The organism is Pseudanabaena yagii GIHE-NHR1, from assembly GCF_012863495.1.
Classification (GTDB): Bacteria; Cyanobacteriota; Cyanobacteriia; order Pseudanabaenales; family Pseudanabaenaceae; genus Pseudanabaena; species Pseudanabaena yagii.
Genome location: NZ_JAAVJL010000001.1, coordinates 2037672 through 2499044, shown reverse-complemented (window position 1 = coordinate 2499044; position 461373 = coordinate 2037672). Strand labels below are relative to the sequence as shown.

379 protein-coding genes and 19 pseudogenes (2 of these 398 running past the window's edge) are annotated in these 461373 nt (G+C 42.3%); 186 read left to right on the top strand and 212 right to left on the bottom strand.

Annotated elements, in window-relative coordinates:
- From HC246_RS11400 to HC246_RS11380, 5 genes are all read left to right on the top strand, one after another.
- Positions 1–37, top strand: the 3' portion of a protein-coding gene (locus tag HC246_RS11400) for an RNA recognition motif domain-containing protein (protein ID WP_169363490.1). It extends 248 nt beyond the left edge of the window; 37 of the gene's 285 nt are visible here — the last part of the coding sequence; its start codon lies beyond the left edge, outside the window; its stop codon occupies positions 35–37.
- A gap of 79 nt (positions 38–116) precedes the next feature.
- Positions 117–899, top strand: coding sequence for an ABC transporter permease (locus HC246_RS11395; RefSeq protein WP_169363489.1), 783 nt, complete (start codon positions 117–119; stop codon positions 897–899).
- A 311-nt stretch (positions 900–1210) separates the two neighbouring features.
- Positions 1211–1723, top strand: a complete 513-nt coding sequence (locus tag HC246_RS11390; RefSeq protein WP_169363488.1) for a photosystem I assembly protein Ycf3 — start codon at positions 1211–1213, stop codon at positions 1721–1723.
- A 64-nt stretch (positions 1724–1787) separates the two neighbouring features.
- A complete protein-coding gene (gene gatC, locus HC246_RS11385) occupies positions 1788–2078 on the top strand; it encodes an Asp-tRNA(Asn)/Glu-tRNA(Gln) amidotransferase subunit GatC (protein ID WP_169363487.1) in 291 nt (96 codons plus the stop codon).
- A 64-nt stretch (positions 2079–2142) separates the two neighbouring features.
- A complete protein-coding gene (locus tag HC246_RS11380; RefSeq protein ID WP_169363486.1) occupies positions 2143–2646 on the top strand; it encodes a response regulator in 504 nt (167 codons plus the stop codon).
- A gap of 201 nt (positions 2647–2847) precedes the next feature.
- Here the strand turns inward: HC246_RS11380 and rpmA are convergent, their stop codons facing one another.
- The 3 genes from rpmA to HC246_RS11365 all read right to left on the bottom strand — a co-directional run bounded on the left by rpmA (position 2848) and on the right by HC246_RS11365 (position 4647).
- Positions 2848–3114: a 50S ribosomal protein L27 gene (rpmA, locus tag HC246_RS11375; protein ID WP_169363485.1), complete on the bottom strand. Its 267-nt coding sequence runs from the start codon at positions 3112–3114 to the stop codon at positions 2848–2850.
- Between the two features lie 157 nt (positions 3115–3271).
- Positions 3272–3601 (bottom strand): 50S ribosomal protein L21, encoded by a 330-nt coding sequence (gene rplU, locus HC246_RS11370; RefSeq protein WP_169363484.1) that lies wholly within the window; start codon positions 3599–3601, stop codon positions 3272–3274.
- A gap of 203 nt (positions 3602–3804) precedes the next feature.
- The gene (locus HC246_RS11365; RefSeq protein WP_169363483.1) at positions 3805–4647 is read right to left on the bottom strand and encodes an undecaprenyl-diphosphate phosphatase; all 843 of its coding nucleotides are present in this window, start codon (positions 4645–4647) and stop codon (positions 3805–3807) included.
- Positions 4648–4916: 269 nt separating this feature from the next.
- On the opposite strand from HC246_RS11365, the gene HC246_RS11360 reads away from it, so the two are divergent.
- The 3 genes from HC246_RS11360 (at position 4917) to HC246_RS11350 (ending at position 8178) form a co-directional block, all read left to right on the top strand.
- Positions 4917–5051, top strand: coding sequence for a photosystem II protein Y (locus tag HC246_RS11360; RefSeq protein ID WP_169363482.1), 135 nt, complete (start codon positions 4917–4919; stop codon positions 5049–5051).
- Between the two features lie 600 nt (positions 5052–5651).
- Positions 5652–6788, top strand: a complete 1137-nt coding sequence (locus HC246_RS11355) for a citrate synthase (RefSeq protein ID WP_169363481.1) — start codon at positions 5652–5654, stop codon at positions 6786–6788.
- Positions 6789–7074: 286 nt separating this feature from the next.
- A complete protein-coding gene (locus tag HC246_RS11350; RefSeq protein WP_169361865.1) occupies positions 7075–8178 on the top strand; it encodes an ISAs1 family transposase in 1104 nt (367 codons plus the stop codon).
- A 137-nt stretch (positions 8179–8315) separates the two neighbouring features.
- Here HC246_RS11350 and HC246_RS11345 read toward each other — a convergent pair whose 3' ends face one another.
- The 4 genes from HC246_RS11345 to HC246_RS11330 form a co-directional block, all read right to left on the bottom strand.
- Positions 8316–9290 (bottom strand): glycosyltransferase family 2 protein, encoded by a 975-nt coding sequence (locus tag HC246_RS11345; protein ID WP_169363480.1) that lies wholly within the window; start codon positions 9288–9290, stop codon positions 8316–8318.
- A gap of 133 nt (positions 9291–9423) precedes the next feature.
- Positions 9424–10584 (bottom strand): glycosyltransferase, encoded by a 1161-nt coding sequence (locus HC246_RS11340; RefSeq protein ID WP_169363479.1) that lies wholly within the window; start codon positions 10582–10584, stop codon positions 9424–9426.
- A gap of 52 nt (positions 10585–10636) precedes the next feature.
- Positions 10637–12520 carry a bifunctional serine/threonine-protein kinase/formylglycine-generating enzyme family protein gene (locus HC246_RS11335; RefSeq protein WP_169363478.1) on the bottom strand — a complete coding sequence of 628 codons (1884 nt, stop codon included), beginning with the start codon at positions 12518–12520 and terminating at the stop codon, positions 10637–10639.
- 54 nt (positions 12521–12574) lie between these two features.
- Complete coding sequence (locus HC246_RS11330; protein ID WP_169363477.1) at positions 12575–13375, bottom strand: LmeA family phospholipid-binding protein; 801 nt, start codon at positions 13373–13375, stop codon at positions 12575–12577.
- Between the two features lie 188 nt (positions 13376–13563).
- Here HC246_RS11330 and HC246_RS11325 point away from each other — a divergent pair, with 188 nt between their 5' ends.
- Both HC246_RS11325 and HC246_RS11320 read left to right on the top strand, forming a co-directional pair.
- On the top strand, positions 13564–14079 hold the full coding sequence (locus HC246_RS11325) for a GNAT family N-acetyltransferase (RefSeq protein ID WP_169363476.1): 516 nt from the start codon (positions 13564–13566) through the stop codon (positions 14077–14079).
- A gap of 110 nt (positions 14080–14189) precedes the next feature.
- On the top strand, positions 14190–14792 hold the full coding sequence (locus tag HC246_RS11320; RefSeq protein ID WP_169363475.1) for a TIGR02466 family protein: 603 nt from the start codon (positions 14190–14192) through the stop codon (positions 14790–14792).
- 135 nt (positions 14793–14927) lie between these two features.
- Here the strand turns inward: HC246_RS11320 and thiD are convergent, their stop codons facing one another.
- The 3 genes from thiD to HC246_RS11305 all read right to left on the bottom strand — a co-directional run bounded on the left by thiD (position 14928) and on the right by HC246_RS11305 (position 17355).
- Positions 14928–15749, bottom strand: coding sequence for a bifunctional hydroxymethylpyrimidine kinase/phosphomethylpyrimidine kinase (gene thiD, locus HC246_RS11315; RefSeq protein ID WP_211167687.1), 822 nt, complete (start codon positions 15747–15749; stop codon positions 14928–14930).
- 545 nt (positions 15750–16294) lie between these two features.
- Positions 16295–16585 (bottom strand): DUF2288 domain-containing protein, encoded by a 291-nt coding sequence (locus tag HC246_RS11310; protein WP_169363474.1) that lies wholly within the window; start codon positions 16583–16585, stop codon positions 16295–16297.
- Positions 16585–17355, bottom strand: coding sequence for a uracil-DNA glycosylase (locus tag HC246_RS11305; RefSeq protein WP_169363473.1), 771 nt, complete (start codon positions 17353–17355; stop codon positions 16585–16587). Before HC246_RS11305 ends, HC246_RS11310 begins: the two co-directional genes overlap by 1 nt.
- 280 nt (positions 17356–17635) lie before the next feature.
- Here HC246_RS11305 and gltB point away from each other — a divergent pair, with 280 nt between their 5' ends.
- The 4 genes from gltB to brnA all read left to right on the top strand — a co-directional run bounded on the left by gltB (position 17636) and on the right by brnA (position 23018).
- Entirely contained in the window at positions 17636–22225 is a 4590-nt protein-coding gene (gene gltB / locus HC246_RS11300; protein ID WP_169364565.1) for a glutamate synthase large subunit, read from the top strand.
- Between the two features lie 87 nt (positions 22226–22312).
- Positions 22313–22450 (top strand): hypothetical protein, encoded by a 138-nt coding sequence (locus HC246_RS11295; protein ID WP_169363472.1) that lies wholly within the window; start codon positions 22313–22315, stop codon positions 22448–22450.
- Entirely contained in the window at positions 22440–22661 is a 222-nt protein-coding gene (locus tag HC246_RS11290; RefSeq protein ID WP_169363471.1) for a type II toxin-antitoxin system HicB family antitoxin, read from the top strand. The genes HC246_RS11295 and HC246_RS11290 overlap by 11 nt, the downstream gene beginning before the upstream one ends.
- A gap of 9 nt (positions 22662–22670) precedes the next feature.
- Positions 22671–23018: a type II toxin-antitoxin system BrnA family antitoxin gene (gene brnA, locus HC246_RS26370; protein ID WP_211167686.1), complete on the top strand. Its 348-nt coding sequence runs from the start codon at positions 22671–22673 to the stop codon at positions 23016–23018.
- Here brnA and HC246_RS11280 read toward each other — a convergent pair.
- The 4 genes and pseudogenes from HC246_RS11280 to HC246_RS11265 form a co-directional block, all read right to left on the bottom strand.
- A pseudogene (locus HC246_RS11280) lies at positions 22992–23456 on the bottom strand (ISNCY family transposase); the annotation flags it as partial. The gene brnA and the pseudogene HC246_RS11280 overlap by 27 nt on opposite strands.
- A 24-nt stretch (positions 23457–23480) precedes the next feature.
- Entirely contained in the window at positions 23481–24761 is a 1281-nt protein-coding gene (locus HC246_RS11275) for an ISNCY family transposase (protein WP_169364411.1), read from the bottom strand.
- 290 nt (positions 24762–25051) lie between these two features.
- Positions 25052–29572: a tetratricopeptide repeat protein gene (locus tag HC246_RS11270; protein ID WP_169363470.1), complete on the bottom strand. Its 4521-nt coding sequence runs from the start codon at positions 29570–29572 to the stop codon at positions 25052–25054.
- A 1-nt stretch (position 29573) separates the two neighbouring features.
- The gene (locus HC246_RS11265; protein WP_169363469.1) at positions 29574–29900 is read right to left on the bottom strand and encodes a hypothetical protein; all 327 of its coding nucleotides are present in this window, start codon (positions 29898–29900) and stop codon (positions 29574–29576) included.
- Between the two features lie 384 nt (positions 29901–30284).
- On the opposite strand from HC246_RS11265, the gene HC246_RS11260 reads away from it, so the two are divergent.
- Both HC246_RS11260 and HC246_RS11255 read left to right on the top strand, forming a co-directional pair.
- Positions 30285–30548, top strand: a complete 264-nt coding sequence (locus HC246_RS11260; protein ID WP_169363468.1) for a type II toxin-antitoxin system Phd/YefM family antitoxin — start codon at positions 30285–30287, stop codon at positions 30546–30548.
- Entirely contained in the window at positions 30532–30789 is a 258-nt protein-coding gene (locus HC246_RS11255; RefSeq protein ID WP_169363467.1) for a Txe/YoeB family addiction module toxin, read from the top strand. Before HC246_RS11260 ends, HC246_RS11255 begins: the two co-directional genes overlap by 17 nt.
- 106 nt (positions 30790–30895) lie before the next feature.
- On the opposite strand, the gene HC246_RS11250 is transcribed toward HC246_RS11255, so the two are convergent.
- Together HC246_RS11250 and HC246_RS11245 are read right to left on the bottom strand one after the other, a co-directional pair.
- Positions 30896–32677, bottom strand: a complete 1782-nt coding sequence (locus tag HC246_RS11250; RefSeq protein WP_169363466.1) for an ABC transporter ATP-binding protein — start codon at positions 32675–32677, stop codon at positions 30896–30898.
- A gap of 150 nt (positions 32678–32827) precedes the next feature.
- On the bottom strand, positions 32828–34528 hold the full coding sequence (locus tag HC246_RS11245; protein WP_169363465.1) for a response regulator: 1701 nt from the start codon (positions 34526–34528) through the stop codon (positions 32828–32830).
- Between the two features lie 579 nt (positions 34529–35107).
- Between HC246_RS11245 and HC246_RS11240 the strand changes: the two genes are divergently transcribed.
- The 6 genes from HC246_RS11240 (at position 35108) to HC246_RS11215 (ending at position 49765) form a co-directional block, all read left to right on the top strand.
- Positions 35108–37297, top strand: a complete 2190-nt coding sequence (locus tag HC246_RS11240) for an ATP-binding protein (protein ID WP_169363464.1) — start codon at positions 35108–35110, stop codon at positions 37295–37297.
- Entirely contained in the window at positions 37219–40647 is a 3429-nt protein-coding gene (locus HC246_RS26735; protein WP_169363463.1) for an ATP-binding protein, read from the top strand. The genes HC246_RS11240 and HC246_RS26735 overlap by 79 nt, the downstream gene beginning before the upstream one ends.
- A 202-nt stretch (positions 40648–40849) precedes the next feature.
- The gene (locus tag HC246_RS11230; RefSeq protein WP_169363462.1) at positions 40850–42370 is read left to right on the top strand and encodes a hybrid sensor histidine kinase/response regulator; all 1521 of its coding nucleotides are present in this window, start codon (positions 40850–40852) and stop codon (positions 42368–42370) included.
- A 60-nt stretch (positions 42371–42430) separates the two neighbouring features.
- Positions 42431–47095 carry a PAS domain S-box protein gene (locus HC246_RS11225; RefSeq protein WP_169363461.1) on the top strand — a complete coding sequence of 1555 codons (4665 nt, stop codon included), beginning with the start codon at positions 42431–42433 and terminating at the stop codon, positions 47093–47095.
- Positions 47096–47190: 95 nt separating this feature from the next.
- Positions 47191–48936, top strand: a complete 1746-nt coding sequence (locus tag HC246_RS11220; RefSeq protein WP_169363460.1) for a putative bifunctional diguanylate cyclase/phosphodiesterase — start codon at positions 47191–47193, stop codon at positions 48934–48936.
- A gap of 139 nt (positions 48937–49075) precedes the next feature.
- A complete protein-coding gene (locus HC246_RS11215; RefSeq protein WP_169363459.1) occupies positions 49076–49765 on the top strand; it encodes a diacylglycerol/polyprenol kinase family protein in 690 nt (229 codons plus the stop codon).
- On the opposite strand, the gene HC246_RS11210 is transcribed toward HC246_RS11215, so the two are convergent.
- The 7 genes from HC246_RS11210 to HC246_RS11180 all read right to left on the bottom strand — a co-directional run bounded on the left by HC246_RS11210 (position 49754) and on the right by HC246_RS11180 (position 55308).
- On the bottom strand, positions 49754–50605 hold the full coding sequence (locus HC246_RS11210; RefSeq protein WP_169363458.1) for a cysteine peptidase family C39 domain-containing protein: 852 nt from the start codon (positions 50603–50605) through the stop codon (positions 49754–49756). The genes HC246_RS11215 and HC246_RS11210 overlap by 12 nt on opposite strands.
- Before the next feature lie 36 nt (positions 50606–50641).
- On the bottom strand, positions 50642–51085 hold the full coding sequence (locus HC246_RS11205; RefSeq protein WP_169363457.1) for a hypothetical protein: 444 nt from the start codon (positions 51083–51085) through the stop codon (positions 50642–50644).
- 141 nt (positions 51086–51226) lie between these two features.
- Positions 51227–51532 (bottom strand): NADH-quinone oxidoreductase subunit NuoK, encoded by a 306-nt coding sequence (gene nuoK, locus HC246_RS11200; protein ID WP_126389084.1) that lies wholly within the window; start codon positions 51530–51532, stop codon positions 51227–51229.
- Between the two features lie 38 nt (positions 51533–51570).
- Entirely contained in the window at positions 51571–52179 is a 609-nt protein-coding gene (locus HC246_RS11195; RefSeq protein WP_169363456.1) for an NADH-quinone oxidoreductase subunit J, read from the bottom strand.
- Between the two features lie 68 nt (positions 52180–52247).
- On the bottom strand, positions 52248–52835 hold the full coding sequence (ndhI, locus tag HC246_RS11190; RefSeq protein ID WP_211167795.1) for an NAD(P)H-quinone oxidoreductase subunit I: 588 nt from the start codon (positions 52833–52835) through the stop codon (positions 52248–52250).
- 173 nt (positions 52836–53008) lie between these two features.
- Positions 53009–54127 carry an NADH-quinone oxidoreductase subunit NuoH gene (nuoH, locus tag HC246_RS11185; protein WP_126389088.1) on the bottom strand — a complete coding sequence of 373 codons (1119 nt, stop codon included), beginning with the start codon at positions 54125–54127 and terminating at the stop codon, positions 53009–53011.
- Positions 54127–55308: an NAD(P)H-quinone oxidoreductase subunit H gene (locus HC246_RS11180; RefSeq protein WP_169363454.1), complete on the bottom strand. Its 1182-nt coding sequence runs from the start codon at positions 55306–55308 to the stop codon at positions 54127–54129. Before HC246_RS11180 ends, nuoH begins: the two co-directional genes overlap by 1 nt.
- Positions 55309–55772: 464 nt before the next feature.
- Between HC246_RS11180 and HC246_RS11175 the strand changes: the two genes are divergently transcribed.
- From HC246_RS11175 to HC246_RS11145, 8 genes and pseudogenes are all read left to right on the top strand, one after another.
- Positions 55773–56015: a DUF6972 family protein gene (locus tag HC246_RS11175; RefSeq protein WP_211167685.1), complete on the top strand. Its 243-nt coding sequence runs from the start codon at positions 55773–55775 to the stop codon at positions 56013–56015.
- A gap of 69 nt (positions 56016–56084) precedes the next feature.
- On the top strand, positions 56085–57365 hold the full coding sequence (locus tag HC246_RS11170) for an ISNCY family transposase (protein ID WP_169364411.1): 1281 nt from the start codon (positions 56085–56087) through the stop codon (positions 57363–57365).
- Positions 57366–57388: 23 nt separating this feature from the next.
- Positions 57389–57559: pseudogene (locus HC246_RS26915) on the top strand (DUF6972 family protein); the annotation flags it as partial.
- A complete protein-coding gene (locus HC246_RS11165) occupies positions 57522–57779 on the top strand; it encodes a hypothetical protein (RefSeq protein ID WP_169363453.1) in 258 nt (85 codons plus the stop codon). The pseudogene HC246_RS26915 and the gene HC246_RS11165, both read left to right, overlap by 38 nt.
- A gap of 83 nt (positions 57780–57862) precedes the next feature.
- Positions 57863–58444 carry a Uma2 family endonuclease gene (locus HC246_RS11160; RefSeq protein WP_169364564.1) on the top strand — a complete coding sequence of 194 codons (582 nt, stop codon included), beginning with the start codon at positions 57863–57865 and terminating at the stop codon, positions 58442–58444.
- A 209-nt stretch (positions 58445–58653) separates the two neighbouring features.
- Positions 58654–58863: an NAD(P)H dehydrogenase subunit NdhS gene (locus HC246_RS11155; RefSeq protein ID WP_211167684.1), complete on the top strand. Its 210-nt coding sequence runs from the start codon at positions 58654–58656 to the stop codon at positions 58861–58863.
- A 166-nt stretch (positions 58864–59029) separates the two neighbouring features.
- A complete protein-coding gene (locus HC246_RS11150) occupies positions 59030–59644 on the top strand; it encodes an OmpA family protein (RefSeq protein WP_225902942.1) in 615 nt (204 codons plus the stop codon).
- A gap of 2 nt (positions 59645–59646) precedes the next feature.
- Positions 59647–60582 carry a ribonuclease Z gene (locus HC246_RS11145; protein ID WP_169363452.1) on the top strand — a complete coding sequence of 312 codons (936 nt, stop codon included), beginning with the start codon at positions 59647–59649 and terminating at the stop codon, positions 60580–60582.
- 37 nt (positions 60583–60619) lie between these two features.
- Here the strand turns inward: HC246_RS11145 and HC246_RS11140 are convergent, their stop codons facing one another.
- A complete protein-coding gene (locus tag HC246_RS11140) occupies positions 60620–62170 on the bottom strand; it encodes a hypothetical protein (RefSeq protein WP_169363451.1) in 1551 nt (516 codons plus the stop codon).
- A gap of 169 nt (positions 62171–62339) precedes the next feature.
- On the opposite strand from HC246_RS11140, the gene HC246_RS11135 reads away from it, so the two are divergent.
- Together HC246_RS11135 and HC246_RS11130 are read left to right on the top strand one after the other, a co-directional pair.
- A complete protein-coding gene (locus HC246_RS11135) occupies positions 62340–62624 on the top strand; it encodes a DUF7734 family protein (RefSeq protein WP_169363450.1) in 285 nt (94 codons plus the stop codon).
- A gap of 32 nt (positions 62625–62656) precedes the next feature.
- Entirely contained in the window at positions 62657–63991 is a 1335-nt protein-coding gene (locus tag HC246_RS11130) for an ATP-binding protein (RefSeq protein WP_169364561.1), read from the top strand.
- A gap of 156 nt (positions 63992–64147) precedes the next feature.
- Here HC246_RS11130 and rsmA read toward each other — a convergent pair whose 3' ends face one another.
- The gene (gene rsmA / locus HC246_RS11125) at positions 64148–64972 is read right to left on the bottom strand and encodes a 16S rRNA (adenine(1518)-N(6)/adenine(1519)-N(6))-dimethyltransferase RsmA (protein ID WP_169363449.1); all 825 of its coding nucleotides are present in this window, start codon (positions 64970–64972) and stop codon (positions 64148–64150) included.
- 179 nt (positions 64973–65151) lie between these two features.
- Between rsmA and HC246_RS11120 the strand changes: the two genes are divergently transcribed.
- The 4 genes from HC246_RS11120 (at position 65152) to HC246_RS11105 (ending at position 67881) form a co-directional block, all read left to right on the top strand.
- A complete protein-coding gene (locus HC246_RS11120; protein ID WP_169363448.1) occupies positions 65152–65754 on the top strand; it encodes a GNAT family N-acetyltransferase in 603 nt (200 codons plus the stop codon).
- Positions 65755–65898: 144 nt separating this feature from the next.
- Positions 65899–66318 carry a ribosome silencing factor gene (gene rsfS / locus HC246_RS11115; protein ID WP_169363447.1) on the top strand — a complete coding sequence of 140 codons (420 nt, stop codon included), beginning with the start codon at positions 65899–65901 and terminating at the stop codon, positions 66316–66318.
- A 212-nt stretch (positions 66319–66530) separates the two neighbouring features.
- Complete coding sequence (locus HC246_RS11110; RefSeq protein WP_169363446.1) at positions 66531–66755, top strand: ferredoxin-thioredoxin reductase variable chain; 225 nt, start codon at positions 66531–66533, stop codon at positions 66753–66755.
- Between the two features lie 91 nt (positions 66756–66846).
- Positions 66847–67881, top strand: coding sequence for an SPFH domain-containing protein (locus HC246_RS11105; RefSeq protein ID WP_169363445.1), 1035 nt, complete (start codon positions 66847–66849; stop codon positions 67879–67881).
- Between the two features lie 253 nt (positions 67882–68134).
- Here HC246_RS11105 and HC246_RS11100 read toward each other — a convergent pair whose 3' ends face one another.
- From HC246_RS11100 to HC246_RS11080, 5 genes are all read right to left on the bottom strand, one after another.
- The gene (locus HC246_RS11100; RefSeq protein ID WP_169363444.1) at positions 68135–69700 is read right to left on the bottom strand and encodes a site-2 protease family protein; all 1566 of its coding nucleotides are present in this window, start codon (positions 69698–69700) and stop codon (positions 68135–68137) included.
- Between the two features lie 392 nt (positions 69701–70092).
- Entirely contained in the window at positions 70093–70761 is a 669-nt protein-coding gene (locus HC246_RS11095) for a hypothetical protein (RefSeq protein WP_169363443.1), read from the bottom strand.
- Positions 70762–70901: 140 nt separating this feature from the next.
- The gene (locus tag HC246_RS11090) at positions 70902–71252 is read right to left on the bottom strand and encodes a DUF1257 domain-containing protein (protein ID WP_169363442.1); all 351 of its coding nucleotides are present in this window, start codon (positions 71250–71252) and stop codon (positions 70902–70904) included.
- Positions 71253–71426: 174 nt separating this feature from the next.
- Positions 71427–72941, bottom strand: coding sequence for a stress-responsive protein Ycf46 (gene ycf46 / locus HC246_RS11085; protein ID WP_169363441.1), 1515 nt, complete (start codon positions 72939–72941; stop codon positions 71427–71429).
- 74 nt (positions 72942–73015) lie between these two features.
- Positions 73016–73333 carry a hypothetical protein gene (locus HC246_RS11080; RefSeq protein WP_169363440.1) on the bottom strand — a complete coding sequence of 106 codons (318 nt, stop codon included), beginning with the start codon at positions 73331–73333 and terminating at the stop codon, positions 73016–73018.
- A 387-nt stretch (positions 73334–73720) separates the two neighbouring features.
- On the opposite strand from HC246_RS11080, the gene HC246_RS11075 reads away from it, so the two are divergent.
- On the top strand, positions 73721–74215 hold the full coding sequence (locus HC246_RS11075) for a hypothetical protein (RefSeq protein ID WP_169363439.1): 495 nt from the start codon (positions 73721–73723) through the stop codon (positions 74213–74215).
- Complete coding sequence (locus tag HC246_RS11070) at positions 74212–74664, top strand: hypothetical protein (RefSeq protein WP_169363438.1); 453 nt, start codon at positions 74212–74214, stop codon at positions 74662–74664. The genes HC246_RS11075 and HC246_RS11070 overlap by 4 nt, the downstream gene beginning before the upstream one ends.
- Positions 74665–74772: 108 nt before the next feature.
- Here the strand turns inward: HC246_RS11070 and HC246_RS11065 are convergent, their stop codons facing one another.
- The 3 genes from HC246_RS11065 to HC246_RS11055 all read right to left on the bottom strand — a co-directional run bounded on the left by HC246_RS11065 (position 74773) and on the right by HC246_RS11055 (position 79902).
- Complete coding sequence (locus HC246_RS11065; protein ID WP_169363437.1) at positions 74773–76425, bottom strand: ABC transporter substrate-binding protein; 1653 nt, start codon at positions 76423–76425, stop codon at positions 74773–74775.
- A 74-nt stretch (positions 76426–76499) separates the two neighbouring features.
- On the bottom strand, positions 76500–77492 hold the full coding sequence (locus HC246_RS11060) for a diguanylate cyclase domain-containing protein (RefSeq protein WP_169363436.1): 993 nt from the start codon (positions 77490–77492) through the stop codon (positions 76500–76502).
- A gap of 139 nt (positions 77493–77631) precedes the next feature.
- The gene (locus HC246_RS11055) at positions 77632–79902 is read right to left on the bottom strand and encodes an ATP-binding protein (protein ID WP_169363435.1); all 2271 of its coding nucleotides are present in this window, start codon (positions 79900–79902) and stop codon (positions 77632–77634) included.
- A gap of 138 nt (positions 79903–80040) precedes the next feature.
- Between HC246_RS11055 and HC246_RS11050 the strand changes: the two genes are divergently transcribed.
- The 3 genes from HC246_RS11050 (at position 80041) to HC246_RS11040 (ending at position 82393) form a co-directional block, all read left to right on the top strand.
- A complete protein-coding gene (locus HC246_RS11050) occupies positions 80041–81099 on the top strand; it encodes an IS4 family transposase (RefSeq protein ID WP_169361901.1) in 1059 nt (352 codons plus the stop codon).
- A 267-nt stretch (positions 81100–81366) separates the two neighbouring features.
- A complete protein-coding gene (locus HC246_RS11045; protein ID WP_169363434.1) occupies positions 81367–81855 on the top strand; it encodes a DUF2059 domain-containing protein in 489 nt (162 codons plus the stop codon).
- Between the two features lie 142 nt (positions 81856–81997).
- Positions 81998–82393, top strand: a complete 396-nt coding sequence (locus tag HC246_RS11040) for a GFA family protein (protein ID WP_169363433.1) — start codon at positions 81998–82000, stop codon at positions 82391–82393.
- A gap of 42 nt (positions 82394–82435) precedes the next feature.
- On the opposite strand, the gene HC246_RS11035 is transcribed toward HC246_RS11040, so the two are convergent.
- Both HC246_RS11035 and HC246_RS11030 read right to left on the bottom strand, forming a co-directional pair.
- Positions 82436–82789 carry a HesB/IscA family protein gene (locus HC246_RS11035; protein WP_169363432.1) on the bottom strand — a complete coding sequence of 118 codons (354 nt, stop codon included), beginning with the start codon at positions 82787–82789 and terminating at the stop codon, positions 82436–82438.
- Between the two features lie 39 nt (positions 82790–82828).
- Positions 82829–83041: a hypothetical protein gene (locus tag HC246_RS11030; protein ID WP_169363431.1), complete on the bottom strand. Its 213-nt coding sequence runs from the start codon at positions 83039–83041 to the stop codon at positions 82829–82831.
- 236 nt (positions 83042–83277) lie between these two features.
- On the opposite strand from HC246_RS11030, the gene HC246_RS11025 reads away from it, so the two are divergent.
- Entirely contained in the window at positions 83278–84456 is a 1179-nt protein-coding gene (locus HC246_RS11025; protein WP_169363430.1) for an LL-diaminopimelate aminotransferase, read from the top strand.
- 76 nt (positions 84457–84532) lie between these two features.
- Here HC246_RS11025 and HC246_RS11020 read toward each other — a convergent pair whose 3' ends face one another.
- From HC246_RS11020 to HC246_RS11010, 3 genes are all read right to left on the bottom strand, one after another.
- A complete protein-coding gene (locus HC246_RS11020) occupies positions 84533–86527 on the bottom strand; it encodes an adenylate/guanylate cyclase domain-containing protein (protein ID WP_169363429.1) in 1995 nt (664 codons plus the stop codon).
- Positions 86528–86805: 278 nt separating this feature from the next.
- Positions 86806–89517, bottom strand: a complete 2712-nt coding sequence (gene topA, locus HC246_RS11015; RefSeq protein WP_169363428.1) for a type I DNA topoisomerase — start codon at positions 89515–89517, stop codon at positions 86806–86808.
- A gap of 191 nt (positions 89518–89708) precedes the next feature.
- Positions 89709–90221 carry a protein disulfide isomerase family protein gene (locus tag HC246_RS11010; RefSeq protein WP_169363427.1) on the bottom strand — a complete coding sequence of 171 codons (513 nt, stop codon included), beginning with the start codon at positions 90219–90221 and terminating at the stop codon, positions 89709–89711.
- Between the two features lie 41 nt (positions 90222–90262).
- Here HC246_RS11010 and HC246_RS11005 point away from each other — a divergent pair, with 41 nt between their 5' ends.
- Positions 90263–91426 carry a glycosyltransferase family 4 protein gene (locus HC246_RS11005; RefSeq protein WP_169363426.1) on the top strand — a complete coding sequence of 388 codons (1164 nt, stop codon included), beginning with the start codon at positions 90263–90265 and terminating at the stop codon, positions 91424–91426.
- A 54-nt stretch (positions 91427–91480) separates the two neighbouring features.
- Here the strand turns inward: HC246_RS11005 and HC246_RS11000 are convergent, their stop codons facing one another.
- The gene (locus HC246_RS11000) at positions 91481–91687 is read right to left on the bottom strand and encodes a hypothetical protein (protein WP_169363425.1); all 207 of its coding nucleotides are present in this window, start codon (positions 91685–91687) and stop codon (positions 91481–91483) included.
- Between the two features lie 7 nt (positions 91688–91694).
- Positions 91695–92069 (bottom strand): GIY-YIG nuclease family protein, encoded by a 375-nt coding sequence (locus HC246_RS10995; RefSeq protein ID WP_169363424.1) that lies wholly within the window; start codon positions 92067–92069, stop codon positions 91695–91697.
- 282 nt (positions 92070–92351) lie between these two features.
- On the opposite strand from HC246_RS10995, the gene HC246_RS10990 reads away from it, so the two are divergent.
- The 3 genes from HC246_RS10990 to HC246_RS10980 are packed head-to-tail and all read left to right on the top strand — an operon-like array spanning position 92352 to position 94686.
- Entirely contained in the window at positions 92352–94175 is a 1824-nt protein-coding gene (locus HC246_RS10990) for an ATP-binding protein (RefSeq protein WP_211167683.1), read from the top strand.
- A 50-nt stretch (positions 94176–94225) separates the two neighbouring features.
- Positions 94226–94450 (top strand): DUF433 domain-containing protein, encoded by a 225-nt coding sequence (locus tag HC246_RS10985; RefSeq protein WP_169363423.1) that lies wholly within the window; start codon positions 94226–94228, stop codon positions 94448–94450.
- Positions 94447–94686, top strand: coding sequence for a DUF5615 family PIN-like protein (locus HC246_RS10980; protein ID WP_169363422.1), 240 nt, complete (start codon positions 94447–94449; stop codon positions 94684–94686). Before HC246_RS10985 ends, HC246_RS10980 begins: the two co-directional genes overlap by 4 nt.
- A gap of 100 nt (positions 94687–94786) precedes the next feature.
- On the opposite strand, the pseudogene HC246_RS10975 reads toward HC246_RS10980, so the two are convergent.
- The 5 genes and pseudogenes from HC246_RS10975 to HC246_RS10955 all read right to left on the bottom strand — a co-directional run bounded on the left by HC246_RS10975 (position 94787) and on the right by HC246_RS10955 (position 100331).
- Positions 94787–96077, bottom strand: a pseudogene (locus tag HC246_RS10975) (NF041680 family putative transposase).
- Between the two features lie 268 nt (positions 96078–96345).
- The gene (locus HC246_RS10970; protein ID WP_169363421.1) at positions 96346–96681 is read right to left on the bottom strand and encodes a ribulose bisphosphate carboxylase small subunit; all 336 of its coding nucleotides are present in this window, start codon (positions 96679–96681) and stop codon (positions 96346–96348) included.
- A gap of 40 nt (positions 96682–96721) precedes the next feature.
- Positions 96722–97210, bottom strand: coding sequence for a chaperonin family protein RbcX (locus HC246_RS10965; protein ID WP_169363420.1), 489 nt, complete (start codon positions 97208–97210; stop codon positions 96722–96724).
- Between the two features lie 70 nt (positions 97211–97280).
- The gene (locus tag HC246_RS10960; RefSeq protein WP_169363419.1) at positions 97281–98711 is read right to left on the bottom strand and encodes a ribulose-bisphosphate carboxylase large subunit; all 1431 of its coding nucleotides are present in this window, start codon (positions 98709–98711) and stop codon (positions 97281–97283) included.
- A gap of 858 nt (positions 98712–99569) precedes the next feature.
- The gene (locus tag HC246_RS10955; RefSeq protein ID WP_169363418.1) at positions 99570–100331 is read right to left on the bottom strand and encodes a DUF1350 family protein; all 762 of its coding nucleotides are present in this window, start codon (positions 100329–100331) and stop codon (positions 99570–99572) included.
- Between the two features lie 63 nt (positions 100332–100394).
- Here HC246_RS10955 and HC246_RS10950 point away from each other — a divergent pair, with 63 nt between their 5' ends.
- A complete protein-coding gene (locus HC246_RS10950) occupies positions 100395–101258 on the top strand; it encodes a bile acid:sodium symporter family protein (RefSeq protein ID WP_169363417.1) in 864 nt (287 codons plus the stop codon).
- A gap of 38 nt (positions 101259–101296) precedes the next feature.
- On the opposite strand, the gene HC246_RS10945 is transcribed toward HC246_RS10950, so the two are convergent.
- From HC246_RS10945 to HC246_RS10935, 3 genes are all read right to left on the bottom strand, one after another.
- Positions 101297–101905, bottom strand: a complete 609-nt coding sequence (locus HC246_RS10945) for a DUF3611 family protein (RefSeq protein WP_169363416.1) — start codon at positions 101903–101905, stop codon at positions 101297–101299.
- Positions 101906–102007: 102 nt separating this feature from the next.
- Entirely contained in the window at positions 102008–102655 is a 648-nt protein-coding gene (locus HC246_RS10940; RefSeq protein ID WP_169363415.1) for a Mo-dependent nitrogenase C-terminal domain-containing protein, read from the bottom strand.
- A gap of 355 nt (positions 102656–103010) precedes the next feature.
- Positions 103011–103802, bottom strand: coding sequence for a hypothetical protein (locus tag HC246_RS10935; RefSeq protein ID WP_169363414.1), 792 nt, complete (start codon positions 103800–103802; stop codon positions 103011–103013).
- Between the two features lie 306 nt (positions 103803–104108).
- Between HC246_RS10935 and HC246_RS10930 the strand changes: the two genes are divergently transcribed.
- From HC246_RS10930 to phnE, 3 genes are all read left to right on the top strand, one after another.
- On the top strand, positions 104109–105164 hold the full coding sequence (locus HC246_RS10930) for a phosphate/phosphite/phosphonate ABC transporter substrate-binding protein (protein WP_225902941.1): 1056 nt from the start codon (positions 104109–104111) through the stop codon (positions 105162–105164).
- Between the two features lie 94 nt (positions 105165–105258).
- Positions 105259–106038 carry a phosphonate ABC transporter ATP-binding protein gene (locus HC246_RS10925; RefSeq protein ID WP_169363413.1) on the top strand — a complete coding sequence of 260 codons (780 nt, stop codon included), beginning with the start codon at positions 105259–105261 and terminating at the stop codon, positions 106036–106038.
- Complete coding sequence (gene phnE, locus HC246_RS10920) at positions 106038–106853, top strand: phosphonate ABC transporter, permease protein PhnE (RefSeq protein WP_169363412.1); 816 nt, start codon at positions 106038–106040, stop codon at positions 106851–106853. Before HC246_RS10925 ends, phnE begins: the two co-directional genes overlap by 1 nt.
- Positions 106854–106933: 80 nt before the next feature.
- Here the strand turns inward: phnE and HC246_RS10915 are convergent, their stop codons facing one another.
- Positions 106934–107857, bottom strand: coding sequence for an FTR1 family iron permease (locus tag HC246_RS10915; protein ID WP_169363411.1), 924 nt, complete (start codon positions 107855–107857; stop codon positions 106934–106936).
- 1171 nt (positions 107858–109028) lie between these two features.
- On the opposite strand from HC246_RS10915, the gene HC246_RS10910 reads away from it, so the two are divergent.
- Together HC246_RS10910 and HC246_RS10905 are read left to right on the top strand one after the other, a co-directional pair.
- Positions 109029–110111 carry a glycosyltransferase family protein gene (locus tag HC246_RS10910; RefSeq protein ID WP_169363410.1) on the top strand — a complete coding sequence of 361 codons (1083 nt, stop codon included), beginning with the start codon at positions 109029–109031 and terminating at the stop codon, positions 110109–110111.
- Positions 110112–110131: 20 nt separating this feature from the next.
- Positions 110132–110713, top strand: a complete 582-nt coding sequence (locus tag HC246_RS10905) for a class I SAM-dependent methyltransferase (RefSeq protein ID WP_169363409.1) — start codon at positions 110132–110134, stop codon at positions 110711–110713.
- 12 nt (positions 110714–110725) lie between these two features.
- Here HC246_RS10905 and HC246_RS10900 read toward each other — a convergent pair whose 3' ends face one another.
- The 15 genes and pseudogenes from HC246_RS10900 to HC246_RS10835 form a co-directional block, all read right to left on the bottom strand.
- Positions 110726–111877, bottom strand: coding sequence for a glycosyltransferase family 4 protein (locus tag HC246_RS10900; RefSeq protein ID WP_169363408.1), 1152 nt, complete (start codon positions 111875–111877; stop codon positions 110726–110728).
- 42 nt (positions 111878–111919) lie between these two features.
- On the bottom strand, positions 111920–114187 hold the full coding sequence (locus HC246_RS26910; protein ID WP_404822270.1) for an O-linked N-acetylglucosamine transferase, SPINDLY family protein: 2268 nt from the start codon (positions 114185–114187) through the stop codon (positions 111920–111922).
- Positions 114164–115411: pseudogene (locus HC246_RS27125) on the bottom strand (O-linked N-acetylglucosamine transferase, SPINDLY family protein); the annotation flags it as partial. The gene HC246_RS26910 and the pseudogene HC246_RS27125, both read right to left, overlap by 24 nt.
- Positions 115412–116911: 1500 nt before the next feature.
- Positions 116912–117496 carry a type IV pilin-like G/H family protein gene (locus tag HC246_RS10890; RefSeq protein WP_169363406.1) on the bottom strand — a complete coding sequence of 195 codons (585 nt, stop codon included), beginning with the start codon at positions 117494–117496 and terminating at the stop codon, positions 116912–116914.
- A 271-nt stretch (positions 117497–117767) separates the two neighbouring features.
- Entirely contained in the window at positions 117768–118352 is a 585-nt protein-coding gene (locus HC246_RS10885) for a type IV pilin-like G/H family protein (protein WP_169363405.1), read from the bottom strand.
- A gap of 195 nt (positions 118353–118547) precedes the next feature.
- A complete protein-coding gene (locus tag HC246_RS10880) occupies positions 118548–119117 on the bottom strand; it encodes a type IV pilin-like G/H family protein (protein WP_318655923.1) in 570 nt (189 codons plus the stop codon).
- 62 nt (positions 119118–119179) lie between these two features.
- Entirely contained in the window at positions 119180–119758 is a 579-nt protein-coding gene (locus tag HC246_RS10875) for an AAA family ATPase (protein WP_169363404.1), read from the bottom strand.
- Complete coding sequence (locus HC246_RS10870; RefSeq protein ID WP_169363403.1) at positions 119748–120542, bottom strand: Uma2 family endonuclease; 795 nt, start codon at positions 120540–120542, stop codon at positions 119748–119750. The genes HC246_RS10875 and HC246_RS10870 overlap by 11 nt, the downstream gene beginning before the upstream one ends.
- Positions 120543–120593: 51 nt before the next feature.
- Positions 120594–121844, bottom strand: a complete 1251-nt coding sequence (locus HC246_RS25495) for a glycoside hydrolase family 19 protein (protein WP_211167682.1) — start codon at positions 121842–121844, stop codon at positions 120594–120596.
- 48 nt (positions 121845–121892) lie between these two features.
- Positions 121893–122837 (bottom strand): hypothetical protein, encoded by a 945-nt coding sequence (locus HC246_RS10860; RefSeq protein ID WP_169363402.1) that lies wholly within the window; start codon positions 122835–122837, stop codon positions 121893–121895.
- Positions 122838–122952: 115 nt separating this feature from the next.
- Positions 122953–123891, bottom strand: coding sequence for a hypothetical protein (locus HC246_RS10855; RefSeq protein ID WP_169363401.1), 939 nt, complete (start codon positions 123889–123891; stop codon positions 122953–122955).
- A 30-nt stretch (positions 123892–123921) separates the two neighbouring features.
- Complete coding sequence (locus tag HC246_RS10850) at positions 123922–124362, bottom strand: hypothetical protein (protein WP_169363400.1); 441 nt, start codon at positions 124360–124362, stop codon at positions 123922–123924.
- A gap of 197 nt (positions 124363–124559) precedes the next feature.
- Positions 124560–124823, bottom strand: coding sequence for a hypothetical protein (locus tag HC246_RS10845; protein WP_169363399.1), 264 nt, complete (start codon positions 124821–124823; stop codon positions 124560–124562).
- 169 nt (positions 124824–124992) lie between these two features.
- Positions 124993–125382 carry a type IV pilus biogenesis protein EbsA gene (gene ebsA, locus HC246_RS10840; RefSeq protein WP_169363398.1) on the bottom strand — a complete coding sequence of 130 codons (390 nt, stop codon included), beginning with the start codon at positions 125380–125382 and terminating at the stop codon, positions 124993–124995.
- Positions 125383–125487: 105 nt separating this feature from the next.
- Positions 125488–126825, bottom strand: a complete 1338-nt coding sequence (locus HC246_RS10835; RefSeq protein WP_169363397.1) for an ABC transporter substrate-binding protein — start codon at positions 126823–126825, stop codon at positions 125488–125490.
- On the opposite strand from HC246_RS10835, the gene rnc (HC246_RS10830) reads away from it, so the two are divergent.
- The 11 genes from rnc (HC246_RS10830) to HC246_RS10780 all read left to right on the top strand — a co-directional run bounded on the left by rnc (HC246_RS10830) (position 126824) and on the right by HC246_RS10780 (position 141605).
- Positions 126824–127612 carry a ribonuclease III gene (gene rnc, locus HC246_RS10830; protein ID WP_225902940.1) on the top strand — a complete coding sequence of 263 codons (789 nt, stop codon included), beginning with the start codon at positions 126824–126826 and terminating at the stop codon, positions 127610–127612. The two genes, HC246_RS10835 and rnc (HC246_RS10830), sit on opposite strands and share 2 nt — an antisense overlap.
- A 574-nt stretch (positions 127613–128186) precedes the next feature.
- Positions 128187–129827, top strand: a complete 1641-nt coding sequence (locus HC246_RS10825) for a glycosyltransferase (protein WP_318655922.1) — start codon at positions 128187–128189, stop codon at positions 129825–129827.
- A gap of 97 nt (positions 129828–129924) precedes the next feature.
- Positions 129925–130836: a glycosyltransferase family 2 protein gene (locus HC246_RS10820; protein WP_169363396.1), complete on the top strand. Its 912-nt coding sequence runs from the start codon at positions 129925–129927 to the stop codon at positions 130834–130836.
- Between the two features lie 604 nt (positions 130837–131440).
- On the top strand, positions 131441–132292 hold the full coding sequence (locus tag HC246_RS25490; RefSeq protein WP_211167681.1) for a hypothetical protein: 852 nt from the start codon (positions 131441–131443) through the stop codon (positions 132290–132292).
- 151 nt (positions 132293–132443) lie between these two features.
- Complete coding sequence (locus HC246_RS10810; RefSeq protein ID WP_169363395.1) at positions 132444–133289, top strand: DUF1186 domain-containing protein; 846 nt, start codon at positions 132444–132446, stop codon at positions 133287–133289.
- A gap of 4 nt (positions 133290–133293) precedes the next feature.
- On the top strand, positions 133294–133878 hold the full coding sequence (locus HC246_RS10805; protein WP_169363394.1) for a Uma2 family endonuclease: 585 nt from the start codon (positions 133294–133296) through the stop codon (positions 133876–133878).
- Between the two features lie 17 nt (positions 133879–133895).
- Entirely contained in the window at positions 133896–134099 is a 204-nt protein-coding gene (locus HC246_RS10800; protein WP_169363393.1) for a hypothetical protein, read from the top strand.
- 56 nt (positions 134100–134155) lie between these two features.
- On the top strand, positions 134156–134830 hold the full coding sequence (locus HC246_RS10795) for an esterase/lipase family protein (protein ID WP_169363392.1): 675 nt from the start codon (positions 134156–134158) through the stop codon (positions 134828–134830).
- A 668-nt stretch (positions 134831–135498) separates the two neighbouring features.
- Positions 135499–140073: a pentapeptide repeat-containing protein gene (locus HC246_RS10790; RefSeq protein ID WP_169363391.1), complete on the top strand. Its 4575-nt coding sequence runs from the start codon at positions 135499–135501 to the stop codon at positions 140071–140073.
- Positions 140074–140262: 189 nt separating this feature from the next.
- The gene (locus HC246_RS10785; RefSeq protein ID WP_169363390.1) at positions 140263–140688 is read left to right on the top strand and encodes a thiol-disulfide oxidoreductase DCC family protein; all 426 of its coding nucleotides are present in this window, start codon (positions 140263–140265) and stop codon (positions 140686–140688) included.
- Between the two features lie 47 nt (positions 140689–140735).
- Complete coding sequence (locus tag HC246_RS10780) at positions 140736–141605, top strand: aldose epimerase family protein (protein ID WP_169363389.1); 870 nt, start codon at positions 140736–140738, stop codon at positions 141603–141605.
- 36 nt (positions 141606–141641) lie between these two features.
- Here HC246_RS10780 and HC246_RS10775 read toward each other — a convergent pair whose 3' ends face one another.
- The 4 genes from HC246_RS10775 to HC246_RS10760 all read right to left on the bottom strand — a co-directional run bounded on the left by HC246_RS10775 (position 141642) and on the right by HC246_RS10760 (position 147457).
- On the bottom strand, positions 141642–142853 hold the full coding sequence (locus HC246_RS10775; protein ID WP_169363388.1) for a tetratricopeptide repeat protein: 1212 nt from the start codon (positions 142851–142853) through the stop codon (positions 141642–141644).
- Positions 142854–143539: 686 nt separating this feature from the next.
- Complete coding sequence (locus tag HC246_RS10770; RefSeq protein WP_169363387.1) at positions 143540–145480, bottom strand: serine/threonine-protein kinase; 1941 nt, start codon at positions 145478–145480, stop codon at positions 143540–143542.
- A gap of 87 nt (positions 145481–145567) precedes the next feature.
- On the bottom strand, positions 145568–146104 hold the full coding sequence (gene pgsA, locus HC246_RS10765) for a CDP-diacylglycerol--glycerol-3-phosphate 3-phosphatidyltransferase (RefSeq protein ID WP_169363386.1): 537 nt from the start codon (positions 146102–146104) through the stop codon (positions 145568–145570).
- Positions 146105–146218: 114 nt separating this feature from the next.
- Entirely contained in the window at positions 146219–147457 is a 1239-nt protein-coding gene (locus tag HC246_RS10760; protein WP_169363385.1) for a glycosyltransferase, read from the bottom strand.
- A 431-nt stretch (positions 147458–147888) separates the two neighbouring features.
- Here HC246_RS10760 and HC246_RS10755 point away from each other — a divergent pair, with 431 nt between their 5' ends.
- The 3 genes from HC246_RS10755 to HC246_RS10745 all read left to right on the top strand — a co-directional run bounded on the left by HC246_RS10755 (position 147889) and on the right by HC246_RS10745 (position 151990).
- The gene (locus HC246_RS10755; RefSeq protein WP_225902939.1) at positions 147889–149298 is read left to right on the top strand and encodes an ABC transporter ATP-binding protein; all 1410 of its coding nucleotides are present in this window, start codon (positions 147889–147891) and stop codon (positions 149296–149298) included.
- Between the two features lie 114 nt (positions 149299–149412).
- Entirely contained in the window at positions 149413–151143 is a 1731-nt protein-coding gene (locus HC246_RS10750; RefSeq protein ID WP_169363384.1) for an ABC transporter permease, read from the top strand.
- A 433-nt stretch (positions 151144–151576) separates the two neighbouring features.
- Positions 151577–151990, top strand: a complete 414-nt coding sequence (locus HC246_RS10745; protein WP_169363383.1) for a hypothetical protein — start codon at positions 151577–151579, stop codon at positions 151988–151990.
- On the opposite strand, the pseudogene HC246_RS10740 reads toward HC246_RS10745, so the two are convergent.
- Positions 151968–153024 (bottom strand): annotated as a pseudogene (locus HC246_RS10740) (IS4 family transposase). The gene HC246_RS10745 and the pseudogene HC246_RS10740 sit on opposite strands and share 23 nt — an antisense overlap.
- 117 nt (positions 153025–153141) lie before the next feature.
- Here HC246_RS10740 and HC246_RS10735 point away from each other — a divergent pair.
- Complete coding sequence (locus tag HC246_RS10735; protein ID WP_169363382.1) at positions 153142–153903, top strand: transposase; 762 nt, start codon at positions 153142–153144, stop codon at positions 153901–153903.
- A 180-nt stretch (positions 153904–154083) separates the two neighbouring features.
- Positions 154084–154875 carry an IS5 family transposase gene (locus HC246_RS10730; protein WP_169363381.1) on the top strand — a complete coding sequence of 264 codons (792 nt, stop codon included), beginning with the start codon at positions 154084–154086 and terminating at the stop codon, positions 154873–154875.
- 2 nt (positions 154876–154877) lie between these two features.
- Here HC246_RS10730 and HC246_RS10725 read toward each other — a convergent pair.
- Positions 154878–155555: pseudogene (locus HC246_RS10725) on the bottom strand (IS1634 family transposase); the annotation flags it as partial.
- Positions 155503–156084 (bottom strand): annotated as a pseudogene (locus tag HC246_RS10720) (IS630 family transposase); the annotation flags it as partial. The pseudogenes HC246_RS10725 and HC246_RS10720, both read right to left, overlap by 53 nt.
- Positions 156085–156294: 210 nt before the next feature.
- On the opposite strand from HC246_RS10720, the gene HC246_RS10715 reads away from it, so the two are divergent.
- Positions 156295–157356, top strand: a complete 1062-nt coding sequence (locus HC246_RS10715) for an IS4 family transposase (RefSeq protein ID WP_169362074.1) — start codon at positions 156295–156297, stop codon at positions 157354–157356.
- Here the strand turns inward: HC246_RS10715 and HC246_RS10710 are convergent.
- The 5 genes from HC246_RS10710 to HC246_RS10690 form a co-directional block, all read right to left on the bottom strand.
- Positions 157300–157611 carry a COG3415 family protein gene (locus HC246_RS10710; protein ID WP_169363378.1) on the bottom strand — a complete coding sequence of 104 codons (312 nt, stop codon included), beginning with the start codon at positions 157609–157611 and terminating at the stop codon, positions 157300–157302. The two genes, HC246_RS10715 and HC246_RS10710, sit on opposite strands and share 57 nt — an antisense overlap.
- 30 nt (positions 157612–157641) lie before the next feature.
- Entirely contained in the window at positions 157642–158535 is an 894-nt protein-coding gene (locus tag HC246_RS10705) for an IS1634 family transposase (RefSeq protein WP_169363377.1), read from the bottom strand.
- Between the two features lie 199 nt (positions 158536–158734).
- On the bottom strand, positions 158735–159109 hold the full coding sequence (gene petE, locus HC246_RS10700; protein ID WP_169363376.1) for a plastocyanin: 375 nt from the start codon (positions 159107–159109) through the stop codon (positions 158735–158737).
- Between the two features lie 146 nt (positions 159110–159255).
- Complete coding sequence (psbV, locus tag HC246_RS10695; RefSeq protein ID WP_169363375.1) at positions 159256–159753, bottom strand: photosystem II cytochrome c-550; 498 nt, start codon at positions 159751–159753, stop codon at positions 159256–159258.
- A gap of 86 nt (positions 159754–159839) precedes the next feature.
- Positions 159840–160028 (bottom strand): translation initiation factor IF-2, encoded by a 189-nt coding sequence (locus HC246_RS10690; protein ID WP_169363374.1) that lies wholly within the window; start codon positions 160026–160028, stop codon positions 159840–159842.
- Positions 160029–160423: 395 nt separating this feature from the next.
- Between HC246_RS10690 and HC246_RS10685 the strand changes: the two genes are divergently transcribed.
- A complete protein-coding gene (locus tag HC246_RS10685) occupies positions 160424–162268 on the top strand; it encodes a C39 family peptidase (protein ID WP_169363373.1) in 1845 nt (614 codons plus the stop codon).
- Between the two features lie 102 nt (positions 162269–162370).
- Here HC246_RS10685 and hisA read toward each other — a convergent pair whose 3' ends face one another.
- Positions 162371–163135: a 1-(5-phosphoribosyl)-5-[(5-phosphoribosylamino)methylideneamino]imidazole-4-carboxamide isomerase gene (gene hisA, locus HC246_RS10680; protein WP_169363372.1), complete on the bottom strand. Its 765-nt coding sequence runs from the start codon at positions 163133–163135 to the stop codon at positions 162371–162373.
- A gap of 155 nt (positions 163136–163290) precedes the next feature.
- On the opposite strand from hisA, the gene HC246_RS10675 reads away from it, so the two are divergent.
- From HC246_RS10675 to HC246_RS10655, 5 genes are all read left to right on the top strand, one after another.
- Positions 163291–164139 (top strand): ABC transporter permease, encoded by an 849-nt coding sequence (locus HC246_RS10675; protein ID WP_169363371.1) that lies wholly within the window; start codon positions 163291–163293, stop codon positions 164137–164139.
- Positions 164140–164190: 51 nt separating this feature from the next.
- On the top strand, positions 164191–166011 hold the full coding sequence (locus HC246_RS10670) for an alpha/beta hydrolase (protein WP_169363370.1): 1821 nt from the start codon (positions 164191–164193) through the stop codon (positions 166009–166011).
- Between the two features lie 327 nt (positions 166012–166338).
- On the top strand, positions 166339–167415 hold the full coding sequence (locus HC246_RS10665) for a ricin-type beta-trefoil lectin domain protein (RefSeq protein WP_169363369.1): 1077 nt from the start codon (positions 166339–166341) through the stop codon (positions 167413–167415).
- A 202-nt stretch (positions 167416–167617) separates the two neighbouring features.
- The gene (locus HC246_RS10660) at positions 167618–168634 is read left to right on the top strand and encodes a fatty acid desaturase family protein (RefSeq protein ID WP_225902938.1); all 1017 of its coding nucleotides are present in this window, start codon (positions 167618–167620) and stop codon (positions 168632–168634) included.
- Complete coding sequence (locus HC246_RS10655) at positions 168631–169635, top strand: alpha/beta fold hydrolase (protein WP_169363368.1); 1005 nt, start codon at positions 168631–168633, stop codon at positions 169633–169635. Before HC246_RS10660 ends, HC246_RS10655 begins: the two co-directional genes overlap by 4 nt.
- Before the next feature lie 146 nt (positions 169636–169781).
- Here HC246_RS10655 and HC246_RS10650 read toward each other — a convergent pair whose 3' ends face one another.
- From HC246_RS10650 to HC246_RS10545, 21 genes and pseudogenes are all read right to left on the bottom strand, one after another.
- Positions 169782–170111 carry a DUF433 domain-containing protein gene (locus tag HC246_RS10650; protein WP_169363367.1) on the bottom strand — a complete coding sequence of 110 codons (330 nt, stop codon included), beginning with the start codon at positions 170109–170111 and terminating at the stop codon, positions 169782–169784.
- Positions 170112–170151: 40 nt separating this feature from the next.
- Entirely contained in the window at positions 170152–170505 is a 354-nt protein-coding gene (locus HC246_RS10645; RefSeq protein WP_169363366.1) for a type II toxin-antitoxin system PemK/MazF family toxin, read from the bottom strand.
- The gene (locus tag HC246_RS10640; RefSeq protein WP_169363365.1) at positions 170492–170752 is read right to left on the bottom strand and encodes a hypothetical protein; all 261 of its coding nucleotides are present in this window, start codon (positions 170750–170752) and stop codon (positions 170492–170494) included. Before HC246_RS10640 ends, HC246_RS10645 begins: the two co-directional genes overlap by 14 nt.
- Positions 170753–170763: 11 nt before the next feature.
- Positions 170764–174255 carry a tetratricopeptide repeat protein gene (locus HC246_RS25870; protein ID WP_225902937.1) on the bottom strand — a complete coding sequence of 1164 codons (3492 nt, stop codon included), beginning with the start codon at positions 174253–174255 and terminating at the stop codon, positions 170764–170766.
- Between the two features lie 391 nt (positions 174256–174646).
- Positions 174647–174856, bottom strand: a pseudogene (locus tag HC246_RS10630) (IS4 family transposase); the annotation flags it as partial.
- 3 nt (positions 174857–174859) lie between these two features.
- Positions 174860–175902: pseudogene (locus HC246_RS10625) on the bottom strand (IS630 family transposase).
- A 70-nt stretch (positions 175903–175972) separates the two neighbouring features.
- Positions 175973–176822: pseudogene (locus HC246_RS27120) on the bottom strand (IS4 family transposase); the annotation flags it as partial.
- Between the two features lie 88 nt (positions 176823–176910).
- Complete coding sequence (locus HC246_RS10610; protein WP_225902936.1) at positions 176911–177417, bottom strand: Uma2 family endonuclease; 507 nt, start codon at positions 177415–177417, stop codon at positions 176911–176913.
- Positions 177414–178401, bottom strand: a pseudogene (locus HC246_RS10605) (IS110 family transposase). Before HC246_RS10605 ends, HC246_RS10610 begins: the two are co-directional and overlap by 4 nt.
- A gap of 553 nt (positions 178402–178954) precedes the next feature.
- Complete coding sequence (locus HC246_RS10600; RefSeq protein WP_169363362.1) at positions 178955–184606, bottom strand: WD40 repeat domain-containing protein; 5652 nt, start codon at positions 184604–184606, stop codon at positions 178955–178957.
- A gap of 32 nt (positions 184607–184638) precedes the next feature.
- Positions 184639–185937, bottom strand: a complete 1299-nt coding sequence (locus HC246_RS10595; RefSeq protein ID WP_169363361.1) for a P-loop NTPase fold protein — start codon at positions 185935–185937, stop codon at positions 184639–184641.
- A gap of 129 nt (positions 185938–186066) precedes the next feature.
- The gene (locus HC246_RS10590) at positions 186067–187032 is read right to left on the bottom strand and encodes an ABC transporter permease (protein WP_169363360.1); all 966 of its coding nucleotides are present in this window, start codon (positions 187030–187032) and stop codon (positions 186067–186069) included.
- 15 nt (positions 187033–187047) lie between these two features.
- Entirely contained in the window at positions 187048–188154 is a 1107-nt protein-coding gene (locus tag HC246_RS10585; protein ID WP_169363359.1) for an ABC transporter permease, read from the bottom strand.
- On the bottom strand, positions 188129–189628 hold the full coding sequence (locus tag HC246_RS10580) for an ABC transporter ATP-binding protein (protein ID WP_169363358.1): 1500 nt from the start codon (positions 189626–189628) through the stop codon (positions 188129–188131). The genes HC246_RS10585 and HC246_RS10580 overlap by 26 nt, the downstream gene beginning before the upstream one ends.
- Before the next feature lie 48 nt (positions 189629–189676).
- The gene (locus HC246_RS10575; protein ID WP_225902935.1) at positions 189677–190960 is read right to left on the bottom strand and encodes a BMP family lipoprotein; all 1284 of its coding nucleotides are present in this window, start codon (positions 190958–190960) and stop codon (positions 189677–189679) included.
- Between the two features lie 157 nt (positions 190961–191117).
- Positions 191118–194492: a response regulator gene (locus tag HC246_RS10570; RefSeq protein WP_169363357.1), complete on the bottom strand. Its 3375-nt coding sequence runs from the start codon at positions 194490–194492 to the stop codon at positions 191118–191120.
- A gap of 165 nt (positions 194493–194657) precedes the next feature.
- Positions 194658–196151: a UDP-N-acetylmuramoyl-L-alanyl-D-glutamate--2,6-diaminopimelate ligase gene (locus HC246_RS10565; protein ID WP_169363356.1), complete on the bottom strand. Its 1494-nt coding sequence runs from the start codon at positions 196149–196151 to the stop codon at positions 194658–194660.
- A gap of 108 nt (positions 196152–196259) precedes the next feature.
- On the bottom strand, positions 196260–197336 hold the full coding sequence (acsF, locus tag HC246_RS10560; protein WP_169363355.1) for a magnesium-protoporphyrin IX monomethyl ester (oxidative) cyclase: 1077 nt from the start codon (positions 197334–197336) through the stop codon (positions 196260–196262).
- A gap of 113 nt (positions 197337–197449) precedes the next feature.
- Positions 197450–197866, bottom strand: coding sequence for a bacteriohemerythrin (locus tag HC246_RS10555; protein ID WP_169363354.1), 417 nt, complete (start codon positions 197864–197866; stop codon positions 197450–197452).
- Between the two features lie 20 nt (positions 197867–197886).
- Entirely contained in the window at positions 197887–199287 is a 1401-nt protein-coding gene (gene hemN / locus HC246_RS10550; RefSeq protein ID WP_211167679.1) for an oxygen-independent coproporphyrinogen III oxidase, read from the bottom strand.
- A 42-nt stretch (positions 199288–199329) separates the two neighbouring features.
- Positions 199330–200061 carry a biliverdin-producing heme oxygenase gene (locus tag HC246_RS10545; protein ID WP_169363352.1) on the bottom strand — a complete coding sequence of 244 codons (732 nt, stop codon included), beginning with the start codon at positions 200059–200061 and terminating at the stop codon, positions 199330–199332.
- Between the two features lie 642 nt (positions 200062–200703).
- On the opposite strand from HC246_RS10545, the pseudogene HC246_RS10540 reads away from it, so the two are divergent.
- A pseudogene (locus HC246_RS10540) lies at positions 200704–201746 on the top strand (IS630 family transposase).
- Here the strand turns inward: HC246_RS10540 and HC246_RS26900 are convergent.
- The 8 genes from HC246_RS26900 to nrdJ form a co-directional block, all read right to left on the bottom strand.
- On the bottom strand, positions 201733–201957 hold the full coding sequence (locus HC246_RS26900; RefSeq protein WP_169363351.1) for a hypothetical protein: 225 nt from the start codon (positions 201955–201957) through the stop codon (positions 201733–201735). The pseudogene HC246_RS10540 and the gene HC246_RS26900 sit on opposite strands and share 14 nt — an antisense overlap.
- A 189-nt stretch (positions 201958–202146) precedes the next feature.
- Positions 202147–202392, bottom strand: a complete 246-nt coding sequence (locus tag HC246_RS10530; RefSeq protein ID WP_169363350.1) for a type II toxin-antitoxin system RelE/ParE family toxin — start codon at positions 202390–202392, stop codon at positions 202147–202149.
- Positions 202389–202577 carry a hypothetical protein gene (locus HC246_RS10525; RefSeq protein WP_055075874.1) on the bottom strand — a complete coding sequence of 63 codons (189 nt, stop codon included), beginning with the start codon at positions 202575–202577 and terminating at the stop codon, positions 202389–202391. Before HC246_RS10525 ends, HC246_RS10530 begins: the two co-directional genes overlap by 4 nt.
- A gap of 143 nt (positions 202578–202720) precedes the next feature.
- Positions 202721–204337 carry a DUF4209 domain-containing protein gene (locus HC246_RS10520; RefSeq protein WP_169363349.1) on the bottom strand — a complete coding sequence of 539 codons (1617 nt, stop codon included), beginning with the start codon at positions 204335–204337 and terminating at the stop codon, positions 202721–202723.
- Positions 204338–204340: 3 nt separating this feature from the next.
- Entirely contained in the window at positions 204341–204490 is a 150-nt protein-coding gene (locus tag HC246_RS10515; protein WP_169363348.1) for a hypothetical protein, read from the bottom strand.
- 142 nt (positions 204491–204632) lie between these two features.
- On the bottom strand, positions 204633–205019 hold the full coding sequence (locus tag HC246_RS10510; protein ID WP_169363347.1) for a type II toxin-antitoxin system VapC family toxin: 387 nt from the start codon (positions 205017–205019) through the stop codon (positions 204633–204635).
- A complete protein-coding gene (locus HC246_RS10505; protein WP_169363346.1) occupies positions 205003–205269 on the bottom strand; it encodes a hypothetical protein in 267 nt (88 codons plus the stop codon). Before HC246_RS10505 ends, HC246_RS10510 begins: the two co-directional genes overlap by 17 nt.
- Before the next feature lie 136 nt (positions 205270–205405).
- A complete protein-coding gene (nrdJ, locus tag HC246_RS10500) occupies positions 205406–207709 on the bottom strand; it encodes a ribonucleoside-triphosphate reductase, adenosylcobalamin-dependent (protein WP_169363345.1) in 2304 nt (767 codons plus the stop codon).
- Between the two features lie 193 nt (positions 207710–207902).
- Between nrdJ and HC246_RS10495 the strand changes: the two genes are divergently transcribed.
- The gene (locus tag HC246_RS10495; RefSeq protein WP_169363344.1) at positions 207903–208469 is read left to right on the top strand and encodes a hypothetical protein; all 567 of its coding nucleotides are present in this window, start codon (positions 207903–207905) and stop codon (positions 208467–208469) included.
- Here the strand turns inward: HC246_RS10495 and HC246_RS10490 are convergent.
- Positions 208443–208772 carry a hypothetical protein gene (locus HC246_RS10490; protein ID WP_169363343.1) on the bottom strand — a complete coding sequence of 110 codons (330 nt, stop codon included), beginning with the start codon at positions 208770–208772 and terminating at the stop codon, positions 208443–208445. The two genes, HC246_RS10495 and HC246_RS10490, sit on opposite strands and share 27 nt — an antisense overlap.
- 624 nt (positions 208773–209396) lie before the next feature.
- Here HC246_RS10490 and rpsP point away from each other — a divergent pair.
- The 7 genes from rpsP (at position 209397) to HC246_RS10455 (ending at position 215143) form a co-directional block, all read left to right on the top strand.
- Positions 209397–209645 (top strand): 30S ribosomal protein S16, encoded by a 249-nt coding sequence (gene rpsP / locus HC246_RS10485; RefSeq protein WP_126385114.1) that lies wholly within the window; start codon positions 209397–209399, stop codon positions 209643–209645.
- A 71-nt stretch (positions 209646–209716) separates the two neighbouring features.
- Positions 209717–210088: a KH domain-containing protein gene (locus HC246_RS10480; protein ID WP_169363342.1), complete on the top strand. Its 372-nt coding sequence runs from the start codon at positions 209717–209719 to the stop codon at positions 210086–210088.
- A gap of 49 nt (positions 210089–210137) precedes the next feature.
- Positions 210138–211397: a competence/damage-inducible protein A gene (locus tag HC246_RS10475; protein WP_169363341.1), complete on the top strand. Its 1260-nt coding sequence runs from the start codon at positions 210138–210140 to the stop codon at positions 211395–211397.
- A 33-nt stretch (positions 211398–211430) separates the two neighbouring features.
- Positions 211431–211574, top strand: coding sequence for a hypothetical protein (locus tag HC246_RS10470; protein WP_169363340.1), 144 nt, complete (start codon positions 211431–211433; stop codon positions 211572–211574).
- 389 nt (positions 211575–211963) lie between these two features.
- Positions 211964–213127, top strand: coding sequence for a glycosyltransferase family 4 protein (locus HC246_RS10465; RefSeq protein WP_169363339.1), 1164 nt, complete (start codon positions 211964–211966; stop codon positions 213125–213127).
- A 2-nt stretch (positions 213128–213129) separates the two neighbouring features.
- Complete coding sequence (locus tag HC246_RS10460) at positions 213130–213948, top strand: glycosyltransferase family 2 protein (protein WP_169363338.1); 819 nt, start codon at positions 213130–213132, stop codon at positions 213946–213948.
- On the top strand, positions 213941–215143 hold the full coding sequence (locus tag HC246_RS10455; protein WP_169363337.1) for a glycosyltransferase family 4 protein: 1203 nt from the start codon (positions 213941–213943) through the stop codon (positions 215141–215143). The genes HC246_RS10460 and HC246_RS10455 overlap by 8 nt, the downstream gene beginning before the upstream one ends.
- A 64-nt stretch (positions 215144–215207) precedes the next feature.
- Here HC246_RS10455 and cobT read toward each other — a convergent pair whose 3' ends face one another.
- Complete coding sequence (gene cobT, locus HC246_RS10450; protein ID WP_169363336.1) at positions 215208–216287, bottom strand: nicotinate mononucleotide-dependent phosphoribosyltransferase CobT; 1080 nt, start codon at positions 216285–216287, stop codon at positions 215208–215210.
- Positions 216288–216326: 39 nt separating this feature from the next.
- On the bottom strand, positions 216327–216476 hold the full coding sequence (locus HC246_RS10445; protein WP_169363335.1) for a DUF2256 domain-containing protein: 150 nt from the start codon (positions 216474–216476) through the stop codon (positions 216327–216329).
- Positions 216477–217387: 911 nt separating this feature from the next.
- Between HC246_RS10445 and HC246_RS10440 the strand changes: the two genes are divergently transcribed.
- From HC246_RS10440 to dprA, 5 genes are all read left to right on the top strand, one after another.
- Complete coding sequence (locus HC246_RS10440; protein ID WP_169363334.1) at positions 217388–217933, top strand: hypothetical protein; 546 nt, start codon at positions 217388–217390, stop codon at positions 217931–217933.
- A 151-nt stretch (positions 217934–218084) separates the two neighbouring features.
- On the top strand, positions 218085–219035 hold the full coding sequence (locus HC246_RS10435; protein WP_169363333.1) for a DUF1350 family protein: 951 nt from the start codon (positions 218085–218087) through the stop codon (positions 219033–219035).
- A 157-nt stretch (positions 219036–219192) separates the two neighbouring features.
- On the top strand, positions 219193–220443 hold the full coding sequence (locus tag HC246_RS10430) for a SufS family cysteine desulfurase (protein ID WP_169363332.1): 1251 nt from the start codon (positions 219193–219195) through the stop codon (positions 220441–220443).
- Between the two features lie 4 nt (positions 220444–220447).
- A complete protein-coding gene (locus HC246_RS10425) occupies positions 220448–221011 on the top strand; it encodes an adenylate kinase family protein (protein WP_169363331.1) in 564 nt (187 codons plus the stop codon).
- Between the two features lie 13 nt (positions 221012–221024).
- On the top strand, positions 221025–222134 hold the full coding sequence (dprA, locus tag HC246_RS10420; protein ID WP_169363330.1) for a DNA-processing protein DprA: 1110 nt from the start codon (positions 221025–221027) through the stop codon (positions 222132–222134).
- Positions 222135–222186: 52 nt separating this feature from the next.
- Here the strand turns inward: dprA and HC246_RS10415 are convergent, their stop codons facing one another.
- The 9 genes from HC246_RS10415 to HC246_RS10375 form a co-directional block, all read right to left on the bottom strand.
- Positions 222187–222606 carry a PD-(D/E)XK nuclease superfamily protein gene (locus HC246_RS10415; RefSeq protein ID WP_126384613.1) on the bottom strand — a complete coding sequence of 140 codons (420 nt, stop codon included), beginning with the start codon at positions 222604–222606 and terminating at the stop codon, positions 222187–222189.
- Positions 222603–223484, bottom strand: coding sequence for a DNA adenine methylase (locus tag HC246_RS10410; protein ID WP_225902934.1), 882 nt, complete (start codon positions 223482–223484; stop codon positions 222603–222605). The genes HC246_RS10415 and HC246_RS10410 overlap by 4 nt, the downstream gene beginning before the upstream one ends.
- A gap of 136 nt (positions 223485–223620) precedes the next feature.
- On the bottom strand, positions 223621–224337 hold the full coding sequence (locus HC246_RS10405) for a 2-phosphosulfolactate phosphatase family protein (RefSeq protein ID WP_169363329.1): 717 nt from the start codon (positions 224335–224337) through the stop codon (positions 223621–223623).
- Between the two features lie 145 nt (positions 224338–224482).
- Positions 224483–225829: a hypothetical protein gene (locus HC246_RS10400; RefSeq protein WP_169363328.1), complete on the bottom strand. Its 1347-nt coding sequence runs from the start codon at positions 225827–225829 to the stop codon at positions 224483–224485.
- A gap of 178 nt (positions 225830–226007) precedes the next feature.
- Positions 226008–226790: a hypothetical protein gene (locus HC246_RS10395; RefSeq protein ID WP_169362698.1), complete on the bottom strand. Its 783-nt coding sequence runs from the start codon at positions 226788–226790 to the stop codon at positions 226008–226010.
- A 7-nt stretch (positions 226791–226797) separates the two neighbouring features.
- A complete protein-coding gene (locus HC246_RS10390) occupies positions 226798–227163 on the bottom strand; it encodes a hypothetical protein (RefSeq protein ID WP_169362699.1) in 366 nt (121 codons plus the stop codon).
- A 2-nt stretch (positions 227164–227165) separates the two neighbouring features.
- Positions 227166–227624, bottom strand: coding sequence for a hypothetical protein (locus tag HC246_RS10385; protein WP_169362700.1), 459 nt, complete (start codon positions 227622–227624; stop codon positions 227166–227168).
- Positions 227625–227681: 57 nt separating this feature from the next.
- Positions 227682–228041, bottom strand: coding sequence for a hypothetical protein (locus HC246_RS10380; protein ID WP_169363327.1), 360 nt, complete (start codon positions 228039–228041; stop codon positions 227682–227684).
- A gap of 6 nt (positions 228042–228047) precedes the next feature.
- Positions 228048–228422, bottom strand: a complete 375-nt coding sequence (locus HC246_RS10375) for a hypothetical protein (RefSeq protein WP_169362702.1) — start codon at positions 228420–228422, stop codon at positions 228048–228050.
- Between the two features lie 249 nt (positions 228423–228671).
- Here HC246_RS10375 and HC246_RS10370 point away from each other — a divergent pair, with 249 nt between their 5' ends.
- The gene (locus HC246_RS10370; protein WP_169362703.1) at positions 228672–229268 is read left to right on the top strand and encodes a tyrosine-type recombinase/integrase; all 597 of its coding nucleotides are present in this window, start codon (positions 228672–228674) and stop codon (positions 229266–229268) included.
- Here the strand turns inward: HC246_RS10370 and HC246_RS10365 are convergent.
- The 3 genes from HC246_RS10365 to HC246_RS10360 are packed head-to-tail and all read right to left on the bottom strand — an operon-like array spanning position 229248 to position 230275.
- Entirely contained in the window at positions 229248–229901 is a 654-nt protein-coding gene (locus HC246_RS10365; protein WP_169363326.1) for a hypothetical protein, read from the bottom strand. The genes HC246_RS10370 and HC246_RS10365 overlap by 21 nt on opposite strands.
- Before the next feature lie 7 nt (positions 229902–229908).
- Complete coding sequence (locus HC246_RS26355) at positions 229909–230043, bottom strand: hypothetical protein (protein WP_263972463.1); 135 nt, start codon at positions 230041–230043, stop codon at positions 229909–229911.
- Positions 230024–230275: a helix-turn-helix transcriptional regulator gene (locus tag HC246_RS10360; protein WP_169363325.1), complete on the bottom strand. Its 252-nt coding sequence runs from the start codon at positions 230273–230275 to the stop codon at positions 230024–230026. Before HC246_RS10360 ends, HC246_RS26355 begins: the two co-directional genes overlap by 20 nt.
- A 399-nt stretch (positions 230276–230674) precedes the next feature.
- On the opposite strand from HC246_RS10360, the gene HC246_RS10355 reads away from it, so the two are divergent.
- From HC246_RS10355 to HC246_RS26895, 7 genes and pseudogenes are all read left to right on the top strand, one after another.
- On the top strand, positions 230675–230926 hold the full coding sequence (locus HC246_RS10355) for a hypothetical protein (RefSeq protein WP_169363324.1): 252 nt from the start codon (positions 230675–230677) through the stop codon (positions 230924–230926).
- Between the two features lie 12 nt (positions 230927–230938).
- A complete protein-coding gene (locus HC246_RS10350) occupies positions 230939–231157 on the top strand; it encodes a hypothetical protein (RefSeq protein WP_169363323.1) in 219 nt (72 codons plus the stop codon).
- Positions 231154–231834: a hypothetical protein gene (locus tag HC246_RS10345; RefSeq protein WP_169363322.1), complete on the top strand. Its 681-nt coding sequence runs from the start codon at positions 231154–231156 to the stop codon at positions 231832–231834. Before HC246_RS10350 ends, HC246_RS10345 begins: the two co-directional genes overlap by 4 nt.
- A gap of 209 nt (positions 231835–232043) precedes the next feature.
- Positions 232044–233273 (top strand): IS110 family transposase, encoded by a 1230-nt coding sequence (locus tag HC246_RS10340; protein ID WP_169363321.1) that lies wholly within the window; start codon positions 232044–232046, stop codon positions 233271–233273.
- 95 nt (positions 233274–233368) lie between these two features.
- Positions 233369–233935 carry a Uma2 family endonuclease gene (locus HC246_RS10335; RefSeq protein WP_169363320.1) on the top strand — a complete coding sequence of 189 codons (567 nt, stop codon included), beginning with the start codon at positions 233369–233371 and terminating at the stop codon, positions 233933–233935.
- Between the two features lie 227 nt (positions 233936–234162).
- A complete protein-coding gene (locus tag HC246_RS10330; protein ID WP_169363319.1) occupies positions 234163–234363 on the top strand; it encodes a hypothetical protein in 201 nt (66 codons plus the stop codon).
- Positions 234347–234439: pseudogene (locus HC246_RS26895) on the top strand (type II toxin-antitoxin system PemK/MazF family toxin); the annotation flags it as partial. The gene HC246_RS10330 and the pseudogene HC246_RS26895, both read left to right, overlap by 17 nt.
- Before the next feature lie 11 nt (positions 234440–234450).
- Here the strand turns inward: HC246_RS26895 and HC246_RS10320 are convergent.
- Positions 234451–234738, bottom strand: a complete 288-nt coding sequence (locus HC246_RS10320; protein ID WP_169363318.1) for a type II toxin-antitoxin system RelE/ParE family toxin — start codon at positions 234736–234738, stop codon at positions 234451–234453.
- Positions 234725–235078 carry a type II toxin-antitoxin system Phd/YefM family antitoxin gene (locus HC246_RS10315; protein WP_169363317.1) on the bottom strand — a complete coding sequence of 118 codons (354 nt, stop codon included), beginning with the start codon at positions 235076–235078 and terminating at the stop codon, positions 234725–234727. The genes HC246_RS10320 and HC246_RS10315 overlap by 14 nt, the downstream gene beginning before the upstream one ends.
- 810 nt (positions 235079–235888) lie before the next feature.
- On the opposite strand from HC246_RS10315, the gene HC246_RS10310 reads away from it, so the two are divergent.
- The gene (locus tag HC246_RS10310) at positions 235889–236641 is read left to right on the top strand and encodes a hypothetical protein (protein ID WP_169363316.1); all 753 of its coding nucleotides are present in this window, start codon (positions 235889–235891) and stop codon (positions 236639–236641) included.
- 169 nt (positions 236642–236810) lie between these two features.
- Here HC246_RS10310 and HC246_RS10305 read toward each other — a convergent pair whose 3' ends face one another.
- The gene (locus tag HC246_RS10305; RefSeq protein ID WP_169363315.1) at positions 236811–238871 is read right to left on the bottom strand and encodes an elongation factor G; all 2061 of its coding nucleotides are present in this window, start codon (positions 238869–238871) and stop codon (positions 236811–236813) included.
- 232 nt (positions 238872–239103) lie between these two features.
- Here HC246_RS10305 and HC246_RS10300 point away from each other — a divergent pair, with 232 nt between their 5' ends.
- From HC246_RS10300 to HC246_RS10250, 11 genes are all read left to right on the top strand, one after another.
- On the top strand, positions 239104–239619 hold the full coding sequence (locus tag HC246_RS10300) for a hydrogenase maturation protease (protein WP_169363314.1): 516 nt from the start codon (positions 239104–239106) through the stop codon (positions 239617–239619).
- A complete protein-coding gene (hypA, locus tag HC246_RS10295; protein WP_169363313.1) occupies positions 239586–239927 on the top strand; it encodes a hydrogenase maturation nickel metallochaperone HypA in 342 nt (113 codons plus the stop codon). The genes HC246_RS10300 and hypA overlap by 34 nt, the downstream gene beginning before the upstream one ends.
- A 1-nt stretch (position 239928) precedes the next feature.
- Positions 239929–240729 carry a hydrogenase nickel incorporation protein HypB gene (gene hypB / locus HC246_RS10290; RefSeq protein ID WP_169363312.1) on the top strand — a complete coding sequence of 267 codons (801 nt, stop codon included), beginning with the start codon at positions 239929–239931 and terminating at the stop codon, positions 240727–240729.
- A 41-nt stretch (positions 240730–240770) separates the two neighbouring features.
- Positions 240771–241184 (top strand): XisH family protein, encoded by a 414-nt coding sequence (locus HC246_RS10285; protein ID WP_211167678.1) that lies wholly within the window; start codon positions 240771–240773, stop codon positions 241182–241184.
- The gene (locus HC246_RS10280) at positions 241172–241501 is read left to right on the top strand and encodes a XisI protein (protein ID WP_169363311.1); all 330 of its coding nucleotides are present in this window, start codon (positions 241172–241174) and stop codon (positions 241499–241501) included. Before HC246_RS10285 ends, HC246_RS10280 begins: the two co-directional genes overlap by 13 nt.
- Positions 241502–241546: 45 nt before the next feature.
- Positions 241547–243910 carry a carbamoyltransferase HypF gene (gene hypF, locus HC246_RS10275; RefSeq protein WP_169363310.1) on the top strand — a complete coding sequence of 788 codons (2364 nt, stop codon included), beginning with the start codon at positions 241547–241549 and terminating at the stop codon, positions 243908–243910.
- A 54-nt stretch (positions 243911–243964) separates the two neighbouring features.
- The gene (locus HC246_RS10270; protein ID WP_169363309.1) at positions 243965–244183 is read left to right on the top strand and encodes a HypC/HybG/HupF family hydrogenase formation chaperone; all 219 of its coding nucleotides are present in this window, start codon (positions 243965–243967) and stop codon (positions 244181–244183) included.
- 10 nt (positions 244184–244193) lie between these two features.
- Positions 244194–245297, top strand: a complete 1104-nt coding sequence (gene hypD / locus HC246_RS10265) for a hydrogenase formation protein HypD (protein ID WP_169363308.1) — start codon at positions 244194–244196, stop codon at positions 245295–245297.
- A gap of 72 nt (positions 245298–245369) precedes the next feature.
- Positions 245370–246215, top strand: coding sequence for an alpha/beta fold hydrolase (locus tag HC246_RS10260; protein ID WP_169363307.1), 846 nt, complete (start codon positions 245370–245372; stop codon positions 246213–246215).
- A 206-nt stretch (positions 246216–246421) separates the two neighbouring features.
- Entirely contained in the window at positions 246422–246709 is a 288-nt protein-coding gene (psb34, locus tag HC246_RS10255; RefSeq protein ID WP_169363306.1) for a photosystem II assembly protein Psb34, read from the top strand.
- A gap of 141 nt (positions 246710–246850) precedes the next feature.
- Positions 246851–249595, top strand: a complete 2745-nt coding sequence (locus HC246_RS10250; RefSeq protein ID WP_169363305.1) for a bifunctional acetate--CoA ligase family protein/GNAT family N-acetyltransferase — start codon at positions 246851–246853, stop codon at positions 249593–249595.
- Between the two features lie 31 nt (positions 249596–249626).
- Here the strand turns inward: HC246_RS10250 and HC246_RS10245 are convergent, their stop codons facing one another.
- Together HC246_RS10245 and HC246_RS10240 are read right to left on the bottom strand one after the other, a co-directional pair.
- Positions 249627–251285, bottom strand: a complete 1659-nt coding sequence (locus HC246_RS10245; protein ID WP_169363304.1) for a GMC oxidoreductase — start codon at positions 251283–251285, stop codon at positions 249627–249629.
- A 534-nt stretch (positions 251286–251819) separates the two neighbouring features.
- A complete protein-coding gene (locus HC246_RS10240) occupies positions 251820–253013 on the bottom strand; it encodes an ATP-dependent 6-phosphofructokinase (RefSeq protein WP_169363303.1) in 1194 nt (397 codons plus the stop codon).
- A 386-nt stretch (positions 253014–253399) separates the two neighbouring features.
- Between HC246_RS10240 and hoxE the strand changes: the two genes are divergently transcribed.
- The 4 genes from hoxE (at position 253400) to HC246_RS10220 (ending at position 260194) form a co-directional block, all read left to right on the top strand.
- Positions 253400–253915: a bidirectional hydrogenase complex protein HoxE gene (gene hoxE / locus HC246_RS10235; RefSeq protein ID WP_169363302.1), complete on the top strand. Its 516-nt coding sequence runs from the start codon at positions 253400–253402 to the stop codon at positions 253913–253915.
- 9 nt (positions 253916–253924) lie between these two features.
- Positions 253925–255550 carry a NuoF family protein gene (locus tag HC246_RS10230; protein ID WP_169363301.1) on the top strand — a complete coding sequence of 542 codons (1626 nt, stop codon included), beginning with the start codon at positions 253925–253927 and terminating at the stop codon, positions 255548–255550.
- Between the two features lie 142 nt (positions 255551–255692).
- Complete coding sequence (gene psb28, locus HC246_RS10225; protein ID WP_169363300.1) at positions 255693–256064, top strand: photosystem II reaction center protein Psb28; 372 nt, start codon at positions 255693–255695, stop codon at positions 256062–256064.
- A 245-nt stretch (positions 256065–256309) separates the two neighbouring features.
- Positions 256310–260194: a tetratricopeptide repeat protein gene (locus HC246_RS10220; RefSeq protein ID WP_169363299.1), complete on the top strand. Its 3885-nt coding sequence runs from the start codon at positions 256310–256312 to the stop codon at positions 260192–260194.
- Positions 260195–260203: 9 nt separating this feature from the next.
- Here the strand turns inward: HC246_RS10220 and glgX are convergent, their stop codons facing one another.
- Positions 260204–262381, bottom strand: coding sequence for a glycogen debranching protein GlgX (glgX, locus tag HC246_RS10215; RefSeq protein WP_169363298.1), 2178 nt, complete (start codon positions 262379–262381; stop codon positions 260204–260206).
- 418 nt (positions 262382–262799) lie between these two features.
- On the opposite strand from glgX, the gene hoxU reads away from it, so the two are divergent.
- The 6 genes from hoxU (at position 262800) to HC246_RS10185 (ending at position 271122) form a co-directional block, all read left to right on the top strand.
- Positions 262800–263516, top strand: a complete 717-nt coding sequence (gene hoxU, locus HC246_RS10210; protein ID WP_169363297.1) for a bidirectional hydrogenase complex protein HoxU — start codon at positions 262800–262802, stop codon at positions 263514–263516.
- A 6-nt stretch (positions 263517–263522) separates the two neighbouring features.
- Positions 263523–265166, top strand: a complete 1644-nt coding sequence (locus tag HC246_RS10205; RefSeq protein WP_169363296.1) for an NADH-ubiquinone oxidoreductase-F iron-sulfur binding region domain-containing protein — start codon at positions 263523–263525, stop codon at positions 265164–265166.
- Positions 265167–265190: 24 nt separating this feature from the next.
- On the top strand, positions 265191–267989 hold the full coding sequence (gene fdhF / locus HC246_RS10200) for a formate dehydrogenase subunit alpha (RefSeq protein WP_169363295.1): 2799 nt from the start codon (positions 265191–265193) through the stop codon (positions 267987–267989).
- Positions 267982–268902 carry a formate dehydrogenase accessory sulfurtransferase FdhD gene (gene fdhD, locus HC246_RS10195; RefSeq protein ID WP_169363294.1) on the top strand — a complete coding sequence of 307 codons (921 nt, stop codon included), beginning with the start codon at positions 267982–267984 and terminating at the stop codon, positions 268900–268902. Before fdhF ends, fdhD begins: the two co-directional genes overlap by 8 nt.
- A gap of 155 nt (positions 268903–269057) precedes the next feature.
- The gene (locus HC246_RS10190; protein ID WP_169363293.1) at positions 269058–269630 is read left to right on the top strand and encodes an NADH-quinone oxidoreductase subunit B family protein; all 573 of its coding nucleotides are present in this window, start codon (positions 269058–269060) and stop codon (positions 269628–269630) included.
- 67 nt (positions 269631–269697) lie between these two features.
- Positions 269698–271122 (top strand): Ni/Fe hydrogenase subunit alpha, encoded by a 1425-nt coding sequence (locus HC246_RS10185; RefSeq protein WP_169363292.1) that lies wholly within the window; start codon positions 269698–269700, stop codon positions 271120–271122.
- 74 nt (positions 271123–271196) lie between these two features.
- Here the strand turns inward: HC246_RS10185 and HC246_RS10180 are convergent, their stop codons facing one another.
- Together HC246_RS10180 and HC246_RS10175 are read right to left on the bottom strand one after the other, a co-directional pair.
- On the bottom strand, positions 271197–272441 hold the full coding sequence (locus tag HC246_RS10180; protein WP_169363291.1) for an ATP-binding protein: 1245 nt from the start codon (positions 272439–272441) through the stop codon (positions 271197–271199).
- A gap of 13 nt (positions 272442–272454) precedes the next feature.
- Positions 272455–273048 carry a DciA family protein gene (locus HC246_RS10175; RefSeq protein WP_169363290.1) on the bottom strand — a complete coding sequence of 198 codons (594 nt, stop codon included), beginning with the start codon at positions 273046–273048 and terminating at the stop codon, positions 272455–272457.
- Positions 273049–273774: 726 nt separating this feature from the next.
- Here HC246_RS10175 and HC246_RS10170 point away from each other — a divergent pair.
- On the top strand, positions 273775–274365 hold the full coding sequence (locus tag HC246_RS10170) for a sulfite oxidase-like oxidoreductase (RefSeq protein ID WP_169363289.1): 591 nt from the start codon (positions 273775–273777) through the stop codon (positions 274363–274365).
- 632 nt (positions 274366–274997) lie between these two features.
- Here HC246_RS10170 and rnc (HC246_RS10165) read toward each other — a convergent pair.
- From rnc (HC246_RS10165) to HC246_RS10135, 7 genes are all read right to left on the bottom strand, one after another.
- Positions 274998–275681 carry a ribonuclease III gene (rnc, locus tag HC246_RS10165; RefSeq protein WP_169363288.1) on the bottom strand — a complete coding sequence of 228 codons (684 nt, stop codon included), beginning with the start codon at positions 275679–275681 and terminating at the stop codon, positions 274998–275000.
- A 96-nt stretch (positions 275682–275777) separates the two neighbouring features.
- Entirely contained in the window at positions 275778–276098 is a 321-nt protein-coding gene (locus HC246_RS10160; RefSeq protein ID WP_211167677.1) for a Txe/YoeB family addiction module toxin, read from the bottom strand.
- Between the two features lie 363 nt (positions 276099–276461).
- On the bottom strand, positions 276462–276881 hold the full coding sequence (locus HC246_RS10155; protein WP_169363287.1) for a pepsin/retropepsin-like aspartic protease family protein: 420 nt from the start codon (positions 276879–276881) through the stop codon (positions 276462–276464).
- Entirely contained in the window at positions 276874–277131 is a 258-nt protein-coding gene (locus HC246_RS10150; RefSeq protein WP_169363286.1) for a hypothetical protein, read from the bottom strand. The genes HC246_RS10155 and HC246_RS10150 overlap by 8 nt, the downstream gene beginning before the upstream one ends.
- A gap of 33 nt (positions 277132–277164) precedes the next feature.
- Entirely contained in the window at positions 277165–277395 is a 231-nt protein-coding gene (locus tag HC246_RS10145; RefSeq protein ID WP_169363285.1) for a DUF433 domain-containing protein, read from the bottom strand.
- Positions 277396–277526: 131 nt separating this feature from the next.
- Entirely contained in the window at positions 277527–278870 is a 1344-nt protein-coding gene (locus HC246_RS10140) for a nicotinate phosphoribosyltransferase (RefSeq protein ID WP_169363284.1), read from the bottom strand.
- A 205-nt stretch (positions 278871–279075) separates the two neighbouring features.
- Positions 279076–279987 carry a LysR family transcriptional regulator gene (locus HC246_RS10135; RefSeq protein ID WP_169363283.1) on the bottom strand — a complete coding sequence of 304 codons (912 nt, stop codon included), beginning with the start codon at positions 279985–279987 and terminating at the stop codon, positions 279076–279078.
- A 96-nt stretch (positions 279988–280083) separates the two neighbouring features.
- Here HC246_RS10135 and HC246_RS10130 point away from each other — a divergent pair, with 96 nt between their 5' ends.
- Both HC246_RS10130 and HC246_RS10125 read left to right on the top strand, forming a co-directional pair.
- Positions 280084–280800: a type 1 glutamine amidotransferase domain-containing protein gene (locus HC246_RS10130; protein ID WP_169363282.1), complete on the top strand. Its 717-nt coding sequence runs from the start codon at positions 280084–280086 to the stop codon at positions 280798–280800.
- Complete coding sequence (locus HC246_RS10125; RefSeq protein ID WP_169363281.1) at positions 280797–281435, top strand: NADPH-dependent F420 reductase; 639 nt, start codon at positions 280797–280799, stop codon at positions 281433–281435. The genes HC246_RS10130 and HC246_RS10125 overlap by 4 nt, the downstream gene beginning before the upstream one ends.
- Positions 281436–281547: 112 nt before the next feature.
- Here the strand turns inward: HC246_RS10125 and HC246_RS10120 are convergent, their stop codons facing one another.
- The 3 genes from HC246_RS10120 to HC246_RS10110 form a co-directional block, all read right to left on the bottom strand.
- Positions 281548–281883: a XisI protein gene (locus HC246_RS10120; protein WP_169363280.1), complete on the bottom strand. Its 336-nt coding sequence runs from the start codon at positions 281881–281883 to the stop codon at positions 281548–281550.
- Positions 281871–282287 carry a XisH family protein gene (locus tag HC246_RS10115; RefSeq protein WP_169363279.1) on the bottom strand — a complete coding sequence of 139 codons (417 nt, stop codon included), beginning with the start codon at positions 282285–282287 and terminating at the stop codon, positions 281871–281873. The genes HC246_RS10120 and HC246_RS10115 overlap by 13 nt, the downstream gene beginning before the upstream one ends.
- Positions 282288–282442: 155 nt before the next feature.
- Positions 282443–283324: a methylated-DNA--[protein]-cysteine S-methyltransferase gene (locus HC246_RS10110; RefSeq protein WP_211167676.1), complete on the bottom strand. Its 882-nt coding sequence runs from the start codon at positions 283322–283324 to the stop codon at positions 282443–282445.
- Between the two features lie 162 nt (positions 283325–283486).
- On the opposite strand from HC246_RS10110, the gene HC246_RS10105 reads away from it, so the two are divergent.
- A complete protein-coding gene (locus tag HC246_RS10105; protein WP_169363277.1) occupies positions 283487–284077 on the top strand; it encodes a Uma2 family endonuclease in 591 nt (196 codons plus the stop codon).
- 141 nt (positions 284078–284218) lie between these two features.
- Here HC246_RS10105 and HC246_RS10100 read toward each other — a convergent pair whose 3' ends face one another.
- Together HC246_RS10100 and glnT are read right to left on the bottom strand one after the other, a co-directional pair.
- Positions 284219–284725, bottom strand: coding sequence for a hypothetical protein (locus HC246_RS10100; RefSeq protein WP_169363276.1), 507 nt, complete (start codon positions 284723–284725; stop codon positions 284219–284221).
- 241 nt (positions 284726–284966) lie between these two features.
- Positions 284967–286274 (bottom strand): type III glutamate--ammonia ligase, encoded by a 1308-nt coding sequence (glnT, locus tag HC246_RS10095; RefSeq protein WP_169363275.1) that lies wholly within the window; start codon positions 286272–286274, stop codon positions 284967–284969.
- A gap of 327 nt (positions 286275–286601) precedes the next feature.
- Between glnT and HC246_RS10090 the strand changes: the two are divergent.
- Positions 286602–287698: pseudogene (locus HC246_RS10090) on the top strand (ISAs1 family transposase).
- On the opposite strand, the gene HC246_RS10085 reads toward HC246_RS10090, so the two are convergent.
- Complete coding sequence (locus tag HC246_RS10085) at positions 287688–288479, bottom strand: IS5 family transposase (RefSeq protein ID WP_169363274.1); 792 nt, start codon at positions 288477–288479, stop codon at positions 287688–287690. The pseudogene HC246_RS10090 and the gene HC246_RS10085 overlap by 11 nt on opposite strands.
- A 512-nt stretch (positions 288480–288991) precedes the next feature.
- Here HC246_RS10085 and HC246_RS10080 point away from each other — a divergent pair.
- A complete protein-coding gene (locus HC246_RS10080) occupies positions 288992–289978 on the top strand; it encodes an IS110 family transposase (protein ID WP_169363273.1) in 987 nt (328 codons plus the stop codon).
- A gap of 212 nt (positions 289979–290190) precedes the next feature.
- Positions 290191–291843, top strand: coding sequence for a bifunctional metallophosphatase/5'-nucleotidase (locus tag HC246_RS10075; RefSeq protein ID WP_211167675.1), 1653 nt, complete (start codon positions 290191–290193; stop codon positions 291841–291843).
- Between the two features lie 34 nt (positions 291844–291877).
- Here HC246_RS10075 and HC246_RS25485 read toward each other — a convergent pair whose 3' ends face one another.
- The 7 genes from HC246_RS25485 to HC246_RS10040 all read right to left on the bottom strand — a co-directional run bounded on the left by HC246_RS25485 (position 291878) and on the right by HC246_RS10040 (position 302005).
- Positions 291878–293566, bottom strand: coding sequence for a TPM domain-containing protein (locus tag HC246_RS25485; RefSeq protein WP_211167674.1), 1689 nt, complete (start codon positions 293564–293566; stop codon positions 291878–291880).
- Between the two features lie 91 nt (positions 293567–293657).
- The gene (locus HC246_RS10065) at positions 293658–294908 is read right to left on the bottom strand and encodes a nucleotidyl cyclase domain-containing protein (protein ID WP_169363272.1); all 1251 of its coding nucleotides are present in this window, start codon (positions 294906–294908) and stop codon (positions 293658–293660) included.
- 385 nt (positions 294909–295293) lie between these two features.
- Positions 295294–297168, bottom strand: coding sequence for a lipoxygenase family protein (locus HC246_RS10060; RefSeq protein WP_169363271.1), 1875 nt, complete (start codon positions 297166–297168; stop codon positions 295294–295296).
- A gap of 133 nt (positions 297169–297301) precedes the next feature.
- The gene (locus HC246_RS10055; RefSeq protein ID WP_169363270.1) at positions 297302–297991 is read right to left on the bottom strand and encodes a response regulator; all 690 of its coding nucleotides are present in this window, start codon (positions 297989–297991) and stop codon (positions 297302–297304) included.
- Between the two features lie 154 nt (positions 297992–298145).
- Entirely contained in the window at positions 298146–300119 is a 1974-nt protein-coding gene (locus HC246_RS10050) for a bifunctional aldolase/short-chain dehydrogenase (RefSeq protein ID WP_169363269.1), read from the bottom strand.
- 323 nt (positions 300120–300442) lie between these two features.
- Positions 300443–300835, bottom strand: coding sequence for a Rid family detoxifying hydrolase (locus tag HC246_RS10045; protein WP_126385011.1), 393 nt, complete (start codon positions 300833–300835; stop codon positions 300443–300445).
- 165 nt (positions 300836–301000) lie between these two features.
- Entirely contained in the window at positions 301001–302005 is a 1005-nt protein-coding gene (locus HC246_RS10040) for a phosphoribulokinase (RefSeq protein ID WP_169363268.1), read from the bottom strand.
- Positions 302006–302235: 230 nt separating this feature from the next.
- On the opposite strand from HC246_RS10040, the gene HC246_RS10035 reads away from it, so the two are divergent.
- Positions 302236–303582, top strand: coding sequence for an outer membrane protein assembly factor BamB family protein (locus tag HC246_RS10035; protein ID WP_169363267.1), 1347 nt, complete (start codon positions 302236–302238; stop codon positions 303580–303582).
- A gap of 90 nt (positions 303583–303672) precedes the next feature.
- Here HC246_RS10035 and HC246_RS10030 read toward each other — a convergent pair whose 3' ends face one another.
- From HC246_RS10030 to HC246_RS09995, 8 genes are all read right to left on the bottom strand, one after another.
- On the bottom strand, positions 303673–304227 hold the full coding sequence (locus tag HC246_RS10030; protein ID WP_169363266.1) for a hypothetical protein: 555 nt from the start codon (positions 304225–304227) through the stop codon (positions 303673–303675).
- Between the two features lie 209 nt (positions 304228–304436).
- Positions 304437–305168, bottom strand: a complete 732-nt coding sequence (locus tag HC246_RS10025) for an NUDIX hydrolase (protein ID WP_169363265.1) — start codon at positions 305166–305168, stop codon at positions 304437–304439.
- On the bottom strand, positions 305144–305731 hold the full coding sequence (locus tag HC246_RS10020) for a nicotinate-nucleotide adenylyltransferase (protein ID WP_169363264.1): 588 nt from the start codon (positions 305729–305731) through the stop codon (positions 305144–305146). Before HC246_RS10020 ends, HC246_RS10025 begins: the two co-directional genes overlap by 25 nt.
- 466 nt (positions 305732–306197) lie before the next feature.
- Positions 306198–306467, bottom strand: coding sequence for a hypothetical protein (locus tag HC246_RS10015; RefSeq protein ID WP_169363263.1), 270 nt, complete (start codon positions 306465–306467; stop codon positions 306198–306200).
- Positions 306468–307219: 752 nt separating this feature from the next.
- Complete coding sequence (locus HC246_RS10010; protein ID WP_169363262.1) at positions 307220–312442, bottom strand: beta strand repeat-containing protein; 5223 nt, start codon at positions 312440–312442, stop codon at positions 307220–307222.
- On the bottom strand, positions 312405–313682 hold the full coding sequence (locus tag HC246_RS10005; protein ID WP_169363261.1) for a DUF7925 domain-containing protein: 1278 nt from the start codon (positions 313680–313682) through the stop codon (positions 312405–312407). The genes HC246_RS10010 and HC246_RS10005 overlap by 38 nt, the downstream gene beginning before the upstream one ends.
- Before the next feature lie 702 nt (positions 313683–314384).
- On the bottom strand, positions 314385–316247 hold the full coding sequence (gene ftsH, locus HC246_RS10000) for an ATP-dependent zinc metalloprotease FtsH (protein ID WP_169363260.1): 1863 nt from the start codon (positions 316245–316247) through the stop codon (positions 314385–314387).
- A gap of 169 nt (positions 316248–316416) precedes the next feature.
- On the bottom strand, positions 316417–318648 hold the full coding sequence (locus tag HC246_RS09995) for a caspase family protein (protein WP_169363259.1): 2232 nt from the start codon (positions 318646–318648) through the stop codon (positions 316417–316419).
- 320 nt (positions 318649–318968) lie between these two features.
- On the opposite strand from HC246_RS09995, the gene hemW reads away from it, so the two are divergent.
- Positions 318969–320144 carry a radical SAM family heme chaperone HemW gene (hemW, locus tag HC246_RS09990; protein ID WP_169363258.1) on the top strand — a complete coding sequence of 392 codons (1176 nt, stop codon included), beginning with the start codon at positions 318969–318971 and terminating at the stop codon, positions 320142–320144.
- A 112-nt stretch (positions 320145–320256) separates the two neighbouring features.
- Here hemW and HC246_RS09985 read toward each other — a convergent pair whose 3' ends face one another.
- From HC246_RS09985 to HC246_RS09975, 3 genes are all read right to left on the bottom strand, one after another.
- Positions 320257–321498, bottom strand: a complete 1242-nt coding sequence (locus HC246_RS09985) for a DUF58 domain-containing protein (RefSeq protein ID WP_169363257.1) — start codon at positions 321496–321498, stop codon at positions 320257–320259.
- Between the two features lie 150 nt (positions 321499–321648).
- Positions 321649–323214 (bottom strand): sensor histidine kinase, encoded by a 1566-nt coding sequence (locus HC246_RS09980; protein WP_169363256.1) that lies wholly within the window; start codon positions 323212–323214, stop codon positions 321649–321651.
- A gap of 39 nt (positions 323215–323253) precedes the next feature.
- Positions 323254–323934: a response regulator transcription factor gene (locus HC246_RS09975; protein ID WP_169363255.1), complete on the bottom strand. Its 681-nt coding sequence runs from the start codon at positions 323932–323934 to the stop codon at positions 323254–323256.
- Between the two features lie 217 nt (positions 323935–324151).
- Here HC246_RS09975 and HC246_RS09970 point away from each other — a divergent pair, with 217 nt between their 5' ends.
- The 5 genes from HC246_RS09970 (at position 324152) to HC246_RS09950 (ending at position 329727) form a co-directional block, all read left to right on the top strand.
- A complete protein-coding gene (locus HC246_RS09970; protein WP_169363254.1) occupies positions 324152–324661 on the top strand; it encodes a hypothetical protein in 510 nt (169 codons plus the stop codon).
- A 55-nt stretch (positions 324662–324716) separates the two neighbouring features.
- Positions 324717–325013 carry a PqqD family protein gene (locus tag HC246_RS09965; protein ID WP_169363253.1) on the top strand — a complete coding sequence of 99 codons (297 nt, stop codon included), beginning with the start codon at positions 324717–324719 and terminating at the stop codon, positions 325011–325013.
- On the top strand, positions 325010–326062 hold the full coding sequence (locus tag HC246_RS09960) for an ATP-grasp domain-containing protein (protein ID WP_169363252.1): 1053 nt from the start codon (positions 325010–325012) through the stop codon (positions 326060–326062). Before HC246_RS09965 ends, HC246_RS09960 begins: the two co-directional genes overlap by 4 nt.
- Before the next feature lies 1 nt (position 326063).
- Positions 326064–327440, top strand: a complete 1377-nt coding sequence (locus HC246_RS09955; RefSeq protein ID WP_169363251.1) for an alanine racemase — start codon at positions 326064–326066, stop codon at positions 327438–327440.
- A 127-nt stretch (positions 327441–327567) separates the two neighbouring features.
- Entirely contained in the window at positions 327568–329727 is a 2160-nt protein-coding gene (locus HC246_RS09950; protein WP_169363250.1) for an urea transporter, read from the top strand.
- Positions 329728–329784: 57 nt separating this feature from the next.
- Here HC246_RS09950 and HC246_RS09945 read toward each other — a convergent pair whose 3' ends face one another.
- Positions 329785–330447 (bottom strand): glutathione S-transferase family protein, encoded by a 663-nt coding sequence (locus HC246_RS09945; RefSeq protein ID WP_169363249.1) that lies wholly within the window; start codon positions 330445–330447, stop codon positions 329785–329787.
- Between the two features lie 219 nt (positions 330448–330666).
- Here HC246_RS09945 and HC246_RS09940 point away from each other — a divergent pair, with 219 nt between their 5' ends.
- Positions 330667–331155, top strand: coding sequence for a MarR family winged helix-turn-helix transcriptional regulator (locus HC246_RS09940; RefSeq protein ID WP_211167673.1), 489 nt, complete (start codon positions 330667–330669; stop codon positions 331153–331155).
- A 133-nt stretch (positions 331156–331288) separates the two neighbouring features.
- Here the strand turns inward: HC246_RS09940 and HC246_RS09935 are convergent, their stop codons facing one another.
- The 4 genes from HC246_RS09935 to HC246_RS09920 form a co-directional block, all read right to left on the bottom strand.
- Positions 331289–331498, bottom strand: coding sequence for a chlorophyll a/b-binding protein (locus HC246_RS09935; RefSeq protein WP_169363248.1), 210 nt, complete (start codon positions 331496–331498; stop codon positions 331289–331291).
- 365 nt (positions 331499–331863) lie between these two features.
- Positions 331864–333282, bottom strand: a complete 1419-nt coding sequence (locus HC246_RS09930) for an ATP-binding protein (protein WP_169363247.1) — start codon at positions 333280–333282, stop codon at positions 331864–331866.
- A 133-nt stretch (positions 333283–333415) separates the two neighbouring features.
- On the bottom strand, positions 333416–336478 hold the full coding sequence (gene ileS, locus HC246_RS09925) for an isoleucine--tRNA ligase (RefSeq protein WP_169363246.1): 3063 nt from the start codon (positions 336476–336478) through the stop codon (positions 333416–333418).
- Between the two features lie 187 nt (positions 336479–336665).
- A complete protein-coding gene (locus tag HC246_RS09920; RefSeq protein WP_169363245.1) occupies positions 336666–337955 on the bottom strand; it encodes a hypothetical protein in 1290 nt (429 codons plus the stop codon).
- A gap of 163 nt (positions 337956–338118) precedes the next feature.
- On the opposite strand from HC246_RS09920, the gene HC246_RS09915 reads away from it, so the two are divergent.
- The 8 genes from HC246_RS09915 to HC246_RS09880 all read left to right on the top strand — a co-directional run bounded on the left by HC246_RS09915 (position 338119) and on the right by HC246_RS09880 (position 345849).
- Positions 338119–338937: a DUF1997 domain-containing protein gene (locus tag HC246_RS09915; RefSeq protein WP_169363244.1), complete on the top strand. Its 819-nt coding sequence runs from the start codon at positions 338119–338121 to the stop codon at positions 338935–338937.
- Positions 338938–338975: 38 nt separating this feature from the next.
- Positions 338976–339686: a GvpL/GvpF family gas vesicle protein gene (locus HC246_RS09910; protein ID WP_169363243.1), complete on the top strand. Its 711-nt coding sequence runs from the start codon at positions 338976–338978 to the stop codon at positions 339684–339686.
- Between the two features lie 214 nt (positions 339687–339900).
- A complete protein-coding gene (locus HC246_RS09905) occupies positions 339901–340524 on the top strand; it encodes a Vat family streptogramin A O-acetyltransferase (RefSeq protein WP_169363242.1) in 624 nt (207 codons plus the stop codon).
- A 245-nt stretch (positions 340525–340769) separates the two neighbouring features.
- Complete coding sequence (locus HC246_RS09900) at positions 340770–341090, top strand: ArsR/SmtB family transcription factor (RefSeq protein WP_169363241.1); 321 nt, start codon at positions 340770–340772, stop codon at positions 341088–341090.
- 10 nt (positions 341091–341100) lie between these two features.
- Positions 341101–342765, top strand: coding sequence for a SulP family inorganic anion transporter (locus HC246_RS09895; RefSeq protein ID WP_169363240.1), 1665 nt, complete (start codon positions 341101–341103; stop codon positions 342763–342765).
- A gap of 263 nt (positions 342766–343028) precedes the next feature.
- Positions 343029–343181: a hypothetical protein gene (locus tag HC246_RS09890; RefSeq protein ID WP_169363239.1), complete on the top strand. Its 153-nt coding sequence runs from the start codon at positions 343029–343031 to the stop codon at positions 343179–343181.
- 12 nt (positions 343182–343193) lie between these two features.
- Positions 343194–344162 carry an aspartate carbamoyltransferase catalytic subunit gene (locus tag HC246_RS09885; RefSeq protein ID WP_169363238.1) on the top strand — a complete coding sequence of 323 codons (969 nt, stop codon included), beginning with the start codon at positions 343194–343196 and terminating at the stop codon, positions 344160–344162.
- Between the two features lie 166 nt (positions 344163–344328).
- On the top strand, positions 344329–345849 hold the full coding sequence (locus HC246_RS09880) for a DUF1565 domain-containing protein (RefSeq protein ID WP_169363237.1): 1521 nt from the start codon (positions 344329–344331) through the stop codon (positions 345847–345849).
- Positions 345850–345907: 58 nt separating this feature from the next.
- Here HC246_RS09880 and HC246_RS09875 read toward each other — a convergent pair whose 3' ends face one another.
- A complete protein-coding gene (locus tag HC246_RS09875) occupies positions 345908–346687 on the bottom strand; it encodes a class I SAM-dependent methyltransferase (protein WP_169363236.1) in 780 nt (259 codons plus the stop codon).
- A gap of 81 nt (positions 346688–346768) precedes the next feature.
- Between HC246_RS09875 and HC246_RS09870 the strand changes: the two genes are divergently transcribed.
- The 8 genes and pseudogenes from HC246_RS09870 to HC246_RS09835 all read left to right on the top strand — a co-directional run bounded on the left by HC246_RS09870 (position 346769) and on the right by HC246_RS09835 (position 353518).
- The gene (locus HC246_RS09870; protein WP_211167672.1) at positions 346769–346930 is read left to right on the top strand and encodes a PDDEXK family nuclease; all 162 of its coding nucleotides are present in this window, start codon (positions 346769–346771) and stop codon (positions 346928–346930) included.
- 425 nt (positions 346931–347355) lie between these two features.
- The gene (locus HC246_RS09865) at positions 347356–348240 is read left to right on the top strand and encodes a S8 family peptidase (RefSeq protein WP_211167671.1); all 885 of its coding nucleotides are present in this window, start codon (positions 347356–347358) and stop codon (positions 348238–348240) included.
- 14 nt (positions 348241–348254) lie between these two features.
- A complete protein-coding gene (locus HC246_RS09860; RefSeq protein WP_211167670.1) occupies positions 348255–349178 on the top strand; it encodes a cyanobactin maturation protease PatG family protein in 924 nt (307 codons plus the stop codon).
- Between the two features lie 656 nt (positions 349179–349834).
- Positions 349835–349939, top strand: a pseudogene (locus HC246_RS09855) (cyanobactin maturation protease PatG family protein); the annotation flags it as partial.
- Positions 349940–350203: 264 nt separating this feature from the next.
- A pseudogene (locus tag HC246_RS26890) lies at positions 350204–350296 on the top strand (cyanobactin maturation protease PatG family protein); the annotation flags it as partial.
- Positions 350297–351323: 1027 nt separating this feature from the next.
- Positions 351324–351716, top strand: coding sequence for an alpha-amylase family protein (locus tag HC246_RS09845; protein WP_404822251.1), 393 nt, complete (start codon positions 351324–351326; stop codon positions 351714–351716).
- Positions 351717–351785: 69 nt separating this feature from the next.
- Complete coding sequence (locus HC246_RS09840) at positions 351786–353066, top strand: ISNCY family transposase (protein WP_169364411.1); 1281 nt, start codon at positions 351786–351788, stop codon at positions 353064–353066.
- A gap of 113 nt (positions 353067–353179) precedes the next feature.
- Positions 353180–353518 carry a hypothetical protein gene (locus HC246_RS09835; protein WP_211167668.1) on the top strand — a complete coding sequence of 113 codons (339 nt, stop codon included), beginning with the start codon at positions 353180–353182 and terminating at the stop codon, positions 353516–353518.
- 543 nt (positions 353519–354061) lie between these two features.
- Here the strand turns inward: HC246_RS09835 and HC246_RS09830 are convergent.
- A complete protein-coding gene (locus tag HC246_RS09830) occupies positions 354062–355468 on the bottom strand; it encodes an alkaline phosphatase family protein (protein WP_169363235.1) in 1407 nt (468 codons plus the stop codon).
- A gap of 441 nt (positions 355469–355909) precedes the next feature.
- Here HC246_RS09830 and HC246_RS09825 point away from each other — a divergent pair, with 441 nt between their 5' ends.
- Complete coding sequence (locus HC246_RS09825; protein WP_169364543.1) at positions 355910–356386, top strand: DUF29 domain-containing protein; 477 nt, start codon at positions 355910–355912, stop codon at positions 356384–356386.
- Positions 356387–356420: 34 nt separating this feature from the next.
- On the opposite strand, the gene clpS is transcribed toward HC246_RS09825, so the two are convergent.
- The 5 genes from clpS to HC246_RS09800 form a co-directional block, all read right to left on the bottom strand.
- Positions 356421–356729: an ATP-dependent Clp protease adapter ClpS gene (gene clpS, locus HC246_RS09820; protein WP_169363234.1), complete on the bottom strand. Its 309-nt coding sequence runs from the start codon at positions 356727–356729 to the stop codon at positions 356421–356423.
- Between the two features lie 176 nt (positions 356730–356905).
- Positions 356906–357592 carry a hypothetical protein gene (locus tag HC246_RS09815; protein ID WP_169363233.1) on the bottom strand — a complete coding sequence of 229 codons (687 nt, stop codon included), beginning with the start codon at positions 357590–357592 and terminating at the stop codon, positions 356906–356908.
- Positions 357593–357955: 363 nt separating this feature from the next.
- Entirely contained in the window at positions 357956–359113 is a 1158-nt protein-coding gene (locus HC246_RS09810) for a J domain-containing protein (RefSeq protein ID WP_169363232.1), read from the bottom strand.
- Positions 359114–359330: 217 nt separating this feature from the next.
- Complete coding sequence (locus HC246_RS09805) at positions 359331–360326, bottom strand: peptidoglycan recognition protein family protein (RefSeq protein ID WP_169363231.1); 996 nt, start codon at positions 360324–360326, stop codon at positions 359331–359333.
- A 55-nt stretch (positions 360327–360381) separates the two neighbouring features.
- Positions 360382–361461, bottom strand: coding sequence for a serine/threonine protein kinase (locus HC246_RS09800; protein WP_169363230.1), 1080 nt, complete (start codon positions 361459–361461; stop codon positions 360382–360384).
- 440 nt (positions 361462–361901) lie between these two features.
- Here HC246_RS09800 and HC246_RS09795 point away from each other — a divergent pair, with 440 nt between their 5' ends.
- On the top strand, positions 361902–362987 hold the full coding sequence (locus tag HC246_RS09795; RefSeq protein WP_169363229.1) for a S1C family serine protease: 1086 nt from the start codon (positions 361902–361904) through the stop codon (positions 362985–362987).
- A gap of 33 nt (positions 362988–363020) precedes the next feature.
- Here HC246_RS09795 and galT read toward each other — a convergent pair whose 3' ends face one another.
- Genes galT through HC246_RS09780 form a run of 3 tightly spaced genes read right to left on the bottom strand, consistent with a single transcriptional unit; the run spans position 363021 to position 366851 of the window.
- Complete coding sequence (gene galT / locus HC246_RS09790; protein WP_169363228.1) at positions 363021–364028, bottom strand: galactose-1-phosphate uridylyltransferase; 1008 nt, start codon at positions 364026–364028, stop codon at positions 363021–363023.
- Between the two features lie 13 nt (positions 364029–364041).
- Entirely contained in the window at positions 364042–365958 is a 1917-nt protein-coding gene (locus tag HC246_RS09785; RefSeq protein ID WP_169363227.1) for an MASE1 domain-containing protein, read from the bottom strand.
- A gap of 41 nt (positions 365959–365999) precedes the next feature.
- Positions 366000–366851: a Tab2/Atab2 family RNA-binding protein gene (locus tag HC246_RS09780; protein ID WP_169363226.1), complete on the bottom strand. Its 852-nt coding sequence runs from the start codon at positions 366849–366851 to the stop codon at positions 366000–366002.
- 890 nt (positions 366852–367741) lie between these two features.
- On the opposite strand from HC246_RS09780, the gene HC246_RS09775 reads away from it, so the two are divergent.
- The 4 genes from HC246_RS09775 to HC246_RS09760 all read left to right on the top strand — a co-directional run bounded on the left by HC246_RS09775 (position 367742) and on the right by HC246_RS09760 (position 371547).
- A complete protein-coding gene (locus HC246_RS09775) occupies positions 367742–369298 on the top strand; it encodes a tetratricopeptide repeat protein (protein ID WP_169363225.1) in 1557 nt (518 codons plus the stop codon).
- A 97-nt stretch (positions 369299–369395) separates the two neighbouring features.
- Positions 369396–370142 carry a 3-oxoacyl-[acyl-carrier-protein] reductase gene (gene fabG / locus HC246_RS09770; protein WP_169363224.1) on the top strand — a complete coding sequence of 249 codons (747 nt, stop codon included), beginning with the start codon at positions 369396–369398 and terminating at the stop codon, positions 370140–370142.
- 57 nt (positions 370143–370199) lie between these two features.
- A complete protein-coding gene (locus HC246_RS09765; RefSeq protein WP_169363223.1) occupies positions 370200–370685 on the top strand; it encodes a cupredoxin domain-containing protein in 486 nt (161 codons plus the stop codon).
- Positions 370686–370731: 46 nt separating this feature from the next.
- Entirely contained in the window at positions 370732–371547 is an 816-nt protein-coding gene (locus HC246_RS09760) for a tetratricopeptide repeat protein (RefSeq protein ID WP_169363222.1), read from the top strand.
- 30 nt (positions 371548–371577) lie between these two features.
- Here the strand turns inward: HC246_RS09760 and HC246_RS09755 are convergent, their stop codons facing one another.
- The 5 genes from HC246_RS09755 to rlmN form a co-directional block, all read right to left on the bottom strand.
- On the bottom strand, positions 371578–371916 hold the full coding sequence (locus tag HC246_RS09755) for a hypothetical protein (protein ID WP_169363221.1): 339 nt from the start codon (positions 371914–371916) through the stop codon (positions 371578–371580).
- A gap of 87 nt (positions 371917–372003) precedes the next feature.
- A complete protein-coding gene (locus HC246_RS09750; RefSeq protein ID WP_169363220.1) occupies positions 372004–372357 on the bottom strand; it encodes an HVO_A0114 family putative DNA-binding protein in 354 nt (117 codons plus the stop codon).
- The gene (locus tag HC246_RS09745) at positions 372354–372638 is read right to left on the bottom strand and encodes a toxin-antitoxin system TumE family protein (protein ID WP_211167667.1); all 285 of its coding nucleotides are present in this window, start codon (positions 372636–372638) and stop codon (positions 372354–372356) included. The genes HC246_RS09750 and HC246_RS09745 overlap by 4 nt, the downstream gene beginning before the upstream one ends.
- Before the next feature lie 77 nt (positions 372639–372715).
- A complete protein-coding gene (locus HC246_RS09740; protein ID WP_169363218.1) occupies positions 372716–373741 on the bottom strand; it encodes a sulfate/molybdate ABC transporter ATP-binding protein in 1026 nt (341 codons plus the stop codon).
- Between the two features lie 129 nt (positions 373742–373870).
- The gene (rlmN, locus tag HC246_RS09735) at positions 373871–374950 is read right to left on the bottom strand and encodes a 23S rRNA (adenine(2503)-C(2))-methyltransferase RlmN (RefSeq protein WP_169363217.1); all 1080 of its coding nucleotides are present in this window, start codon (positions 374948–374950) and stop codon (positions 373871–373873) included.
- A gap of 137 nt (positions 374951–375087) precedes the next feature.
- Between rlmN and HC246_RS09730 the strand changes: the two genes are divergently transcribed.
- The 3 genes from HC246_RS09730 to HC246_RS09720 all read left to right on the top strand — a co-directional run bounded on the left by HC246_RS09730 (position 375088) and on the right by HC246_RS09720 (position 378002).
- Positions 375088–376074, top strand: coding sequence for a metallophosphoesterase (locus HC246_RS09730; protein WP_169363216.1), 987 nt, complete (start codon positions 375088–375090; stop codon positions 376072–376074).
- An 87-nt stretch (positions 376075–376161) separates the two neighbouring features.
- Positions 376162–376914 carry a GvpL/GvpF family gas vesicle protein gene (locus HC246_RS09725; protein WP_169363215.1) on the top strand — a complete coding sequence of 251 codons (753 nt, stop codon included), beginning with the start codon at positions 376162–376164 and terminating at the stop codon, positions 376912–376914.
- 77 nt (positions 376915–376991) lie between these two features.
- A complete protein-coding gene (locus HC246_RS09720; protein WP_169363214.1) occupies positions 376992–378002 on the top strand; it encodes a hypothetical protein in 1011 nt (336 codons plus the stop codon).
- 212 nt (positions 378003–378214) lie between these two features.
- On the opposite strand, the gene HC246_RS09715 is transcribed toward HC246_RS09720, so the two are convergent.
- A complete protein-coding gene (locus HC246_RS09715; protein ID WP_169363213.1) occupies positions 378215–379285 on the bottom strand; it encodes a metal ABC transporter solute-binding protein, Zn/Mn family in 1071 nt (356 codons plus the stop codon).
- Positions 379286–379505: 220 nt separating this feature from the next.
- Positions 379506–380069: a phosphoribosylglycinamide formyltransferase gene (gene purN / locus HC246_RS09710; protein ID WP_318655920.1), complete on the bottom strand. Its 564-nt coding sequence runs from the start codon at positions 380067–380069 to the stop codon at positions 379506–379508.
- 272 nt (positions 380070–380341) lie between these two features.
- Between purN and dusA the strand changes: the two genes are divergently transcribed.
- Positions 380342–381388, top strand: coding sequence for a tRNA dihydrouridine(20/20a) synthase DusA (gene dusA / locus HC246_RS09705; protein ID WP_211167666.1), 1047 nt, complete (start codon positions 380342–380344; stop codon positions 381386–381388).
- Positions 381389–381396: 8 nt separating this feature from the next.
- On the opposite strand, the gene HC246_RS09700 is transcribed toward dusA, so the two are convergent.
- The 3 genes from HC246_RS09700 to HC246_RS09690 all read right to left on the bottom strand — a co-directional run bounded on the left by HC246_RS09700 (position 381397) and on the right by HC246_RS09690 (position 387035).
- Complete coding sequence (locus tag HC246_RS09700) at positions 381397–384579, bottom strand: CHAT domain-containing protein (RefSeq protein WP_169363211.1); 3183 nt, start codon at positions 384577–384579, stop codon at positions 381397–381399.
- 325 nt (positions 384580–384904) lie between these two features.
- A complete protein-coding gene (gene glcD / locus HC246_RS09695; RefSeq protein ID WP_169363210.1) occupies positions 384905–386398 on the bottom strand; it encodes a glycolate oxidase subunit GlcD in 1494 nt (497 codons plus the stop codon).
- A gap of 55 nt (positions 386399–386453) precedes the next feature.
- Entirely contained in the window at positions 386454–387035 is a 582-nt protein-coding gene (locus HC246_RS09690) for a hypothetical protein (protein ID WP_169363209.1), read from the bottom strand.
- 287 nt (positions 387036–387322) lie between these two features.
- On the opposite strand from HC246_RS09690, the gene HC246_RS09685 reads away from it, so the two are divergent.
- The 3 genes from HC246_RS09685 (at position 387323) to HC246_RS09675 (ending at position 395662) form a co-directional block, all read left to right on the top strand.
- Positions 387323–388258, top strand: a complete 936-nt coding sequence (locus tag HC246_RS09685) for an IS5 family transposase (RefSeq protein WP_169364403.1) — start codon at positions 387323–387325, stop codon at positions 388256–388258.
- A gap of 430 nt (positions 388259–388688) precedes the next feature.
- The gene (locus HC246_RS09680) at positions 388689–390605 is read left to right on the top strand and encodes an AAA-like domain-containing protein (RefSeq protein WP_169363208.1); all 1917 of its coding nucleotides are present in this window, start codon (positions 388689–388691) and stop codon (positions 390603–390605) included.
- Positions 390602–395662, top strand: coding sequence for an AAA-like domain-containing protein (locus HC246_RS09675; RefSeq protein WP_169363207.1), 5061 nt, complete (start codon positions 390602–390604; stop codon positions 395660–395662). Before HC246_RS09680 ends, HC246_RS09675 begins: the two co-directional genes overlap by 4 nt.
- Before the next feature lie 246 nt (positions 395663–395908).
- Here HC246_RS09675 and HC246_RS09670 read toward each other — a convergent pair.
- Positions 395909–396597 (bottom strand): IS1 family transposase gene (locus HC246_RS09670; protein WP_169361945.1). Its coding sequence is split into 2 segments (ribosomal slippage): positions 395909–396262 and positions 396265–396597, totalling 687 coding nucleotides; the frame shifts between segments, so codons are not numbered across the junction.
- Between the two features lie 171 nt (positions 396598–396768).
- On the opposite strand from HC246_RS09670, the pseudogene HC246_RS25855 reads away from it, so the two are divergent.
- Positions 396769–397018: pseudogene (locus HC246_RS25855) on the top strand (IS5/IS1182 family transposase); the annotation flags it as partial.
- Between the two features lie 389 nt (positions 397019–397407).
- Here the strand turns inward: HC246_RS25855 and HC246_RS09665 are convergent.
- From HC246_RS09665 to HC246_RS09655, 3 genes are all read right to left on the bottom strand, one after another.
- The gene (locus HC246_RS09665; RefSeq protein ID WP_169363206.1) at positions 397408–398640 is read right to left on the bottom strand and encodes an LL-diaminopimelate aminotransferase; all 1233 of its coding nucleotides are present in this window, start codon (positions 398638–398640) and stop codon (positions 397408–397410) included.
- 184 nt (positions 398641–398824) lie between these two features.
- Entirely contained in the window at positions 398825–399721 is an 897-nt protein-coding gene (locus HC246_RS09660) for a glycosyltransferase family 2 protein (RefSeq protein ID WP_169363205.1), read from the bottom strand.
- Positions 399722–399728: 7 nt separating this feature from the next.
- Positions 399729–400985, bottom strand: a complete 1257-nt coding sequence (locus HC246_RS09655) for a glycosyltransferase family 4 protein (RefSeq protein WP_169363204.1) — start codon at positions 400983–400985, stop codon at positions 399729–399731.
- 142 nt (positions 400986–401127) lie between these two features.
- Between HC246_RS09655 and HC246_RS09650 the strand changes: the two genes are divergently transcribed.
- Positions 401128–403908 carry an adenylate/guanylate cyclase domain-containing protein gene (locus HC246_RS09650; protein WP_169363203.1) on the top strand — a complete coding sequence of 927 codons (2781 nt, stop codon included), beginning with the start codon at positions 401128–401130 and terminating at the stop codon, positions 403906–403908.
- 44 nt (positions 403909–403952) lie between these two features.
- Here HC246_RS09650 and HC246_RS09645 read toward each other — a convergent pair whose 3' ends face one another.
- Positions 403953–405275, bottom strand: a complete 1323-nt coding sequence (locus HC246_RS09645) for a family 10 glycosylhydrolase (RefSeq protein ID WP_169363202.1) — start codon at positions 405273–405275, stop codon at positions 403953–403955.
- Between the two features lie 158 nt (positions 405276–405433).
- Between HC246_RS09645 and alr the strand changes: the two genes are divergently transcribed.
- The gene (alr, locus tag HC246_RS09640) at positions 405434–406591 is read left to right on the top strand and encodes an alanine racemase (protein ID WP_169363201.1); all 1158 of its coding nucleotides are present in this window, start codon (positions 405434–405436) and stop codon (positions 406589–406591) included.
- 38 nt (positions 406592–406629) lie between these two features.
- On the opposite strand, the gene HC246_RS09635 is transcribed toward alr, so the two are convergent.
- The gene (locus HC246_RS09635; protein WP_169363200.1) at positions 406630–408825 is read right to left on the bottom strand and encodes an FkbM family methyltransferase; all 2196 of its coding nucleotides are present in this window, start codon (positions 408823–408825) and stop codon (positions 406630–406632) included.
- Positions 408826–408871: 46 nt separating this feature from the next.
- Positions 408872–410032 carry a glycosyltransferase family 2 protein gene (locus HC246_RS09630; RefSeq protein WP_169363199.1) on the bottom strand — a complete coding sequence of 387 codons (1161 nt, stop codon included), beginning with the start codon at positions 410030–410032 and terminating at the stop codon, positions 408872–408874.
- Positions 410033–410323: 291 nt separating this feature from the next.
- On the opposite strand from HC246_RS09630, the gene HC246_RS09625 reads away from it, so the two are divergent.
- Positions 410324–410845 carry a class I SAM-dependent methyltransferase gene (locus tag HC246_RS09625; protein ID WP_169363198.1) on the top strand — a complete coding sequence of 174 codons (522 nt, stop codon included), beginning with the start codon at positions 410324–410326 and terminating at the stop codon, positions 410843–410845.
- Positions 410846–410935: 90 nt separating this feature from the next.
- Here the strand turns inward: HC246_RS09625 and HC246_RS09620 are convergent, their stop codons facing one another.
- Together HC246_RS09620 and HC246_RS09615 are read right to left on the bottom strand one after the other, a co-directional pair.
- Complete coding sequence (locus tag HC246_RS09620) at positions 410936–412258, bottom strand: class I SAM-dependent methyltransferase (protein ID WP_169363197.1); 1323 nt, start codon at positions 412256–412258, stop codon at positions 410936–410938.
- Between the two features lie 102 nt (positions 412259–412360).
- Positions 412361–412819, bottom strand: a pseudogene (locus tag HC246_RS09615) (alanine racemase C-terminal domain-containing protein); the annotation flags it as partial.
- Positions 412820–412914: 95 nt separating this feature from the next.
- Here HC246_RS09615 and HC246_RS09610 point away from each other — a divergent pair.
- Positions 412915–414024: an S-(hydroxymethyl)glutathione dehydrogenase/class III alcohol dehydrogenase gene (locus HC246_RS09610; protein ID WP_169363196.1), complete on the top strand. Its 1110-nt coding sequence runs from the start codon at positions 412915–412917 to the stop codon at positions 414022–414024.
- 73 nt (positions 414025–414097) lie between these two features.
- Here the strand turns inward: HC246_RS09610 and HC246_RS09605 are convergent, their stop codons facing one another.
- Both HC246_RS09605 and HC246_RS09600 read right to left on the bottom strand, forming a co-directional pair.
- Positions 414098–414739: a Uma2 family endonuclease gene (locus HC246_RS09605; RefSeq protein WP_169363195.1), complete on the bottom strand. Its 642-nt coding sequence runs from the start codon at positions 414737–414739 to the stop codon at positions 414098–414100.
- A 121-nt stretch (positions 414740–414860) separates the two neighbouring features.
- Positions 414861–415463 (bottom strand): superoxide dismutase, encoded by a 603-nt coding sequence (locus HC246_RS09600; RefSeq protein ID WP_169363194.1) that lies wholly within the window; start codon positions 415461–415463, stop codon positions 414861–414863.
- A 372-nt stretch (positions 415464–415835) separates the two neighbouring features.
- Between HC246_RS09600 and msrB the strand changes: the two genes are divergently transcribed.
- The gene (msrB, locus tag HC246_RS09595) at positions 415836–416381 is read left to right on the top strand and encodes a peptide-methionine (R)-S-oxide reductase MsrB (protein WP_169363193.1); all 546 of its coding nucleotides are present in this window, start codon (positions 415836–415838) and stop codon (positions 416379–416381) included.
- A gap of 186 nt (positions 416382–416567) precedes the next feature.
- Here msrB and HC246_RS09590 read toward each other — a convergent pair whose 3' ends face one another.
- On the bottom strand, positions 416568–418664 hold the full coding sequence (locus HC246_RS09590; RefSeq protein ID WP_169363192.1) for a DUF3769 domain-containing protein: 2097 nt from the start codon (positions 418662–418664) through the stop codon (positions 416568–416570).
- Between the two features lie 457 nt (positions 418665–419121).
- Complete coding sequence (gene dnaN / locus HC246_RS09585; RefSeq protein ID WP_169363191.1) at positions 419122–420276, bottom strand: DNA polymerase III subunit beta; 1155 nt, start codon at positions 420274–420276, stop codon at positions 419122–419124.
- 1294 nt (positions 420277–421570) lie between these two features.
- Between dnaN and HC246_RS09580 the strand changes: the two genes are divergently transcribed.
- The 7 genes from HC246_RS09580 to HC246_RS09550 all read left to right on the top strand — a co-directional run bounded on the left by HC246_RS09580 (position 421571) and on the right by HC246_RS09550 (position 434740).
- On the top strand, positions 421571–422746 hold the full coding sequence (locus HC246_RS09580; protein ID WP_211167664.1) for an HhoA/HhoB/HtrA family serine endopeptidase: 1176 nt from the start codon (positions 421571–421573) through the stop codon (positions 422744–422746).
- A gap of 268 nt (positions 422747–423014) precedes the next feature.
- Entirely contained in the window at positions 423015–423701 is a 687-nt protein-coding gene (locus HC246_RS09575; protein WP_169363189.1) for a response regulator transcription factor, read from the top strand.
- Positions 423702–423758: 57 nt separating this feature from the next.
- Positions 423759–424997, top strand: coding sequence for a sensor histidine kinase (locus HC246_RS09570; protein ID WP_169363188.1), 1239 nt, complete (start codon positions 423759–423761; stop codon positions 424995–424997).
- Between the two features lie 519 nt (positions 424998–425516).
- Positions 425517–430319 carry a PAS domain S-box protein gene (locus tag HC246_RS09565; RefSeq protein WP_169363187.1) on the top strand — a complete coding sequence of 1601 codons (4803 nt, stop codon included), beginning with the start codon at positions 425517–425519 and terminating at the stop codon, positions 430317–430319.
- Positions 430320–430675: 356 nt separating this feature from the next.
- Positions 430676–431371, top strand: coding sequence for a carbonic anhydrase (locus HC246_RS09560; protein ID WP_169363186.1), 696 nt, complete (start codon positions 430676–430678; stop codon positions 431369–431371).
- 268 nt (positions 431372–431639) lie between these two features.
- A complete protein-coding gene (locus HC246_RS09555) occupies positions 431640–432131 on the top strand; it encodes a DUF4079 domain-containing protein (protein ID WP_169363185.1) in 492 nt (163 codons plus the stop codon).
- A 131-nt stretch (positions 432132–432262) separates the two neighbouring features.
- On the top strand, positions 432263–434740 hold the full coding sequence (locus HC246_RS09550) for a hypothetical protein (protein WP_169363184.1): 2478 nt from the start codon (positions 432263–432265) through the stop codon (positions 434738–434740).
- A 72-nt stretch (positions 434741–434812) separates the two neighbouring features.
- Here the strand turns inward: HC246_RS09550 and psb32 are convergent, their stop codons facing one another.
- The gene (psb32, locus tag HC246_RS09545) at positions 434813–435565 is read right to left on the bottom strand and encodes a photosystem II repair protein Psb32 (protein ID WP_169363183.1); all 753 of its coding nucleotides are present in this window, start codon (positions 435563–435565) and stop codon (positions 434813–434815) included.
- A 348-nt stretch (positions 435566–435913) separates the two neighbouring features.
- Complete coding sequence (gene pyrE / locus HC246_RS09540) at positions 435914–436480, bottom strand: orotate phosphoribosyltransferase (protein WP_404822268.1); 567 nt, start codon at positions 436478–436480, stop codon at positions 435914–435916.
- Between the two features lie 253 nt (positions 436481–436733).
- Here pyrE and HC246_RS09535 point away from each other — a divergent pair, with 253 nt between their 5' ends.
- On the top strand, positions 436734–437186 hold the full coding sequence (locus tag HC246_RS09535; RefSeq protein ID WP_169363181.1) for a hypothetical protein: 453 nt from the start codon (positions 436734–436736) through the stop codon (positions 437184–437186).
- Between the two features lie 133 nt (positions 437187–437319).
- Here the strand turns inward: HC246_RS09535 and HC246_RS09530 are convergent, their stop codons facing one another.
- Together HC246_RS09530 and HC246_RS09525 are read right to left on the bottom strand one after the other, a co-directional pair.
- Complete coding sequence (locus HC246_RS09530) at positions 437320–439068, bottom strand: R3H domain-containing nucleic acid-binding protein (RefSeq protein ID WP_169363180.1); 1749 nt, start codon at positions 439066–439068, stop codon at positions 437320–437322.
- A gap of 61 nt (positions 439069–439129) precedes the next feature.
- Positions 439130–440125 (bottom strand): Light dependent period protein LdpA domain-containing protein, encoded by a 996-nt coding sequence (locus HC246_RS09525; protein ID WP_169363179.1) that lies wholly within the window; start codon positions 440123–440125, stop codon positions 439130–439132.
- 447 nt (positions 440126–440572) lie between these two features.
- Between HC246_RS09525 and HC246_RS09520 the strand changes: the two genes are divergently transcribed.
- Complete coding sequence (locus HC246_RS09520; RefSeq protein ID WP_169363178.1) at positions 440573–441481, top strand: prohibitin family protein; 909 nt, start codon at positions 440573–440575, stop codon at positions 441479–441481.
- A 103-nt stretch (positions 441482–441584) separates the two neighbouring features.
- Here HC246_RS09520 and HC246_RS09515 read toward each other — a convergent pair whose 3' ends face one another.
- Positions 441585–443309 (bottom strand): hypothetical protein, encoded by a 1725-nt coding sequence (locus HC246_RS09515; RefSeq protein WP_169363177.1) that lies wholly within the window; start codon positions 443307–443309, stop codon positions 441585–441587.
- Positions 443310–443430: 121 nt separating this feature from the next.
- Between HC246_RS09515 and plsX the strand changes: the two genes are divergently transcribed.
- Positions 443431–444474, top strand: a complete 1044-nt coding sequence (gene plsX, locus HC246_RS09510; RefSeq protein WP_126384908.1) for a phosphate acyltransferase PlsX — start codon at positions 443431–443433, stop codon at positions 444472–444474.
- 66 nt (positions 444475–444540) lie between these two features.
- Entirely contained in the window at positions 444541–445524 is a 984-nt protein-coding gene (locus HC246_RS09505; RefSeq protein ID WP_169363176.1) for a beta-ketoacyl-ACP synthase III, read from the top strand.
- On the opposite strand, the gene HC246_RS09500 is transcribed toward HC246_RS09505, so the two are convergent.
- From HC246_RS09500 to HC246_RS09490, 3 genes are all read right to left on the bottom strand, one after another.
- Positions 445521–446537, bottom strand: a complete 1017-nt coding sequence (locus tag HC246_RS09500) for a phytanoyl-CoA dioxygenase family protein (RefSeq protein ID WP_169363175.1) — start codon at positions 446535–446537, stop codon at positions 445521–445523. The genes HC246_RS09505 and HC246_RS09500 overlap by 4 nt on opposite strands.
- A 314-nt stretch (positions 446538–446851) precedes the next feature.
- The gene (locus HC246_RS09495) at positions 446852–447733 is read right to left on the bottom strand and encodes an alpha/beta fold hydrolase (RefSeq protein WP_169363174.1); all 882 of its coding nucleotides are present in this window, start codon (positions 447731–447733) and stop codon (positions 446852–446854) included.
- A gap of 175 nt (positions 447734–447908) precedes the next feature.
- The gene (locus tag HC246_RS09490; protein WP_169363173.1) at positions 447909–448646 is read right to left on the bottom strand and encodes a phosphoadenylyl-sulfate reductase; all 738 of its coding nucleotides are present in this window, start codon (positions 448644–448646) and stop codon (positions 447909–447911) included.
- Positions 448647–448918: 272 nt separating this feature from the next.
- Between HC246_RS09490 and HC246_RS09485 the strand changes: the two are divergent.
- The 6 genes and pseudogenes from HC246_RS09485 to HC246_RS09460 all read left to right on the top strand — a co-directional run bounded on the left by HC246_RS09485 (position 448919) and on the right by HC246_RS09460 (position 452693).
- Positions 448919–449225: pseudogene (locus HC246_RS09485) on the top strand (hypothetical protein).
- A gap of 52 nt (positions 449226–449277) precedes the next feature.
- The gene (locus HC246_RS09480) at positions 449278–449694 is read left to right on the top strand and encodes a hypothetical protein (RefSeq protein ID WP_169363172.1); all 417 of its coding nucleotides are present in this window, start codon (positions 449278–449280) and stop codon (positions 449692–449694) included.
- Positions 449695–449703: 9 nt separating this feature from the next.
- Positions 449704–449895 (top strand): hypothetical protein, encoded by a 192-nt coding sequence (locus HC246_RS09475; protein WP_169363171.1) that lies wholly within the window; start codon positions 449704–449706, stop codon positions 449893–449895.
- 2 nt (positions 449896–449897) lie between these two features.
- Positions 449898–452165 (top strand): tetratricopeptide repeat protein, encoded by a 2268-nt coding sequence (locus HC246_RS09470; RefSeq protein ID WP_169363170.1) that lies wholly within the window; start codon positions 449898–449900, stop codon positions 452163–452165.
- A gap of 22 nt (positions 452166–452187) precedes the next feature.
- A complete protein-coding gene (locus tag HC246_RS09465) occupies positions 452188–452439 on the top strand; it encodes a type II toxin-antitoxin system Phd/YefM family antitoxin (protein WP_169363169.1) in 252 nt (83 codons plus the stop codon).
- Complete coding sequence (locus HC246_RS09460) at positions 452436–452693, top strand: type II toxin-antitoxin system mRNA interferase toxin, RelE/StbE family (protein WP_169363168.1); 258 nt, start codon at positions 452436–452438, stop codon at positions 452691–452693. The genes HC246_RS09465 and HC246_RS09460 overlap by 4 nt, the downstream gene beginning before the upstream one ends.
- Positions 452694–452768: 75 nt before the next feature.
- On the opposite strand, the gene HC246_RS09455 is transcribed toward HC246_RS09460, so the two are convergent.
- The 6 genes from HC246_RS09455 to HC246_RS09430 form a co-directional block, all read right to left on the bottom strand.
- Positions 452769–454586, bottom strand: coding sequence for an ABC transporter ATP-binding protein (locus HC246_RS09455; protein WP_169363167.1), 1818 nt, complete (start codon positions 454584–454586; stop codon positions 452769–452771).
- On the bottom strand, positions 454576–456897 hold the full coding sequence (gene recJ, locus HC246_RS09450) for a single-stranded-DNA-specific exonuclease RecJ (RefSeq protein ID WP_169363166.1): 2322 nt from the start codon (positions 456895–456897) through the stop codon (positions 454576–454578). The genes HC246_RS09455 and recJ overlap by 11 nt, the downstream gene beginning before the upstream one ends.
- Before the next feature lie 108 nt (positions 456898–457005).
- A complete protein-coding gene (locus HC246_RS09445; protein ID WP_211167663.1) occupies positions 457006–457233 on the bottom strand; it encodes a ribbon-helix-helix domain-containing protein in 228 nt (75 codons plus the stop codon).
- 128 nt (positions 457234–457361) lie between these two features.
- Positions 457362–457799 (bottom strand): NADAR family protein, encoded by a 438-nt coding sequence (locus HC246_RS09440; RefSeq protein ID WP_169363165.1) that lies wholly within the window; start codon positions 457797–457799, stop codon positions 457362–457364.
- Positions 457780–458919: an ATP-binding response regulator gene (locus HC246_RS09435; RefSeq protein ID WP_169363164.1), complete on the bottom strand. Its 1140-nt coding sequence runs from the start codon at positions 458917–458919 to the stop codon at positions 457780–457782. The genes HC246_RS09440 and HC246_RS09435 overlap by 20 nt, the downstream gene beginning before the upstream one ends.
- A gap of 593 nt (positions 458920–459512) precedes the next feature.
- Positions 459513–461373: the end of a GAF domain-containing protein gene (locus tag HC246_RS09430; RefSeq protein ID WP_169363163.1), read on the bottom strand. The gene runs 2210 nt beyond the window's last position; the window shows 1861 of its 4071 coding nt (coding positions 2211–4071); its start codon lies beyond the right edge, outside the window — the gene reads right to left on this strand; it ends in the stop codon at positions 459513–459515.

Below are 461373 nucleotides of genomic sequence, written 5' to 3'. Positions count from 1 at the left end.
TACTAACGATCGCCCTAGAGGTCGTGGCTACGCCTAGAGCCTAATTAATTGCTCACATTAGAAATAGCCAAGGGTGCTGTCTTCATTCTTGGCTGTTTCTGATGCAAAATTGAATTATGAGTAGATATCTACATACCCTTAAGCTGTTCTGGTCAACGGCGATCGCTGCGGAACTGGAATATCGAATTAATTTTGCGATCGCTGCATTGAGCAGTATTGGTAACTTAGCAGGCAGCTTATTTGGCTTGTTTTTGTTTTACCGCACTGGTTATACCTTTGCGGGATGGCGCTGGGAAGAAGCGATCGTTGTCCTTGGCATCTTTACAATCCTCGAAGGATTTTCGACCACATTTCTCGCGCCTAACTTGAGCAAAATCGTCCAGCATGTCCAAAATGGTACGCTAGATTTTGTCCTGCTAAAACCAATCAGTAGCCAATTTTGGCTTTCAGCAAGAGTGATCTCACCTTGGGGATTTCCAAATCTAATTTTCGGCTTTTGTATTTTGCTATATGCAGGTAACAAGCTCGGTCTAGGTTTAAGCAATTATCTTTTCAGCCTAATTCCCCTAACCTTTGGGTTTATTAGTCTCTACAGCATCTGGTTTATGCTAGGAGCAACGAGCATTTGGTTTGTAAAAATTTATAACGTTACGGAAGTGTTACGGGGCTTAATGGAATCAGGTAGATATCCGATGGCTGCCTACCCTGCCTCTTACCGTTTCTTTTTTACTTTTGTTGTGCCGATCGCCTTTTTGACTACAGTCCCTGCGGAAGCTCTGTTAGGTCGAGGCGAAGCTATATGGACGTTTGGCTCGATGTTTTTAGCGATCGCCTTGCTCTATGCTTCTAATAAATTTTGGCAATTTGCTTTGAGATTTTATACAAGCGCCTCTAGCTAAGTAACTGGTTGCTAACAAAACCTGCGGCACACGTGCAGCGTGCACCGCAGGTTTGTTATAGCTATAGTCACTAGTGTAAGGCGGCGCTTCGCGCCGCCTTACACTAGTTGTTTTTTGAATGGCGACAGCTATAATTCCAAATTTTGCTTAATTCCAAAATATGAGTTGCGGTACAAAGCACCGCAACTCATATTTTGGAAATTGCTATAAACTAACAGCCATAGAGACAATTCGTAAATTGCCCCTATGGCTTTATTTGATATGCTGATTAATAACTGACTGCAAATAGAATTGCAAATATATAAAGAACTATGCCTAGATCGCAACGTAATGACAACTTCGTCGATCAAACCTTTACCGTTATTGCCGACACGATTTTAAAACTCTTTCCTGCCAGTCAGAAAGAAAAAGAAGCATTTGCCTATTACCGTGATGGTATGTCGGCTCAGGGTGATGGTGAATATGCCGAAGCTTTAAGCAACTATGAAGAAGCCCTGAAACTTGAAGAGAATGCCTACGATCGCAGCTATATCTACTACAACATGGGCTTAATTCATGCCAGTAATGGTGAACATGACAAAGCTCTTGAATACTATGCAGAGGCGATCGATCTTAATCCTCGGATGCCCCAAGCTCTAAATAATGTCGCCGTGATTTATCACCACAAAGGGGAAAATGCTCAAGATGAAGAACAGGCGGAAGAATATTTCAATATAGCTGCCGAGCATTGGGTAAGAGCAATCCGTCTTGCCCCCAATAACTACATCGAAGCTCAAAACTGGCTCAAAACTACTGGTCGAGCAGATATAAATCTTTTCTTCTAGAATGCGCGATTTCAGACTGATAAATATTAAGTAAATAAAATTTGTCCAAATTTAGATAGTAATTATGATTGATAGAGAACAAGTGCGTCACGTTGCCCATTTGGGACGTTTACAGCTAACTGAAGCTGAAGAAATTTCCTTCACAAAGCAACTAGATAGCATTTTGGACTATTTCCAACAGCTTAATGAACTTGATCCCTTACTTGAAGGGGTTGAGCCAACCACCAGAGCAGTGAATACGGTTAATGTGACTCGTCCTGATATATTGCAACCATTTACCGAGCGCGAAATCTTACTAGATTGTGCCCCTGATCGCGATGAAGACTTTTTCCGCGTACCACAAATCATGGGTTAACTGATAGGCGATCGCATCTCATGGCTAAGAGCATATGGCAACTAAATAACACCCACCATAAGTTATGGATACTTTAGGGAATCTCGATCAATCTGTATCTAGCAACGAAGCTCCAAATTACAATCCTCATAACGCCAATCTTAGCAATCCGTCTCCGCCATCATCAGTAGCGACTCCCTTGAGCATCCTGTTAGCTGAAGATAACCTTGTCAATCAAAAGGTGGCTTTGCGCGTACTCAAGCATTTGGGATATCAAGCTGATGTTGTCGAAAATGGACAAGCAGTAATCGAGGCGATCGCTAATAAGTCCTACGATCTGATCCTGATGGATATTCAAATGCCCGAAATGGACGGTTTAGAAGCAACACAATATATTCGTAATCAAGAACTCGAATCCCAACTTCCTCCCATAGCGATAATTGCCGTAACTGCCAATGCTACCCATGACGATCAAGATATCTGTCGGCAAGCAGGGATGAATGACTATATTAGTAAACCTATCCAGATCGACAAGCTCAAAAATATTTTGCAGCAATACGAATCACTCAAAAATAATCAAAACCAATAAAAAATCAGCGCAATGCGCTGCTTTTTTATGAACAAAAATGCGAACACAATGCGCCGCTTTCATTACTTAACGTCAGTTCGGGATAAGCTGGCAAATTTTAAAAGACCAAAAGTAAAAGCCTTGCGTAGCAAGGCTTTTACTTTTGGTCTTTGATAGAGGGTTTGCTACGCAAACCCTCTATCAAAGACCGTTTCAAATGTCTTATGCAACTGCTACAGGTGCATAAACACTGATCTTTTGGCGGGTCTTACCAAAGCGCTCAAAGGTAACAACACCGTCAACGGTTGCGTATAGAGTATCATCGCTACCGCGACCAACATTATTACCAGGATGGAACTTAGTACCACGCTGACGCACAAGAATGCTACCAGCCTTAACTACTTGACCACCATAACGCTTTACACCAAGGCGCTTAGCATTAGAGTCACGACCGTTTCTTGTACTACCCGTACCTTTCTTATGTGCCATTTGTTTTTGATCCTCTTAATGATTAAAAGACGAATATAGCGTTTCTTAGACCAGTGAATTACAGGGTTGTTTCCCTGTTTTCGGTAGGGAAACAAACATTTGTAACTCTCTTAAAAAGCGCCAAAAAGAAAAGTCACTTCGTGACTTTTCTTTTTGATTAAGCAGCCTTACCACTTAGGTTGATCGCTTCAACCATAATGCGAGTTTGGGGCTGGCGGTGACCGTTCTTTCTGCGAGTCTTTTTCTTGGGACGCATTTTATAAACGATTACTTTTTTTGCCTTAAAATGGCGCAGCACAGTAACTTCAACAGTTGCATTATCAACTAGGGGCTGACCGATAGAGATGTCGCCATCTAAGTTGGCAAGTAAAACCTTATCAATAGTCAATTTACTGTCTGGTTCGGCGCTTAGTAATTCAACGTCATAAAATCTGCCGACTTCGACGCGATACTGCTTACCGCCTGTTTCAATGATTGCGTAACTCATGGTGTTTAAATATTTAGTAGATGCCGTACAGGTATTGACAAAAGGACTTCATCAATTTTGCAAATAACCCGATCCGAGCATGAAAGATCGTGCGATCTATAACTATACAGGAAATAAGCAAATAAATTTTCGCGAAGTGAAAATTTATTTGCTTATTTCCTGAAAAAGAGAGTTGCGGCGCTTCGCGCCGCAACTCTCTTTTTTTATTTAAACCAGCCTAAGCCTACACCTGTGAGTAATAACGCCCCAAAGACTAATCGATAGCCGACAAATACCCATGTAGTATGGGTTTGAAAAAATTTCAAAAGCCATGCGATCGCGAGGTACGAGAAAATTACCGAAGAGATGAGTCCAACCGCTAATTGTCCAGCACCAACATCAAAACCTTTTTTGACAATGCTCAGTAACTCCACTAAACCTGCGATCGTAATTGCAGGAATTCCTAACAAAAATGAAAATCTGGTCGCAGCAACCCGATCTAATCCCAAAAACAAACCTGCTGTCAACGTAGAACCAGAGCGTGATACACCGGGAACAAGTGCCATCGCCTGAGCTAATCCCATTAAGATGCCATCAATGACGCGGACTCTATGAAAATGGCGCTTTTCTTGTTGATCGCCTCTTTGACCAAACACTTCGGCTAGTGCGAGTAGGCTAGACATCACAATTGAGGCGATCGCGATCGCGGTCAAACTCCGTAAAGGTGAGTTGTCATAGTCTTTGATAAAAACTTTAATCAGCAAGCCGCCAAACAAAATGGGAATTGTACCTAAGGCGATCGCTATAGCTAGCTTAAATTCCTGTGATTTGTATTGCTTCTTGCGAATAGCCTCAATACTACCCAGCGTAATATTACTGAGATCTTTCCAAAAATAGCTAACTACCGCCACAATACTTCCCAGTTGAATGACAGCATCAAAGGACACACCAGCATCATTCCAGTGAAAAAGTGCGGGGACAACCTTGAGATGTGCTGAGCTACTAATCGGCAAGAACTCAGTTAGTCCTTGCACAATCCCCAAAACAAAAGCCTGCCAGTATTCCATAAAAATTTAAAACTAGACAGATGACATATATCACGAACTAAGTAGCTAGGCGCAATTAAATACAAAGCCAAAAGCCCTGTAGCACAATCTGTAACTGCGCTATAGGACTTAAATTTGATTTTTAATTATGGTCAGCTACTTAGTCAAACAAAGCTGACAAAGTAGCTGGGTAAGCCCCTAGACCTCTACCTTTTTGGACAGTTTTACTGTCATAATAGGGGCTAAAAGCAATTTCTATTTAATTCTATTTAATTTTTAGGTGTAAGCACATGGATTGGAGAATATTAGTCGTATTAGGACCTATTGTCTTGGTAGTTTTCTGGGCAGCTTTTAACCTCGGTAAAGCCGTCATTAAGGGTGAAGCTTCTCTATTCGGCAAATATGGCAACAACCCATTTCAATAAAAAACTAGATAGTGACAATCTATCGCCTATTTAAACCCTTAATTTCAATTGGTATGAGCGTGAGCCTTGCTTACGCTCATACCAATTTTTAAGTCAGTTGTTGGAATTAAACTTAGGACAGGATAGCGATCGCAGAACCCATAATTGACTCCTAAAATTAATGCGCTACGTTGTACTTAAGGCATCTCACATTTAATTAAGCCTTGCTAACTTAAAAGCCCCAATAATTTAGGACGTAGCAATTGTGCGGAATTGAGCAACCCGCAAATATGCATGGCAATCAGAAACTTCAGATCAGCCCGTAAATTAATCAAACCGCTAGGATGGGAAATACTTTGGCGCTATTATCCTAAGCTCTAAAATCCTGTCATCTTTAGCAATACCTAAAGAATGACTTTAGATAAGCAAAATATAGCGATATGCATCCTGTTGTACATTCTTACGGCGCTAGGTGCATAATCATAAACTACATAGATATAGCGCTTTTCAAACGGGCAACGGCGAGAAGCCAAACCTGTACTTTAAAATAGACTGGAAAAGGCTATAGAGATAAAATAATCACAGAAATCAATAAAATCAATCTTGTAAGGTAGCTAATATATGGCAATCGGAGAATATAAGCCTGGTTTAGAAGGAGTTCCTGCAACCCAATCAAACATAAGTTATGTTGATGGACAGTCAGGTTTGCTCGAATATCGGGGCATCCGTATCGAGGATCTTTGCAAGTATAGTAATTTCCTTGAAACCAGTTACTTATTAATCTTCGGTGACTTACCCAAAGCCATTCAACTAAATGAATTTGAACACGATATTACCCATAGACGAAGAATCAAATATCGTATTCGCGACATGATTAAGTCGTTTCCAGATAATGCTCACCCTATGGACGCACTACAAACTAGTGTTGCCGCTCTAGGGATGTTTTATCCTTTGGGAAATTTCCACGATCTCGACTATATCTACCAAGCAACGGTACGTCTATTGGCAAAAGTGCCAACGATGGTGGCGGCTTTTCATATGATGCGCCAAGGTAATGATCCTGTGATGCCTCGCGATGATTTGGATTATGTGTCCAACTTCCTCTATATGTTGAATGAGAAGATTCCCGATCCACTTGCGGCTCGTATTTTTGATGTGTGTTTAACTCTCCATGCTGAACATACGGTCAATGCGTCAACCTTTGCGGCTTTGGTGACAGCATCGACTTTGACAGATCCCTATGCAGTGATGACTTCCGCGATCGGGACTTTAGCTGGTCCTTTGCATGGTGGCGCAAATGAGCAGGTGATGTTAATGCTTGAAGAAATCGGCTCAGTGGACAATGTGACCACATATTTAGAACGCAAAATTGAGCGCAAAGAAAAGCTCATGGGCTTTGGACATCGGGTTTATAAGGTCAAAGACCCTAGAGCGATCGTACTTCAGGACTTAGTCCATGAACTGTTTGATAAATTCGGTCATGATCCTTACTACGACATTGCCCTAGAACTAGAAAAACAAGCCTATGACAAGCTTGCCAGTAAGGGAATTCACCCCAATGTCGATTTCTATTCAGGATTGATTTACAAGAAACTGGGCATTCCTAGTAATTTGTTTACGACTATTTTTGCGATCGCTCGTGTACCGGGATGGCTAGCTCATTGGAAAGAACAACTTTCCGATAACCGACTCTTCCGCCCAACTCAAATGTATACAGGCTTGCATGATGTCACCTATATTCCCATTCATGAGCGCTAGGTAATTTACGCAAGAGTAACCATCAGATATATATTAAGTCGCCCGCTACGCGGGCGACTTAATATGTCATCTTACGCAGAAGGTTAGTAAAGCCCTCACCCCTAGCCCCTCTCCCGCAGGAGAGGGGAACAAGAAAATAATTAAATCTTTCTCCCCCTCGCCTTGCGGGAGAGCAGGGTGGTTTCATTTTCGGGAAGTGATAGTGAGAAGGGATTACAGAAAAACAGCAAAGCCAAAATAGTAAAAAATGGTCTGTTAAGAGCTAAACAAAAAGCAAAACCAGACCATGAACTTTATAGAACAATTAAAGCAGATCCCAGACCATCGGAAAAGTAAAGGTAAGCGACATCCACTATGGCTAGTCATGTGCTTAACCTTGCTGGGAGTATTGTGTAATTATCACGGATATCGACCCTTAGCAGATTTCTGTGAGAAACATTGGCAAACCCTACAAACAAGGCTAGAGCTAGCACCAGAGAGTCGAATCCCGTCATATTCGACCTTTCGTCGTGTCATTCAAGGAGTAGAAATTGAGCCAATAGTTAAACTATTTAACGAGTGGTGTAGAAATAGCTATACAGGCGAATCAGGGCAATGGCTGGCGATGGACGGAAAAAGCATCAAATGTACTGTCTCCAATCAGACTGATTCTAGGCAAAACTTTACCAGTACCGTATCAGCCTTTACCCATGAAACGGGAGAAGTAATAGCCCTTGCCGTATCCGAAAACAAACAAATTAGTGAAATCGAAGTCGTTAAACAAGTGATTACCTCTTTACAAGGGCAGAAAGCCTCTTTCACCCTAGATGCCTTACATTGCCAAAAAGATACGGTGAAATTAATTGTTGAACAGGAACAGCATTATTTGATTGCGCTCAAAAATAATCAACCGAATTTGCTCAAGATTTTGGATAACTTACATCAAACCACGGAAGCCCTTAGCTATGCTGAAGAGTTTGACAAATCTCATAGCCGTCAAGTGCGCCGTCGCGTTTGGGTTTATCCTGCGCCGACTCACCTACGTAAACAATGGTCGTCTCTACAGTCTTTGATTTATGTGGAACGCGAGGGCTGGCGTGATGACAAGCCTTTTGTCGAATCAGTTGGTTATATTTCTGACTTGTCTCTCAAGGCGGCTCAGTTTCTTGACCCGATTCGCCTACACTGGGGCATTGAAAATCGCTTACATTGGGTGCGCGATGTCCTTTTTCAAGAGGATACGGGGTTACGTCGTGGTGGTAATGCTCCTACTATTTGGGCAATTATTCACTGTTTTATCATGACCACTGTTCGTCGCCTTGGCTTTCGGACGATTCCTCAGGGGCAACGGGTTCTCGCGAATCAGGTTCATCAAGTTTTTGATATTCTCTCCTGCTCTTATTCTTACTGATTTCCTCCTTCTAAATTTTCTGCTTCTCCCTTCCTGCTTGCTTTTCCGAAAATGAAACCACCCTGCCCTCGCCTTGCGGGAGAGGGGGCTGGGGGGTGAGGACAAATTTTCCATCTGCGTAAGGTGAGTTAATATAACTAGCGTTTTGAAGATTTTTGAAAAGATAGAATATGTTTTAACATCACAGCAAATCCATGCAATTTACTTAATCTTCCATTAGGTGTAAATGGAACACTTGCTGGAGTTCGCAGCATTATTTTTAAATAATCGAAGAATAAATCCCAGTTTGGAGAGTCAATAGTTTTAAATTCATAGGGAGCATTTCTAGCTAATAGGAGACGGTTATAGTTCATTTTCTGGCTCAGAAATGTAATAAATTGGACTGTCGCTAGTTGATCTTGATAGACTTTAAATCGATCCCTTGTAATCGAATTGCTATAAAAAATATTTTTGTCATGTACTCTATAGGCGACTAATGGCAGATTGATCAAGAACTTATGTGCCCCTAATATCGACGAGGCAATAACAAAATATGTATCTGCCCATATTCGATAATTTCCTATGCAAGTGCAGGGTAACATATCACTTAAATATTTACGCTGCATAGAGTTCCCAGAAGAAGGACTACCCACAAATCTCTGCATTTCCATAGCTAGAATTATCGAATATCCACGGTCGTTAAGATAGTTCTGATATTGAGAGATTTGGACTTCGGTGGGTGCTTGATAGTTCTCTTTACCTTTACTAAAAATCCCCATTTGACAGTAAAGGAAGCCACAGTTTGGATTCTCTCTATATATATTTAGAGCTATTTCCAGATATTGTGGATGATAAAAATCATCGGCATCAAGGAAAAAGATAATATCACCTGTTGATTGGAGAAATCCTGTAGTAACAGCAGCTAGTTGTCCTTGGTTATGAGGATGGATGATGATCTTTACATGGGGATTCTGTGCATACTGCTCCTGCAAAATTAGATTAGAGCCATCGGTAGAAGTATCATCAACAATAATAATTTCGTCAAATGGATGGGTTTGAGCTAAGGCACTGTCGATCGCTTCACAAACATAGTCTTTATAGTTGAAATTATTGATTAAACACGTTGTTTTCATAAGCTAGGCTCTTTCAGCAGTCTTCACAATATCAACTAAACCATAGTACTACAGCAATTTTCGAGCAAACCAACCAAGCAATTTTTTAAAAGTGTTGCAAAGCAACACTTTTAAAAAATTGCTTGGTTTGATCTCAAGTGATTTCCTGTGTAATACCCACCGTTTTTAGGAAACGTTTAGCGATCGCGATGGGAGCGTAATTTTCAAGCGCCCATACTCGACCAGCGGCTGAAATTTCAGGTAGGCGATCTAAATTTTGAGCAATGCGATTTATAGAGTCATCAATATTATCGAGATCGATGCCGATGTAATGTTTCCAATTCTCAGGCATGACAGGTAGGATAAATCCATATTTATCAAAATCTAAGTGAATTGGCACACAGCCTGCCGCCAAAGCTTCCCAAAAACGCCAACTGTCCCATTGGACAAGGCGATGCGTTTTCCATCCTAACTTCGTAATTGTTTTACGACAGGCTCTACCCAAAATTGTCCAAGGATGGCGCGGAAATGGAGAGATAAAGTAACCACCAAAACTACTACAGGTAGTAGTTGAGAGAAGAAGTTCATAATAGCCAGGATTATGTCTACCACTGGCTTGTGCCCATTGTAATGTGTGATAGGCTCCGCGATCGCGTGCATCAGTGATCACTTTAGACTCTAGGGGAATAATAGAATTGATTTTGGGTAGAAAATGCTTCTGCACATAATTACGCAACGAGTGATCGCCATTGAGGAAAACACGGGAATTGACTAATAAATTATGATGACGTTGACTGAATGGTGGTACAAGAGCTAATTCTTTGATAATTCTTTCAGACAAGCCAAAGGGAAAGGGATGGGTGTTAGGAAATATGGGAGTAGATTTAGACAGATGAGATTTAAAATAGTGGTCAAATCGCGCTAGGTTGGGATCTAAAAAGTTTTTGCGTGGACTATCATCGGATAGGTCAATTAAGATAGTTTGATGGGGACGATTTTTTCTTAGTAGATGTTGAATGTCACACAGTGATTTCGCAAATTGCCCCTGTCTCTCCCACCAAGCCTCATTGATAATGACAATATCGCAGTCATCGGGGCTGACATTTGGGTCATAACGGAATAGAAATGGCTCTTCAGGAGATGGTAACCAAAAATTGACATTAGCATAAAACTCAATACCTAATGCTTGTAGCCCTTCTCCTAAACATACTGTTCCATGTTGATAGTAATGATATGCAGAAGCATAATCTCCATAGCCATTTAGAGTTGGTGGAAAGCAATAGAAGTAGACTTTTAATTTGCTTTTATCGTTCATATAGCGTTACTTTTGCAGAACTCTTACGTTAGTGGCATCTCTAATGTGGAATTTAGGAAATCAGTGTCACGGCAAGCCGAAAGCCAGTAGTGCGATCGCCTTGGTTTGCCGCATTGCGAGAACGCTTGGCAGAACGGCAATAATGAGCAGGGTCGCGCCATGAGCCACCCCGTATTACTCGACAACTGCGATCGCTACCCTGTGTCCATGCTGACCCATCCTTGGGCAATAAGTCATAATCATCATGCCAAATATCTTCGCACCATTCCCAGACATTTCCATGCATATCATGTAGTCCAAAGGCATTAGCGGGATAGCTACCAACTTCAGTAGTAATAGTACTACTGAGTGCTTGGGGAGCATATAGATAGGGACTTGCCGCATTGTAGTTCGCGAGATTTGCCATAATAGTTTCACCAAAGCAAAAGGGAGTTAAAGTTCCCGCACGACAAGCATATTCCCATTCCGATTCACTGGGTAAGCGATAGGGTTTGCCAGTACGCTCAACGATTTGCTGACAAAAGCTCTGCACGTCATCCCATGATACGCTCTCCACGGGACGATCGCCATTACCGATAAAAATAGCAGGATTGTTATCCATCAATACTTTCCATTGTCTTTGGGTAATGGGGAAACGGGACATAAAGAAAGCAGGAATATTCACAATATGACGTGGACTTTCTTCCTTAGTGCGATCGCTTTCGCTAATCGGTGATCCAATTTGCAATTTGCCTGCGGGGATGAATACCATTTCCAGACTAATTGGCTTACCTTGAATATTGCCTAGGGTTTCAAAATAGGAACGCCCAATTTTTTGTTTGGTATTGATTTGTAACAGTGTTTTCGCTAACTTACCAACACCAATGCGATTAATTTTTACAGTCGCAGTTTCAAAGGAGAATTGAGATAGTTGTGGTGCGATCGCTTGAATTGGTGGCTTAGGGACAGAGATGGGGGTGATATTGGTTTTGGCGATCGCGCTTCTTTTAACAGATTTGGCTAGACGCGGTACATAGACTTGATAGTTAGAAGAATTCGCATTTTTGAGATCATTTAAAACTGCTTGAGCTGTCTGATAGCGTTGACTAGGAGCCGCTAAAACCATGCGATCGAGAACTTCTCCTAATCCCCGACTAATGGAAGTATTAGCTAAAAAATCTCGCCAAACCCAATTCCCATCCATATCCATCAACTCAAAGGGAGAGACATTGGTAAGCAAATGAATACAGGTTACACCTAGACTATAAATATCGCTGGCAAAGATTGATTTTCCTCTTACCTGCTCTGGCGCGACATACACGGCACTACCAATTCTTGTACCTGTTTCCATTATGGCAGCAGTGGATACATACTTAGCCGCTCCGAAATCCACCAACACATGACTACCTGCGGCGATTGAACCAGAAGTACTCGGAAAGCGCCGACGGATAATATTTTCGGGCTTGATATCACGATGGATCACATTCCGTTCATGGATAAATTGCAGAATTGGCAATAAGTCCCCCAGCAGCATCCGAATTTTGGCTTCGCTAAAGTTTCCTTGCTCCTGCAATTCCCTTAGCAGATCCTGTCCATCAATAAATTCTTGAATTAGATATTGTTTGCCGTCAAGTTCAAGATGAGCGAACAAAGTTGGTATTTGGGGATGCTTGCCCAAATCATCTAAACGAATTGCCTCTTGATGAAATAGCTCCGCCGCTTTCACCGCACTAGTCAAATCCGCAGGAAAAAACTGCTTAATTACACAGGTCGGACAGGAAGGTAATGCTTCATCAATGCCGATAAAGGTTCTCCCAAATCCACCTTGTCCAAGGATTCTTAACGCTCGATAGCGATCGCCTATTTTTAACTTGGAGCCACATTCCTGACAGAAGTTCAATTTTGGCGATGTCTCTGGATTCTGGAAATTGCAGCTAGGATTGAGGCAGTGGCTCATAGATATTTCTAGGAAGATATATCAAAAAATGACTGAGCTATTTTTTGATGGGATTTATTGATTAGGAATAGAATCCATTTTGGCAAAGCCAATCACCTGCATCTTTCCTTCCGTAAATTCTAGTTTCAGAACTCTAGCAGTGATACCCTTACTTTCCAATTGCCTTAGATCTAACACCTTATTTAAGCCCTGAGCAAAGGCATTAGCAATCTTTTCAGGAACTGGTGTTCCTTCTAATTCAATTCGCGGATTAATGATTTGCAATCTTGTACCGCCAATGGTTTTGAGTTCGGCATTAACAGACACATTTAGAGGAGTTGGCTTCGGTTTTGCAATTGTCGGTTGTGATTGCAAGGTTGCTGCCAGCCGAATGCGATCGCCTTCTAAAAAAGTTACCTCTGGATTAACAAGATCGAGAATTTCGGATTTACCTTTATTCGTCCCTGTAATATCAATGCTGAGGTTTTTAAAAGAAGATTGGATCGTTGGTGATCGCAGAGCAGTATTGATATCTTCGGAGCGCAATACTACGCGCACGGCTGCTTGTAATGGGCGGCGTAAGACAATTTTCCCAGACTGCAATACATTCGGATCGATACTAATGGGGTCAGTTTCTAAATCAATCTCATCAATGCGGAGAAATTCTAAAACGTATACTCCTCGACCTGCAACCCGAATGCGATCGACATTACCTAGCAAAATCTGATAATTGGGGGCATTATCAACGCGCACCTCTAACACATCTGCCCGCACAATCTGCCCACGCAAAAAATCCGTCGCGATTTTGTCGATTGCGATCCCAGGTGCGCCTGCTATACCTAGAACTGTCGTGAGTAACCCAGCAAATAATTCCATAACGCGCAGATGAGTATTGCTCTAATCATATAGCAATTTGGGTGATGATATGCCGCGCATAGCACAGCATGTCATCACCCAAATTGCCAATATATTTGAGAGTAATGCTTTGCATTACTCTCAAATATATTGGCTTGGCTAATAGCGAAGTGCTGTAATAGTTAACAAGCAAGTTAGGAGTAGGAACTATGCAAATTCGGTTAGCTGTAGAGGCGGATTTACCAGCAATTATTGAGATTTATAATGCGGCAATCCCCACCCGTCTTGCGACTGCTGACCTTGAACCAATTTCTGTTGAGAGTCGCCGTGCTTGGTTCCGATCGCATGGCGATCGCTATCCCGTCTGGGTAATGACTATTGGTAGCCACGATATTCAAAGCGATCAAAATGAACAAATCATTGGCTGGCTAAGCTTACAAATGTTTTATGGTCGTCCTGCTTATCACAAGACCGCCGAAGTTAGTATTTATATAGATCCTAACTATCAAGGCAAAGGAATTGGGAAGAAGTTGCTAGATCATGCGATCGCCAACTGCCCCAAGCTAAATATCTCTAAACTCGTAGGCTTTGTCTTTGCTCATAATTCCGCCAGTTGTCGTTTATTTAACTACTTTGGCTTTGAGGAATGGGGCTTTTTACCGCAAATTGCGGAATTAGATGGTGTGGAGCAGAGCTTAATCATTCTCGGTAAAACTTTGTTCTAATTATTACAAATTGATGTCACTTTACTAGCGATTCTATAGAAGTTAAGAATATTTCAAGCTATTAGCCGAATCCCCTACTATATATAAGTTCAAGCTAAAATTGGTAAATAATGACTGTAAAACGCGATGACTGGTTTCCTACACCGATTTGGCACTTTGAAGTACCAAATCACGAAGAGCTAAATCAAAAGTTACTTCCAGCAATTTATGCGGAAAGGGAGAAAGATAGCCAAGGTGTTAACTGGTCAAACTCTCTAGGATGGCATAGCAAAGACTATCTCAATCAACATCCAGCATTTCAAGAGGTTATTAAAATTGCTGTCACCAATGGAATAGAAGCGGGGACAGAGGTTGGCTTTGACTTAACAAGATTCACGATGATTGTCACTAACTGCTGGGCAATTATCAATCCCAAGTTCGCGTCCAATTTCGTTCATAACCATCCTAACTCCGTATTGAGTGGAGTCTATTACGTGAAGGCTGCGGAAAACTGTGGCGGGATTTTCTTTCGCGATCCGCGTGATGTGGCACATATATTTATGCCAAATATTACTGAACTAACTCCTTGGACAATCCAAAAGATTACTTATAAGGCAACGGAAGGTACGATGATTATTTTCCCAAGTTGGCTAAATCATGGAGTAGAAGCTAATCTCAGCGATGAAGATCGGCTATGTATCAGTTTTAATATCAGCATGACCTATCGAACTTAGGCTCTTGCGGATAAAAAATGTCCCACCAAAGTTATCTAGCTTCGACTTCGCTCAGCTAACGTTGGCTGAGCGGAGTCGAAGCCACATGTACTTTAAATTAATAGCAAGTCCCTTAATCATGGTTGATGCCTCGTACTACCCACGATTAAGTAACGGATAGAAATGTCCAACTGGCCCCTGTCCCTGCCCGATCGCTAAAGAATATTTCAAAGCTTCAGTAACATAGTTCTTTGCATCTTGAACTGCTTGAAAGTGTGGTTTTCCCAAAGCCAAATTTGCCGCGATCGCGGCGGACAAAGTACAGCCAGTCCCATGAGTATGCGGCGTATCAATTACTTCTGTCTGTAAGACCTCTAGGCGATCGCCATCAAACCACACATCAATACCCTTCAGTTCGTTGGTGAAGCCACCACCCTTGACGAGAACCGATCGCGCCCCTAATTTATAAATTTTCTGAGCCGCTGTTTGCATATCCTCCAGAGTATGAATTTCCATGTCTGCGAGAATTTGGGCTTCATAGCGATTAGGTGTAGTGATCGCCGCAAGGGGAATTAACTGCTCACGGATCGTTTTCACCGCATCATCATCTAATAATTGTGCTCCCGCCCGTGACACCATCACTGGATCGACCACCACATTTCCACAGCCAAAGGCAACTAGTTTCTTGGCAACGGTTTTAATAATCTCTTGATTGAGCAGCATCCCCGTTTTGATTGCCCCCACTCGCATATCAATCATCACCGCTTCAAATTGCGCTGTTACGGCTTCGGGTGACATGGCATCCACTCGCGTTACACCCTGTGTATTTTGGGCAGTGATGCAAGTGAGTACACTCGCCCCATGCACGCAATGAAAGGCAAAGGTGCGTAGGTCTGCCTGTATCCCTGCACCCCCACCACTATCCGAACCAGCGATCGTCATCGCGATCGGTACTTGTGAACTGTTGAAAATTGTCATAATTTGAAGTTGGATGGGATTAGCAAATTATTTTAAGCTCGATATTAACTATACGAGATCATCTTGTGATGGGGTTGTTTGAGTAGCGATCGCTAATTACATCAAGACTTTTCGCCTCCTCTAGATGGGTAGCGATCGCTGCAAAACTAAAATATCAGCCAAAAGGCGTATGAAAATATCTAGTTTTTTACAAAGATCTAGTAGACATTTCTAGGCAAGGGATGTATAGTATAGAGGTGTGAGGAGCGAACAAAGAAAAAAGCCTAGGAACGAAACAGGGAAAGTAACCTAGGCTTTTTTCTTTGGTTACTGTGAATAAAAAAGGAGACCAGTTAATAACTGGTCTCCTTTTTTATTCACAGTAAAAAGGGATGAAAAGAAGCCCGTTTTACTAGAAATTAACGCGAGTTCGGGATAATTTGAAACGGGCTTTGAGAGAGGCTTTGCGTAGCAAAGCCTCTCTCAAAGCCCAAAAGTAAAAGCCTTGCTACGCAAGGCTTTTACTTTTGAATTTTTAAAATTTGCCAGCTTAACCCGAACTGACGTTAGAAATTAAGCTTGGCTAATACAAATGGTGGAATGACAAGACTCGTAAATTCTTTTTCCTTGTTTGCATTCCAAGCACTTAGCTCCTCGGCAGTAGGATGACGCAACCAGCCATCCTCGATCCATGACTGGACTAACTGCGTATTGTCCTCAGTTAACGCAACACCCACATCGACGAGATCCAGATTTGCCCCAACTAAAATTACCCTTGCTCTAGCGGCATGGGGAGATAACCATTCCCACAGCGCCACATCCACCATCTCCGCTAAATCAGCTCTTACATTACTCACTAAAATTCCTCATCATCAACTGGGTTTGTACCTATTATTTCTAAATATTTGGCTTTAATTGCTTTTATATCTTGCCATGTTAGCCACTTGGGACTGCCCTGCTCACGACTTTGGTTGCGTAATAAATAGGAGGGGTGAAATATGGGCATTACTAGGCGACCTTCCCACTCATACCATTTACCGCGAACTTTGGTAATGCCTAATTTTTCACCAAGGATTGATTTCAGAGAGGTTGCACCTGTGAGCAAAATGATTTTGGGATCGACGAGGCGAATTTGTTCTAATAAATAGGGTTTGCAGGTAGTTGTTTCGACTTCGGTGGGGACACGATTATTAGGAGGGCGACATTTGACGGTGTTGCAAACATAGACATCTTTGCTGGTGTCAAAACCTACGGATTCTAAAATTTTGTCTAAAAGCTGTCCTGACTTGCCAACAAAGGGTAGCCCTGATAAATCTTCTTGTTCTCCTGGGGCTTCACCAATGATCAAGATTTTGGCATTGCGATCGCCTCTTTCGACGACCACATTAGTACGAGTTGGGGCAAGGGGGCATTTCTGACAGTTACAGGCGGCTACTTTTAGATCATCGAGGCTAGCAAATTGCTCATTTACAGGTACAGCAGCAATGGCAGCAGTAGCAATATTTTTAGAAGAACGCGCAGTTTTGGTTGGTAGAGCCTCAGCGACACCATCAGCCTTAGGGAGTTCTGTGATCGGAACTTCCGATGGAGTCAAATCGAACAGGCTCATTTGTTCTTTCTCAGGCATAGATAGGATTTGCGCCCCAAATCAGTACTTCTTGCTAATATCTTATACCAATTGAAGGGGTATAGCTGTAGTTAGCTAGATTGGGACATAAACCTCAATAGAGAGTTGCAGTGTAACTCTCTATTGAGGTTTATGTTCTGGCTACAGGTATATCATTTTTTGAAGACATCTTACCTAAGATATAGATTTATGAGTACAATCCTAATGTAGCCCGCGTAACCTTTTAATTACGTCCCAGCTTACATAATCCTTTTAGATACCACACCCTTTGTAGTCCATGATGAATAGCAACGCACTCCCAGTAAAACAAGGTTTGTACGATCCACAGTTTGAACATGATGCTTGTGGAGTTGGCTTTATCGTACATAAGTCAGGGCAAAAGTCCCATGCGATCGTTGAGCAGGGGCTAACAATTCTGGAAAACTTGGAACACCGTGGTGCTTGTGGCTGTGAGACGAATACAGGTGATGGTGCGGGGATTTTGTTACAGCTTCCCCATAAATTTCTAGCAAAAGTGGCAGCCACCGCAAATATTATCTTGCCTGAGGCAGGACAATATGGCGTAGGGATGGTTTATGCTTCTCCCAATCTTGAAGCAAGGCAAAATGGAAGAAAAACCTTCGAGAAGTTGGTAGAAGCAGAAGGTTTAAAGGTTCTCGGTTGGCGCGATGTACCCACCGATAATTCGTCTTTGGGAGCAACAGCTCAGTCCAGTGAGCCATTCATGCAACAGGTATTCATTCAGCGATCGTCTGATCTTGTAGATGATCTCGCATTTGATCGCAAATTATTTGTGCTGCGTAAGCTTGCTCATACAGCAATTCGCGCAGCAAATATCGATCCCTATTGGTATCCAGCTAGCCTTTCCTGTCGCACGATTGTCTATAAGGGGATGTTGATGACGGCGCAAGTTGGGCAGTATTACGCCCATGATTTGCATGATCCCGATATAGAGAGCGCTCTGGCTTTAGTTCACTCCCGCTTTAGCACCAATACTTTCCCCAGTTGGGAGCGATCGCACCCTTATCGCTACATTGCCCACAATGGTGAAATCAACACATTGCGCGGCAATATTAACTGGATGATTGCTCGTCAATCGATGTTTGAGTCAGATCTGTTTGGTGATGACATTGCGAAGATCAAGCCTGTCATTAATGTTGATGGTAGTGACTCCACAATTTTTGATAATGCTTTGGAATTACTGACTTTGGCAGGGCGATCACTGCCTCACGCTGTGATGATGATGATTCCTGAGCCTTGGACTGCCCATGAGTCCATGAGTGATGAGAAGAAGGCATTTTATGAATATCATTCCTGTTTGATGGAACCTTGGGATGGTCCTGCTTCGATCGCCTTCACCGATGGCACAATGATCGGCGCAGTCTTGGATCGTAATGGTTTACGTCCTTCGCGCTACTACGTCACCAAGGATGATCTAGTTATCTTCGCCTCGGAAGCAGGGGTATTACAAATTGAACCTGAACGCATCGAATCCAAGGGGCGCTTGCAACCTGGACGGATGTTTTTGGTGAATATGCAGGAAGGTCGGATTGTTGCTGATGAAGAGATCAAGCATCAAATTGCAACTGAGCATCCCTACCGTGAGTGGATTAATCAGCATATGGTGGAAATCGCCAGTCTCAAGGATGCAGAAGTCTCCGAACCAGAAGCGATTCCCCTCACACAGCGTCAAATGGCTTTCGGTTATTCCTTTGAAGATTTGCGCTTGCTGTTAACCCCAATGGCGCGTGATGGCGTGGAAGCTGTGGGTGCGATGGGAAATGATGCTCCTTTAGCAGTTCTTTCCAATCGTTCTAAACTTCTCTACGATTATTTTCAACAGTTATTTGCACAGGTAACCAATCCACCAATTGACTCCATTCGTGAAGAGATTATTACTTCCGCAGAGACGACAATTGGTGCAGAACGGAATTTATTAAAACCTGAACCAGAAAGCTGTCACTTGATTGAGTTAAAAACTCCCATTCTCAGCGATGGGGAACTGGCGAAGTTGAAGCATATTAACGAAGGTGATTTTAAATCCGTCACTCTTTCGACTTTGTTCGATCCTAAATCTGGTGTATCTGGATTAGAGTCAACTATCGCCGAAATTTGTGCTAAGGCTGATCAAGCGATCGCTGATGGTGTGAATATTTTGATTTTAAGCGATCGGGGTGTAAATCCTGACCATGCGCCAATTCCAGCATTATTGGCGGTATCAGGGTTACATCACCATCTCATCCGCACAGGCACAAGAACCAGAGTCGGCTTAGTCCTCGAATCTGGTGAACCTAGAGAAGTGCATCACTTCGCCCTCTTAATTGGCTACGGTTGCGGCGCAATCAATCCTTACCTCGCCTTTGAAAGTATCAACGACATGATCAAGCAAGGCTTGCTCGTAAATGTCGATTACAAAACTGCGGTCAAGAACTACATCAAGTCGGCAACTAAGGGAGTAACAAAAGTCGCTTCTAAAATTGGTATTTCCACGATCCAAAGCTATCGCGGCGCTCAAATCTTTGAAGCCGTTGGCTTGAATCAAGAGGTGATCAAGCAATATTTCACTTGGACAGCCTCCCGCATTGAAGGAGCTAATTTGGAAGTAATCGCCAAAGAAGCGATCGCGCGTCATACCCATGCTTTCCCCGATCGTCCCGCTAGTGGTAATACTCTCGATGTCGGCGGCGAATACCAATGGCGCAAGGAAGGTGAAGCCCACTTGTTCAGCCCTGAAACCATCCATGCTTTGCAAAAGGCCGTGCGTGAAGGCAATTACGAGCAGTTTAAGAAATACTCTGCCCTTGTCAATGAACAGAATCAACAGCATTTCACCCTCCGTGGTTTGCTCGATTTCAAATCTCGCGAATCGATTCCCCTTGAGGAAGTAGAACCCATTGAAAGCATTCTCCGCCGATTCAAAACTGGCGCGATGAGCTACGGTTCCATTTCTAAGGAAGCCCATGAAGCTTTAGCGATCGCCATGAATCGCATCGGTGGCAAGTCCAACACAGGCGAAGGTGGCGAAGATCCCGATCGCTACACATGGACAAACGAGCAAGGTGATTCCAAAAATAGTGCCATCAAACAGGTTGCCTCTGGACGTTTCGGTGTAACTAGCCTCTATCTGTCCCAAGCCAAAGAGATTCAAATCAAAATGGCACAAGGCGCAAAACCGGGGGAAGGCGGGCAACTTCCTGGAAAGAAAGTCTATCCTTGGATTGCCAAAGTGCGCCACTCCACCCCCGGTGTGGGCTTAATTTCGCCACCTCCTCACCATGACATCTACTCCATCGAAGACCTCGCTGAGTTGATTCATGACCTCAAAAATGCCAATCGCGCCGCCCGCATCAGCGTCAAGCTGGTTTCGGAAGTCGGTGTCGGCACGATCGCCGCAGGGGTTTCCAAAGCCCATGCTGATGTCGTGCTGATATCTGGCTACGATGGCGGCACTGGCGCATCTCCCCAAACCTCGATCAAGCACGCTGGCTTGCCTTGGGAACTCGGACTTGCAGAAACCCACCAAACCCTCGTTCTCAACAACCTCCGCAGCCGCATCGTTGTGGAAACCGATGGACAAATGAAAACAGGTCGTGATGTTGTCATCGCCGCTTTACTTGGTGCTGAAGAGTTTGGCTTTGCTACGGCTCCCCTCGTCACCCTTGGCTGTATCATGATGCGCGTCTGCCATCTCAACACCTGCCCCGTCGGAGTTGCCACTCAAGACCCTCAATTGCGCGAGAAGTTCACAGGCGATCCTGCCCACACCGTCAACTTCATGACCTTCATCTCTCAAGAAGTGCGTGAACTGATGGCACAGTTAGGCTTCCGCACTCTCGATGAAATGGTTGGTCGCACTGATGTCCTCGAAGCCAAGCAAGCAGTGGAACATTGGAAAGCGAAAGGCTTAGACTTCTCCAAGATTCTCTATCAGCCCGAAGTCGGTGAAGATGTCGGACGCTATGCCCAAATTCCACAGGATCACGGTTTAGATAAGTCCCTTGATATGACGGTGTTGTTAGATTTATGTCAAGCGGCGATCGTTGATGGTGAGCCTGTTCACGCCACAGTTCCCATCAAGAACATCAATCGCGCTGTCGGAACCATCCTCGGCAACGAAATCACCAAGCGCCATTGGGAAGGATTGCCCGATGACACCGTACATCTGCATTTCCAAGGCACGGCTGGTCAAAGCTTCGGTGCATTTGTTCCATCAGGTGTCACCCTTGAACTGGAAGGCGATACCAATGACTATCTCGGTAAAGGACTGAGCGGCGGTAAGATCATTCTCTATCCCCACAAATCTTCTACCTTTGTCGCTGAAGAGAATATCATCGCAGGTAACGTCGCTCTCTACGGTGCAACCAGTGGCGAAGTCTACATTCGCGGTATCGCTGGCGAACGCTTTGCGGTGCGGAACTCTGGCGTAAATACCGTAGTCGAAGGCATCGGCGATCACGGTTGCGAATATATGACTGGCGGAAAAGTCGTCGTTCTCGGTTTAACAGGACGGAACTTCGCCGCAGGTATGAGTGGAGGTGTTGCCTACATTCTCGATGAATCGGGCGATTTTGCAACCCGTTGCAATACTTCTATGGTCGGCTTAGAGAAACTCGAAGATCCCGAAGAAATCAAGGATCTGAAGCAGTTGATTCAGCAGCACGTTGACTATACAGAAAGCGCTAAGGGGGCGAAGGTTCTCGCTGATTGGAATGCGAGTGTTCCTAAATTTGTGAAGGTAATGCCCAAGGATTACAAGCGGGTATTGCAAGCGATTAAGGAAGCCTTAGAAGATGGTCTGAGTGGTGATGATGCCCTCAACGCCGCCTTTGAAGCCAACTCTCGCGATGTCGCTCGCATCGGTGGCAGCTAAATAGCAAAAAACAAGGGGCTTGCGCCCCTTGTTTTCTCATTCGGATTATTAGCGCCCGTTTAGCCGCTAGAAAAGAGCATGAAAACTATGAGCAGCAATGCTTTTGAGAATCAACTAAATTCTGATGATGAGCTTTTGCCTGAATATAGCTTTAATTATCAGAAGGCTAAGCCCAATCGTTTTGCTAATCGCAGTGAAGCTAAGAGCTTAAATTATGAAATATAAGTATCGCGTTAATCTTGTTTGGTCAGATGAAGACAACTGTTATCTGGTGGAATTACCTGAGTTTTCCAATGACTTGCAGCGATACTTTACGCATGGAGATACTTATGCAGAGGCGATCGCTAATGCAGAGGAGGTATTAGAACTTTTAATCGAAGACTACGAAGCAACGGGTAAACCCTTGCCATCACCTCAAGTATTGCAACTAGCTTAGCCAATTTATATGAAAGCTGAAGAGTTAGATAAAAAGTTTGATGATGGTGAAGATGTTTTAGATTTGTTCGATCTATCTACATTAAAACGCCCTGCTTTAGAAACTCAGTCTGTTTCTATCAATTTACCCCAGTGGATGATTGCTGCCCTTGATAGAGAGTCTGTAAGGTTAGACGTAGACCGTCAATCTATAATAACGTCAGTTCGGGTTAAGCTTTCAAATTTTAAAATCTCAAAAGTAAAAGCCTTACTACACAAGGCTTTTACTTTTGGGCATTGGGAGAGGGTTTGTGTAGCACCCCCCCTCCCCAGCAATTCTCATTATGAAAAATTAACTACTGTTGGGAGGGAGATCTAACTCCAAACCTTGAATCATAAAAGTCAAAAGATGATCCCAACTATCAAAAACAAGATATCGAGTCAAGGCGCGTAAATCGTTAAAAAAGGTTTTGCGGGTTGGCAAATGAGAGCGCAATAACTGGTACTTGTCATCGACCAATTCCAATAACGTGTGAAATAGTAGGGACAAAATATTGAGGGTGGCTAGGAATGAAGCAAGATGCTCCTTGCCATGTCCAAAGTTGTGTTCTAGGTTGTAGCCCTTAGTTTTGAGAGTATTGTTATTCTCATTTTCCACTTTCCAACGAGTACGACCAGCCAGCACGATTTCCACCACTGTTTGCTCAGTAATCAGGTGATTGGTGGCAAAAGAGTTTTTGTAAACTACCTTGCCATCAGGTCTAGTCACAGTTAGTTCACACCAGTTAACCAGCAAAGCATCGTCACCATCTTTGATAGCAGCAATTCTCATTATGAAAAATTAACTACTGTTGGGAGGGAGATCTAACTCCAAACCTTGAATCATAAAAGTCAAAAGATGATCCCAACTATCAAAAACAAGATATCGAGTCAAGGCGCGTAAATCGTTAAAAAAGGTTTTGCGGGTTGGCAAATGAGAGCGCAATAACTGGTACTTGTCATCGACCAATTCCAATAACGTGTGAAATAGTAGGGACAAAATATTGAGGGTGGCTAGGAATGAAGCAAGATGCTCCTTGCCATGTCCAAAGTTGTGTTCTAGGTTGTAGCCCTTAGTTTTGAGAGTATTGTTATTCTCATTTTCCACTTTCCAACGAGTACGACCAGCCAGCACGATTTCCACCACTGTTTGCTCAGTAATCAGGTGATTGGTGGCAAAAGAGTTTTTGTAAACTACCTTGCCATCAGGTCTAGTCACAGTTAGTTCACACCAGTTAACCAGCAAAGCATCGTCACCATCTTTGATAGGTAGCCCATTGACATATTGGTAGGTATAGGTCTCTTGAACTTTCCCTGTCCACTTATTGACAACCACCGTTGGCAAAGCAATCCCTTCTATATGCTCATAGATAGTGGGGTGAGATTCGGGGCGGCAGACTAAGATGAAGTTGAACTGTTGCTCTAATAGCATTTGGCAGAGGGGTTGGCGAGAATAAAGGTCATCACCCAAAACAGTTACCTTGAATGCACTGTACTTACTGCCATGTTGTAACAACCATCTTTTGGCGGCTGTATTCTCACAGTCTTGCTTGTCATTTCCATCCTGCGGCACAATAAATTCTGGTACTAGGGGAATCACTTGCGATTGATGTGGACTGACGATAACTGGCGTAACTACGCTATGAAAATAATGAATTTCTCCTGATTTCATTTTCCTACTCGAACAATGGTGACAGTGTATTTGTTTTGAACTAAAGTACTCTGTCCCATCTAGCGCCATTAATAGATTGTTGGCGAATCCTCGAAATCCTTGCAGTTTCCCCTTTTGCTCTATCGTCTCCAAGATTGTCTCGAACACTGGAAACATTTCTTTAGGTTGCACTGGGTCTAGCAAGTCTCGGATATGGTTATCCGTTGGTATTTTATGCACCCCAAATAAACTTTGGGCGTTGCTTCGCCCTTTTGTCTGCTCCATTGTCCGCTGGTAAGACAAGAATGATGGACTTTGAGTGAAAAATACACTGAATGCACTCATGGCTGCATCTTCCATGCCATAGCGACTATTTTTGCCTGTCCGCTTGTCTGGCAATGATTCTAGTTGTTGTCGGAAAATTTCTACAATTCTGTCGAATGAGCCTTGTGCTTTCAAAGCTCTTCCCCTAAATCAATCATCATGTTATTTACAATATCCCTATATCAACGGTTTGACTAGCCTTCGTTCATAATGAGAATTGCTGACCCCTCCCAATGCCCGTTTCAAATTATCCCGAACTCGCGTTATAATAAAGTTTTGGCTTGCTGAAAAATTAGAAAGAGTTACTATCAATTCTTGAGTGCTACTTCATGCGATCGCCTATGATAATTATTTTGAAACTACTATGAGGCAATTAAATTAGAATTTTTTGGCAATCATTATACAGTGAAGTTTGTAATCTTTGACTGAACCTGATCTACGATGTCTTGATCTTGTAGTTCTCTAGCGATATCTAATGCTTGGTATAAATTCTTTAATCCTTCTTCTGGCTGATTATATGCAAATAAAAGCTGCCCTAGCAAGCATAAAGTAGCAGGTTGAGTTTCTTTATTATTAACACTACATTGAAATTCATATGCTTTTTTAGCGAGTTTAATAGCCTCTTCTACATTTTCTGGACAGGCAGTAGCAAGAGCTTGTTCGTATAATCGAACTGCCTCGTAGTTATTTACTTTAAAAATTATTTCCTGTAAATCTTCAACTCCATCAAGATAATTTTCTTGAACTAAAGCAATTGCTCTTTCAAGATATTGTATTCCATTTTCATAATCTCCCAGATGAGTCTTTATCTGTCCAATCCATGATAGAGATTGAGAAGCCCAATTAATATTTTTTGTTAATTCTGCTAAGGTCAAACATTTTTGTGCGGCAGCAATTGCAGCATCAAAATCTTTGTTTTCACATTTTTCTTGAGACAATTCAATCAGTTCTCTTGCTTTTCCATATTGTGCTACGAAAGCCATATCTTGCAGTTCTTGCTTTCTGGATAGATTTTGTTCCTCGGCTATTTCAAGTGCTTGAGATACTTTACTTATACCTATTTCAAAATCCTCTTTATCTATTAAAAGGTTCTCCCATGACAATAACATACATGCTTTAAGTTCCTCATCTTTAGACTTTTCAACTATGTATAGAGCTTGTGAAATCAATTCAATTGCTGTTTCTCCATTACCTTGATCAGCCTGTGTAACTGCCATCTCGTATATTATAAAAGCTTTATGAGAATAAGTATCCATAATCATTTCTTGGACTTCTTCTATATCTTCAATCAAATTGATTTTGCGATAAATATCTAGACTCTCTGTTAAGTACTTAAGAGACTCATCTACTTCACCTTTGAAAGATAAAACTTGTCCTAAAAGCTTGAGAATACTGGCTCGGAGAATAACATTTATAACTAAGCTACATTTTTCTAAAGCTTGTCTTAAAAAACTTTCTCCCGCATTATAGTTTTTCAGCTTTATTTGAATTCTTCCCATATCACTTAAAGCAAGTGCGTACCGTTCAGGAACTTTAACTGTATTGGGTAATCCTAAAACTATATTTATTTTCTCTTCAGCACTATCAAGTCTGTCTTGATTGATTAGTATACCTGCGATTCTTAGTAAGACATTAGCTTGAATATCTTCATTTGGGATTTTTAATGATAATTGGTATGATTCTTCTAGAAATTTCAACGCTTTATCAATATTATTTTCGCGATCATATAAGGTTCCTATTTCTTGAAGTGTAATTGCTTGATGGATTTGATCACCATTTTTCTCATGAAGTTCTAAAGCTTGATTGTAGAGATTCAAGGCAATTTCTCGATCACCACAATCTGAACGAAAAGTGGCTATATTATGCAAAAATGCAGCTTTTTTCCAAGTATCATCAATTTTAGGTAGCAGATCATTTAATTCATTAAATATTTCTCTGGCATTTTCTATTTCTCCTTTCTTGAGATGTAAAGCAGCAGCATTGTTTAGGAGAGAAATTTTAACTTCAATATCCTGAGATATAGCTTCATGTGAAACTACATCTTCAAAAAAGTTATCCCATGCATCTATTTCCCCCATTTCAAATTGAAGATTTGACAAATTATTTTGTACGGCATAAAGAGTCGTCTGATCTTCTGATTTTTGAGCAAATTTGTATGCTTCTTTAAATATTTTTAGTGCTTCTTCTTTTTTGCCTAACCCTCGCATAATGTTAGCCAACTGATTGAAAGATTTAGCTTTACTCGCGTAATCATCAGTAAACTCTTCAATCTTAATGACTTGGGCGCAAAGTTTGAAAGCCTCTTGATAATTCCCTTGCTTTTCATATAAATCCGCTAAATCATGCAGTATTGAAGCTCTAAGAGTTCTGTGAACTTCAGAATCTTCTTGAGTTTTACACTGTTCAGAGCATAAATTTAATGCCTCTTTATATTTCTGTAAAGCATCTTCTACTTCACCTATATGTTCTTGTGCTTTTGCCATATAGTACAAAATACTAGGAGACACGAGATGAATACCTAAGTGACCAAATGCACCGTCACAAACAAATTTACATAGCATAATTACTTCTCTATAGCGTCTCTGCTGATTGAAACGCATAATTAAAAGCCAGTTTACGCTAACTAACACATCTGGTCTTAATCCCTCGGTTGCAAGTCGGTATAATTCAAACAATCTATCTGTTGATATGCTATTCTCGAAAAACATATCAGTTTTAAGGATTTCTGGCGAGTCTTTGCGTATCTCTAAACCATGCTGAAAACCTTTGACAAACCATATTTTATCTAAATGTTCTACCGCAGTTTGATATAGCTCTATTGAATCTTCAGGAAAAGTAAGAATTGGCTCTAGAATTCGGGGGACATAATATAAAACACTTTCTTTGCTATGGATTTGTTCAAGTAATCCAATTGAAACAGAAATGGAAATATAACTATCTATATCAAAAGTTGTTGGACATAGAACTTTGATAGCTGACTCAGGCACTGGCAACTTATAAACTAAACAAAATCCAAGCATTCGACGCAATTTAGTTGATTGTCGATTTAGTAATTCTTCAGCCAAAATGCTCTCACGAAACTCTGTACTACTTTTTTCTACCTCTTCCAAAATTTTCTCTTTATTGAGGTGTGGCACTTGTAGTAATTTGTCTAACCATTCCAATAAGCGAGGATTGCCAGATGAAGTATCTAAAGCCTTTATTTGTAGCTCATGTGCAACTTCAGAGTTTGGAGCAAAAGATATTAGACGCTTACATTTCTTTTGTAAGTCTGTACCTGTAAGAGATGTTACCTGCTCTCTGTGTAATCGTTGATCTAACTCTGAAATTGAAAAATTATATCTAGATGTAATAATTACTCTATGTGGCAAGCGAGACTGGCTGATCGACTTCAGCAAAGCTATTAAAACCGTTACAACATCAGGCTTTAAAACAGCGATACCATCTGTTCTAAGTTCTAAATTTGCTTCAAAGTCATCAACAACAAAAATTAGCCTTTGCTCTGGTTTGTTTAAACCTTCTTGAAGGAACTTAGTTAACTTTTGTGTTAGTGGAAGTTTGCCTTGTAGTATGTCTTGTCCAGACTCAGATAGACATTGTTCTGCAAGTTGCCTTAATAGTTTATCCTCGTCTAATTGACGATAGATAAAGATTTCATCATAGCCATGTAAACGCTCTAAAAGCCTCGCAGCGACACTACTTTTCCCTATACCCCCCAACCCATGAATAATTATCCCTAACTTATCTGCTACTCGTAAAGCCTTCAAGCTACGTTGTATGATTCGCCGTCGTCCTACAAATTCTTGAGCAGTAGCAACTCTAACAATTCCTTGCGAATCCAAAAACTGCTCATGGATTGGTTCTTCTGGCAACCATACCTGATCGCCTAATGGTTTGACCAATGCTTTTGGACATTGCCCCTCAACATAAAGCCTTAATAGATGCCAATCTTCAACTTTAGCGTTTATTAAATGTTGATAAGTACTTGCTAAAGCTTCCGCAACTTGATATCCAGCAGCAAGCTTACTGTAGAGATGTGCGGCAGCTTTTGTTGCGGTTACATCTATAACTGCTCTGCCCCAGCCTAAAACAGCTCTACATCCCCCACGCTCAATTAATGATTCCGACAAAGAGAATATTGCTCCATTATTCGGCGATTCTCCTGTTCTACAACCTGATAAAAAAACTAATTGAGGTCTACGAAAACGCAAAGCCGTGGCAATTTCTGGTGCATAAGCATTATGACATTCTCCAGTTTCTGTTTCTGTTCTAAAGAAGGGTTGTCCATCTTCAATAGATGCGTGTCCTGTTAAATGAAATACATCAATTGTGTCTGTATAACGACCCCAAAGCTTACTTAATTCTGTAATACAACCACTTTCTTCAACTCGTAAATCGAGAGGAATATCTCTAGTTGCGGTTAAAATTTGGGCTTCTTCTTGTTCAAAATCAAGTGACGGTTCGACATTGTCTGGCGACGTTGCCATGAATAAAAGTCGCAAAGGTCGTTGTTGTATATCGTTTAAATCTTGAAGAGGTCTATCGACCCAACGTATTGGAACGATTACTGGATTGACACGCTCTACAAGAAATTGCGTCCCATCGTGTAAAGTCTCCCAAGGCAAATACCCTAAACGTTCACGAACATCTATTGCTAAAGTTAGCCCTTCATCTCTACAGTTTTTAATTGCTCGACTTAACCACCTACCATTACCATCTAGCCAACAGAATAATTGATATCCAATACCTTTTAAATCAGGCACTAACATGTAATAGCTGCTTCTTGATTTTTGGATTAAGCTGTTTATAGACGATACATCAAGTCGTTGAATTTCATACTTAGCTGGCTCTCCAAAAGCATAACGCAGTTCTACAAACTGTTTTTCAAGCGGTACTAACTTGATGTAAAGTGTCTGCACTCTAATTCTCCAGTTCTTCTAGTACAGCACAAATATCTTCAACCGTCGCATCCTCTAAAAAAACTCGAACATCTTTAGCCACAAGTACTACATCAAATTTCTTTTTTGATTTCTTGTATTCCAAATACCACTTTCTGATTTGTTCGGCTACTGCGACTAAACCACCGACAATTCCAACTACAGTACCTATTACTGCTAATGTTCCTTCCTTTGTCGGCTGAGAAGTATTTGCGACTTCCCAAGTACCTTGTAAGCCTGTGGTTTCAAATAGCCTCTCAGCAGCAACATCAACATCTTCACCTTCAAGAGACAGTTTAATTTCTACCATATTCCACTAATATTTTAGGTGTTTTAAAGTATTTTACCATAACTGATTAATCAAAGGGTTTCGAGCCATTTGGGCTATTTGACTTGATATGTAGGTGTTTTGAGGTTGTACTAAGCTCTTATTTATGCGAATATTTTATGCGCCTTAGTATGATCTCTTTTTAATTGAGAGGAGATTGCTTGTATGACGGAAGTGTGGATGATTTAAGCGATCGCTTTTTGATGAGATTAGGGGCGATCGCTGTTTGATGTTGTTGGTTTGTTGAGGGGCGATCACTTGCGTGGTGGAAGTGTGGGTATTTAGGCGATCGCTTTTTGGCTGAGATTAGGGGCGATCGCTTTAGAAAAAAGTGGTACGATAAATTGTACGAGTTTGGATTTATTAATGAAAATTCTCAATGCGAGTGAAGCACGAGCCAACTTTTTCAGCTTAGTTGAGCAAGTCAACAAAGACCATTTACCAAGATTTATTACGAGTCGGCAAGGTGACGCAGTATTGCTATCTAAATCTGATTGGGAAAGTATACAGGAAACTCTCTATCTACAGTCTATTCCTAATCTAGTTGAGTCAATTAGATCCGCCGAACAAGCGAATGATTGGGTTTCTGAAGATGATTTCTTAGGAGCCTTGAATGGATTGGAAGATTGAATTTAGTCGAAATGTGATTAAGGATGCCAAAAAATTGAAGTCTGCTAATTTGGACTCTAACCTCAAATCTTTGCTAGAAATTCTCAAACAGAATCCTTATGAGCCTCCCTATGAGAAACTATCAGGCAATTTGAAAGGATATTTCTCAAGACGAATCAATATCAAACATCGTTTGGTTTACTCAATCAATGAGGAAACTAAAACCATCAGAGTTGTTTCTGTATGGTCACATTATGAATAGCAAAATCTGGTGATCGCTTTATTAATGGAGAGAGATTAGGGGCGATCACTGACTCTTAATTGAAGATTTAGGGAAACCTGAACTTCATCAGATTCCCCATATGAGTTTACGCTACAAACCCATGAGTTTGTCCAGTTTGTAGATTCCACAAGCCAGTGTAAATACCATTTAGGGCAACTAACTGATCATGGGTTCCTGTCTCAACGACCTTGCCATGATCCATTACATAAATGCGATCAGCATTGCGAATCGTCGAGAGACGATGGGCAATCGCGATCGTTGTGCGGTTTTTCGTAATCTGATCGAGGGATTTTTGAATGGCAGCCTCAGTTTCATTATCTACTGCCGAAGTCGCCTCATCGAGAATCAAGATCGGCGGATTTCGTAGTACTGCACGAGCGATCGCAATTCTTTGTCGCTGTCCACCTGAGAGCTTTTGACCACGCTCACCCACAATCGTATCGTAACCCTGAGGTAAGGCTTGGATAAACTCATGAGCCTCAGCAATCTTCGCGGCTGCTACAATTTGTTCAACTGTTGCATCAAAGGAACCATAGGCAATGTTTTCCAAAACAGAACCATGAAATAGAAACACATCTTGGCTCACCCAACCAATGCAGGAACGTAGCGATCGCAATTCGAGTTCACGAATCTCGATACCATCTAAAAAGATATTGCCCGATTGGATTTCGTATAAGCGTAAAAGCAACTTCACTAAGGTACTTTTACCTGAACCCGTCGCACCGACAATCGCCGTAGTTTTATTAGCCGCAATGTCCAAGGATAGATTTTCGACAATTGGGAAACTAGGGTTATAGCCAAAGGTGACATCTTTGAGCTGGATCTCGCCTTGTACTAGTGCTGGCGATGGCAAAACCTTTGAGCCTGAATGAATGGCGATCGGGGTATCCAGCAAATCGAGAATACGATTGGTAGATGCCATAGCTCTTTGGTATTGGTCAAGGGTTTCACCTAAGCGCGTCAGGGGCCAGAGCAAGCGCTGAATTAGATAGACCATGACGGAATAGTTACCGACTGATAATCTTTGAGCTTGCACTTCCAAACCGCCATAATACAGAATTGCGATAAAACCGATAAAGATTAAAATGCGGATTAAGGGAACGAAGGCAGCACTATAGGCGATCGCACGACGATTACTTTGGCGATAGCGATTACTTTCTTTCTCAATGCGCTTACGTTCGTAATCCTCAGTGACAAAGGCTTTAATCGTGGTGATACCGCCAATATTATTGGACAACTGACCATTGAGTAAACCCACTTTTTCCCGCACATCGGCATAGCGTGGTGCAAGAAATTTCTGAAACCAAACGGAACCCCAGAGAATAAAAGGCATCGGTGATAGTGCCAACCAAGCCACATTGGGCGTAATTACAAAAAATGCACCGCCAATTAGGAGTATCGTCGCCGAAACTTGAATAACTTCATTAGCGCCGCCATCGAGAAAGCGTTCCAATTGATTAACATCATCACTCAAAATTGACATTAACCCGCCTGAACTCCGTTCCTCAAAAAAGGCAAGTTCTAATTCCTGTAAATGTTGATAGGCATCAAGGCGGAGATCATGCTGTACCGTCTGAGCGAGGTTACGCCATTGCAGCGCATAGGCATATTCAAAAATTGATTCCAATCCCCAAATCACGCCACTGATCGCCGAAAGTACGAATAGCTGTGCGGCTAGCCCTTGGACACCAAAGGGATTTGCCCAGAAGTTCTCTTTCTGTAATACCAGATCGATCGCTGCTCCAATTAAAACTGGTGGCGCAAGATCAAAGAACTTATTGAGAATAGAACAAGTGGTTGCCGTCCAAATTTGGCGGCGGTAGTTGCGTGCGTATCGGGTCAGTCGAATAAAGGGATGGACAGACATTTGCAGTACTAGATCATATTTATCATTTGATCGAGTTTAGGCAGACTTGATCAAACTATTACCTAGACAAGTGTATCGCGATCGCTTTGATAAATAGGATACATTTCGCCAGAGTATCGAATGGGTGACGCATCGCATTGCCCATTCTTATTAGTGAGATTGCTGAGTATAGCGATTAACTACATGGATGATATTGTCAAGCTGAACTGGTTTTGTGAGAAAGTCATTCATTCCTGCATCAAAACATGCTTGTTGATCTTCAGAAAAAGCATTTGCAGTTAATGCGATAATCCAAGGCTGCGCCTCAATTTCTTGGCGTATTTTTTGAGTAGCAGTGATCCCATCCATTTCAGGCATTTGGACATCCATAAAAATTATTTGATAGGATTGACGCTGCAACATTTCGATCGCTTCTAATCCATTATTAGCTATGTCCACTCGATAACCGATTCTTTTCATGAAGAGATTAAATATTTTTTGACTAGTGAGGTCATCTTCGGCTAACAAAATTTTGAGATCTCTTTTAGGAGAGCTATCTGCGATCGCTGGTCTCATTCTAGGAAGGTTAATTAAATTAGGAGTAAAGCTCTCTAACGCTTTATCGGCGATGATCGTAAAGGAAAATTTAGAACCTTGGTTGGGCGTAGATTCTGGATTGGATAAATATTCTGCGGGAGGATTGCCACCCATATTTCCCTGACTCTCAACCCAAATTGTCCCTCCCATTAATTCCACTAGGCGTTTGCAAATAACTAAACCTAATCCTGTACCACCATATTTACGACTAATCGAAGAATCGCCTTGGCTAAAAGGTTGAAATAATAGATGTAAGCGATCGCGACGAATACCGATACCCGTATCCTCAACTATAAAAACTAATCCATAATGATTTGGGTCAGCATCATAGAGAATGTAGGGATTAACAGAGAGAGAGACATTTCCATGCTTTGTGAATTTAATGGCATTAGCTAATAAATTAATTAATATTTGGCGAAGACGTGCACTATCGCCTAGTAAAGTTTTGGGAATATCAGGATTTATATAATATTGCAGATGAATATCGCGATCGGTTGCCTGTTTACCAAGAATTTCGCATACAGACTTCATCACATCTTCTAAAATAAGAGGCTCTTTTTCTATGTCGATCATGCCTGCTTCAATTTTAGAAAAATCAAGAATATCATTAATAATTTTTAAAAGAGCATTACCACTATTGCCAATTATTTCTAAGTAATTTCTCTGCTCTGGAGTTAGCTCGGTAGTTGCTAGCAGTTGTACCATTCCTAATACGCCATTCATTGGAGTACGAATTTCATGACTCATACTGGCAAGAAAAGCACTTTTAGCTTTATTGGCTGACTCGGCAATTTCTTTGGCTTGGGCTAAAGCAATCTCCTGTTGTTCATGGGCGCGGAGTTGTTGTTGAGCTTCATCAAGCTTGCGTTGTTGTTCTTCTATGTGATTAACAAATGCAAGTGTCTTATCAATCGTAATTTCGAGATCTGTAAAATCAATGGGCTTAGTTATAAAATCAAAAGCACCATAATTCATTGCCATCCGAATGTTTTGCATATCCCCATAGGCAGAGAGCACTACAGCTTTGGGCGGAGCTTCTAGCTCTACCAATTTAGAGATTAGCGATAACCCATCCATCTCTGGCATTCTGATGTCAGTAAGAATCATGGAAATAGAAGTATTTTCCTGTAGAACTTTAAGAGCCTCTACTCCATTTGATGCAAACTGAAATGCAAGTTCTCCAGATTGAATCCGCTTCCTAAATCGTTGCTGAAAAAGTCGTTGAACTTCAACTTCATCATCAACTACTAAAATTAAATTTACTTTTTTTTGCATAACATCAGTCTAACTAATTTAAGTTTAACTAATTTAATTGCAAATTAAAAATAGATTATCTTCTGTCACTATTGATAGCCCTTTGTATCTAATCAGAGGTAGCGCTAAATATATAAGGATGGGCGGCGCGACGTGCCACCCATCCTTACCAAAATAAATCTTTTCCTGTTTAGGACTACCTAATCAGACTCTATGTAATTTTTAGCTTAAGTTGCTAGGCATAATAAAAAAACAGAGCCAAAACCTGTAGCGCAATTGCAACAAACGCTACAGGTTTTGGCTTTTTATATTTAATTGCGCTCAGATACTTACCAAAATCTGCGTATTGCATGGGGTTTCAGCGATCCCCCATGCGCTAATTTTATGAGCTTGATCGCTTGATGAATGGGATGAGATGCTCCAGCTCATTGCCCCAAATTAAAAAATAGAGAAATTTTTGAAAGTGTGGCAAAGCAGCGTTTTCAAAAATTTCTCTGTACTATTTCAAGCTTCAACAGGTTGTAACTTAATTGCCCTGTTTCCTGTGAAGTACAATTGATCATGTTTTGGGGAGATTGATGTATCAAGGGGATTATAGTTATGCAATCAAGTACAAATCACCGCGATCGCTTGCCCAAACTTGATGGTTACCATATTGGCGAACAGGTATATGCAGGTAGCCGTACCTTGGTTTATCGCGCTGTGCGTTTAGTTGATCAGCAGCCTGTAATCCTGAAAATGCTCAAAAGTGATCGCCCAACGCTCAATGAACTGTTAAGGCTACATAACCACTACACAATTACCAAAAACCTAAATTTCTCAGGAATATCACAACCCCTTGCCTTAGAACCTTATAGTAATGGATATATCTTAGTTACCGCCGATCAAGGTTTTTGTCCACTTCAGGAATATATTGCTGTTAATACTTTAAGCATCTCCGAGTTTTTGGCGATCGCAATTCAATTAGCGGATATTTTGCATTATCTCTATCAACAGAGAATAATCCATAAAGATATTAAACCAGCCAATATCCTCATCGATCCTGTATCTCAGCAAATCCAATTAACCGACTTTAGCATTGCCACGCTCTTACCTAAGGAAACTGAGGAAATAAAACATCCTAATGTTTTAGAAGGAACCTTAGCTTACATTGCTCCAGAACAAACAGGGAGGATGAATCGGGGGATCGACTACCGCTCGGACTTTTATGCATTGGGGATCACCTTCTTTGAACTATTGACAGGGGAATTACCCTATCAAACAGACGATCTCTTGGAGTTAATGCATTGTCACTTAGCAAAGCCGATTCCTAAGGTTAGCAAATTACAATCTGATATTCCTGTGCCAATTGAGCAGATTGTCGCCAAACTGATGGCAAAAAATGCCGAAGATCGCTATCAGAGTGCATTGGGGCTGAAGTATGACTTAGAGCTTGCCCTAGAGCAACTTAGCACCACAGGAACCATTACCCCATTTGCGATTGCTTCAACGGATCGCAGCGATCGCTTTATCATTCCTGAAAAACTCTACGGGCGGGACGCGGAAACAAAGACTTTGCTAGACGCTTTTGAGCGGGTCTCACAGGGAAATGTCGAACTGATGCTTGTCGCGGGTTTTTCTGGCATTGGCAAAACCTTTGTGGTGAATGAAGTCCATAAACCGATCGTGCGAAAACATGGTTACTTCATCAAAGGCAAGTTTGACCAATTCAATCGTAATATCCCATTTTCGGCTTTTGTACAGGCTTTCCGCGATTTGATGGGACAGCTTATGAGTGAGAGTGATGCTCAACTCAATCTCTGGAAAAACGAAATCCTCAAGGCATTGGGGGAGAATGGTCAGATCATTATCCAAATGCTCCCTGAACTAGAGCGAATTATCGGAGAACAGCCTCCAGCAACTGAATTATCTGGCAATGCCGCGCAAAATCGCTTCAACTTACTCTTTCAGAAATTCATTCAAGTTTTTACAACCGCAGAGCATCCACTAGTGATCTTTCTTGATGACCTTCAGTGGGCAGATTCGGCATCCTTGCAATTATTAAAACTATTAATGCAGGATGTCAGGTATCTGCTAGTTCTAGGTGCATATCGCGATAACGAAGTAACACCAGCTCACCCCCTGATGCTGACGGTGCGCGAATTAGAAAAGTTAGAAACCACAATCAAGACGATCGCCCTACAAGCGTTGCTCCCATCCGATATCAATCAATTGGTGGCGGAGACCTTGAGTTGCGATCGCGCCCTTGCTCAACCATTAACCGAGTTAGTCTATCAAAAGACCCAAGGAAATCCTTTTTTTACCACCCAATTTCTCAAGACCTTACATCAAGATGGATTAATCCAGTTCAATAGGGATACAGGCTATTGGCTATGCGACCTCAGCCAAATCAAATTCCAAAGCTTGACTGATGATGTGGTAGTCTTCATCGCGCAACAGTTACAAAAACTATCCCCGAGCACGCAATCAATATTGAAATTGGCTGCTTGCATTGGTACACAGTTTGATTTGCAGACATTAGCGATCGGCTCTTCCCAATCGGGCATCGAGACAGCAATGGCTTTATGGCAAGCTTTGCAGGAAGGATTACTAGTTCCTCTCAATCAAATTTATAAATTTTTCAACCGAAATTTGAAGGCAATAGCGTCAATATCCCTGAATTCTGGAATTGGGAATCGGGTTACTGTTCTTTTCGATTTCTCCATGATCGTGTGCAACAGGCTGCCTACTCACTCATCCCCAATTCCCAAAAGGAAGCAGTGCATCTTGATATTGGCAGATTGCTCCTAAATCGCTACTCTAGCCATGAACAGGAGTTGCAGCTTTTCCATATTGTCAATCAACTTAATTGTGGTATTTCTCTGATTGATCAAGCAAAAGAACGAGAGGAACTCGCCCAGCTTAATTGGCGTGCTGGCAAAAAAGCACGGGCATCATCAGCGTATGAAGCAGCGATGAGTTATCTGAAGACAGGGTTACAGCTTTTATCAGCGCAATGTTGGCGTAATCAATATGACCTGAGTTTAGGTCTACATCAACAGGCTGCTGAAGTAGCTTACCTATCAGGTATCTATGCCGAGATGGAAACTCTCATAGGGATTGGATTACAACAGGCGAAGAATCAATTAGATCGCGCTAAATTCTATGAGATTCAGATTTTGGCGATGGTAGCGCAAAATCAAGCCCGTGCAGCGATCGCCTATGCCCGTCAGGTGTTGCCCTATTTTGGTGTTCAGATTCCCCAAAAGCCATCCAAATTGCAAACAGTCCTTGGCTTTTTTACTACGGTCTATCGCATGATTGGCACAAGCCCTAAGGATCTGCTTGCCCTCCCTCCTATGTCTGATCCTTATAAACTTGCCGCCTGTAATCTTTTTAACGCAGTTGGTGCAGCCGCGCAAAGCAGTGTGCCCGAAATTCTTCCTTTTATGACCTTTATTGGTATTTCTATCTATCTACGTTATGGCAATATTCCCAAATCATCAATGGCTTATACGATCTATGCTTTTTTGCTTTGTGAGAAGCTTGGAAAAATAGATCAAGGCTATGCTATTGGGAAAGCGGCGATCGCTCTTTGTCATCAGCACGCATCCAAAAAAGCCTTGGCTCCTACTTTGTTTCTCTGGACTCGCTTTATTGCCTATCGAAAGGAATCACTTCAGAATTCATTACCCCTATTAATGGAAGCCTATCAAGTGAGCTTAGAGGTGGGTGATACTGAGTATGCTGCTTATAGTCTCTGTGTATACTTCACCCAATCCTATTGGACCACTCAAAATCTCATGGATTTGAAAAGGGAAGCGATCGCTAGTCGTCCTACCTTGCAGAAACTTCAACAGCTCTCGATGTTGGATATGCATGATCTGAATTGCCAGATTTTGGAAAATCTCACGACCGAGCCTAATGATGCTTGCCAAATTACTGGGCGCTTTTTTGATGAAACTGCAATCTCTAAAAGCGATCGACAACTACAGATTTATACAAGCCTACGGAAACTTCAACTTGCGCTCTTGTTTGAAAAATACTCACTAGCAATGGAGCAGATCGCGATCATTGAATCTATGCTCTCCATTGTCGATGGAACCTTCGTGAAAACGCTGATCTATTTCTATGATGCTCTCGTAAGATTGTCGCAATACCCTCATCTCAAGCCAAAGCAACAAAGAGCATATCTAGATAAAGTCATAGCTACTCGCAAATATTTGGCTAAATTCGCTAAATCAGCTCCCATGAATTATCAGCACAAGGTAGCTCTAGTAGAAGCTGAGCGACTCCGAGTTGTGGGGAAATTTAATCTAGCTGGAGATTGGTACGATCGCGCGATCACTGGAGCTAAAAACAATGGCTATCTCCAAGAGGAAGCCTTAGCCAACGAACTTGCCGCAAAGTTTTATCTAGTATTGGGAAAAGAAAAAATAGCTCAAGTCTATATGAATGAAGCCTATTATGCCTATGCGCGTTGGGGAGCGACAGCCAAAGTCATCGATTTAGAAAACCGTTATCCACAATTGCTCGTTTCCTTGAGGCAGCAAACTGATACACATAGATTTGATCAGAAATTATCGCTCGAATCTTTCTACAATCACTCCACTATTCTCGATCTCGAAACCTTGCTCAAGGCTTCACAGACAATTTCACAAGAAATCGAACTCGATAAGCTTTTAGAAACGCTGTTAAACATCCTGATTGCTAATGCTGGTGCGGATAAATGTGTCCTGCTCTTACAACCCAATCAAAATTTGCAGATTGTGGCGATCGCCAAATCCGAACAGCAAACACAAATACTTACGACACCAATACCATTAGAAACGAGTAACGATGTACCAACTAGTGTAATTAATTGGGTAAAGAACAGTTTAGAAACACTGGTTCTCAACGACGCACGAGAAAACTCTCAATTTGCAGGCGATCGTTACATGATTCAGCATCAGCCCAAAAGTATGTTTTGTAGTCCTATCTTGAAACAAGGACAGTTACTAGGGATTTTATATTTAGAGAATAATTTTGCAGTAAGTACGTTTACAAGCGATCGCTTACAACTCTTGAATTTGTTATGCACCCAAGCCGCCATTTCCCTAGAGAATGCTCATCTGTATAGCACCCTTGAGCAAAAAGTTGTAGAGAGGACTCAAGAACTTTCACAAGCCTTAAGTAATCTGCAATCTACACAACAGGAATTAATCCAGTCTGAAAAAATGGCTGCATTGGGGCAACTGATTGCCAGTATTGCCCATGAAATTAATACTCCCCTTGGCGTAATTCGCAGCGCTACTAGCAATATTGTGACGGCAAATCATGTGACCCTTCAGCAATTGCCCCGAATCATGCAAAGCCTGTCTCCTCAACAGCAACAAGAGTTTCGGGCTTTAATCCATGTGGCTTTGCAATCACACCAGTCTTTATCAACGCGAGAGGAACGGCAACTACGACGGCAACTACAAAGCACTCTATTAGACCAAGGGATTCCTAATGCGATCGATATTGCCACCCAACTCAGTCAGATGCAAATAGTTTCGGGGCTAAATCTTTATCTTTCGCTCCTCCAAGATCCAAAATGTGAGCAAATTTTACAGGTAGCCTATGCATTGGTAATGCAACATCACAGTACTCGAAGTATTCAACAGGAAGTAGATCGCGCTGCCAAAATCGTATTTGCCCTGAAGGCATATAGCCATCACAGTCACAATAGTGAGCAAATCCTTGCAAAAGTGAACGATAGCATTGAGGTGGTGCTAACCCTCTACCATAATCGTCTGAAACATAGCATTGAGGTCATCCGTCGCTATAATGATGAGATTCCTGAAATCCTTTGTAATCCCGATGAACTCACACAGGTATGGGTAAATTTAATTGACAATGCGATTTATGCGATGGGGAATGGAGGAACTCTAGAAATTGCGATCACTACTCAGGCGGGTTATGTGGTGGTGGCGATCGCTGATTCGGGATGTGGGATGTCGCCAGAGATCCAATCCAAAATTTTTGAGCCGTTTTTTACGAGTAAGCCAAGAGGAGAAGGTAGTGGATTAGGCTTGGATATTGTGCGACAGATTGTGCAGAAACATCACGGTGAAATTCAGGTACAGAGTGGCAGCGATGGCACTGTTTTTACGGTCATGTTACCTCTACCGCTTGAATAGTGACGATTTGCGCCGCAACCCCAAACCAAGAGATTTTTGGGTTTATGGAAGTGCACCCCTTCGGGGTGCACTTCCATAAACCATTAGCTAAAAATTTTCAAATAGAATCCTTAGAACAATTGTTAGAAAAACATATTTCTTAAGATATTTCTGGTAACTTATCTGGTTTAAGTCACATCTGATTTAAGTCAAAAATTTACCTATGCTCTCTTCTAGCTCTGAAGTAATTTTGATCGTTGACGATACCCCTGTAAACTTGCATGTAATTTCCAATGTATTAATGGATGAAGGCTTTGAGGTAGCGATCGCTACTAGTGGAGAGATGCTGTTTAAGCAATTGAAATTGCATTTGCCAGATTTAATTTTGCTAGATGTCCAAATGCCAGTGATGGATGGATTTGAAATCTGCCAATGCCTAAAAAATACAGAGGAATATAGGAATATTCCAGTTATTTTTATGACTTCCCTCGTGGATGTTGATAGTAAAGCTAAAGGTTTTCAGCTAGGAGCCGTCGATTACATCACTAAGCCTTTTCAAGAGCTAGAAGTGCTAGCAAGGGTGCGTACCCATTTACAACTGCGGCAGTTGACGAAAAATTTAGAAAAACAAATTGCCCAGCGTACCCATGATCTGGAATTAGCAAATCAAAAACTAGCTGACTATTCCCAAACCCTAGAGCGATCTGTCGAAGTGCGGACTCAGGAACTCTCCAAAACTTTGATGGAATTGCAGTCAATGCAACAGGAACTCATTCAATCGGAGAAAATGTCGGCGCTTGGACAACTTACGGCAAGCGTTGCCCATGAAATTAATAATCCACTTAGCGTAATCCGTAATGCAGCGAGCAATCTGGTTGCTGCCATTCAGATCTCACTCCGACAACTACCGCAGCTCATCCAAAGCCTATCGCCACAGCAACAGGTTGAGTTTCAATCCTTAGTCAAGAATGCTATTAGCAACTATCAAGCTCTCTCTACAACCGAGGAACGCCAACTACGGCGACAGATCCAAAGTGAACTGATGCTCCAAGGACTCAATGATGCGGTGGAACTTGCCTCAAAGCTCAGTTATATGCAAATTAGAGAAAACCTATGTCTCTATCAATCAATTTTGCAGGATGCTCGCTGTTATGACATTTTGCAAATGGCTTATTATCTAGTCTTGCAACATCAAAGTGTAGATAGCATTCAAAGTGAAGTAGATCGGGCTGCGAAAATAGTCTTTGCGCTAAAAAACTATAGCCATCATAGCCACGAACAGGATAAAAGTCTGACTCCAATTATCGATAGTATTGAAGTCGCCTTAACGCTTTACCACAGCCGCCTTAAACAAGATATAGAATTATATCGGTATTATGAAGAAGTTCCGCCCATTTTCTGTAATCATGATGAGATGACCCAAGTTTGGGTAAATTTGATCGATAATGCTATTTATGCGATCGGGCAGCAGGGCAAATTGGAGATTCATGTCTTCCAGCAAGCCGAATATATAGTAGTCAAGATCATTGATTCTGGTGGGGGGATTCCTGAAGATTTACAAGAACAGATTTTTGAACCATTTTTTACTACGAAGTCACGTGGTGAGGGTAGTGGCTTGGGTCTAGATATTGTGCGTCAGATTGTACATAAGCATTTAGGTGAAATTTTCGTGCATAGCCAAGTTGGTCAGACGATCTTCACAGTAAGATTGCCCCTATTGCTATTAGAGCCGCGATCGCCATAACTATGGGAACCCGCCTATCACCCACTTAATTCCATAAAAATTCTTATCGCCAAATTACCTATGAGTACTCCTACGATCCTTTGTGTTGATGATGAACGCAATGTTTTGTTAACGTTGCGAACACAGTTAATGCGATATTTCCCCGACTATGCGATCGAAATTGCTGAAAGTGGGACTGAAGCCTTAATAGTAGTAGAGGAACTCTTAAACGATGGCGTAGAAATCCCCTTGGTGATTGCGGATCAGATTATGCCAGGAATGAAGGGCGATCAAGTTCTCATTGAGTTGCATCAGCGGCATCCTCAAATTTTAAAAGTGATGTTGACAGGAGAGGCTCGCGCCGAAGATGTGGGAAATGTGGTTAATCGCGGAAATCTCTATCGCTTTATGTCAAAGCCTTGGAATGAGATTGATCTGCAACTCACGGTGACAGAGGCTTTGCGATGCTATCACAAAGAACAACAACTTACCCAAAAGCAACTAGAACTAGAACAAGCCAATCGTGAGCTAGAAAGGTTGAATGCGAGTTTAGAACAACAGATACAGGAACGTACGCAGCAACTACGTCAAAATGAGAGGCAATTACGTTTATTTATCGAACATACACCTGTGGGTGTGGCAATGTTCGATCGCCACATGAACTATGTGATCGCTAGCCATCGTTGGATTAATGATTATCAATTAATGGAGCGATCAAATGAATTAGACGGCTCGATTATTGGCAAATGTCATTACGATCTTTTTTCTAATATTTCTGATTCATGGCGCGAGGCACATCAAAGGGGACTACAGGGAGTTGTAACGCGAAATGAAAAAGATCATTGCATTCTCCCTGATGGTAGAGAGGAATGGCTACGGTGGGAAGTCCTGCCTTGGTATGACGATGATGATAATGTTGCTGGCGTTATTATCTTTGGTGAAATTATTAGCGATCGCATTCGTACTGAAAATGCTCTCCAAGAAAGTGAAGAGCGTTATCGGTTGCTATCAGAAATTAGTCCTATTGGCATTTTTCATTATGATGCTCAGGGAGTTTCCACTTATGCTAATGCTAAAACCCTCGAAATTACAGGCTTAAGTTTAGAGGACAACCTTGGTGAAGGATGGACTAAGAATCTGCATCCTGATGATCGAGATCAGATGTCTGCGGCTTGGAACAATTTTATCGAACTATCGAATTTAGGCTGTGATACGGAATATGAAGTCGAGCATCGCTATATTTATCCTGATGGTTCTATTAAATGGATGTTTGTTCAAGCGGTTCCTGAACGCGATATTCATGGGGAATTAATAGGATTTATCGGTTCAGTACTAGATATTACTAATCGTAAACAAGTTGAAGAAGCTTTGCGCCAAATTGAAGCCAAACAGAGAGCTTTGATCAATGCTTTGCCCGATTTGATTATGCGCGTTAGTCGAGATGGCGTATACCTTGATTTCATCTCAACTGATACGTTTAAGGTGTTAGGAGATGCTCAAAAGCTGATAGGTACAAAAATAGAGGAAAGTTTACCTCCTGATTTGGCAGCAAGACGAATGAATGCAATACATGCAGCCCTTGCAACTAAAAAAATGCAAATCTATGAGCAAGAACTTTGGGTGGATGGTGCATTGCAAACTGAGGAATGTCGAGTTGTAGTTTGCAGTGACAATGATGTGCTGATTGTAGGTCGTGATATTAGCGATCGCAAACAGTCCGAACGCGCACTCAAAGTCAGTAAAAAGATCTCAGACACCAAATCACGACAGGTTTACTCCCTGATTAACAATATTCCCCATATTGCATGGCTGAAAGATCTAGATGGGCGATTTTTGGCGGTTAATCAGCCATTTGCTCAATCCTGTGGCTATGAGCCTGCTCAATTGGTTGGACTGACTGATCTAGATATCTGGACTCCTGAGTTAGCAGAGTCCTATCGTCGTGACGATCTGGATGTCATGCAATCTAGGCAACGTAAACAGCTTGAAGAAAGACTAGTTACCGCCGAGGGGAAAGTAAAATGGCTCGAGACATTTAAAGCACCAGTGATTGATGAATCCAATGAGTCAATTGGAACGGCTGGCATTGCAATTGATATTACCGATCGCAAACAAGCAGACTTAGCACTACAAAGCTTGTTGCATGGCACTGCTTACGTTACAGGCAAAGAGTTTTTCCCTGAACTCGTTAAACAAATTGCGATCGCCCTTGGAGTTTCCCATGTTTATCTGGACAAACAGGTTGGCGATTGTTTAGAAACACTTGCATGGTATGCCGATCAACAATTGCAATCCAAGTTTGTCTACAAAATTGCGAATACACCTTGCGAAGTGACCCTACGCGAAGGGAGCTATTGCTGTTCAAATGTAAAACAGCTATTTTCGCTTAATGAGCATTTAGTCGGAGCAGATATCGATAGCTATCTTGGTGTTGCCTTGCAAAATGCAGAAGGCAAGAAACTGGGGGTACTTTGTGTGCTAGATCGCCAACCATTATCTAATCAGAAACATGCAGAAATGTTACTGCATATTTTTGGGGCGAGGGCGATCGCTGAGCTAGAAAGGATGCAGGCTCTGGAAGACCTGCAAAACCTGAATGCAGAACTAGAACGGCGGGTACAGGAACGGACAAAAGAGCTATCGCAAACGCGGAATTTTCTCGAAGCGATTATTGAAAATTTACCAGTGGCACTATTTGTTAAAAATGGCAAAGCCAATAAGTTTGGTGAGTTTTTGCTATGGAATAAGACCAGTGAAATCATGTTCGGCTGCACGAAAGAGCAAGCCATTGGTAAATCAGTTTATGACTTTTTCCCTAAAGAACAATCTGATTTCTTTCATGCGAAAGATCGCAATTCCTTTCTATTTGGTCAAACAGAGGATATTCCTGAAGAACCAATTGATAGCCTGACCCTTGGTAGAAGAATCTTACATACGATCAAAGTGCCTGTTTTTGATGAGCAGGGGCAGCCTGATTATTTAATCTGTATTTCTGAAGATATCACCGAGCGCAAACAGGTGGAATCTGCTCTAATAGTTAGTGAAGAACGTTTTCGGGCTGCCTTTGAGCAAGCTGCTGTAGGCATTGGACAAGTTGATTTAAATGGCTATTTCGCCAATGTAAACCAGAAATTATGTGATATTCTCGGCTACACAGAAACAGAACTATTATCTAAATCTCTTAGGGAAATTAGTGGTCCTGATGACTTTGCCAAAGATGAGGAGCAGATTAATAAGCTTTTAACAGGTGAAATACAAGCATTTTTTATAGAAAAGTGCTATATCCATAAAGATGGTCACATTATTTGGACAAACTTGAATGTATCTCTAGTTCATAAATTTGATGGCAGTCCTGAATATCTACTCGGAGTAGTTCAAGATATTAGCGATCGCAAACTTGCTGAGAGCAAACTTCAGGAAGAAAGACTGCGACTCCAACTAGCCCTTGATGCCGCTCAAATGGGCTGTTGGGGCTGCAATCTCCAAACGGGACAGCTCTTTTGGTCAGATCGTGCTCAGGAAGTTTTTGGCTTTGTCCCCGGGACTTTCCCCGGCGATCGCGATACATTTCTGGCGATGGTCTATCCCGATGACTACGATCGGGTAGTTCAAGCAATCGATCATACCTTTTCCACAGGAGCACCCTACCAAATTGAATATCGGATTCGGCGGCTAGATGGCGAACTACGTTGGATTGCGGTATGGGGCATCATTCATCAGAATCCGAACCGACAACTAATCGGTGTCGTCGAAGATATTAGCGATCGCAAACATGCAGAATTAGAACGCGAGCATCTCTTACAAAACTTATCGCAGTTGAATATCGAACTGGAACAAGCAAACCAACAATTAGGTGCATATTCACAAACTCTTGAACAACGGGTAGAGGAGAGAACCACTGAACTGCAAGTTGCTCAAGAGCGGATTCTTGCCCAAGAGAAACTAGTCTCCCTTGGTACGCTCACGGCTGGGATTGCCCATGAAATTCGCAATCCTCTTAACTTTGTTAAAAACTATGCTGAAGGTTCCATCGAGCTGACACAAGATCTCATGGAGATCTTGCAACCAGTGATGCAATCTCACACCTCTGAAAACAATCAACTCATCGAAGCATTAATTGCAGATTTGCAAGAAAACGCGACCACCATCCGTGACCATAGCCAAAGGGCAGACAAGATTATTACAAGCATGATGCAACATGCCCGTACCGAAAACGAGCAAACTACTATGCATCCGACCTTACTACATGATCTACTCAATGAAGCCTTGAAACTAGCCTATCAGAGTAAAGAATTGCAGCATAGTAGTTTCCAAACCGTCATTGAGACTAAATATGCCCCAGAAATCGGACTTGTGGAAGTAATTCCTAATAATCTAATCCGAGCTTTCATTAACTTAATTGACAATGCCTGTGATGCCATGTGGGGTAAAAAACAAAATTTTGCGAACAATAGAGATGGTTCCGTCTATGTCCCTAAGCTGATGATTGCGACCCAATTAGTAGGTAATAGGGTAGAAATTCATATTCGTGATAATGGTTGTGGAATTGATCCCAAAATTCAGTCGAGAATTCTTGACCCCTTCTTTACTACTAAACCACCTGGCTCAGGTACAGGACTGGGGCTATCGCTCACCCATGACATTATCGTGAAGCAACATCAAGGAGACTTAAAGGTTAATAGCAATCTTGGCGAATTTACCGAAACTATTGTCACAATACCGTTAGTTATGACGGGGTTTAATTAAACTGCAATTTACTACCAAGGATGGGATTAAAACTAACCAAGGCTTGCTATATAGTTGTGTTGGTGGGGTGCTTAGAATAAGTCTTTACTGAATTTATGAAAAATACAAACAAGTCAAACCTGATTTTGGTGGTTGATGATGAGATTGAGGTTCAACGTCTCATGCAACAACGGTTTAGAAAAAAAATTCAAACGGGAGAGCTTTCTTTTCAATTTGCCCAAAATGGTCTAGAAGCACTGCAAATTTTACGTAACTCTGACGCGATCGATGTGATTCTTACGGATATCAGAATGCCAGAAATGGATGGCTTGACGTTATTATCCAACTTATCCGAGTTCGATCGCCCACTTAAGGCAGTCGTCGTTTCTGCCTATGGGGATATGAAAAACATTCGGACAGCAATGAACTGTGGGGCATTTGATTTTTTAACAAAACCAATTGATTTTGAAGACCTCGAAATTACCATTAATAAAACCTTAGAAGTTGTCCACCAATTGCAAGAGCAGGAGCAGAAACTGCAAGAAGCATTGGATAAACTGCATAATTTAGTCTTTTACGATCAATTAACGGGGATGCCTAATCGTAATGGGCTAATCCAAAAAATTGCGAAGAATATTGCTCGAAAACAAGCTCAAGGTAGTTCCTTTGCCCTATTAACTCTAGATGTAGCCAGATATTCGATTATTAAATCTGGATTTGGTCACGCTTTAAGCGATCGCCTATTAATCGAAGTTGCGCGTCGATTAGAGCGTTGGGAAGTTCCAGCTAAAGTAGTTGCGCGTCTAGAAAATAATGAATTTGCAATTTTATTTCAGGAACTAGAAACCCCTACGAGCTTATTAGTTTATATCAAACAATTACATCAACTCTTTGAAACTCCCATTCAATTAGATGAAATTACGATATCTTCCTTAATTCATGTGGGAATTGCGACGAGTGATCTTCCCTATGATCAACCTGAAGATATTCTACGTGCTGCTGATACTGCCAGCCACTATGCCAAACAGGGTTCAGGAACGCGCACCGTCTTCTTTGACACGAATATGCAGCAGATTGCTTTGCAGAGATTAAATCTCGAAATAAATCTCCAAGAAGCGATTAAATCCCAACTTTTACAAGTTCATTATCAGCCCATCTTTTTACTCAGTACAGATAATTTAATTGGCTTTGAGGCTCTAGTGCGCTGGCAACATCCCACCCAAGGATGGATCTCTCCTCTTAAATTCATTCCCTTAGCGGAGGAAACGGGATTGATTGTCCGTTTAGGAAACTGGGTTCTCGAAGAAGCTTGTCAACAGATGGGAAGATGGCAAAAACTATTTGGTGTTGCCTGTCCTGCCAAAATGAGTGTTAATTTATCAGGATTGCAATTAGTCAGCCCCACATTACTGAAAAATATTGATCAAAATCTCAAGGATGCTGGCATCAGTGGTGAGAACTTAGTTCTTGAGATTACAGAAACTGTATTGATGGAGAATATTCGTGAAGCTTTTGATATTTTGCGCGATTTGCGTGAACGCCGCATTGGTTTATCGATTGATGATTTCGGAACAGGCTATTCCTCTCTATCCTATCTTCAATCTCTACCGCTCACCACTTTAAAAATAGATCGCTCCTTTATTCAGAATATTGAAACTAATCAAACTAATCTAGAAATTACTTCCACAATTATTGAATTAGCGAAGCGATTAGGTCTGAAGGTAGTTGCTGAAGGTTTAGAGAAAGAAATTCACGTAGAAATTTTACGTTCCCTTGATTGTGACTATGGACAAGGCTTTTTATTTTCGCGCCCAATTAATGCTGAAGATGCTACCTCATTGATTGCAGCACTAGTAGGCTAGTTATAGAGGTTTGTTTTTCCGTCGAAGGTGGGAAAACAAAACCGTACTTCACAAAACTGGGAAACGCTATATATACCTAAAATTGTGCCTAGAAGTTGCGATACCATAAGCAATTACACGCTTATTTGCTGTTTGTCCTATGCCCATAACTAGCGATATTTCTCAGACAACTACTCTGGCAATCCAAATTGGTGCAGTCTTAACTTGGCTTGGTCTAGTATTTCTGACTTCAGAAATCTTGCATCGCCTCAAGCAAGATCCTGAATTAGTTCGCAAGGTTGTGCATATCGGTACGGGCAATGTATTACTGATCTCATGGTGGTTACATATCCCTACATGGTTATGTATTACCGCAGGTGTGACATTTAGCGCGATCGCCCTAGCATCTCACCGCATTAATATTTTGCCGATGCTCGATGATGTGGGGCGCAAAACCTATGGGGTGTTTTACTACGCGCTTAGTATCACAATTTTAGTAACTCTGCTCTGGGAGAACTATCCTCAATATGCAGTAATTGGCGCGATGGTGATGTCTTGGGGGGATGGGATGGCAGCACTAATTGGTAAAAGATTTGGTACACATATCTTTGTGCATTTGGGCAATAAACGTAGTTATGAAGGCTCCTTTGCCATGTTTGCCACAAGCTTGATCGTAATTCTTGGTATTTTTGGTATTACTCACGGTATTCAACCTAGAGATCTGGGTGTAGCAATACCTGTTGCCGCGATCGCGGCTTTACTCGAAGCCTATTCCCCCGGAGGCACAGATAATCTCTCAGTTCCCTTATCTAGTGCAGCTTTAAGCTATGTATTACAATCATTTTTGTGATGCTGTCACAAAAATAGCGTCTTCGAGCCAATAGTCTTTCATGTCAATGAATTTTTTATCTTGGATTCCGTATAAGGGATTCGCCACAGTTATTTTTTCCTTAACGGGGTCGATCGCCAATAACGCGATCGCATGTTGAATTCTTGTACCCGATACTGGCTCCATCACATGCAAAACTGCCATTTGGCGGCGCTTTACTAAATCTGCGATCGTCAAGTTCCGTTCATACTGAGGTGCAAGCCCCAATTTCTCCATTGCTTGAATTTCTGAGAGGATATTAGTGCCTTGGCGACTCGTTCCTGCAAGCTTAACAACATCCAACTCTGTAGTGTCTAGTGCAGGATTGAACTGGCGTGACAATGTCGCAATTGTAGCGGCAGCACAACTATAGGGAGTCGTCTGCAATACTATTCCCTTTAAAATTCGGGGAGATTCAATCAAATCAGTAATCGGTAAATTTTGATAAATCAACAACAGCACTGATGAAATACTAATGACTAGAAAAAGAATTAACTGCTGTAGTCGCTGTCGGTCTTTCCAAGCAGGTATTTCTAGCAAAAGCATTAGTCCCATACAAAAGATACAGATGAGCAAAATACCTTGCCATGCATAAGCTCCCAGATAAAGTGAAATAAAAGCAGGAACCCAAGGAATATTTCTGCCAGATGTCATCAAAATGGCGATCAATGTAATGATTCCAAGAGTGATGCAACTAAGTAAGTAAACTTGCTTTTGATGCTGCTGCAAAGCGTTGTTGGCAGTTAGACCTTTTTGGGCGAAATATCTACCAAAGTATGCGCCTACCAAGAAAGATATACAAATAGCGATCGGTAAAACCATTAGTTCATTAATGTCAGGACTTCATGCGCTCTAAAATTATTTTTGAGCGCATGAAGTAACAATATTTCTAAAACCAGAAGGGATAGACTTACTGTTCTGCATTTCTAGATCTATTTTTTTGAATTCGCCATAGGTATAGGCTTTTTGAATTTCGGTAATTGAGCATGAGCAGAGCTTTTCAGCTACTTTAATGTCTACCTTTTTGCCTTTCGCACCACTTAGGCAACCCTCTGTAAAGGCTTTAACATCTCTTTCAGGATAGACGTGACTAGCGTCTTGTTGCATATCTGAGCTAAAGCGCCCCACAAAGCTGATGAGAGCTAAAATCAAGCTTGATATAATTACCCACCGACTAAAGACGGCTTTCCAATAAGGAATACTACGCCCTTTAATGAAGTAGTAAATAGTCCCAATAATCAACATCAGCAACAGTGGACTGATCAGGGTTCCCACTAAATAACCGATTTTATAAGGGGTCATATTTAAAACTCCTAAAATAAAAAAGCAATCACGGAATATCTTAGTTGACTAAGTTTCCGCAATTGCGATCGCTATTAGAAAATTTATGAAGTAGCTGGGTGCAATCAAATGAATCTATGGCGCAACGCCATAGATTTAAAACTACCAACGTAGCAAGTTAAATTGCTCCATATCCACAGTATCGCGACTGCGATAGATCGATAGGACGATCGCTAGACCTACGGCAGCTTCCGCAGCAGCGATCGAGATTACGAAAATCGTAAATACTTGACCACGAATACTGGCGGAATCTAAGAAATTAGAAAAAGCCATCAAATTCAAGTTCACAGCATTGAGCATTAATTCCACAGACATTAATACGCGCACTGCGTTACGGCTAGTAATTAAGCCATAAATGCCAATGCAAAATAGAGCCGCAGCAATAATCAAAAAAGGTTCTAAAGTCATATCTGGTTACTATCAATTGCAATTAGGGCGTTGATGATTTATTTAGAAGCAACAAGTTGCTCTTTGGGCTTTTCTAACAATTCGAGAGACTCCTCAGAATCCGCCTGAGATTTAACGGTATCGGGAATAAACTCGCGACGGGCAAGCACGATCGCACCAATTAGGGCAACTAATAACAATACCGAAGCTAATTCAAAGGGTAGTAGATAGTCACTAAAGAAATGCTGACCAATAACGACCATTGTTGAGGGAAGTTTTGCGATCGTCGGGGTAATTGCCCAATTAGTCGAAGTAACTGTCACTCCTAAAAGTGCAAACAAGCCTAAACAGACAACGCCTGTGACTACACTGCGTAAAGCCCCATACTTCACATCTTGGTAATCTTGGCGCTTATTGACCAACATGATCGCAAACAGAATCAAGATATTGACCGCCCCAACATAGATTAAAACCTGCGCCGCCGCTACAAAATCAGCATTAAGCAACAAATACAGTCCCGCCACGCTGATAAAAGTAGCACCAAGTAAAAATGCTGCGTAAACGATATTTTGCAATAGCACCACACCCATTGCCGAAGCGGTTAGCATGGCAGCTAACACCACTAGAGATACGGTTTGTGAACCATCACCTAAACCAATATTGTTCATTCTAAATTTCCTTTATTAGTCCTAATCTTAAAACCAGACAAAACGATGCATCGCATCGTTTTGTAAAGTTATTTTTGCTCCGAAGCCGCTTCAGCAATTTCTTCAGGGCGGAGACCTGCACGTTTAGCGGTATGTGGTACTTCATGCCCCTCGATGACACCCTTAGGCAAATAAGCCAATTCGCGAATTGGAGTCACTAAAGGATCGTCAGTTACCTTGGTGGGCATTCGTCCGAGGGCGACGCTATCAAAGTTTAATTCGTGGCGATCGAAGGTAGATAGATCATATTCTTCCGTCATCGACAGAGCATTAGTGGGGCAGTATTCCACACAGTTACCACAGAAAATACATACTCCAAAGTCAATACTGTAACTTTTGAGTTCTTTCTTCTTGATCTCTGAGTTGAATTTCCAATCCACTACAGGCAAGTTAATCGGACATACGCGCACACAAACTTCGCAGGAAATACATTTATCAAACTCAAAGTGAATCCGTCCACGAAAACGCTCAGAAGGAATCAATTTTTCGTAAGGATACTGCACTGTAATCGGGCGACGACGCATATGGTCAAAAGTTACCGACATCCCTTGTCCGATATATTTAGCCGCTTGTACCGCTTCTTTGGTGTATTCACCAACTTTATTTAGAAATTTCAGCATGGTGTTTTGATTGTTGTAGAAAATTTTGAATTGGGGGATTTTGGCTGTTAGCGATTAGCTGTTAGCTATTGGCTTTCTGAGCAAATTTAGATCATGTTAAAAACCTAAATCTACAAAATCAACTAGTTCCAAAAGCCAAAAGCTAATCGCTAACAGCTAACAGCTAACTACTATCCGCCAAACGCAAAGGGAAAAGCTAGTTTCAATGCTGCGGTAATTAGTAAATTCGCTAAGCCAATGGGCAGTAGGAATTTCCAACCTAGATCTAGCAATTGGTCGATCCGAACGCGGGGAACTGTCCAACGCAAGAGGATCGCAAAGAAGATAAAGGCATAGGTTTTGACAAGGGTTGAAGTTAAACCGATGAAAGCGGCGATAACTTGCCACCATGCGGTGTTTGCTTCGATGCCTAGGGCAGCGCTAATTTTGTCAATGGGGAAAGGTAATTCCCATCCACCGAGATAAAGGATTGATGCAAGTAAACCTGCTAGCAATAGGTTGGCATAGGAACCACCATAGAAAAAGGCGAATCTGATCCCTGAATATTCAGTTTGATAACCAGCAACAAGTTCTTCTTCTGCTTCTGGTAAGTCAAAGGGTAGGCGCTCACATTCCGCCAAAGCCGCAATGATAAAGATGACAAACCCAATTGGTTGCCGCCAAATATTCCATGACAGAATTCCGTATTCGGCTTGCTGATTAACGATATCAATGGTGCTGAGTCCATTGGTCATTAAGGCGATCGCTAATACAGCTAGAGCCAGAGGAATTTCGTAACTGATTGACTGTGCGGCAGCCCGTAAACCACCAAGCAGTGAGTATTTGTTATTTGAAGAGTAACCTGCCATCAGCAAGCCAATTGGGGCTACGCTGGAAATGGCAATGATGAAGAATACGCCTGTGCCAATGTCAGAAATAATTAAGTTTTGACCAAAGGGAATGACTAGATAACATAAAAAGACGGAGATGAAAACTAAAGCGGGGCCAATCGTATAGAGCAAAGGATCGGCTTTAGCGGGGATTGTGCCTTGCTTAATTAACAGCTTGCCCACGTCTGCGAGGGGGATCAGCAATCCAAAAGGACCTGCATATTCGGGACCAATCCGTTGTTGGGCGGCGGCGGAGATTTTGCGCTCAAGCCATGTGCAGACGAGTGCGCCCACAGTTACACCTAAAACCATTACTGCCATTGGCAATAACATCCAAATTACTTTGGCGACATCGGCAGGTAAGCCCAGCCCTGTCAGGATTTCAATTAAAGATCTTTGTAAATCAATTCCACCGTACATTAGCGATCGACCTCACCCATAATAATGTCCACACTTCCTAAAATCGCCATGATGTCGGCGATCTTCATGCCCCGTACTAGTTCGGGCAAGATTTGCAAATTAATAAATCCAGGTGGACGAATCTTGAAACGCCAAGGGAAGACGCTATCTTCACCAATAATATAGACACCGAGTTCACCCTTAGGCGCTTCAACACGAACATAATGCTCGCCTGAGGCAACTTTGAAGGTAGGAGATGGCTTTTTGCTGATGAACTGATAATCTAGGGAGTTCCATTCACTCTTAGGTCCTGCGAGAACTCGTTGAGCTTCGAGGTTTTCGTAAGATCCGCCGGGAATCTGCTTCAGACATTGCAGCACCATCTTTGTGGACTCACGCATTTCTCGAACTCGCACGAGGTAACGGGCTAGACAGTCGCCGCCAGTTTCCCACTGCACGTTCCAGTCGAGTTCGTCGTAGAGTTCATAATGATCGACTTTGCGTAAATCTAGCTTTACACCTGAACCGCGTAACATGGGTCCTGATAGGCCCCAACTGATGGCTTCGTCACGGGTGATTGTGCCTAATCCTTCGACCCGTTTGCGGAAAATGGGGTTATTGGTGATTAATTTTTCGTATTCGTCAATGACAGGGAGGAAGTAGTTGCAAAAGTCTTCGCATTTTTCATTCCAGCCGTAGGGTAGGTCGGCGGCAACTCCCCCAATACGGAAATAGTTGTGCATCATCCGCATCCCTGTTGCTGCCTCGAACAGGTCATAGATCATTTCCCGTTCGCGGAAAACGTAGAAAAATGGGGTTTGTGCGCCGATGTCTGCAACGAATGTGCCGAGCCACAGGAGGTGAGAGGCGATGCGGCTCAGTTCTAGCATGATCATGCGGATGTAGCTGGCGCGTCTTGGCACTGGCACATTGGCTAGCTTTTCAGGGGCATTGACGGTGATTGCCTCGGTAAACATGGTTGCGAGGTAATCCCATCGGGTCACGTAGGGGAGATATTGAATAATCGTGCGACTTTCGGCGATTTTTTCCATCGAGCGATGCAAGTACCCTAGTACTGGTTCGCAATCGACTACGTTTTCGCCATCGAGCGTGACGATAAGTCTAAGTACGCCGTGCATGGATGGGTGGTGAGGTCCCATATTTATGACCATGCGTTCGGCTTTGGTTTCAATCATCACCATGATTTGCGATCGCCTCTTTACTCTGTAAACTGTTGCTCTGGTTATTAGTGCTAGTTTTAATTAATGTGGGTTGCGCTAAGCGCTAGACACATTAAATCTTTGTTATTTTAAGTCACTGCTTGAGCGATTGCTTTAGCAAATGACTCTATTGGTTATGTTGTTTAAGTAGATATACCTTGATGGTTCTCAGTATATCGCCATGTTGGGGCGGGAATATGTGTTAGAAACTAGCAAATCGGTAATTTTAGCAATATATTATTTTATGATGATTATAGATTTAAATCTAGTACTATGCCATAAATCATTGACTAATTACTATGACAATTTGTGCACGCTTATCATCCATACGGTTGTTAATTAGGTTGCGAAAATCAATTTAATAGTGCAAAAAATACACCAAACTTAAGACTTTTATCGAGAGATAAATTACGTTGAAAGTAACCCAATTTAGTTACTAAATATTCATGGCAGGAATAAAACGACGTATTGCTCCCGATCCTAGATCAAGTTTGATTGATAAACATTTGCCAAATACGACTCAAGTTCAACGATTGCTAAGAAGGGAAGGGAGGGCGCATATTTTTAGCGATCGCGAAACCTTAGAAAAAGTTATTCAGGCTATCATCTTAGATGGAGAACGCACTGGCATTGATGATGAAACCAGCAATTCTCATTATGAACGAAGGCTAGTCAAACCGTTGATATAGGGATATTGTAAATAACATGATGATTGATTTAGGGGAAGAGCTTTGAAAGCACAAGGCTCATTCGACAGAATTGTAGAAATTTTCCGACAACAACTAGAATCATTGCCAGACAAGCGGACAGGCAAAAATAGTCGCTATGGCATGGAAGATGCAGCCATGAGTGCATTCAGTGTATTTTTCACTCAAAGTCCATCATTCTTGTCTTACCAGCGGACAATGGAGCAGACAAAAGGGCGAAGCAACGCCCAAAGTTTATTTGGGGTGCATAAAATACCAACGGATAACCATATCCGAGACTTGCTAGACCCAGTGCAACCTAAAGAAATGTTTCCAGTGTTCGAGACAATCTTGGAGACGATAGAGCAAAAGGGGAAACTGCAAGGATTTCGAGGATTCGCCAACAATCTATTAATGGCGCTAGATGGGACAGAGTACTTTAGTTCAAAACAAATACACTGTCACCATTGTTCGAGTAGGAAAATGAAATCAGGAGAAATTCATTATTTTCATAGCGTAGTTACGCCAGTTATCGTCAGTCCACATCAATCGCAAGTGATTCCCCTAGTACCAGAATTTATTGTGCCGCAGGATGGAAATGACAAGCAAGACTGTGAGAATACAGCCGCCAAAAGATGGTTGTTACAACATGGCAGTAAGTACAGTGCATTCAAGGTAACTGTTTTGGGTGATGACCTTTATTCTCGCCAACCCCTCTGCCAAATGCTATTAGAGCAACAGTTCAACTTCATCTTAGTCTGCCGCCCCGAATCTCACCCCACTATCTATGAGCATATAGAAGGGATTGCTTTGCCAACGGTGGTTGTCAATAAGTGGACAGGGAAAGTTCAAGAGACCTATACCTACCAATATGTCAATGGGCTACCTATCAAAGATGGTGACGATGCTTTGCTGGTTAACTGGTGTGAACTAACTGTGACTAGACCTGATGGCAAGGTAGTTTACAAAAACTCTTTTGCCACCAATCACCTGATTACTGAGCAAACAGTGGTGGAAATCGTGCTGGCTGGTCGTACTCGTTGGAAAGTGGAAAATGAGAATAACAATACTCTCAAAACTAAGGGCTACAACCTAGAACACAACTTTGGACATGGCAAGGAGCATCTTGCTTCATTCCTAGCCACCCTCAATATTTTGTCCCTACTATTTCACACGTTATTGGAATTGGTCGATGACAAGTACCAGTTATTGCGCTCTCATTTGCCAACCCGCAAAACCTTTTTTAACGATTTACGCGCCTTGACTCGATATCTTGTTTTTGATAGTTGGGATCATCTTTTGACTTTTATGATTCAAGGTTTGGAGTTAGATCTCCCTCCCAACAGTAGTTAATTTTTCATAATGAGAATTGCTGTGATGAAACCGATGACTATGAGAGGTATGGACTATATTTTGCCGAGCCAATTGGTTGCATAATTAGATTAGATGGCAGCGAAACACCTCTTTATTATGGTGAGATCAAAGTCCTAAAAGCTACAGGTGAGTATCATGCAATCCCTCGCACCAGCCCTCGAAAAACTGGCTAAAACTTGGAAATTTATCGAACTTTGGGTTGATCCCATACCCTTTCCACCAAAAGTTTTGATGCTTGTGGTTGATCATGATGGCAAATGTAATGTTTTCAATCCTGCCGCAGATTACAACCTGGTGGTCTCTCACTCGAATTATCAAGCCGCCCAAGAATGGTTTCTGGAAGATGAATATGAACGGGTCAAGGGGAAGCTTTTGGCTGAAGAAATTATGTGAGACTGGGCGATCGCTGATCTGATGATTTTTGCTAGAGCATTTCCTTAGAATAGATCTCAAAGTTGCTTTGCGGAGTGAAGATGATGACCGCTTATACAATCAATCTCGATCCGATTGTGAAACTGACCAGAGAGCAGTTTTACGATCTATGTGCGGCAAACCCTGAACTTAAACTAGAGCGCAATGCAAATGGAGAACTCGTAATTATGTCCCCCACTGGCGGTGAAACTAGCGCTTGGAATTCTGATCTAAATACTGATCTAAGTATCTGGAATCGTCAGGAGCGACTTGGTAAGGTTTTCGATTCTTCTGGGGGATTTTCTTTGCCTAGAGGTAGCGATCGCTCACCAGATGCAGCATGGATACCCATTGAAAAATGGAATGCTCTTAGTCCTGAACAACGCAAGAAGTTTTTGCCACTATGTCCAGATTTTGTGATTGAGCTTTTGTCGCCAACGGATTCATGGATTAAAGGTTTGGCAAAGATGCAGGAATATCAAGATAATGGTTGTCGTCTAGGTTGGTTGATCGATCCTGAAAGTAAGCGTGTAGCGATTTATCGGTTAGGTCAACCTGTAGAAATTCTCGAAACACCTGTAAGTTTGTCTGGGGAAGATGTGTTATCAGGATTTGTGCTGAATTTAGAAAATATTTGGTCATCTTGATAAAGCTGCATAGCAAGTCAAAACCCAAATAAGTGAAGGCGGCACTTCGTGCCGCCTTCACTTATTTGGGTTTTATGTCCTAAGCAAATCTTTAGATTGCTATAGCAATCTAATCCAACTGGTAATCATTGAAAAAAGCAATAGGGGCAGATCGTCAAAGGATATAGAATAAACCTAGTCAAAACCACAGCAAGGAGTTTCAAGAAAATATGCAGCCAATCATTTTTCCGGGTTCAGCAGTGCGGGTTGTAAATGAGGGTGACACCTATTACGGATTTCAAGGTCAAGTACAGCGTGTGACTGATGGTCGAGTTGCCGTGATTTTTGGTGGTGGTAACTGGGAAAAGATTGTGTCATTTCGCACTAATGAGTTAGAACTGATCGATACGACTGTTAGTTCTAAAGCTAAGAAAAAATAATATAAGAAATGCTTGAAAGTACGGCAAAGCTGCTCTTTCAAGCATTTCTCTCGGTTTCAAGTCAGCGCAGAGCGCTGTGTCTATAGATATAGGACAGATGGTACGAGGATTAATCCCTCCTCATCGCTAGATAATTAAAATCTAAAAAACTTACTTTTAGATTTGTATGAGATCCACAATTAAGCGTATGCTCAATTGTGGATTTGATATTGAGCAAGGATATTGTGCGGTTGCTGTGACAAATTCACCAACTCCAGATAAATCAATCAGTAAACCTTCGGGTAATTCGCAACAAGCGGATCATCCTCTGTTGACTTTGCTCGTGCGCGGTGCAGTTTTAGGTGTAGGTGCGATCGCAGGAATTGTCACTGGATTAGCGATCGCCTTTCTGCGCCCAGATTTAGTATGGCAACCCTCATTTAACTTTTTAAACTATAAGAAGCAGCAATTTACGCTCTCATCAGAGGCTTTGTTTGATGTAGATAAGGCAAGCATCCGTCCCGAAAGTTTTCGTTTGCTCGATGAGGTGGCGGCGCAATTACCCCTAGACAAAGGCAAGCGAGTGAGAATTAATGGACATGTGGATGCGGCTACGGGGAATGCTCTAACTTTGTCCTATTTGCGGGCTTCGGCGGTTAGAGATTATTTGGCTAGACTGCGTGGTGAGCAAAACTACTATTGGATGGTGATCGGTTATGGGACAACCCGTCCTCTGGCTAGTAGTGCTGGTGAAGGCAACAGCAAAAGTAATCGCCGCATCGAGATTTTTGTAGATGACTAGATATGCAGATCACTTTTCTCGGTACTAGTTCGGGGGTTCCCACTCGCGGACGCAATGTCTCTAGTGTGGCAGTGCGTTTACCTCAACGTGCTGAGGTATGGTTGCTCGACTGCGGCGAGGCAACTCAACACCAGTTACTCAGAAGTGATGTGAAAATTAGCCAAATCACCAAAATTTTCATCACGCATATGCATGGTGATCACATTTTTGGTTTACCGGGACTATTAGCTAGTTGTGGTATGGCAGGCAATGTCAGCCATATTGATATTTATGGTCCTTCGGGTTTGGGGGAATATCTCGACGCTTGTTTACGCTATAGCGAGACAAGACTATCCTATTCGATCAAAGTACATCGAGTGAAGACTGGTATAGTCTGCGAAGATTCAGAATTCTATATGATGGCAGCCCCTCTCAAACATAAGGTAACAGCCCATGGTTATCGTTTAGTAGAACGAGATCGCGCAGGTAAGTTTGATGTCGATAAGGCGATCGCCATGAATATTCCCGCAGGTCCAATTTTTGGTGAATTGAAACAGGGCAAGATTGTTACCCTACCTGATGGACGCAAAATCGATGGTAAGGAATTCTGCGGTGCTCCTCAGATTGGACGGAAGATTGCCTATTGCACGGATACGATCTTTTGTGATAGTTCGGTGGAGTTAGCGCAAAATGCTGATGTTCTAATTCATGAGACTACTTTCGCTCATCAAGATTCCGATATGGCTTTTCAGCGTTTGCACTCCACTAGTACGATGGCAGCCCAAGTGGCACTTTTGGCGAATGTAAAGCAATTAATCATGACCCATTTCAGTCCACGCTATGCCCCCGGCAATGCAATTCTATTGGAAGATCTGGTAAATGAGGCAAGGATGATTTTTGCAAATACAATTCCTGCCCATGATTTTATGACCTACGAAATTATGCCTTCGCAGTCTTGAATTCCAAAAGTGCCACGCAAAGCGTGGCACTTTTGGATTACTTCCCAACAACAAAGCTAGATTTGAGATTTTGGGTGTACTTTGCACCACTTTTCGTGGTTTGAGCGATCACAATCTCATAGGTAGCCTCATTATCAGCACGTAGCCAAGGTGAGCAATAACGCCCCACAGGTAAGGTGTAGATATGGTCATTGACGATCGCGCCTTCACTGGGAGTCATTTTGGGTGGAATTTTGAAGGTGACGGTGCGACGCTTGACATAATCGCTAGCCACTACGCCCGTTGCTGATTGCTTACTCAGACATTGCACCTCGATTTGAGTATCTTTGAGCAGTTCTCGCACCTTACCGCGATCGCTCAGGACAAGCTGATTTTCTGTCCCCACACCTGAAATACTCTGCAATTGAAAAGAACTCACGCGATCGGGATTGAAGCCCCCTATGATCTTGACCACTTGCAGATTCTCCACATTGTTAGCAGGAAGCACTTGATATTCCAATGTTCCTGGTAACTGATATTGAATTTCAGCATTTTCATTGCGGATATTAACTGTGCCACCGATTTCCACGCGATCAACCCCTAAGGCTGTCGGTGATTCGGGAGCCGCCCACTCAAATCGATAAAATAAACGGGCGGTATCTTTGAGATAGGTATATGTATCAGCAACATCGGAGCTAGGACGGAGTAAACGCGATAACCCACTCCTTTCTACCCAAATATTTTTGATGAGGTTAACTTTTTTGCCCAAAGCGGCGGCGAGTGGTGCGCGATCGCTAGTAATTTCCACAGGAATATCTAAACGAGGAACCAGCGTTACCTTGCCATAGCTACCAGTTTCGCCATTACGTCCATTGCTGCTGGGTTCACCATCCCGTCCATTTTGACAGGAATAGTAGTCTGAACGCGAAACTCCCTTATTGGTGCGTCGATATAGCCAGTCATCTTTACGATATTCAGAAGACTTAGAAAATAAACTATCAAAATCGATCTCAAATCCATCACTGGAACGTCCGCATAAACGCGTTTCACTGGAATAATATTGCCACGCTGCCTTGGGATCACTGTAGGGTCTGCGCTCGATCTGCACATTGCAATACTTAACGCGCCATTCTGCTTCTCGACATTCACATCCCTTACCACTGACAGCTCCTCGCCCATTTCTGCCCCCCTTGCCGCCAGCATTACGAATTTCGAGTTGTTTAAGGTTGGCAATATCTGTATAAAAAATGGTGACATTGCCGCCATTACCGCCACGTCCGCCATTACCGCCATTGCCACCACGCCCACCCAACGCTCCGATCAGAGAATTGGCAGGGCGATAGGGCTGCTCACAACTACTAGCCGATCGCCCTGCGGTTCCATCTTCGCCATCTTCGCCGATTGTCCCCGTGAGGTCATAGGCAGCAGGTTTACCATCACCAACAACTTTAAGATCTTGCCCATCACGACCACTCCGACCATCACGACCACGATCACCATCCTGTCCTGTCACCCCAAAGGTGTTTTGGGCGATCGCCGTAAAACTCATAAGTTGCCATGTCAGGATTGCAATTGGTACAGCTTGAATCAGCGATCGTGTGTTTAGCATATGCAAAGCCTATAAAATCTATAAGAAATCAGTTAAAGCTAAAAAACAATTTTTTTGGTGCGCCACACCAAAAAATAGCAGAATTAGGATTGTTTGTTGCTGTTGACAAGCATGGGGCAAACTGAGTTCCAATTATTACCTTAAACTAAGCAATTATGTCTGCAAATTTATGTCTATAAATCAGGGTCAACAGCTAGAAGTATATAGCAGTCAACATCCTCAGGAAGTCCTGCTCGTCAAATTAAAAATTGCTGACGAACTCGATGAAGTCATGGTTTTTAAGGGGTTTTCGAGTTCTTTAGTGCGATCGACTGCCTTTGATCCTGATGTCCCCGTAATTCCTGATCATGCTGAAATTATCACCATTGATCGCCTCACCGCGCCCTACAAACCAAATCATCCTAATTACATCCAACAAGGGATAACATGGGAAGAGTTTAAAGATTATTTGTGAGCAATGCTCCTCACCAAATGAACTTGAGAAATATGCTTGACGAAACAAGGGAATTTATTTATACGCGGCAGGTGAGAATTGCTTCGCTATTGCTCTATCAAAATGTCTTAGATCAAGCACCTTGGGAAGCCTACGAAAAACTGTTGAAGTCGCTAGCAAACTACGCTCTAGATGGTCATGAAAATAGTTCACGACAGCTTAGTTACCTCTTTGCCTATGGTCAGTGGTTTCGAGCGATCGCCGCGACAGGCTATAACTGGCGCGACTATGTGATTTTGCAAATCTTGACTTCTGAGAATCCGTTTAGCCAATTAGCTCAAGTTAAGGATTTCTCACAACTGCCGATGTCCTTAATTTCTGCGGTCAAGCATGATCTCAAAATCTTAGAAGAGATGAGTTTATGGGGTGGAGATAAACTGGTTGATTTTGTGAGTTCTGCGAGCAATAACCATGTGTCTTGGCAATTGTGTCCCAGTGATTTATCGAGACTTTCGGAATCTAAGCGATCGCTAATTCTCAAATTTCAAGCAACCGATGATTGGACGCAACTTTTACCTGAACTTGCCGATTATTACAAGCATTCAGGCACAGGTATATTCACCGATTATGAAGCTTTCCGTTGGCGCAAAGGTCATTTAGAGGGAATATCCTATCCTGATCTGGTGCTGTTATCAGATCTTGTTGGCTATGAGAACCAGCGTCAGGTACTTTACAAAAATACAGAAGCATTTCTAGTTGGTTATCATGCTCTCCATGTCCTGCTTTATGGCAGCCGTGGTACGGGCAAATCCTCTATGGTGAAGTCTCTGCTCTATGCCTATCGCGATCGCGGACTACGTCTAGTCGAGGTTGCCAAGGACGATCTCAAGGACTTACCAATCATTGCGGAAGTCCTGCGAAAAGTTCCTCAGAAGTTCATTATCTTTGTTGATGATTTATCCTTTGAAGAAGAAAGTGAGGACTATAAGGCGCTCAAGGTAGTTTTGGAGGGCAATCTATCGGCTCAGCCCCACAATCTATTGGTTTATGCCACTTCTAATCGCCGCCATCTATTGCGTGAATACTTTAGCGATCGCCCAACGCTCAAAACCTTGAGTAATAGTGAAGAGGTTAATCCTTGGGATACAGTTCAAGAAAAATTGTCCTTAAGCGATCGCTTTGGCTTGACCTTGACCTTCCTCAAAGCGGATCAAGAAATTTACCTCAAAATCGTACATCACCTCGCGAAACGAGCAGGCATTACATTACCAATTGAAGATCTTGATTTTCGTGCATTGCAATGGGCAACTCGCAATAATGGTCAATCAGGACGCACTGCCCAACAATTTATCGACTTTTTACAAGCAGATCTCGGAATTCAAAAATGAAGAAAGCGGGCTAAGCCCGCTTTCTTCATTTTTTAGCATAAGGCTCTTGCGGATAAAAAATGTCCCTCCAAAGTTATCTAGCTTCGACTTCGCTCAGCTAACGTTGGCTGAGCGGAGTCGAAGCCACAGGTACTTTAATTAATCGCAAGTCCCTAATTATGCTTTGGTTTTGAGAACAGCTTCACCGAGGGCTACCCACTGAGCTACATCTAGATCTTCGGCGCGTACCTGTGCGTTGATTCCCATTGCTTCTAAAATTTCAACTAAGCGATCTCGAGCGATTTCTGAGATGAGATTGTTGCGGAGCATCTTGCGTTTCGTGGCAAAACCAAGGGTAATCAAGCGCTCTAGAAATTTAGGATCACTGGCGGGTGTGATTGGTGGGCGCGGAATAATGCGAACAACTGCCGAATTGACCTTTGGTGGTGGATAGAATGCCGAGGCAGGGACATCACAAATAAATTGACAATCCGCAAGATATTGAATCCTGACACTGAGGGCATTGTAGGCTTTGTGTCCTGCTTTAGCGGCAAGGCGATCGCCGATTTCCTTTTGCACTAGCAAGACAATTTGCTCAAATTGCTGCACTGGTTCGGCGAGAGTTCCTAATAGCTTTTTGAGGATTTCCCCTGTGATGTTGTAGGGAATATTGGCAATGACTTTATTAGTTTGGGAAGGAAGGGGAATCTCCAGAATGCTACCTTCAATTAATTGAAAATTTGGCTGCTTCATGGTGTTACGAAGCTTTGCACAAAGATCGCGATCAATTTCTACTGCTGTCAGTGACTCCACAAAGGGCAGTAGCAAACGGGTAAGATTGCCCGTCCCTGGTCCAATTTCTAAAATGCGATCGCTTGGTTGTAATTGTCCCGCTCGCAAAATTTTGTTAAGTACCGCATCACTCCGCAACCAATGTTGTCCAAATTGTTTACGTGGGCGGATTTTGTTCGAGCTATCAATGGGTTTATCGAGATTGGTCATTGCGATCGCTAAATTAGGTGCTTTGCATCCACCAAATTCTTTAGTATTGTAGGCACTAAAATTTTTTGATTGGATGCTAGCTAATGTACTTAAGTTATTATCGCTAGATAATGATCGCTAGACCATGATCGCCAAATTATCATTGCCAAATTATTATTGCTAAGTTATTAGCGCTGAATGTGCAAAGACAATCTTCCTCGTTTATCATTCGTCACGCTAGTTCTAGGGATGTTGGTCATGTGTCAGACATTTTGACCGAAAGCTTTTATCGGAGACACGATCACAAAGTCAATTTTTTGCTGCGCTATTTTACGGATTTAGTCTATCCACTGTTGCGCTATGGAATTATGCTCGATCTCAATAGTCGCTTTAGTGAGCAAACACCTTGCTATGCCTGTCTTGTCGCTACTCATACTGCCAACAAGTCCCAAGCGATCGCTTCATTAGAAATTTGTATGCGCTATGTACCAACAAAATCCTATCGCGGCTTTTGGCTCGGGCGCACCATGCAGCAATATCCCTATATTTTTAACTTAGCAGTGCATCCAAAATGGCGACGAAGGGGGGTGGCAAAGCAACTGCTCCGAGCCGCCGAGCAAACCGTAAAACAATGGGGGTTTTCGCGATTGTATATGCATGTGCTAGAGGATAATCATCCAGCGCGTAATCTGTATGATGAGATTGGTTATCGCATCCATGACCAAGAAGGTGCCTTCAATTATTGGCTACTGGGGCAGCCTAGAAGATTTTTATTACAGAAAAAAATTGGTGCTACTAAATAGGTAAGGATGGGCGGCGCTTCGCGCCGCCCATCCTTACGTTACGACACAACAAATCTATCTGATGTGCTTCGCGCCGCCTTTATTGGTAATCAAGTTACAATATAGCTGTGCTGAAATAATTTATCAGGAGTACATCTGTCAACTATGACCATCGCCACCGATATCCCTACCTCCCCAGATCTCCAACTTAGTCAAAGAGAACAAGAACAAAGCTATCAAATCGCCAAGGCGGCGGCGATCGCTGCTGACGATCGCAAGGGAGAGAATATCGTTTTGCTAGCGATCGGTGAAGTTTCTAGTTTGGCAGAGTATTTTGTCATTGCCTCAGGATTTTCTAAGGCACAGGTACGGGCGATCGCAGGTGCTACCGAAGAGGCGATCGAAGAAAAGTTTGGACGTAAGCCTAGACATATCGCAGGTGAACAGGATGGCACATGGATTTTGCTGGACTATGGTGATGTGATTGTCCATGCAATGATGGCTCAGGAACGTGAATATTATGACCTAGAGGCATTTTGGGGACATGCACCAAAGTTAGAAGTGGCTTTTCCTGTTGCAGAATAGCCAAATATAGTGCTTTTCAAGTAAGCGATTAATGGTGCTTTCTACGAGTAAGCCCAAGAGGATAGTGGGTGGAGCTAAGCTCCGCCCACTATCCTCTTGGGTAAATTGCTATAAAAATGTGATGCAAAGCATTGAATTTTATTAATTGGCATTGACAACCTCAACAAGCGATAATTGAGAAATATCGTTTACATTGGGATACATCAGAATTTATGAAGGTTGGCGATCGCGTTCGTGTAAAGACACAACTCAGTGTCTTTCATCATCCTGAACACAAGGGTAACTCCTTTGAGATTACAGGACTAGAAGGAGAAGTTGTGCGTATACATACAGAGTGGCATGGTCGTCCGATCAGCCCCAACTATCCCTATGAAGTGAGATTTACACCTAGATTTGTGACACATTTAAGTGATCATGAAATAGAATTAGTCAGCTAACTCAAACCTAACCACGATCTGTACTTTGTGCAGATCGTATTGCTATATAGCGATCTGCAAATGAGTGCATACTCCATTAAAAGGTTTATCTATGGAAGCAACTATTTTCAGTATTGTTTTCGCTCTTTTAAGTGGCACTTATATCTATCGCTCCTTTCGGATTATTGAAGAAGGGCAAATTGCACTGGTAGAGAGATTCGGTAAATATCAAAAAACGATGGAACCGGGGATTAACATCGTTCTCCCATTTCTCGATCGCGTTACTCTCATTAAAAGCGCCCGCGAACAGGTTTTAGAAATTTCACCACAACCCTGCACCACCTCCGATAGCGTCAGTGTCAGCGTCAGTGGAGTAATGTATTGGCAAATTACGGATCTCAAACAGGCGAGATACAATATTGAGAATGTGGATAAATCTCTCGTTGTTTCCCTTGCCACCCAAATCCAAACTCAGATTGGGCGATGCGATCTGGATAACATCATTGGTGGGCAAGAGCGGATTAACGACGAAATTTTAGAAGGCATATCTAGTGACACAAAGGACTGGGGCATTAAAGTTTTACGGGTCAGACTAGGCGAAATCACGATCCCGACCTCAGTACTGCAATCGATGGAAAAGCAAAAGGCTGCTGAAATCGAGAAAAAAGCCATGATCTCGCTGTCTGAAGGTGAAAAAACTTCCGAAATCAAAAAAGCGGAGGCGGAAGCTCTCTCCAATAAAGTCCTTGCCGAATCAGAGCGTCAGGTGCAGCTAGAACAGGCTGAGGCAATGGCTTTATCGATCGAGCGAATTGCTGAGGCGATCGCTAATCATACTCATGGCAGGGATGCAGTGCAATATTTATTAGCTCAGAAATATCTAGAAATGGGTCAGGCGATCGGTCAAAGTCCGAGTAGTAAAGTTTTGTTTATGGACCCCCATTCCATACCAGGGGCAATTCAATCTTTATTAGCGATGACTGATAACAAGATGGCTGAGGTGATCGCTAAGCAACCCTTTGGAGCCGTTAGCAACATTCCCCCAACCCTACGCAATTTGCCTGAATCTAAACCCCCGTTACCTGAAATTAAACCCTTTAATCCACCATCAGATAACGAGAAATTTACTCCACCTCCCCAAGAATAGGATTTGTAATCTGTCATCTATTCTTTTATATAGATAATTCAAATAAAAAATAGGGCTTCGACTCCGCTCAGCCATCTATAATACTTTGACTGAGCGGAGTCGAAGCCTCTTTTAACTTATTTAGAACTGCTATAACTTGTCACGAAAAGCCCACAGAATTCTTTACCAATGACTTGGGACAAAACGTTGTTGTTACGCTCTCTACAGTTCAATAATCCAAAAAAGAAGCGCACCCTTTGGGTGCGCTTCTTTTTTAAGGAATTAGCCCGCCACCACTACCGATGCCGAGCCTCTCTGCTACACCAGAAGTAAGCGGTAATAAAGTCACCACCATCCAAAACAAAGCCACAACTCCTAAAGCCTCGCGATCGCCATCTAGTTCTGACAATTCATTCAGCATTGGACGTTCGAGATCGCGCAAGAGAATTAAGACAATACCGCCCCAATAGAGCGCAAGGGGATTAATCACCGTGGCAATTACCAAGAAAATTAGCGTTAATACCGTTGTCCAACTAGCGATCCTCCGTCCATAAACGGATTGGACAATGCGACCACCATCCAACTGTCCCGCAGGCATCAAGTTTAGAGCCGTAATCGCGGAACCAAGCCAACCCAAAATTACTAGAGGATGAATTGAGATCAAATTATTATGGAGCGCATCACCGAGAAATAGCTTGGCAAGGGTTCCTGCTAATACCGAAGCTTGGAAAATCTGGCTAGGGATCTCAATACTACCCATACCGATCGCCGATAGATATAAACCTGCAATCAGTACGATTAAAGATAACAAGCCACTAGCAACTGCTGGGGCGATCGCAATATCGAATAGAGCCTGACGATTTGGCAGGGGTGAAAAAATGCGGCTAAATGCACCAAAGGAGCCTAATTGTGATGAAGGCAAGAGAAATGGCAAACTCAGCTTGACTTTATATTTATTTGCCATAAATCGCATTGCAAGTTCACGAATGCCTAAAATCGTGGCAACACCAAGGGCAAAGGGCAATCCTGCTAAATAGTCTTGAGCAGTCTGTGCGGCGGGAATACCAGCTACCTGTGCTCCTAAACTCAAGGCTGTATAAGCATTTGCAAAAATCAATACCGCAATCAAAATCCTTTGAGGAATTGTGTCATTATCAACGGCAATATCTCGATGTGGCAGCACAATCACCACAGGCTTGCGGTCTTGACCTTCTACCAAAAATAGATTGTATTTATTACCAAGACGATCGCGCAAAGATGTCGTTAAGCGATCGTGGACAACATCAGGCTCACCGCGCAAATTACCTTTAAAAATGGCTCCCTCTTGATAGGGAATCGTCTCGGTGAGGTAATAGGTTTCAATCCCAAAAATACCCTGTATCAGCTTCAGGTCTTCGGGAGGGAGCGCTTTAAACAGTCTTAGCTGTGTCTTCCCCTGAGACATGGCTACAGCAATGGGCGTATTTACAGGTTGAGTTGGGGATTGATTATTTGCCGAATCGCTCTGCAAATTAGCGCGATCGCTACTAGCTTCAAGATCCCGTTTTAGCTTTTGTTCGATCTCTGATCTCTCAGCAGTAGCCACCTTACGCAATTGGTTGCCGATCGCCACATAGGCGATCGTCGAACCGAGTAATAGAAACAATAGCGTTGTGAAATTAATAAAAACACCTGAGACAAACAAGCCAAAGTAAACTAACCAAGGCGACATCAAGGCTACGAATTGCAGCCAAGAAAGTAGTCCGAGTTTGCCAAATTTGCGCGATCGGATGTATCCCCAACCGATCAGGGCAAGGGTAAGGATAAATACGGCAATAGGAATAAATGGGGTTGATCTCATAAACATAAATTACAGGAATTTTTGAAAGCAATCCAAAATTCCTCACAATTTCTTGATGGTTTGGAGGTGTTGTGCTTATCCACTTTAGCGAGAAACCGTAATTTATAGAGATCTTAAACCATTTGTAATTTGGGTAGCTTTGGTTTCGCTCAGCCAATATTATATTTTATTCATATTCTCAACCCCGAATCCCTAACTTTAACCTCAGTTCGGGTTAAGCTGATAAGTTTTAAAAGCCCAAAAGTAAAAGCCTTGCGTAGCAAGGCTTTTACTTTTGGGCTAAGAGAGATGGTTTGCATAGCAGATCATCTCTTTTAGGGTTGAGAATATAAACCACTATATAGAATCAAGTTTTTCCCGCCAAAGTTTACGCTCTATGCAATGCCTTAAATTTAGCTGTCAGCAGTGATTTCTACCTTCTCCTGCTCGGTGATAAATTCAGGAACAGGTAAAACTAAGCGATCGCTACACATTGACCGCAACTTATCGACAAATATTGAAGTCTCCGCCAACAAAGTCATGTTCTCATAGGCAGATCGATAGGCTTCTGAATATTCTACATTTAGGATTGGTGGATAAACTTGAGTAGATGCAGTCGTTCCTGATGGCAAAGCAGCCAGACGGTCAGGATATCTTTGTGGCTTAGGTTGAGGCGTTGAAGCGATCGGAATACCTGCGACCTTGGAACGACGAGGAAATGGAATCGGCGAAGTAGTTTTTTCTGCTGGAGCAAAGGGAGTTATTTCGGTAATCGGTACTTCGCGAGAAGCAGTACGAGGCGGCGTATAGTAAATTCTATCTTCATAAATTACGGCTACATCACCACATACCAGTCGCTCAAACTCACGATTGTAGCGACAATTGGGTTCTCCCTTACGTTCCCATAGCTGCAAAATTTGGCTAACAGAAACAGCTTTATATCTTCCTTGAAACAGTGCTTCGATTACTGCTTGACGCACCCACTCAGGCTTGAACTTGTTCCATTCACGAGTTAAATCATTGATGGTATAGCCACCAAGATCGAAACTGTAATGTTGCAAGAGGGCGATCGCAATTTCCATTAGGGCGATGTTAGCTCAAATTATGTATCAGTATCTTACATTTAAAATCGAGAAATGTGAAGCTAGAAACCCAAAAAACAGGCTAGCCAAGGATATGACTAGCCCGTTAGTTGCATATTTAACTCGCAAGATTCGACACCTTACTGCAAGACGAGTTTGACGTTTGCATTGTTTAGACCAGGACGCTTCACTTCAGCTAGAGCCTTGTTCACTGCATACTTTTGATTGATCGAATTGATCAGTTCAGTCTGATTGTGCTTTTTCGCAACACCCCAGAGATCAGCAATTAGATCAAAAGATCCATCAGCATTGCGTGACCAACCTAGATCATAGTCACCTTCAAGAGTCGCTACAATGTCGGCACGGATGCGTTGGCTGTTATAGCCACGAACATCAGCTTCAGTATTAACGGTAATACCCAGATCGCGCAAAGACGACTTGAGGACTTCGGCATCAGTAATTTTTGTGCGAAGAGTGCTGAAATGAGACATAATAGTGTAGCTCCTGTAAATAATTGTGAACTCAACTGTTAACTCGGACGTGAAACATAAGAGTTTTGGTGGTTCTTACTCCTATGTTAGCTGCTAGCCTAAAGGTCTTTTAAGAAGACATTCTTTAGAATCTAGCCTTAACCCTACTGCCTGCAAAACAGTAGGATAAGCTTTTTAAAACTCCATACGCTGATATTCAGCGACAGAGGTGGCGGCGGGTCTTGCCCGCATCCTTGCCCAGTCACGCAGAGCAGCAACCTGCTCAGTCATTGTGCGTGAGAGGGGAGTTGTAGATTTCACAGCCGAAATGATATCTAGCTGTGTAAACTCCCGATCTTGGGCAAAAGCTTCATACATAGCGGCTATTACCGCTTGCTCGATCTCTGCCCCCGAAAAACCATCGCTTACTTTCGATAGCTGCTCAAGATCGAACCTTTCTAAATCTGGACGACGCTTCCGTAAATGAATTCGGAAGATATCTCTCCGTTCTTCGGAATTAGGTAAATCAACGAAGAATAACTCGTCAAAACGCCCCTTCCGAAGAAATTCCCCCGGTAACTTTTCGATACGATTGGCAGTTGCCATAACAAATACAGGTGATTTCTTTTCCTGCATCCATGTTAGGAACGTACCAAAGATTCGTGATGATGTACCACCATCGGAATCTGCCGAACCTGCACCACCAGCAAAGGCTTTATCTAGTTCATCAATAAATAGAATCATTGGTGAAATCGACTCGGCAACTTTGAGGGCATTGCGTAAATTTGCTTCTGACTTACCTACAGTAGAACCATCATAAACGCGACCCATATCAAGGCGAATAAGTGGTAGCGACCATAGTCGAGCCGTAGTCTTGGCAATTAAGGATTTTCCACAACCGGGGACACCGAGAATCAGCATTCCCTTCGGTTGAGGTAATCCATAGTTTCTGGCTCTTTGGCTAAAGGCATTCGATCGCTGTTGCAACCAGTGCTTTAACTCTTCTAGTCCCCCAACTGCATCTAAATCTTCTTCATCTTCGATATATTCGAGAATGCCATTGCGCCGAATTAGTTGTTGCTTTTCGGAAAGGACGATATCAACTTCTTCTTCAGTAAGCCGACCACTGGTGACTTGGGCTTTCCGATAGACCTTTTCAGCTTCATCTTGAGTAAGACCTAGGGCTGCCCTGACTAGCTTTTCGCGAGTTTCTGAAGATATCTTCTTAGTGCGGACTTGTCCAAGCTGTTGGTCGAGGACTTCTTCGATCGCTTTAATATCTGGCAGAGGAAAATCAAGTACAACGATGTCTTTCTCTAGTTCAACAGGGATTACTTGAATGGGCGACATCAAAATGATTGTTTTTTGAGTGCCCTTAAAGTTAGCCACTGCATCCCGTAAGAATCTAACAGCTACGGGATGATCAAAGAAAGGATGTGCGTCTTTAAAGATGTAAATAGCAGGATCTTTTTGATCGGCACGGATAACCCATTGCAAAGCTGCTTGGATTGACTCGGTGTTGTGTTGGGCTGCTGCTGTCGCTTGACCATGCTCAACAATGCCACGAGTCGAAGTCCATACAAAGACGCGACGTACAGGTTTGAGTTGAGAGATGGTAGCGATTGCCCGTTCTGCTCTTTCTTCCTCTGGGGTGTTGAGGTAGATCAAGGGATATTGGGCTTGAATTAAAATGCTAAGTTGTTCTTGCATATAGTAATACAGAGGTTTACGCCTCCATCCTCACCTTGTCTACAGATAAAATTAATGGTCTAGAGTCTAGAAATTCAGTTAATGGATACTAGTTCTTCGCCTGCGCTATCAGCCTTGCCAACAGTTACAGGTAAAGTCTGAGTACGATTGCCCCCGATGGCTAGCAAGTCACCATTACGGATTACGACTGTCTGAGAACAGCTTGGACAGTTATAAGTTTGATGAGTATGCCCGATACCTGAAGACTCCACAATGTCAGCGTGGGATAGGTAAAAGCTAATTGCCTTTTCTGCCAAGTCTGACATCGAATCACCATCAATAGCAGAGCGAATCTTAAGCTGCTGATGTAGTCGTTCGGGGAGATAAAAAGTTACCTTTTGCTTGTCTTGCATAGTGGTTAAGAACAGTGAATACCCGGGTATGCAACTAAGGTACAGGGAGAATCTGATGCTGTCAAGGAGTCATACCATCATGACAGCAATAACTTAATATTTTGTTACAATAGATCTATAGCAAAGCAAGTTTTGCTCAGGACATAAAACCAGAAGATGAGTTGCGGGGCAAAACCCCGCAACTCATCTTCTGGTTTTGGTTTGTACTCGCTAACTCTTTTTTCTATATAGCATTGCAATTGTTAAAAGAATGAGATTGGGAACAAAATTACTGCTATTTTGTCCTGATGTTTAGTACAGTGCATCCTTGAAGTAAAGCCTGAAAGTACAGCAAGTACCAAATTAGTGCATTTAAGTTAATGTAACTAGACCTCAATGGAGTCAAGTATGGACATTTATAAGAATTGCCAAGTGAATATGGCTAATCTAGGCTGGGGAGCCTTGGCAGGAATTGCCGTAACATTGGCGATCGCTGCTCCTAGTTTTGCTCAAAGTGCGATCACGCTAGATCGCAATTTTCGACCAGATCCTGAAAAGTTGCTAGGAAATGGAGGGGGGAATGTTAGTCTTGCGAGTCTTGCGGGAATTGCGGATAATTGTCGTGGTTTCGCAAATGCTGAACCAAATCACACGATTACTTTGAACGAAAATTTTCCTTTGCTAGATCTATTGGTTTATACCAATAATGTTAATGATGACCCAACCATGTTAGTAAAAGGACCTAATGGCATTGTGATTTGTGCCGATGATGAGTCAGGTGGGCGTTATCCACAAGCCAATCGACGTTTACCTAAAGGTACTTATCAAGTTTGGGTTGGCTCTAAAAATATCAATCAATCTTTTAGTTATATGTTGTCTTTGAGTGAAATAGTTCAAAAATGAAATTCTTGAAACAGCCAATTACTTTACTAGGAGTTGCTTTAGTCCCGATTTTGTTATCTGTCGCTCCAGCCATGAGCCAAGAAACACTTAAGCCACTCTCACCCAGATTTACTCCCGATCCTCAAGTTTATTATGGTAAGGCAGGGGGAGATGTGCCTTTGCAAGCGATCGCTACCAGTAAAGCTAATGGTTCATGTCAAGGATTAGCTGATCAATCTCCCAACCACACTTTAACAATCTTGAAAAATTTTGGTTTTTTAAGCTTGAGTGTATCGGGTGATCGCAACTTGTCTTTATTGGTCAAAGGACCTGATGGGATTTATTGTCGCAGTGGTAAGAGTCCTGAATTGTCAGGTGCTTGGGTATCGGGACAATATGAAATTTGGGTTGGCACGACAAATGGCGATCGCGCAAATTATCAATTATCGGTTAGCGAAACTAGTCCATAAAAAAAGCCTCGCAATGCGAGGCTTTTTTTATGGACTAGTTTCGTGCATTATAGCTGTCGCCATTTCAAATAGTGTAAGGCGGCGCTTCGCGCCGCCTTACACTACCTATCATGACTTGGAGATATTCCAATAGGGAAGCTGTTGGTTGGGTTCAATTTTGACTCCATCGACTCCTTTTTGAGCAAAGGCATATTCTTTGTTTTGCCACAGAGGAATGAATGGCACATCTTGAGCTAACAGGTCTTGAATTTGTTGCAACATTTGCGATCGCTTCGCTGCATCACGCTCTTTACGCTGATTAGCGATTAACTCATTCATTTTTGGACTGTTATAAAACGAGCCTTGGAACTGGCTACCACCTTTTTTACAGCGCTCGCCTTCCGCCTCTTCACAGTCTAGGAATGGCTTGATGTAGTTATCAGGATCGAGAATATCGGGAGTCCAATCTAGTAAGTAACTGGGATATACACCTTTGTCAATGAACGCATATCCAACTGTATTTTCCACCCGTTCAGTCTTAACTTGCAGAATTTTACCTACATTTTTCTGAATGGAGGCGCGGAGAGTACTTGCCACAAGGTCTCCATTACCACCATATTTCGGCGAATACCAGATCGTAACTTGAGCGGGTTTATCGTCGGAATATCCTGCGTCTTGGAGTAGTTGTCTTGCGAGCTTGCCGTTGCCTTCGCCGCCATATTTTTCAAATACAGGCTTAGAGTCCGCAAAAGCACTAGGAATTAAACTATAGAGTGGGGCGCGTTGATTAAAAAATATGCGTGATCCTAGTAATGGGCGATCAATCGCCGCAGCAAGGGCTTGACGCACACGCACATCATTGAGAGGTGATTGCTGCGTATTCAAAACCATATAGAGAATCGTTGCCCCCTGTCCTGAAGCGATCGTCCAGCCATTCTGCTTGGCGTTAAGTTCAACATTCTTGACTTGCGTAGGCGTGAGTGTCTGAAAAGCAACATCCACAGCTCCTGTTTTAAAAGCATTGAGCAAGTTGGCATTAGATGAGAAAAACTGGATATCAATGCCCTTGTTAATCGGCTTTTTGCCCCAGTAGTCAGGGAAAGCATCAAGGCGTAAATAACTACCTTCTACAAACTGGGTGACTTGATAGGGACCCGTACCTACTAATTTATCGGGCAGGAATAACAGCGCACCTGTCTTTTCATCCTTAATATGTTTGTAGACCTGAGGTGAAATGGCGGCTGCACCTGTAAAGGCTAAAAACTTAGGGAAAAATTGTAAAGGTTGTTTGAGTTTGAAAATTAGCTCGGTGTCATTAGGAGCAGAAATTGATTCGATTACATCGCCCAAAATATAGGCTGGTGTCCCCTTGGAGTTGATGAAGCGTTCCAAGGCAAATTTCATCGTATAGGCATTAAAGTTAGTGCGATCGTGAAATTTGATGCCTGTCCGTACTGGTACGGTGTAAGTTAAGCCATCATCGCTAACTTTGGGCATATCTGTCGCTAATTGCGGTACAACCTCATTGGAGCCTTCTTTGTAGGTGTAAAGGCGTTCGAGAGTATTGTAAAAGACATTGCTGATAAAAAATTCATTAGCATCGGCAGGATCAAGGGTACGGATTTTGCTGGTTGTACCTAAAACGATGCGCTCCTCTGTGCGATCGGTTATGCCAAATTTATTTGCATTAATAGCTTTACCATTAGTGCAGCCCCAAAGAGCAGTTAATAACAATAGAGCGATCGCAAACCAAGCCAAAAAGCGACGCAGCAAATATCTCATTGATCTCTTGATTGATTTATTAGCCGAAAACATAACTGTTTTTAATACTGCTCAATCTTCTCACAATGTCGTAATTATGTAACAAGGTAAGCGATCGCCCGATTGCGTCCCTGCTCCTTAGCCACATACAAAGATTGATCAGCGAAGGCAATCAGAGTTTCTACACTTTTTTCTACTGTGGGAATCAGGCTAACAATTCCCATGCTCAGGGTGACGTAGTTATGAACATCTGAACTTTGGTGAGCAATAGCAAGATTGGCGATCGCTGTTTGGATTTCAGCAGCAATTTTTAGCGCTCCTTCCTTATCTGTATTACAAAGAACCACTACAAACTCTTCACCACCATACCTTGCCGTTAAATCTGTAGAACGTTTGGGAACTTGGGCGATCGCTTTGGCAACTCGAATTAAGCAATCATCACCACCTTGATGTCCGTAACTATCGTTATAACGCTTGAAATAGTCGATATCAATCAGGATTAGTGCCAGAGGATTTTGTTCTCTTTGATGACGTTGCCATTCGCGATTGAGATGGCTATCAAAGCATCGGCGATTAGCAATTTGCGTTAACCCATCTAAGTTAGCCATTAACTCTAACTTGCGATTTGCTTCCTGCAAAATCAGTTCAGTTTGCTTACGTTTAGCGATTTCATCTTGTAATTGTTTCTTCTGTCTCTGAATCGTTAGGTGAGTTTCTAGGCGAGCAACAACTTCTTCAAGTTGAAATGGTTTCGTAATGTAGTCAACACCACCAACTTGAAAGGCTTTTAATTTATCAAAGGTTTCATCTAATGCGCTAATGAAAAGAATCGGAATATCACAGAGATCGGGATCAGCCTTAAAACCTTGACAAACTTGATAACCATCCATCTCAGGCATTTGGATATCAAGTAGCACGATATCAGGAAGTTTGACTCTTGCACTTTTGAGCGCTCTACTTCCACTAATGGCACTACGAACCGTATAACCAAGATTAGAAAGTAATTCAGTTAATAGCTTTAAATTTTCTGGCAAATCATCTATTAAAAGAATATTGCCTTTAGTTTCTAATGAAGAGTTTGAATTCACAAAAGACTTATTGAGATAACTTAATGAGTAGCTCAGCTTCTGTAAGGGTTATATCGCAAGCAATACAACGATTTTAGGTTTAAATTTCACCTAAGCTGAACTACTTAAATATTATTACAAATTATCTGTGATAGATTGCCTATGCCAAGCTACTGATCAATTCGAGCATTTCATCAAATTGAAACTGGTGAGCATATCTTTCTAGAGCTTTGACGATCGCGGCTTCTTGATCAGGTATTTCTCTAAGTAATTGAGTAACTCGATTACTATCACCCTCTAGGGCAACTTCGTGTATTTGCGATCGCCATTCGTCGGACATCACCGATAAATCTAAGGGTGTTGCCGAATCAAACGCAGTGTCTACTTGGTCATTAGCAGAATCAGAATAGGTATATTTCACCCCTAGATGTTTTGTTAAGGCGGCAAAAATTGCCCGCTCTTTAAAAGGTTTACGCATAAAATCATCACACCCTGCCGATAAAATAATCGCTCTTTCCTGTTCTAAGACACTAGCCGTTAGCGCAATGATCGCGGTCGCATTGCCTTGAGTTGTGGATTTGATGTACTTAGTTGCCTCATAACCATCCATTACAGGCATCCGCATATCCATCCAAATTAAATGGGGTTGCCATGTTTCCCACATGACGATCGCTTCTTGCCCATTACTTGATTCTTTAATGTCAAACCCAAGCGGAGCAAGCAATCTCACTAATAATTGACGATTAATTGGCTTATCATCTACTACTAAAATCCTGTAGTCAGGTTGATTGGGAGCAAGGGCAACGACTTGGCGCTTGTCAAAGGTTTCACCGATTATTTCGTTACCTAGCTGAGTTTGAATTGAGAAATTAAAAGTAGTGCCTTTACCAAGTTTACTCATAACGGTAATATCTCCTCCCATTAACCGCACAAACTGGCGACTAATCGCTAAGCCTAAGCCTGTACCTTCTTGAGATTCTCGACCAGATTTGGTTTGGCTAAAAACTTCAAATAATTTATCTAACTCTTCAGGAGCAATTCCCACGCCTGTATCGCTCACCTGAAAATTCAAAGTATAGTCTTGAGATTCTGAACTTTCCAGAGCGCTTATACTCATTACCACTTCACCTTGACGGGTAAATTTGATGGCATTACCTAACAAATTTAGTAAAACTTGGCGGAGCTTCACGCCATCAGTGTGAATGTAGCGCGGTAAATTATCACCTCGATCTAAAATTAGCTCCAAGCCAGCGTTCACTGCCCTAAGATGGAGCATATTTTCTAAATCATCCAGCAATTGATATAAATCAATATCTTGGGGATTGAGCGTGATTTTCCCTGCTTCGATTTTAGAAAAATCAAGCACATTATTAATTAGTGTCAATAAATATTCGCCGCTACGATGAATGATATTGATGTTTTCGTACTGCTCTGGCGATAGGTTTTTCGTGCGGAGCATTACCTGAGAAAAGCCAATAATTGCATTGAGTGGCGATCGCAATTCATGACTCATATTCGCGATAAACGCACTTTTTGCCTTGTTCGCAACTTCCGCTTTATCCTTGGCAACTGCTAGCTCATTGGTGCGTTCCTGAACGCGATTTTCTAGGGTTTCAAAAGAGGTCTTTAACTGCCCAGCCATCTGATTAAACGAACCTGCCAGAGCTTCCAGTTCTGCACAGCCATTTACTTCTACAAACTGCTCCATTTCCCCATTGGCGATTGCTTTAGCAGACTTGTTCAGATCACGAACAAAGCGCGACATGAGTCGAGCAATAAAAAAACTCATGCTGAGCGCTAAACTCAAAGCCGCGATCGATAGCAAAATCGTATCGCGAGAATTGATGTTAATCTGCTCCATGAAATCAGCTTCACGTATGACTACAGCCGCCAGCCAATTCAGCCCGTATTCATCTTTAATTGGTGAGACTGCGAGAAAATACCTTTCGCCATTTAGCTGAAAATCTAAGCGCGTAGCTTGCTGAATCTTTGCGAAATCACCAAACTGCGATCGCAAAGATTGCACACTTTGAGTTAGGACAGGTTTACTATCCAGAGCCTTGATTTGATTTTTGTTAATGGCTTGATTGTCTAGGGATGTGGCTATTAACTCCCCAGATGGCTCAAGTATAAATACCAAGCCTGATTTACCAACCTGTAGAGTTTGCAAAAATTCACGAATTGGCTCTTTAGATTGATTCGCTAAATGCGGAGCCTTTAAGTAACCCTGAAAGCGCTCCTTAACCCTAAAATTTATTTCCTGTTGAAGTTGTTCTGAAATATCGTTAACTGCCTTCTGCCCATTGCGAAAGGACAAATAACCAACTGCTCCCATCGCTCCAATAAGTAGTATTGCAAAGGGCGCGATTAGGAATAACCTCATCGAAATCAGGGGATGTTTGGGTGGCTTGGCAGGGCGAGGTTTATACATAAGCTGCTAAAGTTTGGACATCAATAGCGAAAGGTAGGAATAGTTTTTAAGTGATTTTCCTTAGTACAGGACAAAAAGTTGCAAAAGTAGGCAGGGAGGGGTTTTATAAAAGATAACCACATCGTAAATAAAACCCCTATGAAAGAGATTAACCTATTCCGAGAAAAGTTGCAGCAACATCTGCAATGGAATAGAGCAAGACTAGCCTTTGTGTCCATGTTCTTGATCGCGCTAATGCGAGTAAAGACAGTAAACCTAGCTGAAATTGCCACAGGATTTAGTGGTTATGCCAAAGTCGAATCACACTATAAGAGGTTACAGAGATTTTTTCGAGACTTTGAAGTGGACTATGAAAAGATCGCACTCATGGTCGTCAAAGTCATGCAAATCCCCGAACCTTGGGTAATTTCTATCGACCGCACCGATTGGGAATTCGGTAAAACCGTGTTTAATGTGCTGACATTGGGAATAGTGCATTACGGTATTGCATTCCCGTTGGTATGGATGATGCTGGACAAAAAAGGTAACTCAAACACCCGTGAGCGCTGTGAATTGTGTAATCGATTTCTGGAAATATTTGGAGACCGCAAAATCGACTTTTTGAGTGCAGACCGAGAGTTTGTCGGTGAGGATTGGTTAGATTACTTGTTGTGTGAACCATGTAACCGTTTTCGTATCCGCCGTAAAAATACTTTGCTCAATGACGGGCAGAAAAAACTGCGTGCCGACATTTGTTTTCAAGACCTCCAAGTTGGTCAGTCCAAAGTATTGTCCAAGCCCAGAAAGGTTTGGAACCATTGGCTTCGTATAGCCGCTATGCGTCTTGATGATGGCGATTTATTAATTGTCGCGACGACTCATGACCCTGATACGGCTATTGCTGACTATGCTAAGCGTTGGGCTATTGAGACTTTATTCGGGTGCTTTAAAACCCGTGGCTTTTGTTTGGAGTCCACTCATCTTCAAGATCCTGAACGTCTTTCCAAACTAATTGCTTTGCTTACTCTGGCTTTATGTTGGGCTTTTTCTTCTGGGCTTTGGTTGGCTCAACTAAATCCCCTCAAGCCTAAAAAACACGGTCGTCTTCCTAAAAGCATTTTTCGCCTTGGTTTTGATTTCCTTCGTCACATCATCTTTGACTTACATCTCAATTCTCAAGCCTTCTTTAACTCCATTAAATTTTTGTCCTGTACTTAGGTGATTTTCATAAACTCGGTTTTTTCAAAACTAAAAATGGCTACGCTATTTTTAGTTTTGAAAAACTTACTGGGTTTGGGTTTTAATTCACAAAAGTGTGACAACATTTTTATGAATTGGCATTACCTTGTACTAAATATTCCCATAATCGCTATTCTCATCATCGCGCAACTCAAAATAGTATGTGATTGCACAAATTTCCTAGTTTCAATTGAGATGAATATAAAAAAATCTAAATTTTCACTCTCTGAGTTCTCGCACCTATTTTTGTTAGCTATTTTTTCCTCGGCTATCTACATATCAACACCAGCGATCGCCAATGCTGAAAATAGTCAACAAGCACCCACATCTACGACTGTCCCCATCAAATCAAAAAAACAATTAGCAAGAGAACTCCTAGTTGAATTAGGTATCGGCAAGCAGTATGACTTGTCTTTCTGGAACAGTGTTGATCTTGCTTACGGAACAGGAACTAGAACTAAGTTTAGTGAATGGTTACAACAGATGCTTGCCAAGGCTGCTGGGTGGAAGTATGTGGAATCTCAGTATGTTGACCGTTTAGAAGCTAACTTTTCGGCAATGGAACTAATGGAATTGTTGGATTTAGCCAAGCGTCCATTGATGAAAAAGTTATTGAGGTCACAAATCCAAGCCTATGAAGAAACGGGTGAAAAGAGGGCTAGGTTAATTTTTAAAGTATGGGAGGACTACAATTCAGGCAAAATCAACGTACCTCCTAACTTATTGAAGCAGTAGGTAGCAAGGTGAAAAAAAACAAAGCTGTAGCGCACGCTCCGCGTGCGCTACAGCTTTGTTTTTTTTCGTAAAATAAGATTTTTGATAGCAAGGCGAAGCTTTGCTATCGAAAATTGCGTCCTTATTAAATTGCAGAGTTATTATGTCCCTATTAACTAATACAACCGCAAGCCCTAAGATTTTAGGCGGCTGTCACTGTGGCAAAATACGCTTTCGGGTGAGCGTGAGAAAGTACGAAGCTCTTGATTGCAATTGTTCAATTTGTCAAAAGAAAGGTATTTTGCATTTGATTGTGCCACCAGAAGACTTTGAGCTATTGCAGGGCGAAGATCACTTATCGACTTACACCTTTAACACAGGAATTGCGAAGCATCATTTCTGCAAAACCTGTGGTATTCATCCCTTTTATCGTCCGCGATCGCATCCCATTGATTATGATGTAAATGTGCGCTGTCTAGATGGCGATGCAATGTCTCTCTTTGAAATCGTGCCTTTTGATGGCAAGCATTGGGAAGAAAATATTCAACAAATTACTTAAAAAAGAAGCCTCGCAATGCGAGGCTTCTTTTTTTGAGGGGGATTAGCTACAAGCTACAGGTGCTCCAAGTTCTTTGGGAGTGGCGAAGGAAGTTCCACAACTGCAAGACTTGCTAGCATTAGGATTGCGGAAACGGAAACCGCCACCTAAAAGGTCTTCGGTATAGTCGAGTTCTAAACCTTGCAACTGAGGCAAATTGCTATTGTTGATGACAATTTTGACACCGTTGTATTCATACTCGTTATCATCAGTTTCTAATTGTTCCGCGAAGTCCATCAAGTAAGACAACCCAGAACAACCACCTTGCTTAATCCCTAGGCGCAACGGTGCTGAAGTTGCCCTTTGGTTTTGCAGATTTCTCACGCGAGCGATCGCGGCATCGGTCAATGTAATCATACGAAATTTTCCTATATACGAATTGTGCTAAGTGCCATCTTAGTCTTCTAGCAAAACAAGTGCAATACTGGCGAGAGCAACATTGGTATAACCTGCAACTTTAGCAGCTTTGTATAAGGGTTTGGTCAGTGGAAATTTATGCACACCAAAGATACGGACACCTTGATCAAGCAACAGTCCAGTTTTGAAATGAAAATTGCGGTGTAATTTGACAGCTTTAGCAAGTTTAGATTTGGGGTTACAGCAAACCATAGCTTTTTCTCCAGAAAATTTCGACAACTGCCTCTATGTTATCGCAATCATCTAGAAAGTGTGGTGTGTGCCTTTATTGCAGTTGTAATTTTGCCTACGGCAAAATTACAACTGCAATATCTTTATGATGATTGTTTTTGGTTTTCAAATGAGTACACACTCATTTGAAAATAGCCATAGCCCCCAGAATGAGGGAGTTGACGTAAAATTGGTTATATCTTGATTTTTCTTGTCTTATGCAATTTGCCGATCGCCTTCAGCCTCTCCAGTCCAATGTGTTTGCCGATATGGACAACGCCAAAAGTCGGGTCAAAGCATCAGGTAAACAAGTAATTGATCTATCGTTGGGTTCATCGGACTTGCCCACTGATAAATTTATTTTAGAGGCGATCGCTGAAGCATTGAATGATACTAGTACTCATGGCTACTCTCTGTTTGGGAGTACATTAGACTTTCGAGAAGCCGCAGCAAAATGGATCAAACAACGATTTGGAGTAATTGTCGATCCTGAAACGGAAGTATTACCGCTCATTGGCTCACAGGAAGGGACAGCCCATTTACCCTTAGCCTTACTAAACCCCAATGATTTTGCCCTCTTGCAAGACCCCGGCTATCCCTCCCACTATGGCGGGATTCACATGGCAAGTGGTCAAGTTTATGGAATGCCCTTACTTGCTGAGAATAACTTTTTGCCAGTATTTGCTGATATTCCATCCGCAGTATTAGCCCAATCAAAAATGATGGTGTTGAGCTATCCTCACAACCCTACCACTGCAACTGCTTCCTTAGAATTTTTCCAATCTGCGGTGGAATTTTGTCAACATCATAATCTTGCATTAGTGCATGACTTTCCCTATGTCGATCTAGTCTTTGATGGCTCAATTCAGCCTTCGCTCCTACAAGCTGATCGCGATCGCCAAGTCAGCATTGAATTTTTTACCATGTCTAAATCCTATAATATGGGCGGTTTTCGCGTTGGTTTTGCCGTTGGTAATCGCGAATTAATTAGAGCTTTGCGGCAGATTAAAGCTGTAGTAGATTTCAATCAATATCAAGGCATTATGCGCGGGGCAATTAAAGCTTTATCAGGCGATCGCACCTCCATTGACCATGTAGTTGACACGTTTAAGACTCGACGTGATGTGATGATTGATGCTCTGCAAGCAATTGGTTGGCAGATTCCACGCCCTGCTTCAACGATGTATCTTTGGGCAAAATTACCTGAAGTTTATGCCCATGATTCTGTCAAATTTTGTCTAGATTTAATTGCGGAGACAGGAATTGCTCTCTCCCCAGGAGCAGGTTTTGGCAAGCATGGTGAAGGATATGTCAGGTTTGCGCTAGTATATCCGCCTGAAATATTAAGGAAAGCCGCTATGAAAATCGGTCAATTTCTGCAAACATCGTCAAATTAGCCCTATCTCAAGGTCAAGTAAAAGTTTGTTTCTCCACTGAAGTGGAGAAACAAACTTTTACTTGACCTTAAATATTTTATCGTTTGCTCAATAACCAATAGGTCATCATTTCGCCACGTCCTTTCACCTCAATATTTCCCCTTGCCTCTAGTACATAATCTTGTTTCAGACACTCATAAGTAGAGCTTGTCACCTGTATATAACCCGCTTGACCATGAGATTCCATGCGTGAAGCAATGTTAACCGCATCACCCCATAGGTCATAAATAAATTTCTTAATGCCAATTACACCAGCAATAACGGAACCTGTGTTAATGCCTATACGCAACTCTATTGATTCGCTTAAAATGCTGTGGGAATTTCGCATATAGGCTTGCATATCTAGAGCCATATTGGCGATCGCCTGTGCATGATCGGGACGAGCAATCGGTAAACCGCCCACAACCATATAGGCATCACCGATGGTTTTGATTTTTTCTAGACCATACTTCTCGGTTAACTTATCAAAAGCCGAAAAAATCTGATTGAGTCCCGTAACTAGCTCCATTGGTTCCATGCGTGACGATAGACTCGTAAATCCGACAATATCTGCAAACAGAATGGTGGCATTCTCAAAGTACTCAGCGGGTGATTCGTTTGTTTGTTTCAGGCGATCAGCGATCGAAGCGGGTAAAACATTGAGTAATAGTTTTTCAGAACGTTCCTTTTCTTGTCTTAGCTCTGCTGTACGTAGTTCAACTCTTTCTTCTAATTCTTCATTCGCAATGCGGAGAGATTCTTGACTCTGGTATAGAGCTGCAAATGATGACTTTAATTGAGCAGTCATGTGATTGAAAGAATGACCTAAAGTGTCAATTTCGACAATGGAACTAGTATTTACCTGCTGGTCTAGATTACCTTGAGCAATTTGTTCCGAGACTTGGGCAAGTTGTAATAAAGGGCGAGAAATCCAATAGGCAGTGCGAATGCCTAGTACAACGGCAATACTCAGAGCTATCAAACATAAGACTATCGTGTTGCGATTATTTTGATTGATCTGATCCATGAAGTCGTTTTCAGGGACGACAACGACAGTGAGCCAATCAATACCGCGACCATCTTTCATGGGTAGAACTTGGGCATAATACCAAGAACCATCACTGGTTTGGAATTTTAGATTCTGCCCATTTTGAATTGATTTAAAATCATTAAATTGTTTGAGTAGATGTTGCGTTGTTGCCTTGACAATCGGATTATCGCTCTGAGCTGCTGCAATTCTTTCTACTGTGCGGTTGTCCCCTTCGCCAATGACTCTAAATGGTTGAGGAATAGTTGAACTAGCGACTAAATTGCCCGATCGCTCGATGATAAAACTTTGACCATTAGTACTGATACTCAAATGATTGATAAAGTCTGTAATTCGAGTCAGGCGCACATTGATGGATAGAACACCGATTAAATTGTTTTGGCTATCAAAAATAGGAGAGACGGGAGAGATGCCTAACACTGTATTTTTGCTAGAAAAAAACGGATAGATCTCACTCCAAGTTGTTTTGCCAAGTTGTTTTGCCGCTTTGTACCAAGGACGTGTACGTGGGTCATACTTAGCGGTTTGCAGGAGTTGTTGGCGTTCGCCTTGAGCATCTAATAAGTAGGTTTCACGCTTGGGGATAGTTGCACTAGTGACGATTTTGAGTTGAGAAGTTCCATCATCTTGATATTCAACTCCGACAAATTCCCCTTGCTCGTTACCATAGGCTAAATATCCCTCAAAATTTCCTTTATGGACGATTTGCCAAAAGTAACGCCGCAGTCCATCAAAGTCCTTAAGATTTAAGTTTCCACTTAAGATATTGGCATTGCTCAACCATAGAGTGTCTTGAGATTGATTGAGATAGTCAATTACATGTTGTTCGATACGAGCGCTAATTTCTCCATTTAACTTATCCGCTAGAGTGTTGATTGCTTGTTGCCCATTCCTAAATGACAAATACCCGACTATGCCAACGGCTACAATAATTTCTAATACAAAGGGAATTACTATAGTTGTACGGAGTCGAAACTTTGGGATGGGGAATTTGCCAGCACTCATAAAGTTTGCAATTTTTAATAAGATTATTGCAGTTAATGCCTAGATTGGTCGTCAGACATTTGTGCTGTTTTTAGATCCTAAAGCCATAAAAAAACGCGAGTTCGGGATAATTTGAAATTGGCTTTGAGAGAGGGTTTGCGTAGCAAACCCTCTCTCAAAGCCCAAAAGTAAAAGCCTTGCGTAGCAAGGCTTTTACTTTTGGGCTTTTAAAATTTGCCAGCTTAACCCGAACTGACGTTAAAAAAACACGCTTCGCGTGTTTTTTTATGGCTTTTATCCTACTTAGTTGCTGCTGTCTTTTTGGTTGTGTTTTTCTTCGTGGTTTTTGTAGCAGTTTTTGTTGTGGTTGCCTTGGCTGTAGATTTGGTTGTGGTCTTTTTTGTTGTAGCTTTCTTGGTTTCGCTGGCAACTGTTTTAGTGCGCTTGCTAGTACTTTTGCTCGACTTCGATTTAGTAGCTAACATAGACAGCGCTTCATCTAGGGTAAGCGTATCGACGGATTGCTCCTTGGTCAGCGATACATTTATCTTGCCATGCTTCACATACGCGCCATATTTACCATCAAGAATTTCGATCGCATCATCGTCATCGGGGTGTTTGCCAAGGGATTTTAAAACTTTGGCAGCAGATGCACCGCGTAGGGTCTTGGGCTGAGCAAGGAGTTCTAAGGCGCGTTCAAAGGTGATTGTGTAGGGATCGTCAGTGGATTTGAGCGATCGGTTATCATCCTTATCGACATTGCCCTTGGCATGGCAAACATAGGGACCAAAGCGCCCTGTATTTACAAACACGCGATTGCCAGTATCAGGATGTGCCCCTAAAGTACGTGGCAAAGCAAGCAACTTCACGGCAACATCGAGAGTCACCTGTTCAGGCTGCATTCCCTTGGGCAAAGAAGCTCGTTTTGGTTTGGGAACTGCGTCTGTAGCTTGTCCTAACTGCACGTAAGGTCCATACTGACCGACCATCATAAAGATTGGCTCATTGGTCTCTGGATGGATACCAACTTGATCAGGACCTTCTAGTTTTTGCTTGAGCAGCATTTCGATTTTGTCAGGGACGAGATCGGAAGGAGTCAAGTTTTGAGGGATGGAGGAATTGACGGTGCGATCGCCTTCTCCCACTTGGATATAGGCTCCAAATTTACCAATCTTCACCTTGACATCATCGTCTAAACCTTCGAGATGGACTGTCCTTGCGGCTTCACCATCGATGAGACTATCGCGAGACTTGACCTGTCCACTTAGCCCTTGCTCACCCGAATAGAATTTCTTGAGATAGGGCAACCATTCCACACTGCCTGTAGAAATATCATCAAGGGTCTGCTCCATTTTGGAGGTAAAGCTGGGATCAACGAGATTGGGGAAATGCTCCTCTAGCAAACTGGTGACAGCAAAGGCGGTAAAGCTGGGAATGAGAGCATTATTGACCAGTTGCACATAACCGCGATCGCAGATCGTGCCGATAATGCTGGCATAGGTGCTAGGACGACCGATGCCTTCACTTTCCAACATTTTCACAAGGGCAGCTTCGGTATATCTCGCTGGTGGTTGGGTTTCATGTCCGACCGTATTTAATTCCCGACAGACAGGATGATCGCCCATTTTGAGCGGTGGCAAGGTGATTTCCTTTTCTTCTAAAGCCGCATCGGGATCGTCGGAGCCTTCGACGTAGGCGCGGAAAAATCCTGCGAAATCAATCCGCTTGCCCGAAGCTCGGAAGATGGCATCCTCAACGGTTAACTGGACGCTGAGCATGGTTAACTGGGCATCTGCCATCTGTGAGGCAACGGTGCGCTTCCAGATCAGGTCATAAAGTGCCAACTCACGACCAGACAAACCTGTCTCTTGGGGTGTGCGGAAAGTTTCTCCCGCAGGGCGGATCGCTTCGTGGGCTTCCTGTGCGCCCTTAGATTTGGTGACATACTGGCGAGGTTCTTTGCTGAGGAAGTTGTTGCCATACATCTTGGTCACGCACTGACGCGCCGCCGCGATCGCCTGTTGCGACAAATGCACGGAGTCAGTCCGCATATAGGTGATGTAGCCCTGCTCATACAAAGCTTGAGCTACCCGCATCGAATCCCTTGCCGACAGGCGCAATTTACGGTTTGCCTCCTGCTGCATGGTCGAGGTGGTGAAGGGGGGTGAGGGCTTACGGGTGGTGGGACGTTCTTCGAGATTACTAACTGACCAGACTTTGCCATTAAGTCTCTCCTTGAGTGCAATCGCCCCTGATTCATCAAGCAATAAAACCTTACGCCCATTGGCAATTTTCCCTGTTGCCTCATCAAAGTCTTTACCAGTAGCTACATTCGTCCCACCAACGGAGACTAGCTGCACAGGAAATTCTTGCTTAGGTGCATAGAGATTTGCCTTCAAATCCCAATAGCTACCTGATTTAAAGGCACGGCGCTCCCGTTCACGGTTCACAATGAGACGGACAGCCACCGACTGCACCCTTCCTGCGGATAGCCCCCAAGCAATTTTTTTCCAGAGCAAAGGCGAGAGGGTATAACCGACAAGGCGATCGAGAATGCGGCGGGTTTCTTGGGCATGGACAAGGCGATCGTCGATCTGGCGACAATTTTTTAAAGCCCCTTTGATTGCCTCAGAGGTGATCTCATGGAAAACCATGCGCTTGATCGGTACTTTGGGTTGCAGGATTTGCAACAAGTGCCAAGAAATACTTTCACCTTCGCGGTCTTCGTCAGTCGCAAGGATTAATTCTTTTGCGCCTTTGAGAGCAGCTTTAAGTTCACGGACGATCTTTTTCTTATCGTCAGGCACGATATACAGTGGCTCAAAGTCAGCATCAACATTTACGCCTAGTTTTGCCCACTCAGAGGATTTTAACTCCGCAGGGATGTCACTGGCTGACTGTGGCAAATCGCGCACATGACCCATTGATGCCTCAACTCGGTACTCTGAGGGCAAAAAGTTACGAATGGTGCGTGCCTTAGTGGGCGATTCGACAATGACAAGAGTAGACATATTAGCCTGCAAGGTTCGCGGTAATCAAAAAAACAAACGAGCAAAATTAAAGGCTGATGAAATGCCTTCTTAACCTATATACAATGTTTATGCAGAAAATTGCTATTTTTAGTTAGACGGTAATTACTCTAGACTAAAGTCTAAACCACACAAATTTATAGATTTATCTTGAACATATTAGTGCTTATCGTCTAAATACCATTACGATATCTTGATAAATTTGCTAAATTTTCTAACGTTCGATCGCCTTCATAAAACCTACCATTAATCTCCCATGTGGGAAATCCGCGAATTTTTTTGTCGATACAAAGTTGGGTTTGCGGATTAACACCACGTCGATCGCATTCAATCACCTGTAGATTCTTTACGGCTTCCTTCCCAAAGCGTTCTTTCTGATTATGGCAGTGGGGACACCAATAGGCTGTATATACCTTTGCTCCAATTTTTTTGAGATATTTGGATAAGGCGATCGCTTGAGGCGTTGATGTGGTGGTGACGGGTTCACCTGTTTCTTGAGCGATCGCTGGACTGGTGATCAAGGGTGTGAATGCTACGGCAGAAATACTTGTAACGCTAGCGATCGCCATACCAAAGGCTGCTAAGGTCGAAGAGGCATAGTGAAACTTCATAGGGTACACAGTTGCAAAATTGCTATTGTAAATATATTCCAAAATTTCTAATGCTGTTTGCGTGATGCTAGACATCTCTTATAAATTTTGGTTCTAGCAACTCTGTTCAATGCTGTATGTCAAAATTAGAAAGTTTACGAATTGCGATCGTTCATGAATGGTTTGTTAATTATTCGGGGTCAGAACGGGTTGTTGAGCAAATTTTAAATTTGTTCCCCCATGCCGATTTATTTGCAGTAGTCGATTTTCTAGAGGATTCGCAACGGGGATATATTCAACATAAACAAGTTACGACTACCTTTATCCAAAAATTACCCTTTGCAAAAACTAAATTTCGGCAATATTTGCCGTTGATGCCCTTAGCGATCGAGCAGCTCGATCTATCGGCATACGATTTAATTATTTCCAGTTCCCATGCTGTTGCCAAAGGGGTGCTAACTTCTCCCCATCAATTACATATTTCCTATGTGCATTCACCGATTCGCTATGCATGGGACTTGCAACATCAATATCTACGAGAATCAAATTTAGAAAAGGGAATTAAAAGCTGGATTGCTCGATGGATTTTGCATCAAATTAGACTCTGGGACACTCGCACTGCTAACGGTGTGGATCGCTTTGTCGCCAATTCTCAATTCATCGCTCGGCGGATTCAGAAGGTCTATCGGCGCGATGCACAGGTGATTTATCCCCCCGTTGATCTCCAAAATTATGTCTTGTGTGAACAGAAGCAAGATTTCTATCTCACAGCTTCAAGATTAGTTCCCTACAAAAGAGTTGATTTAATTGTAGAAGCTTTTTCACAGATGAGCGATCGCCAATTGATCGTGATTGGTGATGGTGAACAAATGCCTAAAATTCGTGCTAAAGCAGGTAAAAATGTTCAGTTCCTCGGTTATCGTGAACCCGCAGAATTAAAAGCATATATGCAAAATGCGAAAGCTTTTGTTTTTGCTTCAGAGGAGGATTTTGGGATTACTCCTGTAGAAGCTCAAGCCTGTGGCACACCAGTTATTGCCTTTAGTCGCGGCGGTGTAACGGAGTCTGTAATTGGTTTGGAAGGCGATCGCCCTACGGGTGTATTTTTTGCAGAGCAGTCCGTGGATAGCATTTGTGAGGCAGTTCTCAAATTTGAGAAATATCAACATCTGATTGAGCCAAAAGTATGTAGAGATAATGCGATGCAATTTTCTACCGAGAGATTTCTAACAGAGTTTTACAATTTTGTAAAACAGGCTTGGGAAAATTACTCCAAGGAAGTGTCACGCCGCATTCCATAGAATGCAATCGCCACTAATCAATATCAACAAACTGCGATCGCCTATGTTTCTCTTTTAATATCCACGATTTGGTTTGCAGTCTGTAAAACTTATTGCTTCTGTATCCAAAAAACTAGCGATCGCCATTTCAAGGGTTGCTTCAATTGGATAATCTATTTCTTTAGCACGAGCAATAATTGCTATCCTAATTCTCTCAGGAAGAAGTTTTAAAATAGCTTCTGCATCTTTGGAAGAGATTTGCTCTAACATTTCTACTTGCATAAATTTACTATTCCATTGGGATTTGGACGTTGTATGGAGGCTCAGTAGCTCGAAGAATAATTGCCTCTAGCTCCAATAGTAACGCAGGATTTCTTGAGTATGGGATTATTTGTACAGCAATACGCACATCTTTATCGTTGTATTTATCAAGCCATGCCCACAGAAAGGCTTTATGCCCACCTTTAAACCGACTCCTTAAACTTTTAGTTTTACCGATGTAAAGCAATCCTTCATATTTATGTCTGATTGCATAAATACCAGGACGATCAGGAATATTACTAAAATCACGATTTAATGGTTGGCATTCTTCAAAAAGAGTAAAAGCGATCGCATCTAAGATACTTTTGGCTTGTTCTTGTATTTCAGAGGCGCTCGTTGGCATGGAAATCAGATTTTGACTAATGTGCTGAGTATTCTAACCTACGATCACCCCTTCATCTCCCCACCACAAAGCGATCAAACCTAATCAATATCAACAACCAGCGATCACCCGTTTATCTCCTCGGAATAAAGTGATCACAAGCAAATATCAGTAACTAGCAATCTCCAACTTTCTTATAAAAACAAAATGATGGCGGACAATCAAATCGCTAATACAAAACTTAATAAGAGTGTTAGTATAACTATAAATTTGTAAATCCTAATAATTGAGAGAGGTTTACTTGTGGCTAATAAAAGTTCCAAAAAAGGTGAAGACAAAAACCAACTCTCTCTATTTGACATAGCGACTGAGGGAAATAGCACTCTAATTGAGAGAAGTAAAGATGATTTATCTCAATCGAGTCTTACGAATTCGCTTTTAAATACTCAAGCAGATAAAAATAATCTTGAAATTATCGAAGATTCAGTATTATTCTTGCCTGAAACATATGAGTCAATTGTAAAAAAAATAGGAAGAGATAATGCTGAATTAGCTAACTTTGTTATTCCTGTAACTCAGTTTGAGAAAGAAATTATTCAAATACTTGCTGACATTAGTACTGCTGGATACTTAGTATTCTTATATGGTGTATCAGGCGTAGGGAAGTCTACTTTTACAGGTTCTTTAAAGTTTCAAAAATACATACCAGTTCAAAAGATTGTATCAATTGATGCTACTACATTAGATAGAAATACTGACCAACCTAAATTAAAGTTGTTGTTAGAAACTATCCGCTTAGAATCTGAAAGTTTTTTTAAAGATCATGATGAGCAAGCTAGTAACGATAAGTTATGTATAGTTATTGAATATTTAGAAAATTTAGAAGATGAAGATCAGAATAAAGTTATAGCTTTTTTTAGAGATCTCAATCAATTTTTGCGTAAATACGGTGTTTTAATTATTTGGCCAGTAACAGAAAGATCTTATTTAGAAAAAATGCAAAACTATGCCAAAAGTTTTTCTAGTACAATTTTTCATGATAGAACACCATCCATTGATTTTACAGGACCTTCCATTGACGATTATCCGACTATTGCTAAAAAAACCATCATGTTTTTCAATGGTGGAAAAAGTTGCTATGAATTTCAATTAAATGATGATGAACTTGAAAAGTTAAAGCAAGATTATCTCAAAAAACCTAAAGAAAAGCATTTAATTAGAGATTATCTACGGGATGTAAAAAAACTGTGGCAACGTAGAACAAATTATCTTGCTAAGGTTGTGAGTAATATTCCAAAACCAATGGAGGTATGGTTTATATTCTCTTATCCTCATGCGGAAGGAGTTGTTGCAGGATTTGCTAAGAAAACTCCAGATATTCCCAACGAGATGTGGAATGCAGATTATAGATCTCTTAATGCTTATATTAATGATAATAATCAAAGGAAAGCTACATGGAATAGCGAAAGACTTACTTTTGCTCTTACCAGCACCATGTTAACAACTAAAATTATGTACTTACCTACAAATGCTCTAATATCCTGTATTGCCTCATATGGAAGGGATGCAAATCTAAAAATCAATAAAGATGAGTTACTTGATAAAGATAAATTCAATATTCCAGAAGCTTGGTTTAATAAATATGCAGCTAAGAAGGCACTGAAAAGTACACCGTTATATTTACAGATTTTAGAACTTCAAACATCTGCTAATCCAACTTCATTGGGTAAGCCTAAGTTTACAGCAGGTAAGAGAAAAAGCGGTAAAGTTGTAGAAGGTCTTAAAAATGCCACAAAAGCCTTTGAAAAGTTTAATGAAAGAATATCTGCAAAAAATTCTCAGAGAATAAGTGACAATTCATTAAATAAGTCCCTTTGTTTAGCTTTAAAGGATTTACTAGAAGAATATGACAATATTTCTCTTGACTCAGAGCAATTTCATCCATACTTGAACAATATTAAACCCGATATATTGATAGAAATGGAAGAAAAAATTATATGTGTTGAAATGTGCTACACCAATGACAATACCCCAGGATACCTTGCAGATTATGTTTTAAAAAAGTTAAACACCTATATGACTCAACTCCAATCTAAATTTGGAATTGATCCTGCTTTAAAAAATTAAATATTAACGTGCAACAGGTTAACTACTAAAGGAAAGGTTAATTTTTATCTATGAAAAATAGAGTAACTATTCATCCAGATATTTGCAATGGGCGACCAGTAATTGCTAATACTCGAATTACAGTGCAGACGATAATGGAATTTTTGGGCGCAGGTGATTCTATTGAAGAAGTTCTTGAAGAATATCCGTCTCTGACAAGGGAAGATATTTATGCCTGTATGCAGTTTGCAGCAAAATTAATGGCGAATCACTATGAAGTGAGACAAGTTGCATGAATGGCTTTTTATTTGATGAAAATTTGCCAATTAAAATTCAGTTTACGCCATCTTTGCCCATTACCCATGTTTCAGTTTTAGGAGAAAGTCCCAGTGACACGAAAATTTGGCAATATGCAAAGGAAAATGGATTAGTCATTGTTTCCAAAGATGTAGATTTTTCGGATCGGCTAATGCTGGATTTAGTACCACCTAAAGTAGTGCATCTACGCATTGGTAATATGACTGGAATTTAGACTAAGTTGATTAAGAGAATCAGAAAAAGAGCAGGAAAAAGTGACCCAGAAAACGGAGAACTGAGTAAAAGCAAGAGAGAGAAAAAGAGAATATTGAAAGTTAGGAATTAAGGTAGTCTTGATTGACCTTTTTCGAGCGAGAAGCTCGTTTTTTGACGACAGGAAAGCGAGAAAAAGGAGAACGCTTGCGTCCAGATTTCCAACCGAGAGACTTACCACGAGGTTGGGAGAACAAGCAGGAGAGCCAATCCTGACCAAAAGTGCGGCAAAGCCCTGAGCGACTCGACCAAAATTAAGATTGGTTTGAGGTTTCTGCCAAGGCAAAGGAGTATCAATAACCAGTTGACGAGCCAACCACAATTGCCAAGAGAGTAAAGGCATAAGGTCACTCCAACGCAAAGCTTGCTGAGGAGTCAACAAATGGGAAGAGTCCAATGTAATCTTTGTTTGGCAAAACGATACCAATGGTCGATGGCAAAACGACGTAAGTACAAGCGCCAAAGGGAGTCTAAAGTCGGCATCTGTTCACCCACCCAAGCTAACCACAAACCAGAGCAATGAGAATGTGTAACTCGAATAACTTGAATATGTCGTTGGGCTGCTTGCCGAAAGTGTAAGTTAGACCATTGCTGGATTTGCACCTGTCCAACCGTCTCATCTTCTAAGCTAAAAGTTGCCGATGGCTCTCCCCAACTATCAGCATTGGCAAGTTGGAATTTATCCCCATGCTTACGAGGACGACCATAACCACTGTAGGGCGCAGGGGCTTTGTATAAGCATCGGTTAGGACGTAGACGTATTAGTAAATCGGCAGGGATATCCTCAGTCAAATTCATAAAGACGGCACTGCCATATTCACTGTCGTAAGTAGCGATTGGTCTTACCGTTAAATCTCGACATACTTGACTCAGTTGGAATGCGGCTCTTTGCCCTGCTGTCTCAAAACTACTGATCCGCTCGTGACATAACGGGATTGCCCAACTCCCTGTCATCTCTGGTATCCATGCCAAGGTGCTGTAGTCATGCCCTAACACGATCGGTTTGTTCCCTTCTACCAAATTCGGTTGATGCACAAAACTCCTGTCTTTTAGCGTTTTGGCATGGGGTCTTCCCCATCCTGTATGGTCTCCTGCTAGCAAAGGGCGGATGTCTTTGGGTATTTGTTCCACACATAACCGTCTTATCCTGCCTCGGTTGGGGCGACTGTCTTTTAATGATTCATACAGACTTGACCATTTTCTTCGATACACTGCGGATAACGATAATTCTACAAATGATTTCACTCTCGGACTGGTCAATACTGCATCCATCAAGTCAAATATTGCATCCCGTCCGTTCCCTAAAAATCTATATACCTGTTGACGAAAGTCTTGTAGTTTATCAATAATCATGGCTGTAGATGTCTCTTTACTTTTCATCTACTTTAGGCAGTTTGTATCTCTTTTACTCTGCCTTTTTTACCTTTTTTAGTCTAAACTCCAGTAATATGAGAAAGCGTGATTTTCATTTATTTCTGGCTAAAGTTTGGGAGCAGATTGAAAGCCTATCCGTTGAGCACAAACTTGTTAATGTGTATTTAGATCGTATCGAAGCATTTAGGTAGCAGATCATTAAAAACAAAAAAGCCCCGCAATGCGGGGCTTTTTTGTTTGTTAGAGCTTAGTAACGAGCGCTGTTAGGCTTGTGTACGATGAAGCTTTGGACTTGGCACTGTTTGATGTTGTCGAAAGCTACAACGCGGATGAAAGAACCAGGGTAGCTAGAACGGCAAGCTTGAACTTCGCTCAAAACTTCTTGAGGAGTCTTAGCGTTGAACAAGGGCAACTTCCACAATGTCCAGTAGTGAATAGCAGGATCGGAATCTTCGTTAAATTCGATCGCTGCGTAGAAACCTTGTTGAAGGGTGTACTCGATTTGACGAGTGATTTGAGCATCGCTCAAAGGGGGAAGATAAGAAAGAGTTTCGTAACGACGCTCTTTTGGTAAAGTTTGCATTATTTCCTCGCGATTGAAATTAAATTGCTATTGATTTGGGCTATTGATTTGCTTCAGTAGAAGCGCGATCGCCATCAACATCTGAGTCAGCAACTGCTTCGAGAGAACTACCGAGACTAGATTCTGCAATAGGTTCTTTAGTTTCTATATCAGCATCTAGATTCTCGCATTCTGCATATCCTTCAGAAGCCTGAACACTCATGATGCGCTCAAAATGCCGACGACGAAGCTGCATATTTGATTGTTGAATACCTGTACGAGTCATTTCAGGCAAAAAATCTAAAATCTCATTTGCTAGATGCTCCCGCACAGTCATCACTCGAAAAGCCATCTCTTGGTGAACCTCAAAGAGGTCTTTAATGTAAAGCTCACCATTTTGGAGTCTTTCGCGTGTCGAGAATTGGTTAAACCAGAGCGCTTTTAACTTATCCGTTTCTTCCAACTGCTCGGCAATCGTCTTAACAGCCTCGAAGGTCAAAAAATTGATCAACATATTGGCTGTGGACTTAGTACTGCGCTTAATATCCATAGGCTGAATTCACCAAGAGTTTTACTATATTGTTTCGTAACACGAAACAATATAGTAAGGAGCTAATCGATTAGAGAGTATCCATTGCTTCAAACTCGAACTTGATTTCCTTCCAAAGTTCAAGAGCAGCATTCAATTCAGGAGACCAACGACCAGCTTCACGAAGAACGTCGCCGCCTTCACGCCACAGGTTGCGACCTTCGTTACGAGCTTGGATACAAGCTTCAAGAGCAACACGGTTAGCGGCTGCACCAGGAGCAGCACCCCATGGGTGACCCAAAGTACCACCACCGAACTGTAAGCAAGAGTCATCACCGAAGATTTCAACGAGAGCAGGCATGTGCCATACGTGGATACCACCTGAAGCTACAGGGAGTACGCCAGGCATAGAAGCCCAATCTTGGGTGAAGTAGATACCACGAGAGCGATCTTGCTCAATGTGGTCTTCACGCATGAGGTCAACAAAGCCCATGGTGATTTCTTTTTCGCCTTCGAGCTTACCAACAACGGTTCCAGAGTGGAGGTGGTCACCACCAGACATACGAAGACACTTAGCCAAAACGCGGAAGTGAATCCCGTGAGTCTTTTGACGGTCGATAACAGCGTGCATAGCGCGGTGAATGTGCAATAGCAAGCCATTTTCACGACAGTACTTAGCAAGAGAGGTGTTAGCTGTGAAACCACCAGTCAAGAAGTCATGCATGATGATCGGAGTGCCGATTTCCTTAGCGAAAGCTGCACGTTCCATCATTTGCTCAGATGTAGGAGCAGTGACGTTGAGGTAGTGACCCTTGATTTCGCCAGTTTCAGCTTGTGCTTTTTCGATAGCTTCTTGTACAAACAGGAAGCGATCGCGCCAGCGCATGAAAGGCTGAGAGTTAATGTTTTCGTCGTCTTTTGTGAAGTCTAGACCGCCGCGTAAGCACTCATATACTGCACGACCGTAGTTCTTCGCAGAAAGACCTAATTTAGGCTTAATGGTACAACCGAGAAGAGGACGACCGTACTTGTTCAACTTGTCGCGCTCAACTTGGATACCGTGAGGAGGTCCTTGGAAAGTCTTGAGGTATGCGATGGGTACGCGGATGTCTTCTAGACGAAGTGCGCGGAGAGCTTTGAAACCGAATACGTTACCAACCAATGAGGTTAGCAAGTTGGTTACAGAGCCTTCTTCAAACAAATCTAGAGGATATGCGATGTAAGCAATATATTGATTGTCTTCGTTAGGTACTGGCTCGACATCATAGCAGCGACCTTTGTAGCGATCGAGGTCGGTCAACAAGTCTGTCCATACAGTAGTCCATGTACCAGTAGAAGATTCTGCGGCAACTGCTGCTGCTGCTTCTTCGGGAGGTACGCCTGGTTGAGGCACGAAGCGGAAAGCTGCGAGAAGGTCAGTATCTCTGGGTGTGTAATCGGGGGTATAGTACTTTAGTTTATAGTCCTGAACACCAGCGTCGTACCCAGCCTTGGCTTTAGACTGTGTTTTTGAGTAAGACATTAATATCTCCTTACTAGAGTTAAATTGAGAATCGTTTAAATTTCCACCATTCGTCCTATGGCAGTTTGCTCCCGTGAGAGTGCGTAAGGCAAAAATCATGCCTCAAGACTCAAAACGATGATTGACAGTAATCAAGACTGAAAGGCAAGCTTTGGAACTGAAAAAATGAAAAAAATTTTTGGTTCTATGCGTCACTGAGTCTTAAAACTGGGTTGCCCGCAAACTGCACGGGGCGCTGCAAAAAAACTTAAGAGGCAGAGTCCAAGAGTCAAATCAGATATCTCTTTATTTGGCTTTTTGGCGCTGGCTCCTTGGTGGAACATTTTTTGCTTTATATAAGTTAATCCTATCAGGAATTCTTCGTGTGAAGCCCTTGAGTGATGTCTTTAATTTAAACATAAAGTGCGTATCTACATTTACTTTTTTTTGAAAAAAATTTTTTGAAAAGCACCTTTTTTGGTTATAAATTCATATAAAAAATTTATATCACTCTAATAAGCTAGATATATCCTCTAGTACTTGTTTGCAATTGTTTTAGTTAGATCTAGTTGCTCAAACTCTTGCCAGCAAAATACTTGGGCAACAATATGCCAGTCAATTTATATTAATAAAACTAAGTATCTATTCTTTGATTTTGGGGATCAACTGGCACACTGTTAGCCTAAAAATGTTATGAATAGACGGCAATTTTAACAGTATTAAAACAATATTAGAAATCCTAATAGCAGATATATAAATAGAAAATCAATCAATTTTGATTGGGCTTTGTTATCAAGTTAGCTGTCGATTTAAATAGAGTATTTCTACTCATTGCTATTATTGCCAAACTCAGAAGTGGGCGGAGTGACTCCTTAGCGTTTAGCGGATTTGCTGATTCAGCCATGACAATAGCACTTGCTCTAGGGTGTGATTATTTTTGTGCATTTCCTGTTTGACCCATTGAGCGATCGCGTCAATAGCGGAGAAACTTTCGCCTGCCTTCCATTTGACATCAATGCCCATAGAGGTGAGGTGAGTGCCTTCGAGGGTTTGCAGGCTTACGGTTTTGGGGAATTTCTGCTTGAGGAGATCGGCAAGGCTGAAAATCTCGTCAATATCATCGTCAATAAATTTAATAAGTAAATTATGGGTGGTTTGGTAATTGGCGCTAACTAGCTGCTCAGTTTCCTTGGGGGTAGGGGTGAACTCCATTGATGACATTTCAGGGATAGTGTTGGAGAGTTCTTTAAAAAAAGGAATTGAGCGATCGGCGCTGTAGTTGTTGTAGGCAATGTAAATATTGCCTGCACGGGTGGGTTTATACAGACTATTAATTAATAGATGGATTTTGCAGCCCATGCTATGTCCCATACCAAACACAGGGAAATAGTCGAGAAATAGTTTGCTGCGTGCCTTGCGAAAGGACGTATGGACATCGCGGGCAATTTGGCGATGGTCAAAGGTGTTATTGAGAAAGGGGGTAGCCACGATCGCATAGTTATTTTGAGCAAGTTGCTCTAGCACACGGCTATAGGCAACCTGTGGGGCGGCTGCAAAAAATGCGCCGCCGAGAAAGTGAATTACACCTTTGGGTTTGGCTGGAGTCAAAACCCAATTTTCTTCAACCTGCTTCCATTGCATTGGCTTAGCTACTATTTGTGTTTTACACTTCTTTACATCTCTCCTATCTTAATCAATTCACCCATGGAATCAAATATTTTTACATCGCTGATCTTGCCGATCGCGCTAGGAACGATGATGCTTGGTATGGGTTTATCGCTTGTGCCAGAGGACTTTCAGCGAGTGGGAAAATATCCAAAAGCGGTCGCAATTGGGTTAATCAGTCAGTTGGTGGTGCTGCCACTGATTGGGTTGGCGATCGCTAAGCTTGTGCCGATGCAACCTGCGATCGCTACGGGTTTGATGATCTTGGCGTTATGTCCGGGGGGAGTTTCCTCAAACTTGGTCACATTTTTAGCGAAAGGTGATGTAGCCCTGAGCGTGACCTTAACGGCTTTAAGTAGCCTGATTACGATATTTACGATTCCTGTTTTTGCGAATCTGGCTAGCCAACATTTCTTTGGGCAGGGTGCGGCGGTTGAGTTGCCGATTGGGACAACAATTGGACAAATTTTTGTGATTACTTTTTTACCGATCGCGATCGGGATGAGTATTCGTCAGTTTGCGCCGAACCTATCGGCAAAGTTAGAAAAAGTAACCAGCATCTCGGCTGCCGTACTATTGGCAGTAATTATTTTGTTGCTGATCGTCAAAGAATGGAGTCGGTTGCCAGATTTTATTGTCCAAGTTGGGGTTGGGGTGTTGCTGTTAAATATCCTTTCGATGGCGGCAGGATTCTATTTGAGTAAATTTTTTCAGCTTAACCCTAAGCAACAAATCTGTATCAGTATTGAGGTGGGTTTGCAAAATGGAACTCTCGCGATCGCGATTACCGCAGGATTGCTCAATAATCCAGATATGGCGGTTCCTGCGGCAGTTTATAGCTTGCTGATGTATGTGACGGGCTGTTTAGCGATCAGCTATGGTCGTAAGTTAGCTGAAGCATAAAAAAGAGATGGCTACGCCATCTCTTTTTTATTTGTGTTTTATTCGCGATTAGGCTTGTCGGTGGCACGATTTAGCAACCATAGTGAGGTGACTAAGCCGACAAAGTGGGCAAAGATAATATTGAAACTGGCTTGAATAATCTGAAAGTCGAGGGGCTGAATTGTGAGATTAAAGTTGCCAGCACCAGCAAATACCCCCTGTTGCGATCGCAAGGTTAATGCACCCACAATCGAAGCAGCTCCGATCAAAGTAATCAACATCCCTAATAGATTGATGATGATACCAATTTTGATTTGAAATACGGTTTGGCTTTTGGTAGGGCGATCGGGCGATCGCAACTTTTTCGCCATTTGCGTATAGCGAAAATTCCAGAAAATACTTGCACCGAGTACGGCGATACCTGCCCATGCAAAACTCAATCCAGGCAGTGTGGCAGGGTTGCTATCTGCGCCTGTGGGCGTATTTGTCGTTGGTGCTTTTAATAAAACAAGTTGCAGCAAGACTAGCGCAGAAACTACGCATAAAACAACCTGTGTCCAAAAAGATACCCACCCCCAGCGCCGAAAGGCTAAAACGACACGCAACACATTTGGGGACACATCGCTGTTATCTTCTTCTTTTTTAGCGCTTTTTAGTTCTCTGGGCATATTGGGCTAGTCTGGCTAGTAAAAACTGTAAATACTATAGCGCTTTGCGCTTTCATCCCAAAAGTAAAAGGGCGCTCTGCGCCCCTTTAGTTAACAATTTGATTAACAATATTTTGAAACATCTTCGCCTTTATCAGCGAGATAACTAAGCGATCGAAAACGTAACCCCACGAGCTGATCGTATAGAGGATTAATTTCGCACATGGCGGGAATGTGCATGATTTTGCGTCCAAACAAGACGATATCGCGCTCGAAAGGACATTGAGCGGGTACAACCTTACAAATTAGGTTCGCCAGTCGGGAATCATGGATATCCATGTGATCGAGCCATTCCTTAACAGGCTCTAACAGATCAGGATGATGCTCTTCATGGTGTGAGGCGGATTCTAGTTTGATCCGCAATTCATTGATTGGAGTTATTTCTTGATCAAGTGCCGTGCAAAATTCTTGAATAATGCGATCTTCTGTATCTGTATATTTACCGTCGGCGAGTGCCATCATCACTGCCATCCGCAAAAAATTCTGCCCCACCCTGCGATCGCTACCCAATGCATCAGCCAGTTCTTGAGCGCTAATCGGTTCAAAACTTGAAATGGGAATTTCCTCGCCCCATTCATCACTATGGCTGATCTGATCAAAAAGGGTACGCTCTTGATCACTGTAATCATTGTCTGCGAGAGCCACGCTCATGAGTCCCCGCAACCAAGCTGAAATCTGCGCTTGTGTATAAGTCGGATGATCTGTTTTCATAACAAGTCAGTCTACAGGTTGACTAAATCATAGATTGCTTTGTCTTGCATTGGTGCAGTTATGGCATTAAGGAATGTTTAACAATTGGTGAGAGGAAGAAATGCGATCGCATTTCCCATAAATTCAAGGATAAAAATTCTAGGCATATAGCAATCCTAAATGGTTTGTGGAAGCGCACCCCGAAGGGGTGCGCTTCCACAAACCAAAAAATCTACAAATGATTTAGGACTGCTATAGAACAGTTAAATAGGGACAGGGCTGAATCTTCCATACTTATTAGGAATTAAGTATCAAATCCACTTAAAACCCAGTAAATTCGCTGGCATTGCGTAAGTCAAATTTATTCATAAACATTCTAATAAATAGCTTCCTTCGGTTTCACTAAATTGATTGCTCTCAATCCTGAAATCACTCCCGTACCAATTACCGCTCCTGACAAGCCACGCATCGCATTCTCTACAGGAATAATGGGGATGAGTGCATTCCAAATTGGTTCTGGCCAGTTAAAGAGATAATAGGTAAATGGAACTTGACTGAGGTGTGCAAGTCCACATATTGTCCAAGTACCGCCAAATATACCGATCGCAACTTTAATCAAACTATTGCTACTAATGAGATTAGTAAATAAATTCCGCGTTGGCAGCAAAAATAATAGTATGGCTGACCAATCGATGAAAGCGCCGAAAATGAATGTATTGATCGGAATACCATTACGAGCGATCGCTAAATAGGCATAGGCAGTTAACTCTAATCCAAATAAAGCTGTTAAGGCTAAAAACCAAAACTGCCGACTGCGATTTGTTCCCATAGAGCCTGCGGCAAAACTAGCAATCACAGCCCCCCAAATAGCGATCGCTGGGACGCTACCTGCTGTATGAGGGGCAAGGAAGATACCAATAAAAGTACCAATACCACTAGCTAAAGCACCTGCCAAAGGACCGAGTACCCAACCTAAAAGTGGATAAATACTTTGGCTGAGGGGGATACCTTTCCCAGAGCCAAGGGTAATGGAAAAGGGAATAAAGGCTAAAACGGTGGTGACAGCCGCAAGGACAATAATATAAGCGATCGGTGTGCCATCGATTGCTGCACCGCCTATAGCTCTAACTTCGCGCTCTTTACCTTCAGGAATATGGGTATCGGACATGGCAGTTTTTGGGGATTTTGTGGATTGAGTTTAACTGTGTTACAGCATTGGGTTGTAGCAGTGATTTTTATTTTATCGCAAGCAAGTAAAACTAAAAATTTAAAGAGTAGATATTATCCTTTATATAAAATATTTCTTACTAAAATATAATTATTGCTTGGATGATACTCGCTATTATCTTTGATATACAAGGGTTTACGAATATGTAGATAGTTACTATTATGAAAATCTAGCCCTAAATTATTGACTTTAATTCTCAAATAGGTTTAAGCTAATTTCAATAGTTATTGCGAGTGATTCTTTTTAATGCGTCGATTGTTGCCTCAAAAATTAATGATCAAAGCTCTATTTACACCTGCTAATTTATTTATAGCCTTAGGTTGTGTTGCTACTGTCAGCTTAACTGCCTGTAGCGACAACAACCAACCAAGTACATCTCAATCCACTCCATCAAATCAAGCAGTCACAAAGACTGCGGATAAGGAGCCTACTAAAGATAGTCAGCCTAAGTCAACGGCAGCAAGCCAAGCCCCACTTAAAGAAATCACGATCGCTTTTGCTACTCGTCGTGATACCAAGGATCTGCAAAGCAAGGTTGACCAAGTGTCTAGCATCCTATCGAAGGAAATTGGCATACCTGTCAAGGGAGTAATTGGTGACGAAACTGCATCAGTGGAAGCACTCAGAGCCAATCGTGCCAATGTTGCTTTTGTCAGTGGTCGTGCTGCCCTCAAAGCGGAAGATTTAGCGGGGGCAAAGATGTACCTTGCGGAAGTGCGTGAAGACTATTCAGGGGGTAAAACCTACAAATCTGTATTTGTCGTTCCCGAAGATAGTTCCTTAAAAACCTTGCCAGATCCACAGAAAAATCTGGAACAATTGCGTGGTAAGCGGATGGCTTTCACTTCTCGTTCCTCTGGCTCAGGATTTATTTTTCCTGTGAGTGAATTAGTGGGCTTGAAGTTTGTTGATGGTCCCGATCGCTTAGAGCAGTTCTTTGGGAAAGTGACCTACGGAGATGGCTACAGTAGCGCTTTGCAAGCCGTATTACGTGACCAAGCCGATGTCGCTGTAGTTTCCGAATATGCTTTGCTGCCACCTTGGATTACGGCGGAAGAAGGCAAGAAGCTCAGAGTTCTCCACGCTGTTTCTAATGTGCCTGCCCATGGAATTTCCATTGATGATAGTGTGCCTACGGATGTTCGTGAGAAGTTGATTACTGCCTTTTTAAAGCTGAATGAACCTGCAAATAATGAGCTATTCCGCAGTATGTACAATTCTACGCAACTCGTGAAGGTTGATCATGAAACCCACTTAGCGCCAATGCGGACTGCAATTCAACGGGCGGGACTAAAACCCTAATTCATCATTAGTAAACCCAAATTTACTAATGAAGTGTCTCGCAGAGCGAGACACTTCATTACTCATCAATAAGTTTAAATGTGACTTTAAATATATGGAACCATTATCAGATAGAAACTTGCCTGCGATCGCTTGCCATAATATCCGCACGGAATATCAATCTACCTTGCAGCGCCCAATCCTCAATGGAATTGATGTGCAAATCAATCATGGGGAATTTGTCGCTTTATTGGGAATGAATGGTGCTGGCAAATCAACTCTATTGCGATCGCTAGTTGGTTTAGTGCCAATTCAGCAAGGAGAAATTCAAATATGCGGAACATCGGTTGAGCAAAGACATATTGGCGAAGTTCGTAAAAATATTGGCTTCCTCTTTCAAGGTGGCGCTTTAGTCGATCAGCTTTCTTGTTTAGATAATGTACTCTGTGGCTGTTTAGGAGAACTAACTACATGGCAGAGTCTATGGGGATTTCCCAAAAGCGATCGCCGCGTTGCTATGCAGCTATTACAGAAAATGGGGTTACAAGAGCAAATCTATCAAAAAGCAAGACAACTAAGCGGTGGTCAACGCCAAAGGGTAGCGATCGCCCGCACCTTAATTCAATCACCCCATATTCTGCTAGCTGATGAACCCACTACTGGTTTAGATATCTCAGGCATTAATCAAGTGATGGATTCTCTTGCCGAAATGCACAGCCGAGGATTGACGGTGGTAGTGGTGTTGCATGATCTCGCCCTTGCCACTCAGTACGCTCAAAGAGCGATCATTCTTGACGCAGGGAAGGTCTGGTATGATGGGGACTGTCAAAATATTGAAAGACAGTTTGCGAGATTGCAAAGTCTGTCACAATTTCAGTCCGCTAACGCCGCCTAATGAAATTTACCGATCGGATTCACCCCACTATTTCTAAAATCACCTCAAACCAATACAATGTCTGGTTGGTTAGAGTTTTGGTAATTATTGGTTTAGGATGGGCTTATATCTGGTCATTGCAAGGGCTAAAAGTTAATCCCGAATTAATCAAAACCAGTCTTCCCTACATGACAGATTTTCTGTCACGACTGTTACCACCCGATCTCAGCATTTTAGATGTAGCAATTAAGGCGCTAATTGAGACTGTGCAAATGTCTCTCTGGGGAACGACAATTGGCGCAATTCTCTCCATTCCTTTAGCACTATTATCGGCTCGGAATCTATCCCCTATCTGGTTACGCTGGTTAGCTAGTCTTGTCCAAAATGCCGTCCGTTCTGTTCCATCGATTATTTTGGGACTATTTTTTGTAGCAGCGACAGGCTTAGGCGCACCCGCAGGAACTTTGGCCTTAGGAATTTATACGATTGGCTATTTGGCGAAGTTCTATCAAGAGGCAATCGAATCTGTAGATCAGCGATCGCTTGAATCTTTGCAAGTCAGCCGTGCTTCATGGTGGCAAATTGCCCAATATGGGGTGATGCCTCAAGTTTTGCCCCTCTGCCTTGGCTATACGCTTTATATGTTTGAGTACAATATTCGCGCTGCCTCTGTTTTAGGAGTGGTTGGCGCAGGGGGAATCGGCTTTGAGCTAGTCAGTTATATTCGTGGGTTTGAATATAACAAAGCCACAACAATGATGTTGGTTTTATTAGTTGTTGTAACTGCGATCGATGCGCTCAGCAGTCAATTGCGAAATAAATTTAAAGTAGATTGAATCAGAAATTTTTTGAAAGGTTGACTTCGTAAACCCTTCAAAAAATTTCTGGGTTCGCTATGGGCTACAAAGCGATGTGATTAACCTTGCTGTTTGATAATAGACTTCCCTGTGAGGCTATGGAAATAAAGGACACCCGCAGAGATTAGGAACGTGAAATAACCGATCGCTTGTCCTAGAAATAGGCGATCGCGAAAGCCAAACATCGCTTTGAGTAGAATGGCTGGGAATTTAGTATCAGGGAAAATATCATGGACATCCCAAACTAATCCCCCAAGCAAACAAGAACTCATTTCTGTAGCCGAAGCCGCAGGTAAACAAATAGCAGTTTGTGTTAGTTCTCCATAGGCAGCCACAGCTTTATCGAGATGCCCGATCGCACTGACTACTAAGCCTGCAACGATGAGTAGGAGAAAAATCCCCATTGCTTGAAAAAATACTCGGAGATTAATGCGAATTCCAAATTGAAAGAGGGCAATCCCGATCGCTACTGCACCGACTAAACCTGCGATCGCGCCGATAACTGGCACAATCCCCCCTTGCAGCTTTGCCGAAATGAAAATTACGACTTCAAAGCCTTCACGCAATACGGCAATTAAAATCAGCATAAACACTGCCCAACCTGCACTTTTTTCATTAGCGATCGCCTTACCAATTTGCCCTTCGATTTCTCCCTTGAGAGCTTTGGCATTTTCGGTCATCCAGACTAACATCCAACTCAACATGGCGATCGCGGTGATGCCTAAAACTCCCTGCCACAATTGCCCATAAAGAGCCGCCTGCATTGGTTCAGTATTTTCCACCTGTTTCACAAACCAATTGAGGAGCAGACCTACGATAAAACTCGCTAATATTCCTGTACCAATACCGCCAAATACCCAAGGATTGAGCGAACTGCGATCGACCTTTTTCAGATATGCCATCACAATTCCTACCACAAGGGCAGCTTCAACTCCCTCCCGTAGGGTAATCGCGAAAATTGGTAAAGCTGCACTAAAATCCATATCTAAGTTTTCCTAATAAAGTGTTTTTCAATGATTCCATACTAGTATTGTCTAGATGGATAGTGCTTCACCCCATCTATCCTCATCATATAAATCCTTCCTTTAGGACTACCCCAAATCGTGAAATAGAAAATAATGTTAACTTACTTTACTCTCTGCTAGCGGTCTTGAGATTGTACAAAGTAGATTTGCGATCGCATCATGTCAACGATCACTTCAAAAGGTAGAGATAAATTTACGGTTACTTGGTTTGTCTGTATAGTAGGAACTTTTTACGCTTGACAGGTTATTGCCTATTCTCTAATTTGCAACGAGATCGCCAAATAAATCGAAATCTCCCTCTGTTTCAAAGTTTGGCTTTAGCTACGTCATAGTCATCCTAAATAGGTGATCGCTAGGGAACACAAGTCACACCTAAACAATGGAATCACGAATTGAGATCTTGACTCGGAGCCATGTCACTGTCTCATCAAAAACTATTGAGAGAATTACCCATTTTGAATCAGGATTAGATAAGAAATAGTTTTTTACAGATAAGTGGTGCTTCTCGGAGCCAATCAGTGAGGTTTACCCGATTGTATTTCTGGACTGTCTAGGGATCAAAGTCCGAGACGTGATCAATAAATCACTTTACTTTGCCTTGGCGGTGAATATAGATGGATAAAAGGAATTACTGAGTCTTTCCATCTGACTCTTTGCTTGAACTTCCGATGGTTCAAATAGGGAAACTAATTACTCAAACTATCACTGCCTGCTTGTAATATTGCGGCTACGTATTCGGCAAATCCTTGTAAATGGCGTTTATCTTTTGGCTAAATCCATTGACTCATTTGTTGTTGTAGCTGAAGATATAAGTAGGGCATTTGTATAAGAACTTTTGTTGAGGAACTTGAGTATCCATCCTTTGCTCCTTTTATTTCTCTTAATCTCATTATGAGACTCTATTATCAACCCTTTCAAGACTTTTCTGCACCACTAAGCTGGAGCGCTTTATTTATCTCTTAGACTTGGATCCTACTCCGATTAAATCTCATTCTCATCTTCCTTTCGTTTGTTATTATAGTGCTGATTAATTACAAATTTTGTCCGCAGTATTGATTTAGAATATAGTTACAAAATTTAGCGGTCAACATATCATGATAAAATCGCAAAAACATATGTAATTACAATAATGTTACACTTCTTGTGGGCTGGTTATGTATTATACGAGAATAGCTACTCGATATATGAGTTTTCCAACTTAGAAATTGGTAAATGGGCAGAGTATTATCTTGGTCAAAAAACCAACTTTCATCAAACTAGTTGCTTGTTTGGTAAATTAACTGATAATCCTAATGATATATTGATAGGCCATCCGACTTGGCATGGTAGCAATGGCGTAGACGATCCAACAAAAGGGAAATCAATACGAAACTGGGTAAAAGACAATGCAATCAGTACAAAAGATTTAGCTCATCCAAATACATATATACTTATGCCTTGGGTTCCACATTTTCCTAAAGAATGGATAATGCCTTGCATAGATTATCAATTACTAAATGCGCAGAAAATATTTGCTTTGTGTGGCAATATCTGGATAGATCGCACGTTTGAGAAACAAGATGATTCCTTGCAATATGGTGTAAGAGATAAATTAGTACACTGTAATATGGGCATTGCATCTCAGAATTTCCCTATCCACAAAAAGACTTTTAATAAAATTGGAAATAGACAGCTACTTCATGTTAGCAATTTAGGTACTTATAAAGGATTTGATATCACTTGTAAAAGCTTAGTCAATGTTGAAACACTTTTGCATGTAGCAAGTTCTTCATTTAATGCACCTGTTGGTAAAGTTCAGGTAGATTTAGGGAATAATGATAAATTTGTCTTTAAGTTCCTTGGTACAATTAACAACAATGATCCTGAAATCAATTCTTGGATTGTAGATAACTGCGATTTTTATATCCATACTGCAACTATGGATGCACAAGCTACAACTATTCTAGAAAACTGTGCCAGAGGATTGATTCCGCTCATTACTCCTGAAAGTGGTTTTTCTAGTCCTCATGCGATCTATTTGACTCACGATCCCCATGAGAATCACAAGATTATAGAATGGGCTTTAAACTTACCAGAAGAAGACTTACTAAAGCGAAGTGAATTATTGAGAGAACAAATTGTTAAAGAGCATAACTGGGAAAGCATCTTCGGTAAAATTTGGGACGTAATCACCGAAGATATTGAATCTCGCAAAATTAAATCTCAATCGTAAATAATACTAATTGAAATACAATGTCATCTTTATCTAAAAACAATAAAATTGCCGACCAACACATTTATCTAGATAAGAATCAGCTACTAGAAATAGAGCAGAAAATTCGTATACAGAGGCATGTTGAACGATATGCTTTGTTACGGCAGTTTGCTAAAGGTGTGGTTTGTGATGCCGCTTGTGGTTGTGGATATGGTAGTTATTTACTCTCTACTAACCCTGATGTTACTTCTGTAATTGGCTTAGACTCGAATTCAGATATTATTGATTTTGCAAATAAAGAATATAGAGGTGATAAGACGCAGTTTTTTAACGTCAATATCAATGAATGGATTACTGATAAAGAAATAGATATGTTATTTTCTGTAGAAACAATTGAACATATAGAAGATCAAGACATACTACCAAATTTTTGCGATCGCAACAATATTAACCATGTCATATTAACCTACCCTTCTAAAAAAACTACTCACTATAACCCATATCACTTGTATGACTTCAATCTACAAGATATTTTCAATATTTTTAACAAGTTCACTTGTTATCGTCACTTTAATTGGGAATATGAATTTGATGTGGTTTTCTTAATTAGAAATCCATGATCAATGAAAAAATCACTCTAATTTGAATACATTTAATAATTTGTCTACTATATGACTCCAAGCAAAGTTTTGATGAATAAAAGATGAGCCATTAATTCGAGCGGACTCCCTAAAATTATCATTCTCTATGACAAAATGCATTAGTTCAATCAAATGCTCCAAGCTGGGATTCAGCCAAATTGCTTCATCATTCCAATCAGGTTTTACTAGCTCACTTTCAATATGTAAAGCAAAATCGGAGGTTGTAAAATCATCAGTTGAACCTCCATTTGTACAGATTACAGGTAATCCACAAGCCGCAGCTTCTAATACAGGTAGATTAAATCCTTCTGCTCCGTAGGGAGATACATAAACATCTGCTATTTGATATAACTTAGCCATCTCATTAAATGGCAATGGAATGCCTATATAGGTTAATCGGTCAATGACAAGAGCGGCTTCTTTATCAGTCAAAAAATTTTTTAAAGAGTTGATTAAAGACTCTCTACTTGTATATATACTATCTAGACCCTTTAAAATTAATCTAGAATTTGGATATTTTTCTAAAACTTTAGAAAAAGATTTTATAACGAGATCTACGCGTTTATTGTGAGACATAGATCCTATGTTTAAAAATACAAATTCATCTTCAAATCCAAACTGTTTTCTTAAAAATAATCTTTCTGTCTCTAATGCTGGTTTATATATGTTTGGGGCAATCCCATGTGGAACAACTACGATACGTTTTGGGTCTGCACCACTATTAATGAGACCATTCTTAGACCAATTTGAGGGCGTAATTAAAATAACATCAAACTTCTTATGAGCTTCTTCAAGTGAATAATTAGACCATAGGGCATCATTACCAATATAGCTTTGTTCGGAAGTTATGAAAACATAGGTTTGCTTTGAATTAGCCAAATCAAAGCAAAAAGGATAAGACATTCTTAATGTTACGTCAGAAAATTGATCTATTGCAGGAGAATTGATTTTTGATAATTCTAATTCTTCAATTGGACTAAACAATTTCTCATGAGGAACCCAAGTGTCTTTGTGGTAAGGTAGATCTTTATGAAAGAGTTCAATTCTTTCTATTTTTAGAATTTCAAGGCATTGGAATTGATTGATAATAGAATAGGAATGCGGTAAAAAACGCCATCCTTCAACTGTTAGTGAGTGTGTCATTAGTTTGCAGTTATATAATTGAGTATTGATTGATCTTTGTTTTTACTTTCTATCATTCAACAATGTTTTGAATATCTCATACATATCCTTAGCGAGCTTTTGGGGATTCCAGAGAGGAGCTAATGTATCAGGATGTTTAGATTGAATTAATCTCTCGCGGATTGAGTTTCTTAAATAGGTATCCGTCCCTAACTTAACTCCCCATTTAATATATTCTTCCCAGCTACTGGCAATGCCCTCATCTATACCAACTGATCGGAGAAATGAGTGACCCATTCTAGCAAACGATTGGCTTCCGACTCTAGTTACTACTGGTAGTCCTAACCAAAGGGCTTCAAGATTATGACTACCACCATTATAGGGATAAGAATCAAGATATATATCTGCCAGTAAATAAGTAGATCTATGTTCTTCTTCAGTTTTGTAACTACGCAAAAACTTGACTCTATCGTAATCTACACCTTGATTGCTACATTCTTGATAATAGATAGAACGAATAGCTTCGTTATCTCCTGAGCCTTTATGCATTAGTACTGCATTAGGGACGTGATTGAGAATGCTAATACAAGCGATTGCTCCTTCATGGTTGAATTTACGACCAGGAGCAGCAAACAGATAAGCAACTTGTTCAGGGGATATGCCTAGAACTGATCTCTGATGCTCTCTATCTATAGGCGTATGTTCAAAGCCTGCGATCGCCATATGTGAGTCAGGCAGTCTGACAAGCTTTTCTAGGTAATATTGATCGAATGACGATGGATGCGTATATTGGTCACAGAGAATATAGTTATCAGCAGAAATAAAAGGTGCGTCAAATCCTAACCACGAAATACAAACTGGCGCAAGCTTACGGTATAGAATATGAGTATTTAGCGGAATTGTTATTGAATCTAAATCTACCAATATATCTAGACTGTCTTGTAAAATGTCGCCAACTACTCTCTCTAGTCTATTGGAAAAAGTTCCTCCATCTTTTATGGGTAATTGTTTGTTATCATACCAATAATACTTTTCTGCAATCTCTTCAAACAGATGAGTTCGATCATCAGGTTCTATTTTGCCAGTATTGTAGAGATATACATGTGGTGTAAGACGAGATAACTCACTAATAACATCAAAGCTACACCAACCAACGGGGTGTCGCGTAAAATGGGGAGATATAAATCCAATTTTCAGTGGATGCTCCTCTCGGATAGTATATCTTTGTTGATAGGTATAATTTTTGATAGGATGAGAATTCTGCTTTGCTTGGATTATTTTTTCTTTATAAATTCCTCCAATAAACTTGTATAGGTTTGTATTAAGAGTAACATCATCCCTAATACTTGAAACAATAAACAAGAAATTATTATAAAGAACTTCTACTTCAATATTGGTTAAGATCTCGCCATGGTCTAATATATAAGTTTCTATCTCATTAAGTTTGGTCTTTACAAGATCACTTAGACCTGATTGAGTGTAGCTATTAATATAGTTAACTAAAGACCTTATCTTGTCATTCTTTTGACAAGCATCGAGAAACTGATCGGCTATTTCCCGACGCAGATTATAGTTGTGATATAAATTGCTATCAGAATTAGATAGAATATCATTATTAAAGTTCCAAAAAGCGCTACCAAAATCAGGCTTAATTTGTATGGCTTGCCTATAACAATCACTCGCTTCTTGCAATTGTTTAGTCTTACTAAATGTATAACCAAGATTACAATAGGCTTGAGCATTATCAGGATCAAGCTTGATCGCTGCTTGTAAAGTTGCAATGGCTTCTTGGTAGTTTCCTTGCTCTCCTAAAGTTGCACCAATAGAGCAAAGTGCTAATGAACTATTGGGATCAACCTCCAGCGCGGCTTGGTAACATTTAAGTGCTTCATCCCATTTGTTTTGCTCAAAGAAAACATTACCCAAAGCAAGGTGCGTCTCGATATCTTCAGGTGTCAATGTAAGAGCTTGAGACAAATAAGCAATAGCTTCTTCTGGTTTACCTTGGCGACTACAAGTCATACCCAAATTGTAAAGAGCATTCGCATGATGCGGCTTCAAAGCAATAGTTGCCAAAAAATTGACTATTGCTTGCTCTAAATCTCCTACATTACTAAAAGCTATACCCAAATTATAATAAGCATCAGCATATGCAGGATTTAATGAAATAGCTGTTTGGAAAGATAGAATTGCATCTTGTAATTTATCTTTTTGGGCAAATACAATTCCTTGAGTATTTTGAATTTCTGATTCTGCAATAAATAATGCGCGATCGCTTTCGGTATCTACCTCTACCTGTTGATCGTCTGATTCCAAATATTTTAACCACATCTGCTCATAGGCATTTTCCAGATCTTTTGTGAACTGTCTAGAATCCCACAGAGGCTCTGTTTGTCTACCTTGCCTCAGTTTCCACACAACTTGCTGACGAAGTTCTGTATCAATTCCTAATCTTACCCCCCATTCTACATATTCCTCATCTGTCCAAGCTATTCCTTCTGTTATGCCAGCATTAATCATCATGGTATAGCTATTGCGAGCGACAAACTGTTCACCGACCCTTGTTACAATTGGGATTCCCATCCACAGAGTTTCCATAGTGTGTGTTGCACCATTATAGGGATAGGTATCTAAAACAATATCAGCAATACCCATATTGGCACGATGTTCACGTTCTCCATTTGTGTATGGCAAGAATACTAATCTATCCGTACTAACACCTTCTGATTCTGCTATGCGATAGAAGAATTCTTGTAGAGAGACTGTATTCCCAAATCCTTTAAGTAATAAGTAGCTATTGGGAACAAGTTTGATAATACGCATTTGTAAGCGAATTGTATGTGGATGGCGTTTCATAGCAGCTTGTGAGCTGTAATAAACTACTGCGTCCTTAGGAATATTTAGTAAGTCTCGGCGGATAGTTGGAGCTGACACTTCAAACCCATCAACAGCTAGATAAGTATGTGGCAACCGCCAGATTTTTTCAATGTAGTAGTCTTCAGCTGATTCTGGTAAAACATAGGGATCGGCAATAAAATAGTCAACAGATGGTTGTCCAACAGCATCCCAACCTAACCATGTTATCTGTATAGGGGCTGGTTTAAGGGCAAGCACTCCAGAGGTAAGAGCCGTGGTAATACTGTCTAGATCGATAAGGATATCAATGCCATCTTGCTGAATTTGATTGGCTAGATCTACTGGATTATAGGATTTCTCTCGATAAGTCTTATGGAATTGCTTCTCGTACCATAACTGTAGAACATCATTTTCTTGGAAATTTCCTAAGTACCCATAAATCTCGAAGCGATCGCGATCATGATATTGAATTAACCACCTTGCTAAGAAGCCAACTGAGTGTCTTCTTAGGTAATTAGATAGATATCCAATTCGTATTGGTCGATTAGGTTGATGGCTTCTCTTTCTAATAGATAGCCGTTTTTTATAATTCTCAATGTTTTCTTTCTCACTAGCATAGATTCTATCGTATGCTAATTGTCTTACAGCTTGCCTGATGGCATGAGCCTCTCTAGGATTATCGCTAAAGTAAGGGGCATAATAACCTGTAACCTGCAAATAGTAACTCGCTTCCTTAAGAGATAGACTATTTGAACCTTCATTAACTAGTTCCCAGAAATATTGATCGCATTCTTGATGGACTTTAGCAGCTTCTTCCCAGTAATCACAATTGTATATTAAAGCTTTGATAAGCCATTGGCTTGCGAGTACTTTATAGATTGCTTTGCTATTGTTGGATAAGACTAAAGAATGAAAATATTTAGCAATTCTTATGGATTCCTCATTGTTGCCTTGATAGTTAAAATCTATTAAGTATAGAAGTATTTCGGGATTATCTGGGTCTACAAGTAATCCTATTTCTAATATTTCTATAGCAACGTTCGGATAATTAATTAAATTACCACTAGCTCTTAATAGTTGCTCGATAATTTCTTCTTTATAATCTATATGAGCGAGACAAATGCTTTTTAAAAATCCAACAACTACTTGATCTGGCAATTTAAAAGAGATAATTTTTCCTATTATCTCTTTTAACAGATGTGATTCAATTGGGAAGAATTCTCCTGAATCAAGTAAATCGATAACTCCTACATTGACTAGCTCTTCAGGTGTAAATGTTTGAAGTTTAATATAGATTAAGATAATAGAAACAAGATTAGCGAGACTATTTGGATTCACTACTTGGTGGCTATACCGAATAGCTAGTGCTTCTTGAGCGCAGTCTAGAGATACTAATCTATCCGCTTCATTATCTAAAATTTGACATAGCTCTTCTGTCCATTGACTAATTTGGTCTATGTCATCATTATCTATAGCCAATAACCAAGTCATTTGAGCATCGTTTTCCTTGCCCTGTAATAACTGGCACAGACCAAGATACCAATAGTTTGTTTTGCTTATATTGTCTAAGGTCAGTAATGTCTCGTAAATATTTTCTGCAACATCATATTTACCTTCAAGGTAATAATTATGAGCTTCCTTGGCTAGTTCAGATGGATGGATAGATTCAGGAGAAAAAGACATTTCGATGTTCATAAAATCTATATACGTTAGAACTAAAAACACGATTATTGTATATCAGTTTACAAATAAGCATATGTTCATTTGTAAACAAAAAAGCACTTTCGGCAATGTCTTAGGAAAGTTTATTCTGTCTTAGACAAAATAAACATCGCTATTATACTAATGGTAGATAGGATAAGTTGATAATAGCTAGCCTAAATCAATAGTAAGCAGAAGGTGGGTTAATTACTCACCCTCTGCTTAGTTTAAGCCTTTTGAGGATTAAAAGGGAGAAATTGTTGAAAGCGCGAAAACTCGCTTTCAACAATTTCTCTGGGTTTCAATCCAGCACAAAGCACTGTATTGTATTTAATGATAAATTCTCCAACGCTTTGCAGCGAAAGATAGAAGTTGCCATACTAAACAATGTGTGCAAACAAAATATTTTCTAAAACCCGTTCGCTTGCGACAGGGTAGTTAATTCAGTAGCACTTTCTTGATGCTCGACCAAATAATCAATGGACACATCTAATTTGATTAGTTAACTGCAACAAATCCACTGTTACCAGTAACAACTGCTGGAGCCGCATTGGTTGCAATTACAAAAGAGTTAGCTAAAGTTACACTACCAGTCGCGATACCACCGTTAACGTTAGCGAGAGTGCCTTCTCCAAGGGTAGCCAAAGTTGTAGCTTCATTACTACCAGCAGGAGTGGATACACTAACAGCACCAACGTAAGTTTTCAAGTTAGTTGCAGAAGGTAGACCTCTACTAAAAGCATTTGCGTTTGTGCCGACTGCACCTTTGGTAGAACCAGTTGTAGCATAAGCGTAGTTAGAGGTACTAGAAGCAATACCTAGAGCCAATGTAGGAAGGTCAGTGGCAAACTGCTGCTTTTCTAGGTAGTAAGCTTGTTGAGAACGGTTTGCGGAACCAACATAAGACTTAGCTTCAGATTGACGAGCTTTCGATGCTTGGTTTAGGAATGAAGGAAGTGCGATCGCTGCAAGAATACCGATGATGATGATAACAACGAGAAGTTCGATCAGGGTGAAGCCTTTTTCATCATTCTTCTTGTTGAGGATATGTTGAATGAGCTTGGTCTTGAATTCAGATTTCATGATTCTTTAATCCCGTGTATGTCTAAGGATGTCAATCAAGGCAACGATTGTAAGCTTGCCTTAATTATTTGGATTAATTAAGGCAATGGAAGAAGAATCTTTTCTCATAAGATTCAGATGTGTTTTTCCATTCCACAGTTACACTAATAGAGAGGGTGGGTAATACCCCACCCTCTCTATTAGTGTAACTATTCAATATTGTATGTAATGAGTAACAGATTATGGAGAGAGTCCAAATTAGCAAACATTACAATGGATACATCTAATTTGATTAGTTAACTGCAACAAATCCACTGTTACCAGTAACAACTGCTGGAGCCGCATTGGTTGCAATTACAAAAGAGTTAGCTAAAGTTACACTACCAGTCGCGATACCACCGTTAACGTTAGCGAGAGTGCCTTCTCCAAGGGTAGCCAAAGTTGTAGCTTCATTACTACCAGCAGGAGTGGATACACTAACAGCACCAACGTAAGTTTTCAAGTTAGTTGCAGAAGGTAGACCAGTACTAAAAGCATTTGCGTTTGTGCCGACTGCACCTTTGGTAGAACCAGTTGTAGCATAAGCGTAGTTAGAGGTACTAGAAGCAATACCTAGAGCCAATGTAGGAAGGTCAGTGGCAAACTGCTGCTTTTCTAGGTAGTAAGCTTGTTGAGAACGGTTTGCGGAACCAACATAAGACTTAGCTTCAGATTGACGAGCTTTCGATGCTTGGTTTAGGAATGAAGGAAGTGCGATCGCTGCAAGAATACCGATGATGATGATAACAACGAGAAGTTCGATCAGGGTGAAGCCTTTTTCATCATTCTTCTTGTTGAGGATGTGTTGAATGAGCTTGGTCTTGAATTCAGATTTCATAATTCTTTATCCCGTGTACGTCAAGAACGTTAACTGTTTGGTTGTGAAAATAACTTACCCACAAAAAAACAGGATGATATCACTGAGAGAAAAAATATTTTTGGGAAAGTTTTCTGCTGGGCTTACTTAAATTTCGCAGAACGAAATAAAGAAGAAGAGACTCACTATCTCTTCTTCTTTATCTAATGGATTCTATTACTGGTCAATGGTGAAGTTAACAGGACAGACCATTGTTTGACTGGTAATATTCAGAGATCCAGGCGCAGGAATAAAACTTGGAGAATTCGCAACACAAAAAACTGTATCGATTCTGACGACTCCAGGTATACCAACAACGCCAACATAAGACTTAATAGTATTCGCAGCAGATGGCGTTGCCACATTTGTCACAATTTGATCCAATTGGATTGGGCTAGTATTACCATTTATATCGCCTGTAACAATGCCATAAGTAAAATTGGAAGATGATGTATTTGCGCCTAAACTTAATTGAGACATAGTGCCCGCAAATATCTGCTTTTCTAGGTAATATGCCTGTTGTAACCGACTCATTGTCCCAATATAGGATTTAGCTTCAGCATATCGGGCTTTGTTAGCTTGATTGAGAAATGATGGCAGGGCGATCGCAGCCAGAATGCCGATAATAATCATTGTGACGAGCAACTCAATTAACGTAAATCCCCACGCATTGAGGTTTTGAGCATTGCGGAATCGGCGATTGCGAAGCCCTAAACCAACGATATATTCCAACGTATTGAATACCACTTTCCCATACCTGCGACGAACTTTGACCCCTTGTCCTAATGATCAATTTACCCATTTTTTCGTCATTTAAAGCGATCCCAAATATTAAGTATTCTTATTTCGAGGTCGATCGCTTCTCTATCGTTACAAAATACATCGGCGGTGAGGCGGCGATCGCCACATAACCCAATTACCAACACATTAATATGCTCAATATAGGCAGCATTTAGCGCTGCTTTGCCTTCTTCGTAGACAAGGGGGATTCCAGGTTGAATGATTGCAAGATTTTGAAAAAATTGATTAGTACTGGCAAAGCACCGATCTATATATTGATTGAGTAAGTCAAAGTCTACCTCGGTTTTGCCTTGGATATCACCGAGGGTATAGGCGATCATATCGATGGGGGTGCGATCGCTAATAAAAGGTGTTGCAGAATTTTGCCAGATTTGTTCGGCAGCATCTAGGACATGATTTTGGACAAATAGCCGCGTTTTAAAATCCATTGGTTCCGCAGGATCTAAACCTAGATGGGCAAAAACTTGGCTAGTGGTGGTACGGATAAAGGGAATATTGAGGCGATCTGCTAGGGCGATCGCTAATGTGGTTTTTCCAGTGCGATGCGCCCCACACAGACCGAGATTACCATTAAGCTTAAAGTTCATCGTCAGGGTCTATACCTAATTCTCGTAAACGAGCAGCAAGACGATTTGCACGTTGGCTTTCTTGTTCGGCACGTTGACTTTCTTGTTCGGCACGTTGACGCTGAATTTCGGCGCGTTTTCGTTCTTGCTCAGCGCGTTGTTGTTCTTGCCAAACTTGGATTTTTGATTGTTGTAAACGACGATCCAACTCGATCGAAGATAAGAATCTCTGACCATCAGGGCGAGATAACACTAGTTCTTGTCCAGTTGTCCAGTCAAATCTAATACCCAAAAGTGGGCTAACCCAATCCATCATTGATGGTATTTTGACTAGGCGATCGCCCACCCTTTGCCAACCTTCTAGGATCATCTCGTCTGGATCGTAAATGTAATATTCTTTAACGCCATAAGTTTCATAAAAATCAAATTTTTCTTCAAGGGAATCAATCCCTCGGCGATCTTTATTGCTAGGCGATAAAATCTCAAATACGATTTGGGGAGCAATATTATCTTCTAACCATTGCTTATAGGAGCCTCGCCGCCCCTTGGGTCTACCAATTGCCACCATTACATTTGGGGCAAATCGTTTTTGGGTATGGCGGACGGGATACCAGAGCAAATCCCCTGCAATAAACACATTTGGATCATCAGCAAACATGATCTCTAGATTTTCTTTAATAATTACGATCCAGCGATACTGTTCGGTGTTGTCAGACATGGGATTGCCATCACTGTCGGGATAGTCGATCTCTGGAAGTGTATTTGACGTGATCGCTGCTTCAGGGGTTAAAGGTTGCAGAGTCATAGATTTGCCCTCGCCAAAACCTGTAAATATGCAATCTATTCTACAACCACTCTAAATCCCGAATACTTGTTTGGCTCTGGCAAGATAGGCTTGGCGATCGTCTAGACCATTCAGCCCGCCGTTGATAATGCGGGTAATTTGGAGGACATCATCATTATCGGCATAGTCATTGAGTGATCGCGTATCCCAATACCAACCTGCACTGAGACAAGCAAGGTCAAAATCAGCTAAACGTTGAGGATTATTGATCAAGTCCACACCGAGGGCTTGACCGCACGCAGCATAGTTAGAACGTCCTGTCACTTGGATTAAGCCACGACCTTTAAATCTCACCCCATCGCCTGCTTTGGTATTACCTAGATCTCTGCGTCCTTCATAATCTGCACCAGAGGCATATTCTTCATTGGTATTAAAGGCATCACTTTCATGGGCGATCTGGGCAATGAAATGCGACTTGCGTAATGGCGTAGTAATACCATAGCGCTGCATGGTTGTATTCAAGTTAGGGAGCAATTGGTTTAGGCGATTGGAATTGGAATAGGGAGCGATCGCTCTTAATTGATCTTGGGTAATTACAGGGGCATTAACTTCAGCTTTGGGATATAAACCTGCATAGGGTTCTTGATCAGCAGCACGAGGGGGCAAATTATTTAAGATCCGAATCGTACTATCGACTAGTACATCTTTGGGATTGAAATCATCCTTCAAAACATCAATTAACTGTTGTAAACGCTTGGCAACTAATTGACGGGATGCGACAAGATTGGGGGCTGGATAAAGACCTTCATAGGGTTTGCGAAGGATAGGACGCAGTGGCAATCCGCTCATAGCACGAACTAAGTCATCAATTTTGCTATCAGCATCGGTGTACTTGGGATCGGTAATCTTAGTGATCGCGGCAACTAACGTTTGGGATGCTTGCTTGCGCCATGTCGCAAGATCTGCGGGTGCAAATAGTCCTGAATAGGGAGCGCGACCTGTGGGGCGTGATGGCAATTGGCGAATAAAACGAATCAAGTCATCGATCGCGCCATCATAGACGCTACCTTCAATATTCTGAATTTTGGGCACTAAAGTTTGGAGGGTCAAGGCGGCACGATTGCGCCAAGTTGGGAGATCTGCCGCAGGAAAAATACCTGCATAGGGCTGTCGCGCCTCGGGACGAGCAGGTAAATTATTCAGCGTTCTTACCAGATCATCGACTAAACCATCATTAGCAGTGGGAGCATTGCCTGCTATTTTCGGAACAAGAAAGGCAAGGGTTGCCGCAGCTTGCAATCGCCAAATCTCAATTTGTTTCATCGTCTTAGGGGGATGTAATAGAGATCTACATCAGTCTCTATTACATCATTATTTAATGAAACGCCCAAAAATCAATTTTACGAAGAAAGAATAACGGAAGAAGATTTTGCCAAGAGCACTCACAATCACCTTGCGTAAACTGATGATCGCAATTGGTAGATATGGTTCAGCAAAATTTTGGATGCTGTCTATGCTGAGCTTCAACGGTGCGTTGGCGGGTAAGGCAAAATTAACAGCTAGCCAACTCAAAATTAAAGCGGCAATAAACACGATCGCCACAATTTGGAGAAAACGGCTTTCTAAAATCGCAACTAACCACTTACCGATATCCAGTAATGACTTTGGTACATCAGGTAATTGAAAGGGCAACTTAGAGATCAGCCACCAAATGATCAACACTGTAATTGGAGCGACAATGATAATGCTCCAACAATTACCGATGAGAGCATCTGACAAGTGGAAATGTTGTCGTAATGGCTCACACCATGTCAAAACAGTCACCATTGAAATAGTGGCGATCGCAAAAGGGCGCAATTTTGCCTCAACATAATCCTCAATCGCTGTAATAAATTGGCGAGAAATTTGTCCAACGATAAAACTATGGGCTTTTAAAATGCGATCGCTGAGGGGGTGCTGCAAAATATCTTGACAAACCTTTTGACTGAGATCACCATCGACATTCATTAATGTCCTTAGGATTGGCGCTTGCTTTGTCTCTGACAATTGAGTCGCACCTGCATTCCTAGACTTATCAGGTAAATCGTTGTAATAAGTCCAAATAGTAATCGCGCCCTGACTTGAGGGGGTAATGCCAACACTCGAAGCTAAGACTTGCAATAATTCCTGATTATTGAATTTATAGATAATGTCCCCATCACGATTATGGCGATCGCTAAACCCTGAAGTATCCTCCTCAATTTGAGCCAAAACTTTTGGGTTAAGACGCACAATAATTTCTTCTTCGACAATAGCCAACCACTCAGGCGCAGCCACCTTAACTCCATATTGCTATATAGGATTTTTTAAACTTGAGCGTGCTTTGCACGCTCAAGTTTACTAGGATTTTTTAGAATTGAGAGCGCAAAGTACGTTCACTCTATTTGGATCTCTATTTGGATCTAAATGGCATCAAACTTTTTACTAGATTTACACAGGTTTCAATCAAGCCTGACCATTGTTTTTGAGCATTTTCTACACCTTGGCGATGCAGATCAAAAATAAGCTGGGTCATCTTGGGATCGATTTTGCTTTTACTAGGCATGAACAAATCATCAACAAAGCGATTAGTCAAATCTCCATCAAGAGCAAACCTTGTCTGGGCATAAATGCGATCGCCATTCAAAACTGACTGTTCAAATTCCCACATCTTTCGGAAATAACGAATTGCTTGACCGTCAATAATGACATTGCCCTTAGCATCTGTTTTGAGTTCCAATTTTCTCAACTGCCTAGACAATTCGATATAGCAAGATTCTTCTAAAAGAAATTTTTCTTTTTCGCTTTGATCTAGGGAATTTTTTCGCTCATTAAAAATAAACTCAGCCTCTTTGTAGATCTCTAGGTCTTGGTTATAGTGAGTTAGCTCTGCTCGATACTCTTCTATAATTGCAGCCTCTTTAGGTAGTAGAGGTGTTGATGTTTGCTGAGGCAGAGAAAAACCTTTTTGCTTAAGTTGGGTACTGCGATCAAGGAGGGATTCCTTTACATCTTGTAGTCCCTCCTCAGTTTTGTACTTAATATTGTCGGTTAACTGACGATAAAACTCATTAGCATCAAACTTTTTCATCGGAATATTACCGACGATCATTGTATTCACTTCTAGGGAAGTAATTTCTTCTAGAACATCCTTCAGGGTTTCACGAAAGTTGTTCAGGGATGTACTTTGTCCCTCACCGTCTTTGGATGGTGCTGTTGTCGCTTTATTGTCTTTACCAACAATCGTCAAATCCGATGCTGACTTATTAGTCGGCTTGTCACGCCTAGACTTTATCTGATTCGCAGCATCTTCGGCATTCCTTGAATTGCTTGTAGCCCTATCAACTTGCATACAGATTCCTAAGCGCTCCTACGCGCCAAACTAGACGTAACTGGGTAAGCGATCGCTACTCAAACTGGCAGAGTTTGCAGATTCATGTTCACCTGCTAGTAGCCCTGTAACTTTCTGACCAATATCTACTAAGGTTTTGAGATTATTAGCGATCGTCTCTGCGCCCTTCTCGACTTGGGTTTCATGAAATCCGCGTAACTCAGCATAGGGAGAACCCTGTAAAAAATCTGCGCCAATTTCATTCTCGATGTCACCATCAATTAAATTAATCGTTGTTTTTAAACGATTACCGGGCTTATGGGTGGTATCTCCTTCATGGGCAACCCAAGTCACAATTTCTAATTCCACCAAATCTGAGAAAACTTCCATCAAAGCATCGCCAAAGTTTTTAGATTCCTTGAGTTTGCTTTGAAAACGTACTGATGCAGTTGCAGTTGCTGTAACCGTTACTGAAGAATTGGCATATGTCATAATTGATAACCGATATATATTGGTGAAGATAGCTAAAGCTTAAGCCAGTTAAACAGACTAAGCCATAGATTTAATTTTCCTTTAATCGCCTAGTAGTGCAATTGCTCACAATACAAAACTCACAATCAAAAACTTATAAATTAATTTTCTATCAATTAAATATAATTGGGTGGATTTAAGTAATCTTTAAGTAATTTTTAATGATAATCAGATAACTCAATTAATTCCATCGGCACAAAACTTTCCTGTGGTAGCAAAATTAATTGTGAGTAAATGAGCTTACCACTCATATCTATGCGGTTAATGGCAATTCCCATAGGTCGCGGCAGTTGTGCAGCATAGGAATCAGCATAATAGCGATAAATTTGTTTGGCGGCTCTGACAATCATCGGATCGACCTTTTTAGCGACAGTTTCGGGCTGGCGCTCAGGTTGCTCAAGGCGTTGGGCGGCATATGTCACAATGTAGTCCCCTTAAAATTGACTGTTCTTTTGCCTTTGGAAAAGCTGCATCAGGACTGTAGCTGACTTTGTTTTTTTTGGCAAGATTTGAGCTTAGGATTATACATTAATTGATATTTTTTGATCTGCCATTTATTTAAAAATTGGCAAAATTTAATTGACCCACAAATTAGCCTTCAGCACCAGCTAATTTAATCCTAAACAGCTTGCTATAAAAGATTTGGGGAAAATCGACATAGCCTTTGTCTCGAATACTAGAAACAACATCAATTAAATAGCCGACAAATTCTGTATTTTCTAAGGTCATTTCATAGCTCATGTCAGCATCACCTTCAAAGGTGACTCGACATAGTGTGATGTCGGCGGGTAAATTTGCCACACGCCACACTGCCATAAAAGAAATTGCGGGACTACCCTCAACATGACGTTCGCCCGTGATTTCACCTTGCTTATATAAAGAAATTGCATAGGGGAGAGCTTGACGCTTATTGGGCTCTCGGTAATAGGGCATGTAGATGGAAACTTCTTGCGGAGGAGCAGCTTTGAGTTCGATCGCCATAGATGTGGAGTCTCTATATGAGGTATGCCTAAATTTTTACAACAAAGAGTAGCAGATTTTAATTAATTAATTGTTTAACCCGCTTAAAGCGGGTTAAACAATTAATTATGGGGAAACGCGATCAATTACTTTAATTTTGCCGTCGGGTTGTACTTCCCATACGTCATAACTACCTTTGACATCGCCATATTCATCGAGATCAACATTGCCGCTTGCACCTTGATAGTCAATGTCTTTGCCATCTTTGACTAACTTGATGGCTTCACAAACATCACTGACTTCTTGTCCAGGGGCATTAGCCACTTCACGAATCTTGCTCTTGATGCCTTCGCCAGTACCATCTTTAGCAGCCTCGGCAGCGATCGCAATCAGTGCCGCCGCATCATAGGAATGGGGCACAAATGCGCCAAGGTCTTGACCAGTCTTTTCTTTGAAGGCTTTAGTAAAGGTGTCAAGGGACTTGCCATCGGCTCCAGGAACAGTCCCAAGTGCGCCCGCGAGGATGAGCTTGCCTTCAGGTGTGTTGCCAATAAGTTTAGGAAAGTCTTCAGTTTTTACGCCATCTGTCAACAAGATTTTGACATCTTTAGTTAAACCTTGCTCAAAGGCTGCCTTAATTACTGCACCACCAGAATCGGGATAGAGAATTGCAGCAACTGCATCGGGTTTGCTACCAAATGCACCCTTCGCTTCAGATTCAAAGGTGGTTGCCTTAGGATCGTAGCGAGTGGGCTTATTTTTGTTCACGATTGTGCCACCGAGCTTTTCAAAGGCTGCCACGAAGGATTTCTCAAAACCTACGCCATAGTCATTGTTAATTACGAGGGTGGCGACTTTGCGGGCACCTTTTTTGTAAGCAAGATTAGCAAGGGCAAGAGCTTGATAGGTGTCAGGTGGGGCAGTGCGATACCAATAGCCATTAAATTCGCCTTTCTTGGCTCGTTCGGTAAATACAGGGCTGGTGCTACCGGGGGAAACCATGACGACTTTATTGGGGACAGCGATCGCTAAGGCTGCGGTTGATACACTACTAGCAAATGCACCAACGATACCGCCAACGTTATCGACCTTCACTAATTTGGTAGTTGCTTCTGCACCTGCGGGGGGATCGGTGCGATCATCTTCCTTAAAATAAGCGATCGGCTTACCAAGGACACCACCACATTTATTTACTGTATCGACAAGGAAATCTATGGATTTGATCATCGGTGCGCCAATCGACGAGAGATCTCCTGTAGCGGGTAGTACGGCTCCTAAACGCAGGGTGTCTTTTACGCCGCCACCACCCGAACCTGTGGTAGTTGGGGCTGTGGATTTGGTCGAACTAGTTGGACTGGAGCTATTTGAAGTTGGTGGGGTGTTAGGCTGACAGGCTACGATCCAAATCGTGGTTACGGTAGCGAGTAGAGCCAGACAAAGTGTTGAGAAAAACCTTTTAGTCATGGTTACGATGAACTACGATCATGTTGATAAAGTTGCTGTAATTGTATCTGCAAAGCTCATGTCATCCACCATTGATCCACGCCGCCAAAGGGAATTAGTCCGTTTATTAGCACAAATGGGGTTAGAGCAAGCAAAATTAGAACAGGTCAAACCTCATGGTTTTGATTGGTTATTAATCGATCGCGCTTTGGTACATCCCAGCTTTTCGACTGCCTATAACAACGATCAATTGGAATTTGTCGGTGATAGTGTCTTGCGTCTATCGGTGAGTTTATTTTTGCAAGAACGTTATGGCGATCGCTCTGTGGGGGATTTAGCAGCTTTGCGATCGCATCTAGTCAGTGACAAGACTTTAGCAGAAATCGCCAGTAGCTATGAATTACAAAAGTATGTCGTAGTGTCTAATGCCGCAAGGAATGATTCGCAGGCTTTGCGATCTCTACTTGCCGATGCCCTTGAAGCTTTAATGGCATCGCTATATATCAACACCCAAGATTTAGCCTTTATTCGTAAATGGCTTGATCCTCATATGCAGAGGTTTTCGGAAGCGTTACTTTCTATTCCTGCATTGGGTAATTACAAAGTTGCGTTACAGGAGTTAACACAGGGACGCTGGAAACGCTTGCCTGAATATCGTAATGTGCCATCAGAGGGCAGTAATTTGTTTTCTGTGGAAGTATGGTTTGATGAGCGCTGTTGGGGCAAGGGACAGGGCAAAAGTATTAAAGCCGCACAACAGGAAGCCGCCGCGATCGCTCTCCAAGAGATGTCTAAACTAGAAATTTAACGCGAATTCGGGATAATTTGAAACGGGCTTTGAGATCTCTCAAAGCCCAAAAGTAAAAGCCTTGATATGCAAGGCTTTTACTTTTGGGCTTTTAAAATTTGCCAGATTAACCCGAACTGACGTTACTTAAAAAACTGGTGTTACGTGGAACTCAGGATATAAATTTTTTGCTGCTAGCACAGCGGGGCAACCAAGGGGGATTGCCCGTACCTGAATAATTTAAATTTTGGTAGGGGCTGAGCCCCCGTGCCAGCCCCAATCCTTCAACATCGCAGGAATTCCTTCCACGTAACATCAGTTAAAAATTAAGAAGTGGCGCAAAGCTTCATTTTTTATTTTTCTCTCTTCGGATATTTGGTAAATTCCCAAACTATTTATTAAGATTCATAGGTAGGTGTATAAATACTTAGTGCCAAATCGTAAATTTTTCTACAAATACAGAGTAAGCATCGTAATATTTCTTAGTGTGCTACTTTAATTTGTTTAATCAATCCTTAAGATTGGTGCTTCGTGTGGTAAGAAGGAGTCAAGAGTCATTCTGATACTAATAGCGATCCTAGCCGTCCTGAACACTGTGGCAGCAGTGTGGCTACTACTTTATGGGCTAAATGCTTATTGGCTCACTGCTGTCCATAAGCCTAGACGTTCTCTGCGGAAACAGCTTGTTTTGCCGAAGCTCAGCCCTGCCAGAGAATACCAAACAGCCCAAGTTACAGCGTCGCCGTCATCGAGTTCAGGGGCGATCGCTGTCAATAACTTCGATAATTTCGATAACTTTGATCAATTTCGCCTCGACAAAAGCTTTGCCAGCAACTTTTCCAATTACGTGTTGGCAGTCGATCCCTCTGAACATTACGCAGTTGCGACAGAAGCCTTGCCTGTTGTCACAGTACAGCTACCAATTTTTAATGAGCGCTATGTTTCGCGCCGATTAGTAGATGCAGTTTGCAAGCTGGACTATCCACGCGATCGGATGCAAATTCAAGTACTGGATGACTCCACTGACGACACTCAGACCCTTCTTAGTGAAACTGTCCAAGAGTATCAAAATAAAGGTTTTTGGATTGAATATATCCATCGTGTCAACCGTTCTGGCTTTAAAGCTGGTGCTTTGCAAGATGCGATGCCTTTGGTGCAGGGAAATTACATTGCGATTTTTGATGCAGATTTTATCCCCTCGACAAATTGGCTCAAGGATACAATCCGTCATTATGTGAATAATCCTGATGCCAAGGTTGCCGTTGTCCAAACCCGTTGGGGACATGTCAACTCCGAGTATTCATTGCTGACGAAGTTGCAATCAACAGGCATTGATGGTCACTTTGCGATCGAGCAACAGGCGCGTTGCAATAACGACTATTTCTTGAATTTTAATGGTACTGCGGGTATTTGGAACCGCCAAGCGATTATTGATGCGGGTGGCTGGCATGCCGACACCCTCGCCGAAGATATGGACTTGAGCTATCGTGCTCAACTCAAGGGATGGAAAGTTGTTTACGACAACAATATTGTTGCTCCTGCGGAATTGCCTGTGGCGATGCTAGCCTTCAAGTTGCAGCAATTTCGTTGGGCTAAGGGCAGTATCCAATGCGCCAAAAAATTAATTGGTCAAATCTGGAAAGCTGATCTTAGTCCTGTGGTGAAATTCCAAGCGACAATGCATTTAACAGGATACTCAGCGCATCCCTTGATGTTGATCTTGATTTTGATCTCAATTCCTCTGATGTTGGTAACAACACCAGAGACAGTCTCCTTGAGAAATTCCATTGAGGGTGCTTGGTCAATCATTGTGTTACCCGGAATCTTTGGCCCCCCATTCTTATATTTCCATGCTCAAAAGGATCTATACCCAAAATCTTGGTATCGCCGTATTGGTCGGATTTTCCTCTTAGCAATTTTGGGTACTGGCATTTCTTGGAGCAATAGCCGAGCCGTATTTGCAGGTTTGTCGAATACGGGCGCAAATTTTCGACGCACTCCTAAGTTTGACATTAAACACAAGAGTGATCGCTGGGAAAACAAGGCGTACAAGATCCCCCTTGATGCAACCGCATGGATCGAGCTGGGATTATGTGCTTATAGTGCGATCGCCTGTGTGATTGCTCTAAACAAGGGTCTATACATGACTCTGCCATTTATGGTGCTGTATGCGTTGAGTTATGGCTACGTCGGTGGTTTGACCCTCTGGCAATCTTGGCAACAATCACGAAATTAAAAAAGAAAAAAGGGGGCGCTAAGCGCCCCCTTTTTTCTTTAAATGGGATGAACTCTCTCACCCATTTAGGATTAACAACCGCGATATACTGGTCAATATGTGGTCAATTATTATTCCAACTTATAACCGCTTACCGATCCTGCAAAAGTGTTTGCAGGCTATGGAAGCGCAAGATTTTACAGAGCCTTACGAAATCGTGGTCGTTGATGATGGCTCTACCGATGGCACGGTAGAATTTTTGCAGAGCCATACAACTGAGTTTCCCCATGTGCGCTTGTTTCAGCAAAATCATGAAGGTGCAGCGATCGCTAGAAATACTGGGATAGATGTATCTCAAGGCGAAACGATTGTATTTATCGATAGCGATCTCGTCGTTACACCTGTATTTTTATCGTCCCATGCGAAAGCTCTAGCAGGTAGCGATCGCGCCTTTACCTATGGGCGAGTGATCAATACCAGCAATTTTGAAAATCCCACCTCGGAGCCAATCAAGATTACCGATCTATCCAATGCTTTTTTTGCGACGGGGAATGTGGCGATCGCCAAGCATTGGTTAATTGAGGCAGGCAAGTTTGATACTAGTTTTCGTCAATACGGCTGGGAAGATTTGGAACTGGGTGTGCGCCTGAAAAATTTAGGATTAAAACTGATTAAATGTCCCGATGCCGTCGGCTATCATTGGCATCCAGCATTTACGATTGAGCAATTACCTCGCCTTGTCGATGTCGAGGCTCAGCGTGGACGCATGGGCGTAGTCTTTTATCAAAAGCATCCCACATGGGAAGTGAAGATGATGATCCAGATGACATGGATTCATGTGGTGTTATGGGGTGTATTGTCGCTTGGCGGTTTGCTCAATGAGCGATCGCTACGTCCATTACTCTCATGGCTAATCAATCAAGGTAAGCCTCAACTCGCCCTCGAGGTCGCCAGAATTTTCTTAAATTGGTATAACGTCAAGGGTGTATACGCTGCCTATCGTGAAGCGGTTTTAATCAAAGGGCAATAGGATTAATTAAATGTAGGATGTGCCTACAGCCTGTTGGATCTTAAACAAGAAACTTATGAAAGCGCGGCTTCGCCGCGCTTTCATAAGTTTCTTGTTTGTTAGTTCTTTGAAACGAGATTTGAGAGAGGGTTGGCGTAGCCAACCCTCTCTCAAATCCCAAAAGGAAAAGCATTGCTAGGCAATGCTTTTCCTTTTGGGATTTATAAAGATTAAAGACATGTAAAACAAGCCTATAAAGTGATGATTTTAAGACGGTTATATTGATTTAAAATCAAACACTTCTCTTTAAGTTATACATTTTAATTAGCAAATGTTTGATTTGTATTAGATGTTTGATTTCATTACAAATATATACGTTAGAGCTAATATCTTTTGTCTAGAATCAATAAAGTATTACTACAGCCTGTTGAAGCTTGAAGTATTACAGAGAGATTTTTGAAAGTGTGGCGAAGCCACACTTTCAAAAATCTCTCTGGTTTTTAAATTATGAAAAGGAGTTTTTGCTATTTCTAAGCGATCGTTAAAAGCATCACCAGAAGGGATCAGAAAAGCTAAAAAGCGGTTTGATTCCAATGGCTGGACTCAAGAATATTTAGCCACTGAAGTGGGTGTTAAAACGCGGCAACCAATCTGGCGATTTTTTGCTGGCAAACCAATTGAGCGATATACATTTTTTGAAATTTGTGCAAGGTTAGATTTAGACTGGCAAGAAATTGCTTACAAGCCTTCCCTAAAAAGTGCCGAGATTGATAACAATAAGCTAGAAAATATTTCTGAGCTTGCTACTGCTTCCACTCTCTCTAGCCTTCCCGTAGAATCTGATAAAAGACATTATGGACTGAATGAAAGTAGCCATTATTATTGCGCTCAAAAATCTGCTGAAGTTTTAGAGTGTAATATCAAAGTGTTGAGATTGATTACTTGCAATTTAGACAATGGTTGTTCTCTTGCCGCCATTCATAATGGTCAAATAATTGATACGGCTACTGGATTCACGCCTTTAGAAGGATTGATGATTGACTATAGTTCTGGCTCCGTTGATTCCAACGTCTTAAATGAAATGATGCGAAAGGACAATGAACCAGATTCTGGGGTAGAGGCTGATCAAAAATCAAGTTTAGTGAATATTTCTGAGGTTTCATCAGAGCCGAGATCCGTAGGATCAGCTATTGATACAGATAACTCTAGGGCAAAACAAGCCTTGGATATTTATCTTCACCGCTTGCGATCGTGCCTTGGTTCTATGCTGATGAGTTTAGGTGGTATGGATGCGATCGTATTTACGTCCGAATTAAGTGATAATTCAGAGATAGTCCGTGAGCTTGTCTGTCAATCCTTAGAGTTTCTGGGATTAAAACTTGATTTAAAACAAAATCAAAATGATCCTGTAGATTCAGATATTGCCACAACTGATTCCAAAGTGCGTGTGTTGGTGATTCAACCCCAAGAAGCTTGAGCGATCGCTGCGCCCATAAATAAATAAGCGATCGCTACAAACCTTAACCAGCCGTAAAAATCGCTAGAATTTTCCTAAATTGTTACAACATGAAGGGCTTATATGCCGCCCATCCTACAATCTAGATCACTAATGTTTTTAGTAAGAAACAATGAATGTAGAAGAAATTTTAGCTGGGCTTGAGATTTACGATGGCAAATATAAGCGTGCACATATCGACGCTGCCCTAAAACAAAAAGAAGAAATTATTCCGCATCTGATTGCGATTTTGGAAAAAGTTAGGGATGAGCCGCAGAATTACATAGAAGATTCTGATTATCAAGCTCATATCTATGCCCTGATGTTATTAGGACATTGGCGAGAAACTAGGGCTCATCAGGTAATCATTGATGTAGTCAGCCTCCCTGAACCTCTACCACATGATCTTTTAGAAGATGTCCTGACTGAAGATTTACCCACCATCCTATTACGCACCTCAGGCGGGTCTCTTGAAAAAATCAAAGGACTTGCTACCAACAAGAATGCCTATGAGTTTAGTCGTGGGGCAGCGATTACGGCGATTACCTATGCAGTGATCGAAGGCATAATTACTAGGGAAGACGCATTATCTTTCTTAGACGGATTACTTACAAAAGATCAGGCTAGTGAAGATTCCAGCTTTTATAGTCAGCTAGCCTGCTCAATATGTGATCTTTATCCTGAAGAGTTGATGGATAAAATTCATGCAGCTTATGATCAAGGGCTAATTGATAAGGTTTTCGTTGGGATTGAAGAGTTTCAAGAAGCTTTAAAAGACGGCAAGGAAAAATGCCTTGCTGATCTCAGTAAACAGTTGTCTCATCATTCCCTAGAAGACATCCACAAGAGTATGGAATGGTGGGCTTGTTTTAATCATGAAAGTAATAAGCCATTTGTACCAAAACAACCCATCTTAGAGTTTTGGGATAAACCAGCACCCAAAAAGACTAAAAAGAAAAAAGCATTTTGGGAGCTATAGCAATATGTTATTAACTCAAACCAAACCCAAGCCTGAAATTAGAATTGAACAGCCCTTAATCTCATGGGAGCAGTTTAAGCTGATTCAACGCGGTTTTGCGGAAGCAAAGGGTATTCGGCTAGCCTATTACGAGGGAATTTTAGAGATTGTGTCCCCCTCAGTCGATCATGAGCTAATTAAAACGATTATTGGAGCATTACTGGAACTATATTTTTTAGAATTGGAAATTGAGTTTTTCCCGATGGGGCAAGCCACTCAAGAAAAAGTAGAACAAGTCTCTTTGCAGCCTGATGAATCCTATAGCTTTGGTAGCCCCAAAAAGATTCCCGATCTCGCCATAGAGGTAATTTTGACCAGTGGCAATACAGAAAAATTAAAGAAATATTATTTACTCGGAGTCCCTGAAGTTTGGCTATGGGAAGACGGTGTTCTTGATATTTATCACCTAGACATTCAGAGTGATCGCCAATACTGTAAATCTGCAACTAGCAAATTTTTGCCAGATCTCGATATAGCAACATTACAGCGCTGTATTCTAAGTGCATCACCCCTTGAAGCCTTGAAGACATTTCGCCAAACATTTCTCTAGCCATTTCGCTAAAGCCTATGAAAGTTTCCCTTGAATTTCTGTATCACTTTCATTGCGATCGCTGTCGTAAATGGTGGAGCCGTGCCGACATCGAGCCGCAAATTGGGGAACAGGTTTATTGCCCCTATTGTGGTCACGTAAATATTGTCGAAGTTGTGCAAACCTTTCGCAATGCAGCTCGTGGTGGTAGTTGCCTGAGCCAACGCCCTGACGAAAAGTAATATATAAAAAGTGCTTTGCACTTTTTATATATTCGGGTATACATTCTGGGATTTATATGACTACTACCAATATTATTCTGGCGGGATATCTTGCGGGTGCATCTGATTACATACCGATCGCTAAGAAATTAGAAGAAAAAAATTTAACTGCTATAGTCGTGCCCTTGAAATGGTGGGACTGGGTTCCAACCTTGGGCGGGCGATCGATCGCGCCGATCTTAGAAAAGCTCGACCAAACCGTAAATCAAGAATTAGCAAAAACTGGTGCATCGAAAGTAAATATCATTGCCCATTCCGCAGGGGGATGGCTCTCACGGATTTATCTAGGCGATCGCCCATATTACGACAAAGTTTGGGATGCGCGTTCTAAAGTTGCCAAACTAGTTTGTCTAGGAACACCCCAACGTAGCCTTGAACCTTGGTCACTGCCAAATTTAGGCTTTGTCAATGACAATTATCCTGATGCTTTTTATGATGATATTGAATATATCTGTGTAGCGGGAAATGCGGTACAGGGAAAAAAATCCACGCCCAAAAAATGGCTTGCCTATAGTAGTTATGAACTCACCATTGGGCAAGGTGATGTCTGGGGTGATGGGATAATTCCCATTGAAGCTGCTTATTTGGATGGAGCTAAGAATATGGCGATCGATGGTGTTTATCATTCACCGCGATCGGGGAAATGGTATGGCTCTCAAGAAGTAGTTGACATCTGGGCAAAGTATTTATAGCTTCAGACAATTTCAGACAATAGCTCTGCTCAACATGTCTATTCTCTTGTCTCAGGGTAACGGTACGACAATTATTCCGATTCATTCAGAATTAACTAAGGGACTTGCTATTAATTAAAGCACCTGTGGCTTCGACTCCGCTTAGCTAACGTTAGCTGAGCGAAGTCGAAGCTAGATAACTTTGGTTGGACATTTTTTATCCGCAAGAGCCTAACGTCAATTCGGGTTAAGCGTGCAAATTTTATAAGCCTAGAATCAGAAGTCTTGCTAAGCAAGACTTCTGATTCTAGGCTTTGAGAGAGGGTTTGCTACGCAAACCCTCTCTCAAAGCCTGTTTTAAATTATCCCGAACTCGTGTCAACTAATCGGGGAATTGCTAATTTAATTGATATCGCGTGTTCTTATTTTCCCTTTTGTGTTGTAAAATTCTTTCTTCAAAAATTGGTGTACTAAGTGCTGCTACTGTGATACTTAATCCATCAAGAAGCTGTAACTATTTTGATACGCCAAACATATTAAGTTTCTTGAAATCCTATTAATGTTGTTGATAAGCTATAGTTTGATGCAATAAGCGTAGCTAGCAATTTGTGGGCTAAAACTTGTGAGCTAAAGCAAAAACAAAAAGCGCCTAACGGTGCAAATCCGAAAATAATGCTGAGGATCGATTCATGGCTTCTAATAGAAATATCCCCCAAAAAGGTCAGGGCGCTAATGAACCAGATAAAAAACAACCCAATCAGCAATCAGCAAGTGCTGATGCTGCTAATGTTGATTGGATGATCATGTCTGATCTTAGTACGCGAATTGGCGGATCTTCTCAAGCAAAACAAGAACAACAAGCCCAAAATACATCATCAAATTCTGCACCTAAGTCAGCTTCTAATCAAAGTCTTGACGATGATCTAGCGGATTTAGAATGGTTGCGATCGCTAGGTTTAGATGAGCCAATTGAGCGATCTTCTGATCAAAAAAATACGACATCAGGTAGGCAAACCAGTAGCCAAAATAGTAATCCTGTTACTGATATTGATTGGTTAATTGTTAGTGATTTCAAAACGAGAATGGATAGTTCAGAGGAGGATTTTGTAGATTCTCTGGATCAAAATACTCCTGTATCGAACATAGTGCCTCAATCATCTACAAGTACTGATAGTTTAGACAGCATTATTGATGATGATCTTGGTTTAGATAGTCTCGAATTTATGGGGGATGCTGATTTCTCTGAGCTAGATTCATTGGATGCTTTTGGGTTTGATAATGCAGATAGCATAACTGGCAATGAGTTACAGGATGAGATCGATATTACTGAAGGTAAAATTTTAGAGTTATCCAATCTTTTTGATGATAATCCAAGTTCAGATGATGTCATAGGTGATGATTGGGATGGAATTTTAGAGGAATCGGAAAGTGCCTATAGCAATCAGCCAACCCCTTCTTCTTTGGATATTATTGAGGATAACTTTGAAATCCCTACTCAAATTACAGGTGTTGCTAGTAATGAAGATATTGACGAAAATTTAGGTCTATTTGCCGATCAACTATCTGACTCAATTTCTCAAGAAGATATTGTCGCAGAAACCTTCAACCATGATTTAGCACTAGCAGATTTAGAAGAAGATAATTTACAAGAAGTCGATTTATTTACAGATTCTAATGTTGAATCTTTCGATCATAATTTGGAACTAGCTGATAATTCACTAGATGATCAATTTATTGAATCTATTACTAGTAATGGATTTGAAGATTTCCTCGAAGATCCTCAAAATCCATTAATTGATGAAGAAATTAATGGATTAGTAGAAAATGTAGCTGATCCATTAGATGATGGGTTTGGCGAGATGCAAATTTCTGAGTCTTCAGATTTGCAGGGTATAGATAATGATGAATTTTGGGGTGATGTTCCTAATCTAGATGCTGAATCAAGTAATGCCAGCAATATTAGCAGTAATGAAGTAGATGTAGATAATGTATTCGCAAGTGATTGGGAGCAGAGCGATGTTAGTTCTGGAGATGCCCTAGATGATGCTATTTGGGATAGCTCTGCTAATATTGCATCAGAAGATCTCTCTGCTACATCTATTGATAATGCTTTTGGGACATTTGACGATCTAGCGATCGCGCCATCAGCAGAGTCATTTGCGATCGCAGATTTCGCAGGAGAAATTAGCGATACGGATAATGCGGAAAATGTTGTCATCAATGATGATTTGGCTTGGAGTGATGAACTAGAAGCTGAAATTAGTGGTGGTATCAGTAATGATGATTGGAATTTAGACGCAGCAGTAGAGGCTGTTGATACATTTAGCGATTCTGATTTTGCAGCAGCCGAGGCACTGATTGGTGATGATGTTGATCATGATGCAGGTAGCGATGTAGTCAATGATGCTGTCAGTGATGTAATTGACGATGTAATTAGTGACAATATAGCTAGTGATGTAATTGACGATGACTTAGCTTGGAGCGCAGATCTAGAAGCAGAAATTGCTAATGATATTGCGTGGAATGAACATAATGCTCTATCAGAAGAGTCGTTGGAAGCATTAGCAAGTGAACAAGAGCATGATTTTGCCGATGTCGCTGATAACAATTTGGCTGAAGCTTTCACTGAAGATGGGCTTAATGATGACTTCGACTTTGGCGAGAGTCTAGAAGATGATTTTGCGATCGCCAATGACTCAAACTACTTAATTGATAACAGCCCCATTGATGATGTGATAGATGAGGTTGCACTTGGTAATTTTGAATCTGTTCAAGACGAGCAAGCTTATGCAGATGTTGATAATTTTGAACAAGATTTAGAACAATATCAATTTAATGAACTTGAGGAAATTGAGCAACAATCTAGTTTCTCTAGTAATCAGCCTACCCCAGATTTCCAAGCGGGTTCATCAACTGAGGAATCTCTAGATCCAGACGCAGAATGGGAAAAATTTAGCGAAGCTTTTGCTGGTCAAATTACAGATTCTAATTTCGACGATGACTTTTCTAGTTATGTAGTGAAGCCTGTAGAAGCAAAAAATGTTTCTGAGCAGCCGAGTATCAGTGCACCTGAGGAAAGTATTGGCGAGTTCCAAGATCTCGATAGTATGATCGATGAAAATTTTGATCTGGCAGCTTTTGATGAAGATGTATTTCCAGAAATGCCGCCAGCTAACGTGAGTACTGGCATTTCCACAACCTTGACACCTAATCGACCAGTCTCAGTTCCTCCTCCTCCTGATACATCAAAGATAGAAGTTTCACCACTATCGGTTAGCACAAACTCAGTTCCACCTAATCTAATCAGCGACCCCTTTGAAGAAGCCTTAAGTAATGAACTTCTCAATAATGATTACGATTTAGCCGTAGATCTCCGTGAAGAAGCCTTAGCCAATGATTTGCTGAATGGATATACATCTGATGAAAGCGCTATTGATAAACTTACTTCAAACAGACCCAATCTTTCTACTTCACCCCAAAACTTATCATCACCTGACAATTTTGATATGGAATCTAGCGATCGCGATTTTTTAGATGATTTTGATTTAGACAGTATAGACACACAGCTAACTGGTGATGATTTTGATTCTGGGTTTGCGCCTGCTGCTATATCAACTGGACTCACACCGCCACCACCGCCACCATCTCCGCCAATCACACCTGTCCCATCGATCTCTACTAACCAAGACATAACCTTCCCATCTGTTAGTAATCCACCGACACCACCACCACCACCATTTTTGCCACCATTGCCACCAAAACGCAATCCTGCTCAAGCGAAGCCTGCACCTCCCTCTCCCTCTGTTCCCAATGCGGGATATCAACGCCCGTCAGATCAAAGTAGGGATCGTAAGCCTGTGAGTCCAATTGATGAAGGGTGGTCAGAACTGCTAGATGCGGATACGGTGCTTTCTGGCGTATTGCGATCGCCAACAGGCTCGCCATATTCAGAACCAAGTACGAGCAATCCTCCTAGATCAGGAATTAGTGCAGGTTCTAGTGTAGGACAGTCATCTCAAAGTAGAGATAGAAATGCTTCTAATCTTCCTAAACGCAAAGACACAGGTTTGCCAGATTTTAATGATCTCGGACTAGAGATCCATGACGATAATACGGATTGGTCAGGATTATTAGATAGTGGTGATTTATCAGATAGTATTACTTCTATCAGCGGCGCACAACTCCCCTCTAGGGGCAGAACTCCTCCCCTTGCCTCGCCTCGTTCAGAAATGACTGGTATCAGCGAGACTAGAGAAATCCCTCGCGATCGCCGTAAGCCCGTCGCCAGTTTTGATGCTACGCAAGCTCGGATGGCAGCGACTCCAGATCAAGTTGATTTCAATCGCTTTACCGAAGATAACTACGCAGCTTATGGTTATGAACCGCCCTCTGCACCACAGCCAGCATCGCCGAAACAACAGACCAAGTTAAAGATACCTAGCGTCAGTCTCGAATCCCTATGGCAGGACTACCTCAAAATTCCTGCGATCGGTTTAGGCGCGATCGGTGGTGTTTTCTTGCTCTATACCGTATTTAATCGACCAATTTTTGATATTGGTTTACGCTGGGGTATTTTCAAGGATGCTAGTGGGAAGGACTTTACCAATGCTGACTTTAAGGGAGCCAAGCTAGATAATGTTGATTTCAGTAAGGCAACCCTCACTGGAGCAAAAATGCAAGATGCGAGTCTAGTTGGAGCAAATTTCCAAGAAGCAAATCTTGATGGCGTGAACTTCTCTAAGGCAAACTTGAATCGGGCTAGATTAATTAAAGCTAGTGTGATTTGGGCAGAGTTTAATAATGCTCAAATGAATCTAGTTGATCTCGCGGGGGCAGACTTAACCCGTTCTAATTTTGCTAGCGCCAAAATGGAAGGAGCTAACTTAAAAGACTCCAAAATTGGCGCTCAGGGAACGGAAAAGGCGACAAGGTTTCCTGCTACTGTTCTCCTTGCTTGGCAAATTGTCAACGAACCACGCGAGGGGCGTAATTTAGCATCACAGGATCTATCTGGTTTAAACCTGAGCTTTGCCAGTCTCAAACGCGCTAATCTCTCTAGTGCGAAGCTTAATTACACAGATCTCACAGGTACAGATTTACGTGGAGCCAACTTGACTGGTAGTCAAATCAATGGTGCAAACTTGAGTGGCGCGAAGTTAACAGGTATTAATCTCACAGATGTGGCTTTTGATCCAACCAAATTGCCTAAAACTGATGAGGAGACAATTTGCCCTAATAACCAGAAAGGTCCTTGTAAGTTTTAACGTTTGCAAATGAGCCTAGGCTCATTTGCAAACATCAATCCCCTATATAGCAACGTAAGAAAATCAAAACCCAAGAGATGAGTGGCGGCGCTTCGCGCCGCCACTCATCTCTTGGGTTTTATGTCCTAACCAAAACCTACATAGCTATAGCAAAATAGAGGAAGTTTACTTCCTCTATTCTGAAACTCTATGTCCTATGCGGTAATTTATGATGGTAACTGCAATCTCTGCGCTAATTTTGTCAGCATTTTAGAGAAGTATGATCGTGGGCGGCAGTTTTTCTATGTTCCCATGCAAGATCAAGAGACATTAGACATATTTAATATCTCGTCAAAGGACTGTGAAATGGGGATGATCCTAGTCGATCGCAACAATCCTATGTCCAGATGGCAGGGTAGTGAAGCTGCGGAAGAAATTGTCCGACGATTACCAATGGGAGCATCTTTAATTGCTGCCTATCGATCGCTATTTCCTCTAAAAGCAATGGGAGATGCAGCTTATATCCAGATTCGTGACCATCGTTATCAGTTATTTGGTAAACGCGATCGCACTTATCACACTGCTTATCCTGTCGGTTGTGTAGCGAGAGACAATAGCGCACAGTGCCACAATTAACGTAAACTGCTGTAAAAATATTCCTAAAACATTACAGGATAAAATTTGTGTATAACGTTTCCTCTCAGCAAAAGCAATACAATACTTATACTCTGTCTGACAGCAGCACCAACTCTCACATAGAAGTTGTTCCAGAACGCGGTGGAATTATTACCAGTTGGCAGATTAATGGGAAGGAAGTTTTTTATCTTGATACGGAGCGCTTCACCCATCCTGATTTGAGCGTTAGAGGTGGTAATCCTATTTTGTTTCCACTCTGTGGTAATTTGCCCAATGAGACCTACAGTATTGATGGAAAGGAATACAAAATTAAACAGCATGGTTTTGCCCGTGAATTACCTTGGACAGCAACCAATCAAAGTAATGATGGTAAAGCTAGCCTCACCGTTGAGCTAGGTAGCAACGACCAAACGAAACTTGTGTATCCCTTTGATTTCCATTTAGCTTTTACCTACGAGTTGCGTGGTAATACATTAGAGATTCATCAAACATACCAAAATCTCTCCTCCACGCCTATGCCTTTTTCTTCTGGATTCCACCCTTATTTCCTTTGTGGTGACAAAAATCAGCTTAAAGTGGATATTCCTGCAACTAGCTACGAAGACAATCGCACAAAAGAAAACTTTGCATTTGATGGCAAGTTTAATTTTGATCAAGATGAGATTGATTCAGTATTTGGCAACCTTTCGCGTCGTTCGACTTCTGTGGTTGATAGCGATCGCCAACTCAAGATTGAAATTGATTATGACGACTTTTATACCTATCTTGTATTTTGGACAGTCAAGGGCAAGGACTTCTATTGCCTAGAGCCTTGGAGTGCCACTCGTAATTCTCTGAATACTAAGGAATATCTGACTGTACTAGAACCAAATGTGACCCGTAAGGCAGTCATGAAAATTACAGCTAACTTTTTCTAATTAAAAGAAAAGGCGATGCAAAGCATCGCCTTTTCTTTAAAAACTGCCTCGCATGGCTTGATTAAGTAAGACTTCAACCTGTGAGGCAAGATAACTATTTCCTAGCCCCAGTTGATCGAGGACACTTAGGGATAATTCGAGCGATCGCAATGATTTGCCTTGGTATTGATATTGAAACTGCGAACTACTGCATAACTGATAAAGACAAGCTAAGTCATACAGAGTTTTTGCATAGTCATACATCATGCCAAATTGCTCAAAAGCGATAGAAGCATCTAGTAAAGAGTCTTCTGCGGTTTCGATCGCATCTTCATCTAAGCTATCTAAGCCTTCGAGTAACCGATGCACATAAATGCGTCCGCGCAAATGCTTAGCAATGGCAATGCCCCTACCATATTGAAAATCCCGAAACCTTGGTAGGACATTGATCCTAATGCAGATCAGGCTTTCTTCAGTCTGGCGATTGCCTAGTAATGCTTCAGCGAGATCACAATATAAATAACCGATTTCAATGCTATCTACAGGCTCTTTGAGTAAAGTAATCGTATCTTTAATTAAAGCGATCGCATTTTGCCATTGAGATTCAGCAAGAGCGATCTTACCTAAACCTTTAAGGGCTTGTAAGCGCAAAAAATTATCTGATTGATCAATAGCAAGATCGAGGGCATTTTGAAAAAGGCTATTTGCCTGATTCAGTTCACCAGACAACAAATACAATTGACCTAAATGGGCATAGCTTTTGCCGATCGCTGATGCATCATTAGCCTCAAGGCGAACGGACAGCGATCGCTCAAAACTAATTAATGCCGAGGAATAATCATTGATTTTGATGTAGTAATGACCTATCGCATCATCGGTTAAGGCTTGTCCCTCCTGATTATTGCCATATGCTTCATAGGCAGCTTGCAAAGTTGGCAAAACATCTCTCAAATCCCCCAATTCCATTGCCAAAATTGCGCGAACATATAGCAAATACGCCGTTTGTTCTCTACTGGTTTCTAAGCTTTGATTTAATATATCCCCCGACTGTTGCACTAGCACCTTTGCTCTTTGTAGTTGCTCTGGTTGCTTGGTGGCAATTAGTTCTACTGCCAAATCCAGTAAAACCCTTGCCTTTGTGCCCATCTCCCCCACAGAATTTGCGTCAGTAGTTGTATTTTGAAGACATTGCTCAAAATAAGCGATCGCTGATGTACGGTCTTGTTGACGTAATTGCTGTCCCTGTATAAGAAATTCAGCTAATTTCATGAAATTCTCCAAAATTATGTGCACAAATTACCTAAGTTAAGGCTTTGTACTTCATATTTAATATCGTACCCAAAATCATCCAGAGAATCGCAAATTGATTTTCGTTTTTCCAAAGAGTGTATCGAATGGTAGAGCAAAGCAAGTTTTGCTTAGGACATAAAACCAGAGGATGAGTTGCGGCGCAAAGCGCCGCAACTCATCCTCTGGTTTTGGTTTGTAATAGCTAACTCTTTTTTTGCTATAGCAGGTTGTGATCCCCTCGATCCCAAACTATTTTCACATCGTATTTTGATAGATCTTTGTTGGGTAAGAAGGTGAATAAAGACTTCAATCTGAATCTTATCCAGCATTTGCGAACTTGATAGCAATCGTCGAGAATACTTGCTCGGAAAACGATATCACTCGTCATACTACCCCAGAAAAAGGGCCCAACTAGAATCATCCTATACTCGTAGGCAACAAAATTATAGGATTGCAATGCAGCCCATTTTTCAAAAAGTGGTTTCGAGTAAGAAACATTTGCTGCCCTCACGATCCCAAAAGTTACTATAGTCGTACCAAGGAATGCAGTCAGCAGTAGAAGCATTTTGGGATCTATCCTCAACAGAAAAATAAGGATTTATTTTGGTAAGGATGGGCGGCGCTCCGCGCCGCTCATCCTTACCTATTTAGCACTACCAAAAATCTCATAGTAATTGCCAAACCTTAACCGTGCGATCAGCACTACCACTGACGAGAGTTTGATCCTTGGGACTAAAACTTAAGGACAGAATCTGGGCTTCATGGTTATCGAGGATTTGTAACAACTGTCCCGTTTTGACATCCCATAGGCGAATCGTTTTATCTGCACCACCCGAAGCGATCGCTGTGCCGTCACGATTAATGGCAACTGCCAAGACATTACCCGTATGACCTGAGAGGGTTTGCAACAGCTTACCCGTATTGGCATTCCAAATTTTGACGGTTTGATCTTGACTACCACTAGCGAGAAAATTGCCATCGGGACTAAAGGCGATCGCATTTACAGGTGCATTATGTCCGTTAATAGTGAGAATTTCTGTACCTGTACTGATATCCCAAATTTTGATGGTTTTATCAAAACTGGCACTCGCAATTTTTTTACCATCAGGATGGAATACCACTGCAACGACCTTGTCTTGATGTCCTTCAAAGGTCTGCAATACTTCTGCTTTACGCCAATTCCATAATTTGATCGTTTTATCGGCACTAGCACTAACTAAGGTCTTACCATTAGGACTATAGGCAACACTGTAGACCTGTCCCTCATGACCATCGAGATTATTAATTGGCTGACCGCTACGGAAGTTCCATAACTTGACCGATTTATCAATGCAGCCCGCAGCGAAAGTATTACCATTGGGATGCACCGCGATCGCATTAATGCCCGAAATTGAACCAAAGTGTTTAGATAAAGTCTCAAAGGGTTGATTATCGCGAACATTCCACAGCCTTAAGGTGCGATCATAGCTGCCACTGGCAAAACTAAATCCATTGGGGAAAAAGGCTACTGCTCTGACCCAGCCATTATGTCCCTTTAGGGTTTGTCGTAACTGATAGTTCGTTGCTACGGGTTGAGGAGTTGCTATCGTCGGTTTGGTAGTGGGTGTGGGGACGATAGGATTTGTTGCTAGTTTGGGGAGATTTTGAAAATTGATTACGCTCCAAGCTACACCTGCGAGGCAGACAAGCGCGATCACCCAACGTCCCGCATTTTCGCCAAGGACTAATTTGGGCATCTGAAACTCTTGGGAATCTTGGCTCAGGGGTAAATTATCGAGATCGTAGAGAACTTCTTGAGCAGATTGATAGCGATCTTCAGGATGATGTTTAACCATGCGATTGAGAATCGCGACTAGCTCAGGACGAATCATCGACCCTATTTGCCAATGTAAGAGATTGAGGTCTTCACGCCGCACTAGCTGACTAGGATGTAAGCCTGTGAGCAATTGAATCGCAGTTAATCCGAGTGCATAGATATCACAACTAGGGGTAAAATGACCAAGCGCTTGTTCAAAGGGCATATAGCTAGGCGTTCCCAATACCACGCCCTTTTGTGCTGCCGTTGCATAAATACCTTTAAGAACAGCAAAGTTAGTCAGCACAAAGTGATGATTGCCGATCGCATCATGTCTACGGCGGATGAGATTGCGGGGATTAATATCGCCATGCACCATATTGGCACTATGGGCAATATGCAAACTTGCGAGCAGTTGCTGCAAAAAATTAATAACTTCCGACTCGTTATATAGTCTGCCTTTGGCTATTTCATCACTGAGTCGAGTTCCATCAATAGCTTCTTCAACGATATAAAATTCCTCCTCCTGCTCAAAATAGGTTGTGATTTTAGGAAAGTCATTACTGCGATCGCTAAGTTGCTGCAATTTGGGAACTTCACTCCGAAATAGCGATCGCGCCCAATCTAATTGTAAATTAGTTTTATTAATGAGACAGAAACTTTTGGCAATCCAACGGGGCATCTCTGCCGCAACTGTATCTTCAACCAAGTAGGTCTGAGTATAGGTATCATCAGCGATCGTCTGCACAACTCGAAAGCGTCCACCTAATAGATTGCCAAACGCTTTGCCCAGTGTTTGTGATGTCGCCATGAGAACCTTACTCCAACCGCAACTCTAGTATTTAATTATAATCTAATGCTCTCTTACTAAGCGTAAGAAACTATTCATGAATTATAACTAGCTCTTTGAGGTTGGCACAACATAGAGAATGCCAGAAATCAACGTGAGTGCTACTGCAATCCAGAAAAAGGCGATCGCATAGGGGATTTTGACCAATAACGCAGCGATCGCCACAATTTGCATCACCGTTTTTGCTTTTCCCCACAAATTTGCGGCAATAATTGGTGATGTGCCTGTGTCACTGGCACTGCTAGGAGCACCACGCCACGCCGTAATCAATAACTCGCGGGTGATAATCACAAACACTGCCCATGCTGGAACCTGTCCCAACTCAATAAATAAAAGAAACAAAGCGATCGTCAGGACTTTATCAACAAGGGGATCGAGAAATTTTCCTAGTTCAGTAATTTGATTAAGTTTTCTTGCTAAATATCCATCTAACCAATCCGTAACCGCCGCAATCAAAAATACAGTGAGTGCAATTAGACGAGTCAGTTCACTATCTTGCCAGATGAACAGTCCAAAGATGATCGGAATCGCAATCAGCCGTGATAGCGTGACCCAAGTTGGTAAAGTAATTGTGGAGAAAGTCATAAAACTTAAACTTCAGTAGATAAAATGGCGCTTATAGCAACACTTTAGCGTGCTTTGATCTAACTTTTAAAAGTGTTGCGAAGCAACACTTTTAAAAAATTTCTTGCCTGTTCCTTATTTAGTTTGAGTAACTCGCCAGCTCAGTTTGAGATTAAACCAGAAGTTCCATATAGTCACAATCGCGATCGCAATTAAGTTAGCAAGATATTGATTGATATGAGCATAGTTGTAGAGCAGATTGAGAATGATCAAATTTAATCCCATTCCAAATAAGCAAATAAAGTTGAACTTCAAAAACCGCTTAATCCTTTTGCGCCATCCCTTTTGATGACTAGAAATATCACTAAATGTCCATAGATCATTCCATAAAAAATTGTTGATCACTGCAACTTCCGAAGAAATGATTTTACTGCGGGTCAATCCCCAGTGTAAGGTTGAGGCATCGCTGAGCAAGTATAAGATTGCCATATCTACACATACTCCACTAAAGCCAACGATGCCAAATTTTAAAAAACGCTTAATAGGAACCCTCAGCCTTTCGCGAATTCTACTAATTCTGCCCCGCGATCGCAGTCTTAGTAAATGCATAATGTAATCTACATACTGCCGCCAAGTAACCTTACTCTCTCCCTCTTGGCGCTCCTGAAATATATAACCTACCTCTGCGACCTTACCGACATTTCCACGTCCTAAGACTTCAATCAAAATTTTGTATCCCAATGGATTCATCAAGCAATTAGCGATCGCACTGCGCCTAACCATAAAATAACCACTCATCGGATCAGAAACCCGACCGATCACATTCGGTAAAATGATTAATCCCAACATCTGCGCTCCTCGGGAAAGAACCCGACGGATAAATCCCCAATCACTAACTCCACCACCTTCAACATGCCGACTAGCAACAACTAAATCTGCTCCATTTTGCATCTCATTGAGCATATTAATCAGGGTTTCAGGGGGATGTTGTAAATCACCATCAATCACACCCAAGATTTCCCCCTGTGCAGCTTGCCAACCCCGAATCACTGCTGTTGATAGTCCCTTTTCCTGTTGCCGACGCATCACGCGCAATTTGGGATAGTGAGGCATTAATTCCAATCCCACTTGCCACGTTCGATCTGGACTATCATCATCAACAATAATTAACTCGTAGTTTCCCTCCCAATAGCTATTTAAAATTTGACTGAGAACCTCAACTAACTTCTCTAAATTTTTGCTCTCATTATAGGTAGGAATAATTAAAGAGAAAGTTGCTGATTTGGTGGAACTTGTCCCTAATACATCTTCAGTGTAGATCAGTTCATTAATTTGCAAGGAACCGAGAGGGACAGGGACAAGAGAGTAGGACATTGAGGTCTAAAGATGTCAGGTGTATGGACTACAAGTAAAGGGTCAATGCATTTTAAGCAAAGTAGTTATTATTCTAGCCTTCAGAGCGGTTTAAAACTTAATTCTCTTCTATATGACTTATATTTTTGGGTTTGGGGTTTGAATAAAGAACTGATTTTTTGTGGTGCGATGAAGTTGCTCTGACTTAAAACCTAGAGAAATTTTTGAAAGTGCAGCTTAGCCGCACTTTCAAAAATTTCTCTGTACTACTTCAAGCTTCAACAGGCTATATCATATTCGTCCAAACTTTAGTAGGTAGTACAAAATATACTACAACCAGTCAAAAAACAGGTGTAGTGCAAATTCTGGACACTCTTAGCTGATAATGTATTGGGTTGGGTAGCGAAAACTTCCCTATCTATGTAGCTCACAATACCTGCACAGATAACATTATGGTTCAAAACGCCGCAAAAACCAGCTTTATTGCTTTAGAGAATATTGGGAAGTCTTACTTACAACCAAATGGACAGACTATCTCAATCATTGAAAATATTAATTGTCAGTTGCAAGTAGGTGAAATTATTGCGTTGTTAGGTCCTTCGGGATCTGGCAAATCAACAATTATGCGAATGATTGCAGGTTTGATTCCACCTTCTAGCGGCAGGGTGTTGTATTACAATCGTCCTCTAGTGGGCTTAAATCCTGGAGTCGCGATCGTCTTTCAAAATTTTGCACTTTACCCTTGGCTCACGGTTCTCGAAAATGTGGAACTGGGATTGAAAGCCAAGGGGGAACCAAAGGATACAAGATTACAAAAAGCACTCCGCATGATCGATGTCATTGGCTTAGATGGCTTTGAAAACGCCTATCCTAAAGAACTTTCAGGTGGAATGCGGCAACGTGTTGGTTTTGCAAGAGCTTTGGCTGTTGAACCTGAGCTATTGTGCATGGACGAGCCATTTTCAGCTCTAGATGTACTGACGGCAGAAAACTTGCGCTTTGAACTACTTGACCTATGGCTTGAAAAAAGAATTCCCACTAAATCGATTTTAATCGTGACTCATGGGATCGAAGAAGCAGTGACACTTGCCGATCGCGTGATTGTATTAGGTCGCAACCCCGGACGGATTCGTGCCGATTTGCCAATCACGTTACCCCATTATCGCGATCGCAAAAGCCCTGAATTCCAAGCTTTAGTTGACCAAGTTTATAAAATCCTCACTAATCCCGATCTCCCTGATATTTCCACACAGCCCACCACCACTTCTTCTATCCCGACAACCAAACCACCTTCTCAACCGAAATATCAATCTTTGCCCCATGTGCGGATTGGATCAGTAGCTGGTTTATTGGAACTACTTGAAGGTCGGCAAGAGAAGGATATTTATCGTATTGCCCAAGAACTGTTATTAGAAGTCGATGATTTACTCCCAATTGTTGATGCGAGTAAATTAATGGAACTAGTTGCTGTTACTGAGGGGGATATTCAACTGTCAGCCAATGGAGAGAAGTTTATCAATAGTAATATTGATGAACGCAAAGCAATTATTCGTGATTTGTTGCAGCAACACATTCGCTTAGTCCAACAGATTTGTCAGCTTTTATTAGCTAAACGCAATCATCGGATTTCTGAGGAACTAGTTCTCGATATCCTAGAGAATTATTTCACTAGTAAAGAAGCGCAACGACAACTCAGGACAGCAATGGATTGGGGTCGCTATGCTGAGCTATTTAGTTATGATGAGCCTTCAGGAGAAATCTTTATCGAAGATAGTGCCGTTGAATTATTTGACTATCGTGATTCCTCAGATTCTATCCTCATTGATGAGAGTAACCATCAAATTGAAGATGATAACCCATAGTTTTCTGTTATCCAGATAATTCTTTAGAAGCTCTGCATAGCAAGGCTTTTAAAGAATTATCTGCATCTTTTGCCTGTACATATTTTTTATTCTACGGTTTAGCTTGGATTGCTTATGTTTCAGCCCACTATCGATCCTAAGTCAGAGTTTCGCACCAGATGGGGTATTGGCGATGTGCTATTGCCTTTAGCGATCGTCTCTCTGATTTTCATTATTGTTCAGACTGCGAGTAAATTTACAGGAACCTATGATAGTGAATATGTCATCAATCTATCCTTAAGTTTTTTACCTAATTATGCTTTGCAGACCTTAGTGCGAATGCTTGCTGCCTATGGCTTATCACTAATATTTAGCCTGACCTATGCCTACATTGCCTATCGTTCTGCTACTTGGGCAAAGGTTCTCATTCCTTTATTAGATATTTTACAGTCAATTCCCGTACTTTCATTTTTACCTGCTGTGGTATTAGCTTTAGTGGGCTTATTCCCTGGACAGCGCTTGGGCATCGAATTAGCTTCAATTTTGCTGATCTTTACAGGTATGACATGGAATATGACTTTTAGTTTTTATCAATCTTTAAGTAGCATTCCTAATGAGTTAATTGAGGCTAGTCAGGTGTATCGCCTTAGCCCTTGGCAAAGATTTTGGACGTTAGAACTACCATCGGGAGTCGTTGGGTTAGTTTGGAATAGTGTGATGTCTGTGGCTGGTGGATGGTTCTTTTTAATGCAAACAGAATCCTTTACCCTTTCCAATCGCAACTTTACATTACCGGGGTTGGGTTCATTCCTGAAGGCAGCAGCCGATAAAGGAGATAACATCGCGATTCTCTGTGGGATTATTGTTTTAATTGGGATTATTACCATCATTGATTATTTGATTTGGCGACCACTGATTGCTTGGGCAGAAAAGTTTAAGCATGAAACGGTTGAAGCTACGCAAGTACCTGAGTCACGGGTATTAGACTTTTTAAGGCGATCGCCAACCATGCGAATTATTAGCGATCGCCTATTTACACCGTTAGCCGAAGCCGTTAATCGTGGCTTTAGCAGCAAACCTAAAGCTTCTCCTGAGAGTCAACATAAAGCATCTAAATGGATTAACTGGCTAAACTGGATAATCATTGGTTTAGTCGGATTCATTGTTTTAGGTGGAACTATTGAAGCTGCTTTATTATTAAGTCAGATGCCCTTAGCTTCTTGGCAACAGGTCATGATCGGATCGCTATACACTTCGCTACGAGTTTTAGCTGTGCTGATTTTGTCACTGCTAATTACTGTTCCTATTGGTGTCACGATTGGGCGCAGTCCGAAGTTAGCCCAAATCCTTCAACCAATAGTACAGATTGCGGCTTCTGTGCCTGCTACTGCGCTGTTCCCAATTCTATTGTTAGGTTTGGCAAATATTGGTGGAGGATTAGATATTGGGGCAGTAATTCTGATGACTTTAGGAAGTATGTGGTACATCCTCTTTAATGTGATTGCAGGAGCACAAGCAATTCCATCAGAGCTTTTTGAAGCGGCAAGGGTTTATAAACTCTCATCCCTAGAGCGCTGGCGCACCTTGATTTTACCTGGGATTTTCCCCTATCTAGTCACAGGCATTATTACCGCAGTTGGTGGTGCATGGAACGCTAGTATTGCAGGGGAATATATCAAATTTCAGGGAAAAATACTGACCGCAACAGGTTTAGGTTCCACAATTACCCAAGCTTCAGATATTGGAGATTTTCCTCTGTTACTGGCTTCGACGATTGTTATGTCATTACTAGTTGTTACCACCAATCGCTTAGTTTGGAGACCACTATATCGGCTAGCTCAGGTTAAGTATCAATTAATGGTCTAAATTAACGCCAGTTCAAGCTAAGCCTATAAATTTTGTAATACCAGAAAGAAAGCCTTGCTTAGTAAGGCTTTTCTGGTATTTATAGATAATTCAAATAAAAACTACAGCTTCGACTTCGCTCAGCTAGCTTACACCGAGGGCTGAGCGAAGTCGAAGCCCCTCTGCAAGTTAAATAACCTACATTCAGCAGGTTATTTAAGACAAAAAATAATATTTACGAGAAGAGGCTCCGAGAAAGTGCAAAATCTGATTTTGTCTATCAGTAAGCTTAATCTGATATTTAACATGGTCAAGACAGACCAAATGAACAGAGAGAAAGCACCTGATTGACTGACAAAAGTGGTAAGAGAAGTTGCGAGAAAGTATACAGAGATTGAATTTGAGTAAAAAAGAGGCGTATGCTGTTTTTTGAAGAAAAAGGAGCATAGGACAAATGCCCCAAAACGCCTCACGTATCTATAATGAACTAATAAAATTCGGGAGTCAATACAGCCAGTGGTCAGATGTGCGCCATTTGGGAGTAATGGCGTGGATGATGGTGGGAATGATCGCCACAGGGAGTGTGAATTTAACGAAGTGGTTAAGCCATATCAACACAAAAGCATTGATCGCCCAAAGCACGCAAAGACAACTATCAAGATGGCTGAACAATCCGCGCATAAATCCAGCTAAGCTATACAGTCCAGTAATCAAAGAGTTAATCGCTAAATGGAAAGAGCCAGAAATATATCTGAGTTTTGATACCAGTCAACTGTGGGAAGAATACAGCATGATCCGATTGTGTGTAGTTCATCAGGGAAGAGCTTTACCGTTATGTTGGCGTGCTAAGTACAGGACAAAAATTTAATGGAGTTAAAGAAGGCTTGAGAATTGAGATGTAAGTCAAAGATGATGTGACGAAGGAAATCAAAACCAAGGCGAAAAATGCTTTTAGGAAGACGACCGTGTTTTTTAGGCTTGAGGGGATTTAGTTGAGCCAACCAAAGCCCAGAAGAAAAAGCCCAACATAAAGCCAGAGTAAGCAAAGCAATTAGTTTGGAAAGACGTTCAGGATCTTGAAGATGAGTGGACTCCAAACAAAAGCCACGGGTTTTAAAGCACCCGAATAAAGTCTCAATAGCCCAACGCTTAGCATAGTCAGCAATAGCCGTATCAGGGTCATGAGTCGTCGCGACAATTAATAAATCGCCATCATCAAGACGCATAGCGGCTATACGAAGCCAATGGTTCCAAACCTTTCTGGGCTTGGACAATACTTTGGACTGACCAACTTGGAGGTCTTGAAAACAAATGTCGGCACGCAGTTTTTTCTGCCCGTCATTGAGCAAAGTATTTTTACGGCGGATACGAAAACGGTTACATGGTTCACACAACAAGTAATCTAACCAATCCTCACCGACAAACTCTCGGTCTGCACTCAAAAAGTCGATTTTGCGGTCTCCAAATATTTCCAGAAATCGATTACACAATTCACAGCGCTCACGGGTGTTTGAGTTACCTTTTTTGTCCAGCATCATCCATACCAACGGGAATGCAATACCGTAATGCACTATTCCCAATGTCAGCACATTAAACACGGTTTTACCGAATTCCCAATCGGTGCGGTCGATAGAAATTACCCAAGGTTCGGGGATTTGCATGACTTTGACGACCATGAGTGCGATCTTTTCATAGTCCACTTCAAAGTCGAAAAAATCTCTGTAACCTCTTATAGTGTGATTCGACTTTGGCATAACCACTAAATCCTGTGGCAATTTCAGCTAGGTTTACTGTCTTTACTCGCATTAGCGCGATCAAGAACATGGACACAAAGGCTAGTCTTGCTCTATTCCATTGCAGATGTTGCTGCAACTTTTCTCGGAATAGGTTAATCTCTTTCATAGGGGTTTTATTTACGATGTGGTTATCTTTTATAAAACCCCTCCCTGCCTACTTTTGCAACTTTTTGTCCTGTACTAAGGTTGGCGTGTAATCAAACATCGCAGTAGTAGTGTGGAGATGAGTAGCTATCAAGACATGCTCAAACGCGCATCGAAACTGTTGCCCGTGAATGTCAAAGTAGTTTTATTAGCAGACCGAGCATTTGCTAATCCAGAACTGGTGCGCTATGTGTGGGAATTAAAATGGCAATGTCGGATTCGGATCAAGGGTAATTTCTGGATATATGCCCCCAAGCATGGCTGGCAAACAGTCAAACAATTACATCTTCGTCTTGGTGAAGCTAAGTTGATCCACAATGTTAAAGTTCACAAAACTGAGTCCAAGCGTCTTACCGATGTGCATATTGCGGCGGCTTGGGAATCTGGGAGCCGAGAGTATTGGTATATTCTCAGTACTGAACCTACCACACTCCAAACTTTTTGGGAGTATGGTCTGAGATTCGATATTGAGGAGAATTTCTTGGATGATAAATCTAATGGCTTTGATTTAGAATCTTCGCGTTTACGTTCGGCTCCTGCCATTTCTCGCCTTTGTTTTGTGATAGCACTGACCACCTTGTTTTTAACGGCTCAAGGACTGGCGGTTGCTGATTCTGGCTATCGTCGTTTGGTTGATCCTCATTGGTTTCGTGGGCTTAGTTATCTCAAGATTGGCTGGAACTGGATTCACACCGCTATCACTAAAAACTGGGCTTTCTTGCCTTTCTACTCTTTTACTTCTTATCTTGACTCTCACCCTGCTATTGCTTCTCGTCGAAAACATCTTCAGAAATTATTCCGCATTGAGTTCTATGCTTCTACTCTCGACTATGCTTCATAGACTTTTGTCAGTCAATCAGGAGAAAGCACTGAAGTATCCAACGAAAAGTAGGACGAGGAGAGGGCTTACCTTTTTGATCAGGAAGAGTTGCATTGGCTTTATCTAAGAAAGCATTTAAGAAAGCAAGGGCGCACTAAAACAGGTATGAATACTGATGAAGTCTAGTATCAGCCAGCCAAAATGCGCCAACCCTATAATACCGATTTATCCAATGAAGAGTGGGAAATAATAGCTCCAATGATGCCAAAACCATCAAAATTGGGGAGACCACCAAAAACAAATTTTCGGGAAGTGCTGAATGAGATTTTCTACATAGCCAAGAATGGTTGTACATGGGAAAATCTGCCCCATGATTTGCCAACATATTCGACCATCTACTTCTACTTTCAAAGATGGACAAAAACAGGAGTTATAGCTGAAATCAATTACCAGATAAGCACACAAGTACGATTAGCAGATGGTCGAGAAGCAACACCGAGTCTAGCCAGTCTCGATAGTCAAAGTATTAAAACCATGGATAGTGCAGGTAGTCGTGGTATTGATGGTGGAAAAAAGGTTAAGGGTCGCAAACGATTCATCATGGTTGATACATTGGGGTTAGTCTTTGGCGCTCTCGTATGCCCAGCAAATGTTGGCGAGAGAGCAGGAGCGATGAGACTATTAGCAAATCTCAAGTATCCACTGAGACGCTTACAAAAGATATTAGTTGACAAGGGATTCTCTGGCGAGGATATCACCCAGTGGGTTAAAGACAACTTTAGTTGCACTTGGGAAGTAAGCAAACGGTCGGAATCACAGAAAGGGTTTGTTGTTGAATCAAAGCGTTGGGTAGTGGAGAGAACCTTCGCTTGGATAGACAAATATCGTAGACTTAGCAAGGACTATGAATTTTATGAGAATATCTCAGAGTCGTTTATTTACATAGCTTTGATCCGAAAAATGCTTAAAAATCTTACTGCTGTCAATTCTTAAATGCTTTCTAAAGCAACTCTGAGTTGTCTTTGCCCCAAACTATAGACCATGAGAGCAAGAGTCATGAGCATCGCCAAAGCCATGATCCGTTTCGTATTTTTGAGAAAAACACTGGAAGCGAAGAATAGAGAGTCTTTGAGAAAGCGAAATCCTCGTTCCGTAGATTGCTGTCCCTTATATTCACGTAAGATTTCGCATTCAGTCCATTTTTGAGAATCGAGCAAATTGGTAGCAAGAATAAAGCGTCCAACTTGTTGACGATGAATAGCAATGATTAAAGGGTTTTCGACCAAAGTGGCATGAACGTGAAAGGAATGATGAGTTGCTTTAGTATTGGGACGACCTCTTTGCGAATAATGCGGTTGAGCAAGGATTTTAGGCTCATCAAGCTTGTGGTAATTCAGCGTTTTCTCAAAGTCTGTGATAGCACTGAGGGCATCAGCTTCGCAGACAAAACTTTTATTCATTAAGCTCTTTAGGACTTTCTCTTTCTCTTTCAAGGCTTTCTCTATCTGCTTCGATAAAGTTTTGAGTTCGGATTCCATCCTTTGTTGGCTTTCGACAACAATCCATTGCTGTTTGACCCCTGCATACAGCAAATTCTGATCAAACCCGCCACAAAAGAAGCTACCTAAAAGGCTCAAAGCAGATGCCACAATGATGGAACCAATTAAGAGCATCTTCATCAGTAATAGTCTGAATAGACGAAGTAATTGCCGCATCAAGAGCCTCGATTGTACGAGCTTTAGCTGAACGAATAATTTCCTTTAACTTTGACCAACATAACTCAATCGGTGATAAGTCTGGAGAATAAGGAGGGAGAAACTTGACCTTAGCCCCAACAGATTCAATTAAGATTTTCGCAATTTCTGCGTAATGTACTGGCAAATTGTCCATAGCAACAATTGCTCCAACCCATAATTGAGGCAATAATATTTTTTCAATAAAAACTAAGAAGCTTGCAGTGTTTAAACTCCCTACAAAAGTCATTGCTGCTATCAACCCAGTATCACTCATTGCGCCAATTAAAGTAATGTTCTTACCTTTGTTGCTTGGACGGTCGTCATATACTCTTGCTCCCCCTTCACATCTGCCATAGAACCTTGTCATCGCCAGATTTAGTCCTGTCTCATCAATGAATACAAGGTTTTTTACATCTATTGTATCGAGCCAACTCCGAAACTCATAGCGCAATTTTTGGACTCTCTCTGTGGCTTGTTCACTGGCTACTAAAGTTTTTTTTTACGCCCTAAATCCAATCGCTTGAGAGTACGACTTAAACTCGATACACTCACCTTAATTTCTTTGGTTTCTTGGAGTTTTTCTTTTATCTCTCGCAGCTTAGTACAGGACAAAAAGTTGCAAAAGTAGGCAGGGAGGGGTTTTATAAAAGATAACCACATCGTAAATAAAACCCCTATGAAAGAGATTAACCTATTCCGAGAAAAGTTGCAGCAACATCTGCAATGGAATAGAGCAAGACTAGCCTTTGTGTCCATGTTCTTGATCGCGCTAATGCGAGTAAAGACAGTAAACCTAGCTGAAATTGCCACAGGATTTAGTGGTTATGCCAAAGTCGAATCACACTATAAGAGGTTACAGAGATTTTTTCGAGACTTTGAAGTGGACTATGAAAAGATCGCACTCATGGTCGTCAAAGTCATGCAAATCCCCGAACCTTGGGTAATTTCTATCGACCGCACCGATTGGGAATTCGGTAAAACCGTGTTTAATGTGCTGACATTGGGAATAGTGCATTACGGTATTGCATTCCCGTTGGTATGGATGATGCTGGACAAAAAAGGTAACTCAAACACCCGTGAGCGCTGTGAATTGTGTAATCGATTTCTGGAAATATTTGGAGACCGCAAAATCGACTTTTTGAGTGCAGACCGAGAGTTTGTCGGTGAGGATTGGTTAGATTACTTGTTGTGTGAACCATGTAACCGTTTTCGTATCCGCATTCGTAAAAATACTTTGCTCAATGACGGGCAGAAAAAACTGCGTGCCGACATTTGTTTTCAAGACCTCCAAGTTGGTCAGTCCAAAGTATTGTCCAAGCCCAGAAAGGTTTGGAACCATTGGCTTCGTATAGCCGCTATGCGTCTTGATGATGGCGATTTATTAATTGTCGCGACGACTCATGACCCTGATACGGCTATTGCTGACTATGCTAAGCGTTGGGCTATTGAGACTTTATTCGGGTGCTTTAAAACCCGTGGCTTTTGTTTGGAGTCCACTCATCTTCAAGATCCTGAACGTCTTTCCAAACTAATTGCTTTGCTTACTCTGGCTTTATGTTGGGCTTTTTCTTCTGGGCTTTGGTTGGCTCAACTAAATCCCCTCAAGCCTAAAAAACACGGTCGTCTTCCTAAAAGCATTTTTCGCCTTGGTTTTGATTTCCTTCGTCACATCATCTTTGACTTACATCTCAATTCTCAAGCCTTCTTTAACTCCATTAAATTTTTGTCCTGTACTTAGCTCTCGCAGATATATATCATTTTGTTCTCTAACAATTGCTTTCACTAATTCTTCATTCTTGCCTTTAATTTTGGATCGTCGATCTCCTCCTTGCGGTTTTGCTGCGATTTCATCTGTTTCTCGATACCGACGCAAAAAATCTCGCACAAAAGACAGACTTACTTTAAATCGTTTTGCCAAATCTCTCTGCGTATTTTCTTTGTTTTGCCATGCACTTAATATCTTTTCCCGTAAATCAAGCGAATATGCTGCCATATTTTATTTCTATTTCGTGATCCTTCTAGATTACTCTTCCTGTGGCGGGTTTGATCGGAATTTGCTGTAAGTACTACAGACTACGCAAAAACGATAACCTTTGTGGTCTTTCTGCTGACTGAATTGTTCGGGCAATATAATTTGGATTAGCTCCTGTGCAGCTTTTATCGTTGCGGGTACTCGACTAATCCAATCGATGATATTACCAAATTCTCTCAGATTGGTTTCACTATAGAAGGCTGCATCCATTACATACAAGTCTGGTTGTTCTCCTTCCCATTCTGCCTGAAATGCTTTGATTACCTCTGGAAAAGTGCTCTGGTCTGTTTTGTTCCCATCGGCAACATTCATGAATATCGGGATTCCTTCTTCTTCACTGGTCAGTAAATGCCATGTAAATTGCTTCAAGTCTGGGCGATGGTCTCGTGAGTATCCTTGCGTAATTGCGATCGCTACTGCCTCGGTGGCTTCTTCTTCGACTAAATTTTTCTCTCCTGATTCCGTTGTTTGATACTTCCCATGCACTGACATACTTGTACCGTCAAGATGTGTATTCTTGACGCTAACTCCAAATCGTTTACACATCTCTGTGGCTATCTTCACAAATATTAGTGTGATCCCATATTCATATAATTGATCCATCACTCTTCCTAGTCGGCTTTCGTTTAGATATTCTGCTTTTACTCCTGCTCCGATTAGATGTTCTGTCGCTTTTCCTAAAAAAAAGTCACTGAATAAATATAATGGAGCCGTTAAGAAACCCATGCAGTTTAATATCATCGCTTTCACTACTTGTCCCGCACTTACTTTCTCTTGCGGATGGCTACCTATCTCCCGATCTATGATTTCGACTATCCCAATATCATCTACTATCCCTGCAATAATACCCAGATGGTCTATGTCTTGTACGTCTATCTCAGGCATTTGGCTATTTTGATTGCTCTTAATTAAAAATATCTTATTTCAAATTTAACCTGCTGAATCTAGGATTTAAAGCAACTATAAGAGAGTTTTTGCTACACAGGTTTCTCCAATAGTTCAATTTATCGCTATAGAAATAAATAGAAATAAAAAGAGGTGCAAACAATGTTTGCACCTCTTTTTATTAAGAAAAGCTTAGTTACTATTGAACAACCACTTTACCTTGCATACCAGCGCCACGATGAGGAGAGCAATAGTAAGAGAATTCACCAGCTTCGTTGAAGGTAGACTCTAGCTCAGCCTTAGGCTTTTGAGCCAACTTCTTGTGAGAAAGTTCTTCATGACCGTCAAATACGATGTTGTGAGGGAAAGCTTTGTTGTTAAGCCATTTGACAGTATCGCCAACTTTTATTGTTACTACCTTAGGATCGAATACCAACTGACCACCATCAGAACCCATTTTAACGGTGACGGTATCAGCAGAAGCAGAGGTAGCAGACATGAAGAAGCTACCAACAACAAGCACGAGGCTAGCGATCAAAAGACCAAGCTTTTTTGCAAATGCAGAAATATTCATGATTAGTTACCGACTAAAATTCAACTGAAATTGCACAAATTCGACTCGACTCGAATTAAATGTGACTAAAACACGTAGAGAAAGCTATAAGACTTAGCTTTTGGGGCAATTAGACTGTGGCTCGACTAAAAGCACACATTCTTTGTTTAATAGTATATCTTTCCGCCGCCCCAGCCGATACCTTTAACTTTAGGTTCGTAGAGGATGTAACCTGCAATTAGCTTGAGGTCGTTGTCAGTTAGACCACGCATGGTGGGGAAGATATCGGTGCTCTTGAGGCTGGGGTGAACGTCATAGATTTCGGTTACACCATCATAGGTAGTGGGCTTCTTCATGAAATCTACCAAGCCAAGTACGTTGTTACGTGTTGGGTATGCACCTGCAAGGGATTCAGGAGAAAGGTTAACGTTAGGATTAGTAAAGGTTGCGCCGCCGAGGTGGCAGTTAGCACAGGCATTTTGAAATAATTTTTTGCCCTTAGCAATGTCTTTTTGTGTCAAGACAATATTGGTGTTTTCGTTAAGAGGAACGGTACGCAACTCGATAGGAATATCGGCAGCATTGACACTAGGGGTAAAAAGCTGAAAAGCAATCATTACAAAAGCGATCGCCGCAGCTAGATATTTAAAAACATTTTTGTTCATAATTACGGAGATAATTTAGTTAATCTAAGTTTATCTAAAAGAAATTAAGCTAATTTTAAAGATTTATTGCGATTGACTAATCACAGTTAATCTTTAGGTGTTTTAGAATTTTGGGCTTCAGATGCCATGATGACGGCTTTTGCATCTTCCAAAGCGAGTTTGGTTTCTGCATCTTGGTAAGCGATCCCTAGGCGATCACACAGTTTAAATACAGCCTCAATAGTGAGTTTGTAGTCTTCGGCGATCTCAGCGATCGAATAGTCAGCAAAGCCCATAGCAATACTCGTATCTAGTTAATTCTAGAGATGTTTGTGCTATTTTCTCATGCAAAGGGGAGACAAAACCCAAAAAGTAGAGGCAGTACAAAGCCCTGCCTCTACTTTTTAGTTGCTTAATTGCAAGGATGTTGAGATGACAATACAACAGTAACTGTTGTATCGCCCCCAAGAAATTTTTTTATGTCATTGTGCAAAAAGCGCAAAATGGTCAGAATCACTTATCAATTCTGACCATTTTGTGCTTTTTACGACATGGGAAGCACAGCATAAATGGCTATATCGAAACTCATATTGTTTGAAAGTGTTGCTTTGCAACACTTTCAAAAAAGTTCTTGGTTCAGGTTTAAGTGCAAAGTGTTGTAATAAAGTCAGTAGTCAACAGTAAAACAGTAATGACAGCCGCTAATAATTCGCCTGTTAACGCTCTTATTGCTTCACCCGTAACGATTGCAGTTACCCAAGCACCTAGTGAGGTTGTGGTTAATCGCGAAATTGCGATCGCTGGTATAGCCAACTTTACTCAAGTTTTACAAATTCTAGTAACATTGCCTAATGATGCAGTTGTTCCGATGCAAGTTAACCCAAACATGGGGACTTGGCAAGCCAAAATTACGGCTGGTTTACCAACTGCGATGGCGACATTTTTGCGAGTGCAGGCGATTGGTGCAAACAATCAGCTTTTGGCTGAGTTAATAGTCAATGTTTTAGTCAAAAATCCTGATATCGCTCTAGTCACTAAGCAAGCTACACGTTTTAAAGCTTCCCCTGCAGATTCAGAGACTTTACCGCCACAGAGCAAGGTAGATATTAAGGCTGGACAAACCTTTGAGGTCTTGCGCTACGGTACTGTCGATGGACATATCAAGGTTTTGCTCAAGCAACCGATCCCGTCTATGGGAGCATTTGGTTATTTCTATGCGCCTCATGTGGATTTGATTGCACCGATTACGCTAATGGTGAAGCAACCCACGATTTTTAAGATCTCGACAGCGGCTTCGCAAGCTTTACCTGCTAACCAAAAAGTCGAGTTGAAGGCAGGGACTAAGTTATTGTTGGATGGGAACTTTACGATTACCGATAACCATATCCAAGTCAAATTAGCTCAACCATTGGCTCCTGTTGGACAAATTGGATTCTTTTTCCTGCCTCATGTCGAACTATCGAAGCTAGGCGAATCAATTGATTTCTCGAATCCTGAGGATGTTAGTGATATCCCGATCAATGGCGCGATCGCTACAGTGATTACTGACACTTTCTTAAAATCATCATCTCAAAATGCTAGCAGCCTCTCCGATATGCAAAAAATCATGGTTAAGGCTGGCACAACCTATCCAATTAGTGGCTATGCTGCAGTTAATGGTCATTTTCGAGTGAAGTTTACATCTGCAATTGCTCCCATTGGTAATGTGGGATTTTTCTATGAGCGACATATCAGCATCACCAAAAATGGCAAGCCGATACTATTCGATCCTGATATGAAAACCCTAACCCTCAGGCAAAACACAGTACTCAAAAAACGCCCTATTGACTCGCGCCAGTTAGCCACCAATGAATTAGCACCCCTTACAGCAGGTGATGTGTTTGGTCTAGATAGCTATAGCCTGACCGATATTCATTATCAAGTCACCTTAAATGAGGAAGTGCCACCATTGGGCAATTCAGGCTTTGTATTTGTAGGACATGTCAGCCTTAAGCAGGGCAATAAGGTGCTTGACATTAATCCCAAGCGCAAAGTTTTAGGTGTACCCTATTTTTCACAATTAGACAATCCACGTGATCCTTTTGTGACCTGTAATGTCACCTCGATCGCTATGGCGTTAGCTTTTCACGGTAGGCGATCGCGTAATCCGCGGCAGCAGCTAGAAGATGAGCTATATCAATGGGTAATTGATCGCCATGGCAGGCAAGCACGTACGGATAATTCCGTTTTACAACGGCTTTATCATGCCTATGGATTTGGTGGCAACTTTAGTACTAATCGTACATGGTCACAAATTCAACAGGAAATTATCGCCAATCGCCCCGTTGTCATTGGCGGTTACTTCACTCACGGCGGACATATCATTACGATCATTGGCTTTGACGAGAAGGGTTATATTGTCCATGATCCTTATGGAGATGCTCTTACAGGATACAGACAAACAGAAGGCAAGAGCTTGCACTATCCCCATACTTACATGCGTAATATGTGTGGTATCGATGGCGATGTATGGGCGCATTTCATTCTGCCCCAATAATTAACAAAGCAGGTCGGAACATTGCTTTGTTAATTATTGCAACCCTAAACGTTTGTGGAAGCGCAACCCTTCGGATTGCGCTTCTATAGCAATGTAAGTTTTCTAAGCGATCGCCGATCCATCGACTACATCCTGCCAGCGTCCATTGCCAACTGCTCTGATGGCTTCTGGTAATTGGATTGCGCCTGTGTAAATCGATTTACCCACGATCGCACCCTTGACACCGACAGATTCTAACGACAGCAGATTTAACAAATCGGTAATCGAACTGATGCCACCAGAGGCAATGACAGGCACATCAACATTTTCGGCCAGTTGGCGCAAAGCCTCGATATTTGGTCCTTGCATCGTCCCATCACGATGAATGTCGGTATAGATAATCCCTGCAACACCAATCGAGGTCATGCGTCTAGCCAAATCCACCGCCATGACTTCCGAAGTCTCTAGCCAACCTCTTGTGGCAACTTTGCCATCACGGGCATCGATACCAATCATGATTTGTTCAGGAAATTCTGCACAAATATCGGCGATTAGTTGTGAGTTCTCTACTGCGGCTGTGCCTAAGATGACGCGACTAACGCCAGAGTGCAGCACGGAAAGGATACTTTCGCGATCGCGCAAGCCACCACCCATCTGTACACGCATGGGGATGGAACGGGCGATCGCCTCAATTACCTTTAAATTTTGGGGCTTGCCTACCTTTGCACCATCTAAATCAACTACATGCAAATACTTAGCGCCTTGACTGTACCAGCGTTGGGCAACCTCTACAGGGTCTTCACCAAATACTTCTGACTGTTGATAATCCCCTTGATAGAGCCTTACACAGCGTCCATCTAAAATATCAATTGCGGGAATTACATCCATAATTTTTACCTACGATCCCAGAAGCTTATTCTATCTAGATTTAGCGATCGCGGTATAGTACAAATCAAGGAAAAACCAATTTAGTAGTTTTCGCGCCTACGGCGCGAAAACTACTAAATTGGTTTTTATTCAGTTTTTATTTAAAATTTGTCCCTATGAAATCGCCTAAGCAGTCAGTATCGCAACGGTTAATGTCTATTGGTATCGTGATTAGCGTTATCTTTTTGCTGATGGCGATCGTCTCACCTCTGCTCCAAGCTTTCGGGCTGTTAAATCCAAGTGAGTTTCTCAGCTATCCGATCCATGAGCCACCATCAGCACAGCATTGGTTCGGTACAGATTTACAGGGACATGATGTATTTGCCAGAACGATCGCTGGTGCAGGTGTGGCATGGCAAGTCACGCTTGCCTCGACAATCATTAGCTTAGCGATCGGCGTACCCTTGGGGATGCTAAGTGGCTACAAAGGCGGCTGGCTCGATCGCGGTTTAGTCTTCCTCATGGATGCGCTCTACACCTTACCCAGTCTATTGCTCTCACTGACGATCGCCTTTGTGGTCGGTGCGGGTGTCTGGAATGCGGCGATCGCTCTCAGTGTTGCCTATATCCCCCAATATTTTCGGGTAATCCGCAACCAAACCGTGAGTACGAAAACCGAGGTGTATATCGAAGCGGCTCAAGCGATCGGTGCGGATACGAAAACGATCTTAATGAAATATCTCGCGCCCAATGTGATCCAAAGCTTACCTGCTATTTTCACCCTCAACGCCGCCGATGCAATTCTGACGATCGCTGGTTTAGGATTTTTAGGTTTAGGCATCCCTGAAGATGTGCCTGAATGGGGTCACGATCTCAAGCAAGCTCTCGATGCGCTATCGACTGGCGAAAATATCTGGTGGACAACGGTTTTCCCTGGTTTGGCGATTACTTTTATGGCGATCGGGCTTTCTCTCGTAGGTGAAGGTTTGACTCAGAGATTTAGTAGTAAGAAGACTGAGGTTTAACTATGAATTTATACAAATTAAATAGTCATTTTTTGGTTGTCTAATTGACATTTGATTAAATATAAATTTGATGCTAAAGACATGTACAAAGATATTAGTTTCACTACATCTATACCTAAACAAAAAATGTCAAATAAGGTTACACAGGAATTTGAAATACATGACAAGTCTACAAAGCTGGTTATTATTTTGCACGCTTATACTTCCTCCCCAAGTAAAATGATCCATGTGCGTGATGCAGTTGTTGAGGCAATTCCTAACGCTGATATTTTTATCCCTCAACTACCAGCCTCTATCTCTTCATTGGCAAGTCCAATTGAAATTGTTATTAGTCTTCTAAATATAGTTGATCAACTATGGGAGAGAAGGCAGCAAAGAGACGATAAGAATCCCTATGATGGAGTTATCATAATCGGACATAGTCTAGGAGCTATTCTCGCAAGAAAAATTTATATTTATGCTTGTGGAGAAACTAGAGAGCATTTATTTGAACCAGAAGTAATAGAAGTAATAGAAAAAGGTCGTCGAATTTGGGCAAGCAAGGTTGAAAGAATTATCCTGCTAGCTGGAATGAATAGAGGTTGGAAAATATCTCATCATATGCCACTGAGTCATGTAATAATGTGGACATTTGGAATAGTAATTGGGAACATTATACTTCTGGCATCAAAAAATTGTCCTTTGATTTTTAATATTAAGCGTGGTTCACCATTTCTTACGAATCTTAGGATTCAATGGCTTGCAATGAAACAGGCTACAAATTTAAAAGAAGAGAGTACAACTCTAGTCATTCAGCTATTAGGATCTGTCGATGATATTGTTAGTCCTGATGATAATGTTGACTTAATAAGTGGAGAAGACTTTTATTACTTAGACGTACCCATGTCTGGTCATGCAGATGTAATTAACATTGACGATAGGACCAATGCTGGACAGGAAAGGAAAAAAGTGTTTGACATAGCCCTTACTGCTCCATTAACTGAATTGCAACAGTACAGTACACTACCTCAGGATCGGCACGAAATTACATCATTTGTCAAACGTCCAGATGTCCAAAATGTTGTTTTTGTAGTTCATGGTATTCGTGATTTGGGTTACTGGACCCGAAAAATTGCTCGACGGATTCAAAAAATGGGTAAATCTCAAAATATTACCATCGAATCGGAGACTTCAACTTATGGTTATTTTCCCTTACTTTCCTTTCTACTACCTTGGAAACGACGAGAGAAAGTTGCATGGTTAATGGATCAATATACTGAAGCTTTAGCTATTTATCCAAATGCAGAATTCTCTTTTGTTGGTCACAGTCATGGGACGTACCTATTGGCTAAAGCACTTCAAGATTATCCATCTTGTCGTTTTAAAAATGTCGTATTTGCTGGAAGTGTAGTTCGTACAGACTACAATTGGTATCAACATATTGAAAAAGGACAAGTTAAATCTGTCTTAAACTATGTAGCTACTGGAGATTTTGTAGTAGCAATTTTTCCGAAAGCATTTCAAATTTTGGGTCTACAAGATTTAGGGAGTGCTGGTCATGATGGATTTAATCACAACAAATCAGTTGTTAATGTGAAGTTTGTCAATGGAGATCACGGAGCTGCTTTGAATGAGTTGAACTGGGATGCTATAGCCGCTTTTATAGTTGATGACAATCCAAATCTTACTCCAAATGAAATTATTCGAGGGGGACGTTCTCCTTTGGTAATCTTATTAGGTAAGGTAGCACCATTATTATGGTTTCTAATATTAATAGTTTTAATCTTGATAGGTTATTTCATTCTCTTTAATACTTACTTAGCAGAGTGGCAGAAAACAGCAACTTTTTTGTTATATCTATGGAGTGTTTTTAAGATTTTAACCAGTTTTTAATTCAATCACTGCTCGCTTAGGGTGTGTTAATGTAACTTACTTTTTAAGATGTCTAAGTAGTGCGATCGCTGATCGCGTAGGGTGTATTAATGAAATGCAACGCACTTTTTAATATCAATTAAACGAACTTTTTACAACCTTAAACTCCGAAGGTAGCGAGATCTCCAACCACGTAACCATTGGCTGCACAAACGCCATTATTTAGTAGGTTCTCAACACTACCTATTCCAGTATATTAAATAGGAACATAGACACTTTTCTACAATAATCCAAGTATCAAAGCAATCTATGTAAGCAAATTTACTCGTAAAACATGATTTAAATCTGATGAAACGATTAGCATTGCCCCTATCAATTTTGTTTGGGTTTCCCCTCGTTGTCACCACCCAGTCAACTGCACAATCACCAAACTATACCCTTCAACTGAAAGCAAACTCTGATAAATGTCTCCAGAAAAAGAATCCTGATTGGGAGAATGGAAACCCAATTCATCTCTGGGATTGTGGTGTGGATAAGGACAACGAATCTTGGATCTACAACGCTCAAACAGGACAAATTCGTGCCAAGGCTAATCCTAGCAAATGTCTCCACAAGAAGAATCCCGATTGGGAGAATGGAAATCCAATTCATCTCTGGGATTGTGACGTAGATAAGGACAACGAATCTTGGATCTACAACGCTCAAACAGGACAAATTCGTGCCAAGGCTAACCCTGACAAATGCATCCAAAAGAAGAATCCCGATTGGGAGAATGGAAATCCAATTCATCTTTGGGATTGTGGCGTAGATAAGAACAACGAATCTTGGGAAAAGACTATCTTTGCTGTTAATTCTCACACAACTAACACCAATAATCCTAAACCAGCACAGACTGCTCCAGTCAAACCAGTTGCAGCCAATGATGACGCTGAAATTACTTGTAGTGGCTCAAATCAATTGACCAGTGCCGAAATCCAAGAAATCTTGCGAGTTCATAATGCAGCACGCGCTGAGGTTAATGTTCCACCACTCAAATGGAACTGTAAATTAGCAGATTTTGCCCAAGATTGGGTCAATAAAGATGTGTGGGGACATAGTTCTTCGGAAGATCGTCAAAAGATCATCTTGGGTAGCTATTCGGGTGAAAATTTAGCTGCTGCTGCTCCCTCAAGTCAGAATATTGCCACTAATGGACCAACTGGTTGGTGGCAAGAAAAAGCCTTTTGGAACAGTGAATCTGTAAGTTGTCAGTCAGGAAAGGTCTGCGGTCACTATACTCAGATGGTTTGGCGCGATACGGCTGAAGTAGGCTGTGGCTTAAATCGTAAGTCAAGTGCTATGGGTGGCGAATGGACGCAAAATTCAGTCTATTTATCTTGCGTTTACAATCCCGGCGGAAATATTGGTGGGCGTAAGCCATTCTAAAATTGAGATCGCCGCTCTTGTAGGGTGCGTTAATGTAACGCACCCTTATATTTGAAGAATATTAGAAGATCTTGCATTTAGTATTAGCTTTAACTTACTTAGGAACACTTTCACCAGATACTTAATACCAATTCCCAAGATGACAAGAACATTTTGGGAATATCAAACCCCTTCCTTACTAAGTACCAAGTGATTTCTAGCCATGTTTCCCAACGATACGCCAGCAATAGATAATCCAGTAGATTTCGCATCTCCCACAACTCCCATAGAAACATCTAGCCAGCCGCAGCTCAAACCTACCCAAATCCTTTCACCACAAGAATTAAATATATTAAATGCTAAGTCAAATCTGAAAGGAACCTTGCAATTATTAGGGCATCTTGCAGTGATGGCTGGTAGCGGCTATCTCTGGGGTACAAACATGGGAAATCTTAGCGATCGCTGGTTTATTGCCATACCTGCCCTAGTGCTTTACGGATTTAGCATTGCGATTATGTTTGCGCCTTTGCATGAGGCATCCCATCGCACTGTTTTTACGAATAATCGCGCCAATGATGTCCTTTGTTGGTTCGCAGGACTTTTATCTTTTTATAACAGTACCTTCTATCGGCTCTATCACAAATGGCATCATCGCTATACCCAGATTCCTGATAAAGATCCAGAACTTAGCGATCGCAAACCCACAAATCTCAGAGAATATATCATCGAAATTAGCGGGATTACTTGGTGGATTGGCAAGTTTAAGAGACATTTCCTCACCGCGATCGGCAACTTAGAAAATTGTCCATTTATTCCCGAAAGCTCCCGTGCGGAAGTGATTCTCTCTAACCGTTTACAGCTGTTGGTTTATGCCGTAGCGATCGCTATTTCTATCTATTTTCAACAACCTTGGTTTATTACCTATTGGATGCTACCCCTCGCAGTTGGTCAGCCGATTTTAAGATTTCTGCTCCTAGCCGAGCATACCGATCGCCCCAATACCGACAATATGCTTGCCAATACCCGCACCACGCTCACCCTTGCACCCTTACGATTCTTGATTTGGAATATTTCTTACCATGCCGAGCATCATCTCTATGCTTCCATTCCCTTCCATCAATTAGGTGCAGCCCATACAAAATTAAGTTCCCATTTTGAATGTGTCGAAAATGGCTATATCAATGTCCATCGCCAAATCATCGCTAATTTCGGCGCAAAGACTGGGAACTCCGCAGCATGAACGTTTTTACAATTGAGAACTTTCAACTTCAGTGCGGGGCAACTTTGCCACAAGCGCAACTGGTTTATCAGACCCATGGCGAACTAAATGGCGATCGCTCCAATGTAATTCTCTATCCCACCTCCTACGGGGCACAACACCCCGATATTGAGTGGCTAGTGCGACCTGAGGGTATTCTCGATCCGACTAAATGGTTTGTGATCATCATCAATATGTTTGGGAATGGACTATCGAGTTCGCCTAGTAACTGTGCGGAATGTGGCTTAGCTGAGCAAGGTTTCTGGTTTACCCATCTCGATAATGTCACGGCTCAAGAGCAACTGCTACGCGAAGTCTTTGGGATTAAGCGCTTAGCCCTTGTTTACGGCTGGTCGATGGGCGCACAGCAGGCTTATCATTGGGGTGCATTGTATAGCGATCGCGTAGAACGTATCGCCGCAATTTGCGGCACGGCGAAAACTACAGAGCATAATCGCATTTTCCTAGAGAGTTTGCGATATTCTCTAACTAGCGATCCAAATTGGAATGGAACTAGTTTTGATGGCATTCCCGATCGCGGATTTCGCACCTTTGCCAGAATTTACGCCAGTTGGGCAGCATCCCAAGCCTTTTATCGTGAAGGTTTGTATTATCAATTCGGTTACGAATCTCTTGAAGATTATCTTCTGCGTGGTTGGGAAGCTGGCTATCGCAAGCGCGATCCGCGAAATTTGATGGCAATGCTTGACACTTGGCTCAGGTGCGATGTCAGTGATAATCCTATTTATCAAAAAGATTATGAACTTGCCATGCGATCGATTCAAGCGAAAACCCTAGTCATGCCCAGCACTACGGATTTGTATTTTACCCCCGAAGATTGCGATCGCGAAGCGACTCTAATTCCCAATAGTTCCTATCTTCCCATTCCTTCGATCTGGGGACATCGTGCGGGCAATCCCTATCAAAATCCTGAAGATGAACAGTTCATACGTCAAGCAGTTTGGGAATTGCTAAGTGGGTAAGCAGAAACAGCCAAGCAAAGCTCCAGCAACTATATTGTATCAAGGCTTGAAAGCAGCGATCGCGGCGGATGTTATCAAAATCTTAGCTATCCTAAACCAATGGCAAATACAACACTTTCGTATCCCATTCTGATTGTTCGGTAACTTCAATTATTGCGTCTGGCTAATAGGCGCGATCGCATTAGGCTCATATCTGGTTGCAGTTCTTGGAATCGTTGCTGAACTTTTGCGGCGATTTGTTCTCTTTGTTGGAGATAGGCTTCTATGGATTCTTGATGGCGAAGGTAGTAGGTGATCGCGCTGTAAGTATCGGATAGAGACAGGGTAGAGTATTGCTGCACGATGGTTTCGGGCGATGCTCCGTCTAGGAATGCTCTGATTACTAGTTCTAGAAGTACTCTAGTTTTGCCGATGCGAATTGCTCCTGTTTCGTCTTCTCGAAAGGGTGGTGCTTCGCGTTCTAAAACTATGCTCATGGGTTTATCTCCATTGATGATTTCGGTCTTTGCTTGCTTTTTACTCTGGTGTATATTCGATTACTAGAGCGATCGCGATCGTAATTTCTATCATTATGTCTTCAGAAATTCTCCCTAGTTGTCGGATAAACCTTGTGGTATCTAAACCTCTTAGTTGAAGCGTATCAATTGCTGAGACTTTACTTAATCCATTCGTGCTATCTGGCTCAATCTTGATATGCCAGATGTTTTCCTCGAAATATGGTTTCCAGTCAGTAATGGGAGCAATCAGTTTTATGGGTAATTTGCCGATCGCATCTGAGCTAATCACAACCACTGGTCTAGTTTTCCGAATTTCCGCACCGACGGTTGGCTCAAGATTGACCAGCCAGATTTCACCTCTATTTGGTTTCATGGCTATACTCAAGAATATCTCCTGCTCCTAGTTCTTTCCATTCTGGATTTTGTTGATAATGCTCTACCATCTTTTCTGCTTGCTGAGCAAGGATTTGGCGGCGTTGTTCTAATGGCATTTTTAGTAAAGATCGGCGAGACTTTTTTCTGGCTTCAAGTCTTCGGAAGATATCATGGGCGATCGCATCTTGTTCTGTCTGAGGTAGTGCAGAAGCGGCGGTAAAGGCTTGTTCGAGTAGGGTAGTCATGGTGTTTTCTCCTATTGTATCAAGGCTTGAAAGCGTGGATCGTGGCGGATGTTGTCAAAATCTGAGTCGGTCTTTGCTCTATTAAGATATTCTTCACTATCTATCTCAATTGTTTTTTGTAGGTTGAGAATAGCTTCATCAATTTGATTCTGTACTACATAGAAACAGGCTTTGTCATAATAAGCGCTACCCTCATTAAATTCCATTTCTTTCTCAAAGCTAGCAAGAGCCTCATCAAATTTTCCTAACCTCAAAAATGCATAACCTCGACTGCTCCAAGCATAGTGGTAGTCAGGTTTTATCTCTAAGGCTTTGTCATAAGATGAGATCGCTTCTTCATATCTATTTAGATCTCTTAGCGCATCACCTCGATTATCCCAAGCATAGTGGTAGTCAGGTTTTATTTCTAATGTTTTATCGTAGGAAGAGATCGCTTCTTCGTATCTTCCTAAATTACCTAGCGCAAAGCCTCGGTTGTACCATGCTTCGTGGAAGTCAGGTTTGATGGCTACGGCTCGGTCATAGGAGGCGATCGCTTCTTCGTATCTTCCTAAATTATCTAGCGCAAAGCCTCGGTTGTTCCATGCTTCGTGGTCATCAGGTTTGATGGCTACGGCTCTGTCATAGGAAGCGATCGCTTCTTCGTATCTTCCTAAATTACCTAGCGCAATGCCTCGGTTGTTCCATGCTTCGTGGTCATCAGGTTTGATTTCTACGGCTCTGTCATAGGAAGCGATCGCTTCTTCGTATCTTCCTAAATTACCTAGCGCAATGCCTCGGTTGTTCCATGCTTCGTGGTCATCAGGTTTGATGGCTACGGCTCTGTCATAGGAAGCGATCGCTTCTTCGTATCTTCCTAAATTACCTAGCGCAATGCCTCGGTTGTTCCATGCTTCGTGTTTGTCAGGTTTGATGGCTACGGCTCGGTCATAGGAAGCGATCGCTTCTTCGTATCTTCCTAAATTACCTAGCGCAAAGCCTCGGTTGTACCATGCTTCGTGGAAGTCAGGTTTGATGGCTACGGCTCGGTCATAGGAGGCGATCGCTTCTTCGTATCTTCCTAAATTATCTAGCGCAATGCCTCGGTTGTTCCATGCTTCGTGGAAGTCAGGTTTGATTTCTACGGCTCTGTCATAGGAAGCGATCGCTTCTTCGTATCTTCCTAAATTACCTAGCGCAATGCCTCGGTTGTTCCATGCTTCGTGTTTGTCAGGTTTGATGGCTACGGCTCGGTCATAGGAGGCGATCGCTTCTTCATTTCTTCCTAAATTAACTAGCGCAACACCTCGGTTGTTCCATGCTTCGTGTTTGTCAGGTTTGATGGCTACGGCTTGGTCATAGGAGGCGATCTCTTCTTCGTATCTTCCTAAATTATCTAGCGCAACACCTCGGTTGTACCATGCTTGGTGTAAGTCAGGTTTGATGGCTACGGCTTGGTCATAGGAGGCGATCTCTTCTTCGTATCTTCCTAAATTATCTAGCGCAATGCCTCGGTTGTACCATGCTTCGTGGTAGTCAGGTTTGATTTCTACGGCTCTGTCATAGGAAGCGATCACTTCTTCGTAGTTTTCTGCTTCAATGAAAGCATCGCCTAAATCCCATAAGAACAAGCCAGAGCTAAATTCGGGATTTGCCTCTGTGACGATATGCTCAGCAATTTTCTTTGCTTGTTGTAACCATTGAAGCCGTTGAGCTTTAGGGACAATCTTCGCTTTGTAAATGAGCGCCGCAAACTTCGCTAAACCTTCTAAAGATGGGATTTGACCAAAGCAGATTTGCCTTGTCGATTCTAGTTGAGAGCGAGAGAGATTTAGTTTGTCTAATTCTTCGGTTCTGACAACTTCCTTTTCTAAAACCATCGATCCATTCATCACTGCTGGCTGGATCGTACTCAAAAATTTGCGTGTACTTTCAGTCAATAAACCATGAGATTCGAGACTAAATTCACTAGCGATCACGGTAAAGAGAGTTTTGATTACATCAGTTTGATTAAAATAATGGGATTCAAAAAGATGAGTCAAAAGGACTTGGCGAATATCTCGATTGGCGGCAAAGCAAATGTGATAAAGCGCTTCAGCCTTGTAGCGACACCATTCGGCACTAGCATATTTTTCGCTGACATGACTCTCAGGCGCAATCACCCGATCGCCTTGAACGTTGTAATAATCAGCAATGATTTTATGGGTTTGGGCAAATTGTTCAATAGATTCTTGCCAGAGAGATTCTCGAAACACATCTCGCGCCACATCATCGAGTCGATAAAACCTTTGGATTGGCTCCACAAATTCTCTTTGGATCAACCAATCATAACAACTTTGTCCATTTTCCCAGTTCAACTCAGACTGCTGTTCCAGCAAATGCTGAATCAATCGGCGCTCGAACCACCGACAACAAGCTGCGATTTGTAATGCTTGCTTTTCCTTATCATTCAAACCCTGTAGCAATAACTTGACAATCCCTTGATTACCCTGAGCAAAACTAATCGGTTTACCTTTTTCCTGTTTCTGTCGCACCCAATTGAGATAGTAGGGCAGTCCCTTTGTAACCTTAAAGATTGCCGCGATTTCCACATCATCCTTAATGCCAATATCCTGTAAATATTTTTGAGTTTGGCTTTGGTCAAATCGATCCAATTGACGCTCAAAAATGAGATTGCGATCCTGCTGAAGCTTGCGCCATGCTTCCTCATCCAACAAACTTTTTCTACCCGCCACCACCAACCGCACGCGATGCGGCTGAAGTTGCGTATTTGCTAATAAAGATTGCCATAGCCAACGATCTAGATCCGATGTGACTTTTTCGTAGGTATCCAGCACTAATACCACCGTCTTTTTAGTCTGTTGCGATCGTTGTACCAAAGCCTCCGCAAAAGCTTTAGTCAATTTAGGAATCGGCTCTAACATCAAAGCCTGTAATTCTTTGTTTTTCTTTGTTGCTCGATGCTGTTGTAACACCTGCTGCCAATGATCCTTTTCCGTCAATAACATCCCTGCTATATCAACCGTTCTTTCCGCTGTAGTCTCTAGTACAGGCTTACTCAATCCCGATATTGGCATCAGATCTCCTAATGCACTCGCCCCTGCCTTAAGCAAACTTTTTACATGATCCAACTGTTCTTTATCAACTAACTTTTTACCGTCAATCGATTCAGTTTGCAGTTGATTGGCTGTTTGTTGATATTCGTCATATAAAGTCTGAAATGGATCTTTTGCTAGTAGATCTCTTTGCCAAAATGCTAATGGCGGTAACTGTGAATGCAATTTTGCCATTAACTCAATAGGCGTATTAATCCCCTCAGTTAATCCAAACGACACTTCTGTAAAATCAGCCTGTTGGCAATGGGTGTCTACTAATCGTCTTTTCAGAGTAGACTTGCCCACACCACCGATACCCCAAATATAAAACATCACTGGATACGCGGCAGGCTCAGCCAAAGCCCTCACAAAAGAATTTTGTAAATCCTCAGCCGATTGACGCGAGATGTAAGGAATGGAATGAGCCATGATATCTGATTGACTAAATAATCCAGTTATTACTCGTTTACGACAAGAGGATGAACAAGATAAGCAGTGAGACACAAGATAAAAATCTTTCTATATCCAGTTTCTGTTACTAGCAAGAGACTGTAATTTTTTTAGTGTTTCATTGGCAAATTTAACGAATAATCAATAATTTCAGCCTGAGTTTACACAAAATTTTTTACAGTCTCACTAGCAAAGGCATTTTTTCCAATACAGTTAATTAGCCATCTTGCATCGAAAAGATATTGATTTAACTTAGATCTTTAATAACTCCTAGATTTTAGCAAATTCTGCTGACATTCTTGCAAAATGGCTTGCAGTATCCCTAACGCCTGATCTAGATCGCCTGTCGCATAGTTTTATAGGTATTTAGCTAAGTACAGGACAAAAATTTAATGGAGTTAAAGAAGGCTTGAGAATTGAGATGTAAGTCAAAGATGATGTGACGAAGGAAATCAAAACCAAGGCGAAAAATGCTTTTAGGAAGACGACCGTGTTTTTTAGGCTTGAGGGGATTTAGTTGAGCCAACCAAAGCCCAGAAGAAAAAGCCCAACATAAAGCCAGAGTAAGCAAAGCAATTATACCTTAACAGGGAATAGACTTAACATTATCAAAAGACTGAAAGCGCAAAGTCAATAAAGAATCCAAAGCTGCTTTATGAGTAGTGCGGGAATTCTCAAGGCAAGAAGCAATAGCAAACTTGAAAGAATCAAAATCAGGGTAATAGACGGAGTAGAGACACTGTTTCTTCACAAATTTCCAAAGACGCTCAATCAAGTTTAAGTTTGGAGAGTAAGTAGTCAAATAAAGAAGCTCGATATTTAATGACTGAGCCAACTCAAAAACTAAAACACACTTTTGATAACGAGCATTATCCAAGACAAGAGTAATGGGTATAGTCAAACCCAAAGCCGCAAGTTTGTGGAGTAAGTCACAAACACTTTGAGCATTGATGTAAGAATCATTAGTCACAGTAATCAACTCATGAGTAACAGCATTAAGTGCACCGAGGACATTAAAACGCTGCCTTCCCGACCCAGATTTAAGAAACAAGCGTTCAAAACACCACAAAAAGCCTAAATAGGCTCCAAGGACAAAGTGAGCAGCATCAACAAAGAAAACGGCTCTTTGTCCAGATTTAGCTTCCTCTAAGCGCGGTTCTAGTTTTTTTTAAGAAATTCCTCTTGTGCTGCTGGGTCAGCCTTTGCAGGTATTAGCCCCACTCGACGACAACTCATTCCCATCGATTTCAGGAAATGACGCACCTGTTCTCGACTACGGACAATCCCTGTCAACTCAGTAATTTTTGCTGCTGCATGAGCCAGCGTTTTAGGTGGATGTTCTCGAAAATATATCTCTAAACTTTCTTGATGCTGTTTTAGTTCACTCTGGGGGCGATTAAAGGTCAGTTCTTTCAGTTTGCTTATCCCACCTTCTTTATAATCTCGTAAATAGTTCAACAGTGTCGGTTCACTGATTCTTAGCAGTTGTGTAATTTCCTTGTGCGCGTATTTCTGGCTTTTTAGGTATAGTGCTTCCATTTTTCTCTGCACTCGTGGATGCGGATGATGGAATCTTTCGTAATGCAGCGCATCTATTTCTTCCTTGGTAAATGTTATTCGGAGCATCTTGGAGAAAAGTTAACGTTTCTTCCATCTTTACTCTTATGAAAAATAAAGTCTACCCCCTGTCAAGGTATAGTTTGGAAAGACGTTCAGGATCTTGAAGATGAGTGGACTCCAAACAAAAGCCACGGGTTTTAAAGCACCCGAATAAAGTCTCAATAGCCCAACGCTTAGCATAGTCAGCAATAGCCGTATCAGGGTCATGAGTCGTCGCGACAATTAATAAATCGCCATCATCAAGACGCATAGCGGCTATACGAAGCCAATGGTTCCAAACCTTTCTGGGCTTGGACAATACTTTGGACTGACCAACTTGGAGGTCTTGAAAACAAATGTCGGCACGCAGTTTTTTCTGCCCGTCATTGAGCAAAGTATTTTTACGGCGGATACGAAAACGGTTACATGGTTCACACAACAAGTAATCTAACCAATCCTCACCGACAAACTCTCGGTCTGCACTCAAAAAGTCGATTTTGCGGTCTCCAAATATTTCCAGAAATCGATTACACAATTCACAGCGCTCACGGTGTTTGAGTTACTTTTTTGTCCAGCATCATCCATACCAACGGGAATGCAATACCGTAATGCACTATTCCCAATGTCAGCACATTAAACACGGTTTTACCGAATTCCCAATCGGTGCGGTCGATAGAAATTACCCAAGGTTCGGGGATTTGCATGACTTTGACGACCATGAGTGCGATCTTTTCATAGTCCACTTCAAAGTCTCGAAAAAATCTCTGTAACCTCTTATAGTGTGATTCGACTTTGGCATAACCACTAAATCCTGTGGCAATTTCAGCTAGGTTTACTGTCTTTACTCGCATTAGCGCGATCAAGAACATGGACACAAAGGCTAGTCTTGCTCTATTCCATTGCAGATGTTGCTGCAACTTTTCTCGGAATAGGTTAATCTCTTTCATAGGGGTTTTATTTACGATGTGGTTATCTTTTATAAAACCCCTCCCTGCCTACTTTTGCAACTTTTTGTCCTGTACTAAGGGTATTTAGTTATGATAAGTTCTCTTGCATCCATAACCGAAAAGCCTTCATAGCTGCACTGCGTCCTTGGCTAAGACTGATCTCTAAAAACTGCGGTATGACATCACGGATAGGAAGATCACCAAAAATAGGGCTTAACTGTGATTCGACATAATCGCCATCACACAAGATATAAATTTTCAAGCTCTGATCGTATAGCCAGAGTTCAGGCACACCAAGGGTACGATAAACATCAAACTTAGTTTTGGAAGTTACATCTACCTCGATCGCTAGATCGGGTGGCGGATCGATGGTCATGTCTAGTTTGCGGATACCACGCATAGCGACATTGTTTTGAATGTAGAAGCAGTCATCGGGTTCTAGTCCTGCAAGTTTGTCCATGCGCTTGAAAGTCTTGGAGCCAAACCCCTCAAAATCAATTTCCATTTCGTCCATCAAGACCTGTACAGAATCTCTAATCAAAACTTTAATTTTTTCGCTTTCAGGTAGATACTGTCTTGAGTAGCAAAAAGTCAAGAGGGAATTTGAACAAAATTAGGGTCGAAAGAACGCTGAGACTTGAGAACGCCAAAGACCTGTCGTAACAGCTTGTGCATGACAGCGCCAATGACAGACATTTTGGACTTACCCTTAGCCGTAAGGCGATCGCAGAAAGCAGCAATCGGTGAATTATAACGCCGAGCAACAATCGCAGGCATAAATAGAGCTTTACGCAAACGCGAATTACCAATTTTTGATAAACGCGGTTTGCCATGAATCGAAGAACCAGAAGAGAACTCACGGGGAGTTAAACCCGCAAAAGCTGCCAGTTGATCAGCAGTATCAAAGGCAGAAATATCACGAATTTCTGCGAGTAAAACAGTTGCAGTCAAATCAGCAATACCAGGAATGGAAGTCAATAAATCCTGTTGCGATTTCAAATGAGGGTGTTGATCAAAGTGCTGACGGATCAATTTCTTGGTCATCTCAATTTGTTCTTTGAGAAAATCAATGTGAGAGTTAATTGCTTCAACCAAAATTGGATCAGCCGTAGCAAGACGATTCTGCTCTTGTTGCTGCATGGCGGTTAAGCTGTCTAAACGATGCACCAATGCTTGGAGTTGCTCAATTTCTAATGGTGGTGGTGTCCATGGTGCAGGTTTTAAAGCAGCACAAAATCTGGCAATAACTTTGGCATCAGCACGGTCTGTTTTTGTGCGACTTAATTCACTCTTGCCAAAGGCTTTGGGACGGGATTGGATTGACGATACTTACTTTGTATCCTCTTTCTACTAAGAATCTAGCTAAAGCATTACCGTAAGTACTGGTGGCTTCCATGCAGCTATGCAAATGTGTGACACTTTGAAGGTTTAGCCATGCTTGTAATTCAGCAAATCCTTCAGGATTGTTGGCAAATACTTTGCTCTTAATTTTGGCGTTACCTTGGATGAGGGCAACATCAAATTTGGCTTTGCTGATATCTATTCCTAAAACATCACATACTTCATTGTTATTGTTCATCAGTGGTTTCAGTCTTTTTGCTAGATTTGTCCATCAAGCAATCAGTGGTATTGAACTATCCTTGTGAATGCAGGTTTACCCGTTGGGCGACCTCTGATACTGTCCAGTCTTTACTTGTTTCTACTGTTTAAGCAGAGACGACTCTATCTACAGTTCGGGCTTGGTGTCCCTAGGGGCAAAACGAGTTTATCTTTGCTTTTGCTTGTTTGGATTGTAGTAAAGATTTTATCTTTTACTTTTCTTCCTAGATAAAAGGGGCATAGCATTCCCGCAGTAATCTATCAATTTTGAAGATCGCTTTATTTTGGGAATGCTTTGCCCAGAACTTTGCAACTTAGGGACGATTTATCGGCGAAGGTGGGGAGGGTAGGGTAGGGACAAGCGATCGGTGAAAGCGGAGAGGGCGTAGCATTTGCGGATTGAGTCTGCCTGAGAAGGATACAGATCTCCGACTTTTTGGGTGGTGGAGAAAGGTGATCTGTAATTACACAGAAAAAGTCGGAGATCTCGACCCTCACAATTAACCAAAATCAAATTTTTTCCTTTTTCCTTTTTACTTATCACAAAGCTTTCTATCACTTTCAGAAACATCGGGATTGGTGGTGAGGTAGGGGCGTAACCGCGCACAGGCGCTATCTAGCATCTCGTCTAGGTTTTGGATGCGCCAGAGTTTGACGATAGAGGGATTTTCTTTAGGAACTGTGGCGATAAATTGGAAGTCTTCGCTGATATATCCGTAACCTTGATACTCTGCAATCTGTCTACCTTGTATATCCCAAATACGAACGGTTTCGTCCTTGCTACTTGTTGCTAAGCGTTTGCCATCGGGTGAAAACACCACGCTCTCAATCCCTCCTTGATGTCCTCGCAGGTTTGCTATCTCTTTCCCTTCAAGATCCCATATTTGTACGGCTCTATCATCAAGGATTGCTAAGTGTTTGCCATCGGGCAGAAATGTTATTATACTAGACCAATTTTGAAATCCTTGCAGTTCCGTAACCTTTTTGCTATCTAAATCCAAAATTAGTGCCTTTTTGTTAAAGCTAAAGCTACTACTAAGGGCTAATCTTTTGCCATCGGGAGAAAATACTACTCTCTCAATCCCTCCTTGAAGCCCTTGCAGTTTCATAATTTCTTTGCCATCCAAATCCCATATTCGCACAGTTTTATCATTTCCAATGGTAGCGATCCTTGTGCTATCGGGAGAAAATTCGACACTCAAACCCCATTCTTGAAGCCCTTGCAGTTTCGCAATCTCTTTGCCATCCAAATCCCAAATCCTAGCGATTCCATCTCTGCCACCGGTCGCGATCCTTTTGCCATCAGGAGAAAATACCACGCTTGAAGCAAACATTTGATGCCCTTGCAGTTTCATAATCTCTCTGCCATCCAAATCCCAAATCCTAGCGATTCCATCACTACCACTTGTTGCAATCCTTTTGCCATCGGGAGAAAATACTATGCTCCAAACATCTCCTTGATGCCCTTGCAGTTTTGCAATCTCTTTACCATCCAAATCCCATATTCTAGGAGTTCTATCATTGCCAATAGTAGCGATCCTTTTACTATCGGGAGAAAATCCGACAATCCGAATATCCTCTTGAAGCCCTTGCAGTTTCGCAAGTTCTTTGCCATTTAAATCCCATATTCGCACAGTTTTATCATTGCCAAGGGTGGTTAATCTTTTGCCATCGGGAGAAAATGCCACACTCGAAAGCCAACCTTGATGCCCTTGCAATTTTGCAATTTCTTTGCCATCTAAATCCCAAATCCTAATACTTCCATCCTTTCCATAAGTCTGTAACTTTTTACCATCAGGAAAAAATACGATACCCAAAACATCTCCTTGATGCCCTTGCAGTTTCGTAATCTCTTTACCATCTAAATCCCAAATCCTAGTGATTCCATCTCTGCCACCGGTCGCGATCCTTTTGCCATCAGGAGAAAATACCACGCTTGAAGCAAACGTTTGATGCTCTTGTAGTTTTGCAATTTCTTTGCCGTCTAAATCCCAAATTCTAACGGTTCCACCTTCGCTAAAGATGACTAATCTTTTGCTATCGGGAGAAAATACCACACTTGAAGTCCCCCCTTGAATCTCTTGCATTTTCGCAATCTCTTTACCATCTGAATCCCATATTCGCACAGTTTTATCGTTTCCAATAGTAGCGATTCTTGTACTATTGGGAGAAAATTCGACACTCCGAATATCCTCTTGAAGCCCTTGCAGTTGCGCAATCTCTCTGCCATCCAAATCCCATATTCGCACAGTTTTATCATTTCCAATGGTCGCGATCCTTGTACTATCGGGAGAAAATACCACACTTGAAGTCCCCTCTTGAAGCCCTCGCAGTTTCGCAATCTCTTTGCCATCTGAATCCCATATTCGTACAGTTTTATCATTTCCAATGGTCGCGATCCTTGTACTATCGGGAGAAAATACCACACTCGAACCCCACTCTTGAAGCCCTTGCAATTTCGCAATCTCTTTGCCATCTAAATCCCATATTTGCACAGTTTTATCATTTCCAATGGTCGCGATCCTTGTACTATCGGGAGAAAATACCACGCTTGAAGTCCCCTCTTGAAGTCCTCGCAGTTTCGCAATCTCTTTGCCATCTGAATCCCATATTCGTACAGTTTTATCATTTCCAATGGTCGCGATCCTTGTACTATCGGGAGAAAATACCACGCTTGAAGTCCCCTCTTGAAGCCCTCGCAGTTTCGCAATCTCTTTGCCATCTGAATCCCATATTCGTACAGTTTTATCATTTCCAATGGTCGCGATCCTTGTACTATTGGGAGAAAATTCGACACTCCGAATATATTCTCCTTGCTGTTTTTGAAGCCCTTGCAGTTTCGCAATCTCTTTGCCATCTAAATCCCAAATCCTAACGGTTCCATCTCTGTGCATATCGGTTGCTAACCTTTTCCCATCGCGAGAAACTATGACGTTTACTTCCCAAAACTGTAACCGCTCTCGTCCATCTCTCAAAATCAGTTGCAAAGCACTAAGAGGACTTACTGAAGGATATTGCTCAATTTGTTGAGAATCCTTAATGAATGTCTTGAGCCGTTTTGCACCTCTCACCGCAGGGAGAAAGGCTTGAAATTCTTGAGTTTTAAAGAGTCTCTCTGCTTCAGCGCTCTGTTTCTCAATTTGAGTAATTGCTATAGCTTTCTGCGAGTCCTGAAATGTCTTACCAGCATAAATACCAATTCCTATAGCCGCCACAGAAGCAATTCCTAGAAATATCGATCCCACCCTGATTCTTTGCCATGCTTTACGATTCGCAACAGCATAGATATCTTTCTCTTTTTCCGCTAACTCCCGTTTCTTTCGTTCTTCCATCAACTCCGCCGCCCAATCTATCTTGTACTTCTTGCGAATAAAGCTAACCAAATAATCATGAATCAACTGAAAGCGATCATCAGGGGAACTACTCACCCGAAAAGCAAGCCCAGAACCAACGAGAACGGCTAGCACCAGCGAGAGATTTTCTGCTCCTCCATTCTCCGAAGCAATGTTATCTAGCCCCCTAAATCCCCCAATACTGGGGGACTTTGAAACATGGTCATTCTCTTGTCCCCCCCAGAATTGGGGGGCTAGGGGGGCTTTAGAAACCTCCTCTGTTTCCCCAAAATTCTGGGGGGCTGAAGAGGGCAACAACTCACTAGCAAGCTCCGCTTGCGTCTTTTGCGGACGCTTCTCCTCATTCCCCGTCAACGCATACAACACCCTCTCCGCCAACTCCTTATTCGCCACCCCACAGTCCCGCACTACATTCTCCAACCACCGCTCCACCAACACCTCACTCGACTTACGCTGCGTATCCCCCGTCAAGGCAAGATACTCACGCAGATTCGCGATTGGTGGAACCTCCGACTCCAACTGCGCCCCCACCACCTGCAACTCAATCGGCAAAATCCGCAACTGCTCACCGCTCAAATCCGTCACAAGGCGATCAATCAACTCAGGCTCCAACCGTAACTGCGATCGCCTAGTCAAAGCCTCGATCACCTGTCGCGCCTGCTTCTGCGTAAAATCCCCCAAATAGTACCGCACCTGCTTACCGAGAATGTCATTCTCTACTTTTTCCAAATCCACAGCCCGATCGCATTCCAACAAATAATGCAGATAGTCCTCGCGCAACGACAACACCACCCGCACAAAATCTGTATGCAAACAAGCCTTCAGGAACTTATAAAACGGCAAGCGATCGCGAAAATCTTCCTTCTTAAAAAAGAAATCCTCAAACTGATCGAATATTAAAACCGTCAAATAATTCTCATCAATATTCCGCTTGAAATGATGAATCGGATCGATATCGTGATCGCGATCGGGGAAATAATTCTGTAACTGCCGCCGAATTTCGCCACTCCAATCTTTATAGGTTTTCACCGCCAAAACTAAAACCCTACGCCCATCAAAGCTCTCTCTGAGCCGTAACGCAGGAATCACCCCACCACTCAAAATCGAACTTTTCCCCGCACCCGAATCCCCATGCACCACCGTTAACGGAAATCTTGCCTGACCAATGCGATCGACCAATTTCTCCACATCTGGCATTCTTCCCGAAGCCTCAATCTCTTGAGCAATCTCATCGGGCGGCGGCGCAACATTCGTATAGGGATCAGGATTATTGCCTTCTCGTTTTGGATTGAGCGTACCTGCGCCAATAAAAGCGCGTAATCCGTACTGCTGCTCCACCGATCGCTGATGTTGCTTAGTTTCAAAGGCTTCTAGATATAGTCCTACTGATGTGTAAAGCGATCGCAACTCCTCCAAAACTGCCACATAGATCTGAGCATCGTACTGATGATTCCAGCTAGCCTTGACCGCTTCCAGCCGCCTAATCGCACCTTGGCGATCGCCCAATCCCTCCAAAGCTCTCGCCAACCAGATCTCATACTTCCCATAGCCATAACGCTTGGAAAAACTTAAATTCGATAGTTTCAGAGCTTCTCCTTCGTGATAGAGCGCCAAAGCCAATTCTGCAAACTCTTTCGCCGATCGATAGTCCTTTTCCCTAAGTTTGATCGATGCAAGTATGGCGCGATCGTGCGCCTCTCGTAGTTGATTGGGATAGGTTTGATGTAAAGCTAAGGCTTCATGGGCGAGAGATTCTAAGCCCTCACCCCCCAGCCCCCTCTCCCGCAGGAGAGGGGGAGTTAGATCTACTTCTTGCTCCCCTCTCCCAGAGGGAGAGAGGTTGGGGGTGAGGGCTTCCCGACTCAACAATTCCTCCATTGTCGCCATCAAAAAATTAATATATGCCGCCACCAAATCCCAGCGTTCCAATTGACGAAAAAGATGGATACTTTCAGCAAAGTATTTTTGAGAAGACTCGTAAAAAGGTTGCTTATGATAGCGATCGCTAAAGGCAAGATTAAACTCACACATTCCCAATTGCAACAAACAAATCGCCTGTTTGAGTCGATCGCATTCTGCAAAAATTTCTAAGCTTTTTTGAAAAAATTCTTGCGCCTGTGTAATCTCCTTGTCTGTAAAGGCAATACAACCAAAAGCAAAATCTAGATTAGCTCTTAATTCTGGCGTGATCGCAATTTCTTGATCCTCTAATTCGGTGATCGCTGACATCAGTTCAAACTGCTGTGAACTAGTAGAAATTTCAGCATGAAGAGAAGTTTCTCGCTTGTCAATCTCAATAAAGCGATCGAACATTGCCTCAGTTGACACTTGGACTAAATCCTTTAGTTCTTCCGTCTCAAGCTGAAACTCGATCGCCCCCGCCGTAGTCCAGTTCGCCAGATCGCTCGCCTCACGGGTCAAAATATCCTGAGTGCGATCGTTCAGCCACAAAATCATCGGAAACTCTAAACAATTGGCAAATTCCTCCCTGACCCGATTCGCCGATTTCAAAACCGCTTCGATTTCCGTAACCGCATCCAATCCCAAAACCATTAACACCTTGGGCTTCTGCTCAGTTGGCAATTGATGCACCTCGCCCATCAATTCCTGAATCGGTGCTAGCAAAGTCTTCGCATCAGGTTTTAGTTCAAGTGTAGCGATTGCAGTCTCAGGTAAGCCATTCTCAGCAAGTTGCGATCGCAAGTCTTGTAGTACGCGCTTTTGTAATACGCGATAGTTAGATAAGGCGATCGACAATGAAAAGCCTTGGGATAACTGGACAATGCGCGTTAACTGCCTCAAAGACTTTTGATTAACATCAGCAACACTCATAGTTTTCTCGCCTGCTTATTGCTCTACTTTTCTTACTTAGCAATTAGAATGGGATTTATGTCAAACCAACTTTCATTTTGATACTCATACTCAAACACAAATCTGCTCTTGATCAATGTTTGATATTCCGACTCACCGCTTACCTTCTTATCTTGCTGTACCTCACTAATTAATTTCCATTCATCATCAGTAATTGTTTTAGTGACATCATTACGTTCCTTAGAGATAATGCTCTCTAATAACTCTGCCGTAATTGGTGGATCGTCCTGTTGCAAACAAGCATACAGCAAGCGAAATAAATTACGAACATGACCGCCACTAACTTGACATAAGCGATCGAGGGTTGCAGATGTATCAAATACTTTGCTTACATATTCAGCACCGATACGCTGCACTGGATTTACAGTTGGGAAAGCTCTCGACATCACGATTTGACGCAATAATGCTATACCCACATCGCAGATATTTCCATCTTTCAAAACTACAGGAACCATCGGCAAAGTTCTAATATCGGTTCCAAATCGACTAGTGACGATCGCCACATCATTAGAAAAGGTCAATAACAAAGGCACTGTATACAACATATGGCAATCTAATCCACGTAATTGATCGCCACGCTCTACAAACAAATATCCAGCTTTAGCTTGTTCTTTGGGATCAATTCGATTTTCGATGCGATCGAGGTTATCTACGATGACCACCAATCCTGCCATATTCTTGGCTTTCAGTTTTTGCTTTGCAGGAGCCAAGATCTCTTTATTTATTGAATTGATAATGCTACTTGTTCGGGATTCCAATTTTTCGCGCATTTGCCGACGCAAAGACTGACTATTTTTTGCTTGGGCAGTAATTTCAGCAATCCCTACAGAAAGCTTAAAGTTGGCACTCAGATCGAGATTAGTTTTAAACACATCTTTAAGTTCGCCAAATAATTTTTTAAAATACTCTGGCACTGCTAAGTTGATGTTTTGATCTTCAAGACTTTTGCTGATTTGCCCAGCGATCGCTAGCAATACATCACTAACATCGACATCACTCAGTTCTAACTGGCGATCGCATTCAAAATAAACCACATGAAATTTTTGCTGCTCCAATAAATATTTCAACCGCAAAAGCTCAGTTGACTTGCCACAGCCAATATGCCCTGTAAATAACTGACAAGTTGCCTCATCGGGAGCAATTCTTGCGATCGTGCGTACCATGCTCTCAATCAGTTTTGCCCCGCGCACCGTTGAGAGGTCAACATAATAACTGCGATCCTCTTCATTACTGGAGTCGAGGGGATGCGTGGGATTGCAAGCCTTATAAAATCGAGAAAGTTCCAGATCCATATCTAAGGTTTTGCGTGGTGAAGATGTGCGATCGCAATTATCACATAAGTAGCTAGGCGTAATTAAAAAAACAGAACCAAAACCTTTGGCGCACGCGCAGCGTGCGCCAAAGGTTTTGGGGTTTTATATTTAATCCTGATCAAATACCCTTCCTAATGATGCAGGTGGCGTAGTCCTGACCGTATTTAATATTCCTTGTCTAACCGATCGCGGTAGAGCAGAGATTAAGCGATCGAGCCATTTTCCTGAAGTGAGTGCCAGCATTAAAATCATCAATACAAAGGGAGCCGTATTAAATACCTGTGTCGGTACGTCAGGAATTGCGCTCTGAGCGACGCTAGCTAGAGATTGTAAAATCCCAAAGAGATAAGCGCCTAAGGCAACTCGTAGAGGATTCCAGCCGCCAAAAATCACGATCGCTAGGGCAATCCAGCCATAACCTGCTGTGTGGCGATGACTCCATCCTGCTTTAAAATCCAAAGAAAAAGCGGCTCCTGCGATCCCCATTAATGCACCACCGAGGAGCGTATAGATATAGCGCATTTTAATCACATTCGTGCCCCTAGCAAAGGCTGCGGCTGGTTGTTCGCCAACTGTGCGGAGGATTAAACCACCTTGAGTGCGATAGAAATAGAACCATGAACCGAGAATTAAAATATAGCTGCTGTAGACTAACAGATCGCTCTGAAATAGCAGTTTTCCTAAAATAGGAATGTTCTCTAAAATAGGGATTTTAAAACTCGGAACCGTAATACCTTCAACCCTGACAACGGGATTACCTAAAAAAGAAGATAAATCACTACACATCAACGCTAATACAAAGCCAATGGATACTTGAGATTGCTTGAGAGTAATTGCGCCAACTGCCACAACTAAAGCGATCGCTGCACCAACGAGAGCCGCCGCTCCAAAGCCCAAGAGCAAGTTATTAGAAAACTTTGCCACCGCAAAGCCTGTCATCGCTGACATCAATATCGTCCCTTCCGCAGATAGGTTAATTACGCCAGCCCGCTCGGTGATAGTTTCGCCAATGCTGGCAAAAATCAGAGGTGTGGAAGTAGCGATCGCTGTGGCAAGAATTGTGATGATGTCCATGAATTTATGTCTACATTAATTGGTCTGGGAAGATCCTGTTTCCTTGGATAATTTCGCTAAACCTTCGCCAAGAATCGCGAACAGTAGCAATGCGCCTTGAATAATCCCAGAAAGAGAAGAATCTAAACTTAGTGATAGAGGTAGTTCTAAACTACCAACATTGAGGGAGCTGAACAAAAAGGCGATTGGTAAGACCCAGAAGGGATTGTAATTAATCAGCATCACTACCAGCAGTGCCAAAAATCCTAAATTGCTAGAAACATTGGGAATGAGCCGATGGAATACGGCGACTACTTGCAATGATCCCGCGATACCAGCTAATGCGCCACAGATGAGAAAACTGCTCAACATTTGCGAGATCGCAGGAATCCCTAACACATAGGCAGCGCGAAGATTATTGCCCACCGCTTTGAGCTTTAGACCATAGTAAGTGGCTCGAATCGCGATCGCCGTCACAATCAATGCGACGATGGCGATCGCTAAAGCGATCGGGCTAAACTCAGTATTACCAACAGTCGGCAGCGATAACGCATCACTAAAAGGCTCCGTACCACTCATGGAGGCAACGCCTGATCGCTTCCAAGGACCAAAGACAAGATATAGCGCCAGTCCTTGAGCCGTAAAGTTCATGCCTAAACCAGCAAAAATCTCGCTGACCTTGCCAAAGATGTTGAGAAATCCTGTGAGTAAGCCCCATAATCCGCCGCCTACAATTCCAGCGATGATCGCAAGGGTGATGGTGATCGCAGGAGGGAATCCTTCGGGAATCATTCTGAGCAAGAAGGTCGAGGCGATCGCACCTGCGGTAATTTGACCTTCAATCCCTAGGTTATACAAGCCTGCGGTAAAGGTAAAAATTAATCCGCAGGAAGCAAGCAATAGAGGGCAAAGGGTAGAAATGACCCTAGCAAAGCGATCGCTACTGCCAAAAGCCCCATTCCACATACCCATCGCTACTTGAGGTGGTGAGCCACTGGAAAGCAAGATCACCGCCCCAATAAACAATAGCGCCACAATGAAAGAACCAATCCGAAAGTAGGTGGCTCTGGGTAGTTTTTGGAGAAATTGGAAATTTTGTAAGAAATTTTGTAAGGGACTATGCAAACCTTCCTCCGATCGCATGACCTAGTTTATCAACTGTTAGAGTTTTCGCATCAATAGGCTGTGAGACCTTGCCGCCACAAAATACAAGAATGCGATCGCTATATTGCAAAATCTCATCGAGATCGGAAGATATGAATAAAATCATCATTCCTTTTTCGCACCGAGCCATCATCTGCTTCCAAATCCATAGGCTCGATTCGATATCTAAACCTCTGGTTGGTTGTTCCATTAATAATAGATTTAAGTGATCTGGCAAAAGTGATATTTGGGTGCGTTGCTGATTGCCACCCGATAACCGCTCAACTTTAGTAGAAGGTTTTCCTCGAATATTAAAATTCTCGATGGCTTGATGAGCAAATTTGCGCGTATCCCGCCAATTAATCAAAAAGCCTGAATGGGATTGACGCAACATGAAATGTTCATGGATTGACAGTCCGCGAATTAAACCATCCTGTAGGCGATCGGCTGGCAAATAGCCAATTCCCGCCTTCAAGAAATTACGATAGGCGCGATTGGTCATATCCACATCACTAATGCGGATCTTGCCAGCGCTGGGCTTGAGTAACCCCGCACAAGCCAGCAACAGCAACTGTTGTCCATTACCTTCCAAGCCCGCTAGCCCAATTACCTCACCTGCATTAACCGTTAATTGATCAATCTGCAAACTTAAGCGATCGCCTTCAATTAGCAAATCCTGAATGACAAGAGCAGGTTCCGTTTGTTGGATGTTAATCCCATGCTTAGCAGGTATGGCAAGCTCCCGCCCAAACATCATATCTACTAAGGATGCAGCTAACTCATGGGAGTCACGCCCTTTAACTTCCGCTTCGCCAATTACTTTACCCTGACGCATCACCATGAGGTGATCGCATAGTTCCTCTACATCTTCTAATTTGTGAGATACAAAAATGATTGATTTCCCATCCGCCGCCAATTGCTTAACTGCCGCAAATAGAGCTGTTTTTTGCGAAGCCGAAATACCTGTAGTTGGCTCATCAAGGATGAGAGTCTTGACCCCAAGGGACAATAACCGCAATATTTCTAACTGTTGACGTTCTCCGACAGTGAGATTACTGAGGATTTCATTAGGAGGTAAGTCAAAGCCAAAAGTTGCCGAAAGCTGTCGCAGTTCTCTAATTAAATCAGCACGATTACTAGTTTTGGCTCTCTGATGACCTAAAGCGCTTCTCCCTGCCATAAAATTATCAAGTACCGACAGAGAAGGGAAGTCTAGAGGATCTTGATGCAGCATCCCAATCCCTGAACGGATAGCATCCGCAGGAGTTTTAATCTCCACTTCCGTTTCATCCAATAGGATCTTGCCCGAGTCCTTAGTAATAAAACCACTCAGAACTTTGGATAAAGTGCTTTTTCCTGCCCCATTTTCACCCAAGATGCCATATACAGTTCCTGCCTCAACTGTCATGGAAATATCATGATTTGCCTTGACATTTCCAAAAGACTTATAAATATGGCGTAATTCAACTTTCATGTTTGTACCATAACGTCAAAGGTCGCGCTGGGCGCGACCTTGACATCCTTATTTACTAGCGCCTTCAATGCCTTGTAGCAAGCTGGTAAAGTACCAAATCTGCTGTGGGGTTGCAGTTTCACCTTGCTTCAGAAAAGGAGTGCCATCTTGATAGTTGAGAGGACCTTTAAAAAGGCTAATCTTGCCATCGCCTAAACCAGTAATAAATTCTGCTAAGAACTTATCGTTTTCTGGAGTCAAAGCTTTACCCTTCTCAAAGCCGACTGCGGAACTGTCAGCATTATTCAAATCTTTCCAGTTTGGCGCACCAGAAATGAATTCTCCTGTAAATTTATTCTCTTTAGCCTTCTTGATTTGATCGAGATATGCAGGTCCCCAATTGTAATAGGGAACGCCAATGCAAATCTCTGGAGCCACATTACAACCAGTTTTAAGTCCATAGTGTAAATATTTGACCTTCTTACCTGCTTCGGCTGCTTTCTTGCCCTGTACAGCAACTTCAGGTGTGTCGATACCACTCATCACCACATCAAAGCCACTGTTATAAAAGTCATCAGAAACTTTGGTTGGATCAAGCGTCTGTCCTGGAATATTGAACCAGAAACCAATCCATACCACCTTAAACTTCAAATCTTCAGGATTCTTTTTGCGGTAATTTTGCCAACAATATTGAGCGCCTAAATAACTTGCTGATACGAGTCTGCGGGTTTCGTCATTAATTAAAGGTCCCAAAAAACCGATTTTACCTGTTTCAGAATGCAGCGCTGCGGCACATCCAGAAATCATTCTGCCATACTCCATCTGTGGCATGACGTTGCCTAGATTCTTCTGGTTTTTAAAATTTTTGCCATCCTTCCAAGCATAGTCACCGCTTGAATGAATTACGGAAACATTAGGATGCTTTTTCGCGGTTTCAAGAGCATCATCTTTAAAGTCATCAGAATTGAAAACGATCAGCTTTGCACCTTTACTGATCAGATCGTCAGCTACTTGAGAAGCTTTGACGTTGGGGCGATCGCCTGGATTGACTTTATCAACATAGTCAAACTTAACGTCAGATACCTTGTCCATGACATATTTCGAGGCTTCGTAATGACCTTGGTTCCAACCAGAATCATTTTTCGGCCCAACTAAAATCATTGCTGCTTTAAATTCTTTTGCATCTGAAGCCGTAGTAGTTGCCGTAGTGGTTGCAGTAGTTGCCGCAGTGGTGGCTGATGTAGGAGTTGATGGAGTGTTGTTACAAGCACCAGCAAACATTCCCACTAGCGCTGCAACCCATAAGTGCTTCATAGAAACTATCGAAGCAGCACGGTGAGTGATTATTCCCATGAATTACTGTTGTATTTTGAGTATCGTATAGCCTGTGTCTATTTTATTTAAGGCGATCGCCTATTAGACAAAGGTATTGCTAATTACAGTTTTCTCACGCTAGGAGGCAACAACGGGTAAGTTTTGAAAGCACTGCGTTGTAGTGCTTTCAAAAATCTTAGCTATCTACAAAAAATGTTAATACAGTCTCATCCACACCCTTGAGTTTGAGCGGTTCGCGCTTACGCAATTCCTCATCATCTAGGTAGTCCGCCACGGCTGCCGATACGAGAATACAATCGGGTTCCGCCGCTGACTGAATCCGCGCCGCAATATTGACTGTTGGACCGATCGCAGTGTAGTCCGATCGCTCGGCACTGCCAAACATCCCCACAACGGCAGTACCTTGATGGATACCACAGCGAAACCTAACAGTGGGAATGCCTTGGGCTGCCCATTGTTCATTGAGTTGGGCGAGCGATCGCTGCATATGTTTAGCGGTCTGAACAGCGCGGCGCACTTGCTCATTGGGGCTGCAATCTTCAGGCGCACCAAACAATGCCATGATGCCGTCACCCATAAATTTATCCACCGTACCGCCATTGGCAAAAATCGCCTCAGTCATCGCGCCGAGGTATTGATTGAGCAGTTCCGCAACGCGACGTGATCGCAAAGTATTGGCAAGGGAAGTAAAGCCGACAATATCCGTAAATAGAACTGTGATCATCTTCGGCTCGGGACGGAGGTCGAGGCTGAGTTCACCTGTCGCGGCTTTGGAAACGAGACTAGGGGGTAAAAACCGCTTGAGAACGGATTCTGTTAAATAGAGATTGAGTTGGGCAATGCGGCGTTCATTTGCCTTGAGTGCGATCAGATTGCGTACTTCCGCTAACAATTCGCGATCGTTAAAAGGCTTAGCTAAATAGCCATCTGCCCCCATTTCCGTACCTTCGATGCGGGTCTCCTCATTTGCCTTTGCCGTAAGCAAAATGATCGGAGTCCCTGATAACTGCTCATCTTGACGAACCATCGCAATTAGATCCAGTCCTGAAACTTGAGGCATCATCAAATCGGTGACTATTAAATTAGGGAGATGAATTTGGGCTTGAGCATAGCCATGAGCGCCATTGTGAGCGGACACAACGTTATATCCTGCTTGATTGAGAACTCGGCGTAAATAGCCACGCAGATCGCGATTATCATCAACAATTAAAATGGTTCCTACTTGTAGCCCTGCCTCGACTGGATTCTCATTGCTATTCGACACATTCGCCATCGAAGGGAGCGTATCTTCTTCGGACACCAGATCGGCCTCAATATCGGCAAGCTCTACCGATGCCCTCGATATTTGTAAGTCCGCAGGCAAGTTTGTAACTTGCTCATGGGGTAAATGTCTCTTACCCATAGGGAGCGAGATCGCAAAGGTTGTTCCATAGCCATAGTCGGATGTGACCGAGATTTCGCCACCATGCAAATTGACCAACTCCTTAACTAAGGCTAGACCTAAGCCACTGCCTTCATAGCTGCGATTGACAGAACCTTCTGCTTGGCGAAAACGATCAAAGAGAAAGGGAATTTGATCTTGACGAATGCCAATCCCTGTATCCCGCACCTTCAAAATACATTTTTTCTGAGTCTGATCCGTATCAATACTGACGGTAATGCTGCCATTACTGGGCGTAAATTTCATGGCATTAGATAGGAGATTGTAGAGAACCTTATCAAACTTCTCTAGATCGAGATAAATGTCAGGACATTCGCTAAATTCGCTAAAGAGATGAATATTTTTGCGCTCGCAATAGGGACGGAAGGAATCAATAGTTTGACTGGTAAATTCGACAAGATTGCAAGGACGGAAACAGGCTTGCATTTTGCCAGCATCAAGGCGTTGGATATCCAGCAATTGATTGACTAATCGTAGCAATCGCCGACAGTTACGCAGAGCGATTACAGATTGATCGTAGGGCAATGAATTAGATTGCTCGATCGCCGCTTCGAGGGGACCAATGGTTAAGGTAAGCGGAGTGCGAAATTCATGGGATAGGTTTTGAAAGAACTCGGTTTTTTGGCGATCGAGTTCCAGCAGTTGCTGGGCTTGTTGGCGGGTTTTTTGAAAGAGATTTGCCTGTTGGACAGCGATCGCCGCCTGTGCGGCTACGGCTTGGACTAGAGAGATTTCCTCAGGCTGCCATTGGCGCGGCTCTTTGTTTTGACGCATGGAAATGCTGCCGATAATCTTACCATCGGAGAGCAAAGGAACGATTAATAGCGATCGGGCAATGGAACGCAAGGGTAAATCAATCAAGTTCCATTCAGGATTCTCATACAGATCGGTAATCGCTACGGGTTGCTTAGTTTCAATCAATGCCAGAAATACGGGATTGACGGAAATATTCACAATGGACTGCGGTAAAGGCGATTCATCAAGCCCATTGGGATTACTGATTACCTCATCAGGATCGAGCAAATGTAAGCCGACACAGCGCAAATAATGATCTTCTTCAGTCCATAAAGAAAGGGCGCAACTTTCGGTATTGAGAGCCTGTCCTAACTGTTGAGTAATTGAAGCAAAAATCTTTTTAGGATCGAGACTGGAGCGAATTGTACTAGTAATTGTATTGAGAAGTGCTTCTCTCTTAGCAAGTTCCTGAATGCGATCATAGGCTCTGGCACGAGAACTGACGATCGCCGCCTGATCGCTAGCTATTTCAATCAAATCTAATTCATCTTTGCTCCATTCATGTGGTGTTCCACAATGATATAGAGCCAGCATTGCTAAGCATTCTTTCTGAACTTCGAGAGGAATAAAAAGAACAGATTTGATACTTGCTTGGGCATAGAGCTTTTTGTCAGTTTCAGGAATCCGCATATCGGCTTCAATATCGCTAATCGCCACAATACGAGATTGGAGAGGTAATGCTGCGGCGATCTGTGGCAAATTATCAACTGGTTCATGGCAATAGGCAAAGTAATCGTCTAACAGTTGTCCATTCTCAAATAGCCGCAGCAGGCTGACTGAGACTTCAAAATGACGAGCAATAAACTCAGCGATCGCGGCAATACTTTCACGATAGGAAACATCATTATCTACGGATGAAGCGATCGCATTAATCAGCGATTGCTGACGTAGGGTACGGCGCAGTTCGGCGGTACGATTTCGCAAAACATTGTGGGTGTCGATCGCCTGACTGACAACATTTCGCAGTTCAGTTTCATCCCAAGGCTTAGTGACATATTTGAATACTTTGCAGGTATTAATCGCTTCGACCAAATCCTCAACATCGGTATAGCCCGTGAGGATGATTCGCATGGTGTCTGGATATTTGACCGCCATTTGGCTCAAAAATTCCGTTCCACTCATGATCGGCATTCTCTGATCGGAGATAATTACCGCAACTTCCCCTTCTCGATCAAGCAATTCCAAGGCTTCCAAGCCACTATTAGCCCGTAAAACCTGATACTCGCGATAAAAAGTCCGAAATAGCAAATCTAAGTTATCGGGTTCATCATCGATAACTAGCAACTTAGGTTTAGGGGCAGATTGCGAACCCATGTAGCTACTTCTTCCTATCTAGCAGTGATAAACCTAACTTGGTTCTGAATATACTTCCTTTTGCATCATAACCGATCCTCCTTACGTGTTTTTGCTGAGGATTTATCACATATTTAGGTAGTCTTTGCTTTACTCAGCAAAGCTTTAGAGTTCATTGCCAATGACTTAGCGAATGGCTAATCGACGGTTGCTCAAAGCTAATTGTGCTTCTTCGCGATCGTCAAAATGGATTTTTTCGCGCCCAATAATTTGATAGTCTTCATGTCCTTTGCCTGCGATCAGAATCGTATCGCCTGCTTGGGCTTCAGCGATCGCCAGTTGGATACATTTATGGCGATCTCCTTCGATGGTCAGAGGTTTATCACCAATGTCAGCCTTTACGCCAACCACAACATCATCAAGAATTCTCTGGGGATCTTCAGTACGAGGATTGTCGGAAGTGACATAAACGCGATCAGCGAGTCGGGCGGCGAGCCCACCCATTAATGGACGCTTGGTGCGATCGCGATCGCCACCACAACCAAATACACAGACTAATTCACGCTGCGTAAAGGGACGCATCGCCTTGAGCAGGTTTTCGAGACTGTCAGGAGTATGGGCATAGTCCACCACCACAGTTATATCTTGTTCATCACTGACCTGTACCCGTTCCACGCGACCTGGGACACTCTTAAATTCTGGTAAGCGGCTGATCACTTCCGTCAAGCTCATGCCCATATGCAAAGCCGTAGCGATCGCTGCCAAGATATTCTCAACGTTAAATCGCCCCACTAGTGGCGATTTGAAAGTAATTGCCCCCTGTGGTGTATGCAGGGTTCCTGTCGCGCCATTGGGCAGATAGGTCAAATCCTCTGTATAAAAATCGGCTTGAGAGTTGCTAATGCTATAAGTCCAAACTGGTTTGTCCGTGAGAGATTGCACTAATCTCTGCCCAAAGGGATCATCGAGATTAATAATGGCGCGACCTTGTAAATAGGTGTCGCTAAACAGGAGAGACTTTGCCTGAAAATAAGCCTCTAGATCTTTGTGGTAGTCCAAATGGTCTTGGGTCAAATTGGTAAATACGGCAACCTCAAAGGGGCAACCTAACACGCGTCTCTGATCTAGAGCATGGGAGCTAACCTCCATCAAGCCCACATCACAACCTGCGGCGATCGCTTGGGACAGTTGCGCCTGCAAGTCTACTGCAAAGGGTGTGGTATGGCTGGCAGTCTGGGAATACCCCGCCCAACGGGTATAGAGTGTGCCAAATAGGGCCGCAGCATATTGGGTTTGCAATAAAAATTCGATCAGGTGGGTCGTCGTCGTTTTGCCATTTGTCCCCGTCACGCCTACCAGTTTTAGCTTTTGAGCAGGATAGTCATAAAATGCTGTCGCCAATTTGCTACAAGCGACAACCACATCATCAACGGCGAGCGCTTTGTCCTTAACTGCCAAATTTGCATGAGCCTCATGGGAAACAATGGCTGCGATCGCGCCCTGTGCGATCGCCTGTGGCGCAAACTTGCCCCCATCCACCTGTGTCCCAGTCATACCGATAAACAAGTCCCCATCTTGGCAAGCCCGCGAATCGGTAATTACACGCTTTACTTCTAGCCCATCTAGTTCAGGCTGAGAATTTTGATACCCTGCTAACGCGAGCAATTGTCCTAAACGCATAATTCCTGATCCCTTGTCACAAGCACAAAATATCCCATGAATTCTTACATGAAATCTTGCTTAGTGACAAGACAAAAATAAGGGCGGCACGAAGCGCCGCCCTTATTTTTAATAAACTGTGCCGCGTTGAGCTTCAGCATCAATGGGCTTGAGTAAATAGACCAGCAACAATTGCCAGAAAATCGCGAGGAATAGGGGCCATTTTTGTAAAGTCTTCACAAATTGGGGGCGATCGCTATCATTAATTGCCATCAGTTGGAAATTGTAGTCAGCACATTTCTCTAATCTAGGGAAAAATTCGGGATGACTGGTATCTAATACCGCAGGGAAGGCACTGATCGAGGTTTTGTTAGTATTGATCACCACGTCCTTATTGTATTGGCGAGCATCTAAACCAATGGATTTATAGAAATCAGCCCGTTCAAATACGGTGATTGTGTGGGTGGCAAATACGGTTAATAGGAAGAAACGCGCCCAGAGTTTGGCTTGCCATGTTCCCCATAGATCGGGTTGCGATCGCAATAGTACCTTGAAGAAATCGCCATGACGATTTTCATCTTGACACCAGCTTTCAAAGTATTTGAAGAGGGGATAGAAGCGGTTTTCAGGATGATTTTGCATATGATAATGCACGAGAATATAGCGCCAGTAACCAATTTTCTCAGAGAGATACACTGAGTAAATTACCCATTCTGGCTTGAAGAAGGTATAGCTGCGTTTTTTCGTCATATTGACCAAATCCAGCGATAAATGAAAATCTTTCATCGCTTTATTCAAAAATCCTGCATGACGGGCTTCATCCCTAGCCATTAGGTTAAAGGCTTCGGATAGGAGAGGATTGCGATCTTTGAGCTGACGCGATAATTCCTTAAACAGTAGAAAGCCTGAAAATTCAGAAGTGCAAGAACGCTCTAGAAAGTCAATGAAGGCGGCGCGGGTTTCCTCATCAATATGCTCCCAAGACTGTTCAAACTCCTTGTCGCGCTTGAAGTGATTGCGATTGTAATCAGTACGCAGTTCTTCGACCACAGCTTCAAGTTCCGCCTGTTGCGAAGAGGTATCCATCTGGGCAACCGCATCATAGTCGGTGGTGTAGAACCTTGGTGTTAATAGAGTTTCTTTGACAGGAACTTTGATGCCATCACGCAGGAGTTCGGGTTCGGGTCTAGATTGAATGGAAACCATAGTAGTAATTAGTTGTAGAATTTTTTATAAAATTAGAGATTTTTGATCCCCCTCAATCCCCCTTGCAAAGGGGGAAGAAGATAATCTCTCCTTTGTAAGAGGAGATGGAGAAGCTATTTATTTTGAAAGAAGCGAATCATCTTCTGGTCTTCACCCTTGATGTGGTGAGATAGCCATTCAGTGAGGAATTGGGTAATATCGGTGGTAATAGCAGTATCGCGATCGCGAAATTTTTTTAGTAGATGAGACACCTTATTGACGAGATGATCATGGGTCTGTTTATGTCGCTCATAGTCAGGATAATTGACGGACAACATTAAGGCTTCTTCGGTCTGGAAATGCTCAACTGTGTGACTAGCTAAACGATTCAAGATTTCATATGTGGTATCAAAGTCTTGCTTTGTCACCACGGCATCATGCAAAACATTCACGATTTCAAAGAGTTCTTGATGTTCTTGATCTACCTGTAAGTTGCCAGTTTCATAGTCTGAATGCCAATAAGCGATCGGTTTCGTCAAAGTCAATGTCATAGAAATTAGAGCGTAGAGGATTAAATAGATTTGGAGAATCTGCCTGTTTCGTTTTTGGCGAGATAGCTATCAAAGACCGAGGCAATATTACGGATGAGCAACCTTCCCGCAGGCTTAACCTCAATGTGGTCTTGTCTCAATTCAATCAAGCCATCAGCCTCTAACTGACGCAACTTTAAGCGTTCATCGGCAAAGTATTTACCAAAATCGCGATCGCAGGTTAGATGATATTTAGATTCAACTTCCCTCTGTGAGAGTTCAAATTGACACATCAATTCCATAATGATAGAACGACGCAAAATATCATCAGCATTCAGCTTGACACCACGCTCAATGGGTAACTCACCTGCATCGATCGCCTTGTAAAAATCCTGTAAACCCTTATGATTTTGGGTATAGACATTTTGCAGCATACTGATCGAAGTCATCCCAAATCCCAAGAGATCAGATTCAGGCTTGGTGGTATATCCCTGAAAATTGCGGTGTAGTTTTCCTTGACGTTGAGCGATCGCTAATTCATCATTGGGCTTAGCGAAGTGATCCATGCCAATGAACACATAGCCATGCTTGGTCAAGGTTTCAATCGTCATTTCCATGATTTGCAACTTCTCTTCAGGGGAAGGCAAAGTTGCGGGATCGATCTTCTTCTTTTGTAAAGGCTTTAGCCAAGGCACATAGGCAAAGTTAAATACGGCAATGCGATCGGGATTGAGAGCAATCGTTTTCGCGAGGGTTTCACGGAATGTCTCTAGGTTTTGATAGGGCAATCCATAGATTAAATCCACATTCACGCCTTCAAATCCCACTTCACGCATCCAGCGCATTCCATCAAAAAGCATATCTTCAGGCTGAATCCGATTGACTGCCTCTTGAACTTGGGGATTAAAATCCTGAATGCCAAAGCTAATACGGTTAAAGCCAAGATCTCTTAAGCCCTGTAGATATTCTTTAGTTAGCGATCGCGGATTTACTTCAATGGAAATTTCGGCATCTTGCTCAAAGGTAAAATGCTTTTGGAAAGAATTCCACAGACGTTCCACTTGATCAAAAGAAAAATAATTGGGAGTGCCGCCGCCCCAGTGCATTTGTTGGACGAGGCGATCGCGATCTACCGTTGCGGCAACCTGCTCAATATGGCGAATCAAATATCCTAGATAGGGTTCCGCAATTTCTTTGCGAGTGCTAATTACGGTGTTGCAGCCGCAAAAATAGCAGGGCGCATCACAAAAGGGAATATGGGCATAGAGGGAGAGTGGTGTCTTCTGCAAGTTTCCCGCAGCGATCGCTCCACGAAAATCGATTGGTTCAAAATTTTCGTGGAGTTCTGTTGCTGGAGGATAACTTGTATATCTTGGTACGGGCTGGTTGTACTTATGTATGAGATTAATATCGAATTTAACTGTTTGCTCTAATGTATTCATCAAATCTTATAAACTTTATTAAAAATATTGAATGAAAACTCGCTATACCGTTACAGGATGTCCACGACGTTCGGTACTACCAACCCGATCCTGTTTGGTTAGTAGCTCAAATACATGGGGATCAATGACCGCTCTTACATCTGCTTCTAACTCATCAACCACATTCCGATTGAGGGTAAAAGCATAATTTGCCTCTTCCACAATTCTCTCAACCGTTTCCTCATCTACCTCAAGGGAATCTAAAGCTTGGCGATATTTATCTTTAAAATCCCTCTTGGCTTCTAACGTTGGCAATTGGTCAAATTCGTAAAAAGTTGTACCATGCTCATCGGGTAAGTCGAGAGCCGATCGCACGATATGCTTCAAGGCTTGTCCACCAGATAAATCGCCCATATAACGGGTATAGGAATGGGCAATCAGCAAGGCAGGATCGGTATTAGAAATTTCCTTCAGGCGATCAACGTAGGCTTGTCCTGCTTTTAAAGGCACAATTTCTGAACGCCAATTTTCACCATAATAGAAGGCTAAATCCTGTTCTAAATTTTGTTGGCGATTGAGTTCTTGGAAATATAATTTGCCAACAATATGATGTTGCTGATGCCGACGAAATTCCTCTTCGAGGGTGCTATACACAAGATAAAGATTTGCCAATAATTTCCTAAAAGGAACGGTCTCCACAATTCCTTTGAGAAAGCATTTCATAAATGCAGTGTTCTCTGCGGCAGTATGTGATTTCTGTGTACCTTCGCGCAGACGGTTAGCTAGGTGACTCATCGACAGTTACTCACGAATTTTAATGGCATCATCCTAGACCTTATACCTATCTATAATGTCAAGCAAAGTTATGTTAAGTATAAGCTCGTGACTTTTATACGCTCTTCAACTTTTGAACATTAGATCTCTTAATAAGCGCCATAAAACTTGTTCAGATGAATCAATGTTCCTATTTGAGATGGGTAACGATTGTGTCGATTTTGTCTGAGAGGAAGACTTGCTCAAGAGGAGACTGTTTTTGATGTTGGAGCTAAGTTAGGGGCGTAGGTGTTTACCTGAAGTTTTGGCAAAGCTTTCGGCGATCGCTATGTCCTGATATTTAATAAGTAATAAAAGATGTTTGTCTCCTGTGACTATATGGCTTGCGTTACCGACTATGGCGCATTCGATAAATCTCTATTTTTTGCTCTTGTGGGAGTTGTTTGACAAGTTCTAAACTTGCTCGTTACTTAGGATTAGGCTTGGCATTTTTGCATTCTCCTATTGATTCTAAAATATATTTTATTAGGCGATCGCCTAATAAATTGAAATATCCCTACCACCCTAGGGGTTATTTTCCTGAGTGTTAGATATACCTTGACAGGGGGTAGACTTTATTTTTTATAAGAGTAAAGATGGAAGAAACGTTAACTTTTTTCCAAGATGCTCCGAATAACATTTACCAAGGAAGAAATAGATGCGCTGCATTACGAAAGATTCCATCATCCGCATCCACGAGTGCAGAGAAAAATGGAAGCACTATACCTAAAAAGCCAGAAATACGCGCACAAGGAAATTATACAACTGCTAAGAATCAGTGAACCGACACTGTTGAACTATTTACGAGATTATAAAGAAGGTGGGATAAGCCAACTCAAAGAACTGACCTTTAATCGCCCCCAGAGTGAACTAAAACAGCATCAAGAAAGTTTAGAGATATATTTTCGAGAACATCCACCTAAAACGCTGGCTCATGCAGCAGCAAAAATTACTGAGTTGACAGGGATTGTCCGTAGTCGAGAACAGGTGCGTCATTTCCTGAAATCGATGGGAATGAGTTGTCGTCGAGTGGGGCTAATACCTGCAAAGGCTGACCCAGCAGCACAAGAGGAATTTCTTAAAAAAAACTAGAACCGCGCTTAGAGGAAGCTAAATCTGGACAAAGAGCCGTTTTCTTTGTTGATGCTGCTCACTTTGTCCTTGGAGCCTATTTAGGCTTTTTGTGGTGTTTTGAACGCTTGTTTCTTAAATCTGGGACGGGAAGACAGCGTTTTAATGTCCTCGGTGCACTTAATGCTGTTACTCATGAGTTGATTACTGTGACTAATGATTCTTACATCAATGCTCAAAGTGTTTGTGACTTACTCCACAAACTTGCGGCTTTGGGTTTGACTATACCCATTACTCTTGTCTTGGATAATGCTCGTTATCAAAAGTGTGTTTTAGTTTTTGAGTTGGCTCAGTCATTAAATATCGAGCTTCTTTATTTGACTACTTACTCTCCAAACTTAAACTTGATTGAGCGTCTTTGGAAATTTGTGAAGAAACAGTGTCTCTACTCCGTCTATTACCCTGATTTTGATTCTTTCAAGTTTGCTATTGCTTCTTGCCTTGAGAATTCCCGCACTACTCATAAAGCAGCTCTGGATTCTTTATTGACTTTGCGCTTTCAGTCTTTTGATAATGTTAAGTCTATTCCCTGTTAAGGTATAATGTTGTATTCATAGGGGATTGGTTCTGTTGCGTCACTCTAATTAGGAATCTTAGGGCTTCGTTAACTGCATCGGCGTTTGGAAATATTGCAGCCACTGAACCGCCAAAGCTTTTACGTCTTGAGCCTAGTTTTCTGACACGCAAACTTTTGAGGTCATATTCGGGTCTAAGGTCATCTTCAAGTTCTAATTCAGCCTTCTTCATATGCTTCACGCTCCTATTTTGTAGTTTCTCTAGCAGTAGGAGGACTTTAGTTAGAAGATAGGTTCTTTGCACCGTGAACTACAGCCAGAATATCTACTCTGTCAGAGCCAACATAATAAATAATGCGATAGTTTGCTTCAATATAGATAATTCAAATAAGAACTACAGCTTCGACTTCGCTCAGCTAGCTTACACCGATGGCTGAGCGGAGTCGAAGCCCCTCTGCAAATTATTTAAAACAACTATAACTTCGCGTATTTGCTCTAAGTTGATTTCAGGCAACATCCTCCCAGAATTGGGAAATGTAGCAATTTGTTGCGATCGCTTTGTAATCAAGTCCACTAATCGAGTCGCATACTGAGGTGAAACCTGAGCATGATAGCTATGAATTGCGGTCAAATGCTCGATCGCTTTGTTTGTCCAAAATACGTTCATGGTTGAAGTCCAAACTGCGATCGCACTTCTTCAACAGATTTAACTCGACCTGCTTGACTGTCTGCTAGACCTGCTTCAACGGCTAGAATCACATACACTTGTTGCATGATGTCATCCCAAGTGCAGTTGTCAGGTAATTTTTCGATGAGGCTTTGGGCTTGCTGTTTGACGTTAAGTACTGTCATGGTTTAGCTTCCTCTAAAACTTTATCTTAGTATATTATCCAATTTTGTTTGGGTGACTGCCTAGTCTTTGATTTGCAATGCGATCGCCTAATAAATTGCCAATGTGATTATCGATCGCTACCAATCAATATTCTGGATGTTACTTAAAGTTGTTTATGTCTTAAAAGCCCTAATACAAGGAGAATATGAATTAGCCTTTCTACAACAACTTGGGAACATTTATACTGTAGAGAAATACCATGACAAACATCATTACGGATATTCCAGCCTCGTTGATCCGTTAAAACTACTCGAAAATAAAGAGAAGCATCTTCACCTAATGCCTGTTTTACCTGTTCACTTCGGAGAAGATCATCAAGTGTTATCAAGTGAAAACCACCACCTCGTCCACGCTTTAAAACTGTCCCGCCAGAAATCTCTACCAGTTTTCTCACAGTTGCCTCAATCTGTGGAATGAGTAGATGAGTAGCCACTACATAATCTTGTTCAAGATATTTTTGAATTCCTTTAAGTAAAAAATCTCTTTGGTTGTCTACAAAAACTGGAGACTTAAATAAGTAGCTAACTAGATTATCAGAATCAAGACCAAATTGGTTTATTACTCTGGATATAATTGTATTTAAAAATATCGCAGATATATTCATTCTTTGAGACATTTGACTCACAATATTTCCATCCAAGTCCTCTTCTAAAGAACCTACAGTCGCAATTATCCTTCCTTGTTCGTCAGTTATTTCCTTTGTAAAGAGAAAGCTAATAGGAGCCTTCTCCGCAAGCTCCTGTAACTGTTTCTTAATCTCACAACGTTGTGGAATATGATTTATTGCAATGCGAGTAAGAGACTTTTCAAGATCTCCGTCTAATATTTGCTCAATATAACTTTCGATTTCATTATGAGAAATCTCCATTTCATAGGATATTAATTTCATATCATCGTATACCCTAGGACTGATATCTTGGATGATTCTTAAAATACGCTTTGCATCATTGATAAGCTCATATTCTGTATAGATATGATGCATGTGTTCTAGCCAACCAGAAGCGATCAGAGGCTCTGATTTACTAGCAGCACTTTCAAAAGAATAACCCAGTGTTCTTATGACACGAGAACATTCTTCTTTAAGTTTTTTTGAGCGATAATAGCGAGCTAGTCTTTCAGCAGCTTTTTCACATATCCAAGGTTCTTCTCCATCTTTGAGTCTATTTAGTCTATCTTCGAGACACTCTATCACTTCCTTTTCTTCGTCTGTGGAAAGAACAACTTTTTTGTTATCAATGAGTAAATCGAAACTGAAACCCCAGAGATTTGGTTTAGAATCTTCAGCGATAAAACGCTCGTAATCTAAAATTATTTCTTTTGCACTTGTAATTAGTTCTTGTTTTTTAAAGGAAGTTGCAATGAATAAAGCCCGTTCAAGCTTCTGGATAATGTCAACCTCATCATCATGATTTCTTTCTTTAGCTACTTTAAGTAGTGCCTGACAATATGTAGTTGCTACTGAATGATAATGATGAGGCTTTTCCCCAGTTACTTTTTCAGTAAAATCATACACTAACCCTGCGTAACGTGCTTGCATGAGCGAATTACTTGTTGATTGAAATCTCTGAGTCCAATAGGAAATAACCTTTGCATTAACTCGTTGAATACTAGGACTTTCCATCATTCTTCCATCTTTTTCTGGAGCGGTCATCATTGGTCCAAAATATGTTCCCCAACCACTGTTGTGATTTGCAGCATTCTCGTAAAAAGAGAATACCATTATTTAGTATATCCATTCCTGACAAGGTTCTATTTCTTCGTTGTTGTTATCTCTCAGCAGTCCTAATTCCAGCTTAATATCATATTCAGAAACACCTGTTAAGGTCTCAAGGGCAACAAGTTTTTCATCTAAGGCATCTTTTGAAGGATTCATAGGTCTGCTTTATGAGTGATAGATTTTTTAATGGATAATTCATCGGTTTTGAGAAATTACTTTGCTCTCTGCCAGCAGTCGGATTGAGATTTACAAAGTAAATTTGCGATCAACAACTACGTTAATCGTTAATCTCAAATCGCTAAAGTCTTTTGTATGGTTGCACAGTTGTGAGAAGTGGAATAACTGCATAGTGTTTGATATTAAACGTATGTAGCGGCACACCTAAAGAAATAGCTGTTTGACCAATCAAAGCATCAATCAAACCAAGCCCATGACTGAGGTTGTACTCTGCAAACACTTCTAAAGCTTGATTACAAGTTTCGGCTGTCGCCCAGACAACCTCAAAGTTAGCAATAAATTTTCGGATCTGCTGCAATTCAATCTTGTTATTACATCCCTGCATTAGTTCCATTGCCACATATCCAGATAGAGCAATCTTCTCATCCTCTAGAGATTCTAACCAACTAATCGCAGTAGGATATCTTCGCAGGAAATCGATGATAATGTCACTATCCAAAAAGATCATAACGTTTCGCTTGAGATTGTTCGCGCAACTGACGAGCGTAGGTCAAACTATCCTTAATATCAGTACGATCTTCCCATATGCCAATCAAGCCAGAATTCAGTAATTGACGCGCAGTAAAAGTTTTTTTAGGCTCAGGCAAAGGAGAAATTAAAACTATTACTTCAACCTCTTGACCTTGAAAGACTGGTAAATCACTTAGATGAATTTCACTGTCTTTTTCTATAGTTTGTTGTAAGCGAATTGCTTGCATAGCTTTATATTTCCTGCGTTTGCATACATTCTTAAAGCATATTTTTAGATTATAGCCGAATTCAAACTCTTACTAATTTAGGTGATTAGCAAGAAAATTTCTACCTAATCACCTAAATCGTTATGTTAGAGCGATTCTATGGCTTCTGTTCAGGGAACATACACTTATCAGAATCGCAACCCGCAGGTCCCGCCTCCATCAACTCACCCGAATCATAACGCAACAAACTTGCGTAAAAATCATCAGACTTGCGACGTACTAGCACCTCAACACTGAGCTTCTCATAGGTAGCCTTGTCAATTGGCTCAAAGGGCAAACGAGGGAAAGTTTGCAGGTCATCAAAACGCGCCAATAGCGCCGCCGAGATATAACCCTCATCATCACGAATTGCTTCGTAAATCTTCTTCCCTAAAGGTTCGATTTCATGCTCGCGCAATTCTAAGGTTGCGGAAGTATTATGACGGGTGTAATGCTTCTGCACCTGCATATAGAAATCAAACTGCGCCATTACATCGAACTTACTGATTTCCACCTGATCCGCACCGTCAAGGTCAGCCCAAGACACGCTCACAGGAATCTCCACCAGCCATTCCGTACATCTCGGATCGAAGGGATCATTCAGCAATTGTCCATTCTCATCCTTATCCGATTGCGAAGGAATGATGCTATAGCCATAGTCCATACAAGCCCGCGCCACAGGATCTTCCTTACGGAAAGTAATCCGACGGATAAAGCGCTGCGCCTTCGGTGGATGCCATCCGGGGGAAGCCCCAGTCAGTAAGGATTTCGTGCCTGCTGGCTGAGTTGTCGTGCAACGATTCGGGCGGCGTAAGCCATGCGCGTCGCAGTATTCCCAAACCGTCTGATGCACGATTTCGCGCCAGCGATTTAGATAATCAGATTCCTTCTCTTTGAAGTCTAGCCCCTGCACAGTGTCAGGACGACCTGCTTCCCACCAGCGCAACCATTCCACACCAAAGGCATGAACGAAGAAGTCAAATAGTCCTGTAAAGGATACACCCACAATTGGGTCAACTTCACGGCTAAATTGATAGCGTTCTTCATTGAAGCGATGATTGAGCAACGCGGCAACCGACAAGGCACCTGCTTTAAAGGCTTCTTCCTGTTCTTTCTCATTACGAGGATTGAGTTGATTGAGATGCACTTCAGACAAATTGCAATGGAAGTCAGCCCCAGTTATTTCACCACAAGGATTCAGAGCATAGCGTTGTAATCTATGTTCTAGCTCGCGTTCAGTGACTTCAGGTTGATGCGATCGCAACCATTCTTTTCCTTCGCCTTTGACATAAGCAGCAAGGAAATCACGCTTGAGTTCAGGAGTTGTAATCAAATCCGCATTAGAACGTGCGATCGCTTCACCTGCCCATTGAATTGCACCTTCACCCGAATAGTATTGTTTGCGAACAGCATCAACACATTCTTGTTCAGTCGGCTTGCGATGGAATACTCTCGTGTGGTTCGCCATTCTCAAAGCATCACGCTCAGGGTCGATGCGCCAGTTACCTACTTCATCCTGCTGCCAGAGATTATCTTTTGCTACAGAACCGAGCGTATCTTCTGAAGAGAATTGGCGCATCCCCGCACTTCTTCGGATGTTACCTGCCACAATGCAAACGGCGGCTTCATCGATGAGAAGGCAGCACTCAACGGAGGTGAGTTGACGACCGATCGCTTTATTTAAAATGCTGGCACAGCGATCATAAAGCGTAGGCAACTTGACAGGATTTGCCATGCCGCCGAAACCTTTGAGGGGTTCACCACTGGGGCGCACATCACTAATATCAACGGTGATTTGGACGGGCTTGGATGCGTCAAACTTTTCATCGCTAGATAGCTCTAGGAGAGACTGGTAGGACTTGACCCAACCTTGACGACTATCACCAACATGGAATTTAACCGCATTATTAGCATAGTCAAACTCGACTTCGGTATTGTGGCGACGCTTTTCGACGGGGGTTGCGCCGATCGCACCGATGACATTGACTTGCAACTGGTTACGGATTACGGGCAATTGGCTGATGTACTGCGGCTCTAATACGCCACCAGTGCCAGAGCCTTGCATGGCGAGATCCATCATCAAGCCAAAGGAGCGCCAGTCGATGACATTGGTGCTGGTGCAGTTATAGGAGCCTGAGAAATTTTCGGGACGATCGACCCATTCAGTACCACCGACCCACAGCCAACGCCCAGAGGTGAGGGACTTAAGCTGCTTTTGCATCTTGTCGATCAGGTCAGCTTGTTCTTGGGTCAGCTTGCCTAGTGTTTTTAAACCTGTAAGTGTGCGATCGCATACCTCCGCCCAGCTTTCCCGCTTGTTATTATATTTGCGGCTATAAGTCCTGAAAAATACGGGATAAGCAGCAGGAGCGCTATCGGGAAACCTAACCTCTTTCTGGACTCGTGTAAATTCTTGTACCATAACTCATAAAAATGTATTTGAGCATATCACACATATAGTGTTATGTTAACCATATAAAGCCTATCTAACACTAGTAGTGTTAGATACCTTGATTTTAAAAATTTGAATAGCTCATGTTTAGCATTGTGTAAATAGACTCTCAAGTTAAGATAGAAAAAAGTTTTATTCAGTTGTTTTGTTCTTTGGAAAGGTCATGAGTACATTTAGCAGTATGTTGGAGCCTCTTGAGCCAACGAAGAAATTTATTCTTGGATTGCCTGAAAATCCTAGAGCTAAACCCCTACAAAAAAGGCAAAAGCAGTGGCTATCAATTAATATTGGTTTGATGTCTCCAGATAATCTCTTGCGTTTCTTGGAAGCAATCAACAATTTAACGGATTCAATCGAAGAGTGGTGGGTAGAAATGCCTACTGAATTTTATGAGATTTTCAATAATCCTGCGCAGTCAGATCAACATAAGAAAGAGAAAATTACCTTTTGGCAAATGACTGGTATGATACTTTCCCTTACATGGGCATCTATAGTGTGTTTTAAAAATTTCTTTAAGTTATTTGATTCCACTGTGATTAGTTTGTTGGCTGCCATTGAGGAGCAAATTGCTATAGATGAAGCATCTGAGGATCTTATCCAAGTTACCTTGAATTCTGGGCAGGAGAAAACTGTTAAGATAAGGGAATTGCTCGAAGATAATAATCTAAAAGATAATATTCAGTATAAAAGAGAGGCATCAATCTCAATATTGCCAAGGCGTACAGCTTAACACTCTTACTTGTAGATCGTACTGAATATCGCAATAGTTCTGATTGTCTAAGTCTTCATCTTTTAGCGCGTAGAAAACTGTACAGCCAGTAAAAAGCTTAGTCTTACCGTTTTTTGCTCTGAAAGATCTATCCTCAATTCTTCTGCCAAGTTTGACATAAACATATAGACATCTAGTGTTGAGAGAAGATTTTGAGCTTCCTTTATTACTGCTATTACTACGAACAACTCTTACTCCATAAACATATCCATCACTTTGAGCTTCCGTGAACTCTTCTTCAGGAATCTTGACATCTATGACCATAACTTAATTTATTTCACTATCTACAATATTTCTGAGCACTTAAGAAATTTTCGGGGCGAACAACTCATTTTGTACAACCCACCCACAGTCAATATCGGGAGATGCAGACTTTATCTGAATCCTTCATCTCTTAATCGATAAGGATAATGTTTGCTATCGAGCAGTTTCCCTAGTTTTTTAACCTGCAAGTGTGCGATCACTTACCTCCGCCCAGCTTTCCCGTTTATTATTATATTTGCGGCTATAAGTCCTGAAAAATACGGGATAAGCAGCAGGAGCGCTTTCGGGGAAACAAACTTCTGTTTTAAGACGGGGAATTCTAGCACCATATAGTACTTGTGCCTCTACAACATTATAGAGATCCAAGCTTAGCGCAAAAAATGCTTAAATCACTCTGCATTTAGTGTATTAATTGTAAAGATAAACAGGTAATACGCTATTAGTAGTTTGAAGCACAATTTAGAGACCTGAAAATAATCCATGATTAAATTATTTTCAGGTTTGCCAAAATCATGATTTCTTCAGTTGCTAATATCCTTTACCAACAAATTCTGATTATGCTATGATAAAAATTCTGCTAAAATATTGAACCGAATCACGCAGAAATTTTAGAGCCATAAACCCATGATTAAGTTGAGATTAAAGCGATTTGGCAAGAAGTTTGAAGCCAGCTATCGCATTGTAGTTGTCAATAGCACCAGCCGCCGCGATGGTCGTCCCCTTGCCGAGCTTGGTTTCTACAACCCACGTACCAAAGAAACCCAACTTGATGTACCTGCGATCGTCGATCGCATCAAAAAAGGTGCTCAACCCACTGATACAGTACGTCGTATTCTCGAAAAAGCTAAGGTATTCGATCTCGTTAGCGCTTAAAACATAATTAATAAAATAATTAAAATAAAATAATTATAAGTTTTTGCCTAACAGCAATGCCTAACTAAAAAATGCCCGACTATAACTCCTTAATTAGTTTTTTGCTAAAGCCATTACTAGCTCATCCAGATGCCTTGCGGGTAGATTTTGAGTCAAATAGCAAAAGCGATCGCGTCTGGATCAGAGTTGCATTCGATCCAGAAGATCGAGGGCGAGTTTTTGGCAAAGGGGGACGAACAATCCAAGCGGTGCGGACAGTTGTCATGACCGCAGCCCAAGAAGTTGGTCATAGCGCCAGATTTGAAGTTTTTGACCCAACCCCCAACGCAACCTCCGATGACTCTCAAGACAATAACTCAGAGCGTCGAGAACGCCAACAAGTACAGGTCGAGCGTCCTCGGATCAATGTTGAAAAACCGAAGCGACGTGAAATCATTAACTAAAATAAAGGGGTCGCTAAGCGACCCCTTTATTTTTTAGTGAAAACAGTATATGAATGCAGGTGCGGAAATTCTTTGCATTGGGACAGAGTTATTACTAGGCGAAATTCTTAATAGTAATGCTCAATACCTAGCTCAACAGTTGGCTTTATTAGGAGTCCCACATTTTTATCAAACCGTTGTTGGCGATAACCCCGATCGCATTCATCAAGCCCTAGAAATTGCCGCTAGTCGCTCTAACTTAATCATTACTACTGGTGGGTTGGGCCCGACACCCGACGATCTCACCACCGAGGCGATCGCTAATTTCTTTGATACCCCCCTCGAAGAGCGTCCCGAAATTTGGGAACGCATTCAGCAAATGGCAGCGCAAACTGGGCGCAAACTTACTGCCAACAATCGCAAACAAGCCTTGCTACCCAAGGGAGCCGAAATTTTACATAATCCTGTTGGTACTGCCCCCGGCATGATCTGGGAACCCCAACCCAATTTATTAATTCTCACCTTCCCCGGTGTACCAAGTGAGCTATATCCCATGTGGGAGCAAACGGCTGCCCCTTTGTTGCAAGCTAGAAATTATGGACAAGGCATATTTCACTCCAAAGTTTTGCTGTACTGGGGGATCGCTGAATCAGCATTAGCAACTAAGGTCAATCACTTATTTGATCTCAAAAACCCCACAGTTGCACCCTATGCCAACTATGGACAAGCCAGACTCAGGATTACGGCAAGAGCCAATACTCAAGAAGAGGCGATCGCCTTAATTGCCCCCGTCGAAGCGGAAATCCGCGAACTCACAGGTGAGTTTTGCTATGGCACTGACGAGGACACCTTAGCAAGTGTGGCAGGCAAACTCTTACAAGAACGCGGACAAACCCTCGCCGTTGCCGAGTCCTGTACAGGCGGATGGTTAGGGCAAACAATCACAGAGGTATCAGGTAGTTCCAGCTATTTCCTTGGTGGCGTGATTAGCTATAGCAATGAAGTCAAAGCTGATTTGTTAAATGTCGATCGCCAAACTCTTGAGCACCATGGAGCTGTTAGTGCGAACGTTGCCGAACAAATGGCGATCGGCGTTAAGTCAAAACTTAAATCTGATTGGGGCATCAGCATTACGGGGATTGCAGGTCCAACGGGTGGCACAGAGACTAAACCTGTGGGGCTAGTTTATGTCGGGATCGCTGATCCTCAAGGCAAAGTCGAGGCGATCGAGTTACGCTTTAGTCCCTCTAGAGGTAGAAATTGGATCAGAATGGCAACTGTAAGCTCAGCTTTAGATTTGTTTAGAAAAAGATTTGTTATGATTGGGTAAATAAACCTAGATGATGATAGGGAGCCAACCATAGTGAAAGCGATCAAGAAAGCTCTGAAAGAGATCGGCGAAATTCTAAATCGCGTTTTGGAAGCCCTTTTGGGACAAAACCAGCCCCAACCTGAGTTGATTCCTATACCAGTAAGAAATAACTCACGACGCTCCAATCGCCATTAAGGTTAAATTAAGACTCGCGATGCGAGTCTTAATTTTGCGGGGAAACCTTAGTTTTTAAGCCAATGTAAAGCTCTGTAATAATAAGTTCGGATTAAACTTGAAAAGTTTGTCAAAACAGAATGCAAAGCCTTATACACAAGGCTTTGCATTCTGTTTGTTGAGAGAGAGTTGACTAGGTAAACCCTCTCTCAAAACTCGTTTCAAATTATGCTGAACTCATGCTAATTGTCAAAAATCACAATAAAATTCTTGGGATATATAGCAATCCTAAATGGTTTGTGGAAACGTACCCCTTCGAGATGCGTCTCCACAAACCCAAAAATCTATAAACGATTTAGGACTGCCATAGCACTTGAGTGTGTAATAGCAGTATTGCGGAGACGTATGGTATGGGCAAAAATTTACATATTTGTTTGAATATGGTGCATGACCCGCATTGGCTAGGCGGAGTGCTATATATTCAAAATTTAATTCGAGCGATCGCCCAATTACCAAGCCATGAAACTGCACATATCAAACTTAGCTTAGCCCTATTTAAATCAAATTCTCACCTAGCTGAGCCAATAAAACATCTAGTAAATAGAGTATATGCAGGTACTTTTGCTGATTATGCTTATTTAAAAGCTTGTAAACTCTTAGCAGAATATGTTCCACTTGTCCCATTACAATTGCTCAATCCGCGCTCCTATGACTTTGTATATCCAGACTTATTAGGAGCAAGATCTGCATATAAATGGGGCGCATGGGTTTGTGACCTTCAGCATTGTCACTTACCACATTTATTTTCACAGAAGCAATTAGAGCAACGTAATAACGAATTGCAAAGAATGGCAGATAAAGCTCCTATTATTGTACTGAGTAGTGAAGCAGCTCGTAATGATTTTTGTGAGCGCTATTCTCAAGCAAGCGATCGCACAGTAGTCATGCACTTTGCTAGTTTCATTGATCCTCGATGGTTTGAGAAAGATCCGTACCTTACACAATCTCAATATCATCTGCCTGATCATTTTTTTTTAGTAAGTAATCAGTTTTGGAAACATAAAGATCATGGCGTAATTATTGAATCTTTAGCAATTCTCAAAGAGCGTAAAATTTATCCAACCATCGTATGTACTGGCACTTTATCGGACTATCGAAATCCCGAATATTTTCATCAATTGCTATCTAAAATTGATTCTCTCAATTTAAAACAACAATTTATTATTTTAGGAGTCATTCCTCGAGATGATCAAATTCAACTAATGAGACAATGCACAGCAGTCATTCAACCTTCTTTATTTGAAGGATGGAGTTCGGTAATTGAAGATGCACGTAGCCTAGGGAAAGCAGTTATCGCTTCTGATTTCCCTGTTCACCTCGAACAAAATCCCCCTAACTCCTATTTCTTTGAACAAAGTAATGCAGAAGCACTTGCAAATGTAATAGAAACTTCTCTAACAACCTTAACATCAGGCGCAAATCCACAATTAGAATCATTAGCCCGTCAAGATAATCAAGAAAGAATCAATACTTATGGTAGACGCTTTTTAGAAATTGTCCATCGGGTAATTTAGTTATGCAGACTTATATTATTATTCCTGTTCATAATCGCAAAACACTTACTTTAGCTTGTCTTGCAAATCTCAAAACCAATGGGTATCTCCCCAAATATCATGTAATTGTGGTAGATGATGGCTCTAACGATGGTACTACTGAAGAAGTTCATGAAGTATATCCAGAAGTTATTGTGCTCAAGGGGGATGGAAATTTATGGTGGACTGGCGCGATCGCTTTAGGAATGCAATATGCTTACGAGCAGGGAGCAACTCATTTTATTTGGCTAAATGATGATTGTTTAACTACGCCTGAAACTCTAGATCTATTGATAGATTTCTTGCAGAGTAATCCTAATTCTATAGTTGGTGCTTCCTGTTATGCAGAAGACTCTGGCTTATTAATAGAAACAGGAGTTAAGGGTAGAGTAAGAATTAAAGCTTTAGAGCATGAAGTTGCAGATGTAGATGGACTGAGTGGCTATTGTGTTGCGATGCCAGTAAGTATATTCAAGAAAATAGGTCTTCCCGATGCTCGTAAGTTTCGACAATATGCTGGTGATGGAATGTACACCCTAAAGGCAGCTAGAGCGGGGTTTAAGGTATGTATTTTAGGTAAAGCTAAAGTAACTTTAGTGGAAGAGAAAGATCCTATTCATAATTTCTCTAACTATCTTCAAAAGAAAAATAATCGCAATTTTAAATCAATCTTCTGGGATTATAAATCTCCTTATCATTTACCAACTCAGTTTTATTACCATACTTACAAGTATGGTACTTTAATTGGATTTCCACTATTCACCGCTAAGTTACTTTCTTGGTTAGTGCGCTTTTATGGATAAACCTCTACACATTGTAATGCTCCACAATCGTTATCAATATGTTGGCGGTGAGGATGTCTCAACAGATGCTGATGTAGAACTATTACGCAACTATGGTCATCGCGTTACTTTAATTGAAGTTCATAATGACATCATCAAGTCTTATTCTCAATTTGCTAAGCTTCAATTATTTGCGGAGACAGCTTGGAATTTTAAGGTTTATCGCGAAATGCGATCGCAATTTCAAGAATTGAAGCCAGACCTTGTCCATGTCCAGAATTTCTTTCCTTTATTTTCGCCATCTGTCCACGCCGCCGCAAAATCATTAAACATCCCAACAATACAGCATCTTCACAACTTTCGTTTAGGCTGCCTGAATGGCTACCTATTTCGAGATGGTAAAATTTGTGAGATCTGTGTGGGAAAAAACCCTTGGCAAGGTATCACCTATGGCTGCTATCGTGATTCACCTATCGCATCTTTAGCGGTCTGGGCAATGATCACGATCAATAGATGGCGGCGCACTTGGTGGCAAGATGTTGATGCTTTTATTACCCCTAGTCAGTTTTCTGCCCAAAAGCTTAGTGAGATTGGTCTTATAAGGGAACGTATTTATACTATAAATCCCTATATTAATCCTCCAAATCAGGAAAATGTTTCATCTCATCTTTCTACTACACCTAATTTTTTATTTGTAGGTAGGTTATCGTCGGAAAAAGGAGTAATCACGCTCTTAAAAGCATGGATGGAATTAAACATGCCAGAATGGCTATTAAATATCGTAGGTGATGGTGCAGAGAAGTCCAATTTACAGAAATTTGTCAATGATGCAGGACTCAAGAATGTTCAATTTTTGGGATATTTGAGTTCATCACAGGTAACAAGTGCCATGCAGTTGGCGACTGTTATCGTTGTTCCTTCACAATGGTATGAAACTTTTGGGCGAGTAATTGTTGAAGCTTTTGCATGCAGTAAACCTGTAATAACTTCAGATTTAGGTGCTTTATCGGAACTTATCACTTCAGAACATAATGGCTTTTTAGTCCCCTGCGATCACGTTAGTATGTGGGCAGAAAAATTACGTTGGTGTGGGACGCATCCTGAAGAAATGCGAATTATGGGTAACAATGCTTTCGAGACTTATCAAACACTTTATACAAGCTCAGCAAATTACCAAAAACTGATGGCAATTTATGAGCGAGTACTGAGACATTAATGGTTGAGAGAGTCAGATTTTTTATGGTGCGGCTTTGTTGCACCATAAAAAATCTGACTCTCTACTATATATCCCTCCGTAGAGCTAGAGCTTCGATCGCGTTTAATAACTTTTCCTGTGTCCAGTTTTGATAGAGATTTGCGGCGATCGCAGCGCCACCAGCACCGACACCTTCTTTGACAAAACCTTGTTCATAGGCTCGGAGCTGAGGAAACCTAGATTTCGCAAAGCTCAGTTCGGTTGCGAGTAATGGGACATCTTGCACTGCCAAGGCTAAATCGATTGTATTGCCTGTGGGATCTTCAGCAACCCATCGGGTTGTCCCAATGATGATTGACTCAGGATGCCATGTGAGATTTTGATATTTGGCGATCGCTCTTGCAAGGGCGTATACCGCTAGCATTTGTGTGCCGCCTGCGAGCAAGACTCCAGCATGACGACTAGCAGCGATCGCCATACCTGCCACTACAATTTGCATAGGATCGCCAACAGCAGCAACGATTTCAAAGGGTGTTGCCTGTGCGGAGAGATGTTGCAATCCTGACTGTACGATTTCCCATTTTTGGTCATGGTTACAGGTGGGATGGGAGCTATTGATTTTATCCTTAGCATCTATCCCTAAAGCGGTGAGTATAGCTAAAGCCGTTGTTGTGCCACCAACTACGCATTCACTAAGGATGACATAGGCTCCCAAATGTGCCAATTTCTCTCCCCATACTAAGCCCTGTACAAATAATTGCAGGATCGTTTCTAGAGGGAGCGCTTTACCTGTGCTGACACATTTTGCTGGTAAACCATCGAGGGAAATTGCTTTAGTTTCAACTGTGGGAGCGATCGCTAAACCTGCATCAAAAATAAATAGAGGCAATTCCTGAGCTGCAACAACAGCACGGGAAATTAAAACAGGTGATGCGCCTGCAACTAAAGGTGGTAAAGGGAAGTTGATATTTTTGCCCGTAGCGAGAAATTCGGCATCAGCGATCGCAGTATATTTGCGGTCTTCAGGCGTTGCTCCTGCTGCTGAGATATTAGGAATTAGCCCTGTTTCGGTGAAACCTAGCACACAGGCAAATACTGGACATTTACCACGATAGGTTTTGAGCCAAGCTTTGGCTTTTTTGCGTTGTGTGTAGGATTTGATCATTAATTATTTATAGCAAAAGTAAACCTTGGGGCTTAGCCCTTAACTATTACTTTTTTGTTTGCGACAGCGATCGCTACAGTACTTTACTTCGTCCCAACATTTTTCCCATTTCTTACGCCATGAAAAGGGTTTACCGCAAATTACACAATCTTTGCTAGGTAAAAAGAATTTATTGCCTTTGTAAGCCATATTTTTAAAGCATTATTGGTTATTGGGCAAACGCCAACAGCACTTTGTCCTTTCTTAAAATCCAGATAAATCTTCAAAAGTTTGCTTTGCAGTTTTTGAAGATTTATCTTTAAATATAGCGTCCCCTAGTCTAGTGAAATATGAATTTGTTTCCCCGACTTCGGCGAGGCAACAAAATTCTGTAACTTACTTGCGTAAAAAGCACTATATACAAAAACTAAATTAGACTATAAAAGTCTTTATATAAATAATAAATGTATAAGAAACATAAATATATAAAGGCTGACAGCATGAATATGCGTCATTAATTTTTCGGTTATATTCTTTTATTTGTATAACGCTTATCTTGTCAAGCTCCTAAGCATCAGCCTATACTCCGTTAATCCAAGACTCAATTATTCTATATTTGCCGCTTGAGGTAGTGATCATTAGGATGAGCAGAGGTTCATGCTGACCGTCCTAAAAAAGTGCTGTTATCTTTAGAACTGCCAAAAGCGCAAATATGCGGATGGAACTTTAGATTCCCAACTCTAGTCACTATTTTCCCTGTAGAGCGATCGCTAGAATCCTATAGTTAATGCGATGGAACTTTAGATTCTAGATCCCAGTCACTATCGCCAAGTAGTTAGTTAGAACTTTGGTTACTAGTTTCCAAGTCACTACTTTTAAATGTGGATGGAACTTTATTTTTAGTTCTTTAGTCAATACGCCCATGTAGCGATGGAACTTTAAAAACTGCTTCCAGTCAATACTTTCAAGCAATTAGATGGAACTTTGAATTGTAGTTCCCTACCACTATCTTAATCAATTGCATTTACTAGGATAAATTCAATGTTTATGCTAATGGATGTGATGGGTTCTACTTTGCTTGAATTTCTTTGTTAACGTAAACCTCACTAAGGAAAACACAAATGGCTTTTATATCAACATTTGAACTACTTCTCAAGCCTCAACTTCCTAAGTCAATTACAGATTCAAGACCTGAGCTACAGCCACTCGCAAGAAACATCCTTCAAGGCTACTTCCTCACCATTGCCAACATCACCAACGAGCTTGTGTTTCTATCTGTCGTTGTTACCACAAGAACTCCTGGACTAGATCCCCAAAAGATTCTTACAGTTCTTGATACTACAGGTGTAAATGGTCCTGTAAGTAGTTTCTTTGATGGTATTGGCGAAACCAAAAAGTCACGCTTTACCTTTCCCGTCAATGCGAATGATACTGGATTGTTCATTTTGCAACCTAATGCGCTGAACGAGGAACTTAGGAAAGCAGCTGACTTTGAATTGAGAGGTTATGCTGAGATTTTTGTCAGTTCTGTATCAACAGCTAAAAAGACGAAGTTGCTGATTACTCCTGAGCATCGTGGTACTTTCTTTGGAACAGAACGTGCTGAGCTTGGAGAAGTTGCTTATGCACTACCAATTGCTGGTGGCAATGCTCTGCTTGAGCTATAGAAGCAAGCTTGTCTTTTCCCTTGCAATGGATATCTAAATATTAGGATGAGTGGTGTACAACGCTCGTCCTAATTCCCTTCTTAAGTTGTCATTGTGCTTACAGCACAATGACAACCACCATAACATCACTTATCTAATCAGCAAAACATTTATGCCAGAAACTAGTCAACTCAATTATAGAAGTTTGTCGCATAGTCAAGTAATTCTACATCCCAATCCTAAGGGAATTATCCAGTTTATTGGTGGATTTGTTTTTGGTTCCTTTCCTGTGCCAGCGTATAGATATTTGCATCAATTTTTGTTCGATCAAGGATATTCGCTGATTTTGTATCGCTTCCCATTGAATCCGTTTCAATTAAATCATTGGCAAGTTGCGCTAGATCTACTTAAGGAGCAATATGTCCTCAAAGTAGAAATTGTCAAATTACTCAAACAAGCAAAGCAACCTAGCGAAATTCTCAATGTCTATGCAAATCCTGCTAACTACCGATGGCTAGGTCATAGCCTTGGTAGTAAATATGTGATCTTGCTGGAAATTTTAAGCCATAAGCCAGAAAGACGTATCCAAGTGTTGCAAGATGCTTTAAGACAGGAAGATGTCAATAGTCTAGTCCAAAGCATTAATGTTGCTGAAGCAAAGAAACGGGAGGCAGAGGCATCCCTGCGCCAACTACTACCCGATGCTCTATCAATTAGTCAGTTTTTCATTCGCGATCAACCTGCGGTCTTAATTGCTCCTGAAGTCAGTAATACTGTGAGATTTTTAAGATCTGGTTGGAGAATATCTAGTTCTGGAACTAAACCGAATCAGCAGCAGACTGAAAACTTAATTCGAGACAGTAAAGAACTATTTAACTTAACGGGCATTATTTCTTTTAATTTGGATGCGATCGCTGAAGATGATGTGGCTTTTTTGGTCGAGGAGATTAAACATAGAGCTTTTCAGCCACCTTTATCCAAAGAGCTATATGGCTATCATCTGCAACCGCTTGGAATTCATATTGAAGATCTAGGGCGTGATATCGTGAATTTCTACGAAGAGCTAGAGCAACGTAAAGCTAAGAGCAAGCCTTCGCTAACTAGTGAACTCATTGCTGTCTAAGTAGCTACCCTCCAAACCTGTAGCGATCGCTGCGCGATCGCCACAGATTCGGGGGGATATTCACGAAGTTACATTTTTTATCTAAACGAAAGAAAGTGCTAACCGTAACAATCGCTAACTGTTAAGATGCAAGTAGCAGTTACGACAGCAGCAATCCATGACATTAACGTACGAAAAGACCTTAGCAGATTCGGTCAGAGCAGATTTTGATATTTTGAATCAAGAGGTTAACGGCAAACCCCTCATTTATTTTGATAATGCCGCCAGTTCGCAAAAGCCTAAAGCGGTGCTAAATGCTTGGAAATATTACTATGAGCATGACAATGCCAATGTGCATCGGGGCGCACATACTCTCAGTGCTAGAGCCACAGATGCCTATGAAGGGGCTAGGGATAAGATCGCCAAATTTGTCAATGCTAAATCATCTCAGGAGATTATTTATACCCGTAATGCCAGCGAAGCTATTAACCTAGTTGCCTATACATGGGGCTGGGCTAATCTCAAGGCTGGAGATGAAGTAATTCTCTCGGTAATGGAACACCATAGCAATATTGTACCTTGGCAGTTAATTGCTCAGCGTACAGGTGCGGTGTTGAAGTTTTTAGAATCAACTGACGAGGGAATATTAAGCGTAGAGCAGTTTAAGTCTTTGCTGAATGCCAAAACTAAGCTCGTATCAATTGTCCATGTTTCCAATACCCTTGGCTGTGTCAATCCAGTGGAAGAGATTATTCCCTTAGCCCATGCTCAGGGGGCAAAGGTATTGCTGGATGCTTGTCAAAGCGTTCCCCATATGCCGATTGATGTTCAGGCTTTAGATTGCGATTGGTTAGTGGCTTCGGGGCATAAAATGTGTGCGCCTACGGGAATTGGATTCCTTTATGGTAAGCGGGACATATTACTAGCCATGCCTCCCTTTATGGGTGGTGGGGAAATGATTGCGGATGTATTTCTCGATCATTCTACCTATGCAGATTTACCCCACAAGTTTGAGGCAGGTACACCTGCGATTGGGGAAGCGATCGCTCTTGGTGCGGCGGTGGATTATTTAATGGCGATCGGGATGGACAAAATCCACGCTTACGAACAGGAATTAATTAATTACTTGATGGATTATCTTGTCGAGATTCCTGATATCAAAATTTATGGCCCCCGTCATCATCGTGCAGGTTTAGCAGCGTTTACGATCGCTCACGGTATTCATGCTAACGACTTATCGGCAATGCTCGATCAAGAAGGGATTGCGATCCGTTCGGGACATCACTGTACCCAGCCATTGCATCGCTTTTTAGGGATTAGTGGTTCTGCGAGAGCGAGTGTTTATTTCTATAACACCAAAGCCGAAGTCGATACCTTCGTCACTGCCCTCAAAGAAGCGATCGCCTTTTTCAAAAATGTGATGGCATAAATATATGGTCAGATTAGTCCTATTAGGCGCATCAGGTTCAGGACGCACTACCCAAGCGAAGCATCTACGCGCTTTATTAAATATTCCTGTGATCTCTACCAGCGAAATTTTGCGATCGGAGATGGCGGCAGGAACAGATTTAGGCTTAGAGGTGAAAAGCTTCATTGATGCAGGTGAGTTTGTCCCTGATCCCCTCATAATTTCGCTGATGCGATCGCGCCTAAATAAGGAAGATACTCGGCATGGATGGATTTTGGAGGGATATCCTCGCACGTCTTTCCAAGCGGAGGAGTTAGATTTTTTGCTAGATGAGTTAGGCTGTCCAATTAACCATGCAATTTATCTAGAGGCTTCGGAAGAGACGTTAATGCATCGCTCGCGATCGCGGGGTAATGCCGATGACACAATTGATGTAATTCAGAAACGAATTGAGCAATTTCTGGATTTAACCATGCCTTTATTGGAATATTACGGCTATAAACAGAAATTATTGACTGTCAATAGTGAGCATGATGTAGCCACAGTTAGTTTTCAAATAGAGCATGGCATTAACCATTTACTAAAATAGCAACTTAGAATCCATGAGTCTTAGCTCGACTACAGATAGAGCCTACTGGTTAGCATGGTCACAGGTGCGTGGCATTGGTTCTGTATTAATGAAACGCATCTATCAAGCTTTTGGCTCTATGTCTGAAGCATGGACAGCGATGCCAAGTGATCTCCAAGAAATTGAAGGTATTGGCGGGCAAACCCTTGAAGCAATTCGCCAAGCACAACGCGAAGTGGAACCTTTGTCTTTAATGGCAATCCATGAGCATAATAATCTCAATTTCTGGACACCTAGCGATCGCGAATATCCACAGTTACTTTGGGAAATCCCCGATCCACCAGCAATTCTCTATTATCGTGGTCATCTTACTAATTGGAATGAACGCAATACCGTCGCCATTGTTGGTACGCGCCGAGCAACACCCTATGGCAAGCGTTGGACAAAGAAGTTAGTGACTGCCTTAGCTAAGAGTGGTTTTACAATTATTTCTGGCATGGCAGAAGGAATCGATGGCGAAGCGCATAGGGCTTGTTTGGAAGTTTCTGGTCAAACTGTTGCTGTAGTTGGTACAGGGGTTGATCAAATCTATCCCCACAAACACAAGTCTCTGTATGAGCAAATCGTGGACTCAGGGCTAGTATTGAGTGAATATCCCCAAGGTACTCCACCCGATAAAAAACATTTCCCTGCTCGTAATCGGATTATTGCAGGATTGAGCCGTGTCACTCTAGTAATCGAAGCACCAGAGCGATCGGGAGCTTTAATTACCGCCTATCAAGCCAACGAATATGGACGCGATGTCTATGCGTTGCCAAATTCCATTGAAGTGAATGAAGCAAAGGGTTGCTTGAAGCTTTTGGGTAAAGGTGCTCAGGCAATTTCAGGCGTAGATGAGTTATTGGAGGCTTTGGGAATGTTGCCAAATTTGGATACGCCTGCACCTGCGATCGCAATTTCTGCTCTGCCACCTTTACAGCAAAATATTCTCCAAGCAATCGGTTTTGGCGAGCCTGTTGGTTTAGATTGGATTGTGGAACAGGTGAAAATGCCTTCGGGTGAGGTGTTAGGTGCTTTAACCCATTTAGAACTTGTTGGTGCGATCGCGCCCTACCCTGGAATGCGCTATCAACGCTTAGTATGAGTTATCCCAGAACAGAAAATGGCGTTGCCATTTTCTGTTCTGGGATTAACCCCTAAAGCTTACCTGTATTTGCCTTCATGATAAATCTTTCAAGGGTGAGGATTTCCACCTGATCGCCATAGGGTAAGTATTGTTGTAAATCACCTGAGATATAGAACTCTCGTAATGTCCAGCCTTCACCACCAAGAACTAAATAAGCCTTTTGATAATTTGGATTTTGTTCCATTGCTTCCATTAAGCAAATCACTTCAAAAGGAACTTTCTGTTCCGCCGTACCGCCTACCTGTTGCCATTTGAGAGAAATCAAAACATTGCGATCGCCACGATTAGCAATAACATCAATGATATGTTTGCCTCCCCCCGGACGACTACCAATATATTGCTGAGATTGATAGAGATAACCACCATAAATGAGGGAATGCAAAACCATCTGTTCCAAAACTGTCCCAGTTTCTGTATTCCGAAGACTCATGATAGTTCTAGCTCCTTCGCAAATCCTTTATAAGCAAGCATTTCCTTTGCAGGGACGCGATCACCATTGCAGCTAATGCGGCGTGGAGCATTGAGAATATGAATATTAAATCCTAAATCTTGATAGAGTTCGAGAATCCGAGGAGTCGCTTGGTTCGATGCGATCATAGGACAACTGTGTTGAGCTAGCCAATGCGCCAAACGTTCCTGCTCTGACCATTCAAAGCCATTCTTAGCATATTGGCGAAACTCAACATCATAGGGTGGATCAGCGTAAATAAAATCACTAGCGCTAACAGAGATTTTGGCAAAATCAACATTTGTAAATGTCCATTCAGCAAATGCGAGTTTGTAAGCGGAAAAGTCTTCGGTGTAATTAATAGTTCTATGCCTTCCAAAGGGAACATTAAAACCACCATTACGATTAAAGCGGCATAGCCCATTATAACCAGTACGATTGAGATAATAGAAAAGTTGAGCAGCTTTGGGAGTATTGGACTTTCCTAATTGGATTAAGCGATTAAATTCTACCCGTTGAGTATAGTAAAATTCACGCTCATTTTGAACTTCAATATCTAGCTTTAGTCCCCTTTGCAAACATTTGTAGAAGTTCACGACATGGGGGTTGATGTCATTGAGTAACGCTTGGTGGGGCTGTAAACCCAAAGCGATCGCTAAACCACCACAAAATGGTTCCACTAACCGATAATTGCGATATTTTTGCCAAGTTTTCTGTAAATGTGGCACAAGCCAACGTTTACCACCTGCCCATTTTAAGGGCGGAGTAAGACGTTCGAGCTTGGACACAGGTTCAGCAATATTTGCCACTTGTTTTGCCAAGGGTTTTACGAGCAGAGGAGAGCATAGCATCGATGGCATGGTAGCAAGGAAAAAATTTTCAGCTTATCCAATCTACTGCTATTTCCTCTGCTTTAAAATGAAATAAAACCTAATATTTTGATTAAAGGTATTACAAAGCAATACCTTTAAAGCTTTCCATCATCTAAATCAAGATTTAAGCAGCAACTAGCAAACCTGCACTTGACTGTTTAGGCAATACCTTAACCACATCAATTTTGGCACAGTAGGCAATATCTTCTGCACCATTGAGGTTTAACAACCGCTTGCCATGACTTGCTTGATAAAATAGCTCCTCAACCTCTCCCTTCCAAGCCTTGTACAGAGTTGCCGCAGCGACAGCCTCATCATTGCCACAGTCAGCTTCATTTTCGAGATTAGCAACGATCGCACCCGCACAGGTCGTATCTTCGAGGGAATAGCTACCTTCCCAGCCAGAACCAACGATCCACACAGTTTCAGGCTTAGTTTCACGGAGATAGCTCAATACAGAACCGAGATTAATCATCGCGCAAGCTAATACACTCTTGGCATTTTGGACTTTTTGCAGCGATCGCGTGCCATTGGTCGTACTCATAAAGATCCGCTTACCCTTGACAACTTCTGGTGTAAAGTCAAAGGGAGAATTGCCCAAATCAAAACCTTCCACCGTTTTACCACCACGCTCCCCAACCCTGATTCTTAACTCAGGCGGATGAGCCTCACTTACACGCAGTAGCTCATCGAGATCAGAAAACACTTGTACCCCTTCAGCTCCCGCTGCAAGCGCAGTGGCAATAGTCGTAGTGGCTCGCAAAATATCGACAGCGATCGCGCAGTCTGGAATTACTTCAGCAGGAACTAACTCAGGAGTGTGATAAACAAATATTTTCATGTGCAGATCTGATGATTGAGCTATCTTCTATAAATTAAACTCTATGATTGCTTGTTTTGCAAGGTTTACAAACAAGACAAGTCGCCTAAGCCCCTGTTATTCCTAGCATTACAATAGAAATGTTGTCTTGAATCCCCAAAAAGGACTAGGGGGCATTGACAACAGTATTAAAAGCATCTGTATACCACTGGTTAAAGTTTCCAGCACATTCAGGGTGATTTAGATAATCCTGTGATGATGCCAATTCAGCTAATTTATCTTGTAATGCTGTTTCTAGATTCCAACCAACAGATTTAAAGTAGGTTGCATCATTGGTTCCCCAAGTGGTGTACTGCTCTTGATAAGTCGTACAGTCAAAGGAATATGCACAGCTACCATCATCAATAGTTGCAAGAGGGTTGTAATTTAGAGCGTTTGGATCGGTACAACCATAGAAATCTGTTGATGGACTGCAATCATAAAGCTGCACAGATTTGAAAGAGCGATCGCTACCACACCCGCCAAATTCAACCACAGATACATCAACCAAACCGCCTGAATCGAAAAGCTGTACAGATTTGGATGAGCGATCGCTACCACACCCCGTAAACTCAACCACAGATACATCAATAGACTGACAATCAAAACTACAGCTACCATCATCAACGGTTGCATCAGGGTTGTAATTAGTCGCATTTGGATTAGTACACCCATAGACAGGGTAAATACAACTCCCGTCATTAATATTCGCGTTAGGGTTGTAATTAGTTGCTAAAGGATCGGTACATCCGTAATGAGGACAAAGCGGATCATCAGGAAAAAGAGAGCAAAACTCAGGAGGAGGAGGAGGAGGGGGGATTGGAGTGCAAGGGGGAATGAAATAGGAGGGTAGTGTACCCTTCTGAACTCTTACCCCGTTGACTGTGTTATATGAATCGGTTGTATCAGTTTCTTTTATTATTTCGACGGATGGCGAATTAGTCCAAAAACCCTGACCGTCAGCATATCCCGCTATTGGTGGTGTTACAAACTTAGTCCCATTAAGTTCCGTGACGACAAACTCAGTTTCAAAAACAAAGACGTTGTTATATAGAATCACCTGCCCCAAGTAATTCTTTTTGATAATTCCGAAATCATTAGCAGCTCTTTCTCTGGTATAACCTGCGGGGCATTTATCAAACAGCTTAGGCGGCGAGGGTGGCGGAGGTGGAGTATCGGGGGGACATGGTGAGCATTCGCAGTTCTCATACCACTTTTGATAAAGCCAAAACCCAACAATTTTATCTAGGATTTTTGTTGAATTTCCCTGCAAAATATCATTTGCAGTAAAAAAGTAATTGAGAATGGGAACTAATTCCGCTATGAACTGAAACACATCCTGATAAGTGATGTCATCAGGCAAAGGGGGCGGGTTTTTGGCGCAAAACTGACTAACATCAATTTGCCCCGTTATTTCATCGATAACGATTTCAAAACCCTTTTTAGCAACCTTTTTGAGAATATCGCCAAACACCTGATCAGCATTTTGTAAATCAGGATTAAGTGAAGCTACTTTTTAATAGCGGCTGGAACTACATCCAACAATCGACACAGATTACCCTCTAATCCAAAGAGAGCGCAAAGCACACCTATATCAACGGGATTAATAAAATCTACAGCCCCGCTTTGTTTCTGAGAGCCACACTGACAAGTCATATTGACCTCATAAATTTGACTGTCGCGGTAACTTGATTGCTAAGGTATAGAGAACCGTAGCGACGATAAACACCTGATAAATCCGATAAATCAAACCATTGACTTTTATATTCAACTTTCTTGTCAGAATTCCAGTAAACATTATCGGAACCTTCTGTTTTAAATCCCGTACTAAGAGTTCCTAAAAGTGAGTAGTATTTCTCTAGATTGCTATCACTGCTATTAAATCTTTTACCGTACCAATCAGGAATATTAGCCGCAATAATTACCAAGCTTTCGGCATCATAAGGTATTTGAAAACTCGCTGAAGCGCTTAAAGATATCGTGCCGTATAAATATTGTTTTTTCCTATTTAGCCGTTTTTTAATTTCTTCTAAAAGAATCTCTTTGAGGAAATCAATAATCAAGCTTGCAATGAACTTAACGGGTGCTTTATAACCAACCAAAATAGCAATTAACTTAGGTAGCCAAACTAAAGCACCGCCGTTAGGATAGGGAATAATACTGTTGTCGCCTAACGCTTGCACATACTCATTTTCAATGCTTTGAATAACCGTAAATGTTGCGCTAATCGCTTCATTTACTTCTTGTTGAGCTTGTGATATTTCTTGTAGAGAATCTGGATTATCAAGCTGTATTGATGGCGGATTCCAACTGTTATCTAAAATGGTTACATTGTATAAAACTGATGATTGAGCATCACTACCAAGATTGCAGAATTTATCATAAATATCTGCAATCTTAGAGTAAATATCTTGGAGTGTTTCAAGCTGTGACATCAGTAAACTACATCTCTATCCCAGAATTTTCTGAGTACCAACGTTCATCAATAGTGCTGTAATGCTTTTCCTGGATAGGTTGGGTTAACAATCCTCTTAGGCGTTCGGTTTCCTCTTCGCCTAGTACTTTGCGTTGGAGCTGTGCAACGCGCTCATCGACTCTGACATAGAACTTAGAAAGCTCATCAAGTCTATGATCGTGGGCTGAAAGTGTATCAGAAACAGAATCAAATTCTGTTTCCAACTTTTTACCTAAATTATTAGTATCTTTTTCCAGTGCTGCTAGTCTTGCGTCACGCTCACCGAAGGCGTAGACAACACTCAAGACAGCGATCGCAAATGTTGCGATCGCTATTAAATCTTGAATGGGCATATCTACACCTTAACTTCGTTGACTTTCTGGATGATTCTGTATTCAGCGCTAGCTGTGCCATCCCAACTATGATTGATCGTCATGGTTGTGTATGGCTGAACTAGACCGCCTAAAGGGTCGTATTCTTGCAATTGCTGAAATTGTTCAAGAGTCAGAATTGGCACTTCTAAACGCCGTTTTAGTTTGGTTCCAAAACACGCTGAACTTGTACCATTTGTAATCAATTCCAGAACAACATGACGGGGATGAATCCCATACTCATTTTTATTCTTATTGAGTTTGATATGTGCAGGAATCCTTGGAGCGCTAACATTTTGCGTCTCATTGATTTTTGCCGCCGATGTCCCAACATTGTAAGTATCCAAACTTACTTTCATTAAAGCGGCGATACCTAACACACCATTGCCATCTTTGAGTTCAACCTCATAGGCAAAATCTTGTTTTTGAATGCCTCTAGCCATTTTGCTTTATCTCTGTCTACTAATTTATTTACTTACTTTTTACAAACTTGACAATGCCTAACGCATTTGTTCGCTGACGACGCTGCCAACAATCCATACTCGACCGTTAACAGTTATCTCAGAGCCTGCGGGTGGTGTGGTTGCTGGATCGAGAACGATTACACGCTTTGTAGTCTGTGAAGGTGGCAATAAACAGCCTGTGCTTGCTGCTGTAGACTTCAAATTTAAAATGCAATGTCTAGGCTTGCACCCAACAGCCTTGGCATTTTTGGAAAATTCAAAAGTAATATTTTCGGTAGGTGTGCCTGTTGGCGCTGCACCTCTAACGCTTGCTAGTTCAGAGCTATCGTCTGTACGAGCATAGAAAATATTGCCTTTATCGGTCTTATATTTATATCTACTGGTTCCGCTTGCCATAGTTATTTAGGGGCTATCGTTTTGGTACGTGTCGATGAGCTTGGCGGTATATTTGGCGCGTTCAGCCTTTCGCTCACCAATTGTAAAAGTCTGCATACTTCCGTCTTGGTAATCTCTTAACTGAATTGTGCTTTGTGAGCCTGTCCATAATGGGGCGGTAACAGATTGGCAGATAATATCCCGTTTAATTGGTCTGGTTGGATGATGAGCAATTACATATCGTGGCTCTATATTTCTGGGTAAATACGGTAAGCCTAGATCTGATGATGTAATAGCTGTGAATCCCGTTCCAGTCGTCAAACAGTTGGATTTATCAAGTCTAAGTAGCCATGAATTTCCTTTGTTATCTGTGTATTTAAAATCTGCTAAACTACCTGCCATTTTTTGGATGTCCTCGCGGCGTTAAATGAAATTAAATTGCACCGCGCCATTGTACTTACCTTGTCAAGTCATGCTGTATTTTTGCCTGTGCAGCTCGGCGGCGCAATTTCGCGGAAATAGATAGAAATGAGAAGATAGCTAAACGGCTGATTGCTATACGGGGAGAGACTTTATAGGTATAGTAAGGGGTGGGTGGTAACTTCTATCTCTCACTTATTTATCATTTCATTCTTTAAGTGAGAGGTTTGAATGGGGAAAAATTGCCGCAATGGTCAAGCTGAAATTTTAGATGATCGGGAATTGGATCGGATTTTTCGCCATCTTATCTCGCGTGAGCATAAATTATTTTTCACCATTGCCAGATACACGGGTGAGCGTTTCGGTGCGATCGCTCAATTGCGGGTTAGTGATGTTTATGACGATCATTGCAAACCACTCCAAGAAATTACTTTTCCCGCGTCGATTCGTAAAGCGTCCCCTGATGGTTCCCGCTCTACGCGCCAAATGATTTGTTATGAGCGTTTGGCTGATGGTCTGGCAGCACAGCGCCCAAAAAGTTGCGATCGCTTCTGGTTGTTTCCATCGTCTATCAAAACTGGTCAGCCTATAACTTGGTCTGCTGCGGATAAGTGGTTACGCGCTGCCGTCGAAAGAGCGGGGCTTGAGCATCGTGGTATTTCTGGGCATAGTCTGCGCCGATCATTCATCACCAAGCTCTATGAGTCTGGTATGGATATTCACGCAATCCAACAAATTACAGGTCATAAGTCGATCTCTGTGCTGCAAAAGTACATCGGCAAAAATCCCGCGAAATTGAAGGAGGCTTTAGGCGCTATCTTTGCCTAGATACTTTTTGCCGATCGCCACACATATTTCTTTGGCACTTTTCCCCCCGGTCCACATGGCTGTAATTTTCTCGGTTTGTTTTTGGGGTATGTGGTGATGTCGATAAATCCCCTTGGCATCGAGGTAGACATATCGCTGATATTTGTAAAATTTCCCGTTGCGTCCTTGGACTTGATAAGTCTCGATTGTCCCGTGTTTTCTAGGGTTTAACGCTGTTTCTGGGATATCTGCCATACCGTCAAATATCCCAGAAACATCTACATCGATGTCAACTTTTGCTAACCACTTATCCTGATTAATAAATAATTTCCCGTATTTATGCCATGCAGGATTATTGTCCCATCGGACATAAATAAAGCTGCCTTCGATCTTCATCACTTGCCCAAATCCTTTGGGCTTGGCATGGGGATGCGGGGGGCTGTTATCCACCACGCGATCGCCTATCTCAAATTGATCGGCATATTCCCCATTACTGCCTGTGCGATCGCCTATCTCAATTTCGATGGGTATCACTGCCTGTGTGTGGCGATCGCTTTTCCCATTTCCCGCCCGTTCCTCTGGTAGCTGGTCTAGTCGTATTTCCCCTATGACTTCCGCAAATTTGGCGATCGCTTTTTCTTCTGTGTCTGCCACGGCTATCTTAAATCGTGGCAATATTTCCAGAACGTTCTGGGGTGGTAAGTCTAAAACACTTAGCTGTAAGGCTTCCATACTTTTCTAAGGCGGCGCAACGCGCCGCTAGTTTGGGCGATCGCTTAATTCGGGGTTTGTTCAAGACTGCTATTAATTGGTTGTGGCGCAAAGCTATCAGGTAATTCGTCAATAGTGATATTTAAAGTTTTGCATAGCTTTTTAACCTGCCATAGTTCAAGTTTTGGGGTGACTTTTCCTAGTTCCCATCTAGAGACAGTATTAGCTGACACTTTCAAAGCACCTGCCAACTCTTCCTGAGTTATATCTCCTCTAATTTTTCTAAGCATGGCTAAGGGTGATACTAATTTTTCCATATGATTATACATCCATGTAGATTTTATCTACATACTTGACGATTAACTCTACATAGATGTAGAGTGAAACCAACAAAGCAAAGACAGCACCAAATCGCTTAGGCGATTGAGCGCTGTCTCTGTGAAAACTGATTGATTGATATTTTCCCATACATACCATCGGGCTAGAGACTCCCAAATATCGGTAGACGATCGCGTAGGTATGGGAAATTTTGTACCAATATCTAAAACCTATATGCCTTACGAAATACCGCCTAACTCTCAAGGTTCATTTTGTGCTGGCTGCAATGCTCGGATTTTCTGGGCAAAAACTGAAAAAGGAAAGTGGATACCTTTAGACACTGACCTCAACCCACACTTTAAAACCTGTCCCATGTCTCACAAATTCAGGAAACCAAAATGAAACAACATGAACCGATCGAACAGAAACATGCGTGGGAAGCCATCCTTAAACTTTACGCCTGTATATGCGCGTCTCTGAAAATTGAACCACCAACAGATGACGAGATTGTAGGAACCGTAGGAGCGTTTCTTTGTTCCATTGAAAGCCTTAGCGTAAAAGACAAAGCTGTTATTTCCGCTATTTTTGCTAGTCAAGTTGCAGAGTCTCTAGTCCAAAGGACTAAAGGCTTTGGTCGAAAAACTCATTAATCAAAAAACAAAATGCTAAGAGGTCAACCCATCATGCACCCAATCGGACGTTATTGGAGTTCTCGTACTCACCCTATGCCCGCCAACGTCGAAGGCTGGATCGAGCGCTTACCGATGGCGCAAAAAATCTCGTTGGCTAGTGCCTTACTAAACCAATGCGATCGCGTTTTCCAAAATGCACCAACTCTCTCGGTTATTCGCCCAACTATTCAAGGAGATGACGCTTCATGATGTCCGAACCGTTCAAACCATTTTTAATCAATGATCGCTCTAGTGCCTTGATCAATTTCATTGATGCTAGCCAATTTACCGAGAGCGAGTTAGTCGATGTTTATCTCGGCATGTGCGATCGCCTAAAGCATCTCATTGAACTCAAACCGACTATGAGTTTTGAGATTCATCAGCCTTCATCAGAACTCACAAATGAGACAGTGAAAGGGCTTATGCAAGACTTAAACACCGATGAAAAATTGTTGTTTGAGGTTGAGCCACTTGAGGCTTATATGATTTTGGGCATGATGCAGGCGGCGATTGTCTCGTTGGGTATACCTGAAAACCTTGAAAAGTTCGGACGGAAGTTTATCAAAGCATTTTGCGATCGCTATCGGATTATGTTCCCTGATGTTGTTAAAACTCTTGAGATGGGTTGGACAACCTGTGTGACATCAGAAGAGTTTGACGATCTAATCGATTCTGATGAAAACGAGCTATCTGTTGAAGACTTTCTAGGTAGTGGTGTCTTGATTCGTGTTGGTGATGATTTCGTTGATCATGATGATGACACCTTTAATGATGATGACACCTTTAATGATGATGACATCCCAGAAAGTTTCCTTTCTAGAACTGAATATGTCGAACCATTTGGTGGTCATCAGCATGACGATACCTATGTAGATGATTTCGAGTAGACAACTCAGCAACGGGCGCGGCTTAAACTCCGCGTCGCTTGCTGAGTGTGTCCAAAGCACTCGGCATAGAGAGACGGTTTATGTCTTGAAGAAAGCCTCAGAGCTTCTGACATTCTCAAACCGACTCTCTATCTACCTACAGAATGAATGAAGCCATAAGCGCTTATGGGTGATTCCTAGGTTTTAAACACATAATCACTCGCAACATCATGAATATCATCGGTTTAGACGTTGGCAGAAACAACGTCACGGCTTGTTTGTTGACTGGATACCCAGATCAACCGCTTAAGCATTTCCAAAATATCAAAAAGGACATTATCAAATGTCAAGCTGACTCTATTGGAGTACAGAAATTACTCGAACTAAAACCTGATGGCGTAGTCATGGAACCGACAGGGATTTGGTACAGCAATTTCTGGAAACACCTTGCTGAATTTCACAAAATCCCGATCTATTGGATTGGACATGGTGACTTAGCAAATCAACGGGGCGCGTATGGTTTCAAGAATAAAACCGACCCTGAAGACGCTTATTGCCTAGCACTCACATACTTTGACGATCGCTTTGTTGATGTCCACGGGAAAAAGCGATACCTAGAATTTGAGACAGGAAAAGTCGCTCTGATTCGTGACTGGTTCTTTGAATGTGAACAGCTTGATAAACTTCTGAACTCATTAATTAATCAATGCCGTCAACGCTTGACCCTAGAGTTTCCAGAAATTGCACAGCGTCGATCTAATGTATCTGACAAATTAGGATACTCACCAATTTGGGGATACATTGCAGGAATATACGAATACTCAAATATTAAGACTCTGCATAGCAAAAGCGCAGCTCGCGCCATTGGCATTGAGATTAGCGAATATACCAAAGAACACGCAAAGAAGATCTGCGAACTGCAAAAACAACTCGATAAAAAAGAGCGTGACCTTGCTCTACTCATGCAATCCGATGAGTTTGCACCATACATCAAAGTCTTTAAAAAGTTTGGCTTTGGACTGCGTAACCAAGCCTTGCTACTTTGCCAGTGCTACCCGTTTGAGCGCTTTCTTCTAGACGGTAAACCTTGGGTTGACTACGAAGATGGAATTAACAAACAGGGTGTACCAACATCCCAGAAACGTCACCGATCATTGCGAAGTTTTCAATTATTCCTTGGACTTGGTTATACCGAGAAACAGTCTGGTGATAAGCGAATCAAGGCTTTAGGCGGCTCGGAAGTTACTAGAGCTAGTCTCTACGCTTGGACACTTACCAGCGTGTTACCAGCCCGTCGCGAAACATCTTGGTTAGGGCAAAAGCTCAATGAGGTTCGTGGCGACGGTTGGACTCTGAAGGGTTTGAAAGAATCAAAGATTTCTGGAAAACAGAAAATCATCAGGATTCTTTTTAAGGTTGTCAGAATGTTATTTTATGAACTACACAGAGAATTAACCTAGTAGGTCAAAGCGATCGCTAAAACTGCGATCGCTTTTTTCATGGTTGGAAAATTATCCTAGAATGAATGTCATCTTGAAATTGAGAGTACAACCCCATGATTGCTACCACTGAGCGCCGCTACAGTCTCGAAGAATATCGTGCGATCGCCGAAACATCAACCGAAAAATGTGAATACCGTGACGGAGAAATTATCACGATGACTGGCGGAACACTCAACCATAGCTTGATTATGGGAAATATTTTTTTCATTCTCAAACTTTTGCTCCGCGATACGCAATTTATGGTTATCAATAGTGAAATGCGGATCTGGCTTCCTAACTATCGTTGTGGAGTATATGCAGATGCGATGATTTTTGATGGGAGACCAAGGTTAAATGAAGATCGCCAAGATGAAGCCTTAAACCCAATTTTAATTGTAGAAGTTCTCTCTCCATCAACAGAGGAATACGATCGTACTAATAAATTTAGAATGTATCGCTCTATTCCTAGTTTTTGTGAATATGTGTTAATTCGACAGAATAAAGTTTTTGTTGAACACTATAGCAAGCAAGAACAAGGTTGGAATTATAGCGATTTTGATAGTTTAGACCAGTCTATTTCACTAGATTCTGTAAATCTGGAACTAGCGATCGCTGAAATCTATCGTGATATTAAGTTTTGATAATATATTCTCTAGGTTTTTCTAAAAAATCAGGTATAAACCCATGATTGCCACCTGAGCACCGCTACAGTCTCGAAGAATATCGTAAGATCTCCCCTCATCACCCGCAAACCTGATCGCCTATTCCTCAAATCAAACAGCGATCGCATACTCATAAAACTCAATCGAGATCACAAAAAACATATACTACAAAATACAATTAGATCAGTAACATTCAAATAACGAATATGTTAAAAACTCTTTGGGCTACTGTTCAAAAAGGAAAAATTGAGTTATTGGAGTCTTCAGAACTGGCAGAAGGGACAAAGGTATTGGTGACTGTGCTTTCTGATGACTATGAGTCTGAGTTTTGGCTTCGGGCGAGTCAGTCATCACTTGATGCAGTTTGGGATAATAATGAAGATAATATCTATGCCGAATTACTCTAAAAATATAGTCATTTTAGTTAGATATCCATTTTTAGATCTGTCTAATGCGAAGGTTCGTCCTGCGGTTATTGTCAATACATCACAATATTAGAACTGATTTTCAATATCTCTAGACTGATGCAGAATACGAACAATTTCAATGTAAGTTTCCATTCTTTTGTAGAAGATAATGTATGGCTTAACTGGAAAACTACGAAGTTCTTCAGCAATCTCTTTTCTACTTCTGCCCATCTCTGGGAACTGTGCAAGCATAGGAAACTTGTCAAGGACTTTTGCAAGTAATAAATCGGCTGCTAGGGAATCATTTTGAGCAAGACATACCCACATATCCTCAAGGTCACGATCTGCTTGTCGGGATATCTTAAATCGATTCATTTTTATTAGCTAAGCGTTTTTGACCACGATTTTTAATGTTTTCTAATAGATTGGGTAATGTGTCTGAATTGTATTCGGTGCAGTCACCATTTTTGAGTTGTGCAATTCCGAGGTTAATATCTTGTTGTAGTGTTGCGAGTTTCAGTGCGCGAAGTTCGGCTTCGGCTTGCTCTGCCCGATCGCATATTGCTTGAAAGGCATGAGCATCTTGGACAACGACTTCAGCTTTACCGTTAACGGTTAGCACCATAGGCGATTGTGTTGATTTAATGCGTTCGATAAATTCTTTGGCGTTGCGCTTGAAGTCGCTCAGGGAATGTATATTTTTTAGCTCGATCATAGTTATCAAAGCACTTAATTCGGATCTAATTTAATGATAACTGATCTTTCTTTGCGATCGCAATTTCTTTGATAGTTCATAAATATCTATCGCCTAAATCTCAAAACCAAACAGCGATCGCCCCCTCACCACTCACAAAACCCGATCGCCTATCCCCTCAAATAAAATAGAGATCGCCCTTCAACACCAATAAACCAGATCGCTTATTTCCCTCATCAAACAGCAATTGCCTCATCACCACACCTCACCCCGATCTCCTATTTCCTCAAACAGCAATTAACTAACCCAATATCCCAATTTGAAGGCACTTTAATATTCTATTGCCTGCCACTTTGCGAAAGATTGATATAGAGAGTAATATTGTCAATACCAAAGAAGTGGTATTACTAGTTCTCAAATCATTGGTGTGTGTTATTCCCATTTGTGTAAGAATGCCCTATTTAAAAGTTTGGAATGAGGGAAGAATTTATGACTCATTTTATTGATTGTACACACTGTGAGAGGACTGACAAAGCGATCTTTAATTGCCCATCAAGAGAATTAGGTCGTTGCCCCTTCATCAAATATGAGAATGTCAAGAAGGTTTTAGGTTCCTATAGTCCTCGATCAATTAATGAAGACATTATAATTTGTCTTCTAATATATGTTTGTTGGGGATTAATTAGTTATGCTCTTATTAATGCGTATCAGAATTTGATAGATCCATTTTTCATTCTTTTACTTCTACTTTTACCTTGTTTTTTGATACTAGCGATAGTAATAGCGATTTCTAAGACTATTCGACTACATAACCATCTATCAGGAATGAGATTGGAGTTTTCAACTTTAGCGGGCAGAATAACGGACTTCAAGTGGAGTACAAGTGGAGAAATATTACCTATCCATATCAAACCAATCCAGAGTTTTTCTTTTCCTCTCAGCATCACTGCTTTTAGCGCTATATCTAGTGATGTCAGTGAAAGTTTTAAAACAAATTTTACAATTTTTGATGGGCATTTTTCAGTATCAGAGAACCAGTGTGTACGCATCTTACGTTTTGCTTTAATCAATCTGATTGTTACAGATCATATTGAAGCTTATAGCTATGCTAATAGCTCCAGTGAAAACAACTACTACTTTGTTGTTGGTCGCAACTCAGATCCAGTTAAGGGTGTACTTGAAAGTGAAATATTTAAGCAAATATCACTTTGGGTAAATAGCTCGACAACTGACATGCTAGAAATATGGTCTTGGAGTGAAGGTCCCACTATTTATGATTTAGTATTTAGTGTATTTAGTGATAAAAAAGATCTTTTCTATTCTGAATGGTTGATCGAAAATGTGTATCGTAACTTTCTAGAACTAGGGTTAGGACAAATCATGACTCCACCATCTTTGGGAATTACAACGCACTCTCAGTGGCTCAAATTAGATAAGCTCCAAATTAGTAAAATCAGGCAAGAGATACAAATTGCAGATAATCTTTCAGAGCAGTTTGCACTAATGTATCCAGATTTTTCCCAAGAAATGAACACAAAGATTTTATTAGCTATACAGAATCGGCAGCCTAAAAGTGACGATTAGTAAAGGCTGAGCATATGGAAAGTAAATTTCTCTTGATATCAAGCGCTTACTAAGTTGTGAAAGAGAAAACAAGCGATCAACTCCTTTACATCAACGAGACCAAGCCATTAATCTCTCTAATTTGAAAGAAATTGTTCGCTCTCCTAACCTTTTTGAAGTAGGGCTAAGTTTAAGTTTCTTGAACTGATGAAATAACTTGGTTGGTTAGCTTCTCAGGGACTTCTTGCAAGCGATCAAAGGTTTTGCTGAAAAAGCCTACTCCCATCGTTAGCGATCGCAGTTCTAAGATTAAACTCTGCATTTCTACTTCAGGAATATATGCCGAGACATTATCCCAGCGCTGCCAGCCTTCTTTTGCTTCGTAGCCGAGAATCTGCCCACGTCTACCACTGACCAAGCGCAAAATGCTGGAGGTATATTCATTGGGAATCGAAATTTCCACTAGATTGATCGGTTCTAGCAAAACTGGTTCGCATTGAGGAATCCCTTCCTGCATCGCTAGTCTTGCCGCCTGTTTAAAAGCCTGTTCAGAACTATCAACGGAATGATAGGAACCATTGGTGAGGGTGACGACAATATCGACTACGGGAAATCCTAAGGCTCCTTTAGTCAAATATTCGCGCACACCCGTCTCTACCCCCGGAATATATTGCTTTGGCACAACGCCGCCCACGATGGTTTCTGTAAACTTGAAGCCTTCACCACGAGTCAGAGGTTGAATGTTCAAATAGACATCGCCAAACTGTCCATGCCCACCTGATTGATGCTTATAGCGTCCGTGAGAATTGGTAGCTTTCCGAATCGTTTCTTTGTAGAGAACTTGGGGAATACTTTTAGTCATCGGCAGATTGTACTTACGGCGCATCCGATCCAGTGCCACTTGCAAATGGATTTCGCCCTGTCCCCACAACACGACTTCATGGGTTTCATTATGTTGTTCCCAGCGTAGCGCAGGGTCTTCTTCACAGAGTTTGTTGAGAACGCTACTGAGTTTGACTTCATCGTTACGCTTTTCAGGTGCGATCGCCCAAGCAAATACTGGCTCTAAGGATGGCGCGATCGCTAAGGGTTCAATACTAGTTTGGGCATTGGTTAAGGTGTCGCCTGTTTTAACGCCTTCCATTCTGGCGATCGCGACAATATCCCCTGCTTCTGCCTCAGAAATCGGTTGTTGCTGCCCACCCGTGAGCCGATACAGTCCGCCAATTCGCATACCATTCAGCACAGTGCCATCGGTGAGTTTGCCAAGCCATAACCGTATTAGCGAGAGTTTACCGCCTTGGAGGGTGTAATAGGTTTTGAGAACTTGAGCAACGGTTGCATCGGCTGACTGATTGGCATTTGCCAATTGTGGACGATGGGCAATGGTGGCTTCAGGTTGAGGGGCTTCATTTAGTAGAGCCTTGAGCAAGGGGCGCACACCATAGTCTTGATCGGCAACTCCGAAAAAGACAGGCACAATTTGGTCGGCGCTCAATTCCTTTTGGAGATCTTCGATAACTTCCTCTTGAGGTGGATTAATTTCTTCCAGCAGTTCCTCTAGGAGATGATCATCAAAATTAGCGATCGCTTCCAGCATTTCCTCCCGTTCCACTTTTTCCTGTGAGGCTAGCTCATCGGATAACGCGATCGCCTGTGGTGCAGAATTAGGACGATATTGATAGCCTTGCTCGGTGACGAGATCGATAAAGCCTGTTAAGTCTGGGCCTGTGCTGATGGGGTATTGCTGCGCGACAAGAGGACGATTGGAGACTGTTCTCAGAGATTGCATGAGCGTGCGGAAAGCTTGAGCATGGGCAACTTCTCCAGAACCTGCGCGATCCATCTTGTTCACAAAAATGACATGGGGAATTTGCCAATCATCTAAAAACTTGAGTAAGGGCGCGAGGGTATTCACGCGATCGCTATTTGGTTCACAGACCACAATCGCCATATCGACACCCATCAGCGCATGATAGGTTTCTTGCAGAAATTCCACTGAACCCGGACAATCGAGAAAGTTAAAGCGAATTCCTTCATATTCGGTGCTAGCAAAATTAACTTCCACGCTCATAGAGCGATCGCGAGCTTCGACCGCACTATCACCCACCGTATTTTTATCAGTTACTTTTCCCTTGCGTGAGATTACCCCTGTAACAAATAAAAAACTTTCTAAAAGTGTGGTTTTTCCACTCAGATAAGCCCCAACTAGAGCGATGTTGCGAGTACTCAGCGTTTGCTTACCATTCATAATCTTTACGCCTCTTATCTTCTCTTTCACAAAGATTTTGACTGATAGAAATTATATAGTGTTTTGTATTACTCTATTCACTAGATTAACTTATGTTTCTAGATATTTCTAAGTGTTAATAAATAATCTCAATACTGGATTTATTTATTAATTTCTCTGAAAGAAAGTAACTAGTTGCCGATCTATGAAGAGAGAATAAATATATTCTTTTTTGAATAATGAAACTAAAAAATTGGCTACTTCTAATTTTGGCTCAATTCTGGTGATTGGTTATGGCAATTCCCTCAGAAGTGATGACGGGGCAGGGTGTCGAGTGTCTGATATTGTCGCTAGCTGGGATTTGCCCTATGTGCGATCGCTAACCGTCCACCAACTTACCCCCGAACTCGCAGAACCGATCGCCCAGTCTGAATTAGCGATCTTTATTGATGCTTGGGTTGGCGGCAATGGGCAGTCGAGCAAGCGCAAAAAATCAATGCCTGTTCTCCAAGTCCAAAAGATTGCTGTATCCAAACAACTCAATCCTGCGCCCTTAGCTGAACTTGGACATCTCTCCGATCCGCGATCGCTACTTCTATTAGCACAACAGGTTTATGGCGAAGTTCCCGTAGCCTACTCACTATTACTACCTGCGGTGAATTGGGAATTTGGGGAACAAGTATCTGCCGTAACCCGCAAAAGTATTGAACAAGCTGTCGATTTCCTTCAAAACCTATGCACGAAGTTAGTATCATCCAATCAATGCTAGACATAGCATTCAACCAAGCCGAATCCCAAGGCGCAAACCAAATCCATCAGCTAAATTTACGGGTAGGTGCGATTTCAGGTGTTGTACCTGAAGCGCTGCAATTTGCCTTTGATTCCTGCACAGAAGGAACAATCGCCTCAGAGGCAAAATTAGAAATAGAATGGGTAAAGGCGATCTGTTACTGTCCACAATGCCATGCAGAATTTACGCCCCATGACTGGGTTTATGTTTGTCCACGCTGCGAACGACTGACCCATGAAATTCGCCAAGGTCGAGAATTGCAATTAGTCTCCTTAGAGGTTTCCTAATATGTGTCAAGATTGCGGCTGTAGTGATATTCCTGAAGGTATGGTCAAGATTTACGCCCACGCTCATTCGCACGATCACGATCATACCCACCCACACGATCATGACCATCATCACGAACATATCGCTTTAGATAGCGATCGCCGCACGATTGCCATTAGCCAATCAATTCTGTCCCAAAACGATCGCCTTGCCGAACGGAATCGTGGCTACTTCATGGCAAAGGGCATCAGTGTCTTGAATGTACTTTCTTCCCCAGGGGCAGGCAAAACGGCACTATTAGAACGCACGATGACAGAGTTACGCGATCGCCTCAAATCAGCCATTATCGTTGGCGATCTGGCGACGGATAATGATGCTCAACGATTAAGGCGATCAGGCGCAGAGGTAATTCAAATTACCACAGGTTCGGTTTGTCATCTAGAAGCAGAAATGATCGCCAAAGCCTTGCAGCAAATGCACCTTGATGGCGTGAAACTATTAGCGATCGAGAATGTTGGCAATCTTGTCTGTCCTGCGGCTTATGACCTCGGCGAGAATTTGCGTGTGGTAGTATTTTCTGTCACCGAAGGCGAAGATAAACCTCTCAAATATCCCGTGATGTTCAAGACTGCGGACATTGTTCTCATCAGCAAAATCGATCTTGCAGAAGTAGTAGAGTTTAATCGTGAGCTAGCTTTGCACAACATTCATCAAATTGCACCACAGGCTAAGATTTTAGAGGTTTCCGCGAAAACGGGAGTAGGTATGCAAGATTGGTGTCAATTTATTGAGCAATCATTACAAAAATCTCTTGCTGTATAATCAAATCTAAATAATTAACAATTTCTGGCTTTTCCTTCATTATGGCTAAAGACTTGTTCCATCAAGCCGTTAAACAAGCTCTTATCAAAGATGGATGGATAATTACCAGCGATCCATTAACTATTCGCATTGATCGTGTGAAATTAGAGATAGATCTTGGCGCAGAAAAAGTATTTGCAGCGGAAAAAGATGGACAAAAAATTGCCGTGGAAGTTAAGAGCTTTATCAATCCATCTAATATTAGTGATTTTCATAATGCTTTAGGTCAGTTTCTCAGTTATCGTCTTGCTTTACAAATGACAGAGCCAGATCGGATGATTTATTTGGCTGTTCCTATCGATGTTTTCGATACCTTTTTTCAAGAACGTTTTACTCAAGCTGCGATTTTACAGTATGACCTAAAAATCATAGCCTACGAGCCAAATACAGAGGAGATAATCCAATGGAAAAACTAGCAAAATATCGCCAAATTGTGCGTGAATTACTAATCTCTCATGCCACGACAAACGAGCCAAACATCGAATGTCAACTCATTTTTGATACAGAACACGATCACTATCAAATTCTCGATCTTGGTTGGCAAGGGCTAAATCGTGTTTATGCCTGTTATATCCATTTAGATATTAAAGACGGCAAAATCTGGATTCAGCACAATATGACGGAAGCCGATCTTGGTCAAGAACTAGTCGAAAAAGGAGTACCAGCATCAGACATTATTTTAGGTTTACATCCACCTTATAAACGTCCTTATACCAATTATGGCGTTGCCTAAAGGTAAAAATGTACAGATTCCTAATTTACGCGATTCCTAGTTACCATGAGATCTAATAACGGTCAGTTGCAATGCTTGAATTTGCATATATCTGGCTCAGTGCAAGGTATTGGATTTCGTCCTTTTGTGTATCGCCTTGCGAAGGAATTAGAGCTTAAAGGCTGGGTGAATAACAATGCTCAGGGTGTAGCGATCGCAGTCGAAGGCGAGCAACAACAATTAGATTTATTCCTAGAACGGTTGCAATCAGAAAAACCTGCGCGATCGCAAATTCAGCAAATTACTCAGGAATGGTGCGAACCTGTTCATTATCAGACTTTTGAGATTCATGAATCAACGGATAATACATCCATCAAAACCGCAGTAATTCTGCCCGATCTGGCAACCTGTGATGATTGTTTACGAGATATATTTGACGCGCAAAATCGGCGATATCGCTATCCATTTACCAACTGCACTAACTGCGGAACTCGCTACAGCATTATCAAAGCCGTGCCATACGATCGCCACAATACGACGATGCACAAGTTCCAAATGTGTGCAGATTGCCAAGCGGAATACGATCAGCCTTTAGATCGGCGCTTCCATGCTCAGCCAAATGCTTGCCCAAAGTGTGGACCTCATTTAGAACTTTGGGATCGTGATGGTCAAGTCTTAGCCATCCGTGAACAGGCTCTATTAGAAGCTGTTCAAGCAATTAGAGAGGGTAACATTTTAGCAATTAAAGGTTTAGGTGGATTTCAGTTGGTAGTGGATGCGAATAATGCAGAGGCGATCACCAAACTGAAATCGCGCAAACATCGTCCCCATAAACCTTTCGCTCTGATGTATCCCAATTTGGAAAGCATTCACCAAGATTGCCAAGTATCAGCACTAGAAGCACGGTTATTAAACTCAACCGAAGCACCTATTGTGCTTTTACAGAAATTGAACAAGGATCTTAAGTCCCTTGTCTCGGACAATAGCTATATCGGGGTCATGCTGCCCTATACGCCGCTTCATCATTTGTTAATGGCAGAATTGCAATCGCCGATTGTAGCGACAAGTGGCAACCTTTCCGATGAGCCGATTTGTATTGATAATCAAGAAGCGATCGCTAGTTTAGGAAATATTGCAGATTTATTTTTAGTTCATAATCGCGATATTGCTCAGCCTGTGGATGATTCAGTGGTTAGGGTGATCGGCGATCGCCCTGTGATTTTGCGGAGAGCGAGAGGCTATGCACCATCTCCAATTACTAAAGATCCCCCTCAATCCCCCTTAAAAAGGGGGAAGAAGAAAATTCTCCTCCCTTTACAAGGGGGGATGGGGAGGATCAAACCTTTGCTTGTTGCAGATCGGAGGATTTTGGCTTTAGGCGGACACCTCAAAAATGCGATCGCCTTGTCTATCAACAACTCAATTATTCTGAGTCAACATATTGGCGATTTGGAGACGACGAAGGCTTTTGAGCATTTCCAGCGCATTATTCAACGCTTGAGTGAGACTTATGAATTTCAACCTGAGGTGATCGCCTGTGATGCTCATCCCGATTATCTGTCTAGCCAATATGCGCGGCAGTTATCCCAATCTTTGCAGATTCCCATAATTACGGTGCAGCACCATTATGCCCATGCACTGGCTTGTATGGTGGACAATCAGATTGTTGCGCCAGTCTTGGGAATTGCTTGGGATGGGACGGGCTATGGAACTGATGGCACGATCTGGGGTGGCGAATTTCTGAAGATTAACGATTCAGGATTTGCTAGAGTTGCCCATTTACAACCGTTTCCCTTACTAGGAGGAGATAAGGCAGCAAAAGAACCTCGTCGGGTAGCGCTGGGAATACTCTGGGAAATATTTGGCGATCGCCTTTGGGATTTGCAATTATCAACATTACAATCATTCACAAATTCTGAATTAAGAATTTTAAAAACTTTATTAACAAAACCGCATCATCTCCCCAAAACTTCAAGTATTGGTAGATTGTTTGATGCGGTTGCCTCTTTGCTGAATATTTATCAAATCACCAGTTTTGAAGGGCAAGCAGCGATCGCCTTAGAGCAAATCTGTGATCCTACAATTGATGAATTTTATGGGATGGATGTTAAGAATGACGGTGAAATTGACTGGACAAACCTGATTCAATCTATCTTAGAAGATATCCAAAATCAAACTGCGATCGCGACAATTGCGACTAAATTCCATAATTCCTTAGTGGCAGTAATGGTAGCGATCGCCAAGCAAATTGAGATAGAAAAAATTGTGTTAACAGGAGGCTGTTTTCAAAATCGATATTTAACTGAAAGAGCGATCCAAAAGTTGACGCAATCAGGATTTCAAGTTTATTGTCATCAAAATATTCCACCCAATGATGGAGGAATTGCCGCAGGACAAATTATGGCAGCATTACGAGAGTTATCGCATTGAAGAACCTTGCAAAGCAAGGCTCTTCAATGCCTGTAAATCAAGGAGCTTAAAATCATGTGTTTAGCAGTACCAGCAAAAATTCTCTCTATTCAAGGGGAAGACTTAATGAGAGTCGGCAAAGTTAGTTTTAGTGGGGTTGTGAAAGAAGTAAATCTTGCCTATTTGCCAGAAGCAGAAATCGGTGACTATGCGATTATCCATGCAGGTGTGGCAATTTCCATTGTTGATCCCGCAGAAGCAGAACAAACATTACTCGATTTGCAACAAATTTAGAGCAACTGCGATGAAATATATTGACGAATACCGCGATCGCCAACTTGCCCATGAATATGCCTCAGCGATCGCAGCTATTACTACTCGTCCTTGGACATTGATGGAAATCTGCGGCGGCCAAACCCACTCCATTGTTAAACATGGCATCGATCGCCTAATTCCCTCAGAAATCACCCTCATTCACGGGCCCGGTTGCCCCGTCTGTGTTACCCCTATTTATCTGATCGATCAAGTGATCGCGATCGCCTCACAACCCAATGTCACTTTATGCTCCTTTGGCGATATGTTGCGTGTTCCCGGAAGTAGCAGCGATTTGTTAAGTGCAAAGGCTTCAGGGGCAGATGTACGGATGGTTTATTCACCCCTTGATGCGGTGAAATTAGCGCAACAACTGACACAACAAAATAGCGATCGCCAAGTCGTATTTTTTGCAGTTGGCTTTGAAACTACTGCACCGATTACTGCTCTCGCGATCGCCCAAGCTCACCAATTAGGTTTAGATAACTTCTCAATTCTTTGCGCCCATGTCCTTGTGCCACCCGCAATGGAGGCAATTCTGAGCAATCCCGATCACACAATGCAGGGATTTTTGGCAGCAGGTCATGTTTGCACGGTAATGGGCTATGGCGAATATGAGGCGATCGCCCAGCGATATCAAGTTCCCATAGTTGTCACAGGTTTTGAACCAATTGATATCTTGCAAGGGATTTATCTATGTATCAAGCAGCTAGAAGCAGGTAAAGCGGAAGTCGAAAATCAATATGCGCGATCGGTCAAAAAAGAAGGAAATCAACAGGCGATCGCCATGATGCAAGAAGTTTTTGAAGCGACAAATCGACAATGGCGGGGCTTAGCAGAGATTCCTGAAAGTGGACTTAAATTGAAGGATAAATATGCCGCTTTTGATGCCCAAAAACGCTTTAATTATGAGGATCATGCCCCAGAAATTTGTGAATCTCCGCTCTGTATTAGTGGTTTAATTTTGCAAGGTACAAGCAAGCCCCATCAATGCCCTAGTTTCGGCAAAGCTTGTACCCCTGATCATCCCCTCGGCGCACCAATGGTTTCTTCGGAAGGTGCTTGTGCCGCCTATTATCAACATGCAGTAATATAAAGAACCAATTTTTATGGACGACTTTGCCATCTCATAAAAATTGGTTCTTCATTGAATAAGTTCTAAAATTCTATGCTCACTAGACGTACTCTCCATTTACCAAATCTTGACCTGTCCTACCTAGTGGGCGGTAATGGCTCAGAGACTGTATTGCTAATACATGGCATGGCAGATTCAGCGATGGTATGGACGAGTTTAGCCGAACATCTAGGCAAGGTGGGTGGCGATCGCTATCGGATCATTGCTCCTGATCTGCGGGGGCATGGTGAGACCAGCAAAGACATTACCGATTATTCCTTTGCGAGTATCATTGCAGATTTAGAATCCTTAATGTCGCATCTAGGCATCACTAGCGCCCATGTGCTTGCCCATTCATGGAGTGCCAAAACTGTTGCAATTTGGGCTACTCAAAAAAGCGATCGCATTCGCAGTTTGATTTTGGTCGATCCCTTTTTTATGGGCAGATTTCCGAGTTGGATTAGAATGACCTTCCCATTGATGTACCGTGTCTTACCATTTCTCAAGGTAGTTGAAACCTTCCCAAATTATGAAACCGTAGAAAAGATTGCGCGGAGCCTCAAGCAATATCAAGGATGGTCAGATTTCCAACAAACAGTTTTCCAAGCCAGCATCGAAGCAAAACCCGATGGTACATGGCAGAGCAAATTTCCTCGTCAGGCTCGCGATTTCATCTTTGAGGAGATCATGGATGTTGAAGGCTTAACTCAGTCCATTGATATCCCTACTTTATTTGTGCAACCTAAGCAAGGACTGAATCGCCAAGCATGGCAGTTACGCCCCTACCAGAAGTATTTTCCCAATTTGCAAATTTGTGAAGTATTAGGTAATCATTGGGCTTTTTTAGTAGAACCTGAAGCTTTTAATCAGGCGATCGCTAATTTTTTACAAAGCAGATAGTTACAGCGCATTGTAAAAGCCAGATAAATTTTTGAAATCATGACTAAGCCACGCTTTCAAAAATTTATCCGATTTCTGTGAGCATATAGAGGATGGGTTCCCCGCCTTCGGCGGGGAACCCATCCTCTATATGCTTATGCTAGGGAAGAAATAAAGGGGTATAATTATAGCATATAAAATAATATATTCATGGAGGTACTACCAATATGAATACCATTGAACTCAAGGAAACAATGACATCTGATAATATAAAACCAAGCAGTGATACCTCCTCTGCAAAGACTTCTCAAGCATCCAATAGTTCGAGCGAAGAAGTAAGAGCTGTCAGAAGCTATACCGTCGATGATCGCGGCATTCTCAATAATTTTGCCGTTATGCCCAAGATGTATATTGAAGAACCCGACGCTTCAAAACCAAAGAACTTCAAATTTCAGCTCATCGCTGTTCTCAGTATCATTGTAGCAATGATCGCCATTGCGATCGCTGTTAGTTAACTCATAAGAGAGATGGAGCAAAACTCCATCTCTCTTGCTGAAGATGTATTTAGATTAAATTTTGCTGCTATCTTCTGATAAAGAGTTAATCTGGAAGTTAATACACCACATAGCTTGGGTGTCTCATATCAGGAGGTTAGTATGGAAAAAATTCTAGCAAATCAAGTATGTGCTAGCGATCCCGCCCATGATATTTGGAAAAAGCAGCGTCATCCTCTTGATTGTATTTTTCGCCCACGTTCCGTTGCTGTGATTGGTGCAAGCGAAAGAGAAGGAAGTGTAGGACGTACTTTGCTTTGGAACTTAATTCGTAGTCCCTTTGGTGGCACTGTTTTTCCCGTCAATCCCCAACGGCATAGCGTCTTAGGAATTAAGTCCTATACTGATATTGCGAGTGTCCCTGAAATGGTGGATTTAGCAGTGATAGCTACTCCTGCGGCAACCGTTCCACAGGTAATTCGTGAATGTGTAGCAGCAGGAGTTAAGGGAGCAATTATTATTTCCGCAGGCTTTAAGGAAATTGGAGAACAGGGGGCAGCACTAGAGAAGGAAGTTTTAGCAGAAGCACGTAAGGGGGGAATGCGAATTATTGGTCCCAATTGTTTAGGTTTAATGAATCCCCTTGCAGGGCTAAATGCCACTTTTGCGGGTACAAGCGCTCGTTCTGGCAATGTCGCGTTCATCAGTCAAAGTGGAGCGCTTTGTACTTCGATTTTAGATTGGAGTTTAGGTGAGAATGTCGGCTTTAGTGCCTTCGTTTCCATTGGTTCGATGCTGGATGTCGGTTGGGGTGATTTGATTGAATATCTTGGGGATGATCCCCATACCCACAGCATCGTTCTCTATATGGAATCCATCGGTGATGCCCATGCTTTTCTCTCGGCAGCCCGCGAGGTCGCAATGGATAAACCGATTATTGTCTTGAAAGTTGGACATACGGAGGCAGCAGCAAAGGCGGCGGCTTCACATACGGGAGCTTTGACGGGTAGTGATGAAGTTTTAAATGCGGCTTTTCGGCGCTGTGGGGTATTGCGAGTACATACCATTTCAGACTTGTTTGATATGGCGGAAACTCTGGCAAAACAACCGAGACCTAAGGGCAATCGTCTCTCGATCGTTACCAATGCAGGAGGTCCTGGGGCGATCGCTACCGATGCCTTGATCAGTGGTGGTGGTACATTATCGGAACTTGCACCAGAGACAATCCAGAAATTAAATCAGTTTTTACCCGCGCAATGGAGTCATCACAATCCCATTGATATTCTCGGAGATGCCAGCAGCGATCGCTATGCCCAAACCCTTGAAGTAGTTGCCGATGATCCCAATAGTGACGCGATGTTGGTAATCTTGACTCCACAGGCGATGACCAATCCCACCCAAACCGCAGAGAAGCTCAAGTCCTATAGCAAATTAGGAAAGCCAATTTTATCGAGTTGGATGGGTGGTGCAGAAATCGCCGCAGGAACGGAAATTCTTAATCAAGCGAAGATTCCCACATTTCCCTATCCCGATACGGCGGTGCGCTTGTTTAACTACATGTGGCACTATACCTACAATCTGAAGGGAATCTATGAAACGCCTTCCCTACCTGTGGATTCGGATTTACATGCGCCCGATCGCCAGTTAGCTGAACGCATTCTCGCGCAAGCCACAAAAAGCGATCGCTATCTATTGACTGAATACGAATCGAAAAATTTACTCGCCGCCTATGGTATTCCCACAGTACCGACCGAAATCGCCACCAGCGATATTGAAGCCGTAGAAATCGCCGATCGCTTTGGCTATCCCGTTGTACTTAAACTGCATTCGGAAAAGATTACCCATAAAACCGATGTGGGTGGTGTGCGTTTGCATTTAGAAGATGCGGCGGCAGTTACCCGCGCCTTTATGGGGATCGCTGCCAAGGTTCGTGCTATTGATCCTGAAGCCTTTTTGGGTGTCACGGTACAGCCAATGGTAAAAATGGAAGGCTACGAATTGATTCTCGGCAGTAGTCTTGATCCTCAATTTGGGGAGGTGATGCTTTTTGGGATGGGTGGTCAATTGGTGGAGGTATTTCGCGATCGCGCCTTAGCTTTGCCGCCACTAAATACCACCCTTGCAAGGCGCATGATGGAACAAACCCGCATTTACCAAGCCTTGCAGGGAGTCCGAGGTAGAAAAGCGATCGATATGGCAAAACTTGAGCAATTACTGGTTAACTTCAGTCAACTAGTAGTTGAGCAACCTCAGATTCGCGAAATTGATATTAATCCTTTGCTAGTTTCGGCTGATGGGATGATCGCCCTTGATGCCAGAGTTGTATTACATACGGATGAAGACATCGCTCAACGTCCGATCCCTGCGATTACGCCCTATCCCACCAAATATGTGCAATGTTGGCAATCTCGTAAGGGCGATCGCGTTACCATTCGTCCTATTCGTCCTGAAGATGAGCCATTAATGGTGCAGTTCCATCAGAGTCTCTCGGAAGAGAGCGTCTATTTGCGTTATGCCCATACGGTTAAACTAACCAAGCGGATCGCCCATGAACGTTTGACCCGCATTTGCTTTATTGATTACGATCGCGAAATGGTCTTAGCTGCCGATTACAAAAATCCTGAAACCTCCGAGCATGAGATTTTGGGTGTCGCAAGGCTAAGTAAGTTACATGGCACGAATGAAGCCGAATTTGCACTCATTGTTAGCGATCACTATCATCATCAAGGGTTAGGCACTGAGCTACTACGCCGCATTTTAGAAATTGGTAAGGAACAAAATCTAGAAGCGATCGTTGGCTATATCCTCAATAGCAATGACCCCATGCAAAGCATTTGTCGCAGATTAGGATTCAAACTCCAACCCGATCCCGATGAAGGCATGTTGAAAGCTACCTTTGTCCTGTAATTCAAGAGCCTTGCAAAGCAAGGCTCTTGAATTACAAATTGCCTTTTCGCATTTCTTCGGCAATAAACTCACTAGCTCTCGCCGTAATCGCCATCTCCGTTAAGGTCGGACTTTGCCAACCAGAGGAAGTCCAACAAGCCCCATCGGTGACAAAGAGATTTGGCGCTTCCCATATTTGGTTATGGGCATTGACAACTGAATGATCGGGGGAGTTGCCCATTCTCGCGCCACCGACTTCATGGATGTAATAACCGGGGGGCGCAGAATATGACATGGTTTCCTCCATGCGACTAACAAATTCTGAAAACACAGGTACATGGAACATCTCCGTCAATTGCATATTCTTGCCCCCTGCGAGTTTGATGATTTCATCAATCTGTCGGTGCATATGATCGAGCATCAGATGTTCATTCTCTGACCATGCACATTCAATGTGCGGCACAGGCAGACCCCACGCATCCACGACATCCTGACTTAGTTGCACGCGATTTTCATAGCGCGGCAAAACCTCACCGTGGGCAATCAGGAAACCAATTGAGCCATCGCCGACTTTTCGCAAAATATGGGGTAAATCAAAGCGCTGTACGCCGCCCCAAATGCCATAGCCACGCAAGAATTTCTCCTGTTGCGATTCTAAATTGCAGAAGCAGGGGATAAAAAAGCTATCACAGCCTGAAAGATCAAAGGTTTTGGTTTGCTTGATCTTAGGTAACAAAAAGAAAGTCGAAGTGGACACATGATCCATCAAAAATCTACCGAGCATTCCCGAAGGATTAGTTAATCCCGCAGTTTGATATTTCTCGGTGGAGTGCAATAGAATCCGCACCGATTCAATCGTCGAAGCACATAAAACTACCGTCCGCCCAAAGGCTTCATAGGCTTGATTAGTATTGCGATCGATATAGCCCACCCCACGCGCCCGATGGGTATCAGGATCAAAAATTACATGGCTCACCATCGCATCCGATCGCAAAGTCACATTTCCCGTAGCGATCGCCGCCTTCAGCGAAGAACCCAAACTGGAGTACGCGGGCCAAGGCTGTTCTGGCGTGCGACGATGCAATCCAAAACCCCGTGAAGGGATCAAGCGACGATCTGACCATTTACTTTCGACAATTTGCTTGAGATGCTCCTCCGCAGGGGTTAGCGGCAAAGTCGGCTGATAGTCGCCATCGGGCAGTTGTGCCAATCCCTCTTGGCTACCCCGCACCTGAAAGAATTTTTCTAACTTGCTGTAGTAGGGCGCGAGATCCTGATAGGTGATCGGCCAGTCCTGCTCATGCCCATCACGACTTGCCGCCTTAAATTCATAATCGGATAAGCGTAAAGTGATTCCACCCCAAGTTAAGCTCTTGCCCCCCACCTGACGACCCCGAATCCAATAAAAGGGCTGATCGGGTGGAGTAGTATAGGGATTGTCTTTTTCATCAATAAATAAATCAGGATTTGCCTTCCAATATCCGGGATGCATCGACTGATAGGACTGACGCTTGGCGATCGCAAGGTTATAAACTCGCTTTGCCATATCCCTTGCCTGATTGCCTAGTTCGGATGCATCGGGAGTCCGACCTGCTTCTAAGACAAGGACTTTTAAACCACGTTCGCTTAATTCCTTGGCAGCCACGCCGCCATTGGCTCCAGAGCCAACTACGATCGCATCGTAAACTTCTGTAGAAGGGTGGGGACTCATGTTATTTCTTGACAAACCTTTTGCTTAACAACACTTCGGATAGATTTAGAAAATAGAAAAAAGCCATTCATCGTATAAGGTGCAGTTATTACAGCGCTTTGCGCTCAAACCCAAACCAAGATATTTTTTGAAAGGCTTGCTTCGCAAGCCTTTCAAAAAATATTTTGTGGTTCGTTTGATCAAAAATTGCTGTAAATGACTACACCAAATGAATAGCATAAATTTCATGTTACCTAGTCTACTGAGTAAAGCCCAACAAAAGTTTCTGATAAGTAGCTAAGCGTAATTAAAAACCAGAACCAAAACCTGTGGCGCACGTGCAGCGTGCGCCACAGGTTTTGGTTCTGGTTTTATACTTAATTACACCCAGCTACTTACACAATGTAATTTTAGCTTAGGACATAAAACCCAAAAGATGAGTGGCAGCGCGAAGCGCTGCCACTCATCTTTTGGGTTTTGATTTGTCCTAGCTATCTCTTACATTGCTATATATGGAGATCGGGTTTTAGATGATGAGGGGCGATCGCACTTTCTTTACTGATCATCACTACTTGCCTCTCCGACATAAATACCAATATCTCGTGCTGTTCTCACTAAAAAACCTTGAGGATCAACACTTGAGGGAGCCTTCTTTTCTCTACGTCCCTTCTTGATTTGCTCAATTACCCGACTTATGGGAACACTACTCACCCTACCATTTTCCCAAATCACCATCTGGTTATAGTTACCATTCGCAATTAAATCCACTGCCTCTCGTCCAAAGGCAGTTGCTAACAGGCGATCGCTAGAAGTTGGTGTACCACCTCGCTGCACATGACCTAAGACCGTAACGCGAGTATCAAATGGATGAATGTAATTAGGATCGGATGTATTAATCTGACACATCTTACTACCACATTCTTTAATATGCCGCGCCACATAATCGCCAATGTAATGTTCTTTTTGTCCGAGATGATTTTTCACACCCTCAGCAACTACGACTAGAGCAAACCTTCTGCCACTCTTCTGTAACTCTTGAATATGGCAACAGACTCCCGTAATCACATCTTCATTTAAAACAGGAGTTAATTCAGGAATGAGAATTGCATCAGCACCACCCGCAATTCCCGCTTCCATCGCCAGATAGCCTGAATCTCGTCCCATCACTTGGACAATCATCACGCGATCATGGCTAGCGGCGGTAAATGTGAGGTCATAGAGTGCTTGAGTAACGCGATTAACGGCTGTATCAAAACCCACTGACGCTTCTGTAAAAGGAATATCATTGTCAATAGTTTTGGGAACGGCAACCCAATTCCATGAGGCTCCTTGCTCCGCAGCTTTTTGAGCTAATCCATCCAAAATCTCAATACTGCCATCACCACCCATCACGATCAGAGCCGTTAATCCTAACTTTTCATAGCCCTTAATAATGTCTTCAGCATGTTGCTCAGGATCACCTTTACTAATCGAACCCAATACACTACCACTCAGAAAATAAAGGATATCTAGCCCCTGCACTAACCCCGGAATATCGTAGCCATGCTCCTTGATGCGTAACTCTTCTGGCTGACGTTTGCCAACTAATAGTTCGATAAAACCATCGGTTCCATAGGGAATGCCATAGACTTCCCATCCATATTTATAGGTTGCTACCTTCACAACGGCACGAATGACGGCATTCAGTCCAGGACAGTCTCCCCCACTGGTTAGAATACCGATACGCTTAGGCTTGTGGTTATTTACCATTTGATTTTCCCACCTATGGATAGTCTTCGCAATTTCGACTCTGTAGCACAAAACTATGAAGAATCGGTTATATCTAATTTTCTCGCTTTTTGAGTATCAAAATCTATCCTTCGATAAAACTTAAGGAAATTTCTTAAATTTTGCAACACAAGTTAATACATTGCTTTGCACTCAAACCCAAACCAATAAATCTTTTGAAAGTGCTGCTTTGCAGCACTTTCAAAAGATTTATTGTGGTTCACTTGCTCGGAAATTGCTGTAACAATTCTACAATTTCAGTCTAAGTGTTAAAGTTTTGTGTTTTTTGTACTAATTCTATCCAGAAATTAGAGAATGAAAGATGAATAGTGCGAAATACCTCTACTTTAGCAACAAAGGTATTGTTTATGCTGTCGAGAATCTCCCTTCCACAGCCAAATATTGAAGATGGTTCGCCCAATCCTCGATTCCATTCTTTAGATTTGACGATTCGCCAAAACCGTAACCGCCAAGATGCTCTGATTGAAGTATTACACAGGGCGCAAGAACAGTTTGGCTACCTCGAAAAAGATGTCCTTACCTATATCGCAAGAGAATTAAAACTCCCCCTTAGTCGAGTATATGGTGTAGCAACTTTCTATCATCTTTTCTCGATCCAGCCTAAATGTAAACATACCTGTTCTATTTGTTTAGGAACGGCTTGTTATACCAAAGGGGGGCAAGCTTTGTTAGACATCTTAACTAAGGAACTGCACCTCAAGGCGGGAGAGCGATCGCCTAATGGCAAAGTATTTCTACGAGTAGAGCGCTGCATTGGTAACTGTGGTGTTGCGCCTGCGGCGATCTATGACGGTCATGTATCGCGTCAACAAAGCCCCGAAGATGTTTTAGCAATGGTCAAAGGCTGGATGGAGGAGCCATAAGTACTAATTATGGATATTGAAGGACTATTACAAATTGCGAAGGAAGAACGCGATCGCCAAAAGAGTATTCGCATTCGGTGCTGTACTTCGGGTGGATGCCAAGCCTCTGGCTCTTTAGAGGTTCGCGATCGCCTTGCGGCGGCTATTCATGCCGATGGACTGGAAGAGACTGCGGAAGTAGTCAGTGTTGGCTGTATGGGTTTTTGTGGTCGAGGACCTTTAGTCGCCGTTGATCCTTCGAGTGTTCTTTATGAGAGGGTGAAACCTGAGCAAGCGGCATCGATTGTGAGTGGACTTAAAGGGGGCAATGTCACGGCGAACCTTGGCGATCTTGAACATCCGTTTTTTACACAACAATTGCGAATTGTATTGGAACATATTGGCAAAATTGATCCTACCCGCATTGAGTCCTATATTGCTGTTGGCGGTTATCGTCAGCTTTATCGCACTCTCCATGAAATGTCACCACAGCAGGTAATTGATGAAGTTACTCGCAGTGGTTTGCGCGGTCGTGGTGGTGCGGGCTATCCCACAGGGTTGAAATGGGCGACGGTTGCCAAAATGCAAGATCGGCGGCGCAATCAAACTCCAAATCAACCTCAACAGAAATATGTGATTTGCAATGCCGATGAGGGTGACCCGGGGGCATTTATGGATCGCAGTATTCTCGAGAGCGATCCGCATCGGGTACTAGAGGGCATGGCGATCGCTGCCTATGCGGTCGGCGCAACTCACGGCTATGTCTATGTGCGTGCCGAGTATCCACCTGCGATCGAGCATATCCGCCTCGCCATTCAACAAGCCAAACAGCATGGCATCCTCGGCAGTCAAATCTTCGAGTCCACCTTTGACTTTAAGATTGATGTGCGCGTCGGCGCAGGAGCCTATGTTTGCGGTGAAGAAACGGCTCTGATTGCCTCTATTGAAGGTGGTCGCGGTATTCCTCATCCCCGCCCGCCCTATCCTGCGGAATCAGGGCTCTGGAGCTGTCCCACCCTGATCAACAATGTGGAAACCTTCGCCAATATTGTGCCAATCATTCGCAATCGTGGCGCATGGTATGCCAGCATCGGTACAGAAAAGAGCAAAGGCACAAAGGTATTTTCCCTAGCAGGAAATATCGCCAATACAGGGTTAGTGGAAGTGCCTATGGGCATTCCCTTACGCCAAATCGTCGAAGATATGGGTGGTGGTGCGGCAAATGGCGGCAAGGTCAAGGCAGTGCAGACAGGTGGACCTTCAGGTGGTTGTATTCCTGCCTCTGCCTTTGATACCCCCGTTGATTATGAGGCAATGCAAGCCCTTGGTTCCATTATTGGGTCAGGGGGCATGGTGGTCATGGATGAAAATACGAATATGGTGGATATGGCAAGGTTTTTCATCCAGTTCTGTATGGATGAATCCTGCGGTAAATGTATTCCTTGCCGTGCGGGTACGGTGCAACTCCATCAGCTATTAACCAAGTTCGTAGAGCATAGAGCCACGGAAGCTGATCTCGCCAGTCTCGAAGAACTCTGTGGCATGGTGAAATCCATGAGTCTCTGCGGTTTAGGACAATCTGCCCCTAATCCGATTGTGAGTACATTAAGACATTTTCGTGATGATTATTTGAAGTTGTTAGCTGTTAGCGATTAGCTGTTAGCTGTTAGTTGTTAGCGATTAGCTGTTAGCAATCTTTAAATAGCTTGGAATAATTACCAATTACCAATTACCAATCACCAAAAGCTAAAAGCTAAAAGCTAAAAGCTAAAAGCCCAAAAAACAAGGAGATAAAACCATGAATTCCATAACTCCATCCATTGAATTTTTTGCAGGTATTCCCGAAGAGTTGAGTGATGTGCGGCTGAGGCGCGATCGCAATACTGGCGAAAACTCCGTCAAGATGACTTTTGTGAATATCAAGGCAGTGCAAGGCGCAAATAGTTTTGCTAAGGCATCTTTTAACGATATCAGACTGGTCGATAGTGAAGGGACTATTTCCATTGAGCCGAAAACCTCGAAGCTCTTTTGGCAAGATAAAGGCGATGATTCCGAATTGGCAAAAATCGAAATTGTGTTTGATGTTGGATCAACCGACCATTGGGATCGCTTCATGCGATTTATGGAACGCTATGCTGCAGCCAATGGCTTTGAATTTACCGCATCATAAGTATAGCAATCCTAAATCATTTGTGAGAAGTTTGAACTTTTAAGTTGCTATACCATAAAGCATCTAGTTAAATGTTTTCTCACGACTCATTTAGGATTGCTATAGTCCTAACGAAATGTAGAACGTAATCGCTAACTTCTATAAAGTTTTATTTTAATGCCTTAATGTGAATAATCCTCTTAATGAAGATGAATTAAAATGGGATTAATATATAAAATAATTAGTCATCATAGATTTAGAAAGTCATGACAATCAACAAAAAATATGTCGAGCGAAATGACGAGGATGTAAACAAATTTATCAGGGCTTTTAAATTCTCTCTTGAAGAATCAAGCTCAACTGGTAAAAAAGTTCCTTTTATATTTCTTCTCTATGGTCTTGGTGGAGTAGGGAAGCATGATTTCCTAGAGAACTTAGAAGAGGTAGCAAAAAAATCAACAAAAAAGGAAGGCAAGAACTCCACAGATGTCAGGATTATCCGAATTAATTTTGGGCAATTAGGGACTCCGAAAGAAGCATTAAAACTAATGGATAAGATTGCATCAGATCCTGCTTTTGACAAGAATTTTGTTGATAATATTCTACATTCTCTACAACATGAAAATCATCTATTCCAAGGCAGTACCTTCAGGGAAGTATCTAATCTTTATCAAGACACATTAAATAAGCTTAGAGCAACTGGAAGTAAAAGTTCAGAACCAGTTACCAAGGAGCAAATTGAAAGTGTTTCCAAGTTGGCAGAGTTAGGAGGTAAGGTTATTACTTCTAGTCTTGCGCTAGCTCTTGGTGCTCCAGCGTTAATGCCAATGGCTTCTAGTATTGGTGGGGAAATTGTACAAATTGTACGAACTTCACCAGAGATCGCCGCTTCACTTCTGGAAATTAAAGATGGTCTTTTAAATCAACACCACGCAACTCAAAATGAAAATGTACGTAAGCTTTTGTTAGCTCCTTTAATATACTTGACACCACTATTTATTGAAATGTTAATTGAAGCCTCGAAGAAGCAGTCTATTATCTTGATATTTGAAAAATACGAAAAAATCCACTCAACTGATAAATTAACTTCAGATTTAAATGAATGGTTTTGTCAATTTTTATTCTCTACTGAAAGTAAATTATTTAACCATCAATCTAATCACAAAGTAATCATAATAATCTCTGGACGTAATCGGTTAACTAAGCAAGACAATTGGTCTAACTTTATAGATCAAGAACAAGATAGTCAAATCGCCATCGAGCTTTGTCTTGATTGTTTTAAAGAAAAGGATGAAGTAGATAAATACTGTAAACAGCAGCTAGAGCAAGAGCTTACCGATGAAGAAAGAGATGAAGTAACACAGAAATATTTTTCACTAACTAAAGGACATCCGAAGTATCTTGAACTCCTTTGCAAACAAAGAATAGAAAAGAAAGAAATTGATGATTCAGTAATTAATCGGGATATTTTAAATGTCTTTTTATCTGGATTTTCAAATAAAAAACAAAAAATTATTCAAATAATATCTTGTTGTCGCTGGTTTGACCAACAGTTAATTCAGTATTTTTTAGATCAAGCACTTCTGGAATTGAACACTTCGCAAGAAAATCAAAAAACTGATGTTGACTACTTGTTTGATTGGCTATCAAAACAATATTTTGTTATTCTCAATCAAGATAGATATCACTTTCATGATTTAGTTCGTCAAGTACTTCGGAGAAATCTTTTTCAAGAAAATCGAGAACTTTTTTATGAAATTCACAATCATCTCGCAATTTACTTCAAACAACGAGCAGATAAGTTAAGCCGTGACAAGCTACCATTTACTAAATATAGCGATATTGAGTGGTGTGGATATATTGGAGAATATCTTTACCATGCTTGCTTTGCTCAACAATCTGACTATCAGAGTTCATTTTTATACCACTTGTTTGCTTCAATTTATCTGCGTAAGAACGAAATAATCCAAATAGCCTTTGATAAAATTTGCGAGGAATCTAGTGGAACGAATAATCATGAGTTAAAAGATCATCCTCTTCTCCAGAGTCCCACCAAAATCTTTTTGAAAACACTAGAATTCGTAGCCAAATATAAATGGGTAGCTTTTGAACTCAATTACAACACTCATTATGGTAAATATCGCTCACGGATTGAAGCAGTTGTGCAATTAGCCAAAAATCATTTTGAGCAATTAAACGATGATATTGGTAAGGTTGCAGTGCTGGAATACATTGTTAAAAATTTCTCCCCAAATGCGTCAAAAGAAGATAAATATAAATGGGAAGCATACTTACGAGATGCTATTGACAAGACGGCTAACCATGTTGATCCAACGTTTAGTAGTCAACTTTTTATGCAAAGCGTGTGTTGGCAATCAGATCACGACGACATTAGCCTCAACTGGTGTAAGAAAGCATTGGAATATAAACCAGACAATGCTAATGCCTTATTTAAACAAGGTCACATTCTTAAATTGCAAGGAGATAAATACAAAGATCAGAAGAATGAAGAAGAAGCACGTGATCATTATGAGGAAGCCCTCAAAAATTATGAAAAGGCAATCAGCATACAACGATATGATCATCGCTTTTGGGAAGCTAAGGGGCAAACTTTAGAGTGTCTGAGACAAAACATTGAAATATCCATAGAAAAAATCAAAAATCATCATAATCATGACGAAAATCAGGCAGAAAGTCTTCGCGTCCTTCTCATTCGGAAAGTTGAGTATTGTCAAAAAGAGGTTGATAGCTATTATCAGACAATGCGATTTAGACCTACTGAAAAAGAAAACTATGATAAATCTGTAGAAAAATATAAAGATGCTTTAAAAGATTTTATGGGATCAATCAACAGTCAAAATATGGAGGCATTAAATATATTCATAAAATCAATTAATTTTGACAAGCAAGAAAATTGCTCAGAACACAAAAGCTATGGTGGTTTAGTTGATGCGGGTGATAAGCTTAGATTAACTTGTTCTTCGGATGAAGAGATTCAAAGGTCTATAGACATATACAATCGAGCAATTACAATGAATCCTGAATTTCCATTAGCTTGGTATAGTCTAGGATTGGCTTATACTGAGCTTGCTAAGCTTAAGCAAGACAAAGAAGAATTTTTTAGACTAGCAATTAAATATTATAATAAAGCTTTAGAACGTAGAGACGATTTGACTTGGGCTTTATATGATAAGGGAATAGCTCTCCACTATATTGCAGATAAGCAAAGTCACAAATTATACTCTGGAGAAGCTAAATCTGAATATAAAGATGCGTTAGAAAACTTTGATCTAGCAATTCAAATTGATCCTGAGTATGAAGATGCTTGGTATAGAAGAGGTTTAACACTAGCAAAGTTAGAGCGCTATGAAGAGGCTATTGCTAGCTTTGATAAAGCTATTGAAATTACTACTTTAAAGAATCCAAAGAATGCCGATAAATTATGGTATGACAGAGGTGTTGCATATAGTAATTACAAGGCATATGAAGAAGCTATTTCTAGCTTTCAAAAAGCTATTGATATTCGTAAAGATTATTCTCTGAATACATCTTATTCTGATCCAAATGTATTTTATTATGACGCTGAGTATAAGTTGGGTAATGCATTAAAAGAAAATCAGGAATATGAAAAAGCGATTAAAGTATATAATAAAATAACTGAGACTATTACAGGCAAAGCACAAGTTTACTTTGATTTAGGACAGATTTATACAATAAGAAATAAAGATGACAAAGAAGCAATACAGCAATATAACAAATGTTTAGAATATGCAAAAGACGATCTAAAGTACGAATGCCAACTTACACTTGTAGATCTTCTATTAAATCAACGTAACTACACGAGTGCCATTCAGTTATTAGAGAATGCCTTGGATTTTTTAAAAAATAGTTCAAGGAATAAAGAAGATAAATATATAAAAATGTATTCATCTAAATTAAAAGTAATGGCTCAATGTTTTTTGGAATCAAATTATTCTGACAATAATGAGAATATTTGGAGGTTAAAATCAATAATGAAATTGTGTAACAATATACCTGAAGCAAATTCAACTTTTCTGCAAATCTTTAAAAATGAATCTGTTTTTCAACAAATTAATAATGAAGGTGAAGATAGAAGAACAAAATATAAACGAGATGCTAATATTTGGTAAATCCATAAATCAGGTATCTAGAATTATAAGATACTGGCTATGTAGAATTTGGAGTACTAACAATGATCTCGCAGCTACTTTAAATTCATGCTTATATAGTTCAATCAAGTTTTCCTCAAACGTGGGTTTGGTTGTATCAATTACAATTTTCCATGACCTATCCCGTAAATCAATAGGGAAAATAAAGTCAATTATTTCATCCTCAGCATTGAAGAAAAGAAGAAAACTATCATCTTGAATATTAGGAGAATGAATTTTTGTACTGTCCAAGAAGACACTAATGCAACGAATGACACTTGCCCATTGTTCATCACTTATCTCAATACCATCAGAGTTAAACCAAGCAATAGCATCTCGGTTTGACTCTCTCTCTAACCAATTGTCTTGCCGAAATATTGGATGTTGGCAACGAAACTCTATTAGCTGCTGGACAAATTTTAATAGCGCCTCATTTTCCGCACTTAATTCCCAATTAAACCAAGAAATTTTATTGTCTTGGCAATAAGGATTATTATTTCCCTGTTGAGTTCGCCCAATTTCATCACCACCTAACAGCATCGGTACACCTTGAGACATCATCAGAGTTACTAAAAAGTTGCGTTTCTGCTGCGATCTCATCCGCAAAATTTCTGAGTCATCTGTCTCTCCTTCTACGCCAAAATTCTCAGAACGATTGTGATTACTGCCACTATCTTCCAAATTCGCTTCGTTATGTTTCTCATTATAGCTAACTAGATCGGTGAGGGTAAAACCATCATGACAGGTAACATAATTAATGCTGGCATGGGGGCGACGGTAATTGTGTTGATACAAATCAGGGCTACCTATAAAGCGATCAGCAAATTCTTTGAGCTTGATGTCTTCACCACGCCAGAAATCTCGCATCACATCGACATACTTGCCATTCCATTCCGACCATAAAATGGGGAAATTTCCGATCTGATAGCCTCTGTCTCCTGCATCCCAAGCTTCAGCAATCAACTTAACTTGAGAAAGAATAGGATCTTGATGGATAAGAGTAAAAAAAACTCCTAGTGGATCAAAATCATAGTTAGCAACTTTGATCTTTCTCTGTCCAGCCCCCCGCCATATATCTATTTCAATCAATTCTCCTCTACCTAAAGCTGCTGCTACATCAAAACGAAAACCATCAACGTGCATTTCTGTCACCCAGTAACGTAGACTATCCATAATTAGCTTTAAAACTTGAGGATGAAGAGTATTAGGACAGTTACCGCATCCAGAAAAATCTGTATACTCTCTTAGATTATTTTCTTGTAATCGATAATAAACTGCATTGTCAATTCCTCGTAGAGATAGGGTTGGACCAAGATGATTACCTTCTCCCGTATGGTTATAGACGACATCTAAAATCACTTCTATGCCTTCAGCATGGAGGCATTTAACCATATGCTTAAATTCTGTCACCTGCTCTCCCAAAATGCCACTAGCACTGTACCCAGAATAGGGTGCAAAATAACCGATGGGATCGTACCCCCAGTAATTGCTTAACCCTCTATCAGCAAGCAAACCTGAGTAAAGGAAGAAGTGATGAATCGGTAAAAGCTCAACTGCTGTAATACCAAGAGACTTCAAATGGGCGATCGCCGCAGGATGTGCAAGACCAACATAAGTACCTCGTAGATTTTCAGGAATGTCGGGGTTCTGCTGAGTAAAGCTCTTGACATGAGTTTCATAAATAATAGTCTGATTCCAAGGTGTTTGGAGAAGGCGATCTCCATCCCAATCAAAGGAGTCATCTACAACCACTGACTTAGGAATCAGGTGAGCATCATCTTGATAAGATATGGACAAGTCTTTTTGCGAATCGTCCCAAGCATAACCAAAAATTTCTGCCCCATGAATGACATCACCTGCGATCGCTTTAGCATAGGGATCGATCAGGAGCTTTGCTGGGTTAAAGCGATGTCCCTGTTCAGGCTTATGAAGACCATTAACTCGAAATCCATAGTTCTGTCCAGGTTTTACCTCAGGTACATAGAAAGACCAAATATGATTCTCGCCTTCAACTAGCGGTAAACGAGTTTCTCGATTTTCTTGATCGAACAAACACAATTCAATACCTGCTGCATGTTTGGAAAAGATAGCAAAATTAGTTCCTTTGCCATCCCAAGTTGCCCCTAATGGATAAACCGTTGGATGCCTAGAGTCTAAATCCGTCAACATAAAATACTCTTTATCTATTTATTCACAGTTAACTATATGCCTTGGAATCTAGAACGCTTCTGGGAAAGACTTTTTTAACTTTGATGGAACCTACAATAACGATAATTGATTCGATAAAAAACAAATGTTTATTAACAAAGAGTTTTTAAATTACTCACAGAAACTCCTATAAACTATGGTACTTCTGACATGACTTTCCATAATTGAATTGTTATAATCTGTGACAATAATTTATCTTCACAGTAATGTTCGTATATTGTATTTATTACAGGAGAATAATTGCATTCTTATAATTTCCATGTATCAATGAGATGTCTTTCTCTAGTTATATTTCAACATAATTTAGAGACTTCTTAAAAATAGATTATAGATTATTGCAAGTTCAAGTAAAGATTTAATCTGCTTGGAGTAAGGAGAAATGGCTGTAGTAACCCTAAAAATTAATGATATCGAAGTTGCTGCCGAGCAGGGTAAAAGCATTCTAGCTACGGCAAAAGAAGCAGGGATCGCTATTCCGACTCTGTGCCATTTAGAAGGCGTGAGTGATGTCGGAGCCTGTCGCCTTTGCATGGTGGAGGTTAAGGGTAGTAATAAATTACTTGCTGCCTGTGTTACTCAAGTTGCAGAAGGAATGGAAGTGCATACCCATACAGATCAGCTAAAAAACTATCGCAAAATGGCTGTGGAAATGCTATTTGCGGAAGGTAATCATGTCTGTGCGGTCTGTGTGGCTAATGGCAATTGTGAACTGCAAAATATGGCGATCGCCACAGGTATGGAGCATTCCCGCTTTCCCTATCAGTTTCCGCAGCGTGATGTGGATTTATCCCATGATTTATTCGGGATCGATCGCAACCGTTGCATTTTCTGTACGCGCTGTGTGCGGGTATGCGATGAAATCGAGGGGGCGCACGTCTGGGATGTGGCAAATCGCGGCGCACAATCGCGCTTAATCACGGGACTCGATCAGCCTTGGGGCGAAGTCGATGCTTGTACCTCTTGCGGTAAATGCGTGGATGCTTGCCCCACGGGAGCCATTTTTGATAAAGGCTCGGCAGTTGGTGAAATGGAACGCGATCGCACCAAGTTGGAATTTATCGTTACTGCGAGAGAGCAGAAACAATGGAATAGGTAAAAACTTATGAAAACCATGAGACGCTATTGGGAAACCCATAATGGTGAGGTTTCTCCTCTTCTCTATATTCATGATTACCTCCGATCTCAAGATCATCCTAGCAGTCAATTTTTAGAAGCTTCCGATTATAAATTTCTTGCTGAAAAAGTGGGGCTGCCAGAAGTTGCGGTTCGAGGAATCATCTCTTACTATGCTGATTTACACCAACCGCATAGGGAACTGCGGGTATGTCAGGGGACATCCTGTATTTTGGCTGGGGCAAAGGATTTGCAAGCAAATTTAGAAGAGCAACATAGTTGCAAGGGGGTCTATTGTTTGGGCTATTGCGATCGCTCTCCTGCGGTGTTAGATAGCCAAGAACGGATATTTTGCGGTGTTGCTACTCAAAATTTAGAGAAGATTTCTCTAACAGAATCACAGAAATCCCTATCTGTAAGCTGTCTGGCTCCGCAACCGATTATCACTCGGCGGATTACTGAAGATTATGCTGACCTAGCGAAAGCACGTTCCGTAGGTGTGTATTCCACCTTTCTCAAGGCACTGGATGGCAGTCCTGAAAATGTCCTATCAAGTCTAGAAAAATCGGGACTGAGGGGACGTGGTGGCGCAGGATTTCCCACAGGTAAGAAATGGCGCAGTTGTGCTGAAGCTGAGGGCAAACCTCGCTATGTAGTCACCAATGGCGATGAGGGCGACCCCGGTTCATTTATTGATCGCGTTCTTATGGAAAAAGATCCGCACGGCGTACTTGAGGGGATTCTCCTCTGTGGTTATGCGGTGGGCGCGAGTCAAGGGATTGTGTTTATTCGTTCAGAATATCCACAGGCGATCGCCACCATGCGACAGGCGATTGATGATGCTAGGAATGCAGGTATTTTTGGCGCTGCAAATTTTCCCTTTGAGATTTCTGTATTTGTGGGTATGGGTAGTTATGTTTGCGGCGAAGAAACTGCCATGCTGAACACCATTGAAGGATTGCGCGGCGAAGTGCAGATCCGTCCTCCCTATCCGACCGTAGAGGGACTCTATGGTAAACCCACAGTGGTTAACAATGTGGAAACTCTGGTCAATGTGGCGGCAATTCTAGACATGGGGGCAGCAGCTTACGCCAATCTTGGCACAACAGCCAGTGCTGGCACAAAAGCCATGTGTTTGAATTATGGTTTTGCCCGTTCAGGGATTGTGGAAGTCGAATTTGGAATGACTTTGCGCGAATTAATGGCCGCCGCAGGAGGCAGTGCCGATGGTCAACCCTTAGAAGCAATTCTCCTCGGAGGTCCAATGGGTAGCCTCTTAACTCCTGAGCAATGGGATTTGCCGATTTGTTATGGAGCTATGTCGGCGCAAGGGATTCAGCTAGGACATGGTGGGCTAGTCGCCTTACCACAGGGTACAGACTATCGAGCTTTGTTAGAGCATTGGCTAGAGTTCATGGTGGATGAGTCCTGTGGTAAATGTGTTCCCTGTCGGCTGGGTTCCCACAAGGCTCTCAATTTGGTTCGCGATCGCCTTCATCAAAAAGATAGCCGATCGCAACTAGAGCGATTATTTAACGTGATGGAACAGGGAAGTCTCTGTGCCTTTGGTCAGTCGATGCCCGTCCCCATGCGGCAAATGATTGAACATTTCGGCGATCGCATTTTCAGTTAGAGCTAAGCATTCAGGACTAAGTTTATGAATAACTTACAGGCTTCAATTAATGGGCAAGTGATCAACATCCATGCAGGGGAAACCATTCTTCAAGCTGCCAAACGTCTGAATATATCTATTCCCACTTTATGTTATGGGGAAGGACTGCGCCCAGAGGGAGGTTGTCGCCTCTGTTTGGTAGAGGTCAATCACAGAGATAAACCTGTGGCAGCTTGTCACACACCAATTCTCGCAGGTATGGAGATCCAAACCCATACGCCAAAATTGGAAGAATTACGGCGCGATATTCTCTCTCTTTACCTTGAGTCAGACTTTCAGGATCAATCACTATCAAGGATTGAATCTGATGAATCAGAGAATATGCTGCATCATCCTCAAAGTCACAAATTTAATCAATTACTTCACGACTATCATCTGCCTAGCTTTCCTTTAGGCGATCGCCATAGCGCCGCAACTAGCTCCAAAATCATCCCAAAAATTGATGATAGTCATCCCTATTTGCGCTTTGATGTCAATCGTTGCATTACCTGTCGGCTCTGTTTAAATACTTGCGAGCAGATTCAGGGGCAGTTTGTCTATGGAATTGCTAATCGTGGCGGCGCAAGTCAACTTATTTTCGGTGCAGGGATCAATTTTGCGGAAAGTCCCTGCGTATCCTGTGGGGCTTGTGTTGAGCGTTGTCCCACTGGCGCAATTAGCGATCGCGATCGCCTTGCTGCTCCGCCCATTGAATCCGTAACGGAAACTGTATGTGGTTATTGTGGTGTGGGTTGTCGGCTAGAGGTAAGTACTGCCCAAGTTAAAAATACCCAGACGCAAAATACTCAAACGCAAGTCGTGCAGATTTCTGGGGTTAGCGATGCGGCGGTCAATCATGGACATCTATGTGTGAAGGGACGCTATGCCCATGCCTATCACCATTCTCCCGATCGCCTGACGCAACCTCTCAAGCGTGTTGGTCAAGAATTTCAGCCGATCTCTTGGCAAGAGGCGATCGCTTTAATCGCCAGTAAACTTTTGCAAATCAAAGCTGAATCGGGACAAGATGCTCTAGGGGCTTTTACTTCCTCGCGATCGACCAATGAAGCGGCTTATCTGTTGCAAAAACTATTTCGCTCGATCATTGGTACAAATAACGTCGATTGCTGTGCGCGAGTCTGTCATTCCTCCACAGCAATGGCATTACAAATTGTCACTGGCACTGGAGCCGCCACTGCTTCCTATGAAGATATTGAGAAGGCGAAATGTATTGTCATAGCAGGAGCCAACCCTACGGAAGGACATCCAATTGTGGGCGCAAGGATTAAACAAGCAGTCCTCAATGGAGCGAAGTTGGTGATCATTGATCCCCGTCATATTGAATTAGCTGATTATGCAGATGTACATTTACAGCTATTATCAGCGACAAATGTGCCTCTCTTCAATGCGATCGCCAAAATTATCATTGCCGAAAATCTTATTGATCAAGATTATCTGCGGGAGAGAGTCGAAGGTTTTGATGAGTTCTGTAACTTTGTGCAAAACCTTGCCCTTGATGAAGTTGCCGCCATTACCAGCGTTGCTCCTGAGCTAATTCGCAAAGCAGCGCAGATCATTGGCGATGCAGGGACGGCTCTATTTGTCAGTGGTTTAGGCTTATCGGAATTAACGCAGGGCGTATCTTCAGTGATTACCTACTGCAATTTGGGAATGTTGACAGGTAGCATCGGACAGTCGGGGGCAGGAATGTTGCCATTGCGAGGACAGAACAACGTTCAAGGCAATGCCGATATGGGAGGAATGCCCAATCAATTTACAGGCTATCAGCCACTAAATTCACCAGAAGTCCGCAACCACTTAGCAAAACTTTGGGGTTCATTACCTTCTGAAACTGCGGGGTTAACCATTCCCGAAATGCTCGATGGGGCGGCGACGGGCAAGATTCGCGCTCTGTGGGTACAGGGTGAAGATATTGCCCAGAGCGACCCTAACGAACACCATGTCAGGGCAGCTTTAGCCAATTTAGACTTTCTGGTAGTGCAGGAACTCTTTCTATCGGAAACAGCCAAATATGCCCATGTAGTTTTACCTGCGGCGGCTTTTTTGGAACAGGAAGGAACCTTCACCAATGGGGAAAGACGGATTCAGCACGTCCGCCCTGCGGTCGCACCACCTTTTGATGCGCGTCCAGATTGGATGGCGATTCGAGATATAGCGATCGCCATGGGTGCTAATTGGCAATATGCCACTCCTAGCGCCGTGATGGAGGAAATTGCAAAGGTAGCTCCCCATTTATTTGGTGGGGTCAGTTATTCCCGACTCACCAACGATGGTTTGCAATGGCCTTGTTCTACCGCCGATCATCAAGGCACATCCACAGTCCATAAACAAGGATTTATTCGCGGTAAGGGTAAGCTGGTTTCCATTGACTATATTCCTAGTCCCGAACATGGTATTGCCGACTATCCGTTCCTATTAATTACAGGACGAGTTCTCGAACATTACAACGTCGGCACTATGACCAGACGTACGCCTAACCAAGTCTTAGTTTCTGAAGATTTGCTAGAAATCCATCCCTTTGATGCTCATCAACAGGGAATCAGCGATCGCCAACCCGTAAAAATTCAAAGCCGTTGGGGAGAGATTGTCGTCAAAGCCAAGCTCTCGCGAAAAATGGCTCTAGGCACATTGTTCCTCACCTTTCATTATCCCGAAACCCACACTAATTTTCTCACAGGTCCCCATTTAGATCCACAGTCACGATGTCCGCAATACAAAGCGATCGCCGTGCGTCTTCAAACTGAACTGAACCTTGAGAAACAGCTTGAGGTGACCTATGGTTAATCTATTGCCAAGCAGTAATAAAGCGAATCCTAAAGAGCAGCTTAAAGAGGGTCTGAAAGCGAAGGATTCAGCTAACAATACAGCCAAAATTAACACTAAAATTTGGGCGGTACAAAACCACCAAGTTCAGATGCGTTGGGATGATGTCGCGACCGAAGAACCCCTAGAAATTCGGCTGATGAATTCCCATCAAGCCATCTCGGTGACGATGCGAACTCCTATTGATGATTTTGATTTGGTAGCAGGATTTCTCTACAGCGAAGGATTGATTGGCGATCGCCGAGATATTCAAAGGATGAACTATTGTGTCAATCCTGAAATTGATGGCAAACAACGGCTCAATATTATCAATGTGGAGCTAAGAGAAGAATTAGTTCTCAATTTAAGCAATCTCGAACGTCATTTTTTCACAAATAGTGCCTGTGGCGTTTGCGGTAAAAACAGCATTGAAGCGTTGAAATCACGGGGTTGTCAGCCCATTGTTAGCAATCCCCAAGATCGTCCTATTTCTGCCGAAATTATTTATAGTCTCGCTGAGAAATTACGATTACAACAGAAGGTTTTTGCGGCTACAGGAGGACTGCACGCCGCCGCCCTATTTAATTTCGGAGGTGAGTTATTAAATTTGCGAGAAGATGTCGGGCGGCATAATGCTCTGGACAAGCTGATCGGCTCGGCTCTGTTAGCTGATGAAATTCCCCTCAGCGATCGCATCGTTATGATGAGTGGGCGCACTAGTTTTGAGCTAGTGCAGAAGTCAATCTTGGCGCAGATTCCCATTGTCTGTGCCGTTTCACCTCCCAGCAGCTTAGCGATCGCCTTAGCTCAAGAATTTGGGATTACATTAGTGGGATTTTTACGGGAAAACCGATTTAACGTTTATGCAGGATGGGAGCGAATTATTTTGGATTAATTTAATCTTCAAATTTAATCTTCAAGGATTGTCAATATCTATGACAAGTAAGCATTTTTAGCATCTGATTAGCCTATTCTGATTATAGAAAAGCCGCCTTTTTTAATCTGTATGGCACAAGGATAATTTACTAGAAACTATAGGAAATAGGAGCCATGGAAAAAGTAGCGCAGAATTCAGAAAAAATTAAACTCGCAACGGTTTGGCTGGCGGGATGTTCGGGCTGTCATATGTCCTTTTTAGATTTGGACGAATGGCTATTTGAACTGGTGAAATATGCCGATATCGTCCATAGCCCGATCGCTGATATTAAGGAATATCCCGAAAATGTTGATGTGTGCCTCGTTGAAGGGGCGATCGCTAATGAAGAAAATCTAGAACTAATTCACAAAATCCGCAAACAGACAAAGTTTCTGATTTCCTTTGGTGACTGTGCAGTTACAGCCAATGTCCCCGCCATGCGAAACATGATGGGCAGCAATAATGCGGATACGGTGTTACGCCGTAGTTATTTAGAGCTAGGTGATATTACACCGCAACTTCCCAAAGCTTCCGGAATTGTTCCTGAACTATTAGAAAAAGTGATGCCCGTTCACGAAGTGGTGAAAGTGGATATGTATATTCCCGGATGTCCTCCATCGGCGGATCGGATTAAGGCAGCGATCACGCCTTTGCTAGAGGGCAAGATGCCTCTAATGGAAGGACGCGAAATGATTAAGTTTGGATAGCCCTCACCCCTAGCCCCTCTCCCTTAGGGAGAGGGGAATAAGAAATAAATATTGAGAGAATCTAGTCATGGCAAAAACAGTAGTAATCGATCCCGTCACACGCATTGAAGGTCATGCCAAAATCTCGATCTTTCTGGATGATCTAGGCGAAGTTTCCGATGCCCATTTTCATGTGGTGGAATATCGCGGCTTTGAGAAATTTTGCGAAGGTCGCCCCATGTGGGAAATGGCGGGAATTACCTCACGCATTTGTGGCATCTGTCCCGTGAGTCATCTATTAGCATCCGCGAAAACAGGCGATAAATTATTAGCAGTGAAGATTCCTGTGGCAGGCGAGAAACTGCGACGGATGATGAATCTTGCCCAAATCACCCAATCCCACGCTCTATCTTTTTTCCACCTCAGTTCCCCAGATTTTCTGCTGGGTTGGGATAGTAATCCTGCTACGAGAAATGTATTTGGCTTAATGGCAGCAAATCCCGATCTGGCTAGAGGTGGTATCCGCCTGCGCCAGTTTGGTCAGCAAATCATCGAAATTCTCGGCGCAAAAAAAATTCATACGGCTTGGGCGGTGGCGGGTGGTGTGCGATCGCCTCTTAGTGAAGAAGGTCGGACATGGATTCGCGATCGCCTACCCGAATCCCTCGCCACCATTGAGAATGCTTTAGGATTATTTAAAAATTTATTAACCGAACTGCAAACGGAAGTTGATGTGTTTGGTAAATTTCCATCACTTTTTATGAGCTTAGTCGGCAAAAAAGGCGAATGGGAACATTATGGTGGACATATTCGCTTTGTCGATAGTCAAGGGCAGATCGTCGCCGATCATCTCAGTGAAGATGACTATCAGGAATATATCGGTGAAGCCGTTGAGCCTTGGTCGTACCTCAAATTTCCCTATTACAAACCCCTTGGCTATCCCGATGGAATTTATCGTGTAGGCCCCCTTGCACGGCTGAATGTTTGTGAATATATCGATACGCCTAAAGCCAATCAGGAGCTACAGGAATTTCGCGATCGCGCAGGGGGCAGGGTGGCGACCTCTTCATTTTTCTATCACTATGCGCGGTTGATTGAGATTCTTGCAGCCGTAGAGAAGATTGAGGAACTTGTGGAAGATCCTGATGTGATGTCATCTCATACTCGCGCCCAAGCAGGAATCAATGCCCTCGAAGGTATTGGCGTAAGCGAAGCTCCTCGCGGTACATTGTTCCATCACTACAACGTCGATGAAAATGGAGTGATTAAGAAAGTGAACTTGATTATCGCCACAGGTCATAACAATCTAGCGATGAATAAAACCGTCGTCCAGATTGCCAAACATTATATTCACGATGGCGATGTGTCCGAAGGTTTTCTCAATCGTGTAGAAGCAGGGATTCGCAATTTCGATCCCTGTCTGAGCTGTTCCACCCATGCCTATGGACAAATGCCGATGCAGGTGCAATTAATTGGGGCTGATGGCAAGGTGCTTAAGGAAATAAGCAAATAGGCGCTCATCACGGGAAATATAGTAAAAAGTGCACGCTGCATGTGCGATTTTTTACATTCAACTGCTGTACCTAGCTACTTAGCAAAAGGGCTACTGAACCAACTGCCCTGCTCATCATGATATTCAAATAGTAGGAGGCGCTGACATAGATTAAGTGCCTCTGGTGTCAGGACATGGGGCTTGGCAAGATATTTTTGTAAGGCTTGTTGATCGCGATCGCGGATAGTTTCCAAACGTCGCTGATGATCCATTTGCACAATCTGATGGATCGTTGCAAGTTGGATCGGTGGATCTTGACATTGCAAGCACCCATACAATAGCGACAACAAATAGGGGAGATGTCCATAGCTAGCAAGACATAACTGATCAAGGGTATCAAGATCCTCAAAAACCTCCGTCACTTGCTCTAGCCTTTTTTCCCTAGGAATATGCGACAGCATTCTCGCCAAAACTACTTGGCGCAGTAAATTTAAACACTGAGTATTAATCTCTCCCTGCCGATCGCGTAGCATTAAACTGGGCAGAACAATCGGCATATTTCCCTTTAGCCTTTGCTGAAAGCGTTGCAGTTGCTCTTCTTCAGTCGTGATCGCCAGTAAGGGCAGCGTGTAAATGGTATGACATTGAAATTGACGCAGATATTTGCCACCATCACCAAAAATCATTTCAATTTGCTCAAGGTTTAAGCGATCGAGATTATCGATTACGATTACAAGTCCTTTTTTACCAAGCTGTTTCAAGCGATCGACCTCGATCGCTGTAACTTCTTCACCAGCCGCAAGGAGAGAATTTTTGAGCCTTGGCTCTAGGTGATGTCGTAACTGGCGGCGATGTTGATTGTTGTCTTGCAAAATCTGCAAAATTCTCTGTAAGCGTGGTGCATAGGTAGCTACACCAATGGGGGCAGAAATTCTTAACCACTGTTCGATTTCTGTGATCGCATTAGGCAAATAGGCAACTGATAGAGACTCGCCCTTTTTTTCCATCTGTTGCAAAATCAAATACAAAATGAATAGCCAGATCTCCGTTAAGCCCACATCATCAATTTGCAGATATTCATCCGCCGCACAGTAAATAACCACAAATCCCTGCTGTTCTAGCCCCGCTTTTAAACGCATTAATTCCGTTGTTTTGCCACTGCCGATATGTCCTGACAGTAGTTGAAATGTGGGCTTATTCGGAGATAGGACAATTGTGCGACGTAAACGCTTGACGACATCTTCACCCCTTCCATCCGCCAAATCCACGTAATAAACTTCGTTCTGCGGACAGAGCAAAAAGCTGGGATTACAAGCGTGGAGAGAAGAGAGGTTGGGCATGATGCAGAATGGGTTAATTAAATAAATGTTCGATCGCACAGACTCGGCACATTTGCCAACGGGATATTTCCCCTATCAATGCAGGGCGATCGCATCGAGGACATTTTGGCATTTGATTAGTCCTTAATTTCATAACTTCTTGCCAACGCTGAAATGCTTCACTAGCCGTTTCAGGAGGTTTAGGTACTTGCCTTTTTTGATGACCTTTGGCGTTTTTTGTGATTGTATCTGTGGTGATCGCAGGTAAATAACTCGGATGATCTGCGGTTATAACTTTACTCTGTTGGAGAGTTTGCTGATGTGTTGCCCATTTTGCCGTTGAGAAATGGATATCGGCGATCGCTAAATTATTGGCACTCCCTAATAACTTATTAATCTTGGCAAGGAGTCGCACCCGCTCAAAGGTAAGCGCCTGTGACCACACGGGACTAGATACCGCCACCTGCAAAGACTTTTGATATACCCCTATCGGACAGGTTTGCTTAGCTACCGATTCGCCCACGATATCTGCCCATTTTTCGACAATCAGCAAATATTGACAGCGCTGCTGCCAACTCGTGCGTGACTGAATGTCATGCAAAATATTTGGTAATCCTGTAAGGGACATGATCGTAAACCAAACAAAACTTTTGCTCTAGCATGATGCCTCGCTGAGCATCATCCAGTCCTAAGATTAACACTTTTGCTATAGCGATGTTTATTTGGTAGTCCTAAAAATAACGCGAGTTCGGGATAATTTGAAACGTGCTTTGAGAGAGGGTTTGCTACGCAAACCCTCTCTCAAAGCCCAAAAGTAAAAGCCTTGCGTAGCAAGGCTTTTACTTTTGGGCTTTTAAAATTTGCCAGCTTAACCCGAACTGACGTTAAAAATATTGTGGTAAGGATAAGCACCGCCTATTGCTAAAGTACTTGTGGCTTCGACTCCGCTCAGTCAACATTAGCTGAGCGATGTCGAACGTTAGCTGAGCGGAGTCGAAGCTAGATAACTTTGGTGGGGCATTTTTTATCCGCAAGAGCCTTACCTAACGCGAGTTCGGGATAATTTGAAATTGGCTTTGAGAGAGGGTTTGCTACGCAAACCCTCTCTCAAAGCCCAAAAGTAAAAGCCTTGCTACGCAAGGCTCTTACTTTTGGGCTTTTAAAATTTGCCAGCTTAACCCGAACTGACGTTACCTATTTAGATTTTGACATAGGCACAATAAACACTCAAAACTCTTATAGGAATTGCTGATGAGTAAGCCATTCTTGGCAAATCTCCTTGTTTTTTAGGCAAAAATGATCAAGCGATAATGGCGATAATATTGAGCAAAGATATTGTGCATGAGGATTTTCTATGTTTGGCGGCTTATTTCAATCGCGCTCAAATAGCGATCGCGTTCCTAAAGGACAGAGACTGACCAATGGCTTCCCAATCATGACCTATGGAGATACGCCAGAAATCAAGCGTCAAGATTGGCAATTGCGAGTCTGGGGGCTTGCCACTGAGAAAACCTTCACATGGGATGACTTTATGACGATGCCGCAAACTGAATTTACGGCAGACTTCCACTGTGTCACTACATGGTCAAAGCTAGATGTGAAATGGAAAGGAGTAAGAGTTACGGATTTTTTAAAATATATCGAGGTCGATCCGCTAGCAGTGCATTTAATGGAACATTGCTATGGTGGTTACACTACCAATATTGCAATGGAAGATTTTGCGAGATCAGAGAATTTTTTCGCGCATACTCTGTTTGATCAGCCATTACCCATCGACAACGGAGGTCCAATGCGCCTAGTAGTTCCCCATCTCTATGCGTGGAAAAGTGCCAAATGGATTAATGGTTTAGAATTTCTCGACAAGATGAAACTTGGCTTTTGGGAGCGCAATGGCTATCACCATCGGGGTGAGCCTTTTGCTGAGGAAAGATATAGCTCTTTTTAAATACACCAAGAAATTTTTAAAAGTGTTGATTTGCAACACTTTTAAAAATTTCTTGTTTTTTGGTTGCATATGCAAAGCGCTTTAAGTAGTTCAACATAATTAAAAACCAAAACCAGAGCGTGGGTCGCCCGCTACGCGGGCGACCCACGCTCTGGTTTTAAGGTTACTTATAATATCTGCGATCGCGATCACACTTTTGAGGCTAAATCATCACGCAACCTCAAAGGTGTATGTCACGTCCTTACCTATAGAAAAGCTTGATACTAAGTACATCGAGAATTAAGGAAGTGAGGAACTAAACAATGTCAGTATTTCATTTCGGCGGATTTATTTTCAAGTTTTACGCTGGCTCGATCGCTGTTTTAGTTTTGGCAAATGCTCTCTCCACTCTCTAACCCCACAGAACAATGACTATTTTTGATGTTCTAGTTTTTTCAGCAAAGTTTTTTGTAAGTGCGATCGCATTTTTAGTCCTAGCAAATGCTGCTTCCAGTTTTTAAATCACAATACCTCAATAATGAGTGGCGGCACAAAGTGCCGCCACTCATTAAAATTCCACTAGATAATTTATTTGGTCAATCACTACAATGCTCAAGTCAGACAAATTTTTAAGTGTTTTTGGAGTTGAGTATCTATAGTAATCCCCGTTTTTTCAGTTTAGCTAGTGCATCAGCAGCAGCTTCTTTTTCTGCATCTTTCTTATTACGCCCTTTTCCTTCACCACAAACTTTGCCATTGACATAGACTTTAGCTAGGAATTCGGGAGCATGAGACATTCCGCCAACCTGCTCCGTGTCATAAGTTGGAGGAGTTGTTGCTCCGTTTGCCTGCACGAATTCTTGTAGTTTATTTTTAGAATCTATACTGGAGCGAACAACCATGACATCTTTTGGTACAGAGTCAAATAGTTGTTCTATTAGAGGACGAAGTACTTCGATATTACGATTATTATCTAAGTAGTAAGCACCAACAACTGCTTCAAATGTACTACTCAGAATATTAGGATTGGTATAACCACCTTCTCTTTTTGCGCCTTCTCCCAAACGGATTCTAAAATCTAGCCCAACTTCAGTCGCAAATCGAGCAAGTTGTTTTTCATCCACAAGAGCAGAACGTCTACGAGTCATTTCATCTTCTGCCATTTCAGGATTTTGTTCATATAGGTATTCCCCACTAATGAAATTAAGAATGGCATCGCCAAGAAATTCTAGTCTTTCATTATGTCCAGATTCATTAAAGTTTTCATTCACAAAAGAGCGATGAGTAAGCGCACGACGAAATAATTTTTCGTCATTGAAAATTAAAAGTTTATGCATTTTTGTTGAGTATATTTGTTAGAAAGATAATCATCTAGTCAAAATATAGCGTTTCATAATCCCGTACTTCACTAGACTGTGAAATGCTATAACGCATTAGTTGCGAATATAATGACCTGAAGCCTTAGAGAATTGAATATAATCATTCTCTACAGAATACTGTAGACGATCATAATCATTTACTCGACGTGACCAGCCTTGCTCATGTTTCAAAGGCTCTGGCTTTCCAATCCCCTCGAATGGATTGTTTAAAACTTCGCGCATCATTCGTATTAAGCGAAGTGCTCCTTTTTGATTCTCCAGAATCATCGATTCCATATCAGTAAGAAACTGTTGATCCATTTTCGCCATACGTCCAGAAACTTCGGAATGATGTTCTTTAGCATCTTTTGGCTTTTTACTCGTTTGCTTAGTCATTTCAAAGTACTCCGTTAAATAATTGTTTAACAGACTTGAAATATCAAGTTTTTATATGCCCAGTATCCATGCGTAGATAGATAGCACGAACTACTGAAATATTTGAAAATTACCGTCTTAGGCATAGTACTTTCTACCAATAAAGCAAATTTATACTTAACAGTAGAGTGGACAAAACAAAAAATTGGGTGCTATGCCTAAGACGAAAATCAAATAGTGATTACTTAATATTGATCTGTTATGACTTATCTAACTATGATTAAATTTATTTGTCAATAGTCTTTTACCAAATAAATTTACTGAATTATTATTTTATTTGTGATGCACTAATTTCGATCTCTTTTAATGTGCTGGGCGATCGCATTACATTGATACTAGGCAAACCTCAAAAGCTAACTCATGGCGGTAAAAACAAACATTGAACTCAGTAAAAAAGTTCATATGTCCAAGAATTACAGGTGAGTCGTTTGATTGAGTCCAAGCAAAAGCGAGCAAAGTGCTTGAGAAAGTTCCAATAGTACCAGACAAAACTAAACCTTTTGCTTCACTGCGAGAAAGATTTCCACTTAACGGAATTATTACCGTTTGATCTTCCCAAACTGCTCCTAACTGTAAGCCCATGTCATAGGGTAATACGTTTACACTTGCCCCAGTGTCTAATAAAGCCACCACTTCTACAGATTGACTGCCATTAGTAAGCAGCAAAGGTAAATAGGGCATAACTACAGATCGCCCAGAGCTATCAACTTTCTCAGTGAAATTAAAACGCTGTCCATTAAGCATTTGCTTTTTCCTTTGCGGATATCAAAAGATCTGACAATGCTGTAACTGCTTGAGCATCTGCTTGAGGCGACCATACGACCGCATCAGTTGATTCTAATTGATTGAGTAGATTTTTCTCTGGATTAACCTGTGTTGTGTCCAAATTACAACCTTCTTCTTTCGCTATAGCAAGCAAAAGAAAATGGATTAACCGTAGTTTATCCTCATGAGTTAATTGGCTAACAGTTGGTAAAAGCTCAGTGAGAGGCATATTGGTCACTCCATTTTTAGTCAAATAGTAATCTCACGCAGCACCCACAACAGCCATCAATCTAGGTTCTCGATCCGCAGCAAACTCCAAACAAGCCCTGATATCTTGCTCTGTCAATTCTGGGAAATCATCTAAGATTTCAGCATGAGACATTCCAGATGCCAACCAACCCAAAACATCATATACAGTAATACGCATTCGGCGAATACAAGGCTTACCACCTCGTTTATCTGCCTCAATTGTAATAATGTTTCGGTAGTTCATATTTGCCTCTTTTTAAGCAACAAGCTAGTCAAAGTCTAACACAGGCTAAATAGATGATGTTTATCTATTTAACCTGTGTTAGATAAGTCAGTAATGTCCCAAATTGCTTGAGTCATTAGTCAGGATTCGCGTTACATATCAACTTTGACAGAAACCGTCTCTGGATTAGTAATATTGCGAACTGCTTGAGGTAAGGACTGCACTGATTTACGAGTGCGTTGGGCGATCGCATCTAAATCATCCAAAGGTTTCAATAACTCACCATTGTGCATGATCAGTTCTAAGAGAGGTTGCTCATCGGGTTGAGGAATCTCGGAAATATGGGTGAGGCGATCGCCAATTACTACACCATTCTCGAAACTACGCCAAACCTGTTTACGACTAGCGATCGATTGTTTACCGCTTGACTTTTTGGAAACAGGAATATTATCAATTTCGACTAACTTATAAACTCCATTTACAGGCGCACCTGTGACTAATTTTGTACCTATACCATAGCCATCGATGGGCGCTCCTAAAGCTTTTAAACGGAGAATCTCAGCTTCATCGATATCGCCACTAGCGAATATTGCAGCATCGGGGAGCAGGGCTTTCACTTCCTTAGAAATAGTAGCAATATCTCCTGAGTCAATGCGAACTCCCTTCACTTGCATCTCACCAGATTTGACCTTTTCGGCAAGATTACGGGCAGCAGCGATCGTATCAAAGGTGTCGATTAAGAGAGAACTATTCGGAAAAACTTGATGAAATGCACTAAAGGCTTGGGCTTCACTTCCTTCGGTAGCATTCAGTGCCATGACCAACGCATGAGCCATCGTGCCACTGGGCTGCCTGCCGAGTTTGAGGGCAGCTAATACATTGGAAGTTGCATCCATTCCTGCGGCGAGTGCAGCTCTGGCTGCCCAGAGTGAAGCTTGGGGACTGAAGGCGCGTCTTGTGCCAAATTCTAAAAGGGTAATGCGATCGCCTGCTGCATCACGCATTCTGGCGGCTCTGGTGGCTATGAGGGTTTGATAGTTGATGGCATTTAGTAAATAGGTTTCCACTAATTGCGCTTGCCAGAGGGGAGCTTCGATTCGCAAAAAAGGTTCATTAGCAAACATAGCCGTACCTTCAGGAACAGCCCAGAGATCACCTTCAAAACGGAAGTTTTTTAGCAATTCCCAAAATCGTTGATCCGCATTCTCAAATATTCCTGTTGCTTGTAAGGCGGCGATTTGCTCGGAGGTGAAATGAAGATTTTGCAAGTATTCCACGGCTTGGGCGATACCCATGGCGATGAGGTAGCCAAATCCCTCAGGAAGACGACGCACGAATAACTCGAAACTAGCCCGCTTGCGATCGCATCCCTCTTGCACATAACAAGCACCCATCGTCAGTTGATAAAGGTCAGTGAGCAATCCATATTCATCCGTAGCGATGTTCAGAGTATCGGATTTCAGGCTCACAGCAGGATTGACAGTGATCGCGCTCATGGCTTTAGTGAGGTAGTTTTGTATATATATCTATTATAGTTATTTTTACCAAAATTGCAAGTGTATTTTTTGTTTTCAAAGTTTGAAATTGCTGATAGCTAAAATTATGGAATCTAGATACTTAGAGGTTTTTACACCTAAAATATAGATGATAAAACCTAAGATTTATATATTGAGTCTTACAGCAATTATAGTAGATACAACTTTAAATATTGACTACAATTTCGCTAAAAAGCTGGCGTAACCATTTATGGGTGCTTTGATTGGTTGTGCTTTGATGCCAGCGCATGACTACGGAAAAGCCATCAATTTCTAAGGGGCAAGGAAAAACTTTGAGGTTCAAGTCCTTAGCAAAAGCGATCGCAACTCGTTCTGCGAGAGTAGTAATCAAGTCTGTACGCGCAATGATAGAGGGCGCAACCAGAAAATGAGGAATAGAAATCCTGATATTACGGCTGAGTCCTTGGATGGCAAGGGTATCATCAACTCTCCCAACCATATCTTCTTTAATTGAAATGAGGAGATGGGAAGTTGTGAGATATTCTTCTAATGACAGAGAATCTTGAATTAAGGAATGGTCTTGACGACAGACACAAACGAATCGCTCTTGGAAAAGTAACTGTTCTTGATGCCAAGGGATCTGTTCAGGAAATAGTCCACAAATGAGATCGACTTTACCATTGTCCAATAAATCAAATAACTGCTGCCGATCACCTGTTCGCACTTGGATTTTAAGATTTGGGGCAACCTGTTCTAATTTCTCTAACAATGGCGGTAACAGCACAAATTCCACATAGTCAGTCATGCCGATAGCAAATACGCGATCGCTAGTCATTGGCTCGAAACTCTCTGCCAATGAAAGAGCTATCTGAATCTGTTGCAAAGCAGGTTGAATTTGGTTTGCTAAGGCGATCGCAACAGGTGTGGGTTGTAGTCCTGATTTTGCCCTGATGAATAATTCATCTTTAGTCAGATATCGCAATCGTGCTAGAGCGTTACTAGTGGCAGGTTGGCTCAAGCCAATGCGTTCTCCCGCACGGGTGACATGGCAATCGCGCATGAGCGCATCAAACACTACCAATAGATTGAGGTCAATCTGACTCAAATTAAAATTCATGGGATGAATGATTTTTATACAAATTATCCATTGGACAAATGAATGATACTCGATCCACACTTGATCTAGTGATTTTTGATTCAATCCCAACTTTCCATGAGCAAACATATTCTCTTAATTGTTGCCAATCCCTCCACCTCAACGACTTTAGGAATTCCCGTTGGCTTCTGGGCTGCGGAATTGATTCATCCCTATGATGCATTTGTGAATGCAGGATGTCAGGTGACGATCGCTAGTCCCAAGGGCGGTAAAGTCGAATTTGATAGCTTGAGCGATCCCCGTGATGCTTCGGGTTACTCCAAAGATGATGTCCTGTCTCTGCAATACATTAATCAACCAGAATTTATGCAATTGCTGGAAAATACACCTGCGATCGCTACGCTAAATATTGATGATTTCGATGCGATCGTTGTCTGTGGTGGTCAATCGCCGATGTTCACCTTCCGCCAAGATCAAAATCTCGTACAGTTTTTTAGCAACTTCTATGCAACGGGCAAACCAACGGCGGCACTCTGTCATGGCACTTGTCTATTATTGGAAACCAAACTCCCTAACGGAGAATATTTAATTCAAGGAAAATCGATTACAGGTTTTGCCAATAGCGAAGAAGACTATGCGGATCAAGTTGTTGGTCAGAAAGTAATGCCTTTTCGGATTGAGGATGAAGCAAAACAATTAGGGGCTAATTTTGTGACTCAAGCACCGTTTTCCCCCCATGCGATCCGTGATGGTAATTTGATTACAGGTCAGCAGCAAAACTCTGGTTCAGAAACTGCAAAATTAGTATTAGAAGCATTAGGAGTAACTGGATGAAAATTGCGTTCATTGGCACTGGCAATGTCGGCGCACCCCTAGCCGATCGCTTACAAAAACTCGGTCATCAAGTCTTCATCGCTGCCCGCGATCCTCAATCCAAATCAGTTTTAGAAGCTACTAACCGTAATTCTGAACTGATCGTCAAATCTCCGCTAGAAGCTGTCCAAGAAGCAGAAATTGTGTTTTTAGCAACTCCTTTTAATGCGATCGAGACGGCACTTGCTCCTGTGAAATCATTACTAGACGGCAAAATTTTAGTGGATTGCACTAATCCCGTTGGTGCAAATTTATCACATGGTCTACAAAGCCAAATCTCTGGTAGTGAAACCGTTCAAGAATTTGTGCCTAATACCCATGTGGTGAAAGCCTTTACTATATACGGCTATGAGAACTTTGAAGATATTACCTATGCTGGCTATGGCGATCTCAAACCTGCAATGTTGATTGCTGGTAATGATCAATCTGCCAAAGAAACAGTAAGTTCTCTCTGTTCCCAATTAGGGTGGGAACCAGTAGATACAGGTAAATTATCCATGAGCTTACATTTAGAACATATGACTTTGCTATGGATTCAGATGGCAAGAGTTCAAGGCAAAGGCTCAGGTTTTGTTTGGGCAATGTTGCAGCGCTAGTTATGATTAGCTTCCTATCCTAATATTGACGAGCAGTAAGAAAAGGAACCGATTTTTGTAGCGCGGCAAAGCCGCGCTACAAAAATCGGTTCCTTTTTTAAATTGTATAACCCTAAGCAACTGCATAACCTGTATATTCCCGCATTTCAGGAGCCTGAAATCCCAACACAATATCCTCCTTTGCTACCCCTAAAGCAACAAGTTCTTGGGCAATCCGCATTTCCGTCATATTTTGCTGAATCCAAATCTTTCCATTTTTAATGTCTAAATGTAAAACACAACCATAAACTCGGCGGTGACCATCCCATCCCACATTCATCACATGATAATGGTCTTGTTTTGTATCAAAAACCGTATAGCACTCAATCGATCCATTGGCGATCGGAATAGCCGCATAAGCTGACAATAACGACTGAATTACACTGCGGTAAAATTCTATGGTATCCATTGGACAATCACCTCTTGAAAAGGGTCGTAAATGATTAGTGCGATTTGATATCTTTCTAATGAAGTTTGTGTAAATTCTCGCCTAAAAAAAGATTCATACGCACCTACAGGAACTGCTAAATATAAAATGCGTGTTGGATCAATTATTTCTAAGGCAAGCCGATAATTTAAAAACTGTCCTAATGCAGCATGATAATCCGTGAGTGGAGAATCACTCAAGAAAGTCTTTATTTCAACTGCAATTTTTTCTGTACCTCTCTCTGCCGCTAGCAATTGCTCTGCACCTAAATCAATTTCAAGCTTAGTGCCACCGACTTCCAGCCGTAGTGGATCGTCGGTTATATCCCATTGTTCCTTTTCCAGCGCAAGTCTAACCGCAGCGTGAAATCTATCTTTAGCTGCCATTGTTTATTATCTTTCTCCATTTTACTAGCAATTATAGGGTAATTTAAATCCTGATGGCGAGATCAACTTTTCTAGTTGAAATAGATAATCAGATCGCTAATTTTGTGTAATACGAAGTGTAGTGGATCTTAAATATGCGGTGTGTTATCCGATCTCTAACATAACTTACTAGAGCTACTAGCTTCCCAGCCCAATATAGCTGTCTTACGTTCTAATCCCCAGCGATAGCCGCCTAGTTCACCTGATTCTCTAATCACACGATGACAAGGAATGAGGTAACTAATGGGATTACTGCCAACAGCATTACCGATCGCTCTAGCAGCATTAGGACGACCAAGCGATCGCCCTAAGCCCTGATAAGTCGTAATCCCACCAAAGGGTATCCGCAGAAGCGCTCGCCATACTTGAATTTGGAAGTTAGTACCTTTGACATAGAGTGTGAGGGGCGGTTGTTTCGTGGTATTCAGATTTGGCAGATGGCTAAATAGGCGATCGCAAATTGGTTGCGTAATTTGGCGATCACCAATAATTTCTGCATTTGACCATTCCTCTCGCAGCATTAAGGCGGCAGCTTGATCATCCATTCCATCGAGAAAATACAAATTACAAATACCTCTCTCTGTCGTGGCAATCAGGCAATCACCAAACATCGTTTCATGGATGCCATAGTAAATCTGTAAACCCGCACCACCAGTCTTAAACTCTTGCGGTGACATTGCTTCAAGGTTCACAAATAGGTCATGCAATCGTCCTGAACTAGATAAACCGACATCTCCCGTCAATTCCAATAGGTTCTTTGTTTCCGCAATTTTAGACTTAGCATATTCCACCGTCAGATATTGCAAAAATCGCTTGGGGCTAATCCCTGCCCATTTGGTAAATAAGCGATGAAAGTGATATTCGCTCAGATGTACCTGTTGCGCGATCGCGGCGAGGTCTGGCTGTTGTCGATGGTTCTGACGAATAAAGGCGATCGCTTTTGCCATCAGTTCATAGGTTGCGCGATCGCTAATATTCTCGTCTAGAAATTTGTCCATCGGGGAGTTCATGCTCAGAAATACGAGGGTTTACACTCAATTTAGCAATGATTTGATATTTAAGCTAACCGTTTCTTGCGATCTTCTAAAATGCTAGTAGACTAGTTAGCAATGCGATCGCCAATAAGATCTTTTGTTGGTGGATTAAGATGGATAGTTTTTATGAATGGTAATAGTTTAACCACGATCGCTGAACCACGTATTGCTCTCTATGACATAACTTGGCAGCAATACCAAACCTTTATCGATCTATTTTCTGGACATCAAAATCTCCATCTCACCTATCTCAAAGGAGCATTAGAAATAGTGACGCTTTCGCCAGAGCATGAAATGCTGAAAACGCTGATTGCGAGATTGTTGTACGTCTATGCAGATGTTATGAATATTGACCTCTTTAGTTGCGGCTCAGCCACTTGTAAATCAGAATTAACGGCGAGGGGATTAGAAACCGATGAAAGCTTCTGCATTGGTCAGCGTCAAGAATTGACTGACTTAGTGATCGAGATAACTGTCACTAGTGGCGGTATTGATAAATTGGAGGTTTATCAGGGATTAGGAATTGCCGAAGTTTGGTTTTATCAAAATGGGAAATTTGCTCTTTATCGTATCAATAGCGATCGCAGTGGATATAATGCGATCGCTCAAAGCCAATTCTTTCCCAATCTCGATTTAAACCTAATAGTCGAATACATCCAACCCGATCAAGAACCTGCAATGGTTAGAGCATGGCGTAAATTGTTAAGCAATCAGTAAATTAACCTCCTGAAGAAAATCTCCAAACAACATTAGTTTATAGGTAGCATGATCACTAATAGTCTCATCTATCGTAGTTTCTATTGTGGAGTTCATACTGTCAAAAGGAGAATAATTCAACCTAACGTTGCGAGTCTGAATCTATGGAGAGGATAGTTTTGTTTGTAATGCATTAGACACTTCAAAGCTCAGTTTGGTAAGCTGAAAAAGACACTCATCAATTTCAGCAGCGATATCAAGAATGTCATTGGATGTCATCTCTTCCCCAACTTTGAAATTTAATATTCCACGAGCAGTAGTCTGCATTATTGAGATTTTTTCAGGTGTTCCTGTGGGACTCCATATTCCATGCACCACCATGTTGCGCTTTACTCGAAGTTGATTTGCAATGCGATTGAGAAGTGTTTTCGAGCGTTCTTCCAAGTCAGTACCAGCAAAATGTTGGTTGAGCAATGTTTTAGACATATCGATCAATGCAAGAGTTTGTAGATGTGTGGTAACAGATTGAGCATAAGGTTGCTTGAGATTAGCAAGTTCCCATACAAGGCTTTCGATTGAATGCTCTACAAATGTCCACAGGACTACGATGCGACCAATTGCAGCAAGATGGTGATGATCAGGAGCAATGACTGAGTGGAATGTCGCCATAAATTTCTCTACTTTAAATCCTAACTATTACCTGATTATAAACAAGCTTGTTAGAAGAATCCCAATCTCATCCTTCATTGATTGTTAGAATACGCAATCTATCAAATGTTTTAGTAATAAATCCACCCGTATCTTGCTAAGTTTTTCTCAATACATAGACTCTTAGTACTTGACATTGACTTCACTCATTTTAAGGATAATTGAAAGAAGTCAATGTCATTGGTTCTCACGGTATCAATCATTAGCAATCTAAAGTGTTTTCCAATTCCCAAGGACTAATGCGAGTACTATAATCATTCCATTCGCGTTGCTTTAACTTGATGTAGGATTGCACAAAATCTAAGCCTAACGCATCGGGCAAAATTGTATTTGCTTGTAAACATCGCAGCGCATCCAAAAGATTAGCTGGCAACTGTTTCACTGTGCCAAAGGGAAGTGGATCGGTGTAGGAATTATTGTCATAACGTTGACCTGCTTCGCGTTGGTGTTTGATGCCATCGAGACCACTGGCGATGAGGGCAGCAGGGAGGAGATAGGGATTTGCGGCTCCATCGGCGAGGCGAAACTCAAAGCGACCTGCTTCGGGAATGCGGATCATGTGGGTGCGGTTGTTGCCTGTGTAGCTGATCGTGTTAGGTGACCATGTTGCGCCAGAGTTAGTAACGGGGGCATTAATCCGTTTGTAGGAATTGACGGTGGGATTGGTGAAAGCGCAGACGGCTTCGGCGGAATGCAATACGCCGCCGATAAATTGATAGGCTAATCTCGATAGACCAAGTTCTCCTTTTTCGTCATCAAAGAGATTCGTATTTCCCTCTAAATCCCAAATGGAGAGATGGGTATGACAACCATTGCCTGTTAAGTGAGGGAATGGTTTCGGCATAAAGGTGGCACGGAAGCCGTGCTTTTCAGCGATCGCTTTGACCATATATTTAAAAAAGGCATGGCGATCGGCGGTGACCAAAGCATCAGCATAAGTCCAGTTCATTTCAAACTGACCATTCGCATCTTCATGATCGTTCTGATAGGCTTCCCAACCCATCGCTAACATGGCATCGCAGATTTCCGCAATAATATCGAATCGGCGCATCAGGGCTTGTTGGTCGTAGCAGGGCTTGCTAGCGCGATCGCTTAAATCAGAAATATCCGTACCATCCGCAGAGAGCAGAAAATATTCGCATTCCACACCAGTTTTAACGCGATAGCCGATGGCTTCAGCTTGGCTCAGGGCTTGCTTGAGAACATAGCGTGGGGCTTGTTTGACGGGTTCGCCATTCATGTAGAGATCGGCAGGCATCCAGCCAATTTCGGGTTGCCAAGGTAAGGGGAAAAGACTATTGCGATCGGGAATGGCGAAGAGGTCAGGATCGGCGGGTGTCATATCGAGCCATGTGGCAAATCCTGCAAATCCTGCGCCATTGGCTTCCATCGAGTCGATCGCTGCGGTTGGCACTAATTTAGCGCGTTGCACGCCAAACAGGTCAGTGAAGGAAATGAGAAAGTAACGAATCCCTTTTTCTTGAGCAATTTCCGATAGAGCCTTAGTCATAATCCCGTAATCACAATGTTTATCTCTCAGCAATCGGGATTATCGCGCAAATTAGAATGCAGTCTAGTATCAATCTTGTCAATAATATTTCAATGAACCTTTTCTGAGGCGAATTTGTTGTTTGCAAACGGTTTTTCTGATTCGGTGTAGCTAGCGTAAACTGTAAATAGCGATCGCTGGATGAATAAAGCTAGGAGATATGCAGATGACCACCCTATTAAGAATCTCACAGATTGAAACCTTAGCAGGACAAAGTACAGTCCTCCACAGGGCAACCGCATAAAAAAGTGAATAAAATTAGGAGAAAATAACAAAAGTAAAACAGCAATGAATACCCCTATCGAAGTCAGTTTGCTAAGACACTTTGAAGGAGTAGAAGACCCGAGAGATAATCGGGGGAAAGAGCATAACTTGCTAGACATAATCGTAATCGCAATTTGCGCGGTGATAAGTGGGGGAGAAAACTGGGAAGACATAGCGCTATTTGGAGCATCAAAACAAGAATGGCTGGGGACATTTCTGCAATTACCGAATGGGATACCCTGTGATGACACATTTGCAAGAGTGTTTGCACGACTGAACCCGCAACAGATGCAAAATAGCTTCATCAGTTGGGTGAAATCAGTAAGTCAAGCGCTGCAGGGAGAGGTAGTAGCCATTGATGGCAAAACCTTGAGACAATCCTACGACCGAGGAGCAGACAAAGGCGCAATTCACATGGTGAGTGCATGGGCAAGCGCAAATCGGTTGGTATTAGGTCAATGCAAAGTCGATGAAAAATCCAACGAAATCACCGCCATACCAGAGTTATTAAAACTGCTGGAAATTAAAGGTTGTATTGTGACGATTGACGCAATGGGCTGCCAGAAAGAAATAGCTAGCCAAATCGTGCAACAAGGAGCCGATTATGTCTTAGCGCTCAAAGGTAATCAGGGAGGACTATTTGAAGATGTGCAGTGGTTATTTGAGCAAGCTATAAACACTGATTTTGTGGATGTAGACCATGACTTTTGCCAGTCCATAGATAAAGGACATGGGCGTTTAGAAATTCGACGTTGTTGGACTTTATCTAACTTGGATTACCTGACTCAATTGCCTCTATGGGCTGGTTTACAGACTATTGCCTTAGTTCAAAGTGAACGCAGAATCAATGGGAAAGTCTCCACTGAAAATCGCTACTACCTTTCTAGCTTGCCTTCTAATGCTGCTCTTATTGCCAATGCTGTTCGTACTCATTGGTCGATTGAAAATTCTTTACATTGGGTTTTAGATGTCTCTTTTCACGAAGATGCTGTATTCGCAAAGATAATTCTCCTGAAAATATGGCGATGCTGCGTCACTTTGCTCTTAATCTCTTAAGTCGCGATAAGTCTTCTAAGTTCAGTATGCGGGTGAAACGTAATAAGAAAGCATTTAAGAATTGACAGCAGTAAGATTTTTAAGCATTTTTCGGATCAAAGCTATGTAAATAAACGACTCCGAGATATTCTCATAAAATTCATAGTCCTTGCTAAGTCTACGATATTTGCCTATCCAAGCAAAGGTTCTCTCCACTACCCAACGCTTTGATTCAACAACAAAACCTTTCTGCGCTTCAGCCCGTTTGCTTACTTCCCAAGTGCAACTAAAGTTGTCTTTAACCCACTGGGTGATATCCTCGCCAGAGAATCCCTTGTCAACTAATATCTTTTGTAAGCGGCTCAGTGGATACTTGAGATTTGCTAATAGTCTCATCGCTCCTGCTCTCTCCCCAACATTTGCTGGGCATACGAGAGCGCCAAAGACTAACCCTAACGTATCAACCATGATGAAGCGTTTGCGACCCTTGACCTTTTTTCCACCATCAATACCACGACTACCTGCACTATCCATGGTTTTAATACTTTGACTATCGAGACTGGCTAGACTCGGTGTTGCTTCTCGACCATCAGCTAATCGTACTTGTGTGCTTATCTGGTAATTGATTTCAGCTATAACTCCTGTTTTTGTCCATCTTTGAAAGTAGAAGTAGACCGTTGAATATGGTGGCAAATCATGGGGCAGATTTTCCCATGTACAACCATTCTTGGCTATGTAGAAAATCCCATTCAGCACTTCCCGAAAATTTGTTTTTGGTGGTCTCCCCAATTTTGATGGTTTTGGCATCATTGGTGCTATTATTTCCCACTCTTCATTGGATAAATCGGTATTATAGGCTTGGCGCATTTTGGCTGGCTGATACTAGACTTCACCAGTATTCATACCTGTTTTAGTGCGCCCTTGCTTTCTTAAATGCTTTCTAAGGCGGCTTGGGATCTGGCTTATCTTATTCATCTCCTTAACCTTTGACTTTTTTATGCGGTTGCCCTGCAGTCCTCCACGATATCAACTGGCAACAATTTGAATCTATCCTCCAAGACCTTGGTGACAAGCGCAGATCAAGAATTGTTTATTTAAACGGTGTATTAGAAATTACTTTGCCCCTTGTATCTAGGAAGAAAAGTAAAAGATAAAATCTTTACTACAATCCAAACAAGCAAAAGCAAAGATAAACTCGTTTTGCCCCTAGGGACACCAAGCCCGAACTGTAGATAGAGTTGTCTCTGCTTAGACAGTAGAAACAAGTAAAGACTGGACAGTATCAGAGGTCGCCCAACAGGTAAACCTGCATTCACAAGGATAGTTCAATACCACTGATTGCTTGATGGACAAATCTAGCAAGAGGACTGAAACCACTGATGAACAATAACAATGAAGTATGTGATGTTTTAGGAATAGATATCAGCAAAGCCAAATTTGATGTTGCCCTCATCCAAGGTAACGCCAAAATTAAGAGCAAAGTATTTGCCAACAATCCTGAAGGATTTGCTGAATTACAAGAATGGCTAAACCTTCAAAATGTGACAAACTTGCATAGCTGCATGGAAGCCACCAGTACTTACGGTAATGCTTTAGCTAGATTCTTAGTAGAAAGAGGATACAAAGTAAGTATCGTCAATCCATCACGTCCCAAAGCCTTTGGCAAGAGTGAATTAAGTCGCACAAAAACAGACCGTGCTGATGCCAAAGTTATTGCCAGATTTTGTGCTGCTTTAAAACCTGCACCATGGACACCACCACCATTAGAAATTGAGCAACTTCAAGCATTGGTGCATCGTTTAGATAGCTTAACCGCTATGCAGCAACAAGAGCAGAATCGTCTTACTACGGCTGACCCAATTTTGGTTGAGGCAATTACTGCCCACATTGATTTTCTCAAAGAGCAAATTGAGATGACCAAGAAATTGATCCGTCAGCACTTTGATCAACACCCTCATTTGAAATCGCAACGGGATTTATTGACTTCCATTCCTGGTATTGCTGATTTGACTGCAACTGTATTACTCGCAGAAATTCGTGATATTTCTGCCTTTGATACTGCTGATCAACTAGCCGCTTTTGCAGGTTTAACTCCCCGTGAGTTTTCTTCTGGTTCTTCGATTCATGGCAAACCACGTTTATCTAAAATTGGTAATTCGCGTTTGCGTAAAGCTCTATTTATGCCTGCGATTGTTGCTCGGCTTTATAATTCACCGATTGCTGCTTTCTGCGATCGCCTTACGGCTAAGGGTAAGTCCAAAATGTCTGTCATTGGCGCTGTCATGAACAAGCTGTTACGACAGGTCTTTGGCGTTCTCAAGTCTCAGCGTTCTTTCGATCCCAATTTTGTTCAAATTCCCTCTTGACTTTTTGCTACTCAAGACAGTATCTACAGTTCTATCTATTTAAAATTCCATCATCCACCTTCACCGATCGCATATCCCCACGTTGCCAAGTTCTGGGCAAAGCATTCCCAAAATAGGCTATATTTGGTCTCTGATAGATAAGTGTAGAGTGCTGATTTGTGCGACCTCACACTTGAGGCATAAAAATCAAGATAAATCTAAGGGTGATGACTGTGAAAGCGAAGAATAGTTTAAAAGCGATCGCCAATTATTTAAAACTGAAACCGCAAATGAGGCGATCTTTTCAGATATTCGTAGCTTTCGTGATTACCTTTCTGATTGCCGTTTCTCCTGCATTGTTAAATGTTGTTGCACAGGAGAGTCGCTTCTCACTGAGGATTTTGCACACCAACGATCATCACGCACATTTAGAACCTGTCAAATATGGCGATCGCCTGTTGGGGGGAATCGCTCGTCGCCGTACTCTCATCGATCAAATCCGAGCGGAGAATAAAACCAATCAAGAGCCTCTACTGCTATTGGATGCAGGCGATATTTTTCAAGGCACGCTCTATTTCAATCAATATCTCGGACAGGCAGATCTCGATTTTTATAATGCCCTTGCCTACGATGCAGGAACCATTGGTAATCATGAATTTGATCGCGGTCAGCAAGTCCTCGCCGACTTCATCGCTAAGGCAAAATTTCCCATCATTTCCGCAAATATCGACATTGCACCCGAATCACCTCTCTATGGCAAAGTTCGTCCTTGGTATATTCTTGATGTGAAGGGCGAAAAGATTGGTGTATTTGGCTTGACGACTCCTGACACGGCGATATTAGCCAATGTTGGTGATGGAGTGAAGTTTACTGATCCGATCGCGGCAGCACAAACTTCAATATCGGCTCTCAAACAACAGGGAATTAATAAAATTATTGCCCTAACTCACATTGGATTTGAGAATGATGTCACATTAGCGCGAAAAGTCCCTGATATTGATATTATCATTGGTGGTCATAGCCATACATCCGTTGGCAATATTCCCAATGCTAATCATCCCTATCCATTGGTTGAGAAGAATGGAACCAAAGAACCTGTATTAGTAGTTACGGATTGGGAATGGGGTAAATATTTAGGCGATCTGTCGGTGAGTTTCGATCGCACGGGTAAGTTGATTGCTTGGGCAGGTAAACCCCATGCCATTGACGAAAGTATCAAACCCAATCAAGAATTTGTCGATAAACTCAAAGCCTATGCAGCACCAATTGAAGCATTACGTCAAAAGGTTATCGGTAAATCTTTGGTAGCGCTAGATGGCGATCGCGTTAAACTACGCACTAGCGAAACAGCTTTAGGCAATTTGATTGCTGATGCGATCTTGGCAAAAACAAAGATAGATCAAGTCCAAGTTGCTCTAATCAATGCGGGTGGAATTCGCAATGGATTCCCTCTAGGCAATATCACGATGGGCAATGTCTTGGAATCACTTCCCTTTGGCAATACGATTACAAGGGTAGAGTTAACTGGCAAGCAGTTACAAGAAACATTAGAGAGTGGTGTAAGTATGGCGGAGCAAGGGGAAGGCAGATTTCCCCAAGTGGCAGGAATTCGCTTTGTATGGAATGCGAAACTTCCCGCAGGCAAGCGAGTTACGAAAGTAGAAGTTAAAGATGCTTCAGGTAACTTCCAATTATTGAATCCCAAGGCAATTTATAAGGTAGCCACAAATAACTTCCTCGCTTCTGGTGGTGATGGTTATCGCACCTTTGCGGAAGGTAAAAATCTGTTAGAAACTGGGTATCTGCTATCGGATGCGATCGCTGAATATATCAGCGCCAGTTCACCAATACAAGTAACAACAGAGAATCGTATTGTTCATCAATAATCAATCACAATGGCGGCGCTAAAGTGCCGCCATGTTACCAATCACCGCCAGCACCACCACCATCACTGCCGCCACCACCAAAATCGCTAGAAGAAGATGAGCTACTACCATAATCATAGGAATCATAGCTGCTAGAACTACTCGATGACTCATAACTAGAACTGTAATCACTAAAGTAACTAGAACTACTTACAGGCGCAACATAGGGATAGACTGGCTCCTCATGAAAACAGTTTTGACATTGCAGAATTCCGATTGCCTCTTGAGAACCCTGTTTAGGAAACTTCTTCGATTTGCGAGTCTGCTTTGGAGTGACCTTAATTACCGTTGGATAACTACATCTCGGACAAATTGACTGATCCTGAATATGGGGAAGACAATAGGCATGATTGCGGAATTTCTTGCTATTAGAGCTATTAGTTAGCGGATGACAGCGATCGCAATAGTAAAGATCATAGGTCGCATTGCCTAGCTCAACTCCACTTAGCTCAGGCTTTTTCAAATATTGGTTCACCATGTCACTGGCGAGTTTTTGCGTGCGCTGGCGACAGGTTTGACAAAAGAAAGTATCTTTGACTGGTCGCGTATCCAGATACATATGATCCACAAGGGACATTTCCCAAAATTGATAGCCTAGCGCGATCAGCAAGCTAGTGATCGAAAATACTAAATGATTAGGAATCGTTAATAAAATCGTAGTATTTCCTAAGAGCCATGCGATCGCGATCGCAGGAAGATGAAAAACTAAAATCAGATAGGATTTTCGTAATAACAGGACACTTACCTGATCGACTTCATAACGCTGTATAGGATATTCAAATACTTGAGCTAATTGTTTGAGCCAAACCCTTTCAAGTCCAAGCCAAATGGGAAGAATAGCGATCGCAATGATCAAATTGACAAGTAAAGTTGCGATAAATTGGTTAAATGGATTGATGAATAGGTTTGTCCAAACCTCTTGGGACAAGACCCACGCATTAGTGCTAATTGAAAGTGCTACTAGTCCTGATCCCATCAACCACATTTCTAAATTTGCGAACTCATCTAGTTGAGGAATTTTGACTTGAAAAACAACAGAATTTTGGAAGTTGGGTTCAATAGTTGGTAATTTTTGAGTCCAGCCTTTAATCTTTTTAGTACATAATATGCCGCCACTAATGGCGATCGCGATACCGACAATTCCAAGACTGCTATAAATCGGGGTGAAGGGGAAAGGATAAAAATTAATTTTCTCAATGCGCCCTGCAATCTCCTCAACTCCATTAATAATGCCACGATCAAAGTTCTGACGCTTAAACTCAGGTGTAATCAAATCCGTAATAATTTGAGCAACTTGGCGATCGCTAATATATGGCGCAATATCGCGTCCAGTTTCAATTTCAAGGCGGCGTTCCTTTACAGCAATTAGAAATAACACCCCATTATCGATTCCCCGTTTGCCGATGCCCCAATTATTAAATAGCTCAGTAGCATAGGATTTGACGGTAATCGCGGGAGAAGTATTGGGTACTGTCACGACGGCAATTTCTGATCCATTTTTCGCAACCAATCGATTAATGCGTTGATTCAGTTGTGCTTCTGTCTCTGGGCTTAAGATATTCGCAACATCACTTACCCAAGTTCCATTCAGTTTACGCGGATTGGGAATGTCACTAATGGGAATTGCCCATAGCGAATTTACAGGTAAAAGCACTGCCCATAGGAGCAATAGGTAGCTGGGCATAATTAAGAACCAATGCCAAACCCTGTGGCGCAAGCTGCGCTTGCGCCACAGGGTTTGAGTTCTTATATTTAATAAGCAATTTTTGAACCAATTACCCTTCATAAGCTGTAATCTCCACGCCCGAAACTTGATACTTGATTTCCCTAAAGCCACTGATATCGAGCAAGTCCTTGAAGGCATAACTCAGATAGAGCTTGCCAAATTCGCCTTTGTCTTGCGCCATTTTTGATGCCAAATTTACAGGCATTCCCGCAATATCTCTAGTACCAACAGATAAATTAAAGATCAGCACTTCACCCCGATCAATGCCAATACGACAGGGAATACCTTGATTTGCTAGTTCTTGGCGAAAAGTCTGAGCAAACCTAAGAGCTATATTCGCTTCATCAAAAGCATAGATGCCCAACGAACTGACGACCTTAATTTCCGCATCTAATTGAGAACCAATCAGACGTAATCCAATATCTTTCATTAAGGCTGAAAATGATAGCTGATTGAACATGGAAACTTCATGGGTTTCCACAGCTTCATTTTTGCTCTCAATCAGGACTACCACCTTATGTTGAATATATTTATGAGTCAGATAATGGGCAAAATCATGATCAGCTAGGCGAGATTCATACTCTAATAAATCGACATAAAAGTCTTCAGAATAGGGAATAGGATAGCGTTGATCGATAGGCTGTAAATCTTCTAATCTCTTGCCATCCAATACGCGATAGATTTTGCCAAGTTCTGTATGCAGATCATCGCGTTCCTCAAGCCTGAAACTATGCTGCATTGGCAGGCGATCGCATATCGCTTGAGTGATTAAGATCTCGCCACCGTCAGTATGGTTTTCCGCAATTTCTTCGATCGCATCTGCCTCGATGCCATACAAGCCACCACTAATTTGATAAAAACTGCCATAATGAGCGCCCAAACCAATCTGCACCTGACAGGTTTGCTTGATCACATCTTGAATCGTGAGTAGAGCCGATACAAGGGTTACGGCCTCAAGGTGATCGGGATAAAACATCTGGGTATTGTCGGCAGCCCAAATACCTACGCTTTCGCCAGCGATCGCTTTGCCATAGCTATGGACAATTTTTTTGGGTTGGTTGATGATTGCCAAAATTTCCAGCAATCCCTTTTGCTGACATAGTTTCGTTAAGCCAACAGAATCAGAGGATACGCTATAACCCTGTACTTGATGACTAGCCAGTAGCTTTAAGGCATCGTCATAGGTTTGGTCACTACTCAGCCATTGCTCAACCAGCTTCAAAGGCAATGCGCCAATGATGTCCTGAGTAACGTCAAATAGATTGGTGGAGTAACGTTTTTTAGTGAGTTTGGCGATCATTGGAGTTGTTCCATGTATCTAAGCCCCCTAAATCCCCCAATTCTGGGGGACTTTGAAAGAAATTTGTATCTAAGTCCCTAAATCCCCCAATTCTGGGGAACTTTGAAAGAACTTTATTTTCTTGTTCCCCCAGAATTGGGGGCTAGGGGGCGATTAACTTTTGACTTAGGAACTTGCTATTAGTTAAAGTACCTATGGCTTCGACTCCGCTCAGCCAACGTTAGCTGAGCGAAGTCGAAGCTAGATAACTTTGGGGGGACATTTTTTATCCGCAAGTCCCTTAGCTAGGTTTTATGACTTGTGTGTACACGATAGCTCAAAGGGGGATGGTGAGTAATTCTCGTTCCCCTCTCCCTTTGGGACAGGGGCTATGGGTGAGGATAATTTAGATATTAATACTTTGCGGAATCCGTGAGGGGCGGAGATAGCTATATTCCACAGACCTTTGCTCATTGCGAGACTTGATCGTTGATTCGATCGCTTTTAAATTGTCTTGGAAATCTCGTAAGGGCTGCTGAATGCGATCATCCGTGAAATACTCATTGCCGTAATCACCTAAGGTCGTGTAATAGACCGAACCAAGAATATAGGTCATGGTCAACTGACTCTTTGCTTGATCAATTGCAGGCAGCATGGCAAAGAAATCATCTTCAGTTGCACCAGTAGTACTAGTTGGTACTGGCGTATATCCTGCTAAGGGAGTTGCAGGAGCGTAGGTCATCAAATCACCTTGAGGGAAATTCACGGCTGCGTGCTGAGCACTGCCCGTAAAAATCAGCAATGTGACCGCATCAACCAAATAGGCAAGGGTGCGAATCTGTCCATTTTGTCCAAAGCTCGTCACTCGACCACCTTCATTCGAGGTAATTTCCTTGACCCATGCCTGTAATTCCGAGTCTCTAGCTACATCACTGTCACTGCCATAGTAGATAAACAGATAATTCTTGACCCAAGTAGCGATCGCTTCCCAAACTAATAGAGCATCATCGCGGTAGGGATAGTCGGGTAATAGACTCGGATCATCGACACCTCGTTTTTTCAAGGCGATCGGTAATAGAGCCTCATCAAAGTTAAAGGTTTTCACCCCATGTACTGACAGTGCCCTTGCCGTTCCAATTGTGCCTGCCAAGAGCTTATCAACCGTTCCTCCTGGACTGATTAACCCAGACTGAGCAGCATCATTAATGGCGAGAGTGCCTTGGAAATGGGGTTTGAGTAAAATGTAAAGTGGATGGTTGCTAGCTAATTGGCGATTGGTTGCAATTACAAAAGGTTCAATCACTAGATGCGTTCTCGCCAAGTGACTAATCAATTCGTGATAGTTGGCATCGGCAATCTGCACAACGGTTTTCGCAATCAGCCAGTTCGGTTCGTCATCAGCTTGAGCTACAAAGATCGGATGGGTACTAGGATCTTGACCGAGTTGAATTGCGATCGGGGTTAAGCTTTTTTTACCTTTGGGAACCGCAAAGAGTGCCAAGGGAGCATTGATATATTTCTGTTTACCATTCGGGAAAGTACTACCAGCGATCGCTTCTAGTTCCGCATAATCCGCCAGATATAATCGCCCCTCCGCCCCTGCTGCTACTAGAGAATCATTGGCTAAAACCGATTGAAACTGTGCCTCGGTTACAGGAAACTTCGCATCAAGAGTATTAACCCGTTGAATCATCAGAGGGTTAAAGCCTGCCACCCGCAATCTGGCAAATTCCGTATTACTCATAAAGTATTGACTGATCGCAGGCAGGGAAATGATCCAAAAAAGATCATTGTATTCTTGGATGTTGGAGCCTTCTAAATCAATGGGGTCATCCTCAAGGATATCTGGCAAATTAGACAGCAATTCCACGATGGCGTTGTCCGACTGAGACATACTCGCCTCCAGCAATTTTTTGGAAAAGTCCAGTTGCTTAGCCTTAGACTTGTCCTTGTTAATGAAAGCTGAGGGATTAGCGCGATCGTTTAGTAGCACCTTAACCACAACCTTACCTACCAACAATCCCCACGACAGGGAAAACCGCTCATTCGTAGGGACTTTCTCCACCATTGGTAGAGATTCAACATAGGTGTAGTTATATCGATAAAGCTCCCGTGACTTATTTAGGGCTGATTGACGCTGAGTGATTTCAGGATCATACTGGGGCAATAGAGGATACTTACTCGAATTCGATGGTTTAGATATGAAATCGGCTAAGTCCGCTAACTTATCTGAAAGGAAATTTAATAATCTGGCGACACCGCTTAAAAGTGAGAAAATCATGGATGCACCTAAAAAAAATCTGTACATCCATATATAAAACCTGTCAGCCTTAAATAAGATAAATTTTTTTAAACTAAGCAAAAAAATATGGCACAGGCGTAGCCTGTGCCATATTTTTCGAGGGCAATACTTTTTATTTAACTAAACCTGCTCTCAAAGCTCGAACTGCTGCCTGAGTGCGATCATCAGCGCATAGTTTATTCAAAATATTGCGGACATGGGTTTTGACTGTGCCAACGGTAATGTAGAGCTTTTCGGCAATTTCCGCGTTGCTATTGCCATTAACGATCTCTGAGAGGACTTCTAACTCACGTTCGGTCAGAGGTGTGGCTTCGAGCACCTGTTTATAATCAGCTTCCGCCGCCGCGATCTCAACAGTTGCCTCCTTGCGGCGTACCTGTTGCAGGACGATATTAGCGATCGCAGGATCGATCCATGAATTGCCCTCCGCCGTTAATTTCAGCGCCTGCACCAAATTTTCTGAGCTAATATCTTTGATGCAATAGGAGTCAGCACCTGCGGCAAAGGCGGCGAGTACTGTCTCTTGGTTATCGGTGAGCGTTAAGATCAAAACTTTAGTTGCTTTGCTTGCTTCGGTGGTTGCCGCCTTGATTTGGCGTGTTACCTCTACGCCATCCATATCTGGCAAGCCTAAATCAACGATCGCTACATCGGGTTGTTGGCTGTTTACCAATGCCACACCTTCCGCGCCCGTCGCTGCTTCACCAACAAAGACAAGCTCTCCTTGTTGTTGCAACGCAATCTTCATGCCCATGCGGGTCAGGTCATGGTCTTCAATTAGGACAACACGAATCGAACTCATAAGCACTTTTGCAAATTATGCAGGGTCTGTATTGATACCAGAATCTCACAGAAGGGACAATAAAAACAAAATACTCTCAAAAACGTAAGAATGGGCTGTGCAAAGCACAGCCCATTCTTACCCAAATACATCATCGCAATTTTTAAACATTGATTTAAATCACGCGATCGTTACCGCCATCAATGGGAACTTGAGCCGCAGTCGTACAGGCAAACAATGCACCACACATCTCCGCCGCAAGTTCAGCAACATGGTGACTCGTAACTTCCACTTTGAGTAGATTATTGGTTTTATATTCCTCAATCGTTAAGCCGTAATGCTTAGCGCGAGAAGTTAAGACTTCCTCAGTCCAGATGCCCGTATCAAAGACAGCATTGGGATGTAGGGTATTAATGCGAATGCGATCGCTACTCCACTCCAGAGCCGCTACCCGCATTAATTGAGTGAGCGCTGCCTTCGATGCGGAATAGGCTGCGGCGGCAGGTCCGGGGGCAGGCACATTTTTGGAACCGATCGCCACTACACGACCACCATTAGGCGCAAGTTTCAGCAATGGATATGCTTCACGCATCAGGACTAGATTTGCTTCCAGATTGATCTGCATCACCTTTTGCCATGTGGCAGTATCGAGATTTTCGATGCGACAACCAGATGGGAAAACTCCTGCATTGAGAATGAGGATATCTAGACCACCAAAGGCTTTTACGGCTTGATCGAGGGAAATAGCGATCGCAGTTTCATCACTGACATCGCAAGTAATGCCGACAAAATCGGGGCGATCGTATAGCTTCTCAATAGCGGGATTAATATCTAATCCAACTACCGCCGCACCACGCTTTAATAAGGAATCTACACAGGCTTTACCAATGCCTGAAGCTGCACCTGTAACTAAGGCAATTTCACCAGTGAAAGCAGGAGAGGAACCACCTTTTTTCAATTTCGCCTGTTCCAATTCCCAATATTCCACCGCAAAGATATCGCTAGCGGGTAACGCTTGATAACCGCCCAAAAGTTGCGATCGCTGAATGATTTCCATCGTATGCTCATAGATATCCGCGACAATCTGGGCATCTTTGGCGGATTTACCAACGGTGACTAGTCCTAACTGGCGATCGAGAATCACGCGAGGTGCAGTGTCGAGAATAGTTACTGGTTGCGCTGATTTAGGAGCTTCTTCGGCAAAATAAGCGCGATAGGATTCGGCATAGGCTTTGACATCTCTGCCAACTAGGGGCAATCTCTTCGTGCGAATCACATGATCGGGAGTCGCACAACCCTGTTGGGAAATGATCTGCACATCTTCTCTTTGAGCAAAGGCTAAGCTTTTCTCATCATTATGGGAACTGAGAACTACGGGAAATCCTGCAACTTGCGAAACTTCAGTGCGTAGTTTAGCAATTTCTAATCTCTGCTCACTTTCCCTAATCAGAGAAGCTGGTGGTGATATCTCCCAAGCATGATGTTTTTTGAGATAAGCCTCTGCGCGATCGACTAACGCGATCATCCTTTCATAGGATTCTTGAGCAGTTTCGCCAAAGGAGAAAATACCGTGATTCATTAAAACCATGCCAAGCGTGCGATCGCTTTTCTCCGCCGCAAATTTCTCGGCACAGACTCGCGCTAGGTCAAACCCCGGCATCACATAGGGAATGATCACCACATCATCGCCATAGATTTCTTGAATGCGTTCCCATCCATTCGCGGTATTGGTCACTGAAATGACCGCATCGGCATGGGTATGATCGACAAATTTATAAGGCAAACTCGCATGGAGAATTGTTTCTACCGATGGTGCAGGCGCACTTGCCTTGGTCATTTGCGTCTTCAGTTCATTCACCATTTGTGAATCGGAGAGAACCTGTAACTTCGCTAATTTCAATAAATGTGCCATCCGCACAGGGGCAAAACCTGCTTCAGCGATCGTTTCTAAATCCCAACCACTTCCTTTCACATAAAGAATCTCTTCTTCTTCACCAACGATATTCTTTTCACGAATTTTGACAGAAGTATTGCCCCCACCATGTAGAACAAGTGATGGATCGCGCCCCAATAACCTTGATGTATATACCCTTAAGCCTAAGTCGGTTTTATATTCAGCAGCTTCGCGATCGCTCCACAAACTTTTCATTTTTTGAAATTCCTAAATGATTTTTAAATAAATTCAAATAAAGTAGGGGCAAAGCATTCCCAAGGAAATTCACAAATTTTGAGATTGTTTTAATTTGGGAATGCTTTGCCCTAAACTCGCAACGCAGGGACAATTTATCGGTGAAAGCAAAGAGGGTAGAGCATTTGCGTTTTGAGATGATCGGTGGGGAGTATCAAAAATATTGGCGCAAATGCTCTACCCCTACAAGTTTGTTGTTGTAAATTGTGACGGGTGCGAATAAATCATGACAATCAAACAATCAATGTGTAAAGAAGGCAACGCCCACCCTAATGTTGAGATGCTTAGATAGCAACAATGCACTCAATTTCGACAAGCGCATCGAGGGGAAGTCGAGCGACTTGAACCGTAGAACGGGCAGGGAATGGAGCAAGAAAATACTTACCGTAGATCGCATTTACTTTGGGGAAATCTGCCATATCTGCAAGAAACACCGTGGTTTTAATCACGTTGGTAATATCTGCGCCTGCCTCAGCGAGAACAGCTTGAATATTTTTGATTACCTGTTCAGCTTGTTCTTCAACCGTAGTCGCCACAATTTTGCCAACGGCAGGATCGATCGCAATTTGTCCCGCCATGAAAATTAATTTGCTGGTTGCCGAAACAGCGATCGCTTGGTTATAAGGTCCAACGGGTTCAGGAGCATTGGCGCTACGGATTACTTCTTTTTGACTCATGCTTGATATTTTTTCAATAGATCCAAGGCTAAGTATAAAATCTTTTGGTAGCTTTGGCTCCAGAGGCTTAGCGCTCTTGTTTGTTAAGGAGTTTCGACTTCGCTCAGCTAACGTTGGCTGAGCGGAGTCGAAGCCACAGGTACTTTAATTAATAGCAGCAATTCCCTAAGCAGCAACGAGATGCTGTTCAGTTTGTTGGGTGAGACGCTCAAAGGTTGCTCGCATCTTCAATCCGACGATGACTTGTAAAAGCCCCGTGCCATTATTAGAACCAGGATAGTCAGGATGTTTGCGTAGAAGCTCCGTCAACTCACCGTAGTACTCGGTACTCAAGCTGCTGAGATGGTTTTCGATATATACCACTTCCTCAAGGCGATCGAATTGTCCATCGATTTCCAAGACACTTGCGGGCTGACCGAGCCAGCTATCGGGTCCCGAAAACAGCTTGATTCCAGGGTAGGAACAAGTCAGTTTTGTACCGCAAGGAATCCAAGAAATGGTCGAGCCTTCATCAAATAAATAGGCTGGTTGCAAACCTTCCACATCGTTACGTTGGATCAGACGTACCCGCAACACTTTGCGATCGCTATCATTGGCAATCAGATTGGTAGGCAAAATCTGAATCACCACATCAGCATTAGCTTTTTGGGGATCGATATAGGCATCAAAATCAGGACGACGAGCAGCGATCGCCTGTGTCACATCGGCAAGGGTATGACCACGCTCCGCCATGTCCCGTTGAATTTTCCAAGCAACCTTGACTTCATCGCTGAGATCTAGATAGATGCTGAAATCGATCAAATCGCGAACACGCTTGTCATAGAGCGGATGCAAACCTTCGATCACAACGACTTTGTTTGGTGCAATCAATTCAGGTGGATCGATTAGTCCTGTCTCATGGTTGTAAATGGGTTTCCATACCGATTTCCCTTCTTTGAGAGCCTTTACCTGTTCATACATCAAGTCAAAATTGTTGGCACGCGGATCAAGGGCAGTAATCCCTGTTTCCTTGCGTTGTTTGCGATCGAGGCTGTGATAGTCATCTAGACAGATCACAGTCATAAATTCTTCGCCAAACAGATCCTTGAGTCTTCCTAAAAATGTGGATTTCCCACAACCAGAATCACCTGCAACTCCGATCACAACAACACGGCTGGGATTATTGCTCATAATTATGAACCACTCCTATATGTAAATTATTTAAAGGGGTTTACTATAAAAAATATAAAAATGTATTTATTAATACTTCTGTTGCAAGATCAAATCTACCAAACATAGATGTCTGCAAAGGTTTAATTTTGATTTAACTTTAATAATTACTATTGTTTGTGAATTTAAGGTAAAAACAAAGAGTGGGCTTTCCTGTTTAAAAGTCCTATAAAAATCTTGCGATCGCCATTATGAAAGTCATACCATCAAAACTGAAATTGCCATATTCTCGAAAATTGATCAATTTTGGGAAATACTTTCTGATTTCCTTGGTGCTACTCCTAGGTTTACATCTAGTCGCTAATGCCAATAACTCTGAAGTCATCATTCAGCCTGAATGGACTGCGAATTTACAAGCGAGTACCGAACTCATTACGAATGGTAAGCAAGTATTTATAATTGAGAACCAGAAGTATAGTGAAGAGTCAAGAGATTATTCGGCAACTTTATTTGCAATTCATACTGCGTCAGGGAAAGTACAATGGCAGCAGCAATTACCACCTCATCAGAGTCTTGGTAGTCGTAAGTTGATTTTAGAGAATGGAATTATATATGCTAGTCATGACAATGGCATTGTGGGATTTGATCCTGAGACTGGTTCTCCTAAAACATCTTTGAAATATGTGGAAGATATGGGGCTTGGTGGTATTCGCGATCGCTTAATGGGAATACATCAGGATATTGCGGTATATGGTGATTCTATCCCAATTGATGAGAGTAGTTCTAATCTCGCAGGCTATCAAACAAAAGTCTTTGCTATCAATAAAGAGAAACCACTTTGGTCATATCAGCTTCCTAAAACTAACGGATTAATTGGCATTTCGGCAATTCAGCCAGTAGTACAGAATGGAATTTTATTTTTGCCTTCCTTTCATGACACGTCCAAAGGTCGGCTTGAACAATTTACAGTGATGGATGTACGATCAGGGAAAGTTTTATGGACTTGGGAAACTTCATCGCGAGATCCTAATGCCTTATGGGATGCCGATATTTTGGGAGATACAATCTATACTTCGATCTTCGGTTTTTCTAAGACGCAGCCATTAGGGCGTATCCGTGCGATCGATCTCCAAACTGGCAAAGAAAAATGGTCGTATGTTATTACTGGCAAAGTTAAAGCCGTTAGCGATCGCGAAGTTTTGGTCTGGCAATCAAAAGATAACTCTGGTGGTAATTTTGTGCTGTTAGATAAGGAAACGGGCAGATTCTTACGCAGATTTACAGTGACCCGTGCCTATGATAGTGAGCCTCAACATTTAACTTGGGCAGATGGACGAGTTTATATAGATGATATGGAAATCAAAAATGTGACTTTGGGCTTTTATGGTTCTGCTGACAACAATAGTTGGATCGGTGCCTTTGACGATAAAACTGGCAAATTAGTATGGCGAACTCCTACTTTGATGAATAGCCATGTTTACTATCCTCCCTTGGTGATTGCTGTAGCCGATAAGCCTGATAAAAAACGTTTGATTTTTGCAAGCAATTTTCTAAGAAAAGAAGGTAGTAGTAAAATTCAATCTTTTTTCATTCCCTAAATCCCCTTTCCAAAGGCATCGCAAAGCGATGCCTTTGTTGATTAAACTCCCTTTACAAAAAAAGAAATCGCTTTGCGATTTCTTTTTTGGTTACACTTTGCTACGGAGAATGTCACGACTAAGGGCATTTTGGAAATCTTCTAAATGTGACGGATATTGTGGTAGCCAGACATCTCCTGAAGTGATGTGGATAGGTGGCAAAACATCATAAATCGGCTCTTGCAAAAAGTAGGTTTCCTTCAATTGCACTAACCATGCCGATTTTCCTTGATCTTGTACCTTCGATTGAATATCGATTAGGCTTGTGGGAGCAATGTCTAAATGACGGTCTAGTTCAAAATCTACTTCCCAATTTTCGCGATCGCAGGGAAATATTGAAGCGATCGTGGCTAGTCCTTGAATCGCAAAAGCAGGAAAAGTGTCAGTATCAAAGCCAAACTCATCCATCAGTTGCCGACAGGTATGTGCCGAGTCAGGATTATCAGGATAGCCAAGGGAATGAATCAAGACTCTGCTATCCATAGAGGTTTTAATAAATTCAGGTGGATTGAAAATAACTAGGGTACTGTATACCCTCGCTAAGTAACAAACCGCCTCTTCGGGACATAGAGAAATCGCTATGGTTATCGCTGCTCGATCAAGCATGATGCAAAAATGCAAGTACTTTTGATGTTTAAGCTGACAGCATACACCGATTTTTGAATTTGCGCGTTGCTGCAAATGACTTAATCTCAAGCTCAAATCGTTAATTTTGCATGAAGACTAGCTATTTTGCTTAGTCTGAGCATTTTAGTCATAAAAGCTAGTTAGAGAGCAAGTTTTTGTGGCATGGCTTTGCCATGCCACAAAAACTTTTAAATAAAGACCATCGGTTTGTCCTTAAAGGGAGCGAAGGCTTCAGCATCGAAACGGTATAAGCTGGCGGGACGACCTGCCCCCCTTGAAGACTTGATGCCAGTATCACTCAGAAAACCTAGCTTTAATAATTTAGTCCGAAAATTAGAATAGTCTGAAAAGTTCTCCCCAAGAACCGTCGTATATAGCTGATAGAGATCGCTGAGGGTAAAGGCTTCAGGCAAAACATCAAAGGCAACAGGGCTATATTCCAACTTATTGCAGAGGCGGCGATGACCATATTCGAGAATGCGATTGTGATCAAAGGCGAGTTCGGGAACCTGCTGTACAGGATACCAAGCAATTCCACATACTCCATCAGCAATTAGTTCTGCTTGAGAGAAGGGAACAAGTGCAAAATAACTGACAGAGAGATAGCGAACATGATAACTATCTGGAGCTTCTCGGGGATCGCGTCCAATATCGCCAAAGGTGTAGAGTTGTTCGAGATAGAGGTTCTTAGCGCGAATTTTTTCAGCAAGAATCCGATAGGCAGCTTCTTCGAGAGATTCACCTTGACGCACGAGGGTTCCGGGCAGACACCAGCGATCGCGATAGGGTTCATGTTGGCGCATCACCAGTAGCACTAATAGACGATTCTGCTCAGTATCTACAGAAAAGATCACGTTATCGACACCGACTTTGAAGTCTGCTAGTGGTTTAGGGGCTATGGGGCGGGACTTGTCTGCCATGCGTAAAGCGACTCTCGTTGGATATATGCTGCGACTGTGGGTATTATGACTGAACTGTTACCATTGTTGCGATAGTCGGACGAAGAAACATTAGGAATCGAGGTAGAGTCAGGGGCAATCGCCACTTCAGTACCCATATGCACAAGGCGATCGATATCTGTCTTGGCAATGGTTACGCCCTGCCGTGGCACGACCAACAGTTTGACTTGGCTCAGCAAATCTTGGGCGCGATACCATGTCGGCAATTGGGGTACAAGGTCGCCACCGATAACGAGGGTAAAGTTTGCCTCTTGCCAAAGTTGTTTGGCTTTCTCGACAGTGTTAATTGTGCGCGGATCGCTAAGTTCAGGATGCAGGGTAATGGTTTGGGCTGGTGGCTGGATCGCAGCGATGGTCAGATCCATCATCTTAAGGCGATCGCTGAGGCTTGCCTGATGGGTTTTAAAGGGGTTGTCCGATACCCAAACCAATACGCGATCATAATGGTTACCCAGCCACTGCAAGATCTCTTGATGTCCGATGCTCGGCGGATCGGCACTAGTTCCAAAAAGAGCGATGTTCATTAGTTTATCTAACAGTCCTTATCCATTTATGTCTGATTACTAGTTAATCAGTAAATCTAAAAAACAGAGATTTTCAGTTTGTAATCCCTTAAGAATATGTTCTATCCAAAGGTAAAAGATCTTCAATTTAACTCTTGCATTAGTGCTTAAGAAAAGCCAAGTGACGTTAGCTTTCTGTAAATTGAGTTGGTCTTTCCAGAAGGCAGTCTACTCTGTCAAGATTTCTTTAGTGGGAATACGATGGTTAAGACATTGACGAGCTAAAACAGAAATTGACTCGTCATTTCATTTTGTAGATTTTCTTAAAAAATGTCGTTCACACACAAGCAAAAACAAATATGAAATTACAATACTAGGTAACAACATGCTCAACAAAGGAATTAATACAGGTGTATTAACGAAGGAAAATGGCTCTATGAAATAGAGCCACATCACTTGTAAAAGTGGAGCATGCATTAAATATAGACTATAAGCAAATGCCCCTATAAATACCAAGTGGCTTCCAAGATAATGCTTTATAAAGCTGGCTCTGATCGTTAGAAGCTAATCTGATGAGTAAGCAACTTGCACAAATACCTGCTAACAAATCAGCCAAAGACCACCAAGCAGTTTTCCACAAGACTACATAAGCAACTAACGCAGGTATACCAACTAATATAGTAATCATTCCACATGGTAACTTATTTTTTAATCTTGATAAACAACCATCACCATAGGATATTTCTGCCGCCAGCATCCTGAAAGTAAATAATCCAATATAGTGTGGACAAATCCCCCAAGAATAATTGTTAATATTAAGAGATGAAAATTACACAGTAAACTCAATTAATTATACACTCAATGTTGCTATTATCACCGTTAAAATAGCTCCAAATCTTCTCCAAGCCCAAACAATTAATAGGAATAACAAATAAACTCGCCATTCTACCGATATAGACCAGAATGAGTGATTGATTTTAGCTGAGGTATCCCTAAAGATATCTTGAATTAATAAGATTCAATGTATAAAAATATTTTTTAGTGTAACAGGAATAGTCCTATCCCATTGTGTTCCAGTATTTTTTCCAATTATTGTAAATATCAATATGACTTGTGAGAGCATAGCCAAATGCGTATCCACGAAGCTTTGCTATCCTCGAAGAGCAGCATCTCTATCTCTAGCTTCTAGACTTTACACATTTTGCTTGACATTCTCTATATAATTAACGCAATCATATCGCCTGTACCATGCTCGTTTGACATCATCTTAAATGTTTGGCAACTCTATCTATAAGCTTAAATTTGAGCTTTTGTCTGATTATTTAAGATCAAAACTCAAGCATCCTTCTAGCCCTATACTTCTTGCGTAAGTCCTAATTGTTTGTCCCTAAGCACTCTCTCAAAGCCCGTTTTAAATTACCTCAAATCGCATTATTGTGGTAATGATGGGCGGCGCTTCGCGCCGCCCATCATTACCACAATAAATTCTTTCCTTTTTAGGACTACCTATTATTTAACTTTTACTTGAAAGCGAACAAACCCATAGGAATTAGGTGGAGTTCCTATAGATGTTGCGTGGGGCAATGTTGCAGGACTAGAAACCACATTTACGACTACTAGACCGTCAGTGTTGTCACTTGGACTGATGGCAGTGCCGTCAACTTTTTTGCAGGTACTTGGAGGATTACTATTAGCAGGATAAAACTGCCCTCGATCGCTATCAAACAAACCTGTCAAATAACTAGTTGGGCTAGTCGGAGCCGCCGTAGCACTATTCGCAAAGGCAATATCCAAGTTACTACCTGCACCGACAGTATTGTAAGCTCCATTCACGAAGGTAGTATTAGAAGGAACTAAATCGCAAATGGTGATATTAGTAAGCTCTTTATTCCCGCTCACCAAGAAATAAATGCTGTACTCGACGCGATCGCTTGGCTTGACATTGCTGTAGTTAATAGCTCCTCGCAAATAATCAGAGAGTGGTGTGGGCCAGTTAGGATCATCATCAGCAGATGAGGCAACACCATCATTCACAAAACCTGCGATCGCCACATCATTAATAGCAGTAATTCGCTTAGCTAATAGAAGTTTAGGAGTAGCAGCGATCGGCGAAACAATAGTAACTTTGGTCGGATCAACAGTTGGTGTTTGCGTTTGCGAAAGACTACTAGCTAATGGAGTCACACCTGTAGGTAAACCAGTAGTTGTGTTATCTATATTATCCGTTTTCACCCCTGCGGCAGGTAAGTCAGTACTCGTAGCAGTAGATTGGTTCTGGAGAATCTGACCATTAACAGCCGTAGCCGCAATCTTGACAGAAATCTCCACGGTTACTACTCCCCCTGCCTTCAACGTAAAACTAGAAGCAAAGAGATTGTTATTACCCGCACCTGTATAACTAGTATTGGGAGATGGGGGAGTTGCTTGGATCGCATTGACAGTGATATCTCCAGCAGCCAAAGCTCTCGCTAAAGTCGTATCTGAGTCTAATACATCGACAATTTGGAAGTTAGCGAGATCCACCAGACCCGTATTCGCATAGGAAACGCGCCAAGTCAGGGTGTCTCCTCCAGAGGGTGTCACACTACCATCAGGATCAACGGCAAGATTAACTGACTTATAGCCAGAAACCGTTGCAACACTTTGATTAGTCGTGATCTGTGCGACGTTATTGGCAGTATTTGGGTCAGGCGTTGGTCCATAGACAGAAGCGAAGTTAGTATATGTTAATGGATTCACCAAGGGCGTTAAATCAACGACATTCACCGTAAAAGTCAAATCACTAGTGCTTGCTCCCGAATTCAAATTGGCATTGTAGGTACAGGTGATATCAGGAATAGAAGAAGAAGCTGGACAAGTCCAATTTGTGCCGCTAGCAGAAGCATAAGTAAGACCAGTAGGTAATTGATCTACCAAAGTAATTGGCGAAACAGATGTACTTGCTCCATTATTCGTAACTTTAATCGTATAAACGGCTTGCTTACCAACTACAAATGCACTAGTAGATGTTTTCGTGACACTCAGATCCGCGCTGCCACTAATAGTTGTCGGATCGCTAGCAGTATTATTAGCAGAAACATTGTCATAGGCAGGAACATTCAGCGAAGCAGTATTAGTAATGCTATTAGTACCTGTAGGTGTTCCTGTGCCGATATTCACCGTAACGTTTACAGCCGTGATACTTCCAAATGCCAATCCATTGGTATTGGTATTCGTACAAGTTACGGTTTGAGGATTGGAGCCTGCGGCTGAACAAGTCCAAGGGGAACCAACCGCAGAGGCAAAGGTCAGATTGTTTGGTAGGACATCGGTAATGGTGAGAGTTCCCGTGGCGAGAGCAGGGCCTAGATTCTCAACGGAGAGGGTATAGGTTCCCTGACCACCGATCGCAAAAGTTCCAAAGTGAGTTTTCGTCAACTTGAGATCAGCTTGTAATGAACTAATCGTAGTGGGATCGCTGCTGGAATTATTACTACTGACGGGATCAGATACAGCACTAGTCACAGTTGCGGTATTCGTAATCGTGCCAGTGGCTGTTGTCGCACGCACCAACACATTCAGATTGATCGTGGCACTCGTACCCACCACCAATCCAGCAGTATTAGTACAGGTAACAACTTGGGGAGTTCCATTAACCTTGGCTGCCCCTGCACTACAAGTGAATCCACCGCCACCTGAACCCGTAGGCACAAACTCTAAATCATTCGGTAATGAGTCTGTAACTGTGATTGTGCTAGGCACAGAAGAGGGACCATTATTGGTGACAAGTAATTGATAACTGGCATTTTGTCCTTGGATAAAGTTCCCAGAGTGGCTCTTCACAATCGACAAATCTGCTGCCTGAGTCACAGAGCTAACTAAACTAGTGGCGTTATTAGCTAACTTGCCTGCTGGTTCACCCGAAACTTGAGCAACACTAGCATTGTTGGTGATACTTGCCGCAGTTTGAGTTCCCACTAGGACATTAATTGTAAGAGCAGGAGCCGAACCACCTGCGGCAATATTGGCGTAATTCGTACAGGTCACGGTCTGCCCAGATGCCGAACAGATCCAACCAGTACCTGTACCTGAGACATAGCTCAAACCTGTGGGTAAAGTATCTGTCACCACTATCGGTGCGATCGCTGCTGTCGTGCCAATATTATCGACTTGCAATGTATAAGTACCTGATTGCCCTAATGCAAGAGTTCCAGCAGTCTTCGTGATTCTGACATCAGGATCAGGAACGATTACAGTCGTCGTGACACTAGCTGTATTATTAGCTGCATTGGTGTCACCATCTGTAGTCACACTTGCATTATTAGTGACACTGTAGGAAGTACCCGTCACTACAGGGGTCACAATGACATCGATCGCAGTTGTTGCACCACTAGCTAAAATATTGGGATTACTACAGGTGACCGTTCGCGTTCCAGACGTGTAAGTGCAACTCCATCCCGTACTTCCCGTCGCAGAACTCGCGGACACATAGTTTAAGTTAGCGGGTAAGACATCAGTAACTGTTATGAGGTCGGTAGTCGAAAGATTAGGCGTACCTGTATTCGTGACTGTTAATCGATAGGTTGCATTTTGCCCCTGTACGAAGTTGGCAAAACTCGTTTTAGCAATGCTCAAATCTGCACCTTTGATCACTGCATTGACGGTGTAGGTATTATCAGTAATATTTGAGTCTGCACCCGAAGCCGCCGAAGGGGTCGCTGTGGCACTGTTAGAGAAATTGCCAGAAAATCCCGATGCAGCGATCGTACCATTAACTGTAAAGCGAACCTTACCACCACTCTTTCGCAGACCAATCGTACCAAGGCTAATATTATTGCCAGTACCAGTTTTCCTGTATTTAGGAGTTCCAGTCGTATTAGTAGGGTCGCAAGCATTGACACTACCACCATTACCTAAAGCTTTTTCAGGACTAGGACTGCCTGTACTTCCCCCAGCTACGCCAGCACCATCTACATAGTCACAAGTCCAACTCACGTTAGTAACTTCAGCAGGTACGATATCCGTAAGGGTAATGTTGCTATCATCACCACTACCAGAGGAATTATTCGTAATATCAATAGTGTATTGAATTGTATTACTAGGATTGATGGTGGCAGTACAGGTATCAGTCTGTCCCGAAGTCGTACAGGCTGGTGTAAAACTAGCTCCATTAATCTGAGTCAACTTTTTCACAACATTCAAATTAATGCCGCCAGATGCCAACACAGGCGTAGTATCTGAGCTAGTATTGTTACCCGTATTAGTTTCCTCTCCTGTCGGTAAGGATACGGTGGCAGTATTTGTAAATGGTGAGCCAGTAACCGTTGTGGGACTAACGGTTACTAAGATCGAGCTACTGTTATTAGTCGGCAAGGGATTGGGATTAGTACAGGTTATAGTTGCGCCTAAAACTGGTGTGGTATTAGTACAAGTCCATCCCGAACTTCCCGAAGCTGAAGCCGCAGAAACAAAATTAAAACTGGCTGGTAAAGTATCAGTTATCGTAATTAGCCCACTAGTTGCGGCAACCCCTTGATTAGTGACAGTAATCGTGTAGGTTCCATTTTGACTGACAGCAAAAGATTGACCATTATCGGTTTTATTGATGATCAAGTCGGGAACTGGCTTAGTAGTAGGGTTTGTTTGTTGAATATTGGTATTGTCAGCAGGATTAGTGTCTAAACTGCCGCTAGTAAGACTTGCCGTATTGGTTACAGAAGTAGGGACATTAGATAAAACATTAACAGTAAGGCTGAGGCTAGAAATACCAGTCGTGGTTCCATCTCCACTAGCTAATCCACTGGGATTCGTACAGGTGACATTTTGTCCATTGGCAGTACAAGTCCAACCAGTTCCTGTAGCCGAACTATAGGTTAACCCTGTAGGTAGCGTGTCAATAATTGTGAGCGGTCCCAATGCATCAAAGCCACTAGTATTTTTGACAGTTAGTTGATAGGTAGCAGTAGAACCAGCCACAAAAGTTTGCTCCGTCGGATCAGGAGCAGAGTCATCTTTTAATAAGACTAAATTTGTCCCCTTAATTACTGTCGTAGGATCGCTAGATGTATTATTCGCGAGGTTGGAATCAGGGCTACCACTAGTGACGGTGGCAGTATTGAGGCTATAGGCTGCTGCACTAGTAGAAACATTGACCGTCAAATTAATAGTGGAAGTTGCACCAACTGCAAAATTACTGGTGTTTGGATTGGTACAGGTTACGACCTGTCCAACTGCCGAACAAGTCCAAGGATCAGTGCTACTTGCAGAAACATAGCTAAAACCAGTGGGCAATGTATCGACAACTCTTAAGGTTCCTCTGGCAGCATTGGGACCATTATTTTTAACTTGCAACTGATAAACATTATTAGCGCCAGTCGCAAAGTTGCCATTATGAGATTTGGTAATTTGTAAATCTGTAGTGCTATCAACCACTGTAATTAAAGATTGACCTAAGCCTGAACCATAGTCAGAGTTATAGTGATAGCTACCTCCTGAGAAGTCATTGATCAGGTGATTGACTTGCAGAGTATTACTGCTAGTTCCAGTGCCCGTTGAGAGAACTTTCACTCGATATCTGGTTGTGACCGTATTCCCAACTTTGCCATCTCCAGTGGTGTCTTGGTCGGCAACTGGTCCCGCACAGACATTTGCGCTTGTGTGATATCCGGGATCGGAGGGATTAGCTAACCAGCCGCAAGCATCATAGTAAACGCCACTACTCACTGCGCCTGCATCGGAGGTATTTAGTAGCATTCAATCCTGTGGTTTTGACTTGGAAAGCGAAGCCAGTCACAGTTGTTCCCTTAGCGATCGGACCTGCATTAATAAAGCCAACACGAGTAGTATTAGCTAACGTAGCAGGAGCCGTAGTAGTCCAAGTTGCAGCGTTAGCATTGGTGGTGGTAGGCGTAACGGTATAAACCACTGTCCAGCCTGTTGGAGCCGTAGGCGTAGCATTGAGAACGGTGTTTGTGGGAATAGCATCAGACACCAAGACTCTTGTAACTGTCCCCCCAAGTTCAGTAACTGTAATTGATGTACCTACTAGGTCTGTTGGCGTGAGAGAAGGACTTGCACCCGCAGGAGCAGCACTATCTACTCTCAAACTAAGATTGTATGTTTGCAGATCATCACTGAAATTAGCAGGAGTACTATTATTGGAATAAGTACCTTGAGTTTTTAGAATTGCAGCAAAGGCTTGAGGTGTTGCACCAACTAAAATCTGACTAAATGCACTTACCTCACGCTCCCCATTAGTAGGAGAACCTGTCGTTTCTCCAGTAGTACCATCAGGGGCATCAACGGTCGCAACATTATTCGTACCACTAACTGGTTGGTTTTGAGTAGCTGCACTATTATCATTTGCCCCTGTATCCCCTAGTTGTACCTTAATAGGAGCACCCGAAGTAGCACTTAACGCAACAGTAACAGGCACGTGAACCTTAATGGTTCCTCCAGGACTGAGAATAGCAGCAGTTGCTTGGGCTAATGTCCCCCCAACGACCTCTGGTGTACCATCACCATTAGCATCAATGTCATAAGTAATTGTACCTGTTAGGGTTGCAGGACCTGTGACTATAGGAGCAGGGATGGTAACTTTAGTAGTGTCATTACCAGTGTTGGTAATTAAGAAGTCATAGGTCAGGACATCGTTAGGGAGAACAGGCGTAGTGGGAGTTGAGTCAGATATGCCATTACCGACAACGGTTATACCTGCAACTTCTGCAACTGTTACAGTAACGGTATTTGAGGTGGTGTTAATCGTCGTCCCAGGCTGACTTGGATCTTCGTAGGTTGCAGTGGCAGTATTTTTTATAGATGTACCAGCTGCGGTTTGAGGAACAGTTTGACTTGATGCGACTAGGGGAGAAAGCTGCCAAGCGGCAAAGATAGATGCCGTTGTGACAAGAATATAACGGAGTATCGGAATGCTAGTTACTCTGCTTGGATTGCTTGTTTTTAGTTTCTGGATATTCTTTCTCAAATAATGCATATCAGCCCCTGACCATCTTAGTTTACTGAATTAATGTATGAAATGCGTATTGACAATTAATCAGCATCCGAAATTAAACCGCTCCAATAAAAATTGGAGTGTTTTAAATACTCTTAACTTCTTAATTAATAATGTAGATAGATTGCTTACATACGTTTTGCACAGGATTTACCTACTACAAACGTCCCCCCTAAAGAAATTTATTATCTCTTTAGCAATACACATATAGGAGATTATATGTGATTTTAGATACATTATATCAGCTTATAAAAACTTAAGCAAATTGTCAAATTTTCAACAACTAAACGAAAATAAAAGAAACACAGATTGTTTGTGAATATCAGAAATAAAAATATAATTTAAACAAAGTCAGGATAATAATCTATTCGCAATCCTATATTTAATTTACAGAATGTTGAAGATTAAAGCATCACAGAGAAACCATTGAAAGCCTCTCTTGTTTGAGCTTTCAATGGTTTCTCTGCTTTTTAGGACTGCCAGAAGATTTAAGCCCAAAACAATACTAAAAATATTTTTTTCTTGTAGACGAAAAAATATAGCCAAATAATCCTATTTTTTTGAGAAAGGCACAGGTTTATAAATTGAGTAAATCTCTGGATTTTAATTATGAAACAAAAATGAAAAGCCACAACCTTGCATAGCAAGGTTGTGGCTTTTCATTGAGTAATATCGAAGCGATCCCTAGACGTTAACTTCAGCAGGTTTAACTTGAGATAGCAAACCAGTGAGAAATTCTCCTTCGATTACTTCTGTTTCTAAGAGCTTCTCAGAGATGGACTCTAGCAAATCACGATTAGCATTGAGAATTGCTAGCGCTTTTGCATGGGCATTCTCGACGATGGTTTTGATTTCCTTATCGATCGCTTCCGAAGTCGCAGGGCTGACATTACGTGCCATCTCCATACCACCGAGGAATTGATTTTGTTGCTTTTGGTAAGCAAGAGGTCCCAAAACGTCGCTCATACCGTAGCTAGTCACCATCTTATCAGCGAGTTCTGTAGCGCGTTGGAGGTCATTGGATGCACCAGTAGTAATGCTACCGAAGATGATTTCTTCTGCCGATCGCCCACCAAGGAGAGTTGCGATTTGGGCTTCAATTTCTTCTTTGCTTAACAGGAAGCGATCTTCCGTTGGTAGTTGCAAGGTGTAGCCGAGAGCCGCCATACCGCGAGGCACGATTGAAATTTTCTCAACTTTGCCGCTACTGGAGTTAAGCGCGCCAACTAGAGCATGACCAACTTCGTGATAGGCAACAATCCGCTTCTCGTTCTCATTGAGAACGCGACTCTTCTTTTCTAGACCAGCGACCACACGTTCAACAGCTTCAGCGAAGTCTTCAAGTAGAACAGTTTCACGTCCAGCACGGGCTGCAAGTAGTGCCGCTTCGTTAACGAGGTTAGCGAGGTCTGCACCTGCAAATCCTGAAGTACGAGTAGCGATCGTTTCAAGGTCAACACTCTGATCGAGAGTGACTTTCGCCGCATGGATTTTGAGAATTTCTAAGCGTCCGCTCTTATCGGGGCGATCGACTAATACTTGGCGATCAAAACGACCGGGACGTAGTAAAGCTTGGTCAAGGGTTTCAGGTCGGTTGGTTGCAGCAAGAACGATTACTGTCGTTCCATCTACACCAAAACCATCCATTTCCGTGAGTAATTGGTTGAGGGTCTGTTCGCGTTCGTCATTACCGCCGTACATACCACCGCTAGAACGTGCCTTACCGATCGCATCAAGTTCATCGATAAAGATGATACAAGGTGATTGTTTTTTGGCTTGTTCAAACAAGTCACGAACACGGGAAGAACCAACACCGACAAAGAGTTCCACAAATTCTGAACCAGAGATACTGAAGAAGGGAACGCCTGCTTCACCAGCCACAGCTTTTGCAAGGAGGGTTTTACCAGTTCCGGGAGGACCTACTAGCAATACGCCTTTAGGAATCTTCGCGCCGATTTTGGTGTATTTCTCAGGAGTCTTGAGGAACTGCACAATTTCTTGAAGTTCTTGCTTCGCTTCATCGACACCTGCGACATCAGCAAAGAGAGTTTTAGTGGATTCACCTTCGACATAGACCTTTGCCTTGCTCTTGCCAATTTGCAAGCCTCCGGGAGCGCCGCCGCCACCGTTACGGCTGAAGAGTTGGAAGATACCAACAAAGATCAGGGGAGGAATGACCCAGCTTAGTAATGTGCCGAAGAAATTATCTTTTTTGACGGGAGCCGCTGCAAATTCAACGTTGCTCTTTTCGAGGCGTTCAGGTAAGTTCAGGTCAAAAATAGGAGTAGTGGAAATCACATCCCCCGGTACCTCAGGACTAACACCTTTTAGTTGATAGGTGATTTGGTCTTGTCCGATATAAACCCGTGCGACATTACCTTCTTCGACTTCATGGACGAATAGGCTATAGGGAACACGAGGTAAAGCGGGAGCAAAGAGATTTGGTAAAAAGATGTTTACTATGAGCAATGCTGAGCCGATTAGCAATAGGACATTGCCAATCAGACGAGCGCGCGATCGCTTGGGGTCTTCTTTTTTAACAGCCATTTTTGTTATTTACAATTTGTTACTGAAGCCATTATAGAAATGTTGGCTGATTGGCGCTAGACCGCAAACGTAGTGATAGCCGCCTGTATCGCTAGGCATATAAAATAAATAGTTTGTGGAAGCTCACCCCAAGGGGTGAGCTTCCACAAACTATGGGCGTTGTTGAGCCTTAGGCAACTTGATAATTAAAGTTGAAGGTAGCCCATTGCTGGACATCTAACATCCATGTATCACTGATATTCGCGAGATTGCCAAACTCAGAGGGTTTGCCTGCGCGATCAAGATCTTCCAATAATGCTTGAGCAACTTGTAATGGGTTAGGAACTGCAATCAGTCCGTTGAGAGATGAGGCTTGACGTTGTGATGCTTCTAAAGTCTTAGCTACTTGCAAAAGAGGCGATCGGCTAATTACCACTTGGACATCAACCATTCCCTGTGGCGCGGAAACTGCCCAATTCATGGGAGCTTTGGGATAGGGAATGGTGAGAGTTTCCGCAGGCGAAATTACGCCATCATTGGCATAGGGGGTAGCGATGAAATTGGGAGTGAGGACTTTGCTACGTGGATCAAGGCAAAAAATTCTCACATAGAGAGGTTGATCGCTGAAATTTTCGATTTGGCATTCTAGGCGATCGCCAATATTAATTGCCTTAGTGCGAACGGTGTTATTTGCCGCATTATTCAGTGGAACGAGATCGGCTCTTGCGGAGGCTTTGCTCGCAAGCGTAACGGAACGTTCATCAACACCAATCATAGCTTTGAGGGTTACTCTCACATTGAGGTGAGATGTGGCTTGATTTTCGGTAGCACGAATTAGTTTCGCGGCAAGGAGACTTTCCAGAAAGGGTTGCAGTCGCTTAATGGCAACGCCGACGGATTCACCAACGGAACCAAAAGAACCAAGAATAGGATTATGTCCGACCGTAAATAAGCCATAGCTTGCCGATTGCACACCAAAGAGACAGTCCGCGCATTGCTCATTAGCATTGACCCCAAACATATTTGGTAAAGTCGAAAAGGCACTAGTAGCATCAACACGCTCGATTTTGCTTAAGCCCGCATCAAGGGCGATCGCTAATTTGACATTGTGCGAAATAGCGCGCATGACTTCTTGGAGGAGTTGTCCTGTTGCCAGTTTTTGATTAGTGCTGTAATCATTTAGGACTTCAACTTTGGCATTAAATCCATTGCGTGATTTAACTTGCACTGTTGTCTGGGGACTAGTCGCAATCTGCTTCGGAGGAGTTGCAGTATCTTGAGAGTCATTCGTTACGGGCGATAAATCTGCAACTTTAGGGGGTAACACCTGCAAGATTGAACCTGCCATGTAGTTACTTAAAACGGTGATTGGTAAGCCCGCTAAGCTGATGTCGGCAGTACGGCGATCAATGGCATTAACGATCACGCCATCGCAGCCAAGGTCAGGATTTGAAAGCAATTCGGCAAATGTATTGGTCGCGATCGCTTTTTGTTTCACGGCATCCACTTCTACCATCGCCACCACTTGCTTATCAATCGAAAGGTTGTCATTGTGCAGCGCTTTGCGATCGAGGGTAGTTGCCAAATTACTCATGACCACATGGATCGTCGTAGCGGGGGTAATTTGCCAGAGTTGTTGCACTAAGGCGTAAGTAAATGCACCACTACTAAATCCTGACCATTGAGCATCGGCACAGAGCATTTCTCCTGATGCGGCGCGTAAAAATGTGCCGCTCGCTTGCTTTTCAATTTGTTGAATTTCCTGTGGCGCTTGCCAATCACTACGCCCAATCCGCGATCGCAGGCGAAAGTTACCAATCGCTGAGAAATTCGGATAGTAAAATCCTGCATCAATCACACACAAGAGCCGATCCGTAGTAATTTCTTTTAACCAGCTTTGCCATTCCCGTAACGTAATATCTTGCAAATTTTCCAGCTTTTGCGGTAAGCCACTATCCACAGGAACCAGCGTATTGTAGTTACCCAATCGCGAACCATGTCCACTAAAATGCACCATCACCAAGTCATCGGGAAGGGTCTGGGCTACTAAATGTTCGGTAATGGCATTGTTAATATTAGTGCGCGTTGCTTCGCGATCGGTGAGGGTGACAATATCCTGAGGGGCAAATCCAAAGCGATAAATTAATAGCTCCCTTTGCAACTCCACATCATTGACACATCCATGCAAAGGCAACCAGCCGCTTAGGTTATTTTGCGAAAAATTTTGAGAGCTATTTTGGGAATCGTCCTTTGCCTCATATTGATTAATCCCAATCAATAGCGCCCTCTTGCGTTGTGTCGATCCCGTAGCTTGACGAACAAATTGATCGGCGGCAAGTGCCACGCGATCGCGAGTGAGAAATTGCCATCCAATCAGGCTAGTCAGCCCAGCCTGCAAGAATTGTCGCCTTGCAATCCCCATATGTATGCCGTGAATTCCTTTGCTGTGTGAAGATCGCTCCTTTAATTAAAGCCGATTCAAGGTAACTCTTTGCAGCTATTTTGGTGGATTTTTTATTGAATTTTACAATAAGTAAAATTACTCAAAACCCTAGAAAGAATTGCTCTGTCAATGTTTAAGGCAATGTTATGAAATTTGCTCAGGATCAATACCCATTTCACGGAGCTTAACTGTAAATTTGGCGATCGCCAAGCAGTTAAATCTGATTATATAATCTCTTCATCCAATAATTGAAGGCTGACACAAAGCATCAACCTTCAATTAACTACTGCATTGCTACCTTGAGTCAAATCTTTCCTAAATCTCTATACTTGCATGTTCCCTTTTGTAAGCGACGTTGTTTTTATTGTGACTTCGCAATTACGACAGGTGGTGAAAATCTCAAGCAGCAATATGTGGATGTGCTGTGCCAAGAAATAGCTTTGACTGTTGCCGAGATTCCACCCATTGAACCATTGCAAACTATCTTTTTCGGTGGGGGAACGCCATCTTTGCTATCGGTAAAACAGCTTGAGCAAATTCTCCAAACAATTACCAAATATTTTGCGATCGCCTCTAACGCCGAAATTTCTCTTGAAGCCAATGCAGGCACTGTGAGTCTGGAGACTTTGCAGGGTTATCGCAGTTTGGGCATCAATCGCATTAGTTTAGGCGCACAGGCTTTTCAGCAGGAATTATTAGATGTATGTGGTCGTGGTCATAGTGTTGCCGAAATTTATGAAGCCGTAGATGCAATTCAAAAAGCGGGATTTGAGAACTTCAGTTTAGATTTAATCTCAGGGCTACCCCATCAAACCATGACCGACTGGCAGGACTCGATTGAAAAGGCGATCGCTTTACAACCTACGCATCTATCTGTTTATGACTTAACCATTGAGGAAGGAACTGCCTTTGGTAAGCGATATCAAGCAGGTGATCAACCCCTGCCAACGGAAGATCATACGGTTGCGATGTATATCGCCGCCCATGAGTTACTGCCTGCCGCAGGTTATGAGCATTATGAAATCTCGAATTACGCTCAATCTGGTTATCAAGCACAACATAATTTGACCTATTGGCATAACCAACCCTTTTATGGCATGGGTATGGGCGCGACCAGTTATATCAATCGTCAAAGGATCGATCGCCCACGCAAGATGCGGGAATATCTCGATGCGATCGCGCAATGGCAATCATCGGGAATTAGCTTTACAGCTCCTGTAATTGACGATAGAGAGGAGTTAATGGATACCCTAATGCAGGGGTTACGCTTGGCGGAAGGCTTGAGTTTAAAGTCATTGCAATCAAATTATGGAATAGAACTTTGCGATCGCGCTTTGCAAATTCTCTATCCCTATCAAGCCAAGAAATGGGTCAAGTTGTTAGAGCAATCAAATGATCTGCGGATCATGTTAATTCCGCCCGATGGTTGGCTGTTTTCTAATATCATTATTGCTGACCTATACGAACATCTATAAATTAAGTAATACTTTGCACCTGTAGGATGGGTTAGCGATCGCGTAACCCATCATCTTTAAGTAATGGATGCGTTACGTTGCACTAACGCATCCTACCAATTAAGCCTTTCTACTATGGCGTTAGATATTCCTGAAGTTGCGATCGCAAAGACTTATAACTTGCATCATTAGGATCAGATATCGTTTCAATGGTTAAACCTAGCGATCGCTGATTGGGAACAGTTACTTTTGCGGAAGTTTGCCATAACACCCAGCGACTACCAAAGGGCAAATAGGCAACACTATCATTACGATGGGACAGCCAGACCACAGGTAAGTCAGGGATATCTTTGAGAATATCTACTTGGGTGGCGACATCAGAAACATTAGCGGCGGCTAGGGTTTCTAAAACTGCGCGATCGCTTTGGACTATACCTGTCTCTGCTGTCCATAACCTCACGCTCAGTTTTGATTTCTGGGCATAGAAATAGAGTGAAGCTGCGGCAACTACTGCTTCTTCAAAAGCTTCAGGTTGCCATCCTCTGGATGTATCAAGAGCGATCGCCACTTCTTGCCCACCAATTGTTACTTCCAATTCCCGCACCCGCAATTCCCCAAACTTGGCACTGGTACGCCAATGGATTAACCTCGTCGGATCACCCCAACGGTAAGGGCGCAAGGTTTTAGTGAGACCTTCTGTCGCATTACTATAGTTGTGATCGTCACTATATTGGCGCGGATTGGTATCGTTGCCTAATTGATCCACTAAAGGACAACGCTCTAAGGGAAGTACCGTTGGATAAACGATCGCTTTCTGTCCCGATGGGCAAGCCCGACGACTCCGAAATAGTCCCAATGGACTGGAAGTAGCAATTTCTGTCGATCTAAATAAAAACACACCACGCTTAGTAGTTTTCGCTTCATAGCGCCATCGATATTCCTGAAGCGGTGCAATCACTTCCACGACTACTTCCTGCTGCAAAATATGGGAAAGATTGTCTGGCAAAACATCCCTTACTTCCAGCAAGCGCTTTTCTGTTCGTCCCCTATTTTGAATGATTAGGTCTATCCACAGATCGTCGCCAACACTGACAGGATCGATGGGCGATCGCACCACGGCTATTTCGGCAAGTAATCGCTTGGGCATCACTGCCCCCACAATTAACAGGGCAAAACTAACCCCACTGATTACATATAGCCAACCTGCAAGGGTATTTGTCGCTGCCATAAAGAAGAACAGCGTAAAGAATGTGTACATTCCCCCAATAAATTCAGGTGTTGCAAATCGCCATTCTAACCATTGCAAAAAGCGCTTGAGCTTAGATTTTTTTTTAGTTTTAGTCATGGTGAGGCGATCGCTTGGGCTTTTTGGCATATCGGGGTTAACCTATTTTACCCAATGATTGCAAGAGACCTATTGAACTATTACAGCACATTTGCATATAGCGTAGGTGTGTCCCCGCCTTCGGCGGGGACACACCCTGTACGGAAAAGCACTATAATACTTTCAAAAATTCTCTGGTTTTTAATTCAGCGCATTGCGTTGCAATATCAGCGTAAAACTTGTACAGCCTTGGTTAGTCTGGTCAAGTTGTAAATTGCCATTGTGAGCGATCGCAATTTCTCTGGATAGACTCAAGCCTAAGCCAAATCCTTCTATGCCGCGATTACGAGCAGGATCGGCGCGATGGAAGCGATCGAATAGTCGATCGCGATCGCTACTAGAAATATCCTGAGAGCTATTGCTGATCGTGACCATTAGCGAGTTACTTTTGAGCTTAGTTTGAATGTGAATCCAGCCATTCGGCAAGTTATATTTGATGGCATTATTGATTAAATTTTGGAGAACTTGGGTCAATAATTCGCGATCGCCTAAAATTTTTACATCAGGCAGAATATCTAGTTTAAGAGATAGATCGGGCGCTAAAATCCCGATATCTTCAGTAATTTCATAGAGAATCTGCGAAAAGTTTAACTCAATTTTTTGGACAGACATTTTGCCTGCATCGGCAAGGGATAGTAATAATAATTTGCGGGTAATGGAACTCAGGCGACTAACCTCATTGAGCAAAGTGCTGAGAGTTTGCTGCATGGGTGAGCCTGTTTCCGCATTTTGTAAGGCAAGTTCTAATTCTCCTTGCAAAATGGCTAGAGGTGTTTTTAATTCATGGGCAGCATCAGAGCTAAACCTTGAGGCTTGTAAAAAACTGCGTTCTAGGCGTTCCATCATTTGATTAAATACCTGCACAAGTTCCACAAACTCAGTATCTAAGTCAGTTATAGAGGTACGCTGATTTAGTCCCTTGGCATTCACTCGGCGAATGGTTTCCGTCAGATGTTTAATGGGCTTCAAAGCGCTACCCGATAATAACCATGCGCCTAACATCATCAATAAAAGTGTTAAGGGCATGGAAATCAGGAAGACATTTTGAATGGCGCTCATTTCCCGATCGATTACCTTCAAATTAACAGCGATCGCAATTTTCACAAAGGGAGACACGGCTGTCCCCATCCGCCATGAGCCTGTTGAGGTTTTGCGCGTAACGAGACTGGAGATAAACTGAGGTGCAGCTACGGGTGGGCGATCTTCGGGTGGTGGTTGTTCAAAGGAAGGAGCGGGAGGGTTTTCGGGCATTCCCCTTGACGATTCTCGATCTGGGCGAGGAGGTGGTGGTCTACGAGTTAAAGGGGGATTATTTGGCGATTGCGTTTGGTTTAGGGATGGAAGTTGTAAGTTAGGGAGATTGCTGAGTTCTGGCAAAGATGCAAATAAGGATTCAGGGTTAAAATCTGTTTGCCAATTTTGTGATTGATGGATAGTTTTGCCATCGCTGATTACCAATAATGCATTGGTTTGTTGGGTTTGATCACCAAAAAAGGAGGCTTGAATCTTTTCGTAGGTTTGCCAATGACCTAGGGGACGAGAAGATGAAGATTCCCTTGATAATTGGTCTTTGATTTCATTGTCAAGGATGTTAAGGCGCGATTGATAGAAGAGTAAATAGGTGATCCCACTAAAACCCGCGATCGCAGTTCCCGCGAGTAAAGCGGATAGGATGGCAATGCGAAAACGGAATGATTTTAGTTTCATAATAAATTCTTTGCAAGAGTTAGCGCTTCGCACCAACTCCTATGGATTTTGAGGTTTGCGAAAACGATAACCAACACCACGCACACTTTCCAGACATTCTTCGCCGCCGACTTTCTCGATTTTTTTGCGAATACGTTGAATACAAACATCAATTAAATTAGTGTTCGGATTGAAGTCATAGCCCCAAACATGTTCAAGGATTTGAGTGCGGGTAAATACACGGCCGGGCGATCGCATGAGATATTCCAGCAAATTAAATTCGCGGGAAGTGAGTTCAATTACTTCTTGGTGACAGGTCACTTCGCGAGTAAGGCGATCGAGTTTGAGAGGGGGGACAGTCAAAATATTTTGGTGATCGCCTGAAACACGGCGGACAACGGCATGAATTCGGGCAATTAATTCTTCCACAAAAAATGGCTTCGCAATATAATCATCGGCTCCGAGATTCAGTCCTGTCAGCCGATCATCGAGTTCATTACGGGCAGTTAATAAAATTACAGGTGTGCTATTCCCTTCCTTGCGTAACCCCTTGAGAATCGCTAAGCCATCTTTCCCCGGAACCATAATATCGAGAATAATCGCATCATATTCAAATTCTAAGGCATGGGCATAGCCATCATTTCCATTGGCACAATAGTCCACCACAAAGCCCTGTTCCTTTAAGCCAATGCAGACGAAATTAGCAATTTTCTCTTCGTCTTCAACATATAACACATTCATAAGCAGCCCTGTCTATCGGTGGCGATCTAGAGGTTCAGATAAGCGTTACGCTGTGCCGCCCATCTGAACCCCTAGATGTAATTATTTTACGTTCAGAAGGCTTAGGAATCGTCGTGAGAAAAATTACAAAATTGTAATTTCATCGTTAGGCAATTAGTAATTTTTGTCGGTTTCAATGAAACACATCAACAGGAATTTAACAGTAATTGAGAGGTTCATGATGAAAATTAGTCAAGTAATTCAATGCGCGGCGATCGCTTTACTTTTAGAAGCCACTACACCCTTCGCCAATTCATTCAACTTAAATGTTAATGCTCAATCTCAAACTCCGTCAGAATCTACCCAAGAGCGATCGCGTCCAAACCCACCACCTCCACCAGATTTGGCAGCCGCCGCCAAAAAGCTCGGTATTACGGAACAGCAATTAGTTGAAGCGCTAGGTTTACCACCTAAGCCACCAGAATCTAATCAATCTCGTCCTGCCCCACCACCACGTCCTGATTTTGCATCGGCGGCTCAAAAATTAGGTACAACTGAGGCGAAATTAGTCGAAGCTTTGGGTTTACCTCCCAAACCTCCTACATCGGCGAATAGCGATCAGCAACCCCAAGGATGTATGCCACCACCTCGTTTAGATATTAAAGGTGCTGCCCAAAAACTGAATGTGAGTGAGGCAGATTTGGTCAAGGCTTTAAATCTACCTGAACCTCCACCTCGCGATCGCTAAAACAGCAATTCTCAAGTTCTCAAATCTTCAAGTTCTCAATTTCTCAACTAAAACAATGGCAGGATTAAAAACGCTACAAATTTCTCACGATGGTTTTGCGTTTGATTCTTCAACGGGGGAAACTTATACGCTTAATCGTTGTGGACGCTTGATATTGCAAAAAATGCAACAGGGTGAAAATCGTGCTCAAATCATCACGGCACTTGCGGAATCTTTCGGCATGGCTCAAAGTTTAATTGAAAAGGATTTAGCCGATTTTTGCCAACAAATGGAAGCCTTGGGCATTTCTTCTAAAAATATTGGTAAATCTAATTCTCAATCTCATTCTCGAATTCAAGAGGCGATCGCATGAAATCCCTGACAAAGACAATTAACGTGGCGATTACAGGTATTAATGCGATCGATAATCCAGCCCCTGGAACAGGTGTAGCGCGAAGTTTGCGCGAAGATCCCCAATTACCCACCAAGTTATTGGGCTTAGCCTATGACGCGATGGAACCAGGGCTATATATGGATTGGCTATTCGATCGCCGCTACATTATGCCCTATCCATCGGGCGATCCTGAAACCCTGATGCAACGTTTGGAACAGATTCAAGACCAAACGGGGATTGATTGCATTATTCCTAATTTTGATGTGGAACTTCCTCTCTATATCCACTGTGCCAAGGAACTAGAAGCGATCGGCATTCATACTTATCTCCCCACCAAAGCCCAATTTGCCCTCCGCAATAAGTCAAAGCTTGCCGAAGTTGCCCCCAGTTTTGGAATTAAAACCCCTAAAACAATCACAGTAACATCAGTTCAGGAGCTAGAAGAAGCGATCGCGGAATTGCATTTTCCCTTGATGATTAAGGGTTCCTATTACAAGGCTTATCGGGTGAATACCCTTGAGCAAGCTATCCAACGCTTTTATCAATTGGCGGCGGAATGGGGATACCCAATCATTGTGCAGCAGGTGATTACAGGTATTGAATTGAATTTAGTGGGAGTGGGAAATGGACAAGGCGGACATCTGGGCTTAGTTGCTATCAAAAAGATGGCCGTCACAGAAATCGGCAAAATTTGGAGTGGGGTGACAATTCACCATGAAGGGATGCGATTAGCTACGGAAGCTTTTCTCAGTCATACCAAGTGGAAAGGGGCTTTTGAAATGGAATGTATGCTCGATCGCGATGGGGAAATTTATTTGATTGAGATTAATCCTCGTTTTCCTGCATGGACTTATTTTGCAACGGGAGTGGGGATTAACTTACCATCTCGCCTAGTCAGAGCCGCCCTTGGCTTACCAATCCCTGCCCATCAAGATTACGAAGCGAGCAAATTATTAATGCGCTACACCTACGAAATTATTACCGATATTGCGCCTTTACAAACTTTAGTCACGTTAGGAGAACTTTAAAATGTCTACAGCCCAATATACATACGAAAAGCCCATGATCCGCAGGTTGAATAGTGGCTTGATGAACAAGTTTGCAGGGGCATCGCCCAATCAGCGTAAGGTCAAGAGTGAAATCGCAGGGGTTGCAGTTGAAGATTTAGTTGCTGCCTATGGTTCTCCTTTGTTTGTCTATTCTGAGAAGACATTACGGCGCAAGTTCCGTTCCATGAAACAGGCTTTTGCGACCCGTTATCCTGATGTTACCTTTGGCTGGTCGTACAAAACTAATTATCTCAAGGCGATTTGCGCGATCTTGCATCAAGAAGGGGCGATCGCGGAATTAGTCTCGAAAATGGAATATGAGAAGGCGAAGGCATTGGGAATTGAGGGCAAAAATATGATCCTCAATGGACCTCACAAACCCTTTGCCACTCTGGAAGCAGCCGTGCGGGATGGAGTGACGATTAATATCGATCATCTTGATGAAATCGAAGATCTAGAAGCGATCGCCACTCAGATCGGTCAAACTATTGCTGTCGGTATTCGCCTCAATTTAGATGCAGGGATTCAGCCCTGTTGGTCACGCTTTGGCTTCAATCTCGAATCTGGACAAGCAATGGAAGCAGTGCATCGCATCGTTAGCGGTGGCAAGTTACAGATTAAGGGCTTGCATAGTCACATCGGCACATTCATTATGGAGCCAGAAGCCTATGCGCGGCAGGTCGAAAAGATGATCGAGTTTGGCTATGCGATCGAGTCTGCCTATGGTTGGCGCATGGAATATATTGATATTGGCGGCGGATTCCCTTCCCGTAGTCGCCTAAAGGGAACCTATCATGCTGCGGAAGTTCTCACTCCTGCCATTGATGATTATGCCGATGCCATTTGTGATGCGATGTGGGCAAATCTCAAATCAGGGCATACTCCTAAACTAATTCTCGAATCTGGACGGGCAGTGATCGATGAAGCAGGTTCTCTAATTACCAGTGTGTGCAGCACAAAACGCTTGCCCGATAGCACTCGCGCCTATGTGTTGGATGCGGGTGTAAATCTTCTATTCACCAGTTTTTGGTATAACTTCGATATTTCCCTCGGACAACCCGTCAACGGTGAATGCGAACAATCGGTTTTGTATGGTCCCATGTGCATGAATATCGATGTGATTGCCGAAAGTATTGCCCTACCTGCATTATCGAGAGGTGATCGCCTTGTGGTTTCCACCGTTGGCGCGTATAACAATACCCAATGGCTCCAGTTTATCGAATATCGCCCCAATGTGGTTCTTATTACTGAGTCAGGGGATGTGGAACTGATTCGCGAAGCCGAAGATCTTGGCGACTTGGAACGCAGAGAACGTTTACCCGCACGTCTGGCGATCGCGCATTTAGAGAAAGTCTAAGACAGCCCCCCTAGATTCCTTTCCGCCCAGATCCCCGATTTTTTTTGTGATAAGCAAAAGTAAGCTGTACTAACAAAGAAAAAGTCGGGGATCTTAATCTCTGTACTCATTAAAATTTTTATCTATTATGATTGGCATAAATTCCCGATCGCTGCATCCGTTAAAAGCGACATTCGCCCAAATACCGAATTTATCTACTCAACAATGGCGAAAAATCAAAAATATCTGGCAAACACCACAGCATGTAATTACCTCCATTTGTGCGGCAGTAGCCGAGATTATTTTCCTACGGGGGGCAGGCATAGGCGTAATTTTAATTGCGGCGATGATGCTTCAGCCATCGGTGCTAATTATGGGAATGACGGGCTTATTTAGCGCGATCGCCATAGCCGCAGTCATGCAACTAAAGCGCGATTATTTGAATTATGCCCCACTTCTCTTTAATCCATTATTGGCAGGATTAGGAGTTGGTTATCTCTTCCAAATTACCCCCGCATCGCTGATTCTCGCAGGGATTGCAGGCTCCTTAGCCTTTGTCCTGACATGGACTCTCTCGCATATTTTACGCACTTTCTTACTCTTGCCAGTCCTGAGTTTGCCCTTTGTGGCAGTCAGTTGGATTGTGCATTTAGCCGCCTTTCGCTATGCAGGACTACTTCCCGCGATCGCCCATCCCCACACCTATTCCATCGGCTTGCCCGAATTTATCGAAGGATTTTTGCGGACTTTAGGATTAATCTTCTTTCTGCCCAATATCTATGTCGGTATAGTGGTGATGCTATTGCTGTTATGGAACTCGCGGATTCAGTTTATGTTAGCGATCGCAGGCTATGCCCTCGGTACTTACATCCGCGCCATGCTCACAGGCACATTCCTCTATGTCTATCACGATCCCGCCGCCTTAAATTTTATTCTCGTCGCCCTTGCCATTGGCGGCTTCTATCTCATTCCTTCACCGCGTAGTTATTGCTTAGCCGCGATCGCCGTAGTCTTTACAGCCCTGATCGGTGAGTCTGTGAGCGTGTTTTGGGTCGCCGTAGGTTTACCCGTCCATGCTTTCCCCTATAATCTCGTCACTCTATCTTTTCTCTATCTCTTAGGCAGCGTCGGACAGAAATTATTAGCCCGTTATCCCCAAGCTTCTCCCGAAAAGACTTTAGATTACGAACTTACGGCAAGAATTAGAGAACAGGGAAATTATCGGGCGATCGCTTTGCCATTTATCGGAAGATGGAAAGTGTGGCAAGGCGTAGATGGACGCTGGACACACCAAGGATTATGGCGCTATGCCTATGACTTTGTGCTGTGCGATGATGAGGGAAATACCTATCGCAATCAAGGCACAAAACTCACGGATTACTATGCCTTTCAGAAGCCAATTCTCTCGCCAATTTCGGGCTGGGTGACGCGAGTTGTGAGCGATTTACCTGACTGTGCGATCGGTGAAGTCGATCACGATCGCAACTGGGGCAATCATGTAATTCTCTACGACGATCGCGGATTTTATGTGGAAATCTCCCATTTTGCTCAAAATAGCATTGCCGTCAAACAGGGCGATCGCCTTAATCAAGGAGCATTACTCGGACGCTGTGGCAATTCTGGCTATTCACCCCAACCCCATATCCACATCCAAGCCCAATTCACTCCCGACCTTGGCGCAGCGACCATTCCCTTTAGCTTTACCAATCTCCTAGTTAACGATCAATTTGCATCTGAGGCAGAACCCAATGAAAATGATATTTTAGAAGCGATTCCCCTCGATTGCGCTTGTTCCCAAATCCTTTCCCTCACCCTTGATTTCCAACTGCGTTTTCAAATTGAACAGAAAACTAAGCGTCATCAATCGAAGATTTCGCACCTATCCGTAATTGTGAGAATGGCAATCGATGGCACATTTTATCTCGATTCGGGCAAAGCCAAACTTTATTTCACCCAAAGCGATCGCGGTTTAAAGTTCCATCGCCTTGAAGGGAACGATCGCGATCTTGGCAGCTTATTTCTAGCGATGCCCAGCTTGCCAACCGCTACTAAAATTGGGCGATCGTGGCAAGATTATCTGCCGATTAGCTTAGCAACTAAGGGATTTCAGCGAATGTCCTATCAACTGATGAGTTCCTTCGATCCCCGTCTTGCCTCCGCAAGATATCAAGGTGAATGGCGATCGGCTTCCGAGATTGCAGGTGTGATATCGGTGAAAGGAGATCGACGCAAAATTTATTTTGTGGTCAACTTTGAGAATGAAAGGCAATTAGTCATGATTTCTCTAGATAGATCAGCATTTTTATAAGGAGTTAAGCATAAGTGTTGTGCCACCCGCTAAGCGGGCGGCACAACAATATGGGAGCTATTTAATTAATTCTGCTAAATAGCTATTTCTCTTTTTGAGAAACTCGTCTAGCAATTCGTAGTAATTTTCGGCAACTGCTTGTTGAACTGATGGTCTTTGGAGGAGAGCTTCTCGCCAAGCATTAACCTTGGGAGTGCGATCGCTAAATCCAAAGTTTTGATAGCGATCGAAGGCGACAAAATAGCGAAAGATTGGCGCATAGACGGCATCAATCAGCGAAAATTTCTCGCCAGTAAAATATGGTTGTGCATCAAGTTGTGCTTCTAGCAGTTCTAAATTTGCAATCAAATCTAACCGTTTTGCCTCAAAGGTTTCTTGATCCTTAGCAGCATAGAATCCCGCAATTTTTGTAAGTAGATTTGAACCAAATTCAATCCAAGAGCGATGTTTAGCTTTGGTTAAGGCATCCTCAGGATGTAGTGAGTCTGGGGTAATTTCATCAAGATATTCACAAATTACTGCTGATTCAAATAGCACTTCGCCATCAACCAGAAGCAAAGGAACCCTGCCCAGTGGCGAAATTTTGAGAAACCAGTCGGGTTTGTTGGCGAGGTCGATATATTCGCGATCGCAAGGAATTTGCTTTTCAAGGACGGTGATCAGCGATCGCTGCACGTAGGGACAAAGGGTATGGCTGATTAGCTTGAGTTTAGGCAACATGGTAATTTGTAAGTGCAATTTGTAAGTGCAATTTATAAAGGGGGCTAACATTTGGATATAGTTGCATTTACATTAATTGCAATTGCAACTAAAATTAATTTAGCATATTTAATTGCAATTGCAACTAAATTCCCAAAAAGAGAGGTGGCACTTCGTGCCACCTCTCTGAGCCTATTCTTTTAATTGCAATTGCAACAACTTTTTTGCATACTGATAACTATGTCAAAAACTATGTCAACCAATCCAGCCCTAGATCCTTTGCGAAGTTCTGTTTGGCGATCGCTTTTGACCGTTCATACCAAGCTGCTTGATCGCATTGCCCAAAAACTTACTCAAGCCGATCTACCACCTTTGGAGTGGTACGACGTACTGCTCACACTCAAAGAAGCACCAGATAACAGTTTGCGCTTAAGTGAACTAGCCGAAAAAGTTCTATTAACCCGTAGCAATCTAACGCGATTAGTCGATCGCCTCGAAAAAGCCGACTTACTTTATCGCAAATCCTGTCCAAGCGATCGGCGCGGGACTTACGCCGTCTTAACTGAGGCAGGATTAGCAATGCAACAAAAAATGTGGATAGTTTACGCTGAGGGGATTTCTGAGCATTTTGCTAGTCACATCTCCGAAGATGAGGCGAAGGTTTTACAGACAATATGCGATCGCTTGTTAAGCAACTCGGCACAATTAAATACAAAACCCCAGAATTGATTGGCGGCTCGCTGCGCCGCCAATCAATTCTGGGATAAAGCAATAAAAAACCCTACCTCTTGGGTAGGGTTAAAGATATCGTTTTTACTTTGTCTTAAACACTTTGATAGGAAACATAGGAAACAGGCGAGATTTATAGATTCCCCAACCACCAAATCAACCCATGCCCCGTAGATACTTCAAGAATAAGGAGAGAGACGAAACCGATCATGGCGAGTCTGCCATTTAGTAATTCTGCATAAGGTGTGAAACCAGCTTTGTCGCTTTCTTCGACATACATCTTTGGTTCGACTGCGAAGTTGTTGAGAACACCTCTTTCATCAACTCTGTAACTGTTAGCCATTGCTTTAACCTGTGTGTTAGTTCCTTATGTAAAGAAATATAACAAAATATTTCAAGTTGTTAATCTAGCTAAAGGCATGGATGCTAGGTTAGTTGCACCTATACAAAGAGGTATGCACAAAGAAGGGCTTGGCATTGCCAAGCCCTTCTTTGTGTTATGTGACTAGATTTAGAAAGTACCTGCTAATGCACTGACGCAGCGATCACAAATATGGGGATGCTCAACCGACAAAATCAACACTAACTCAACAAGGTGTTTTCATCTTTATTTTATCTTTTTGGGTTTGCATTAAAGCACTTTTTAGTAGATTTCATGAGGGTTTCAGCAAGCAAAGGCTGTTGATTTGGTTTTGCGTTAAAGCACTTTTATGCCCAAAAAGGGAGATAGCGTGCATAACGGGTAGAGGTAGATTCAGAGTCATCGGTCTTAATCAAGCCAGCTTCTTTCGTAGCTCCTATAATCAAAGAAACTGTGGCTGTCTTGGACTCACTTAAATGGAATCTCTCACGTAAAGTCTGATTAGACATCTGCCTGTTACTGACGTATAGCAAACAGCAATGCTGATAACAGGCTCGAATGCGATCCGATTTACTCATGTCATCAAAAGTTTGGTAAGCAAATAAAACTGTTGTTGTACGAGTTTCCCCTACTCGAAAATCTGGCGCGGGTAATTGGTAGACTTCTGCTGCGCTCACAACTTTGTCAATGCCACTGCCTTTTTCTTCGCATATACCGAAACGACGCATTAGATCAGCGAGTTGCTCATTGCGAGAGCGATATTCGTCAATGAAGCGATCAACTGGAATAGGGGGAATACCAGGATTAGAAATTTCTACACGATCGCTGTACATTTCAATCATTACAGAAGCACCTGTGGCTAGAAAATCCTGATGCACTAAGGCATTAGCAATCAGTTCTCTTAGCGCTTGCATCGGAAACATCTTGACTTCTTTCCGTATAGCTTCTTCAATAAAACGGTTTTGTGGCGCTGCTGAGTACACAAAACTAACTAATTTATTGAAGCTAACCGCATATCCTCGGTTGCCCTTTTTATCATCACGAGTTTGGAGTTTATTTATGCCTTCGTAGATAATAACGCGAGGAGCTTTACGCGCCAAAGCAGAGGAAAAAGCATCAAGTTTCTTTGCTAAAAGTAAGGCGGCAAGATTAGTGATTGTCCAACCCTGAGATGTTGGTGTGATTAAGTCTTGACTCTGTAATCGCTCTAAAACGACTTCACGAGTAGTTGGATAAGGAATTTGTAGAAGTTCAAAGAAGGTTTGGGTATCTAGTAAAGCAATTACATCATCTGGACTTACATCTGATTTTGCCGATTGCGAAAACCAGTCTTGCTTATCTTCTGCAAAAATACTTTTAAGTACATCTGGTGTCATAGGAACTAGATCTTCTCCAGCTCTCATCCAGTATGCTCCGTCAAGTGAGATCGGTTGTCCCAGAGGTCTAGTTGGTACTTCAAAAACGAGAACTCGTCCATTAGGATGCTGTAATTCTATAGCGTCTACTCGAAATCCAAGTTGTTCTACTATATAAGCTTTGATACTATTGAGTTCTGATGGATTTGCCCAAGCTAGAGAACCTACTACTTGGCGAGGGCGCTTATCAGTCACACCTAAAATGATGTGTCCACCACCTTCGTTAGCTAGTCCTACACAATATTTAAGAAGTTTAGCCCTATCAAATTGAGATTTAGCTTCTTTAAATTCAAGCTTTTCTGTTTCCGTAGGAAGAAGAAGCCATTTTTCAAGGATTTCCAGAGTAATCATAGGAAAATGACCATTTACATGCCGAAATTAATATATATAACAACTTTATATTTATTGAGCTTCTAAAAATAGTGATCACCCATAACTTATCAGAATGTATAGATATAGGTGATCGCTAATTAATCTCAATTTACTAAAAAGTACCTGCTAATGCGCTGACGCAGCGATCGCAGATATGAGGATGCTCGGTAGACTCACCAATATGGGTGGAGTAGTTATAGCATCGAGGACATTTTTCCCCGTTAGCACGTTCTACAACAATTTTTACTCCCTCAATTTGATATTTTTCATCAGCTACCATGTTTTCACTTCTTAGAGGATCAAAAAGTGGTTCCCAGAAATCACGCCTTGAATTTAAATCACCTCTATAAATTGCATGATTGGATTCTTGACCTTGATTATCAATATCAAATCCACGAATTTCTCCATTTTCATTAGTAAAAAATGCAAAATCACGCGAATCTTCAGGTAAGCCAATAAGGAACTCAACTTGAGAGCAAATAAATAGATCCTCTAATTGATGATCTTTGTTCAAAGATTCCAAATCTTGTTTAACCACACCAGATGTAATCTCAATTTTGACTTTTGCTTCAAGTGATGCACCTATTAGTTTCTCTCTACGCTTGTCTTCCATCCTTTTATTTACTTCAGAACGGAGAATTGCTAGGCGTTTCCACTTAGTTGCCAATTCGGGCTTGTACCATTCAGTATGCACAATAAACCAACCCGATTGGAATACGGACTTGGTGGGTGCAGGATAGGGCAAGTGCTGCCAGATATCCTCGGCAGTATGGGCAAGCACTGGGGCGATCGCCTTGGCAATAGTCTCTAAGCAATACATCAACACGGTTTGGCAACTGCGGCGACGGGCAGCATTAGGCGCACTGATATAGAGGCGATCTTTAGCGATGTCTAAATAGAAGTTTGATAAATCGACGGTGCAGAAGTTCTGGATGGTTTGGAAGAAGCGCGAGAATTGGAATTTCTCGTATGCCTCAGTGATGTCCTTGGTGACTTCGGCGAGACGATGCAGGATATAGCGATCGCTTTCCGTGAGATCGGCATAGGGAACTAGATGTTCCGCAGGTTGGAAGTCAAAGAGATTACTGAGTAAAAATCTAGCCGTATTGCGAATCTTGCGCGACACATCGGACATCTGTGCCAAGATGGTTTTGCCAATGGGAACATCTCCGTTGTAATCGACACTCGCCGCCCAGAGACGGATTACATCCGCACCATAGGGAGGCTCTTTCTTTTGGTCTTTTCCACCATTGATCACCACCATCGGATCGACGATGTTACCGAGAGATTTACTCATTTTCTGTCCCTTTTCATCGAGGACAAAGCCGTGGGTTAACACAGTCTTGTAAGGTGCATAGCCATTCGTTGCCACGCTAGTAAGGAGAGAAGATTGGAACCAGCCACGATGTTGATCGGAACCTTCCAGATACATATCCGCAGGATAGTTCATCGCATAGGGAACGGTGCACGAATTATGACTTTCGCCACCAAGTACGCCAGCCCATGAAGAACCAGAGTCAAACCAGACATCCATCGTGTCTGTGCCTTTGCGATACTTACGACCATTATTTTTATAGGCTTCAGGAAGCAATTCTTCAACTTCCCTTTCCCACCACACATCAGAACCATGCTCACGAATGAGTTCTTGAATATGGGTAACGGTTTCTTCCGTGAGCAAAGGCTCATTGGTTTCTTCATCATAGAATACGGGAATCGGTACGCCCCAAGTGCGCTGACGGGAGATACACCAGTCCGATCGCTCTTGCACCATTGAGGTAATCCGATTCTCACCGATCGCAGGAATCCAGTTAACTTCCTTGATCGATTTCAATGCTTCTTCGCGGAAACCATCAACGGAGGCAAACCACTGCTCAGTGGCGCGAACAATCACAGGCTTCTTGGTGCGCCAATCGTAGGGATATTTGTGGTTATAGGCTTCTTCTTTAATCAGGGTTCCATTAGCAGTCAAGATTTCCACAACCTTGGCATTGCCTTCTTTGAGAACACTCAAACCTGCGAGTTCTTCGCCAGCATCTTCATTGAAAATACCGCGATCGTCCACAAGGGAAATCATGCCCAAATGATATTTTTTGCCGACGATAAAGTCATCTTGACCATGATTAGGAGCCGTATGCACTAAGCCCGTACCAGATTCAGCAGTGACGTGATCTCCTAAGACAATCGGACTAGGACGATCGGCGATGGGATGCTTAGCGATCGCTCCTTCGAGAACATCACCCTTGAAGGTATATTTCACTTCCAAAGCTTGCTCAAAAGTAGCAGCTAACTTCTCAACTAGTTCCGTAGCGACGATGTAGTTTTTGTCACCAGCCGCGACAATGCTGTAACTCAGATGGGGATTAGCGCTAATTCCCAAGTTAGCGGGAATTGTCCAAGGTGTCGTTGTCCAGATTACGGCATGGAGATTGGTTAGATCAGTGATCGCCTTTAATTTATCGCTAGATTGAGTTACTGGGAAGGCAACGTAAATACTGCGCGAAACATGATTTTCGGGATATTCCAATTCGGCTTCCGCGAGGGCAGTATGGGAACTAGGCGACCAATATACAGGTTTCAAACCGCGATAGATATAGCCTTTAAGTGCCATCTTCCCGAATACACCGATTTGGGCGGCTTCATATTCAGGTTTCAGCGTGTAGTAAGCATTCTCATAGTCACCCCAAACACCCCAACGCTTGAAGCCTGTCGCCTGTTCGTTAATTGTTTGCAAAGCAAATTCCTTGGCTTTTTTCCGCAATTGCAAAGGCGTTAAATTAGCACGTTCTTCGGCTTTGATATTTTGTAAAACTTTAAGTTCGATTGGTAAGCCGTGGCAGTCCCAACCCAGCACATAGCGAACTTTGTAGCCACGCAATAACTTATAGCGATTAATAATATCTTTTAAAACTTTGTTTAAGGCATGACCCATGTGTAATGTGCCGTTGGCGTAGGGGGGGCCATCATGGAGGGTAAACACATCACCTTTATTATTGTGGGAGAGGTCTTCAAAAATCCCTTGCTCTTGCCAAAACTTTTGAATCTCTGGTTCACGAATAATTGCATTTGCCCGCATCGAAAAGTCAGTTTGGGGCAAGTTAACGGTGTCCTTATATTCACTTGATTCGGCTGGACTATCCGCGAGATTCTTAGATTTGGCTTTAGGAGCAGAGGTCATTGTTCTAAACTAGGTCAAATTTTGCTAAGGTTTACCCCCCATTATGCAACAGGATCGGGTATATAGCTTTGAAGTCTCTCTTCCTGTTTCTAAAACTTTCTCTGCACAGTCTTAATTTCAGTTCTGCAAAAAGGCTATTGATGAGTAGCGGCGCAAAGCGCCGCTACTCATTTGACATTGCTAAGGCTTATTGCTCTTTGTTTTCCTTGAGTAACTTTGCATATTCTTGATCCGTCAAATCTTGCTCAGTAGTGTAGGCAAGATTATTTTGATCGATTACCTCTTGCTTAGTGGCAAAAGTTTTGGCAAAGTTCAGCTTTTCGCGCAGAGTCGATGAGGGCTTTTGGAGTTGCTCAGCACGAGCGGCACGTTTTTGATTGCGATCGCCAATTCCACCATTTAAGTACTGCAAGACAAAATAGCGCACCAAAGGCGTAGATAGGAACAAAACGGCATAACCTAGCAAAAATCCATAGGCGGCTTTGATAAATCCTAAAAATCCAACCAGAGATGTGGCTAATCTGGGATTACCTAACAAACTGCCCAAATAGAGCGAGGCAACTAGATAGAAAACACCTAAACCGATCGCTAGGGCAATCTTGCCTTGAGACGCTTGGCTGAATTTCCAAAGTTTTTCTTGCAAATAGGAATGGTTAACCTTGGCTTTGCGCTCCGAGGCAACTTTTTGTAAGTCAGGAAACTTATAGGCAAGGGTTCCCGCATCACTAACTTCAGGGAAACCGTTAAATTTGGATAAGACGGGAATCACAAAATATTCATCACCCTCTAGACGGCTAGTTTCATCGAGATAGGGCGCAATTTGTTCAGCGACGACGACACCATTATTACTACGGATCATCGCTGCAATCTCTCGCCAACGACGCTCTTCGAGATCAGCGTTAGGATTACCATCACCAAATAAAAATGAAAATACACTTTCTAAAAAGCCCATTTCATCGGGATCTCTTTGGCGGATACGCTCTGGCTCGTAGTAGTAGGGATCGAACATGATAAACGGATTGCCAAAGGGATTGCCCCAGCCCCCCAGCCAGATAAATCCTCCGCCACCACGATTATCGCTCCGACGATCATCACGATCATTGCCACTACGCTGACTATTTAAAGCGATCGTGGCAGCAATAATGCCTAGCACCACGATAATGATCGAGACAATTAGCAAAATGCCAAAAGAAATCCGAATTCCGTAAAACACCCATTTCCAAACACCTTTAAGCCATTCCTTGACCTGTAGCCAAAATGAACGACTGACTAGGATTTGGCGGAAATTCGGAGCAAATTTATAGGCGATCTCGCCCGACTCGGCAACTTGGAGATTGCCACCTGTTTCCGAGGCAAGGGCTAATATTTCCCGTTGAGCGGTATTTAAATCAAGTCCAGACTGTGCCGCCACATCCCCTATCGTGACCCGATAGTTGAGCTTTTCGACGGCTTCCATTACTGCTGTACGAGTTGCCATAGGCTTTCACTAATCTAACTGCTAGCACTATTATGATTGAAATATAGCTTTTTTAAATTAAGAGGGTGTCTTGCCTTCGGCAGGATACCCTCTAGTAAGCAAAATCTGAGATGCGTTATATTCTCATCTCAGATATCCAACAGCAGTTTTTAAGGTATTTGTCATGCAGCAAGAACCAATGCGATCGCCTGCAAATCTAGATTTCACTTCAGAGACAACGGGGGATGATGACTCTGCATTTGTATTAACGCCTGCACAGGAAGCCGCCATGTTCTCGGAATATGGCACTGGTGATGATTCTGCCGACGATCTCCAAGATCCCGATGCTGAAAATGCAAATGCAGATCACTTAGCTCAGTCCAAGGACTTATTGCAGGGTGCTGATCCTAACTCTGAAATGAGACATTTTCATAATCATTACATTGGCAATATGGATCTGTTTGCCGATAAGCAAACGGTAATGAAATATTTAGATGCCCATCAGGGTTGGTTTCGACGCTGTGCCCATCCCTTTAAAGCTGATCCGATCGGAGAAACTGGCTATGCGATGGGGATTGGTAAGGTGGGAGCCTTAGGCTTTCAGGTAGATGCAAGGGTGGGGCTAAATTTGTTGCCTCCCGATGCAAACTGTGTTTATCGGATTGTGACTATTCCCATTCCCGATCAGAAACCGCAGGGCTATGAAGTGGATTTTCAGGCAGAAATGCGCTTGGAGGAAAAAACTTTGGAATTACGGGCTGGGGAAAAACTCGGTAATGATCCCTTAATTACATCGATTGAATGGGACTTGAATCTGACGGTTTCCCTTCACTTTCCTGCCTTTATCCAGAAGTTATCGAGGGATATGATCCAGAAAACGGGTGATAGCGTTCTCGGTTTCATTGTCCAGCGTGTTTCTAAAAGTCTGACAGCTAAGGTGCAAGACGACTTCCATAAAACCCACGCCATCAAGGTTCCGAAACAAATTAAGCTCAGAAGATAGCCTTTGTCCAAGAAAAAAGGAGAAAGGAAAAGAGAAAAATGCTTTATACTTTTGCGATTTTGCTTGCGCCAGCACCAGATGAGCAACCGTTGGGAATTACGGGCAAGCCCATTGAATATTTGCAATGCGATCGCCTGATTGCCGCAATTGAACCAGATGTAGATATCGAAGCGATGAAGCTATTGCCTGAGCAATCTTTGATGCAGGCGATTATTCATCACGATCGCTTGATTTGTGAACTGTTTAACCAGCGCACACTTTTACCTTTACGCTTCGGTACAGCCTTTGTTTCCATTGCGGCTTTAGAGACATATCTACAAACGGAGGGTGAGAGGTTATTCGCCAGTTTACAGAGACTAGATGGCTATGCCGAATATTTGATTACGGGCAATGCGATCGCGCCTAAGCTGGAGGTAGCGACAAATCTCAAGGGTAAAGACTATCTACTCGCGAAGCGATCGCAATATTTACAACAGGAACAATGGCGATCGCAACTACAAAAGGAGGTTCTGGACTATCGTCAGACCATTACTGACCATTTAAATCCTGATAATTTAAATCCCGAATATCCACCTGCATTTCAGCATGTGGAAACGCAAGGTTCAGAGGATGTGCGTGTTTATGCCTTATTGCCGCGATCGCAGGTTGAGTATCTGCAAGAGGCTTTGCGATCGTGGGAGGCACAACATCCCCATTGGCAAATCGCTTGGAGTCAGGCTTTGCCTCCCTATCATTTTTTGGATGCCTAGCTACAGCGCTTTGCGCTGATTTAAAACCCAGAAATATTTTTGAAAGCGGCGCTTTGCGCCGCTTTCAAAAATATTTCTGTAATACTTAAAGCCTCAAAAGGCTGTAATAAGTGAGGGTATCTTGAATAATTATGCAATCATTAAAATATAAGCAAAAATCCTTTTCTATTTCATAATATGTCTAATTTCATCTAAATCTGATTAATAAGCCTCCATGCATTATCCCGATCCTAAAAATCCTCACCCGATGATAGGATTTCCTCAAGTCTGCTTTATTCAAAATACAGTTACCAATCCGAATATCATCATCGGTGACTATACCTATTACGACGATCCAGAGGACTCAGAAAACTTTGAACGTAATGTCCTGTATCACTTTCCCTTCATTGGCGACAAACTGATTATCGGTAAATTTTGCGCGATCGCCAGGGGAGTGAAATTTATTATGAATGGCGCAAATCATAGTATGTCAGGCATCTCTACCTATCCATTTCAAATATTTTGGAATGAGTGGAAGCCCCAAAATCTAGAATTTCCCTACAAAGGCGATACTGTCATTGGCAATGATGTATGGATCGGCTACGAAGCTGTGATTATGGCTGGGGTAAAGATTGGAGATGGGGCAATTATTGCTTCTAAATCCGTTGTGACCAAGGATGTCCCTCCCTATGCAATCGTTGGTGGTAATCCTGCGACTGTTATCCGTCAGAGATTTGATGATCGGGCGATCGCTAAGTTACTCGAAGTCGCATGGTGGAATTGGGATATTGAGAAAATTACTCGCAATCTTGATCGCATAGTCAGCGCTGATTTAGACGCATTAGCTAGCGCCAATTAAATATAAAAAATATAAAACCAAAAAAAATGTGGTGCAGGCTGCACCACATTTTTTGATTAAAATCATCCGCAATACTTTGAATATATATAGGTTATAATATTTATATCTTTAAGTATATAGAATTTGCTTAATGTACCTTTGTCCTTGTAACCCAATCTCGTAAAGTGATGAGGTTGTAGTTTGTGTCCCCGCCTTCGGCGGGGACACAAACCTTCGCTATATGAGGTCATTTAGAGGTCATTTATATGGCATTTGAACCGAGCTACTTCAAGGCTGATTTGTTTAAAGTTTTATCCAACCCCGTCAGAATCCAAATCCTCGATGCCCTCCGCGTCAGCGAACAAAGCGTTAACTCGATCGCCCAACAAATTGAGGCAGAACCATCGGCAGTTTCCCAACAGCTTGCCGTAATGCGCCGTTATAACTTGGTGCGATCGCGAAAGCAAGGCAACTTTGTCTACTATTCCGTCGGCGATGCCACGATTTTTAAGGTATTGGATGCAGCCCTAGAGCTTTTTCACAATCACGTCATTGAAATGCGGGAATCACTGCAAAAATTGGAGTAACGAAAATTTCATGACACAAGTAGGCAGCTTAGATCACATCCAAAGTCCTAAAAATAATCCATTCAATAATCCATTTAAGGGACTATTTACGAATTTTCGTGGAGACTTGACGGGAGGACTGACCGCCGCAGTCGTAGCACTACCCTTAGCCCTTGCCTTTGCGGTCGCCAGTGGTGTAGAGCCGAAAGCAGGACTTTATACGGCGATCGTGGCAGGAGTAGTCGCCGCCATATTTGGGGGATCACCTGTGCAGATTACAGGTCCCACGGGAGCGATGGCAGTAGTCTTAGTAGGCATTGTCGCTAAGTACGGCATTGAAAAAGTTTGGATCGCGGGTGTGATGGCGGGGATCATCCAGATTGCCCTCGGTGTTGCCAAATTAGGACGCTTAGTCAAATTCATTCCCTACCCCGTCACCGCAGGCTTTACCAACGGGATCGCTGTAATTATTTTCTGTGGTCAGTTAAATAATTTCTTCGGATTACATTTACCGAATCAAGAGCATTTCCTCCAAACCCTTTGGCAAACTACCACGAATTTAGAAGCCTATAACTGGTTAGCGATCGCCTTAGCCCTGCTCACCATCGGCACAAAACTATTATGGAATCGCATTAATCAATCGATCCCCGGTTCCTTAGTTGGGTTAATCGTCGCCACCCTCGCCGCCGTCTGGGCTAAATCCCAATGGCAGCTCGAAGTACCAACCATTGGTATCATTCCCCAATCTTTGCCGATGCTGCAAGGGATTCCCCATTGGAATGACTTTAAATTAATCAGAGAACTCATTAATCCTGCGATCGCCTTAGCCGCCCTAGGCAGCATCGAATCATTATTAGCCGCCGTGGTTGCCGATGGCATGAGTGTCAGCGATCGCCACAATAGCGATCGGGAATTAATCGGTCAAGGCTTAGCGAATATGGTCGTGCCGTTCTTTGGCGGGATTCCTGCAACGGGTGCGATCGCGCGTACTGCGGTCAATGTCCGTGCTGGCGGTAAAACTCGGCTATCGGGAGTGATTCATGGAATCGCCCTCGCCCTAATCGTCTTAATATTTGCGCCCCTCGCTTCACAGGTTCCCCTCGCTGCCCTTGCAGGCATCCTGATGATTACCAGTATCCGCATGATGGAATGGAAAGCGATCGGGTTATTGATTCATACCACCTATGCGGATTTTGGGGTGATGCTGCTGACTTGGTTAGTGACGGTCTGCTTTGACCTCGTCCTAGCCGTAGAAGTGGGATTGATTGCCGCAGGGATTCTCTTTATCAAGCGCATGAGCGAACTTAGTCTCGTGAAAATGCCTGAAGATAGTGCGTTTCTCTCTGGTATCCCCCTAGAATTTGGCAAACAAATCGCCATCTATCGGATTGACGGGCCAATGTTCTTCGGTGCAGCCGAGAGATTTGTCAGTTTCTTGCGTGATGCTCCTGAAGTCAAGTTCTTAATTTTGAGAATGCGCTATGTACCGAGTATGGACACAACGGGCTTAGTTGCCCTCGAAGAGATTTATCACGATTTGCAGCGTCATAATTGCCAACTAATTTTGAGTGGGTTGCGTCTTGAGGTCGAGCAACTTTTAGATCGCAGTGGACTACTTCAGGAAATTGGACATGACAATAGCTTTAATTCCACCGATGAGGCTTTGCAAAAGATCATGCCAAATATTCATAATTAACTGGTGTTACGTGGAAGGCTGTAAAGCCCTCACCCCTAGCCCCTCTCCCGCAGGAGAGGGGAACAAGAAAATAATAGAGGTTTTGCTCCCCTTCTCCTGCGGGAGAAGGGGTTGGGGGATGAGGGTTCCAAGTAACATCAGTAATTAACCAAATTTTGGATGGCTCGGCTTTGCCGAGCCATCCAAAATTTTAATTATCACCAGCTACTTACAAAGGTAGAATCGCAGATTACAATGTAGTAGTCATATACATCGCTACAACCGTGCCTTTCTTTCGCCAGTACATTGCACCATTTATTATTTTTGCAATCTTCCTGTTTACGCTAGTACTAGTTAGCTCCCGTGCCTTCTTGCCTAACGATATGGTTGCCCCTGCCCCTGTTGGCGCAATGTTATCTCATCGCTTTATTTCCTAGCTGCAACGCACCATGACTGAACTTACTTGGCAGCGACGACATGTGATCTCGCTGTCTGATTTTACGCCGAACGATTACGAAACGGTTTTGCAGACAGCCGTTAGCTTCTTAGAAGTTCTGTCGCGCCGCAACAAAAAAGTACCAACCTTGCAGAGCAAAGTTGTTGCTAACTTATTTTTTGAGTCCTCCACGCGCACGCGCAATAGTTTTGAGCTTGCAGCTAAGCGTCTCTCGGCGGATACGCTCAATTTTGCCCCCGGAACTTCCTCTCTTTCTAAAGGAGAAACGATTCTCGATACGGCGCGAACATTTCTGGCGATGGGAACGGACATCATGGTGATTCGCCATCAATCGGCGGGTGTACCCTTAGCGATCGCCAAAGATATGGATGCCCTCAGTGGTAAAGTCGCGATTCTCAATGCAGGGGATGGCAAGCATGAGCATCCATCTCAAGCTTTGCTCGATTTGCTGACCTTCTGCATGTATCTCAATCCCACGGCTCCCACGGCAAAGGATCTCAAGGGCAAAAAAGTAGCGATCGTTGGCGATATTCTGCATTCACGGGTAGCGCGATCAAATCTTTGGAGTCTGCTCACCAATGGCGCAGATGTCCACCTTGCCGCACCACCGACATTATTACCCCCAGAATTTGCGGAATATGGCGCAAAAATTCATTATTCCCTAGAGCCAGCCCTTGAGGATGCTGATTTTGTAATGACTCTGCGTTTACAAATGGAACGGATGGGACAATTCCTGATTCCCAGTTTGCGCGAATATCATGCGAAGTATGGCATCACTCGCGATCGCCTTGCCAAATGTGCGCCCAATGTTCAAGTCTTACACCCTGGTCCAGTAAATCGTGGTGTGGAAATTAGTTCTGACTTGATGGACGATCCACGCCTGAGCTTAATCGATAAACAGGTCACAAATGGAGTAGCAATTCGGATGAGTTTGTTATATTTGCTGGGTACAGCAATTTAAGTTCTATTTTTAGGATAGTTGCAGAGCAACTATCCTAAAAATTCTGGTTCATGTGAGGCTCACCCGTCTGGGTGAGCCTCACATTACTAACGAATTCTAGAAACAAAACCAACTTCCTGCTAGTCTAAGGGTGCATGTTTGCAAGATGTCTTGAGGATATCGATCCATGAATAAGTTTCCCTGTCTTATTACTCTCACTTCTAGTATCTCCTTAGCGATCGCCCTAGGTATACCATCGCTCGCCTTTGCCCAAAATGCTCCTCAAAAAATAGTTTTTGTCTCACCCCAAGGCGCTGACAACGTTGGCGCAGGTACAGAAAACCAAGCTTTTCGTACCCTCACCGCCGCGATCGCCGCCAATCCTCAAGAAGGCACGATCTTCCAATTAGGTGCAGGTACTTATAGCGAAGCTACTGGTGAAAATTTTCCGATTCGCTTGCCCAAGGGAGCAGTTTTACGCGGTAATCCCAATGTCAATGGGAATAATGTAATTATTAGTGGCGGCGGGCGCTTTGTCAGTCCTACCTTTGCTAGCCAAAATATTGCGATCTCCGCCGCCAATGACTCCCGCATCGAAGGCATCACCGTTACCAATAGCAATCCTCGCGGTTATGGACTATGGCTAGAATCCAGCCGTAATGTCGTGGTTAGCAATAGTAACTTCGTTCGCAATACCCACGATGGCATTTTCCTCACAGGTAGTGCCAATGCTTTAATTAGCAATAATCTATTCACAGGTAATACAGGCAGTGGCATCTCCGCTCTGGGCACAAGTACAGGCGAAATTCGGAATAATCGCTTTGAAAATACTGGCTTTGGATTATCAATTGGACAATCCTCTCAAGTTGCTCTGATTAACAATCAAATCGCTCGTAATGTTGATGGTATCGTCATTTCTAATACGGCTCAGCCAACCCTACGCGGCAATGCGATCGCGGAAAATCAACGCAATGGAGTTGTCATTCTCAGTAATGCCAGCAGTTCTCCTCGTCCTGATTTGGGAACAACAGTTTCACAAGGGAATAATACCTTTTTTAACAATCGCGAATTTGATATTAACAATGCCACCACTATTCCTATAGCGGCTGTAGGTAATCAAGTTAACCGCACCAAGGTGAAGGGTTTACTCGATCTCACCGCTTCGCGATCACCTGTTACTAATCCCATTGCAACTAGTCCTGCTCTTCCTCCACTTCCATCTATTCCTGTCGCTACTGTTCCTAAAACTCCCCCGTCAGTATCGACAGCACCAACCGTTGCTCTTCCGATTGAACCCAAAACAACCACTACTCCATCCACAATATTTGTACCTGCTAAGCCTCCTAGCTCGAATCAGTCATTACCCAGCCCTGTGATTAAGACTAATCCTAGTGCGAGTAATACTTCACCAACCACGATCACCATTGAGCGCGAATATAGCTCAACTACTCCTCGTGTCGCCACATTACCTCCCGCAATGCTTGATCCTACGACGGGTAAGCCCTTCCAATATCGTGTGATTGTACCTAATACTTCTACATCAGTTACGCAAAAGGTGAAAGCGATCGTGCCCGATGCGTTTCGCCTATCGCGTAGTGGCAGAATGATGTTGCAAGTAGGAGCCTATAGCGATCGCCCTGCGGCGAATCAGTTAGTCGAGAAATTAGCGCAGTCAGGTGTTAATGCCGAGATTATTCCATTTCGCTAATCCCAATAAGAGAAGCAGAACTTTGTTCTGCTTCTCTTATTGGGTAGCCATTTACGCTTTACTTAATCTGACAGAGATAATACAGCCACATATCCGTGTTAGCACTCAAATCTTGTTGCGTAATTAGTTCTAACCCACTTTGCCAAGAAAACATTCTGATATTGTCGAAATTGGATTGTAATTGATTAAGTTGTTCCTGTGGTCTCACGTAATACTGCTTTAAACGGAAATTGTGGGACTCATCTTGAACAATTGCATAATCAGAAGACTTGATCTGATGCGGCGAAATTGAACGATTGAAGAAGCGTAACAATGTAAACATAATCATATTGACATAGGTTTTGAAGGGATTAAAGCTAATGTGAGTTTTCCAGTTAAATTCTCTTTCTAGCCCTTGGAGACTATGGCTGGAGAAGAAAAAATATCCTCCCGATTTACCAATTCGGCTGATTTCTTGCAGCACTTGTAAGCGATCGCAATGGGAGACAACATCAATACCATTAAAGCTAAACAGAATAAAGTCGAAGGAATTATCGGGAAACTGGCTCATGTCTCTAGCATCAACCACTTCAAACATTTGTGATTGACTACGAAAGCGCTGCTGACAAGCCGCAATCATCTCTTCTGAATAATCAATCCCCTTATATTCCTGAACAATTCTAGAAAAATATTGAGTAGTACGTCCGCCCCCGACACCAATATCTAACATTTTCATATTTGACCATTGATTACGAAATAGATTGAGAATGGTTTGTTCAGCAGGTTGTAATTGGCGTAATTGGCTGTAGTGATGAACAATCTCACGAGCGATATAAACTTGATGATTTTGATCAGCCATGATGCTCCATGACTGAAAGAGAATTCTGGCGAGTTAATTGCATTTAAAAGACAAAAGAGGCAGGCTCATTAACATACCATTTTGAGGACAACAACTATCGATGCGATCGCCCAAAAAGTAACGGTATTGGAATGGGTGGAAGGTTTTTATGAAGAGAGAGTTTATGAAGGTGAGCAGGCGATCGCTTCGCCGATATTTCCCGAACTTCAGTTAACGGCTGCTCAAGTTTTACAAAACTGTTAATGGTCAACGATATTACAGCGATCGCGAAACTATTGCCCCAAAAATATAAGAATGTCTAGCTTTATTTCATGTTTAATGTGAATTGTTGTGCGATCAGGCTAGATTTTTTTTTGCTTTTGTTCTGTGATATTAATCTGATGTTTCTGAACAAATTAGCTAACATAGGATGTTGCTCAGACAAATTGCGTATATCACAAAAAATAGTTGCATTATCCAGAAAGTTTCTGTATAGTTATCAAAATCTTGGTTGTCATCCCGAAATTTTCCAAATAATTTTTTAATTCTATCGCTTGCTTCATTTGATAAGTTCATTAAGCGCAGCGTATAGATCAAGTCTGTGGAACCAACATGACTACGAAAAATGGTTAGCCAGCCAATTAGCATAGCTAATGTGGGTTTCATCAATCATTAACCCCTGAGTTTCTGTGAAGCAAATAAACCCTCTAGATTTGGTTAAACTCACACCATTGATGGAACTCACAAGCGGCAGACCAGAAGTCGTAGTTGGTTTAATTGATGGGTCTGTATTAAAGCAACACCCTGAATTGGTGAGTGCAAATATCCGTGAGGTTTCTGGTAATCTGAGTGGTCAATGTGTTCAAGCTAGCAGTACTGCCTGTATCCACGGGACATTTGTAGCAGGTATTTTGGTTGGGACGAGGAATTCCTTAGCCCCGGCGATCTGTTCCAACTGCACTCTGCTAGTACGCCCTATTTTTGCCGAGACTTTGTCAGGGAAGGAACAGATGCCCAGTGCAACTCCTTCCGATTTGGCAACGGCAATCATTGAGAGTATTGATGCTGGCGCTCGAATACTGAATATGAGCGTAGCGATCGCCCAACCTTCATCTCAAGGTGAGCGTGAGCTACAGGAAGCCTTAGACTATGCCATTAGTCGTGGAGTCATTGCTGTAGTAGCATCAGGAAATCAGGGAACGCTGGGTAGTTCTGCAATTACTCGGCATCCGTGGGTGATTCCAGTTGTAGCTTGTGACTTACAAGGAAGACTGGTTAGTTACTCAAATTTGGGCAGTTCTATCGGCAGAAGAGGACTGAGCGCTCCTGGAGATCAGATTACTAGCCTTGGCACTGATGAGAAAACCTTAACTTTAACTTTAGGTGGAACAAGCGTTGCTGTTCCCTTCGTCACAGGTGCGATCGCGCTGTTGTGGTCACAATTTCCGACCGCCACGGCTACTGAGATACAACTCGCTGTCACGCAGAGCCATGGGTCTCGACGAACCACAGTTGTCCCCCCGTTGTTGGATGCTTGGGCAGCGTACCAAATCATGGCAAAGTCTCATGCTTAAAGGACAATAATTTTATGGATCAAACGGAAAGTTTATCTCCGCAAACTACAGACATGAACGATTTACCAACGATGACCTCATTTTCTAATAATCCTATTAACACATCTGTAATCCTTCAATCTGGAGGTGAGGGATGTTCTTGTGGAGGCTCAGGTTCTAATTCATCTCCTCCTTCCTATGTCTATGCTTTGGGCAAGGTTGAGTGGCGTTTTCCAAAGCAATCAGTGGAAAAGGAATTTGCCCAAGCTACTGGACGGACAGAAACCTCTGGTCAGACTGACCGAGAGGCTGTTTATACAGTTCTAACCCAGAGGCAAAACCGATATTTGGTACGTCAAATGTGCTGGGTGCTGACTATTGAGGGTTTAGCCACTTACATTTTAGCTCCGCGTGACCCTGCGGACTTAGACCTATTGGTAGAAGCTGTTCGTCCTGCCCCCAGTCCTGCGGATGTGGATATCATCATTGGTATGCGAGGTCCGATCGCACCACCAGAGCTATGCAATGGGCTAATGTTGCCAATTGTGGTTTTCGACCAAATCTATTCCTTCGATCGGAATATGCTGATCGGCTCAATTCCCTGTCCAGAGAACATTGAGGCAGAACGATTTACCCATGCTGCTGAGGAATTGTTCGATCGCATTATGCAAATGGCTGATAATGCAGGCGCAACAGATGAGCATCGTGCTTTGAACTATTTGGCAGTTCGCTATCATGCGATCTACGCGAAGGCAGCCGAAGCTTATGGTCAAAGCTGTGCCTTAACTGGCGTGGAAGTCCGTCCTTCCTCTCTCAGTAGCACCCGCAAGATCGTCGCTGTCATCTTCTCCTACACAAATCGCAACACCGATTTCACAGAGAAGTTCTTTGTTCGTGTGGATGTGACTGAGGAGTTTCCGTTCTTGGTGACTAAATTGTCACCGTATTATGACCGCTAAACCTAAACAACCAAAAGGAGATGTGAAATGAAAACCACGAAAATGCCAGGATTTACCGCAGAATCTTCGATCTATATGGCTCGCGAGCGCTACGAAATGAATAGAGATCTCTATGATGTAGCTGAACATCAAGGAGTTTTACCACAATTGAGACCTGTTGATGGAGGGGGAATGTGTAAAGGCATAATGTGCACAGCTGGAGGTAATGATGCCGGAATGATATGCTGGTGTGTTCCCTAATCTTTTAGGTTGGATTGATATACACAACCTAACATCCATTCAGCACTGACCTTGCTTTTACAATCAATCGTGTCAGATCGCGTAAGCTTACCCGATCTGATGCCTTGCAACATCAGATCGCACCAAATCATAGCGGTATTAAGCGCTAAATCTAAACAATCCAAAGGAGATGTGAAATGAAAACAACGAAAATGCCAGGATTTACCGCAGAGGCTTCTCTTAACATCAAACGCAATCATTACCAAAGATTGGTAATTTCTAATGGCAACGATAGTAACCAGATTATTCCTCAACTTCGGCCAACTGATAGATGCGGAAATTTAGCTGCATGCTGCTTAAAAGGAGATGGGAGGTGTTGTGATCTATTTTTTAGCAATTGCTGATGGTGAATCATGCTGACACAGAAAAAAGCCACCACAAAACGCAACACCGATTTCACAGAAGAGTTCTTTGTGCGCTTGGATGTGACAGAGGAATTTCCGTTCTTGGTGACTAAGTTGTCACCGTATTATGACCGCTAAACCTAAACAACCCAAAGGAGATGTGAAATGAAAACAACGAAAATGCCAGGATTTACCGCAGAGGCTTCTCTTAACATCAAACGCAATCATTACCAAAGATTGGTAATTTCTAATGGCAACGATAGTAACCAGATTATTCCTCAACTTCGGCCAACTGATAGATGCGGAAATTGGCTTTCACGCTGCTTAAGAGGAGATGAGATGAGTTGTTATCAATTTTATAGTAATTGCTAATGAATCATGCTGGCATAGAAAAAAGCCACCACAAAACGCAACACCGATTTCACAGAAGAGTTCTTTGTACGCGTGGATGTGACCGAGGAATTTCCGTTCTTGGTGACTAAATTGTCACCTTAACTATGATCGTTAAATCTAACTAACCAGCTAAAAGGAGATACAAAATGAATAGTACAAAAATGCCTGGGTTTACCGCAGAGTCATCATTTTACAAAGCAAGTGGGCAATACCACATGGCTGAGGCTTCCAAAATCACAGCAGATGGTATTACCGGGAAAGCAACAGTAGTAGCTAGCCTGAGGAGTGAAAGGGGTTGCGCAGCAAATTGTACTTGTTGCGCCAATACCGGAGGTGAATACTGTTGCGGGGTTTGTATTAACCAATGCTGATGAGAAAGCAGGGTAGGCTCAGCTCTGCTGGGTGCTGACTATTGAGAGTTTAGCCATGTGCGTGTTGATGTGACTGAGGAGTTTCCGTTCTTGGTGACTAAATTGTCACAGTACTATGACCGTTAAATCTAACCAACCAAAACAAAATGAGCACAATGAAAATGCCTGGGTTTACTGCAGAGAGAGCATTTAATGAGTCCAGTGAATACCACCAAACAGTTGTAACATTGAAAGAAATGCTAGTATCACCAAACTTAATTGTTCCTCAATTGCGTAGAGAGTGCATACCTACGTGTCACTGTTGGCAAGACGGCGGATGTGTTTGCTTTTATGATTGTACTGGGGGTGCGACCTGGCAGTATTAATCGCCGCGATCGCAGCATTTTTAGATGTCTTTGCTTCTGGGATTGTACTGGGGGTGCGACCTCTATATGATATCTTTTGAAATCACCAAAATCCTTGTCTAGCATATCTTTCATCGAATTCACTCAATGATTATGACCTGAATTAACGAAAACTAGGAAATAACTTTTGAGTCGATTCGATGAAAGCTTTACTGGATGAAGCTTTCGATAATTTGAGAAGGTATAAATAGAAATGGCTATAACGATGGCAACAGGGACTCGGAACTTAACTGTTGGCTCGCCAGCCTTCCAGATCTCAAATTCACTCCCAATGTCAAACGCATCCAAAAAGCACATCTCAAGAAATTACTTGACTTAGGGATTGATGGATTTCGTTTTGATGCCTCTAAGCATATGCCTGCTAATGTCCAGAAAGAGTACATTGACTTTATTGATGCCGAAAGTAAAGGAAATACTTGGAATTATCTTGAAGTCATAGAAGACAATGATACGAAAGCAGAAGATTACAATTGGATTGCTGTGGTCACAGATTTTCTCCTTTACAACTCCATGAAAGGTGCATTCTCTTTCGGTGGGGATTTGCGATCGCTACCAAGTAATGCCGTAAATGATTCTCGTAGTGTTACCTTTGGCAGAAATCACGATTCAGTGGTAGAAATTAGAAAAGCGAAGAAAGACGCATATAGTCCCTATGACGATACCACTGATTCCTATCTTGCGACAGCATATGTGTTAGCGAGCAGCAATTCTCATTATGAACGAAGGCTAGTCAAACCGTTGATATAGGGATATTGTAAATAACATGATGATTGATTTAGGGGAAGAGCTTTGAAAGCACAAGGCTCATTCGACAGAATTGTAGAAATTTTCCGACAACAACTAGAATCATTGCCAGACAAGCGGACAGGCAAAAATAGTCGCTATGGCATGGAAGATGCAGCCATGAGTGCATTCAGTGTATTTTTCACTCAAAGTCCATCATTCTTGTCTTACCAGCGGACAATGGAGCAGACAAAAGGGCGAAGCAACGCCCAAAGTTTATTTGGGGTGCATAAAATACCAACGGATAACCATATCCGAGACTTGCTAGACCCAGTGCAACCTAAAGAAATGTTTCCAGTGTTCGAGACAATCTTGGAGACGATAGAGCAAAAGGGGAAACTGCAAGGATTTCGAGGATTCGCCAACAATCTATTAATGGCGCTAGATGGGACAGAGTACTTTAGTTCAAAACAAATACACTGTCACCATTGTTCGAGTAGGAAAATGAAATCAGGAGAAATTCATTATTTTCATAGCGTAGTTACGCCAGTTATCGTCAGTCCACATCAATCGCAAGTGATTCCCCTAGTACCAGAATTTATTGTGCCGCAGGATGGAAATGACAAGCAAGACTGTGAGAATACAGCCGCCAAAAGATGGTTGTTACAACATGGCAGTAAGTACAGTGCATTCAAGGTAACTGTTTTGGGTGATGACCTTTATTCTCGCCAACCCCTCTGCCAAATGCTATTAGAGCAACAGTTCAACTTCATCTTAGTCTGCCGCCCCGAATCTCACCCCACTATCTATGAGCATATAGAAGGGATTGCTTTGCCAACGGTGGTTGTCAATAAGTGGACAGGGAAAGTTCAAGAGACCTATACCTACCAATATGTCAATGGGCTACCTATCAAAGATGGTGACGATGCTTTGCTGGTTAACTGGTGTGAACTAACTGTGACTAGACCTGATGGCAAGGTAGTTTACAAAAACTCTTTTGCCACCAATCACCTGATTACTGAGCAAACAGTGGTGGAAATCGTGCTGGCTGGTCGTACTCGTTGGAAAGTGGAAAATGAGAATAACAATACTCTCAAAACTAAGGGCTACAACCTAGAACACAACTTTGGACATGGCAAGGAGCATCTTGCTTCATTCCTAGCCACCCTCAATATTTTGTCCCTACTATTTCACACGTTATTGGAATTGGTCGATGACAAGTACCAGTTATTGCGCTCTCATTTGCCAACCCGCAAAACCTTTTTTAACGATTTACGCGCCTTGACTCGATATCTTGTTTTTGATAGTTGGGATCATCTTTTGACTTTTATGATTCAAGGTTTGGAGTTAGATCTCCCTCCCAACAGTAGTTAATTTTTCATAATGAGAATTGCTGGTTAGCGAGAGAGGGAGGAACACCTCTAGTCTTCAATGCCGATAATCTTAATTCTGCTTATATTCCGTTTGGAGTTAAATTCCGTCAGATTATGACTCAGCGTGGTAAGGATGGAAAGAATGTTAAAGAAAACATTTTAAGAGTTATCAATCGTCAAACTGCTTTGATGATGGAGAGAGGTGCAGAAGGTTTTTTTGTTGAAAATAAAGGACTTGATAAAATTGATATTCCTGTACTTGATTTAACATTATCTAATCTAGAAGGTTGCTATCGGGAGTTACGCAATAACTTTACTGTTGCTGTTGAGCGTCGCAATGGGAAAAAATTTGTAACTCGTTGGGGAACTCCTAATAAAGGTGGTATAGAAGTTCAAGGGCGAGATGCTCTCTACTTCATCCGAGAACCGTTTACGCAGTGTCAAAAAATCTAGTAGTACGATCCGACGTGAGCCATAGCTTTAAGCATTTATCTAAAAACGCCCAAAATAATCGTTATCCAATTACAAATGATTTCGGATTGCTATAGTAGCTCTCTTGAGAAATAGGATTGAAAAATTCATTGAGTGTTGTGAAAATAAATCAGAGCTTTATTAAATAGACGCAACAGCTTTTGTGCTGCACTTGAACTGATATCCAAATACCAATGAACAGGAGATTATGCAAGATTATCTATTTTTAGCCAAGATTTGGCAAACAAAAATTGGTTGATTTCACTGCTTAGTTCGGAGAAATCATTGGCGATCGCTTTCAGGATACGTCTCGCTGCAAAGACAAATAGATTGTTAAGCGATCGCGTTTAAATAAACTGGTAGCGATCGCCTTCAATTTTTGGACATGCGATTGCATGAATAAATTAGCAATCTTGCTTTAATGCTCAACAAGAATATGTAATCCACTTTTAGAGAGAAATCTATCTATTCTTTAGCGTGCTAATTAGCAATAACAGCACAGAATGGATAGGGATTGCGATCAGCCTAAAATCGATAGGCTAAGAACGGAATCAGCATTTCAGCACGGGTCACACCACCATGAATACCTAAGAGCGTCGTTTGACAATCCTCTGGTTTCGTCTCTCCCACATGCTGAAAACAAGACCAGCCATTTTGGGGAATTAAAATCAAATCTCCCATGCGATCGCCAATTTCCTCAGTAGGTGGCTGTTCGGGTAATCCAAATAATCCAAGATGGATTGCTTTATCTTTGGGAATTACTAAAAACTGATCTCTCAAATGGGTCTGAATATAGGCGATCGCTGATGCTTCTTGTCCCGATCTAACATGCAAAAATCGAGCTTGCGACTCACCCGTTGCGGGAGCGCATAGGCATTTTGTTAACTCAGGATGGTGATTCAACCACAGTACTTTATCTGGGGCGATCGTTCGTTGTCCATGATCGGCGACCAGTAATAACACAATGTCTGATCGACCCCGCAATGGCTCGAACAACTCCCGCTTCAACGCAAAATCTAGCGTCGCAACCTCTGCTCGGTAACAAGGACTCAGGGGACCATACCGATGGGCTGCACTGTCTAAATTCGGAATATAGAGGTGTGTAAAACTCTTAGTTTTCTCTTGAAGGCTTTTCTCTTGAAGGCTGAGCAGACGATCTCGAAGCTGAACAAATCCATCGCTTGCCGTCAGATAATCAACATACCCTTGTTTACCCGCTTGTGCACCGCCTGTGGTGAACCTGCTGACGCTAGATCCTCGAAAGTTGCGCCAGTTGACAATTCCCACATCGACCCCAGCATCCTCCAAGGTCAAATATAAATTCGGGACGGGGACAAATGTGTCTGGATTAAGTTGTGAATCTGGATAGGGGGTCGATGTGGGGGATAAGCCTGGTGTCCACCGTAGAAAATTGACAATGTTTCCCACTTCTCGGACATAGGCTCTTGTCCCCATGATGCCATGTTGAGCAGGAGCGTGGGCAGTGGCGGCGCTAGTGAGAGCAGTGGCGGTGGTGCTTGGAAAGACTGAAGTCGCAGGCATGAAAAAAGCTTGGGGACTGCCGCAGGCGATCGCTAGTCCAGGAGCATCACCGTCTGCCATTACAGTTTGGAGTTGATCATAACCAAAGGCATCCACGATCAATAGAACCACATGATTGATTTCATCCTGCTGTTGCCAAGCTTCCCACGCCTCAGTTACGGCTGGATTCTCCAACAGCAATGGATTGAATGGTGGCAACGCAGTGATAGAAGTTGGCATCATATCGACACCCAACCAATGCATCGCTAAGGCGGGCACATTCGCCAGTCCCAAGCCATCATAGCTAGGACGGACTGTCTCTGCTTCCAACAATTCAGGTGGTAGCGATTGTCTTTCGAGCAAAGCAGCTTCAGCAAGAGCGGTCACATTGGGAAACGAAGAATTTGCCATGGCTATTTTTAGAATGGATTCACCATATTGACCATTGTAGCGTGATCGCCTCCTCCCCTAATCTTCACGCCCGTTAAAGTTGTCTGTTTCTATCCGAGATTGTGCCATCAAAAATGGTTCGCTTCGTCATTGAGTCTAGAGAAGTTATTGGCGATCGCAAAGACAAATAATTATTAAGCGATCGCGTTTAAATACACTGGTAGTGATCGCTTTCAACTTTTGAACATATGATTGATCGCCACTGCTCTCCTGAGAAAAATGATTAGATTTTTTTGAGTCCAAAAAAATTATAAGCGATAAGGTTAGAATGATCAGGCGATCGCTTCAGTGATATTTCCTAATCTTCAGTTAACTGCTCACCAAGTTCTACAAAGTCCTTAGAATATAAGTATGGGTGGTGTTTCTCGCAATCTCAGCCAAAAATCGACTAGTAGAGGTGTCATGATGCTAAATACAAGTGATTTGCCTAATCTGACTTCTCATAACTCTGTCAATAGTTACGAGCAAGACTTTTACGGATGGACACAGGAACAAGCAAAATTGCTACGTCTCGGCAAATTACAGGGTTTAGATTTGGAGAATTTGGCGGAGGAGATTGAATCCTTGGGTAAGCAACAGCAACAGGAATTACGCAATCGCTTTGGAGTTTTGATTGGACATTTACTAAAGTGGGAATACCAACCCCAACTACGAGGCAAAAGTTGGCGCATCACCATTGACTTACAGCGCGAGGAAATTCAAGAGCTTTTAGTTGATAACCCTAGTCTCAAGCCCTATACCGAAGAAGCGATCGCGAGATCCTACAAACAGGCGATCGCCATTGTTGTTAAAGAAACCCCTTTCGATAAGAAGGACTTACCATCAAGATGTCCCTATAACACTGTGCAAATTCTTAATCAAGACTTTTATCCGAACTAGCCACTTGCCTACGGCAAAATGAAAACCGCAATACTTATTCAGGTTCAAGGGGAGCCATCGTTAGCCCAGCTTGTTTTAATTGCGCGTGATAAAGCTCAGCCTGCTCCATCGGTCCCACCCAAACGATCGCTAAGCCTTGATAATGCACTTGATTAGTCAACTCCCATGCTAGCTCTTCGGTCATGTGGGGAATATATTTCATCAGGCAATTAGAAACATGCTCAAAAGTATTGAAATCATCGTCTAACACAATGACCTTATACTTGGGGTAAGGTTTGCGTACTACTTCCCTTACGGTATCTTTAACTTTTTCGGGAGTTTGAACAGCAGCAAAAATAGCCATATCTACAACAAACGCTCTATATCTTGAATTATCTCAAAATTGATTTTATAACTGTGGCTTTCTGGCTTAAATATTGTGGTGACAGCTACAGCTACCTGCCAATTTTAACACCTGAAATAAAACAGCGTCAGTCTAGAATTAAAAGCCTTGCTACGCAAGGCTTTTAATTCTAGATCTTAATAATCATCACGGGTCGCAAAAGTGAGGGTTTGTTTAGTCATGATATTGATAGCAGTATTAGGTTCAATGACCGTTACCTGAGGCGCAGTCACATTTCCAATTACGGCTCCAGCCGCCGCACCACCGAGAATATCTTCAATGCGGATACCACCACGCAATACGCCACCAAGCACCGCACCTGCGGCTCCACCAATGCCAGCATCAGTCAAGATTGAGCCTGCATTAGTCTCACGAGGATCTTTCATATCATTAATTAATGCTGATTCTGCTTGAAGACTGACCGTTGCCCCACGACTCGTCAATTTTTGGGCGACAAACTTGGAGCCACCTTCCACAGGCACAAATTGCCCTTCAATGACTGCACCTGAAGGGATTAAAACAGTGCCATTGTTAGCAGCAATATCTTGGGCAACTAGAAGACTCGCGTTAACGGTTTCGCCCTTAGCAATGTAGAGGGTATCTTGGCGATTGATTTTTGTAGCGATCGCTTGACCAACAGGTAAGTTATAGGTAGAGCGAAATACCTGTGCTATTTGATTTTGCTGCGATGCGGTCTGTGCTGATTGTGATTGAAACTTTTGATACGCATCACTAGGGGGAGAAATGAGAGATGTTACAGCTAAGCTGAGTACCATACTTACCGATGATACTATTGCCAATTTTGTAGTATGTTTAGCGCTCATAAATGCCTCTGGCGATGCCAATAGAGTTCTATCTAAACTATAGACTAATCCATAGTTGACTTTGTTCCCAAGTTACGCAAAATATCGGTCAAAGTCCAGAAAGAAAAGCCTTGCTAAGCAAGGCTTTTCTTTCTGGACTTATAAAATTTGCAAGCTTAACCTAATACGAGTTTGGGATAATTTAAAATGGGCTTTGAGAGAGGGTTTGCTACGCAAACCCTCTCTCAAAGCCCGAAATCAAAAGCCTTGCTACGCAAGGCTTTTGATTTCGGGCTTAATTTGCAAGCTTAACCTGAGATGAAGTTAAAATACAGAACAGATTTTTATGGCGTGGAAAAGCCACGCCATAAAAATCTGTTTCTTTTAGGATTTTTGGGAGGAAAACCATGAAAGTAAATGGTTTAGCCAGCCTTGCTTTGGTGATAAAACAGATTTCTTAGTAGAGGAATTGGGGTGGGAAGATTTTTTGCTGTTATTTTGAGGAGAAATGCTTGGATTACCAGTTTCATTCAATTCCAAAAGATACTTCAGGGCTAGAGCTTCCTGAGGATTAATATACAGCGATCGCTTAAAGCTTGCCTTCGCCATTTGGAGTTGATTAGTATTTGTATAAACCACCCCTAGCATGGCTAGACATTTACTATTGTTTGCATCCTCTCGCAAAATTGCTCGCAAATCTTGGAGTGCGGCTTTCCAATTACTCTGCAAGATGTAGACTTCGCAAATTTTGATCCGCGCATTAATCTTCTCAGACTCAATGTTGTGAACCTCATTTCTGGATTGAAGTACTGTCTCATCTTCTCTGAATTGAATTACAGTGTCATTCCCATCATTCCTTGCCTGCATTACCGTCTCATCAGACTTTGATGGCGAATTAAGAGCGTATAACTCGGATGAATACTGAAGGCTATAGGCATAACTTGGTTTAGAGGGTGGAGGAAGGAAGTTTTTGGTATGCGATTTAGTGCTTTTAGGAGTTAACATTGGCGCAAGTACAGGTGGCATATTGGCGGCTCCATGCCGATACCCCTCTTGGTAAAGGATATAAACCAAATTTAGTTCGCTAATCTGGGCTGTAAAATCGAGAATTTGGTTTAAAGATTGATATTGGACTTTCGCAATCTCTGTAACTAAGCGCTCATAAACATCATCACTAGGAGTTATGAGCAACTCACAGGCACTCTCTGAGTGAATTTGGATATTGCGTGACCTTTGCATGAGCCGCTTAGCAAGTAGCTTAAATATTCCTTGATATGCCTTGCGATCCTGCTCGCTCATCAGTGCGTTATAGGCAGGATTGACCAATTTGGCAAGATAATGCGTGGCAATGATTTTCTCATCTGCCGAAAAGCCATAGACATCGGGGTGCAGGATACGGGCGATTCGCAAATAGACATTGCGAATGTACATTGGATTACTCACAATCGGTAAGCCCAAGGCAGCATAATAGTCGTGGTTATACTGACTAATGCCACGATCAAAGCGAATAAACTGAGGTTTTGGCTGCTTGGGCTGATTCATATGTGCGAGCCTTGCCAATGACTAAGTGATGCTGTAAAACTGACCAATCAACTACCTATAGCAAATAAAAGGTTAAAAATAGAGCGCTATTTGCCTGAACTTTGACAAATTTAAGAGCGTATTGCTCAACCCCAAAAATACAAATAGCGGCGCATCGCACCGCTATTTGTATTCTGAAATAAAGATAGGCGGCTCATCGCTCCGCCTATCTTTAGGTTTATACTTTCTTTTTTTCTGGAACAGGCAAAACACAGCCGATCGCAATTTCATTATTTCTAGGATAGGTACTGAGGAGCTTTTTAAACAGATTAAAGTCAAAGCTGCGGGGATCGATGCGAGAGCCAGAGAGATCGACAATTCTATGGGTAGTGATGCGTTCTAAAGGGACATCAGTTTTAGAAACTAACCATGCCAGAGATTGATATTGAGCATCTGTATAACCGCTATGGGTATAACCATTGTGCATTCCATCCTCAGGAGTCTCAAGAGAAATGTGATAAGCAAAGTTATTCACCGAGCTAGGATAGCGAGGATTGGTCTGGACTGCCTCTTGTCCAAGCGAACTGACAAATACAGAATTACCTGCCCCAAAGGCACGTTTGTCTGGTGGTACAAAGTAAATAATCGTTCCATCAAGGGCAATTAGGGTGTGATAACTCGCTTGATTATCTTCGTCATAATGGAAATCTTGGAAAAAATTAATCACACTATTAGCAGAGCCAACAGTCTCATGGAGAACAATAATTGGTTGATTATTCACAGGTTTGCCTGATAGATCCTTGAGATAGCGATCGCCATAGTTAGAGGATGCTGCCAAAGCAATAATTTCTCTAGGGTTGTAGGTAAGTGCCTTTTGAGCGGCGGTGGGATTTACTTGGGCAATATTCGCTTTCCGAAATCGCTCTAGGGTAATGGGAGTTGCCGTGAGAGCCGCAGGTAATGAAGGATTAGGGGGATTTGCTGGCGGTTGAATATCACAGCCTTGGACTGGTGCAAATTGGTTGATTTCTGGAGACAAGTTAAAAGATGGAAAATCCTGAGCGATTTTTTGCGGCTTTGTCGGTTTTGAGAGTTTAACTGAAGTTCCTTGGGGACTAGTTTCTGTAAACTTAGCATCGGCGACTACTTTCGTTTTTGCTGGTTCCGCTAAGAGGATAAAACCCATCAAGGTCAGTAAAAAAATAGCGATCGCTAATAATCTTTTCATCTGCATAGTCGTTTAATAATAACTTTTTCACTTCTCGAAACTTCTGGAAACTGATCGAAATTTATTTAGGCTGCACGATGGATGGTGGCAATGGAATTGGTGAAGGAATAATTCGCCTAGCAATAGCGATCGCATAACCAACCAATCCGATTAAGGCGATCGCTAAGCCGAGCCAGATACGCTGACGATTCTTTTCTGCTTGCTGGATCTGGCGTTTTGCTTGGAGTTGATGCTCAGTTTGTAGTTCTTTGGCATGGCGATCGAGTTCATCGAGACTATGTAAAATTGCCGCGCAGTCAGGTGGCCGATCAACTGGTCTTTTGGCGATCAGTCGTTCTAGTAGCTGTGCAAAATCATCGGAGATTTGAGGAGCCAATTTGCGCCAATGGTAAATATCTGTCATGGGATCATGCATATCAAGGGGATAAGTACCTGTCACTAAATGGATAAATGTCATCCCTAATGAATAGAAATCAGATTGGGGAATCGCAAAGCCTCGTTCCTGTTCTGAAGCGGTGTAACCCGCAGAAGAGATTTGGGTCACGCCCCCAACACCACCAATCTTGGCTAAATATGTAAAAGTTGCTTCCCTTGCTGTACCAAAGTCAATTAGAGCAAGTTGACCTGATGGTCTGAGCATGATATTGGAAGGTTTGATATCGCGATGGAAATATCCATTTTGATGCACGATTTGCAATACGCGCACAATTTGCCGCATCCAACCAATTGCCATTTTTTCGGAGAGTGGCTTATGGCTATGTATCCATTCATACAGATTGCTCCCTTCAATCTTTTCCATGACAATGCCATAGAGCATTTTTTGATCAGGTAAATAATGATGGATATAAGCGTCAATTTTGGGTAATCCCTTGGATTCAATTCTGCCTAACAAAAAAGCTTCTTGTTCAAAGAGTGAGATCGTTTTTGGTTGATCGTTAAACTCAGGTTTAAGGATTTTGAGTACCTTAGGATGTTGTTTGGGATCTTCTACTTCATAAATCGTGCCAAACCCACTTTTGTCACTGAGCAACCGCTTTACGACATAGGTGCGATCAATCAGTAACTCTGAGCCACATTGTTGACAAAGCTCTACAATGTCTTGATTTTGGTTATTGCAATTGGGATTGATGCAAAGTCGCATAATAAAACTTTGTTAGCGGCAAAAACATTTTACCTTCTAAATAGTTAGGCATAAGTATACCTAAAACCCAAATTGCTGTTTCGCACGCATAGCGTGCGAAACAGCAATTTGGGTTTGGTTTATGCTGAGCTACTTATAACCCTCAAGAGGCAACATAGGACTTCTAATCCAGCGCTTTGGTCTGCTCGCTACAGGAGCAGCCCAATACTTAGGCTCTTGCGGATAAAAAATGTCCCATCAACGTTATAGCAGTTCTAAATAAGTTAAAAGAGGCTTCGACTCCGCTCAGCCATCTATATACGTTGGCTGAGCGGAGTCGAAGCCCTATTTTTTATTTGAATTATCTATAGCTGAGCGAAGTCGAAGCTAACGTTGGCTGAGCGGAGTCGAAGCCACAGGTACTTTAATTAATAGCAAGTCACTTACGACAAATAGCGTAGATGCTGGCTGGAACTGTGCGATCGCTCCTCCCGTCAGATTTGGCATCACAGGAATTATGCAGACAGCCAACCATGAAAACTACCGCGATCGCCTTAAGCCTTGTATCCGCCATACTAGTTAGCATTCCTAGTTTTAGTAAGGCATCTCTTGCTGCTACTCCTAAGGACTTTGATCCCGAAGAAAAAATTACGATGGAAGTCTATCGTTCATCAAATCCTGCGGTAGTAACGATTAAAACAACAACTAGCACTGGCTCAGGTAGCATCATTACCCCTGAAGGCTTAGTAATTACTAACGAACATGTCATTCGCGAAGCCAAAAATGGCAATGTCAAAATCATTAATACCGATGGCAAAACCTACGATGGACAGGTTTTGACCATAGATCGAAAAAATGATTTAGCACTGGTTAGGATTATCAGTAGCGATCGCTTCTCAGCATTGTCATTTGCCGATCAAGGTAGCATTCTGGTCGGACAAAAAGTATTTGCGATCGGTAGTCCCTTTGGTTTGTCGGGAACCCTCACTACAGGCATTCTCAGCCGTGTCGCATCTAATGGCGATCTCCAAACCGATGCCAGACTAAACCCCGGCAATTCGGGAGGTCCTTTGCTCAACTCCCATGGCGAAATTATTGGCGTGAACAAATCTATTCTTAGTCCCGATGGGCGATCGAATACAGGCATTGGCTTTGCTACTAGTGCCCCCATTGCTAAGGAATTCATCACCCGCAGTGCTGCCTTCATCCCCACGAATAGAAATTCTATTGCGACTCTTCCTAATCCTCAATCAACGATTACATCTTCAATCTCTCCTCAAACTGCTATTACATCACCAGCAACTCCCACAACAGAAAGACATTTGCTAGGAGTGGTGCTGACCAATAGCCTCACCATTTACGAAGTACGCCCCAATTCTCTTGCGAGTCGGATGGGTTTACAAAAAGGCGATCGCCTTGTGAGTTTAAATGGCACACCAATTAGTGATGCCAAGCAAATCATCAATTACCTCTCTCAGCGACCATCCGAAGCATTATTGACCGTAGCTAGAAATACAGGAATTACTAATTATCAAATTAAGTTTTAAAGTTGTGATACCTGCTACGCAGGTATCACAACTTTAAAACTTAGGAATCTCGATCTCGCGCAAAAAACTCGCACTATCCTCAGGCATCGCTGTATTGATATACATACCGCTCCCTAACTCGAAACCTGCTGCCTTAGAGACACGCGGCACGATCGCTAAATACCAATGGAAGTAATCCGATTGTTTTTCATCGGTAGGCATCGAGCGAATAGTGTAATTGTAAGCAGGATTATTAAGTCCATAGAATAGCTTGGCAAGCACCGTTTTGAGATTGTAGGCAAGATCTGCTAACTCAGGATCGGTAATCTCACTAAAGCAGGAGCTATGCCGACGCGGAAATACCCACATATGGAAAGGGGACAAAGCCGCATAGGGCATGAATGTTACAAAATGCTCAGTTTCTAAAACAATGCGTTCCTTAGCATTGAGTTCATCACGGAGGGTATGGCAAAATAAACACTCGCCGATATCATCGAAATAATTAGTTGCCTCAATTAAGCGATAACGAATTTGGGAAGGAACAACAGGCGTTGCCGTGATTTGGGAATGGGGATGCTCTAGGGAAGTACCTGCTCCCTCGCCATGATTTTTAAAGATAATGATACTCTCGATGCGTTGGTCATGGCTAATCACTCTATAGCGCTGACGATAGGCTCGGAAAACATTTATCACATCATCGAGTTCCATCAGAGCAAGCGTCGCATTATGATCGGGATGCTCGATCAACACCTCGTGATAGCCCACACCTGTAATGGATCGATGAATCCCTTCACTATGACGAATACGTTCCCCAATTGGTGATAGTGCAGGATATTTATTGGGAATAATCCTCACGCGCCAGCCGCGATCATCTTCTATGCGTAAGTATTCAGGTTCCGTAGCATTTTCATTGCCCTGACAAAAAGGACAGCTATGCTTATAACTGGGTAATTCGGGCGGTGTGTCTTCCTGCGATCGCGCAAACTCATGGGGACGCTTTGCCCGCTCAGTAGCAAAGATCACCCAATCCTTAGTAATCACGTTTTGACGAAGGTGAGACATAGCGGTTTACGAGTTATTCCACAAAAACTATAGATCGATTTCGTCCCTGTTGCTTAGCGCGATAGAGTGCGATATCTGCTTGCTTGACGAGGAGCGATGGCTCTTGCATGGAATTGGGAAAGAGTCTCGCTACTCCGAGACTGATCGTGACGATTGCTAGCTCTTTGATCCCCGACTTTTGGTGAGCGATCGCTAAGTTAATAATGGCTACCCGAATCTGCTCCGCCACAGTAGCTGCACCATTAATATCAGTATTCGGCAAAATGATTGCAAATTCTTCACCTCCATAACGAGCTACAAGATCGGCAGGACGACAGAGAGTTTTTTTCACAGTCTGGGCAATGTTTGTTAAGCAATCATCACCCATTTGATGTCCATAGTAATCGTTATAAAGTTTGAAATAGTCAATATCAAATAATAATAACGATAATGGCTGTTGCTCTCTAGATAGGCGTTCCCATTCAAGCACAAGGCGCTCATCAAAGCAGCGACGATTAGCAACTTGGGTCAAGCCATCGATATTCACCAGTTTCTCTAGTTCCAAATTTGCCTTTCTGAGAATTGATTCGGCATACTTCATATCCGCCTCGGCTTTTTTGCGATCGCTAATATCAATCACCACAAACCCCACACTAAAGGGAATATGCTCGACATTGAAGATCGGGAAATATGAAGATAGCCAAGTCTGCTCAATACCATTTTTACTTAGTACATTACTTGTATTTTCTTGATTTAGTAATGGTTCTCCTGTTTTTAAAACTTTCTGAAAGTATTTTTCAATAATGGGGTTGAAGTCACCCAATACTTCCTGAACAGTGCGATTTAAGTGCTCCTCAACGGACTTTCCATTAATCTCTGCTAGTACTTGATTTACTCTTATATACCGTAGCTGGTGATCGACAATTCCCATTCCTACGGGCGCAGAATTAAAAAAAGCACTAAGTTGAGCCTTACTCAATTCCAGTTCTGCGGTTCTCTCGGTTACTTGCACTTCCAGACTTTCCATCGCCTGCTTGAGCGATAATTGGGCTACAGTGCGCTCATCGAGAATCGCCGAGAGAATCAGAGATGTTAAAGAAAACACTGCCATAAAGGATTGCAAAATTAGCAGTGAATCATTAGGAGAATTTTTAACATATAGCCCATATCCCTGCGATGTTGACAGAATTGCAATTAGGGAAATCAAGCTCACTAATAAACTGGAGGTGAATTTACCAAAACGAAAGGCTGTCCAAATCAATACTGGCAGCAGCATATAGGCTAATGGATAGCTCTGGATAAAGGCAATCCAACTAATTAACAAGAATAGCCCGAGAACTCCAACTATTTCTGCTAAATTTTTCTGTTGATAGGTTTGACGAAAATCTTTCCAGAGTAATAATGTGGGTGTAAAAATCAAGTGTGGCATTGCACTCGCGAGCCACCAAGTCAACCAACTAATTCCGAAACCTTCCCATGTAATTACCCCACTGATACATAGACTGGCAATGCCAAATGTTGCAGAAATCATCGGTGATACAACGGCTGCGCCAATATACAAAACTACAGTTTTGACATGGCTAAAAATATTTTTATGGTGTGAAAATCTCTTGATTATGTAGGTGGCTATTAATGGCTGAAAAACGTTGCCACAAGCGCAGGCTACCAGAATTAATGAAATATGAAACAGTGATAAGGGTGGGTCTATCTGCAATAGACCGAAGATTATAGCGAAGGTCGATCCGCAAATAATTCCTATAGATACCCGCCAACCTAGCCGAAAAACTAGCGCTAAGGTAATTCCTGAGGGAAACCAAACAGAGGCAACAGTACCAGGTAAAGTGGCAAATTGATGACTGAGTTGTACCCCGATCGCATAGGCAATAGCTACTAACAGGTTGAGAATGGCAAATCTAAAAATCCCTCTCTGTAATAGCCAACTGCCTTGCATCTAATTTACCTTAAACTATCAGAAGGATTTTATTTTATCGCTTAAATCACCTCTTTCAGCATCCAAAATCCCGCAAAATGTTCTTCTTCAGGTTTATTTTGCACTGCTAAGAAATGAAATCCTTGAGAGTTTTGTTTGGATTGTTCAAAAGTTGCGCCTTGAGCGATCGCATTTTTATCCTTTGGGGCTTGTAAATTTGCTAATACCCATCGCGCATCAGCACTAGCTTCTAACTGCATTTGGGTGCGCTCGCCTAGTAAGCGCTCAAACTTGATAAACACGGGATCAACCCCCGACATCCAAGCTGCCAAAGCCGTTGCTCTTGAGGAGATGATGATAATCCCTGAGACAATGGTTTCGGGATCGAGCTGGCTAATATCGAGGAGTTCACTAAAGTCCATCGACCATTCGTTTGCTTCGGCAAAGTCTCCTGCCTTAAGAGATACTAAAATCCAACTCTCACCCATCAGGGCATCGGGGATGGGCTTGGGATCTTGAGCTGCTAATACTTTTAGGGGCAAGGGGTTGGGATCAACTGCCTGAAAACCCTCACGGTTAGGATAAATGCTTGCCATTCTCTCGGCGAGCCATGAGGACATCGTAAAGACGCGCCGTGAGGCTTGTCCTGTGATGCCTGCGAGTGTACAACCCCGAATAATGATGTTGGTCATGCTTGGACGGAAGAAACGGATTTTAATCGGAGTCTGTCCCGTTGTTTCCACACATTCTGTAAGTTGTTTGGCTAACCATTCGGAGTTAACTTCATTGGATGGACATTCACGTACCCATTCAAACTGACGATCGCGATCGCAGATCAGCAATTCCCAAACCTTTTTATTATTAGCATCCAGTACAGGACGGGAATAAAAATCTAACTCCCAAATTTTCGACATAAATTAAGTTCTAACTTGACTTTGGTAACATAGCTTTTTTCATGTTATCGCGATCGCATCCTCTAGCATTTTTTAGATGCTGCATTTTAGAGTAAGCCTATTCCTTGACTAGCAAGTAAATATTGCCCCACATCACCAACAGTGATTGCACCTTATAGGTAAGGATGGGCGGCGCTTCGCGCCGCCCATCCTTACCAAAATAAATACTTTCCTTTTTAGGACTACCAACTACTTTAATAGATCAGCATGAAAAGCAGAAAGTTTAATTAGGAATGGAAACGGACATGTGTGGAGAAAGGGTTACATGCACGAAGGGTCACAAGGAATCTTCTAATTCCTAATTTCAATTACTTTCTATCTCATTCTCTTGGCTCTACTCAGTTATATATTTGCTCGCTTATTTCTTCTTGTTCTTTTTCTCGTTGCCCTAATCAACTTAGTCTAAACTCCAGTAATAGAAAGACATCAGAGTAAAGTGGAAAATTCATGACAACTTCCAAATATGGGTAAGACCTCATAAGGGCTTAGGTAAGAAAAAGACTCCATCTATATGATCCTTGATTAGAAGCGATCGCTTGTGCGTGATACTTGATGGTGATCGCTAACATTAAAATTTTCAGCCAGCAGAAGCAATCACACCCTATATTTTCATGGATTTTTTATTGCGTTGTTTTTTATGTCTTAATACAAGTGGCTATAGCGATAACCATCAAATTAGGGCAAAATAACAAAATAACAAGGATGTGGTGCGACGGATTAAGGACAAACTCTTCTAAAAAAGAGTTTTTAATGCTCAACTAAAAGGGTAAGCTGACTGCTCTTTTCATTTCTGCTTTTGCCAATTCACTAAATTCTTCATGGCAGAAACAAGCTATAAGCACTGTGTAACTATGATCAAAACCGCAATTACGAAGATCGCACTAGTAGGGGCTTTCCCGCTAATGTGTAGCCTCGCTCCTGCTCTTGACACGATCGCCTTAGCCCAAAAGTTGCCAAATCCTACGAGTCGGGTTATCCCCCTAATTGCTCAGGGAGACCCCAATACACCGATTAAGTTAGTAGAACAGGCAAATTCTTTCAGGGAGCAAAATCAACTGGATCGGGCTTTAGCTTTGTATCGCCAAGCGATCGCGACGAGTCCCGAATTTGTACCCGCTTACTATGGCTTGGGGGTGACTTTACGTCAAAAAGGCGACATTCAAGGCGCGATCGATGCTCATCGCCAAGCAATTACAATCGATAAAAACTATACGCCTGCCTATTACGGACTAGGGATTGCGCTGTATCAGAAAGGGGATACGAATGGCGCGATCGAGGCATATAACCAATTTATTCAACTCAGTAAAGCGGATACCAATCTGGCTCCTGTATATTATAATTTGGGGCTTGCCCATGAGAGGCGCAATAATATTGAGGGGGCGATCGCTGCTTTTCGCAAAGCAATTGAATTTGATCCGAAATATGCCCTTGCCCATAACGGCTTAGGTACGGTGCTGCGACGGCAAGGCAATCGCCAAGAAGCGATCGCGGCTTATCGTCGTGCGATTGAGCTTGCCCCACAGTATGCAGTTGCCCATTTTGCGTTGGGGATTTCTCTATATGAAGAACGGGACTACATAGGCTCAATTGAATCCTATAAGCGAGTAATTGCGCTCGATCCTAATTTTCCGAATGTTTATTACAATCTCGGACTAACCTATAACCAATTAGGCGATCAGCAAAATACAATTTTGACTTTTCGCAAAGCGATCGAGCAAGATCCGCGTAATGCCGATATTTATGCCGCATTAGGTAGTGCACTGTTACGTGAGGATAATATTCCTGAGGCTGCCGAAGCCTTCAGACGTAGTACAGAAATTAATCCTAAGGTAGCAAGTAACTTTAATGGTTTAGGTTTAGCGCTCCGTCGCCAAGGTGATTTCGATGGCGCGATCGCTGCCTATGAGAAATCGATCGCTATTAACCCTAGTTATGCGGCTGCCTATAATAATCTTGGGCGTGTTCTATCTGATCAAAATCGTAATGTTGAGGCAGTTAACGCATTTCGTCGAGCGATCACCCTAGATCCTAGAAATGCAGTTGCCTATAGCAATCTGGGGAATCTCTTACGTGCTCAGGGAGATAGTGATGAAGCGATCAATGCTTTCCAAAAAACCATTGAGATTGGCAAAGAAGATCTTTGGGTGGACTACACCAGTTTAGGGCTTGCCTATGCCGATCGCGGTAGACTTGGTGACGCACAAAACGCCTATTTCAAAGCGCTATCTCTTAACCCTAAGTTTGCTAAGGCGCATTTTGGCTTAGGTGCTTTATATACCCTCAAAGGTGAGGTGAGTAACGCGATTCGCTCTTACCAAGAAGCGCTCAAGCTCTACGAAGAAAATCGTGATGCTGAGTGGATTAAACGCACAAGACAAGCAATCCAAGCCTTACAAGGAATTACATAAAAAAGAGACTGTGCTTTGCACAGTCTCTTTTTATATTTAGTGTCACTCAACTCGCTAAACTAACTTAAATGTCGTTTATGGAGTTTTGAATATAAGCATGGGATTTTTAGAAGGTCAGGTAGCGATCGTCACGGGTGCATCGAGAGGGATTGGACGGGCGATCGCCGTAGCACTCGCAGGTGAAGGTGCAAAGGTAATTGTGAACTACGCCAGTTCGGTCAGTGCTGCCGAAGAAGTAGTTGCGGAAATCAAGAGCAAAGGTGGTGAGGCGATCGCTCTCCATGCCGATGTGTCCCACGAGGCACAGGTTGATAGCTTGGTAAAATCAGCGATCGATACTTGGGGACGTGTGGATGTATTGGTCAATAATGCTGGCATTACTCGCGATACACTCCTGCTGCGAATGAAGCTAGAGGATTGGCAATCGGTGATCGACCTCAACCTGACGGGCGTATTCCTCGCTACTCGTGCTGTATCCAAAATTATGCTCAAGCAAAAGTCAGGACGGATTATTAATATTGCCTCCGTTGCAGGACAGATGGGTAATCCTGGTCAGGGTAATTACAGCGCGGCTAAAGCTGGCGTAATTGGCTTTACCAAAACCGTTGCCAAGGAAATGGCAAGTCGTGGCGTTACCGTCAATGCGGTTGCTCCCGGATTTATTGCTACTGATATGACCGCAGATTTAAAGAATACTGAAGAAATTCTTAAATTTATTCCCCTCGGTCGCTATGGTCAGCCTGAAGAAATTGCAGGGATGGTGAGATTTCTCGCTGCTGATCCTGCGGCAGCTTACATCACTGGTCAGGTATTTAATGTCGATGGTGGCATGGTCATGGCTTAGATTAGAGAAGGGTGCAAAAGCACCCTTCTCTAAATTTATGGAATTAAGAGGGATCTTATGCGTCGCACCTTGAAAATTTTGCTAATTGGCATATTGGGGATTTTGTGTATGGTAATTAGTCCCCATCTTGCGATCGCCTCTCAAGTCAGCACAACTACCAAACAAGCCTCGGTTGATTTTACGAAGCAACAGGCGATCGCAGTTAATGTCAGTCTCAGTAATGCCGCTAACGAATTAAAATTTACGCCCGATCGCTTTACTTTTAACGCAGGCAAGCGTTACAAACTCATCCTCAGTAATCCTAGCGGCATGAAACATTATTTCACTAGCAAAGATTTTGCTGATGCGGTCTGGACGCAAAATGTCGTGGCTGGCAATGTGGAAATTAAGGGCAATGTCCGCGAATTAGAACTAAAGCCTAATGCCACTGCTGAATGGACTTTTGTGCCAATTAAATCAGGAACCTATGAACTGCATTGTGCGATCGCTGGTCACACCGAAGCAGGAATGCGTGGCAGCATCACGATTCAGCCAAGCGTTTAGAATAGGGAACGAACTCGCGTTTGTTTCACTACAGGATTAAATCCTCATGCGTTCGATATTTGCAATTTTTCTTACTTTATTTTTATTTTTTCATCCCGCAGCGATCGCACCAGTACAGGCGCAACTGAATATTACCGAAGCAGAATCTAATCAACTGGATGACCTTGTTAAAAAAGCTTTTGCTGCCACGGATGCAGGTGAATTTCCCAAGGCTGAATGGTATTGGACGGATTTAATCAAACTCTATCCTAATAATGCCGCAGGTTGGAGCAATCGTGGAAACTCGAAAATGAGCCAAAATCGACCACAGGAAGCGCTCGAAGATTACAACAAATCCGTAGAGCTTGCACCAGATTTTCCCGATCCTTACCTCAATCGTGGGGCAGCTTTAGAAAGTTTGGGCAAATGGGAGGAGGCGATCGCCGATTATGATCGTGTGCTTAAGATCGATCCCCAAGATGCGGCTGCCTACAACAATCGTGGCAATGCTAAGGCTGGTTTAGGTAAATGGCAAGAGGCGATCGCTGATTATCAAAAAGCGATGCAGGTTAATTCGCGATTTAGTACTGCCTTTGGTAATAATGCGATCGCGTTGTACGAGGTCGGCGCTCAAACTGGCGATACCGATACCGCAATCAAGGCAATGAAAACGATCCTCCGCAAATATCCTAATTTCACCGATGTGCGGGCGGCTCTCACTGCGGCTCTCTGGGCTGATAAGAAACAGGGCGAAGCAGAAAGTAATTGGGTATCTGTAGAAAATCTTGATCCACGCTACCGAGATATTAATTGGGTTAAAAATATTCGTCGCTGGCCCCCATCCCTAGTTGATGCCCTCGAAAAATTTCTCACCTTAAAATAAAAAAAGCGGCACTTATGCCGCTTTTTTTATTTAATTAGTTGCAGGATTGGTTGCGGGAATCGAAAACTTAACTTCACGACGTTGTTGATTCTTAAAGTTAGAAACAGCATCATCTAACGATTCACTTTGGCTAGCCCGAAACTGTTCAGGAGATTTACCACCAGCGAGATTAATACTATTCATTAATTGCAATAAGTTGAGATTACTACCGCCAATATTCATTGAACCCTTTTCTTGCTGCTGTGCTTCCCGTAGAGTTTGCTCAGACAATGTGGTAGCGGTGTTGACTTGAGCGATCGCTCCAGCCGAAGCAAATATTGTGGCTGAGACTAAACTTGTCGCAACTACAGAAATGGTCTTACCAATCATCGTTTTAGCTCCTTGATAACATCTACCTACTAGTCTATATCAAATTTTTTGAGTAGCGTAGAACTCAACGGTGAAGTACGCCTAAATCTACGCAGCATGTGCTAAAGGAAAACGAATTTCGATTGATTCAAAGGGTACAGAAACCATCCCGTCTTCAGATCTTTCAATAAGTCCCAGTTCCCATAGACGTGACACATCAGTATGAACGTTTGAGTAGTTACGTTCGGCAGTTTTCGCAAGGGCATACATGCTACTAGAACCAATACGACTAAGTGTATCGAGTAAATCGAGGCGGGCTGGTGTCAACTCGGAAAATAAAGCGCGAGCTGACTCGAAACTCAGATGGTAGTCAGGCGATTGTCCTTGCTGAGAGTTAGCAATTTGCTGTTTAACAGCCCCGAAGATGGAGCCATTACGACTTAATTCAATAATTGCCTTCATAGGTTACTCCATTCGTTCACATCTTGCTCGAAATCGGCTAGAAGTTGTTCAAGTGTAGAGAAATTGTAGTCTTTCTCTTGATCTCCGTAATGGCGGTGGTCTCCTTTTCCACGCTCATTATCGTAACGAACTCGGCATATGCCAGAAGCACCATAGTAAAGTCGGTACTTGTATCTATGCTTAGATGGGAATATAGATTCAGGAACTTCCCAAATCACAACTTCGATTATCGAACCATCGTCGCGGACTTCTTTAGCTCTTGCAATCAAAATAGCTGCCATATATTGCATACTAGCAATATATGCGTGGAATGTCCACGAAACGAAAAATAACAGATGTTTATTGATTTGGGTATAAATTAGATTGAATAATCTAACGAGAAAGACTTGGTGTCCTTGGGTTCAATATAAACTTTTTGCTGCGGTTGTAAATCTAACTCATTAAAACGTTCACGGGTGAGGTGAGCAGTTAATACCTGTCCATCATCTAGCACTAGCTCAGCTTGAACTTCCCAACCAAGGTTAATGATTCTATTAATCCTTGCTGCTACAGAAGTAGTAGTTGCCTCAAGTTCAATCAAAATATCACGAGGACGAATATATAGATCGCCTTTCCCATTTTGTTCGTGAGTTGGCTGGAATTTGCTAACTTGCTCGCTTTTAACTGGCAGTACATTCACTGGACCGATAAAGCTCATCACAAAAGGCGTAGCAGGATTATCATAAACTTCCGCAGGTGTGCCAATCTGCTCAATTTTACCTTGATTCATCACCACGATTTGGTCAGATACTTCCATCGCTTCTTCTTGGTCGTGGGTCACAAATACACTGGTGACATGGACTTCATCATGGAGACGGCGTAGCCATGCACGCAATTCTTTACGGACTTTAGCATCTAGCGCTCCAAACGGCTCATCAAGTAGCAATACGCTAGGTTGTACAGCAAGGGCGCGGGCAAGGGAGACTCTTTGGCGTTGTCCACCCGATAGTTGTGAGGGATAGCGGTTGCCAAGTCCTTTGAGTTGAATGAGTTCGAGTAGCTCCTCTACACGATCGGCTATTTTCGCCTTAGGCATTTTGCGGACTTCTAATCCGAAGCCAATATTTTGGCGAATGGTCATGTGCTTGAACAACGCATAATGCTGAAACACAAAACCAATATTGCGATCGCGGACATCTTGATCGGTTGCGTCTTTACCTGTAAGGAAAATTTTGCCACTATCGGGAGATTCTAAGCCTGCAATTACTCGTAATAATGTGGATTTACCAGAACCAGAGGGACCTAACAGCGCAACTAGAGATCCAGTTTTGACCTCAAGGTTAATATTATCGAGAGCTACATAATCGCCAAATTTTTTATTTACATTTTCTACAACAATACCCACGCTGCTCTTGCCTCAAAAGTATCTGGGAATAATCAACGGTATCGCGCCCAATAAACTACTAATAGCTCGCGATGATACCGTTGATTATATACCATATTATGGATGAGTTGCCACAGCCCTTGCGTCTGCTTAGGATGTTTGTTTTGCTAAGGCTTTCTCATGCTGTCCTCGAAGTTGTCCACAAGCGGCATCGGCTTCTAAGCCTCTAGTACGGCGTACACTTACAGCGATTTTGGCATCTTCTAAAGTTTGCACAAAGGTTTGAATTGCTCTCTCGCTAGGACGTTGGTAATCCGCATCGTTAACGGGGTTGTAGGGAATCAAATTGACATGACTTTGGAACCCGCGAATTAAGTGAGCAAGTTCCTGTGCATTTGCCGCAGAGTCATTCACTCCCGCTAGCAAGGTATATTCAAAACTAATCCTTCGACCAGTGATTTCCACATAGGCACGGCAATCATCCATGAGTGCTTCTAACGGATAGCGATCGGCAGAAGGAATTACTTGAGCACGAATATTTTGATTGGGAGCATGGAGGCTGACTGCGAGAGTAACTTGGAGATGTTCCTTCGCGAATCTAGGAATTTGATTAGGAATACCAACAGTGGAAACAGTGATATTGCGTTGACCGATGCCAATATCTTTATTGATGACATGAATTGCCCCGACGAGATTCTCAAAATTGAGCAATGGCTCGCCCATGCCCATGAAGACAATATTGCTGACACGTTGCTGCATGACTTCTTGGACAGTTAGCACTTGATCGATGATTTCATGCTTTGCTAAGTTACGCCGAAATCCCCCTTTGCCTGTGGCACAAAAATCACAAGCCATCGGACAACCTACTTGAGTGGATACACAAACCGTCAAACGCTTACTGGTGGGAATACCAACGGTTTCCACGATTTCACCATCAGCTAGTTGTAGTAGAAATTTCTCAGTGCCGTCACGACTTTGCTTATGGAGATGAATCTGCGATCGCCCCATCTCAACCGTCGGATGAGTCGCAAATTGCTCACGCCATGCCTTAGGAAAAACTGTAATGTCTTCTAAATTTCTTGCCCCTTTCGTATATATCCATTCATAAAGCTGCTTACCACGGTAGCGAGGCTGTCCTTGTGCTTCGACCCATTCTGTTAGTTCAGAGAGCGATCGCCCCAACAGAGGTAGGGCTTTAGTCGAAGGGTTTGGCAAGGTATTGGCAGTCATGGTGGCGTAGGCAAATGGGCGAATATCTTAAGTTTACTCAAAAATTAGAATGAACGCTTGATCTAAGGCTTTACACCAAAAAATTTATTTCTTGGTAAATTGGAATTGATACAAGTAGGATGTGGTGAAAGAACTTTATGAAACGCCGTCAGCTTTTATTCGCAATAGGTGGGGCATTGATTGGAGTTCCTGTAATTGGGGCTTTGATTTATGATGCGATCGCTAAATCGAAAAACCAAACCACATATGAGCCAGCCGCCGCTCAATCTCCTACATCGGTTGCTTCCAATAACCTTGCTGACGCAAATAATGAAATCAGCCTTGAAACCACGGAGGAGCCATTACTCCGTTTTGCGGCGATCGCGGATAACGGATTTGGTAGCCCCGATCAATTTGCTGTGGCTAAGGCTATGTGGGAAACCTATCAGCAAAAGCCCTATGCCTTTGTCTTGATGGCAGGCGATAATATTTACTCCTATGGTGAAATTAAATTAGCTAAAGCATATTTTGAAGAACCCTATGCACCATTGCTCAAGGAGAATGTGAAATTCTATGCAGTGCTGGGCAACCACGACATTATCAAATCTAATAATGGTCTCGACCAGATTAATTACAAACCTTTTAACATGAGCGATCGCTACTATTCCTTTACTCAAGGTGATGTCAAAGAAGGAACCGTAGAATTTTTTGCCCTTGATACGAATAGTAATGCTGCTTGGGAAGCGCAACTGACATGGCTCGATCAGCAACTAGCTAAAAGTACTGCCCCTTGGAAAATTGTCTATGGACATCATCCCCTCTATTCGTCGGGTAGACATGGCAGTAATCCCGAATTAGCCGCCAAACTCGCACCAATTTTTGCTAAGCATAAAGTGCATTTATATCTCTGCGGACATGATCATGGTTATGAAAGGTTTAATGCGATCAATGGCACTACCTATATCGTCAATGGCGGCGGCGGTGCACCACTATACAAATTTGGGCGATCGCCACAAACTGCTTTTGTGAGTTCGCAGTTTAGCTTCATGACTTTTGATGTCTATCAAGATAAGATCATCACCAAAGCGATCGCTACCGATGGCAAAGTATTTGATCGTTCTATCATCACCAAAACCATCGCCTAAAATCTAGCATTAAGGATGGACGGCGCTTCGCGCCGTCCATCCTTAATGCCATCTTGCCCCTCAATTTAACTAAACCTATTCACTTCTATGAGCTTATACTTATACGCGATTTTGCAAGCTGAAAATCTAGATTTGATTAAACATCTAGATCTTAAGGGTATGAATGCTCAACCTGTCCAGTTTCATGCGATTCCCCCCTTTGCGATCGTTTATAGTGAATCTCAACAGGATCGTTACCTTGCTAGTCGGGCAAATCTCCTCGCCCATGAAACCGTTTTAGAAGTCTTAATGAAAGCGATCGATCCACACAAAGCTGTGCCTTTGCCTTTACAGTTTGGACTAGTGGTGGAAGATTGGGAAGAAGTCCAGAATGATCTATTAATCCCCTACGCAGAGCAACTTAAGGGATTAATCAATAACTTGATTAGTAAGCGCGAAGTCAGTGTCAAACTATTTTGGAATCAAACTGAAGAATTAAATCTTGCTGTTGCTGAGAATGATGGATTACGCCAAAGACGCGAAGCTCTCATTGGTAAGATTTTGAGTATGGATGAGGCGATCGCGATCGGGCAAGAACTAGAAGCTGCGATCGAAAACCGCCAGCAAATCATTGTGGATGCTTTTCTGAATACCCTCAAGCCTCTATCCCATGAATATGTTGAAGGTGAATTGATGACTGAGAATATGATTTATAACGGTTCATTTCTGATTGATTGGGATCGAGAGCCTGAATTTGCATCGGCTGTAGAGAATCTAGACAAACAATTTGAAAATCGCCTCAGAATCCGCTACAACGACTTCACTGCTCCCTATAATTTTGTCAAGGTTGATCGAGATTAAGTATTAAATAGGCAGAAGATGAGCGGCGCTTTGCGCCGCTCATCTTCTGCCGTATAAGTTATTTGAGTAGGATGTTTATGGTTGAAAAAGCAAAAGAACAAAATAATCTATCTCACTCAATTCCAATTGTATTTGTCCATAAAGGGGATAGTTGGTATCTGCCCTATGTGCTGCGACAAGCTTTAGCAGTTAACCACAATTCTGATGTCGCTCTACTCAGTAATGAAACTCATAACTCAGAGATTGATGGCGTAGAAGTATGTCCCATCGATGATTTACAGACTGAGCTAGTTCAAGAGTTTTATCAAAACTATCAACATATTTCTACGAACTCGCAAGATTATGAAATATTTTGCTGGCTGAGATGGTTTTATCTACTTGCCTATATGGAAAGTAAAGGAATTTCGCAAGCATTTTATCTTGACTCCGATGTACTAATTTTTACCTCGCCAGAACGGATACTCAGCCTGCATCCTGAAATTGCCGATAACTGCGCTTTTTTAATTCCACAGCAGTCCCATGATTCATATTATTGGTGTGCAGGTGGTCATATCTCCTATTGGACACAGGAAACATTACGCAAATTTTGCCAATTTACAATTGATACTTTTCATAAACAAGATTTACTGAATATGTATTATCAAAAGTGGAATTGGCACATTCACCATAAAGTTGCTGGGGGCATCTGTGATATGACAACTTTATATCTGTTTAGCCGCGAATATAGTCATCGTGTCATCAATCTATTAGTCAGTAACCGCGAAGGGAATTTTGATATGAATTTTAATTCACGGTCTAATTTTTTAGAGGATGAATATGAAATGCAACATAACCACAAAAAGGTGATCTTACAAAATAATCAATTATTAGGAATCTCTAAGGATAAAGCTCCTATACCTTTTCATAATATTCATTTTCAAGGATGGACAAAGCAATTTATCCCTAACTATTATCAAGGGCAATCCTTTAAAGAGAAAATAAAACATTACTTAGATAGAATATTTTATAAATTACAAATTCCTGTAAAAACTAAACTCAAACCTGCTTTCGTAAGAATGCAATTATTCCTCAAAAATCTGTTCAAATAACTGAATATAGCATTTCCCATTCTAGGGGGCACTTCCCCCCGAAAGAGGGAAAACAAATCTCTGTAACTCGCTTAATTGAAAAGTGCTATAGCAATCCTAAATGTTTTGTGGAGGCGGCGCAACCCGAAGGGGTGATCCTCCACAAACCCAAAAATCTACAAATGATTTAGGACTGCTATATATGCGTTCTTGTTATTTTTAGAGATGAATCATTAATTTTGCAATTGAAAGGGATTATATTTCCCGCCCAATCCCTCGACAATTGTTTTTGTATTAGCAATCAGCATCCTAGTATAGGTTTCTGCTTCACTACCCTTTGCACCTAGTCCGTCAGCATAAATTTCGCGATCGCTAACCTTGACATTTGCTTCCCTCGCAACAGCATTAATCAACTTGGGATTGATTGATACTTCGGCAAAAATCGTGGGAACCTGACTGGTTTTAATTACATCAACAAGTTCTTTAACTCTGGTTGGTGTAGGTTGCTCCTCAGTACTAATACCATTCAAAGCGCCTTCAATGGGAATTCCATAAGCTTTTGCATAATAACCGAGGGCATCGTGAGTAGTGACTAGTTTGCGTGAACTTTCAGGAATTGTCACAATTTGTGCCTTAATCCAAGTATCAATTTGTCCTAATTCATTAACTAGTTTAGTGGTGTTTTTATTGTAGGTATCTGCTTGATCAGGACGGAGAGTGATTAAATTTTTGTTGATTGCTTGAGCAATTTTAATTCCATTTTGAGCATTGTTCCACACATGGGGGTCAGCTTCCTTTGCAGATTTAGCAGATTTTTGATCTTCCTTATGATCATGGTCATGTCCTTCAGTGGACATTAGAGGCGTTGGTATAGCAATCTCATTCACCGCAATTTTGGGTGCAGTATTGGAACTTGCTTGAATCAGTTTGATTAGGTTTGGCTCAAAGCCATAACCACCATAAAGAACTAACTTCGCAGAGTCGATCGCTTTACGGTCTTCAGGTTTTGGTTGATAAAGGTGTGGGTCAGTACCAGCTTCAATGAGACATTTGAGATTTATCGTCTCCCCCGCGATTTGCTTAGCTATGTCGCAGATCACGGAATTAGTCGCTACAACTAGGGGCAAACTTTCATTTTTTGCAGTGGTAGTGGTGGTACTAGGACTGCTGACAGTTGGACTTGTATTGATGGTGCAAGCATTGATGCTGGTAGCGATCGCTATTAATAAAGGTGCGATCGCCTTAAGCCTTAATCCAGTTTTACTTGATCTTGAGGCTAATTTTAAGGGCGCTTTGGCAAACATGGGCGTACCATAAAAATGATAATCATTATCATAATACTTTTGCAGCAATTAAAGTGTGCTGCCGCGATAAATTAACGCGAGTTCAGGATAATTTGAAACGGTCTTTGATAGAGGGGGGTGCTACGCACCCCCCTCTATCAAAGTAAAAGCCTTGCTATGCAAGGCTTTTACTTTTGGTCTTTTAAAATTTGCTAGCTTAAACCAAACTGATGTTAGCTACCTATAAGGTGCTTATATATTCAGCGATCGCTTCTGGATAAATGATATGTTCCTGAACTTGGATACGTTTTTGTAAATCTGCGAGAGAGTCTTCAGGTAGTACAGGAACTGCCGCTTGTTTGATGATTTTGCCACTATCGACTTCGAGGCTTAGCAAATGCACCGTACAGCCCGTTATTTTCACCCCATAGTTAAAAGCTTGCTCGATCGAATGAATACCTTTGAAACTCGGTAACAAACTGGGATGAATATTGAGAATTCGTTCGGGAAAGGCATCGATTAAAATTTGGGTGACGATTCGCATCCAGCCTGCCATGATTACTAGCTCGACATGGTACTGCTTGAGAATATCGATGATCGCCAGATCGAGAGCTTTGCGAGATTTGTAATCGCGATGATTGACTAGAATCGCAGGAATACCAAACTTTTCTGCACGTTGACGCGCAAAAGCATCAGGTTCGTTATAGATCACGACAGCAATTTTAGCTTGCAGCTTTCCATCATGGATGGCTTGCGCGATCGCTTCCAAATTACTGCCACTTCCTGAAGCTAATACGGCTAACACCTTTACGCTCACAAATCTTCGATGCCTCTAAAACAAATCCACACAAAAAACGCAGACACAAGTTTATACCAATTCATGAAAGTGTGGTCACACTTTCATGAATTAAAAACCAAACCTATAGCAGTCCTAAATCATTTGTAGGTTTTGGGGTTTGTGGAAGCGCACCCCTTCGGGGTGCGCTTCCACAAACCATTTAGGATTGCTATTCGCTTTGGTACTATATAGGAGCAGTGCTTCGTTGTGAGCCGCCACTATAACGCTTTGATCTTGCCATGACTACCCTATCGGAAATGCCAATTTCTACACAGAAATTAGGCGATCGCCATCCTACCTATCCCATCAGCATTGCGCCCATGATGGATCGCACCGATCGCCATTATCGATATTTCATGCGCCAGATTACGCGACGAACTTTGCTCTATACGGAAATGGTGACGAGTGCCGCAATTAAGCATGGCGATAAGGACTATCTCTTAGGCTTCTCGCCTGCGGAAAATCCCCTTGCATTGCAGGTGGGCGGCGACAATCCTCAAGACCTCGCTGAATGTGCGCGGATTGCCGCAGCGATGGGCTATGACGAAATTAATTTGAATGTGGGATGCCCAAGCGATCGCGTCCAAAGTGGACATTTTGGCGCTTGCTTAATGAAAAATCCCAACTTAGTCGCGAAATGTATTGAGGCAATGGTTGCGGCGACGCAGATTCCTGTATCGGTCAAACATCGGATTGGGGTTGATGATTTAGATAGCTATGAGGATATGCAAAATTTTGTACGCATTCTCTCAGAAGCTGGTTGTCAGCGTTTCTCAGTTCATGCGCGAAAGGCATGGTTACAGGGGCTTAGCCCCAAGGATAATCGAGAAATTCCACCTTTGCGTTATGCCGATGTGCATCGATTAAAGCAAGAATTTCCACATTTATTTATTGAAATTAATGGTGGATTTACGACCCTAGATCAAGCCCATGAGCAGTTGCAGTACGTTGATGCGGTGATGATTGGTCGCGCTGCCTATGACAATCCTTATCTCTTTGCAACTAGCGATCGCGAGTTCTTTGATGATGAGTCACCGATTCGTAATCGATTGGAAGTTGCTGAGGCAATGATTCCCTATATCGATGCATGGACTGGTAGGGGATTGAAGTTAAATAAAATCACGCGCCATATGTTGCAACTGTTTCATGGTCAAGCTGGTAGCCGCTTTTGGAAACGCATTCTCACCGATAAATCCTGCATTGTTGGAGCAGGTTCGGAGGTAATCCGCGAGGCAATTAGAGCAGTTACGGATTTAGATTCATCCTCCCGCTACGCGGGAGGATGAATCTATGCTTAAAATCCATTGCCAATCAGAATAAAGGCTGACCAATAATAGGGATGTTTGAATTCAGATTTGGGATTGCGAATCAAAGATAGTTGCGCTTGACGCAAGCTCTCCACTTTAGAAAACTGCTCCTTTTGTAATTCCCCATAAAAAATATCCATCAGGGCTTGAGTACCGCCATCGGAGACAGTCCACAATGATGCGATCGCGGCTTTTGCCCCCGTTCTTTGCATTTGATACCCAAAGCCCAAAATCTCTTCGCCGCCGCCCACTACGCCGCCTAGAGCCGTTTGGCAAGCGCTTAATACCACTAAATCCACCGCAGGCATTTTCAGATTTTGGATTTCGCGGAGACTGAGGCGATCGCCATTGCCGAGGAGAATAAAGGATTCTTCGGGTTTGCCACTGACAAATGCTGCATGGGTAGCGAGATGGATAATGTTGTAATTGCGTTTGGGTTCGATGATTTCATTGCGTTGAAACGATGAGTTAAATAACTTGGTCGTATTAGGAATAATTGCGCCTAAATTTTCAACTTCCTTACCCGCAAAGGGTAAGCCTGTGAATGCAAATTTTTGTTCGCCGACATTAAACTCATACTTGCCTTGACTAAAGGCAGCCGCAATTACATTGGGCTTGAAGGCAGTTTGCGAACCGAGGCGGAATAAATTAATTGCCGTGATGTGATTAATAGCATAATTCTCAATCAACCATTGCTTGCCATCGTAGAGAGCGGCTAGAGGAATATAGCGCAACTGTCCATCGGGGGCATAGATAATGGTTTGGATTTGATGTTTTTGCAGATCTGCGGCAATCGGCTTAATCATCCATTCATAAAGTTTCTTGCCTGAATCTTGAACGTCAAAGGAATTGGCATCTTGGAGGTCATTGCGAAAAGTAGCGATCGCACTTTGCAAATCAGTTTGACTAATTTTGATTGTGCGATGGATGGGGGGAGTATCGGGAATAAATAGAACGAGTTCGAGGCGATCACCTAAAATCAAGGGATAAAATAAGGCTGTCCTTTGGGGAAACTGGGCGGTTTGGATGAGGCTTTTTAAACGCTCTTGGAGACTGAGATAAGCCTTAAGTTTGAGGTTGTCTGCGATCGCATTTTGTTGCAGATTTTTCTCGATGGTCTGCACATTATTGCTATCAAATAAACTGACCAATTTTTGATTAGCCTCTAGTTGGATTTTGCTGATTTCCGCAATTCTTGCTTGTTGGGTGTCATTGGGATTGGGCAGCTTACGCAGTGAGTCCAATTCATTATTAAAACTATTGGCTTGGGATTCAACTTCAGAAATTAGTTTAGATAGAGTCTGTTCCTGTGGCAATAGTTCGATTCCCTGAGCGGTGATGTCATTGCCCTTAACATCTTGGAGATAGTCTTGCAATTCTTGGACTTTAAGCAGATCTAGTACCTGTAAGGCTTCCATGACTCGACCTTGTTCTAACAGCATACTTGCTAGACCTCGATAGATGTCAGACACGGACTGTTTAAATGCGTTCTGATCTTCACGGGAGAGACTCCGAATATCTTTACGAATTGACTCACGGACATTTACCGACAGCTTATAGAAATAAATGGCAAATTCCATGCGTCCCTGCTCTGCCATTAAACCACCCATATTCCCAAGGGCAATACTTTCACCACGCCGATTTCCTGTTTGGCGATCCAATTGTAAGGATTGCTGATAGGTGGCGAAGGCTTGGTTGGGCTTGCCTTGGTATTTGGAAACTAGACCAATATTATTGAGAATTGTGGCTTCAGTGACGCGATCGCCGACTTTTCTGACCACTACTAGAGCTTTTTGGAGGAAATCCATCGCTTCGGCATACTTTTTTTGATCGATAGCGATCGAAGCAAGGTTATTGAGGGTGACAGACTGGGAGCCGAGATCGCCTGTATCTAAGGCTAATTGAAAAGCTTGGAAGTATGATTCTAAGGCTTTGTCAATTTCCTTGAGGCGGCGATAGGCGAGACCGATATTACTGAGAATTGATGATTGAGCGCGTAGATCTTTTCTTTGCTTGGCGATCGCCAATGACCGACGTAAAAAATCTAGTGCTTTGTTGGGTTGAGCTAAGTTGTTATAGAGTAGTCCAATACTATTGAGAGTCCTGCCTTCATTGGAACGATCGCCAATTTCTTGATTAATTGCTAAGGCTTGTTGATAGAACTGGAGCGCCTTGGCATAGTCGCTGAGCTTTCGATAGACTGCCCCGACATTGCGGAGAGTATTCCCTTCCTCCTTACGATTTCCTTGTTCTCGCCAAATATTTAGAGCCTGTTCATAAAAGGCTAAAGCCTCCTTCGGTTGCCCAAGTGTATCGTAGGCATAGCCAAGATTATTCAAAGTTACCCCTTCACCCCAAGGATCGCGAATGGATTTACGCGCAGTTCTTGCCTGTTCATAAAAGGCGATCGCACTGCGAAAGTCTCCAAGTTTTTCGTAGGTTTTGCCAATATTATTGAGTATTCTTCCTAATTGTTTGAGATCCCCCAGTTGCTTAAAAGGTGTTAGGCTTTGCTGGCGATAGTTCAGGGATTCGGAATATTTCTCTAAATCACTATAAATATCACCAACTGTTTTCAGTGTAAGTGCTTCCCAATAGGTTCGCCCCATAGCTTTAAATACAGGTAACGCTTCGAGAAATTTAGCGATCGCCTGTTGTTTCTTCTCATTATCCCCATCACTAATTTTTGTCGCTTCCATAAAAGCAACTTCCGCCACAATATATTTACGATCCGCATCGGTGGCAGTGCGTAAGTCCTCAATCGTAAAGCTAAATTTCCCCGATGATTTCGGATCTAAAGTCTTGATAACTAGTTTATATTCCCCTGAAACCTTCGCGATCGCGGAGATCACCTCTGTACCTTCATCTTCATTAGGACTATCGGAAGTAGCGATGTCTTTCCCATCTGGGCTGAGTAGCGTCACTACTAGATCAATTCCCTGCTGTTGTACCAGAATCCTCACAAACTGCCCAGACTGCAAAGTGATCGGAAAACTACGGGACTCCCCATTTTGAATTGTTTGAGTTGTTGCTGTTTGGGCGATCGTTGGTGATGCCGCAATCATTACCGACGGCAAAAGGCAAGTAGTCGTAATCATGGAGACTGCAAGAAAGTTGTGTAAGTAATTTCTCTTGCTGTTAAGGGACTTGGCTCTAGATTGCTGACTCATGGCAACTGCTACCCTGTAATGATGACAATGTTTTCATTATCGCGTATCGAAGATACTTTCATTTTTATAACGCCAGTTCGGGTTAAGTTGGCAAATTTAAAAAAAACAAAAGTAAAAGCCTTGCTAAGCAAGGCTTTTACTTTTGTTTTTTGAGAGAGGGGTTGCGTAGCAACCCCTCTCTCAAAAAACGTTTCAAATTATCCCGAAATAAAACCCCAATAAGTAAAGGCGTTACTTCGTAACGCCTTTACTTATTGGGGTTTTGCTATATAGCGCTTTTAAAAACATAGAGATATTTCCACGCCTTCGAGAGCATCTCTATGTTTTAGAAACGATCAACTAATTTATACTTAGCATCATGATTCGGGTTTGCGCCTTCTCCACAGGTGCGCGGAGTTGGCAAAATTTTGGTGGGATTAGCAATCCCTTGTGGGTCAAATGCCTCACGCACCCATTGCATCGTTTCTAAGTCTGACTCGCTAAACATCTCTGGCATATAGCATTTCTTATCCGCACCGATGCCATGTTCGCCCGAAATGCTGCCACCTACGCGCACACAGAGTTTGAGGATCTCACCGCCTAGTTTTTCTACGGTTTCTAAAGCACCAGCTTCGGCATTGTTATACAAAATTAATGGGTGGAGGTTCCCATCTCCTGCATGGAAGACATTGGCAACGTAATAGCCATATTCTTCACTCAGTCTGGCAATCTCTTGTAACACATAGGTCAACTTGGTGCGAGGAATCACACCATCCTGCACATAGTAGTCAGGACTGAGACGACCCATCGCCGCAAAGGCTGCCTTTCTACCCTTCCAAAGTCTGAGCCTTTGTTCAGGATCGCTAGCCGTAGTCACATTTCTAGCTCCATTTTGATAACAAATGGCTTCGACTCGTTTTGCATTTTCAGCAACTTCACTCTCTAAGCCATCAATCTCAATTAAGAGAATGGATGCTGCATCACGGGGATAGCAATTGGTGGCAACCGTATCCTCTACGGCATTGATACTCATGTTGTCCATGATTTCCATGCCCCCCGGAATGATGCCAGCACTGATCACGTCAGACACAGTTGAGCCTGCGGCTTCTACAGTGGTGAAGTCTGCTAAGAGAACTTGGATGGATTCCGCCGATTTGAGAATCTTTAGAGTAACTTCGGTGGTAATGCCAAGGGTTCCTTCAGAACCAACGAAAAGCCCTGTGAGATCATAGCCCGGACTTTCGGGAATTTTGCTGCCGATATCTTTAATTGAGCCATCGGGTAATACTATTTTTGCCCCCAGCACATGATTGGTGGTCACCCCATATTTCAAGCAATGTACGCCCCCTGAGTTTTCGGCGACATTACCACCGATAGAGCAGATGATTTGGCTAGAAGGATCGGGCGCATAGTAGAATCCTGCACCACTGACAGCTTGCGTCACCCAGTTATTGATTACCCCCGGTTGCACGACGACGCGCTGATTTTCGAGATCGACCTCTAAGATCTTCCGCATCCGTGAGGTAATAATCAGTACTGATTCAGGTAAGGGTAACGCGCCCCCTGATAGCCCTGTACCCGAACCCCGCGCCACAAAGGGAAGCTTGTAGCGATCGCATATTTTTACAACTGCTGCTACTTCCTCGGTAGTATTCGGCAAAACAGCGATCGCAGGTTGTTGTTTGTAGCTGGTCAGTCCGTCACATTCATAGGCGAGTAACTCCTCGCGAGTACGGACAACATAGCGATCGCCTACAATCTCAATAAAGGCGTTAGCGATCGCTTGCCAATCAATAGGTTGTGATGATGCGGTTTGAGGAATAGTAGCGATCGCGGTCATGCTTTTCTATCAAAACGAGGACTATGCCCATCTTATCGCAATCTGGTTTAGCCAGTTAGTTAGGCTTTGTAAGCGAAAACCTTGGCAAATAATCATTCGATAGCCATCTGCGACATAGATTTAGAGTATTTTGCCATTCCTCTACGGACAAGCTTTCTTGTGATGAATGCTCGTGACGGTATCCAATACTGAGATTAACTCCAGTAATGTCTCGGCATAATGTCACAATATCCGTAAAAGAAAAACGATCTGGCTCTGTATATCCCGTTACCCGAAGTAAATAGTTACGAAATGCATCTGTGCCAACAGAGTAGCACTTAAAATCTTTGCCATGACGACGATCCAACTGAACCATAAACTGATGTTCTCTATTTATTTCTTGAGCAATGTCAGCATTTGTTGGATCGTCCATTAGCCAATTACTTCCTATCCCTCCTACTTCCTCGCCATCTGTGATAAGTAATGAGTGCCCTAAATCTTTAAGTAACCACAGCATGGCACATCCAGCCCGATCATCTGCACCAATTCCACAGATGGTACTGGAAGATCTAAATATTCCATTGCTAAAAACTAATTCATGTCTAGTATCCTCATCCCTGCCTGTCAAGCTATCCCAGACCGTATCGGCATGAGCCACCAATACAACTTTATTTTGGCGTTTCCCTCTAATATAAAGGAATCGTTTAGGTCGTTCTCCACGAAAAATAATCTCTCTATTTGGTAGATTCGAGAAATACTGAAAGATAGGATCTGAGTTTCCTAATGGAACTGCTAAAAATCGCTTGAGAACATCAATTTCGTTCATGACTTTTGTAATATATAACTATGCTGATTTAAAACATTTAGCTCATGATTTGGCGTTGTTGCATAAAAAGGGGAAGAGAAGGTAAATTAGATAAAAATCAGGAGATGGAGTCCCAGCAAATGACACAGAAACATGAGATCCGCAACTGGACAGAGTATAACGCAGGGCTAAAACAAAGAGGAAGCCTGACTTTTTGGATGAGCGAAGAAGTAATTGAAGGATGGTTAAATCAAACATTAAGTGGCAAACGGGGAGCTTCCAAAGATTACAGTGATATAGCAATAGCGACATTTATCACGGTCAAAGCGGTATATCAGCAAGCAGGAAGACAAACGCAAGGACTGTTAGAGTCAATATTTGCCTTGATGGGAATAGATTTACCAGTACCAGACCACAGCACCGTGTCAAGACGGACAGCAAGTTTAAGTGTGACCTTACCAGTAATCCCGAAACAGGGAGCAGTGCATGTAGTAGTTGATTCGACAGGGATCAAAGTATACGGCGAAGGGGAATGGAAAACACGGCAGCATGGAATTAGTAAGAGACGGACATGGCGCAAATTACACCTAGGAGCCGATGAATCAACAGGAGAAATACTGGCTGCGGTCGTCACCACGAATGATTGCCACGATGGAGAAGTACTCGCCGATATTCTCGATGCGATTGATGCTGAAATTGCTCAAGTTTCCGCAGATGGAGCTTATGACCATCGTCATTGTTATGACGAGATTGCCCAACATGGTGCTAAAGCCGTGATTCCTCCGCGCAAAGATGCCAAAATCTGGCAGCATGGCAATACCAATGCTCCACCACATCCGCGTGACCAAAATCTCCGTTATATCCGTAAACATGGGCGTAAAAAATGGAAACGTGACTCAGGTTATCATCGGCGCTCTTTGGCAGAAACTACGATGTTTCGTTTCAAAAAAATCTTTGGTGCTACTTTATGTTCTCGTAAATTTGACAATCAGGCGGTTGAGTTGTTCATCAAATGTGCTGCTCTTAATCGCATGATTCAACTGGCTAAACCTCTCTCCTCTCCTGTTGTTCGTTAATTTTCTAAGATCCTCCATCTTTTGGCTTCTTTTTATTCATGCAACAAAGCCTCATGATTTTGTAATATAACTAGATCGTTTTAAACTATGCAGTTTTATCGCAGGTCAGAGCACTTTTTTAGTAAAAGTCCCAAGTAGTTAGGCATAAGTAAACCTAAAATTCAAATTACTGTTTCGCACGTACAGCATGAAACAGTAATTTGGGTTGGATTTATAACACATCGTTCTTCCCTCTGGTTCTTATTTGAATTGACTATAGATAGAGCAAAGCACAGGTGTATTTCTCTGCCAAAGAATAAGAAATACACCTGTGCTTCACTTGCTTGAAAAGAGTTATAATCTCGCTCAAGTATTTATTCAGCTACAGATCTAAAAATTTATAAATCTGCATGAATTCTGCATAAATAATTTAGGCAATTTAGGCAAAAGTATGACTAATAATGAGTCCGTTCTTGCTGGACGATATGAGATTATTAGCCCACTAGGTGGTGGTGGTTTTGGTCAGACTTTTTTGGCAAAGGATAATCAACTACCAGATTTCCCTCTTTGTGTGGTGAAGCAACTTAAACCGAAATTTGCTAGCCCACAGGATTTAGAAATTGCGAAACGCCTATTTGACCGAGAAGCCAAGACTCTACATTATTTAGGAAACCACGATCAAATCCCTCGTTTATTTGCTCACCTTGAACAGAATGGTGAGTTCTATTTAGTCCAAGAGCTTGTGGATGGGCACACACTCGATCACGAAATAATAGACGAACAGCCTTGGAGTCAAGATGAAGTTTTGATCTTTCTGCAAGATATTTTGCAAGTTCTTGCATTTGTACATCGATCGCAAGTAATTCATCGCGATATTAAACCTGCTAATTTAATGCGCCGAAACAGCGATCGCAAAATTATTCTGATTGACTTTGGCGCTGTAAAAGCATTAGGTACAAAAACAACACCCCAAGGCAGCGATGCTCAGACAACTAGTCAAACTTTGGTAATTGGCTCCCTCGGATATATGCCCTGTGAACAAATTGCAGGGCATCCTCAATTTAGTAGTGATATCTATGCCGTAGGAATGGTTTGTATCCAAGCATTGACGGGAATTAAGGACTGTCTCAAAATCCCTAAAGATAGAGACACAAATGAACTCGTCTGGCAAAATTTAGTAGATTCCATTAGCCCCAAACTAATTTCTCTATTAGATAAAATGGTGCGCTATGACTATCGTCAGCGTTATGAAGATGGAGCGTCGGCTCTAGATGCCCTATCAAATTTGTTGAGTAATAGCAACAAAACTACGATTTTGCGAAATAGCGATCTCCAGCACCATTTAGAAGAACCAGATGGACAGGTAGCAACTAATTCGATTTTTTATGTTAATCGTCCTCCTGTCGAGCAGGACTGTTATGAGGCAATTGAGAAGAATGGAGCACTAATCCGTATTAAGGCTCCAAGACAGATGGGGAAATCGTCGTTGATGTGTAAAATCTTGCATTATGCCAACCAAAAGGGATGTCAAGCTGTTTCTCTCAACTTTCAAAGTGCAGATAGCTCGGTATTTGCTGATCTCGATAAGTTTTTGCGTTGGTTCTGTGCAAATGTGGGAAGGCAACTCAAGCTAAAAACAAAGATTAGTGATTCTTGGGATGATATTTTTGGCAGTAAAGATAATTGTACAGCTTATTTTGAGGATTTTGTACTACCAAATATTGATGGAGCTTTGGCATTATCTCTCGATGAGGTCGATCTAATCTTTCAATATCGCGTGATCGCTGAGGACTTCTTTGGCTTGCTTAGAGCTTGGCACGAAGCTGCTAAAAGTGATGATCTATGGAAGCGTTTACGCCTAATTGTTGTGCATTCTCAGGAAGTTTATATTCCTCTCAATATCAATCAATCACCATTTAATGTAGGATTGCCGATCGAGTTACGCGAGTTCTCTCAAGCACAGGTGAGCGATCTAGTAGATCGACATCGGTTAGATTGGACAGATGCTCAGATAGAAAAACTAATGGCAATGTTGGGTGGACATCCCTATCTGGTGCGCGTTGCGCTGTATTACATAGCCCGAAACAGTGCCAATCTTGACTATATGTTAAGTACTGCGCCGACGGAAGCAGGAATCTACAGCGATCATCTCCGTCGTCATTTATGGAACCTTGAGCAAAATCCTAAACTAGCAAAAGCAATGAAAAAGGTAGTGAGCAGCAGTGCTCCTGTAAGATTACCTTCTGAGGAAACCTTTAAATTGGATAGTATGGGTTTAACCTTGCGACAAGGTAATGACGTAATTCCAAGATGTAATCTGTATCAGATCTATTTTAGCGATCGTCTAGAAGTGGGTGATCATCTATGACCAGTAGCAACTATACCTATCAAGCAGGAGGATGCCTCCCTGCAAATGCTCCTACCTATGTGCGGCGGCAAGCTGACGAAGACTTGTTTGCGGGGATCAAGGCGGGAGAGTTTTGTTATGTGCTGAATTCTAGACAGATGGGTAAGTCTAGCTTGCGAGTACAGACAATGCAGAGATTGCAGGAGGAGGGTTTTGCCTGTGTGGAGATTGATATGACTTCTATTGGCAGCCAAAATCTCACTGCCGATCAGTGGTATGCCAGTATTGTGCGAAATTTAGTCAGTGGTTTTAAGTTAAGCGATAGGTTTAATTTAAGGACTTGGTGGCGCGATCACGATCTCATTTCATCAGTTCAGAGGTTTAGCGAATTTATCGAAGAAGTTCTATTAGAAAATATTTCTCAAAAGATTGTCATTTTTATCGATGAGATTGATAGTGTTCTCAGTCTTCCTTTTAATGCTGATGATTTCTTTGCCGCAATTCGTGCATTTTACAATAGCCGCGCTGATCGACCTAAGTTTAACCAATTAACTTTTGTTTTGCTTGGAGTCGCTACACCCTCCGATTTAATCCAAAACAAGCATATTAGTACACCTTTTAATATCGGTCGAGCGATCGAGTTAAAAGGTTTTGAAATTGAGGAAGCTCAGCCCCTGACTAATGGCTTAGCAATTAAATCGGCTAATCCTCGTGCAGTAATGAGGCAAATTATCTATTGGACAAAGGGACAGCCCTTTTTGACTCAAAAAATCTGTCGATTAATTCTCACTAGCGATCAATATATTGATCTAGATACAGAAGCTACATATGTCAAAGATCTAGTTAAATGTGCGATTATCAACAATTGGGAATCTCAAGATATTCCTGAACATTTACGTACAATTCGCGATCGCTTATTATGGCGTAGCGATCGTACCAGCCGCCTTTTAGAACTATATCGGAAGGTTTTGACAACCTGTGATGTAGTGGCTGAAGGTAATAATCAAGAGCAAATGGAACTAAGGCTGTCTGGTCTAGTAATTAACTATCAAAATCGCTTGATTTCGCACAATCACATTTATCGAGAAATTTTTAACCTCAATTGGATAGATCGAGCCTTAGCATCTCTTTGTCCCTATTCCGAAAAAATGTCTGCTTGGCTTGCATCTAGCAAGCTTGATAACTCTTATCTGCTTTATGGAGAAGATTTGCAATTAGCTCTAGAGTGGACAAAAGACAAAGCCTTAAGTGGTAATGACTTTCAGTTCCTTACTGCCAGCCAAAATCATGATAAAATCTCGCTTCGCAGGGAATTAGAGACTACTATAGAAAAATTTAAAAAATTTGAGCAAAAACAGAATGTTAAGAGAAAAGCAACACAGTCGGAAATTCAAGCTTTGGATGCAGAAGCTAATAGGGCTTTAGAATTGTTTGACTCGCATGAGTTAGAATCGTTAATCTTAGCCATGAAAGTGGCTCAAAATCTAAGATCACTAATTGACAAAGAAGCTACTCCTGAGAGTTATCCTACCTTTACCCCTAGCTATGTTTTACACACGATCCTAAGCAACATCAAAGAGCGAAATTGTCTTAAAGCCCACAAGCAGGGAGTTAATGTTGTTAAATTCAGCCCAGATGGTAGTCTAATAGCAACAGGAGGAGGGGATGGAACTATAGTTCTATGGGAGCTTTCGGGGCAAAAAATTGTTAAATGGAATTGCTATAAAACACAGGTCAATGACTTATGTTTTAGTCCTGACGGTAAGAGTATAGCTTCAACAGGCTTTTTGAATGGAGATGTTTATTTATGGAATCTCAATGGGAAGCAAATTGCTTCATTTAGGGGGCATCAAGGGTCAGTTTGGAATGTGACATTTAGTGCAGATGGACAACAAGTTGTCACAGTGGGAGAAGATTCCACAGTAAGATTTTGGGATAGATCTGGTCAACAATTAGAGCAATGGAATACTAGTCATGGCAGAGGCAGAGGTATCAGTTTTAGTGTAGATGGAAGATATGTAGCAACAAATTCTGAGAAGGGATTAGTTTACCTAAAAAGCTTAATTCAGGGTCGAAGATTTGATCGGTGGATAACTCATCAAGACTGGGTTAAAAATATAATATTTAGCCCTGATAGCCAGAAATTGTTAACTATCAATCAGGATCTTAAGTTAAGATTATGGGATTTACATGGTAAGGAACTAGCGAAATTTGAATGTTATCCTCATATGATAACAAGTGCCTGTTTTAGTTCAGACAGTCAACAAATTGTTGTGGGTGACACATCAGGAAAAATTATAATTTGGGATATTTCTGGTCAAATTTTGTTTCATCTAAATGGTCATGAAAAAACAGTTAGGAGTTTGTCTTTTAGTCCTAATAGACGATTACTAGTTTCTGGAGGCTCAGATAATACACTTCGCTTTTGGGATTTAGCAGATGAAGATTTAGCATTTAAAAGTGCAAGTTACGAGCATGATCTTGATGAATATTTGCCTCACCCAGATGAGACAGATTTATTTGCCGATCAAAACTTAGATTTTCTTCTAGCAAAAGGATACGAATGGCTAGATGACTATCTTGATATTAATCCAGAACAGTTACAACGATCAGATATTAACGTTAATCAAATTACTTCCTCCTCAAATATAGACCAAACCTTAGTAGCAACTTGCCCTTATTCTGAAAAAATGTCTGCTTGGCTTACATCTGGTAAACTTGATGACTCATATCTGCTTCATGGAGAAGATCTTCTGTTTTCTCTAGAATGGGCAAAAGACAAATCCCTAAGTAGTAATGACTTTCAGTTCCTTACAAATAGTTTAAAAAACAATAAATCTTCTTATATTGAAAATACTGGAACATCTGACATTGATTCAATAGAACAAATTTCTATCGAATCATCAAAATTATTATCTGAATTAGAAATTCAGATAGGAAATGACACAAAAAGGCTGGAGTCAAAAACAAGATTTGTGCACCCTATTAATGTCGAATCAGATGAAAATGATGAAACAATCTCTTTCTTTGAAGATAATGATTTATCAGAGATAAACCGTGAGCGAAATAAAATAAACCTAAATCAAGAAAAACTGGATACAAGTGTTAGTTCTAACATGTGGCTTAGCTTAGGAGTGAGTCTTCAGGAAGAGAGCAGATATGAAGAAGCAATAGTAGCGTATGAGAGAGTAATTGAATCTGATCCTGCAAACTTTAAAGCTTGGTTTAACAAAGGAAAAGCATTTGAGTTTATAGGCAAATATGAAGACGCTTATATGTCTTATGTAAAAGTTACTGAGATCGATCCAGACTTAAAATATTGTTGGTACGAAATTGCTAGAATACTTCGACATTTAAACAAATATGAAGAAGAAATCTCTGTATATGATAAATTACTAGACATAGATCCTAAATTGCCTCACCCTTGGATTGATAGATACAACAAAGTTAATGAAAACCATCCTTCTACAATATGGCTATATCGTAGTGCTGCCTTAAGAAGAATAGGTAGATTTGAAGAATCATGGGTCAATAGAGGTACTGCTTTAAGAATACGTGGTCGCTATGACGAAGCTCTTATTGCATTTAATAAAGCAATAGAAGTTAATCCTCGTTACTATATTGCATGGTATGAGAAAGCAAGTATTTATGCTATTCAGTGCAATTATGACAAAATATTTGAAAACCTTGAAATTGCTATAAATCTCAATACTAAAGAATATTGCGAGTTAATATATTTAGATCCAGCTTTTGGATTTTTATATTCTGATTTAAGATTTCAAGAGTTAATTTCTCAATATATTACAGCTATAAATGTTCAGCATCAAGCTAACAATTATCTGGATATTGGGAAGCATGACTATCATTTTACCAATTTAGATAGATATGAAGGATCTTGCGATCTGGAATTTATTTCAAATAGTGGTATTGACTATACAACACTAAAAGATTTGCTATCATCTAAAAATTGGTTAAGAGCAGATTGCGAAACAAAATTTATTTTGCTCAAATTATCTGGGAATGAGGAAAGGGGATGGTTAAGTGGATCTGATGTTACATCATTGCCTTGTGAGGATTTTCAAATCTTGGATTGGTTATGGTCGTACTATAGTGGAGGTCGTTTTGGCTTTCGCTCACAAACCTTAGTCTGGCATAGTATTGGAGGTAGCTCTAACAGGGCTGATACGAGTATTGAGACTTATTATAAGTTTGGCACTCAGGTTGGATGGTACAAAAATAAAGAGTGGTTATCCTACTCTCAAATGGAATTTTCGTTAAATTCTCCTTTTGCCCATCTTCCATTACTATGGAGAAAAAAGTTTGAAGGCTATGACGGAGACTGGTGTGGAGGAAGTGCTTCTATTGCTTTGAAAATTGCAGAGTGTAAATTACAGACGAAACAAAATCCTGAAGCCACAGTTGCAAAAGTATCTACAAAGTTGTTTTTGTCCGCTGATAATATTGACAACAATGTTGTTATTGGTGAAATCTATATTGAAGATAAACTTGTAAGAATATATCAAGGAGATATAACAAATCTTTCAGTTGATGTTATTGTCAGTTCTGATATTAATAACTTGTCAATGATAGGTGGTGTAGCAAGAAGAATTAGAGATATTGGAGGGGAATCGATTCGAGAGGAAGCAAAAAATGTAGCACCAATATTATCTGGACAGATTGCAGTCACAAATGCAGGTATATTACATGCGAAAAAAATATTTCATACATCAGTTACAACTGTAGATTCCCTTGAGAAAACAATTCTCAACTGTATAACTAGAGTTAAACAGAAGTCATACACAAGTATTGCCTTTCCTCTACTAGCAACTGGTCGAGGATTCCCGATAGACTTAGCATGGCAGATTACCCTACAAAAAGCCGTAGAAGCTATCTCTCAGGAATCTCAATCCCTTAAGGAAATCGTCATAGTAATATATGGCAAGGATTTAGTAGAATCTCTAGATGTAATAAGTGTTTTAGAAAAGATAAACAGGGAAGGATGGAGATCGATCTGCCTTTTTTCGACAAGACTAAAATCTGTGGCAGTAGAAAGCGACGCTCCATCAAAGACTAGTTAAGCAGCGTTATAACAATGAGGCATTGGTCATCTAATCTGGGATAAGTACTGAGACTCAATGGGTGATTCGAAAATTTAAGGCAAGTAGAGATTGAAGAAAAGCACTCAGCAAAGCTTTACTCCTCATTTTAGCATTATGAACAAACTCAAAAAGCCCAAATACAAAGGCAACTTTTCTTTAGAAAGGCTGTGGTCTTCACCACGAATGATTGTCACAATGGTGGGCGTTGCACAAATGAAGGATGAATCAAGAAAAGGTGGGAATCGATTTGTACTTGAGATAATGAATTAACAGACGAATTGAATACCGCAACATTTGTTCAGATTTTGAATAACATAAAGTTTTGCGATGCAATCTGGCAAGATAATGTCTCAGTCTCGTATTTTCACCCTCAACTCTGGTCATGTAGGTTTTGCTAATAATTTGATCTTCCGAGTTGATAAACATTTTGTAGACACAGTAGCCATCGGTAACCCAGAAATAGCATTGCCAAACCTTAATCAATGTCCATAGAGGTTCAAAGGTTTTGCTACTCCTATCCCCTAATACCCAAGCCAAGATACCTTGGCTAAAATGATTCACCGCAGTCCATAGCCAAATCAAGTTTTTTTTGACCCAACAAAAGTCTGGAGTTCATCCAGTTCACCAACATCAGGAATAGTCTCAATCGGTGGATGTTCTGGTAATTGCTTGGCTGCTTCCTTAACCCAGTTGATGACTGAGTTGTGACTAACATCGGTACATCTCTCAATTTGTCTAAATCCCATGCCGTTGCAGTACATTTTTAGGCATATTTTTTTGACATCTTGGGAATATCCCAGCACTGAGTAATGATCAATGAACTGACGACCGCAATCAGCGCAAATATGATTTTGTTTGTCTCCTCGTTTCCCATTTTTACGAATATGTGTTGAACCACACTTTGGACATTTCATTGTTTTTCATTGCTTAAACTCGTTATCTTTAATATTTACTCATTCATCCCTCATTTATGCAACGCCCAATGGTGAAGTACTTGCTGATATTCTTGATAGGATTGATACTGAAATCGGTCAAGTTTCGGTAGATGGAGTCTATTACCATCGCTATTTCTATGACGTACAACACCACATCACCGTGACCAAAATCTCCGTTATATCTGTAAACAAAACATGGACGTAAAAGCTGGAAACGTGACTCAGATTATCATCGACGTTATTTAGCAGAAACCACTATGTTTCGTTTCAAAAAATCTTTGGTGCTAATTTATGTTCTCGTAAATTTGACAATCAGGCGGTTGAGTTGTTCATCAAATGTGCTGTGCTTAATCAGATGATTCAACTTTCTAAACCTCTCTCCTCTCCTGTTGCTCGTTAATTATCTATCCTAATATCCTTTATCTATTATATTCTTTTTATTCATGAAACAAAGCCGTTTAAATATTTCAATTTAAAATCTTTACTCAGCAATCATTTTAGAATAAATTTCATGTAAGCTGACTTTTGATCATTCTGAATATGTGCAATACCTTCCTCCCTTATGTTTCTCCTAAACGCTACCACAAATCATGAAAATGATTTGATGATAGTCATGCGACAAATGACCATGAATGAAGTATTAACAGATAATCGGCATTTTCAGTAGGAAGGCTTAAAATCCTATTCTGAATAAGGACAAAGAAAAAAATTTGGTATGGGCATAGCATTCCCGTAAGAATTTATAAAATTTACGATCGCCTCAATTCAGGAATGCTATGCTCCTAATTACTATTTAAACTTGTCGAGAATGCGGCGCATGGCTTCATTCACATTATCGCGACTATTGAAAGCCGAAATACGGAAGTAACCTTCCCCTGCTGCACCAAAACCAGAACCGGGCGTTCCCACCACATTACAGGTTTGCAAGAGCTTGTCAAAGAAATCCCAACTGGTCAGCCCTGCGGAAGTCTTCACCCATACATAGGGAGCATTTTCACCGCCATAAACAGCTAAACCTGCTTCAGTCAATTTCTCACGGATAATCTTGGCATTTTCAAGATAGAAGCTAATCAGAGCCTTAGTTTGCGCTTGCCCTTCTTCAGAATAAACTGCCTCTGCACCACGTTGGACGATATAGGAGACACCATTAAACTTAGTGGATTGACGACGATTCCAGAGCTTCCATAATTCCACATTAGAACCATCTTTTGACTTGCCAATCAAGTTCTTCGGCACAACGGTTAACGCGCAACGAGTACCTGTAAATCCTGCATTCTTCGAGAAAGAACGGAACTCGATCGCACATTCCTTCGCGCCTTCAATTTCATAGATCGAGTGAGGAAGGCTAGGATCGGTGATAAATGCTTCGTAGGCGGCATCAAAGAAAATAATTGAACCATTGGCACGCGCATAATCGACCCATGCTTTGAGATGTTCCTTAGTGGCGGTTGCGCCTGTGGGATTATTTGGGAAGCAGAGGTAAATCAGATCAACTTTTTGGGTCGGAATCTCGGCGGTAAAGTTATTTTCGGCAGTTACAGGCAAATAAACTAAGCCTTCGTATTCGCCTTTCTCGTTGATATCGCCTGTGTGACCTGCCATCACGTTCGTATCCACATAAACGGGATAGACAGGATCGGTGACAGCAATAATATTATCGTCGCCAAAAATGTCGAGAATGTTGCCACAGTCGCACTTAGAGCCATCGGAAATAAATATCTCAGAAGCGTCAATATCACAGCCTCTCGCTTGGAAATCATGTGCTGCAATCTTTTCACGCAACCATGCGTAGCCCTGCTCGGGACCATAGCCCTTAAATGAACTGCGATCGCCCATATCTTCAACCGCTTTGATCATGGCATCACGACATGCTTGGGGCAAAGGTTCGGTGACATCGCCAATACCAAGGCGGATCACTTGAGCTTCAGGATTTGCCTCGATAAAGGCGTTTACCCGTCTTGCAATTTCGGGAAATAGGTAGCCTGCCTTAAGTTTTAGATAGTTGTCGTTAACGGTAGCCATGATGGGTGAGTTAATCTCTTTCAATTTTTGTATAGTTTTATATTATGCCTGTATCCAGTTACTTAAGTCACCCAAAGCTTTAATTGCTAATCCCTTCGCAATAAAATCCCTTCGCAATAATTTTAGAGATTGCATAGCTGCCATATATCCTCTTCATTATTGGGAAGTTTGAGACTTAACAGGATTAATCAACTTGTGTTTTTGACCTTAACATCAAAAATCTTTGGATTAATGTCCATAAGGTTGTTAACTTTTGAGAATTAGGACAATACATGACAAAAAGATAAATTAGAGGCAATATAAACAAATGAGACTTCTTATGAAAAAGAGCATAAATCAGCCCCTTCGATTTCTTTAAATCCAATCTCTTTTGATCAGCATGAAAATCATTCAATAGGACAATTGCTGGGCTGACAAACACCTTGATTCCTCGACTATGAGCACGCATCATTATTTCTGAGTCAGCATGATAATGAGGCAAAAAATTCTCATTGTATAGACCAATTTGCGTAAATACCTGTCGGGAGATTAAAACACCATTACCTGCTAAAGCATCTACTTGCATAATTTCTGAATTTCTAACTTCTATAGGCAAAGCTTCTAGATTAGTATCGTGATAATTTAAACTCAAAAATTTCGCAGTTCCCCATTGATTAGAAGTACCTAGCGACCAGATCAAATGAGGATTATTAAGATAGTTGATACAGTTACCTAAAATTAAAGCCTGATGCTTTTGAGCAATTTCTACCATTCTCTCGACATGATTTTGCTCAACTACTGAATCATCATTAATTGTCAGAATATATTCATAGCAATCGCTCAGAGCTGCTTTAACTCCAGCATTAGTCGCACCCGTCCAATATTCGCGATCACTTACACAGATCAGCGTTATCTCTGGAAAACGTTGAACTAGTTCTTCCCTTGTCCCATCAGTGGAATTCGAGTCTACAATAATCATCTGGAGATAAGGATAAGTCTGGCATGAAAATTTTTCTAAAAAGCGAAACAACTTGTCTTTGCGATTACGAGTAGGAATCACCGCCGCAACTTTAGGAAGATTAGAAACATCTTGAGGAAGCATACAAAATCTAGGTGGGTAAACGCAAAATCTTCTGGAATAAATCTTGATAACGTGATGCTTGAAGAGATTGGGTAAACTCTTGCTCGGCTTTAGCTCTAGCAGCAAGTCGCAGATTGTGATATCGATGAGAATCATTCAAGACCCAATCAATTCCATTTGCCAGATCTTGACAATCTAATGGTTTTGCTAAATATCCCTGTTGCTGATGTTGAATCATCTCAGGTATACCGCCTATCTTAAAAGCCACACAGGGTGTACCACAACTGATAGATTCCATAACAGTGTTAGGTAAATTATCTTGAGTGGAAGGAACTAATAATAGATCAACTGCGGCATACATTACTGATAGAGATAGCTGATCATGGAGTTGTCCTAAGTAGTGACAGGGAAATCCCAAATCTACTGCTTGCGCTGGTTGCGAAGCTCCAAATATGACTAATTCTATACGGTCATGCCAATCTGTTTGTTTGAGCAGTTGTAAAGTGGGTTGCAAAAATTGCCAGCCCTTACGAGGATCACTAGTTGCACGCATTGCGCCAAAAAGAAGGAGATGTTTATCCTGTGGCAGTTTCAATAAGTCTCTAGCAATTTTCGGATCTATTGGTCTATAAATCTCTGTATCTATACCATTCGGAATTACGTGAATAGGGCGATCGCCTATAAGCGAACTGGTCTTTGCTATATTCGCTAACCATTGACTGGGTGTCACAATTGTTAAATCAAGGTCTTTCCAAGCTTTAGCCTTACGGTTCCAGACCCAGCGCGAAATATCCTGATCGTGATGACTATGCAGTTGCGGACAATTACCACAGCTAACGGTATAGCGATCGCAATCTTGACTATAGTGACAACCTCCTGTAAAAGCCCACATATCATGCAGTGTGAGCACAATGGGTTGCTTAAACTTTTTGAGGGTTTCTATCTGGACAAAGCCACCTGAAATCCAATGTAGGTTTAGAATATCGGGCTGGATACCTTGAATATTATTCGGTAGATTGTCAGGGAGCCATTGTGGGAAAAAAGCACCATAGTTATCAAACTGACGATAAAAGCGCAAAGGTAAAGCATCAATTGTGGCTCTGGTTTTGGCAATTCCCATCTGGATGAGGCTCTGAGGCGCTATCACCGTCCAATCATCGCTAGACTTTTCCTGTACGAGCATTCTGGAATCGATAGAAAGCGATCGCAACCCTTGATGCAATCGATAAGCTGCGCGTGCAGCCCCTCCCCGAATATCACAAGTACTAAGCAGTAAAACTTTCAAAAGAATCTATGAACAGGAAAATAAATTGTGTATGCCATCATATCTAGAAAATGTTTACTGAGCAAATAGTCGCAGATTTGTAAATTTAAGCGAAGAGCAACTTATTATAAGCAATATAAAATTTTTTTAGTGCAGCTTTTTTATGTCTGCCCCGTTACATCATGATGCTCAACCACGACGCAATCGCCATCAGCTTTCTCTGAAGATATTGCTGATTGTTCCATTTGTGACACAGGTAATTGCTGCGGTAGGGATTACAGGATGGTTATCAGTGCAGAATGGGCGCGAGGCAACACAGGAGCTAGCACCTCAGATTGGGCAAGAAGTCAGTAATACCATTGAAACCCATGTACGCGGCTATTTTGATACACCTTTAGAAATCCTTCAAGCCCATGCTGTGACCGCAGGGGACGGGCATCTAGCTTTAGAAAACCTAGATAAGTTAGATAAGTTGTTTTGGCAGCAAATGCGCCAAGCCCCAAATTTATATTTTTTCTATGCTGCTAATCCCCAAGGTCAATTTATTGGGGTTGAGCGTAGAAGCGAAAGTAATTTGGTCTTACACCGATCGCTTTTATTGGCAACCTCAGAACAAAAAGTTGTCTATCGTTTAGATGCCAAGGGTAAAGTTCTCAATCAAATTCAATCGGATATTTATAATCCTCGCAATCGCCCTTGGTATCAAGGAGCTATTAAAGCAAAACAAGCGGTTTGGAGTCCAATTTATCTGTTTGTAGCAAGACCTATTTTAGGGATTACGGCTTCTGTCCCCATCTATGGTGAATCAGGAAATTTACGCGGAGTTTTAGCAATTGACTTGACACTTTCGCAAATTGGCGACTTTCTCCGACAGCTCCAGATCTCTAAAACAGGACAGGCTTTTATTCTCGAGCAGTCAGGCGAAATAGTTGCCACTTCAACTTCTGAAAATCCCTTCATTGATGCACCGCAAGGGCAAAAGCGGATTCATGCTCTCCAAAGTCAGAATTCTTTACTGCGTTTAGCTTTTCAAAATTTGCAAAAAAAATATCCTAATCTAGCAGATATTCCTAATCATCAGCAAATTCAAATGGAATGGGAAGGAGCAACACAGTATGTGCAGATTACAAAGTTAAGGAATGCTCAAGGATTAGACTGGTTGCTCATTGTGACGGTATCGGAACAAGACTTTCGCGATCGCATTAATATCAATACCCGTAATACCATTGTTTTATGTGCCTTAGCGTTAGTTTTTGCTAGCCTGACGGGCTTTTACACATCCAAATGGATTGCAAAGCCTGTGGAGAAGCTTATCGAAGCATCTCATTTACTTGCTACTCTATCAGCTTCCGCCGACCTTGCTAGTGGGCAACCCTACCATCCCATTGCCACGGCAAATGTCCGCGAATTATCGATTTTGGCAGAATCTTTTAATCAAATGGCGCAACAATTGCAAGCTTCATTTACTGCCCTTGCGAAAAACAAAGAAGAGCTAGAAGAAAGAGTCGAACAGCGCACTGCGGACTTGGCAGAATTTGTGAGTTTGCAAAGAGCAACCTTTGAGTCGGTCGCCGATGGTATTTTGGCAGTGGATCGGGTTGGGCAGATCACCACCTACAATCAACAGTTTGTGGATATGTTTTCTCTATCTTTAGAGGTTTTGGCTATTTCCGATTATTCCCTACGATTAGAGTTCCTCGCCGAACAAATGGTCGATCCTCAGGATTTTATGCAGCGATCGCATAATTTCTATCATCATCCTGAAATGGAAAGCTATGATTTGCTGGAGTTAATCGATGGCAGAATATTGGAGCGTTATTCGCGCCCACAAAAGCTCTCTGATCAGATTATTGGGCGTGTCTGGAGTTTTCAGGATATTACGGCACGAATTAAAGCAGAGCAAGCCCTTAAGGAACAGGAAGCTTATTTACGATTAATTATCGATAGTATTCCTCAACAGATTTTCTGGAAGGATGTCAATTTAGTCTTTCGCGGGTGTAATAAAAACTGGGCGATGTATGCTCAGCTTGATTCGCCTGAAAGTGTAATTGGCAAAACTGACTATGATCTGATCAATAATCCTGAATTGGCTGATAATTTCCGTAAACATGACCAGCAAATTATGGAATCAAATGTGCCTGAGATGCATATAATTCAGCGCAAAATTAATCCTGATAAGCAAGGGCAATCGATTTGGTTAGATATCAGTAAACTACCAATCATTGATGCTGATGGTAAGACGATTGGCATTTTGGGCGTATTAGACGATATTACACAACGGAAACTTGCGGAAGAAGCCCTGTTTGCTGAGCAGGAAAAATCAGAGCGTTTGTTGTTAAACATTTTGCCAAAAGCGATCGCAGATCGCCTGAAGCAATCGCATGGGGTCATTGCTGATAGTTTCGAGTCGGTTACAGTGCTCTTTGCAGATATCGTTAATTTTACAAGAATGTCTTCAGAACTCTCTCCTCAGGATTTAGTTGATCTCCTGAATCTAATTTTTTCTAATTTTGATACGTTCTGTGAAATCTATGGCTTAGAGAAAATCAAAACTATTGGTGATGCCTATATGGTGGCAGGAGGGATTCCAATTCCCAGAACCAACCATGCGGAGGCGATCGCCTGTATGGCTTTAGATATGCTTGATAAAGTAGATGAACTCCGTATCTTAACAGGTAGCCCCTTACAAATCCGCGTTGGTATTCATACAGGGGCAGTAATTGCTGGTGTGATCGGGACGCAAAAGTTTATTTATGATCTTTGGGGCGACACCGTAAATGTGGCGAGTCGAATGGAATCCCATAGTGAAGTTGGTAAAATTCAAGTTACTGCGGAAACCTATCAACTTCTCAAACATAAATTTGATTTAGTTGAACGTGGTGTGATTGAAGTCAAGGGTAAAGGAATGATGCAAACCTATTGGCTCATTAGTAAAAGAGCCTAATTTTTTGGGGAGTGGCTTCGCCACTCCCCAAAAAATTAGGCTCTTTATTTTCTTGCAATAAATCTGGGGGCAGGGTTGCGGAAGAGATATTGTAAATCCCTTTGCCGATCGCTAACCGATTCAGGACCATAACCCCAGAGACTCTTGTAATAAAAGAAGGAGATGCCTAAACCGCGCTCTTGAGTTGCGATCGCCTGTGAGTAAATCTGTGACATGGGGACATTGTTGTTACGGAGTCCAGACAGAATTCCGATACCTGTAGAAATTTTATTTTGGACTTCAGCAATTTCAGGACGACTAATTTGAGCACGGAAATCCTCTAGATCATTGCGATAGACCTGCACAATTAACTCATCGACAATCCCTTGACGTACCCAGCCCAGCCAGTCTTGCAACTGTTGCTTATAGGCAAATTCATAATAGTTAGGAGACACTGAGAAAACGAGATTGGGCTTTCTTTGCTTCACAGCTTTATTCAAATTTGCCATGAATGCAGTAATTTTATTAGCACGCCAACGTACCCAATCAGGATCATTGGGATCAGCAGGTGCATCTCGTTTCGTTTCTTGACGATAGAGATTGAGGGTATAGCGATCGTATCCAAAGGTTTTAGGCAGGCTGGTGTGATCGTCAAACTGAATTCCATCTAGGTCGTAATTAGAAACGGCTTCTAGGACTAACTCCGTCAGAAATTTCTGGACTTCAGGATGAAAGGGATTGAGCCATGCAACTTCCCCTGCGGCAGTCACAGAAGTAGTATCACCATCACGCTCTTGGGTGAGCCAGTCAGGATGAGTAGTAGCAAGTTCTGATGTGGGAGGAGCCATAAACCCAAACTCAAACCAAGGCATAACTAATAAATTATGCTGGTGTGCCTGCGTGATGATGTCAGCAACAATATCCTGCCCCTCAGAACCTCGATAAATAAAGGGCTGAATCCCTGCATTTTGAGCAACCGTGCTAGGAAACATCACATAGCCCGAAGCCCAAACAACAGGATAAATGGTATTGAAGTTCAGTTGCTTGAGTTGTTGGAGTGCTTGCCCTAGCTGTTTGCGATCGCTAAACACTGTAAAGTCATTACTAGTTAACCAAACGCCGCGAATTTCCTGTCTTGATATCACAGGTGCTGGACTTGGCGAATTTGGCACTATTAATTGCTTATTGAGCTGCTGCTTTTGTTGATTGGTTTGGGCGATCACTTGAGCCGTCGATCCCAAAGAAGGGATCAGACTAGGTAAAATCAAAGTAGTAACAAAAGCGATTGTAAAAAGAAATGGCAAAAAATGCTTGCGCGATCGCACAATTTGCCAGAGACTATGCCAAAGAGCATTCCCGAAACTATATTCATGACAAATTTTAGACATGAAAATCTGTGGCGCTAGTTTCATGAGAGGCTTTAGTCGCATAAATATAAATTATTGAGTTACCTTGAGTTTGTGACGGAACCTGATTGAACATCAAGCGTCTTTTTGCCGAATTACATTAATATAACTTTTTGTAAGCCATTGAGGATTGCGCTGTCATGCTTAAGCAAAACCATCGAGCATGGGTGGAAGTCGATTTATCTGCGATTCAGCATAATGTGCGTCAACTAAAGGCTAAGCTAACTGCGCCAACAGAGTTAATGGCAATCGTCAAAGCAGATGCCTATGGACATGGAGCGATCGATGTTAGTCAAGCAGCGATCGAGGCGGGGGCGACTTGGTTAGGTGTTGCTACTATTCCTGAGGGCATCCAGTTGCGCTGTGCGGGAATCACTGTTCCCATTGTCGTGTTGGGGGCGACCAATGGTGTTGACGAAATTAAAGCGATCGCTGAGTATCGATTACAACCAACAATTTCTAATTCTAAGCAAGCCCTGATCTATCACGAAGTTCTCTCTCAAACCGAAGAACGGGTTCCTGTACATTTAAAAATTGATACAGGTATGTCTCGGTTAGGTGTGAATTGGCAAGAGGCGATCGCCTTTGTACAGTTAGTCCAACACTTGCCCAATTTAGAGATCATGAGTGTGTATTCACACTTTGCCACTGCCGATGACAAAGATCAGACCTTTATGCAGTTGCAAACTCAAAGATTTCAGCAAGTAATCGCATCTCTTAAGGCTGAAGGTATCTGCCCACCCCGTATTCACATTTGCAATACAGCCGCTATGCTATGCGATCGCCAAATTCATTATGACATTGTCCGAACAGGGCTGGGTATTTACGGACTATATCCCGCACCCCATCTCAAAAATCTGGTGGATTTACAGCCCGCCCTTACCGTGAAAGCTCGCATCTCCCAAGTCAAAACCATTACCACAGGTACAAGTGTGAGCTATGGTCGCTCATTCATTGCCCCGCAGGATATGACCATCGCAACCGTAGCGATCGGCTATGCCGATGGCATTCCCCGTGGTCTATCCAACCGTATTCGTGTAGCGGTTAATGGTCAAAAAGTTGCTCAGATTGGCACAATCACGATGGATCAATGTGCGATCGATGTGACCCATGTCTCAAATGTAAATGTTGGCGATGTCGTAACCTTCCTAGGCGGCGATTCCGAAAACACTGCCGATTACTGGGCAAATCTCCTCGGTACTATTTCATGGGAAATTCTCTGCGGATTCAAGCACCGTTTACCGCGTATTAACGTGATGAATGCGATCAGTATAAAATCAATAACTAACTTTATTTAAGTTTTACTTACTATAAACGTGATATGCAACAAAGAACTTTAAAGCGTTAAACTGTCTATATCTACGCTGTCATTTAATAAGACATTACTGTTCCAAGGATCAAAGGAAATTAACTTTTTGCTAGGTAAATGAGGACGTACAAAAATATTGCCAACTTCATTGAGCATACAGGCGGCAAATGAGAAAGAGCTATTAGATATAGCTACTACATTGCAATGACTAAGCAAATAGAAATCAGGATAAAAATCTTCTAATTGCTTATCAGTTATATCTATATCTAAATCTTTACTTGTTATAGGCATGTAGTCACTAAAGTCTGAAATCACACTATTGATATCATCACTAGCAATAAATAAGACTGGGTCTTCTAAAGTATCCCAAAATCCTTCTAGCCAGTCTCGATACCATTGGGTAGGAGCTGTAAAAAATATCCCATGTCCATAGTCTCCTCTTCGCAAATGCAGTCCAACAATAGTTTTACCAAAAGACTGCAAACGTTCCAAAGCTAAATTCATAGCTGAGGCAATTATCGGAACTGGTTTAAATAGCGATCGGAATAGTTCTTTGTGTGGTGAATAATACTTAGTATGATATTGAAAATAACCTATAAAATCAACATTAACATGCAAAGGAGTAGCATTTGGCAAAAGTGATTTGGCCAGATCCTCATAACTATTATCAAGATCTCTAACTACTGATAATTGATAAGGCTTGAAAACCTCATTTGTCTCAGCGTGTCCAAAAATTGTCTGTCCAATCCAAGGTGATGTAGCTATTCTAAGATTGTGATTTTTAGCATATATTCTCAGAAAAGCATATTGAAAAAGTTGATTCGCAAAACGTCCATTATTCCCAATAGTGGACATTACAACAATAGGTTTTTTGATATAAAAAGCATCTCCCCAGCTTCTATGATAAGGCGAGGTTGTTATAATTCTCTCAAATCCGTAAGTATCTAGAAGTTTATCTAATTCATGTACTAAACTACAACCTTCATATAGTTCATCATAGTTAACTTCAATATTAATTGCATCAATAAAGTTTAAAGTTTGTTTAGCTCCCTCTAGAGCCAGTAATTCGGCTCCCTGAATGTCAATATTTAGTAAATTATATTGTCTCAAATCAATAGATAACTCATGTAATAGGACATCTAAAGTTTTACATGGAACTTCAATTAGCTTTTCTTCTGTAATCTGAGGATAAATCTGGCTATGAATCTTTAAAGGTAGAAGTGAACTACTCTGATCAGAAGAAGTAATATGTAATTGTGCTACACCTTCATAGTTGCTAACAGCGCAATTTATAGAATAGATATCTTGGATTTCATAATTGGCTAGATTATTTTGAAGCCGTTCATATACTTCTGGATTAGCCTCAATCAATATCATTTTGGAGACATTCATCGCTATATAGTCAGCTACTTCCTGACCTTCATGGGCACCAATATGGATTACCCCATGTGGTTCTACATTATATTTAGAACAAAGTTCATTTATATTAAGCATTATTCCATCTTCACCCATTAGCAAAGAGCAAATGCGATCGCTAATAGCCAAGAAATTACTATATTGATAATCTTCATATTCTGAAGAAAAAACTGGGATAAATTCTATATCTTCGTCTTCAATCTTGAATACAAAATAATGATTTTCCTCTAAAAGTTCATAAATTTGTTGCAAGGTTATACCCGCATCCTGATACGTCCCCCCATACTCAAATTGAATTATATCTATAGAGCCTTTTTTCAAAAATTGGATAGCTCCCATCAATACGTCTAGCTCAGCACCTTCTACATCAATTTTCAAAAAGTTAATATGATGAATGTTCCTTTGTTGGCAATATGTATCTAGTGTTATCGTAGGTAAAGAGAATTTAGTAGGAGGAGCCAAATTTAGTAACTGCTCTACTCCTAATCTTCTATACATAGTACTTAATGCAGGATCTTGAGAATAAAAATAGCAATCTTGAATCTTTTCGCAATTAGATAAAGCTATATTGTTTGGAAAGATGTTACCTTCTCTTAGAATATCTGCATAATTTTTAATAAGTGTATAGTAATTTTGAGGAATAGCCTCAAACATATGTATTTCTACACTATTATGATTGGATAAAACTTGAAAAGACCAATTACCAACATTTGCTCCAACATCAAATACAACATCACCAGAAGAGATAAATTGCTGGATAACTTTAACTTCACTATCAGTGATTTGTATAATATTTTGAGAAGCCATGATGTTATTTTTAGATTCAATATTACAATTAAAATTTAAATTTCTATCAATAATTTTTCTTGATCAAGAATATTTTCTCTCTAGCATCATTGAAAATTTTTTCTCTAGCATCAGAAAACTCACAATTAGTTAATAAGCACTGTTCTAATGATATAACTGCTTCATCTAATTTATTTAAGGCTATGTAGCAGCATCCTTGCAAATAAAATGCTTCAGCAGCTAAAAAGTCAAAAGAAGTACTAAAAGTCTCAAATTGGCAAGATAAATTGGAGTTATAAGTTTTGTGTATATAACAATCTAAAGAAACTTGCAAATAGGCAATAGCTCCCAAATGAAATCCAAGCGAGGATAGCGTTCTTCCAGCCAAATTGAGGATATGAGGAGATCTATCACACCATTGTAAAGATCTTGGAAGAATTGCAAAAAGACTTTCTAAATCTTCATTATTAAAATAGGTTTGACATAGTGTAATTAACCAAGTAGGAACAAAAACAAAATCTAATGGTTTTTGCCCTGATATGATGTAAGGAATTAATCTTTCAATAACTTGCTCGCTACACTGTAAAGATTTTTCTATTTCTCCTACATCCCTATAGTATCCGTATAAGTAGTACATTAGCATCCAACTTAGTGGTTCCTTGCTAGCGATTCTTTCTAGCATAGGAATATAAAATTCACGACATTTTCTTAAAGAATTACCATCTGCATCTCCATAATGTTTGATAAAAATCTGTTCTTTAATTGAATGATTAATCTCTTGTTCAAATATTGGGCGATTTTTATAAAAAAGTTGTTCATGGAGCCTCCCCTTAAATGACAAATTTTGATCGCGTCGAAACAAACGAAAATAGTATCCTTCTTCTATAAATTTATCAGAATCAGAAATAACTTGATATCTATAAATCATATTACAGAGAATTGAAAGACTTAGCGATTTCAGGTAAATACTTAAGTCTGTAGTTAAATTAATTTCTTCGTCAGCATCTAAAGATAATATCCATTCACCTCTTGCATAACTGATAGCAAAGTTCCTTGCAGATGCGAAATCATCACACCATTCATATTCATAAACATTTGCACCGTATGAAAGAGCAATTTCTTTGGTGTTATCTTCTGATCCTGTATCAACTATAATAATTTCATCAACTATGCTATGAACACTATCTAAACATCTAGCTAAGTTTTTTGATTCATTCTTAACGATCATACATAATGATAGATATGGACTATGCATCGGATTATATTAATATTTTGACAATGAGTTTTATTGTATATGTTTTCTCAATAGTTTATACAAAGACTTAAAAGCTTAGGAGATGGTTGTGGTTCTGAACAGTTAAAGCGAGGTCAGTGTATTTGCGTCTTTTTTATTTGTTAGCCAATGGATGTTTTAGCATCTCTTGACCATTATAGCTCCTCCTTAGTCATGACAATATCAAGGACATGTAAAGGACATGTATAATTTATAGGACGATTTAGTTTATAAATAGGAAATCAAATGAAACTGCATATTGGTGGACAAGAACAACATCCCGACTGGAAAATCTTTGACATTGAAGAAAGAGAGGAAGTGGATTATGTGGGAGATGCTTCGGATTTGAGTCAATTTGAAGATGAATCAATTGAAGCAATATATGCAAGTCATGTTCTTGAGCATTTTTATTATGCGCTCAATCACGAATTATCGTTTACCTTGTTAGAATGGTTTCGAGTACTTAAGAAAGGTGGTGAGCTAATGATAAGTGTCCCCGATCTTAGAAGGTTATGTTGGCTCTATTCAAGACCAGATATCACTATTCAAGATCGCATAGCGATTATGAGAATGATATTTGGTGGACAAGTTAATCAATATGATGTTCATAAGGTGGGATTGGATTTTGACATTTTATGCTATTACTTATCAGAAGCTGGATTTACTGAATGTCGTAGAGTACCTGAGTTTAATATATTTCAAAACGATTGTAGTACTGTACAGGTATTTGGTAATTTGATTAGTCTTAATGTAATTGTAGTAAAATAGATGCTTTATATATTTCTAAATATGGCAGGATTTTAGGCTATGTTATGTTTTGAGTGTATCTACATTGAAGAAATTTATATTTTGCCAAGATTAAATTTCTAACATAAGATAGTCAAGCGCTTCCAGAAATAATAATGTTTTCTTTATAAGTTGAAATGAGCTTTCCAGATCTGTAAACTTTAAAGTTGCTGGATTAACAGGTCTTAAATGCATCCAAAAGTCTATTAAAGATATCATATTCTGTGGTGCATCTAATAGAGGTAATAAACACATAGCGATTGCACTATCAATACTAATAAATTGATTATTTATTGATAGATGTTGACTTATGTTAAAACTTCTACATTCTGTCACACAAGCTAGTAAATCTTCCTTAAATTTAAGAGTCTGTAATTGAGGATGAAGATAAACGTTTACTTTCTGCCAATCTGTATCAGAATATTCCGAAAAAGGAATAAATGTTGACGATGCTTGGGGATGACCACACCAAAAGTCTAGTAATCGATGAACTGGATTAAGCAACTCGTATATTTTCAATCGTTCCTCAATAGATATATCTGGTAAGCTCATAGACCAAAATATAGGTAAATTATCTGATTCTTTAAATAAGTCCCTAAAGTCCCATTCACGCCAATTCACCATGCTAATAAACTCTAAACCAGCTAGTTCTAAAAATTTAAACATATCCGAGACTGTATAGCCTTTATCTCCTTGGAACAAATGATTCATTAAAATGTCTTCTTTATTTTCCTTGCTTGTGTAGTTTGAATTCCAAGTTTGAAACTTAAGAAGGACATTATCTTTTAGGGCTTGCATTGTTTCAACAACAACTTCGATTTCTAGATCTTCAGGATTTTCATCCATCAATCCCATCATCTTAAACATCTTTTGAGCACGATAAACGCTAGACCTTTGCTCTATACTATGCAAATTGCTACGAATAATTCCCTCTGGTTTTAATACTGTTTTCATAGCCCTAAGAGCTTCAGCAGGCTCAGGGAAAAGATAGAGCATTTCATCACAGTTTATGTAGTCAAATTGATATTTCAATTGAGCTAAATCTTCTATAGATAGAACATGGAACTCAGCGTTATCGAAACCATGATATTTTAAACGCTGTTCAGCTAATTTAATTGACTCTGCGGATATATCCACCCCTACTATTTTTGCGTCAGGATTTGCTTCAGCTAAAATCAAGGATTTATAACCAGAGCCACATCCTGCATCTAAAATATATTTATCTTTTGTATCAATAACTTTCTGGTCTCTCAAATAGAAAGAAGTCACTAAGTTATGAATGTATAACTCATTAGGACTATCTTTAGGAGACTTATCTAGTGGAATACGAGGATAAGGACTACTGTCAAACTGTTGACGAATTTTGTCTAATAATTTAGATTGGGGATCAGTCATAAATACTAATTTGAGTAGCGTTATTTTAAAAAGCTTGGACTTATTTAATCAGTAATAGTAAGTTGTAGCAATCTAAAGTTTAGGAATAGTAACAGTGATTGATTATTGCGAAGTAAAGCTTGCAATACCCATCGCATTCATCACGTTAATACGCGGTAAGCGATGTTTGAATCCACAGAGAATTTCCCATGAAATAGTACCGAGGAGATTTGCCCAGTAATCAGCAGTGTTTTCGGAATCGCCGCCTAGGAAGGTTACGACATCGCCAACATTTACATTTGAGACATGGGTCACATCGATCGCACATTGATCCATCGTGATTGTGCCAATCTGAGCAACTTTCTGCCCATTGACAGCTACGCGAATACGGTTAGATAGACCACGGGGAATGCCATCGGCATAGCCGATCGCGACAGTTGCGATGGTCATGTCCTGTGGTGCAATAAATGAGCGACCATAGCTCACACTTGTACCTGCGGTGATTGGTTTGACTTGGGTGATGCGGGCTTTAACGGTAAGTGCTGGATGTAAATTCGCCAATTTTTTGAGATGGGAGGCGGGATTTCTCTCAAATCATTTAATCTCAGCAATGATCCAAGATCGCTATAATTTTGGGTAAATTGTCAGTAATCAACGCAGGGAATTAAATAAGATTCATGGATGTAAAAGCCGCAGTCGCCTTCGCCGCAGGACAACCTCTTAAAATTGAGACAGTACAACTAGATCCCCCCAGAGCAGGAGAAGTACTCGTCGAGATTAAAGCCACAGGAGTCTGTCACACTGACGCATTCACCCTTTCAGGAGCCGACCCAGAAGGATTATTTCCTACGATCCTCGGACATGAAGGTGCAGGTGTCGTCGTCGAAGTAGGCGCAGGGGTGACTTCTCTGAAGGCAGGCGATCGCGTAATTCCTCTCTACACTCCCGAATGTCGTAACTGCTCCTATTGCCTCAGTGGTAAAACCAACCTCTGCCAAGCAATCCGTGTCACCCAAGGTCAAGGCTTAATGCCCGATGGAACTAGCCGATTTTCCATTAATGGTGAAAAAATTCATCATTATATGGGAACCTCTACCTTTGCGAACTATACTGTTCTCCCTGAAATCGCGTTAGCCAAGATTCGTGAGGATGCACCTTTCGAGAAGGTCTGCTACATCGGTTGTGGTGTGACCACTGGCATCGGTGCGGTAATTAATACCGCAAAAGTTGAATATGGCTCGAATGTCGTTGTCTTTGGCTTAGGGGGCATCGGCTTAAACGTAATCCAAGCAAGTCGCATGGTCGGCGCAAATATGATCGTCGGCGTAGATATAAATCCTAAAAAACGTGTGCTTGCAGAAAAGATGGGTATGACCCATTTCGTCAATCCCAAGGAAGTCGAAGGCGATCTCGTTCCCTATCTTGTTGATTTAACCAAAGGCGGCGCAGACTATAGCTTTGAATGCATCGGTAGAACAGAGACGATGCGCCAAGCACTCGAATGCTGTCACAAGGGTTGGGGCGTGAGTGTGATTATCGGTGTGGCAGGTGCAGGTCAAGAAATCAGTACCCGACCATTTCAGTTAGTTACAGGTCGGGTCTGGAAAGGTACTGCCTTTGGCGGCGCAAAGGGCAGAACTGATGTTCCCAAAATCGTCGATTGGTATATGGAAGGCAAAATCGATATCGATAGTTTAATTACGAATGTCATGCCAATTGAGCAGATCAATGAGGCTTTCGATATGATGCACAGAGGCGATGCCATTCGCACAGTACTGACTTTTTAGTATTGCTATTTCCAAAATCTCATTCATTTGGAAATAGCAGTTTAAATAGAAGATAGTGGCAAGCCACTATCTTCTATTTAAACTGCTCCATTAGCCAAGCCATTGTGACGGACTGGTTTTCTTGGCGACTGCGTTGCAGGGCTTGTTCCAAAATTTCCAACTTCATTCCTGTCAATATTAAGGATTCCCGAATCCGCTTAGTGCTGCCATCGATCGCAATTGTAAAAGCAAAAATTTGCATAGTCTGAACATTCACAATCCAATATTCTGAAATACCAAGTTCCTCATATTGCAGTCGCTTTGTGCCTAAGTCATCGGAGATAGAAGTATCCGATATTTCAATAACTAGATCGGGTAATGGGTATTGCTCTAAATCAATGATTCTGGTTCCCCAAGGTATAACATCGGCTTTATCACCAACGTAGTACGATGCATCAGGCTGAAATTCTGTATGCCCACTTTTCCGATAAGAGCAACCATCTTTTGCAGTCATCGGTATACGCTGATGAGCCGAAAAAAATGCAATAGCAAACATAATCAATGCATGATCATTGGAATGATCGGAGCCTGTGGACATATTTTCCAACCTCATCTTGCCGTTGTAATAGTAGCTTTTAAGCTTGTTGGAGTCTGGGGCATCGGCAATATTCACAAATTCTTCCCAAGGCACAGCTAGCCAAGTATCTAGAGGCGTTTTGGTTTGCAGTAGGGGCATTGTATTCACCGAAAGGCGCAAATAGGCGATCGCTTATTTGTTAATTTTAGCCCAAACAAAAAGAGAAGCATTGCTTGGCAATGCTTCTCTTCGAAAATAAAGCGCATAGCGCTTTTTAAAACTAGGCGGCTGCGAAGTTAGCAGCAACGAAATCCCAGTTGATTAGCTTTTCAACAAAGTTAGCCATGAAGTTAGGACGGCTATTTTGGAAGTCCAAATAGTAAGCATGTTCCCAAACATCCATTGTTAACAAAGGAACTTGACCTTCGTGAATTAGAGGATTTTCAGCGTTAGGTGTTTTGGTAATCTTCAAAGCACCGCCTTCAGCAACCAACCATGCCCAGCCGCTACCAAATTGAGTAGCACCAGCATTTTTAAATTCGGTCTTAAAGTTATCTAAGCTACCAAAGCTCGCATTGATGGCATCTAACAAAGCACCAGTAGGAGCGCCACCACCAGCAGGCTTAATACCATTCCAGTAGAAGGTATGATTCCATACTTGAGCAGCATTATTGAAGATTCCTGCTTTGCCTTCTTTGTAGCTAATCTTGATGATTTCTTCTAAGGATTTGTCAGCAAGATCTGTATCTTTAATCAGGTTGTTGAGGTTATCAACATACGCTTTATGGTGTTTGCCATAGTGAAATGATAGGGTCTCAGCAGACATACCCGAAGCTGCTAGAGCATCTTGGGCATAGGGTAAAGGTGGGAGTTCAAATGCCATTTTTGTTTAACCAGTTAAAGTTTGAAGTGATTTCTCAGCTTTAAGTATTGTTACAATTATAATCGAAATGGTAGATAGTAGTAACTGTTACTTTTTTGTGATCTGCCATACACCAATCACTCGTCAAAAATTGCTGACATTTTGTGTAAGCTTCGCGTTACTAATTTGGGATTGGAAAGGAATTTTTGCTGTGGATGAAAGTTGAGAAAGCGATCGCTATTTCCAGCTATTTCCAATCGAGATATTTTTTTAAATCTCTCGGTTAGTTCTTAAATGCAAATCCTTGTCAAAATTTCACATCCAACCAGTCATTGATTTTCGTAAGTTAATTAACGATGAAAAGTCCAAGGCGATTAGCCCATCAGATCAACCATGAAGAAAAGAGATTTATTAATAACTGGAACTGCCTTGATCGGTGGTGCATGGCTCTGGCAGGCTTGGCGATCGCCATCGAGCAATTCCATATCCAAAGATTCGGCGATCGCCTTAGACTTAGATATAGACTCAACTAAAGCAACTAAGAAATATCCAATTATGAAAACTGAAGATGAATGGAAACAAATCCTCACCCCAGAGCAGTTTCGCGTTTTACGCAAACATGGCACTGAGCGAGCCTTTACCAGTCCCTTAGACAAGGAATATGGCAAGGGTACTTACAACTGTGCAGGGTGCGATTTGCCTCTGTTTACATCGGATACCAAATTCAATAGTGGCACGGGCTGGCCGAGCTTTTTTCAGCCTATCGAAGGGGCGATCGCAACTACGGTTGATAATTCCTTCTTTATGAAGCGTATTGAAGTCCATTGCAGTCGATGCGGTGGTCATTTAGGTCATGTCTTTAATGATGGACCAAAACCAACTGGACAGCGCTATTGCATGAATGGCGTATCCCTCAAATTTATTCCTATAGCAATGTAAGAGATAGCTAGGACAAAGCAAAACCCAAATAAGTGAAGGTGGCACTTTGTGCCACCTTCACTTATTTGGGTTTTATGTCCTAAGCAAAACTTACGTTGCTATAGTTAACCCATTTTTTATAGAGGCTTTGCTTAGCTAAAGCCTCTATAAAAGAAAAGCCTCGCAATGCGAGGCTTTTCTTTTGGATTAATTACGCTGTTCAATTCCATTCTGGACATTAGTTACGTTAGAAGGTGGACGAGTCCAATTAAAGTCACTAATTCGTAATAGAAGTTCACCCAAACCTTGATTGGGGTTGTAGCGAATCAAGACTGCATAGGTACGCCTTGCATATTCTAAGGAATAAACAGAATCAAATAATGTGCCGTTATCCAAACTCCAGCTTTGTTGGATACCAAAGCGTAGAGGTCCATATATTTGTTGCACAATCCCTGCGCTCAGTAATCTCGTATCTGCTACGCGATCAAATATAAAAGGCGATCGCCCACTGGAAAAAGCCTGTGTATAACTAATATTGAAACCTGTATAGTCCAAGAAATCCTTCGCAAAATTCCCAACTTCTCCCGACAAGCCCACAGTTCCATAAAGTACCGCTTGATTAGCACCATTAGAATAGCTGGAATTGACACCCTGTAATGACACAACAGCATCTAGCTTCGGTACAATCGGCTTAGGAGAGTAGCGCAAACCTGTTTCTTTTTCAGCAGGTGCAGGTTCGCCACGAAAGAGTGGAAAGGCTCGACTTAGAACGGCTGCACTCTGTAAACGCACTAATGTACCAACCGTATTAGGCTGACCAACATCATCCCGAACCGCCCCCACTAATTGGGCAGCAAGTTGATAGTTAAAGGAAATTTTGGAATCGCCAAGTACATAGTTGGGAGAGATCAAAGTCGATCCCACAATATTGTTGACATCCTGAAAGCCTAGCGAGCCATTGAATACGCGATCGCGAAAAGCATATTGTGATAGCAAAGTATGATTGCCAAATACTGTCATGGAATGGGTAGCATTGAGGCGGAGGATCGAATCAAGGTTGCCAAAGTTTAAGCCCGATAGACTTGCCCTTGCGGATAGTCTTTGACCATCATCAAAGGCTCCATTTAAAGTTGCCACCACCCCAAAAATGTCAAAGGCTGATACACCACTCTGTCCCGAAGAAAAGGCACGTTGGATGAGCAATTGCGGTGATACTTGAAAGCTGAGGTTCGGTTGGGAAACCACATCAAAACTTTGTTGATAGAACACCCCATCGCGATCGCGTTTATCGAAGCCCACTAACGCAGGGGCAAACCTCTGAAAGCGATCGAGGGTAATGCTATTCAGTGGTAAAGGTAGCGAAAAACTCTGATCGAAAATAATGGTCGGAGATTCTAGATCGAGACGGTTTTGTGTGGGAGAAATCGGTGTTAAGGTCGCTTTGCTTGTAACAAGTTCTAATTCAGGTGGACTAAAAGGATCATTCGTCACACGCAAATTCTCGGCTGTCCAAGTATCACCATCGAGAATTAGGCGATCGGCAACAAAGCCAAAGCGGCGTACTTGACCATCAGAGGTATCACTATTACCAGTAGCCGAAATTGTAATCGAATTAGTTGCTGTATCCGCAGGCGATCGCGATACTTCTGAATTAACTAAATTACCAAGATCAACGGAACCCGAAGCCTTGATCAGTTCGCCTTTTACATTGCCGTAGTTATAGGTTAACTTTGTGCCACGAATTTTTTGATCACCACGGGTAAAAAAGACCTTACCTTCGGCAATTACCTCTTGGGTCTTGGTATTCAATTGCACACGATCAGCTTTCAGTTCAGATTTTTTGTATCTGATTAAAACATTGCCTTCCGCGACAAACACCTGTGTATTAATGTCATATTCTTGGCGATCGCTAACGACCTTGAGCAAATTACGCAGCAAAGGAGCCAAATCCTGCAACACAGGTTTAATGTCTTGGGAGTTACCTGTAGGCGGAGTTTTGGGAGGTGAGACTTGGAGTGGCTTATCCGTAGGCTTGGGCTTCGGCAAGCTATTGGGCTTTACTGACCCCACTTGAGCCGTTAAAGTTGGGGCAATTAGTTTACGGGCGATCGCATCGGGATCAGGCAACCTTTCTAAAAACAGCTCTAACTGCGATCTCACCTCAATAGGCAATTCGACATTCAATCTCGTAGCGATATGACTATTTAACGCTGGTGATGATCCCAACGGTTGCGGAGATTGCTGTCTTACCTCTGCATATGGGCGAGGTGGCAGTTGTGTTGAAGGCGGTGGTAAAAAGTCCATACGCAACTAAGTCTACAGGATTTTTCGCTGAGATGAAAAGAAGTAGATCGCTTAGCGGCGATTCTAACGATAAAAGATCACTAATAGTGGGTTATAGATGACAATCCAGCCATTTATAGCAATCCTAAATCATTTATGAAATACCAATCTTAGGCTCTTGCGGATAAAAAATGTCCCACCAACGTTATCTAGCTTCGACTTCGCTCAGCTAACATTCGACTTCGCTCAGCTAACATTCGACTCCGCTCAGCTAACATTCGACTCCGCTCAGCTAACATTCGACTCCGCTCAGCTAACATTCGACTTCGCTCGGCTAACGTTGGCTGAGCGAAGTCGAAGCCACAGGTACTTTAATTAATAGCAAGTCCCTTAGTGAACAAATGGCTCAAGCCCCTTGCCTTTCTACAAATCATTGGGACTATGGCAAAACCATAGTCTCCATGTCTTTCTAAGCAAGTTAGTTACGAATTTGTACAGGCATAAGCAGATAAGTCATTTTGGTTGCCCCAATCGGGACAAGCACAGCAGGACTGGTGGGGTTATTAAGCTGGATTTGAATCTCATTGCTTGGCAAAGCTTTTAAGCCGTCTAGCAAATATTTGACATTAAAAGCTATCTCCACATCTTCACCCGAAACTTGGGCTGGTAAAGACTCGCGCCCTGCGGCAACATCTGGGGCTTCTACGGACAGAGAAATTTCCTGACCCGTTGAATCAATCGTGATTTTGACAATGTTGTTCTTTTGATCAGCGAGTACAGCAATCCGTTCTAGAGCTGACAAAAATAATTTACGCTCGACCGTAACTTGGCGTTCAAAGCGATTGGGGATCAACTGGCGATAGTTGGGATAAGTACCATCTAGCAAGCGCGAAATCAAGATTTGATTAGCACTTTGGAAAATCATATTTGCTCGGTCAAACTTTACCGCGATCGCACCTTCAGTTTGTTGATTGAGCATTCTTTCTAGCTCACGCAGCGCTCTTGCAGGGATTGTCACTTCCAAACTGGTGGACACAGTATCACCCGTCACAGGTGGCTCATCGGCATCGAGGAAACCTGTCTGGACTACGGACAAGCGATGCCCATCAGTTGCAGCAAACTCAAGGCGATCGGCACTAGCCGTCAGATGCACTCCCGTAAGAATTCGTTTGGTCTCATCAGCTGAAGTTGCAAACAGCGTCGAAGCTAGACCACTGAGCATTGACTCAACAGGCAAGTAGGTAGTTTCGCCATCTTCACCAATTTGAGGCAATTCGGGAAATTCTTCCACAGGCAGACCATGCATTTGGTAACGCCCCGAACCACAGACGATTGAAACCATCGTGTTGTCCTTGTCCACGCTGATGGTGATGTCCTCATCGGGAAGGCGGGAAACGATGTCATTGAGTAACTTTGCAGGTAGGGTAATCGATCCCGCTTCTACCACTTGGGCAGGGAAAGACACCTGAATCCCCAAATTGAGGTCAAAGGCAGTCATGCCAAGGCTTTGGCTAGAGTTATCAGCATCGAGTCGGATATTTGCCAAGATTGGGTGTGTGGGACGGGAAGCGACAGCACGACCGACAAGGGCAAGGTTAGCAGCGAGTTGGTTTTGAGGACAGACTAGTCGCATAGTTTGAGGGTAAAATTTGTCTAAACTGGTGGGGAAATACTGGAGATTATGGCTAATTTTTTAACCTACTAAAAGCATTCTGCCTTTTTTTGGTTGATTAAGATTGGCTGTAAGACTTGAGGAGAAAACCCATGTGGAAAAGTCTAGAGAATTTCAAAACTGCGAGGACTTGTGAAGTTTTAGAAGAAGTTTGAAAAATGGGAAAACGAAAAAAGTATGTTTAAGCAATTCAAAATTTGAGAAAAAACTTTAAAACAAAGTGTTGAGCCAAAGCTCTTTAGTTTTTTTGATTGAGGTTTTTAATTTGTGGAAGCTAATCATAACACCGTTGGAAATTTTTATACGCTGAAAACAAAAAATAGTTTTTTACGATTTTTCGTCATTTTTTCATTTGATCTAATTATTACTATTCAAGAATAAATAAATTTATTAATAGTAGTAGTAGGGGCTGTGGAAAATGTGGAAAACTTTGAAAAAAGTATATACAATAAGCCTCCTAGAGTTTTCAACCTGTGGAAAACTCTGTGGAAAAAGTGGCTAGTTATCCACAGGGTATAAATACCTATTAAAAGTTTTCCACATTTACACCTAAGTTATCCACAGATTTTGCCAAGTTATCCACAAAAGATTTGGAGTTATCCACAGGTTTTCCACAGGCAAAAACACTATAGGTGGAATATGCTGGGGATAAATCGTCAAAAAATAATCAAAAAAGTTATCAAAAGTTTGGGCGATCGCTTCCATCTATTCCTTAAAATATCACTAAACAATGGTGGGGCAAAATGCAAATGGAGATAATTTTGACTTTAGTTTAAATTCAGAAATCGATGATAAGGGACTTGCTATTAATTAAAGTACCTGTGGCTTCGACTTCGCTCAGCCAAAGTTAGCTGAGCGAGGTCGAATGTTAGCTGAGCGAGGTCGAATGTTAGCTGAGCGGAGTCGAAGCTAGATAACTTTGGTGGGACATTTTTTATCCGCAAGAGCCTAATGTTGATCTCCATCTTTTAATCTTTATCTTTGCAATAATCAAGACTCTCAAATTAGTAAGCAGATATTTTTGCGATCGCTTAGCTTGATCTGAAAAATATACGCAAAAGTTGGGAAATTTTGGGCGAGTTAGATGTGTGAATTCTGTGAATTTTTTGAGTTCTTGTCTCATTTAAGACTCATCTCCAACAATATGGTTGTGAAAATATTGTCGTTAAAATTTCAGTTAATGCGGCATTGATCTTTTTAAGTTCTTGATAATCCTGCTTTAGGTTTGATGTATCAAAAAATTCAGGAGTTACCTATGAAGATTCAATATCGTAAATTACAAAAGCCCGTTCTCTATAGCGCCATTTTTCTGATGGGAGCCTCGGTGGCGATCGGTGGAAAACAGCTATTAACTCAAAATAAAGCCATTGCTCAAGGAGTTTCACCTGTTGTCGCTGAAAATATGTCATCAGGAAAATTAGTGATCGCTAGTGATGCCAATTTTATTACGGAAACCGTGAAAAAAGATGGTGGTGCAGTGGTGCGAATTGATTCTTCGCGCACCGTAGTTCGCGAGATTCCTGATATCTTTAACGATCCTTTCTCCAATCAATTTGCTGATCCAGATAATCAAAGAAAAGAAGTAGTTCAAGGAACGGGTTCGGGATTTATTTTTAATGCGAATGGCGAAATTCTCACCAATGCCCATGTGGTGAGTGGTGCGGATAAAGTAACTGTGACGCTCAAGGATGGTAGATCCTTTAATGGCAAGGTTTTAGGGGCTGATAAAGTGACTGATGTGGCAGTGGTGAAAATAGATGCTCCCGATCTGCCTGTTGTGAGTTTGGGCGATTCCGATCGCTTGCAGGCAGGCGAATGGGCGATCGCGATCGGTAATCCACTGGGACTAGATAACACAGTCACAGTGGGAATTGTCAGCGCGACGGGACGTTCTAGCTCTCAGGTCGGTATTCCCGATCAACAGGTGCGCTTTATCCAAACTGATGCGGCGATTAACCCAGGAAACTCAGGGGGGCCTTTGCTCAATCAGCGCGGGGAAGTCATCGGTATGAATACTGCCATCATCAAAGGTACGCAGGGATTAGGTTTTGCAATTCCCATTAACAAAGCTAAGAGCATCGCTCAGCAGCTAATTAGCCAAGGCAAAGTTGATCATCCCTATTTGGGAGTACAGATGGTCGGGCTGACTCCTGATGTGAAACAGAAATTGCCTGCGAGATTAAAGGTGAATAGCGATCGCGGAGTTTTGATTGTGGCGGTGCAGAATAATTCACCTGCGGCGAATGCGGGACTAAAGGCTGGTGATGTGGTGACGAAACTCAATAATACGGAAGTAACAAAACCAGAAAATTTGCAGCAGGTTGTTCAAGATAGTTCCGTAGGTAGTAATCTGCAACTAGAAGTTAATCGCAGTGGGCAGCCGATCAAAGTAACTGTCCAAGTTGGAACTTTACCTAATCGCGCAGGATAAAACTTACAGCGCAAAGCGCTGAATTGAAACCCAGAGAAATTTTTGAAAGCTCGGCGAAGCCGAGCTTTCAAAAATTTCTCTGTACTATAGATAATTCAAATAAGAACTACAGCTTCGACTTCGCTCAGCTAGCTTACACCGATGGCTGAGCGGAGTCGAAGCCCCTCTGCAAATTATTTAAAACAACTATACTTCAAACTTCAACAGGCTGTAATAAACTTGCTAAGGCTGGCGACGCAAGTCTTAGCAAGTTTATATAATAAGCATTATGCGAATTCTTTTAGTGGAAGATGATGAATATATCGCCAAGCCTGTTGCTAAGGACATCAGGCATCAAGGGCATATTGTCGATGTAGCAAGCGATGGCATCAGTGGCTGGGAATGTGCTCAAGCTGTGGAATATGATCTGATTCTTTTGGATTTAATGCTACCGCGTTTAGATGGAATTTCTCTATGTAAGCGCTTGCGGGAAGCGGGATGTAAGACTCATATTTTGATGCTCACAGCTAAGGATACGATCGCGGATAAAGTTTTGGGTTTAGATACAGGCGCAGATGACTATCTGGTAAAACCCTTTGATTTGGAGGAGTTGGCGGCGCGAATCAGGGCTTTATCGCGTCGAGTTGTGGAAATGCAGCAAACGGTGATTGTGCAAGGCTTATTGGAATTGAATTTGCAGTCACATACGATCACCTATGATGGTCAGCCATTAGCCTTAACCCCCAAGGAATATGTTATTTTAGAATGTTTTTTACGTAATCCTACTCAAGTATTTACGAAAGCTAATTTACTAGATAAACTCTGGGATCTGGATAAACTCTCTGGTGAAGAAACTGTGAGAACTCATATTACGAATATTCGCCGCAAACTTAAAGCTGTAGGAGGTTCTGAAGATTTAATTCAAACAGTTTATGGTGTAGGCTATAGTTTCAATTCCAAATTGTCTAAATCCTAGAGTTTTCCACAACTGTTGAAACTATTGTGGAAAACTTTAATTACAAATCATATTGAGATGTTTCAAAAAACGCGATTAAGATTGCTGTTGGCTTACTTGGGGATTTTTGCCTCCATTCTGAGCATCTTTGCGATCGCTGTTCGTACCGTCTTTGTACATACGATGACCAATCAAGTTGTGGATAAGCTCACAACGCTCGGACAGACGGTAGCTGCCAGTTCGGGATTTAAGAATGGCAGGATTCAGGTTGCAGATAATCTCTCGGTGCAGGGTTTGGATGTGCGGCGACAGTCTTTGCAATGGATTGATATCCAAGGGAACACGGTTTATATACAGGGCAATCGCACTCTGTCTTTACCTGCAGCGATTCGCGAATCAATTCAAATTCAACCAAGCAAACCTGCTTTAATTAGCGTCAATATTCCCATTGTTGATACCTATAATCGTAGTTTAGTGGGCTATTTGCGCGTGAGTCAGTCGCTAGAGGAATTAAATGAAACCTTTAGGCAATTAGATTTAGGATTAATCGGGGGAGCTGCAATTTCTTTGATATTAGTCAGTTTTGGGGGCATCTTTCTCACGCGCCAAGCGATGCAACCGATTGAACAAAGCTTCGATCGCTTACAGCAATTTACTGCCGATGCGTCCCATGAATTGCGGAGTCCCCTGATGGCGATTAAGGCAAGCTCTCAAGTGGCGATGCGCTATCCTGAAGGAATGCGCCCCAGCGATGCCGATGAATTTAGAGCGATCGCGCAATCGGCGGAACGGATGACGAGGCTGACTGAGGATTTACTGATGTTGGCAAGAATGGATAAAAAATTAAAAGTTACATGGGAAAACATCAATTTAACAGAACTTCTTCAGCATTTGGTTAATCAATTGCAGCCTCAAGCTGTAGCGAAAGACTTAACGCTCATTTATCACCCCAGTAGTTCGCAAATGATCAAAGGGAACTCTGAGCAAATCCTGCGATTGTTCACGAACTTGATGGAGAATGCGATGCACTATACGCCTGCGAGTGGTCAAATTACGATTTCGGTAAATACATCAGGTCAGTGGATTGCTGTCAGTATCAAAGATACAGGCATAGGAATTGCCCCTGAACAGATAGAACATATTTTTGATCGGTTTTGGCGGGCGGATACTTCGCGATCGCAATGGACGGGAGGCAGTGGTTTAGGACTAGCGATCGCTCAATCGATCGCTGAAAGTCATTGTGGTAAAATTTCTGTTACTAGTCAATTAGCAGTGGGTAGTTGCTTTAAAGTACGTTTACCTATTACTAAATCATAGGCAGATTGTTTGGAGAAAGTCGAAGCCTTGGTACAAACAATCTCCTTCTTTAATTTAATTGTCTGGACATCATCAAAATTAAAAAATACAGGTGAAAACCCCCTAATTTTTTGTAAACTAGGAAATCACTTTTGCTTGCTTAAAAAAATTGTAGATCTGTTCATTTACATATTTTTTGAGATGACTTAATTGCCACAAATGCTCTAGGCTCTATTAAGGTAGGGTAGGGTTAAGAAATAAATACACTGTTAAGGGACTTGCGATTAATTAAAGTACCTACGGCTTCGACTTTGCTCAGCCAACTTTGGCTGAGCAAAGTCGAAGCCATACAAACTCGGTGGCACCTTTTTTCTCGTCAAATCCCTAATCATAGGATTGTGCTTATTTTAGAATTATTGTTTTAGAATTATATGGCAACACATAATAATAGTTGTTTTTTTTGAGATTGTTAAAAATATTTTTAAATACTAATTTTATATATTTATTTAATTTATTTCATATTTGTTGGGGGTTAACTTGTTGAACTCATCTAAGCTTCAACTTTCTGAACTAAAGCTAGCAATTGTTCGTAATCCTCTCACGGTTAGCCCTCAAGCAACACTTACCGAGGCGATCGCGCAAATGGTAGCTGGGCGATCGCAATGTTCCGTTGATTATGATGCTCACAACGATTTTCATCGGATGGGGATCAGTTGTGTACTGATTGTTGAAGAGAGTCAGGTCATCGGTATATTGACAGAACGCGATGTCGTGCGTCTAATTACTCAGTCACTTCCCATTGAGCAGTTGACTGTCAGCGATGTTATGACACACCCTGTCATCACCTTACGCGAGTCTGATTTCTCTGAAGTATTATCAGCAATTAAAATCTTTCAGCAACATCACATTCGGCATCTTCCCATCGTCGATGAGCAAGATCACTTAGTGGGAATGCTCACCCATGAAAGCCTCCGACAAGTCTTTCGACCCTTTGAGCTATTGCGACTGCGGCTTGTGGGGGAGGTGATGACCAACCATGTTATTTGTGCTAGTCCTGAGGCTTCGATGTGGGAAATCGCGCAGCAAATGACGGAATATCAGGTAAGTTGTGTGGTTATTGTCGAACCCTTGGCAACGCAGACATCCTTACTCAAGCCTGTGGGAATCTTGACTGAGAGGGATCTGGTGCAGTTGCAGTCTGAGGGGATTAATCTCAAACAGCAACTAGCAAATACGAGAATGAGCCGCCCCGTCTTTACGGTTCAGCCTGATGATTCTCTTTGGGCGGTGCAGCAGCGAATGGAACAAAAATTAATTCGGCGGTTGGTGGTGACGGGGGCACAGGGGGAACTGTTGGGAATTGTGACGCAAAGTAATGTCTTAAAGGTTTTCAACCCGCTAGAAGCCTATAGTTTGGCGCAGATGCTAGAGGCAAGAGTACTCCAATTGGAGGCAGAGAAGGCAGATATTTTGGCAGATCGTACTGCTGAATTAGAGAGATTGGTAGAGGAAAGAACAGCTTCGTTAAGGATTGCCGCAGAACGGGAAAAACTAGTCGCCGAAATCGCCGATCGCATTCGGGTGTCGCTAGATCTGCAAGAGATTTTAGATATTTGTGTGAGTGAGGTACGCGCTTTTTTGCAATGCGATCGCGTATTGGTGTATCAATTTCAACCCGATTGGAGTGGGATCATTATTGCGGAGTCGGTAGCACAGGGCTTGTCATTATCCCTCGGCAACCATATCCAAGATTCTTGCTTTCAAGAGCAAACGACGAATCTGTACAGTGACGATCAACCGATCTTTGTGAATAATATTTACACCGCAGGCTATGCCGATTGTCATGTGCAGTTACTAGAGCAATATCAAGTCAAGGCAAATCTGGTGGTTCCGATTCGGGTGTCGGGGCAGTTATGGGGACTGCTAATCGGACATCAATGCCAAGAGTTTCGTCAATGGCAAACCAGTGATATTAGCCTCTTGCGGAATATCTCGGTGCAATTAGCGATCGCTATTCAACAATCCAATGCCTATCAGCAACTCCAGAATGAAATTAATGAACAAAAAAAATCCGAATTGGAGTTGAGGAGGACTGAAAAACTTTTCCGTGAAGCCCAAAGGATTGCTAGTTTAGGAAATTGGGAACTGGATCTACGAACAAATCATCTGTACTGGTCAGATGAAATCTTTCAGATCTTTGAGATTGATCAACAGCAGTTTGGTGCAACCTATGAAGCCTTTGTCAATGCTATTCATCCCGATGATCGGGAAATGGTTAATGATGCCTATACGCAACACCTAAGCGATCGCCACCCCTATAAAATTGTGCATCGCTTGCTGATGTCTGATGGGCGCATTAAATATGTCCAAGAACAATGTGAAACCACCTATGATCTCGACGGTATGCCAATGGTATCCCAAGGAACCGTGCAGGATATCACGCAACTCAAGGAAACTGAACTGCAACTTCAGGAACTTAATCAAGAGCTAGAGTTGAGGGTGCAAGCGCAAACCCAAGAACTCTTGCAAGTCAACAGTTTGCAACAGGCGATTCTCAATAGTACAGATTATGCAATTGTTTCCACTGACTTAAATGGCATTGTGAAAACCTTTAACGCAGGCGCAGAAAGGATGTCTGGTTATCAGGCGAGCGAACTGATTGATATTGCCAACATTTTATCTCTGCATGATCAGCAGGAATTAAGCGATCGGACCTCGGACATCTCTCAGGAATTGGGCGTAGAGATTACTGATGACGAAATGCTAGGGGCGATGACAGCAAAAGGTGTAGAGCGAGAAGAGGAATGGATCAGTATTCGCAAAGATGGTTCACGTTTTCCCTCGATCATATCGATCAAACCTCTCAAAGATAATAATGATCAAGTGATTGGCTTTGTCGGCATTGCCAGAGATATTACCGAGCAGAAAGCGATCGAACGCGATCGCCAACTTGCCGAAGCTGCCCTCAAACAAAGTGAAATCATCTTCCGTCGCGTGTTTGAGTTTAATGTAGTGGGGATGATATTTACGGACTTTACTGGTCGGATCAATCGGGCAAATGATCGCTTTTTAGAAATGCTTGGCTATACCAGAGAGGAACTGGAGTCTGGGCAAATTAATTGGCAACAGATGACTCCCCCCGAATATATACCGCAGGATCTTGTGGCGATCAACCATCTATCGACTCATGAATCAATTGATCCTTGGGAAAAAGCCTACTATCACAAGGATGGACATTATGTTTATGTGCTAGTGGGAGCTACGATGATCTCTGCTCAAGATTGCGTCGCTGTGATCGTGGATATTAGCGATCTTAAGAAATCAGAAAATGCCCTCAGAGAATCTCAACAATTTATCCAAACGGTTTTCGATAGTTTTCCCCTTGCCGTATTCTGGAAAGATCTCAATTCTGTATATCTCGGTTGTAATGAAATATTCTTGCAAACTACGGGATTCTCATCTACTTCAGAAATTGTGGGAAAAAATGATTTTGATTTTCCCTATACTTTGGAGCAAGTCAGAGGTTTTCGAGCCGATGATCGCCAAGTCATGCAATCTCGCATCCCCAAATATTTTATCGAAGAAAAGCTCACGATGCCAACGGGGGAGGTGCGCTGGCTGGAAACCAATAAAGTGCCACTGCAAGATGTGGACGGTAATATCATTGGCGTATTGGGGACTTTTCAGGATATTACGCGCCGCAAACAAATTGAGCAGCAATTGCAGCAAAGCCGCGATCAATTCCAACGACTAGTGACCGATATCGGTGATCAATTCATCTTTTTTAGCCATTCTGGTGCTGAGGGCATCCTGAACTATATTAGTGCTGGGAGTGCTCCAATATTGGGTATTAAATGCGAAGATGCCATTGGTAAGTGTTGGGTGGAAATTGCCCAATGGAATTTGGAGGATCTGCAAAAGACATCTGATATTTTGCAGCAAATGATGGCAGGTGCGATCGATTTCAATCAATTGGATCTCCGATTTACCCATGCCGATGGGACAGAACGCATACTTAGGGTCTCGGCACATCCTATTAGAGATAGTGATGGCAATTTAATTGCTGTTGAGGGACTAGGGGAAGATATTACTGAAAGCCACAAAGCCCAGCAATTGCTCCTTGAGATGAATCAGAAACTGGCGATATCTAATGATCAGCTTGAGCGGGCTACCCGCCTCAAAGATGAATTTCTCGCTAATATGAGTCATGAACTTCGCACTCCTCTCAACGCAATTCTGGGGATTACAGAAGGCTTTCAAGAGGGGACTTTTGGAACGCTCAATGACCAGCAAGAGAGGATGTTGCAAGTCATAGCTAGTAGTGGTAGCCATTTACTGGATTTAATCAATGACATCCTTGATCTTGCCAAAATTGAAGCAGGTAAATTGACCCTAGAACTTGCAATGACGAATATTGAGCAGCTTAGTAAAGATAGTGCTGTATTTGTCAGACAACAGGCAACTCAAAAAAAGGTTCAATTACAAATTCAAGTAGCGCAGTCGCTGCCGCAATTAGTTATCGATGAACGTCGTATTCGTCAAGCATTAATTAATCTGCTCAATAATGCGGTGAAATTCACGCCAGAGGGAGGGAGAGTTACCTTAGAAATAACTGTCCAAGAGGCGATCGCTAACAATCCGAACCCTGATAAGTCTAAAAACAATATTACGCACTGGGTCAATTTCGCAGTGATCGATACAGGGATTGGGATTGCACCTGAGCCTCTGAAGACTCTATTTCAACCCTTTGTCCAAGTGGATAGTTCACTCAATCGACAATATGAGGGTACGGGTTTGGGCTTATCTCTAGTCAAACGGATTGTCGAAATGCATGGTGGATACGTTAAGGCGACGAGTACGGTGGGTGTCGGTAGTTGCTTTACGATCGCTCTTCCCTACAATCAACTCGATGTCACTATTTCGCAACCTTTGGTAAGAACAAGTACCGCAGTATCGAGCCATATAGATGCTTGTATTGCTCCACCATGTTCACCATTGATTTTACTAGCCGAAGATAACGAAGCGAATATTGTCACCGTCTTTAACTATCTGGTGGCTAAGGGCTATCGCGTTATTATTGCTAAGGATGGACAAATGGCGATCGCGATGGTGCAAGCTGAACAACCTGATTTAGTGCTGATGGATGTGCAAATGCCGACAATGGATGGGCTTGAAGCGATGCAATGGCTTCGTAGTCATAATTTCACGATGCCGATTATTGCACTGACGGCTCTAGCGATGACAGGCGATCGCGATAAATGTTTAGCCGCAGGAGCCAGTGACTATCTCAGTAAACCGATTAAGCTCAAGCAGCTAGCGACTTTAATTCAAAAATGGCTATAAATCCCAAAGACTTAAATGGTTTGTGGAAGCGCACCATTTAGGGACTTGCTATTAATTAAAGTACCTGTGGCTTCGACTCCGCTCAGCCAACGTTAGCTGAGCGAAGTCGAACGTTAGCTGAGCGAAGTCGAACGTTAGCTGAGCGAAGTCGAAGCTAGATAACTTTGGCGGGACATTTTTTACCCGCAAGAGCCTTAGGTAAGTTTTGCAAAGAAGCATTTCTAGACTGAGATTTTGTTCTTAGCATTATGCTAGTTTCTATAGCAAGCCTAAATGGGTCTGTAGAAGTGCATCCTGAAGGGTTGTACTTCCACAAACCTGTGTGTTTAATAAATAAAATAAGTAAAAGAGCTTCTATGCGAAAACTAATCAGAGGTTTGCGCGAATTTAAGGATAACCATTTCCCATCCCATTTGGAACTATTTGAAAAGTTGGGAATGGGACAGAAACCGCGAGTTTTATTTATTACCTGTTCGGATTCACGGATTGATCCGAACCTGTTGACTAAGGCTGATGTGGGGGAACTGTTTATTATGCGGAATGCTGGCAATATTATTCCGCCCTATGGTAGCTTGAGCGGGGAAGGTGCAACGATTGAATATGCGATTCAATCGTTGGAAATTGAGCAGGTGATTGTCTGTGGACATACCCACTGCGGTGCGATGAATGGTTTATTAAAGCTGGAGCATTTGCGAGAAGAAATGCCGATTGTCTATGAATGGCTAAAACTTGCGGAAGGGACACGACGCTTGGTAAAAGAAAACTATAGCCATTTGCGGAGTAAGGAGTTATTAGAAATCACTAGTGCGGAAAATGTCTTAACGCAAATCGATCATCTCAAGACCTATCCACTGGTGCGATCGCGTTTATATCAAGGACGGTTAAATATTTATGGCTGGGTCTACAATCTGGAAACTGGTGAAGTGCTTGCCTACGATTCGGTGAGCCATTCCTATGTACCGCCACAGCATCAGTTAGTTGATGATCTGCCCGAACCATCTTTGCATACAACAGATATATCCGATCCCCTCGATAGTATGGTGATTAATTAGGGCATACAGCAATTACCGATCAAACGAACCACAAGAAGGATTTTGAAAGCGTTGCTTTGCAACGCTTTCAAAATCCTTCTTGTTTTTTTGAGTGCAAAGTGCTGTAAAGAGCCTTGCAGTGGCGTGGCTTTGCCACGCCACTGCAAGCAGCAAACTTTTGTCGTTGTTTGGTGACAGCTAGATGGCAGAGAACCGCTACAATTATTAAAAATTGTAAAGATTTTTATAACTTTTACTTGTACTGTCTCTTCAAGCCATACACAAACCTATGACTGAATTTGCTACTAAAATGGCTGAATCCCTTCAGCCTATTGCTGATCAATTCAAAGCTCTGAATATTCCTGCACCAGTGACTCACTGGGGACATCCATTTTTCATGGCGATCGTTATCTTTGCGATGGGATCATTTGTCGCTATTTCAGGATGGCGTGGGCGCACGGTCACAGATACCGAAGTTGCGATTAAAAACAAAGCCGATCATCGTAAAGTTGCCCCTTTAATGACTACTTTCCTCGCTCTGGGCTACAGTGGCGGTCTGCTTTCCCTCGTGATGCAAGGCAAGCCCCTACTAGAGAGTCCCCATTTCATCACAGGCTCAGTGGTTCTGACCTTGCTCGCCATCAATGGTGCAATCTCCCTCACTGGATTTGGTGGTAATAAGCCATTTTTGCGTAATGCCCATGCTTATCTAGGCAGTGCGATCGTGCTGTTGTTGTTTGTTCATGCGGCTTTAGGTTTGAAATTAGGGCTTTCGATCTAGACACTTTGAAATATGAGTTTTACCGTGGGTAAAACTCATATTTCAAAGCCTTGTTTAATTGCTATACCAGCCCAGATGGGTTAGTATTTGCATCTAAACACACCTTACCGATTTAACTCGCGATCGCCGCCATGGAAAACTGGGAGTTTTTGTTACAACGCAAAGGTGACAAGTCCTGGTTGCCCCTAGAATCTCCCACCGTTGAGATTTTGGAAGGGCAGTACAGACTCGCTGCACGCTCTAATTTAGCGAACGTGCCAGTGGGCATTGCGATCGCCTATCGTCCTCTTGCCGATGTCAGGCATCAACCCCTTCAGCAAAAACTGGTCAAACGCCTCAGTCATGACGGTTTGCTGATCGTGATGCCCTACACAAATTTTGTGCCAGGGCTATGGCAAATTGACTGTCTTTCAGTACAGGCTAATCCTACTCAAACCGAAGCGCAAGCTGAGCCTGAATTGGGGAATGCGGATGAAACTCCTCCATGGAAAAGAACGGTTAAGTTTGATGTAATTCCTGTTTCTTCCGAATTTGGTTCGGAATGGCAATATAGTGATCCTGACAGTGATATTGATGAAGATATTGAAACTCCTTCAGAGTTTCCTAATGATATCCACACTAATGCTTTGGGGATTGAGCAAACTGAGCCAAAACCACTAAGTTATAGTTCACCAATTTTAGATATTGCTGAGCAACGATCCACCGAACTCGTGCAATCGATGTTTGAGGAGTTTGCTCTATTTAATGATGAACTAGAGGAAGAGAATGAAGAGTCAGAGCCTTCGAGCGAAACTGCTAGCGATCGCCTCAATCTGGATGAACTTGTAAGTCCAGATCCCCTAGCTGATGTACAGGCTGATCTTCAGAGTGAATCACCACTGCAACCACGTATCCTACTGCGCCTGCAACAGCCTCAATATATTATCAATGATGACAATAGCTTTAATCTCACTGGTGATGCTTATACTCATGGTGAAATTGAAGTTAGTCTCAAAGATCCTCAGACCCTTGAGGTGCTGGTGCATGAGCGCTATGCGATCGCTAATGTTAATCGCAATGCATCAACAGGAGCGATTCCATTTGCCTATGCAATTGTGGTTCCTCCGCCATCAGAAGTTCAAGTCCTGATTGGAGAGGTTCAAATTCATCCACAGCAAGACTTTCAGCAGTATGGCGATTTATTCATCACTCAGCAAGCGATCGCTGTTTCCTATCCTGCATCACGAGTTCTCCCTGAAATGCTTAAGGAAGCGCAGAAATACCAGTCTCAGGATAATGATTCTGCTAGTTCTGCTACTCCTTCTCGAATTGATAATCCTTCTAGTTATCCACAATCTCCGCAGAGTTTTCCACAGGTAGCTAGAGTAACGGAAAATTTCTCAACTGAGCCAGAGCCCAAGGCAAAACCAGTTCCTTCTCTGAGTCTGCCGCCTTTGCCATCTAATAAGCCCAAACCCTCTGTGGCAGCACCAGAAGAGAATCAGTATCCTCCAGCGTCTGTCTCACTACCCCCATTACAACCATTACCCAATAAAGCTACTGCTCAAAATTTGAATTTGGAAAATCCTCCAATATCAGAGGACTATTCGCAGAGTTTTCCACAGGTGCAAATGAACGAGCTTCAGCAAATCGAAGCGGAGTTTGCGCGTACAGATTTTTCAGATAATGCCAATAATGCTTCTGTTCCTAAGGGAGACGAGCCAGAACTTTTGTATAGCTTTGAAGAGGAACTTCCTCAAGACTACGAAGAATTGCTAGAACAGCCCAAACTAGAATCTCAAGGTCAATCTTTACCGCCTCTCAAGAATATACCTGCATCCTCACGCGATAGCCATCGCAATAATCGCTTTCTCAATAAACTTCAAACCTTATCGGCAGAAGCGATCGCTGCTCAAAAAGCTAGTCAGCGTACCGAGGAATTATTACTCGATCACTTGCCTGCCAGTGCCCCCTTAAGCGGGTCTGAAAACCTATCGGGGCTATCCATTGATCTTGACAATCCTGATCAGCCACCCCTAACAATTGCGGAGGAATCAAGTCTGGCTGAGTTAGATCGCGAACTTGATCTAGAACTAGATCGCTTACTCGCTCCAGAACCAGAAATTCCTGAACATATTTTAAATGAATATGTTTGGGAAGAAAATATTGATCCTAATAACTTCCCGATTGGCAATGCGATCGCTTCGACGCTTTCCGAGACAGCCCAAACTATCCGCAATCTTCAGGAATCTTCACCCCAACCACTCTCCGAGCAGGAAACAGTTCCTATTCCTGAATTGATTGTGCCTATGGGTGAGATTGTGTCGGGTACACCGATGATAGTGACTGTACGCCTACCTGCGATCGCACCTAAGTTTTTTGTTAAGTTCTGGATTAAGGACTTGCAGACCCGCACGATTATCGATGGTCCCCGTTGGTTATTGGATTTTAGTGTGGTTCCTAATACGGAGTTCATCGAAACCCGCACAAATATTTCTATTCCCCTGAGCAGTGTCGATGTCGCATTTGAAGCGATCGCGATCGAAGCTCAAACCCAAAGAGAAAGCCATAAAGTTAGAGTCACTCGCGCTGTAACTCCTCCAAATTTGGCACAGGATATCTACGAATAAAAAAGGAGCGCTTTGCGCTCCTTTTTTATTCGTTTGGTGTAGATTTGCCGCACAAATTAAGTTACAAAATTCTTATGGCTTACCCTGTAGCCAGTAATAAGTCGCCATCGGTAATAGTGTCGCCAAAATTAATAGCAGAATGACAACTACATTAGAAGAACTCGCTTCCGTTTCCTCCTTTGTTGCGTAATTACTTGTCTCTGACTCTTCTACCACCAATAATGGTGCACCAGGGTCAGGATTACCTTTGAGTACAGCTTCTAAACGCGACATTCCTTCATTAACAGCTTGGTTGTAATTTGCCTTGCGTGCAGGATAGAGCATCGTCTCATCGGCAATACTGGTGGCAATGCTTTCGGGTAAGACTTCCTTCACCTTAGAGCCAGTTTGGATGGCAGTACGATGATCTTCCGTTGCGAGCAATAGCAATACTTGATTAGCTTTCTCAGCCTCTGTGGGGAACCATTTGTCGAATAATTCGGCGGCGAACTCGGATGCAGGTTGTCCTAAATCAATGCGCTGAATTGCGACCACATGGACTTCAATGCCAGTTTGTTCTGCGAGTTTTACTGCTTTGTTTGCGATTGTGCTTTTGGTCAGAGCGCTCAGTACCTCTGAGTCATCAATGACCCAAGTTTGATCTGTTAAAGTCTTAATCTCTGCAAGATCAGGAATGTCAGAGACCTGTAGTGCAAAGGCGGGAACCATCAATAAATTAAAGCTAATTAATAAAGCGATCGCGCCAAAACCTAGCCTTTGTAATCCTTGGCTGATCTTTGGTAATGCTTGGACAAAGCACCATAAACGCTGTAATAAATTTTTCATCACCATTTTTAAACCTGTAATTAAATTTTTTATTAAATAAGTAAGACATAAAACCGAGAAGAGAGTTGCGGCGCGAAGCGCCGCAACTCTCTTCTCGGTTTTTGTTTTTGTCCTAACATGACTGGCTACTGCTATAAAACTAATACCTATAAATTTACATTTTGCCTCAGACAAAAATATAAATTTCAAAAACTAACTGAGACTTAAGGGTTCTGCGATGTATTAATTTTGTAGCGTGAAGCTGCACTACAAAAATTGGTTTCTTATTTTATTGTGCGTCCCTAATGTTTATAAGCCAATAGTTTCATGGATAACTATTGGCTTGTTTTTCAGTGCAAATCGCTGTAATTAACTAATCCCCTTGGCATAGCTTTGAATTTCGCCAATATCAAATACTGCACCAAATTGTAAACCTTCCTTTGCGTATAGCTCAGCACCACCCTGTTGGCGATCGACCAATGTCAATACATGGGTCACCTTATAGCCTGCATCACGCAATTTCTCGACAGCCAGCAAGGCTGATTTTCCTGTTGTCACCACATCCTCCAGCACTACCACATTGGTATTAGGCGCAAGTTCTGGTCCCTCAATCCATGCGCCTGTCCCATGCCCTTTAGGCTGTTTGCGGATGATCAAAGCAGGAATTGGCTTGTTTTCGTAAGCAGAAACGACGCTAACTGCACTCACGATTGGATCAGCACCTAGGGTCAAACCAGCCACTGCCCCTGTGCCTTCTGGCAACATTGATAACAGGACTTGCCCTGTCCATAGTCCCCCAAAGGGATGCAATGTTACCAGCTTGCCATTGATGTAATATGTACTTTTTTGCCCAGAAGACAATGTAAAGTCACCACTTTTATAGGCAAGGCGACAAAATAGGTCTAGTAACTTTTCGCGATTTGAATGTTCCACAATTTTTGCTTGGGTTTTGTACTGAGATTTTGATTTTTTAGATGCTTGTTTTGGTAGTCCTAAAATATTTTGGTAAGGATGGACGGTGCATTGCGCCGTCCATCCTTGTCTAAATTTAGCAATACCTTTTTTTTAGTTTATAAGGTTGCGAATCCCTCCGTAACAGGAATTTGGTGTTTCTCTTTTTTGAAACCCGTCAATTTATGGCTGGATCTGCTACATTAGTCAGCGTCCAACTGTGAGGATGTGTATTTATATGAGTACTCGGTTCTCTTGGCTTGCTCCGTCACTGGTTGTAGCATCAACGCTGCTGGCTAGTGGTGCAGCTCTTGCCGATCCCCGACTTACCGATCAGGATGAATATCCTCGAAACTTTCCTGCTACCTATCCTCAGGTACAGAACAAAGTTTTGGATATGACCTCTGATCCTAATTTACCTGATGCCTATTTTCAAACTACATTTAGGGATCAATGGATGGAACGTCAATCGAATGCGATGCGAGCAATTCATCGGGAAATGATGGATTTGCAAACTCTTAGTGATGCGACGATTCGCACCCGTGATTTGCCATCTTCCTATTGCTCGTCGTTACTTGCTGAAGGATTTAATGGTTGTGCTGCTCCTGAAGAGCCAGCCCCTGCTGTTCCTGCTCCTAGAGTAGAGACTCCAGCCGCAGTACCTGCTGCGCCTGTCCCCGCTTTGTGGTAATCGGTTAATTACCCTAATAGAGTTTTTTGTGTTGAGACTATTTTTTAGAGGCAGTGCTTAGCACTGCCTCTAAAGTTTTATGGGTTGAGAGTTGCTGCATGGCAACAACTCTCAACCCATAAGGGAATGGACATTATGAATTTGGAAATATGCGTAAACGGCGATTGGGTTCGGAGCCGTAGCTTTCCGATCGCAGTTGATAATGTTCGACAAGTTCATGTTGCATTCGGCGAATTACCGATGAACGGGGGAGTAGCTCGACGGGCTGACCTTTAGGGATGACGATTTGCTCAACGGCGAGGCGAGTTTCTTCGAGGGCTTCGATTTCGTCTTCGGAGTCGCCATAGGCAAACATATTCAAGTCAGTAATTGTATCGGCAGGGCTTTCATCGATATGCAAGATCCGTCTGAGCGCACGATTGATTTGAGGTAGGGTGCTGGTTTTAATTGCGTGAATCGGGATTTGACGTGCCTCGGCAACTTGACGCACTTTGGAACTAGTACGAATTTGCGATCGCAATGCCAACACAATATCCGCCTCATCGAGATCCTTGGTGACTTCGATCGGTAAATTAATTGATTGAATTACCTGCTCAGTTTGATGGCGGCTGACTCCATAGAGATAGACATAGAGCGTCCCGAAGCGTTCTTGCATTGCTCCATAAACATTTGCCAGATCGTTAGCTTCTTCCTCTTCCTCATTGATATTGGGGCTACTGATATTGCTAGGACTACTGGTTAACTTGCTTGTTAAGTCTGCAATTTCAACATGGGGTTGCACCTGTGGATCGAGGGGAATGGGCTTCATTCTGCCCGATGCGCGCCAACCCTTAACTACAGGATTCTTGACAACTTCGGGGTTTTTCGGCTTTTCCTCGGTGGTGGTCACTTCACCCCCATCACTAACCGAGCGAATTTGTCGCCCGGGGTCGCGATCGCGCAGGAGCATATCAATGGTTCCCGCGACATCACTATGCACTGCCCAACGATAACGCTCCCACATTTCTACAGCAATATCAAAGGTGGGTTGCGCCTTGCGTTCGAGAATGCTCTTTTGGGGCAAACCGCGCCGCCGCATTTCTTCATCACCGAGGGTGACGGACTGAATCCCGCCGATCAAGTCCGAAAGTGTAGGATTTTTGATTAAATTAGCAAGTTGATTGCCGTGGGCTGTGCCGACTAACTGCACACCCCGCTCGGCGATCGTTCTGGCGGCGAGGGCTTCGAGTTCTGTGCCAATTTCATCGATGACGATCACTTCGGGCATATGGTTTTCTACTGCCTCGATCATCACTTGATGCTGCAATTCGGGCTGGGAGACTTGCATTCTTCTTGCGCGCCCGATCGCAGGATGGGGAATATCGCCATCGCCTGCGATTTCATTGGATGAGTCGATAATGACGACGCGCTTATTGAGGTCATCGGCAAGGACACGGGCAATTTCGCGCAGAGCCGTAGTTTTGCCCATCCCCGGTTTGCCGAGCAGTAAAATTGATTTGCCTGTTTCCACTAAGTCGCGAATCATGGCGATCGTGCCATAGACTGCCCGACCGACGCGACAGGTTAAGCCGATAATTTCGCCTTTGCGGTTGCGGATGGCGCTGATGCGGTGGAGGGTGCGCTCAATACCTGCACGATTATCACCGCCAAATTCCCCAACCTGTTTGACACAATGTGCTAAATCTTCTTTGGTAATTGGGTCATCGGTTAAATATTTAGTACTGTCAAAATACCTTGCTTCTGGCAATCTGCCCAAGTCCATCACAATTTCGACAAGTTGTTCTAACCCGCCGCAGAGTTCAAGACTGTTTTTGATGCGTGGTGGCAGAATATCGAGGAGTTGATCGAGGTTGTCTGTAACTTGCTTGCGGATGGAGTCCATTAGGCTTTTTAAAGGTTTTACGGTTAGGTTTTATAACTGAAAGTACTGCGAAGCAGTACTTTCAGTTTTGTTTGATTTGGGAAACTAATTGTTTGGCGATCGCTACGGCTTGCCAGAGTAAGCAGGGATGTTCCTCAAGGCGATCGGGTATTTCTTCACTACGACTTTCGAGAAAATCCATCACGATTTTCCGAGCATAGCTGCCATAGGCGACTCCCGCGACGGGAATATTCGCTTGGCGTAGTTTGGGAACGGTGCTGGCATTGGTTCCCCCTGCGAGTTGCACAAAGCCAAGGGGTAACTGAAAGTCCAATACTTTTCGCCCCAGTTGTAGGGCTGCCCTCGTTGCCCCATCACCGATATCACCACTCATGGGTCTACCATCGGTTTGCCAGATTAGCGATCGCGGCTGAGGTTGCATTCCTGCGATTAGCGATATGAGATAATCCCGTAAATTTTCGCTATCGGGGAAACTGACCGCCATCAATTGGAGCTTGGGGATGATCGGACTTAGGCGTTGCCAAAATGCAGCAAATTCTTGAGTGCGGTTGGGCTGTGTATGAATTTCGATCGCATCAACTTTTTGGTTAAGTACTTCATCAAAAATATCTTCAGGGACATAAACCTGTTCGCGAGTGTGAATAATCTGCACTGGACATAGCGGCAAACAACGACCGCACCCATAACAAAGATTTGATATAACCCCATTGTAATCATTCTTAAACTGGATTGCTGTGGTGGGACATACCTTTTCGCAGGGTCTTGGACAATCGCTGGGGCAAAGGGCAGGATCAAAAATCGCCTTGCGAAAGTGGGGGTCTTCACCATCGTTAAAGCTGACCATCACTAAGGGCGATCGCGTCGCGCCTAAATCGAGTGCGGCGGCAATTCCCTCCCTTGCCGCCGCGATCGTTGCAGGATCGGGAGCCATATCAATGCAATCTGCTCCTGCTAAGGTGTAGATCTGTGCCAAATGTCGAATGGCGGGTAAATGTTGATAACTCGCACCACAAATGAGCTTAAACCACTGGCGCGATCGCAAAGCTTCGATTTCCATAATTTCAGGACAAGTTACCAATAGTAATTTGCGCCCTGAAAACCCTCAATAATGCTGAATATTCTCGATTGTAACTGCGATCGTCGCTATTTAAGTAGCTCAGCATAGTTATAAATAAAAACCAGATTGCCATGCCGCCCGCTACGCGGGCGGCATGGCAATCTGGTTTTTAAGTTTACCTTAGCTACTTACAGCCATAAAATCTTGAAAGTGCTGCGAAGCAGCACTTTCAAGATTTGCCCTGTTTTTAAAGAGCTTTAAAGAGCGTGTTTTGCCACACTTTCATCAAGATTGGCAGTAGATATAATTTAGAAAATTAATCAGCTATAGCAGTCCTAAATCATTTGTAGATTTTTGGGTTTGTGGAAGTGCAACCCCTCGGGTTGCGCTTCTACAAAAAATTTAGGATTGCTATATCAGGGCTGACCCATAACAGGTATATCCAAAATGTCATTTATCGTCTCGACGATCGCTTCATTGATATCTGTACTTGTGTTTTTTAATAGCCAACGCTTAGTGGACAATCGCACAGCACAACTAGTGATCAAAGCGATCGCAGGTTTGATTGCTCTGGCGACCGCTATTAGTGCTTTAAGTCGATTATTGGTGGTGATACCTGCGGGCAGTGTTGGAGTCGAAGATTTTCAGGGTAAGGTCAGCGATCGCACCTTACCCGCAGGCATTCATGTTATTAATCCCTTTGCCGATGTAGTGCAGTTCTCGACCCGCATACGTGATGTGAAGGAAGAAATTGGGGCAACCTCCAAGGAAGGCTTAGCGATCGGAATTGATGTCAGTATTCAATACCGCATCGATCCTGCTAAGGCAGCAAGTGTCTATCAAAATATTGGTCTAGAGGAGCGCGAAATCATTGTGTCGCGATTTCGGTCAATTTCGCGGGAAATCGTCTCTGGCTATCCTGCGGAAGCGATCTATGCTACTAAACGCGAAGAAGTCAGCTTGAAAATTGCCGAAAAACTGCGATCGCAACTTTCTCCCCTCGGCTTTATCGTCGATGAGGCTTTGCTTCGCAATGTCAAGGTTCCTGATACTTTGCAGGCGGCAATTCAGCAACGTCTCAAAGCGGAGCAGGAAAATTTGCAGATGAAATTTGTACTAGAAAAAGAGACTCAAGAGGCTGAACGTAAGCGGATTGAAGCTAAAGGTCATGCGGATGCTCAAAAAATCTTGGCGGAAGGTTTAACGCCTGCGGTTTTGCAATTGAGGGCGATCGAGGCAACCGAAAAACTTGCCCAATCACCTAACTCTAAAGTAATTGTGCTGGGTAATGGTCAAGGTACACCCTTAATTTTGCCAGTTGAGCGAGATGTAAGCAAATCAGTTCCAGCAAATTAATTAAAGACAGCGCGAAGCGCTGTCTTTAATTAATTTGCTCGCAACGCGCTGTAAAAAGCCAAAAATGATGTGCCTCCCGCGTAGCGGGAGGCACATCATTTACTTATTTCTTGTTCTTTAAGGTGGTGGTGCTATCAATGACACCATCACTACCCTTGTCAAGCTCAATTGTGAGGCTGCCTCCTTTGCCAGTCCATTTGGCATAGTTTAAATAGAGGGTATCTCCTGAATCTAGCGTCAGATCTTCACCCTCAAATTTTTGTTCGGTCTTGTCATCGATCCGACTGATGAGCAAATTAAACTTTGCTTCCTGCTTGCTTTCACTAATCTTGATACCAAGGCGACCTTTGGCAGTATCTAGATTGGCGCTAATCGTACCACCCGCATCGATCTCTATTCCATCAAGCTCAAACTCATAGTCATCGTTCTTGCCAGAAGTTCCAAATATAATATTGGGAGCTTCCTCATTGCTGGGTTGATAGGATAGGCTCTGCCCACTAGCATCGAATTTGATCTTGTCCTTTTGCCCTGCTAATAACTTAATACCTTCTACGGCAAGATCGTAGCCAGGTCCTATCATCGCGACATCGGTTAGTTCTTTCCCATTACTTTTTTTGTTGCCTTGCAAGTTAATTGTGAAGGGGACATTCAGAGGAATATTGTAGACGGGTTCCTCATCATCCTGCCAGAGTTCACTGCTCCTGATCGGAATGAATGTTGCCCCAGAAAACGTGTTTACAAATTTTTCATTCTCATAGCCAATTTTTTGATTGCCATTAGTAATTAGTAGGTCAGCATCGCCTTCGAGAAAGATTTGATTAAATTTCGCAGCGATCGCATCTCCTGTATTTCCCTTATGAGCTACTGTTTTCTCAGCACTATTTTCAGCAGATGTCTCGTCGCCACAGAAATTACAGGCTTGACGCTCGTAGCGAGGTGGGGTGGGTGTCAAAGTGAGGGTTTTGGTCTCAGCGTCACCGATATAAATTGATTCAGGCTCATCAGGATTAGTGGCGGCGTTATATTTCCATGTATTTGCATTGCGATCTATTTCGAGTTTTCTCTCTATTTTGGGATGGTTATTGTCATAGACCATGACTGCATATTTGCCATCGCCTAGATCTTCCACTCCATAAGGGGTAATCGCATGACCGCCTTTAAACCCAGCCTGATAAATTCCCATTGTGTAGGTTTCATCAATGCGAGCGTTCAGTTTCATTGTAGATAAAAGGATATCTAGCAATTCGGAAGGAGTTTTGTCTTTAATTTCGCTTTTTGCGGTTGGTTGAGCATACTGGGTGGCAAACCAGTAGGCAATTTCGCGCTGAAGCTTCTCATTCCCCTGTAAGGCTAGATCTGGGGTATTCCCAAATCCACTCACCTTGTCTTTATCAGCATAGAGAATCATGCTAAGAACCGCCATTCCTTCGCAATGTCCACCATTCATGGATTTATTGACTTCTTCCATCCATTGCTGGGCGGGAGGTGTCAGGATACAATTTTCCCCACTGGTAGCACAAACCCGATTCCCAAACATCCTTTGCATTTCTACAGGCGAGAGATTTTTAATGCTACTATCCTTGCCGTAATTCTCAAAACTGAACCCATTGGCGGCTGGACGGAAACCTAAATCTACGGTGAGAGCGCCGGAGGTCGCTGATGTTGCTTTGGTCTTGTCTAAGGAGATTGCCCCCTTATTGCTGGACAGAATGGCAGAATTAGATTGACATCCCACCAAAATCATGATCAAGGAGATCGCGGAGACTACTAGAAACTTAAACCAACGATTAAACAATCTAACAATGCTGATCTTTTTGTGTTCACGCATTTGATTTCAAATATTTTGAGCAATCCTGATAGGTTAAGTTACTCAAACTGTTAAAATTTTTGTAAGGTTTAATAAAATTCTTTACAGTTTTAGTTATAAAACGCAGACAGGATCGCAAAACGTGAGAATTGCAGTAGATGCGATGGGTGGGGACTTTGCCCCACGCGAAGTGGTTGAAGGAGCAATATTAGCTCAGACTCAATTAGGTGTAGATATAGCGCTAGTTGGCGATCGCGATATTCTCGCGAACTACCTCAAGCAACATAACTATAAGGAAAGCGATCGCCTAGAGATCGTGCCATCGGAAGGCATCATCGAAATGGATGATGAACCCCTCGAAGGGCTACGCCGCAAGCCCAACTCCTCGATCGCCGTTGCCATGAATTTAGTCAAGCGCAAGCAAGCAGATGCTGTGGTTTCGGCTGGACATTCTGGCGCAGCAATGGCAGCCGCCCTGCTCCGATTGGGGCGTTTACCGGGTGTAGATCGACCTGCGATCGGCGCATTATTTCCCACACAGGTTCCCCATAAGCCTGTATTGCTACTTGATGTTGGGGCAAACGTGGATTGTCGCCCTAAATTTCTAGAACAATTTGCGATCATGGGTTCGCTTTACAGTAAATATGCGATCGGTATTCAAGAGCCTAAGGTCGGGTTGCTAAATATTGGCGAAGAAGCCTGTAAAGGTAATGAGCTAGCGATTCGCGTGCACCAGTCCTTACAGGATAATCAGCAAATTTTATTTGCTGGCAATGCCGAAGGTCGGGACATTCTGAAAGGTCAGTTTGATGTCATTGTCTGTGATGGCTTTGCGGGTAATATCGTCCTCAAATTTGCCGAGGGTGTCGGTAATGCCGTCATGCAAATCCTCAAGGAAGAATTGCCCAAAGGCTGGCGCGGTAAGCTTGGGGCATTACTCTTAAAACCTAATCTCAAGAAGGTCAAAGAACGCATTGATGCCGACGAGTATGGTGGCGCTTTATTGCTGGGTGTTGCAGGTGTCTGTGTAATTGGTCACGGTAGTTCTAACGCCGTCAGTATTCGCAATGCTATCCGTGTGGCTAAGGATGCAGTAGATAACGAAGTCCTAGAGCGTATCCGTGGTCAAATCAAGCCCAAAGTAGCGGTTCCTGCGGATGATACCCCCGACGATCCGCCCACTTAATACTCATATTGTTGTCGCAGAGCGGCAGCAATATAGCTTTTTATTTATCCAGATCAAATACAGCCCATGACTAATACTGAATCTTCTCTCCTTGGAGTACGTTTTATTGGTAGCGGTTCCGCCGTTCCCGATCGCGTATTGACTAATCAAGACCTTGCCCAAATGGTAGATACCAATGACGAGTGGATCTCCTCGCGCACAGGTATCAGAGAGCGTCATATTGCCGATGGTGAGAATGATTCAGTAGCTAACTTAGCGGCTAAAGCTGCCCAACAGGCGATCGCTGCCGCAGGTTTGCAACCCGAAGATATTGATCTGATTATTTTATCTACTTCTACCTCTGATGATCTGTTTGGTACAGCAGCACGAGTACAAAAAATTCTAGGAGCAGAGCGAGCTGTTGCTTTTGATCTGGTGGCAGCCTGTTCAGGATTTGTGTTTGGCTTAGTTACTGCTTCACAATATATTCGTACAGGTGCTTACAAAAACGTTTTGCTAATTGGGGCAGATGTCCTCTCGCGTTGGGTCGATTGGCAAGATCGGCGCACTTGTATTTTGTTTGGTGATGGGGCAGGAGCGCTAGTTTTGCAAGCTAGTAGCCCAGAGCATCCCCAGAATAACCTATTAGGCTTTGAGATGCGGAGTGATGGCAAAGGTAATGAGTTCTTAAATATCAATTATTTAGGACGCAATACCTTTCATCCGATTACGATGAATGGGCAAGAGGTTTATCGTTTTGCGGTGCGTCGCGTGCCAGAGGTAATCGAAAAGTCTTTGCACTATGCCAGTTTGGAAGTTAATGATCTTGACTGGTTGATCATGCACCAAGCTAATCAGCGCATTATCGATGCGGTCGTCAATCGTTTTGGGATTGATCCTGCTAAGGCGGTGAGCAATATGGGAAAATATGGCAATACCTCGGCGGCTTCAATTCCGATCGCGCTGGATGAATGGGTAAAAGCAGACAAAATTCAAAAAGATCATTTAATTGCGATCGCAGGTTTTGGGGCAGGCTTAAGTTGGGGCTCGGCAGTATTCCGTTGGGGCTAGACCTTTAAGCGGTTTTTAGGAATCCATTTACCCAGACCCTTTAAGCGATCGCGCCAAGTCAAGCAATCCCGAACTTCTGCGGGTAACAGGCTTGCCATATAGCGTAGTTGTGCTTGAGACAATGGTGATCGTCCACAAAAAAATGGATGTCTGGGTTGGCGACCGCAATAGCCCAAAAAGATCGCTGAGCGGTCAGCTTTAGTCGGTGGTTTACCCCGATGGTAATACTTAGCCGTATCCACAAAAATTACCGTTCCCGCTTTACCGATACAGGTTTTACGCCAGTTATCTAGCATTTGTTCGGGCAAGAGCGCCTCAAGGTCTCGTTGATAGGCGGTTTTGTACTTCTGGAGTGATTTAGAATTTAAAGCCATATTGATGAATTCATTGGCGGCTGGTGTAACACACTCAAAAGGTCCTCCATCCTCATCAACATCATTGATATAGATACCAATTTTGATCATTTGCCAGTCTTCTTTGTCCCGATGCCATTTACGGGGTCCTGCTTCTCTACTATCAGCAGGGCTGTAGTAGTAGGACAGTCCATCATAGGCAACGGGTAGCTTGAGATAGTTTTCAATTATGCGTAAAAGTTTGGCATCCGCGCCCCACAAAAACAATTCGGGATAACGCATGATCTGCTCTGCGCTTGCCGTCAGCGTATGTTTGCCCATATAGAGGAGGGGAAGCTTCGCTTTGTCTCTTAGTTCTTGAGATATTTGTTGGGCTGCAAGCAAAAAGCGATCGCTGAAGGGAATTGCTAAATCATCTAGATGTGTGACTGCAACTCCATATTGTTCTAATTCTTGGACGATTTTGACTTCATCAGGATTCAGGCTACTGAGCAACAATTGATGCTCTTGTAGCAATTGTTGGTAGCGAGGATAAAGAAGCTCTTTCTCAATAATTTCTAAATTACTAATAAATAGTGCAATATCTGAGGGAATACTAATTAATCTTTGCCATAGCTGATCAATAGTCTGAAATATTTGAGATATGACGATTTGAATCACGCAAATACATCCTGTGCCGTATTTTTAGGTCTGTAGTCATGTCTCGGATTGTCTCAAAGACCGATGATTCTCTAAAAAGTTGCCAGCATATATACTTACAACGATTTGTGCTCAAATCCAAACCAAGAAGAATTTTGAAAGCGTTGCTTCGCAACGCTTTCAAAATTCTTCTTGGTGTTCTTCGGTAATTGCTGTAGCTATCGCTTCTCAGCGTATTCTTCTCCAGTAGCTAGCAAATATTTCTTTAAACCCAGATTGTGATGCCGCCCACGTAGTGGGCGGCATCACAATCTGGATTTGAGCTACTTAATCGCTCAAGCCAGCCAAGTTAAGATTTCATGGTTGACGCGCTCAGGATTGTCATCATGGGCGCAATGTCCTGCATTTTCTAAATAAACTAAAGAGGCATTGGGAGCATATTGGACTAAGCGTTTGCCTTCGGATGGAGGGATGAGGCGATCACGACTTCCCCACAAAATCAATAATGGAACCTGTAATTTGCTAAGGGCTTGTGTCAGGCTTGGTGAATAATTGGGCTGATTGAGACTGCGATTGAGGCGCACAAAGGCTTCAGCAGCTTGGCGATCGCGTGCTGGTTTGGCAATAATTTCTACTAGTTGATCATCAACGCGATCGCGATCGCAATAGACAATTCCTTTTAACACGAAGCGAATCATCCAAGGTTGACGGAATAGATAAAAGAGTGGTTTTACGAAAATGGCATTAACGATCGCTTTGACTGCACGTTCTAATGGCTGTAGCCATTTCGGAACTAAGGCTTTAAAAGCTTCGATATCAGGCAGACTGATAGTGACGACTCCTGCGGCGATTTCGGGATGATGACTGGCGGCAATTGCGGCGACGAGAGCACCAATTGAGTTACCAATAATGATCATGGGTACGCCCACAAATTTTTGCCAAAAGCTCAACACCTGTTCTACCCACAAATAGATAGAATAGTCAGTCGGTGGTTTCTCGGATGCGCCAAATCCCAATAGGTCAATGGCATAGACGGTATGCTCTGCCGCGAGGGCGGGAATGTTATCGCGCCATTGATCCATTGCTGCACCAAATCCATGAATTAATAGAATTGGGGGCTTGTTAGCATCGACATTCTGCGATCGCCTTACGCCATAATGCGATCGCCATCCTCTAAATTCCCAATCGCCATATTCTAGCCCTATAGTTCTATTCATTATTACCAATAATTCCTAATCAAATCCATAATAAAGGCTCGCTTAGGGAATTGATGAGAAAAAAGATACCACCGAGTTTGTACGGCTTCGACTTCGCTCAGCCAACGTTGGCTGAGCGAAGTCGAAGCCGTAGGTACTTTAATTAATCGCAAGTCCCTTAGCGAGCCTTTATTGTTTAAACATCCTTGGCGCGAACTAGGCGACCGTCACTGGTAACGTGCAATCCACATTCTTGATTGCTCATTTCCCACCACCAACGACCAGCACGCAGATCCTCACCTGCTTGAATGGCTCTGGTACAGGGCGCACAGCCAATGCTTGGGAAGTTCTGATCATGGAGAGCGTTGTAGGGAACGTCATTGGCGCGAATGTAATCCCAAACCTGTTCATTTGTCCAATCGATCAATGGATTGATTTTGGCAATATTGCGATCGCCATCTAGTTCAACGGTTTCCATCGTGGAACGGTTCGCAGTTTGGTCACGACGTAGTCCTGTAATCCAAGCATCTAGACCCTTTGTTGCCCGACCAAGTGGCTCGACCTTGCGAATGAAGCAGCATTGCTTGCGATTTTCCACGCTGTCATAAAACAGATTAATGCCCTTAGCACTTACCATCTGCTCCACTGCTTCCGCTTGAGGGAACATGATGCGAAGTTGCAATTGGGGATATTTTTGTTGAACTTTGGCGATTACGTCATAGGTTTCGCTATTGAGTCGCCCTGTATCGAGGGTGAAGACATGGGCATCGGGCTTGATTTTGGCGATCATGTCAATCAAGGTGACATCTTCGGCTCCGAAGCTAGATGCGAGGGAGATATTTTTGTAGTTGCCGAGTGCCCATGTGAGGACTTCTTGAGGAGTTTTGCCCTTGAGCTGTGCGGCGGCGGTGTCAATGTCTGTTTGTAGGGTCATTATTGGCTGGGTGAATCTTGTCTTCAAAATATAATGTTATTATGGCTTGTACTCAAGTTGGGAAATTACGACTATTACGGATAACTACAGGGTTTTATGCTGAGTTGAAACCCAGAGAAATTTTTAAAAGCGCTGCAATGCCGTGCTTTCAAAATTCAGGTAATTCTAAAGTTTGTGAATTCTAGGGCGTATATTGATGTAGTACCTAGCAATGCAGATTTTAAAAATCAAGCAAACTAAATCTGGGACGTTGCGGCTGGAGAACAATAGTTATGGAAGAGTTATTAGAACTTAGGGAATTGCTGGTAGGTGGCAACATCTCTGACGCGTTGCTGTTGGTGGAGGAGATGACGGAGATGAGCAAGGATGACAAAAGGAAATTATTGCGAACCTTCAGAACTACGCGAGACCATAGAAGAAGCCTATGAGATTGCCATAGATGCTGCTGCGAGTGAGGCTTTTGAGGGTAGATATGAGGCAGATGAGTTGGGAGCAATGGTTGATCGCGAAGCAATTATCAATCAAGCGATCGCTTTAGTTTCTGGTAGTAATCCCATAAGCGATCGCCCAATTCCTTAGATTTCCTATAGCTGAGATAAAATCAAAATATTGGTAAATCATTGGTGTAAATATGGAACCAGTTTCTCTGCTTGTGGGGTTGTTAGTAATTGTAGGAACAGGCTCGTTAACCAAGGTTGGTGAAAATATTACTGATGAGACGGTGAAACTGGCGCGATCTCTTTGGTCTGTTCTCAGTCGTAAAGCTCCAAATACACAGACGGTAAAAGCGATTAGTGCGGGTGAGGATTTTGATGCGGGACAAGCGGTAATCGATGTGGAGGCGATCGCGGATGATCCTGAAGTGACAAAGTTATTGGATCAGGTGCGATCGCTTTTGACAAGTAACAAGGAACTAGCAGCGAAGGTTGAGACTTTGCAAGCACAACTGAGTCAGTCAAAATCTCAGAATCCTAATAAGTTAGCCGAAAAAATTGGTATTGTGGTTCAGAGTGGCGGCAAGGCAGATATTACAACGTTCAATATGTAGGTGATCGCTATGCTCGAAGCTCAAGATTTACGACCTTTGCTCAAGGAGTTGCTGCGGGAAATGTTTACGCAGGAGCGCGATATGTTAGCTGAGTTGATTTATGAGGTTATGGAGGATGTAGCGATGGCTATGGCGATCGCTGAGGGTAAGGATAGCGAAAATGTGGGACGGGGTGAAATTTTTGCATTACTAGAAGGCTAACTATGACCAATAAACGAACAGGGCTGGAGCATGTGAATGTTGGAGGAGACGCTGATATCAATGTTTCCCAAGAGATTCATCATGAGCCAAATAAGGTTGCTGACAAGGTGGGGATTGTTGCTCAGGCAGAGAGTGTTGTAAATATTGAAAATTTCAACCAAATTATTCAGGAGGCGAAGCGGGCGGGGAGCTTGATTAATTTGCCGCAGAGTAATGTGACTTTTTTTGCGGGACGGGATGATGACCTGCAAGAAGTGCATAAACTTTTGCAGCAAAATCATAGGGTGGCGGTGGCGGCTTTTGTCAAAGGCATGGGTGGGATCGGTAAGTCGGAACTGGCGCTGCAATATGGGCTGCGGCATTTGCAAGACTATGGTGGCGGGATCTTTTGGTTACGGGCAAATGAGGGGAACTTGCCAACGCAGTTACAGGATTTTGTGGTGGTGCAGCTTGGGGAAAAGATGCCCGATGGGTTGGATAGTGGTGAGAAGTTGGCGGGGTATTGCTGGGCGCGGCTAGGGAAATCTCTGAAGGGGCAGATGTTGGTGATTTTGGATGATGTGAAGGACTATGCAAAGGTGGAGCCGTTTTTGCCGCCCCTTGATGGCAATTTTCGGGTGTTGGCAACGACAAGGCTGGGGTTGGGGAATGCGATGCAGCAATATACTTTGGATGTGTTGGAGTTGGCGGCGGCGGTGGATTTGTTGAGGTCGTTTTTGCCTGAAGCCGATCCGCGTCGGGGTAGTGAAGCGGAAATTGAGCAGCTTTGTGAGTGGTTGGGGCGGTTGCCTTTGGCGATCGAGTTGGTGGGGCGGTATTTGGCAAGGAAACCTGATCTGTCGATCGCGAAGATGCAGGAGCGCCTAGAAATGAAGAAGTTACAGCAGGATGCGCTGACAGATAAGCAAAGACGGGCTTTGACAGAGATGACTGCAAAGCTAAATGTGATCGCGGCGTTTGATTTGAGTTGGCAAGACCTATCGGAGGGAGCGCAACGGCTCGGCTGCTTGCTGTCGTTGTTTGCGCTTGCGCCGATTGATTGGCGGTGGGTTATGGATGCGATGGGTGAGGATGAGGAGGACTTAGAGGCTTGGCGTGATGATGAGTTATTAAATCTGCATTTGTTGGAACGGACGGGAGAAGGGGAATATGCACTGCATCAACTTTTGCGAGAATATTTTCAATTTCAATTACAACAACATCCCCAATGGCAAGCCCTGCGGCAACAGGTGGCGGTATCGCTGCTGAATATTTCTAAGGGCATCGGACAAACAATCACCATTGATCAAGTCAAAGAAATTGCACCTACAATTCCCCATTTAGAGATCCTCGGACGGGAACTGTTGGAGCATATTCCTAATCCTGCAGAGGATTTAGTTTGGGCATTTTTGGGAATTGCTTCCTATTACAGAGGTCAAGGACTATATGCTCTGTCAATTCCACCTTTGGAAACCTGTCTCAAGGAAACGGAATCACGCTTAGGAGCAGACCATCTCGATGTCGCCACCAGTCTCAACAATCTCGCAGAACTTTACGATTCGCAAGGGAAGTACAGCGAAGCCGAACCACTCTATGTGCGATCGCTCTCGATCAAAGAAAAGCAACTAGGAGCAGACCATCCCTCTGTCGCCACCAGTCTCAACAATCTCGCAGGACTTTACTATTCGCAAGGGAAGTACAGCGAAGCCGAACCGCTCTTGCTGCGATCGCTCGAAATCGATAAACGCATCTATGGAGAAGACCATCCCGAAATTGCAACCGATCTCAACAATCTCGCAGAACTTTACCGATCGCAAGGGAAGTACAGCGAAGCTGAACCACTCTATGTGCGATCGCTTTCGATCATGGAAAAGCAATTAGGAGCAGACCATCCCTATGTTGCTTCCAGTCTCAACAATCTCGCAAGCCTTTACGAATCGCAAGGGAAGTACAGCGAAGCCGAACCTCTCTATTTGCGATCGCTCTCGATCAAAGAAAAGCAACTAGGAGCAGACCATCCCTCTGTCGCCAACAGTCTCAACAATCTCGCAGGACTTTACGAATCGCAAGGGAAGTACAGCGAAGCCGAACCTCTCTTTCTGCGATCCTTAGAAATTTTCATAAAAGTTCTTGGACAAGATCATCCCCATACCCAAACAGTCATGGTCTCTCTCATGATGTTGCGATTACAAATATCTACAGGTATGAGTTCCGAAGCATTACAACAAATGATTGCCAATAATCCTGATGATATAATGCAACTACTGCAAGCCATGAATCCTAACTCATAAGCCAAGAAATAGGAAAAATCAGATGTATCAAGTTACCGTTGATTATGCCAAACAGAACCTTGATGAACTATGCGATCTTGCCACCAAAGAAACTGAGGGCGTGGGTATCCTGCATCGCGATCGGGTTTATCGATTGATTACCCAAGAGGAATGGGAATCATTAATGGAAACAGCCATGCTCATGCAAGTTCCCGATCTGCTTCAGCAAGTAGAAATAGCTAGACAAGAATATCAAGCAGGAGAAACATTCAGTATGGAGCAGATTTTCGGATGAAATCTTATCGAATTGTTTTCTCAAAGCAAGCCAAAAAAGATATTGACGAACTCACTCCCAAACAAAAAGCAAAACTGCAAGACATATTACAAAACGTTATTCTGCCTAATCCCTACATTGGCAAACCCTTAAAAGGCGATCTAAAGGGACTCTATTCCTATCGATTGAGTCTCAAAGATCGCATTGTCTACGAAATTTATAATGAAGACTTAGTAATTCTCATCATCAGAGCAAAAACTCATTACGGGGAATGAGATATCTTGAATCGGCGATCTCGCAGGACTTTACGAATCGCAAGGGAAGTACAGCGAAGCCGAACCTCTTTATTCTTATAACAACTCTCCTGTTTCTTGTAAAGAATGTAAGCGGTGATAGATGCCACCTTGAGCGAGAAGCTGCTGATGGGAGCCGATTTCGACGATCGCACCTTTATCTAAGACGACAATTTTATCGGCTTCACGCACGGTGCTAAGACGGTGAGCAATCACAATTGTGGTGCGGATTCCCTGAATGCGCCGCATGGCAAGTTGAATTGATCGCTCAGATTCGTAATCAAGGCTAGAAGTGGCTTCATCAAAGACGAGAATATCGGGATTGACTAGCAAAGCTCTAGCAATGCCCAATCTTTGACGTTGACCACCAGAGAGTCGCACACCCCGTTCCCCGACGATGGTGTTATAGCCCCTTGGTAGTAAATGGAGAAATTCATCAACACTAGCGATCGCACAGGCTTCTTGCACTTGGGCAAAAGTTGCCGTAGGATTTCCATACATGAGATTATCCATCAAGGTTCCATTAAAGATATCCACCTCTTGATGGACGATCGCTAGACGTTTACGATAGCCCGTGATATCGAGTTCGGTGATATTTGTTCCATCAATCAAGATACCGCCACTTGATGGCTCGAAATAACGGAACAGCAATTTAACTAAGGTGGATTTGCCAGAACCTGATTTCCCTACTAGAGCAACGGTTTCGTAGGGTTCGATGATGAATTGGATTTTTTCGAGAACAGGGCGATCGCGATCGTATCCAAAGGTGAGATTGCGGAATTCGACTTTGCCTGCAAAGCGATATTGGGGATATTTGGTGTTGGGGTATAGCGCGATCGCGGCATCTTGTCCATTGGCTTGTTTCATGAACTCATGGAAGCGCAACATTGAGGAATAGCGACGGGCAAAGACTTCGGCAAGTAAACAAATCGGTTTGATTTCCGAATAAGCCATACTTGCCAAGGTGGAAATGGTGATGAAGTGTCCGATGGACATCTTGCCACCAAAGGTAGCGAATAGGGCGGCTCCAAATACGACAAATTGGCAAGCTTCCAGTACCGTATCGCGCACCATGCCTAATTTTACATAGCCAATGTGAATGCCCCAGAGAGAGACTTTGGCTTCCCGTTCGAGACGTTCGCTTTGGCGTTTATATTCCTTTGCTTCATTGGCAAAAGCCTTGACGGTCTTGATGCTGGTAATAATTTCGGAAGTGCGACTTTCAGTATTCTCTTGATAGATGTCGAGGTTTTCTTCCGTTTTGACTAATCCCTTCAGTTTTTGCAAACTTCCTAATAGCACCAAAATAAATGACACTAAAAAGAATGCTGAGATCCACCATGCGATCGCACAGATGATCACAAAAATTCCGAGGATTCGCACGACTTTAGGAATCAATTGCCCTGCGATTTCGGGATATGACCACATGTGATTGGCTAAACCTCGCGCTACACGTCCTGCAATCCTGCCCGCATTATTCTCATCGTAAAACTCGATGGGCAGAGTCAAAATTTTGGCGATCGCTTTTTGAGTCTGATCGCGGCGCGATTTAAGGGCAATTTCCCAATGAAAGTTATTGGCAATCCAGACCTGAATCGGTGCGCGTAAAACCGTCACCACAAAAATTAAGCCTGATAACATAATTAATGCTGTGGTGGGATTCGGAGACTGTCCAAAAATACTCGCCATGGCGATGACAAGGCTATTGATTTCAGGATCGAGAGATCGCCCTGATAACACATTCAGGATTTGCCCAACGGTATAGGGAACGGCGAGGTCGATGATTTCAAATAGACTAGAACCTGTAATGCTCCAGATTGCCGTGTTGCGATAGCGTTTAAAATAACGGACAATGTCCCAAAAGTTAGCGGTCATGCTCATTCAAAGAAATTAATTGGCGATCGAAGAACTGTTGCTGAAACAGGATTTCATTGGCAGCTTGGATAAACTGTTTAGTGATAGTTGATGATTGCGTCGATGATTGTGTTGATAAATGATCGGCGGCAACAGAACTGATGCTTATTTGAGGATCATCTAGTTGATCATTACTTTCATTATGAACGATCTCCACAACATAGCCATATTGTCGCAATTCCTCAAAGCCAAGCTGCAAGACACTTTGATCTTCGATGCCTAATTTAGCAATTAATTGCGATCGCTTAATCTCTTTGCCTGTACGACTAAGGTATTTAGCGATACCCACAAGGGTTTGCCATGCGATCGCGCCGTTAATCTTTTCAGGATTGGGATAAACTAGCGCTAGGGCTTGATCGGATTGCGCCGCTTGCTCGATGAGCATGTTTAAATCATGCCAACTCGTAGGACAGCGATCACAGATTGTAGCTTCTAATTCTTGTTCTAATTGCCCATGCCCACGCAGGTCGATGATTTTCAGATTGGGATTGTGCTTTTTGATGGAGTTTGATGCAAGCGTAGATTCCTCGGACTTTAGTGGGGCGCTTTGAGCATAGATATCCAATAAACGTACATCATAACGTTTGCGAAAAGCGTTATCCACTAGCTCAATCACCACATCACAGGCGGTATCTGGCAACTCATAGCTATAATGTCCCCACCAATCTCCATGAATTTGATTGCCTTGGCGATCGCTTAAGGTAAATTCGGTTTTGATATATTCAACTTTTTGTCCTTTATGAGTGCGAATATTAGCATTGGATATATCGACAAACTCACAGTTCCGCACTAGTAACTTCGGCGTAGGGTTGCCCATGCCAAAGGGCTCTAACTGCTTGAATTCATTAAATAAATCCTTATTTAAATCCGCAATTTTTACTTCCAAATCAATAGTTATCGCCTTGCTTTGTAACTGTCCATATTGGCTCCAAAAGCGCTGATCGATCGCCTCAGCAAGTACTTGTAAATTCTCCAGTGCAAAGCTCAAACCACCTGCGAGGGGATGACCTCCAAAGCTCAGCAATAAATGCTCTTGTCCCTTCAGTAGTTCATAGAGATTGATTCCTTCTAGCGATCGCGCACTGCCTTTAGCGATACCATCCTCAACCGTACAGAGAATCGTCGGGCGACCATATTCCGCAACCACTTGACCTGCGACTAATCCCAAAACTCCCACCGACCATTGGGGATCGGCAAGAATAATAATTCCCGTTGTTGATAAATCAAGTTGTTCAATTTTTCCTTGTACCTGCTTAAATACCCTCTTTTGCAAAGCTTTGCGCTGGGTATTTGCCAATTCCGTTTGATCGATTAAAGACTTGCAAACCTTCTCATCACGGGTGGTGAGCAGTTCCACACATTTGCGGACATCGCCCCAGATGCGGCTGACGGCATTAATTCGTGGCGCAATGCCAAAGCTGATATCAATCGGGCGATCGCCAACGCGCTTACATTGTTCTAGGAGCATCCGTACACCGAGGCGTTTCTTTTGTCGCAAGACCTCAATTCCCTTTTGGGCAAGATAGCGACAATCGCCTGTCAATTGCACTAAATCCGCAACTAGCCCGATCGCCACTAAATCTAATAAATCCTCTAGGGGCTGTTGGGGAATTTCAGGCAGTGTTTCATAGAGTGCTTCCATTAATTTATAGGCAACCGCCACACCTGACAAATGGAACAAGGGATGCTCACTATTTAAATAACGCGGATTGATAATTGCGACGACATGGGGACGTTCATCGTGCAAAGTGTGATGATCGGTGACAATCACATCAATTCCTAGTTCGTTAGCGTAATTAATTGCCTCTAAACTAGTGCTGCCCGTATCACAGGTAATAATTAAATTGACAGATTTTCCTATGGATTCACATTGCGATTGCAGATCATCTAATCCCCTGATCGAGATGCCATGAGATTCCTTGAGACGATCGGGGATATAAAAAACTAAGCGATCACCTTGTGTAAAAAACTGCCCTAATCCTTCCCATAATACCGATGTCGCCGTAATCCCATCCGCATCAAAATCTCCCCAAATCGCGATCGTTTCACCTTGTTCATAGGCTTTTTGAATTCTGGCGATCGCCTGTTGCATCTCAGGAAAAGCAAAAGCACTCGTCGGTTGATAGGCTTCCGTATATAAAAATGCGTCTACTTGCTCAGGCTCAAATATGCCTCTTTGCGAAAGTAACCGTGCCGCAAATTTGCCAACTTTAGCAACTAACCAAGTTGGTGGTTCAACGGTTTCTAAAATATGCCAATTGGTTGGTGACATGTCTATTCCAATAGTTTTTTCTCCCCAAATAACACAAATGTATGAACTATTTGTAGACTTAGCTCAATGGTAGTCTTGATAACTTGCCACCATTCAAGATGATGGCGATTAATTTTTTTGTGATCGCTTAGGTTTAGACGATTTAGGTATCTTGGTTTTTTGGGAAAGCTTTTTTAGTTTTTCGACTTGTTTGAGGGTGAGTCCTGTAAATTGGGCAACTAATTCTACGGAAATATTGGAAAGCAACATATTTGTGGCAATTTGATTAGCAGTTTCAGCTTTGCCTTCAGCCTTACCTTGGAGTAAAATCTCTTGATAAATTACTGATTCTTTCATAATCTCACTCCTCAAAAGTCTTTGGATGATTTCTTTATTCAGGGCTATACCTGATATTATAGCGGTCGAGGCAGCTACGTTACTTTGCTAGAAACTTACAGATATTATCAATCATGGTGGGATTTTTTTTAGCAGCTTAAGATTTGAGCACGGACTTCTTGAAGGATTTTGCCTAACATATTTTTGCCAGAACCATTTGCTCCACAACCCCAGTAATAATCACCTGAGGCGTTTTCTACAATTTCCTGATCGCCTGTGGAAATCAACAGCGATCTGAGTTGTGGATGCGTCTGAAACTTCTTAAGAACTGCCCGCCGCATTACATCATCTTTGATTTCTTCCCAATCATCTCTGAGGGGAACATCACGACTTCTTCCTAAATTAGCAGCAGTTTTAGGATCAGGTGCGAGACGGATTTTTTCTTGATAGGCTTTGTCTAAAAATTTTTGGGCTTGAAAATAATGTTCAGTCGTGCGCCACCATTGTCCATCTAGCTCAACTCCAAAGGGTGCGAAGTTAGAGAACTCCGAGTAGGCTTGATTTTGGCTATAGAAATAGATTGTCATGACTATAAGAGAATGGGTTAGATGGAACCTTACAGGGCAAAGTTACTGTAAAACGACTTCCCTTATTTACAGTACTATTGGCTGAGACCTGACCTCCATGCAATTCTACAATTCTTTTCACAAAAATTAAGCCTAAACCCATACCACTAGTTCTGCTGCCTTGATTATTAATTTGGCTAAAGGGTTGAAATAATTGCTCCATGGCTGTAGGAGCAATCCCCACACCTGTATCAGTTATGGTAATCTGAATTGATGATGTATCCTCTAGTTGTGCCTGTTGAGATAGATTTACCTCAAACTTAATATGACCTTTGTTGGGCGTAAATTTGATGGCATTTTTGAGTAGATGGATTAAAACTTGGAAGATACGTCGTTCATCTAACATGAGATAGGGAAGGTGCTCTGAAATCTTAACTTCAAGCTGAAGATCTTTACGGATTAGTTCAGGTTGAATATATTCTAAAGCTGTGCGACAGGTTGGGGTAATCGGCGATAAGTCGAATTGTAATTTGAGCTTACCTGCCTCTAACATTGACAGATCAAGAATATTGTTAATCATGTACAGTAAATGATTGCCACTATCATTAATCACCTGCAATGCCTCTATTTGCTCAGCATTGACTGCACCCATCATTTCTTTCTTTAAGCATTCTGAGAAGCCTAAAATTGCATTAATTGGATTGCGTATTTCATTACTAATAATTGATAGAAATTGATGCTTAATATATTCATTGCTATTCTGCTTTCTATAGGTGTAAGTTGATAGTGCTATAGTAATAGAAGAGAGAAGTTGTTCTCTCCGAAATGGTTTGACTACATATCCCGCAGGATTAGTTGATTGTGCGCGTTTTAAAGTTTCTGTATCTGAAAAAGCAGTGAGGTAAATGATAGGACTGTCATAAAAAGATTGTAAAAATTGGGCTACATCAATGCCATCGATTTCTCCTTTGATGCGAATATCGAGCAGAACTAGATCGGGAGAATGTTCAATGATATGTTTGAGGGCAGTCAGTCCATCGGATGCGATCGCACAAACTATATATCCTTCATCTTGCAGTATATTGGCAATATCTCGTGCAACTAATCTTTCATCTTCAACAATTACTACTTTAATACTCATAATTGTTCTCTTCCTTGCAGGAACATATCTGCTAGTAACTGAATAAAATAGGAAGTCAGCATTTTAAAAAGTAGATCTTAGTAAAATTGTGAATATACCGAAGAATATAATTATGATACCTATAGGTGAAAATGTATAGGTACAAATTCTATGCCATAGATTTCATTTAATGACTGGTGTTACGTGGAACTCAGGGTATAAATTTCTTGCTACTAGCAGCAGGGCAACCACGGGGGATTGACCCTTGTATCTACCTGAAATTTAATTTGGGCTGTGCCCCCGTGCCAGCCCCGATCCTTCAACATCGAAGGAATTCCTTCCATGTAACATCAGTGATTAATAAATAACGTCAGTTCGGGTTAAGCTAGCAAATTTTAAAAATCCAAAAGTAAAAGCCTTACATAGCAAGGCTTTTACTTTTGGGATTTGAGAGAGGGTTTGCGGAGCAAACCCTCTCTCAAATCCCGTTTCAAATTATCCCGAACTCACGTTAAATAATAACTAAGCATAAATAACCACAATACCCAGATTGTGATGCTGCCAGCATCACAATCTGGTGTAGGATAATTTTGGGGAGAGGGTTTGCTACGTTATTAAGTAGGCTGTATAGGGAATGCGATTTGAAAAACTGAGCCTGTATTGCCACTATATTGCAGTTCTCCCTCTAGTTGTTCAGTGAGACTATGGACTAGCTGCATTCCTAGACTATCTGTATTTTCTAAATCAAAGTCTGATGGTATCCCGATGCCACTGTCAGAGACCTTTAAATGGCAATGGTTATCTGTACATATTAATTGAATATTGATTTCACCATTGCCTGAGGGAAAAGCGTGTTTTAATGAATTAGAGACTAATTCATTGATAATCAGTCCGAGGGGAATGGATTGATCTAAAGGTAGGAAAATATTGTTTACTTCTAGATTACATTCTATGCTTGCCGAACTATTGCCATAGCACTGAAAGAGATTAGTTGTTAAATCAGTGAGGTAGTCACAGAAGTTAATGTTCTCTAGATCATCATTGCGATGTAGTTGAGCATGGATGAGAGCCATCGATTGGATGCGATTTTGATATTCTTCGATCAGGATTTTTAGCTCAGGGCTAGTTTTGCGAAACTGCATTCTCAGTAAGCTAGACATGACCTGTAGATTGTTTTTGACGCGGTGATGGACTTCCTTGAGGAGTACCTTTTTTTGATGTAGTTCATTAGCGAGTTGTACATAGAGTTTTTCCTTGTCTGCCAGTTCAGTTTGTACCTGTTGATATAGAAAGGCTTGTTGCAAGGCGATCCCTAATTGGTTACTAATTTGCTGTACGAGCGAAATCTCAATTGTCTCCCAATGGCGAGGGGATGAACATTGATGGATGCAGATCATACCCCATAAAGTATTGCCATTGAGCAGAGGTACGGCTAAATTGGCTTGAATCTGCAATCCTTTCAAAATATTGATGTGGTATTCCGAAAGATCAGAATTATAGATATCATGGAATGCTATAAAGGAGCCTTGACGGCAAGCCTGAGTAAATTTGGCACAGAAATAGTGATCATCCATTGTAAATTGGAGAAGTGATTGATATCCTTCAATTATGGATTCAGCAATAAACTTGCCACTGGTTGTATGGGAATGGGGATCATCAAATTTAAAGATAACTACACGATCCGCATGGAAAAATTGACGGATTTCAAGGGTTGCGGTATCAAAAATCTTGTTAAGATCGAGTGACTGCCTTATCCTTTGCATAATTTCGCGCATTAAGGCTTCTCTGTCAGCTTGTTGCCGTACTAGTTGTTCTGCACGTTGCCGATCGCGTAATTCTAGTTGTAGCTGCTCATATAAACTTGCCTGTTGAATAGCGATCGCAAGTTGACTAGATAACTGTTTCATTAAATCTATTTCCCACTCTTGCCACTGATGAGGGCGATCGCATTGATGAACAATTAGTAATCCCCATAGTCGCTTATCTTGAATAATTGGTACAGCTAACTTGGCTCTGACCTTAAGTTCATTTAAGAAATCCACGAGGCAGTCTAAAATAGGCTCATTGTCGCGATCATTGAGGATATAAATTCGTCCGTTTAAATATTGTTCGTGGATCTCCTGTGGAAATACTTCCTCACTGTAGGTATTACTCAGTACAGATGGATAGCTCGGTGATACAGATTCTGCGATCGCTGCCCCAGTACCATTGGCAAATATTTGGTAAACTAAGACGCGATCAGATTTTAAAACTTGATGGATTTCTGCAACCGTTGTATTGAGAATTTCTTTAAGATTAAGCGACGAGCGAATATGTTGCGAAATGCTTGCTAGTAGCTTTTGTTGATCGGCTTGCTGAAGTACTCGGAGTTCCGCAGTTTTACGCGCAGTAATATCTAAAACGATGCCATGACGGGCAATTGCACCATTTCTTCGATCCATGAAAATGCTATCTTGATCAATCTTTTCAGGTAAA

Coding starts and splice junctions, on each gene's coding strand:
- HC246_RS11395 (WP_169363489.1), top strand. CDS start 117: ATGAGTAGATATCTACATACCCTTAAGCTGTTCTGGTCAACGGCGATC.
- HC246_RS11390 (WP_169363488.1), top strand. CDS start 1,211: ATGCCTAGATCGCAACGTAATGACAACTTCGTCGATCAAACCTTTACC.
- gatC (WP_169363487.1), top strand. CDS start 1,788: ATGATTGATAGAGAACAAGTGCGTCACGTTGCCCATTTGGGACGTTTA.
- HC246_RS11380 (WP_169363486.1), top strand. CDS start 2,143: ATGGATACTTTAGGGAATCTCGATCAATCTGTATCTAGCAACGAAGCT.
- rpmA (WP_169363485.1), bottom strand. CDS start 3,114: ATGGCACATAAGAAAGGTACGGGTAGTACAAGAAACGGTCGTGACTCT.
- rplU (WP_169363484.1), bottom strand. CDS start 3,601: ATGAGTTACGCAATCATTGAAACAGGCGGTAAGCAGTATCGCGTCGAA.
- HC246_RS11365 (WP_169363483.1), bottom strand. CDS start 4,647: ATGGAATACTGGCAGGCTTTTGTTTTGGGGATTGTGCAAGGACTAACT.
- HC246_RS11360 (WP_169363482.1), top strand. CDS start 4,917: ATGGATTGGAGAATATTAGTCGTATTAGGACCTATTGTCTTGGTAGTT.
- HC246_RS11355 (WP_169363481.1), top strand. CDS start 5,652: ATGGCAATCGGAGAATATAAGCCTGGTTTAGAAGGAGTTCCTGCAACC.
- HC246_RS11350 (WP_169361865.1), top strand. CDS start 7,075: ATGAACTTTATAGAACAATTAAAGCAGATCCCAGACCATCGGAAAAGT.
- HC246_RS11345 (WP_169363480.1), bottom strand. CDS start 9,290: ATGAAAACAACGTGTTTAATCAATAATTTCAACTATAAAGACTATGTT.
- HC246_RS11340 (WP_169363479.1), bottom strand. CDS start 10,584: ATGAACGATAAAAGCAAATTAAAAGTCTACTTCTATTGCTTTCCACCA.
- HC246_RS11335 (WP_169363478.1), bottom strand. CDS start 12,520: ATGAGCCACTGCCTCAATCCTAGCTGCAATTTCCAGAATCCAGAGACA.
- HC246_RS11330 (WP_169363477.1), bottom strand. CDS start 13,375: ATGGAATTATTTGCTGGGTTACTCACGACAGTTCTAGGTATAGCAGGC.
- HC246_RS11325 (WP_169363476.1), top strand. CDS start 13,564: ATGCAAATTCGGTTAGCTGTAGAGGCGGATTTACCAGCAATTATTGAG.
- HC246_RS11320 (WP_169363475.1), top strand. CDS start 14,190: ATGACTGTAAAACGCGATGACTGGTTTCCTACACCGATTTGGCACTTT.
- thiD (WP_211167687.1), bottom strand. CDS start 15,749: ATGACAATTTTCAACAGTTCACAAGTACCGATCGCGATGACGATCGCT.
- HC246_RS11305 (WP_169363473.1), bottom strand. CDS start 17,355: ATGCCTGAGAAAGAACAAATGAGCCTGTTCGATTTGACTCCATCGGAA.
- gltB (WP_169364565.1), top strand. CDS start 17,636: ATGAATAGCAACGCACTCCCAGTAAAACAAGGTTTGTACGATCCACAG.
- HC246_RS11295 (WP_169363472.1), top strand. CDS start 22,313: ATGAGCAGCAATGCTTTTGAGAATCAACTAAATTCTGATGATGAGCTT.
- HC246_RS11290 (WP_169363471.1), top strand. CDS start 22,440: ATGAAATATAAGTATCGCGTTAATCTTGTTTGGTCAGATGAAGACAAC.
- brnA (WP_211167686.1), top strand. CDS start 22,671: ATGAAAGCTGAAGAGTTAGATAAAAAGTTTGATGATGGTGAAGATGTT.
- HC246_RS11265 (WP_169363469.1), bottom strand. CDS start 29,900: ATGGTAGAAATTAAACTGTCTCTTGAAGGTGAAGATGTTGATGTTGCT.
- HC246_RS11260 (WP_169363468.1), top strand. CDS start 30,285: ATGAAAATTCTCAATGCGAGTGAAGCACGAGCCAACTTTTTCAGCTTA.
- HC246_RS11255 (WP_169363467.1), top strand. CDS start 30,532: ATGGATTGGAAGATTGAATTTAGTCGAAATGTGATTAAGGATGCCAAA.
- HC246_RS11250 (WP_169363466.1), bottom strand. CDS start 32,677: ATGTCTGTCCATCCCTTTATTCGACTGACCCGATACGCACGCAACTAC.
- HC246_RS11245 (WP_169363465.1), bottom strand. CDS start 34,528: ATGCAAAAAAAAGTAAATTTAATTTTAGTAGTTGATGATGAAGTTGAA.
- HC246_RS11240 (WP_169363464.1), top strand. CDS start 35,108: ATGCAATCAAGTACAAATCACCGCGATCGCTTGCCCAAACTTGATGGT.
- HC246_RS11230 (WP_169363462.1), top strand. CDS start 40,850: ATGCTCTCTTCTAGCTCTGAAGTAATTTTGATCGTTGACGATACCCCT.
- HC246_RS11225 (WP_169363461.1), top strand. CDS start 42,431: ATGAGTACTCCTACGATCCTTTGTGTTGATGATGAACGCAATGTTTTG.
- HC246_RS11220 (WP_169363460.1), top strand. CDS start 47,191: ATGAAAAATACAAACAAGTCAAACCTGATTTTGGTGGTTGATGATGAG.
- HC246_RS11215 (WP_169363459.1), top strand. CDS start 49,076: ATGCCCATAACTAGCGATATTTCTCAGACAACTACTCTGGCAATCCAA.
- HC246_RS11210 (WP_169363458.1), bottom strand. CDS start 50,605: ATGGTTTTACCGATCGCTATTTGTATATCTTTCTTGGTAGGCGCATAC.
- HC246_RS11205 (WP_169363457.1), bottom strand. CDS start 51,085: ATGACCCCTTATAAAATCGGTTATTTAGTGGGAACCCTGATCAGTCCA.
- nuoK (WP_126389084.1), bottom strand. CDS start 51,532: ATGACTTTAGAACCTTTTTTGATTATTGCTGCGGCTCTATTTTGCATT.
- HC246_RS11195 (WP_169363456.1), bottom strand. CDS start 52,179: ATGAACAATATTGGTTTAGGTGATGGTTCACAAACCGTATCTCTAGTG.
- nuoH (WP_126389088.1), bottom strand. CDS start 54,127: ATGTACGGTGGAATTGATTTACAAAGATCTTTAATTGAAATCCTGACA.
- HC246_RS11180 (WP_169363454.1), bottom strand. CDS start 55,308: ATGGTGATGATTGAAACCAAAGCCGAACGCATGGTCATAAATATGGGA.
- HC246_RS11175 (WP_211167685.1), top strand. CDS start 55,773: ATGGCAGGAATAAAACGACGTATTGCTCCCGATCCTAGATCAAGTTTG.
- HC246_RS11165 (WP_169363453.1), top strand. CDS start 57,522: ATGCAATCCCTCGCACCAGCCCTCGAAAAACTGGCTAAAACTTGGAAA.
- HC246_RS11160 (WP_169364564.1), top strand. CDS start 57,863: ATGACCGCTTATACAATCAATCTCGATCCGATTGTGAAACTGACCAGA.
- HC246_RS11155 (WP_211167684.1), top strand. CDS start 58,654: ATGCAGCCAATCATTTTTCCGGGTTCAGCAGTGCGGGTTGTAAATGAG.
- HC246_RS11150 (WP_225902942.1), top strand. CDS start 59,030: ATGAGATCCACAATTAAGCGTATGCTCAATTGTGGATTTGATATTGAG.
- HC246_RS11145 (WP_169363452.1), top strand. CDS start 59,647: ATGCAGATCACTTTTCTCGGTACTAGTTCGGGGGTTCCCACTCGCGGA.
- HC246_RS11140 (WP_169363451.1), bottom strand. CDS start 62,170: ATGCTAAACACACGATCGCTGATTCAAGCTGTACCAATTGCAATCCTG.
- HC246_RS11135 (WP_169363450.1), top strand. CDS start 62,340: ATGTCTATAAATCAGGGTCAACAGCTAGAAGTATATAGCAGTCAACAT.
- HC246_RS11130 (WP_169364561.1), top strand. CDS start 62,657: ATGCTTGACGAAACAAGGGAATTTATTTATACGCGGCAGGTGAGAATT.
- rsmA (WP_169363449.1), bottom strand. CDS start 64,972: ATGACCAATCTCGATAAACCCATTGATAGCTCGAACAAAATCCGCCCA.
- rsfS (WP_169363447.1), top strand. CDS start 65,899: ATGACCATCGCCACCGATATCCCTACCTCCCCAGATCTCCAACTTAGT.
- HC246_RS11110 (WP_169363446.1), top strand. CDS start 66,531: ATGAAGGTTGGCGATCGCGTTCGTGTAAAGACACAACTCAGTGTCTTT.
- HC246_RS11105 (WP_169363445.1), top strand. CDS start 66,847: ATGGAAGCAACTATTTTCAGTATTGTTTTCGCTCTTTTAAGTGGCACT.
- HC246_RS11100 (WP_169363444.1), bottom strand. CDS start 69,700: ATGAGATCAACCCCATTTATTCCTATTGCCGTATTTATCCTTACCCTT.
- HC246_RS11095 (WP_169363443.1), bottom strand. CDS start 70,761: ATGGAAATTGCGATCGCCCTCTTGCAACATTACAGTTTCGATCTTGGT.
- HC246_RS11090 (WP_169363442.1), bottom strand. CDS start 71,252: ATGTCTCATTTCAGCACTCTTCGCACAAAAATTACTGATGCCGAAGTC.
- ycf46 (WP_169363441.1), bottom strand. CDS start 72,941: ATGCAAGAACAACTTAGCATTTTAATTCAAGCCCAATATCCCTTGATC.
- HC246_RS11080 (WP_169363440.1), bottom strand. CDS start 73,333: ATGCAAGACAAGCAAAAGGTAACTTTTTATCTCCCCGAACGACTACAT.
- HC246_RS11075 (WP_169363439.1), top strand. CDS start 73,721: ATGGACATTTATAAGAATTGCCAAGTGAATATGGCTAATCTAGGCTGG.
- HC246_RS11070 (WP_169363438.1), top strand. CDS start 74,212: ATGAAATTCTTGAAACAGCCAATTACTTTACTAGGAGTTGCTTTAGTC.
- HC246_RS11065 (WP_169363437.1), bottom strand. CDS start 76,425: ATGAGATATTTGCTGCGTCGCTTTTTGGCTTGGTTTGCGATCGCTCTA.
- HC246_RS11055 (WP_169363435.1), bottom strand. CDS start 79,902: ATGTATAAACCTCGCCCTGCCAAGCCACCCAAACATCCCCTGATTTCG.
- HC246_RS11050 (WP_169361901.1), top strand. CDS start 80,041: ATGAAAGAGATTAACCTATTCCGAGAAAAGTTGCAGCAACATCTGCAA.
- HC246_RS11040 (WP_169363433.1), top strand. CDS start 81,998: ATGTCCCTATTAACTAATACAACCGCAAGCCCTAAGATTTTAGGCGGC.
- HC246_RS11035 (WP_169363432.1), bottom strand. CDS start 82,789: ATGATTACATTGACCGATGCCGCGATCGCTCGCGTGAGAAATCTGCAA.
- HC246_RS11030 (WP_169363431.1), bottom strand. CDS start 83,041: ATGGTTTGCTGTAACCCCAAATCTAAACTTGCTAAAGCTGTCAAATTA.
- HC246_RS11025 (WP_169363430.1), top strand. CDS start 83,278: ATGCAATTTGCCGATCGCCTTCAGCCTCTCCAGTCCAATGTGTTTGCC.
- HC246_RS11020 (WP_169363429.1), bottom strand. CDS start 86,527: ATGAGTGCTGGCAAATTCCCCATCCCAAAGTTTCGACTCCGTACAACT.
- topA (WP_169363428.1), bottom strand. CDS start 89,517: ATGTCTACTCTTGTCATTGTCGAATCGCCCACTAAGGCACGCACCATT.
- HC246_RS11010 (WP_169363427.1), bottom strand. CDS start 90,221: ATGTCTAGCATCACGCAAACAGCATTAGAAATTTTGGAATATATTTAC.
- HC246_RS11005 (WP_169363426.1), top strand. CDS start 90,263: ATGTCAAAATTAGAAAGTTTACGAATTGCGATCGTTCATGAATGGTTT.
- HC246_RS11000 (WP_169363425.1), bottom strand. CDS start 91,687: ATGCAAGTAGAAATGTTAGAGCAAATCTCTTCCAAAGATGCAGAAGCT.
- HC246_RS10995 (WP_169363424.1), bottom strand. CDS start 92,069: ATGCCAACGAGCGCCTCTGAAATACAAGAACAAGCCAAAAGTATCTTA.
- HC246_RS10985 (WP_169363423.1), top strand. CDS start 94,226: ATGAAAAATAGAGTAACTATTCATCCAGATATTTGCAATGGGCGACCA.
- HC246_RS10980 (WP_169363422.1), top strand. CDS start 94,447: ATGAATGGCTTTTTATTTGATGAAAATTTGCCAATTAAAATTCAGTTT.
- HC246_RS10970 (WP_169363421.1), bottom strand. CDS start 96,681: ATGCAAACTTTACCAAAAGAGCGTCGTTACGAAACTCTTTCTTATCTT.
- HC246_RS10965 (WP_169363420.1), bottom strand. CDS start 97,210: ATGGATATTAAGCGCAGTACTAAGTCCACAGCCAATATGTTGATCAAT.
- HC246_RS10960 (WP_169363419.1), bottom strand. CDS start 98,711: ATGTCTTACTCAAAAACACAGTCTAAAGCCAAGGCTGGGTACGACGCT.
- HC246_RS10955 (WP_169363418.1), bottom strand. CDS start 100,331: ATGCAATGGAAGCAGGTTGAAGAAAATTGGGTTTTGACTCCAGCCAAA.
- HC246_RS10950 (WP_169363417.1), top strand. CDS start 100,395: ATGGAATCAAATATTTTTACATCGCTGATCTTGCCGATCGCGCTAGGA.
- HC246_RS10945 (WP_169363416.1), bottom strand. CDS start 101,905: ATGCCCAGAGAACTAAAAAGCGCTAAAAAAGAAGAAGATAACAGCGAT.
- HC246_RS10940 (WP_169363415.1), bottom strand. CDS start 102,655: ATGAAAACAGATCATCCGACTTATACACAAGCGCAGATTTCAGCTTGG.
- HC246_RS10935 (WP_169363414.1), bottom strand. CDS start 103,802: ATGTCCGATACCCATATTCCTGAAGGTAAAGAGCGCGAAGTTAGAGCT.
- HC246_RS10930 (WP_225902941.1), top strand. CDS start 104,109: ATGCGTCGATTGTTGCCTCAAAAATTAATGATCAAAGCTCTATTTACA.
- HC246_RS10925 (WP_169363413.1), top strand. CDS start 105,259: ATGGAACCATTATCAGATAGAAACTTGCCTGCGATCGCTTGCCATAAT.
- phnE (WP_169363412.1), top strand. CDS start 106,038: ATGAAATTTACCGATCGGATTCACCCCACTATTTCTAAAATCACCTCA.
- HC246_RS10915 (WP_169363411.1), bottom strand. CDS start 107,857: ATGGATTTTAGTGCAGCTTTACCAATTTTCGCGATTACCCTACGGGAG.
- HC246_RS10910 (WP_169363410.1), top strand. CDS start 109,029: ATGTTACACTTCTTGTGGGCTGGTTATGTATTATACGAGAATAGCTAC.
- HC246_RS10905 (WP_169363409.1), top strand. CDS start 110,132: ATGTCATCTTTATCTAAAAACAATAAAATTGCCGACCAACACATTTAT.
- HC246_RS10900 (WP_169363408.1), bottom strand. CDS start 111,877: ATGACACACTCACTAACAGTTGAAGGATGGCGTTTTTTACCGCATTCC.
- HC246_RS26910 (WP_404822270.1), bottom strand. CDS start 114,187: ATGTGGTTAAAATATTTGGAATCAGACGATCAACAGGTAGAGGTAGAT.
- HC246_RS10890 (WP_169363406.1), bottom strand. CDS start 117,496: ATGAAATCTGAATTCAAGACCAAGCTCATTCAACATATCCTCAACAAG.
- HC246_RS10885 (WP_169363405.1), bottom strand. CDS start 118,352: ATGAAATCTGAATTCAAGACCAAGCTCATTCAACACATCCTCAACAAG.
- HC246_RS10875 (WP_169363404.1), bottom strand. CDS start 119,758: ATGAACTTTAAGCTTAATGGTAATCTCGGTCTGTGTGGGGCGCATCGC.
- HC246_RS10870 (WP_169363403.1), bottom strand. CDS start 120,542: ATGACTCTGCAACCTTTAACCCCTGAAGCAGCGATCACGTCAAATACA.
- HC246_RS25495 (WP_211167682.1), bottom strand. CDS start 121,844: ATGAAACAAATTGAGATTTGGCGATTGCAAGCTGCGGCAACCCTTGCC.
- HC246_RS10855 (WP_169363401.1), bottom strand. CDS start 123,891: ATGCAAGTTGATAGGGCTACAAGCAATTCAAGGAATGCCGAAGATGCT.
- HC246_RS10850 (WP_169363400.1), bottom strand. CDS start 124,362: ATGACATATGCCAATTCTTCAGTAACGGTTACAGCAACTGCAACTGCA.
- ebsA (WP_169363398.1), bottom strand. CDS start 125,382: ATGGCGATCGAACTCAAAGCTGCTCCTCCGCAAGAAGTTTCCATCTAC.
- rnc (WP_225902940.1), top strand. CDS start 126,824: ATGGTTACGATGAACTACGATCATGTTGATAAAGTTGCTGTAATTGTA.
- HC246_RS10835 (WP_169363397.1), bottom strand. CDS start 126,825: ATGACTAAAAGGTTTTTCTCAACACTTTGTCTGGCTCTACTCGCTACC.
- HC246_RS10820 (WP_169363396.1), top strand. CDS start 129,925: ATGTGGTCAATTATTATTCCAACTTATAACCGCTTACCGATCCTGCAA.
- HC246_RS10810 (WP_169363395.1), top strand. CDS start 132,444: ATGAATGTAGAAGAAATTTTAGCTGGGCTTGAGATTTACGATGGCAAA.
- HC246_RS10805 (WP_169363394.1), top strand. CDS start 133,294: ATGTTATTAACTCAAACCAAACCCAAGCCTGAAATTAGAATTGAACAG.
- HC246_RS10800 (WP_169363393.1), top strand. CDS start 133,896: ATGAAAGTTTCCCTTGAATTTCTGTATCACTTTCATTGCGATCGCTGT.
- HC246_RS10795 (WP_169363392.1), top strand. CDS start 134,156: ATGACTACTACCAATATTATTCTGGCGGGATATCTTGCGGGTGCATCT.
- HC246_RS10790 (WP_169363391.1), top strand. CDS start 135,499: ATGGCTTCTAATAGAAATATCCCCCAAAAAGGTCAGGGCGCTAATGAA.
- HC246_RS10785 (WP_169363390.1), top strand. CDS start 140,263: ATGTCCTATGCGGTAATTTATGATGGTAACTGCAATCTCTGCGCTAAT.
- HC246_RS10775 (WP_169363388.1), bottom strand. CDS start 142,853: ATGAAATTAGCTGAATTTCTTATACAGGGACAGCAATTACGTCAACAA.
- HC246_RS10770 (WP_169363387.1), bottom strand. CDS start 145,480: ATGGCGACATCACAAACACTGGGCAAAGCGTTTGGCAATCTATTAGGT.
- pgsA (WP_169363386.1), bottom strand. CDS start 146,104: ATGACTTTCTCCACAATTACTTTACCAACTTGGGTCACGCTATCACGG.
- HC246_RS10760 (WP_169363385.1), bottom strand. CDS start 147,457: ATGTCCTACTCTCTTGTCCCTGTCCCTCTCGGTTCCTTGCAAATTAAT.
- HC246_RS10755 (WP_225902939.1), top strand. CDS start 147,889: ATGGTTCAAAACGCCGCAAAAACCAGCTTTATTGCTTTAGAGAATATT.
- HC246_RS10750 (WP_169363384.1), top strand. CDS start 149,413: ATGTTTCAGCCCACTATCGATCCTAAGTCAGAGTTTCGCACCAGATGG.
- HC246_RS10745 (WP_169363383.1), top strand. CDS start 151,577: ATGCCCCAAAACGCCTCACGTATCTATAATGAACTAATAAAATTCGGG.
- HC246_RS10735 (WP_169363382.1), top strand. CDS start 153,142: ATGAGTAGCTATCAAGACATGCTCAAACGCGCATCGAAACTGTTGCCC.
- HC246_RS10730 (WP_169363381.1), top strand. CDS start 154,084: ATGCGCCAACCCTATAATACCGATTTATCCAATGAAGAGTGGGAAATA.
- HC246_RS10715 (WP_169362074.1), top strand. CDS start 156,295: ATGAAAGAGATTAACCTATTCCGAGAAAAGTTGCAGCAACATCTGCAA.
- HC246_RS10710 (WP_169363378.1), bottom strand. CDS start 157,611: ATGGCAGCATATTCGCTTGATTTACGGGAAAAGATATTAAGTGCATGG.
- HC246_RS10705 (WP_169363377.1), bottom strand. CDS start 158,535: ATGCCTGAGATAGACGTACAAGACATAGACCATCTGGGTATTATTGCA.
- petE (WP_169363376.1), bottom strand. CDS start 159,109: ATGAATATTTCTGCATTTGCAAAAAAGCTTGGTCTTTTGATCGCTAGC.
- psbV (WP_169363375.1), bottom strand. CDS start 159,753: ATGAACAAAAATGTTTTTAAATATCTAGCTGCGGCGATCGCTTTTGTA.
- HC246_RS10690 (WP_169363374.1), bottom strand. CDS start 160,028: ATGGGCTTTGCTGACTATTCGATCGCTGAGATCGCCGAAGACTACAAA.
- HC246_RS10685 (WP_169363373.1), top strand. CDS start 160,424: ATGACAGCCGCTAATAATTCGCCTGTTAACGCTCTTATTGCTTCACCC.
- hisA (WP_169363372.1), bottom strand. CDS start 163,135: ATGGATGTAATTCCCGCAATTGATATTTTAGATGGACGCTGTGTAAGG.
- HC246_RS10675 (WP_169363371.1), top strand. CDS start 163,291: ATGAAATCGCCTAAGCAGTCAGTATCGCAACGGTTAATGTCTATTGGT.
- HC246_RS10665 (WP_169363369.1), top strand. CDS start 166,339: ATGAAACGATTAGCATTGCCCCTATCAATTTTGTTTGGGTTTCCCCTC.
- HC246_RS10660 (WP_225902938.1), top strand. CDS start 167,618: ATGTTTCCCAACGATACGCCAGCAATAGATAATCCAGTAGATTTCGCA.
- HC246_RS10655 (WP_169363368.1), top strand. CDS start 168,631: ATGAACGTTTTTACAATTGAGAACTTTCAACTTCAGTGCGGGGCAACT.
- HC246_RS10650 (WP_169363367.1), bottom strand. CDS start 170,111: ATGAGCATAGTTTTAGAACGCGAAGCACCACCCTTTCGAGAAGACGAA.
- HC246_RS10645 (WP_169363366.1), bottom strand. CDS start 170,505: ATGAAACCAAATAGAGGTGAAATCTGGCTGGTCAATCTTGAGCCAACC.
- HC246_RS10640 (WP_169363365.1), bottom strand. CDS start 170,752: ATGACTACCCTACTCGAACAAGCCTTTACCGCCGCTTCTGCACTACCT.
- HC246_RS25870 (WP_225902937.1), bottom strand. CDS start 174,255: ATGGCTCATTCCATTCCTTACATCTCGCGTCAATCGGCTGAGGATTTA.
- HC246_RS10600 (WP_169363362.1), bottom strand. CDS start 184,606: ATGAGTGTTGCTGATGTTAATCAAAAGTCTTTGAGGCAGTTAACGCGC.
- HC246_RS10595 (WP_169363361.1), bottom strand. CDS start 185,937: ATGGATCTGGAACTTTCTCGATTTTATAAGGCTTGCAATCCCACGCAT.
- HC246_RS10590 (WP_169363360.1), bottom strand. CDS start 187,032: ATGGACATCATCACAATTCTTGCCACAGCGATCGCTACTTCCACACCT.
- HC246_RS10585 (WP_169363359.1), bottom strand. CDS start 188,154: ATGCGATCGGAGGAAGGTTTGCATAGTCCCTTACAAAATTTCTTACAA.
- HC246_RS10580 (WP_169363358.1), bottom strand. CDS start 189,628: ATGAAAGTTGAATTACGCCATATTTATAAGTCTTTTGGAAATGTCAAG.
- HC246_RS10575 (WP_225902935.1), bottom strand. CDS start 190,960: ATGGGAATAATCACTCACCGTGCTGCTTCGATAGTTTCTATGAAGCAC.
- HC246_RS10570 (WP_169363357.1), bottom strand. CDS start 194,492: ATGGGTTCGCAATCTGCCCCTAAACCTAAGTTGCTAGTTATCGATGAT.
- HC246_RS10565 (WP_169363356.1), bottom strand. CDS start 196,151: ATGCGTTTAGGACAATTGCTCGCGTTAGCAGGGTATCAAAATTCTCAG.
- acsF (WP_169363355.1), bottom strand. CDS start 197,336: ATGGTTTCCATTCAATCTAGACCCGAACCCGAACTCCTGCGTGATGGC.
- HC246_RS10555 (WP_169363354.1), bottom strand. CDS start 197,866: ATGACATTGACTTTGACGAAACCGATCGCTTATTGGCATTCAGACTAT.
- hemN (WP_211167679.1), bottom strand. CDS start 199,287: ATGAATACATTAGAGCAAACAGTTAAATTCGATATTAATCTCATACAT.
- HC246_RS10545 (WP_169363352.1), bottom strand. CDS start 200,061: ATGAGTCACCTAGCTAACCGTCTGCGCGAAGGTACACAGAAATCACAT.
- HC246_RS26900 (WP_169363351.1), bottom strand. CDS start 201,957: ATGAAGAAGGCTGAATTAGAACTTGAAGATGACCTTAGACCCGAATAT.
- HC246_RS10530 (WP_169363350.1), bottom strand. CDS start 202,392: ATGAACGTATTTTGGACAAACAAAGCGATCGAGCATTTGACCGCAATT.
- HC246_RS10525 (WP_055075874.1), bottom strand. CDS start 202,577: ATGACAGTACTTAACGTCAAACAGCAAGCCCAAAGCCTCATCGAAAAA.
- HC246_RS10520 (WP_169363349.1), bottom strand. CDS start 204,337: ATGGTATTCTCTTTTTACGAGAATGCTGCAAATCACAACAGTGGTTGG.
- HC246_RS10515 (WP_169363348.1), bottom strand. CDS start 204,490: ATGAATCCTTCAAAAGATGCCTTAGATGAAAAACTTGTTGCCCTTGAG.
- HC246_RS10510 (WP_169363347.1), bottom strand. CDS start 205,019: ATGATCTTTTTGGATAGTGACATTATCATCGATTTCCTGCGAAGATAT.
- HC246_RS10505 (WP_169363346.1), bottom strand. CDS start 205,269: ATGCAAGCAATTCGCTTACAACAAACTATAGAAAAAGACAGTGAAATT.
- nrdJ (WP_169363345.1), bottom strand. CDS start 207,709: ATGGTACAAGAATTTACACGAGTCCAGAAAGAGGTTAGGTTTCCCGAT.
- HC246_RS10495 (WP_169363344.1), top strand. CDS start 207,903: ATGAGTACATTTAGCAGTATGTTGGAGCCTCTTGAGCCAACGAAGAAA.
- HC246_RS10490 (WP_169363343.1), bottom strand. CDS start 208,772: ATGGTCATAGATGTCAAGATTCCTGAAGAAGAGTTCACGGAAGCTCAA.
- rpsP (WP_126385114.1), top strand. CDS start 209,397: ATGATTAAGTTGAGATTAAAGCGATTTGGCAAGAAGTTTGAAGCCAGC.
- HC246_RS10480 (WP_169363342.1), top strand. CDS start 209,717: ATGCCCGACTATAACTCCTTAATTAGTTTTTTGCTAAAGCCATTACTA.
- HC246_RS10475 (WP_169363341.1), top strand. CDS start 210,138: ATGAATGCAGGTGCGGAAATTCTTTGCATTGGGACAGAGTTATTACTA.
- HC246_RS10465 (WP_169363339.1), top strand. CDS start 211,964: ATGGGCAAAAATTTACATATTTGTTTGAATATGGTGCATGACCCGCAT.
- HC246_RS10460 (WP_169363338.1), top strand. CDS start 213,130: ATGCAGACTTATATTATTATTCCTGTTCATAATCGCAAAACACTTACT.
- HC246_RS10455 (WP_169363337.1), top strand. CDS start 213,941: ATGGATAAACCTCTACACATTGTAATGCTCCACAATCGTTATCAATAT.
- cobT (WP_169363336.1), bottom strand. CDS start 216,287: ATGATCAAATCCTACACACAACGCAAAAAAGCCAAAGCTTGGCTCAAA.
- HC246_RS10445 (WP_169363335.1), bottom strand. CDS start 216,476: ATGGCTTACAAAGGCAATAAATTCTTTTTACCTAGCAAAGATTGTGTA.
- HC246_RS10440 (WP_169363334.1), top strand. CDS start 217,388: ATGGCTTTTATATCAACATTTGAACTACTTCTCAAGCCTCAACTTCCT.
- HC246_RS10435 (WP_169363333.1), top strand. CDS start 218,085: ATGCCAGAAACTAGTCAACTCAATTATAGAAGTTTGTCGCATAGTCAA.
- HC246_RS10430 (WP_169363332.1), top strand. CDS start 219,193: ATGACATTAACGTACGAAAAGACCTTAGCAGATTCGGTCAGAGCAGAT.
- HC246_RS10425 (WP_169363331.1), top strand. CDS start 220,448: ATGGTCAGATTAGTCCTATTAGGCGCATCAGGTTCAGGACGCACTACC.
- dprA (WP_169363330.1), top strand. CDS start 221,025: ATGAGTCTTAGCTCGACTACAGATAGAGCCTACTGGTTAGCATGGTCA.
- HC246_RS10415 (WP_126384613.1), bottom strand. CDS start 222,606: ATGAGTCTTCGGAATACAGAAACTGGGACAGTTTTGGAACAGATGGTT.
- HC246_RS10410 (WP_225902934.1), bottom strand. CDS start 223,484: ATGCCATCGATGCTATGCTCTCCTCTGCTCGTAAAACCCTTGGCAAAA.
- HC246_RS10405 (WP_169363329.1), bottom strand. CDS start 224,337: ATGAAAATATTTGTTTATCACACTCCTGAGTTAGTTCCTGCTGAAGTA.
- HC246_RS10395 (WP_169362698.1), bottom strand. CDS start 226,790: ATGTCACAGCTTGAAACACTCCAAGATATTTACTCTAAGATTGCAGAT.
- HC246_RS10390 (WP_169362699.1), bottom strand. CDS start 227,163: ATGCCCATTCAAGATTTAATAGCGATCGCAACATTTGCGATCGCTGTC.
- HC246_RS10385 (WP_169362700.1), bottom strand. CDS start 227,624: ATGGCTAGAGGCATTCAAAAACAAGATTTTGCCTATGAGGTTGAACTC.
- HC246_RS10380 (WP_169363327.1), bottom strand. CDS start 228,041: ATGGCAAGCGGAACCAGTAGATATAAATATAAGACCGATAAAGGCAAT.
- HC246_RS10375 (WP_169362702.1), bottom strand. CDS start 228,422: ATGGCAGGTAGTTTAGCAGATTTTAAATACACAGATAACAAAGGAAAT.
- HC246_RS10370 (WP_169362703.1), top strand. CDS start 228,672: ATGGGGAAAAATTGCCGCAATGGTCAAGCTGAAATTTTAGATGATCGG.
- HC246_RS10360 (WP_169363325.1), bottom strand. CDS start 230,275: ATGGAAAAATTAGTATCACCCTTAGCCATGCTTAGAAAAATTAGAGGA.
- HC246_RS10355 (WP_169363324.1), top strand. CDS start 230,675: ATGAAACAACATGAACCGATCGAACAGAAACATGCGTGGGAAGCCATC.
- HC246_RS10350 (WP_169363323.1), top strand. CDS start 230,939: ATGCTAAGAGGTCAACCCATCATGCACCCAATCGGACGTTATTGGAGT.
- HC246_RS10345 (WP_169363322.1), top strand. CDS start 231,154: ATGATGTCCGAACCGTTCAAACCATTTTTAATCAATGATCGCTCTAGT.
- HC246_RS10340 (WP_169363321.1), top strand. CDS start 232,044: ATGAATATCATCGGTTTAGACGTTGGCAGAAACAACGTCACGGCTTGT.
- HC246_RS10335 (WP_169363320.1), top strand. CDS start 233,369: ATGATTGCTACCACTGAGCGCCGCTACAGTCTCGAAGAATATCGTGCG.
- HC246_RS10330 (WP_169363319.1), top strand. CDS start 234,163: ATGTTAAAAACTCTTTGGGCTACTGTTCAAAAAGGAAAAATTGAGTTA.
- HC246_RS10320 (WP_169363318.1), bottom strand. CDS start 234,738: ATGAATCGATTTAAGATATCCCGACAAGCAGATCGTGACCTTGAGGAT.
- HC246_RS10315 (WP_169363317.1), bottom strand. CDS start 235,078: ATGATCGAGCTAAAAAATATACATTCCCTGAGCGACTTCAAGCGCAAC.
- HC246_RS10305 (WP_169363315.1), bottom strand. CDS start 238,871: ATGAATGGTAAGCAAACGCTGAGTACTCGCAACATCGCTCTAGTTGGG.
- hypA (WP_169363313.1), top strand. CDS start 239,586: ATGCACGAAGTTAGTATCATCCAATCAATGCTAGACATAGCATTCAAC.
- hypB (WP_169363312.1), top strand. CDS start 239,929: ATGTGTCAAGATTGCGGCTGTAGTGATATTCCTGAAGGTATGGTCAAG.
- HC246_RS10285 (WP_211167678.1), top strand. CDS start 240,771: ATGGCTAAAGACTTGTTCCATCAAGCCGTTAAACAAGCTCTTATCAAA.
- HC246_RS10280 (WP_169363311.1), top strand. CDS start 241,172: ATGGAAAAACTAGCAAAATATCGCCAAATTGTGCGTGAATTACTAATC.
- hypF (WP_169363310.1), top strand. CDS start 241,547: ATGAGATCTAATAACGGTCAGTTGCAATGCTTGAATTTGCATATATCT.
- HC246_RS10270 (WP_169363309.1), top strand. CDS start 243,965: ATGTGTTTAGCAGTACCAGCAAAAATTCTCTCTATTCAAGGGGAAGAC.
- hypD (WP_169363308.1), top strand. CDS start 244,194: ATGAAATATATTGACGAATACCGCGATCGCCAACTTGCCCATGAATAT.
- HC246_RS10260 (WP_169363307.1), top strand. CDS start 245,370: ATGCTCACTAGACGTACTCTCCATTTACCAAATCTTGACCTGTCCTAC.
- psb34 (WP_169363306.1), top strand. CDS start 246,422: ATGAATACCATTGAACTCAAGGAAACAATGACATCTGATAATATAAAA.
- HC246_RS10250 (WP_169363305.1), top strand. CDS start 246,851: ATGGAAAAAATTCTAGCAAATCAAGTATGTGCTAGCGATCCCGCCCAT.
- HC246_RS10245 (WP_169363304.1), bottom strand. CDS start 251,285: ATGAGTCCCCACCCTTCTACAGAAGTTTACGATGCGATCGTAGTTGGC.
- HC246_RS10240 (WP_169363303.1), bottom strand. CDS start 253,013: ATGGTAAATAACCACAAGCCTAAGCGTATCGGTATTCTAACCAGTGGG.
- hoxE (WP_169363302.1), top strand. CDS start 253,400: ATGCTGTCGAGAATCTCCCTTCCACAGCCAAATATTGAAGATGGTTCG.
- HC246_RS10230 (WP_169363301.1), top strand. CDS start 253,925: ATGGATATTGAAGGACTATTACAAATTGCGAAGGAAGAACGCGATCGC.
- psb28 (WP_169363300.1), top strand. CDS start 255,693: ATGAATTCCATAACTCCATCCATTGAATTTTTTGCAGGTATTCCCGAA.
- HC246_RS10220 (WP_169363299.1), top strand. CDS start 256,310: ATGACAATCAACAAAAAATATGTCGAGCGAAATGACGAGGATGTAAAC.
- glgX (WP_169363298.1), bottom strand. CDS start 262,381: ATGTTGACGGATTTAGACTCTAGGCATCCAACGGTTTATCCATTAGGG.
- hoxU (WP_169363297.1), top strand. CDS start 262,800: ATGGCTGTAGTAACCCTAAAAATTAATGATATCGAAGTTGCTGCCGAG.
- HC246_RS10205 (WP_169363296.1), top strand. CDS start 263,523: ATGAAAACCATGAGACGCTATTGGGAAACCCATAATGGTGAGGTTTCT.
- fdhF (WP_169363295.1), top strand. CDS start 265,191: ATGAATAACTTACAGGCTTCAATTAATGGGCAAGTGATCAACATCCAT.
- fdhD (WP_169363294.1), top strand. CDS start 267,982: ATGGTTAATCTATTGCCAAGCAGTAATAAAGCGAATCCTAAAGAGCAG.
- HC246_RS10190 (WP_169363293.1), top strand. CDS start 269,058: ATGGAAAAAGTAGCGCAGAATTCAGAAAAAATTAAACTCGCAACGGTT.
- HC246_RS10185 (WP_169363292.1), top strand. CDS start 269,698: ATGGCAAAAACAGTAGTAATCGATCCCGTCACACGCATTGAAGGTCAT.
- HC246_RS10180 (WP_169363291.1), bottom strand. CDS start 272,441: ATGCCCAACCTCTCTTCTCTCCACGCTTGTAATCCCAGCTTTTTGCTC.
- HC246_RS10175 (WP_169363290.1), bottom strand. CDS start 273,048: ATGTCCCTTACAGGATTACCAAATATTTTGCATGACATTCAGTCACGC.
- HC246_RS10170 (WP_169363289.1), top strand. CDS start 273,775: ATGTTTGGCGGCTTATTTCAATCGCGCTCAAATAGCGATCGCGTTCCT.
- rnc (WP_169363288.1), bottom strand. CDS start 275,681: ATGCATAAACTTTTAATTTTCAATGACGAAAAATTATTTCGTCGTGCG.
- HC246_RS10160 (WP_211167677.1), bottom strand. CDS start 276,098: ATGACTAAGCAAACGAGTAAAAAGCCAAAAGATGCTAAAGAACATCAT.
- HC246_RS10155 (WP_169363287.1), bottom strand. CDS start 276,881: ATGCTTAATGGACAGCGTTTTAATTTCACTGAGAAAGTTGATAGCTCT.
- HC246_RS10150 (WP_169363286.1), bottom strand. CDS start 277,131: ATGCCTCTCACTGAGCTTTTACCAACTGTTAGCCAATTAACTCATGAG.
- HC246_RS10145 (WP_169363285.1), bottom strand. CDS start 277,395: ATGAACTACCGAAACATTATTACAATTGAGGCAGATAAACGAGGTGGT.
- HC246_RS10140 (WP_169363284.1), bottom strand. CDS start 278,870: ATGAGCGCGATCACTGTCAATCCTGCTGTGAGCCTGAAATCCGATACT.
- HC246_RS10135 (WP_169363283.1), bottom strand. CDS start 279,987: ATGAATTTTAATTTGAGTCAGATTGACCTCAATCTATTGGTAGTGTTT.
- HC246_RS10130 (WP_169363282.1), top strand. CDS start 280,084: ATGAGCAAACATATTCTCTTAATTGTTGCCAATCCCTCCACCTCAACG.
- HC246_RS10125 (WP_169363281.1), top strand. CDS start 280,797: ATGAAAATTGCGTTCATTGGCACTGGCAATGTCGGCGCACCCCTAGCC.
- HC246_RS10120 (WP_169363280.1), bottom strand. CDS start 281,883: ATGGATACCATAGAATTTTACCGCAGTGTAATTCAGTCGTTATTGTCA.
- HC246_RS10115 (WP_169363279.1), bottom strand. CDS start 282,287: ATGGCAGCTAAAGATAGATTTCACGCTGCGGTTAGACTTGCGCTGGAA.
- HC246_RS10110 (WP_211167676.1), bottom strand. CDS start 283,324: ATGGACAAATTTCTAGACGAGAATATTAGCGATCGCGCAACCTATGAA.
- HC246_RS10105 (WP_169363277.1), top strand. CDS start 283,487: ATGAATGGTAATAGTTTAACCACGATCGCTGAACCACGTATTGCTCTC.
- HC246_RS10100 (WP_169363276.1), bottom strand. CDS start 284,725: ATGGCGACATTCCACTCAGTCATTGCTCCTGATCATCACCATCTTGCT.
- glnT (WP_169363275.1), bottom strand. CDS start 286,274: ATGACTAAGGCTCTATCGGAAATTGCTCAAGAAAAAGGGATTCGTTAC.
- HC246_RS10085 (WP_169363274.1), bottom strand. CDS start 288,479: ATGCGCCAAGCCTATAATACCGATTTATCCAATGAAGAGTGGGAAATA.
- HC246_RS10080 (WP_169363273.1), top strand. CDS start 288,992: ATGAACAATAACAATGAAGTATGTGATGTTTTAGGAATAGATATCAGC.
- HC246_RS25485 (WP_211167674.1), bottom strand. CDS start 293,566: ATGCCCAGCTACCTATTGCTCCTATGGGCAGTGCTTTTACCTGTAAAT.
- HC246_RS10065 (WP_169363272.1), bottom strand. CDS start 294,908: ATGATCGCCAAACTCACTAAAAAACGTTACTCCACCAATCTATTTGAC.
- HC246_RS10060 (WP_169363271.1), bottom strand. CDS start 297,168: ATGATTTTCTCACTTTTAAGCGGTGTCGCCAGATTATTAAATTTCCTT.
- HC246_RS10055 (WP_169363270.1), bottom strand. CDS start 297,991: ATGAGTTCGATTCGTGTTGTCCTAATTGAAGACCATGACCTGACCCGC.
- HC246_RS10050 (WP_169363269.1), bottom strand. CDS start 300,119: ATGAAAAGTTTGTGGAGCGATCGCGAAGCTGCTGAATATAAAACCGAC.
- HC246_RS10045 (WP_126385011.1), bottom strand. CDS start 300,835: ATGAGTCAAAAAGAAGTAATCCGTAGCGCCAATGCTCCTGAACCCGTT.
- HC246_RS10040 (WP_169363268.1), bottom strand. CDS start 302,005: ATGAGCAATAATCCCAGCCGTGTTGTTGTGATCGGAGTTGCAGGTGAT.
- HC246_RS10035 (WP_169363267.1), top strand. CDS start 302,236: ATGAAAGTCATACCATCAAAACTGAAATTGCCATATTCTCGAAAATTG.
- HC246_RS10030 (WP_169363266.1), bottom strand. CDS start 304,227: ATGCTTGATCGAGCAGCGATAACCATAGCGATTTCTCTATGTCCCGAA.
- HC246_RS10025 (WP_169363265.1), bottom strand. CDS start 305,168: ATGGCAGACAAGTCCCGCCCCATAGCCCCTAAACCACTAGCAGACTTC.
- HC246_RS10020 (WP_169363264.1), bottom strand. CDS start 305,731: ATGAACATCGCTCTTTTTGGAACTAGTGCCGATCCGCCGAGCATCGGA.
- HC246_RS10015 (WP_169363263.1), bottom strand. CDS start 306,467: ATGCTGGCGGCAGAAATATCCTATGGTGATGGTTGTTTATCAAGATTA.
- HC246_RS10010 (WP_169363262.1), bottom strand. CDS start 312,442: ATGCTACTAAATACCTCCGATGCAGGCGCAGTGAGTAGTGGCGTTTAC.
- HC246_RS10005 (WP_169363261.1), bottom strand. CDS start 313,682: ATGCATTATTTGAGAAAGAATATCCAGAAACTAAAAACAAGCAATCCA.
- ftsH (WP_169363260.1), bottom strand. CDS start 316,247: ATGGCTGTTAAAAAAGAAGACCCCAAGCGATCGCGCGCTCGTCTGATT.
- HC246_RS09995 (WP_169363259.1), bottom strand. CDS start 318,648: ATGGGGATTGCAAGGCGACAATTCTTGCAGGCTGGGCTGACTAGCCTG.
- HC246_RS09985 (WP_169363257.1), bottom strand. CDS start 321,498: ATGCCAAAAAGCCCAAGCGATCGCCTCACCATGACTAAAACTAAAAAA.
- HC246_RS09980 (WP_169363256.1), bottom strand. CDS start 323,214: ATGAAACTAAAATCATTCCGTTTTCGCATTGCCATCCTATCCGCTTTA.
- HC246_RS09975 (WP_169363255.1), bottom strand. CDS start 323,934: ATGAATGTGTTATATGTTGAAGACGAAGAGAAAATTGCTAATTTCGTC.
- HC246_RS09970 (WP_169363254.1), top strand. CDS start 324,152: ATGATGAAAATTAGTCAAGTAATTCAATGCGCGGCGATCGCTTTACTT.
- HC246_RS09965 (WP_169363253.1), top strand. CDS start 324,717: ATGGCAGGATTAAAAACGCTACAAATTTCTCACGATGGTTTTGCGTTT.
- HC246_RS09960 (WP_169363252.1), top strand. CDS start 325,010: ATGAAATCCCTGACAAAGACAATTAACGTGGCGATTACAGGTATTAAT.
- HC246_RS09955 (WP_169363251.1), top strand. CDS start 326,064: ATGTCTACAGCCCAATATACATACGAAAAGCCCATGATCCGCAGGTTG.
- HC246_RS09950 (WP_169363250.1), top strand. CDS start 327,568: ATGATTGGCATAAATTCCCGATCGCTGCATCCGTTAAAAGCGACATTC.
- HC246_RS09945 (WP_169363249.1), bottom strand. CDS start 330,447: ATGTTGCCTAAACTCAAGCTAATCAGCCATACCCTTTGTCCCTACGTG.
- HC246_RS09940 (WP_211167673.1), top strand. CDS start 330,667: ATGTCAAAAACTATGTCAACCAATCCAGCCCTAGATCCTTTGCGAAGT.
- HC246_RS09935 (WP_169363248.1), bottom strand. CDS start 331,498: ATGGCTAACAGTTACAGAGTTGATGAAAGAGGTGTTCTCAACAACTTC.
- HC246_RS09930 (WP_169363247.1), bottom strand. CDS start 333,282: ATGATTACTCTGGAAATCCTTGAAAAATGGCTTCTTCTTCCTACGGAA.
- ileS (WP_169363246.1), bottom strand. CDS start 336,478: ATGACCTCTGCTCCTAAAGCCAAATCTAAGAATCTCGCGGATAGTCCA.
- HC246_RS09920 (WP_169363245.1), bottom strand. CDS start 337,955: ATGGCAACTCGTACAGCAGTAATGGAAGCCGTCGAAAAGCTCAACTAT.
- HC246_RS09915 (WP_169363244.1), top strand. CDS start 338,119: ATGCAGCAAGAACCAATGCGATCGCCTGCAAATCTAGATTTCACTTCA.
- HC246_RS09910 (WP_169363243.1), top strand. CDS start 338,976: ATGCTTTATACTTTTGCGATTTTGCTTGCGCCAGCACCAGATGAGCAA.
- HC246_RS09905 (WP_169363242.1), top strand. CDS start 339,901: ATGCATTATCCCGATCCTAAAAATCCTCACCCGATGATAGGATTTCCT.
- HC246_RS09900 (WP_169363241.1), top strand. CDS start 340,770: ATGGCATTTGAACCGAGCTACTTCAAGGCTGATTTGTTTAAAGTTTTA.
- HC246_RS09895 (WP_169363240.1), top strand. CDS start 341,101: ATGACACAAGTAGGCAGCTTAGATCACATCCAAAGTCCTAAAAATAAT.
- HC246_RS09885 (WP_169363238.1), top strand. CDS start 343,194: ATGACTGAACTTACTTGGCAGCGACGACATGTGATCTCGCTGTCTGAT.
- HC246_RS09880 (WP_169363237.1), top strand. CDS start 344,329: ATGAATAAGTTTCCCTGTCTTATTACTCTCACTTCTAGTATCTCCTTA.
- HC246_RS09875 (WP_169363236.1), bottom strand. CDS start 346,687: ATGGCTGATCAAAATCATCAAGTTTATATCGCTCGTGAGATTGTTCAT.
- HC246_RS09860 (WP_211167670.1), top strand. CDS start 348,255: ATGGATCAAACGGAAAGTTTATCTCCGCAAACTACAGACATGAACGAT.
- HC246_RS09845 (WP_404822251.1), top strand. CDS start 351,324: ATGCCTGCTAATGTCCAGAAAGAGTACATTGACTTTATTGATGCCGAA.
- HC246_RS09835 (WP_211167668.1), top strand. CDS start 353,180: ATGACTCAGCGTGGTAAGGATGGAAAGAATGTTAAAGAAAACATTTTA.
- HC246_RS09830 (WP_169363235.1), bottom strand. CDS start 355,468: ATGGCAAATTCTTCGTTTCCCAATGTGACCGCTCTTGCTGAAGCTGCT.
- HC246_RS09825 (WP_169364543.1), top strand. CDS start 355,910: ATGATGCTAAATACAAGTGATTTGCCTAATCTGACTTCTCATAACTCT.
- clpS (WP_169363234.1), bottom strand. CDS start 356,729: ATGGCTATTTTTGCTGCTGTTCAAACTCCCGAAAAAGTTAAAGATACC.
- HC246_RS09815 (WP_169363233.1), bottom strand. CDS start 357,592: ATGAGCGCTAAACATACTACAAAATTGGCAATAGTATCATCGGTAAGT.
- HC246_RS09810 (WP_169363232.1), bottom strand. CDS start 359,113: ATGAATCAGCCCAAGCAGCCAAAACCTCAGTTTATTCGCTTTGATCGT.
- HC246_RS09805 (WP_169363231.1), bottom strand. CDS start 360,326: ATGCAGATGAAAAGATTATTAGCGATCGCTATTTTTTTACTGACCTTG.
- HC246_RS09800 (WP_169363230.1), bottom strand. CDS start 361,461: ATGCGACTTTGCATCAATCCCAATTGCAATAACCAAAATCAAGACATT.
- HC246_RS09795 (WP_169363229.1), top strand. CDS start 361,902: ATGCTGGCTGGAACTGTGCGATCGCTCCTCCCGTCAGATTTGGCATCA.
- galT (WP_169363228.1), bottom strand. CDS start 364,028: ATGTCTCACCTTCGTCAAAACGTGATTACTAAGGATTGGGTGATCTTT.
- HC246_RS09785 (WP_169363227.1), bottom strand. CDS start 365,958: ATGCAAGGCAGTTGGCTATTACAGAGAGGGATTTTTAGATTTGCCATT.
- HC246_RS09780 (WP_169363226.1), bottom strand. CDS start 366,851: ATGTCGAAAATTTGGGAGTTAGATTTTTATTCCCGTCCTGTACTGGAT.
- HC246_RS09775 (WP_169363225.1), top strand. CDS start 367,742: ATGATCAAAACCGCAATTACGAAGATCGCACTAGTAGGGGCTTTCCCG.
- fabG (WP_169363224.1), top strand. CDS start 369,396: ATGGGATTTTTAGAAGGTCAGGTAGCGATCGTCACGGGTGCATCGAGA.
- HC246_RS09765 (WP_169363223.1), top strand. CDS start 370,200: ATGCGTCGCACCTTGAAAATTTTGCTAATTGGCATATTGGGGATTTTG.
- HC246_RS09760 (WP_169363222.1), top strand. CDS start 370,732: ATGCGTTCGATATTTGCAATTTTTCTTACTTTATTTTTATTTTTTCAT.
- HC246_RS09755 (WP_169363221.1), bottom strand. CDS start 371,916: ATGATTGGTAAGACCATTTCTGTAGTTGCGACAAGTTTAGTCTCAGCC.
- HC246_RS09750 (WP_169363220.1), bottom strand. CDS start 372,357: ATGAAGGCAATTATTGAATTAAGTCGTAATGGCTCCATCTTCGGGGCT.
- HC246_RS09745 (WP_211167667.1), bottom strand. CDS start 372,638: ATGGCAGCTATTTTGATTGCAAGAGCTAAAGAAGTCCGCGACGATGGT.
- rlmN (WP_169363217.1), bottom strand. CDS start 374,950: ATGACTGCCAATACCTTGCCAAACCCTTCGACTAAAGCCCTACCTCTG.
- HC246_RS09730 (WP_169363216.1), top strand. CDS start 375,088: ATGAAACGCCGTCAGCTTTTATTCGCAATAGGTGGGGCATTGATTGGA.
- HC246_RS09725 (WP_169363215.1), top strand. CDS start 376,162: ATGAGCTTATACTTATACGCGATTTTGCAAGCTGAAAATCTAGATTTG.
- HC246_RS09720 (WP_169363214.1), top strand. CDS start 376,992: ATGGTTGAAAAAGCAAAAGAACAAAATAATCTATCTCACTCAATTCCA.
- HC246_RS09715 (WP_169363213.1), bottom strand. CDS start 379,285: ATGTTTGCCAAAGCGCCCTTAAAATTAGCCTCAAGATCAAGTAAAACT.
- dusA (WP_211167666.1), top strand. CDS start 380,342: ATGACTACCCTATCGGAAATGCCAATTTCTACACAGAAATTAGGCGAT.
- HC246_RS09700 (WP_169363211.1), bottom strand. CDS start 384,579: ATGAGTCAGCAATCTAGAGCCAAGTCCCTTAACAGCAAGAGAAATTAC.
- glcD (WP_169363210.1), bottom strand. CDS start 386,398: ATGACCGCGATCGCTACTATTCCTCAAACCGCATCATCACAACCTATT.
- HC246_RS09685 (WP_169364403.1), top strand. CDS start 387,323: ATGACACAGAAACATGAGATCCGCAACTGGACAGAGTATAACGCAGGG.
- HC246_RS09680 (WP_169363208.1), top strand. CDS start 388,689: ATGACTAATAATGAGTCCGTTCTTGCTGGACGATATGAGATTATTAGC.
- HC246_RS09675 (WP_169363207.1), top strand. CDS start 390,602: ATGACCAGTAGCAACTATACCTATCAAGCAGGAGGATGCCTCCCTGCA.
- HC246_RS09665 (WP_169363206.1), bottom strand. CDS start 398,640: ATGGCTACCGTTAACGACAACTATCTAAAACTTAAGGCAGGCTACCTA.
- HC246_RS09660 (WP_169363205.1), bottom strand. CDS start 399,721: ATGCTTCCTCAAGATGTTTCTAATCTTCCTAAAGTTGCGGCGGTGATT.
- HC246_RS09650 (WP_169363203.1), top strand. CDS start 401,128: ATGTCTGCCCCGTTACATCATGATGCTCAACCACGACGCAATCGCCAT.
- HC246_RS09645 (WP_169363202.1), bottom strand. CDS start 405,275: ATGTCTAAAATTTGTCATGAATATAGTTTCGGGAATGCTCTTTGGCAT.
- alr (WP_169363201.1), top strand. CDS start 405,434: ATGCTTAAGCAAAACCATCGAGCATGGGTGGAAGTCGATTTATCTGCG.
- HC246_RS09635 (WP_169363200.1), bottom strand. CDS start 408,825: ATGGCTTCTCAAAATATTATACAAATCACTGATAGTGAAGTTAAAGTT.
- HC246_RS09630 (WP_169363199.1), bottom strand. CDS start 410,032: ATGATCGTTAAGAATGAATCAAAAAACTTAGCTAGATGTTTAGATAGT.
- HC246_RS09625 (WP_169363198.1), top strand. CDS start 410,324: ATGAAACTGCATATTGGTGGACAAGAACAACATCCCGACTGGAAAATC.
- HC246_RS09620 (WP_169363197.1), bottom strand. CDS start 412,258: ATGACTGATCCCCAATCTAAATTATTAGACAAAATTCGTCAACAGTTT.
- HC246_RS09610 (WP_169363196.1), top strand. CDS start 412,915: ATGGATGTAAAAGCCGCAGTCGCCTTCGCCGCAGGACAACCTCTTAAA.
- HC246_RS09605 (WP_169363195.1), bottom strand. CDS start 414,739: ATGCCCCTACTGCAAACCAAAACGCCTCTAGATACTTGGCTAGCTGTG.
- HC246_RS09600 (WP_169363194.1), bottom strand. CDS start 415,463: ATGGCATTTGAACTCCCACCTTTACCCTATGCCCAAGATGCTCTAGCA.
- msrB (WP_169363193.1), top strand. CDS start 415,836: ATGAAGAAAAGAGATTTATTAATAACTGGAACTGCCTTGATCGGTGGT.
- HC246_RS09590 (WP_169363192.1), bottom strand. CDS start 418,664: ATGGACTTTTTACCACCGCCTTCAACACAACTGCCACCTCGCCCATAT.
- dnaN (WP_169363191.1), bottom strand. CDS start 420,276: ATGCGACTAGTCTGTCCTCAAAACCAACTCGCTGCTAACCTTGCCCTT.
- HC246_RS09580 (WP_211167664.1), top strand. CDS start 421,571: ATGAAGATTCAATATCGTAAATTACAAAAGCCCGTTCTCTATAGCGCC.
- HC246_RS09575 (WP_169363189.1), top strand. CDS start 423,015: ATGCGAATTCTTTTAGTGGAAGATGATGAATATATCGCCAAGCCTGTT.
- HC246_RS09570 (WP_169363188.1), top strand. CDS start 423,759: ATGTTTCAAAAAACGCGATTAAGATTGCTGTTGGCTTACTTGGGGATT.
- HC246_RS09560 (WP_169363186.1), top strand. CDS start 430,676: ATGCGAAAACTAATCAGAGGTTTGCGCGAATTTAAGGATAACCATTTC.
- HC246_RS09555 (WP_169363185.1), top strand. CDS start 431,640: ATGACTGAATTTGCTACTAAAATGGCTGAATCCCTTCAGCCTATTGCT.
- HC246_RS09550 (WP_169363184.1), top strand. CDS start 432,263: ATGGAAAACTGGGAGTTTTTGTTACAACGCAAAGGTGACAAGTCCTGG.
- psb32 (WP_169363183.1), bottom strand. CDS start 435,565: ATGAAAAATTTATTACAGCGTTTATGGTGCTTTGTCCAAGCATTACCA.
- HC246_RS09535 (WP_169363181.1), top strand. CDS start 436,734: ATGAGTACTCGGTTCTCTTGGCTTGCTCCGTCACTGGTTGTAGCATCA.
- HC246_RS09530 (WP_169363180.1), bottom strand. CDS start 439,068: ATGGACTCCATCCGCAAGCAAGTTACAGACAACCTCGATCAACTCCTC.
- HC246_RS09525 (WP_169363179.1), bottom strand. CDS start 440,125: ATGGAAATCGAAGCTTTGCGATCGCGCCAGTGGTTTAAGCTCATTTGT.
- HC246_RS09520 (WP_169363178.1), top strand. CDS start 440,573: ATGTCATTTATCGTCTCGACGATCGCTTCATTGATATCTGTACTTGTG.
- HC246_RS09515 (WP_169363177.1), bottom strand. CDS start 443,309: ATGCGTGAACACAAAAAGATCAGCATTGTTAGATTGTTTAATCGTTGG.
- HC246_RS09505 (WP_169363176.1), top strand. CDS start 444,541: ATGACTAATACTGAATCTTCTCTCCTTGGAGTACGTTTTATTGGTAGC.
- HC246_RS09495 (WP_169363174.1), bottom strand. CDS start 447,733: ATGAATAGAACTATAGGGCTAGAATATGGCGATTGGGAATTTAGAGGA.
- HC246_RS09490 (WP_169363173.1), bottom strand. CDS start 448,646: ATGACCCTACAAACAGACATTGACACCGCCGCCGCACAGCTCAAGGGC.
- HC246_RS09480 (WP_169363172.1), top strand. CDS start 449,278: ATGGAACCAGTTTCTCTGCTTGTGGGGTTGTTAGTAATTGTAGGAACA.
- HC246_RS09475 (WP_169363171.1), top strand. CDS start 449,704: ATGCTCGAAGCTCAAGATTTACGACCTTTGCTCAAGGAGTTGCTGCGG.
- HC246_RS09470 (WP_169363170.1), top strand. CDS start 449,898: ATGACCAATAAACGAACAGGGCTGGAGCATGTGAATGTTGGAGGAGAC.
- HC246_RS09465 (WP_169363169.1), top strand. CDS start 452,188: ATGTATCAAGTTACCGTTGATTATGCCAAACAGAACCTTGATGAACTA.
- HC246_RS09460 (WP_169363168.1), top strand. CDS start 452,436: ATGAAATCTTATCGAATTGTTTTCTCAAAGCAAGCCAAAAAAGATATT.
- HC246_RS09455 (WP_169363167.1), bottom strand. CDS start 454,586: ATGACCGCTAACTTTTGGGACATTGTCCGTTATTTTAAACGCTATCGC.
- recJ (WP_169363166.1), bottom strand. CDS start 456,897: ATGTCACCAACCAATTGGCATATTTTAGAAACCGTTGAACCACCAACT.
- HC246_RS09445 (WP_211167663.1), bottom strand. CDS start 457,233: ATGAAAGAATCAGTAATTTATCAAGAGATTTTACTCCAAGGTAAGGCT.
- HC246_RS09440 (WP_169363165.1), bottom strand. CDS start 457,799: ATGACAATCTATTTCTATAGCCAAAATCAAGCCTACTCGGAGTTCTCT.
- HC246_RS09435 (WP_169363164.1), bottom strand. CDS start 458,919: ATGAGTATTAAAGTAGTAATTGTTGAAGATGAAAGATTAGTTGCACGA.